The organism is Streptomyces sp. NPDC090106 (assembly GCF_044747265.1).
Lineage (GTDB): Bacteria > Actinomycetota > Actinomycetes > Streptomycetales > Streptomycetaceae > Streptomyces.
In genome coordinates this window covers 410,492-871,864 of record NZ_JBIVDS010000001.1, presented here as the reverse complement: position 1 = coordinate 871,864, position 461,373 = coordinate 410,492, and the positions used below count along the sequence as shown (strand labels likewise).

Here is a 461,373-nt window from a genome sequence, read left to right as displayed (position 1 = left end):
AGCAATACGGCGCCGACGGTGACGCTGAGCTGAGAAAGCTGAGATTTTCTGAAGAATGTGGCCCCGGACAGGCTCCTCGTAATAATTCGGACTTACGTTCCTGTCCGTGAATTCCGTGAATGGGGACGACGAAGGAAGAAAAGTGGGCCGGCGGCGGCGCGTGCTGAGGGCCGCCGGCCTCACTCTCGCGGGCGTGCTGGTGCTGGGCGCGGCGGCGGGCGGCTGGGTGTACTGGCATCTGAACGACAACATCAGAAGCGTCGACATCAACCAGGCCCTCGGCGACGACCGCCCCGCCAAGGCCACGCCGTCCCCCTCGCCCTCGGCGTCCGAGAGCGCCGTGCCCACCGAGGCCCTCAACATCCTCGTCCTCGGCTCCGACTCGCGCAGCGGTGAGGAGAACCAGGCGCTCGGCGGCGGCAGCAGCACCGGCGCCCGCTCCGACACCGCGATGGTCGTCCACCTCGACGCGGGCCGCGGCAGCGCCACCGTCGTCAGCATCCCGCGCGACACCCTCGTCACCCGCCCGTCCTGCCCGACCTCCTCGGGCGGTTCGACGGCGGTGGCGTACAACGCCATGTTCAACAGCGCCTACTCGGTGGGCGGGCCGGTGTGCGCGGTCAAGACCGTCGAGTCGATCACGAACGTCCGCATGGACCACTACATCGAGATCGACTTCGCCGGGTTCGCGAAGCTCGTGGACGCCCTCGGCGGGGTCACCATCACCACGGACGAGGACATCGACGACGACGACAGCCATCTGAAGCTGGCGGCCGGCACCCATCACCTGGACGGCGAGAAGGCCCTCGCGCTGGCCCGCACCCGGCACGGCATAGGCGACGGCAGCGACCTCGGCCGCATCGGCCTCCAGCAGCAGCTCGTGAAGGCCCTGCTCGCCCAGATCTCGTCCACCGACCTGCTCCGCGACCCGGCCAAGCTGTACGAGGTCGCCGACGCGGTCACCGGCAGTCTCACCACCGACACCGGCCTCGACTCCCTCGGCGAGCTGACGAGCCTCGGCAGGAGCCTGGAGGGCCTCTCCACGGACCACGTCACGACGGTCACCATGCCGGTCGTCACCGCCCCCAGCGACCCCAACCGGGTGGTGGCGGACGAGCCGGAGGCGAGCGAGCTGTGGAAGTCGCTGCGCTGACGCGAGGACGCCCGCGGAGAAGTCCGCGAAAAAACTTCGGGGCGGGTGTCGATTCCCGTCCGCCCCGATCGACGCAGAGGTGAGAGGCCGGACAGCACCGGAACCGGAAGCGGAACCGGGACCGGCCCCGCAACCCGAGGAGTCACCATGCCGCGTTATCTCTCCCTCGTGCGGATCGACGAGTCCACCGCCCCCGCGGAGGGCCCCAGCCCCGAGCTGATGGAACGCATGGGCGAACTGATCGAGGAGATCACCAAGGCCGGCGTCATGCTCGACACGGCCGGGCTGACCCCGTCCTCCCAGGGCACCCGGGTGCGCTGGGAGGACGGGAAGATCTCGGTCACCGACGGGCCGTTCACGGAGGCCAAGGAGGTCGTGGGCGGGTACGCGCTCATGCAGTGCAAGGACCGGGCCGAGGCCCTGGAGTGGACCACGCGGTTCCTGAAGGTGCACGAGGAGCACTGGACGGTGACCTGCGAGGTGCGGGAGATCGCCGAGGGCTGAGCCCGTCCCGGGTCCGCCTCGGTCACGCCCTTGTTCCGCCTTGGCCACGGGCGCCCGCGGGTGTTGCATGGGGGACTGTGAGCGAACAGTCCCCCGTCGACCCGCGGCACGCCATCGAGACCGTCTTCCGCATCGAGTTCCCGCGTGTCGTCGCCGGCGTCGCCCGCGTCGTCCGTGACCTCGGCGTCGCGGAGGAACTCGCCCAGGACGCCCTGGTCGCCGCGCTGGAGCGGTGGCCGCGGGACGGGGTGCCGGACAACCCGGGCGCCTGGCTCATGGCCACCGCCCGGCACCGGGCCGTCGACCTGGTCAGGCGCCGGGAGAACCACGCCCGCAAGCTGGCGGAGATCGGCCGCGACCTGGACACCACCGCGGCCCCGCCGGACGACCCCGACGACATCGACGACGACCTGCTCAGGCTCGTGTTCACCACCTGCCACCCGGTCCTGTCCCCGGAGGCCCGCACCGCCCTCACCCTCCGCCTCCTCGGCGGCCTGACGACCCCGGAGATCGCCCGGGCCTTCCTCGTGCCCGAGGCGACGGTCGCCCAGCGGATCGTCCGCGCCAAGCGCACCCTCGCCACGCGGGACATCGCCTTCGAGGTGCCCTACGGACCCGACCGCGAGGCCCGGCTCGGCTCGGTCCTGGACGTCATCTACCTGATCTTCAACGAGGGATACGCCGCGACCGGCGGCGAGGACTGGCTGCGCCCCGCGCTGTGCGAGGACGCCCTGCGGCTGGCCCGTGTGCTGGCGGGGCTGATGCCCAAGGAGCCCGAGGTGCACGCGCTCGCCGCACTCCTCGAGTTCCAGGCGTCGCGCACGGCCGCCCGTACCGGCCCGGACGGCGAGCCCGTCCTCCTGCGCGACCAGGACCGGCGCCGCTGGGACCGGCTGCTGATCGCCCGCGGCGTCCGCGCCCTGGACCGCGCGGACGCCACCGCCACCGGAGCCCCCGGCCCCTACGCCCTCCAGGCCGCCATCGCCGCCTGCCACGCGCACGCCCACACCTACGCCGACACCGACTGGCGCGCGATCGCCACCCTCTACACCCTCCTCGCGGCCCGCACCCCGTCCCCGGTCGTCCAGCTCAACCGCGCGGTCGCGCTGTCGATGACCGAGGGCCCGGAGGCGGCCCTGGCCCTGGTCGACACCCTGGCCGCCACCGGCGACCTGGACGACTACCACCTGCTCCCCAGCGTCCGCGCCGACCTGCTGTCCCGGCTGGGGCGGACGGCGGAGGCGGCGGCCGAGTTCGCCCGGGCCGCCACGCTCACCGGCAACGCGCGCGAACGCGCCCTGCTCCTGCGCCGGGCCCGCGAGACTCAGACGGGCTGACCGAGCAGCATGACCGGCGCGCCCGCGGCGCGGGTGAGGAAGACCGTCAGGGCGTGGGGGCCCTGTGGCTTCGGCAGGGCCCTGCGGCGCAGTTCCTCCGGTTCCACCGCCGAGCCCCGCTTCTTCACGGTCAGGGTCCCGACCTCCCGCTCCCGCAGCAGCGCCTTCAGCTTCTTGAGGTTGAAGGGGAGACGGTCGGTGATCTCGTAGGCGGTGGCGTACGGGGTCGGGGCGTGGGTGTCGGCCGTGATGTACGCGATCGTCGGGTCGATCAGGCCGCCGTCGAGCCGTGCGGCGACGTCGGCGACGAGATGGGCGCGGATGACGGCGCCGTCGGGCTCGTACAGATAGCGGCCGACCGGGCGGACCGCGGGATCGGGCAGGCCGGCGCCGATCAGGGTGCGGGGGCCGGGCAGGAGGGTCGCGCGGACGGCTCCCGGGGCGGTGCCGAACCAGAGGACCGCCTCCTTGACGTCGCCGCCGTCGGAGATCCACTCGGCCTCGGCCTGCTCGGGGATCGTCTCGTGGGGCACACCGGGGGCGATCTTCAGGGCGGCGTGCGGTGCCTTCAGGGCGGCCCGCACGGCCCAGGACAGGGGAGGGGAGTAGGCCTCGGGGTCGAAGATCCGGCCGCGCCCCGCGGAGCGGCGTCCCGGGTCCACGAACACGGCGTCGTACCCGGCCGTGTCGACGTCCATGACGTCCGCCTCGCGCACCTCGATCAGCCCGTCCAGCCCGAGCGCCTCGGCGTTCGCCCGTGCCGCGGCGGCCGTGAGCGGGTCGTGGTCCACGGCGAGGACCCTGATCCCGGCCCGGGCCAGCGCGATGGCGTCGCCCCCGATGCCGCAGCACAGGTCGGCGACCGAGGCGACGCCGAGGGCCCGGATCCGGTCCGCCCGGTACGCCGCCACGCTCGCCCGCGTCGACTGCTCGACCCCGTTGGGGGTGAAGTACATCCGCCCGGCGTCCTCGGCGCCGAACTTGGCCTCCGCGCGCTGCCGCAGCCGCGCCTGGCCGAGTGCGGCCGACACCAGTTCGGCGGGGTGGTCGCGGCGCAGCCGGGTGGCGACGGCGAGTTCGTCGGCGGGGGCGGTGCCGCGCACCTCGTCGAGGAGGGCGCGGCCGACGGGGGTGAGGAGCGGGGCGAGGTCGTTCACCGCCTCATTGTGAGCCAGTCGGTGGACGGTCCGCGTCCGGCGGGGTGTCGGCCCGGGGGCGGGATCGGCGGCTGCCATGATCCGGCCCCATGGGATCAGTAGGACAAAATGACAAAAGCCGGTTCATGTGGGGCCTGCGAGGCGGCCTCGCCGTCCTCGCGCTCGCCGCGGTCGTCACCGGCTGCGCGCGGGACCACGCCACCGAGGTGCGCCCCGCCCCCGGCCAGCAGCCCCTGAAGGCGCCCCCGGCCCGCGCCCTCGACGCGTACGCCACCAAGCTGCGCGCCGCCACCGCCGTGGCCGAGCGCTGGGGGCTGAAGCGGGTGCCGCTGACCGCGCCGCCCGCGCCCGCGAAGAAGCCGCACATCACCACCCGCAAGGGCTTCGAGGTCGACGGCCACGAGGAACTGGGGCTGCCGCCCGTCTTCACCACGATCCCCACCGACCGGAAGATCGTCTTCCTGACGATCGACGACGGCGCCGAGAAGGACCCGCAGTTCCTGCGGATGATGGGCGAGCTGAAGATCCCGTACACCGCGTTCCTCAGCGACTACCTGGTCAAGGAGGACTACGGGTACTTCAAGCGGATGCAGGACCGCGGTGTCGTCCTCAACAACCACACCCTGCACCACCCCTATCTGCCCGGCCTGTCCTACGCCCGGCAGAAGGAGGAGATCTGCGGCATGCAGGACGTCGTCGAGAAGCGCTACGGCACCCGGCCCCTGCTGTTCCGGCCGCCCTTCGGCAACTACAACAAGGACACCCTGACGGCCGCCAAGTCCTGCGGTGTGCGCTACGCGCCGATCTGGAACGAGGAGGTCTTCGTCGACCGCTGGGACTACCGGGAGTGGGACCGGCGGATCCACCCGGGCGACATCGTGCTGAGCCACTTCCGGGGCCGCGAGGACTGGAAGGGCACCATGCCCGACATGGTGCGGCGCTTCCTCGACAAGGTCACGGCCGAGGGATACGCGGTGGCCCGGCTGGAGGACTACCTGTGAGAGCGGCGCGAGCCGCGGCGGCCGGTGTCCTGGCCGCCGCGCTCCTCACCGGCTGCGCCCAGTCCGTCGACCCCATCGAACGCCTGGGCAAGCGGGCCGTGTCGTACGGCGCGAAGGGCGAGCGGGCGGCACCCGTGCCCGTGGTGACCCGGGTCGCCACCACCGACCGGGTCGTCTTCCTCACCTACGACGACGGCGCCGAACAGGACCCCCGGTTCGTCGAGCTGGTCCGGCGGCAGCGGCTGCCCGTCAGCATGTTCCTCACGGACAGCGTCGTCGGCCCCGGGTACGGCCACTTCGCGCGCCTCAGGTCGGTCGGCGCGTCCGTCCAGAACCACACCCTCGACCACGCCGCCCTGCGCGGACTGCCGTACGCCGGGCAGCGTGCCGAGATCTGCGGCCAGCAGGACAAGCTCCGCGCCCGCTTCGGCATCCGCCCCCGCCTCTTCCGGCCGCCCTACGGCTCCTACGACCCGACGACGCTGCGCGCGGCCGGCGACTGCGGCATCACGGCCGTCGTCCTGTGGCGCGCGGCGATGGGCGAGCGGGAACTGAGCTACCGGGACGGGGAGCGGCGGCTCGGGCCCGGCGACATCGTCTCGGTCGGGTCCGTCGAGACGTCGGGCCGCACCCTGGTGGAACGGACGCGGCTGCTGCTGACGGAGATCGAGCGGGCCGGACTCAGGGTGGGGAGGCTGGAGGACTACCTCTGAGCGGCTGGAGCGGGGAGGGGGAGAACGGTTCCGCAGCGCGGCGAATTAGCAGTCCGCTTGACCGAGTGCTAATCGCGGTCATAGTCTCGGGTCTGGCACTCCCCACTGGAGAGTGCCAACCAGCGACGGGCAGGTCCGGCACCCGCGACGACGGATCCACCTGGTCGCCACCTCAGACAGTTAACCCCGTGAGATCTCCGAAGGGGGAGGTCGGATCGTGACGACCGCCAGCTCCAAGGTTGCCATCAAGCCGCTTGAGGACCGCATCGTGGTCCAGCCGCTCGACGCCGAGCAGACCACGGCCTCCGGCCTGGTCATCCCGGACACCGCGAAGGAGAAGCCCCAGGAGGGCGTCATCCTCGCCGTCGGTCCGGGTCGCTTCGAGAACGGCGAGCGCCTGCCGCTCGACGTGAAGGTCGGCGACATCGTGCTGTACAGCAAGTACGGCGGCACCGAGGTCAAGTACAACGGCGAGGAGTACCTCGTCCTCTCGTCCCGCGACGTCCTCGCGGTCATCGAGAAGTAGGACTTCGAAGTTTTTTGTGAGCTGCGCCCCTGGCCCCCGCCACCATTGATCAACCGATGGGAAGCCGGGTGCTCGGGGCGCAGCCTCTTTTTCTGATCCCCATAGCTTTCCGAGAGGGCTCCCGCTGTCATGGCGAAGATCCTGAAGTTCGACGAGGACGCCCGTCGCGCCCTCGAGCGCGGCGTCAACAAGCTGGCCGACACGGTCAAGGTGACGATCGGCCCCAAGGGCCGCAACGTCGTCATCGACAAGAAGTTCGGCGCCCCCACCATCACCAACGACGGTGTCACGATCGCCCGTGAGGTCGAGATCGACGACCCGTACGAGAACCTCGGCGCGCAGCTGGTGAAGGAGGTGGCGACCAAGACCAACGACATCGCGGGCGACGGTACGACCACCGCCACCGTGCTCGCCCAGGCGCTGGTGCGCGAGGGCCTGAAGAACGTCGCCGCGGGCGCGTCCCCGGCGCTGCTGAAGAAGGGCATCGACGCGGCCGTGGCGGCCGTGTCCGAGGACCTTCTGGCCACCGCCCGCCCGATCGACGACAAGGCGGACATCGCCGCCGTCGCCGCGCTGTCCGCGCAGGACACGCAGGTCGGCGAGCTCATCGCCGAGGCGATGGACAAGGTCGGCAAGGACGGTGTCATCACCGTCGAGGAGTCCAACACCTTCGGTCTGGAGCTGGACTTCACCGAGGGCATGGCCTTCGACAAGGGCTACCTGTCGCCGTACTTCGTGACGGACCAGGAGCGCATGGAGGCGGTCCTGGAGGACCCCTACATCCTGATCAACCAGGGCAAGATCTCCTCGATCCAGGACCTGCTGCCGCTCCTCGAGAAGGTCATCCAGGGCGGTGCCTCCAAGCCCCTGCTGATCATCGCCGAGGACGTCGACGGCGAGGCCCTGTCGACCCTGGTCGTCAACAAGATCCGCGGCACCTTCAACGCGGTCGCGGTCAAGGCCCCCGGCTTCGGCGACCGCCGCAAGGCGATGCTCCAGGACCTGGCGATCCTCACCGGTGCCACGGTCATCTCCGAGGAGGTCGGCCTCAAGCTCGACCAGGCCGGTCTGGACGTGCTGGGCACCGCCCGCCGCGTCACCGTCACCAAGGACGACACCACGGTCGTCGACGGTGCCGGCGACTCCGCCGACGTCACGGGCCGCGTCGCCCAGATCAAGGCCGAGATCGAGAACACGGACTCCGACTGGGACCGCGAGAAGCTCCAGGAGCGCCTCGCGAAGCTGGCCGGGGGCGTGTGCGTGATCAAGGTCGGCGCCGCCACCGAGGTGGAGCTGAAGGAGAAGAAGCACCGTCTGGAGGACGCCATCTCCGCGACCCGCGCCGCGGTCGAGGAGGGCATCGTCTCCGGTGGTGGCTCCGCGCTCGTCCACGCCGCCAAGGTGCTGGACGGCGGTCTGGGCAAGACCGGCGACGAGGCCACCGGTGTCGCCGTCGTCCGCAAGGCCGTCGTCGAGCCGCTGCGCTGGATCGCCGAGAACGCCGGCCTGGAGGGCTACGTCATCACCTCCAAGGTCGCCGAGCTCGACAAGGGCCAGGGCTTCAACGCCGCGACCGGCGAGTACGGCGACCTGGTCAAGGCCGGCGTCATCGACCCGGTCAAGGTCACCCGCTCCGCGCTGGAGAACGCCGCGTCCATCGCCTCCCTGCTTCTGACGACCGAGACCCTGGTCGTCGAGAAGAAGGAAGAGGAGGAGCCGGCCGCGGCCGGTCACGGCCACGGGCACTCCCACTGAGCCGAGCAGTGACTGACCGAGGGCCCGGCACCCCGAAGGGGGTGCCGGGCCCTCGCGCGTCAGTGGCCGTCCTGGAACAGGAACCGAGTCGGTTCCTCCAGCGCGGCCCGCGCACCCTCCAGATCCGCCATCCGGGCGGCGAGAGTGGCCTCCGCGAGCCGTCGTGGCAGCGCCTCGGCGAACTTGAGACCGCGGACGGCGCCCGGATCCACCGACGGCAGGGTCAGCCCGTCCCCGGCGTCCGCGAGCGCCGCCCGCCAGGTCCGCGGCTCCACGTCGTCCCGCAGCCGGACGAAGCGGTCGTCCAGGAGCCGGTGCGGCAGGGCGACCGTGGGCAGGGAAGCCGCCAGGGTGGCGTTCGCCCGGTGCCCCGCCCAGGTCCACCAGCGCACATCGCTGTCACCGCGCCGGGTGACGACCGTGCCGCCCGGGTGCACCACGTCCTCGAAGGTCCCGCGTGCCTCGGCCAGCCTGGCCGCAGCCCGACGGGTGAGCCGCACCGGCGGGTCGCCGCCGAGCAGGACCTCACGGGCGGCCCGGGTCAGCGCGTACGACCGGACACGGTCCGGACCGAAGCCGTTCCACCGGGCCCGCCCGCCTTCCTCCGTGGGCTCCACGAAACAGCGCCTGCGTCGCCAGTCGATGTAGGTCACCAGCCAGCTGCGGCCCGCGAGGAGCAGTTTGCGCGGTCCCTCGACCTCCTCGGTGAGCAGATCCGGATCGGTCCTGCCGATCTCGGTCCGCCCGCTGAGCACGGTGAACTCCGGTGGCGCGGTGAAAGATGCGGTGAGGTTCATGAAGTGCCGATGCCCGAAACGACGTTCGGCCTCGGGGCCGATGAACAGAGTGCCACCGTCGCGCTCCAGGTAGCCCTCGTCCGCGAGGTGGCGCACCACGGGTTCGGCGCCCCGCCCGAAGAACTCCAGACCGCCCCACCAATCCTGCCACAGGTTCTCGCCTACCCGGTGCTCCTGGAGGCAGAGCGCGAGCACCTGCTGGGCGACGAGATGCCGGGGTTCCGGTGGCGCGGTCACGGGTTCCACCCAGCCGCGCGACCAGGCCAGCAGGAGCGCTGCGGCGGACAGGAACCCGGCGTCGGTGAGGGCGAGGAAGAGGCAGCTGCGTACCGTGCCGGGGCGGCGGCCGGTCCGGCCCAGGCGTTGCAGGAACGAGGCCACCGTGGCGGGTGCGTCGAGCTGGACGACCCGGTCCAGGTCACCGACGTCGATGCCGAGTTCGAGGGTGCTGGTCGACACGATCACGCAGTCGCGGGCCTCGGCGAAGGCCTCCTCGGCGCGGCGCCGTTCGTCGGCGGAGAGCGAGGCGTGCGAGAGGAACGTGGTCACCCCGCGCAGCCGGAGCTGCTCGCCCAGCTCCTCGACGGTGCGTCGGCTCTCGCAGAACACCAGGCGTTTCTCACCTCGGTGCAGTGCCGCGATCACCGTGGCCGCGTTGGCGACGGAGCCCACGTAGTCCAGTTCGACGTCGCCCGGCGGCGGGCCTGCGGCGGGCTCCCGCGCCACGGGTCCGGCCTCCGGGAGTGTGACGCCCGGCGCGATGACCTGCCCCGGACGCCGCCCCTTCCCCGACCCCTGGAGCCACGCCAGCAGTTCGTGCGGATTGCCGACCGTGGCGGACAGGCCCACCCGCTGCACGGGCCGCTCGGCGACCTTCTGGAGCCGTTCCAGTACGGCGAGCAGATGCCAGCCCCGGTCGTCGCCCGCGAAGGCGTGCACCTCGTCGATCACCACGGTCCGCAGCCCGGAGAAGAAGGCACGGTGGTCGACATGCGTGCTGACCAGCATCGCCTCCAGCGACTCCGGGGTGGTGAGCAGTAGATCCGGGCGCTGGGCGAGGATACGGCGGCGCCGGGTGCCGGCGATGTCCCCGTGCCACAGCTCCGCCGTGCGTCCCACCCACCCGGCGTAGTTCTCCAGGCGCGGGTGCAGGTTGTTCAGCAGAGCTTTCAGCGGGGTGACATACAGGATGCCGGTTCCCTTCCAGCCGTGCCGCTGGGCGCGGGTGAGCAAGGGGAACACCGCTGCCTCGGTCTTGCCGGAGGCGGTCGGGGCCAGCAGTACGGCGTCCTGCCCGGCCAGCAGCGGCTCGATGGCCTCTTCCTGGAGCGGGCGCAGGGAGCGCCAGCCGAGCGAGTTGACGATGTGGTGGGTGAGGATCGGGTCCAGCAGGTCCAGAGCTTCGGCGCTCACGGCAGCTCCAGCTCCACGTCACCGGCGGTCGCGGCGGCGTTGCGTTCGACCTCGTCGAGTTCCGACGCGTCGACCGTGAGCGTGTAGTGGGTGCGAGGGTCGAAGTCGTCGAAGGTGTCGATCCGGTCGAGCACGTCCGCCACCAGCTTGCGCAGGTAGAGCCGGGGAGCGATGCCGGCTTTGCCGCCGAGGGAGCCCGTGACGGCCCGGGCCAGCGTGTCCAGATAGGCGTCGTCGGCCTGGGCACGGATCCGGTCGGGGTTGCGGGCTGTGGCCTCGTACACCTCGCGGACCTTGCGGCCCAGCTGCCCCAGGGAGGCCAGGTCGAAGCCGGGCAGGCGCAGCTGGACGGCCCGGGGGGAGTCGAAGCGCGGGTCGGTGGTGAAGTCGGTCGCCAGCCGCTGGGCCAGCGGGGCCAGCCGCTGCACGCCCTGTTGCCCGTCGTAGAAGGCGGGAGTCCCGGTGATGACGAGGAACAGGCCCGGAAAGCGCCCGGCGTCGATCTCGTCGAGCAGTTGGCGCAGGGCGTTGAGGGACTTCTCCCGGACGTCGCCCCGCACCCGTTGCAGGGTCTCGACCTCGTCGAGGACGAGCAGGAGTCCGGGGTGGCCGCAGTCGCGCAGCACGGTCAGCAGCCCTTGGAGGAAACCGAGGGCGGCGAAGTGGTCGAGGTCTCCGCGGACCCCGGCGGCCCTCTTGGCGGAGGCGGCCACCGACCGCTGCCCGCCCAGCCACGCGATGAGCGCCTCGGCACGGGCGCCGTCACCGGCTGCGACGGCCTCGCGGTAGCCGCGCAGCGCGGCGGAGAAGGCGGGCGTCGTGCGGGCCACTTCCGCGAGCCGTAGTTCCAGGAGCGCGTCCACGGCCCGCCCGAGACCGGCCTCGTCGTCCTCTCGCGCCTCTCCCGCGTCGAGGACCTCTTCTTCCAGCGCGTAGAACCACGAGTCGATCACGGCACGCAGCGCGGAGGGCGGGTGGGTGGCCGTGGTGAGCCGTTCGGTGAGCCGGCGGTAGACGGTCTCCAGACGGTGCAGCGGGGTCTCCGTCTCGGAGATCTGCACCTCGCTGACGGCCATGCCACGGCGTTTGGCGCGTTCGGCGAGCCAGCGGGCGAAGAAGGTCTTGCCGGACCCGTACTCGCCGCGCAGCGCGTGGAAGGCGGAGCCGCCGCGGGCGACGGTGGCGAGGTCGTCGTCCAGGGCGTCCGCGAACCGGTCGAGGCCGACGGCGAACAGCCCGAGCCCTTGCTGCGGCACGGTGCCGCGCCGAAGGGCGTCGACGACGTCCCGGGCGCGCGCGGAACTGAGGCCGGCAGCCTGCGGGCCTCCTGGGGCGTTCATGACGAGGCGCTTTCCGGGAACTGCTGGCGCAGCAGCTCCCTGTCGAGGTGGACGGTGCGCCCGGACTCCACGAGCTGCAGTACCGGGTAGCCGTCGATGTTGAGCAGGCGTTCCAGCATGGTGACGAACCGCTGGGGGTTGCGCTCCGACTTGCCGGTGGCCGCCTGCGAGGCCGCGGCGACGGCGGCGGGCGAGAGTCTCCCGCCGGCCGCGAGCAGCGCGTCGAGCGCGGCGGCGACGGCCGTGTTGGCCGGTGCGTTGCGCACGAACTCCCGCTGGGTCTCGAACGGCTTGCTCTCCACCGTCCGTCGGCCGAGTGAGCGCTGCCCCGGCTGCGGGAAGAGGCTCTCGGACTGGGGCTGGGGCTTCTTGGTGCCCTTGCCGCGTGGGGCTGGCGCGGGTTCCTGGGGCTCGGCCGTCTCGGTGCCGCCGCGCCACCACTCGGGCGCCACGTCCTCCGCGGGCAGTGCGGTCCATCCGGTGGGGATCTCGCCGCCCGCGGGCATGAAGGCCAGGACGGGCACGGTGACCTCGGCGAGCGAGGCACCTCCGTGGTATCCGGCCTGTCGGGCGGTGTAGCGCAGGTCGTCCCGCCAGGCGGCGGTGATCCGGCCGCCGGTGGCCCGCACGCGGCGCCCCTCCAGTTCCACCTCGCCCGCCTGGGCCGGGCCGGTGCGCCAGCGGGCTCCCTGCACGCCCTCGACCGCGGTGGGTCCGGCCCCGCGGGGACCGCGGTCCAGGACGTGGCCGTGGTCGGAGACGAGCAGAACGGGCCGGCCCGCGCCGAGCGCGGCGCCGAGGAGATCGGAGAGTTTGGCGATGTCCCGGACACGCCAGCGGGCACGCCCGTTCTCGCGTCCGTCTCCCAGCGCGTCGTCGACGGTGTTGAGTACGACGCCGACGATCTTCTTGTCGTCGGCGAGTGCTTCGAGCAGCTCGGGTGCCAGCCGGTGCCCGGCGGTTCCTTCGTAGCCGCCCTTGTGGAACAGGACGGCGTCCCGGCGGCGGCGTTTCCAGAAGGCGGTGAAGCCGGCCCGCTCCGCGTCCTGTCCGCCCTCGGCCGGTGCACCGCTCAGCAGGGAGGCGCGGCTGATCCGGGTGATGGTGGGCAGCATGGCCACGGCGGCCGGGCGGCCGGGGCGAAGGCCCGCCTGCGGGGCGGGGACGATCTCGGTCCAGGCCCGCCGGTCGAGCCCGGCGGCCAGCTCGACGGCGACGTCGGCGCTCATGCCGTCGACCACCAGGACGAGCGGTCGTCCGCCGTCACGGGCGAGCGGGGCTGCGGCTTCCGCCAGCACGTCCTCGATCAGCAGTGCCCCCTGCGGTGCCTGCTGGGTGGCGGTCTCCGTCCAGGTGGCCAGGGTCTGCGCGAACCGCTCGTCGAGTTGTCGCCGCCGGTCGCGGACCCGGCCGATCAGCCGGTGGTACGCCTCGCCGACCTCGCTGTCGCGGGAGGCGTCGCCCTCGGCGAGTATCCCGACGGCCAGGTCGACCCAGCCGGTGGACCCCAGGTGATGGCGCACACTCTGTCCGACGGACTGCAGGACGGGCGGCGGGGCGTCGAGCCAGCGCACCAGCCGGACGGCGATACGGGCCCGTTCGGTGGAGTCCGCGTTGAGGGCGGCGAGCTGATGGTCGGCGAGGTCGCGCAGGGCCGTCCGGGCGGGCTCGGGGCGGCCGTCGAGCGTTGCGGCGAGGACCCGCAGCCGGGACCGGTACCCGGACGGCAGCAGCCGGTCACCGGCGAGCAGGCCAGTGAGCCGCGCGGTTCCCGCGAGCCGGTCGGCGCTGTCCAGGACGGCGTCGACGCGAACACGGGCGTCGGCCCCGGTGCTGCCTCCTGCCTCGGCCTGGGCGATCCAGCGGGTCAGGACGCCGGTGGCCGCGGCGGCGTACGGGGTGAGCGCGTCGAACGAGCTGAGGGCGTTGCCGAAGAGCGTGCCGAGGGCGAACCCGGCGTCGGCCGCCGAAGGGCTGGTCAGGGCGGCGGAGGCCAGGGCACCGAGGGGGAGGGCGTCCGCTCCGCGCCCCTCGGCGGCGAGCGCGAGCAGGGTGGGCGCCGCGGGGCCGCTCACCTGTTCCAGCCAGGCGGTCAGTCCGTCCCGTTCGGGTTCGGGCAACTCGGCGAAGCGTCTGGGGCCGACGGGGGTGCGGCTCCAGTCGAAGAGGGTGTCGGCGTCCAGGTCCGGGGAGTCGTCCCGGGCGTCGCCGAGGCCGAGCCGGGCGGCGAGCAGGGCCCGCACCGCCCGGTCACGGGTGAGGACCGAGCCCGCCCGGGGCCAGCCGCCGGGGGGTTCCGCCTCCAGCAGCGCGTCGAGCAGCCAGGTCTCGCGCACCATGCGGGCGTCCAGGTCGCCGCTCCCGAACAACTGCCGCACGATGTCGGCCCGTTCGACGGGCAGCGGACGGCGGCGGACGGCGTGGGCGCGCAGGTCCCAGCCGATCTGGTCGGCGGGTACCTTGCCGGTGACGACGAGGACGCTGTCGCCGTCCGGGTCGACGACGGTGCGGTGCCGTTGCCAGGCCTCGGTGATGCCGAGGGGCGAGTTCTGGTCCGTGATGCGGACCCGGCGGGCGGTGCCGTCGATCTGGAGGGTGAACTCGCGTTCGTCGTCCCCTCCGGCCCACAGGGCGTCGACCAGGACGAGACGGAGCCCTTCGGCGCGCGGGAGTTCCGTCTCCAGCAGTACTTCGATGGCGCGACGGCCCGCCGCGGGCCGGGGGGTCGTCACGGTGTGGCCTCGCCCGGTTCGCCGGACCGCTCGGACGCGCCGGGTGCGACGGGCTTCCAGCTCACCTCCACGGTGGCATCCGGGTGGGTGGCCAGATAGGCGCGGATGTCGTCCTCGACGCCCGCCAGCTCGCCGGCGAGCCGTTCCTCCAGCGGGGTGGGGCCGACGGCGCTGATGACCCGGGGGGCCGACGCGGAGGTCCCGCCCGTGGGCGCGGCTTCCGCTCGCCCGGTCCCGTCGCCTGGACCGCCGCCGCTGTCGTCGGTGCCGGGCAGCGGGTGGCGGGTGGCCACCTCGGGCTCGGTGATCCGGACGTCCTGGGCGCCGGGGGCGGGCTCCCGCCGCGCCGGGAACACGTTCTCCACCTGCAGCGCGGCGTTGATGATCGCGTTGGCCCGTTCGCCCGCGTCGTCGAGCACCGGGATCAGCGACCGCTCGAACTCGGAGGCGCGCGCGGCGACGCTGATCTCGTCGAAGAGCCTGCGGGCCCGGTCCCCGACCCCGTCCTCGCGCCCCACGAGACCGCGGACGTTCGTCAGCGCCGGCCAGGCGGTGGCGTCCAGGGCCCGCAGCACCTCGCCCGCGCTGCCCATGGCGGTGTTGAGGTCCCGCTCGGTGGAGGTGTACGCGGCACCGGCGAGCTCGCGCACCAGGGCGGTGGCGTCGCCGCCGTGCCGGGTCAGCCGGGCGAGCAGGGCGGCGGCCTCACGGAGCATTGCGGTGCGCGGCACCGCCTCGTCGGTGTCGAGGCCGAGCAGCGGGGCGTGCCGGTCCAGCGAGGCCCGTACTCCGGCGACCTCCTTCTCCCAGGTCTCGGCCCGGGAGCGGACGGCGTCGGCGAGCCGGTTGACGTTGCGGGCGTACATCTTCGGCTTGGCGGAGATGCCGAAGAGCCGGGCGGCCCGGTCGTGGGCGGTCGCGTACTCCTCCTCGGTGGGCAGCGGCTGCGCGCGCAGCGACCAGCCGGGGCCGATCTCGTGCAGCGCGGGCGCCTCCCGCTCCGGCCCGCCCTGGAAGGCCCAGGCACGGTCGTCGAGCAGGGCGTACGCGGCGATGAGGAGGTTGCCGGTGAGCTTGTCGAGGCCGCCGATGCCCAGATCCCTGGTGATCCAGGTGCGGATGTCCTCGACGCCGAGGTCGCCGCGCTGGTTGTGCTGGGCGGCGGCCTGGTTGATCCGCACGCGCCAGTCCTGCCGCATGACCAGCGGGCCGTCGTGCACGGTGCCCAGTTCCAGGGGCTCCACGATCCGCTTGACGGTCCTGAGGTGGTGGCTGTCGACGTTCTGGGCCCGTCCGCCCTCGTCCATCGCCTTGGTGATCCACTCCAGCGCGGTGCGCAGCTCCGCCGAGGTGACGGCCTTGCGCTGGCCGTTGCGGTCCGGTCCGAAGTCGGGGTGCTTGGGGTACAGGGCGGAGAACATGCCGTCGGCGAGGTGCTGCGCGTTCGCCTCGAACCCCTTGCCGCCCTCCTCGCGGGGCTGCGCGAACTCCGGCTGGAGCGAGAGGACATGACGTCCGTCGGGCACCGTGGGGCCGGGGTTGGAGTCGGCGGGGCGGGCGAGCCCGTACACCTCGGCCAGTGCTCCGGTGAGCTGGTCGGTGAGGGTGTCCCGGGCGACCTCCAGCTGGCGCTTGACCTTGGCCCGGTCGTCGGGCTGGAAGGTGCCGGTGTAGTCGGCGAGCCGGTCGCGCTCCAGCAGGAAGTTGATCCGCATCAGCCGCCCGAGCTGGGCCTTGCGCTGGTCGGAGAAGAAGTCGGTGAGCCACACCAGGGTCGGGGCGCTCATCCCTTCCTTGCGCAGGCCCTCGACGCGGTGGAAGGAGTCGATGGGGAAGTGGTCGGCGGTGTCGAAGGGGTAGTCCACGACGAACCGCACGTTGCCCTCGGTCGCCGCGGTGAACTGTTCGTTCGGCAGGTCGGAGGTGTCGCGGACCTTGCCGAAGACGAACTCGGCCACCCGCCGGGTGCCCCGCCAGACGATCTCCTTCTCGGCGACGAACTGCCCGTCACGGACCCCGATCGCCTCCCACAGCCGGTCGCGCAGCCATACCCGCCGCACGCCGGCCTTGTCCTCCTCGACGACGGCGTCGAGGAGCGGCTCGATGTCGAGTTCGGACAGGTGCAGCGAGAACACCGGGTCGGCCTCGCCGTCCGAGCGCACCTCGGAGGGGAACGCGGCCTGGAGGTCCCGCATCCGCCGGACGACCACGTCGCCGGCGGGCACGGTGCGGGAGCGCACCGAGCCGTGGTTGAGGGCGGCGAGCCGGGCCCCGGTCAGCCGCCGCAGCGCGGGCACGTCGGGCGCGAGCGCGCTCAGCAGCAGTGTCTTGACGAACCGGTCGTCGGCCCGGAAGTCCTGGTGGGTGTCGGAGCCGTACTTCTCCAGCAGATGGGCGCGCGCCTTGCCGTGGAACCGCACGGCGGCCTCGGCCTCGCGCTTGAGCTTGTCGGTGAAGGCGGCGCCTGTGCTGGTGCCGGTGGTACCGACGAGGACATCCCACAGGTCGCCGAGCGGGATGAGCTGTCCGACGGCGGCGTCGGCGTTGCGCTCCAGGAGCTGCTGGACGAGTTTGAGGCCGGTCCGTTCGCGCTGGAGGGCCCCGGAGAGTGCGACGAGCACGTTGAGCAGGGCCGGGGACAGCGGGTACACGGCGCGGAAGTCGGACCAGTCGGCGTGGGTGGCGCCGCCGCCGTCCAGCAGGATGTCCTTGACCTGCTGGTTGGACCGGTCGATCCCGGCGAACGCGGTCTCCAGCACCGCTTCCTGGCCGGGCAGCGGCTTCAGCACCCGCTCCTTGATGATCTCCGGGAGGTTGCGGTCCTCCAGGTCGACGGTGTCGAACCGCTCGTTGAGGTATTCGAGCGCCTGCTCCATCGCCTTGACGTCCGCGCCGAGCACGTCGGAGCCGACGAGCTGGGACAGGTCGCGCTGGCGGGAGATGAACGACACGATCGGCACGGGCCGGTCGGCGTCGCCGGACTCGATCAGCTTCACCAGTTTCTGGATCTCGCTGTTGACGAAGGTGCGTTCGCTCATGTGCGCCTGGAGCCACAGCACGAGTTCGTCGAGGAACAGCACCACACCGTCGTAGTCGAGCGCCTGGGCGTGCCTGCTGATCGCGGCCAGCCCGTTCTCCAGCGGTACGTACTTGGCGGCGTCGCCGCTCGCGCTCTGCGCGTAGGCCCGCATCGGCCCGGTGAGCAGCGCGGTCGCCAGCCGCTCGCGCCGGCTGTCCCCGGCGGGTGCGTCGAAGGCGTCGTCCAGTTCGGCGGAGGTCCACGAGCCGCCGGAGCCGATCACCTTCAGCTCGCCGTCGTCGTCATCGTCGTCCGTGCCGTCGCCGGCGGTCGCGGGGGCCGTGGTCTCGGCGGGCAGCAGCCGGACGAAGGCGTCGTCCCCGAGCTGGTCCCGCATCCGGCGGGCGTCGGCGAGCATCGCGTCGGAGCGGAAGACGACCGGGGTGGGCGCCTCGGGGTGCTGGGCGCGCACGGCCCGCACATAGCCGCCCAGCAGTGCCTCGTCCAGGTTGGCGGCGCCCACCAGGTGGTACGGCACCATCAGGAACCGCTTCCCGCGCAGCCATTCGTCGTGCTCGGCGATGACCTCCCGCAGCCGGGGTTTGGCCCGCGCCTCGGGCTCCCCGTTGAGGACGGCGTGCAGCACGGTCAGGAAGTGGCTCTTACCGGCGCCGAAGGAACCGTGGAGGTAGGCGGCGTACGAGGTCTTCTTGCGCACCGCGCCCCGCACGAGCCGCAGCGCCTTGCCGAACTGCTCCTGGAGCTGGGGCGTGACGACGTACTCCCCGACCCGTCCGGCCGCCTTGCCGCTGAAGCCCTGGGACAGCTCGACCTTGAAGTCCCCGGCGAGCACGTCCTCCTTGATGTCGAGGACGTCCTTCAGTACGACGGTGTCGCCGCCTCTGGCCATCAGCCGCTCCCCGCTCCCCGTGGCTTGCCTCACAATTGCCCATTCATCCTGCCAGGTCGCACCCCTGGGGTGGGAAAGGGCGGCGGGACGGGAGATGTTCCCGTGACGTGAGGGGCGGGATCAGGTCACGACGGTGCCGGATCAGGTCACGGCGGTGCCGGAAGGGGGCGGGGAGTGCGCCGGTCCGGGCGGCAAGGCGTGCGGCGGGGTGTGCAGCGGCTCGGCGGCCACCAGCGCCCATACGGTCTTGCCCGGGGCGCCGGGCCGAGAGGCGACGCCCCACTGCTCGGCCAGTGCCGCCACCAGCGCGAGGCCGCGCCCGCCCACCGCGAGGGACCGGTCCTGAGAGCCCGGGACGGGCAGCCGCTCGCCTCGCGCGTCACTCACCTCCACCCGCACCCAGCCGTCCCGGGCACTCGCGCTGAGCCGCAGTTCGGCGTCCCGGCCGGGGACGCGGCCGTGGGTGACGGCGTTGGCCGCCAGCTCGGCGACGATCAGTTCCACGGCGTCGTGCGCGGCGCTGCCGTACGGCCAGCCCCAGGCGTTCATCTGGTGGGAGGCGAGGTGCCGGGCGAGGCGGGCGCCCCGGGGTGCGGGGGAGAAGCGGAGGGCGAGGCCGGGAAGGTTGCACGGCGCGAGCGTTCGATCACTCGGTGTGGTCATAGTCCGAAGATCGCGCCCCGGGGCGGGCGGTGGCCAGAGGGGACGGTGCTACGGAGCGCATCTGTAGGGGTGGCGCCGGTATCTGTAGGGGTTGTCGGGGTCCTCTTACGGCGGCCACGGTACGTGGCGGGAACTGATCTCTTGGTGACGCGTCCATGAATGCGTTACGGTGGTTCTCATCCCCCTGCTCGTTGCGGCGAGCAGGCGCGAGGCCCGCCAAGAATCAGGCGGGCCTCTGCTCTTTCCGTGCCTCTGTTGTTTCCGCGTCCTTGCCGTTCAGGTGCCTCCCGCACCGGCGGGAGGCACCTGGGGCCGTCTGCCTACACCCATTCCTTGGGCCGGTGGACCTGCGCGCCGTTGCCCAGCGGGACCGTGTCGGGCAGCTGCGAGGCCCGCACCACGCCGTCCCGGATGGGCTTGATGAACGACGGCTTGAGCTGCCGCAGCCAGCGGCTGGGCCGGTCGAAGGGGTTGAGGATGCCGATGTCGACGCCCAGCTCCTCCTTGACCCTGCGTAGCGGCCCACACAGATCGCTGTCGTTGCTGACGAGCACGATCAGGTCGCAGTCCTTGCGGGACGCGTCCATGAGGATCTCCGTGGCGATGTTGACGTCGGTGCCCTTCTCCTCGGTCTTGATCACCTCGACCGTGTTCGGCGGCGGATTGGCCGACCGCATGCGGACGGTGGTCTGAAGGAACCTGCCGTAATGGAGGGAGACTTCGGGCAGGCTGCCCAGGGCGCGCAGATAGGCGTCCTGGCGTTGAGGTCCGCCGGGGTCACCGGGTCGTGGCTTGATTCTCGCGGTGAAGTACCGCACCCGCTGGATGTGTTGACCGGTCGGGATCAGTTTCTGGCACATCGAGACCGGGTCGAGCCACCTGAGGTCGGGGTTCTTCTTGAGCTTGCCGTAGTAGAGGTTGAAGCCGTCGATGTAGACGTTGGTAGTCATGCGGTCACCTTACGCATACGGGGAGTTGGTGGGGACGGGGCCGCCGGGCGGGCGACGGCCGTGCTCGGGTTCAGGGGGCCGGAGGACCTCCGGAGCCCTTCAGCAACTCGATCAGCGCGCGTAGGGCGTGTGCGGCGCCGGGGCGGCTCGCCGCGTAGACGACGAGGACGGCGAGGACGATTGGCAGCAGGACGTCCGGGGGCAGATAGCCGCTGATGCCGGGCGGTTGGACGACGGCGGGCTGGGTGACGCCCGGTTGGCCGGTGGAGGCGGGGGACGTCGACGGCGACGGTGCCGGGGTTCCGGGCGTGGGGGTGGTCATGGTGGTGAACTCCTGTGGGCTGTGCGGTCGCTGAGCGTTCTCGACATCAGGAGATAGGTCGGGTCGGCCGGAAAAACCACGCGGTTCCCGAGCGGTTCCCCAGGAAGACGTGAGGCGGGCGCACGGGAAGGCGCACGGGTGGCATGCCGTCTCGGCCGCCCGGAAAAGAATCATGGAACGGCGCGTGGGTCCGCCCGTTGCTCCCCACCTATACCTCCGGTGACATCGCTGGGTTCAGCGAGACGAACAGGGCGGGAGGGGATGTGGTGGGGGACAACACGGTCAGTGACGTGCCTGAACCACCCGGGAGCACGACGGAGTCCGCGCAGGCCGCGGTGCCCGACGTCCCGGAGAAACCGTCACCGCCGCTGTCGGGTGACGGATGGCGACGGCTGATGCGTGACCTCGGAGCGCCCAGGAAGAAGCGGACCGCCGAACAGGACCGCGGACTGTTCGAGTTGCTGCGGCAGTACGAGTTCCGTGGCCCGGCCTACGACATCGTCATGGACAACCTGGCCGGGGCCGCCCGGCGCATCATGCTGGCCGGGATCAGGAACGGCAGCGTCTTCGCGGAGTGCGCGAGGATCGGCCGGCCCGTCACCGACGAGGGGATGATCGCCCTCCTCCAGGAGGACGCCGGGGAACGGGAGGAGGTGGTCGCCGAGTTGCTCGCCGTGTGCGTGCCCCGGTTCAAGAGGTACGCCCTGGTCGACGGGGGCTGGAAGCCGAACGGCGGCGCGAGTCTGCAGACGTTCCTCGTCGGCGCCCTCGTCCGCGAACTCCCCAACACCTTCCGCAAGTGGGCCAGGGACCATCAACGGAACAAGCCGGGTCTCACCGACCCGTCCCGGCTCTCGACCTTCGGCCGGACGCCCGCCACCGACCCGGTCCTCCACGCGGTCACCGCGGACCAGATCGAGCGGGCCCTGGCGGGGGCCGATCCCGGTATCCACGTCATCGCGGAGATGATCAGGCTCGGGTACCCCTGGGCGGAGATCGCCCAGGCCCTCGGCATCGGTGAGAAGGCGGCGCAGCAGCGCTGGACACGGTTCACCCGCAAGATCGGCAAGATCGGCAAGAGCGACGGCAACGGCAACGGCAACGACGAGTCCGACGAAGGAGGACAGCGATGAACGATGTGCTCGTCCCGGCTGAGGAGACTGGGCGGCGAGTGTCCGCATTGCGCGCGCTGGGCGTCCTGAGCCGTCTTGAGGAGACGTCCCCGGACCGGACCGGCCAGCGCAAGCGGTGGATCTCGATCCTGATCCAGCTGGCCCGGCCGGGAGGCGCCGTTCCGGAGGACGGCGCGCTGGACCCCGGGACGCTGGCGGAGGTACTGGCCTTCCTGGAGGTTCTGGACGGCTCCTCGGCGGACTTCGCGGTGTCGGGCGGGGAGGCGCAGGACCCGTCGGACGAACCGGAGGACGACGAGGCGTTCCTCTTCCCGGAGCCGGACGACAGCGAGTGGTTCGTAGTGGACGTGGACGACGAGGACGGGGAGGACTTCGAGGACGAGGAGGGCGCCGAGGAGGCTCCGGCGCCGGACCTCGCCGACGGCACGCCCGGGGTGTCCGAGCACCTTCGGACGGACTGGGGTGCCGCCGCGTTGGACCAGGGCTACACCCCGGAGGAGATCGAGCACGTCGGCACGTTGCGGAAGGAGATCCACGAACGGGACCTCGCCCGTCTCAGGGCGCAGGCACATCCACCGGCGCATCCGCCTGCCTCGCTGCCCCCGATGTACAAGGAACCTTCCCTTGCCCCGGGCGTCCGCTGGCCGCAGCAGAACGGGCCGTCACCCGCCCCGATGTCCTACGGCTCCCCGGGCTTCGCTCCCTACCCGGCCACGGCGGCGGGCGACTACAAGGTCGAGCGGGCCGACAAGGGGTCGAAGGGGCACGAGCCCCGGCCGTATGCCCCCTTCAAGGACGACGGGTGGCGTGAACCCCGGCCGGACCGGACCGAACGGCGCCGTCACGCACGGGTGGAGTCGCAACCGCCCTACGCCGTCCTGGCGACCAGTCTGATCCTGCTGGTGGTCGCGGCGATGGTCTCGCTCGTCCTCGCCTCGCAGGCCGCCCTGCTGCCGATTCTGGCGGTGGTGGTCGCGGCGGGAGGAGCGCTCACCTACGCCTGGACGGCCATGCTTCATACCCGGGAAGGCCAATCCGCGCGGCAGCGCGGCGAGCCGGTGTCATGGGTGAGGGCGTTGAGAATGTGCGCGCTCGCGGTTCCCGTCCTGACGCTCGTGGTCGGCTCGTTGTTCCTCACGCTCGTCGGCAATGTGCTGCTGCCGAAGGCGCGTGCCGAGATGGTCAACAACTATGCGCGGGAGGCATTGAGTACCGCCCAACGTCTGGCCCTGCACCGGTGACGCCTCGGCCGCCCGTGCATCCCGGGCACAGGACCTCCTCGCCGACCGGCCTGAACAGCATGGGCTGGACGTGATCGCCGTGGCACTCACGGGCGCCGGTGAGGCGCGGCGAGAGACGGGGTTCGGGAATGCGGCCGACGGGGGCGACGTGCGTCGTGGTGGCGGGCTCGGGCGGCGGCGGGACCTCACGCAGGAGGTAGCGCAGCAGGCCGCCCGGCCGGTGCACGGGGCTGCCGTCGGCAGGGAGGCCACGCAGGATGTGCGTGCGGACGGCGGTGGGCGGGTGCCCGGCCTCCAGCCAGCGGGCGGTGAGTTCCGTCAGCTCGGGGTGCATGGCGGCGGGGATGTGCCGCAGGTCGGGGGAGAGGCGTGGGAACGCGGAGACGAGGGCACTCGCCGCGTCGAGGTGAGGGGACGCAGGCGGAGCCGGAGGCGGTACGTCAGCCGGCTGCTCGGGGTTTGGGGGGTCGGTTGGAGGTGTCCCCGCAAGTCTCGCCATTGGGATAGCGGTCGGGGAGCGGGGCACCCGGCTCGCCGACCGTCGGAATCGGGGCACTCGGTGCGACCTGCGACGATGCGTGCAGGGGCATCCGGGCGAGCAGCTTGGCCGCCTCCGCGGCGCTCAACGGGACGTTGGAGACGAGCTGTTGGGTGATCCAGTGACCGCCGGGCCCTTGCAGCCGACGCTCGTGCACGAACCCCTCGTCCCTCAGTTGGCGCTTGGCGCGGGTGAAGGCGGTGGCGCCGATCCGGGCGCGTTCGGCGGTGCGGGAGAGAGGTTCACGTGCTCCCTCCGGGAGGGAGAGCTGCCAGGTCAGGAGTCGAACGGCGTCGGACGAGAGTCGGGGATGCCGGATGAGGTCGTGGGAGAACTGGGTGAAGGCGCGCGGGGGCGCGATATGGTGCCGATACATCACGGTGGGTCTCATCCACTAGTGGTTCAGGCCCTCGCGGACGGTGCCAGCCGTTGCGGGGGCCGTATTTCTGCCGACCGTACCGCACGCTGAGTGGTTGATCGGACGCGTTGCGTGAAGAAAGCTTTCGCGGGGTCCTTCACTCACACGAATCAACTTGGTTTGTTCGAAACCCCGTTGAGCTGGGCTCCTTCTAGCCTGCGATCACGACAGTGAAGTCACCGGGACCGGAAGGTGGACGGGGATGGATGCGGGCGCGGAGCCGGACTCGGATGGCGAGTTCTTGCGGTGCTTCGGGCGGCAGATGAAGCTCCTAAGGGAGTCTGCCGGGCTCACTCAGGCTCAGTTAGGGGAGCGTGTGGGCTACGGCGAGGCCCAGATTGCGGCGGTGGAACAGGGGCGCCGTATCCCGAAGCCGGACCTGATCGATGCGGCAGACCGCGCGGTGGGGGCGCGGGGTGTGCTGGGCGCGATGAAGGAAGAAGTCGCCAAGGCTCAGTATCCGGGATTCTTCCGAAAGTTCGTGAGTTATGAGACCGAAGCAGCTGAACTGCACGCCTATGACGCGCACTTGGTCAATGGGCTACTGCAGTGTGAGGACTACATGCGTGCTGTCTTCGAGATGTGGCGGCCCCTACTGGATGTGGAGACTGTCGAGCAGAGGGTGCTGGCACGCCTGGACCGTCAGAGGCTTCTTTGCCGGCGCCCCAAGCCGTTGCTGAGCTTCGTTATCGAAGAACACGTGTTGCTGCGCCCTTTGGGCGGACAGGAGGTGCGGCGCGCGCAGTTGGAGCACCTATTGCTGTTGGGGCACGAACGCCACATTGAGATCCAGGTCATGCCGACAGACCGCGATGAGCATGCCGGGGTTGCCGGACCGTTCACGTTGATCCTTACGGGTGCAGGGCGCAGGATGGCCTACACGGAGGTGCAGAGCCACAGTGCCCTGTGCATGGAGCCAGCGAAGGTTCAGGGGTTCGAGTCCACCTACGGAGTTCTGCGGGCGCAGGCCAAGACCCCCAGGGAATCGCTGGCCTGGATCGAGAAGCTCTTGGGAGAGTTGTGAAGGTCATCGCCGACCAGGCAGCGGAGCTGACCTGGGTGAAGAGCAGCTACAGCGCGGGAGACGGCGGCCAGTGCGTCGAGATCGCGGACGCCGGTACGGCCGTACTGGTCCGTGACTCCAAGAGGCCGGGCGAGGCGTTCCTCGCGGTCGGTGTCGACGGGTGGGCCGCGTTCGTGCGGATGGCCGCGCGCGGTTGATGAAGTGAGGGTGAGGGGCGGCCGGACTCAGGCCGCCCCTCACTCATGTCCCGCCGCGTCGGCTACTCGCTGCTCTGCTTCTTCCTGCCACCCGACTTCTTCTCCGGGCGCCACTTCGTCAGATCGCCGTCGGACACACCGGCGTCCGCGCGACCCGACTCAAGAGCCGCCTGGAACTCCTCGGCGGGGTTGCCTTCCCACTCCTCGTCGTACTCGCCGTACCACTGGTGCACCCAGGGCAGCACCTCGCGCAGACCCGCGAGCAGCGGGACGAGCCGGGGGTCGTCCTTCGTCCAGCCGCCGCTCTCGACACGGCTGCGGATCAGTCCGACGAGCGCGTCGGCCTGGTCGCGGTGGTTCCAGCCGGCCCAGCCGAGCAGGAGCGAGCCGTCCGACTCCAGGGAGGCCCCGGGGTAGGAGATGAACCGCTCCTTGGGCACGTCGAGCTTGCCGCGGTTCGACCAGTACGACTGCTTGGTGAAGTCCGCGCCGGTGTACTTCGGCGGCACCTTGATGTCGAGCCGCTGCCCGGTACGGTCCTCTTCCCGCTGCTGCTCCCACACCTGCTCCCACTGGTCCCGCTTGCGTAGACCGGAGTCCTTGTAGCGGAGAGCGGCGAGATACGGCACGTGTTCGGCCTCGATGACGGCGGCCAGCACGGTGGCGAGGGAGGCGTCACGCTTACCGAGGTGGTCGGCGGCGTACAACTCGGCGACGGACTGGACGTCTTGGTCGTTCCGGAGGGCGTCGGCGAGTTGGTTGACGGTGAGGGGGCGCGGGACGGTGAACCCGTCCCGCTCCTCGAACCACAGGGCTTCCCGCTCGGCGGCGTCGAGCAGCCAACCCCGGATGGCAGCGGCCTCCCGCTTCTCCCAGGACTCCTGCGACCAACGGCGCTTGTACTCGGGGCGCTCGATGAGTCGGATGTCCTTGTTGGCCTCGATGAGATTGATACGGGCCTGGACGACGGCTCGGTAGGCGTCGGGCCAGTGGGCGGGGATCTCGGTGGTGGGGGTGGAGCCGTGGCGCTCGAACCACACCGTCTCGGCCTCCCCGGCAGCGACCTTCCTCGCGAGGACGATCTCGAACGCGCGCTGTCCGAGGGCGACTTCGGGGACATCGGCGGTGGTGGTGCGCGCGACTTCGTCGGGGGTGAGTAGGCCGTAGGAACCGTAGACGGTCCAGTCCAGCTCTTCTTGCAAGGCGATCATGTGGGCGCGGTCGTGCTCTTGGGCTTGGCGGGCGTCATCGAGAGAATCGCGTGTAGGCGCAGCATTGGAGAGAAGATGGTCCGGGTTATTTTCTCTATAGCTCCTGACGTAGGTGTCGATTTTCCGCGCAAGTGCAGGGCTCGGATTCCGGGAGATGGGGAATTTCTTCACCTTAGTAACCGAGAACTCGTAGAATCTTTCCCACTCATCATGCATGAAGCCGCCTGTCCCTGACTGGCTTCCTTTGTCGTGGCTAACCTGCTTGAGCCAGAAGCAGGCGGTCGAGGAATTGAGTACGCTCAGCAGGGACAAGTGCTGATCTTCGGTCGCATCTGCCGCAAGTTTAATGACCGGAGCGGATCGATTGAATACGTTTCCTCCACGGTCCAAAGTGAAGTGATTGTGCGTTCCAAAGAAGGCCAATGTGATAGACAGGGGTGATGAATATTTCTTAGGGAAGAACATCGAGTACTCGAACCATCGGAGTCCGCGTTCCAGCTGGCTTTCGCCGTAAGCAATACGATCGCGAAGGATTACTCGCGCTGGCCACAAGAAGCGGTTAATTTCTTGCGTACTTGTGGCTTCAAGGGTTTCCTGATCGTACGGCCAAAGGCCAACCACTGGCTCATCGTAGTCGTAGTCGCGAATATTTTCAGCTTCGAGGAGAATTCGTTGGAATTGCATGGCGATGCCATGACGGCGCAGTGTTCCTGCGGCTACTCGATATGCGCTGTCCTCGCGGGTTACAGCTCCAGAGCCGATATCGAATGCGGACTCAATGAGTGGACTTGTTCCAATCTCGATTTTAGCTTGCAGTGGGGCAGCGCCGCCTCCGCTCAGAGCCCACGGATGGCTCTTGAGGCGTGGCCTGTTAGCGTCCTCCACTGAGACCCAATTTGATTCGCTGTCAGGGGTTTGATATTGCTGGACAATCGCTTGCCAAACCAGTCCCTGACTTGGATCGGCAGGCTGGCCAGGTTCGCCGCGCACGCTAAGTACGGCTCGCACCGGTTCCCCCTGTCGCCCCACTTGATTTCGCCCTGCCAAAATAACGGTCGGCGTCCCATGCCCCGGAATATAAGCCCCCGACGTATCGATCACATGAGTCAGATCAACCCTCGGGAAGAACTCCTCGATCAACTTCTTCCCGAACTCCCTCTTCATGAAGGAGTTGGACGTGATCTGCCCCGTGAACCCACCGTCCCGATGGTCACCCCCCGCCCGTACCGCCAGCTCGAAAATCCGCTGGGCGAACGGCACCGACAACGCGTACTGCCGATAACACGCGTCGTACGCGGCCTTGTAGTTCTTGTTCTCGTTGGCGTCCTTGACCGTGATGTATGGGGGGTTCCCGACGACCACGTGATAGGTGTCCCGGCCGAGGAGGTCGACCTCCCGCACGTACTCCTCGATGTCCTCCGTGCGGTAGTAGAACGCCTCGTCCTCCGCGAACAGCGTGTCCAGCGTCTCAGTGACCGTCTCCGCGTTCCGCCCGTGCAACAACGAATCCGCCACCGCCACCCGGATCGGCAGCCCAGGTGCCGCGCCGAACTCCCGTACCCCGCCCGCCTTCAGCGCAGCCACCAGCAGCCGGAAGCGGGCGATGGCCACCGCGAACGGGTTTTTGTCCGCGCCGTGGACGGACTCCAGGGCCCGTCGGACCAGCAGCCACGGTTCGGCACCGGGCTCGGCGGCACGCCACTTGGTCAGGAGCCGTTCGAACATGCCGAGGAGGAAGTGACCGGAGCCGCAGGCGGGGTCGATGCAGCGCAGGCCGCGGATGACGTTCTCGCCGCCGGGACCGTCGTCCGACGTCTCGCCGTCCCAGTCCACCGGCCGGTGCTTCCACGCCGGAGTGAGGCCGAAATCCTCCACCGCCGGTTCGAGCGTCAGGTCGAGGATGAACTCCTCGACGAACACCGGCGTTTGGAGTAGCGCGTACGTCTTGCGGGCGTGCTCGGAGAGGTCCTGGTAGAGGTCGCCGAGGAAGCGCGTGTCCAGTTCGGGGTCGGTGAAGTCGTGGACGGTCTCGCCGTCGGCGCCGCGCTCGCGCCAGAAGCCGAGGAGGGCGGTCGCGGCCTCGTAGGACGGCGTCACCTCGTACAGCGGGTTGTGCGCGCGGTCGAAGAGACCGGCGACGGTCGGGTGGGACTTGGCGAGCGCGTCGAACGAGTCCAGCAGCCAGTCGCGGTCGTTCTTGGACGGGTTGTTCCGGAAGAACGCGTCGTGGTTGTCCTGCGCCTCGGTGAGGCGTTCGCCGGGACCGGAGAGCCAGGGGTCGGGGATCAGGCCGTTGTCCTCGCTGAACCGGACGAACACACAGGCCAGCACCCACGCGGCGGCGATCTGGACGACCCGCTCGTCCCGCCAGGTCTCGTACATCGCGGCCGTACGCTCGGCGCCGACGGCCTTGTCGTACTCGACGTGCAGCGCGTCCCGGAACTCCGGTTCGGCGTCCGTGCGTTGCCGCAGGTCGTCCTCCAGGAGGCGGGCCTGCCGTTGCAGGTCCTTGAGCAGTCGCGTCCGGTCCAGGCCGGACCCCGCCGTCTCCGCCGTACCCGTCGTCACCGTCGGTCCACTCCCTCACCACTCACGCACTGGACCCCCGCGGCCCACCCGCCGCCCCATCCTGCCAGCCGGAGCGGCGCGGTCCGTCTCGCCCTGTGGCCACTCCTGACACAGAGAGTCATCGAAACCTCTACCGCGCGCATATGCCGCGATCTAACCTGACCAGGGGGAGACGGAAGGCCGAGGGGGGCCTTGCCGTGCGCCTCGGCGAGGGGGAATGCCATGAACCGCTGGGTCGGCGTCGTCGCGCTGCGGGAGACCGCGGTACCGACACCCGTACATCGCATCGCCCTGGCGATCGAGGCCGCGCGCCGACGCACCTCGTACACGCTGGGCGGCCGGGAGATCCCGTACGCCCGGGTGCGGGCGGCGCTGCGGAGGATCTCGCAGAAGTACGACAACCGCTTCGACGCGGACCGCTGGCAGCGGACCGTCGACGCGGCGGGGGAGTTCTTCGACGGGAGCGAGCCGCCCGGACTGCCGTCCTGGCTGGTCGCCGACCTGCGGGACGCCCTCGATCCGCCGAAGGTGAGCCCGCCGAGACAGCGGACGCCGTCGGCGCGGAGCGCGGGTGGTGCCGAGCGTGCGGACAGCCGGCGGGCGCGGGCCCCGCACCGTCGGGAGACCGCGCCCGCCCGGCCGGCCGGGCGGGCCGCCCAGCGACCGGCGGCCCCGGCCGCCCCCGCCGCACCCCGGGTCGAGCGCCGTCTCGCCGTCAACGATGTCGCCCCGCTCACCCTCGCCGCGCTGCCCGAGGAACTGGTCACCCCGATCGGTGCCGAGACCCGGGCCGCCGTCGCACGGGCCGTCGACGGGTGGGAGGCCGGTCCGGAGACCACCGCCTGGCTGGGGCTGGCCGCCCAGCACCGCAGCCGCCTCTACGAGAGCGGGTTCGTGGAGGAGGTCAGCCCGTACGTCCTCGGCCTGCTCGACCGGATCGGTGCCACGACCCTCCATGTGATCGTGCTCGACGCCTACGCGCACTGGGCGTACCCGGCCAAGTCCGGTGATCAGGCGGTCGCCCACGCCAAGCGGCGGCGCGCGGCGGAACTGGCCCTGGCGGCCTGGGCCGTCGACGGCGGTGTGCCGCGCATGGGGGCGGGGGAGGCGCAGAACCCGGCCCCGTCGGTCGCCGAGGGCGTCGCCCGGCAGATCCTCGGCGTCCTCAGCCTGACCGGTGCCCACGACATCGCGCGTCGGCTCGTCGCCGCCGTCTGGCCCGACCTCGACCGCCCCTCCGCCGACGCCGGACCCGACCCCGTAAACCTGGCCATGGCGGCGTACGGCAAGGACGGGCTCACCTTCCACGACGACGGCGCCGAAGGGCCCGACCACCAGCGCGTCTTCCAGGTCGTCGCCCGGATGAACGGTGGACGCGGCGCCCTCGGCGTCGGCCGGTCGAAGAAGGCGGCCCGTCTGGAGGCGGCACGCGCCCTCCTCGCCAAGTACCCGCCGCGGACGAAGGGTGGCCCGGCCCCCGCGGGGCCGTCCGCCGCGCCACCCCGGACGTACCGCGCGCCCGGGGCGGGCCACCGCGACGCCGTCGCCGACCTGGACACCATGTTCGAGCTGGGACACCGCGCGGACGCACTGCTCGCCCAGTCGCTCACCCACAGCTCCTGGGCCTACGAGAACCCGGCCGCGCTCGCCGCCGCCCACCAGCGCGCCAACGACCTCCTCGCCCACCACGGGTCGTTCGTCATCGACCATCTCGCCGCCCACACCAGAGCCCGCGCCGCTCTCGCCCACGACCTGCGCCTGGACGAGGACGACACCCGGCTGCACAACGTGTCCGACCCGGAGACCGCCCGACTCGGCGGACTGCTCGCCCTGTGGGACGGGCTCCTGACCGGACACGGCGAGCGGGAGGAGAAGGTCAGGGCCGTCTCCGACGCGACCCAGGCCGTCGTCGCCTCCGCCTGGCGGGTCCGCGGCCCCGAGCTGCTGCGGCGCCGGCCCGCCGTCCTGGACGAATGGCTGACCGGCCTCGACCACGAGCACGACCCGGTCACCCTCTTCGGCGTGTTCGCGGCGGCCTACGGGATGACGTACGAGTTCGAGGACCGGGCCGAAGGCCCCGACCATCTGCGGACCTACATCACGACCGCCGTCCTGCGCGACACCGCGGGCCGCACCAGCCGCTGGACCGTCCGGCAGACCGGCCACACCGGGAAGACGGCGGCGAACAAGGCGACCGCCCAAGGCCTTCTCGACCTCCTCGCCGCCACCGCCGACGAGTCCTTCGACACCCTCGAACCCCACCGGCGCGACCTCGTCTCCTACCTGCTGCGCGCCCAGTTCCACGGCCTCGGTCCCCTCTCGGAGCGGCAGCGCGGCCGCGCCCTCGCCCGCGGCGACCTCGGCCTCGACCTGCTCGCCACGGGAGACCTGGACGCCTATCTGGACTGGGCCGCCCGGGTCTCCGCGCTGCTGGGCCCGGACGTCTCACCCGTACCCGAACCCGTGCGCGCCCTGTACCGGCGGGTGGTCGACGACACCCGCCGTGGCCCCCGCTCCCCGCTCCGCCGCGCAGGCGGCGACCCGGGCACCGACCCCGCGAGCGCCGTCCGGCGTCACGCCGCGTCCGCCGTACGGCGAGCCCTGGACACGGCTCCGGAGGATCTGCCCGACCCGGTCCGGGACATCGTCCAGGACTGGTGGCGGCGGCAGGCCCCCGAGACCGGCGTCACCGTCCGCGACCTCATGCGCCGCGAGTCGTTCACCCCGCTGCGGGTCCAACTCGGCGCGCTGCGCGAGACGTTGACGTGGTGCGGTGCGGCGGCCGGGGCGGCGGACACCCCGGTCGACGTCGAACTCACCGTCCAGGACGGCACCCTGCACGCCTGGATCGGGCTGCACGGCGTCGACGCCAGGGCGGCCTGCGACGCATTCGCCCGCCTGCTGTCCCACGCCCTCCCGTACACCGACTGCCTCGTCGACGACGACCACGTCCTGCTCCGCCTCCACAGCCGCCCCGACCCGGCCGCGCTCGGCCCCTTGGCGGCGGCGGGCCTGGCCGCCTACCTGGGAGAGGACACCGGCCCACGTCACACGGACACCACGGAACCCGTCATCGAGAAAGAGCACCCACTCGCCCCGCCCGGCTACTGACGTCCGTCCCTGTCCCGAACCCGGCGCGCGATCTCGACATCCTCTTCGAGCGCGCTCAGCCGGGGAGGGGTCCTGGAGTCGTCCAGAACGACCACATGGAGGCGGTCCCCCACCTCGGGCGGCGCGACGGCCGCCGACCACCAGGAAGGGTGTTTCGTCTGGTCGACAAAGCCTTTCACGCCGTCGATGTCGACCACCACGCCGACCACGGTGATGCCTGTGATCACGGCGTCGTACTCTTCCTCATTGCTGATCATCGTCTCACCCGCTTCCATTGAACGGAATCCATGTCCTCTTGAGCGTCAATTCGCTGAATCGCCCCAGCTTGTCGACCGGGATGGCAAATTCTATGCGAGGTGCCCCTCCCGGTCCCTGCAGGTCGTATCTCCTCATGTAGGGGTGCTGTGCGAATTCTTTGAGAAAGTCCGGATGCATGTCGTAGCGGACCATTCCGTCCGCGAAATTTCTGCCGGTGGGGCTCATGTAGGTCGCGGCGACGTCTCGCTCGCCGAAATACATGAGTCCGTCCGAAAGTTCCCCGTAGCCGATATCGATTCCGGGCTGATGGTTTGCGGGATTGGGGCCGTTCTCCAGCTCGTAGGCCGCGTCTTTCCCTTTCGGAGTGCGATAGATGGGAAATGATTCCTCGCACCGCGGCGCAAGCCCGAGGTGGTCGACCCAGGTCAGAGGGTTGTGTACGTAGGCTGCCGGGTTCGGAGCCGGAGCCAGACCGAGAGGATCGGGAGTGACGTAGCGAGCCGTCTCAGGGTCGTAGTGACGGAAGTAGTTGTAGTGGAGACCGGTTTCGGGATCGAAGTACTGCCCCGGGAAGCGAAGGGGTGTGTAGGCGGTGCTGTCCGCCGCCCAGACGGTCGTTCCCCACAGAGTGCTGCGAGCCCTCCACGCGATGTCGCCGTCCTCGTCCAGAAGCTCGGTCGGAGTGCCCACCAGATCGGTGACCACGGCGAAGAAGCGAGAGTCGATCTCCTCCTGGGGTGCATCGGCGGCTGTGATGCGTTCCGTCTGAGTGATGGGCCGCGTTCCCTGGTGGTCCCAAGTGAGCGTGACCTGCTGCCGCGCTCCGTCGGACAGGGCGGTCTGCTCACAGAGAGTGCTGCCGTCCCAGGTGAAATCCACCTGCTCGACAACGGTCAGGCCGTCCACGGAGAAACGCTGCTTGGCTGTGCGGCGCCCCAGCGCGTCGTACCGATAGCGCCAGACGGTCCCGTCCGGGGTGACCGCGGAGACGAGGCGGTCTTCGGCGCCCCAGGTGTATCGCCAGGTGTCGGGTTTACTGGAGGGGCGGGTCTTCTGGCGGAGGGTCACACGGCCGAGGGCGTCGTGCTTGTAACGGACTCTGCCCGCGCGAGTGATCCGTGTACCGGAGTAGGAGCGGGATCCCGTGGCCTCTTGGCCGGGGTGACTCGCGGGCCAGGAGGCGGTGGTCTGGTTGCCGACCTCGTCGTAGGTGTAGCGCTCACTCCAGTCGGCCGCCTCGACGGCCGTGACGCGTCCGGCCTCGTCCAGTTCGAAACGGCGACCGCCGTTCACCTGCTCGTCGTAACCGGCAAGGCTGCCGCCCGGGTGGTAGAGGTAGTCGCGCCGCTGTACCTGGTGACCTCCCCGGCCGGTGACGGATCGATGGAGAACCCGTCCCTGGGCATCGAAGGCCCTGGTCACGGTCGTGTTTGCGCCGATTGTCAGGGCCAGTTCCCGGCTGCTGCCGTCGATGCGTCCGAAGCCGACCGTCGGCCCGGAGGTGGCCAGTTCGACGACGTTGTCCGCGCTGTCGTAGGCGGTCACGGTGGTGGCCCCGGTGGGAGTGGTCCGTCTCGTGCGGCGGCCCAAAATGTCGTACTCATAGGTGGTCGTCCGTCCGTCGACCGTCTCGGCAGTGAGGTTTCCCCTCAGGTCGTACCGGCGATTCAGGGAGACGTCAGGAGAGACGGCGTCGGTCAGCAGCCCGTTCGGGGCGTAGGCGTAGGTCGTGACCTCCTCGTCCACCTGCTTGCGGACGACCCGGCTGAGTACGTCGTGAGTGTAGCGGGTCGTCCGGCCCAGGGCGTCGGTGCGGGCGACGAGGAGACCTGCGGCATTGCGGTCGTAGGTGAGGGTACGACCGTCGAAGTCCGTCTCCGAGACCAGACGGCCTGCCGCGTCATAGGCGTAGCTCCACCGCATGTTCTGCGGATTCGTGACCTGGACCAGGCGGCCTTCGGTGTCATGGGTGTACGAGTGGCGGGTGCCGTCCGGACCGGTCCGGACGGCCGGCAGATCGAAGTAGGTGTACTCGGAGCGCGTGATGGCGCCGGCGGGGTCGGTGTGACTCGTGCAGTTTCCCTCGCCGTCGTACGTCCAGGACTCGACCGTTCCGTCAGCTGCGACACGGCGGGCCAGCATGCCTTCGACGGTCCACTCCAGGCGGGTGGTTCCCCCGCCCGGGTCGGTCACGGCGACACAGCGACCGAAGGCGTCCCGCTCGTAGCGGGTGGCGCTCCCCAGCGGATCGATGATCTGAGCAGGCAGCCCCCTCGCGTCGCTCACCACGGCGGTGGTCTGCCCCAGCGCGTCAGTGACCGAAGTGAGCACGCCTCGGCTGCTCCAGGCGAAGCGGGTGGTGGCGCCCGCCCTGTCGGTCACCGTGGTGCGGTTGCCTCGTGCGTCGTACGTCTGCTGCCACAGGAGGCCGTCGGGGTCAGCCAGCTCCTCGGCCAGGCCGAGGCAGTTGTATCGGGTGGTGGTCTCCCGGCCATCCGGCCGGACGAGCGCGGTCCGGTTCCCCTGCTCGTCGTAACGGAAGCCGGTGGCGTTCCCCAGTTGGTCCCTGATGGCGACAAGGCGGTGCTCGTCGTCCCACTCCTGCCGTGTGACGTTCCCGAGCGGGTCCGTCTCACTTATCAGGCGCAGGTCCTCGTTGTGCTCGTAGATCCGTGTGTGCCCCAGGGAGTCGGTGACACGGGTGGTGCGGGTCGGATCGTCGTAGGCGAGGGTGGAGGCGAGGGCGTCGGCGGTACCGCCGGTGGCCGTCACGCGGCCCCGGTCGTCGTAGGCGTACCAGTACGTCGTGTCGTTCCGGTCGGTCCAGGAGGTGACGCGGCCCTCGGGGTCGTAGGTGTAACGCATCGGCAGGCCGGAGGAGTTGGTCTCCTCGATGAGGTGGCCGCTCTCGTCGTAGCCGAAGGTGAGCAGGGTCGTGCCGGGGGCGTCCGGGTGGGCGGGGTCCAGCAGCCGCAGGCCGGTGACGCGGGAGCGGGCGCGGTCGTGGTCGAGGGCGATGCGGTAGCCGCCGGAGTGGACCACCTGGTCGGGGATGTCTCCCTCGGTGTACGTGACGGTGATGCGGTTGCCGTTGCGGTCCTGGACGTGCTGGAGGGGCAGGTCGATCGCGGTGTCTTCGGCTGCGGGGACGGGGCTGTGGAAGACGTGGGTCAGGCCGGTGCCGGGGTCGGTGATACGGACGGCGCCGTCCGTATCGTCGTCCCAGGACAGCAGCAAGCGGGAGCCGGGCGTCTGCGGGCGGACCGGCTCGTTGCTCTCCGGGTTCAGGAGAGGGAAGCAGAGACGGGAACCGTCCGCAGCCGCGTAGACGAAGCCGTCCTCGTCCGCCTGCACGCGCTGGTCGATGGTGGAGGCCCAGGAGGGGCCGAACCAGCCGCCCCAGCGGTACGAGGAGAGATGGGTGCGTTCCAGGATCAATGGCAGGACGCCCGGCAGGGAGACGTCCACGCGTGGTAGAGCCATGTCGCCGGTGGCCACGTCGATCGGGTCGCGGACGAACTTCTTGACCATGTTGCGGATCGATGCGGGCAGTTTGTCGAAGCCCGGGTTCAGCCTCAGACGCTCGAAGGCGGCGCAGTCAAGGCCGAGGCCCTTGCCGAGCTTGGCCAGGTCCGCGGGCTTGAGTGCCTTGAGGCCCTTGCCCAGCACCTTGCCGAGCATGCCGAAGCCGACGCCCAGCAGGGCGCCCTCGGTGAGGATCCCGGCGAGCTTCTCGGGATCGGTGAACGCGGCCGGGTCTTTCAGCATCGCGTCGAACGCGGCGAACTCCGCACCGCCCTTGGCCATCCTGGCCGCCGCCGCGACGCCGCGGATCTCCTTCAGCGCCTTGAGCGCCCGCTCCACCGCCCGGATGACCTCCAGCACCCCGCGGATCGCGGAGGCCAGCACGGTGCCCTCCTTCTCGATCCGGGCCACCAGCGCGACCACCTTCACCGCCCGCGAACCGGCCATCAGCGAGGAGACGACCGCGGAGGCGCCACCTGTCAGCACCGACAGGGCCAGGCCCGCGATCTCGAACTCGGCGATCTCCGCGACCAGCACACCCATCTCGGTGAGCAACTCGTGGGCCTGGTCGGCGAAGTCGTCCAGCGCCTTCGCGCCCTCGCGCAGCGCGTCCGCCATCTCGGTGGCCTGCTTGCGGGCTGCCTTGGAGCGCTTGTGGAACGCCTTGGCGGCCTTCCCCTCCCACTCCACGTCCGCCATTGCCTTGCGCGCGGCCTCGGCAGCGTCGTCCAAGCCGGTGGCCAGATGCCGCCACTTCTTGGCTATCTCCCGGATCCCGTCCGGGTCGACCGCAGGATCGGTGATGCCCAGGAACTCCAGACCACTGGCGAGGCTGTCGCCCATCATGTGGTTGAACTTGTTGACGTAGTGCAGGGGATTGAGGTCGACCACGCCGGCTCAGCCCTTCTTCGCCCGGGCCTGGGCCTGTGCCGCCAGCAGCACGTCGAGCAGATCGAAGGCGTCGGATATCTCCCCGATCAGCTTCGCCTGCGCCTCCCACTCCCCGTCCAGCTGCTTCGTGAGCTCGGCGAGGGTGGTCATGCCCTCCTCGATCTCGCTCTTCGCTCCGAGCAGGGAACCCAGCGCACCGAGCGCGCCCAGGTCGTGCGACTGCGTCCTGAACTCCCGCAACGGCTTCGCCGTGTGATGCCCCACCGCCCGCAGCCCTGTCGCCGCCTTTCGCATGGACACCGCGTCCTTGCCCAGATCCGACACGCCACCCCACCCCCGCACTTCACACTGTGCACATGCCAACCTCATGACCCTAGGTCGTGTGCACCCAGGAACGGCAAAGCGAAGCCCAAGGGAAGGTCATGAGTGCCTGAGGGGGAAACCCGGCGGAACGTGCTCAGGCCGGTTCCGGCGTCGGACGCAGCCACTTCACGAACAGCCTGTCCAGCGCCTCCCACTCCGTCGTCCGGTCCACCACCTCCACCGTGCGCCCGTCCATCGACGGAGTCGCCTGTGGATCCTCCATCGGCAGCAGCAGCCACAGGCCGTGCGGAGTGTCCGACGGACGGCGCGCCGACTGCTGGAGGGAAGCCAGCAGCTCCCGACCGCCGGCCTCCCAGTACCGGGCCAGCAGACCGGCCTCATGAAGCAACAGCACGGTGCGGGGGCCGGACGCCTCCGCGATGTCCACGATCCGCTGCTCCATCCGCTCGGCGGCCAGTCGGGTGTACGAGGCCAGTGCCGCACCGAGGACGCCCGTCGCCGTGTACTTGGCATCCGCCTTCAGCAGGGCCTGCCAGCGCACCGACTGCTCCTGCGCCAGCTCCCGCAACACGTCGAGGAACAACGAGTTCAAGGACAGCGCCGCGATGTCGTACCGCTCCGCCAGCAGTCCCGCCACCCCGGGCAGATCGTCGCCCTTGAGCGTCAGCGCCAGGAAACCGCCCCGGCGGCGTGCCTCGGTCAGCCGCGCGGACAACAGCTCCCGCGGGTCCCTTCCCTCGGCGAGGGCGCCTTGAGCCGCGTCGAAGAGGGCACCGGTACTCGTCAGCACCGAGGAGGACAGCGCCAGGCGACTGCCCTGGCCGTCCTTGAGCCGAGGGAAGAAACGACGCTTCTCCTGCAGGTACTCCAGTGGGAACTTCGCCTCGGCCAGCGCCTCCGCCAGCTCCACGTACGTCGTCTCGTCCAGCACCCCGAGACCCGGGAACCGCGCCCGGACCCGGGCCAGCAGATCGGCCGTGGTGATCCCGATGTCCGGCCGGACACCCGCGGGTGCCTGCGAGATGCGCAGCGCCCGGGCGAGCCCCAGGTCGAGGGGGAACAGCTCCAGCCGGGGAGACAGCGCGACGCCGCCCGCCATGGACGCGGCGAGTTCGACGAGCCGGGTGTCGGCGAGCGGGGCCATGCCCTCCGGTACCGGCAGGGCGCGCAGTTCCCGCAGTACGGTCGCTCGACCCGGCAACGGGTCGCGCCCGGTCAACGCGGTCGCCTGCTCGCCCAGCGCGGCTGCGTAGTCCGCCAGTTCCGCGGGGGTCGGATCGTCCGCGCCCGGCTGGTCCTCCAGCGCCACGACGATCCGGCCGCTGCGTCGCTGCACAGCGAAGCGCGGCGGCCCCTCGGCACCGGCGGACGGGGCCTCGTCCCGCTCGTCGTCCCGCTTGCGGATCTCCGTCTCGACCGCGGCCCGTACCACCGCCAGCGCCCTGGCCTGGGCCTCGACGGGATCGCTTGTGCCGGTGCCGTGTCGGGCACGCAGCTCCGAGGCCAGCTCCTCGGCAGTGGACACCCGGTCCCGATCGGTGAGGATCGCCACCAGTTCGTCCCGCACCCGGCCGAGCCAGGGCAGCTCCGCCCACTGCTCGACCGCCACATGCTGGTTCTGCGACACCGTCGGCTGGCTGATGCCCAGAGACTTCGCGATCAGGCTCTGAGCAGGCCAGTACTCCAGCGACTCGCCGTCCTCCAGCACGCCGGGAAGCTGCAGCGTCGCCCGGACCACGTCCGAGCGGGGCCGGGTGCGCCGCTTGCCGGGCGGCGGAGTGAGCCGCGCCGCCAGCGTGTCCACCGACTCCAGCGACTCCTCGGGGGCGTCGGGTTCCAGGGCCACGGGCTTCTTCGCCGAGGGCCGCCGCCGAAGCGTCTGCGTCCACTGCCGGTGGCGACGGTTCAGCTCTTTGCGGATCGCGTTCCCCGCCCCCCGCGCACGGGAGATGTGGTGCGGGGGGATGTCCAGCAACTGCTCGACCGTATGAGCCTTCAGTCCCTCGGCCACCGACACCGCCCGTGAGGAGAGACCGGCAGCCGCCAGCGGAGTCTTCAGACCGGCTGCCTCCGCGGCCTGCTCACGGGCGTCCTCCAGATCGTCCGCGCTCATGCCGACGGTTGCCGGGGTCGTTGCCGGCGGAGCCGCGTCCGCGGTGCGGAAAACCTGCCGCCACGCCTCCTGCAACTGCCGCAGGCTGTCGTACCGTTCGTCGACGTCCCGGTGCAGGGCGCGCTCGAAGAACCCCTTCAGCCCCTCGCTGAGCGCTTGCGGGAACAACTCGCCCGACACGTGCAACGACGCGGCGGGAACCATGCGCGGGTCGCCCTGGCCGTCCCCCCACACCGGCCTTTCCCCGGACGCCATCTCGTGCAGGGTGACAGCGGCGGCGTACCACTCGGCGTGGTCGTCGTAGCGCGAACGGCCCGCGCCTCCGAGGAACGGATCCAGATACCCGCGGGTGCCCGCGTGCACATCCTGGTCCGGGGCGTCGGCCAGCGAGAAGTCGAACAGCATCAACTGCCAGGAACCGTCGCTGCGCTTGAACCGGCCCAGATTGTCCGGCTTGACGTCCCGGTGCCGCACCCCGCGTGCCGCCAGCGCGTCCAGCGCGTCGAAGAGGTCGTTGCCGAACCGCTCCAGCTCGCCGTACCCCAGCGGGCCCTGGTCGCGCAGCCAGGAGCCGAGACTCACCGGCTCGCGGTCGCCCTCAGGCCGGTAGCCACCCGCGTACTCGATCTCCAGAACCGCGTGCCCCGCCAGCTCCCGCGGCTCGGCGAGCAGCTTCACGATGCGCCCACCGCCCACCTCACGCAGGGCTTTCGCCTCCGCGTGCAGCCGTGCGTCCTTCTCCTGGTCCAGCGCGACCTTGAAGACCCGCTGCGAACCGCCGTTCTCCGCCTCGTCGGAACGGCGGACCAGCAGCGCGCGTGCCGTGGCACCCGTGCCGAGCACCCGGACCACGGACCAGACGTCGTCCAGCGGCTGCCCCGGCTGCACGGTCAGTGGGTCGGCGAGCGGCTGACCGCCCGCCTGCGGAGCCACCGCGTCCTGTTCGGCCGCCGCCAGCAACTCCAGGAACTCGTCGACCGACGCCAGCCGGTCCTGCACGTCGGCGGCCGTCGCACGGAAGACCAGCGCGTCCAGCGCCGCCGACACGGAGTCGGAGACGGCATAGGGGTGCAGGCCCTTGTCCCGCTGGAGCCGCTCCAGCAACGCACTGCGGCGATCCGCGGGCGAGCGGCCCGTGAGCAGGAGATAGGTGAGCGCGCCGAGCCCGAAGAGATCCAGGTCGACCGGGTCGGCGAACTCCTGATGCGTCTCCGGTGCCAGATACACCTCCGCCACGTCCGCGATCAGCCCCGAGTCCAGCGGTGTGTCGCCGAGCGAGCGGTGCAGCGTCGTCTCGAAGTCACGGGCCGCGGTCTGCCAGTCGGCGATCCGCAGTACGGGGTCGCTGCCGTCCTCCCGCGTCGAGACGTAGACCGACCGCGCGGACAACGCGCGGTGGTAGAGAGACCGGTTGTGCGCGTAACGCACCGCCTCGACGAGCTGCCGCACCAGATCCAGCCGCACACCGGGAGTCAGACGGCCGCCGTAGGCGTCCAGATAGGCATCCAGCTGGAGGTCGGCCTCGCGGTGCCGGAACAGGATCGCCGGACCACCCTGGTGCTCACGGATCTGGACCGCCTGCACGATGCCTCGGTGGTTGATGCCCTGCAGCACCTGGTACTCGCGGCGGGCGGCCCGGTCCACCTTCGCGCGCTGTTCCTCGGAGGCCGCGGCCCCGGCCAGGTATATACGGACACGGCCGCTCTCCTGGACGAGCCCGTCGTCCCGCACCGCGAGCCGGTCCTCCCACCCCGGCCCCGCGTCCAGCGCACGGGGTTCGAGTTTCCACCCCTCCCCGAAGCGCAGATGAGCGGTCGAGTGACTGATGCCGATCTTCTGCATCAGCTGTTCCAGCCGCTGACTGACCACCGGGGTCACACGCCAGCTCTCCCGCTCCGGCGGTCGCCCCAGCAGGTCGTCCCAGATTCCCGGCAGTCCGCTTGCGCCGCCGTTGAGCCCGAAGACGGACGTCCGCTGGAACTCGTCCAGCTCGCTCACGAGCCCGGCGTCGTGCAGGAACACCGCGGGCTTGATGAAGGGAACCTGACGCGGATCCATGCCGAGCGCCCGCGCGGCCCGCTCCAGCTGTCCCTTCAGCTCCTTCGCCTTCAGATCGGTCAGATGGAGCGGATTGCGCAGGGTCCGTACCCGGTCCCCGTGGAACTGCCAGGTGTCACCGTGGTTCACGACCCGGCCCGGATGCCCCTTCAGCTCCAGCAGATAGAGGCCACCGGGTACGGCGATCAGCACGTCGCACTCGTTGATCCGGCCCGATCCACCGGTGAACTGGAACGTGGCCCATGCCCGGTACGGCTCCGTGCGCGGCATCAGGGCACGCAGGTGGTCCAGCCCTTCCTGCTCCCATCGGAAACCCGATCGCCGCGGCTGGAACCACCGCTCTCTTGGGGTCGGGGCCATCGGCCGGGGAACAGCGGGCACCGGGCACCTCCGAGACGGGTCGGGTCAGGACCGACAGGCCCGCGACAAGGCCGGACCCGTCCTGCGGGCAGAGCCGAAATCCTAGTCGTCGTCTCTGACAACGAGCTGGCCCGTTCCCCTACTGCGGCCCGTACTTCCGCCCCGTCCGTGAGGTGATCCCGCCGAGCAGGTTCCGGGGGACGACCTTCACCACGCCCATCAGCGCCTTGTAGCGGGGGTCCGGGACGGAGAGCGTCTTGCCGCGGGCGAGGTCGTTCAGGGCCGAGGCCACCAGCTTGTCGGCGTCGAGCCACATCCAGCCCGGGATGTTGCCGGTGCCCATGCCGGCGCGCTCGTGGAACTCGGTGCGCACGAATCCCGGGGCCAGGGCCATCAGCCGCACCCCGCTGCCCGCGAGGTCCTTCGCCGCGCCCTGGGTGAACTGGACGACCCACGCCTTGGACGCGCCGTACGTGCCGCGCGGCACGAAGGCGGCGACGGACGCGACGTTGACGACACCGCCGCGGCCCCGCTCGCGCATGCCCTCGGTCGCCGCCGACGTCAGACGCAGCACCGCCTCGCAGTGCACCTTGAGCATCCGGAGCTCGTCGGCCATGGAGACGTCGAGGTAGCGGCCCTTGTTGCCGAAACCGGCGTTGTTGACCAGGAGATCGACGGCGTTGCGGCGGTCGCCCAGCCGGGAGGCGACCGTCTCGATGCCCTTGTCCGTGGCCAGGTCCGCCGTGAGGACCTCGACCTCGACGCCGTGCCGGTCGTGGAGCTCGGTCGCCTGCTCCCGCGACCGCCGCGTGTCGCGGGCCACCAGGACCAGGTTGTGGCCGTCCGCGGCCAGCCGTCGCGCGAACGCGGCACCGATGCCCGCGGTCGATCCCGTAATCAATGCCGTTGTCATGGCGCAAGGTTAATGACCTGGACTGTGGGCATCCGCCGCCCCGCGGCCCGCTGTCGGCTCCCTGTTGGGCCCCTGTCGGCCGCGGGTGAGGCCGCGTCAGGCGCCCCGTCGCTCCCCGTACTTCTCCACGTACGTCCGCGCCGTGTCCAGCGCCTCCGGGTGCAGGGCCTCGCCTGCCGCCAACAGCCTTGGCAGCAGCGCCCGTTCCGTCGTCACCGCGCGGAACTGGAGGGCCACGGTGACGTCGTGACCGGGGCGGTGCACGACCTCGATGGTGTCACCGGCGGTGATCGCGCCCGGCTGGATCACCCGCAGATAGGCGCCCGGCGCGCCCTTCTGCGTGAACCGTTTCACCCACTGCCGCTCGCCCATGTGGCCCTGGAAGGTGCCGCACGGGATACGGCCGCTCGTCACCTCCAGCACCACCTCGGGCCCGATCCGCCAGCGCTCGCCGATCAGCGCGCCCGACACGTCGAGGCCCTCGGTGGTGAGGTTCTCGCCGAACACCCCGTTCGGCAGCTCGCGGCCCAGCTCGCGCTGCCAGTCGTCCAGGTCCTCGCGGGCCACCGCGTAGACCGCCTGGTCGTCACCGCCGTGGTGCCGGGTCTCGCACACCTCGTCCCCGGCGACCCCGCTGGCGCCCACGCCCTTGGGACCCGGCGCCGCGATCGCCACCGGGCCGTCGGCCGGACGCTTGTCGATGCCGGTCACGCCCTCGGAGTGGCCGGTGTACGGCACGGCCTGCCGACGGCCCAGATTCACTGACAGAAGCCTCATGGACGTACCGTAACCGCCGCTGGTCAAAGCCGTGACGCGACTATCTGCGATCACCCAAAGGCCCCCTTATCCTTGTCCTGTGATCGAAGCCCGGCATCTCCGTGTCCTGCGCGCCGTCGCCGCCACCGGCTCCTTCTCGGCGGCGGGGCGCGAACTGGGCTGCACCCAGCCCGCCGTGAGCCAGCAGATGAAGGCCCTGGAGACCTCGGTCGGCACCCCGCTGCTCGTCCGCAGCGGACGCGAGATGCGACTGACCCAGGCGGGCGAGGCCCTCGTCCGGCACGCCGCGGGCATCATCGCCGGCCTCACCGCCGCGGAGGAGGAGGTCGCCGCCATCGCCGGACTGCGCGCCGGCCGCGTCCGCCTGGTGTCCTTCCCCAGCGGCTCCTCGACGCTCGTGCCCACCGCGCTCGCCGCGCTGCGCGCCGCGCACCCCGGCACCCGGGTCTCCCTGGAGGAGGCCGAGCCGCCGCAGTCCGTGCGGATGCTGCGCGAGGGCGACTGCGACATCGCGCTCGCCTTCCGCTACGAACGGACCGTGCGGGACCAGGAGAACGAGTGGGACGACCTCGTCGTCCGCCCCCTGCTCAGCGACCGGCTCGTCGCCCTGGTGCCCGAGCGGCACCGGCTCGCCGCCGCCGGGTCCGTGGCCATCGGGGACCTCGCGCGCGAGCCGTGGATCGCCGGGTGCCCGCGCTGCCGGGGACAGCTCGTCGAGGTGTGCGAGGGCGCCGGGTTCACGCCCCGCATCGACTTCGCGACCGACGACTACCCGGCGGTGGTCGGCCTGGTGGGCGCCGGACTGGGCGTCGCCGTCCTCCCGCAGCTCGCCACCGAGTCCGTACGGCCGCGGGGCGCCCGCATGGTGACGCTGGAACCGGCGGTGCGGCGCGAGGTCGTCGCGCTCACGCTGCCCGATCTGGCCCAGGTGCCCGCGGTGGCGGCGACCCTGGACGAGCTGGAGCGCGCGGCCGACGGGAAGTGACGGCCGCGCGCTCCACTCGAAGAAACGTTCCTTCAGTTGTTCGAGACCGCACCCCCCGCTGACGACGACGCCGTCACCAGCCGGTTGCGCGCCCGTCCCATGAGCTCTTCTCGCTCGTCCTCGGTCAGCCCGCCCCACACGCCGTACGGCTCTCTGACCGCCAGCGCGTGCGCCGCGCACTGCGCGCGCACCGGGCACCTCATGCAGACCTCCTTGGCCGAGTTCTCACGTGCGCTCCGAGCCGCGCCGCGCTCACCCTCCGGGTGGAAGAAGAGCGAGCTGTCCACGCCGCGACAGGCAGCCAGGAGCTGCCAGTCCCACAGGTCCGCGTTCGGTCCGGGAAGGCGGGAGAAATCTGCCATTACGTGACCCCTTGTAGCCGTGCTGTGCGGATACGGTGTCCACGACCGTACATCTACGATCTAAGGAGATGAAAATATGACTCATTGCGAATCTAGCCTCAGACACCAGCAGAAGGGAAGAAAAGGGGCTAAATGGGGCACCGCTTGTGATGAAACGTTGTGGGTCCGCCGCGCATGTCTGCACCGTGTCCGCGCCCTCACGTAGAGTGCCGAAGATGGCACACAGCCCCGTAACTCTTTCGGGTGACCGTCGTTGAGAGTGCGGAGGCGGTTGAAGCAACACGTGCTCGGGCCCCGCGCCCGGGACGATCGACCGCACAGGTGACGATTCAGTACCAGCCTGGAGGCTCAAGGTGACGCGCATCAGCTCCGGAGGGCGGCCATGACATCCGTCCTCGTCTGCGACGACTCCCCGCTTGCCCGAGAGGCGCTCCGCCGCGCGGTCGCGACCGTGCCCGGCGTCGAGCGCGTGACGACCGCGGCCAACGGCGAGGAAGTCCTCCGCCGCTGGGGCGCCGACCGCTCGGACCTGATTCTGATGGACGTGCGCATGCCCGGTCTGGGCGGCGTCGAGACCGTGCGGCGGCTGCTCTCCGCCGACCCCGGGGCGCGCATCATCATGCTCACCGTCGCCGAGGACCTCGACGGCGTGGCGCTCGCGGTGGCCGCCGGCGCGCGCGGCTATCTGCACAAGGACGCCTCCCGCGCGGAGCTGCGTGCCACGGTGACGCAGGCCCTCGCCGACCCGACCTGGCGGCTCGCCCCGCGGCGGCTGCGCTCCGCCGAGATGGGCGCGGCGCCGACGCTCACCGCGCGTGAGATCCAGGTGCTCGAAGGCATGAGCCACGGCCGGTCCAACGCGGAGATCGGGCGCGAGCTGTTCCTCTCCGAGGACACCGTGAAGACGCACGCGCGCCGGCTGTTCAAGAAGCTGGGCGCGTCCGACCGGGCGCATGCCGTCGCCCTCGGGTTCCGGTGGGGTCTGGTCCGCTGAGGCCCCGGTCCCGCCGGCCGTTGTCGTGTGCGGGTCGTTGCGGCTGGTCGCGCCCGCGCGGCACAGTCGCGGAACGCCACGTCCCGCGCCCTTCGGGGCGCGGGTCATCGTGGCCGATGCTTGTTTCGGCGCCGATGCCGCATCCTTGAGATGTGGAGTCTCTCGGGGACGAGTCGGTCGAGCGGAAGAGGAGGGCGCAGGGGATGAGTTCCGGCGCACCTGCTCATAACGCTTCGGTGCACAACAACGGGCGCGATGCCACGGACGAGTCGGGCGCAGGGCACCATGGACCGATGCGCGACGACGAGCCCACAGTGATCGGTGCGCTCGTTCACCGCGCCGTCGACGGAGACGAGCAGGCCACGCACGACCTGCTCGCCCATGTCCATCCGCTCGCGCTGCGCTACTGCCGCACCCGGCTGTCCCGGCTGCCGGGCGACGCGCGCCACTTCGTGGAGGACCTCGCGCAGGAGGTCTGCGTCGCCGTCCTCCTGGCCCTGCCGCGCTACCGCGACACCGGCCGCCCCTTCGAGGCGTTCGTGTTCGCCATCGCCGCGCACAAGGTCGCCGACCTGCAACGCGCCGCGATGCGCCACCCCGGGTCCACGGTCGTGCCCTCCGACGAGATGCCCGAGCGGCCCGACGACTCCCTCGGCCCCGAGGAACGCGCCCTGCTCAGCAGCGACGCCGAATGGGCCAAGAAACTGCTGGCCAACCTCCCCGAGAACCAGCGCGAACTGCTGCTCCTGCGCATCGCGGTCGGTCTCACCGCCGAGGAGACCGGCCAGATGTTGGGAATGTCACCGGGCGCGGTCCGGGTCGCGCAGCACCGCGCGCTGAGCCGTCTGCGGGCACTCGCCGAGCAATGACGTCCTTGCCTGAGCAGGTGACGCGCCGATTCCGTACGAACGTACGAAGCCTGACGTCACCCGGAACCGTGGAATTTGCGTACCGCGCTTCCCGTTAGCATGGACATCCGCACCGATCAAGGCCATTTGGGGAAGGTGTCATGACTGCGAACGTCGACGGAGTGCCCGGTAAATTCGCGACACTCGGGCTGACCTACGACGACGTGCTGCTGTTGCCCGGCGCGTCGGACATGGCACCCGACGAGATCGACACCGCCTCGTACGTGTCCAAGAACGTGCGGGTGAACATCCCGCTGCTGTCCGCCGCCATGGACAAGGTCACCGAGTCACGCATGGCGATCGCGATGGCCCGCCAGGGCGGCGTCGGCGTACTGCACCGCAACCTCTCGATCGAGGACCAGGCCAACCAGGTCGACCTGGTGAAGCGGTCCGAGTCGGGCATGGTGGCCGACCCGATCACCGTGCACCCGGACGCCACGCTCGCCGAGGCGGACGCGCTGTGCGCCAAGTTCCGCATCAGCGGCGTCCCGGTCACCGACCCGGCCAAGAAGCTCCTCGGCATCGTCACCAACCGTGACATGGCCTTCGAGACCGACCGCAGCCGCCGGGTGCGCGAGGTCATGACGCCGATGCCGCTGGTCACCGGCAAGGTCGGCATCACCGGTGTCGAGGCCATGGAGCTGCTGCGCAAGCACAAGATCGAGAAGCTTCCGCTGGTCGACGACGAGGGCGTCCTCAAGGGCCTCATCACCGTCAAGGACTTCGTCAAGGCCGAGAAGTACCCGAACGCCGCCAAGGACGCCGAGGGCCGCCTCCTCGTCGGTGCCGCGGTCGGTGTCGCCGGCGACTCCTACGAGCGCGCCCACGCGCTGATCGAGGCGGGCGTCGACTTCATCGTCGTGGACACCGCGCACGGCCACTCCCGGCTGGTCGGCGACATGATCGCCAAGATCAAGTCCAACTCCTCCGGCGTCGACGTCATCGGCGGCAACATCGCCACCCGTGACGGCGCGCAGGCCCTCGTCGACTCCGGCGCCGACGGCATCAAGGTCGGTGTCGGCCCGGGCTCCATCTGTACGACCCGTGTGGTCGCCGGCGTCGGCGTCCCGCAGGTCACCGCGATCTACGAGGCCGCGCAGGCCGCGCAGGCCGCGGGCGTCCCGGTCATCGGCGACGGCGGTCTGCAGTACTCCGGCGACATCGCCAAGGCCCTCGTCGCGGGCGCCGACACGGTGATGCTGGGCTCGCTGCTCGCGGGCTGCGAGGAGTCGCCCGGCGAGCTCCTCTTCATCAACGGCAAGCAGTTCAAGTCGTACCGCGGCATGGGTTCGCTCGGCGCGATGCAGACGCGCGGCGACCGCAAGTCCTTCTCCAAGGACCGCTACTTCCAGGAGGGCGTCGCCTCCGACGACGCGCTGATCCCCGAGGGCATCGAGGGCCAGGTGCCCTACCGGGGCCCGCTCGCCTCGGTCGTGCACCAGCTCGTCGGCGGTCTGCGCCAGTCGATGTTCTACGTCGGCGGTCGCACCGTGCCCGCGCTCCAGTCCAACGGCCGGTTCGTGCGGATCACCTCGGCGGGTCTGAAGGAGTCGCACCCGCACGACATCCAGATGACGGTCGAGGCGCCGAACTACAGCCGCAGCAAGTAGCAGTCGGTCCCCGGCGGGCATTCCAGGGCGGTTCCGGAGCATCCGGGGCCGCCCTCGCCGTGCCCGTCGGGGATACTGGAACGCGCTGAACGCATCAGGGAAAGGCCACACACGTGACTGAGATCGAGATCGGGCGCGGCAAGCGCGGCCGCCGGGCGTACGCCTTCGACGACATCGCCGTCGTCCCCAGCCGTCGTACGCGCGACCCGAAGGAGGTCTCGATCGCCTGGCAGATCGATGCCTACCGCTTCGAGCTGCCGTTCCTGGCCGCCCCCATGGACTCGGTCGTCTCGCCGGCCACCGCGATCCGCATCGGCGAGCTCGGCGGCCTCGGCGTCCTGAACCTCGAGGGCCTGTGGACGCGGTACGAGGACCCGCAGCCGCTGCTGGACGAGGTCACCGAGCTGGACGCGGAGTCGGCCACGCGCCGCCTCCAGGAGATCTACGCGGCTCCCATCAAGGAGGAGCTGATCGGCCAGCGCATCAAGGAGGTGCGCGACTCGGGCGTGGTCACGGCCGCCGCGCTCTCCCCGCAGCGCACGGCGCAGTTCTCCAAGGCGGTCGTCGACGCGGGCGTGGACATCTTCGTCATCCGCGGCACGACGGTCTCCGCCGAGCACGTGTCGTCCTCGCACGAGCCGCTGAACCTGAAGCAGTTCATCTACGAGCTCGACGTCCCGGTCATCGTCGGCGGCTGCGCCACCTACACGGCGGCCCTGCACCTGATGCGCACGGGCGCGGCCGGCGTCCTCGTCGGCTTCGGCGGCGGTGCCGCGCACACCACGCGCAACGTGCTCGGCATCCGGGTGCCGATGGCCACCGCGGTCGCCGACGTGGCCGCGGCCCGCCGCGACTACATGGACGAGTCCGGCGGCCGGTACGTGCACGTCATCGCGGACGGCGGGGTCGGCTGGTCCGGCGACCTGCCCAAGGCGATCGCCTGCGGCGCGGACTCCGTGATGATGGGCTCCCCGCTCGCCCGCGCGACCGACGCCCCGGGGCGCGGCCACCACTGGGGCATGGAGGCTGTCAACGAGGAGCTGCCGCGCGGCAAGAAGGTCGACCTCGGCACGGTCGGCACCATCGAGGAGGTGCTGACGGGTCCGTCGCACACCCCCGACGGCTCCATGAACTTCTTCGGCGCCCTGCGCCGCGCCATGGCCACGACCGGCTACAGCGAGCTCAAGGAGTTCCAGCGGGTCGAGGTCACGGTCGCCGACTCGCAGCACACGCGCTAGGCGGTACGACGCGGAAGGGGCCGGTCACCCGACGGGTGACCGGCCCCTTCCGCATGTCTGTCCCGGCGTCCGCCTCACAGGCGGTGCGCGGCCCCCGTGGGCGTGGCTCCGCGGGTGTCGAGGAGCAGCTGGGCCTTCACCGACAGGCCCTGGAGGTCGTAGGTGCGGTGCTGCTGGAGCAGGATCGTCAGGTCGGCGTCGGCGGCGGCCTCGTAGAGCGAGTCGGCGCGGGGCACGGGGCGGTCCAGGACGTTCCAGGACGGGACGTGCGGGTCGTGGTAGCTGACCGAGGCGCCCATCTCCATCAGGCGGATCGCGACCTCCCGGGCCGGGGTGGCCTGCTGGTCGGCGAGGTCGGCCTTGTAGGTGACGCCCAGGAGCAGGACGCGGGCGCCGCGCGCGGACTTGCCGTGCTCGTTGAGGAGCGTGGCGGCGCGCTGGATGACGTACCGGGGCATCTGCTGGTTGACCTGCTGGGCGAGCTCGACCATGCGCAGGGTGCGGCCGGCCGCGCCGGTGAGGTCCTGGGGGACGCTGTGGCCGCCCACGCCGGGGCCGGGGCGGAAGGAGTGGAAGCCGAAGGGCTTCGTCTCGGCGCAGCGGATGACGTCCCACAGGTCGACGCCGAGGTCGTGGCAGAGGACGGCCATCTCGTTGACGAGGGCGATGTTGACGTGGCGGAAGTTGGATTCCAGGAGCTGGACCGTCTCCGCCTCGCGCGGCCCGCGCGCGCGGACGACCTTGTCGGTGATCCGGGAGTAGAACGCGGCGGCCGACTCCGTGCAGGCGGGGGTCAGGCCGCCGATGACCCTCGGTGTGTTGGCCGGGGTGAAGTCGCGGTTGCCGGGGTCGACCCGGCTGGGGGAGTAGGCGAGGTGGAAGTCGCGTCCGGCGCGCAGGCGCGAGCCCTCTTCGAGCAGGGGGCGGACGAAGTCCTCGGTGGTGCCGGGGGGCACCGGGGATTCGAGGATCACCGTGGTGTGCGGGCGCAGATGGGCGGCCAGGGTGCGGGCCGCGGCCTCCACCTGGGTGAGGTCCAGGCCGCCGTCCGCCCCGGGCGGGGTCGGCGGGCAGATGACCGCCGTACGGACGCGGCCGAGCTCCGCCGGGCCGGCCGCCGTCCGGAAGCCCCCCGAGAGCATCCGGCGCAGTTCGGCGGGGGTCAGGGAGCCCGGCTCCGGTCCTGTGCGGTAGCCGAGGGTGGGGATGCCGGCGGCGACGGCGGCCTGGGCGAGGGGGAGTCCGTAGGGGCCGAGTCCGATGACGGCGAGATCTGCGGGCATGACGTGGGCCGTCCTTCCCAGTAGCCGAGCGGGTATCCGATGCGGGACAGGTGCGCAAGTCCTGTGGACAGGATGGGCGAGCGCAATGTCAGACTAGGAGTAAATATGAACGAAATACGGGATTGATGGGACTTCGTCCCGTGTGTCTTGCGGCCCGGCGCCGCGCGCCCTGCCGTCCGGGGCCCATGGGGTCGAGCTTCCGGCCATGCGGCGTGGAAGTTGTCCACAGGCTGGGGGCGACTGGTGGCTGAAGTCGGGCAAGCCGGTCAGAATTCTGGGCAGGAGTGATCGGGAGAGACGCGGACCGTGTCGCTCCTCGACGGTGACCGGCGCCGAGGGCACGGCGACAGCGACAGTGGGAGGCAGCGGTGAGGACAGCGACACTGGGGCCGGCGCAGCGCGCCGAGGCACTCGCATCGATGGCCGAGCGTGAGCTGGACGTGCTGGTGGTGGGCGGCGGAGTCGTCGGCGCGGGCACCGCCCTGGACGCGGTGACCCGAGGGCTGTCCGTCGGCCTGGTCGAGGCGCGCGACTGGGCGTCGGGCACCTCCAGCCGGTCCAGCAAGCTCATCCACGGCGGTCTGCGCTACCTGGAGATGCTCGACTTCGCGCTGGTGCGCGAGGCGCTGAAGGAACGAGGGCTGCTGCTGGAGCGGCTCGCCCCGCACCTGGTGAAGCCGGTGCCCTTCCTCTACCCGCTCCAGCACAAGGGCTGGGAGCGGCTGTACGCCGGGTCGGGTGTCGCCCTCTACGACACCATGTCGATGGCCCGCGGCCACGGCCGGGGCCTGCCCACGCACCGGCACCTGAGCCACCGTCACGCCCTGCGCGTGGCACCCGCGTTGAAGAGGGACGCGCTGGTCGGCGCGTTGCAGTACTACGACGCGCAGATGGACGACGCGCGGTTCGTCGCCACCCTGGTGCGCACCTCGGCCGCCTACGGCGCGGCGGTCGCCAACCGGGCCCGGGTGACCGGGTTCCTGCGCGAGGGCGAGCGGGTCGTCGGCGCGCGCGTGCAGGACGTCGAGGCGGGCGGCGAGTACGAGGTCCGCGCCAAGCAGATCGTCAACGCCACCGGGGTGTGGACCGACGACACGCAGGCCATGGTGGGCGAGCGCGGCCAGTTCCATGTGCGTGCCTCCAAGGGCATCCACCTCGTCGTCCCCAAGGACCGGATCAACTCCTCGACCGGGCTGATCCTGCGCACCGAGAAGTCCGTCCTGTTCGTCATCCCCTGGGGGCGGCACTGGATCATCGGGACGACCGACACGGACTGGGACCTCGACAAGGCCCACCCGGCCGCGTCCAGCGCCGACATCGACTATCTGCTGGAGCACGTGAACTCGGTGCTCGCGGTGCCGCTCACCCGCGACGACGTGGAGGGCGTGTACGCGGGGCTGAGGCCGCTGCTCGCCGGTGAGTCGGACGCCACGAGCAAGCTGTCGCGCGAGCACACGGTGGCGCATCCCGTGCCGGGGCTCGTGGTCGTGGCGGGCGGCAAGTACACGACGTACCGGGTCATGGCGAAGGACGCCGTCGACGAGGCGGTGCACGGGCTGGATCTGCGGGTCGCCGACTGTGTCACCGAGGACGTGCCGCTGCTGGGCGCCGAGGGGTACCGGGCGCTGTGGAACGCGCGGGCGCGGATCGCGGCCCGGACGGGGCTGCACGTGGTGCGGGTCGAGCATCTGCTGAACCGGTTCGGGTCGCTGGCGGAGGAGGTCCTCGAACTCATCGCCGCCGACGCCTCGCTGGGCGAGCCGCTGACCGCCGCCGACGACTATCTGCGCGCCGAGGTCGTCTACGCCGCCTCGCACGAGGGGGCCCGGCACCTCGACGACGTCCTGACCCGGCGCACCCGCATCTCCATCGAGACCTTCGACCGGGGCACGCGCAGCGCGCGCGAGGCCGCCGAGCTGATGGCGCCGGTGCTCGGGTGGGACAAGGACCAGATCGAGCGGGAGGTCGAGCACTACGAGAAGCGGGTCGAGGCGGAGCGGGAGTCGCAGCGGCAGCCCGACGACCTGACGGCGGACGCGGCGCGGCTGGGGGCGCCGGACATCGTCCCGCTGTCGTGACCGGCCTCCCGGCCTCGCTGCCCGGTCGGTCCCGCTACGAGGTGCGGGGGCAGAACTCGGCGGTGAGCAGGGCCGGTTCGAGGGCGGGGTCGGTGAGCGCGGTCGTGTTCACGCGGAAGGTGAGGACGCGGCGGCCGTCGGCGGTGGACGCGGTGCGCACGTAACTGCCGTCGATACGGCCGTTGTGCCCCCACACCGTGGTGCCGCAGGGCAGCTTCAGCGGGAACAGCCCCATCCCGTAGGCGCCCCGCGCGGCACGGGTGTCGCGCATCTCGCGCAGCCACCGAGCGGGCAGCAGCCTGCCGCCGAGCAGGGCCGCGTAGAAGCGGTCCAGGTCGGCCAGGGTGGTCACCAGCTCGCCCGCGGCCCCGGCCACCCGCGGGTCGAGAGCGGTGACGTCGGTTCCGTCGGCGGCGTAGGCGCGGCCGTGCGGGGAGGGCAGCGAGGTGCGTGAGCCGGGGAAGGAGGTGCCGCTCAGGCGCAGCGGGGCGATGATGCGCCGCTCGGCCTCGGCAGCGTAGGAGCGGCCGGTGACCTGCTGGACGACCAGGCCCAGCAGCACGTAGTTGGTGTTCGAGTACGCGTAGCGGCCGGGCGCGGACGGGGGGTGGGTGAGGGCGACGCGGACGGCGTCGAGCGGGGTGAGGGGGATCGTGCCGCCGGTGTCCGCGGTGAAGTCGTACAGACCGCTGGTGTGGGTGAGCAGGGAGCGCAGGGTCAGCGCGCGGCCGTCGTTGCCCGCGCCGCGCACCAGGCCGGGCAGGTGCCGCTCCACGGTGTCGGACAGCTTCAGCCGGTGTTCCGCGGCCAGTTGGAGGACGACCGTGGCGACGAAGGTCTTCGTGAGGCTCCCGGCGCGGAAGTGGTCGGCGCGGGCGATACCGGGTCCCGCCTCGGCGTAGCGGGTGCCGGACTCCTCGCGGGCCAGCAGGGCCGCGGCGGGCGCGCCGCCCTCGGTGACCAGCCGGGCCAGGACCGCGTCGGCGGGAGGTGCGGCGGGGGCGGAGGAGGCCGCCGGGGCCAGGGCGAGCAGCGCGAGGGACACAGGGAGGGCCAGTAGTGTCCGAAACGGCGGTATCGCGCGCCTGCGTCTCGACACGGTGTGCCCTCCCTTCGATACGGTCGTCCTGCGAGGTCGAACTTCTGGCCGGATCTCCGCTCCGCCGTGCGGTGGAGCGGTGCCGCGGCCGGTCGGGCGCTTCCTCGTCGCGGCCCATCATGCAGGGTGGCGGAACCAGGGCTTCAGGGGGTTCTGGGTGTGCGGGACCGTCACCGTGGAGTGAGGGTTCGTCACGGTGGAGTGAGGGCGGGCGCCCCGGGACGGGCGGCTCGGCGCGAAGGGCCCCCTGGGCGTCGGGCACTTGTCGGGTGAGGGACAATGAAGGCTCTGTCAGGGCGGGTTGTATGAGGGGACGCATGTCGGAGGCGGAGCGGGCGGGGGCATCCCGTCAGGACAAGAGCGAACGTCTCCTCGCCGGGCGGTACCGGTTGGGAGCAGTGCTCGGCCGCGGCGGCATGGGCACGGTGTGGCGTGCCGATGACGAGACTCTCGGGCGGATCGTCGCCGTCAAGGAGCTGCGGTTCCCCTCGAACATCGACGAGGAGGAGAAGCGCCGGCTGATCACGCGGACGCTGCGCGAGGCCAAGGCGATCGCGCGGATCCGCAACAACAGCGCGGTGACGGTCTTCGACGTCGTCGAGGAGGACGACCGGCCGTGGATCGTGATGGAACTCGTCGAGGGCAAGTCCCTCGCCGAAGTCATCCGTGAGGACGGCCTGCTGGAGCCCCGGCGCGCGGCCGAGGTGGGTCTCGCCGTGCTCGACGTGCTGCGCTCCGCGCACCGCGAGGGCATCCTGCACCGGGACGTGAAGCCGTCCAACGTGCTGATCTCCGAGGACGGCCGGGTCGTGCTCACCGACTTCGGCATCGCGCAGGTCGAGGGCGACCCGTCGATCACCTCGACCGGCATGCTCGTCGGCGCGCCCTCCTACATCTCCCCGGAGCGTGCCCGCGGGCACAAGCCGGGCCCCGCGGCCGACCTGTGGTCGCTCGGCGGGCTGCTGTACGCGTCGGTGGAGGGTGTGCCGCCGTACGACAAGGGCTCCGCGATCGCGACGCTCACGGCGGTGATGACCGAGCCGCTGGAGGACCCGAAGAACGCGGGCCCGCTCAAGGACGTCATCTACGGCCTGCTGAACAAGGACCCCGACCAGCGGCTCGACGACGCGGGCGCGCGGTCGCTGCTCAACGCGGTGCTCCACGCGCCGGAGCGCAAGGCCGAGCCGGCCCTGGACGCCACGCGGGTCGTGCCGCTGCCGCCGCAGCCCGACCGCGGCGAGGAGCCCGCGGAGCGGCTGCGCGGGGCGCTGCGTTCCGTCAAGAAGGCCGCGGTGGCGGCCGGAGCGGCCGGTACCGCGGCGGCCTCCCGCGCCAAGTCCGCGAGCGGGAAGACCGCTTCGGGACCGGAGAGCGCCGGGACGACCGCCGTCTCCGAGAGCGTGGGCACGGGCGGCGCCCGTCCGGCGGCCGGGGCGGGCACGACACCCGGTCCGCGCGCCGCGGGTCCCGCCGGCGCCGCCGGTCCCGGTGGGTCCGGCACGACTGCCGGGGGCAACGCCGGTCAGGGCGGCCGGAGTTCGGGCTGGCCCGTGATGACGCCGCCGGACCTGCCGCCGCGCCAGGTGCCGCGCGCGCCGCTGACCGACGTGGTGCCGAAGCGGACCCTGGTGATCATCGCGGTGGTCGTGGTGCTGGCCGTGGTCGCGACGGTGCTGGCGCTCACGCTGGGCGGGGACGACGACTCCAAGAGCTCGGCGAGCGGCGGCGGCACCAAGGCGTCGGCCAGTGCCGCGCCCAGCGGTGACACCAAGGAGGACACCGGCGACGGCGCCAAGACCGACGGCGAGTCGACCGCCTCCGCGGACTCCGGCTCCGGCGCGGGCACGGACTCCGGTTCCGGGACCACGCCGAGCAACAGCCCCGGCGCGAGCGGCGGCAGCGGCACCGAGGCCGACGGCAGCACGGCCACCTCGACCCACAAGGGCGGCCAGGGCTACTCCATCGGACTGCCCGCGGGCTGGAAGTTCCAGACGTCCAGCTCGGCCGGCGACCGGTTCACCGGGCCCGAGGGACAGAAGCTGCTGGTGGCCTGGACGTCCACGCCCAAGGGCGACCCGGTGGCGGACTGGAAGAACCAGGAGCAGTACATGCAGCGCTCGCAGTACCAGCGGGTGCGCATAGTCGAGGTGGACTACCGCGGCTGGAACACGGCCGACTGGGAGTTCACCTATGTCGACGGCGGGACGAAGTACCGGACCATAGACCGCGGGTTCGTGGTCGACGACACCCACGGATATGCCCTGATGTACACGGCGAAAGCCGCGAAGTGGGACACGGAGCTGCGGGAGTCGACCTGGAAGACCCTCGCGACGACGTTCGAACCGGCATCCTGAAGTGACCGGGAAGTGACCTGGTCCGCGTTTGAGGCGTGAGATCTCGCATCCCCTCAATGCGGCTTGCCTCCGGCACGTATCGTGAATGTCTCCGGACCGTACGCATCCGTGTTTCGGCAGGGAACGGCACACGGGACGAACGGAATTGACCGACCGGGCTGCCGGGGGAGGCAACGTGGACGACTATGCGGGACGGGTACTCGCCGACCGCTACCGCCTGCCCCTGCCGCCCTCCGACGAGTACGAACTCACCGAGACGCGGGCCTTCGACACCTACAGCGGACAGGAAGTCCTGGTCCGGCAGGTGCCGTTGCCGGAGATCGTCGAGGCCGAGGTGCTCGACGCGGAAGGGCTGCCCGACGGGTTCACCGCGCGTGACCCAAGAGGCTTCCAGGACAGGGGAGCCCGGCGTTCGTCCACGCGGGCGAGCACCCGGCGGCCCACCGACCCGGCCGTACGGCGGGCCGTCGAGGCCGCTCAGGCCGCCGCGCGGATACCCGACCACCCCCGGCTCGACCAGGTCTTCGACGTGTTCGCCGAGGGCGGTTCCCTGTGGATCGTCAGCGAGCTGGTCGCCGCGCGCCCGCTGGCCGCGCTGCTGGCGGAGAAGCCGCTGACGCCGTACCGCGCGGCCGAGGTCGCCTCCGACGTCCTCATGGCCCTGCGGGTGCTGCACGCCCATGGCTGGGTGCACCGCAACATCACCGCCCGCACCGTCCTCGTCTGCGACGACGGCCGGGTGATGCTGACCGGGCTCGCGGTCGGCGCGGCCGAGGAGGCGCTGTGCGGGTACGACCCGGTGCCGCCCCCGGACGACGACACCGGCACCGGGGGCGGCCCCGGCGTGTCCGCGACCTTCGCCGGACCGGGCGGCCCCGACCCCGAGGCCGCGCGGCGCGCCGCCATCGAGGCCCGTGAGGCGGGCGGACTGCCCGGCCTCGGCGCCGACCCGGGCAACGGCACGGCGGGCACCGGACCGGCCGCGATCGAACGCCGGGCCCCGGACACCGGCGGGGACATCCGGGCCGCCCGCGCGGGCGCGATCGCCGCGTACCGGGCCGGCGCCCGCGCCGCCGCCCGGGTCCAGGAGGCCCAGCAGAACGACCGCGCGGCCCTGCCCGGCGCCCGCCCGGCCTCCGAGGACGACAGCACCGGCGGCGCCGGGGCACCGAGGACGCCCTACGACCCCGGCAACGGCAGACAGCTCCCGCCCGGCGCCCCGCGCGTCGGGGACTCCGTACGGACCGCTCAGGAGGCCGCGCGCCCAGGCTTCACCCCGCCCGGGCAGATAGCCGACCCCTACGGCGTGCGCCCCGACCGGCCGGGCGCCGCGCTGCCCCCGCCGGGCAACGGGCCCGTGCCCGGTCTCGCCGCGCCCCGCCCGGCCTCCGAGCAGGCACCCGTACCCGGCCGCTGGGACGACCTGGCCGCCGCGGCGCCCGTCCGCCGCGGTCCCGGCACCGCGCTCGCCGCCGAGCGGGCCCGGCAGGCGCGGATGGCCGTGGTCGGCCCCGTGACCGAGCGCTGGGCGCCCGAGCAGGCCGGACCGGTGCACGAGAACTGGCAGCTCGCCGCGCCGATCGGACCGGCGACCGACCTCTGGGCGCTCGGGGCGCTGCTGTTCCGCGCCGTACAGGGGCACGCGCCCTACCCCGAGGAGTCGACGGCCGAGCTCGTGCAGCTGGTGTGCGCCGAGCCGCCCGCGTTCGCGGAGGAGTGCGGGCCGCTGCGGCCGGTCGTCGAGTCGCTGCTGCGCCAGGACCCCACCGAGCGGCTGGACTTCGAGGAACTGCGCGGCTGGCTGCGCTCGCTCGTCCGCTCGGCCCCCGAGCCGGAGGCGGGCGCGCATGTCGTCGCCGCGCCGCCCACCGAGGGCAACCGGCTGCCGATCGTGCGCCGGCGCGGTGAACTGGTGCGCCGCCGGCGCGCCGGGCTGCCCGCGACCAGTGCGCACGGCAGGCACAAGCGCGGCAAGCAGGACGGGCGTTCACGGTCCCCGGGCGGTTCGCGCGCCTCGGCCGGTACGCGTTCGCCGCGCAGCCTCGGCCGGACGCTGCTCGTGCTGGTGCTGCTCGCGCTGGCCGGGGCGGTCGCCTACGCCGTGCTGTTCATGCCGAAGGCGGAGCCCACGGACAGCGGCGAGAGCACCGCCTCTCCCAGCCGGACCGGCGCCGCAGGGGAGGCCGGCGGGGCGCCCGTCAGCAGCGAGCCCCGGCCGGACCAGACCTCTCCCGGGAGCGACGACAGCCCCTCTCCCTCCGACACCGGCGCCGAGTCCGGCGGCCCCGCCGTCGCCGACGGCTTCACGCTGCGCTCCGACGACGCCGGCTTCCGGGTCGCCGTCGCCAACGGCTGGACGCACACCGCGCGGAACGGACGCGGCCAAGTCGTCTACACCCACGATGACTTCGAGCTGATCGTCGTGCCCGGCCGGGACGGCGCGGCCGAGTATGGCAGCGACCCGATGGCGTACCAGCGCGAGGACGAGGCGGAGCTCCAGCCCTACCGGAACTCCAGCTGGGCCAGCGCCTCCGGGCTGAAGACGATCCAGGTCGGCGACAAGGTGATGGCGGAGGGGCAGTTCACCTGGACCGGCTCCGACGGCCGTGAGCTGTTCGTGCGCAACCTCGCGATGCTCGTCGGCGGGAAGTACCACGTGGTGCAGGTGCGCGGTCCCGAGGCCGAACGGGACGAGGTCACGCGGCTGTTCGAGCAGGCGTCGGCGACGTACCAGGTGACCGGCTGAGCACGAGATGTGACGGTTCACTCCGGCACGGGAAAGCGACAACTGTCACAGTGCCGTCTCCGTGGCACCCCCGTGGTTCCCCGGGCCCGCCCGGGTCCCTACGCTGAACCTGTCAAGACCATTGCGGGGCAACGTGAATCAGATGCAGGGCCTTCTGCTGGCGGGCCGCTACCGGCTCGTCGACGCCATCGGCAGCGGGGGCATGGGCCGGGTGTGGCGTGCGCACGACGAGGTGCTGCACCGGGCGGTGGCCATCAAGGAGTTGACCGCCGCCCTGTACGTCTCCGAGGGGGACCAGGACCGGCTGCTCGCGCGCACGCGCGCGGAGGCCCGCGCGGCGGCCCGGATCAACCACTCGGCCGTCGTCACCGTCCATGACGTCCTCGACCACGACGGCCGTCCGTGGATCGTGATGGAGCTCGTCGAGGGGCGCTCGCTCGCCGACGCGGTCAAGGAGGAGGGGCGGATCGCGCCCGCCGAGGCCGCGCGTGTCGGACTGTGGGTGCTGCGCGCCCTGCGCGCCGCGCACGAGGCCGGGGTGCTGCACCGCGACGTGAAGCCCGGCAACGTCCTGCTCGCCCACGACGGCCGGGTCCTGCTCACCGACTTCGGCATCGCCCAGATCGAGGGCGACACGACCATCACCCGCACCGGAGAGGTCGTCGGCTCCGTCGACTATCTCGCCCCCGAGCGGGTCCGCGGCCACGACCCGGGCCCCTCCTCCGACCTGTGGGCGCTCGGCGCGACCCTGTACACGGCCGTCGAGGGCCGCTCCCCGTTCCGCCGCACCTCACCGATCGGCACCATGCAGGCCGTCGTCGAGGAGCACCCCGCCGAGCCCGCCCACGCCGACGCCCTCGGCCCCGTCCTCACCGCCCTGCTCCACAAGGACCCGGCCGACCGTCCCGACGCGGCACAGGCCGAGCAGCTCCTCGCCGAGGCAGCGGAGGGCCGCCGCCCGGCCGGGGCCCAGGCGTTCGTGGCGACGGGACGGACATCGCCCTACCCGCAGGGGACCTCCGGTGGCCTGCACGCCTCTGGGGCCGTTCCCTCGACCCTCGTCGGGCAGCCGGCGGTTACCGCGCCCGCGCCCGCGCCCAAGCGGCGTCTGCGGACGCTCGCACTGGTCGTCGCGTTCGCGGCGGTCGTGGGTGGGGGCGCGGCGGTGGCGTTGCGGCAGATGGAAGGGGGCGGGGACACCCCGTCGTCCGCTTCCCCGTCGTCGTCCGCTTCCTCCTCCGTGACGCCGAGCTCCGGGACCACACGAGGCCCCGTTCCCGAAGGCTGGCAGCTCGTCAACGATCCGGTCGGCTTCAGCATCATGCTTCCCGAAGGCTGGACGCGATCCGTCTCCATCGACCAGGACGGCCTTCGGCAGGTGGACTACTCGCCCGACCAGGGCAAGCACCTCGTACGGGTCGCCGTCGACACCGAGCCGGACTTCAGCAGCTCGTTCAAGCACATGACCGACCTGGACCAGCGTCTCGCGCCGCGACTGCAGGACTACCAGCAGCTGGTCCTCAAGGAGCAGATCTTCCGCGACCAGCCGGGCTCTCGCTGGGAGTACACGTGGAACGCGCTGGCCAAGGACGCGCCGCATTACTTCGCCGCCACCTACCATGCGATCGACGTCGGTTACATGCAGAGCGACGGCATCGAGTACGCCATCTACGCGTCCTCGCCGATTGACGACTGGGACGCCACCAGAAAGCAGTTCGATCGCATTCTGCGGAGCTTCCAGGAAAAGTAGTCCCGCAGAAAGCGTTCCGTCGTCCGGTGACTCAGGCCCAGTCCCAGCGGCTGAGTGAGCCGACTGTCCTGTCCCCTTCCCGGACCGCCACGTGGACACGGATGTGGACATCACCGGCTGGGTCAAGGACACGGCAGCCGATGGCCACCACGGGGCGATTCGACTCGCCTTCGGGAAGGCAAGCGACCCGACCGTATATCCCTGGCCCTGGCGTCATGAGTACGGTGGAAACGGATCGACTCTCTCCTTCTCCCCTCACGCGTCAACCACTGGGAATTGGCTTCAAGACGTCGTGGTCGTGGCAAATGTCGAGTTCGAGGGCTCGGCGTAATTGGCTGGTCGGAGCCCCGGAATGTGCTCGTCCGGGGCTCATCATGAGATGCATGAGCACCCAGGGGGACAACTTCCGTGTCATAGCGGGTCGTTACCGTCTGGAGGCGACGATCGGGCGGGGTGGCATGGGGGTGGTGTGGCGGGCCTCCGACCACCTGCTCGGACGGCGTGTCGCGGTCAAGGAGCTCCCCCTGGACGACACGCTGTCCACGGCCGAGGCGCGCCGCGTGCGCGACCACGTCCTGCGTGAGGCCCGAGCCGTCGCACAGCTCCGGCATCCGCACGTCATCGTCGTCCATGACGTGGTCGAGGACGGTGAACGGCCCTTTCTCGTCATGGAGTTGATCGAAGGGGGGTCTCTCGCCGACCGGATCGCCGGGCACGGGCCGGTCGACGCGGTCGAGGCCGCGCGGATCGGGGTCGCGCTGCTCGGCGCGTTGCGGGCGGCGCACGCGGCCGGGGTGCTGCACCGGGACATCAAGCCTGCGAACGTGCTGATCGCCGAGGACGGGCGGGTCGTCCTCACCGACTTCGGTGTCGCCCAGGTCTCCGGCGCCACCACCCTCACCGGCCCCGACTCCTTCGTGGGCTCGCCCGAGTACACCGCGCCCGAGCGGATGGCGGGGCTCAGGGGCGGTCCCGAGTCCGACCTGTGGTCGCTCGGCGCGCTGCTGTGCACGGCCGTCAGCGGTGAATCGCCCTTTCGGCGCGACTCGTTGGGCGGCATCGTGAACGCCGTCCTCGCCGGGGAGATACGGCCGCCCGCGCAGGCCGGGCCGATCCTGCCCGTCGTACGGGGGCTGCTGGAGAGGGACCCGTACCGGCGGCTGGACGCGGTGACGGCGGAGCGGATGCTGCGCGCGTTTCTGGACACGGGACGGGTGGGCGGCCGGGAACAGCGCTCGCGGCGCGGCGTGTTGGCCGCGGTGCTGCTGGTCGCCGCGATGGTGGGGGCGGGGGTGTCGGGGGCGGCGCTGCTCATGAACGAGGTGGGGGACGGGGGGCGGGTGCCGTCGCCGGGGTCTTCGGAGAGCGGTACGGCCGCCTCGTCCACGGGCCCGACTGCCGCCTCGTCCACGGGACCGACGGCCGCCTCACCTACCGGGCCGACGGCCGCCTCGCCTGCCGGGTCGACGGACACTTCATCCACCGGTCCGGCGGGCACCTCATCCACCGGACCGGCAGGTCCCTCCGCCTCCCGTTCGGCGGCCGGGTCGGAGGAACCTTCCTTCGCGCCGCCTTCCACACCGCCCCCGGCCTCTTCCGAGACAAACCGGCGATAAGCCCCTGGCTCGGTCACGGCTCTGTGACCGGAATGCGTTCCCTGTGGATACGGGGGCGCTTGGCGCGATATGGATGGAGTCATGAGCAGCAACGGGGGATACGGTCGCGACGCCGACGACACGACGAGTTTTGTTCTGCAACCGCCCGCACGGGAACCGCAGGCGGCTCAGGCATCTCAGGCGCCTCAGGTACCGCATCCGGCCCAGCCGGCTCAGGAGACACAGGTCTCGCAGGTCGCGCAGGAGCCGGGCACGGGCCGGCTGATCGCGGGGCGTTACCGGCTGCTCGGCAAGCTCGGACACGGCGGCATGGGCACGGTGTGGCGGGCCAAGGACGAGACCGTCGAGCGCGAGGTCGCCGTCAAGGAACCCCGCGTCCCCGAGCTCCTTCCCGAACGGGAACGCGCCAACGCCTTCGAGCGGATGCGGCGCGAGGCCCGCGCGGCGGCCCGCCTCGACCATCCGGCGGTCGTCGACGTGCACGACGTCGCGGTCGTCGACGGCCAGCCGTGGATCGTCATGGAGCTGGTGCGGGGCCGTTCCCTGGGCGACGCGTTGCAGGAGGGCACGCTCGACGCGCGGGAGGCGGCGAGAATCGGCCTGGAAGTCCTGGGCGCGCTGGAGGCCGCGCACGCGGCGGGCATCCTGCACCGGGACGTCAAGCCGGACAATGTGCTGCTCGGCCGGCACGACCGGGTCGTCCTCACCGACTTCGGCATCGCGCAGATCGAGGGCGAGACGAGCCTCACCGACACGGGCGGCTTCGTCGGCTCGCCCGAGTACATCGCCCCGGAGCGGGTGCTGGGCCGGCGCCCGGGACCGGCGGCCGACCTGTGGTCGCTCGGCGTGGTCCTGTACGCCGCCACCGAGGGCGTCTCGCCGTTCCGCCGCAGCAACACCCCCGCCACCCTCCAGTCCGTGCTCAACGCGACCCCGGCGGCGCCCGCCTCCGCGCAGGGACCGCTCGCCGAGGTCATCACGGGCCTGCTCCAGAAGGACCCCGCCCACCGGCCCGACGCCGCGCGGGTGCGGGCACTGCTGGAGGCCGCGGCCCGGCCGCCCGCCCCGGCGCCGACCCAGGTGGTGCGGTACACGGAGGGCGCCGCCCGCAAGGGGCTGGTGCTCGGCCCCAGGACGCTGGCCGGGATCGCGGCGGGGCTCGTCGTGGCGGCGGTGGCGGCGTACCTCGTCGTCGCCGATCCGTTCGCGGGGCCGCTGCCCGACGGGTGGAAGACCCACGCCCTGGACGCGAAGGTCGGGATGAGCGTGTCCGTCCCCGCCGCCTTCGAGGAGCAGAAGCCCGAGGAGGACTCCTCCGACCCGTCCGACGGCACCGACGCCGCGTTCAGCGACCCGAGCGGCATGGTGCAGGTCTACGTGGACCACGACATCAAGAAGGACGACACCGACGACGAGATCCCGGCCACCGCGCTGGCCAAGGCCTTCGCGGACTGGGAGACCCTCAAGGACGGCGAGTACGGCCTCGGCGTCGCCGCCGACCCCGCGCCGGTGGGCGGTCCGCGCGAGGCGAAGTACCAGGGCAAGGAGGCGGCCACGAACACCGTCTCCTACATGAGCGAGGACAGCCCGACCGCGTTCCCGCGCGAGTCCCGGATCTTCTACTACCGGGCGGGCAACGGCGACATGTACCGGGTGTGGATCGACTACCCCGGCAAGGGCTACTTCGCGGACCAGGGACGGGAGATCGCCGACCAGGTGATCGCGAACTGGGACGTGCGGCGACTCTGAACCGGCGGGCGGAGGTTCCGCGGGGGCGGGCGCCTCGTCGACCCTTGCGAAAAAACGGCCTGATCAGCGGCTTTGTCGCCAGTGATCACTGGCGTGGTGTGTGCGCGGTGTGAATCCCTGTTACCGACGGGTACCCAAAAGCCCCGCCCGGGCATACCCTGCGCGTCATGACGGACTCGCAGGCCCCGGACATCACCGGCACGAACCCCCTCGCCCCCGCCCCGCAGGGCGCCCGTACCGCCGCCGACGTGGTCACGCCGGAGCTGGTCGCGCAGCTCACCAAGGGCGTGGCCGGCTCCGGCCGCACCGCCAACCACTCGCCGTTCACCGGCGAGAAGCTGGCCGATCTGCCCGAGTCGACGCCCGAGGACGTGACGCGGGCCTTCGAGACGGCCCGCAAGGCCCAGGCCGTATGGGCCCAGGTCCCGGTACGGCAGCGCGCGGCGGTCCTGCTCCGCTTCCACGACCTGGTCCTCGCCCGGCAGGCCGAGGTCCTCGACCTCATCCAGCTGGAGACCGGCAAGGCCCGGCTGCACGCCCACGAGGAGGTGCAGGCCGTCGTCGTCGCGGCCCGGCACTACGGCCGCAGGGCGCCCTTCTATCTGCGGGCCAAGCGGCACGCGGGCGCCGTGCCGACCCTCACCAAGGTCACCGAGCTGCGCCACCCGCGCGGTGTGGTCGGCCAGATCGCCCCCTGGAACTACCCGCTGGAGCTGTCGGTCGGCGACGCGCTGCCCGCCTTCGTCGCGGGCAACGCCGTCGTCATGAAGCCCGACACCGAGACCTGCCTGACCGCCCTGTGGGCGCGCGACCTGCTCGTCGAGGCGGGGCTGCCCGCCGACGTCTTCCAGGTCGTCCTCGGCGAGGGCCCGGTCGTCGGCCCCGAGATCGTCCGGCACGCCGACTACGTCTCCTTCACCGGCTCCACCCGCACCGGCCGCGAGGTCGCCCAGGGTGCCGCCGCCCGGCTCGTCGGGGTCTCCCTCGAACTCGGCGGCAAGAACGCCATGCTGGTCCTGGAGGACGCGGACATCGAGAAGGCCGCGGCCGGCGCCGTACGCGCCTGCTTCTCCTCCGCGGGCCAACTCTGCGTCTCCATCGAGCGGTTGTACGTCCATGAGTCGATCGCCGACGCCTTCCTGGAGCGGTTCGCCGCGCGGACCAAGGGGATGCGGCTCGGCAACTCCCTCGCCTACGGCGCCGACATGGGCTCGCTGGTCGGCGAGCGCCAGCTGGAGACCGTCAAGCGGCATGTCGAGGAGGCCGTCGCCCAGGGCGCCACGCTCGTCGCGGGCGGCGTCGCCCGGCCCGACATCGGCCCCTACTTCTTCGAGCCGACCATCCTCGACGGGGTCACCGAACCCATGGCGATCTGCGCCGAGGAGACCTTCGGACCGGTCGTCTCCCTCTACCGCTTCAAGACCGAGGACGAGGCGGTCGAGGCCGCCAACTCCACGTCGTACGGCCTCAACTCGTCCGTCTGGACCAAGGACGGCCGGCGTGGCCGAGAGGTCGCCGCCCGGCTGCGCACCGGCACGGTCAACGTCAACGAGGGCTATGCGCCCGCCTACGGCAGCGTGCAGTCGCCGATGGGCGGCATGAAGGACTCGGGCCTCGGCCGGCGCCATGGCTCCGAGGGCATCCTCAAGTTCACCGAGGCCCAGACCGTCGCCCAGCAGCGGCTGCTGCCGATGGCGCCGTCGCTCGGGATGAACGACGAGAAGTACGCGGCCTTCATGAGCCGGAGCCTGCGGCTCATGAAGGCCTTCCGGTTCCGGTGAGCGGCGGCAAGAGGAGAGACGGCACGTGAGCAACGACGCTTACGAACAGAACACCCGGGATGCCGGGCACGCCCAGGACGACGGGGGCGCGTACGACTACGACGTCCTCGTCGTGGGGTCGGGCTTCGGCGGGTCGGTGACCGCCCTGCGCCTCACCGAGAAGGGATACCGCGTAGGGGTGCTGGAGGCGGGCCGCCGCTGGAGCCGCGAGAGCCTGCCGAAGAACTCCTGGGACCTCAGGAACTACCTGTGGGCACCGAAGTTCGGCATGTACGGCATCCAGCGCATCCATCTGCTGGGCAACGTCATGGTGCTCGCGGGCGCCGGGGTCGGCGGCGGTTCGCTGAACTACGCCAACACCCTGTACGTGCCGCCGAAGCAGTTCTTCGACGACCCGCAGTGGCGCGGGATCACCGACTGGCAGGAGGAGTTGAAGCCGTACTACGACCAGGCGCAGCGCATGCTCGGCGTACGGCTCAACCCGACGATGACCCCGTCCGACGTCCATCTCAAGGCGGCGGCCCAGCGGATGGGCGTCGGCGACTCCTTCCACATGGCGCCGGTCGGCGTGTTCTTCGGCGACGGCGAGGACGCGGACGGCTCCGGGCGGGCGAAACCCGGCGAGCAGGTCGAGGACCCCTACTTCGGGGGCGCGGGCCCGAGCCGCAAGGCCTGCACCGAGTGCGGCGAGTGCATGACCGGATGCCGCCACGGCGCCAAGAACACCCTCAACGAGAACTATCTGCACCTCGCCGAGAAGGCGGGCGCGGTCGTCCACCCGATGACGACGGTCGTGTCCGTCACGGACGACTCGAGCGGCGGGTTCGCGATCGCCACGCTGCCCACCGACGAGCGCCGCAAGGGCAAGGGGCGTCTGTTCACCGCCCGGCGGGTCGTGATCGCCGCCGGCACCTACGGCACCCAGACCCTGCTGCACCGGATGAAGGCGGGCGGTCAACTGCCGTACCTCTCCGAGCGGTTGGGCGATCTCACCCGTACCAACTCCGAGGCGCTGGTCGGCGCGCAGACCGACAACCGGCGCTACCGCAAGGTGACGGGCGAGTCCAGGGTCGACTTCACACGCGGCGTCGCCATCACCTCGTCGATCCACCCGGACGCCAACACCCATATCGAGCCCGTCCGTTACGGGCGCGGCTCCAACTCCATGGGCGGCCTGTCCATCCTCCAGGTGCCCTACGCCGAGAGCTCGTCGAGGGTCCTCGGCTGGCTCGCGAACGCGGCGCGGCACCCGGTCCTCGTGCTGCGGTCCCTGTCCAACCGGCGGTGGTCGGAGAAGACCATCATCGGGCTGGTCATGCAGTCGCTGGACAACTCGCTGACGACGTACCTCAAGCAGGACGGCGTCGGCAAGGGACTGTTGACGGCCCGTCAGGGTCACGGCGCGCCCAACCCCAAGCAGATCCGGGCCGCTTCGGAGGCCGCCTCGGCGATCGCCGCCGAGATCAACGGCTTCCCCGGATCCAACGTCGGTGAACTGATGGGCACCCCGCTCACCGCGCACTTCCTCGGCGGCTGCCCCATCGGCGCGAGCCCCGAGGAGGGGGTCATCGACCCGTACCACCGGGTCTACGGCCACCCCGGGATCTCGGTCGTGGACGGTGCCGCGGTCTCGGCGAACCTCGGCGTCAACCCGTCGCTCACCATCACGGCGCAGGCCGAGCGGGCCATGTCGTACTGGCCCAACAAGGGTGAGGTCGACTCGCGTCCGGCGCAGGGGGCGGCCTACGAGCGGCTCAAGCCGGTCGAGCCGCAGGCCCCGGTCGTCCCGGCGGACGCGTTCGGCGCGCTGCGGCTGCCGTTCCTGGGCATGCCGGCGGTCCCGCCCAAGAAGTAGGCCACCAGGAGGCCCTTCCCGGCCGGGTGCGGGGAAGGGCCCATCGGGGAAGGGCCCATGGAGCCGGGCACACGAAAAGAGGACCTGCATCCCCCTCCGAACGCAGGTCCTCTTTCCGTCTGTGCGGCGAAGCTCTCAGCTCTGCGCACCGGCCTTGCGACGACGCACCGTGAACACGGCGCCCGCGCCGGCGATCAGCGCGACACCGCTCATGAGGCCGATCGTCGGCAGAGCGGAGTTGGCGCCGGTGTCGGCGAGGTTGCCCGTCGGCAGTTCGGAGACGTCACCCTGCGGCTTCTTCACCGAGTCCTTGGAGCCGTTGTCGGACGGGGTGGCCGTGCCCGGGTCGGGGTTCTCCGAACCGGCCTTCAGGACCTCGAAGTCGTACTGCGCCCAGCCCTCGGCGATGCAGTCCTGGCCGTCGACGTTGTCGAGGTAGGCGCCGGAACCGAAGGAGTAGGCGTCGCCGGCCGGGGCCTTGGCGTCGATGCCGACGCGCAGGTCCACGGTCTTGCTCTTGCCGGCCTTCAGTTCGTCGACGTAGAAGAAGTAGTCACCGGCCCAGTCGTCGGAGCCGATTCGGTCCCAGGTGCCCGTCTCGGGGTTCTTGAACTCCAGGTCCACGTACGGGCTGAGGAACTTCGCCTCGTCCAGCTCGTAGTTCTCGATCTCGGCGTAGAAGGCGACGCCGTCGACGGTGGTGCCGGAGTCGTTGGTGACGACCAGCTCGAAGCCGTGGAAGCCGTCACCGGCCACGATCTTGCCCGGCAGGCCCTTGATGTCCGCGGACACCTTGGCGTCGGAGAAGTCCTCGTCGAGGTCCTCGCAGTAGGGGACGTCCGGGTCGGACGGGTCCTCGCTCGGCTCGGCGGAGTCGGTGGGCTCGGGCTCCTCCGACTCGCTCTCCGTGACGGTCGGGGAGGCGGAGCCCGTGGGCGCCTCGGAGGTCGCGGTGTCGGACGCCGACGGGGTGTCGCTCGGCAGCTCGGAGGTGGTCTCCGAGGGGGACGCCGTGTCGCTCGCGGACTCCGACACCGTCTCGGTGGGCGTGGCCGACGCCGACTCGTCCGCGAACGCGGCGGGCGCGGACAGCAGGGCGAGCGGGGCTATGACAGCCGTCGCGGCGGCTGCGGCCATGGCACGGCGAAGCTTCATCAAAGACCTCAAGAAGTCCGGGTGTGCCGCGGGCGCGGCAGCGCGAGTGTGGTTCCTGGTGCGCCTGGTTTGATCCCTGGGTACCGGTAAAGGTTGCACTCGCACTCACAGAATTCTTATGTGGGCTGAGTCACACACGGGTGCCGCTTGTGAACACGCTTTCTGACCGCTTAGAACTGTCGGTCGTGTCTGACAAGCCATCGGAGCCCTCCGGCTCCTCGGGGGAGAACCCTCAAGTCCCTGACGACGTCTGGGAACAGTTCGTCCGTGCCAACGAGAAGGACGCGCCCAAGGAGCCGTCGGCCCGTGCCCGCATGGTGACCGAACGGCTGCGCGAGCGGGAGGCGCGGGGCGACCTGCCCGAGGGCTGGCGCACCGGTCCGCTGTGGCAGGAGAAGAAGCGGGGCCGCGGTGCGTGGAAGGCCGTCGGCGTGCTCCTCGCGGTCGCGCTCGCCGTGGTGGCGGTCAAGCCCTCGCTGCTGCCGGGGGACCTGTTCGGGACGGGCTCCGCCGACGAGGCCGGTCCGGCCCTGCCCGCCGAGACAGCCGCCCCGACCGCCGCGCCCGAGGCCGCCGCCCCCGACGTCCCCACCCTGGACGACCCGTTCGCGGGCTCCCCGGCCAAGCGCTGGGCCGACGGCGAGGCGGGGATCGTCGTACCGAAGGCGAAGGCCGTGGGCGGGCAGTCCGCGGCGAAGGTCGAACAGACCCTCGAACTGACCCGCACGCTCCTCGTGGAGTCCAGCATCGACCCGGCCACCCTGCGCGGCGAGACGCCCAAGGCGGCCCTCGGCGTGCTGGACCCCCGGCAGGACGTCCTCGGCCGGTTCAAGGACGCGCTGAGCCGGCCGAGCCGGGACAACGACCCGCTGGCGATGTTCAGCCGCTTCGACCCCGGCCAGGTGCGGGTCGTCGGCGACGTGGTCAAGACGCGCGGCCGGATGACGTTCAAGGAGGGCGAGCACGCCTCCGTCGAGGTGCACGCCGACTACACCTTCGTCTACCCGGTGGTGCAGACCAACGGGTCCACGGAGGTGACGCGCACCATCGTCCGCCGCGTCCTCGACGTGGAACTGCCCGACCCGGCCCGGTACCAGGTCACCCCCGGCAAGCTGTCGATCGTCAACTACCAGCGGGACATAGGCAACTCGGCCTGCGACCTCCACGACGGCTACCTGCATCCGCAGTTCGACTCGGCCGGCCCCACGGGCGCGCCGCCGAGCGGGCCCACCAGCGACCCGTACGACCGCAGCAAGGGGATCGACGACGATTCGGCGGAGTGCGGGGTCGTGTCCCGGGTCTGACCCCGACCGAAGGGGTGTGGGGGAAGGGGTGTGGGAACACAGGGCCGACGGCCTTGGGGGAGACAGGCGAAGGGCCCCGCGAGACAGGCGAAGGGCCCCGCGGGACGGAGCCGCGGGGCCCTTCTTTCGTCAGCACCGGCGTCAGGGCAGCGCCGGTGCCTGGGAGCGGCGCCGGGGGGTTGCGCCGCTTGTCTCGACCTGTATCGACCTGTCTCGACCTCTGGTGACACGTGCGGGAACGTGCCTGCAAGAGGGCTGTCCGCGCGGGGACTTGGGGATGGAGGCTTGTACGCATCGTGCTGGATGGGCCCGGCCTCCGCAACCGTTTGGCCCAGGGTTGGTGCATATTTGCATTTTTTGGCCGGTCGTGCGGATCGGGCGACCGGCTGTTCCGCTCTTCCGTCGGCCGGCCCCGGGCGTCCCCGGAGCCGGCCGTTTCTCCAGAGTGACCGGGCTGCTGTCCCCTGCCGTCCGGTCACCTGTCTCCGGAGCGAGGTCCCACGGCGCACGGCACGATCCGTACGCCTCATCGCTCCAGCTAGCCACGCGTGGTTCTATCGGGCCCGCCCCTGGCTGGCACGGACACCGGTACCAACGAAGGCCCCGGAGCCGGGTCACGCGCCGTACGGGTGAGAGCGGGCACCGAACTCAGATACGACCCCGGCACAGCTCCAGGAGCGTCATCGCCAGCGCCGTACCGGGCTTGCCGAGCGCCTCGCTGTAATGGTTCAGGACCTCCATCTCGCGCGAGAGGTTCACCCGGCGGCCACCGGAGGTGATCCGGGCCTCCTGGACGACCGCGGAGACGGCAGCCCGTTCCTGGATCAGGCCGATGATCCGGTCGTCGAGCGCGTCGATGCGTTCGCGGGCGCCGGTGATCACATCGGCGGCCTCGGGGGTGTGCGCGCCGGTCCGGTCCGCTGCGGTGACGGTCATGTCGGGGCTCCTGTGTCTCGGCGGTGCCCCGGAGCGGCAGGATCCGGAAAACACCAGGCGCCCCGGACCTTGTCGGCCCGGGGCGCCTGGGGAAGTCGCTTGTCAGTGGATCAAGCAGCACGACCATGGCAGCCGGTGGGCCCGGTGCCATAGGTAAAGAGGAAGCTCTGCTGCCTGAACATGGGCGCCAGTATGCCACGGGGCCGCCCCGACGTCGGCCTCGGTAGAATCGGCGTACACACAGACCCCCGCCCCACCGCCGGAAGGCTCCCGTGTCATCAGCGACTCCCGCTGCCGCCGCCCCCGACACCGTCCTGGTCGTCGACTTCGGCGCGCAGTACGCCCAGCTCATCGCCCGTCGAGTCCGCGAGGCCCGGGTCTACAGCGAGATCGTGCCGAGCACCATGCCGGTCGCCGAGATGCTCGCCAAGAACCCGGCGGCGATCATCCTCTCCGGCGGGCCCTCGTCCGTGTACGAGGAGGGCGCCCCGCAGCTCGACGGCGCGCTCTTCGAGGCCGGCGTCCCCGTCTTCGGCATGTGCTACGGCTTCCAGCTCATGGCGCGGAGCCTCGGCGGCACCGTCGACAACACCGGCTCCCGTGAGTACGGCCGCACCGACCTGCACGTCTCCCGGTCCGCCTCCACCCTCTTCGAGGGCACCCCGGCCGAGCAGCACGTGTGGATGTCCCACGGCGACGCCTGCTCCGCCGCCCCCGAGGGCTTCACCGTCACGGCCTCCACGGACGTCGTCCCGGTCGCCGCCTTCGAGAACGACGACAAGAAGCTCTACGGCGTCCAGTACCACCCCGAGGTCATGCACTCCACGCACGGCCAGCAGGTGCTGGAGCACTTCCTGTACCGGGGCGCGGGCCTCACGCCGTCGTGGACCACGGGCAACGTCATCGAGGAGCAGGTCGCCGCGATCCGCGAGCAGGTCGGCGACAAGCGCGCCATCTGCGGCCTGTCCGGCGGTGTCGACTCCGCGGTGGCCGCCGCCCTGGTCCAGAAGGCCATCGGTGCCCAGCTGACCTGCGTGTACGTGGACCACGGCCTGATGCGCAAGGGCGAGACCGAGCAGGTCGAGAAGGACTTCGTGGCGGCGACCGGCGCCAAGCTGGTGGTGGTGGACGCCGAGGAGCGCTTCCTGACCGCGCTGAAGGGTGTCTCGGACCCCGAGGAGAAGCGGAAGATCATCGGGCGCGAGTTCATCCGCGTCTTCGAGCAGGCGCAGCTGGAGATCCTCCAGGAGGAGGGCCCCGAGGTCGCCTTCCTCGTGCAGGGCACCCTCTACCCGGACATCGTCGAGTCCGGCGGCGGCACCGGCACCGCCAACATCAAGTCCCACCACAACGTCGGCGGCCTCCCCGACGACATCGAGTTCGAGCTCGTCGAGCCGCTGCGCCAGCTGTTCAAGGACGAGGTCCGCATGGTCGGCCAGGAGCTCGGCCTGCCCGAGGAGATCGTCCAGCGCCAGCCGTTCCCCGGTCCCGGCCTCGGTATCCGGATCGTCGGCGAGGTCACCAAGGAGCGCCTGGACCTGCTGCGCGACGCCGACGCCATCGCCCGCGAGGAGCTCACGGCCGCCGGTCTCGACCGCGACATCTGGCAGTGCCCGGTGGTCCTGCTGGCCGACGTCCGCTCGGTCGGCGTCCAGGGCGACGGCCGCACCTACGGCCACCCGATCGTCCTGCGCCCGGTGTCCTCCGAGGACGCCATGACGGCCGACTGGTCGCGCCTGCCGTACGACGTGCTGGCGAAGATCTCCACCCGCATCACCAACGAGGTCCGGGACGTCAACCGGGTCGTCCTCGACGTGACGAGCAAGCCGCCGGGCACCATCGAGTGGGAGTAGGCACCGGGGGCGGCGCGGGCCGCCCGGGTGCGGCAGCGGGGGCGTGCGGGTGAGCGCGTGAGCGTGCGAGTGCGCGTGGGGCGGAGGCGGGACGGCTCGGGTCGTCCCGCCTCTGCCCTTTTGCGCTGACCGACGGTAACTTCCGCCCCGTAGAGCAACTCCAGTGCTGGAGGACCGATGCCCTCGACGTACGGGCCCACCCCGCCGTCCCCCCTGCCCACCGACAGCCTGCGGTTCGCGATGCCGCCGACGCACGAATCGCCCGAGGACGAGCGCCGGTACCGCAAGGAGCGGCTCGCGGGCGCCCTGCGGCTCTTCGGCCGGTACGGCTTCGAGGACGGTGTGTCCGGTCACATCACCGCGCGTGACCCGGAGTTCACCGACTGCTTCTGGGTCAACCCGTTCGGGATGCCCTTCAAGCACGTCACGGTCGGCGACCTCGTCCTCGCCAACACCGACGGTCAGGTCGTCGACGGCCGCTACCACGTCAACCAGGCCGCCTTCGCCGTGCACGCCCAGGTCCACGCCGCCCGGCCCGACGTCGTCGCCGTCGCCCACTGCCACTCGGTGCACGGTCGCGCTCTGGCGAGCCTGGGCGAGCTCCTGGACCCCATCACCCAGGAGAGCTGCGCCTTCTACGAGGACCACGCCCTGTACGACGCCTACTCCGGTGTCGCCGTGGACGCGGCGGAGGGCCGCCGTATCGCCACCGCCCTCGGCTCCCACAAGGCGCTCGTCCTGCGCAACCACGGACTGCTCACCGTCGGCGACTCCGTCGACGCGGCGGCCTGGTGGTTCGTGACGATGGAACGCTCCGCCCGGGTCCAGCTCACCGCCCGCGCGGCCGGCCGCCCCGTCCTCATCGACCACAAGGCGGCCGTCGCGACCCGCGAACAGCTGGGCGGGGACCTGGTGGCGTGGATCAACTACCAGCCGATGTGGCAGGACATCAGCCGCAGCGAGCCGGACCTGCTCAGCTAGCCGCAGCCGCAGCCGCAGCCGCAGCCGCAGCCGCAGCCGCACCGGGGCGCCGTCCGCCGGGCGCGTGGCGTCACCGGCATCGGCGTCGGCACTGGCACTGGCATCGGCGTCGGCACCGGCACTGGCATCGGCGTCGGCTAGAAGCCGCGCAGCACCGCCGCCTTGGTCATCGCGAACTCCTCGTCCGTGAGGACCCCTTGGCGGTACAGCTCGCCCAACTCCCGGAGTCTGCGCAAGAGGACGTCGTGATGGTCGCTCTGCGGCGGCACGGCGGACGCGATCGGGCGCGGCGGCCGGTCCGCCGGGTCCCCGGAGCCGACCGCGGTGCGGGTGGAGGGGTGGGGGAGCCGGGCGGTGACCGCGGTGGCGACGAGCGCCGTCAGGAGGTCCCGGCGGGCGCTGCCCCACAGGTCCAGGGCGAAGGGGTCCTTCTCGGGCGGGAGTTTGGAGAACCCCGTCTCCCGCGTCACGAACCGCAGGAAGCCGTCCTGGTAACCGGAGTTGGGGAGCCACTCCACGCCCACGAGATCGCTGAGTGCGATGATCCTCGGTCCGGTCGCCCGCTTGACCCGGTCGGAGGTGTCGGCCCAGTCCAGACGGACCTGAAGGCCGTCGAAGGACGCCGTCCCGTCGGAGGAACGCACCGAGACCGGGACCGGCGGCCCCGCCAGCAGATAGGTCCTCGTCGCGTCCTTCGGGATCTGGTCCAGCAGCAGCGCGCGGCGGATCTCCTCCGCCACGTACTCGGCGACCCCGGCCCGGTCCACGTCCACCACCAGCCGGTACGGGTCCGCCGCCTCCGGCAGCCGGCCCCCGGTCGCCTGGAGCAGCGGATCCGCGCCCTCCCGCAGCCGCATCCGCAACCGCCCCCGCTTGCGCTCCGGTTCGAACACGACCCCCGACACCGCCTCCAGGGGTACGGCGATCTCCCCGTACGTCTGCCGGAACAGCGGCACCGAGCGGTGGAGCCCCGGCGTGATCCTGACCGTCGTGCCGTCGAAGGCCCAGGTCCCGTCGCGCTGGATGATCTCGGCCATAGGGAAATTCTCGCAGCCGGGTCAACACGGCGGCTCCCGCTTCACCCGCCCTGACCAGACCTGCCGAACGCGCCCCCAGTGGCGTAGGGCACAATTCGCTCTCGTCGCAGGGCAGTTGTCGGTGAGGAATACACGGAGAAGGCGGGCGTCGGGCGTGGCGGTGCAGGAGGCGAGACAGGGCGGCGCGGAAGCGGTCGCGCACAGAGGTGGCTGCACCTGCGGAGACTGTCCGCACGGAGCGCGCGCGGGGCACCGGCGCGCGGTCGCCGAATTCCTCGTGAAACGGGACGAGTTCGCTGCCGGGCAGGGCCTGCCGGCCGCCGTCGCCCACTCGGCCTCGGCCTCCCGGCAGTGGGTGTCGGAGGAACTGACCCAGTCCGCCGGGGTCGTCGCCGAGCGCGGTCGCGCCGAGGGCGAGGCCTGGCTCACCCGGCTGTGGTGGCGCACGGTGTTCTCGGTGTGGGCGGGCGTGGTCGTCCTGCTGCTCGTCCAGGCCCTCACCGCCATCGGCGCGGGCTGGACCTCCGCCCGTACGGCCGGGCTGCTCGCCGCGCTGCTGACCGCGGGTGCGCTGACCGCCGCCTCCTGGTTCCACCGGGCGCGCGGCGGGGCGCTGGCCCCGGTGATCGGCGAGGACAACCGCCTGTCCACCTCGCGCGCCGTCGCCGTCGCCTGGGTGCTGTTCATCGCCTACGCCGTGCTCGTCCTGGCGGGACGTCTGGCCGCCGCGTCCGCGCACGAGGAGCGGGACGCGCTCATCGCCGGTCTCGAACTCGCCCGCGGCGCCGGTGCGGTGACCGTCCTCGCCGTGGTCTGCGGGATCGCGGTGCTGGTGCGGCGCGTGATCGGTCTGCGGGTCCTCGGGCAGCGCCTGCAGAAGGTCCGCGCCGACCGGCCCCGGGCCGCCGACCTGCTCACCGACGACTCCGGCCGGGGCACCTTCGCCGACATCCAGTACGTCGTGATCAACGCGGTCGCCCTGGTCTTCGCCGCGGTCCGTCTCGCCCGCCGCCCCGACCAGCTGCCGGACCTGCCCTGGGGGCTGGCCGTGGTGGTGCTGGTCTCCGCCGCGACCTACGTCGCCGGGAAGTACGCCGAGGGTGGTCGTCCCGTCATCCTCTCCGTCGTCCGCTCCCGCGAGGCCGGTGACCTCGACGCCCCGATCCGCACCGGCGACGACATCGAGATCCGCGGCGCCGGCTTCGTCCCCCCGGGCGCCCAGAGTGCCGACCGGCTCTCCCGGATGACGGTCCGCGTGGGCCCCGTGCATGTGCACGTCCCCCTCGTCCCCGTCACCGGCGGTTTCAGCAACCCGACCGACGCCGTCCTGACCGTCCCCGTCCCCGCGGACGTGGAGCCCGGCCGGGTCGAGGTCCACGTGATCACCGCGGCGGGCGTGGAGACCAACCGCTACGAGATCGACGTGACGGACTGAACCATGACCATCGAGGGGAAGGGCTGAGCTATGACCATCGATGGGACGGGCGGAGTCATGACTATGGATGTGGCGGGCTGAGCCATGACCACCGAGGTGAAGGGCTGAGCCATGAGTGAGGACGTCCTCTCCGTCATTCCGGCCGATCCGCACTGGCAGCCCGAGCCGTCCGCCGCCGACCGCGCCGTCGCCCTCGTCACCGCGCTGACCGGTGGCCTGGCCGCCGACTCCGACGTCGAGATCGACGTCGACTGGTACGACCGGCCCGTCGTCGTCGACGGCGCGCAGAACCTGGAGCGGATCGGCTGCCCGCACTGCCGCGGCACGATCGGCCTCGCCTGGTGGGCCGACCTGATCGAGGAGCACCAGGACGGCTTCCCGACGCTCACGGCGGTCGTCCCGTGCTGCGGCGCCACCACCTCCCTCGACGGCCTGGACTTCGACTGGCCCTGCGGTTTCGCCCGGTTCGAGATCGCCGTCTGGAACCCGGAGACCGCCCGGCTCTCCGACCAGGAACTGACCGCCGTCGCCACGGCCCTGGGCCATCCGGTACGGCAGATCCGGGCCCGTGTCTGAGCCCGTCGCGACGCCCTGTGCCGCGCTTCCGCGGGGCGCCGCGTATTTAGTTGAAACTTGTGGCGTCAGCATTGAGCGTCATCTTCCTTTCGTGCGTATCGTCTTGTGAGGGGTCACGGCACGCTGGTGAGAGGCGGCTTGGAGCGATGACTCACGGCTATCGGACGGACACGCACTCCCCCTATCTCGACCAGGGCAACCGGAGCTGGCGCGACCTCGCCACCCACTACGCCCTGCTCCCACTCCGCCTTTTCCTCGGCGTCACGTTCATCTACGCCGGCGTGGACAAGCTGACGGACAGCGCCTTCATGAAGGACTCCGGGGCCGGGTCGATCGGCGACATGATGCGCACGGTCAAGGACTCCTCGGCCATTCCGGCCATGGTCGACCTCGCCCTGAACAACCCCGTCGGCTTCGGCTACGCCATCGCCTTCGGTGAACTCGCCGTCGGTATCGGGACCCTGCTCGGCATCCTCACCCGCCTGGCCGCCCTCGGCGGCGCGCTGATCTCCCTCAGCCTGTGGATGACGGTGAGCTGGGCTTCGGACCCCTACTACTACGGGAACGACCTCGCCTACCTGATGGCCTGGCTCCCCCTGGTCCTGGCGGGCGCCCCGTACCTGTCCGTCGACGCGGCATGGCGTGGGCGCCGTCGGGAACGGCCCTCGGTGTACTGAGCCCGCCGGGGCCACCGAGCCCGCCGGGCCTTCTGAGCCTTCCGGGGGTTCCGGCCCTTCTCCCGGCCCCCTCGGCGCTCGCCCCCGGTTCCGGTCAGCCCGGTATGGAGGACCGGGGTGTGCCCGGGGTGTCGTGATCGCTGGGGCCGGGTGCGCCCCGGCGGGTGCCGCGGCGGCGACGGACCGCCCGGCTCACGATCCCCACCGCGCCTGCCAGACACAGGCCTCCGACCACCAGCGGGATGACCGCGAACCAGGGGGTCTCCCAGGCGCCGCCCGCGTCACCGGCGTAGACGACGCCCGCGAGGGTGAGGAAGACGCCGGCGACCAGCTTCCCGGGCCGGAACTCATGACGCAGCACGGGCCACCTCCGCCTGACCGACGCCCACATGAAGATCCAGATCGAGGGTGCCGGTCGCCTTGACGCCGTCGGCCGGCCGGATCGTCAACTCCTTGGTCCTGCCCGGTTGCACGTCCACGTCCTCCTTGTCGTCGCCCGGAAGCTGGATGTCACCCACCCCCACGTCGATGCTGAGCCTGACCGTCACATCGCGCGGCACGATCACCTTGAGCCGGCCCACGCCCACCTCGGCCCCGGTCGTCACCGTCCGCCCCTTGGCGACATCCAGGGAGCTCAGGTCCAGGGTGCCGACCCCGGTACCGAGGTCGTACGACGGTGCGACGTCCGCCACCGCGGCGGGGCGCCAGGTCTCGTGGAGCCACGTCGTGCCGATGTCCTTGGGCACGGTCGACGCACCGGCCAGCAGTCCCGCCGTCAGCACTGCCAGGAACATCGACCCCGCGCCCGTCCGCCCCAGGCACGAGCTGACCGCGATCCCCAGGCCCAGGACGATCAGCGCGCAGGCCAGACCCGTCTGCAAGCTGGTGCCCAGCGGGTGCTCGTCCCAGGTGAGGCGGGTGCCGAGCCCGCCCGCGAGCAGCGCGAACAGGAAGATCCAGCCACCGATCCAGCGCGGGCCGCGCTGCCGGGCCGGCCGCGGGCGCGCGGCGCGCAGGTCGGGGCGCGCGTGGACGTAGTCGGCGGCGAGCTCGAAGTCGATGAGCGGGGCGACGTCCCGGGCACGGGCGTCCTCGGGGCCCCACAGATAGCCGGTGCCGCCCTGGTGCGTGCCGTCCTTCACTATCGGATCGCGCCACCAGGACGGGTAGACGATGCCCACGGGCGGTGCCTGCGCCTCCGGCGGGGCGTCGGCGACGGCCTGGGCGGCCAGCGGGTCGGTGTCGGGGGTGCCGCGCTGCCGCGCCCAGTACCCGGCGCCCGCCAGGAGCAGGGAGAGGACGACGGCGAAGGTCAGCACCCCGCCGTTGTTGAGCATCGACAGGAACACCCCGCAGCCGACCAGCGCGAACAGGACGGCCGTCAGGGCCTGCCCGTCGACCCGGCCGGTCAACAGCTTGCGTACCTCGTTCTCCTCCTCGTCGTCGTACGGGACGAGGAGCCAGGCGAAGCCGTAGAAGATCAGGCCGATGCCGCCGGTCGCGGAGAGCACCGCGAGCGTGATCCGGAAGATCACCGGATCCATGTCGCACTGCCGCCCGAGCCCGGCGCAGACGCCGGCGAGCGCCTTGTACCGCCGGTCGCGCCGGAACCTGGGGAACGGCTCGGCGGCCTCCGCGGGTTCGGCCGCCCCGCCGGGGTTCGCGGCCCCGGCGGGATCCGCGGTCGCGTCGGCGGTGTCCCTCGCCGTCCGCTCCGTCCGCGTACCCGCACCCGCCTGCCCGTGCGCACCCGCTCGCCCGTGCGCGCTCGCCCGCTCGTGCGCGCGCGGTTCCTCACCGGCGGCGGCTGCGGAGGGCGCGACGGACGGGGCGCCCTCGTCGGGCGTCGAGTCCGTGGCGTGCTGGTGATCTGTCATGGGTCCATGGTGACGGGCGAGCCGCCCCGGCGGGAGTCGGAACGACCCTGGCCGGACCCTGATATCGCCCCCGAGACGACGCGGGGGAGACGTTCGAGAGCCGGGGGTCTCGAAGATCAGGGGAGTCTAGGGGGCAGACCCTGATGCCCTGGCTCTCCCGTCGTGTGACCATCGATGCCATGCCGGAAGCCGCCACAGCGCCACTCGTCGAACCGCGGCCGCCGCGCAAGCTCTACCGCAGCAGCGACGGACGCTGGCTCGGGGGCGTGGCGCGGGGGCTCGCCGGGCATCTCGGCCTGCCCGTGATCTGGGTGCGGCTGATGTTCGTCGGCCTGTTCATGGCGGACGGCCTCGGCGCCCTGCTGTACGCGGCGTTCTGGTTCTTCGTGCCGCTCGGCGTCGGCGGGGTGGGCGAGCAGAAGCGGCCCCCGTCCCTCGTCACCACCGAGACCTCGCCGGACGGCCGGCGCCGGCTCGTCGCCCGCAGACCGGACAAGGGCCAGATCGTCGCCCTGCTCCTCATGGTCGTGGTGGCCATGGTCTTCGTCGGCAACGTGAACCTGGGCAACGGGGCCAAGGCCTACCTCTGGCCCGTCGTGCTCGTCGGTGCCGGTGTCGCCCTGGTCTGGCGCCAGGCCGACAACGCCCGCCGGGCCCGCTGGGTCGAGGTCGGCCGCCGCAAGCGCACCCTCAGCCTGCTGCGCGCCGCTGGCGGTGTCCTGCTCGTCACGGCGGGCGTGTCCGGCATCTTCGTCCTCCAGGGTTCCGCTGCCCACCTCGGCTCGGTGCTCCAGGCGGCCCTCGCGGTCCTCGTCGGCATCACGCTGCTCGCCGGCCCTTATCTCGTGCGCATGACGCAGGACCTCTCCGAGGAACGGCTGATGCGCATCCGCGCCCAGGAGCGCGCCGAGGTCGCCGCCCATGTGCACGACTCGGTGCTGCACACCCTGACCCTGATCCAGCGCAACGCGGACAACGCGAACGAGGTGCGCCGCCTCGCCCGCGCCCAGGAGCGCGACCTGCGCACCTGGCTCTACAAACCCGAGGGCACCGGCAAGGACGAGGCCGACGAACCCACCACCCTCGCCGACGCGGTGCGGCGCAACGCGGCCGAGGTCGAGGACAAGCACGGCGTCCCCATCGAGGTGGTCGTCGTCGGCGACTGCCCCCTCGACGAAGGGACCGGTGCGCAGATGCAGGCCGCGCGCGAGGCGATGGTGAACGCCGCCAAGTACGGTGGCGAGGGCGGCGCGGTGCAGGTCTACGCGGAGGTCGAGGGGAAGACGGTGTTCGTGTCGGTCCGGGACCGCGGCCCCGGATTCGACCTGGACTCGATACCCACCGACCGGATGGGTGTCAGAGAATCGATCATCGGCCGCATGGAGCGGCACGGCGGCACGGCACGGCTGCGCGCGGTGCCCGACGGCGGCACGGAGGTCGAGTTGCAGATGGAGAGGACGTCATGAGCGACGAGGCGAACGGTACGGCGGAGGCCACCGGCAGCGCGGGTGAGCGCCGGGTGCGCGTGGTCCTCGTCGACGACCACCGGATGTTCCGCACCGGGGTCCAGGCGGAGATCGGCCAGACCGAGCAGACCGGCGTCGAGGTCGTCGGCGAGGCCGCGGACGTCGACCAGGCGGTCACGGTCATCACCGCGACCCGCCCCGAGGTCGTCCTCCTCGACGTCCATCTCCCCGGTGGTGGCGGCGTCGAAGTCCTGCGCCGCTGCGCCCCGTTGATGGCCGACGCGACGCAGCCGGTCCGCTTCCTCGCGCTGTCCGTCTCGGACGCGGCGGAGGACGTCATCGGGGTGATCCGCGGCGGGGCACGCGGGTACGTGACGAAGACGATCACGGGCACCGACCTGGTCGACTCGATCTTCCGGGTCCAGGACGGCGACGCGGTGTTCTCGCCGAGGCTGGCCGGGTTCGTCCTCGACGCGTTCGCCTCCACGGACGCCCCGCCGGTCGACGAGGACCTCGACCGGCTCACACAGCGCGAGCGCGAGGTGCTGCGGCTCATCGCCCGCGGCTACGCGTACAAGGAGATCGCCAAGCAGCTCTTCATCTCCGTGAAGACGGTCGAGTCGCATGTCTCGGCGGTCCTCAGGAAGCTTCAGCTGTCCAACCGGCACGAGCTGACCCGGTGGGCGACGGCCCGCAGGCTGGTGTAGCCGCCGCCCGGAGCGGGCCCCGCGTGCCGTGGGCCCGCGTGCCGTGGGCCCGCGTGCCGTCGGCGCCGCCCGGTGCGGACGCGGGCTCGCTCACACCACCCGGGTCGCCCCGGCGAAGGGCATCTCGTCGATCGGGGCGACGCGGACCGGGGCGGAGGGGTTCGGGGCGTGGATCATCTGCCCGTTGCCGATGTAGAGGCCCACGTGGCTGATGCCGGAGTAGAAGAAGACGAGGTCGCCGGGGGCGAGTTCGGAGCGTGAGACGCGGCGGCCGGCGTCGATCTGGGCGTAGGTGGTGCGGGGCAGGGAGACTCCCGCGGAGCGGTAGGCGGCCTGCATGAGGCCGGAGCAGTCGAAGGCGTCGGGCCCGGTGGCACCCCACACGTAGGGGCTGCCCAGCTTGGAGTACGCGTAGGAGACGGCGTCCGCCGCACGGGAGTTGGGCGCCGCGACCGCCGGGCCCGAACCCGCGCCGGTGCTCGTCCCCGTACCCGTGCCGTCCGTGGTGCTCAGGGTGTCCCTGGCGTTCGTCCGGGAGGCGCGCAGCGGGTCGTCCAGGCTCTGCCCGGCGGGGAGCCGGGCGAGCAGGCTCCGGGCCGCGGCCAGCTTCCCGGTGATGGTCCTCTTGTGGCGTTCGAGCTCCGTCTGGCGGGACTTGAGGGAGGCGAGCTCAATGTGGGCGGCGCCCCGGAGCTGTTCGATCTCCCGCAGCTCCCGCTGCACGGCGGCCACGGAGGTGGCCTGGCGTGTGCTCGCCCGTTCGGCGAACTCGGCGCCGTCGAGGTAGCGGTCGGGGTCGTCCGAGAGGGCCAGCTGGACAGCAGGGTCCAGTCCTCCCTCGCGGTACTGCGCCGCTGCCATCGAACCCAGCGCGTCCCGCGCCGAGTTGAGCTTGTCCGTCTTGCGGGCGGCCTCGTCACGCAGGGACTTCAGCCGCTTCTGGGCCGCGTCCGCCTTCTCCTTCGCGCCGTTGTACTTCTCGGTGGCGGCCTCGGCCTCCTGGTACAGCTTGTCCACCTTCGCCTTGACCTGCGCCGGTGTCAGATTCGGATCGGCGTGCCCGATCCCGTCGAACCCGGTCGCGGTCGCCGCGCCCGCCAGGGCGATCGTCGCCGCCGTACGGACCGTCTTGCCGCTGACCGAGCGCTGCCTGGCCTTGCGGTGCGCTGCCACGTGGACTGCACGTCCTTTCGTACGCCCGCCGCTGAGCGGTGGTGCCGCCCCGGGTCGTCACCGGCCCCGCGAGCGCCAGGGGGAGCGTCGTAGGGCCGCCCGGGGCGGTTCACGCGTCCGGCGGCGGCCCGCACAGGGGGAGCGGGCCGCCGCCGGACCTTTCTCGGCGGTGGTGTCCGACTGCCGCCCCTGGCCCGGGCGGCGGTGGGGAGCCGGTCACCTGGTGGAGGACGCTAAACCTGGCCGTGTCACGGGGGTAACGGGATGCGCGGAACTGCCCCCAGGTAGCGGCCCGGTGACCGTATGTGACCGTGATCCCCGCGTGGCGCGGTCAACTTCACGCAAGGTGATGATCGAAGTGATGGTTCCGGGACATAGGTGGGCGGTCGGGTGCTATGGGGCGCATATATGCAAGACGGCCGCGAGCCGGTGCGGGCGAGGAGCGGGGCGCGAAGGGGACGGGAGCGGGACGCGGGGGGAGTGGAGGCGGGTGGGGCGGTGTAGTGCGGCTCCAGGGCCTCTGATTAGGCTCCGGCCTCATGGACGTACTCATCCATCTCTTCGTCGGTCTGCACATCATCGGCATCGCCTCGCTGCTGGGCGGCTTCCTCACCCAGATGAAGGCGATGGGCGCGGGCACCGCCCGCTTCGTCCCGGCGATGCTGCACGGCGCGCTGACCATGCTGGTCACCGGCGTCATCCTGGTCGGCCTCAACCAGGCGGACGACCAGCACGTCAACAACATCAAGATCGGCGTGAAGCTGGCCCTGCTGATCGTGATCCTCGGCCTCGTCTACGTGAAGCGCGACGACGAGCGGGTGGACAAGAAGCTGTTCGGCCTGGTCGGGCTGCTGACCATGGCGGACGTGTTCATCGCCGTCCTGTGGACCTGAGGGCGGCGATCCCCGTCCGGGCCGTCAGCGCGGCTCCCGCGCCCACGGCCAGCCACACGGCCACGGCGATCCACAGCAGCACCTGGCCCAGCGTCCTGAGCCAGGACACCTCCAGCGCGGCGGCGACCGACAGGGTCGCCGCCGCCGTCATGCCCATGGGGAACACGGTCGCCCAGCGCCGCACGTCGTAGCCCGGGCGGGGGCGGGCGAACTCGGCGGCCAGCAGCACGGCGTACCAGGTCAGGTCCAGGACGAGCAGGGCGACGGTGACCGTGCGCAGGGCGTCGCCGTCGTCGCGGTTCCACAGGTACAGGCTCGCGCTGTCCGCCGAGATCAGCTTCGAGCCGGCGAGCGCCGAGATGGCGAGCGCCCCGCCGGCCACCCAGTGGTCACCGGCGCCCCGGGTCACCTGGCCCAGGTCGAAGCGGGTGAAGGCGAGGCCGTAGAAGACCAGCCCGAGCCAGAACAGGACGAGCGCCGCGTGCGCGAGCCACGCCGTGGACAGGGCCGCGGCCAGCGTGGCGCCGAGCACGGCCAGGCCCTGGGTCGCGACGCAGACCAGGAACACCGCGCCCGGCATCCTCCGCTTCCAGTGCCTCATGACGAGCACGAGCAGCACTGGCCACAGTGCCGTCGCGAGCGCGAGCAGCGCCTCGGCCAGGGTCTGCCGTCCGAGCGCCGAGACACGGGTGCCCAGCACGCTCGTCGCCGCCACCGCGGTCAGCGCGCCCGGGGTCCTGGCCTCCTCCAGCCACCGGTCCCGCTGGGTCGCCAGGCGCGCCAGGAAGTCCGCGGCCAGCCCCACCCAGGCGAGCACGGCCAGCACGAGCATGATCCGGGACAGCGTCTCGTACCCCGTCAGATGCAGCCCGACCGAGACGATGCCGGTCGCCATGACGGCGGAACCGGCGGCGGGCGGCCGGGTGGACCACCACGCGCCGAGCGGGGAGTCGGCGGCGGGGGCGTGGGATGCGGGGCGGCCGGGCATGGGCCGATGCTAAGGAGCGCGTCGCGCGGTGCGAGCGGGGCACGCGCGCGTGCGGGGAGGAATTCGCGCGGGTGCGGGACAACGAGAGGGGCGCGTGAGACCGGCTCACGCGCCCCTTCGGTCGTGCCGTGCGGTCAGGCCGGGCGCACCACGCTGTGGATCGCCGACTCGCCGTCGTAGTAGATGGACTCCTCGCGGACGTACGCCCCCGGCTTCGGCGCGTGGATCATCATCCCGTTGCCGATGTAGATGCCGACGTGGGTGACGTCGTCGTAGAAGAAGACCAGGTCGCCGGGCTGGGCGTTGGCCAGGGAGACCGTGGTGCCCGCGTTGACCTGGTCGTAGGTGGTGCGCGGCAGGGAGATGCCGGCGGCGTTCCAGGCGGCCTGGGTCAGGCCGGAGCAGTCGTAGGAGTCGGGCCCCGTGGCACCCCACACGTACGGCTTGCCGACCTGGGCGCGGGCGAAGGCCAGGGCCTTGTCGGCCTTCGTGGAGTACGAGGAGTCCGTGGCGGTCGACGACGAGCTGCTCGCCGCCTCCTCGGCCGCCTCCGCCGCGGCCTTCTGCTCGGCCAGCTCGGCGGCCTTGCGGGCGGCCTCCTCCTGCTTGCGCTTCTCGATCGCGGCGAGGCGCGCCTTCTCCTCGGCGTTCAGCTGCGACAGCAGCTCGCGCGCGTCGGAGAGCTTCTTCTGGACGGTCGCCTTGGCGGTCTTGAGGTCGCCCTGCGTATCGGTGAGCGTCTGGAGGCTCTCGGTGGCCTCCTGGCGCTTCTTCATCGTCGCGGACTGCTCGGTGATGTAGTCGTCGACCGCCGTCTTCTGGCGGGACGTCATACGGCCCATCAGCTGGGTCTGGTCGAAGTAGTCCTGCGGGGTGTCCGCGAGCAGGAAGGTCGCCGTGTCGGGCGCGGAGGCGCCGGTGCGGTACTGGGCGGCGGCGAAGGAACCCAGTTCCTCACGGGCCTCGTTGAGCTTCTGGGTGCGCTGGGCGACGTCGTCGAGGAGGGTGTCGACCTGCTTGCGCTGCTTGGTCGTCTTCTCCTTGGCGGAGTTGTACTTCTCGGTCGCCGACTCCGCCTGGCGGTAGAGGTCGTCGACCTTCTTCTCGACCTCTTCGAGGCTCGGCCTGTCGTCGGTCGAGGGTGCTGCGGTGGCCGTCTGGGACAGCAGCGCCACGGAGGTGAGGGCGGCCGTGGCGAGAGCGGGCGTGCGTATGCCTGCTACGCGCGTTCCTGCGGGACGCGGCTTTGCGTGCGACGCCAAAGGAGGCGACTCCTTCCAATGTTCCGCCTACCGAGTTAGCTGTCGGGTTCGGGCGGGTGGTTCGGAAGGTGTGCCCTACGGCCGCTCCCCGGAGGGGAGTTGGGCCGATTCACCCCAGGTCGGTGTGGGTCCCCGGCTCCGGCTGCCTCCAGGAGGGGCGCACCGGACTAAGCGGAGGCCGCGCGGCCCGGCGACGTTCGCCGGTGGGGGTCGTACGGCCTGTGCGGCACGGTAGCCAACTGGTGTGGCCCCTGTGAAGGTTGATGTTCGATATGCCCGATACATTTTCGTGACCTTTGGTCAGTTCCGCGTTCGGGATGATCGATAAGGTAGTTTGTGTGGCGATTTGCGGGAAATGGGCTGGCGGCGGACATCTCCTCACGCGTTGGTGACTCTACGTAATCGCATGTAGCGGTGGCGTAAGAGTCCTCCGCCGAACTTCCCGGGGCGGCGGCGGGTTGTCAGTGGGGCGGCCTAGACTCGGAGAGCGATGAGCAGCCTCTTTGACGACAGCTTCCTGGCGGACCTCCAGGCCCCTCGCGGGCACACGGAGGAGCCCCCGCCGCCGCCCGAGGACGAGCACGTACCGGAGCCGGTTCCGGACGACCTGTTCGGCGGGAAGTTCGACGTGCCCCCGGACCGGGACGCCCACTACCGTGACGGCGCCCCGCGCCCCGTCCTCGACGCCGCCGCGCTCATCGAGGGGCTCAACGAGAACCAGCGGGCCGCCGTCGTGCACTCCGACACCCCGCTGCTCATCGTGGCCGGCGCCGGTTCCGGCAAGACCCGTGTGCTCACCCACCGCATCGCCTACCTGCTCGCCGAGCGGAACGTCCACCCGGGGCAGATCCTCGCGATCACCTTCACCAACAAGGCCGCGGGCGAGATGAAGGAGCGCGTCGAGCAGCTCGTCGGCCCGCGCGCGGGCGCGATGTGGGTGATGACCTTCCACAGCGCGTGCGTGCGCATCCTGCGCCGCGAGAGCAAGAAGCTCGGCTTCACCTCCTCCTTCTCGATCTACGACGCCGCCGACTCCAAGCGGCTCATGGCGCTCGTCTGCCGCGACCTGGACCTCGACCCCAAGCGGTTCCCGCCCAAGTCCTTCAGCGCCAAGATCAGCAACCTCAAGAACGAGCTGATCGACGAGGAGGACTTCGCCGCCCAGGCCACCGACGGCTTCGAGAAGACCCTCGCCCAGGCCTACGCCATGTACCAGTCGCGGCTGCGCGAGGCCAACGCCCTCGACTTCGACGACCTGATCATGACGACGGTCAACCTGCTGCGCGCCTTCCCGGACGTCGCCGAGCACTACCGCCGCCGCTTCCGTCATGTCCTCGTCGACGAGTACCAGGACACCAACCACGCCCAGTACGCCCTGGTCAGGGAACTCGTCGGCACCGGGGCGCACGACGAGGACGTCCCGCCGACCGAGTACGACCTCCCGCCCGCCGAGCTCTGCGTCGTCGGTGACGCCGACCAGTCGATCTACGCCTTCCGCGGCGCGACGATCCGCAACATCCTCCAGTTCGAGGAGGACTACCCGGACGCGACGACGATCCTGCTGGAGCAGAACTACCGCTCCACGCAGACCATCCTCACCGCCGCCAACGCGGTCATCGAGCGCAACGAGTCCCGCCGCCCCAAGAACCTGTGGACCAACGCGGGCGCGGGCGCGCGCATCACCGGCTACGTCGCCGACACCGAGCACGACGAGGCGCAGTTCGTCGCCGACGAGATAGACCGTCTCACCGACGCGGGGGACGCGAAGGCCGGCGACGTCGCCGTCTTCTACCGGACCAACGCCCAGTCCCGTGTCTTCGAAGAGGTCTTCATCCGCGTCGGCCTGCCCTACAAGGTCGTCGGCGGCGTCCGCTTCTACGAGCGCAAGGAGGTCCGGGACGTCCTGGCCTATCTGCGCGTGCTCGCCAACCCCGAGGACTCGGTGCCGCTGCGCCGCATCCTCAACGTCCCCAAGCGGGGCATCGGCGATCGCGCGGAGGCGATGATCGACGCCCTCTCCCAGCGCGAGAAGATCAGCTTCCCGCAGGCCCTCAAGCGGGTCGACGAGGCCTACGGCATGGCCGCGCGGTCCACGAACGCCGTCAAGCGCTTCAACACGCTGATGGAGGAGCTCCGCACGATCGTCGAGTCCGGGGCGGGCCCGGCGACCGTGCTGGAGGCGGTGCTGGAACGCACCGGCTATCTCGCCGAGTTGCAGAACTCCACCGACCCGCAGGACGAGACCCGGATCGAGAACCTCCAGGAACTCGCCGCCGTGGCCCTGGAGTTCGAACAGGAGACCGACGAGGACGCGCCCACCGGGCTCGCTGCCTTCCTGGAACGGGTCGCCCTCGTCGCCGACTCCGACCAGATCCCCGACGAGGACGAGGACGGCTCCGGCGTCATCACCCTGATGACCCTGCACACCGCCAAGGGGCTCGAGTTCCCGGTCGTCTTCCTCACCGGCATGGAGGACGGCGTCTTCCCGCACATGCGCTCCCTCGGCCAGACCAAGGAGCTGGAGGAGGAACGGCGCCTCGCCTACGTCGGCATCACCCGCGCGCGCGAACGCCTGTACCTGACCCGCTCGTCGCTGCGCAGCGCGTGGGGCCAGCCGTCGTACAATCCGCCCTCCCGCTTCCTCGCGGAGATCCCGGAACAGCACGTCGACTGGAAGCGCACCGGCGCCACCCAGGCCCCGGCCGGCCCGGTCTCCGGTGTCGCCTCCTCGCTGTCGTCGTCCCGCTCCCGCTCCTCGGCCTCCGGCGCCTCCGGGTTCGCCACGCGCCGCGCGTCCGAGCAGCCGGTGGTCGCCCTCGCCGTCGGCGACCGGGTCACCCACGACCAGTTCGGGCTCGGCACCGTCATGGCCGTCAAGGGCACGGGCGCCAACACCGAGGCCACGATCGACTTCGGGGACACCAAGCCCAAGCGGCTGCTGCTGCGGTACGCGCCGGTGGAGAAGCTGTAGGACCAGCGGTTCCGGTACGACGACGAAGGCCCCCGCCGGTCAACGGCGGAGGCCTTCGGGGGTGACTCGGAGGAGGAGCCGGCCGGGTTACGTCGGGTCCAGGCCGTGGCTGCGCAGCCACGGCAGGGGGTCGATCGCCGAACCGCCGCCCGGCCGGACCTCGAAGTGCAGGTGCGGGCCGGTGGAGTTGCCGGAGTTGCCGGAGTACGCGATCGGGTCGCCGGCCTTGACCGTCGTACCGGAGGCGACGCGATAGCTGGAGAGGTGGCAGTACCACGTCTCCGTGCCGTCCTTCGCGGTCACGATCATCATGTTGCCGTAGGCGCTGTTCCACTGCGTCCGCACGGTGCCGTCGGTCGCGGCCATCACCGTCGTGCCGTAGGAGACCGGGAAGTCGATGCCGGTGTGCACGGACATCCAGTTGACGCCGGCCTGGCCGTAGTACGCGCTGAGGCCCTGCTGCGCGACCGGGAGGGCGAACTTGGGGCGCAGCCGCTCCTTGCGGGCCGCTTCCTCCGCCGCCTTCTTCTTCTCGGCCTCCTGCTGGGCCTTGAGGTCGATGCGCTCCTGGGTGCGGCTGGCGCGGTCGGCGAAGTCGTCGGCGCCGGCGGACAGGCTCGCCAGCTGGGTGTCCAGCTTGTTGTTGGCCGTCGACGGCTTGACCGGCGCCGCGTCGGACGCGGTCGTCGAGGTGTCCTTGTCCTCGGTGAGGGTCCCCACGGAGGCGGCGGCGATCCCGGCGACACCCATCACGCACGCCGAGGGAACGGCGATCGTCAGCAGCGCGGAGCGCTTGGGGGGCGTACGGCGGCGGGAGCGGGAGGCGTTGCGGGCCGCGGCGCGACCGCCGCGAGCGGGACCGGCCGGGGCGTCGGCGGCGTCCGGGGTGATCTCCTCCTGGTCGTCGAAGAGCGCGGTGCCGTCCTCGTCGAGGGCGGGCAGTTCACCGGTGTCGCTCAACTCGGCTTCATGGCCGGAGGGTTGGTCGTAGCCGTCGTACGGGACCTGCTCGAACATCGCGGTCGCCTGGTGGTCGACCGTTTCTTCGGGGGGACCGTCCGAGTTCCACTGCGTGGCGTCGTACGCGCCCGTGTCGAAGGTCTGCGTGCCCCATTCCCAGTGCTGGGTCTGGTCGGCGGGCGCCGCGGTCTGGTCGGGCTGGAGCCAGGCGCTCGCGTCCCACTGGCCGGTCGGGTCGGCGCCCGCGGCCTGCGGGGGGACGGCGGAGAGCTGCTGGTGCTGGCCCGTCCACGCCGTCGCGTCGTACGCGCCGGTGTCGTAGGCGGCGTGGTGCTGGGCCGCGTACGCGTCGTAGTTCAGGGTCTGGTGACCGTCCGTCTGCCACTGCCCGGCGTCGTACGACCCGGTGCCGTCACCGGGGAGACTGCCGAAGAGGGGGTCGGTGTCGAAGTGCCCTGTGGCCTGCGCACCGGTGTCGTAGGCGTAGCCGCCGAAGTCGCCGTACTGAGCCTCCTGGGTGCTGTACGACGCGTAGTGCGCCGACGTGGCATCGGAAGCCGGAGCCGGGGTGGTCATGGTCCCCGACGGGTACGGGTCGTTCACCAACTTCTCTTTCGCCTCGACAACAGGGGCTGCCAGAGCAGTGCGGCGACTGTACCCGGCGGTATGCGGGCGCGACAATCTTCGGCAGGTTTCGCGTCAGTAGGAAACGGGCATTCGGCCGTGTTTCGGGGGACGGTGGGCGCGACTTTGGCTTTGTGTTCGAAGAGCGTTCGATTGGTATGAGGGTCCGACGGGGGTCCGGGCGCTGTTCGCCGGCTGTCCGTCGGCTGTCACACCGCTGCCGTCGGGCAGTTGGGCGGACGGTCGTCGGGCAGCCGGCCGGGCCGTCGTCGGACGGTCGTCAGGCCACCGTGAGGCCGTCGGCCTCCGTCGTGGTCCCGGTTCCCGTCCCGGGTTCCGTCCCGGCGGAGTCCAGGGCCTGGCGTATCCCGGTCGCGACGGCGGGGTGCACCGGCAGCGCGAGATGACCGATCCCGCTCACCCGCACGTTCTGCGCCATCAGGTCGGGATGGTCGATACAGGCGGTCTCCAGCGGGTCCATCAGATGGTCCAGGTCGCTCCAGAAGCTCACGAAGTGCGTACGGCAGTCCGGCGCGGGCCGGCTCAGCTCCTCGAGGACCTCCGAGCCGGGGCGCATCTGGCGCACGATCGGATGCGCGTCGGCCAGCGGCACCACCCGGGTCCCCGAGTGCGGGGTGCCGAGCGTGACCAGGGTCCGCACCCGCAGGTCACCGCCGAGACGCTGCACGTAGTAGCGCGCGATGAGCCCGCCGAGGCTGTGTCCGACGATGTCGACCCGCCCGCTGCCCGTGCGCTCGCAGATCTCCTCTATATGGCGGCCCAGCAGTTCGGCGGCCGTGCGGATGTCACAGGTCAGCGGGGAGTAGTTGAGCGACTCGGTCCGGCGGCGGCCGTGCTGGGCGAGGCTGCGGCGCAGCAGGACGAAGACCGAGCGGTTGTCGATGAAGCCGTGCAGGAGGACGACGGGCGGCTCGGCCGGGGTCGGGAGCTGGGCGGCCCCCTCGGGCGACGGGGCAGGAGCGGGCGTACGGCGTTCCTGGGTGATCCCGGAGGGATAGAGGAGGAGATGCCCGGCGAGGATCGCGAGCTCCAGGGCGGTCGCCTTCAGCAGGGCCACGGAGAGGCCGGTCAGTCCCGACAGGCCGGACAGGCCGCCGTTCGGGAGCAGTCGTCGGCCGAGCGGGAGAAGCGGAAGAAAGGGGTGCACTGCCCTGGTGACCTTCATGGCCGACCTCCTGTCGGCACGCAGGAGGACGCCTCTGTCCCCCGTGTGCCCTCATGGGAGGCGGCGGCGAAGAGGGTCGACGGTACGGAGCACCGTCTGCGCCTCGCATCTCCTCGCCGCGCGGCCTGCGGCGTGGTGGTGCGGCTCCTTCGTCGCGGCTCCCGTTGCGCCCGTTCCCGATGCGGTCCGGGTGCCGCAGGCAGGTCCTGCGGTCCGGGTGCCGCAAAGACTCGGAGCGGTGCGCGGCGAACGTGTCCCACCGTGTGATTTCCCCCTCGGTCTCCACCGCGAAACTGCCGGTTGCGGGACGGTGGAGATAACGTTCGTTCACTTCCTCGCGCAGGACTGTGTGAGGACATCCCGGTAAGAATGGACACAGTCGCTTCATGGAGGCAGTGATGGGTGTGGCAGCCGGTCCGATCCGAGTGGTGGTGGCCAAGCCGGGACTCGACGGTCACGATCGAGGGGCCAAGGTGATCGCGCGGGCGCTGCGCGACGCCGGCATGGAGGTCATCTACACAGGCCTCCACCAGACCCCGGAGCAGATCGTCGACACCGCGATCCAGGAGGACGCCGACGCGATCGGCCTGTCCATCCTCTCCGGCGCCCACAACACGCTCTTCGCCGCCGTGATCGCCCTCCTCAAGGAGCGAGAGGCCGAGGACATCCTCGTCTTCGGCGGCGGGATCATCCCCGAGGACGACATCGCGCCCCTGAAGGAGAAGGGCGTCGCGGAGATCTTCACGCCCGGCGCCACCACCCAGGCGATCGTCGACTGGGTCCGGGAGAACGTGCGCACCCCCGCGGGAGCCTGAGCCGAGCCCTGCGCGGCCCGGTCCCCCGGAGGGGGCGGCCGTCACACCGCCCCCGCACGACGCGACCGCGACCCCGGCCGCCGCGCCGATTCCCGCCGATCCGGCTCCCGCCGATCCGGCTTGCGCTGGACCGACTCCCGCCGATCCAGCCCTCGCCGATCCGCTTCCCACCGACTCGGTTCCCGCCGATCCGGCCCTCGCCGGGCCGGTGCCTACGCCGTCGGCTCGCTCGCTGCCGGGCCGGGCGCCTCCAGCTCCCGTGTCATCGCCGCCCGCAGCCGCAGCGTCGTGACCAGCCGCTGGAACGCCTCCGCCCAGTAGCCGCCGGCGCCGGGACTCGCGTCCTCCGTCTCGTCCGGCACCGCCATCAGCCCTTCCAGGCGGGACGCCTCCGCCGGGTCGAGACACCGCTCGGCCAGTCCCATCACCCCGCTGAAACTCCACGGGTAACTCCCCGCGTCCCGGGCGATGTTCAGCGCGTCCACCACCGCCCGCCCGAGCGGCGCGGTCCACGGCACCGCGCATCCGCCGAGCAGCTGGAACGCCTCCGACAGCCCGTGCGCCGAGATGAACCCGGCGACCCAGTCGGCCCGCTCGGCCGGATCCAGCGTGCCGAGCAGCTTGGCCCGTTCGGCCAGCGACACCGCACCCGGCCCGCCCGCCTCCGGCGCCGCCGGGGCGCCCAGCAGCGCCCGCGCCCACGCCGCGTCCCGCTGGCGCACGGCCGCCCGGCACCAGGCCCCGTGCAGATCGGGCCGCCAGTCGTCCGCCACCGGCAGCGCCACGATCTCCCCGGGCGTACGGCCGCCCAGCCGCTCCCGCCACGCCTCCAGGGGTGTCGCCTCCACCAACTGGCCGAACCACCACGATCGTTCACCCCGTCCCGCCGGAGCCTTGGGCACAACACCGTCCCGCTCCATGCTCGCGTCGCACTCGTGCGGCGCCTCAACGGTGACCGTGGGCTCCTCGCGCGTCCGGTCCACGACGACGCACGCCGTCGCCCGGACCGCCATCCGCGCGGCGAGCGCCGAACCCGGCAACGCCGACAGCAACTCCGCCGCCGTCGCCCGGACATTGCGGCTGCGGTCCGCCAACGCCTCCTCCAGGAAGGGCTCGTCGTCCGCGCCGAGCCCCGTGCGCAGCGAGTCGAGGAACATCAGCCGGTCCTCCGCCCGCTCCGTCGACCAGGTCGTCGCCAGCAACTCGCGCGCGGCGGCGGGCTCCCGGGCCCGTATCGCGGCCAGCAGGGCGACCCGCTCCGCGAACAGGCCCTCCCGCCACAGCCGCCCGGCCCGCTCCGGGTCCTCCGCGCCCGGCAGGGCCGCCGACCCGCCGGGCGCCACGCGCAGGGCGAACCGCCAGTCGGGGTTGAGCCGGGCCAGCCACACCGCGCGCGGCCCCGCGAACGCCAGCACCGCCGGCCGCAGATCCGTCCGCCCGCGCGCCGCGTCCAGGAGCGCCGGAAGGATCTCCGGGGGCGCCGCGAAACCGCTCGCGTTGGCCGCGGCGAGCCACTGGGGCAGCAGCTCCATGAGGTCCGGTGCGCTGCCCCTGCGGCCACCGCCGGACACCCCCGCACGATCCGCCAGCAGCATCGCCAGCCGTTGCGCCGCGGCGGGCGGCGGCACGGGACGCGGGTCCCGGGGGGCGGGCTCGGGGCGTGCGACGGCCGGGGCGGGCCGCAGCCCGGCCCGCCGCCGCACGGTCTCCACCGCCGCCGAGTCCAGCAGCGCGACGGAGGCGGGCACCGGGGCCCCGTGACGGGCCGCCGCCGGGGCGACCGGGGGCGGGGTGCGCCGGTCCGTGCCGAGGAGCGCCGTGGTGACGAGGTCCTCCCAGAGGCCCTGGGCGGATGTGCCCTCGGGCCTGGACGTGCTGTTCATGCGGATCCTCTCCGTCGGTTGCCGGTGTCCGGGTGCGGGTCGCGACCGGTGAGGGTCGCGTGCGCGTCGTCGTCCGTGTTCTGGTCCTTGAGGGCCGTACGGCCGGTGAACGTGGCGTGGACGTTGGTGTCCGTGAGGGCTCCCCGGTGTGTGACATGGATGGAGACGAGGAAGAGCTCGCGCGCGGTCACACAGGTGCGCGCGTGGTGTGTCGTGCAGTGCTGCGCCGTGCTTCGCAGCGCCATGGTGTGCAGTGCCGTGGCGCGTCGTTCCGTGGTGTGCCGTTCCGTGGTGTGTCGCCGGGGCGGTGGTCGGCGGAGCTCGGCCGGGTTCAGCAGAGCCGGACCGCGTCGCCCGGGCCCTCGGGCCAGGCCGTGAGCGGGGTGAAGCCCCGGTGGCCGCACTCACCGAACACCGTGACCGGCGCGCCGCCGGAGAGCGCAACCAGTCGCCACAGACCGGGTCGGGACAGTGCGGTCCGGGTCAGCGGGAGGGCCGACTCCCCGTCCGCGTCGGCCAGTTGCCAGCCGTCGCCGTCCGGTGCCGGGACGACCCGGCCCAGGGTCACCGGGACCGATTCCAGCCAAGGATCGTCACGCAGCGCCTCGCCGTAACGCGCCGCCGCCTCGGCTGTCGTCGCCCCCGGCGGGCGTATCGAGGAGGGGGCCGCGGGCGCGAACTGCTCGCCCAGCGCGGCACGCAGCTGCCCCGCGCCCGGATAGGAGGACAGCTCCGCCTCCAGCGTCAGCCCCACCGGCAGGGCCAGCTCCGGAGCGCGGCCGCCGGCGCCGTAGGACAGCACCAGCGCCGTACGGCCCGACTCCGCCCCGTGCAGCCAGATCCGGCGCGACGTCAGACGGGCGTCCACCGTCGTGTCGTACTGGGCGAGCACCAGCCAGCGGTCCCGCACCGGCGGACCGTCCGCCGAGGCGGGCAGACCCACCCGGGACCTGACCGTGGCCGCCAGAGCGTCCGGCAACCCGTCGCGGCGCAGCCAGCCCTGCCCCAGGAGATGCAGCAGCGCGCACTCCTCCAGCAGCCGCACCGGCCAGCCGGGACCGGAGGACGGGATCGCCCCCAACTCCCGCACCCGTGCGACCAGTCCGGACGCCTGGGCGTCGACCATGCGGGCCGCCGTCTCCTCCCACTGCCCGTACCCCGACTGCTCCGCGCCGGCGATTCCGCCGCGCAGCAGATCGGCGAGCCGCTGCTCCAGCTCCCGCACACCCGCGGTGACCCGCTCGGCACGCTTCTCGGCTCTGCGCCGGGCCGCCTCCGGATCAGCGGCGCCCGCGCCCGCCGCGGTCGCGGCCTTCTTCTCCTCGGCGCGCTGCCTTCTGCCCTCCGTCCACTGCCGCACCCACTCCGGTTCCTGTGCGGAGCCCGGCACCGCGGATTCCTCGGCCGCCCAGAGCAGCAGCAGTCCGAGCGCGTGCTTGCACGGGAACTTCCGGCTCGGACAACTGCACTTGTACGCGGGACCCGTCACGTCCGCGATGTCGACCACCGTCTGATACGGCTTGCTGCCACTGCCCTTGCACAGCCCCCACACCGTCCCCTCGTCGGAACTCCCCGCCTCGGACCACGGCCCCGCCGCTCCGAGTTTGCTTCCGGCTTTGCGTGACGACGCGTCAGGCGCCAGTGCAAGCACCTGATCCGCGGTCCAGCGCACCCCCTGCTCAGTCATGTCGTCGACGGTAGATCCCCCCACTGACAATCGGGTCCGGCGAAGCGGTCGCGAGGGCGTTTGCGCAGGTCGGAACGTGTTGTCAGTGGCGTGGTGCACGGTTGTCACCAGATCCGAGAACGGCTGAACCGGCCGAGCTGGAGGGGGACTCCGTCATGCCTGTTTCCGCAACACCGACCACCACGGACCCGAGCCGCGACGAGGCCGCGCCCGCGAACGGGGGCGCGGGCACCTCCGCGCAGGAGACCGAGGCACTGCGACCGCACGCCGAGCACGCCTTCGCCGCCGAACTCACCGCGCTGGCGGCCCAGGACGACCGGCCGCGCCCGGCCCGCTGGAAGCTGTCGCCGTGGGCGGTCGCCACCTATCTGCTGGGCGGGACCCTGCCCGACGGCACGGTCATCACCCCCAAGTACGTGGGCCCGCGCCGCATCGTCGAGGTCGCCGTCACCACCCTTGCCACCGACCGCGCCCTGCTCCTGCTGGGCGTGCCCGGCACGGCCAAGACCTGGGTCTCCGAACATCTCGCGGCGGCCGTCAGCGGCGACTCGACCCTCCTCGTGCAGGGCACGGCCGGCACTCCCGAGGAGGCCATCCGCTACGGCTGGAACTACGCGCAGCTGCTGGCCAACGGGCCCAGCCGCGACGCCCTGGTGCCCAGCCCCGTCATGCGGGCCATGGCCGAGGGGATGACGGCGCGGGTGGAGGAACTGACCCGTATCCCGGCCGACGTGCAGGACACACTGATCACGATCCTGTCCGAGAAGACGCTGCCGATACCGGAGCTGGGCCAGGAGGTGCAGGCCGTCCGCGGCTTCAACCTCATCGCCACCGCCAACGACCGCGACCGGGGCGTCAACGACCTCTCCAGCGCCCTGCGCCGCCGTTTCAACACGGTCGTGCTGCCGCTGCCGGAGAGCGCCGAGGCCGAGGTCGACATCGTCTCGCGGCGCGTCGACCAGATGGGCCGCTCCCTGGACCTGCCCGCCGTGCCCGACGGCGCCACCGAGATCCGCCGGGTGGTCACCGTCTTCCGCGAGCTGCGCGACGGTGTGACCTCCGACGGCCGTACGAAGCTCAAGTCGCCCAGCGGGACGCTCTCCACGGCGGAGGCCATCTCCGTCGTCACCAACGGTCTCGCCCTCGCCGCCCACTTCGGGGACGGGGTGCTGCGGGCCGGCGACGTCGCCGCGGGCATCCTCGGCGCCGTCGTCCGCGATCCGGCGGCCGACCGGGTCGTCTGGCAGGAGTACCTGGAGGCCGTGGTGCGGGAGCGCGACGGCTGGCAGGACTTCTACCGGGCGTGCCGTGAGGTGAGCGCGTGAGCGGTGACGACCTGGGATGGGGGCGGCCGGGCGGCGGCCAGGGATCGGGTGGTTCCGGGGCCGGTTCGGGCCAGGGGCAGGGCTCGGGCGGCGGTTCGGTTGCAGTGACGGACACGGAAGGGAGGGGGACGGCGTGACGGACGTCGAGGAAGGCGCGCGCGGGGGAGGGAAGCCGCTGCTGCTCGGGGTGCGGCACCACGGGCCCGGCTCCGCGCGGGCCGTACGGGCGGCACTGGACGCGGCGCGGCCGGCCGTCGTACTGATCGAGGGGCCGCCCGAGGCCGACGCGCTGATCCCGCTCGCCGCCGACGAGGACATGCGGCCCCCGGTCGCGCTCCTCGCGCACGCCGTGGACGAGCCGGGCCGGTCGGCGTTCTGGCCGCTCGCCGAATTCTCGCCGGAGTGGGTGGCGCTGCGCTGGGCCCTGGAGCAGGGGGTTCCGGCCCGGTTCATCGACCTGCCCGCGACCCACACCCTTGCGTGGGGGAGCGACGAGAAGGCGACCGACGGACCTGACGCGCTGGACGGCCCCTACGCGGCGGACGGACGTGGGGGAGCGGACGGGGAGGACGGCGAGGAAGGCGCTCCCGACGCCGAAGCCGGCACCCATGTCGACGCCGAAGCCATCGCCGAGGCCGAAGCCGGCGGCCATGTCGACGCCGAAGCCGAAGCCGACATGGACACCAGCGCCGACACCGACCCGCACGTCGACACCGACCCACACGTCGACACCGACCCGCACACCGACATCCGGATCGATCCGCTCGCGGCCCTGGCGGAGGCCGCCGGGCACGACGACCCCGAGCGCTGGTGGGAGGACGTCGTCGAGCACCGGGGCACCGGTGAGGGGGACGCGTTCGGGCCGTTCACCGTCCTGGAGGAGGCGATGGGGGCGCTGCGCGAGGCGTACGGCGACGGGGGACACCGCCGGGACCTCGTGCGGGAGGCCTACATGCGGCTCCAGGTGCGGGCCGCGCAGCGTGAGTTCGGGGCGGACGTCGCCGTGGTCTGCGGGGCGTGGCACGTGCCGGCGCTGCGGCAGAAGACGTCCGTGGCCGTCGACCGGGCGCTGCTCAAGGGGCTGCCCAAGGTCAGGACGGACATGACGTGGGTGCCGTGGACGCACCGGCGGCTGGCCCGGGCCGGCGGGTACGGGGCGGGGATCGACTCGCCCGGCTGGTACGGGCATCTCTTCGGCGTGCCGGACCGGCCGGTCGAGCGGTGGCTCACCAAGGTCGCCGGGCTGCTGCGCGAGGAGGACCGGATCGTCTCCCCGTCGCACGTCATCGAGGCGGTGCGGCTCGCGGAGACCCTCGCGGCGATGCGGGGGCGGCCCCTGGCCGGACTGAGCGAGACCATGGACGCCGTGCGGGCGGTGATGTGCGAGGGCTCGGACGTACCGCTGGCCCTGGTGCGGGACCGGCTGATCGTGGGCGACGAACTGGGGGAGGTGCCGAGCACGGCACCCGCGGTACCCCTGCAACGGGACCTCGACCGCACCCGGCGCAGACTGCGGCTCAAGCCGGAGGCGCTGGAACGGGAGCTGGACCTCGACCTGCGCAAGGAGACCGACGCGGCACGCAGCACCCTGCTGCACCGGCTGCGGCTGCTGCGCATCGCCTGGGGCGAACCGGTGGCGTCCCGGGGGAGCACGGGCACCTTCCGCGAGAGCTGGCGACTGCGCTGGGAACCGGAACTCGTGGTGCGGGTCGCCGAGGCGGGCGTGTGGGGTACGACGGTGCTGGGCGCGGCGACCGCGAAGGCCGAGTCGGACGCCGTCGGCGCCCAGCACCTCGCCGAGGTCACCGCCCTCGCTGAGCGGTGTCTGCTGGCCGAACTGCCGGACGCGCTGCCCGTGGTGATGCGGGTCCTGGCCGACCGCGCCGCGCTCGACGCCGACGTCGGTCATCTCGCCCAGGCCCTGCCCGCGCTGGTCCGCTCGCTGCGCTACGGCGATGTGCGCGGCACGGACACCCACGCTCTCGGCGAGGTCGCCGCGGGGCTCGCCGAGCGGATCTTCGTCGGGCTGCCCCCGGCCTGCGCCGCCCTCGACGCGGACGCGGCGGACGCGATGCGCGGCCATGTGGACGCGGTCCACGGGGCGGTGGGGCTGCTCGGCGACACCGACGGCTCCGCCGCGCCCGGAGAAGTCCTCCCCACCGAGGACGGGACCCCCGCAGGCCGGCCCTCCCCGGACCGGCCCTCCCCGGATCGGGCTTCCGGCGGGCTGCGCGCCCGCTGGCACTCCGTGCTCCGGGTGCTCGGCGCACGCGACACCGTGCCGGGTGTCATCCGGGGGCGGGCCGTGCGACTGCTGCTGGACGACGGGGAGTTGGAGCACGAGGAGGCGGCGCGGCTCATGGGGCTCGTGCTGTCGCCCGGGACGGCGCCCGCGGACGCCGCCGCGTGGATCGAGGGATTCGTCGGCGGAAGCGCGGGCGGGGGCATGCTCCTCGTCCATGACGAACGGCTGCTGGGCCTGGTGGACGCCTGGCTGACCCAGGTGCCGGCGGAGGCGTTCACGGACGTGCTGCCGCTGCTGCGGCGGACGTTCTCGGCGTACGAGCCCGGGGTGCGGCGCACCCTCGGGGAACTGGTCCGGCGCGGGCCGGGCGAACGGGCGGAGACGGCGGCCGGGGGTTCCGGCGCACCAGGCTTCGCGACCGACCTGGACCAGCACCGCGCGGACGCGGTGCTGCCGGTGGTGCGGGCGCTGCTGGGCCTGGACGACGACGGCCTTCGGGGCGCGGACGACAACGACCTTGTGGGAGTGGGCGGATGACGACGACCGAGCAGCAGCGCCGGACGGCCGCGGCGGTGCGGGTGATGCCGCTGTGGGCGCGACCGGGGACGGGACAGCCGCGTGCGGAGCGGGGCACGGCACAGCGGACCGAACCGGTGAACATCCTTCAGGCGGTGGCCGCGTGACCGCCACGGCGCCGCCGGCGGACCCGGCGGCTGCGGAACGGCTGCGACGCTGGCGCCTGGTGCTCGGCGGGGACTCCGCGGACGGCACCGGATGCACGCTCACCGGGCAGGACGTGGGCATGGACGGGGCGCTGACCGCGCTCTACGGCAAGGGCGACAAACCCCGCTCGGGGCGGGACCGTTCGGCGGGCCTCGGAGCGTCCGCGCCGTCCGTGGCGCGCTGGCTCGGGGACATCCGGACGTACTTCCCGTCCTCCGTCGTGCAGGTCATGCAGCGCGACGCCATCGACCGGCTCGGGCTGTCCACGCTGCTCCTGGAGCCGGAGATGCTGGAGGCGGTGGAGGCGGACGTCCATCTCGTGGGCACCCTGCTCTCCCTCAACAAGGCCATGCCGGAGACGACGAAGGAGACGGCGCGGGCGGTGGTGCGCAAGGTCGTCGAGGACCTGGAGAAGCGGCTCGCCACCCGGACACGGGCCACCCTCACCGGCGCTCTCGACCGCAGCGCCCGTGTCAGCCGCCCCCGCCACCACGACATCGACTGGAACCGCACGATCGCGGCCAACCTCAAGCACTACCTGCCCGAGTACCGGACGATCGTGCCGGAGCGGCTCATCGGGTACGGGCGGGCCGCGCAGTCCGTGAAGAAGGAAGTCGTCCTCTGCATCGACCAGTCGGGGTCGATGGCGGCGTCGGTGGTGTACGCGTCGGTGTTCGGGGCGGTGCTGGCGTCGATGCGGTCCATCGACACCCGGCTCGTCGTCTTCGACACCGCCGTCGTCGATCTCACCGACCAGCTGGACGACCCGGTCGACGTGCTGTTCGGCACCCAGCTCGGCGGTGGCACGGACATCAACCGGGCGCTCGCGTACTGCCAGTCGCAGATCACCCGGCCCGCCGAGACGGTGGTCGTGCTGATCAGCGACCTGTACGAGGGCGGCATACGCGACGAGATGCTCAAGCGGGTCGCGGCGATGAAGGCGTCGGGGGTGCAGTTCGTGGCGCTGCTGGCGCTGTCGGACGAGGGGGCCCCGGCGTACGACCGTGAACACGCGGCGGCGCTCGCCGCGTTGGGCGCTCCGGCCTTCGCCTGCACGCCCGACCTGTTCCCGGAGGTGATGGCGGCGGCGATCGAGAAGCGGCCCATACCGGTGCCGGACGCGGGGTGAGCGGATCGTCGGGCGAGAGGTACGAGGAGGGCGAGGGGAGGGAGGGGAGCTGGGGAATCGAGGGGCCAAGAGCGGGGCGGTGGGTGAGGAACATCGGTGATTCGGCGGGGATTTGTCGACGTGACGACGGCCGGCGCGGGGCACCAAAAGGGACATGAGTACGCATCGGTAACAGGGGGCTTGCGGACCCTCCTCAGTCCCGTGCGAGGATCGATGCCATCCCCTCCGATTCTCCTCCGGATCTGCTCCATCGCACGGGAGGACTCCCCTTGACCTGGTCGTCCGCACTCACCGGTGCCGCTCTGCGCGCGACGCGCACGGCGGTCGGACGGTGGATGCTGCGCGCGGCCTTGCTGGTGGGAGGGGTGTTCGCGCTCGGGCTGTTCTTCGGAGGGCAGGCGACCGCGGCCGACCTCGATGGCTCGACGCCCGCCCCGAGGGTGCCGGTCGTCGCGGACGTCACCGACACCGTGACGAACGTGTCCGGCACGGCCGACGTGGTGAACAAGGTCGTGCGGCCGGTCGTGGAGCCCGTGGGTGAACTGGTCGAGACGGTGACCGGGAAGCTGGCCGAGGGGGCGGAGAACCTGCCGTCCCTGCCCGAGGAGCCGGTGCTGCCGGACCTCCCCGCACTGCCGGACCTCCCCGCGCTGCCCGTGACGCCGGTGCGGACCCTGCCGCTGCCGTCGCCGGTGACGTCCGTGCCCGAGTCGGAGCAGGCCGGGCCGGAGAAGCCGAAGACGGACCCGTCAGGGGACCGGCCCGAGGACTTCCACGCCACCTCCGTGTCCGACCCCTACGGTCCGCCGTCGCTCACGGTCCCGTCCGCGACGGGTTCCGCGACGGGCGTCGGCACGGCCCGCGTCGGCCTCGACGGCTACGCCCCCACGCACCAGGCCCCTGCGGGCGACCCTGGTGGTCTGCTGGGCGCCCGCACCGCCGTGGACGGCGGCGCGTCGCGCCACGGTGACGCACAGGCCGTCTCCCCGAACCACCGGGCGCCCCTGAGGCTCGCGCCCGGCGCCGCCGCGCTCGACGACGCGGCCGACACCCGGGACAGCCACCGGGACATTCCGGTTTCCCCGGCCTAGATCCGCCGGCACCCCTCCGCCGCGGACCTGCCGCGCGCGGGGGCGGAACAGGTCTGCCCGACCCACGGAAACCGTCGACGCCGTCACGGCGCCGGAACCGTCCCAGCCGTCCGCAGCCACGGCAGCATCCGGAACCACCTGGAACCACCCGGAACCGCTCCGAAGAGCCGCGGACCTTCTCAGGACCCAAGGATCTGACGTACCCATGAACAAGAACATCCGCCGTTCCTTCGTCATCGCCGCCGGTGTCACCGGCGCCTGGGCGCTCGGCTCCACCGCCGCCGGCGCGGACGAGCTGCCCTCCTCCTCCCTGTCCGCGTCGGACACGGCCGACGACATCGCCTCCGACGTGACCACCACGACCACCACGACCACCACGACCACCAAGGCCCCCGTGGCCGCCGAGACCGCCAAGACCACCGAGACCGTGAAGACCGTCAAGAAGTCCACGGCGTCGGCGTCCACGGCCTCCAAGGCCAACGCCGCCGCGGCCATCCAGGGCGCGAAGGCCGCCCGGGCCGCCCAGGCGAAGACCCAGGCTACGAAGACCCAGGCCACGAAGACCCAGGCCAAGACGGCTCAGGCCGCGACGGTCCAGGTCGCGGCCGTCGTGTCCGAGACGGTCGCGCACCCCCAGGACGACGTCGACTACCTCTTCGGCCCCCTCGCCTCCTTCGCCCCCGAGCTGGAGCTGGACCGCGCCCGCGCCGCCGCCGTCCCTCCGATAGCAGGCCAGGCGGTCCAGGGCGCCGTCCCCGTCGTGGACCGCACCGCCGGCGCCGCGACCGTGCTCGCCCGGGGGGTCGCCGCCGACGTCCCCGCCTACGCCACCGGCCTCGTCGGGCAGATCACCGGGGACGTCACCGGGGAGGTGCTGCCGCCCGTCGTGGACACGGCCGTGCGCAGGGTCGTGCCCGTCGCCGGGCAGGCCGTCGTCGACGCGGGCGGGCTGGCGTACGGCGTCACGGGCGAGGTGCGCGGGACCGTCGGCGGCGTGCCGCCGCTGGCGCATGGCGTGGTCGGGGACACGACCGGGCTGGCGTACGGCGTGACCGGGCGGGTCGGGCCGTTCGTGGACGGGGTCGCCGAGCCGGTCGTGGAGCTGGTGCAGCCGGTCGGCACGGCCGCCGGGAACCTCGCGCACGGTGTCATCGGCGACGTCACCCCCTACGCCATGGGTGTGGCCGGGGACGTCGTGCCGTTCGCCCAGGACGCCGTGCCCGGTCCGGACGGGGTCGCCCCGCTCACCGGCCACGCCGTCACCGGCGTCCAGGGCGTCGTCGGGTCCGTCACCGCGTACGGCGTCTGACCGACCCCCACCGACGACTCCGCGCGGGCACAGGACCCGGACGGCCGAAAGCCGTCGGACCGGTCCGGCCGACGTCCGTGCGGAGGGGATCGTGTGGTCCCCATTGGGGTGTGGATCACCGACCCCGGGCCCCGAAAGGGGCTGTGAAAGGGGCCTCACCGGGTCAACCCCAGCCCGGTGAGGCCCTTTCCGGTGTTTCCCGCAACGCCCTCCACCCGCCGCCGGCGCCCTCACGTCCGGCACGCCGTGCCAGTGAGCACGGCATCATGTGACAGGTATCACCGCTCAGGTGTGACCCTCGATTTAGGGGCCCTCCACAACCAGCGATAACCTGCGAGACGGACATGCCGCGCGCTCGGACACCGTGTGCGCCTCCCTTGTGACAGACGGCGGACGTCACGTTGCCCATCGCGGCACGCCCACGCATCCAACGAACCGCGAGATCACTGATAGGGACGGAAGCGCGTGGACCTGTTCGAGTACCAGGCGAGGGACCTCTTCGCCAAGCACGATGTACCGGTGCTGGCCGGTGAAGTCATCGACACGCCTGAGGCGGCCCGCGCAGCCACCGAGCGTCTCGGTGGCAAGTCCGTCGTCAAGGCCCAGGTGAAGGTCGGCGGCCGTGGCAAGGCGGGTGGCGTGAAGCTCGCCGCCACCGCCGACGAGGCCGTGGAGCACGCGACCAACATCCTCGGCATGGACATCAAGGGCCACACGGTCCACAAGGTGATGATCGCCGAGACGGCCCCGGAGATCGTGGAGGAGTACTACGTCTCCTACCTCCTGGACCGTGCGAACCGCACCTTCCTCTCCATCGCGTCCGTCGAGGGCGGCATGGAGATCGAGGAGGTCGCGGAGACGCGCCCCGAGGCCGTCGCCAAGACGCCGATCGACGCCAACGTCGGTGTGACCCCCGAGGTCGCCCGCCAGATCGTCGAGGCCGCGAAGTTCCCGGCCGAGGTCGCCGACAAGGTCGTCAACGTCCTGGTCACCCTGTGGAAGACCTTCATCGAAGAGGACGCGCTCCTCGTCGAGGTCAACCCGCTGGCCAAGGTCGCCTCCGGCGAGGTCATCGCCCTCGACGGCAAGGTCTCCCTCGACGAGAACGCCGAGTTCCGCCAGCCGGAGCACGAGGCCCTCCAGGACAAGGACTCCGCGAACCCGCTGGAGGCCGCCGCCAAGGAGAAGAACCTCAACTACGTCAAGCTCGACGGCGAGGTCGGCATCATCGGCAACGGCGCGGGTCTCGTCATGAGCACCCTGGACGTCGTCGCGTACGCCGGTGAGAACCACGGTGGCGTCAAGCCCGCCAACTTCCTCGACATCGGCGGTGGCGCCTCCGCCGCCGTCATGGCGAACGGCCTGGAGATCATCCTCGGCGACCCCGACGTCAAGTCGGTCTTCGTCAACGTCTTCGGCGGCATCACCGCCTGTGACGAGGTCGCCAACGGCATCGTCCAGGCGCTGCAGCTGCTCGCGGACAAGGGCGAGGACGTCACCAAGCCCCTCGTCGTCCGCCTCGACGGCAACAACGCCGAGCTGGGTCGCAAGATCCTCTCCGACGCCAACCACCCGCTGGTGCAGCGCGTGGACACCATGGACGGCGCGGCCGACAAGGCCGCCGAGCTCGCGGCTGCGAAGTAAGGGAAGAGGGACAGACAAGCCATGGCTATCTTCCTCGACAAGGACAGCAAGGTCATCGTCCAGGGCATGACCGGTGCCACGGGCATGAAGCACACCAAGCTCATGCTGGCCGACGGCACGAACATCGTCGGTGGCGTGAACCCGCGCAAGGCCGGCACGTCCGTCGACATCGACGGCAACGACATCCCGGTCTTCGGCACCGTCGCCGAGGCGATCGAGAAGACGGGCGCCAACGTGTCCGTCCTCTTCGTCCCCCCGGCCTTCGCGAAGGCCGCCGTCGTCGAGGCCATCGACGCCGAGATCCCCCTCGCGGTCGTCATCACCGAGGGCATCGCCGTCCACGACTCGGCCGCGTTCTACGCGTACGCCGTGTCGCAGGGCAACAAGACCCGGATCATCGGCCCGAACTGCCCCGGTCTCATCACCCCGGGCCAGTCGAACGCCGGCATCATCCCGGGCGACATCACCAAGCCGGGCCGCATCGGCCTGGTCTCGAAGTCCGGCACGCTGACGTACCAGATGATGTACGAACTGCGTGACATCGGCTTCTCGTCCGCCGTCGGCATCGGTGGCGACCCGGTCATCGGCACCACGCACATCGACGCGCTCGCCGCGTTCGAGGCCGACCCCGACACCGACCTGATCGTCATGATCGGTGAGATCGGCGGCGACGCCGAGGAGCGTGCCGCGGCGTTCATCAAGGAGAACGTGACCAAGCCGGTCGTCGGCTACGTCGCGGGCTTCACCGCGCCCGAGGGCAAGACCATGGGCCACGCCGGCGCCATCGTCTCCGGCTCCTCCGGCACGGCCGCCGCCAAGAAGGAGGCCCTCGAGGCCGCGGGCGTCAAGGTCGGCAAGACGCCGACCGAGACGGCCAAGCTGACGCGCGAGATCCTCGCGGGCTGACCAGGCGCACAGCCGAACGCCGATGGGCCCGTCCCCCGAGCGGGGGCGGGCCCATCGGCGCGTCCAGAAGGTCTCCGGCTAGCGGATCAGCGGCGACAGCCTCTCCGGCCCGTTCGTCACCGTCTCCCGCAGCTTGTGCCGCAGCCGCACCTCCGCGTCCGACAGCGGCCCCTGGCCCACCCGTGCAGGCACCCCCTCGATCTCCGCGCCCGGGGCGACCGGCGGCTCGTAGTGGGTGGGCGCGGTGCGGATCGTCAGGGCGGTCGTGCCGATGAGCGCGACGGTGAACGCGATCGCCGCGCGCGTCCAGAAGCGGGCCCGCCGCTCGCTGCCCGTGCGGACCGTCGGCGGTCTCGCGGCCCGCAGCCGCTCCCCGGAGGCCAGTTCGGCGAGCCGCCGGTGCAGTACGGCCGGTTCGGCGAGGTCGGGCAGGGCCGCGGCGACGGTCTCGCGGGCGTGCAGCAGCCGGTTCGCGGTGGCCGGGGTGCTGGCCTCCGTCTCCGCGGCGGTCTCCGGCAGATCGAGGCCGACCCCGTCGTACAGCAGGAGGGTGCGGCGGTGGGGCGCCGGGAGCTTCAGGAGTACGCCGAGCAGCGCGCGGTCGGCGACGTCCGCGGGCGGCGGTTCGGGGTGCCGGTAGCGGGGTCGGAAGCGGTGCCAGGGGGAGAGGGCGTACTCGTAGGCCGTGGACCGCACCCAGCCCGCCGGGTCCCGGTCGACGGCGACCTCGGGCCAGCGCTGCCAGGCGAGTTCGAAGGCCCGTTCGACGGATTCGCGGGCCAGTTCGCGGCGGCCGGTGAGCAGATAGGTCTGACGGACGAGCGCCGGCGCGCAGAACGCGTACAGCGCGTCGAAGGCCTGAGCCGGTGTCAGCGGCGGCGAGGGGGAATCGGATCCGGCCCCGGAACCGGCCCCGGAATCAGCCCCGGAGCCGGGCTCGGAGCCGGGCTCGGGATCGGGATCGGGCTCGGGCGCCAAGGCGCCGACCACCCGTTCGGCCTCCCGCGCCCCCCGAGCCTCCCTTGCCCTCCGCGCCTTCCTTGCCCCCTGCGCCTCGCTTGCCCCCCGCGCCTCCCTTGCCTCCCGCGCCTCCTTTGTCTCCCTCGTCTCCTGCGCCTCGTCCGTCCTGTCGTCGTCGACAACGGCCGGTGCCTCGGGCATCTCCTCGACCTCCCGCGCTTCCTGAGGTTTCGTCACCTCGGGCCGCCGGCCGGGCTCCTCGGCCAGCTTGCCCAGCAGCTTCGCGTACGCCTCTCTGCGCCGTCCGCGTGGATTCGTACGCCCCGACTCCCACGCACGGACCGTCTCCCGGGTGACCCCCACCCGCTCGGCGATCTGAGCCTGCGTCAGCGACCCCGCCTCACGCAGGCGTCGGCGTTCCTTGGGCGGGGGGAGCGGGGCGGCAGGACTCTGTGTCACAGCGCGCCCTTTCGTACGAAAAAGTACATAGTCGTATCTTGAGCGACACTTCGGAGCTTCGCCTGTTACGACGGGAAAGCGCGTGTCGTTGGGACCATGGCGGACGTGATCCAGACGACCGCGCGCCGCACCCCCCTCGCCCCTCTGCTCGCCCGGATGCGGGACCGTTCGCCCGGGGTGGCCGCCGGGGTCGCGGGCGGAGTGCTCGCGGCGGCCCTCGGACTCGGTTCGCTCGCCGTGCTGGTGACGGTCCTGTGGATCAGCTCGCCCTATCCCGACAGCGGCCCCGGCGGCGCGCTGCACGTCGCGGCGGCACTGTGGCTGCTGGCCCACGGCGCCGAACTGGTCCGCGCGGACACCCTGTCCGGCGTACCGGCCCCCGTCGGCGTCACCCCGCTGCTGCTCCTCGTCCCGCCGATGTGGCTGGTGCACCGCGCGGCGCGGGAAGCCGTCGGGGAGGAGGACACGGCGTCGGGCTGGACGGCGTTCGCGGGTGTCGTCCTCGGCTATCTCGGGGTCGGCGCGGGCGTCGCCCTGTACGCGGCCGGGGGCGATCTGCGGCCCTCGTGGGTGTGGACGGGGGTGGCCGTGCCCCTCGCGGTCATGACGGCGGCGGCCTCCGGCGTGTGGACGGCGTACGGCCGCCCGCGCGACCCGTTCGACAGCGCGCTGCTCCTGCTGCCCGCGCCGGTCCGCCGACTGCTCCTCGGCCCCGACTCCCGGCGCCGGCTCGGCGTGGCCGCCCGGGCGGCGGGCGCCGGGGTCGCGGTCCTGACCGGCGGCGGCGCACTCCTGCTCGGCGTCTCCCTGGTCTGGCACGGCGACGCCGCGAGGGTCTCCTTCGCCCAGCTCACGGAGGGCTGGTCGGGCCGCTTCGCCGTCCTCCTGCTCTGCGTCGCCCTCGTCCCCAACGCGGCCGTCTGGGCCACCTCGTACGCCCTCGGCCCCGGCTTCGTCCTCGGCGCGGGGCATGTCGTCGCGCCGCTGTCCTCCGCCCCGGCACCCCTGCTGCCCCCGTTCCCGCTGCTCGCGGCGGTACCGGGAGAGGGTGCGGGGACGTGGATGCACTGGCTGGCCGGGCTGGTGCCGCTGGTGGCCGGGGCGACCGTGGGGTGGTTCGTGGCGCGGGCGGCGACCGCGCCCCCGGTCGGCGAGCGCTGGTCGCGGGGCCGTACCGCCGGGATCGCCGGGCTCGCGGCCGTCCTGTGCGCCGGGTGCGTGGCGCTGCTGGCCGGGGTCGCGGGCGGGGCGCTCGGGGTCGCCGCGCTCGCCTCCTTCGGCCCGGTGTGGTGGCTGACCGGCGCGGCGGCGCTCGCCTGGACGGCGACGGTCGCGGTGCCGACGGCCCTCGGAGCACGGGCCTGGCGGGGCCGGGAACGGCGGGTGCGGCAGGCGCCGGAGGAGGCGGAGGCGACGGAGGCGACGGAGGCGACGGAGGCGAAGGCCCCGGCGCCGCTGCCCGCGCCTCTTCCCCTCCCCGCGCCCGCGCCCGTGTCCGTGCCCGTCCCGGAGCAGGGCGAGCGGCGGCGGTTCGCGCGGGTCCTCCGGACCTCCCGGGCGCGCGGCGAGCGCCGGGGGTGGTTCTCCTGGCGCCCCTTCAACCGTTCCTCTGACGCCGGGAAGCCCGAGAGTCCGGCCCCGGCCGAGGCCCGGGCGACCGCCGTGCCGTACCCGTCCGGTGACGACGGCATCGACTTCGAGCCGTACGACTTCCTCCCCGCCTCCGCCGCCACCCCCTGGCACGACGACGCCTCCCGCGAGGCCCGCTGGGCCGCGTTGCGGGAGGCGTCCGCGGCGCAAGAGCCGCCGGAGAACCGCTGAGCGCCGGTCGGGCGTCAGCCCTCGGTGCCGAGCACCCCGCGCAGTTCCTTCGGCAGGTGGTCCGTGCAGGCCTGCTTCGCCTCGTTGGTGAGGGCGTCGCTGGTGCAGGTGTAGTAGTCGCGGTAGACGAGCTGCGCGGCGAAGGTCGCCGCGACCAGGGCGATCGCCAGGGACGCGGTGACCAGGCCGCTGATCGCCGCCGTCGTCTGGGGGCGGGAGCCGGAGGGTTCGGCGGCCGGGGCGTCCGGGTTCGGGGTGCGGGACTTCGCGCGCAGGGCGCTGATGCCCCAGTAGAGCGAGAGCGCGCCGAGCAGCAGCGCCACGTACGGCCAGCTGAACAGGGCGAAGAAGAACGCCCACATGCCGCTGAGCAGGGAGTAGCGGGCGCGGCGCTGGACCGGGTCGGTCGGGTCCCAGCGCATGCCCGAGCCGGGCTGGGGGCCACCGGAGCCCTCGGGGCCGTTGCCGCCGCGCGGGCGGTCGCCGAAACCGCCGGAGGAGCGCCCGGGCTGGCGGTCGCTCCACTGGCTGCCCCACGGCGAGCGTCCGCCGCCGTCACCGTCCTCGGAGTCGCCCGAGGGGCGCCGGGGCCGCCACGGACGGTCCGGGGTGCCCTCCGGCGGCGGGGCGAACGGATTGTCCTCGCCGTCGCTCCTGCCGCCCTCGCCCGTACCGCCGCCCGCCGGGGCGTCCGGAGCGGACGGAGGGCGCTCCCGCAGCAGCACGCCGCGGCGCTCCCCTCCCGGTGCGGGCTGTGGGGGGAGCGTGAGCAGTCGCAGGCTGCGGTCCGGCATCAAGTGAGCGTCTTCCCCTAGGTGATACGGCTGTCATCGGTGGCCTTCACTCCGGGAACGCACCGCACGACCACCACGTTCCCGACTCCGGCTCTCCCAGACGCTACCTTCCGGCCACGCCCCCGTCCCGTGGGGGCCGTCCGGAGTGCCGGTATCGTTGCTGACGATCGGCCGCTTCGTAGACTTCCCCGTATCCCGGGGCGCGAAGCATTCGTACGAACGTACATGCCCCGTCCACGCGCGGCCGACCGTACGGAAACGCTCCCCCGAGAAAGGGCCCCGCCGTGGCCGCCAAGCCCGTGGCCAAGCGCCTTGTCGTGCTGGTCTCCGGATCCGGCACCAACCTCCAGGCGCTGCTGGACGCCATCGAGACGACCGGAGCCGAGGCGTACGGCGCGCGGATCGTGGCCGTCGGGGCCGACCGCGAGGGCATCGAAGGGCTCGCGCGGGCCGAGCGGGCCGGGATCCCCACCTTCGTGACGAAGGTCAGGGACCACGCCACCCGCGAGGAGTGGGACGCCGCGCTCGCCGCGGCGGTCGCCGCGCACGAACCCGATCTGGTGGTCTCCGCCGGGTTCATGAAGATCGTCGGCAAGGAGTTCCTCGCCCTGTTCGGCGGGCGGTTCGTGAACACCCACCCCGCCCTCCTGCCCAGTTTCCCCGGGGCCCACGGCGTCCGTGACGCGCTCGCGTACGGCGCCAAGGTCACCGGCTGCACCGTCCACTTCGTCGACGACGGCGTCGACACCGGACCGATCATCGCCCAGGGCGTGGTGGAGATCCGGGACGAGGACGACGAGAGCGCTCTGCACGAGCGCATCAAGGAAGTCGAGCGCACGCTGCTCGTCGAGGTCGTGGGGCGGCTCGCCCGCAACGGCCATCGCATTGAGGGACGAAAGGTAGTCATCACGTGACCGTCACCGCCGAGAGCAACAAGCGGGCCATTCGACGGGCGCTCGTCAGCGTCTACGACAAGACGGGCCTCGAAGACCTCGCGCGCGGGCTGCACGAGGCGGGCGTGGAACTCGTCTCCACCGGCTCCACCGCAGGCCGGATCGCCGCCGCCGGAGTCCCCGTCACCAAGGTCGAGGAGCTCACCGGCTTCCCCGAGTGCCTGGACGGCCGTGTCAAGACGCTGCACCCGCGCGTGCACGCCGGCATCCTCGCCGACCTGCGCCTGGACAGCCACCGCGAGCAGCTCGCCGAGCTGGGCGTGGAGCCCTTCGACCTCGTGGTCGTCAACCTCTACCCGTTCCGCGAGACGGTCGCCTCCGGCGCCTCCCCGGACGAGTGCGTCGAGCAGATCGACATCGGCGGCCCCTCCATGGTCCGCGCCGCCGCCAAGAACCACCCCTCGGTGGCCGTGGTGACCAGCCCTGCCCGCTACGCCGACGTCCTCGCGGCCGTGTCCGACGGCGGTTTCGACCTCGCCGCCCGCAAGCGGCTCGCCGCCGAGGCCTTCCAGCACACCGCGTCCTACGACGTGGCCGTCGCCTCCTGGTTCGCGAGCGAGTACGCGCCCGTGGACGAGTCCCGGTTCCCCGACTTCCTGGGCGCCACCTGGGAGCGCGAGAACACCCTGCGCTACGGCGAGAACCCGCACCAGCCCGCCGCCCTGTACGTGGACGGCTCCGGCGCCGGTCTGGCCAAGGCCGAGCAGCTGCACGGCAAGGAGATGTCGTACAACAACTACACGGACACGGACGCCGCCCGCCGTGCCGCGTACGACCACGACGAGCCGGCCGTCGCGATCATCAAGCACGCCAACCCGTGCGGGATCGCGACCGGCGCGGACGTCGCCGAGGCGCACCGCAAGGCGCACGCGTGCGACCCGCTGTCCGCGTTCGGCGGTGTGATCGCCGTGAACCGTCCGGTCAGCAAGGAGATGGCCGAGCAGGTCGCGGAGATCTTCACCGAGGTCATCGTCGCCCCGGACTACGAGGAGGGGGCCCTCGAAGCCCTCGCCAGGAAGAAGAACATCCGGGTCCTGAAGGCCGCGGGCGCCCCCGCGAACCCGGTCGAGGTCAAGCCCGTCGACGGCGGTGTCCTCCTCCAGGTCACCGACCGCCTCCAGGCCGACGGCGACGACCCGGCCAACTGGACGCTCGCCACCGGCGAGGCGCTGGACGCCGAGGAGCTGCGCGAGCTGGCCTTCGCGTGGAAGGCGTGCCGCGCGGTCAAGTCCAACGCGATCCTGCTCGCCAAGGACGGCGCCTCCGTCGGTGTCGGCATGGGCCAGGTCAACCGCGTCGACTCCGCGAAGCTGGCCGTCGAGCGGGCGGGCGCCGAGCGCGCGCAGGGCTCCTATGCCGCCTCCGACGCCTTCTTCCCCTTCCCTGACGGCCTGGAGATCCTCACCGCGGCCGGCGTGAAGGCGGTCGTCCAGCCGGGCGGTTCCGTCCGCGACGAACTGGTCGTCGAGGCCGCGCAGAAGGCCGGCGTGACGATGTACTTCACGGGCACCCGCCACTTCTTCCACTGACACCGACCGGCCGCCCGGGCTCTCACCCTGCCGTTGTCAGTGGCGGGTGAGAGCCTGACGGCATGATCGTGGAACGCGCGTACGCCCATGCCGCCGAGGCGGAGACCGGGGCCGGTGACTGGCCCTGGTCGGTGCCGTGCGTACGCCAACTGCTCGACGAGGGGCTGCGCTTCACCGCCCCGGTCACCTTCCTCGTCGGGGAGAACGGCTCGGGCAAGTCGACGCTCGTCGAGGCGCTCGCCGAGGGCTTCGGCCTTGACCCGTGGGGCGGCTCGGCCGGCTACCGCTACGCCGGTCCGCGCGCGCCGTCGGTCCTCGGCGGCCGGATACGGTTCGAGGCGGGCGCGGCCGGGCGCCGGATGCTGCGCGGCCCGCACACCCGCCGCCGGGGCTTCTTCCTGCGGGCCGAGACCGCCCTGGACGCGCTGGGCCGTGAGGAGCGGACCGGCCGGGTCTCCGGCTCCCCGGAGGAGATGAGCCACGGCGAGGGCTTCCTCATGGCCTTCCGGGAACGCTTCGCCGAACCCGGTCTCTACGTCCTCGACGAGCCCGAGTCCGCGCTGTCCTTCGCGTCCTGCCTCGAACTCGTCCTCACCTTCGACGCGTTGTCCCGCACCGGCGCCCAGATCATCTGCGCCACCCACTCACCCCTGCTCACCGCGCTCCCCGGCGCGGACGTCCTGGAGGTGGGCGCGCACGGCATACGAAGAACCGAGTGGCGGGACCTGGAACTGGTCGACCACTGGCGCCGCTACCTCGACGACCCGTGGAGCTATCTGCGCCATCTGATGGACCGGCCCTAGGTGGTGGAGCGCAGGGCCGCCCAGGTCTTCGGGCCGACCTGGCCGTCCACCTCCAGGCCCCTGGCCGACTGGAACTGCTTCACCGCCGCCTCCGTGTCCCGGCCGAACTCGCCGTCCACGCCCGAGGATCCGACGCTGTAGCCGCGCTTGGTGAGCATGCACTGGACCTGGACGACCCGCTGGCCGGTGTCGCCGTAGTCGGTGAGGCCGTTGCCGGAGTAGTAGGTGCAGTCCGATATCCAGGCGGGGGTGGCGGGCGCGGAGGCCGTCCTGGTGACGGTGGCCGTCGGAGCGGGCGTGCTGCCGTCGTCGTCGCCGTCACCTCCGCTGCCGCGGGTGCCGGTGGCCGAGGGGGTGGTGCCCGCCGGGGTCCCGCTCGGCGTCGTCGACGCCTGCGGCGCGGTGCTGCTCTTCTCGCTGCCGCCGTCCGTCTTCTTCCCCTCGTCCTCGTCGTCCTTCTCCGCCTCGCCGGGGGAGATGGCCACGTTGGACGGCCGGGAGCCCGCCGCCGCGGAGGCGGGGGAGCCGTCGGCAGAGGCGGCCGGGGAGCTCGCGGCGGCCGTGCCGAGGGACGGGCGGGTGAGGAAGAACGCGCCGGCCGCGACGGCGCACACGGCGGCACCGGCCACGAGCGCGAGGTACGGCTTCCGGCGGATACGGCGTGTCCCGGTGCCCCGCGTGTCGTGCCCGGGGTCGAGGACGGGCGCCGGGTCGAGGACCGGCGTGGGGTCGAGGACCGGCGGCGGGCCGAAGCCGGGGGGCCGGGCGGGAGCCGGGGCGCGGAAGTGGACGGTCTGCTCGGCGGAGACCTGGGTCAGCACCTCGTAGCCCTGCCGGAGGGTGCGCAGCCGCTCGCCGAGGGGGTCCTGCCAGGCGACGGCCTGCGCGCCCGGCGCGGCGTCGATGAGCTGCCGCGGGGTCGGGCGGCCGGCCGGGTCCTTGGCCAGGCAGCCGGCCAGCAGCGTGGCCAGTACCCGGTCCGTGGTGGACAGGCCGCTCATGATGTCCGCCTTCGGCTCCTCGAAGGCGACCCGGTGCATCACGTCCACGCCGGTGCCGTCGCCGAAGGGGGCGTGGCCGGTCGCGGCGTAGATCAGCGTCCCGGCGAGGGAGAAGACGTCGGAGGCGCCGTCGCAGCGGCCCTCGCGCAGATACTCCGGGGACATGAAGGCGGGTGTGCCGACCCGGCTCCCGGTCCCGGTGATCGCGCTGCTGTCCACCGCCTGCGAGATGCCGAAGTCGATGACGTGCACGCTGTCCGCGGACAGCAGCACGTTGGACGGCTTGAGGTCCCGGTGCACGACTCCGGCGTCCGCCAGCGCCGACAGGGCCCGCCCCAGTTCGGCGACGAGACGCCACACCCCGGCGGAGCCGAGCGGGCCTGAGCCCTTGACGGCCTCGGCGAGGTTCAGGCCCGGGACGTACTCGGTGGCCATCCACAGCAGTTCGTCGTCGAAGCCGGTGCCGAGCAGACGGGGTGCGTAGGGGGTGACGACCCGGGCGTGCACCGACGCCTCGCGCTCGAACCGCCGCCGGAACTCGGGGTCCTCGGCGTACTCGGGCCGGATCACCTTCACCGCGGCGAGCCCCGGGGCGTCGCCGGCGGGACGGGCGAGGAAGACCCGGCCCATCCCGCCGCTGCCCAGACGCCCGAGCGGCACGTACGGGCCGATCCGGGCGGGGTCCGCGGGCAGCAGGGGCGTGCCGCCCGCCTGCCGCAGCGCGGCGGAGTAGGGCGGCACCTGCTGCCTCTGGTCCGTCATGGATCCCCCGCCCGACCTTTCCCAACTGCCCCACGCGTCACTTCAGTTGGCGTGAGGTTACCGTGCGTGGGTGAACGCCCGCAGGGTGTCCCTCACGCCGCGACCGGCAGAGGCGCCGCGTGCGCGGCGAACCGGACCGACCACTGCTCGCCCTTCACCGTTCCGAGCGCGTTCTCCGCGAGGCGCAGACGCTGGATGTCGGAGGTGCCGGCGGGGGCGTAGATGTGGTGGGCGTCGCGGACGAAACGCTCGACGGGACGGTCGGTGAACAGACCGCAGGCGGCGTGCACCTCCATCGCCAGACGGGCCGAGTCGAGGCTGGACTCGACGCCGACGAGCTTGGCGTTCATGAGCTGCGCGTCGCACGGCAGACCCCGGTCGAGCAGGTCCACCGCGTGGTAGGCGACGGTCCCCGCGGTCATCAGGTTGGACTGCATCTGGCCCAGCTTCTGCCGCACCGAGTCCAGTTCGGCCAGCGGACGCCCGTACAGCCGCCGCTCGGCCGCGTACGCCGCCGTCTCCTCGACGATCGCGCGGTGGATGCCGAGGGAGACCGCGGTGAGGTTGGCGCGGCCGTACAGGACGCTGGAGGAGTACGCGACGGCCATCCCGTCGCCCTCCGCGCCCAGCAGGTTCGCCGCCGGGACGCGGACGCCGTCCAGGACCAGCTCGCCGAACGAGAAGCCGTGCAGGCCGAGCGCCGGACGCTGCGGGGCGAGCGAGAGGCCGGGCCGGTCGCTCTCCACCAGGAACGCGGACAGCCCGCGCGAGCCGGGCCCGGTGCGCACGACGACGCCGTGCAGATCGCCGACATGGCTGTTGCCGACGAACACCTTGCGGCCGTTGAGCACGTACGAGTCGCCCTCGCGGTGGGCCGTCGCCCGCATGCCGAGGACATGGCCGCCGGACTCCGGCTCGGTGACCGCGATCGTGGGCAGCCGGTCGCCGCTCGCGATGCGCGGCAGCCACGTGGCCCACTGCGCGCCGTCGCCGAAGTGCAGGATCTTGGCGACGCCGAGCTGCGAGGCCTGGACCATGGCGCCCATCGCGCCGCTGACCCGGGCCAGTTCCTCGATCACGACGGTCTTGGCGACGTGCCCCGCGCCCATCCCGCCGTACGCCTCGTCGACGGTGACGCCGATCCAGCCCTGGCGGGCGATCAGCCGGGACAGTTCGTGGTGGACGGCCCTGGAGGCCTCCATCTCCGGGACGCGCGGCCGTACCTCGGTCTCGGCGAAGGCGCCGACCTCGGCGCGCAGCAGTTCGTGGCGTGCGGTGGTGAAGCCTCCGTACATGGTTCCCCCGTACATCTTTCCCGATGTGTGGTACCTGTGTACCTTCCATGACTTTTGCCGTATGCCGTCTGGTTCAGCGGCATATCCGAGGATTCTCCTCGATGCGGAGCATGAGCGGTACCTCGATTTTCGGAGGGTCCGCACGGCGCTTTCACGCCCTGCCCGTGTCCGGTGACGTGGGTCAACTCTCGCGCAACCAGGGGGACTTGAGCCACTGTGTTTCGCCGCCCCCGGTACGCAGCAGGGCCGTGTCCCCCCTCGTGAGGTGGGGCACGGCCCTGCTGCGGGCTGGCGCCGGACGTTCCGTGGCGCGAACGCTGTCAGTAGCGCGGGCGGTTGAACCACGCCGTGCCGCTGGGCACCACGGGAGCCGCGGTGATGACGCCGCCGAACACGACCCACAGGAGCGGGAAGATGACCGCGGAGGCCATGCCGGTGTCGAGGCCGACGAAGAGGAACAGCAGACCGGCGATGGTGCCGAGCGCGCCGTAGATGACCGTGGTGATCCGCACACCCTGGCCGCCCTTGCCGAACTTGACGCCGAGCGTGATGGAGAGCGCCGCGAGCGCCAGGCAGAAGACGCCGATGCCCGCGATGAGCCCGGCGGCGGCGTTGCCGATGTCACCGAGTTCGCTGAACGGGTCGTCGGAGGACGAGCTCAGGGAGTCCGCCGAGTCCGACACGTCGCTCACGAACGCGCCGAGGTACAGGTAGACGAGGCCGCCGAGGATCTGCACGGCCGAGATGATGTAGAGGAAGACGCGGGCCGTCGTCAGCAGGCCCGGCATCGACTGGGGCACCATGTTGGCGCCCGGGTAGCCGGGGTACGCCTGCTGCTGCGGGTAGCCGTACGCCTGCTGCGGCGGGATGCCGGGCTGCTGCGGCGGCTGCTGGGGATAGCCGTAGCCGGGAGCGGCCGGGGGCTGCTGCGGCGGGGGCCCGTAGGGATTGTTCGGATCGCCGAAACTCATGGCGGTTGTTCCTCCGGTTTGCCGAATGTGCGGGGACGACGAGCGGCACGGTCGGAGGAAGGTTCAACAGATGCGGTTCGTCCCCCCGGTACAGCCCGCGGCACTGTGGCCACAATCGTTCTGTAGTGGCCGGTTCGTTGTCCAGCCGCATTCCATATGTGTTGTGCAAGTGCAACATCACTGATCATGGTGAGTGCCGTTTTGCGGCTGCCTGTACGAGCCTCTGCACGGACGTGCGCACGGGTGCCCGTACGGCCGCCCGGGGACCCGGATTGGAAGCCGGGCCCGGTCATCCGCGAGGATGGGGGCATGACCGCCCAGATTCTCGATGGCAAGGCCACCGCAGCAGAGATCAAGTCCGATCTGACCGCCCGCGTGGCGGCGCTGAAGGAGAAGGGCGTCACGCCCGGCCTCGGCACGATCCTCGTCGGGACCGACCCCGGCAGCCAGAAGTACGTAGCCGGCAAGCACCGCGACTGCGCCCAGGTCGGTATCGCCTCCATCCAGCGCGAACTGCCGGAGACGGCCACGCAGGAGGAGATCGAGGCGGCCGTCCGCGAGCTGAACGAGGACCCCGCCTGCACCGGCTACATCGTCCAGCTCCCGCTGCCCAAGGGCATCGACGAGAACCGCATCCTGGAGCTGATGGACCCGGACAAGGACGCAGACGGCCTTCATCCGATGAACCTCGGCCGCCTGGTTCTCAACGAGCCCGCCCCGCTGCCCTGCACCCCCAACGGCGTCCTCACCCTGCTGCGCCGCCACGGCGTGGAGATCAAGGGCGCCGAGGTCGTGGTCGTCGGCCGCGGTGTCACCATCGGCCGCCCGATGCCGCTGCTGCTGACCCGCCGCAGCGAGAACGCCACCGTCACCCAGTGCCACACCGGCACCCGTGACCTGTCGGCCCACCTCAAGCGCGCGGACATCATCGTCGCCGCGGCCGGCTCGGCCCATCTGGTCCGCCCCGAGGACGTGAAGCCGGGCGCCGCCGTCCTGGACGTCGGTGTCTCGCGCAACGCCGAGGGCAAGATCGTGGGCGACGTCCACCCCGGCGTCGCCGAGGTCGCCGGCTGGATCTCCCCCAACCCCGGCGGCGTCGGCCCGATGACCCGGGCGCAGCTCCTCGTCAACGTGGTCGAGGCGGCGGAGCGCAGTGCCGGCTGACACCCCGCCCGCCGCCGAGGGCCCGCGCACGGACGACCTGGAGGTGCGGGACGCCATCAGCGCGCCCGACGCCCAGGGGCGACCGCGCCGCGCCACCCGGCGCTTCCCGCTGTTCACCAAGGACACGGCCCGACCCGAGGGCGGCGGCAGAGCCGCCCCGGGCGACGCTCCGGCGCCCGCCCGGCAGTGGCCCATCCTCGTCGTGCTCGCGACGGTCGCGGTCGGTCTGCTGGTCATCGCGCTCGACCAGTTCCGGGTCGGTTCGCTGCTCATCGGCGCCGGGCTGCTGGCCGGCGGCGCGATGCGCTGGCTGCTGCCGGACGTCGGCATGCTCGCGGTCCGCTCCCGGTTCACCGACATCGTCACCTACGGCGTGCTCGGCAGCGCGATCGCGCTGCTGGCGCTCATGGCCCAGCCGGAGCCGTGGCTGGTCATCCCGTTCCTCAAGGACACGCTGCACTTCACGGTCAGCAACTGACCCGCCCGACGCCCCCGGCACATGCGGCGGCGGTCCGTCCTCTCCCCCGATGAAGGACGGGCCGCCGCCGGGCACAACCCTCCTGCACGGCGAAGGCGCCGTTCAACGCCTGTCGGAGCGCTGTGCCCCGGAGGTGACCGTTTCGCTACGGTGTCCGGTCCCTGTCACAGCGGACGCCTTCCGGGGAACCGGCCAGGGGCCTGACCTCGTCCGACACCGTGGAGGTGAGCGATGGGCGCCTGGCAGCCGCTGCCGGAGGACCTGCCGCCGGAGGTGCGGCACTTCGTGCGGGCGCTGCGGCGGCTCAAGGACGACACGGGCCTGAGCCTGGCCTCGCTCGGCGCGCGCACCGCGTACAGCAAGTCGTCCTGGCACCGCTATCTCAACGCCGGCCAGCCGCCGCCCCGGCAGGCCGTCATCGCGCTGTGCCGGATCGCGGGGCTCGCCCGCCCGGACGCCGAGCGCATGGGGCTGCGCTGGGAGATGGCCGTCCAGGCCTGGCCCCGCTCGGCCACCGTGCCCGAACGCCCCGCCGGGGCCGAGGAGTACGAGGACGACCCCACGCTGCCCTGGTGGGAGGAGCGTCCCGCCGAGCCGCCGCCCGCCGAGCCGCCGTCCGCCGCGCACCGGACCCTGCTCACCGCCGTGCTCCTGCTGGCCGCGCTGCTTGTCGTCACGGTCGTCGGCGCGGTGGCCCTCGGGTGAGTTTCGCAGCGAAGTGGCCGGTGTTACGTCCGATGTGCGGTCCGTGTGGCGATGTGTTGACAAGTTCGCGGATTTGCAACGAAGTCGTTCAACAACCGCGTTAGCGTGACCGATCGGGACGGTTCGGGTCGTCCCTGTACTGGAAGACTGGACCGCGGCCGGGCGCGCGTGCAACGGTGCATGCCTCCGGGCCCCGACGCACCCGTGCGCCCCCACCCGGGGAACTGAGATCCTTGTCGCGCGCATCCCTGTGGGTAGCCAAGACGGGGACCGAGCAGTGGGCAGCACACACGGGTACGCAGAACAGCCAGCACGAACCGGGGGGAAGAGGGGGAAGCAATGCCTCGTTGGAGGGCCTTGCCCGATGAACTCGATCCGCAGGTCAGGGAGTTCGCCAGCCAGCTCAGGCGGCTCGTGGACCGCAGCGGGCTGAGCATCGCGGCGCTGGCCGACCGCACGGGCTACAGCAAGACGTCCTGGGAGCGTTATCTCAACGGCCGGCTGCTCGCGCCCAAGGGCGCCATCGTGGCCCTGGCCGAGGTCACCGGCACCAATCCCATTCACCTGACCACGATGTGGGAGCTCGCCGAACGCGCCTGGAGCCGCTCGGAGATGCGCCACGACATGACCATGGAGGCGATACGGATCTCGCAGGCGCGCGCCGCGCTCAGCGAGTTCGGGGCGCCGCCCGCGGGCGCCAAGGGCGCCAGGACGGCCCGCAAGAGCGGCAGCGCCACGGCGACGCCCGGGGTGACCCCGGGGATCGCCGGACCGGCGGGCGTGGCCCCGTCCATACCGTCCACCGCCCCGTCCGTCCCCTCGGTGCCGTCGCAGCCGGCGTCGCCGGAGGTCCAGGACGCCCGGCCCGAGGTGCGTGAGAGCGTCAACTCCTGGGGCATGGCGGGCTACCAGGGCCCGTCCCCGTCGGGCGCGGCGCGCTCCGCGGCACCGGCTCCGGGCGCCCCGCGCACGTCCTACGGCGAGCCCCCGCAGGCCCCCGGTCCGGCCGCCGCACCCGGCGCGCCGGGCGGCGGCAAGCGGCGGCTGACGATGTTCCTCGCGGGCGTCGTCGGGGTGCTCGTCGTGATAGCCGGCGCGTACTTCCTCACCAGCGGCGGCGACAAGAAGAACGAGAGCGGCTCGACCAAGCCCTCCCCGTCCGCCAGCGCGTCGGTCGACCTGCCGGCGGGCGTCAAGTGCGCGGGCGACTCCTGCACCGGCAAGGACGCGGAGGCCATGGGCTGCACCAAGGACACCGCGGCGGTGACGACCGCCAAGACGGCCACGGTGGGCACGACGGTCGTGGAGGTGCGCTACAGCAAGACCTGCGGTGCCGCGTGGGGCCGGATCACCCAGGCCGCGCAGGGCGACGAGGTCCAGGTCTCGGCGGGAGGCGCCAAGCAGGCCGACAGCATCACGACCGCCGGGGACACCATCGCGTACACGCCGATGGTGGCCGTCAAGGACGCGGGCGACGCGGTCGCGTGCGCGACGCTGGCGGTGGGGGAGAAGGGCTGCACGCAGTAGGCGCCGCGCGCGCACGGTGAGCGTCGCGCCGGTGGGCGATTTCGGGCGCACAGGCATGGCCGGACGATTCGTGGGCACGCGTCACGTACCCCCACGGGAATCCGGCCCTGTCGGTGCCCCCACACGGCGGCCGTATCCGTCACACCTCTCCCGGACGGACGGCCGCCGTTCCCCTTTCCCGTGAACGGCCTGTGCGGGCGGGCCGCGCGGAAGCGCCGGGTCGAAGCGCTGTGTGGGGTGGGCCACAGGGGCCCGGCGGTCCGCGGTCCCGGATGCGCGATAGCCTGACCGCTGGATCTCTTGATACCAAGAGATCGATCATTTGTACGTCCGCTCGCCAGGGCAAGGACGCCCACCGCCAGCTGTCATACGGAGAACGCCATGACCCGCACTCCCGTGAACGTCACCGTCACCGGCGCGGCCGGCCAGATCGGTTACGCCCTGCTCTTCCGCATCGCCTCCGGCCAGCTGCTCGGCGCGGACGTGCCGGTCAAGCTGCGCCTCCTGGAGATCACCCCGGCGCTCAAGGCCGCCGAGGGCACCGCGATGGAGCTCGACGACTGCGCCTTCCCGCTCCTCCAGGGCATCGACATCACCGACGACCCGAACGTCGCCTTCGACGGCGCCAACGTGGGCCTGCTCGTCGGCGCCCGCCCGCGCACCAAGGGCATGGAGCGCGGTGACCTCCTGGAGGCCAACGGCGGCATCTTCAAGCCGCAGGGCAAGGCCATCAACGACCACGCCGCGGACGACGTCAAGATCCTCGTCGTCGGCAACCCGGCCAACACCAACGCGCTCATCGCGCAGGCCGCCGCCCCGGACGTACCGGCCGAGCGTTTCACCGCGATGACCCGCCTGGACCACAACCGCGCGCTGACCCAGCTCGCGAAGAAGACGGGCTCGACGGTCGCCGACATCAAGCGGCTGACCATCTGGGGCAACCACTCCGCCACCCAGTACCCCGACATCTTCCACGCCAGCATCGGCGGCAAGAACGCGGCCGAGGTCGTCAACGACGAGAAGTGGCTGGCCGAGGACTTCATCCCGACCGTCGCCAAGCGCGGTGCGGCGATCATCGAGGCCCGCGGCGCCTCGTCGGCCGCCTCCGCCGCCAACGCCGCCATCGACCACGTGTACAGCTGGGTCAACGGCACCGCCGACGGCGACTGGGTCTCCATGGGCATCCCGTCGGACGGCTCCTACGGCGTCCCGGAGGGCCTGATCTCCTCCTTCCCCGTCACCACCAAGGACGGGCAGTACGAGATCGTCCAGGGCCTGGAGATCAACGAGTTCTCCCGCGCCCGCATCGACGCCTCCGTCGCCGAGCTGGCGGAGGAGCGCGAGGCGGTCCGCGCGCTCGGCCTCATCTGAGCCGCCCCCGCCCGCTGTAACAAGCGCACACGGGCCCTGTTCCGGTTTCGTCCGGGACGGGGCCCGTGCCCGTTTTCGCCGCTACCGTCAAGAGCGGTACCCGCCAAGGTGATTCGGGGGCCGCGATGAGCGGATGGAACGGCGACGGCGAAGGGCACAGCTCGGGTTCCGACGAGCGCGCGCCGAGCGAGGAGCAGGGGCAGGCGGCCTGGGGTGCGGTGCCGCCGTGGGCGTCGGCGGAGACACAGACGTCGGCCGCACCGCCTCCGTGGGCGTCGGCCGAGACGAGGGCGTCGCGGACGCCACCACCCTGGGCGTCGGCCGAGACGGGGACTGCGCAGACACCACCACCCTGGGCGGCCGTCCCGCCGCCTCCCGCTCCTTCTCCTTACGTGCCGCCGCCCTCCCCGCCCTCGTCGCCCCCGGCGGTCCGGCGGCTGCTGGTGATCGTCGCCGTGACGGCGGTCCTGGGCGCGGGCACGGGGGCCGGTGTCTGGTTCCTGACGCGTGAGGGGGCGACGGGACCGGTCGCCGCACCGGGCACGGGCGTCGCCGCCACGACCTCCCGCCCGCCGGCCTCGCCCCTGGAGTCCCCGTCGCGGAACCCGTCGCCGGGTCCCTCCCTGTCCCCGGAGCCCTCGGAGCCCGCCGCCGGTTACCGCCGGGTGCGGGACCCCGTCGGCTACACGCTCGTCGTCCCCGCCGGCTGGGTCCGCAGACAGACGCAGGGCGAGAAGGCCCCGGTCGTCTTCTACGACGACCCCGACGGCGGCCGTCAGCTCCAGATCTTCCTCGTCACCGAGGACGACCCCGCCTCGTCGCTGCGCAAGGCCGAGACCGACCCCGGCTACGGCTTCGCCCACCAGCCCGGCTACCAGGTCCTCGCACGGGACGAGGGCGCCACCTGGTCCGAGCTCGCCTACCGCTACGACGACGAGGACAAGGGCCCGCGCCAGGTCGTCGACCACCGCTTCCGGGCACCCGGCGGCGACTCCTACGCCATCCGTTCCAGCGGCCCCGGCGCACTGCCCGTCGCCCTCGTGCGCGAGCCGCTCGCCATGGCGCTGGACTCCTTCTGCCCGACGGGGGCCGACTGCGGTTAGCGAGTTCGCCGGATTCGTCAGGGTGCACTTCGGCGCCCTGACGCCCCGGTGTCAGATGCTCTGGAGTTCCTGCTGGAGCTTGCTCACGTCCACCGTCTCGTCCGCCGAGGGTGTCGCCGTCGGCACCGGCTCGTCGTACCGCGAGAAGGCCAGGGTCAGGTCGGTGCCGTCGCCTTGCTGGGTGGCCTTGACCAGGCGGTGCGGGGAGTCGGAGGTGATGTAGAGGACCGCCTTCTTGCCGTCCTCCTCGCCGGTGAGCGGGACGACCTTCGTGCCGTCGACCGTCGTCTCCGCGCCCTTGGTCAGGGCGGCCTTCCCGGAGTCGTCGCCCGCGGCCTCCCGCTGGAACGCGGTCAGGTCGCAGGTGTCGGCCATCCCCTTGAGCATGGCGTCGTCCGTGGAGCCGTGGATGTAGCGGTTCTTGAAGAGCTCGGCCACCGCGTCGCCCTGCGCGCCCGGCACCTGTGCCTTCCAGAACGCGGTGTCGGGTTTCATCCACACCTCGTCGCCCTGCTTGACGATCTCGACGCTGCCGCCGTCCGCGCCCATCTCCATCGAGCCGACGCAGTTGCCGTCCCGGTCCAGGGTGAGGTCCATGGAGGCGGGCTGTGTGGTGCTCGCGCTCGCGCCGGTGCTGTCGTCCGTCAGCTCCAGGTGCACGGAGTCGGCGTCGAGGAGGTTGCGTTTCGCCTCGTCGGCGAGCTGCCGTGCGCTGAGGTCGTCGTCGCCGTACGCCGCCGTGGGCGCCAGCAGCAGCGTCGCGCTCGCGACGACCGCGGCCAATGACCTGAGGGCCATGACGTCACCTCCACCCTGCGTCACCCCTTCAGCGTACGTTTTGCGAAATTCGCCCGCATTCTCAGTGACGCGTCGCACTTTCGCCCGCCCCTTGCGCATGCAATTCCGGGGCGAGGGCAGGCGGTGACGGTCCCCGTGGACGACACCTGTGTGACCCACGGGAGCGGAACAGGAACGGAAGGCGACAACGCTCATGGCAAGGCAGCACGAACACCGGACGATCCATGTCGACGGCGCGTGGCGGGAGGCGGTCTCCGGCGCCACCCGCGAGGTCGTCGACCCCGCGGACGCCCGGCCCTTCGCCGTGGTCGCCGAGGGCGACGAGCGGGACGCCGACCTCGCGGTCGAAGCCGCCCGGCGCGCCTTCGACCGGGGCGAGTGGCCCCGCACCCCCGTCTCCGAGCGCGCGGCGCTCCTCTACCGCGTCGCCGACCTCCTCGTGCGCGACCGCGAACGGCTCGGCCTGCTGGAGAGCCGGGACGCCGGCAAGACCGTCGAGGAGGGCCGCGTCGACATCGACTGCGTCGCCGACGCCTTCCGCTACTTCGCCGGCCTCGTCGCCGCCGAGTCCGGCGGCCGGGTCGTGGACGCCGGTTCGCCCGACGTGCACAGCGTCGTCGTGCACGAGCCGGTCGGCGTGTGCGCGCTCATCACCCCCTGGAACTACCCGCTGCTCCAGGCGAGCTGGAAGATCGCCCCGGCGCTCGCCGCCGGGAACACCTTCGTCGTCAAGCCCAGCGAGATCACCCCGCTCACCACCGTCGCGCTGATCGAGCTGCTGGCCGAGGCCGGGCTGCCCGCCGGTGTCGCCGGTCTCGTCACCGGCCCCGGCCACTCCGTCGGCGCGCGGCTCGCCGAGCACCCCGGCGTCGACCTCGTCTCCTTCACCGGCGGCCTCGCCAGCGGGGTCAAGGTCGCCCAGGCCGCCGCCCCCACGGTGAAGAAGGTCGCCCTCGAACTCGGCGGCAAGAACCCCAACGTCGTCTTCGCCGACGCCTGCGCCACCGAGGAGGGCTTCGACACCGCCGTCGACCAGGCCCTGAACGCCGCGTTCATCCACAGCGGCCAGGTCTGCTCGGCCGGCTCCCGCCTCATCGTCGAGGAGTCGGTCCGCGACCGCTTCGTCGCCGAACTCGCCGACCGCGCCGCCCGCATCCGCCTCGGCCGCGGCACCGACGACGGCGTCGAGTGCGGCCCCCTCGTCTCCGAGCAGCAGCGCGCGAAGGTCGAGGCGTACGTCGCCTCCGCCCTCGCGGAGGGCGCGGTGCTCCGCACCGGCGGCAAGCGGCCCGACGGGCCCGGCTACTTCTACGAGCCGACCGTCCTCGACGCCTGCCACCGCGAGATGAAGGTCGTCCGCGAGGAGGTCTTCGGCCCGGTCCTCACCGTCGAGACCTTCCGCACCGAGGACGAGGCGGTCCGCCTCGCCAACGACACCGAGTACGGCCTCGCCGGCGCCGTCTGGACCGCCGACCCCGGCCGCGCCCGCCGCGTCGCCGGACTGCTGCGCCACGGCACCGTCTGGATCAACGACTTCCACCCCTATCTGCCGCAGGCGGAGTGGGGCGGCTTCGGCCGGAGCGGCGTCGGCCGCGAACTGGGCCCCGCCGGGCTCGCCGAGTACCGCGAGTCCAAGCACGTCTACCAGAACCTCGCGCCGAAGCCCGTCCGCTGGTTCGCCGGCTGACGCCCCGCTCCCCGGCCGGCCGGAGCCACCCCCTTCCGTTCCGGCCGGCCCCCCCACCCAGGAGATCCCATGCACCACGAGTACGACTACGTCGTGATCGGCGGCGGCACCGCCGGGTCCGTCATAGCCTCCCGCCTCACCGAGAACCCCGATGTCACCGTCGCCGTCATCGAGGGCGGCCCCAGCGACGTCGGCCGCGACGACGTCCTGACCCTGCGCCGCTGGATGGGCCTGCTCGGCGGCGAACTGGACTACGACTACCCGACCACCGAGCAGCCCCGCGGCAACTCCCACATCCGGCACAGCCGCGCCCGGGTGCTCGGCGGCTGCTCCTCGCACAACACGCTCATCGCCTTCAAGCCGCTGCCCTCCGACTGGGACGAGTGGGAGGAGGCGGGCGCCAAGGGCTGGGGCGCGGTGCCGATGGAGGCGTACTACGCCCGGCTGCTGAACAACATCGTCCCCGTCGACGAGAAGGACCGGAACGCCATCGCCCGCGACTTCGTCGACGCGGCACAGGCCGCGCTCCAGGTGCCGCGCGTCGAGGGCTTCAACCGCAAGCCGTTCACCGAGGGCGCCGGCTTCTTCGACCTCGCCTACCACCCCGAGGACAACAAGCGGTCCTCGGCCTCCGTGGCCTACCTCCACCCGGTCATGGACGAACGCCCCAACCTGACCCTCCTGCTGGAGACCTGGGCCCACCGGCTGGAGCTGGACGGCACCCGGGTGCGCGGCGTCCACGTCCGGGACAAGGACGGCGAGGAGTTCACCGTCCGCGCGCGGGGCGAGGTCCTGCTGTGCGCGGGCGCCGTGGACTCACCGCGCCTGCTGCTGCACTCCGGCATCGGACCCGCCGCCGACCTCGAAGCCCTCGGCATCCCGGTCGTCCACGATCTGCCGGGCGTCGGCGAGAACCTCCTCGACCACCCCGAGTCGGTGATCGTGTGGGAGACCCACGGCCCGATCCCGGAGAACTCCGCGATGGACTCCGACGCGGGCCTGTTCGTGCGCCGCGACCCCGAACACGCGGGCCCCGACCTGATGTTCCACTTCTACCAGATCCCCTTCACGGACAACCCCGAGCGCCTCGGCTATCAACGCCCCCCGCACGGCGTCTCGATGACCCCCAACATCCCCAAGCCGAGGAGCCGCGGCCGGCTCCACCTCACCAGCGCCGACCCGTCCGTCAAACCCGCCCTGGACTTCCGGTACTTCACCGACGAGGACGACTACGACGCCCGCACCCTCGTCGACGGCATCCGCGCCGCCCGCGAGATCGCGCGGACCGAGCCGCTGGCCGGCTGGCTCAAGCGCGAGGTCGCCCCGGGCCCGGAGATCGTCGGCGACGAGGAGCTGAGCGAGTACGCCCGCAAGGTCGCCCACACCGTCTACCACCCGGCGGGCACCTGCCGCATGGGCGCGGTCGACGACGAACTCGCCGTCGTCGACCCCCGGTTGCGCGTCCGCGGCCTGGACGGCATCCGGATCGCCGACGCGTCCGTCTTCCCGACGATGACCGCCGTGAACCCGATGATCGGCGTGCTCATGGTCGGGGAACGAGCCGTCGATCTGGTGGGAGGTGACGTGTGATGAACGCCCCCGTGTTCTCCGTCGAAGGTCTGTGGAAGGTGTTCGGACCGAAGGCCGAGCGCGTCCCGGCGGACCCGGAACTGGCCTCGCTGGCCCCCGCCGACCTGCGCGCCCGCACCGGCTGCACCGCCGCCGTCCGGGACGTCTCCTTCGACGTCCGCAAGGGCGAGGTGTTCGTGGTGATGGGCCTGTCCGGGTCCGGGAAGTCCACCCTCGTGCGCTGTCTGACCCGGCTCATCGAACCGACCGCCGGGACCATCGCCATCGACGGCGAGGACGTCCGCGCCATGGACCGCTCCCGGCTGCGCGCACTGCGCCGCCACCGGGCCGCGATGGTCTTCCAGCACTTCGGCCTGCTGCCCCATCGCACGGTCCTCGACAACGTCGCCTACGGCCTGGAGATCCAGGGCGTCGGCCGGGCGGAGCGCCGTGAACGCGCCGCCGAGGTGGTCGCCAAGGTCGGCCTGGAGGGCATGGAACAGCGCAAGCCGAGCCAGCTCTCCGGCGGCCAGCGCCAACGCGTCGGCCTGGCGCGGGCGTTGGCCGTCGACCCGGAGGTCCTCCTGTTCGACGAGCCGTTCAGCGCCCTCGACCCGCTGATCCGCCGCGACATGCAGGAGGAGGTCGTCCGGCTCCACCACGAGGAGGGCCGCACGATGGTCTTCATCACCCACGACCTGAGCGAGGCGCTGAAGCTCGGCGACCGCATCGCGCTCATGCGCGACGGCCGGGTCGTCCAGCTCGGCACCCCGGAGGAGATCGTCGGCTCGCCCGCCGACGACTACGTCCGCGAGTTCGTGCGGGACGTGCCCCGCGAACAGGTCCTCACCGTGCGCACCGCCCTGCGCGCCGCCTCGGCCGGGGAGGCGGGCAGCGGCCCGGCGCTCCCGCCCGACGCGACGGTCTCCGAGGCCATCGAGGCCGTCGCCCGCGCCGGATCGCCCGCGCGCGTGGTGGACGAGGGCCGATGCCTGGGCGTCGTCGACTCGGACACGCTGATCGGGGTCGTGGCGGGCACGGTCGGCACGGGTGCCGGTGGCACGGGCTCGACGGGTGCCGGTGGCGCGGGCTCGACGGGTGCCGCCGCTCAGGGAGACGGCCGCACGGGTCCGGCCGCGGACGAGGACCGTGCCGGTCCGGCCCCGGAGGCCGACGGACCGGCCGGCGCCGCCGTGAAGGGTCCGTCCAAGGAGGCCGTCTGATGGCCACGATCACCGCCCCCGCGCCCCGCGCGCTCCCCGCCGCCCTGCGCCGCCCGGCCGTCCGCAAGCTCCTGCTGCTCGCGCTCGCCGCAGCGGTCCTCGTCCCCCTCGCGAGCGCCCGCTGGACCGGCGGGGCCTGGCCTGCGGCCCTCACCGTCGACCTCACCCGCCCCCTCACCGGTGTCAGCGACTGGATCATCGACAACCGGGACAGCCACCCCCTGTTCCTCTACTTCCTCGGCCACGTCAGCAACGCGGTCGTCCTCGGCGTCCGGGCCGTCTATCTCGCCCTCCTCGCCCTCGGCTGGGCCGGGGTCACCGCCTTCGGCGCGCTGACCGCCTGGCGGGTGGCCGGGCCCCGGCTCGCCCTCGGCACGGCGGCGGCCTTCCTCGCCTGCGGCTTCCTCGGCATGTGGGTGCCCACCATGCAGACGCTCGCCCTGATGGTCGTCGCGGTCGCCGCGTCGGTCGCCGTGGGCGCGCTGCTCGGCCTCGCCGCCGGACTCTCGGACCGCCTCGACCGCGCCCTGCGCCCGGTCCTGGACACCATGCAGGTCCTGCCCGCCTTCGCCTACCTCCTCCCCGTCGTCCTGGTCTTCGGCATCGGTGTGCCCGCCGCGGTCCTCGCCACCGTCGTCTACGCCGCCCCGCCCATGGCCCGGCTCACCGCGCTCGGCCTGCGCGGCGCCGACAAGGAGGTCCTCGAAGCCGTCGACTCGCTCGGCGCCACCGCGCGCCAGCGCCTGCTGACCGCCCGCATCCCGCTGGCCCGCAAGGAACTCCTCCTCGGCCTCAACCAGACGATCATGATGGCCCTGTCGATGGCCGTCATCGCCTCCGTGATCGGCGCGGGCGGCCTCGGCGACCGCGTCTACCAGGCGCTGGCCTCCGTGGACGTGGGCGCCGCGCTCGCCGCCGGCATCCCGATCGTGCTCCTCGCCGTCGTCCTGGACCGGGTCACGGCCGCCGCCGCTGACGGCACCGAGCACCGCACCCGCGCCGGATGGCCCTACGCCCTCGTCGCCGCCCTCGCGATCGCCGTCGCCGGACGGCTCACCGGCCGCCTCGACTGGCCCGACGCCTGGGTCGTCGGCATCGCCGAGCCGGTCAACCGGGCCGTCGACTGGATGACCGCCCACCTCTACTCCGGCGTCCCCGTCATCGGCGGCACCGCCGACTGGGCCGCCCACTTCACCACCTGGGTCCTGGACCCGCTGCGCGACGGCCTCCAGTGGCTGCCCTGGTGGTCGGTACTGCTGCTGGTCGCCGCCCTGGCCTGGCTCATCGGCACCTGGCGCACCGCCCTGACCGCGACCCTCGCCATGGCCGCCATCGGTGTCCTCGGTGTGTGGGACGCCTCCCTCGACACCCTCTCCCAGGTCCTCGCCGCCGTCGCCGTCACCCTCGTCATCGGCTTCGCCACCGCGGTCGCCGCCGCCCGCAGCGACCGCGTCGAACGGCTGCTGCGCCCGGTCCTCGACGTCTTCCAGACGATGCCGCAGTTCGTGTACCTGATCCCGGTCGTCGCCCTGTTCGGGGTGGGTCGCGCCCCCGCCGTCGCCGCGGCCGTCGTCTACGCGCTGCCCGCCGTCGTCCGGATCACCGCCCAGGGGCTGCGCCAGGTCGACCCGGCCGCCCTGGAGTCCGCGCGCTCGCTCGGCGCGACCCCCGCCCAGCAGCTCCGGCAGGTCCAGCTCCCGCTCGCCCGGCGCTCCCTGCTGCTCGCCGTCAACCAGGGCGTCGTCCTCGTCCTCGCCGTCGTCATCATCGGCGGCCTGGTCGGCGGCGGCGCCCTCGGCTACGACGTCGTCTTCGGCCTCGCCCAGGGCGACCTGGCGACCGGGCTGGTGGCCGGCGCCGCGATCGTCTGCCTCGGCCTGATGCTCGACCGGGTGACCCAGCCCGCGGAACGCCACCCGGCGAAGGGAGCCTGACATGCGTGTCCGTACGACCGCCGCCCTGGCCTCGCTCGTCCTGCTCACCGGCTGCGGCGCCGCCGACATGACCCGGCAGGCCTCCCCGTTCGCCAACGCGCGGGGCGCCCGGACGGTGACCCTGTCCGTCCAGTCCTGGGTCGGCGCCCAGGCCAACGTGGCCGTCGCCCAGTACCTCCTGGAGCACGAGCTCGGCTACCGCGTCGACACCGTCCAGGTCGACGAGGTCCCCGCCTGGGACGCCCTCAGCCAGGGCCGCGTCGACGCGATCCTGGAGGACTGGGGCCACCCCGAACAGGAACAGCGCTACGTCGACGACAAGAAGACCATCGTCGACGGCGGCGGCCTCGGGGTCACCGGCCACATCGGCTGGTACGTGCCCACGTACTTCGCCGAGGCCCACCCCGACGTCACCGACTGGAAGAACCTCGACACGTACGCGGACCGGCTCCGCACCGCGGAGAGCGGCGGCAAGGGCCAGCTCCTGGACGGCTCCCCGTCCTACGTCACCAACGACAAGTCCCTGGTGAAGAACCTGGACCTCGACTACCAGGTCGTGTTCGCCGGCTCGGAGGCCGCCCAGATCACCCAGATCAAACAGTTCGCCAAGGAGAAGAAGCCCTTCCTCACCTACTGGTACGCCCCGCAGTGGCTCTTCGAGAAGGTCCCCATGACGGAGGTGAAGCTGCCCGCCTACAAGGAGGGCTGCGACGCCGACCCCGACAAGGTCGCCTGCGCCTACCCGCACACCCCGCTCAGGAAGTACCTCAACGCGGACTTCGCCAGGAGCGGCGGCGACGCGGCGGCCTTCCTGAAGAAGTTCACGTGGACCACCGAGGACCAGAACGAGGTCTCCCTGCTGATCGCCGACCAGAAGCTGACCCCCGAGGAGGCGGCGAAGAAGTGGGCGGACGACCACGAGTCCACCTGGAAGGCGTGGCTGTCCTGACGCCACCCCCGTCCGCCCGGCCGGCGCCGGTCAGCGCATCTCCTCCACCAGCTCCTGGAGGATCGCGGTCGTCCGGCGCTGGAGCCCCGGCCCGAAGGTGATCCGCGTGGCCCCGAGCCCGCCCAGTTCGGCGGGCGAGGGGCCCGCTCCGACCTTCGCGACCACGTTGACCGGACCCCGGATGCCCGACCGCAGCAGCGGGAGCAACTTGTGCGGGGCCTCGATCGGATACACGCAGTCCGCGCCCGCCGCCGTGTACAGCGCCGCCCGCTCGATCGCCTGTCCGGGATCGTCGACCCCGCGGATGAAGGTGTCGATACGGGCGTTGACGAACAGGTCGTCACCCGCCGCGTACCGCACCTCGGCGAGCCACTCGGCATGCCGCCGAGGGTCCTTGAGGACACCACCCCCGTCGGAGTCCTCGAGGTTGCAGCCCACCACCCCGGCCTCCAGCAGCCGCTCCACCAGCTCCTTCGGCGCGAGCCCGTACCCGCCCTCCACGTCCGCGGAGACCGGTACGTCCACGGCCCGCGCGATCCGCGCGACCGCGGCGAACATCTCGTCCGCCGGGGTCCGCCCGTCCTCGTGCCCCAGCGAGGCCGCCACCCCGGCGCTCGGTGTCGCCAGCGCCTGGTACCCCGCGTCGGCGAACACCCTGGCGCTGGCCGCGTCCCACGGGCCGGGCAGGACGAGCGGGTCGTCCGCGGCCCGGCGGCGGTGCAGACTCCGGAACAGCTCGGCCTTGTTCATACGATGCGACCTCCCGGCGGGACCCGGCGGCTCACCATCACCCGGTTCCAGTTGTTGATGGCGACGACCAGGGCGACGAGGTGCGCGAGCCCGGCGGCGTCGAAGTGTTCGGCGGCCCGCTCGTACACGGCGTCGGGCACGAACCCGTCCGTCAGGACCGTCACCGCCTCCGTGAGCGCCAGCGCGGCCCGCTCCCGCTCGTCGAAGACGCCCTCGGCCTCCTCCCAGGCGGCCAGCAGATCCAACTGCCGCTCGCTCACCCCGTGTTCACGGGCGATCCGCAGATGCATGTCCAGACAGAAGGCGCAGTGGTTGAGCTGCGAGGCCCGGATCACGACGAGCTCGGCGAGCGCCGGGTCCCCGAGCCCCTTCTTCGCGGCGGCGCTCAGCGCGGACATGGCCTGCGCGACATCCCGGTCCAGCCGCCCGGTGCGCACGGTCACTTGTGCCCCGGCTGGTAGTGCCCGGGAACGAGCCGGCAGGTCACCCCGAACCTGTTCCACGCGTTGATCACCGTGATCGCGGCGATCAGCTGCGCCAGCTCCACCTCGTCGAAGTGCTCGGCCGCCCGCTCGTAGACCTCGTCCGGCACGAACCCGTCGGTCAGCACCGTCACCGCCTCCGTCAGCGCCAGCGCCGCCAGCTCCTGACCGGTGTAGAAGTGCTCCGACTCCTCCCACGCGCTGAGCTGCACGATCCGCTCGACGCTGTCGCCCGCCGCGAGCGCGTCCTTGCTGTGCATGTCGACGCAGAGCGCGCACCGGTTGATCTGCGAGGCCCGGACCTTCACCAGCTCCAGCAGCTTCGGGTCGAGCCCTCTGCGGGCCGCCGCGTCGAGCCTGACCATCGCCTTGAAGACCTCGGGGGCCAGCTCGGCCCAGGCGAGCCGGGGTGTGTGGGCGGGGGCGTACCGGACGGGCCGAAGGGTCTGCTCTGCGCTGCTCATGTCATCGACCCTAGGAGCCAGGCAGCCCAGGAGTATGGTCCATTCCCATGGCGAAATCATGGGCCACTCTGGGCGTCGACCTGCACCTGGAACCCACCGGCCCCCACCTGCGCCGGGGCCTGACCGACGCGCTGCGCGAAGCCGCCCGCACCGGCCGCCTGGCCCCCGGCACCCGGCTGCCCTCCTCCCGCGCCCTCGCCGCCGACCTCGGCATCGCCCGCAACACCGTCGCCGACGCCTACGCCGACCTGGTCGCCGAGGGCTGGCTCACCGCCCGCCAGGGCTCCGGCACCCGCGTCGCCGAACGCGCCGTCGTCCCGCCCACGGGCACCGGCCCCGGCCCCCGCGCCCCGCAGCGCCCGGCGCACGACTTCCGCCCCGGCAGTCCCGACCTCGCCGCCTTCCCGCGCGCGCAGTGGCTCAAGGCCGCCCGCCGCGCCCTCCTCGCCGCCCCGCACCAGGCCCTCGGCTACGGCGACCCGCGCGGCCACATCGAACTCCGCGCCGCCCTCGCCGCCTACCTCGCCCGCGCCCGCGGCGTCCACGCCGACCCCGACCGCATCGTGATCTGCGCCGGTTTCGCCCACGGGCTGCGGCTGCTCGGCACGGTGCTGCGCGCGCGGGGTGTGCGCACCGTCGCCGTGGAGCCCTACGGGCTCGAAGCGCACTGGCACCAGCTGACGGCCGCCGGCCTGCGCACCACCGTCCTCCCCTTCGACGAGCACGGCACCGACCCCGGCCCGCTCTCCGACGAGGGCGCCGCCCTGCTCACCCTCGCCCACCAGTTCCCGATGGGCGTCCCCCTCCACCGCGACCGGCGCGCGGCCGTCGTCGACTGGGCCCGCCGCACCGGCGCACTCGTCCTGGAGGACGACTACGACGGCGAGTTCCGCTACGACCGCCAGCCCATCGGCGCCCTCCAGGGACTGGACCCCGACCGGGTCGTCTACCTGGGCACGGCCAGCAAGTCCCTCGCCCCCGGCCTCCGGCTCGCCTGGATGGTCCTGCCGCCGGGTCTCGCGGAGGAGGTCGCGGCGGCGAAGGGCCGCGTCGACACGTCCAGCGCCCTGGACCAGCTCACCCTCGCCGAGTTCCTCACCTCCGGCGCCTACGACCGGCACGTCCGCACCTCCCGGCTCCGCTACCGGCGCCGCCGCGACACCCTGGTCGCCGCCCTCGCCGAGCACGCGCCCGACGTCCACGTCACCGGCATCGCCGCCGGACTCCACGCCGTCCTGCGGCTCCCGCCCGGCACCGAGCACTCCGTCGTCCGGTCCGCCGCCTGGCAGGGCGTCGCCCTCCACGGCCTGTCCTACTTCCGCCACCCGCACGCGGCCCCGGACGGTCTCGACGCCCTGGTCGTCGGCTACGGCTCACCCTCGGACCGAGGCTGGCCGGGCGCGTTGGAGGCACTGTGCCGGGTGCTGCCGTGACCCGGGGTCGCCGTGACCGGGTGCGGTCATGACCGGGCGCCCGCCGTGCCCGGTGCCGCTGTGACCTGCCGGTGCCGTGACCAGGCGTCGCAGAGTGGCCTCAGCGCGCCTCCGTCCCCGCTTCCGCCCCTGTGCCCGGTGCCGCTGTGACCTGCCGGTGCCGTGACCAGGCGTCGCAGAGTGGCCTCAGCGCGCCTCCGTCCCCGCCTCCGTCCCTGTGCCCGTCTCCGCCGGCGCCTCCCCGAACCGGGCCAGTCCCAGCGCCCCCGCCACGGCCACCACGAACCCCAGCACCGCCAGCCACCCCAGCCCCTCCCGGGTGCGGTCCCCGAGCCACACCACCCCGACCAGCGCGGGACCCACCGTCTCGCCGATCACCATCGCGGCCGTCGCCGTCGTCACCGACCCCCGTTGCAGAGCCGACGTCAGACACAGGAACGCGGCACCCCCGCCCAACAGCAGGGCGTACACCGCCGGGTGCGTGAACAGCGCCGACGGGGCGAGCGAGTCGATCAGCCGGACCGCCACCTCCACCACCCCGAACCCCAGCCCGGCCCCCAGCCCCAGCAGCGGCGCCCGCCACCGCTCCGGCAGCCGCCCGCCGGCCAGACCCAGCAGCAGCACCCCCACGGCGACCCCGAGCAGCACCCACTTCAGCGCGGCCGGACCCTCCAGGTCACCCTCCGTCCCCGACGCCACCCCCAGCATCGCCAGCCCGGCGCACACCACCGCGACCGCACCCCACTCGGCACCGCTCAACCGCACCCGCAGCAGCCGCGCCGCGACCACCGCCGTCACCGCCAGGCTCGACGCCAGCGCCGCACCGACCGCGTAGATCGGCACCGACCGGAGCGCCACGACCTGAAGCAGGAACCCCAGCCCGTCCAGCGCCAGACCCGCCAGATACCGCCACTGCCGCAGCGCCCGCAGCAGCAGCGCCGCCTCCCCGCCGCCACCCGTCCCCGCGGACCGCGCCGCGACCGCCTGCAACACCGTCGCCGTACCGAAGCAGACCGCCGCACCGAGCGCACACACCATCCCAAAGAGCACAAAGCGACTGTAGGGGAGGTGTGAAGACAGACGGGTGCCCGCACAGCGACTCTCACCGATCTCTAGGCTGACCGCCGGACAATGGTCAGAGAAGATCCACGGGGGACAGGAACATGGCAGAGGCCCGGCGACGGCTGCGCTCCAGCACGGTCGTACTCGGCGGAATGGGAGTCGTCGCGGCGGCGCTGACCTCCTGCGGCTCCGAACCCGACCGCCGCTGCGTCGACCGCGACAGCTACACCTACGAGGGCTACAAGGTCGTCGCCGACAAGAACTGCAGGACCAGCACCTCCGGTTCCTCGTCCTCGTCGGGCAGCAGCCGGAAGAAGACGTCCGGCACGGGCAAGAGCACCGACGCCGCCTGGTACTACGACGCCGACGTCAGCAAGGGCCGCGCCGACTACGGCACCTTCAGCAAGGGCGAGGCTGTCGACCGGGGCGGCTTCGGCTGCTCCGGCGGCAGCAGCGGCGGCTGAGCCCCCGGGACCCACGCCATGGAACGACGCACCATAGACCCCCGCCCCGACTGGCAGCGCACGGTCGAGGAGCAGGGGCTCGTCTACCCGCTCACCCGCTACCCCGACGACTCGCTGCGCCCCTACTGGGACGAGAGCGCCTGCTACGTCTTCTCCCTCGACGAGGTCGAGGCGCTGGAGGAGGCCGTCGAGGAACTCCACCGCATGTGCCTGGCGGCAGCCGACCACATCGTCACCGAGAACCGCTTCGCCGACCTCGGCATCACCGACCCCGACGTCGTCGACGCGGTCGCCGAGGCCTGGCGCCGACGCGCCGAACTCCCCTCCCTCTACGGCCGGTTCGACCTGCGCTACGACGGCACCGGCCCCGCCAAGATGCTGGAGTACAACGCCGACACCCCCACCTCCCTCGTCGAGGCCGCCTCACCCCAGTGGTTCTGGATGGAGGAGCGCTTCCCCGGCGCCGACCAGTGGAACTCCCTCCACGAACGCCTCGTCGCCGCCTGGCGCAAGCAGGCCCCGCTGCTCCCGCCCGGCAGCCCCCTGTACTTCGCCTACTCCTCCGCCGACGAACTCGGCGAGGACCTCATGACCGTCGCCTACCTCCAGGAGACCGCCGACCAGGCCGGACTCGACACCGCCTGGATCTCCATGGAGGAGATCGGCTGGGACCGCCTCTCGGGCCGCTTCGTCGACAAGCGGCTCCGCTTCATCCGCAGCTGTTTCAAGCTCTACCCCTGGGAATGGCTGACCACCGACCGCTTCGCCGGCCACGTCCTCGGCACCCTCGACAACGGCGGCGGCACCGGCACCACCCTGTGGATCGAACCCGCCTGGAAGATGCTCCTCAGCAACAAGGCCCTCCTGGCGATCCTCTGGGAGCTGTACCCCGGCCACCCCAACCTCCTGCCCGCCTACCTCGACGGCCCGAGGGAGCTCGCCGCGACCACCGGCTATGTCGCCAAGCCGCTGCTCGGCCGCGAGGGCGCCGGCGTCACCGTCCACGAACCCGGCGCCGCCCCCGTCCCGCGCGAGGAGCCCTGCTGCTACCAGGAGCTGGCGCCGCTGCCCGACTTCGACGGCAACCGGGTCGTCCTGGGCGCCTGGGTCGTCGAGGACGAGTCCGCGGGCCTCGGCATCCGGGAGTCCTCCGGCCTGATCACCGACGAGTACGCACGCTTCCTGCCCCATGTGATCCTTTGACGCGTAACCGCCTTATGCGATCCTCCCGCGCACCACAATGATCGGCCCCACTGTCGGCGGAGAGGGGCGAACGGTGAGCGGCACGGCCACGGTGGCGAGCGGATATGTCTTCGATCCGTCCTGGGAGAGCGAGCACAGCCGGCTGTGCTCCCTGGAGGAGATCTACGACGGCCAGACCCGCCACCGGCTGACCGAACTGGGGATCACCGAGGGACAGCGCTGCCTGGAGGTCGGCTGCGGCGCCGGCAGCGTCGCCCGCTGGCTGGCCCGGCAGGTCGGCGCCGCCGGACAGGTCCTCGCCGTCGACGTCGACACCCGCTTCGCCGGCAGCCACACGCTCGACAACCTGGAGGTCCGCCGCCACGACATCGTCACCGACGACCTCCCCGAGGCCTCCTTCGACCTCGTCCACGCGCGCGCCGTGCTGGAACACCTTCCCGACCGCGACGAGGCACTGCGGCGCATGGTCGCCGCCACCCGGCCCGGCGGCTGGGTCGTCGTCGAGGACTTCGACATCGACGGGCCGATGTACCCGGCCGCCGCCCGCTACTACCCGCCGGGCTTCACCGAGGTCGCCGAACGCCTCGGTCGCGCGCTCCGGGCCGCCTTCACCGGCGCCGGCGTCGACATAGGCACCGGCCGCGCCCTGGCCCGGGAACTGGCCGACGCCGGTCTCACCGACATCGGCGCCGAGATCCACGCCCCCGTGCTCACCGGCGGCACCGCCGCCTTCTTCCCCCTCACCCTGCGCTCCCTGCGCCCGCGCCTGCTGGCCACCGGAGAAGTCACCGACGCCGACATCGAGACCGTCATCGACCTCACCAAGAGCCACGGGACCACGTACGTGCCCACCTTCATGGTCCTCGCCTGGGGCCGCAAAGCGCCCTGAGCCGCACCCGGTCACCACGGCGGGGAGCAGGGTCCCGCCGTCGCTCGCATGGTGGACGGACACCCGTCGCCCCGCGGCCCGGCGGGTAGGCTGGCCACGGGCCGTGACTGGCGCGCTGGGATGGGACGGACCATCGGGGAGCGGCCCGGGATCGACAGAGTGCCGTGCGCCTGGGCCGAACCGTGAATCGTGACCGCAACCCGCCACGCCGTCCGGAGGCCGCACATGTCCGAGCAGCAGCCCCTGTCCACCGAGTCCACCGCCTTCCGCGCCGCACTCGACGTGATCCGCGCCGTCGAGCCGCGCGTCGCCGACGCCATCGGCCAGGAGGTGCACGACCAGCGCGAGATGCTGAAGCTGATCGCCTCCGAGAACTACGCCTCCCCGGCCACCCTCCTCGCGATGGGCAACTGGTTCAGCGACAAGTACGCCGAAGGCACCGTGGGCCGCCGCTTCTACGCGGGCTGTCGCAACGTCGACACCGTCGAGTCCCTCGCCGCCGAGCACGCCCGCGAACTGTTCGGCGCCCGCCACGCCTACGTCCAGCCGCACTCCGGCATCGACGCCAACCTCGTCGCCTTCTGGGCCGTCCTCGCCGACCGCGTCGAGGTGCCCTTCCTGGAGAAGACCGGCGCCCGCCAGGTCAACGACCTCAGCGAGGCCGACTGGGCCGAACTCCGCCAGGCCTTCGGCAACCAGCGCATGCTCGGCATGTCCCTCGACGCCGGCGGCCACCTCACCCACGGCTTCCGCCCGAACATCTCCGGCAAGATGTTCGACCAGCGCTCCTACGGCACCGACCCCGCCACCGGCCTCATCGACTACGACGCCCTGCGCGCCCAGGCCCGCGACTTCAAGCCGCTGGTCATCGTCGCCGGTTACTCCGCCTACCCCCGGCTGGTGAACTTCCGCCTCATGCGGGAGATCGCCGACGAGGTCGGCGCGACCCTGATGGTCGACATGGCGCACTTCGCCGGCCTCGTCGCGGGCAAGGTCCTCACCGGCGACTTCGACCCGGTGCCGCACGCCCAGATCGTCACCACCACCACCCACAAGTCGCTGCGCGGCCCGCGCGGCGGCATGGTCCTGTGCGACGACTCCCTCAAGGACCAGGTCGACCGCGGCTGCCCCATGGTCCTCGGCGGCCCCCTCCCGCACGTCATGGCCGCGAAGGCCGTCGCCCTCGCCGAGGCCCGGCAGCCCTCCTTCCAGTACTACGCCCAGCGCATCGTCGACAACGCCCGCGCGCTGGCCGAGGGCCTGACCCGGCGCGGTGCCACCCTCGTCACCGGCGGCACCGACAACCACCTCAACCTGATCGACGTGGCCGGCTCCTACGGCCTCACCGGCCGGCAGGCGGAGGCGGCGCTGCTGGAGTCCGGCATCGTCACCAACCGCAACGCCATCCCCGCCGACCCGAACGGCGCCTGGTACACCTCCGGCATCCGTATCGGCACCCCTGCCCTGACCACCCGGGGCCTCGGCACCGCCGAGATGGACGAGGTCGCGGGCCTCATCGACCGCGTCCTGACCACCACCGAGCCCGGCACCACCAAGTCCGGCGCCCCCTCCAAGGCCGCGCACATCCTGGACGCCAAGGTCGCCGACGAGATCTCCCACCGCGCCACCGACCTCGTCGCCGGCTTCCCGCTCTACCCCGAGGTCGACCTCGGCTGACGGCGGCCTGCCTCCGACGCCCGCACCACACTGTCCAGTTGTCAAGGAACGGCGGCTCTTCAAGACCGCTGAGCTGCTGACGCGTCCTCCCACGCGGCGGACCGGCCTACCGCCGGCCCGCCGCGCGGCGTATCAGCCGCGCCCCACCGACACCCGCCCCGACGCCCACGACCCCCACGACCACCCGGAGTCGGGCCCTCACAGATCCCTCAGTTCCTGACGGGGCCCCCGCTCCCGGTCCCGCCACCGCCGCAGCAGCGCCCGGGCCGACTCCGGCAGCCGTGTGACGGAGGACCGCAGCGTCAACGCCAGCACCGCACCGGCCACCAGCCCCGGCACCACCCACGGCCAGTCGGCGCCGTCCGGCGAGACGCCCGTCCCGCCCCCGTCATGGACCGGCCCCGCCGCCGGAGCCGTGGCCGCCGTCGCCCGCTCGCCCCGGGCCGCACCCATCACCCCCAGCTCCTGGAGCAGCTCGCGGAGTTGACCCGGTTCCTCGGCGCGGTGCCAGAGGCCGTTCGCCGAGGTGTTCAGATCCTGGGCGGTGTGTATCCAGACGTCCTTGGTGCCGTCCGCCGCATAGAGCTGGTCGACCCGCCACGGCGACACGTCGTGCGCCATCCACGTCACATTGATCATCCGGCCCACCGGATCCGCCTCGGGCGGCTTCACCGCCGCGCCCCGGCCCGGTTCGCCGAGCAGCTCGGCCAACTCGCCGTACTCCTCGTCCGAGTTGTACAGCGCCGCTGTCTGCGCGCTCTGCGGCGAGACGATCAGCACGCTCGTCGGACCCCCGGCCGAGGCCGGACCCGCGCCCGCCAGGACCAGTGCGAGCACCCCCGCCAGCACCCCGGCCGTCGCTGCCGGGCGCCGACAGCCGCCTCGCACCCCGCTCGTGTCCCTGCGCATCAGAACCCCCAACTCGCCGATGCCCCGCGGTCCGTGCCCACGGCGTGAACCGCATGTCACTTCTGGTACACCGCTCGGCCCGCCGGGGTTCCCACTTCGCGCCGACCGATCCGACCGATCCGACCGATCCGACCGAACCGGACGAGTCGGCCGGCCTACCGCGCTCCGCCCCCAGACGGCCCCCGCAGCGACTGCGCGATCTCCACCGCCCGGGCCCGCGACGCCACGCCCTCCAGCCGCAGCGTCACCGCGTCAGCCGCCCCGTCGCAGCGGCACCCCCACAGCAGGGTCGGCCCTGCCGTCCGCTCCTCGCGGGTGTAGCGCCCGCCGTCCGCGTCCACCAGCCAGAAACCCAGCAGATGCGGGCGCGGGAACCACAGCGCCGTCCGGTCGGCGGACGAACCGGAGGAACCAGATGAACCGGAGGAACCAGGGGCACCGTCGGAGTCCGCCGCCAGCGTCAGCCACTGCGGCTGCTCGCGGACGGTCTTCACGAAGCCGATGTCCAGCCGGGCCGGGTACTCGTCCAGGCGGACCGTCCGGCCCCGCTCGCGCCAGCACAGCGTGACCAGGACACGCCCGCCGGGCCCACCGCTGACGGACACCGTGTCCGGAGCGCCGAGCGCCTGCGGCACCAGCGGCTCGAACCCGGCCCGCCGCCCGGCCTCGGCGAGCGACACCGGCCGGCCGCACCCGGGCACCGCGGCGTCCGCCGAAGGCGTCGCCGACGGGTCGTACCGCACCTCGACCCCGCCGAAGTCGAACCAGTCGTAGACCGCCGCGCGAACCGGAGGGGTCAGCGCGAGGACCGTCAGCAGTCCGCACAGCGTCGCCGTCAGGGCACGCCACCGCCGGCGCGTCCACCGCCGTACCGCCCGCAGCCGCTCCCCGGCCACCGGCGGCTCGGCCACCGGGACGGGGAGACGCTCGGCGAGTATCTGCTGGAGCACCCGCTCGACCATCGTCTCGGAGGCGTCCGCGCCGGACGGGTCCAGGGACCGGCCCAGCGCCCGCAGCTCCTCGGGCAGGGGACCCGGCTCCCGCCCGGCGTGTCCGTCCCGTCGCTCACTCACGCTCGTCACCTCCCTCCCGGGGCTGGAAGTCCGGCAGCAGCCTGCCCAGTTTCTTCAGTGCGCGGTTCAGCCGGGACTTCACCGTCCCGCGGGGCCAGCCCAGGGCCTGGGCCGTCTCGGCCTCGTCCATCTCCAGGAGGTAGCGGTAGGTCACGACCAGCCGGTGCTCCTCGCTCACCTTCTCCAGAGCGGCCTCCAGCGACCGGCGGCGCTCCGTCTCCAGCGCCGCGACCGCCGGGTCCGCCGACTCCGGTATCGACGGCTCCGCCCGCACGAAGGCCGCCTCCCGGCCCGCGAGCGTGCGCTGCCGGATCGCCGTACGCACTGTGTTCCTCGTCTCATTGGCGACGATCGACAGCAGCCACGGCCGGAACGCCGACCCGTCCCTGAACGTCCCCAGCGCGCAGTACGCCTTGACGAACGCCTGCTGCACCACGTCCTCCGCGTCCGCACCCGCCCCGAACACCCGCGCCGCCCGCAGGGCGATGCCCGTATGGGCACGCACCAGCTCCGCGTACGCCTCCGGCTCACCGGCGCGCACCCGGGCGATCACCGCGGCCTCATCGACGATGCGGCCCCCCTCCCGCGTTCTCACACCCTTGTTACACCGCGGGGGACGGATCGGTTCCCACCTGTTTCCGACCAGTTCCGGATCGGGCCCCGACACCTGAGAGAATGGTGAACATGGCCTCTGAAAGTCCTCGCGTGCTCTCCGGAATCCAGCCCACCGCGGGCTCGTTCCACCTCGGCAACTACCTCGGCGCGGTCCGCCAGTGGGTGGCCCTCCAGGAGTCCCACGACGCGTTCTACATGGTCGTCGACCTGCACGCGATCACCGTCCCGCAGGACCCGGCGGACCTCAGGGCCAACACCCGGCTCGCCGCCGCCCAGCTCCTCGCGGCCGGCCTCGACCCGGAGCGCTGCACGCTCTTCGTCCAGAGCCATGTCCCCGAGCACGCGCAGCTCGCCTGGGTCTTCAACTGCCTCACCGGCTTCGGCGAGGCGTCCCGGATGACGCAGTTCAAGGACAAGTCCGCCAAGCAGGGCGCCGACCGCGCCAGCGTGGGCCTGTTCACGTACCCGATCCTCCAGGTCGCGGACATCCTGCTCTACCAGGCCAACGAGGTCCCCGTCGGCGAGGACCAGCGCCAGCACATCGAGCTGACCCGCGACCTCGCCGAGCGCTTCAACGGCCGCTTCGGCGAGTCGTTCACGATCCCGAAGCCGTACATCCTCAAGGAGACGGCGAAGATCTACGACCTCCAGGACCCGTCGATCAAGATGAGCAAGTCGGCGTCCACGCCGAAGGGCCTCATCAACCTCCTCGACGACCCGAAGACCACGGCCAAGAAGGTCAAGAGCGCGGTCACCGACACCGACACCGTGATCCGGTACGACACCGAGAACAAGCCCGGTGTCAGCAACCTGCTCACCATCTACTCGACCCTCACCGGAAAGACCGTCGCCGAACTGGAGCGGGACTACGAGGGCAAGATGTACGGTGCGCTCAAGACGGACCTCGCCGAGGTCATGGTCGACTTCGTGACGCCCTTCAGGGAGCGCACCCAGCAGTATCTGGACGACCCGGAGACGCTGGACTCGATCCTGGCCAAGGGGGCGGAGAAGGCGCGTGCCGTCGCGGCGGAGACGCTGGCGCAGGCCTACGACAAGGTCGGCTTCCTGCCGGCCAAGCACTGACGCACACCGTCGCACACGCGTACCACCGGGCAGAGCGCTGCACATCACTACGGTTGCGCCTGCCCGGAGCACAGCCGTGGCCGTACAGTCGATAGCCGACGGCCGACAGAAACCGAACCGTCATGACGACAGGAGACGACGTGGGGACCGTAACGATCGGCGTGTCGATCGCGGTCCCGGAGCCTCACGGCAGCGAGCTTCAGGAGCTGCGCGCGGGCTTCGGCGACGCCGCGGCGCACGGCATCCCCACGCATGTCACCCTGCTGCCGCCGACCGAGGTCGACGGCGGTGAACTGCCCGCCATCGAGGCGCATCTGACCGAGGTCGCAGCGGCCGGCCGCGCGTTCCCGATGCGGCTGTCGGGCACCGGGACCTTCCGGCCGCTGTCCCCGGTCGTCTTCGTGCGGGTCGCCGAGGGCGGCGAGGCGTGCGCCTGGCTCCAGAAGCAGGTCCGTGACGCCTCCGGCCCCGTCGCCCGCGAGCTGCAGTTCCCCTACCACCCGCACGTCACCGTGGCGCACGGCATCGACGAGGACGCCATGGACCGCGCGTTCGCGGACCTCGCCGACTACGAGGCCCACTGGCCGTGCACCGGCTTCGCCCTCTACGAGCAGGGTGCCGACGGGGTGTGGCGCAAGCTGCGCGAGTACACCTTCGCGACCGGCACCGTCGTACCGCCCCAGGCCTCCCCCGTGGACCGCGGCGGCATCCCCACCTGCTAGGGCGCGGCACGCCCTCAGGCCAGGGCGCGGCACCGGCGCCTCCTCCGGCTACAGCGACAGCCGCCGGAACAGCTCGCGCGGCGCGTGCCGCAGCAGCGACATCACGGCCCGCAGCGAACCGGGCACCCACACCGTCTCCGAGCGGCGCCGCAGCCCCAGTTCGACGGCCGTCGCCACCTCCTCCGGGGTCGTCGACCAGCGGCTCCCGGGCAGGTCCGAGGCGGCCCGTGCGCCCACGAACCCGGGGCGTACGACCATGACGTGCACGCCCGTCCCGTGCAGCGCGTCGCCCAGCCCCTGGGCGAAGGCGTCGAGGCCGGCCTTGCTGGAGCCGTAGACGAAGTCGGCGCGCCGGGCCCGCTCCCCGGCGACCGAGGAGAGCACCACCAGCGAGCCGTGCCCCTGCGCCTGCAACGCGCGCGCGGAGACCAGCCCCGCCGACACCGCGCCCGTGTAGTTGGTCTGCGCGACCCGCACCGCGCCCGCCGGTTCGCGTTCGTCGCGCGCCTGGTCGCCCTGGATGCCGAAGGCGAGCAGCACCAGGTCGACGTCCCCCTCGGCGAAGACCTTGCCGAGGGCCGTCTCGTGGGAGTCGGGGTCCAGCGCGTCGAAGGCCACGGTGTGCACCTCGGCGCCCAGGCCGCGCAGTTCGGCCGCCGCCCGGTCCAGCGCGGGCGAGGGGCGTCCCGCCAGCCACACCGTGCGGGTGCGGCGGGCCACCAGGCGGCGCGCGGTGGCCAGCGCGATCCGCGAGGTGCCGCCGAGGACGAGCAGGGACTGGGGGAGGCCGAAGGCGTCCTTCACGGCAGCAGCTCCTAGGTGGGTCCTGTGGGGCGGGTCTAGAGGGCGAGGCGGCGGGACAGGTCCGAGACGAACGTCCCGCGCGGGTCGAGTTCGGCGCGCAGGTTCCGGAACTCGCCGAGGCGCGGGTACATCGCCGCGAGCAGCTCGGGCCGCAGCCGGGAGTCCTTGGCGAGGTGGACGCGCCCTCCGGCGGCGGCGACCTCCTCGTCCAGTTCGTCGAGGAAGGCGCTGAGCCCCGCAAGCCCGGCCGGGAGGTCCAGGGCGAGCGTCCAGCCCGGCACGGGGAACGACAGCCAGCCCGGATCGGCGTCCCCGAACCGCCTGAGCGCGGCCAGGAGGGACGGGCAGCGCCGCTCGGCCAGCCGCCGCACGATCCGCCGCAGGGCCTCCTCCTGCCCGTACCCGACGGTGAACTGGTACTGCACGAAGCCGCCCCGGCCGTAGAGCCGGTTCCAGTGGGGCAGCGCGTCGAGGGGGTGGAGGAAGGCGGACAGGCGGCGGAGCCGGCCGGTGCGCGCCTCGGGCGCCGCGCGGTACCGCAGTTCGTTGAACCAGCCCACGGTGCGGCGGCTCAGCAGGCCCTCCGGGAGGAGCGCGGGCGGGGCCGGGAGCCGGCCGGGGCGGAAGGCGAGCGGCTCCCTTCGCGCGCGCGTGCCCGCGCCGAGCGCCTCCAGGGGTGCGTGGTCGCCGCGGGTGAGCACCGCGCGGCCGGTCTGCGCGCCGCGCGCCAGCAGGTCGATCCAGGCGACCGCGTAGCGGTGGCGCGGCTCGCCGGCCGACAGCCGGTCCAGGAGGTCGTCGAGGTCGTGGGCCCGCTCGGTGTCGACGAGCATCAGGGAGGTCTCCACCGGCTGGAGCTGCACCGTCGCGGTCAGCACGGCGCCGGTCAGCCCGAGGCCGCCGGTGGTCGCGTCGAACAGGGGCGTGCCGCGGCCCACGGTGCGGACCTCGCCGTCGGCGGTGAGGAGTTCCAGCGACAGGACGTGGCGCGAGAAGGAGCCGGAGACGTGGTGGTTGCCGCCGTGCACGTCCGTGGCGACGGCCCCGCCGACGGTCACGTACCGGGTGCCGGGCGTCACCGGCAGGAACCAGCCAAGTGGCAGCAGTACGCGCGTCAGCCGGTGCAGGGAGACGCCCGCGTCGCACAGGACGATGCCGTTGGCGGCGTCGATGACGTGGATCCGGTCCAGGCCCGTCATGTCGAGCACCGCGCCGCCCGCGTTCTGCGCCGCGTCCCCGTGGGCCCGTCCCAGGCCCCTGGGGATGCTTCCGCGGGTTCCTCCGCCTCTGACGGCCGCCGCGGCCTCCTCGTAGGTCCTGGGGCGGATCAGGCGGGCCGTCGTGGGGGCCGTGCGGCCCCATCCGGTGACGGAGGCGGTCACGGAACGGGTTGCGGCAGACATGCCGGAGACCGTATCGCCCTTAAGGGGGAGAAAGGGTATAAACGTGCCCGTCGTGGGGAGGTGCCACGCTTCCGGGGTACTCGCACCGTGGTCCTCCACGGCGTTCACACCCTTCCCGCCGTTCGACCCCACCTCCCCGAGGGCAGATTCGGATCATGGACTGGCTGAAGAAACTCCCCGTCGTCGGACCGGCACTGGCCCGGCTGATGGCCACGCACGCGTGGCGGTCGTACGAGCGGCTGGACCGGGTGAAGTGGACCCGGCTGGCCGCCGCGATGACGTTCATCAGCTTCATCGCCCTGTTCCCGCTGCTGACCGTGGCCGCCGCGATCGCCGCGGCGACCCTCAGCGAGTCGCAGCAGGACGACCTTCAGGACAAGATCGCCGACCAGGTGCCCGGCATCTCCGACCAGCTCGACATCCACGGCCTGGTCGAGAACGCGGGCACCGTCGGTCTCATCGCCGGCGCCCTGCTGCTCGTCACCGGCATCGGCTGGGCCGGCTCCATGCGCGAGTGCCTGCGCGCGGTGTGGGAGCTGCCCGACGACACCGACAACCCGGTCCTGCGCAAGGCCAAGGACCTCGGCATCCTCTTCGGCCTCGGCGGCGCCATCCTGATCACGATCGTCGCCTCCACCGTCGGCTCCGCCCTGGTCGGCTGGATCAGCGACGAACTCGGCATCGACCGCCAGGGCTGGGGCGCCGTACTGCTGCGCGCGGCGGCCTTCCTGATCGCCGTCCTCGCCGACTTCCTCGTCCTGCTGTACGCCCTGACCCTGCTGCCCGGCGTCGAACCGCCGCGCCGCCGGCTGCTGGTCGCGGCACTGATCGGCGCGGTCGGGTTCGAACTGCTCAAGCTGCTGCTGAGCGGCTACATGCAGGGCGTCGCCTCGAAGAGCATGTACGGCGCGTTCGGCGTCCCCATCGCCCTGCTGCTGTGGATCAACTTCACGTCCAAGCTGGTCCTGTACTGCGCCGCCTGGACGGCCACGCCCAGCGAGGCGGGAGAGGAACAGGAAGAGGAACAGGAACAGGAACAGGAACAGGAACAGGAACAGGAACAGCGGGACGTCAGTGGCGGCGACGTACCAGATCCGGCAGCGGCCAGCGGCGGTTGACCAGGAACGCGCCCGCCGCGAGGAGCACCAGCACCCCGCCGGTGATCGCGAGGGCCGTGCCGATGCCGCCGGAGCCCGAGGCGGCCGTGGCGCTCGCCACCGGCGAGGCGGAGGCCCCGTCGGCGCCGCCCGCCTCACCGGTGGCGTTCGCGCCGGGCTGGGCACTCGGCTGCGACGCGCTCCTCGGCGCGACCAGCTCACCCACCGCCTCGACCTTGCCCGCGGCCTTGAAGCCCCAGTCGAAGAGCTTGGCGGTCTCCTTGTAGACCTCGTTGTGCTCGTTCTTCTCCGGGTTCATGACGGTGACGAGCAGCACCTTGCCGCCGCGCTCGGCGACCCCGGTGAAGGTCGAACCCGCGTTCGTCGTGTTGCCGTTCTTGACGCCCGCGATGCCCTGGTAGACGTCGATGTCCGAGTCACCCGACAGCAGCCTGTTGGTGTTCTGGATCTCGAAGGTCTCGCGGACCGTCTTGCCCTTCTTGTTCTTCTTCGTCTCGCCCGGGAACTTCGCGGTCACCGTCGAGCAGTACTCGCGGAAGTCCTTCTTCTGGAGCCCGGAGCGGGCGATCAGCGTCAGGTCGTAGGCGCTGGAGACCTGGTGCGCGGCGTCGTAGCCGTCCGGCGTCACCACGTTCGTGTCGAGGGCCTGGAGCTCCTCGGCGTGCTCGTTCATGTCCGCGACGGTGTTCTTGACGCCGCCGTTCATCGCCGACAGCACATGCACGGCGTCGTTGCCGGAGCGCAGGAAGACACCCAGCCACAGATCGTGGACCGTGTACGTCTCGCCCTCCTTTATCCCGACCATGCTGGAGCCGGACCCGATGCCCGCGAGGTCGGTGGGGACCACCTCGTGCTCGGTCGTGCTCGGGAACTTCGGCAGGACCGTGTCCGCGAACAGCATCTTCATCGTGCTCGCCGGAGCCAGCCGCCAGTGCGAGTTGTGCGCCGCGAGCACCTCACCGGACTCGGCGTCGGCCACGATCCACGACCGCGCGGTCAGGTCCTTGGGCAGCACCGGCACCCCGGTCGCCAGATTCACCTGTGTCCCGGCCTGCCCGAGCCGGGCGCCGCCGACGCTCGACATGTTCGCGGGCGGCGTGGCCGACGGCGACGTCGAGGGACTCGGCGCGGCGAACGCGGGCGCGGCGGTCAGCACGAGGGACGACGCGAGGGACGTCAGGACGGCGGAGGCGACCAGCAGGGAGCGCCTGACGGTCTTCTGAGGAGCGGGCACGACGGGAAACGTACATGCCACGCGAGGGGAAGTCCCACCGGCCTCCCCACCCCCGGCCCGGAACCGGACACCCGGCGGAGATACTGGGGTCATGAAGCTCAGCCGCCCCGTCTCCTGGTTCCTGCTCGCCTTCGGGGTGTGGAGCTGGATCATCTGGATCACTTTCGTCAAGAATCTCGTCAACGACGGCAGCGGGCTCGCGTTCGACGACGCGGGCGACCCGACCGCGTACTTCTGGGTGCACCTGGTGCTGGCCGTCGTCTCCTTCGTATTGGGGACGGCCGTCGGGGGCATCGGGTTGCGCGGGGTGCGCGCACTGCGCCGGAACTCATAGCCCGGCACGGGAGTTCGATCTCCGTGGTCATCTTCTTCGCGCTTGCCGCCCTGGCCGTCCTGGTGACGGCCAACTGGTACCTGTGGCGCCGTCTGTTCCGTGACACCACCAGCCGGGCGGGCTGGGCCAGGCGCACGGGCGCGGCGGTCGTCGCCGGTGGCTGGGTGCTCGCCGTCGGCGCGCTCGTCGCCGAGCGCGCGGGCGCCCCGTTCTGGCTCCAGCGCGTCCTGGCCTGGCCCGGTTTCCTCTGGCTCGCCCTCTCGATCTACCTGCTGCTGGGCGTCCTCGCAGGCGAGGCCGTACGGCCGCTGCTGCGCCGCCACCTGGAGCGGCGGGACCGGCGTGCGGCGCCCGCCGGGATCGCCGTGCCGCAGCCGGAGACCGTGCCCGCGGGGGCGCCGCCCGAGGAGCCGCCGCCCGCCGCCGCACCCGAGCCCGGGCCCTCCCGGCGGCTGTTCGTCTCGCGGGTCGTCGCGGGCGCCGCCGCGACCGCCGCCGTCGGCACCGTCGGATACGGCACCTACGGGGTGCTGCGCGGGCCGCGCGTCAAGCGGGTCACCGTGCCGCTCGCCCGGCTGCCGCGCGCCGCGCACGGCTACCGGATCGCCGTCGTCAGCGACATCCACCTCGGTCCGGTGCTCGGCCGCGGCTTCGCGCAGACCGTCGTCGACACGATCAACTCCACCCAGCCCGACCTGATCGCGGTCGTCGGCGACCTGGTGGACGGCAGCGTCAAGGACCTCGGCCCCGCCGCGGCCCCGCTCGCCGGGCTCAAGGCACGCGACGGCGCGTTCTTCGTCACCGGCAACCACGAGTACTTCTCCGGTGCCGAGGAGTGGGTCCGGCAGGTGCGGCGGCTGGGCATCGACCCGCTGGAGAACGAGCGCACGGAACTGCCCTACTTCGACCTCGCCGGTGTCAACGACATCGCGGGGGAGAGCTACGGCCAGGGCCCCGACTTCGCGCGGGCCCTCGGCGACCGGGACACCACGCGCGCGTGCGTGCTCCTCGCCCATCAGCCGGTGCAGATCCACGACGCCGTCGAGCACCGTGTCGATCTCCAGCTCTCCGGCCATACCCACGGCGGCCAGCTCTGGCCCGGCAACCTCCTCGCGTCCGCCGCGAACCCCACCCTCGCGGGCCTGGACCGGTACGGCGACACGCAGCTGTACGTCAGCCGCGGCGCCGGCGCCTGGGGGCCGCCCACGCGCGTGGGCGCGCCGTCGGACGTCACGGTGATCGAGCTGGCGTCGAAGCAGGCCTGAACCCGCCGTACGGACCGGACGGCCGGGTTCCCGGCGGACTCTGTGGGAGGACTGTGAAATCTGCCGGTAATCGCTTGCGGCAATGAGTTCCTCAACTCTCAAAATCCCTCTTCCCCAGGTGAAACCCGTGTGATTAGGTGAGCCGCGCCACTAGGGGAGTGGCATCTGGGGCAGGGGCCGGCGGGCCCGGGGAGAGGGCACACCGATGCGATCGGTTCGCATACGGATTCTCGCGACGCTGCTGGTGCTGGCGGCCGTGGGAGTGGGCGGCTGGCAGCTGATGCCGTCGCAGGAGGACACCGGCAAGGCCATCAAGGTCGGCACGACGGACGTGGTCACCTCACTGGACCCGGCGGGCGCCTACGACGCCGGTTCCTGGGCGTTGTACAGCAACGTCTTCCAGTCGCTGCTGACCTTCGAGGCGGGCGGCGCCAAGCCGGTGCCCGACGCCGCGCGGAGCTGCGACTTCACGGACAGCGGGCTGAAGACGTACCGCTGCACGCTGCGCGACGGGCTCACCTTCCCGAGCGGGCGGGCGATGACGGCCGAGGACGTCAAGTACTCCTTCGACCGCGTCAAGAAGATCAAGTCGGACGTCGGTCCCTCCTCGCTCCTGGACACCCTGAAGTCGGTGACCGCGAAGGACCTGACGGTCACCTTCACCCTGTCCTCGCCGGACGCCACCTTCCCGTTCAAGGTGGCCACCGGCGCCGGTTCGATCGTCGACCGCGACAAGTACCCGGCGGACGGACTGCGCACCGACAACGGCATCGACGGCACCGGGCCGTACAAGCTCACGTCGTACACGAAGGGGACCTCGGCCGTCCTGTCCCCGAACGGCGCCTACGAGGGCGCGATCGAGGACGCCGGCCGACCGGTCGACCTGCGCTACTACAAGGACGCGGCCACGCTGGAGAAGGCGTGGAAGGCCCGGCGGATCGACGCCGCCACCCGGCAGCTGCCGCCCGAGGCGCTCGCCGCGCTCAACCCGAGCGACCCCTCCACACGGGTCTCCGAGGCCGACAGCTCCGAGGTCCGCAACCTGTACCTCAACACCCGTTCCTCCTCGCCGCTGCACGACACCGCCGTGCGCCAGGCGATGGCCTGGCTGGTCGACCGTGAGCGGCTGGCCGCCACGGTCTACGACGGCACCGTCGACCCGCTGTACTCGCTGATCCCGGCGGGCATCACCGGCCACACCACGTCCTTCTTCGACGCCTACCCCGAGCAGAGCGCCGCCAAGGCCCGCGCCCTGCTCGAAGAGGCGGGCGTCCGGACACCCGTCACCTTCACCTACGGCTACGCCACCGGACGCGGCGCCGCCGACAAGGAGGCCAAGGAGCTCAAGCGGCAGCTGGAGGCGAGCGGCCTGTTCAAGGTCACGCTCAAGGGCTACGAGTGGACCGACTTCCAGAAGCGCTGGGCGGGCGGCAAGCTCGACGCCTACGCGGTGGGCTGGGTCGCCGACTACCCGGACGCCGACACCTACGGCGGCCCGCTCGTCGGCAGCAAGAGCACCATGAACACCGGGTACGCCAGTGCCGACATCGACCGGCTGATCAAGGCCAGCCAGCGGTACGCCGACCGCGGCAAGGCCGCCGACGACTTCCGGTCCGTCCAGGACACGGTCGCCCGCGACGTGCCGGTCATCCCGCTCTGGCAGGCCAAGGAGTACGTCGTGACCAGCGAGGACGTCGGCGGCGGCCAGTATCTCTCCGACGGCACCGGGGTGTTCCGGCTGTGGCGGCTGAACTGGATCTGACGTGATCCGGCGGCACCGGCATGCGCCCGAGTGACACGCGGGGGCCACTCAACGCAGCACCATGTGACGGAGGTGTGCGCGGGGTGAGGAGCGAACGTGCTGAGACGCAACGCCTTCCGGCTGCCCCGGCATCCGGCTTCCGTCGGTCTCGCCAGGCGCCGGGTGCGGGACCATCTGGCCGACTGGGGCCACGGCCCCGACGACCCGGCGCTGGCCGACGCCGTCCTGCTGGTGTCCGAGCTGGCCACCAACGTCGTACGGCACGGCCCGCTCCAGGAGCGTGAGTTCGAGGTCGCGGTCACCGCGCTCGCCGACGGCTCCTGTCTCGTCGAGGTCTCCGACGAGGGCCGGCTGGAGCCCCGGCTGCGGCTGGTCGGCGCATGGGAGGAGACCGGCCGCGGACTCCACCTGGTGGAGAACATCGCCACCGCCTGGGGCGTCTGGAACAGGGGCCACCACGGCAAGACGGTCTGGGCCCTGATCACCCGCCCCCACGCGACCGCACCTCCGGCCGACTGAGCCCACGCAGCCCCTTGCCGCGCGGCCCCGCGCAGTCCCTTGCCGCGCGCCCCCGGCCCATGGTCCGGCCGCCCTTCGGCGGTTCCGTCCGGCGGTGTTTTCGGGCGTCTCCGCCCGGTACGCGCCGGGGCCTTGCGTCCGGCGGTGTTCTCGGGCCTCCGCCCCGCACGCGCTGGGCCGTGCGCCCGGCGGTCTTCTCGGGCCTCCGCCCCGGCGTTCTGTCCGGCCGTCCCTTCGGCCTTCTGCCTGGCCTTCCGCTGGCCCGGGCCCAGCCTCGGCCCTTGCCGGGGTTTTGCGTCCGGCGGTGTCTTCGGGCCTCCGCCCGGTACGCGCCCGGGCGTTCTGTCCGGCCGTCCCCTCGGCGTTCCGTCCGGCCGTCCCCTCGGCCCTCCGCCGGGCCGTCCCCTCAGCTCTCCGCCCGGCCTTCCGCCCGCCCGGGCCCAGCCTCGGCCCCTGCCGTGGCCCTCTCGCCAGGCGGCCCGCCGCGGTCCCTTCTCCAGCCCGTCTCGGCCCAACCCGGTCACCCAGCCCGGTCGCCCGACCCGCCCGCCTCGGCCCTACCCGCCCGCCTCGGCCCGGCCCGGTCACCCGACCCGCTCCCTGCCCGACCTCACCCCGTCCGCGCCTCGGCCCGACCTCACCCCCGTCCGTGCCTCAGCCCGACCTCACCCCCGCCCGCGCCTCACGAACGCACAGGCAAGGTGACCGTCACCGCCAAGCCCTCGCCGGGGTGCGTTCGTACCGTCACCTCGCCGCCGTGGGCGTGGACCACGCCCTGGACGATGGCCATGCCCAGGCCGCTGCCCGCGCCGCCGCCCGCCCGGAAGAAGCGGTCGAAGACGCGGGCCGCGTCCTCGGGGGCGAGACCGGGGCCCTCGTCCGCGACGCACAGGCGCACGACCCCGTCGGCCCGTTCCAGGGCGAGCCGGACCGGCACGTCGGCGGGGGTGTGGGTGCGCACGTTGCCCAGCAGATTGCCCAGCACCTGGCGCAGCCCCGACTCGTCGGCGTGCACGAGGAGCGCGCCCTCCGCGGCGACGGTCAGGGGCCGTTCGGGCTGCTGGACCCGCAGGTCCTCCGCGGCGTCCCGCACCAGACGGCTCAGGTCGACGTTCCGGAACCGGAGTTCGGGCTGCTGGTCCAGCCGGGCCAGGGTGAGCAGCTCGTCCACCAGGCGCCCCATCCGGTCCGCCTCCGCCATGACCCGGTCCCAGGCCCGCTTGCGTTCGGCGGGCTCGCGCAGCATGCCCTTGTCGTAGAGCTGGAGGTAGCCGCGTATCGCGGACAGCGGGGTGCGCAGTTCGTGCGAGGCGTCGGCGACGAAGCGGCGCAGCTGGGAGGCGCTGCGCTCGCGCGTGCGGTACGCCGACTCCACCTGGTGGAGCATGGAGTTGAGGGCGAGCCGCAACTGCTCGACCTCCAGGGTGGCCTCGCGGCTGGACGGCACCCGCCGGGTCAGATCCCCCTCGGCGATCGCCGACGACGTCTCCACCATGTCCTCCAGGGGCCGCATCCGCCGCCGCACGCTGAACATGGTCAGACAGGCGAGCAGCACCAGCAGCAGCGTCCCTATGGCGAGGTCCAGCCGTACGGCCTTGGCGATGCCCTTGTGGACGGCCTCGGTGGACGTGGCCAGCAGGATGTACGTGCCGTCGGTGAGCCGGATCGCGGTGGCCCGATAGGCGTCGCCGCGCACCTCGATGTCGTGCGGCTCGGTGTCGAGGGCCAGCGCGCGCGGGTCGTCCACCGCGTCGGCGAGGTCCTGCTGGACGTCGCTCGGGGTGAGATCGCCCATCGAGACGATGGCGCCCCGTCCGTCGACGACGCTGATGATCTGGTCGGGGCGGGCCTCGCCGCCGTCCTGCATGAGGAACCGGTCCCGCACGATCGACAGCTCGCTCAGCCCGTCGATCACGTCCATCGTCAGCCCTGAGCCGCTCAACGAGCTCCGGGTCTGCGCCAGTTCGGAGTCGATCTGGTCCAGCAGGTAGTACCGCATGCCCATCACGCTCACGACGGTCGCCGCGATCACCCCGAGCGCGAGCAGCACCACGTTGGCCAGCGTGAGCTGGAAGCGCAGCGAGTGCACATGGACGCCGCGGCCCCCGGCCGACGACGGCCGCAACCCCGGGCAGGGCGGCTTGAGGCCGGGCGGCGGAAGCCTCATGCGAGCCCGTACCCCACCCCGCGCCGGGTGGTGATCACCGGCGGCCCCAGCGTGTCCAGCTTGCGCCGCAGATAGCTGATGTACGTCTCCACGACCGTCGACTCGGGCGGCGCGTGCTCGTACTGCCAGACGTGGCGCAGGAGTTGCTCCTTGGGCACGATCCGTCCGCCGTTGCGCACCAGGAACCGCAGCAGGGCGTACTCGGTGGGCGTCAGCTCGACGGTGCGGCCCGCGCGGTGCACCGAGTACGTCGTCTCGTCCAGCTCCAGGTCGCCGTAGCGCAGGTGGGGCCGCTCGGGCAGGACGTCGGCGGGCCGGGTGCGGCGCAGGACGGCCGTGACACGGGCGACGACCTCGTCGATGTTGAACGGCTTGGTGATGTAGTCGTCGCCGAAGCCGAGCGCGCCGACGATCTCGCCCGGCGAGTCACGGGCGGTCAGGAAGACCAGCGCGATGCCGGGCCGTTCGGCGCGCAGCCGGCGGCCCAGCGCGCGCCCGTCGCCGTCGGGCAGCATGACGTCGAGGAGCGCCGCGTCCGGGCGGGTGCGCTCCACCAGGTCGAGCGCCTCACGGACGGTGCCCGCGACCATCACCTCGAAGCGGTGGTAGCGCAGGGCGATCTCCAGGACGTCGGCGATGCTCACCTCGTCCTCCACGACCAGCACGGTGCCCGGCCCCGGTGCCGCCGCTCCTGTCCCCGCCCCTGTCCCCGCTCCTGCGTTGCCCCCAGTCATGCCCTCAGTATCGGCGGAGCCACTGACAGCCGGGCAGGCCCGGCGCTTTGGAGTTCCTTGAGAGTCCCTCGCACCGGGTGTCCGTGCCCGGGTGCCGCCGCCAATCCTGTTGCCAGGACCTGGGGGACCAACCGACGAGCTACTGGGGAGTGTTGAGCGTGGCGGCATTGGCACGGTGGTGCTATCGGCACCGGCTGGTGGTCCTGTTCCTGTGGGTGGGGGCGTTGTTCGGGCTCGGTGCGGCCGGTTCGGCCGCGGGCACCGACTACGCGAACGTCTTCTCCCTCCCGGACACCGACTCCAAGCGCGCGTACGACCTGATGACGAAGGCGTTCCCGCAGAGCGCGGGCGACACCGACACGGTGGTGTGGAAGGTCGACGAGGGGTCGGTGCGGGACGCGTCCGTACGGTCCCGGATCGAACCCGCCCTTGAGGAGATCGGGGCGATGAAGGGGGTCGGCGAGGTCACCAGCCCCTACGCGGAGGACGGCGGCGCAGCGCAGATCAGCGGGAACGGGCGGATCGCGTACGCCCAGATCACCTTCGCCGAGCAGGCCAACGCCGTCCCCAAGGAACTGGTCCAGGACGTCGTGGACACCGCGCGGGCCGCCGCCGGGGACGGCCTCCAGGTCGAGCTGGGCGGTCAGGCCATCGCCCGCACCCAGGAGCCGCCGCAGGGCACCGCGGAACTCGTCGGCGTCCTGGCCGCCGCGGTCGTCCTCTTCCTGGCCTTCGGGTCGCTCTTCGCGATGCTGCTGCCGATCATCGTGGCGATCGCGGGCGTCGGCACCGGCATGATGTCGACGTCCCTGCTCAGCCATGTCACCGACGTCCCCGAAGTGGCCCCGCTGCTCGGCTCGTTGATCGGCCTCGGCGTCGGCATCGACTACGCCCTGTTCATCGTCACCCGGCACCGGCGCGGCATCCTGCGCGGCGACGACCCCGAGGAGGCGGCGGTCACCGCCCTCAACACCTCGGGCCGCGCCGTGCTGTTCGCGGGCGGCACCGTCTGCATCGCCCTCGCCGGCATGCTCGTGATGAACATGCGGTTCCTGGACGGCGTGGTCATCGCCACGTCCCTCACCGTCGTGCTGAGCGTGCTCGCCGCGATCACCCTGCTGCCCGCCCTGCTCGGTCTGCTCGGCCCGCGCGTGCTCAGCCGCCGGCAGCGGCGCCGCCTCGCGGCCACCGGCCCTGAGCCCGTGGAGGCCTCGGGCCTGGCGGCGCGCTGGTCGTCGTACGTCCAGAAGCGCCCCCGGTCGGTCGCCGCGCTCGCCTTCGTGGTCATGCTGATCCTCGCCGTGCCCGTGCTGTCGATCCGGCTCGGCGCGACCGACCAGGGCAACCACCAGGAGTCCCAGACCACCCGGCAGGCGTACGACCTGCTCGCCGAGGGCTTCGGACCGGGCTTCAACGGGCCGCTCCAGGTGGTCGTCCCGAAGGGCGACGCCCAGGCGCTCGCCGCGAGCATCGAGTCCACCGAGGGCGTCGCGCAGGTGGCCGCGATGCCGCCCGCGAACGGGATCTCCGTCATCCAGGTCGTGCCGACGACGTCACCGCAGTCCGAGCGGACGGACCAGCTCATCGACCGGCTGCGCGACGACGTCATCCCGGCGTCCGGCACCGAGGCCCATGTGGGCGGGGTGACCGCGGTGTTCAAGGACTTCGCGGCGGTCACCGGCGAGCGGCTGCCCTACTTCGTCGCCGCGATCATCGGCCTGGGCTTCCTGCTGCTCCTGATCGCCTTCCGGTCGATCGTGGTGCCGCTCACGGCGGCCCTGATGAACCTGATCGCGGCGGCGGCCTCCTTCGGCGTCCTCGTCGCGATCTTCCAGTGGGGCTGGGGCACGGAACTGATCGGCATCGGCAAGGAGGGCCCGATCACCGCGTTCCTGCCGGTCATCATGCTCTCGCTGCTCTTCGGCCTCTCCATGGACTACCAGGTCTTCCTGGTCAGCCGGATGCACGAGGAGTGGGTGCACACCAAGGACAACGCACGCGCGGTCCGCGTGGGCCTTGCGGAGACCAGCCGGGTCATCAACTGCGCGGCCCTGATCATGATCTGCGTGTTCAGCGCGTTCGTGCTGAGCGGCGACATGGAGGGCGCCATGGCGGGCATCGGACTGGCCGCCGCGGTCGCCCTGGACGCCTTCATCCTGCGGACGGCCCTGGTGCCCGCCGCGATGCACCTGCTCGGCAACTCCAACTGGTGGCTGCCCCAGGGCCTGGAGAAGCGCCTGCCGCACCTGGCTGTCGAGCCCAAGGAGGACGAGACGCCGGCCGTGGAGGCGCCCGCCCCGGACGGCCCCTCCTCGGTCGTCCACGGCTTCGTACGCGGCCCCCAGGGCGAGCCCGTCGCGGACGCCTCGGTGACGCTGCTGACGCGCGGAGGACGCCAGCTGGACCGGGTGGTGACCCTCGCGGACGGCTCCTACATCGTGTCGGTGCCCGCCCCGGGGACGTACCTCCTGGCGGCCACGGCACCCTCGTACGCCTCCCGCGCGGGGCACGTCGAGGTCGGGGAGGGGCCGCTGGTGCACGACGTGGAGCTGGCCGAGGGCGAGGTCGACGCGGTGAACTGACGCCGCCGCGAGAGCATCCCGCTCAGGACTTCCCGCCGGGGTCCGGCAGCACCTTCGTCATCCCCGGCAGGAAGTCCGTGAACAGCTCGTGCACCTCCCGTACGAGGGGCCGCAGCACCCGGAAGCGGGCGAGGGACACCCCGCGCGCGGTGAGCCGGGCGCCGCGGTCCGCGAGCCGGTAGCTGCGCTCGCGGCCCTCGGTCCGGTCGAAGATCCAGTACAGGACGAGGCCCATCTGGGAGAGCCACATCAGCTCCGGCAGGACGTCCCTGAGCTCATCGGGAACCTTCGTCCTCGTCGCGCCCGCCAGGACCTCACGGTGGACGCTGATCGCCGCCACGCGCGCGGGCTCCGCCTCAGGGGAGAACGGGCTGAGCGGACTGTCGGGATCGGCGGCGTTCTTGAAGAACTGCACCGCGAACTCGTGGTACGGCGTCGCGATGTCCAGCCACGCCCGCAGCACACCCGCGAGACGGGCCTCCAGGTCGCTCTCCCGCGCCAGGATCTCCCGGACGGCCACCTGGTGCTCGGCGGCGATCCGGTCGTAGAACCCCTGGATCAGGTGTTCCTTGCCGTCGAAGTAGTAGTACGCGTTGCCCACGGAGACCCCGGCCTCCTGGGCGATGGCCCGCATGGTCGTCTTGTCGTAGCCGCGCTCACGGAACAGCCGCATGGCCGTCTCCAGGATCAGGGCACGGGTCTGTTCGGACTTGCTGGACGGCACGCCTTCGCCGTCGACGTTCTTCGCGGGCACGAGGAGCAAGGGTAATGAACAGGAGGAGATCCCCGCCCGCATGTCATTCTGCCCCGGTGAGCACAGTCGAGATACACGTGGAAGTCGCCCCTTCGCTGGCCCTGTTCGTGCCGCACGGACGCCGGGAGGGACCCACCCCGCTCGCCGTCGACGGTGTGTCCACGCTGGGCCATGTCGTCGAGTCCCTCGGAGTCCCGCTCACCGAGGCCGGGACCCTCCTCGTGGACGGCGGGGAGGTTCCCGTCTCCCACGTCCCGGCCGCCGGCGAGCACGTCACCGTACGGGCCGTCGAACGCCCCCAGCAGGTGCCCGGCGCCCCGCTGCGCTTCCTCCTCGACGTCCACCTCGGCACCCTCGCCCGCCGCCTGCGCCTGCTCGGCGTGGACGCCTCCTACGAGTCGGCGGACCCCGGGGACCCGGCCCTCGCGGCGCTCTCCGCCGCCGAACGGCGGGTCATGCTCAGCCGGGACCGCGGGCTGCTGCGCCGCCGCGAACTGTGGGCGGGCGCCTACGTCTACAGCACCTCGCCCGAGGAGCAGCTGCGCGACGTCCTGGGACGGTTCCGTCCCGCCCTGCGCCCGTGGACCCGCTGCACCGCCTGCAACGGCACGCTCCGCGCGGCCACCAAGGAAGAGGTCGCCGACCGGCTCGCGGACGGCACGCAGCGCTCGTACGACGTGTTCGCCCAGTGCGGGGACTGCGAGCGCGCCTACTGGAAGGGCGCGCACCACGAACGGCTGGAGGCCGTCGTGGAACGCGCCCTCGCGGAGTTCGCGTCCTGAGCGGCCCGGCTCGATGCCGGCCTGAGCGGCCCGGCCCGGTTCCCGCCCTGAGCGGCCCGGCTCAGGGGCGGCGGGCCAGCTCCGGGCGCTTGGCGTAGTCCGTGAAGCCGAGCACGTTGCCCCAGGGGTCGGCGATCTCCACGGTCCAGCCGGTCGCCACCGGGAACGGCTCGTCCAGCAGCTCCACCCCCGCCTCGCGCAGCCCGCGGGCCGCCACGCGCGCGTCCGGGACCTCCAGCCACACGCGCGGGGCGGGCCACTCCCGCGGACGCTCGGCGGAGGCGCCCTGGCGCAGCAGCTCCTCCTGCCGCAGCAGGATGCCGGGCGTCTCGGCGCCGACCTTCAGCAGCACGATCCCGGCCTCGTCGAGCCGGAACGCCACCGTGAACCCGGCGCGCTCGTAGAAGCCGACGGCGGTGCCGAGGTCGCCGACGGGCAGGAGCACGTTGTCGAAACCGAGCAGTTCGTACGACTGTTGATCTGACATGCGATCACATTAGGTGCGAGTGTGCGCGACCCGTGCCCGTTGCCGTGCGGGCGGGCCCCGGGGTCACTCATTGGGCCGAGAACAAGCCCCTTCCGTCGGTACGCTGTGCCCTCATCGCTTGCCGTACGGCGGGAGGGGGCCGGGGATGGGTCTGGCAGCGGAAGCCTTCTTCCGGGAAGTACGGGCCGCCTTCACCGGGGTCGCCGAACGGCTGGGACTGGACGGTCCCGGCGAGGAGGAGGCCGACCGGCACCTCGCGGTCGCGACCTACGCGGGCGCCGGGGTGCGGTACAAGGTGGTCCTCGGGCTGTGGGCGGGGGACGTCGAGATCCACGTCTGCCGTGAGACGCCGTCCAGCGAGTGCAAGGTCGGCATCGAGAAGCTGGCCGTCGCCGCCGGGGTCGTGGACCGCGGGGGAGCCGCCTCGTTCGGGGCCCGCAGCGTCCGCCAGCTCCGCAAGTCCCTGGCCGGGCAGGTCCGTTACGTCGAGCTGGTGCATCCGCTGGTCTCCGTCGAGCTGATGCGGGCGGCCGGGGCGCGGGAGTGGAGCAGGCCCGCGCTGAGGTGAGCGGCCCGTCGCCGGTGCCGGCGGGCGCCCGTCCGGTCCGTTGTCAGTGGCGGACCGTACTGTCGGCGGCATGGGAATGGTGACGTTCGTCGACGAGACGACTAGCGGTGGCCGCAGCGCGGGCTGGGGCCTGGAGATCGCCGAGGAGCGGCTCAGCGTCGGGGAGTTGATCCGGCGCAGGGTCTTCCAGGAGGTCGCCGAGTTCAACGCCCGCACGCCCGAGGTGTTCCAGGGGCTCGTCCAGCCCGAGGACACCGAGCGGGTCCTCAACGGCTACGCCCTGCGCACCCCGCGGCGCATAGACCCCGAGAAGCAGACCGCGCTCGCCCTGAAGGCGTTCGCCGCCAACGGGTTCCTGGTGCTGGTCGGCGACCGCCAGGTCACCGACCCCGACGACGAGATCGAGCTGGCGCTCGGCACCGAGGTCACGTTCCTGAAGCTCGTCGCGCTGGTCGGGGGATGACGATGGGTCACGTCCAGCACTACAAGGACCTCATCCGTGAGCGGACCGCCGCCGGCGAGCTGCGGGAACTCGCCGCGGACCTCCTCAAGGCCGCGAGGATCAACAACGGGAACTGGGCCGGCCTGTGGAGCGGCGTCCTGGACCGGCTGGCCGAACTCCCGCCCGGGACACGGTCGGGGCTCGCCGAGGGCCTGGTCGCGCAGTACCACTCCGAGAAGGCGGGCCCCGACGCCCGGACCAACGCGCTGACCCTGCTCGGGATCGTCGGCCGGGGACTGCCCGGCGAACATCTGCGCGCCCAGCGCCTCGCCGAGCTCGACGAGCTCTCCCGGCAGCACTCCTTCTGGTACGGCGCGCACTACGAGGGCCTGGTCGAGATGGAGCTGGCCGCCGGACATCCGATCGCGCCCGCCGTCGTGGCCGTCTTCCGGCGCTCCGCCTGCGGCGCGTACGAGCAAGGGCACCTGACCGACATCGCGCGCAAGCTCACCCACCCCGCGCTCAACGTCGGCGAGGAGTGGGCCGAGCGGGCCCTCACCGACGCCGGTGACGACCCCGGATGGCAGGCGCTGCTCGCCCACGCCGCCACCGCCACCAGCGCCCGGCCCACCGCCAAGTGGAACGCGCGCGCCCGTGTGCTCGTCGGAGCGCTCGACGCCGAGGAGATCCGGCAGCGGGTCGTGCTCTGGTTCGCCCTCGTCGGCCGCCCCCGCACCCTCCCGCTGGACCCCTGGCCCTACGGGCCCGACATGAACGAGAGCTACGACCCGTACAACGCCGACGCCCTGCGCGGCCTCACCTGGATCCTCGCCCTCCTCCCGCCCCACCCGGACACGGCCCGTGCCCTCGGCGCGCTCGTGGAGACCTCGCTGAAGAAGGTCGCCGGGGTCGGCCCGCGCAACCCCAAGGTCGCCAACGCCGGCGTCAACGCCCTCGCCCGTACCGACGGTGAGGCCGCCCTCGCCGAACTCGCCCGGCTCGCCACCCGCGTGACGTTCAAGGGCACGCTGAAGCTGCTGAACGCGGCGCTGGACCAGAAGGCCGAGGCGCTGGGGCTGAGCCGCGAGGAGATCGAGGAACTGGCCGTCCCCGGCTACGGGCTGACGGAGGTGGGCCGCACCGAGCGCGTGCTCGGCGACGCGACGGCGATCATCACGGTGCACGGCACAAAGGCCCTGCTGACCTGGCGCAACGCCGCGGGCAAGACCGTACGCAGCGTTCCCGCCGCGGTCCGCCGCGACCATCCGGAGGACCTGAAGGAACTCAAGGCGGCGGTGAAGGACGTCGACAAGATGCTCTCCGCCCAGAGCGAGCGCCTGGACCGCCAGTTCCTGGCCCGCCGGGTCTGGCCCTACGCGGCCTGGCGCGAGCGCTGCCTCGACCACCCGCTGGTCGGCGCCCTGGCCCGCCGCCTCCTGTGGACCGTCGACGGGACCTCGGTCGGCTTCACGGACGGCGAGCTGCGCACCCTCGCCGACACCCCGGTCACCGAGGGCCGGGAGGTCACCCTCTGGCACCCCGTCGACCACGAGCCCGCCGAGATCGTCGCCTGGCGCGACTGGCTCGAACGCCACGGCATCACCCAGCCGTTCAAGCAGGCCCACCGCGAGGTGTACCTCCTCACGGACGCGGAACGCACGACCGGCACCTACTCCAACCGCTTCGCCGCGCACGTCCTGCGCCAGCACCAGTTCCACTCCCTCGCGGCCGTCCGCGGCTGGCGCAACAGACTCCGCCTGTGCGTCGACGACGAGGCGCCCCCGGCGATGCGGGACCTGCCCGCGTGGGGCCTGCGCGCCGAGTACTGGACGGAGGGCGACGGCCATGAGTACGGCGTCGACACCACCGACTCCGGCAGCTACCTGCGCCTGCGCACCGACCAGGTCCGCTTCTACCCGATCGACGCCCCCGAGAACTCCGCCCACTGCGCGGGCGGCGAGTACAGCATGTGGCTGCGCGACGGCCAGGACCCGGTCGACCCGCTCCCCCTGACCGAGATCCCGCCCCTGGTCCTGTCCGAAGTCCTGCGCGACGTCGACCTGTTCGTCGGCGTGGCCAGCGTCGGCAACGACCCCACCTGGCAGGACGGCGGCCCCGGCGGCCGTTTCCAGGAGTACTGGACGTCGTACGGCTTCGGAGAGCTCGGCGCGAGCGCCGAAACCCGCCGCGTCCTCCTCGAACGCCTCGTCCCCCGCCTCGCGATAGCCGACCGCTGCACCCTGGAGGGCCGCTTCCTCCACGTCAAGGGCGACCGCCACGCCTACAAGATCCACCTCGGCTCGGGCAACATCCTCCGCACCCCGAACGACCAGTACCTCTGCATCGTCCCCAAGTCCGCCACCACCACCCCGGAAACGGGCTACCTCCCCTACGAGGGCGACCGCATGCTCGCGGTCATCCTGAGCAAGGCGATGCTGCTGGCAGCCGACACCGAGATCATGGACCCGACGATCCTGAGCCAGCTGTAGGCGGACCGCGTCAGTCGCTCTTCCTCGTTCCCGCCTTCAGGATCTCCGCCACGTCCAGCGTGACCTCGGCGCCGATCGAGGCGGGGAGGGCGACCGACTGGCCCGGGGCGTAGAACCGGTGGGTGTCGTAGCCGCTCGCGGTCGGTGCGGTGAGGACGTGCAGACGCTCGTGCCTGCGGTCGACGACCACGTACACCGGCACCCTGGCCTGGGCGTACGCGGTGACCTTGGTCTTCAGGTCGTCCTTCCAGTTGGCGGAGGTGACCTCCAGGACCAGACGGAAGGGCGCCGGGTCGTAGGCGTTGTGCTCCACCAGGTGGTCGTCGATGTCGGCGTCCACGATCGCCAGGTCGGGGATCGCGTAGTCCTCCTCGCCGGTCGGCAGCCACAGGCCGATGTTCTGGAGGACCAGTGTCTCGGCACCGTGCAGACCGGCCCCGATGAAGGGAATCATGAGGCCGGTCAGGGCGCGGGCGTGCGGGGCGTCCGGGGATGAGGTCACGAGGAGGTGGCCTCCGATGATCTCGACGCGGTAGCCCGGATGCCGCTCCATGATCTCGTCGGCGATGGCCGTGAGGGAGAACGGCTCGTCGTCGAAGGACTGCTCGACGGACGCAGCGGTCATCGCGTGCCTCCTCGGGGCTGGTGTCGAGAGCGTCATCGTAGGCCGGGGTGCGCCGCGATGTCCCGCTTGATCACGTTCATCCGATCGGGGTCCGCGCACGTGCCAGGGCCCCGTCCCCCGGTCTCGCCACCGGGGGACGGGGCCCTGGACGACGGAGCGGAAGGAAGGTCAGAAGCGGCGGGTGATCAAGGCTCGCTTGACTTCCTGGATCGCCTTCGTGACCTCGATACCGCGCGGGCAGGCGTCCGTGCAGTTGAACGTGGTGCGGCAGCGCCAGACGCCGTCGCGGTCGTTGAGGATCTCCAGGCGCTGCTCGCCGGCCTCGTCGCGCGAGTCGAAGATGAAGCGGTGCGCGTTGACGATGGCGGCCGGGCCGAAGTACTGGCCGTCGTTCCAGAAGACCGGGCACGACGACGTGCACGCGGCGCACAGGATGCACTTCGTGGTGTCGTCGAAGCGCTCGCGGTCCTCGGCCGTCTGGAGACGCTCACGCGTCGGCTCGTTCGTGTCCTTCGTGACCAGGAAGGGCATGACGTCGCGGTAGGCCTGGAAGAACGGGTCCATGTCGACGACCAGGTCCTTCAGGACCGTCAGACCCTTGATCGGCTCGACCGTGATCGGCTTCTCGGGGTTGATGTCCTTGATCAGCGTCTTGCAGGCGAGGCGGTTCTTGCCGTTGATCCGCATCGCGTCGGACCCGCAGATCCCGTGGGCGCAGGAGCGGCGGAAGGTCAGCGTGCCGTCCAGGTCCCACTTGATCTTGTGGAGACCGTCGAGGACGCGCTCCTTCGGGTCGATCTCCAGCTGGAAGTCTTCCCAGGTCGCTTCCGCCGAGACCTCGGGGTTGAAGCGACGGACCCGGAACGTGACCGTGATGTAGGGGGACGCGGCGGATTCTGCTTCCACCTTGTCCAGAACAGGGGTAGCCATCAGTACTTACGCTCCATCGGCTGGTAGCGGGTCTGGACGACCGGCTTGTAGTCGAGACGGATGGACTCGGTGCCGTCGTCGCCGACCTCGCGGTACGCCATGGTGTGGCGCATGAAGTTGACGTCGTCGCGGTTGGGGTAGTCCTCGCGGTAGTGACCGCCGCGGGACTCCTTGCGGGCGAGGGCCGAGACCGCCATGACCTCGGCGAGGTCGAGCAGGTTGCCCAGCTCGATGGCCTCCAGCAGGTCCGTGTTGAACCGCTTGCCCTTGTCCTGGATCGAGACGTTCTTGTACCGCTCGCGCAGCTCCGCGACCTTCTCGACCGCCGTCTTGATCGTCTGCTCGGTGCGGAACACCATGACGTTGGCGTCCATGGTCTCCTGCAGCTCCTTGCGGAGCACGGCCACCCGCTCGGTGCCCGTCGCCGTCCGCAGCCGCTCGATCTGCTCCTCGACCAGCTGCGCCGGGTTCTCCGGCAGCTCGACGAAGTCCGCCGTGTGGCTGTACTCGGCCGCCGCGATACCGGCCCGGCGGCCGAACACGTTGATGTCGAGCAGGGAGTTGGTGCCCAGCCGGTTCGCGCCGTGCACGGACACGCAGGCGACCTCGCCGGCGGCGTACAGGCCCGGGACGACCGTGGTGTTGTCCGACAGGACCTCACCCTCGACGTTCGTCGGGATGCCGCCCATGGCGTAGTGCGCGGTCGGCTGGATCGGGATCGGGTCCGTGTACGGCTCGATACCGAGGTAGGTGCGCGCGAACTCCGTGATGTCCGGGAGCTTCGCGTCGAGCTGCTCCGGCGGGAGGTGCGTGAGGTCGAGGTAGACGTGGTCGCCCTCGGGGCCGCAGCCGCGGCCCTCACGGATCTCCGTGTAGATGGAGCGGGACACGACGTCACGGGACGCGAGGTCCTTCATGACCGGCGCGTACTTCTCCATGAAGCGCTCGCCGTCCTTGTTGCGGAGGATGCCGCCCTCACCGCGGGCGCCCTCCGTCAGCAGGATGCCCATGCGCCAGATGCCGGTCGGGTGGAACTGGAAGAACTCCATGTCCTCCAGCGGCAGCCCGCGGCGGTAGACCGCGGCCTGGCCGTCACCGGTCAGCGTGTGGGCGTTCGACGTCACCTTGAAGAACTTGCCGGTGCCGCCGGAGGCGTAGATCACGGCCTTCGCCTGGAAGATGTGGATCTCGCCGGTGGCCAGCTCGTACGCGACCACGCCCGAGGACCGCTTCACACCGTCGACCTCGGTGATCAGCTGGTCGAGGACGTAGAACTCGTTGAAGAACTCCACGCCCTCTTTCACGCAGTTCTGGTACAGCGTCTGGAGGATCATGTGGCCGGTGCGGTCCGCGGCGTAGCAGGACCGGCGGACCGGGGCCTCGCCGTGGTTGCGCGAGTGACCGCCGAAGCGGCGCTGGTCGATCGTCCCGTCGGGCGTCCGGTTGAACGGCAGGCCCATCTTCTCCAGGTCGAGGACCGCGTCGATGGCTTCCTTCGCCAGGATCTCGGCGGCGTCCTGGTCGACCAGGTAGTCACCGCCCTTGACCGTGTCGAAGGTGTGCCACTCCCAGTTGTCCTCCTCCACGTTGGCCAGCGCGGCGGCCATGCCGCCCTGCGCGGCGCCCGTGTGGGAGCGGGTGGGGTAGAGCTTGGTGAGCACGGCGGTGCGGCTGCGCTTCGTCGACTCGATGGCGGCGCGCATACCGGCGCCGCCCGCGCCGACGATGACGGTGTCGTACTTGTGGATCTTCATCAGGAAATTCCTCAGTCCCTCGGTCCCGTGGCCTAGCGGATGTTCGGGTCGAAGGTGAAGATCACCAGCGTGCCCAGCAGGATGGTGAACACCGTGGCGGTGTAGAGCAGGCCCTTGAGCCACAGCCGGGTGTTCGCGCGTTCCGCGTAGTCGTTGATGACCGTGCGCAGGCCGTTGGCGCCGTGCAGCATCGCCAGCCAGAGCATCAGCAGATCCCAGACCTGCCAGAACGGCGAGGCCCAGCGGCCGGCGACGAACGCGAAGCCGATCTTCGACACGCCGCCGTCCAGCACGAGCTGGATCAGCAGGTGGCCGAGGACGAGGACGACCAGGACGATGCCGGACAGGCGCATGAACAGCCAGCCGTACATCTCGAAGTTGCCCCGGGTGGACTTCGGGGTCTTCTTCGTCCGCTTGCGCGGCGCCTCGATCAGGGGGGCCGGGTTGTCGACGTTGTAGAGGGCCTCGCCCTCGACGGGGCCGATCCCGGACACGTCAGCGGTCTTCTCGGTGGTGGACATCTGCGTCAGCTCCCGAAGAGTTCACGAGCGGCGTGGCCGAGGACGGGGTAGATCGCCCCGACCATCAGCACGACCCACAGGCCGACGACGGACCAGAGCATCTGCTTCTGGTAGCGCGGGCCCTTCGACCAGAAGTCGACGGCGATGACGCGAAGGCCGTTGAGCGCGTGGAAGAGGATGGCGGCGACGAGGCCGTACTCCAGCACGGCGACGATCGGCGTCTTGTACGTCGCTACGACCCGGTCGTAGTCCTCAGGGGAGACGCGGACGAGAGCGGTGTCCAGCACGTGAACGAACAGGAAGAAGAAAATGAGGACGCCGGTGACTCGATGAGCCACCCAGGACCACATTCCTTCCCGGCCGCGGTACAGCGTTCCAGCCGGCACGGAAGTTCCTCCGGGAGCGGGGATTGGGGCCGCGCCGGCTTGTGCGGTCGGTGGGCCCGGCCGGGTACGGTCCACCGGCCCCCAGCATGTTAGCGATGTGGCGGGGTCCGGCTTACGCCGGGCCTGCCGGTGTGATCAAAGTGGCACGCGTTTGGGTGAGTGGTGCGGCTAATGGGGTGGGCTGTCCCGGTGTGCGCCGGCTACGGACCGACGCACGGTCCCGGGATCGGCCCCGCCATCGGTCCCGTGCCAGGTCCGGCGCCCGGCACCGCGTTCCTGAGCAGGTTCAGCAGGCGTCCCTTGGCCAGGTCCCTCAGCTCGTCGGCCGCCACGACCCGCTCGTCCTCGGGATCGTTCGTCAATCGTGACCGGATTTCCGCCAGTACGTGGTCCAGGGCCTCGTCCGGGTGGAGCGCGTCCAGGCAGATCACGAACGCGTGCCCGAACTTGGCCTCGTAGGCGGCGTGCGCGGCGCCGAGGGCCATGTGGGCGGCGCCGTACGCGTCGTCCGGCAGACTCGGCAGGGTCTCGCCCGCGAGCGCCTCCGCCAGATCGCCCGCCGTCAGGTCGTACGCCGCCTCGTCGCAGGCCGCGAGTAGGGCGGGTGCGTCGGGGTAGGGGCGGTGGGCGGCCACGCGGTCGGCCCAGCGCAGGCTGCGCAGGCAGTCCAGGAGGAGCTTGCGCGCGGCGTCCGCGGGCGCGATGTTGAAGGCGTCCAGAACGGTGGGCAGCGACGGTATGGCCGGTCGGCCGGAGAGGTGTGTGGGCGTCACGTGTGTTTCGGCAGAGGATGCTGGGCGAGGTGTTGCGTCACGTTATCGAGTGGGGACCTGACGTGTCCGACGGATGCACGAATTTCACTCGAACGGGAGAGTTTCGGAACGTGTGGTGGACCGTTCCGGCCATCCAGGGGTCCTAGGTTGGCGTCGTGACTCAGCACAGACGGCCCAAGGAGAAGGGGACGAGGACGCGGGTCCTCGTCATGACGGCGGTGGCCGTGACGGTCCTCGCGGGCGTCGGCGTGGGCGTCTGGGCCACCGGCGGCGACAGCGGGCCCGCCGGGGCGGCCGTGGGCTCCTCCTCGCGGTCCGCGGCGTCGGAGGCCTCCTCGCGCGGCCCGTCCCCCAGTCCCAGCCCCACCCGCAGCTACCCGCTCTCCGAGACCCCCCGCACGATCCCCGCCGTGCGGGCGCACACCCCGGCCCGCGGGCCCGGCTGGCGTCCGCAGCGCGGTGCCCGGGTCGTCGTCGACGACGCCGCACTGGCCGACGAGGGACGGCTGATCGCCGGCGAGCTGGGGCTGACGTACGCGGGGGAGAAGAGCGACGTCGAGGCCGGGGAGCTGCGGCTCGCGCTCGGCGACGACGAGGGCGCGGACCCGGAGTCGTACACGATGACCGTGCGCGGGGGGCGGGTGACCGTCAGCGGGCCCTCCGACGCGGGGGTGTTCTACGGGACGCGGACCCTGAAGCAGACCGTGCACGGCGGCGGCACGGCGCCGGAGGGCGTCGTGCGGGACGCGCCCGCCAAACCGGTGCGCGGGTTCATGCTCGACATCGCGCGCAAGCACTTCACCGCGGACTGGATCGAGGACCGGGTCCGGGAGCTCGGCGACCTGAAGTTCAACGAGCTCGGGCTGCACTTCTCCGACGACCAGGGGTTCCGGATCGCCTCCACGAGCCATCCCGAGGTCGTCTCCGCCCAGCACCTGACCAAGGCCGAGGTCGAGGACATCATCGGCCTCGCGGAGAGCCGGCACATCACGATCGTCCCGGAGATCGACTCGCCGGCGCACCTCGGCGCCGTCATCGCCGCGCACAAGGACCTCCAGCTCACCAGCGTGCGGGGGGTGGCGGCACGCGGCGCCGTCGACATCTCCGAGGACGCCGCCGCCACGATCGTCGACGAACTCCTCGACGAGTACGCCGAGCTGTTCCCCGGCGACCGCTGGAACCTCGGCGGCGACGAGTACCAGGCCCTGACGGTCTCCGACCCGGCCGCCTCCTACCCGCAGCTCGCCGCCGCGGCGACCGAGGCCTACGGCTCCGGCGGGACCGTCGCGGACCTCGCCACCGGCTGGCTCAACGACCGCGCCGACACCGTCCGCGCGCACGGCAAGACCCTGCGCGCCTGGAACGACGGGTTCTACGCCGGTACGTCCGTCGCGCCCGCCGAGGACCTCCAGGTGGCGTACTGGACGGGCAAGGAGATCGGGGCGCGGCAGCCCGTCTCGTACCTGAGCGCCGGGCGGGACGTCGTCAACTACAACGACGAGTACCTGTACTACGTGCTCGGAGAGCCCAACACCTTCGTCTACCCGACCGGGGAGCGGATCTACGCGTCCTGGACGCCCCGGGTGCTGCGCGGCACCGAGCCGGTCTCCGCGAAGTACGACGGGCAGATCCTCGGCGGCTCCTTCGCCGTCTGGTGCGACCTGTCCGGCTCCCAGACCCAGGACCAGGTCGCGGCCGGCATCCGGATGCCCCTGCGCGCCGTCGTGCAGAAGCTGTGGGACGCGCGCGAACCGACCCGGTCCTGGGCGCAGTTCAAGGCACTGGCCGGCGAACTGGGCTGAGAGACCCGCCCCGTCGCCGTCCGCGTGGGATGAAGCCGGGCGGATTGGCCCGTATGGCTGCGAACTGCCGTGCGACTGTGGTGTATTCGCCCACGGGCCGCAGCCGATACACCGGGGGGAGCCGGAGATGGGCTACTGGGGGTACTTCGTCGTGGGCCGCAGCGAGCGGCCGCTCGGGGAGACGGACGCGCTGGCGGGGATCGACGGGCTGAGCCTGCGCACGCGGGCGGCCGGGGGCTGGCAGGTGTGGGAGTACCCGAGCGGGGAGGGCGACGTCGGGTCCATGAACACGCTGGCCCGGGAGACCGGGGCGCCCGCGCTGTTCGGGTACGTGATGGACAGCGACTGCGTGGTCGTGGAGGCGGCCGGACCCGAGAGCGGGGCGTGGACGACCTGTCTGGCGCGCACCGCGATGGCCGGGTACCTCGGGGACGGTGCCGAGGGGCTCGCGCTGGAGGACTACTTCCTGGAGCCGTCCGACGCCGCCGAACGGGCCGTGGCCTGGGCCGGGGAGGCCGGACGTGCCGTGGAGAGCGGTCCGCTCCTCGACGTCCTGACCGCCGATGCCGATCCGTTGGCCGAAAACCTCTTCTTCTTGCTGCTCGACCGGCTTACGGTCGTACCCCTGTGACACTCGTGCCTCATCGCACGCAGTAAGGGGAAGTGCGGCCTCCGTAAGGGATCGGCCGCACCCGAGGGAGGCGTGGATGAGTCTGGTGGAGCTGATCGCTCAGGCCGACGAACGCGGACTGGCCGCCAGCGGGTTGGCTTGTTTGGACCGGTGCGTGCCGCTGCTCGGCGGCGATGACGACGAGGCCCTGCGCCCCCTGTGGGCCGGACTCGCCGACACCGGCGACTGGGGCGCGGAGCTGGTCGCCGCGCGCGCCAAGCTCGGCGAGGGACCCGAGGACGACGAGGCCTCCGTCCTCGCCCGCCGGATGCTGGAGGCGGCCCCCGAGGACCGGGGCGCCGACGCGCTGCGGGAGTGGGCCGACGCCTGTTCCGTCGCCTCCCTGCGCATCCACCGGCTCCTCGACCCGGCCCGGGACGCCGGGTCCGTCGACGACCGGCGCGCGGGCCGCACCGAGGGCATGCCGCCGCTCGTCGCCGCCGAACTGCGGCGCCAGATCACCGTCCTGGAGGTGCTCGCCGGGCACGGCCAGGGCGGGCTGCGGCGCGCCCTCGAAGTCTCCGTGGAGGGGCGGCGCGTGCTGCGGGCGGTGGTGTCGCGGCGGGCCCGCGGCCGGACCTGACCGCGCACGCCCGCACGCCCGCGCGGCGACGGCGCGCCGGAGACCGGCCCGGGGCGCGGTGCCGGTGGGCCCGGCCGCCGGGGACCGCCCGGGTGCGTGGGCCCTTGGCGCCCCGGGTGGCCCGGGGACGCCGGTGCCGTGGCGCGGAGGCGGGAACGGATGCTCATCACTGACAAGAGCGCACGGGACCGGCCGACCGTCACCTCCCGCCCGTGGATGTCCCGCCCGTGGACGTCCCGTGCCGGGGGCGTGGCGGTCCCGCGCCGGTCCGGTGCGGGGCGCCCGATCGGGGTGACGTCCGCGAGGTCCCGGACGCTCTTGGGGATGTGACGACACACCACGAGACGACACACCACGAGACGAGGCACTCCGCCGCGGCGAAACCCCTGCGGTGGGCGGCGGACACGGTGGCGACGATGCGCGAGGGCGCCCGGGTACGGCTCGACTACTCGGCGCAGAGCCTGTGGCGCGTGGACCGGATGATCGAGGACCTGCGGCGCGAGGGGACCCCGTACCCCGCCGTGGAGACGGTGCTGCGCGGCTTCGGCGCGTACGCCGGTGAGGTGATCGTCCGGCGGACCGGCGCCGAGTGGCGGGTGAGCGGCGGCGCGTACTGGGTCCGCACCCCGGACGGGCGGCTGTGGGAGCCCATGGACGAGGCCCGGCGCTGCTTCGGCGGCCACGGGTCGCTGCGGCTGCTGTGCCGGGACGCCGGAGACGCCGGGGACGGCGGCGCGGGCCGCTGAGAGGGCCCGTCCCCGGCCGCCCCTGTGATGTTCGTCCGCCCCCGTCCGCTGGAACAGCGGGAGACCGGAACGAAGGGGTGGGGGCTCATGGAACAGCAGGCCGGACGGGTGCCGTGCGCGGGCGGGATGCGGGCACGGGCCGCGGAGTTCGTCGCGCGGATCACCGCGCGCAGCAGGCTGCCGCTGGACTACTCGGTGGCCAGTCTGCGGGTCGTCGACTTCCTGGTCGACGGCCTGCGCAAGGGCGGCGCCGACCAGGAGACGGCCCGCGAACCGCTCGCCGGGCTCGGTGCGTACGTCGGCGAGGTGCTGGTCCGCCGGGCGGGCGCGGAGTGGGTCGACCTGGACGAGGGCCAGCGCGCGTACTTCGGTCAGCCGGTCGGGGTGCGGATGCCCGACGGCCGGGTCTGGAACCCGCTCGGCAAGGTCCTCAACCGCTTCGGCTCGGGCGGCCCCGAGGACTCCCTGCGCACCTTCTACCTGACCCTGCACGGGCGGGCGCGGCGGGCCGCGGCCTGAGCGGGCTGTGACACTTCCGCGGTGCCCGGCGCTGAGGACCGTGAGGGACCTGGGACGAACACCGGCACGATCGAGGACTGTTCTTGGCGCGAGGAGGCGGAGGCGAACCCCGCCGCGTACAGGTGTACGACGAGGAGCTCGGCGCCGCCGTCGCGCGGGCCCAGGAGGGCGACGAGAGCGCCTTCGCGGTCGCGTACCGGATCGTCCAGCCGGGTCTGCTCGGGTATCTGCGCGGGATCGTCGGCGACGACGCCGAGGACGTGGCCTCCGACGCCTGGCTGGAGATCGCCCGCGACCTCGGCCGGTTCCGGGGCGACGGGGCGGGTTTTCGCGGCTGGACGGCGACCATCGCCCGGCACCGGGCCCTGGACCATCTGCGCCGGCAGAAGGTGCGGCCCCGCTCGGCGGCGCTGGAACAGGACGTACTGGACCTGCCCGGCCCGTACAGCACCCATGACCAGGCGCTGGAGTCGCTGTCCACCGAGCACGCCCTGGACCTGGTCCGGGGACTGCCGCGCGACCAGGCCGAGGCCGTGCTGCTGCGGGTGGTCGTCGGGCTCGACGGGCCCGCCGCCGCCCGCGTCCTCGGCAAGCGTCCCGGCGCGGTGCGCACCGCCGCCTACCGGGGGCTGAAGCGGCTGGCCCGGCAACTGGGCGTCGAGGGTGTGACGGATGACGACGCCCGCACGCTGGGGGAGTCGACATGACCGCACGCGGACCGGACGAGGACAGGGACGGACATGGGTGAAGGGCTGAACGGCGGCGGGGCCTCCGGCCGCCGGCGGGCGCGCGGCACCGTGTCCGGGGTCGAGGCGCTGCTGGCCGACGCCATGCGCGAGGACCGCCCCGGCGACCGGGGCGGGGACCTCGGCGAGCGGGAGGCCGTCGCCGCGTTCCGGACCGCGCGGGACACCGGGGCGCACCGGGCCCGCACCCGCCGCCGGGACGACTGGCGGCCCGCCGGGGAGCGCCGCCGCCCCTTCGCGGTCCGCACCACGCTCTCCGTCGCGGTGGCGGGCCTCGCCCTCGGCGGGGTCGCGTTCGCGGCGATCGGCGCGTCCTCCGGTGGTTCCGCCCCGCGCGCGGCCCGGGAGACGTCGTCCGCCACCGCGCGCCCCGGCACGACGGCCCCAGCGACGCCCGCGACCCCCGCGCCCGCCGACTCCGGACGTCCCGTCACCGCCCAGGACACCGAGGCGCACTGCCGCTCCTACGAGAAGCTCCAGGGACGCGGCAAGGCGCTGGACTCCGCCGTGTGGCAGCGGCTGGCCGAGGCGGCGGGCGGCGCGGAGAACGTGGCCGCGTACTGCGCGGGCCGACTGGCCGCGGACGACGAGGGCGTCAAGGCCGACAGGACCACGGGTGCCGCGGCGAGCGCGAAGGCCCGGCAGTCCGCCAAGGCCGAGAACAGCGCGAGCGGCAATGCCGACGGCGGCGCCGACGGCAACGGCAATGGCAATGGCAAGAAGAAGCAGTAGCGGCACCGTCGTCGCGCGGACGGGCGCCGTCATCGCGGAGACGACCGGGGCCGCCACCCCCCACAGGAGAGGCCCCGGCCGTCGCGCGGTACGGGCCGCGCGGCGACCCGTACTTCCTACAGCGCCACGGGTGCGTTTTCTGTCACACCCCCGCCCTCGCCCCCGCCTTCACGGGACGGTCGCATCTTGTAAGGACATGGACGAGCAGCGGTTTCAGGTCGTAACGTGCCTTTCGCGCCGACCGTGACCATCGACTGAGGATCCATGCGTGCTGGGGGATGACGCGGAGCTGACCGCCGCGGTGCTTGCGGCACAGGCCGGGGACGAGACCGCGTTCCGGACTGTGTACCGCGCCGTGCACCCACGGCTGCTCGGATACGTCCGAACGCTGGTCGGTGACGCGGACGCGGAGGACGTGGCCTCGGAGTCCTGGCTCCAGATAGCCCGTGACCTGGACCGGTTCGCCGGTGACGCGGACCGCTTCCGCGGCTGGGCCGCCCGGATCGCCCGCAACCGCGCCCTGGACCACATACGGATGCGCGGACGCCGCCCCGCCATCGGCGGCGACGAGAGCGAACTGACCGGGAAACCCGCCGAGTCGGACACCGCGGGCGAGGCGATCGAGGCCCTGGCCACCGACAGCGCCCTCTCCCTCATCGCCCGGCTGCCCCAGGACCAGGCCGAGGCCGTCGTCCTCAGGGTCGTGATGGGACTCGACGCCAAGACCGCCGCCGAGACCCTGGGCAAACGGCCGGGAGCCGTGCGCACGGCGGCGCACCGCGGACTGCGCAGGCTCGCCGAACTCCTCGGGGCCGACGGAGCCGATCCGGAAGCGGGCGGCGGACTCGACGCCCTGCCGCCCCAGCGAGAACCGCGTGACCGAGCGGTGACGTCCGCGAGTGTGACGCATACGCGTCCGCGGACGCAGAAGGACATGTGATGGCCGACAAGCAGGACGCGTGGCTGGACGCCGAGGTGGCGGAGCGATTGCTGCGCGGCGAGTCACCGGACAACGCTGTCGCCCCCGCCGCCCGCACCGACGCGGCCCGTCTCGCCGAGGCCCTCGACGCGCTCGCCGTGCCCGCGCCGGCCGCGGACGACTGCGAACTCCCTGGTGAGGCGGCGGCCCTGGCCGCGTTCCGCAAGGCCCACGCCGACCGCGGCGCGACGGAGACCGTCCGCTCGTCCGCCGGTTCCGGCCCCGACGACGTCGGCCTCGTCCGCATCGGCGCCCGTGACGTCCCCGCCCGCCGCTCCCGCCGCCCCGTGCGGTTCGCCCTGGCCGCCTCGCTCGCCCTCGGCATGGTCGGCGGGGTGGCCGCCGCCGTCGCGGCCGGGGTGCTGCCGACGTTCGGCGGCGACCCGGGGCCCGAGGCCTCGGTGTCCGCGGCCGTGACGCCGGACCGCCCGCTCGTCTCACCGACCCCCGACGGCACCGGCGGGGACGCGGCGACCCCGGACGGCTCCACCGGTGCCGCCGACCCCGGCGCCGGACGGGACACCGCCGGCGACGCCACCGCGCCCGGGACCGACGGCCAGGAGGGCAAGAAGGACTGGGGCCACGGCTGGTGGAGCGGCACCACCTCCGCCTGCCGCACCCTGCGCGAGGGCGGGCAGCTCTCCGAGGACCGAGGCCGCGCCCTGGAGAAGGTGGCGGGCGGTTCCGCCAAGGTGGACTCGTTCTGCTCGGACGTCCTCGCGTACTACGACCAGTACACCGACGGCCGGTCCGGTGACGGACACGGCGACGACGGCGACGGTGACGGCGACTCGGGCTTCTCCGACAAGTCCGGCGACGGCAAGGGCGGCGACGACAGCGGTGACGGCGGGGACAACGACGAGGGCGGCGGAAGAGGTTTCACCAAGGGCAACGGCAACGGCAACGGCGGCAACAACGGCGGCGGCAACAACGGGAACGGCAACGGGAACGGGAACGATCACGGCACGGACGGCGGCGTCTCCACCACCGCCCCCTCGGCCCTCACCCCGCTCCAGCCCCGCGGCAGCCAGGAACCGGGCACGCGGTCACCCGGTCCGTCGTACACCGCCCTCGCCGATGCCCACCCCTCTGAGCTGCGGTTTTCCGGCGCGTGAAAGTTTCTTCGCGGCCGGTGTGACGTTTTGGGCCGCCCCGGCGCAGTACTGAGTGAGCCGACTGGTCATCGGCCGTCGCACAGAGCCGGGGTTCCCCCCGTACCCACGGCTCGTGCATTCGGCGCGGGCGGGACACGTTCCCCCGGTTCCGCCCGCGCCCCACACCTCCACGCGTGCTCAGCTCACCAGTGCACGACGACCTTGTCGCCGTCGCGGACCTCGCCGAACAGCCGCGCGATCCCCGCCTCGTCCCGGACGTTCACACAGCCGTGCGAGCCACCGGCGTACCCCCGGGCGGCGAAGTCCGTGGAGTAGTGCACGGCCTGGCCCCCGCTGAAGAACATCGCGTACGGCATCGGCGAGTCGTAGAGCGTCGAGTAGTGGTCGCGGGACTTCCAGTAGACGTGGAAGACGCCCTCGCGGGTCGGTGTGCCCTCGGAGCCGAAGCGGACCGGGAGGGTCGTCAGCGTCCGCCCGTCCACCATCCAGCGCAAGGTGCGGCTCGACTTGCTGATGCACAGCACCCGCCCGGTCATGCACCGCTTGTCCGGGGCGTCGGCGGGCTGCCCGCCCATCAGGTACAGGTCCCACTTCCCGGGCTCGCTCGTCATCCCCAGCAGCCGCTTCCAGGTGACGCTGTCCGTCTGCCCGGTCCTCGGCAGCCCGCGCTTGCCCTGGAACCCCTTGACCGCCTCCACGGTCGTCTCGTCGTACCTCCCGGTCGGCCCCTCGAAGATCCAGGCGACCTGGCGCAGCCGGGCCTGGAGCTCACGGACGTCCCGCCCGGTGTCGCCGCGCGACCACAGGACCTGGGCCGGCGCGGCCTGCGACCGGGTGGGCGACGGGGTCGTCGCCCGGGGGGTGGGGGAGGCGCTGCCGGGCAGGTCGATGCGCACGGGCGAGTCGCCGCCCTTGCCGTCGCCGTCCGCGGCCCGGACCGTGCAGCCGCTCACCACGGCCGCCGCCACCAGCGCGGCGATCACTCGCCCCATGCCCTTCATACGCATCCCGACCCCCGCCGTCTCACCGACCGTCGCTGCGATGTGCCCGCGGATGACTGGTTGCCAACGACGCGGCATCGTGGGACCAGTACCCCAGTGACGGGAGGCGGCACACCATGGCGCGCGAGTCGGAGTCCGGACTGCCCATCGAACCGCTGTACGGACCCGAGGCCCTGGCGGGCTGGGACCCGGCGGAGCGGCTCGGGGCGCCCGGCGCCTACCCCTTCACCCGGGGCGTGTATCCGTCCATGTACACGGGCCGCCCCTGGACCATGCGCCAGTACGCCGGGTTCGGCACGGCGACCGAGTCCAACGCCCGCTACCGGCAGCTCATCGCCAACGGCACCACGGGCCTGTCCGTCGCCTTCGACCTCCCGACCCAGATGGGCCACGACTCCGACGCGCCCCTCGCGCACGGCGAGGTCGGCAAGGTCGGCGTGGCCGTCGACTCCGTCGACGACATGCGGGTCCTCTTCGACGGCATCCCGCTGGACCGGGTCTCGACCTCGATGACGATCAACGCCCCGGCGGCGCCGCTGCTCCTGCTGTACCAGCTCGTCGCGGAGGAGCAGGGGGTGGCGGCGGACCGGCTCACCGGCACGGTCCAGAACGACGTGCTGAAGGAGTACATCGCGCGCGGCACGTACATCTTCCCGCCCGAGCCCTCGCTGCGGCTGACCGCCGACATCTTCAGGTACTGCCGCACCGCGATCCCGAAGTGGAACACCATCTCCATCTCCGGCTACCACATGGCCGAGGCGGGCGCCTCGCCCGCGCAGGAGATCGCGTTCACCCTCGCCGACGGCATCGAGTACGTCCGTACGGCGGTGGCGGCGGGCCTGGACGTCGACGACTTCGCGCCCCGGCTGTCCTTCTTCTTCGTGGCGCGCACGACGATCCTGGAGGAGGTCGCCAAGTTCCGTGCCGCCCGGCGTCTGTGGGCGCGGGTGATGCGGGAGGAGTTCGGCGCGCGGAACCCCAGGTCGCTGATGCTGCGCTTCCACACCCAGACGGCCGGGGTCCAGCTCACCGCCCAGCAGCCCGAGGTGAACCTCGTCCGGGTCGCGGTCCAGGCGCTGGGCGCGGTGCTGGGCGGCACCCAGTCCCTGCACACCAACTCCTTCGACGAGGCCATCGCCCTGCCCACCGACAAGAGCGCCCGCCTCGCCCTGCGCACCCAGCAGGTCCTCGCCCACGAGACGGATGTGACGGCGACGGTCGACCCGTTCGCCGGCTCGTACGTGATCGAGACGCTGACGGACGACGTGGAGTCGGCCGCCCTCGCCCTCATGCGGCGGGTGGAGGACCTCGGCGGGGCGGTCGCCGCCATCGAGCACGGCTTCCAGAAGGGCGAGATCGAACGCAACGCGTACCGCATCGCCCGGGAGACGGACTCCGGTGAGCGCGTGGTCGTCGGCGTCAACCGTTTCCGCCTCGACGAGGAGGAGCCCTACGAGCCGCTCCGCGTGGACCCGGCGATCGAGACCCAGCAGGTCGAGCGCCTGGCCCGGCTGCGGGCGGAACGGGACGGGCGGGCGGTGGACGCGGCCCTGGACGCGCTGCGGAAGACGGCCGAGGGGGAGGACAACGTGCTGCACCCGATGAAGGAGGCGCTGCGGGCGAGGGCGACCGTGGGGGAGGTCTGTGACGCCCTGCGGGAGGTGTGGGGGGTGTACGTGCCCAGCGAGACCTTCTGAACCGTCCCGGGCGAGGGTGACCGTCCCGGTAGGAGGTGACCGTCCCGGTAGGGGGTGACCGTCCCGGTAGGGGGTGATGTCGGACCTTCGTGCGACACTCCTCCTCATGTTCGGTGTCATCGACCTCCCCACCTACCTGGCCGGCCTCGTCCTGATCGTGCTGCTGCCCGGCCCCAACTCGCTGTACGTGCTGTCCGTCGCCGCCCGGCGCGGCGTACGCGCCGGGTACACCGCCGCCGCGGGCGTGTGGTGCGGGGACACCGTGCTGATGACGCTGTCCGCCGCCGGGGTGGCGTCCCTGCTCCAGGGCAACGCCGTGCTGTTCGGCATCGTGAAGTACGCCGGTGCCGGGTATCTGACGTGGCTGGCGGTCGGCATGCTGCGGGCCGCCTGGGGGATGTGGAAGGCGCGCCGGGAACAGACCGCCGAGGAGGCCCCGGCGGGCGTCCAGGACGAGCGGCCCTTCCGCCGGGCGCTCGTGGTGAGCCTCTTCAACCCGAAGGCGATCCTGTTCTTCGTCGCCTTCTTCGTGCAGTTCGTGTCGGAGTCCAACCCGGTTGTGGGGTTCGTGACCCTGGGCGTACTCGCCCAGGTGGCAAGCATGTTGTACCTCTCCGCGCTCATCTTCGGCGGGTCTCGTTTGGCCGCCGCCTTCCGGCGACGTCGGAGGCTGTCGGCGGGGGCGACCTCGGCGGCGGGCGCGCTGTTCCTCGGGTTCGCGGTGAAGCTCTCCCTGGCAAGTGTGTAGGAGCCTGACGTGTCCCACCTTGACGACGCTGCGGCCCTGTTCGCCCGCATGAGCCTCCAGGAGCAGCGGGAGGCACTGGGAGCCCTGGGGGTGTCCAAGAGGCCCCCGAAGGAGTCTCCGGAACTCTCCGAGGTCACCCCGTTCGCTGCTCTTGTCAGCTCGCCCGGCAGGCGGAAGCGGCAGCCACTTACCGTGAAGGCCGTGCGTACTTCGGAGGCTTCCTGAGTCCCGGGCGTTCTGCCCACCTTCTAAGCCTCGCGCCCCGTGCGTCTACCTGCCCGTACCCGACAACGCGAATATTGGCGATACCGCATAGACGCCGATGAGCCGCACCCGTAGCGTCGTGTTCAACGGCTTCAACAGGGGCCAGACGTAAAGGGGTTACGGCATGTCTCGCGAGGAACTGACGCGGCTCACCGGCAACGGAAACGGCAACTGCAACAACGACGATTGCCCCAACGTCTACCGGACCGAGTCCGGTTCGTTCGTCGTTCAGGGCGACGTGTCAGACGCCTTTACGCCGCCGACCGGCGAAGGGCTCGTAGAAATCCCCGAGAGCGTCCTGAGGGAGGCTGTCCGTGCTCTTGGATGGTAAGGGGTGGACCGCCCGAATCCAGGGCTTCCAGCGTGAGGCGTGGCGACTTGAAACGCTGCCTTGGTACAGGGTCCCCAGCGAAGACGGGGATATCCAAGACTTCCTCAATGGGCAGCGGATCGACGTGGCCAACTACTCCTCCGGCTATACGGACGGCCTTCGGAAGCTGCGGTCCGAAGGGAAGACCAAAGGCCGAGTGCATATCGTGTCCCGGCCGCTAACGGACTACCTGCGGTTTGAGTTCATGTACTACGGCGCCCACGCGGTAGCCGGGGACGAAATCCGGATCTTGGACGTGACCAATCGCCCCAACCCTCTTGAGGGAGTTCAGGATTTCTGGCTGTTCGACCGGTCCGAAGTTGTGCTCATGAATTACGAGGCGGACGGAACGCAGATCAGCCGCGAGGTCTTTGAGGGCGACCCTGCACCGTTCATCGAATATCAGCGCATCGCGCGGGCTGAGTCGGTGCCCTTTGAGGAGTACGTGAAGGGCCTTGACATTTGAGCCTGAGTCGCTAGATCAGTCGCGGTCTGGCCTAGCGGAAGCACTACGCAACGAGCGCAAGCGAGCCGGGTTGACTCAGACTCGGCTCGCTCGCCTGTGCAACATGAGCCAAACCAAGATCAGTAACATAGAGGGCGGAAAGCTCACACCCACCATTGTTGATGTAGAGCTGATCCTTGAGGCGATTGGGGCTGGGAGCCCACTTGCCGCAGAAATACTGGCCCTCGCCCGTACGGCCAACACAGAATGGCAAGACCTTTGGGCATCTCGCCGCCGTGGGATTGACAAGAAGCAGAATGATCTAGCCGGACTGGAGTCCGTGACCACAGAGTTTCGGTTCTTCCTGCCAACGATGATCACGGGCCTACTGGCAACGCCCGATTACGTGCGGGCGAGTCTCGCACGGAACCCTGGAGACATGTCCAGAACAGTGGCCAGGAAGATAGAACGTCAAAAGGTTCTCACAGACCCTTCAAAGTTCTTCACGTTCCTGCTCACCGAACAAGCCGTTCGGTGGCCACTTGCATCACCCATCCTCATGGCTATGCAAATCGACCGGCTTATTTCCGTATCGCGCATCCCGAACGTACGGCTCGGTGTGATCCCTCTCGGGACAGTCGGACCGGTCAATGAGACACCGCTGAGCGTGTTCACCGTTTATGACCGACGTCTAGTGCAGGTGGAAACGCACACCGGCGCGCTTATCCTCCGCGATCACAGAGACGTGACCGCGTACCGGGATGACTTCGAGCGGTACGAGTCTTATGCCCTGCACGGGGACGAGTGCAGAGAACATTTGACTGAGTGGGCCTCTCGGTTCCGGTCATGATCTTTTACCTGACCTCGCAAATAATGCTCGAAGATCGCTGCGCTTCGCGGCAGCATTGCTGGACGAAGAGAGGTCGCGGGGAGAGGTCACAGCATGAGAGCGACAGCATCGGCGGACACCACGGACGCAAGCCAATGGGAGTACGTCACCTTCGCTCCCCGTGGCGAGATGTGTCCAGCCTGCCTTAAGTCGATCAAGCCGCTAGAGCGGGTTCGGCGGGGAAGCGTTGAGCGCATGTCAGGAGCACCATTCGTCGTCTACCGGCATCTCGTGTGCCCGAAAGGATGACCAATCTTGCTAGGCCCCATTCCGCCCGTCATGCCCATAACCCTTATCAAGCTCGGTCGGGAACGGCGCGAAGCCCGCGAGCAGCGCGCACGAGAATCCCAACAACGCGAGAAGGAGCCCCGGCCTTCTAGGGACGGCGAATCCCCACTCGCCTAGATGGCCGGCCAGGCCCCACCGATCAAATTCGGTGGGGCCTACGGTCGGGCAAGACCAGATGGGTCACCGTGATGCAGAGTCGATTCCCGCATCGGTTCCTGAACGTGTCCTCAACCATCGGCCCTCGGTACTTCTTCGCCGTAAGGTAACGCTTCACGAGGGTTTCACGGTCACGCCCAAAAATGGGCTCACCCTCGGTCGAAGTCTTCCCACGCCAAATCCGGCAGCCGGTCTCGATAACGGGAACGGACGACGCCATGATCTCATCAAGCGGGGTCTTCACGCTGCATTATCCTTCTCGATGACCGAGCCGCCGATTTGCCGAGCTACGTTCTGCGCGGAAAAGTGAGAGCGCATGAACGCGCTCCAGTAGGTGTTACGTGCCCTGCGGGTATTCTCGGCCCTGGTCACCGAAGAGAGATGCTCCGGGTTACAGCAGGCCCGATTCTGGCAGAGGTGATCGACAGTCCACCCTTCGGGTATTCGTCGTCCGGAGGCCCTGTAAGCCTCCCGGTGTGCGTAGTAAGAACGCTTGTCGGCCGTGAATCGGCCGTAGCCGTCAGGCGTTTTCGAGTAATCCCACTCCCAGCATCCGCCCTCACTGGCAGGCCAGATAATGCAGCGGGATCGTACGTATCCGAGGACTGCGGCCTTGTCGGCCATGTTAAGGAAAGTCTTCACTGGAGATTCCTTCTAGAGCACGAGGAAAATTCGGTCACATGCTAAGTAATTGAAGAAGGCTAAAAAGAGTGCCGGGAACGGGGCGACCAAACCCGTTCCCGTCACTCTTTCCGCTAGCTAGCGGAAGCCTTTACAATCTGCGCCGAGGACGCCTCGGCCAGAGAAACACCAGCAACTCGCATCGTCAGCTTGAATCCGACCTGATCAGAATCGAAGCGAGCATCCTCGGAAACCTTCACCGAAGCATTACGGCGAATACCAACCATGATGCGCGAGCCATCAGCCACGACAACAGTCTTAGGCGGAAGGAAGGCACTCGGAAGGATCGGCAGACCCCATGCAGTCGACGCGGGAGCGTCTACTGGAGAGCCGCCCTGATAGTTGCCGGACCCGGCCGCCTTCTCCTTCCGGAGAGCCGCAGCCATATCAACGGAAGCCCATACGACCGAAGGCGTTCCGTTCATGGCCTCAATACGGGCTACGGCGTCCGCCAGGTCGTCATAGGTGACAGTGATCTTGCCCGTTCCGAGAGTCGTAGAGATGCCCTGTGAAAGGACTCCCTTGACCGGGTTCGACCCCGAACCGGTGAACGCGTCAGCATCGAACTTCAGGGAAGCGTCACGGAGAAGGTTGTTCGCAATGGCGTTACGCTGGTTGACCGCACTGTCTTCAAGAATCTCGACAGTAGCCCACTGAATCCGGCCGATCTTCGTCGCCTCAAACTTGACCTCTCCCCAGACCATTTCCCCTTCCGGAATAGTTTCACCCTCGTCGACGTAGTCAGTGCCAGTCGAAGAAACTAGCTGCGGAACGGAGAAGGTGGCCGAATCGAAGGGCACGACGCTTTCAGGCGGAAGCCCTCGAAGGAAGGCCGAATTGGCCTTCAGAGCGTCGATGTACTTCGATGCCGTCCCGGAGGGAACCGTGTATCCGCCGCTGCTCGGGGTGCCCTCAGCGATAAGCGCACGGTATTCGCTGAGCGACGGCATGAGGGAACGCCACGCATTCTCATCCTCGGCCTGTCGCTGATTGCCGGTCTGCGCGAATAGCGCAGAGTTACCCGTGAGGGATCGAACCTCGGCCTCTCGCTCGCCGCGCGCTACAGCTTCTCGGGCCTCGGCCTCAAGGGCGTTGACATCGACGTCGAGACGCTCGATGCGCTCGCGCTTCTCGGCGTCCGAAAGGTTCGCGGCGGCCTGCACGCTGCGCATCTCGGCAACGAGGTTTGCACGCTTCTCTAGAGCGGCCTTAGCCTGAGCCCTGAGCAGGGGAGAGCAGTTACTCATTTTAGTTCCTTCATTGGTCGCGGCCGGAAAAGGCCATGAAAAAACCGCCCATCACCCTGATTCGGGTGGGGCGGCTAGCTAGTCTGAAATTTTGTTACGGAGATACGTCAGCGTGCGACGCACGCTGACGCTCAATCCGCTCTATGAAGCGGACTCTGCGCGCAACTCTGCGCGCTAGATTCTTGCAAGAAGGGCCGCAATACCGGGGTGGCCGGCCAGGACCGTATCCGATATCGAAGGGCTTCTCACAAGCCCAGCACTTCAGCTCGACTGTGTTCTTCATGTCCCATGCCTCTTCGAGGTTCAGCTTTCACCCTTCATAGAACTGTTAGGTAGCGCGAAACCTCACGCGCTACTCGGCTCGATACTGCGCAACCCTTGGAATGCCTCGGCCGAGTTACGGACCGGCTATCGGTCCCACGGGTTCGGGCTAACCCCCGCGCATGCGCGTGAAGGGTAAGGCGCGGGTGCGGGAAAGGCTTCGTTCAGCCTTTCGAACCCCCCTTCCCCCTTGGGGAGCCGAGAATCTGAGCCAGAATCCTTGTCAAGGCTTCATCTGGTGTGCTCTCGGCCCCGGTTGGGGGCCGCGTGCTGTCCCTACCGGTTTCGGCACCAGGACGTCACGCGAGTCTGAGGGAGTGATAGGGCCGAAGTCGTTTATCGATCTTCGGTGCGGGAATGCCCTGTCAACGATCGTTTGGGGGGCAAAGCATGATCGTTGATGTAGTTATGGCACTGATTGAAGTCGCCGGGCACGCGTTTGATCAGCATCGGGCCACGAAGCTATCCGATGAGCTCAACCAAACCTTGGGTGACAAGTTCAGCGATGAGCATGACAATGGCGGCCACCCGGATGGGTTCTCCATCATGTGTCGATGGTGCCGACTGGATGGAACTCTGACGCGGAAGCACGAAGAACTTCATGGTGGAGATTTTTTGGAGTCTCAACCGGAGTGGCTCAGGCTGGACTTTGAGAACTTCTGCCCCGACTGCGCTAGGCTGCCGTGGTACGGACCCGACTGGAATCCGTACATCTTGAAAGAGCGCCGGTGGCCCATATTCTTTGACTGGTCGCCTGAATTTCTGAAGAAGTGGGGCTAGGGTTTCCTAGTACCGCTTCCCCTTCCGGTAGCCGTTCTCTCTGCGGGTGTCGCACGATCGGCAGCACACGCGGCGAGAGGAATCCTTCAATCCTGTAGCGGCCAGGAGTGGTCCTGAGCGGCCCTCAAGCCGCCGCAAAGCTGTTGAACCACCTCGGGCCAGTGAGGGCAATGGGCGGCCTTTCTAGGCCGCTCTGTTGCCTCGGCTGAAGTTGCACGGCCCGCAGGCCGGGCGCAGGTTGGCTATGTCGTTCGTCCGGCCTCGGCTGAGCGGAACTTTGTGATCGGCAGTAGTCGCCGGACTGCGGCGACAGATCGAGCAGACAGGGTCAGCCGCGAGGGTCGCGGCTCTAGCTCTTCGATACTCGGAGTCGTAGCCACGCTCCCGAGGTGACGGGCGCGTGGCCTGCCGCTTCTTCTCCCTTCGCCTGGCCCCGGCCAGAGAGCACGGCTCACAGCGGGAGTCGAGCGGATCGAGCCGCTTACAGTGGCTACACATAGACATTGGCATAACTACTCCAAGAGAGCGTCCCTTTGGGGCGCAGCTAAGTAGAAACAGTTAGGGCGCCCTCGGCGGGGCGCCCGTAGCAAGGTTGTTGACTGGCCTTCATCAGTCGGCCAGGGCAAGAAGCGAACGGTAGCGATCTGCTACGAAGCGGCGCCCTAGAAGGGCGCTGCATCTCTTAAGGCCAAAAGTTCCCCTGGCCTTGATCGGCCAGGGCATTGCTGCGTAGCGGAGCAGCCAACGGCCCCAAGAGGGGCCTTACTAAGGCCATAAGTCGCCGAGGGCCGTTCAGGCCGCCCCGGCGAACCGCTTCCGGTCATTGGTTCGCCTGAGGTGTTCCGGGGAACGGGCACCCGCCCGTAGGCGGAACGTCGTCCTCGCTCCGCGCTTGCTGCCGACAGTCTCAACTTCCAGCCATCCGGCGTCGGTTAGGGTCATCACCCCTCGCTCGGTGTACCGGCGAAGGTTCCCCGCCCGGTCGCGGATGCCGACAGCCTCGGCGAGTGAACGCCACGGAATGGTCACCTCGGAATCGTCGCCGCAGAGGCGTGCTATCTGCCTTGCTACGGCCTCACCGCTACGCGGTACACACAGAGCCGCCTCGGCATACCAGAGGGCTGCCTGTCCGCCCGGGGGAGCCGTTTCGGCCGCAAGGGCGAAGCCACGCTTACGGAGCTTCGCTCTGCGCTCCCCGATGGTGCCCGCGTATTGGCGTAGGAAGGTCATGGTTCAGCCTTCTTTCGTGGGGTGGTCACGAAAAAAGGTTCTACGGGGGTAGGGGTGGCGGAATCAAGGGAAAGCGTTTAAACGGCTTCTTTGACTTCGCCAGGGGGTTGGGGTGCAAGGTTTCCTCGCTGGCGTCACCTGTTGAACGGCCTCAGTGCCGAATGGGGGAGTATGCGTGTCGTGACTGTGATCGAGGATGAGGACGGTAATCGGAGAGTCGTTGGCGATGTCGTCTACCCTTCCGAGAGTTGACATAAGAGATGCCCCCTCCTTCTGGAGGGGGCATCTTTGTTTCGTAGGCTAATCCGGTGCTGCTAGCTCCAGTTGTTTTCCATCCTGATCAGCCGTTCCTTTACATCGTGCGGGATGACCAACTGGCCCAAAAGCTCCCCATCGTCCTGCCTCCCGAGTTCGAAGGTTATTCCGGCGCTCAGTAGATCCTTCTCCATGGCTTCCACCCCACCGGCCTGCCAGTGGTGGCTGTAGGTCATGCCGGTTGTTTCGTAGACCCACCTGTCCTTTGTGGATTCCGGATCGATCTTGGTCAAGTCACTCATGAGGGCGTCTAGCGTGGTCTCCGCCTTCTCTCGGATGAACCCGGCCTTATCGAACCTTCCGCCAGGCTCCAGCCCAGACATGTAGTAGGCGATCGACTCTTCAAGCCGCTTCCGCTCGCGTCTGTTTTCGTCACCTCGGGCGTACTCGCGTCGGATCACTTCGAAATCCCCCAGGGCCTCAAAGACGGCTTGTGCTAGGGCCGAGTACACGTGCTCAGGGTCCGGTGTCACGAATCCCGGCTTCCGGCAATCGGGGCATCGCAGGTACCGGTACTCTTTCACCTCACCTGTAGAGAGCGTCTTGTAGCTGTTCGTTTCGTTTACGTTTCTGCCGCACCGGTGTTTCATGACCCCGAGGAATCTGGTGGGGCGGCGGTTCTTTTCATGGTGACGCTTGTTCTTCGAGCGGGTGGCAAGTGCCGCTTGTACGCTTTCAAATTCTTCGGCAGTCAGGATCGGTTCATCCGTGACTCTGATTTCCTGGCCCTGCTTGTCTAGCACCGGCTTTGACTTGTAGGTGGTGGCCTTAGTTCCCCCTTCGGTGCGAATCCCCTTCACGGCGGGGTTTCTGAGAATCCTGAGGACCTGCTGATTGTTCCATTTCCGGTTGCTGTAGGTAGGAACATTGGCTCTGTCTAGAACCTTGGAGATGTGGTTTGCCGGAACCCCGCGCATTGCGGCCTCAAACATGTAGCGCACAGCTCGCGCTTGCTTCGGTTCCTGCACTAGGCGGAGTTTCCCGCCCACCCTGGCAGTCTTGTAGCCAAACGACGGCTTACCGATACGCCATTGATCCTGTTGCTTTGTGTACTCCCAATGCGACGAAACGCGAGTCTTAGTGTTGGCCGCCTCAATCTCCGCCACGGCTGCAATGAAAGTGACCATCGCTTGCGCCATCGGAGATGACAGATCCAGAGTGTCATTGAGAGAAATCAGATTCTTCCCGAACCTCTCGCACCACTTGATAATCTCGTGCAGGTCGGAAATGCGTCTGATGAATCGGTCCAACTTCCAGAAAAGGATCAAGTCGAACTCGGGTATGCGGTTGTTGAGCCAGTCGCCGAGTTCCTTCCGCTCCCAAGGGGCTTTCTTGGTTGCGGACACTCCGAGGTCCCTAGCTACGCCGACAACCCGCACACCTTCTCGGATGGCGTGGCGGCGAAGATCCAGTTCCTGACGTGCCGGGCTGGTGGTGTCCTCCGTGAGGATGGACAGGCGTACCGACAACAGGCCACGGGGCGAGTCCTCCGGTAGTGCATCATTCCTCGCCCGCAGGTCGGCCAGCTCTGCCAGTTCCTCAGCGGTCCACTCGGGTGCGGTCTTGATGACGGTCATGGGCGCGACAGTACAGGCAGTTTGAGTCTGGAACGTTCTTTGTGCAGTTCGTCGACCCCGGGTACGCCTACCCGGCGGTGTCCTTCGTCGTCCTCGGCGCCTTCGCGCAGCTGGCCAGCTTCCTGTACCTGACCGCGCTGATCTTCAGCGGGACGAGGCTCGCGGAGGCCTTCCGGCGCCGCCGGCGGCTGTCGGCGGGGGCGACCTCCGCGGCGGGCGCGCTGTTCCTCGGGTTCGCGGTGAAGCTGTCGCTGGCGAGCGGCGTGTGACAACCGGTCACAGGGCGAGGCGCCGGGCGTACTCCGCGAGGCCGTCGGCCGTCGCGCCCGCCCAGCCCACGTAACCGTCCGGCCGCACCAGGAACAGGCCCGGCCCGTACGACGTCTGCTCCTCGCCGCGCACGACGGGGAAGGGCGTGTCCGCCGGTGCCTCGGCGGCGACGGCCAGGAGCGTCCAGTGCGGCCCCCGGAAGGCGTCGAAGAGCCGTACGCCGCCCAGCGTGCCGTCCGGTGCGCGGTCGCCCGCCCGGACCGGGCCCGGGGCCGGGCGGGTCTCCTCGGTGAGGGACGAGCCGCGGTAGCCGAGGCCGAGCTGACGGGTCGCGTCGCCGCGCCGGGTCTCGCCGCGGTGGACGCTGGTGGACAGGCCCAGCATCTCGGCGGCGACGGGGCGCCGCTCCTCCTCGTAGGTGTGGAGCAGGGTGGCGGGCGCGCCCCCGGTCAGGACCGCGTCGAGCTTCCAGCCCAGGTTGTAGGCGTCCTGGACGCTGGTGTTGAGGCCCTGTCCGCCCGCCGGTGAGTGGATGTGGGCGGCGTCCCCGGCGAGGAGGACGCGGCCGACGCGGAAGCGGTCCGCGAGGGCGGCGCGGGGGCGGAAGTCGGAGGCCCAGCGCACTTCGGTGAGGTCCTCGGGGGCCAGGTGGGAGCGGGCGGCGACGACCTTGCGGACGCCGTCCAGGGAGAGGTCCACGCTCGTGCCCTCGGGGAACCGGGCCATGACCTGGAAGTCCTCGGTGCCCGCGAGGGGGCAGAGGGCCAGGAGGCCGTCGGAGCCCTCGCGCGGCGGGAAGAGGTGCCAGTTGTCGCGGTCCAGGCCGGTGATGCGGACGTCGGCGACCAGCGTCGGGTGCGGGTCGACGGTCTCGCCGGTCATGGCGACGCCCAGCGCGCGCCGCAGCGCCGAGCGTCCGCCGTCGGCGGCGACGACGTACCGGGCGCGCAGGCCGGAGCCGTCGGCGAAGGTGACGTCCACGCCGTCGTCGTCCTGCGTCAGGCCCGTCACCTCGCGGTCGAAGGCGATCCGGCCGCCCAGTTCCTCCAGGCGGTCGCGCAGGATCTCCTGGGTGCGCCACTGCGGCACCATCCACGGCCGGTTGTACGGCGCGTCCTCGCTGGGCTCGGCCGGGTCGAACATGTGGTGCTCGCCGACGCGTTCGCCGTCCTGCCAGACCATGCCCACCGGGTAGTCGCCGCCGGCCGCGTGGATGGCGTCGAGGACGCCGAGGTCGTCGAAGACCTCCATGGTGCGGGGCTGGAGCCCCTTGCCGCGCGAGCCGGGGAACAGCCTCGGCGCCTTCTCCACGACCAGCGCGTCCACGCCGCGCCGGGCGAGGTCGATGCCGAGGGCCAGACCGGTCGGGCCGGCCCCCACGATCAGGACGTCCATGATCGTTCTCCTTAACGTTGTTAAGTTCCGTTGCCCGCAAGGCTGCCCTTAACGCTGTTAAGCTGTCAAGCGTGAGTACGGAGAAACGCGCCCCCCTCGACCGCGCCCGGGTCGCGGACACCGCCCTGAGGCTGCTGAACGAGGTGGGCCTCGACGGGCTGACCCTGCGGGCCATCGCCCGCGAACTGGACGTGAAGGCGCCCGCGCTCTACTGGCACTTCAAGGACAAGCAGGCGTTGCTGGACGAGATGGCGACCGAGATGTACCGGCGGATGACGGCCGGCACGCCGCTCGACCCCGCCGACACCTGGCAGGAACGGCTGCTCAAGGCCAACCGCGGACTGCGCGCGGCCCTGCTCGGCTACCGCGACGGCGCCAAGGTCTTCAGCGGCACCCGCTTCACGAGCCTCGTGCACGTCGAGGCGATGGAGGACAACCTGCGGCTGTTCACGGCCGCCGGGTTCACCCTCGCCGAAGCGGTCCGCGCCACCTCGACGACGTACTTCTACACCCTCGGCTTCGTCACCGAGGAACAGGGCGTCCTCCCGCTGCCGGGCGAGCGGCGCGAGGGCTACGACATCGCCGAACGCGCCCGCCTGATGGCCGACTTCCCCCTGTCGGCCGCGGCGGGCGCGGAGATCTTCGAGGACTACGACCACCACTTCGAGGAGGGCCTGGCCCTGGCGATCGCGGGCGTCGAGACGCGGTACCGCCGCGGCTAGCGCGCCCCACGCCTTCGGGGCCGTGGGGGAGGAACGCGTTCCGGACGGACCCCCGCGTGCGCCGCACGGCCCGCCGGGCAGGCCCTAGCTCGTCCGGGCCCGCCGTACCGCCCGGGTCACGATCGGGGGCAGCAGGTCCAGGGCGAGGCGGCGGCCCCGGGAGCGGCGGGGCGGGCGGGGAGCGGGGACGGGCGTCGGTTCCGGGGCCCGGTAGTGGCGTGAGCGGGGGAACTCCGGCGTCTTCATGCCCCGGGCCCGGGTCCTGACCAGCCGGTGCCCCGCGGCGTCCTGCACGCTCAGACCCACGTCGCCGCGGGCCCGCAGCGCGGTGAGGAGCTCCTCCTGCACGGCCGTGGGGTCGCCCCAGGTGCCGTACAGCTTCTGGGTGCTGAGACAGACCGGGCGCAGCCCCCGGTTCAGGACCGCCTCCCAGGTGGCCACGGAGACGCCGGGGGTGTGCTCGGAGCGGAAGTCGTCCAGGACGACGATCCCGTCCGGCTGGAGGATGTCGCGGGCGGCCCCGATGTCGTCGCGGACGTGCGCGTACAGATGCGACGCGTCGATGTGCACGAAGCGGCAGGAGCCGGCGTCCACCTCGGTGGAGACGACGGAGCTGGGGGCCTCGACGACCCGGGGCAGCTCGTCGTGGAAGGAGAGGTAGTTGCGCTCGAAGGCCTGCCGGGTCAGCGAGGCGTACGACTTCGCCGTCTCCGCCCTGTTGGCCCCGTCGGGTGCCTCGCCGCCGAACAGGTCGCAGACCGTGAACCGCTCGCCCGCGCGCAGGTGCCGGCCGAGCAGGATCGCGCTCTTGCCCATGTACGCGCCGAGTTCCAGCAGGTCGCCCGTGCGGCCCAGGTTCTCCTGCCGCTCCAGGAACCAGGTGAAGAGCACCTGGTCGAGCGGCGGGAACCAGCCGGGGACGTCCGTGAGCTCGCCGGGGTGGGTGTGAGTCTCCTGTGGGTTGTCCATGGGGGGTAATCCTGCTCACAGGGACCAGGACGAACCGACCACCGGCGGAACGTCAGGTGAACAGCTCGCCGCGTCTCAACGACCCTTGGTCAGAGCCGAACGGAGTTTCGGGGTCAGAGGCTTCTCGATGTAACGGTTCATCAGCCAGGCCAGCAGCAGCATCCCCGCCACGGTCAGCGCGAAGGTCTCCGCCGACGGCAGCCCGAGCCCGATGTGCAGGGCGTGGATGACCACCCAGCCCAGATGCTCGTGGACCAGGTAGAACGGGTATGTCAGGGCGCCCGCGACCGTCAGCCAGCGCCAGTTCGCCCAGTTGAGCAGGCCCAGCGCGATCGCGGCGACGGCGACGAAACCGAACGCGACGACGCCGATGACGCCGAACGCGGTGCGGTGCGCGAAGGCGTCCGGGTCGTTGTTCCACAGGTTGCTCACCGCGATGTGCTGACCGATCAGGAAGCTCACCGCGACGATCCCCCACCCGTGGACGTCCCGCCGGTCGCGGTGGACGAGGTAGAGGCCCACGCCGCCGATGAAGAACGGGGCGTACTCCGGCATCAGCACCAGGTCGAGCAGCGGCTCCTCGGAGGCGACCGCGAACACCGAGGCGAGGGTCCAGCACGCGCAGAACATGATCACCCGGCGGCGGGTGGCCCCGGGCAGGACGACACAGAGCGCGAACAGCGCGTAGAAGCGCACCTCGGCCCAGAGCGTCCAGCACACCCCGAGCACCCGGTCCACGCCGAGCGGCTGCTGAAGCATCGTCATGTTCACCAGGGCGTCGCTCGGCGAGACCGCCTTGTAGGCGACCATCGGCAGCGCGAACACGGCGGTGACCAGCACCACCGCGAACCAGTACGCGGGCAGCAGCCGCGAGGCCCGGGACGCGAAGAACGATGTCAGCGGGCGCCCCCAGCCGCTCATGCAGATCACGAATCCGCTGATCACGAAGAAGACCTGGACACCGAGACAGCCGTACGAGAAAAAGGTCTGCAGCGTCGGGAACTGGTCCTTGGGGGAGCCGCCCCAGGCCGCGGTGACATCGCCGCCCCGGCCGCCGTAGTGATAGCAGGCCACCATCAGCGCCGCCACCAGGCGCAGCCCGTCGAGGGCGCGCAGCCGGTCCTTCCGAGGGGCCGCCCGTTCCGGCCGCCGGGGTGTGTCGGTCGTCCCCAGCCGGACGGTCGTCGTGGTCACGTGAATCCCCTCGTGCTTCCGGCGTTCCCGGCGCTTCCTATGGGCGTACACAGGCACGTTAGTCCGATTCACAGGCTTGTTCTGGTCGGCGACCCAACGATTGGCCGCCCGGCTTCCGCGAGTTCACCTGTCTGTCGTTTTGGATTCCTAAATTTCCTCGGAATCCCCCTACGTAGACGTAAACCCCGAGTGCAGCTCGGAATCGGTAAGAAAAAACGGGAGTGCCATGACGACGGTCCAGAAGAGGCGTGCACGCGCGCGTGGAGGGGAACTGGACGAGTGCCTCCGCGCCTGTGCAGTGCACAGCGGGAAGGTCGTCGGCAGCATCGACCGCCGCCGCGTCGAACTCGCCGAACAACTGCGCAAACTCCTGGTCGCCTGGGGCATGACGAGCACCTCCGGTGCCGCGCCCGCGCCGGCCGGCGGCGCCACCGCCCTGCTCAAGCGGGCCGTCAAGGGCGCCGCCACCCCGGCCCCCGTGATCCCGGGCGAACTCCTCGACGCGCTCCTCGCCGTCGCCAACAAGGCGCTGGAGTGCGGCTACGACGACGAGCTGAACCTCGCCCTGGTCATCAGCGACACCGTCCTCGCCCAGCGCAAGAACTCCCGCGCCGGCTGGCGGCTGCGCGCCCGCCTCCTGGAGGCGCTCGGCGAGGAGGACGAGGCCGTCGAGGCGTACGAGCGCTACCTCGGCCTCACCGACGACGACGGGTTCGGCGTCCGCGCCAAGATCGCCGGGCTCCGCCTCGCCGCCGGCAAGGAGCGCGAACTGCTCGCCCTGCTGCGGCGACAGGCCCCGCGCGCCGAGGAGTTCGCCCGCCGCCCCGCCACCGACGTATGGGCCGAGGGGCTCACCGCGCAGGCCAGGGGCGACTGGACCGAGGCCGAACCCCGCCTCGTGGGAGCGCTCCTGAGCCTCGGCGCCGAGAACGCCCCGGTCGCCGAACGGCAGGAACTCCTCACCCAGTACCTGGACCTGAGGTCCGCCGAGTCCACCGACCTCGCCGCCCTCACCGAGGCCCTCGCGCTCTACGCCGAGCAGCGCCGGGGCCGGATGCGCGGCCCGGTCGCCGACCCGACCGTCGGCGGGGTGCAGTGGGTCAGCCTCGGCGAGTTCCGCAACCTGATCGCCGGGAAGTCGATCTGCCTGATCGCCAACTCCGGCCGTGTCGGCGCCAGTTCGATGGGCGCCGAGATCGACGGCTACGACCTCGTCGTACGGTTCAACTCGTACCGCATCGACCCGCGGCACACGGGCAGCAGGACCGACATCCACGCCACCATCCACAAGCACGGCTTCAACTGGGACCAGCAGGTCACCACCCGGCTGGTGTTCGGCGGGCTCTCCAACGACTGGAAGTACTCGCTGCGCAACCGCCTGGTGCCCGGCGCGCAGACCTACCTCGGCGACGAGTCGCTGCGCTGGCCCCTGCGCAACATCGGCAGGGTCTCCACCGAGGCCTGGTCGGGCATCCCCACGACCGGCTTCAACATGCTGTGGCTGCTGGACTTCCTGGACGTCAGCCCCACGCTCGACCTGATCGGCTTCGACTTCTACGAGAGCGGCGCCTACCGGGTCCAGGAGGCGATGAAGCTCGCCATCACGTCCGTCCACGAGTACACCAGCGAGAAGGACTGGGTCATGCAGCGGGCCCAGAGCGTCACCGACATGAGGATATCCCTGCGATGACCACGACCACCCTGCCCGCGGCCCCCGTCACCGACGCCCACGCCCTGACCGGCAAGCGCCGCATCGCCTTCGCGTCCTACGTGGACGAGAACTACCTCCCCGGCTTCCTGACCCTCCTCAGAAGCCTCGCCCTGTCCAACCCGGGCGTGTGCGAGGACTTCGTCGTCCTCTACGACGACCTGCGCCCCGGGTCGATCGCCAGGATCCGCGCCCTGCACCCGAGGATCGTCCTCCAGCGGGTCGACGACACGCACTACGACGCCTACAAGAAGGGCGACCAGGACAACTACCTGGTCCGCAAGGCGTACTTCATCCTCGACGTCTTCCGCCTGCGCGCCTACGACACGGTCATCACCCTCGACACCGACATGGTGGTCCTGGGCGATCTCGGCGAACTCCTCCAGCTCCGCGAGGGACTCGCGGCCGTACCGCAGTTCTTCTACGGGCAGCACAAGCTCAACTCCGGTCTGCTGGTCATCCAGCGGGAGTACCTGAGCGACGAGTTCTGCGCCCGGATCGACCGGTGCGGACGCTCCGGCGACTACGAGCTCGACAAGCACGACCAGGGCATCCTCAACGCCGTCCTCGACGGTGACTTCGTGCGTCTGGACCCGCGCTACAACTTCGTCAAGCGGCGGCTCTCCGGCGACCTGCCCGTCCCCGAGGACACCGCGATCCTGCACTTCACCGGCCGCCACAAGCCGTGGCAGGGCGGCGAGGCCGGGTACAGCCTGGCCGAGGAGAAGTGGCGCGAGTACGAGCTGTCGGACGCCGACTTCCACGCCGCGTACCTGGAGCGCCCGGGCGGCCTCCACCACGACCTGGTCGTCCACTTCGGCACCCCGCACGTGCGGCGCACCGGCGACGTCGAGGTCGCCCGCAAGGTCGCCGCCGCGCACATCGCGAACGGCGACTACCAGGACGCCGTCGACATCCTCTCCGGCGTGCGCATCCCGCTCGACGAGGCCTGGCCGCACGAGGTGCTCGGCCACGCCCTGATGAGCGTCTCCCGCTACGAGGAGGCCAAGGCCCGGCTGCTGCTGGCGACCGCCGCCCCCAACCGGGCCGCCACCGCCTACTCCCGGCTCGCCCAGATGGCGTGGGTGCACGGCGACGACACCGAGGCCCTGCGGTACGCCACGGCCGGCATCACCGTCGACCCCACCCACCGGCCCAGCCGGCTGTGGACGCAGCGCGCCGCCGCCGTCCCCGCACAGGAACAGGGCAGCCCCGGGGAGCAGCTCGCCCACGTCGCCTTCTACATGGACCGCCAGGGCAACGCCGGCGACAAGCTCCTCCCGGAGACCGTGCGGCTCGCCTTCGGCTCCGACATCACCTCACGCCGCTGGCACTCCGTCCACGCCCACCGGCTCTTCGACGAGGCGGCGCTGGAGCGGGTCAACTCCCGGCGCGGGCTGGTCATCGGCGGCGGCGGGCTGTTCATCCCGGACACCATGCCCAACGGCAACAGCGCCTGGCAGTGGAACGTCCCGGACGCCCTGCTGAACCGCATCGACGTGCCCATCGCGGTCTTCGCCGTCGGCTTCAACGCCTTCGACGGACAGTCCTACCGGGCCAACCGCTTCCGCGAGTCGCTGCTCCAACTCGTCGAGAGGTCGGCCTTCTTCGGGCTGCGCAACCACGGCTCGATCGAGAAGGTCCGGGCGATGATCCCGGCGCGGCTGCACGACAAGGTCCGCTTCCAGCCCTGCCCGACCACGGTCATGCGCCAGCTGGTCGACGGCTGGCAGGACCCGGTCCGGCGCGACGACACCATCCTCGTCAACGCCGCGTACGACCGGGCGGGGCTGCGCTTCGGCCACGACTACGGCTACTTCCTCGCCCAGATGGCCCAGGCCGTCCGGGACCTCGGCTCGCTCGCCGAGGTGCAGTGCGTGGCGCACTCCCTCGACGACGAGAAGATCGCCTTCGACCTGCGCCGCGAGCACGGGGTGTCGCTGCCGGTCATCCCGATGTACGACTTCGACAACGACGAGATCCGCGACCTCTACGCCCGCACCAAGCTGGTCATCGGCATGCGCGGCCACGCGGGCATGATCCCGTTCGGTGTCGGCACGCCCATCATCAGCCTCATCTCGCACCCGAAGATGGCGTACTTCCTCCGTGACATCGAGCGCCCCGAATGGGGTGTCTCCGTGCACGACCGCCACCTCGCCGCCCGTCTGGTCGAACGCGCCACGGACCTCCTGTCCGACCACGCCAAGACCGTCGCCGACGTGCACGGCAGGCAGCAGGAACTCTGGAAGGCCACCGAGGCGAACGCGGCCGATCTGCGGGTGATCCTGGGCAGTTGAGCCGCCGGGTGACAGGCCGGGCTATCCGGCCGGGTGGGCCCCTCGCCGTCACGAGGGGCCCACCCGCTCACCTGCTCACCCGTTCACGCCTGCGTGTGCGGCGTGAACAGCAGGTTCCGTGTCCCGCGCGGGCGCGGGGCGTACGACGGGATCAGTTCGCCGTCGGCCTCGGCCACCCAGTGGGCGTCGTAGCCCAGGGGTTCGAACTCGGCGAGCAGGGGATCCAGCGGGGCGCCCACCAGCGCCTCCAGCATCACCGTGGGGCGGTCGCGCTTGAGGACCTGGCGCGCGCCCTGGAGGACCGACATCTCGTGGCCCTCCACGTCGATCTTGATCAGGTCCAGCTTGCCGCCGGCGAACACGTCGTCCAGGGCCAGCAGCTGGATCCGCTTCAACTGGGCGTCGTCCGCGCCGTGTTCCAGTGACGAGCCGGTCGAGAGCAGATTGCCCGCGAAACGGACGCTGATCTCCGCCCAGCCGGCCGCGGCGGACACCCCCGCCTGGAAGCGCTTGACGTTCTGGACGTTGTTCATCCGCAGGTTCACCGCCAGCCGGGCGTGTATCTCGTCCACCGGCTCGAAGGCATGGACCCTGGCCTTCGGACTGGCCAGCGCGGCGATCATCGAGAAGTAGCCGACGTGCGCGCCGACGTCGGCTATCGTCGCGCTCTTCGCGGCCAGCCGGGCCCAGGTGGACAGGCTGCCGGGCTCGTACCCGAACCGCCCGTTCCACACCGTGTCGAGGGCCACCGCCTCGTCGTTGACGCAGAACATCACGAACGGCGGACAGTACGGGGAGTCGATCTCGACGAGACCCCGGTAAGGGAATTTCTTGCGATGCGTGCGGATGATGTCGCCCGTGGAAACCGGTCGGACAGTTGGTGCGTGAGCCAGCGTCCGGGCATTGGATTCTTCAAGCTGGGAGGTACGCATCCCGCGATGGTAGGGCTGCGAACCGGCCATGTCGCAGCTTTGTGAAAGGTGAGAGCCGACCGGAATCCATCAGCCCCGGATACTGCTCGAATTACTTTTCCGGTAGGCCGGTAATTCCGCTCGCGTTCTTTGTCCGTTCACCCGCGCCCGGCCGGTGGACGGCACTGCCCCGCCCCCGGCGCGCGGGGACGGGGCAGGGTGCCCGCTCCGTGCGGGCCGACCGCTCCGTCAGCGCTTCACGGCCCGCTTCAGGGCGCGGGCCCGGCGGACCACCCGGCGGGCCGTGGCGTTGTGGGGGAGGAACGACAGGCGCTCCGGAATGCCCCCGGGCAGCCCCAGCGACGTCAGGCGCTTCTTCTTGAAGTACCGCTGGGTGCGCGGGCGGAGCCGCTGGGAGAGGTACCTCTCCGCCGCACCGCGCAGCGCCGGGTAGATCCGGTCCTGCATGGTGAACCCGACCGCCGTGACCAGACCGTTCAGCTCGTCGCCGGGCAGCGGGTCCTCGCCCGCGCGCCCCTCCAGGTCCGGCAGCACCGCGTCGGCCAGCACCGCCGGCACCCGGTTGCTGTTCTGGTACGGCGTGAGCCGGTCCAGGAGCGGCTCCGTGCCGATCCGGGCGACGGGCAGGCCGTAGAACGCGGACGCCGTGAACAGCGCCGTGGAGAAGCAGCCCACGACCAGAGCGGGGCGGGACTTCTCGAACAGCACCTCGGCCAGAACGGGCGTGTCCAGGACGAGCAGGTCCACGCCGAGCTCGACGGCCTCGGTCTCCAGCGCCCGGCTGAACCGCGCGGGCGCGGTGGGGTGCGGCTTGAACACCACACTGCGGTGCCCGCGTTCGACCGCCCCGCGCATCATCCGCACGTGCAGGTCCTCCTCCTCCCGCACGGAGAGGATGTTCAGCGCGGACAGGTACTGGCCCAGCAGCAGCGCCGAGCCGTCCGGCAGCACCGGCAGCTCACCCACCGACTCGGCGAGTTCGCTCATCACCTTCAGGAACGCGCCCGTCGGCACGACCTGCCCCGGCACGTCGAACTCCGTGAGCAGCAGCGGCGTGAGGCCCGGCACCAGGTCCAGATGCAGCAGCCTGCGCACCCGCGTGCCGACCAGCGGGTCGAGCTTGTTGCGGGTCGGGCCGTACGACATCAGCCCGTCGGCGTAGACGTGCACCGGGGCGCCGGTGAACAGCTGGGCCACGGTCAGCGCCGGGGTGACCTGGATGGACTCCAGGACCAGCTCCACCCGGTCGTCGCCCAGATCCCACAGCAGCCGCAGATAGCGCTCGAAGAGCGGGACGTCGTCCGCGCGCGGCGTCCAGGCGCCCGGGTGGAAGGGCCGGATCGCCTCGTTCCAGGACAGCACCGCGTCGAAATGGTCGCGCAGCGGCTCGAAGCCCGGCATCTCGTCGAGCGCCAAAGTCGTCTCCGGCGTCGCCGAGTTGTTGAACACCAGCAGCACCCGGCGCTCCGTCTCCTCGAAGAGATCGGAGTCGATCGCGGCGGCGAGGGTGGCCACCCCGTACAGCGTCGAGGCGCAGAAGATCTGCGTGGTCCCGCGGGGCATCAGGCGACCGCCTTCACTGTGGTGACCCGGCGCCGCAGCCGTCGCAGCCTGGCGGAGCGGTGCAGGTCCATCGTGTCGAGTACGTCGCCGAGCATGTCCTGCGGCATCCGCTTTATGGCCGCCGCGCTCCTCGTCCGCAGCTCCTTGGCCACGGCCGGCTCCCACTTGGCCTCGTCGGACAGATGGTGGGCGATGATCGCGCAGTACGTCCGCACGGCCTTGGGCAGCAGCCGGTCGGCGTCCGCGTCCCGCGAGGTGTCCTCGACGACCTGGTCGAAGGCGCGGATGAAGTCCAGCTGGCGGGCGTCGCCGATCTGGGTGAGGGAGGAGGCGACCCCGCGGCGGTAGAACACGCCCAGCAGGCCGACCACGGCGAACGACTCCGCCTCCCGGTGCAGCTTCCAGATCCACGGCCGGTCCTCCGCGGTGCGCAGACCGTCCGTGAAGTGCAGCAGCCCCTTGTCGAGCAGCCTGCGGTGGTACGCGCCCGCCCAGGCGTACGCGTAGTCCACGGACGTCGTCCGGTCGGCGGGCAGGATCGCCTCGCGCGGGTTCAGCACCGTGTCGCGCAGCCCCACCGGCGCCCGGTGCAGCGAACGCGCGCGGGCCGTGGCCTGGACATGGTCGGTACGGATGAAGTCGCAGCCCAGCCCTTCGATGGCGGCCACCAGTTCGGCGAAGTAGCCCGGCGCGAGCCAGTCGTCCCCGTCGAGGAAGGTGAGGTACTCGCCGGTCGCCGCGTCCAGTCCGGTGTTGCGCGCGGTGGCGAGCCCGCCGTTCTCCTCATGACGGATGAACTTCACCCGCGCGACGTCCGAAAGGGTCTCGGCCGCCTGTTCGAGAATGGCTGGTGTTTCGTCTTTCGATTTGTCGTCGACGAGGATGAACTCGAAGTCGTCGCGGGCGTTGAGCCGCAGACTTCGCAGAGTCTCCGGCGCATATTGCTGCACGTTGTAGAACGGCACGATCACGGAAAGCTTTGGCACCTGCGAAACCCTAGAAGGGCGCCCGACAGCGGAACTTGACAGTGATGGTACGGAGGGTGAACTCAATGTGTCGGAACGGTGCATCCCTTGTACTTCCCTGTTGCCCGCGGGCCAGTTCGGCTCTCGGTGGTCTGTTGTTAACTTTTCGTTGATTCGAGGTTGGGCCGCACCTCGAATTCGCTTCCTAGCGTCTTGGACGTGCCAGCAAGTACGCCAGCAAGTACAACGACGCCGATGCGCATCGCGGTTCTCGCGGACTCCGACACCCGCTGGAAATGGGGTGCGCTCACCGCCCATCGCATCGCCCCCCGCCAGGAAGCGCAAGGGCCCCTCGCCCTGAGCGGTTTCCTCCTGCGCGGACGCGCCACGCCCACCGCGCGCCAGCTCGCCGAGGTCGGCGTGGAGGCGGAGTCGCTGCGCGAGGTCACGTCCGTGGAGTTCCTGCGGGCGATGGCCGAGGACACCTACGACATCGTCGTCCTCGCCCTCGTCGGCGGCGGCGTCCAGGCGATGCTGCACGGCCTCGACCGGCTCTGGGCGGGCCGCGGGAAGCGCCCCGTCGTCGTCACCGGCTACGTCGGCGTCGTCTACGAGAAGCTCGCAGACGGCCTGCTGCTGCGCCACGGGGCCGACCTGGTCCTCGCCAACTCCCGCCAGGACGCGGAGCGGTTCCGCGCCGTGTACGAAGGGGTCGGCGCGGACGCCTCCGCGGTCACGGAGGTCGCGCTGCCGTTCCTCGGCGGCGCGCCCTACGCCGGGGAGCACGACCCGTACACGGTCGTCTTCGCCGTCCAGCCGTCCGTCCCCGACAGCCGCGAGGACCGGACGTACCTGCTGAACCGGCTCATCGGGCACGCCCGGCTGCACCCCGGGCGCGAGGTGCTGCTGAAGCTGCGCTCCAAGCCCGGCGAGCACACCACGCACATCGAGGAGCAGCCGTACCAGAAGCTGGTCCACAAGCTCGATCCGCCGCCCAACTTCCGCCTCGTGTACGGGAACATGGGCGAGGTCCTGGACCGGACCGACCTGCTGGTCACCATCAGCTCCACGGCCGCCCTGGAGTCGCTGCACCGCAGGGTGCCGACCGCCGTGCTGACCGACCTGGGCATCCGGGAGGTCCTCGGCAACCACCACTTCGTGGGCTCCGGCTGCCTCGCCTCCTGGGACCAGCTCGACGCCGGACACCGGCCCGTGCCGGACCCCGAGTGGGTCGCCCGGCAGGGCGTCATGGCCGCCGACGGCGCCTACGAGAGCGCCTTCGACGCGGCCCGCGAGCGGATCACCAAGCTCCTCGCCGGCGACCTCGCCCCGCTGACCCCGTACTACACACCCGAGACCGCGCCCGGCTATCTGCCCGGCATCCTCGCCCGCCACCACCTCGGCCCGGACGGCAGCCCGCTGCCCGGCGCCCCCGCCGCCGACAAGGCACCCGGACCGGTCCGGCAGATCGTGCGCCGGGCCGCGCGGGGCGCCTACCGGCACGGCGTGCAGCGCGTGGCGCCCGTGATCCGGCGGATGGGCGAGCTGTGAGCCGCACGACCTCATCCCAAGGAGCAGACCCCATGTCCCACCCGCAAGCGGGCCCAGGCGCAACGGTGCGCCGCGTGCTCGCGGTGATTCCCGCGCGCGGCGGCTCCAAGGGCGTGCCCGCGAAGAACCTCGCCCCCGTGGGCGGCGTACCGCTGGTCGCCCGGGCCGTGCGCGAGTGCCGGGCCACCCGGCTGGTGACGGACGTGGTCGTCTCCACCGACGACCAGGCCATCGCCGCCGCCGCCCGGCAGGCCGGCGCCGAGGTTGTGCTGCGCCCCGCCGCGATCGCCGGTGACACGGCGACCTCGGAGGCCGCCGTCCTGCACGCCGTCGACGCCCACGAGGCGCTGCACGGGGCGTCCGTCGACGTGATCGTGTTCGTGCAGTGCACCAGCCCGTTCCTGGTCCGTGAGGACATCGACGGCGTCGCCGCCGCGATCGTCGAGAACGGCGCCGACACGGCCGTCACCGTCGCCCCCTTCCACGGGTTCGTCTGGCGCGACGCCGAGCACACCGCCGAGCCCGCCGACGGCGGCGGTTCCGGCGTCAACCACGACAAGGCGTACCGCCCCCGCCGCCAGGACCGCCCCCAGGACTTCCTGGAGACCGGCGCCGCCTACGCCATGGACGCGGCGGGCTTCCGCGAGAGCCGGCACCGCTTCTTCGGCCGCACCGAACTGGTCCGCACCGACCCCGCGCGTGTCCTGGAGATCGACGACCCGCACGACCTGGCCCGCGCCCGCGCGCTGGCCCCCCTCTTCGACGCGGACCTCCCCGGTTCGCTGCCGACCGCCGACGACATCGACGCGGTCGTACTGGACTTCGACGGCACCCAGACCGACGACCGGGTGCTGATCGACGCCGATGGAAAGGAGTTCGTCTCCGTGCACCGCGGGGACGGACTGGGCATCGCCGCGCTGCGCAAGAGCGCGCTGAAGATGCTGATCCTCTCCACGGAGCAGAACCCGGTCGTCGCCGCCCGGGCCCGGAAACTCAAGATCCCGGTTCTGCACGGCATCGACCGGAAGGACCTCGCACTCAAGCAGTGGTGCGAGGAGCAGGGCATCGCGCCCGAGCGCGTGCTCTACGTCGGCAACGACGTCAACGACCTCCCGTGCTTCGCCCTCGTGGGCTGGCCCGTGGCGGTCGCGAGCGCCCACGACGTGGTACGCGGCGCCGCCCGTGCGGTCACCACCGTCCCCGGTGGCGACGGCGCGATCCGAGAGATCGCCAGCTGGATCCTCGGCCCCTCTCTCGACTCCCTCGAAAAGTAAGGACAGTTCAGCCATGAGCACCAACTCCCGTCTGCGTCAGTTCGGTTCCCGCGAGGTCGGTCCCGGCAGGCCCGTCTACATCTGCGGCGAGATCGGCATCAACCACAACGGTGAGCTGGAGAACGCCTTCAAGCTGATCGACGTGGCCGCCGAAGCCGGCTGCGACGCCGTCAAGTTCCAGAAGCGCACCCCCGAGATCTGCACCCCGCGCGACCAGTGGGACATCGAGCGCGACACCCCCTGGGGCCGCATGACCTACATCGACTACCGCCACCGCGTGGAGTTCGGTGAGGACGAGTACCGCCAGATCGACGAGTACTGCAAGAGCAAGAACATCGACTGGTTCGCCTCCCCGTGGGACACCGAGGCCGTCGCCTTCCTGGAGAAGTTCGACCTCCCCGCCCACAAGGTCGCCTCCGCGTCCCTGACCGACGACGAGCTGCTGCGCGCCCTGCGCGCCACCGGCCGCTCCGTCATCCTCTCCACCGGCATGTCGACCCCGCGCCAGATCCGCCACGCGGTCGAGGTCCTCGGCTCGGACAACATCGTCATGTGCCACGCCACCTCGACCTACCCGGCCAAGGCCGAGGAGCTCAACCTCCGTGTGATCAACACGCTGGAGAAGGAGTACCCGAACGTCCCGATCGGCTACTCCGGCCACGAGACGGGCCTGCAGACCACGCTGGCCGCGGTCGCCCTCGGCGCTGTCTTCGTCGAGCGCCACATCACCCTGGACCGCGCGATGTGGGGCTCCGACCAGGCGGCCTCCGTCGAGCCGCAGGGCCTCGTGCGCCTCGTCCGCGACATCCGCACCATCGAGGCCTCCCTCGGCGACGGCGTCAAGAAGGTCTACGACTCCGAGCTCGGCCCGATGAAGAAGCTGCGCCGTGTCTCCGGCGTCGTCGCGGAGGCGGAGATCGCCGCGGCGGCCGGTGAGCCCGTCGGCGTCTGACACCACCTCGCCCAACCGAGCCTGAAATCGCCTAGGGGACGGTCCTACGTCGATGAGCCGCCGCGCCGGGAACCCCGGCCCCCGCACTCTCGCCTTCGTCGAGAGCCCGGTACAGCTGCTGAACGTGCTGGAGTGGGCGCATGTCCGGGCGCCCGGCGCGGAGCTCACCCTCGTGGTGCTGTCCCCGACGGACCCCATGACCCGCGGTCAGCTCCGCCGGATGGCGGAGCTGGCCCGCGAGGAGGGCCACGAGGTCCGCTGGGAGGAGGCGCGCGGCGGCCCCGCCGCCCCCTTCCAGACGATCGGCGGCCTCGCGGGCAGGCTCCGCCGGGCCGAACGGATCGTCCTCGGCGACCCGTTCTCCCGCTATGTGCAGCTGCTGCTGACGATCACCCGCGCCCGTGACCTGGTCGTGGTGGACGACGGCACCGCCACGATGGAGTTCGTGGCCCAGCTGGCGGGCGGTGAACGCTTCGTCCGCTGGCACCGCAAGGGCGGCCGTCCCGGCCCGCGCGACCTGGTCTTCGCCCCGGTCTCCTCGGTGGCCCGGCGCCGGCTGACCCCGGCCGGGGACCGGCACGTGGAGATCTTCTCGTCGATGCCGATGGCGGAGCTGCCGGACGGGGTCACCCACACGTCCAACGCCTTCACCTGGACCCGCGCCCGCTTCGGCCCGCCGCGCATCACCAGGAGCGCGGACATGGTGGGCACCTCGCTGGTGGAGACGGGCGTCGTGGACGGCGACCGCTATCTGGAGGCCGTCCGCACCCTGGCCAAGGCACACGGCACGACCCGCTACTTCGCGCACCGCCGCGAGAGCACCGACAAGCTGCACCGGCTGGCGACCGAGACGGGCCTGGAGATCGTCCGCCCGGACCTCCCGCTGGAGCTGATCGCCCGGCGCGGCCCGATCGGCCGGACCATCCTCAGCTTCCCCTCCACGGTCGTCCACACCCTGCCCCTCGCCCTCGCCGGCACCGAGGTCAAGGTCGCCGTCTGCGACATCGACCCCGCCTGGCTCACCGACCACGCCTCCCCCCGCGCCCAGGGCTTCCTCTCCGGGGTCACCGGCACGGCGAAGGACGTCCACCGGCTGGCCGCGGTGATCGTCTAGAGCACCCGCGTACCCGCGCACCGGTACACCGGACACCGGCCCCGGGTGCGGCGGGCCGGTCCCGGTCCGGTACCGCCGGTCAGTCCCGGCCCGCCCTGCGGGCCAGGACGAAGACGCGCCCGCGCTTCTCCTCGCCCTCCGGTTCGCGGACCACCGTGGAGTGCAGGGCCAGGCCCGCCTCGGCCAGCAGGGCCGTGACCGGCTCGGGGGAGCGCAGGTAGTAGTCGAGCGAGACGGGGTGACCGAACCGCTCCGCGAGATGCAGATGCGTGGTCCGCTCGCCGTCGCCGAGCTGGAAGGCCAGCAGCAGATACCCCCCGGGCACCAGCACCCGCCGGAACTCCGCGAAGACGCCCGCCAGCGCCTCGTCGGGCACATGGATGACCGAGTAGAGGGCGAGGACCCCGCCGAGCGTCGCGTCCGGCAGGTCCAGGGACGTCATCGACCCGACGTGGAAGCGCAGCGCGGGATGGTTCCGCCGGGCGAGCGCCACCATCCCCGGCGACACGTCCACCCCGAAGACGGGCACCCCCAGCCCGTGCATCCGCGCCGTGACGGTCCCGGGCCCGCTCCCCACGTCGGCGACCGGCTCCCGGCCGCGCTCCCTCACCAGCGCCGCGAACCCGTCGATCAGCGCTCTGTCGAAGGTGGGCACACCGGCCCAGTCGGAGAACCGCGCCGTGTAGTCACCGGCGATCGCGTCGTACGAGGTGGCGGTGGCCCGTATGAAGTCGGGGTGGTCGGCTTTCACGCGCAGCACCCTAGCGAGGGGAGCGGCGGCTCCTGGGCCGTCCAGGTGAATTCGGCAAGGCGGTACCGCACGTCCACCTGTCGTCACTCTGCGTGTTCGCGGGATGCCGGATCACCCCGCGTGGCGGAACCGCCGCCTGGCGGTGATGATTCCGGGACCGGAACAAGCGTCTCGGCAGAGGGAGGGTGGAGTACCGCCCAAGCCTTGTCCCGACTGGTGAACATCACCGACGGGACGGCGGGGCGGCGTGGTACCCCTGGAGTGTGGGCGAGGTCGTTTCCCCGTCACTCTCCGTGGATTCCATGATCCATCCGACCGGAAAGCCGGGCGAGTTTACCCATCCCAGTCGACACGCATGCGTCGGGCGGCCAGATTTTCTTCCCCTAACGGGTTGAACTTTTGTTGATCGAGGGTCAGTTGGCCACCTCCGCGTCCTACCCTTCAGAGGGTGAAGCAACTGATGTCCCTTGAGTCCGAGGCCGAACCGGTCGGGGAAGCGGCAGCCGTCGCCCCGGGAGCCGCGCTTCCCGGTGTGCTGTCCGACGCCCTGCTTGCCGAACTCGTCGCCTTCCGCCGCGACTTGCACATGCACCCCGAGCTCGGCAACCAGGAGTTCCGAACCACCGCGGCGATCAAGGCGCGGCTGGAGAAGGCCGGTCTGAGGCCGCGCGTGCTGGCCGTCGGCACCGGGCTCATCTGTGACATCGGCGAGTGGGACGGCCGGCGGCCCATGCTCGCCCTCCGGGCCGACATCGACGCCCTGCCCATCCCGGACACGAAGAGTGAGTGCGCCTACCGCTCCACCGTGCCCGACCGCGCCCACGCCTGCGGCCACGACGTGCACACCACCGTCGTCCTCGGCGCCGGCCTCGTCCTCGCCGAACTGCACCGGCAGGGCCGGCTGCCCCGCCCGGTACGGCTGCTGTTCCAGCCCGCCGAGGAGGTCCTGCCCGGCGGCGCCGCCGACGCCATCGAGTGCGGGGTGCTGGACGGCGTCGGCCGGATCATCGCCGTGCACTGCGACCCGCGCGTCGACGCCGGGCGCATCGGACTGCGCCAGGGCGCCATCACCTCCGCCTGTGACCGCCTGGAGGTCGCGCTCGACGGCCCCGGCGGGCACACCGCCCGGCCCCATCTGACCACCGACCTCGTCACCGCCGCCGCCCGCGTCGTCACCGACGTCTCCCCGCTGGTCGCCCGGCGGGTCGACACCCGCAGCGGCCTCGCGGTGACCTGGGGACGGATCGAGTCCGGCCACGCGCCCAACGTCATCCCGCAGCACGCCGAACTGTCCGGAACCGTGCGCTGCCTGGACCTGGACGCCTGGCGCGCGGCCCCGGACATCGTCGTCGCCGCGATCGACGAGATCGCCAATCTGCACCGCGCCAAGTCCGAGATCACCTACGTCCGCGGCGTCCCGCCGGTCGTCAACGACCCGGACGTCACCGAGCTGCTCCGGGACGCCATGACCGCCCGCCGCGGCGCCGCCTCCGTCGAGGGCACCGAGCAGAGCCTGGGCGGCGAGGACTTCTCCTGGTACCTGGAGCACGTGCCCGGCGCCATGGCCCGCCTCGGTGTCCGCACCCCCGGTGAGCGCACCGTGCGCGACCTCCACCAAGGCGACTTCGACGCCGACGAACACGCCATCACCGTCGGCGTGGAGCTGTTTACCGCCGCCGCGCTGCTCGACGCGGGGGCCTGAGCCGTCCGACCTGGAGGGGCACCGGTTTGGTGCCCCTTCGTCCCCTTGTGTCACCCCGCCGTAACCGGCGCCTCGCGAACGTAACCCGAAGTCGGCACGGTTCGATAACGGCCGCGACGAACCCCGTTCCCCACGACTTCTACGCGCGTTACTGTGCGCCGAAATCGCCACCGTTGGCGGCTCATTGGGGATTGCGGACCGGCGACGGGCCGTGGGGATGTAAGGGGTGCTTGCAGTGCGTTCCATCTCTCGAAGGACATCTCGGAGGACCAGGTTCTCCCAGGCGGTGGTGGCCGTCTCGGTCATCGCCCTCGCGGCCGTCGGGTGCGGCGAGTCCAGCACGTCGGCCGGCAAGGACGAGTCGTCCAAGTCCGCGGACGGCAGCTACTCCGGCAAGGGCATAGGTCTGGCGTACGACATCGGCGGCAAGGGCGACCAGTCCTTCAACGACGCCGCGTACGCCGGCTTCGAGCAGGCCGAGAAGGAATTCAAGATGGGCGGCACGGACGTCGAGCCGCAGGACGGCGAGTCCGACGCCGACAAGGTGCAGCGCCTGGAGCAGCTCGCCAAGTCCGGCTACGACCCGGTGATCGGCGTCGGCTACATCTACGCCACGGCGATCAAGGAGGTCGCCGCCAAGTACCCGGACACCACCTTCGGCATCATCGACGACGAGACCGTCCAGGCGAAGAACGTCGCCGACATGGTCTTCTCCGAGGAGCAGGCCTCCTACCTCGCGGGCGTCGCCGCCGCCAAGGCGTCCAAGGCCAAGCACGTCGGCTTCATCGGCGGCGTGGACATCCCGCTGATCCACAAGTTCGGCGCCGGCTTCGAGCAGGGCGTCAAGTCCGTCGACCCGAGCATCAAGATCGAGTCCCAGTACCTGACCGAGACTCCGCAGGAGGGCGGCTTCTCCAGCCCCGACAAGGGCAAGGAGGCGGCCAGCGGCCAGATCGAGAAGGGCGCCGACGTGATCTACCACGCCGCGGGCCTGTCCGGTCAGGGCGTGATCTCCGAGGCCGCCGCCAACAAGGTGTGGGCCATCGGCGTGGACTCCGACCAGTACAGCCAGGACGCCCTGAAGGGCTACAAGGACTACATCCTCGGCTCGGCCCTGAAGAACGTCGGCGGCGCGGTCTACAACCTCGCCAAGTCCGTCTACGAGGGCAAGCCGCTCACCGGTGTCCAGCGCGGTGACCTCAAGTCCGGCGGCGTCGGCTTCGCGGACTCCAACCCGAAGTACAAGGCGATGACGGACGTCGTCGCGGCGGTCGACGCGGCCAAGCAGGACATCATCGACGGCAAGGTCACGGTCAAGACCTCCTGACCCCCTCCGGACCAAGTCCGATAGGCCCTACGGGCCCTTTGCAGGCCATACGCCCCTTGCCTACCGCAAGGGGCGTACTGCTGTACGTAACCTGGGCTCCATCTGTGGCCACAGCTCGATAACGGACCGGACAGAAGGGGTTTTCCGTCTGGTCTACGCGCGTTACGCTGCGGCGGAACCAGCGCCTGGTATGGGCGCTTGCACAAAGGAGTCACGTTCCATGCGCCGGGTGTCCCGTATCACCGTTGCGGGTGTTGCTACCGCAGCTCTCGCCCTGACCGCGTCCGCTTGCGGCAGCTCGTCCACCTCGTCGTCGAGCAGCAGCAGCGACAGCAAGAACCTGGGTCTGGCCCTGGCGTACGACGTCGGCGGCAAGGGTGACCAGTCCTTCAACGACGCCGCCACCGCGGGTCTGGAGAAGGCCGACAAGGAGTTCGGCTACAAGTCCACCGCCGTCGAGCCGCAGGACGGCGAGTCGGACGCGGACAAGGTGCAGCGCCTGGAGAACCTCGCCAAGCAGGGCTACAACCCGGTCATCGGTGTCGGCTACGCGTACGCGCCCGCCGTCAAGGAGGCTGCGGCCAAGTACCCGAAGACCACCTTCGGCATCGTCGACGACGAGCAGGTCAAGGCCGACAACGTCGCCGACCTCGTCTTCCACGAGGAGCAGGCCTCCTACCTCGCCGGTGTCGCCGCCGCCAAGGCCACCAAGTCCAACGTGGTCGGCTTCGTCGGCGGTGTGGACGTGCCGCTGATCCACAAGTTCGAGGCCGGCTTCAAGCAGGGCGTCGAGGACACCAAGAAGGGCGTCACGGTCAAGTCGCAGTACCTGACCGAGACCGCCGCCGAGGGTGGCTTCTCCAGCCCCGACAAGGGCGAGAGCGCCGCCGAGGGCCAGATCGACGACGGCGCGGACGTCGTGTACGCCGCCGCCGGTCTGTCCGGCCAGGGTGTCATCAAGGCCGCCAACGCCAACAAGATCTGGGCGATCGGCGTCGACTCCGACCAGTACAAGCAGGACGCGCTGAAGGCGTACAAGGCCTCGATCCTGACGTCCGCCATGAAGAACGTCGAGGGTGCGGTCTTCGACCTCGCCCAGTCCGTGCACGACGGCAAGCCGCAGACCGGTGTGGTCCGCGGCTCGCTCTCCAACGGCGGCGTGAGCGTCTCGAACTCCAACCCGGAGTTCGCCGACAACACCGAGATCCAGGACGCGATCAAGAAGGCCGAGGCCGGCATCAAGGACGGCTCCATCACGGTGAAGACCTCCTGACCTTCTGATCCCGACCCGGTCACAGGCCTTGGCCGCACAAGCGCTGTAATGGCAGCGTGACGACCGCGCAACGGGGCACGTGGAGCATGGCTCGATGTGCCCCGTTCGCGCGGCAGAATGCTCGGAACAAATCGGCTTTCAACGAAGCCGGTCACATCCGGGCACTATTTAAAGCAGGGGCGCTACGCGCGTAGATAGGCCCCTTCCACAAGGAGAGTGCGCCATCGACGCGACCAGCAGCCCTCCGCTCACCGCGCCGTCGACGATCGCGGTCGAGCTGGCGGGGATCACCAAACGATTCCCGGGTGTCGTCGCCAACCACGACATCCACCTGACGGTCAAGAAGGGCACGGTTCACGCCCTCGTCGGCGAGAACGGCGCCGGCAAGTCGACCCTGATGAAGATCCTCTACGGCATGCAGAAGCCGGACGAGGGCACCATCGCGGTCGACGGCGAACAGGTGACCTTCTCCAGCCCCGCCGACGCCATCGCCCGCGGCATCGGCATGGTCCACCAGCACTTCATGCTCGCCGACAACCTCACCGTCCTGGAGAACGTCGTCCTGGGCAGCGAGAAGCTGCACGGCATCGGCGGCGCCGCCCGCAAGAAGATCAAGGAGATCTCCGAGCGCTACGGCCTCGGCGTCCGCCCCGACGCCCTGGTCGAGGACCTCGGTGTAGCCGAGCGGCAGCGCGTGGAGATCCTCAAGGTCCTCTTCCGCGGCGCCCGGACCCTGATCCTCGACGAGCCCACCGCGGTCCTCGTGCCCCAGGAGGTCGACGCGCTCTTCGACAACCTGCGCGAGCTCAAGTCCGAGGGCCTGTCGGTCATCTTCATCTCCCACAAGCTCGGCGAGGTGCTGTCCGTCGCCGACGACATCACCGTCATCCGCCGCGGTACGACGGTCGGCACCGCCGTACCCGCCGAGACCACCCCGCGCCAGCTCGCCGAGATGATGGTCGGCAGCGAACTGCCCACCCCGGAGACCGCCGAGTCCACGGTCACCGACCGGCCCGTCGTCACCGTCGAGAGCCTCACCGTGTACGCGTCCGGCGGCGCCTCCCTGGGCGTCGAGGCCGAACCGTCCGGCGGGGTCGGGCTCGCGGCCGAGGGCGGCGACGTCAAGAAGGTCCTCGACGACGTCTCCTTCACCATCCACGCCGGCGAGATCATGGGCATCGCGGGCGTCGAGGGCAACGGCCAGACCGAGCTGATCGACGCGCTGATCGGCACCAAGAACGCCGACTCCGGCACCATCGCCTTCCTCGGCGAGGACGTCACCTCCTGGGCCACCCGCAAGCGCCGCGAGTCCGGCGTCGGCTACATCCCCGAGGACCGGCACCGCCAGGGCCTGCTCCTGGAGTCCCCTCTCTGGGAGAACCGCATCCTCGGCCATGTCACCGAGGCGCCCAACGCCAAGGGCTTCCGGCTCACCCCGAAGGCCGCCCAGGCCGACACCCGCCGCATCGTCGAGGAGTACGACGTCCGCACGCCGGGCATCGACGTCACCGCGGCCTCCCTCTCCGGCGGCAACCAGCAGAAGCTGATCGTCGGCCGCGAGATGAGCCACCACCCCAAGTTCCTGATCGCCGCCCACCCCACCCGGGGTGTGGACGTCGGCGCCCAGGCCCAGATCTGGGACCGCATCCGCGACGCCCGCCGCGAGGGCCTGGCCGTGCTGCTGATCTCCGCCGACCTGGACGAGCTGATCGGCCTGTCGGACACCCTGCGGGTCATCTACGACGGCAGGCTGGTCGCCGACGCCGACCCCGCCACGATCACCCCGGAGCAGCTCGGTTCCGCCATGACGGGTGCCGCCACCGGTCACCTGGAGAACGTCGAGGAAGAAAGCGCCCCGGAGGACGAGGCCCGATGAAGAAGTTCGACAAGGAGCGCGTGCTCCTCGCCGTGGCCGGACCGGCCCTGGCGCTCGTCGCGGCGATCCTGCTGACCTCGGTCGTGCTGATCGCCTCCGGCAAGAACCCGATCGAGCCCTACCGGCTCATGATCGAGCAGGCCGGCTACTCCGACGTACAGGTCCTGATCGTCAACCAGGCGTCGATGTACTACATCGCCGCCCTCGCGGTCGCCCTCGGCTTCCGTATGAACCTCTTCAACATCGGCGTCGACGGCCAGTACCGCCTCGGCGCCATGATGACCGCCGTCGTCGGCGCGCACGTCGCCCTGCCGGCCGCCCTCCAGGTGCCCCTGCTGCTCCTGGTCGGCGCGCTCACCGGCGCCATGTGGGCCGGCATCGCCGGTGTCCTGAAGGTGACCCGCGGCGTCAGCGAGGTCGTCGCGACGATCATGCTGAACTCCATCGCCACCAGCGTCATCGGCTACCTCACCCTCACCGACAACTGGGGCGTCCCGCTCGGCGACAACGTCACCACCGGGGTGATGAAGGAGTCCGGCTGGGTCCCCGGCATCGACCTCGGCGCGGACGTCGGCGAGATCTACGGCCTGGTCTTCCTCGCCATCGCCATCGGCATCGGCTACTGGTTCGTCCTCAACCGCACCCGCTTCGGCTTCGACCTGCGCGCCACCGGCGCCTCCGAGACCGCCGCCGCGGCCTCCGGCGTCAACGCCAAGCGCATGGTCCTCACCGCGATGCTGATCTCCGGAGCCGTCGCCGGCATCTCCGGCCTGCCGCTGCTGCTCGGCGACGTCCACACGTACAGCCTCAGCTTCCCCGCCGGTCTCGGCTTCACCGCCATCGGCATCGCCCTGCTGGGCCGCAACAACCCCGGCGGCATCGCCCTCGCCGCCCTCCTGTGGGCCTTCCTCGACAAGGCGTCCCCCGCCCTCGACTACGCGACTCCCGAGCCGTACGAGAAGGAGATCGCCACGATCATGCAGGGCCTGATCGTGTTCGCGGTCGTCATCTCCTACGAGGTCGTCCGCTCGTGGGGTCTGCGCCGGCAGCAGAAGCGCGTCGGTGAGGAACTCGCCGCAGCCGCCGCCAACACCAAGAAGGAGGTGGCGGTCTGATGAGCACCGCGACCATCGCCAAGCCCGCGGCGAAGCAGCCCGGCAGGGGCGGGCGCCGCATGTCGCTGCCCGTCCTCCTCCTGGTCGTCTCGGGCGTCCTGATCCTGGTCTCGATCGTCCGCCTGATCACCGGCGCGGACGGCATCACGTCCACCGGCCAGACGTCCACCGCGCTGCGTGCCGCCGTCCCGATCGGCCTCGCCGGCCTCGGCGGTCTGTGGGCGGAGCGCGCGGGCGTCGTCAACATCGGCCTCGAAGGCATGATGATCCTCGGCACCTGGTTCGGCGCCTGGGCCGGCTACCAGTGGGGCCCGTGGACCGGCGTCCTCGTCGGCATCATCGGCGGTGCGCTCGGCGCCGTCCTGCACGCCGTCGCGACCGTCACCTTCAACGTCAACCACATCGTCTCCGGTGTGGCCCTGAACATCCTGGCGCTCGGCACCACCCGCTACCTGTCGAAGTTCACCTTCGAGAACGCCGAGGGCGGCTCCTCCAAGCAGTCCCCGCCGATCGAGTCCCTCGGCACCTTCGACGTGCCCGGGCTCTCCGGCTGGCTGGAGACCCTCAACGACAAGCACTGGTTCCTGGTCTCCGACATCGCCGGCCTCGTCGGCGGTCTGATCACCAACCTCTCGCCGCTCACCGTCATCGCGGTGGCCCTCGTCCCCGCCACCTGGTACGTCCTGTGGCGCACCTCGTTCGGTCTGCGGCTGCGCTCCTGCGGCGAGAACCCGGTCGCGGCGGAGTCCCTCGGCGTCAACGTCTACAAGTACAAGTACATCGCCGTGATCATCTCCGGCGGCTTCGCCGGCCTCGGTGGCGCCTTCCTGTCGATCGTCTCGTCCAACGTGTACCTCGACGGCCAGACCGCCGGCCGCGGCTACATCGGTCTCGCCGCGATGATCTTCGGCAACTGGATGCCGGGCGGACTCGCCCTCGGCGCGGGCCTGTTCGGCTACACCGACAGCCTCAAGCTGCGCGGCGGCACCACCAACGTCCACGCGCTGATCCTGCTCATCGCGATCCTGCTGGTGGCCGGCGTCGTCTACCTGGCGTGGAAGAAGCGGTACGTCCCGGCCGTCATCACCGCCGCGATCTCGGCCCTCATGTTCGTCTGGTACTCCACGACGAACGAGGTCCCCAACCAGGTCGTGACGGCCAGCCCGTACGTCATCACGCTGCTCGTGCTGTCGCTGTCCGCGCAACGCCTGCGGATGCCGAAGGCGGACGGCCTGCCGTACCGGAAGGGACAAGGCAAGTGACGTCGTCCGACGGCTTCGACTGGGACGCCCTCAGGGGACTCGCCCGCGAGGCGATGAGCCACGCGTACGCGCCCTACTCGGGCTACCCGGTCGGGGTCGCCGCCCTCGTCGACGACGGGCGCACCGTCACCGGCTGCAACGTCGAGAACGCCTCCTACGGGCTCGGCCTGTGCGCCGAGTGCGGGCTGGTCTCGGAGCTCCAGCGCACCGGGGGCGGCCGGCTCACCCACTTCACCTGCGTGGACGGGCAGGGCGAGGTGCTGGTGCCGTGCGGCCGGTGCAGGCAGTTGCTGTACGAGTTCGGCGGCCCCGGCCTCCTGCTGGAGACCCCGGCGGGCGTCCTGCCGCTGTCCGAGATGCTGCCCCAGGCCTTCGGCCCGGACCATCTCACCCAGAAGTAGCCGTCGTGCGGCCCCTCCGAGCCGGCCCCCGGGCCGGCGCTTCGGGGGGCCGCGCGCTTCTTTGAACGTTCGGAAGGAAAGCCCTCCATGGCCATGGACGCCATCTCCGTCATCCGCACCAAGCGGGACCGCGGCGAACTCGCCGACGCGCAGATCGACTGGGTCATCGACGCGTACACCCACGGAGAGGTCGCCGACGAGCAGATGTCCGCGCTCGCGATGGCGATCCTGCTCAACGGCATGAACCGCCGTGAGATCGCCCGCTGGACCGCCGCGATGATCGCCTCCGGCGAGCGCATGGAGTTCTCCTCCCTGTCCCGCCCGACGGCCGACAAGCACTCCACGGGCGGCGTCGGCGACAAGATCACCCTCCCGCTGGCGCCCCTGGTGGCGGCGTGCGGCGCGGCCGTCCCCCAGCTCTCCGGCCGCGGCCTCGGCCACACCGGCGGCACCCTCGACAAGCTGGAGTCGATCCCGGGCTGGCGCGCCCTGCTCTCCAACGAGGAGATGCTGAACGTCCTGGACACCACCGGCGCGGTGATCTGCGCGGCCGGCGACGGCCTCGCCCCCGCCGACAAGAAGCTCTACGCCCTGCGCGACGTGACCGGCACGGTCGAGGCGATCCCCCTGATCGCCTCCTCGATCATGTCCAAGAAGATCGCCGAGGGCACCGGTTCCCTCGTCCTGGACGTCAAGGTCGGCACCGGCGCCTTCATGAAGACCATCGAGGACGCCCGCGAGCTGGCCTCCACGATGGTCGGCCTCGGCACGGACCACGGGGTGAGGACGGTCGCCCTCCTCACCGACATGGCCACCCCCCTCGGCCTCACGGCGGGCAACGCCCTGGAGGTCCGCGAGTCGGTGGAGGTCCTCGCCGGCGGCGGCCCCTCGGACGTCGTGGAGCTGACCCTCGCCCTGGCCCGCGAGATGCTCGACGCGGCCGGCCTGCGCGACGCCGACCCCGCCAAGGCCCTCGCCGACGGCTCCGCCATGGACGTCTGGCGCCGCATGATCGCGGCCCAGGGCGGCGACCCGGACGCCGCCCTGCCGGTCGCCCGCGAGCAGCACGTCGTCAAGGCCCCGTCCTCGGGCGTCCTGACCCGCCTGGACGCGTACGGCGTCGGCGTCGGCGCCTGGCGGCTCGGCGCGGGCCGTGCCCGCAAGGAGGACCCGGTGCAGGCGGGCGCGGGCATCGAGCTGCACGCCAAGCCCGGTGACACGGTCACCGAGGGCCAGCCCCTGCTGACCCTTCACACGGACACCCCGGAGCGCTTCGAGTACGCCCTCCAGGCCGTCGAGGGCTCCTTCGACATCGCCGCCGAGGGCACCGGCTTCACCGCGTCGCCGGTGGTGCTGGAGCGCATCGCCTGACGTCCGCCTGACCCTGCGAGGGGCCTCGACCTCCGGGTCGGGGCCCCTCGCCGTTCCGCCGGGGCCGGGGCCGGGCGGGTTCCGCCGCGGCCGGGGTCAGCCGAGGAGGGTCGCGACGACCACCAGCACGGGCACCGCCAGCACCGTCGACATCAGGATCGAGTCCCGGGCCAGCCGCTCGCCCACGCCGTACTGGGAGGCGTACGTGTAGAGGTTCTGGGCGGCCGGGAGCGCCGAGGTCACCACCACGTCGAGGAGTTGGTGACCGCGCAGCCCGAACACGCCCGCCGCGAGAACCCAGGCGACCGCGGGCTGGCCGACGGACTTCAGGGCGACGGACAGCAGCACGGGGGAGCGGTCGGGGCCCCGGCCCGGCATCGTGCTGCCGCACAGCGAGATGCCGAAGGCGAGCAGGACCGCCGGGACGGACATGTTGCCGATGAGGGTGAGCGGGTCCATGACCGGGCCCGGCACCCGGACGCCGGTCGCGGCGGCCAGCACGCCCGCCAGGGAACCCACGGCGACCGGGTTGCGCAGCGGGGTGAGCAGCCGGCGCCACAGGGGCCCCTTGCCGCCCTCGCCGGACAGGTCCAGCACCGTCAGGGCGACCGGGGAGACCAGGACGAGCTGGAAGAGCAGCACCGGGGCCACGAGCGAGGCGTCGCCGAGCACGTACACCGCGATCGGGATGCCCAGGTTGCCGGAGTTCACGTAACTGGAGCACAGGGCGCCGATGGTGGTGCGGCCCAGACCCCAGCCGCGCAGCGCGCCCACGGTGACGAACACGCCCGCCGCCGCGGCCGTGCTCAGGGCGGTCACCAGGAGGCGGCTGGAGAAGACGACACCGAGGTCGGCCCGGGCGAGCGTCGTGAACAGCAGGGCCGGGGACGCCACATGGAAGGCGAGCTTGGTCAGGACCTCCCGGCCCTGGTCGCCCAAGTAGCCGCGCAGACCGATGACGTAGCCGACGCCGATCACGACCGCGATGACCGCGAAGCCGGTCAGCACTCCCTGCACGGGGCCTCCTCACGGACGAGGAGCGCGTGCGGTATCCAGGGCGGTGCTGATCGATGGGGCATACAGCCAACCCTCCGGGGAAGGCGGCTCGCAGGTCAATGTGATCCTCATCAGGCGAGACGCGGCAGCACGGGGCGGCTGCGCAGGGCGGCGGGGCGGGTCGGCCGGGCGGGGCGGTGGGGTGGGCCGTGGAGGGGTGGAGCCATGGCGGGGCGGAGCGGGGCCGCGATGAGTTTCCCGCGCCCGCCCGGTCTACCGCTCGTGGACGCCGCCATGACACCCGCCGTGCTCGTGCTCGCCCGCCCCGTCACCCGGGACGAGGTGACGGGGCTGTGCGACGACGTGCGCGCGCTGGTCGAGGCGCGCGGCGGGGGCGCGGTGGTGTGCGATGTCGCCGGGCTCGGGCCACCGGGGCTGGGCGCCGTCGATCTGCTGGCCCGGCTCCAGCTCGCCGCACGGCGGGCCGGGGGCCGGATCCGGCTCAGGGACCCCGATCCGGCCCTGCACGCGCTACTGGACCTCGTCGGCCTCCGCTTCGAGACGGAGGGGCAGGTCGAAGAGCGGGAACCAGCGCTGGGTGTCGAGGAAGCAGTGGAATCCCGTGATCCGCCCGTCTGAGATCTCCAGGATCTGCACCGCCCAGGCCGAGTAGCCGCCCTTCTCCTCGTCCGGCTTGTAGTGCGCGAAGCCGGGCAGACCGTTGGCCTGCACGGGCTTGAGGCGGGAGTTGGCGCAGCCCGCGCCCAGCGTCGTCATGAAGCCCGTGATGTCCGCGGTGCCCGTCAGCCACAGGTCGAACGGCGGCATCGTCATGATGGCGTCCTCATGGAGGAGGGCCGTGAGCGCCGTCATGTCGTAGCCCTCGAAGGCCGCCACGTACCGCTCCAGGAGCTTCTGCTGCTCCTCGTCGAGCGGGTCGGAGACCGCGCCCTCCGCTCCCTGCTTCCCGTCCCGCTCCGCGAGCGTCGCCCGCGCCCGCTGGAGGGCGCTGTTGACGGAGGCGACGGAGGTGTCGAGGAGTTCGGCGACCTCGCTCGCCTTCCAGGCCAGCACCTCGCGCAGGATCAGCACCGCCCGCTGCTTGGCGGGCAGTTGCTGGAGCGCGGCTATGAACGCGAGCCGCACGGACTCCTTGGCGACGGCCGCCTCGGCCGGGTCCTCGACGGTCGGCAGCACACGGGCGTCCGGCATCGGCTCCAGCCAGGTGTGGTCGGGGCGGGGGGAGAGGGCCGCCCGGGCGAGGGGGGTCGACTCGGTCAGGTCCATCGGGCGGGCGCGCTTGTTGCCGGCCGTCAGCATGTCCAGGCACACGTTCGTCGCGATGCGGTACAGCCAGGACCTGAGGCTGGACCGGCCCTCGAACTTGTCGTAGCTGCGCCAGGCCCGGACCATCGTGTCCTGCACCGCGTCCTCGGCCTCGAAGGACGAGCCGAGCATGCGGTAGCAGTACCCCGTCAGCTCCACCCGGTGTTTTTCGAGCCTCATGTCGAGGTCCGCCGTAGCCGTGCTGTCCGTCATCGTCCACCCACCCCTGTGGCCGTTCCCGTGTCGCGCCTTCGCGCCCCGTACTTGGAAGCTACCCCAGGGGTCTGACATCGGCGTGCGGAGTCGTCGAACACCCAGGTCGAAGGGGGTGCGAGACAGCCCGGGGAATAAAGCGGAGCCCCCCTCCTGTTAACCCGGGCCGGACAGTGAACGGCTCGATCGCAGGAGGCACACGTGGCGGCACCGGCAGACGACGGAATCCAGGGCACGGCACCGGGCACGGCCCCGGTCCCCCTCTCCGTACTGGACCTGGCCACGGTCGGCGCCGGACACACCGCCACCGACTCCCTGCGCACCAGCGTCGAGCTCGCGAAGCTCACCGAAGCCCGGGGCTTCCACCGCTACTGGGTCGCCGAGCACCACTCGATGCCCGGCGTGGCCTCCTCCTCCCCGGCCGTGATCCTCGCCCACCTCGCCGCCCACACGAGCCGCATCCGCCTCGGCTCGGGCGGCGTCATGCTCCCCAACCACGCCCCCCTGGTGATCGCCGAGCAGTTCGGCACCCTGGAGGCGCTGGCCCCGGGCCGCATCGACCTGGGCCTGGGCCGCGCCCCCGGCACGGACGGCGCCACGGCCGCGGCCCTGCGCCGCTCCGAGCACCTGAACGAGGGCGCGGACGACTTCCCCGAGCAGCTCGCCGAGCTGACCCGCTTCCTGGACGACGACTTCCCCGACGGCCACCCCTACCGCCGTATCCACGCGGTGCCGGGACCGGTCCAGTCGACGTCCCCCGGCGGCGTCCAGTCCCCGCACCGCCCGCCGGTCTGGCTCCTCGGCTCCTCCGGCTTCAGCGCGCGGCTGGCGGGCATGCTCGGCCTGCCGTTCGCCTTCGCGCACCACTTCTCGGCGCAGAACACGATCCCGGCCCTCGACCTCTACCGGGAGTCGTTCCGCCCCAGCGAGCTGCTCGCCGAGCCGTACGCGCTGATCGGCGTCTCCGCCCTCGCCACGGACGACGAGAAGGAGGCCCGCCGCCAGGTCCTGGCCGCCGGTCTCAACATGGTCCGGCTGCGCATGGGCCGCCCGGGCCTGTTCCCCACCCCCGAGGAGGCGGCGGCGCACGACTTCAGCCCCATGGAGCGCGACTTCGTGACCTCCTGGAACGCCAACGTCGTCCACGGCGGCGTCGACGAGGTCCGCGCGGGCCTCGACGCCCTCCACAAGCGCACCGGCGCCGACGAGCTGATGATCACGTCCCACGCCCACAGCGGCGCCCTGCGGCTGCGCTCCTACGAGCTCATCGCGGACGCCTACGGCCTGCCGACCGCCTGACGGCTCATCAGCTCGGAGATGCGATCCGGCGGCACCGGCCGTGAGTACAGCCACCCCTGGCCGGTGTCGCAGCCGATCCGGCGCAGCCGGGACGCCTGCGCCGAGGTCTCCACGCACTCCGCGGTGACCGTCAGCCCCAGCCGGTGGGCGAGCTGGATCATGGCCTCGACGACGACCTCGTCGGCCGGGTTGGGCGCGGCGCCGGTCCCCTCGTACTGGAAGCCCCGGACGAACGACCCGTCCAGCTTCAGCACGGCCACGGGCAGCCGGCTGAGGTAGGCGAGGTTGGAGTAGCCGGTGCCGAAGTCGTCGATGGCGATGCGGACGCCCATGTCGCTCAGCGCCTGGAGGGCCTGGAGCGGCCGGCCCGCCGAGCCCATGACCGCGGACTCCGTCAGTTCCAGTTGCAGCAGCCCGGGGGCCAGGCCCGTCTCCGCCAGCACGTCCGCCACGTCCGCGACCAGGTCGGAGTCCCACACCTGACGGACGGCCACGTTCACGCTGACGAAGATCGGCGGTTCGTCGGGACGGTCGAGCTGCCACCGGCGGGCCTGGCGGCAGGCGGTGGCGAGCACCCAGCGGCCCAGCGGGACGATCGAGCCGTCCTCCTCGGCCAGTCCGATGAACCGATTCGGCGTCAGCGTCCCGAACTGCGGGTGGTTCCAGCGCACCAGCGCCTCCACGCCCCGCAGCCGTCCGTCGCCCATGCCGACCAGCGGCTGGTACTCCAGCGTGAACTCACCGCGCTCGATGGCCGGGCGGAGCGTGGAGGCGAGGGCCTGACGGGTCATCCGGTGCGCGTTGCGCTCGGGGTCGAACAGGGTCCAGCGGTCCTTGCCGTCGGCCTTGGCCCAGTACAGGGTCGTGTCGGCGGCCTGGACGAGCGCGGTGGGCGTGGTCCCGGCCGCGTGCCGCTCCACGACACCGATCGAGGCCGACACCGAGAGCCGGTGACCCGCGATGTCGAAGGGTGCCTGGACCGCCTTCAGCACCGCCTCGGCGAGGTCGGCGAGCTGGTCGGTGCCGGTGGAGTCCTCCACGAGCAGCGCGAACTCGTCCCCGCCGAGCCGGGCCACCAGCGGGGAGCTGCCCCGGGTCAGCCCGGCCTCGTCGGCGCAGCGCGTGAGCCGTTCGGCGACGGCGGCCAGCAGCCGGTCGCCGACGCGGTGGCCGAGCGTGTCGTTGACGGCCTTGAACCCGTCGAGGTCCAGATAGCAGAGCCCGATCCGGCCGGTGCCGCCCTGTTCGTAGGCCGCCGTCTCCAGAGCGGTGGACAGCCGTTCGAAGAACAGGGTGCGGTTGGGCAGCCGGGTCACCGGGTCGTGCATCTGCAAGTGGCGCAGCCGGGCCTGGAGTTCGCGCTGCGAGCTGACGTCGGCGACCGACAGCAGCACACCGGGTTCGTCCGCCCCGAGCGGGGCCACGGTGATCTGCACCCACAGGGACTGGCCGTCGGAGTTCTTCAGCCGCCGGGTGCAGCGCAGCCGGGCCTGCCGGCCGCGCAGGACCTCCTGGTACGCGTGCCAGGTGCGGGCGTCGGAGGCCAGGTCCACGAGGTCGGTGGCGGGCCGTCCCGCCAGCTCCCCGGGCGCGGCGCCCAGCAGTTCGCCGCACAGGCCGTTGGCGTGGACGACGATCCCCTCGCGGTCCACGACGGCCATCGCGAGCGGGGAGGCCCCGAAGGCCGACCGGTAGACGGCGTCCGCCGGGCGTTCGTCCGTGGGATGTGTGTCCATGGAATGTGTGTCCGGGGGACGCGTGTCCGAGGGACGGGTGTCTGTCGGATGGATGCCATCACTGTCCGTGACGGCGGCCCGGTCGAGATCGGCCGCGGGCGCCGGCCCTTCGGAGGTTCCGCTCACCGTTCGCTCCCGCAGTGCACTCGATCTCTGTCCGTGCAGGAAAGTGTGCCGATCATAGAGGCTGGCCCCCACCCCTTCCAGCCACCGTCCAGTGTCCCGGACGGCGGGGCTGTTCTGACAGATCGTTTCTGCCCGCACCTGGACGGGTCGGCGGCCCCCTCGACCAGGTGTGACGTTCCGTGAGCGTTTTCGGGGTGTCGCCGCCGATGTTTCTGACGCTTCTTCGGCGCGCTCACTCGTCTGGTGCAGACAAACAGGGCGTAGTACGACAATCTCCAACAGGCTGGGTGCGGTGTCCCGTGAACCGCATCCGGAGGTCCCCGTGCCGCGCCCCTTCCCGCGCCCTCGACTGCGCAGCGCTGCGGCCGTGTTCACCACCTTGTCGGCCCTGGCCGCCACCTCACTGTTCACCGGCCCCTCGGTCGCCGAACCCTTCTCCGCCGAACCGTGCGCCCTGGCCCGCAGCGAGGCCCATCACTCCGAAGGTCTGTCCACCTGGAACAGCGCCTATCCCCGGCCGGTGCGCTCGCTCGACGCGGTGATGGTCTTCCTGTCGTTCCCGGACGCCGTCCCGCGCACCACCCCGGACGAGCTGGCCGCCGACCACTTCCCGGCCACCAGCCGGTTCTTCGAGCAGGCCTCCTACGGCAGGTTCACCCTGCGCGCGCACCCGCTGTGGCGCTGGATCGAGATGCCCGAGCCCTCCACGTCGTACGCCATACAGCGTGACTGGAACGCGTCCCATCGCGCCGCGTATCTGCGCGACGCGCTGGCCGCGGCCGACAGCCAAGTGGACTTCTCCCGCTACGACATCGTCTACTTCGTCGCCGACCCGGACGCGCCCGGCGTGGACTCCGACGCCACGAAGGTCGTCAACCTGGACACCCCGATGCGGGCGGACGGCACGGACATCCGCCGGGTCGTCACCGTGTTCGAGCAGCACCCGCCGGACCGGCTGGTCCTCGCCCACGAGACCGGCCATGTCTTCGACCTGCCCGACCTCTACCACCGGCCCGCCGACGGCAAGGGGGACTGGGACACCTACGTCGGCGACTGGGACCTGATGGGCAGCCAGTTCGGCCTCGCCCCGGACCTCTTCGGCTGGCACAAGTGGAAGCTGGGGTGGCTGGATCCGCGCCAGGTGGCGTGTGTGCAGGGCTCCACCCGTCTCACGCTGGAGCCCCTGGCCGCCGGGGCCCCCGGCCATGCCGCGTTCGGGCTGGGCCGCGGCACCAAGCTCGCCGTCGTGCGCACCGGACCCGACAGCGTCCTCGCCTTCGAGGCCCGCGGCCCGGTCGGCAACGACGTCGGCACCTGCAAGGAGGGCGTCCTCGTCTACCGGGTCCGCTCCGCCGCCCCCTCCGGCACGGGCCCCGTCCAGGTCATCGACGCCCACCCCCGCACCGACGCCTGCTGGGAGGGCTCCGTCTACCCTCCGCTGGCCGACGCCCCCGTCACTCTCGGCGAGAGCTTCACCGTCCCGGGCGAGAACGTACGCGTGGAGGTCGAGGGCCGAACGGCCTCGGGCGCCTGGACGGTCCGCATCGAACCGACGTCCGCCTGACGGCCCCATCAAGAGGAGGGCCTTCGCGCCCCACGGTCACGGCGACGGGCCCCAAGGGGGTGTGGGTGGCGAAGCCCCCACAACGCGCGGCGCCAGGGACTCGAACCCCGGACCCGCTGATGCTGTGTCTTCCCGGGGGCAACCCCCGGACCCCCGGCCGACTGCCGGGTTGTCGGGGCCGGTGTTCGGGAACGCCGAAGGCCCCCCGCTCTCGCGGAGGGCCTTCGACCGTCTGTGCGCCGCCAGGGACTCGAACCCCGGACCCGCTGATTAAGAGTCAGCTGCTCTAACCAACTGAGCTAGCGGCGCCTGCTGACGTCGTAGACCTTAGCATCCTGATCCGGAGAGGACGAAATCGATATCCGTACGGCGGCCCGCGCGGCCCTTACCGCAGCCCAGAGCACGATTTCGGGGCCCGGGAGCCAGGGGTGGCGGGTGTCCGGGGCGACCAGCCAGCGGCTGTCGAGCGGGGTCGGCGCGGCGGGCGTCGGGAGGGGGGCCGGGACGGTGACGGCGTCGCCGGTGCCGTGGCAGAGCAGGGACGGGATGCGGCCCGTGCGGCCGAACTCCTCCCACCGCAGCAGCGACGGCAGCCGCTGTGCCGTGCCCGGCGCGGCGAACAGCAGCGTCCGGCCCCGGAACACGGCGACCGGGCCGGAACCGGGCCCCTCGTCCCACAGCCGGTCCAGCATCCGGCGCCCGAAGACCGCCGGCACGCTCACGACGTCGAACGCGGTGCCGCACGGCAGCACGACCGGGGCGTCGGGACGGTCCTCCCAGAGCGCGAGCGTGCTTCGCGGATACGTTCCTGCGGAGGCGAGCCAGTCGGCGCCGTCGGCGGTGACCCCGCTGACGTCGAGTGCGCTGAGGGGCAGGTCGTCGCGTGTATCGCTCATGCATCCAGATGTACCGGCTGTGAGCGGTCCGTTTCTTTGGGTTGCCGGAAATCGGGACAGGGGTGCGGGGGAGGGGGTATCTTGCCCGCCCGCCTGGCATATGCCAGGAAGGGGGGATTTACGCCGGATCGGCGGGGCCGCGGCCCTCCGCCGTGCCGTTCATCAGATCCCGGCCGAACTCGACCATCTTCTTGGCATAGTCCTCGGTCCACTCGGCCCGCTCCGCGATGTCCGCCGCCGTCAGCCGGTCGAACCGGCGGGGGTCGGCGAGCTGCGCGGCGGCCATCGCCTGGAACTCCACCGCCCGGTCGGCCGCCGCACGGAACGCGTGCGTCAGCTCCGTCGCCCGGGCCAGCAGCGCGCGGGGATCGTCGATCGACTCCAGGTCGAAGAAGTGCTCCGGGTCGGAGGCCACCTCCGCGGGCTCGAAGAGCAGGGGCGCGGGGCGTAGCCGCGGTTCGTTCCGACGCGGCGTGGGCTCCGCCATGTCTTCTCCTCCTCGTATGTCGGCGATGACCCGCCTGGTCGGTGAGTGGGCCGTCGTCCATTGTCTCGCGCCCGTGCAAGGGGGCCGTAAAGGACGGCTCAAGCCCGCCGGACGACTCCGGGTCCGGTCAGACGCACGGGATTCACGGCCGCCAGGCGACTCGGTGTTCGGCCAGGTGTGCCAGTACCGCGTGGTTCGCCTCCCAGCCGTCCGGGAACTTCACGACCGTTCCCAGCTGCACCGGTTCCGTCGACGGGTAGTCGTCCAGCAGGGCGTCGACGCCGGCGCGGCAGACCACGATGCAGGCGTGGCGGTGGCGGGAGGCCAGGACGCAGAGGCGGCCGGTCTCCAGGTGGAAGGCGGTCGCGTCGGGGCGGCCGGAGAGAGGGTGCAGGACGACCGTCACGTCGTACTCACGCCCCTGGAGACGGTTGGCCGTGTCGACCGTGACGTCGCTGACGCCGAGGTCGGCGAGCGCCGCGCGGACGGCCGCCGCCTGGTCGCGGTGGGCCGTGCCCACGGCGACGCGGTCGGCGGTGAGCGGGGCGGGGTCGGGGCCGCGTTCCGAGGTGGCCGCGCCGCCGCGGTCCAGGAGGCGGCGGACGACCGCCGCCACCGCGCGGACCGCCTCCGGGTCCGTGCGCGGGGTGTGGCGGGCGGGGAGCTCCAGCAGGCCCCAGCCGGACTCCGCGGCCTCGTCGATGACCCGGTCGGGACCCGAACCGTCGGAGGGGACCGAGAAGGAGAGCCGCCGGTCGCCGTGGTCCGTGCCGCTGCGGAACGGCGTGTACGGGTAGAACGCCGCCGACACCAGGGGGGCCGCCGAGGCGGGCAGCCGCCAGGAGACCGGGAGGCGGTGCTGGGGGAGCTCCGGGTTGTGGGCGAGGAGCGTGGTGACCGCCGACGCCGACGGGTCGTACGACAGGCCCGCCCACTGCTCGCTGCCCACGATCGCGAACGGGTCCAACTGGCCCGGGTCGCCCACGAACAGCGCCCGCTCGAAGAGACCCGCGACGGCCAGCAGCGAGTCCGAGCGCATCTGGTACGCCTCGTCGACGATCGCGTGCCGCCACGGCTCGTCGACCTTGACGTGGGCCCACTTGGCGGCCGTGGACAGGGTGATGGGCAGCCCGGCGAGATCCGCCGGCTTCGCCGATGTCCGTACGTTCGTCAGGTCGTCCAGCGTCTTGTCGTACGCGTCCGTGTCGCTGCTGTGCAGACGGCCCACCGGCAGGTCCGGGTTCTTCTCCGCGAGACGCAGCACCAGGTCGTCGACCTGGGCGTTCGTCTGAGCGACGACCATCAGGGGGCGTCCGGCGTCGGCCAGTTCGAGGGCGGCGCGGACGACCAGCGTGGACTTGCCGGCGCCGGGCGGTGAGTCCACGACGACACCGCGCTCGGTGCCGTGCAGCGTGTCCTCGAGGATCGCGGCGGTGGCCCGCGCCGCGGCCGTACCCGGATCGAAGACGGCGGGCGTCGTCGGCGTCGTCACAGGACGTCCTCCTCGGTCGTGTCGTCCGCGGCCTCCTGGACCGCCTCGCCCGGCGGGCCGCCGTGCGTCCAGGGGGTGTTCTCCGGGTCGGGGAGCTTCGCGCCGCCCCGCTGCTCGTGCTCGAAGAGGGTGAAGACGAGCCGGTCGCCCTTCTCGGGGACGGAACCGGCCTCGGGCTCCTTGCCGCGGCCCATCTTGTCGAGGACCCGCAGCACCAGGGACCCGTCCGGATCGCGGCCGACGAACTCGGCGGTCTGCGGCTTGCCGTTCAGGGAGCGGTACACCTTGACGCGCTCGCCCAGGTGGGGCGCGTCGTCCGTGCGGACGGTGAGCAGCGGGCGAGGGCTGGGCCGCTTGCCCTCGCTGTACGCCTGCGCCACGTCCGTGACCTCGCCCGCGAACGCCTCACCGGACAGCCGCCGCCCCGCCATCACCAGCGGGTCGTCCAGGGCCTCCTGGGCCTCCAGGCGGGCCTGCTCGCGCTCGCGCGTGGCGAGCTTGTTCGCGGCGGTCACCGCGTCGTCGCGGCGCGGCTGCGGGGGCTCCCCGGCCGTGACCCGGTCCCGGTGGGCGGTGAACGACCAGCGGTCGCGGGTCCAGCGCTCCTCCACGCGCGCGCCCGGGGGCAGCTCCCCGAGCAGGTCCAGGCCGCGCCACACCGCGTCCCAGGTGGGACGGGTCCGGCTCTCGACCAGGTCCCGGATCTGCCGCTCGGCGGCGCTGAGCTCACCGAGCCGGTCGTCGGCCTCCATCCCGTCCTCGGCGGCGTCCAGCGCCTTGCGCGCGCGGTTGTAGCGCTCGATGGCGGGGGCGAGCAGCTTGTTGTCGAACGCCGGGTCGGTGGCCGGACCGGCGGGCGGGTGCAGGAGCTGGCCCTTGGCGTCGCGGGCGAGTTCCGCGCGCAGGGCGGCCTCCGCGCCGGTCAGGTCGGCGGGCGGGTCGATCCAGGCCAGCAGCGCGCCCAGATGCTGGTCCTCCAGGCTGGACTGGCCGGTCGCCCAGTGCCGGGCGAGGACCTCCGTCGCGGCGAGCAGCAGGCTGGAGCCGGGGACGCGGGCCCGCTCGCCGTAGTGGGTCAGCCAGCGGCCCAGCAGCGGCACGCGCGGCGGCGCCGGGTGCGGGGCCTCCGGGTCCTGCTCGGCGGTGCGCCGGAACCGCATGGACCGCCCGAGCAGCCGGACGAACTCGACGCCCGCGCGGCTCGGCACGATCAGCTGCGGGGCGTCCGCGCACAGCTCGACCTCGACCTTGACCCGCTTCCCGGTCTCCGGGTCGGTCTCGTTGCGCTCGGCGGCCTCCACGGTGCCCGCGTGGTCGTCGATGTACGGCAGCACGACGTCCGCCAGCTCGGCGAGGAACCCGAACCTGAGGTCGCGGTCCCGGGGCTGGGGCACGACGAGCAGCCGCGGGGCGTCCCGGTCGGTCCCGACGAGCGCGCCGAGCGGGGCGCCCGCCTCACCGGCCGTGGTGAGCGGCACGAGGACGAGGGGCCGCGCGGACAGATGCCGGTGCCGGACCGTGGCCGCGGCCTGCGCGCGGCCCGTGCTGACGGCCTCCAGGCGGGCGAGGGTGGAGATCAGCGACATACGGCGGCCCCCTGCGCCTCGGCCCGCAGCGCGGCGGCCCTGCGCAGCGCCGCCACCGCCGGGTCGTCCGGGTCGCCGGAATCCCCGCGGGCCGCCGCGAGGACGTCGTCCACGGTCGACAGGCCGCCCAGTTCGGCCCGGACCGAGCGGCCCAGGGACGTCACCGCGCCCGCGTCACGGGAGCGGGCCCGGCAGTGGAAGGCCAGCTCGCAGGCGGCCAGGCACTCGGGCGCGTACGTCGCCGGGACCGACTCGACGGCCGCCGTCAGCTCCTCGGCGGGGCGGGCCGGGTCGAAGCAGGTGCCCTCGGGGAGGGTGTCGGCGATGTCCTGGACGCGGGTGAGCCGGGCGAGCTGGCGGCCGGTGACCGCGCGCTGCTTGCGGACGTCCACCGCGCAGGCGGTGGGCAGGTTCGAGAAGTCCTTCGGGCACACCAGCAGTACGGTGTGGCGCACCTCGGGGGCCGGGTCCATGCGGGCGGCGACCTCCTCGAGGGCCAGCACGTACACCGCCGCCTGACGGGCCGCCGCGCCCACCTTCGCCGGGTCCGCCGCGCCGTCCAGCATCGGGAAGGACTTGATCTCCACGACGGTCCAGCCGCCGTCGGGGTGCACCACCACGGCGTCCGGCTCCAGGAAGGCGGGGGAGCCCGCCACGTCGAGCGCGAGCATCGGGTGGTCGAGCAGCGTCCACGCGCCGCGTGCCTCGGTGGCCTCGCGCAGCGCCAGTGCCGTCCGGGCGGTGCGGCCCTCGGGGCCGATCGCGGTCAGCTCCGGCACGCGCGCGCCGACGGGCGGTTCGGCGCCGTGGTCCAGCTTCTCGTGGACCAGGCGCAGCAGTTCCGCGCCGCCGTCCGCCTTGACCTTCGCCTCGAACGCGTTGCCCCGGGTCAGGGCGAACTGGGACTGGCCGAACGCGGACGGGGAGCCCAGCGCGCTCGCCAGTGCCGTCTTGTTCACCCCGGCGCCGTCCAGGATCGCGCGCCGGCGGCAGCCGGGGTTGGCGGCGAGGGCGGCCAGGGCGCGCGCGTCGAGCGCCTTGGCCGGTACGTCGGGGCCGCGCAGCTCAGCGAGCTGTCGCCGCAGCGCCGTCCCCCGCGTCCGTGGGAGAGGCACTCGGCTCGGTTCCGGATCCGAACCGTGACTCGCGCTGCCGTGGAATTCGCTCACCCGCGGAAGTCTGGCATCCGGCACTGACAATTGAGGCCTGAGCGCCCGCGGTGCCCGTGGCGGCGGGTGCGACGACAGTGGCCACGCGCTGCGTGATCCGGGCCGCGGCCCGCGTCACGTACGGCGCCAGGAGCAGACCGGCGCCCATCACGGCGGCGCCCGCGACGGCGTCCAGGAAGTAGTGGTTGGCGGTGCCCATGACCACGATCGTGGTGATCAGCGGGTAGGCGACGCCGGCGGCCTTCATCGTGCGCGTGCCGCCGTGGCGCCACAGCATGACGCCGCACCACAGGGCCCAGCCCACGTGCAGGCTCGGCATGGCCGCGTACTGGTTCGTCATACCGCCCATGCCGCGCGGGGCGCTGGCCTCGCCGCCCCACCAGCCGTACGAGCTGTACTGGGCCATCGTGTCGACGAAGCCGTGGCTCGCGTCCAGGAGGCGCGGCGGGCAGGTCGGCAGCAGGGTGAAGCCGATCAGGCCGATGAACGTGGACGTCATCAGCCAGGTGCGGGCGGCCCGGTAGCGCACCGCCCGGGAGCGGAACAGCCAGACCAGGATCGCCGGGGTGACGAGATAGTGCAGTGAGGCGTACCAGAAGTCGGCCGGGACGCCGATCCAGGCCTCCTGGGTGAACAGCCGGTTCAGCGGATGCTCGGCGTTGAGGTGGAGGAACTTCTCCACCTTCAGGATGGCCAGGCCGTGGTCGACGGCGCTCGTGACATCGCCCCGGGCGAGCAGCCGGCCCGCCGAGTAGCAGGCGTACACCAGGAGGATCAGCGGCAGCTCGGTCCACCAGCGCAGCCGGGTCCGCGGGCTCGCCTCCGTGCCCGTTGTCTCGGCGTGCGGCATCCGATCGCCTCCCCCTTCTAGTCGCGGCGTCCGGTTGCCCGGTCTTACCACTTTACGGTGTATGTGCGTGTGGCCTGTCGGCGGCCCCCGGCCCCTTAGGACGCTCAGATCTCCCGACGGGTTGCCCCCGGACAGGGTGCGGGATGATGGAGGTCCCCCGCCTGGCTTTTTCCTCGAAAGGTCCTTCACCTCATGGCACCGCGCATCCTGCTGGCCCGGCACGGACAGACCGAGTGGTCGCTGTCCGGCAAGCACACCGGGAGGACCGATGTGCCCTTGCTGGAGGAGGGCCGGCGCGGCGCCAAGCTGCTCGGCGAGCGGCTGCACCGCGCGCCCCTGGACGGCCTCGACGGCGTCGAGGTCCGCACCAGCCCGCTCTCCCGCGCGCGGGAGACGTGCGACCTCGCCGGGTTCGGCGAGCGCGCGAGCGACTGGGACACCCTCATGGAGTGGGACTACGGCGCCTACGAGGGGATGACCCCGGCCGAGATCCAGGCGGTGAACCCCGGCTGGTTCATCTGGCGCGACGGCGTCCCCGAAGGGGAGAGCCTCGCCGAGGTCACCGCCCGCGCGGACGAGGTCGTCGCCTGGGCCCGCGCCGAGGACCGGGACGTGCTGGTCTTCGCGCACGGGCACATCCTGCGCTCCATAGGCGCCCGCTGGCTGGGCCTGCCCCTGGACTTCGCCGCCCGCGTCAGGCTGAACCCGACGTCCCTGTCGGTGCTCGGCTGGGCGTACGGGGAGCCCGCGATCGAGAGCTGGAACGACCTGGGGCACCTCGCCGGTTAGCCGCCCGGTTCCCGCCCGGTTCACACCACGCGGGGTGCGGAGGCGTGCTTGTCCAGGAACGTGGAGACGCCCGCCGCCCGCCGGTGCGGCAGCAGGACGCGGGCCGTTCCCGCCAGCATCGTCTGGATGCGGGACGACTGGACCTGCCCGAGCAGTTCCAGCACCCGCAGTCCGGCCGCCGCCGCCTCGTCGGGGCGGCCCCCGCGCGCGAGGTCGTCGGCCAGCTCGGCCGTGTACAGGGCGATGTTCCGGGTGAAGTGGGGGTCCTGGAGCTGGGCCGCGCGGTGCGCGTGGCGGGCCGCGCGCGGCCAGTCGCCCAGCGTCGACCAGCACTGCGCCTCCAGGCCCTCCAGCTCGGCCTCCCCGTAGAAGCTCATCCACTCGGGGTCGGCGTCCGAGGGGCCTCGCTCGTACAGGGCCTGTGCGCGGGCCAGTGCCTGTTCGCAGCCGGTGCGGTCGGCGAGCCCCGCCCAGCCGCCCGCCTCGCGCAGCGCGAGCAGCGACATCAGCCGGTCCGAGCCCACCGGGCGCCCCACCCGCTGGGCGGCCTGCGCGGCCCGCACCGCCTCGCGCGGGCGGCCCGCGTCCCGCGCGAGGAACGCCGTGTTGCAGAACGCGTGCGCCTCCAGGGCGGCGTCGCCGGTCATGCGTGCGGTCGCCAGGGCCTCCGCGTAGTGCGAGCGGGCGTCGTCGTACCGTCCCGAGTCATGGGCCAGCCAGCCCACCGAGATGGCGAGTTCACCGGCGCCCGAGTGCAGCCGCTCGGCGGTCGTCTGCCGGGTGGCACCGGCGTCCAGCAGCGCGTAGGCGGCGCGCAGCGGGGTCGCGGCGCGCCGGTAGAGGCCGTCGGCGCCGTGCCGGTCGTCCAGCAGCCGGATGCGGCGGACGGCCTCCTCCAGGGCGTCCGCGTCGCGGGTCCCCGCGCGGCGCGCGGGACGTTCCGCCGCGGTGGCGTCGTGAGCGAGCCCCATGGGGCTCAGTGAGGCGGCGGCCACCGTGGCGCCCCCGCTCGTCATGAATGCGCGACGCAGCACGTCGCTCTCCTCGTAGTCGTGGTGCGTGTCGTACGGGTCCTGCGTGTCATACGGCTCGTGCGCCCCCCCTGTCTCACCCGTGGCATATGCGGGGCTTGCGAGGTGCGCCGGGGGCGCGTCCTCGGAGGTGCGCGCCCCGCGTCCGCGGACGGACGACCGGGGTGAGAAGCCGAGATCGGTGAGCGTGCGGCCGGGGAACATGTGCAGGAACACCCGTTCGTACGCGTAGTTGGGGCAGCGGATCTCGCCCGCCTCGACCCGGCCCACATAGCGAGCGTCACAGCTCACCCGCTCGCCGATCTCGCGGGCGGCCCGGCGCACCGCCGCGGCGAACTCGGCCGGGGAGCGCTGTCCGCGCAGCTCCCGGAACGCGAGGTTCGGCCGCGGTGGCCGGGGGGACGGGGACGAGGTCACCTTTGACGACGCCATGGCCGGGTCCTCTCATGCGAACCGTCGAACCATGCCGGAATCGTGGTGAGTTGACCTCATCGTGGTTGATTTGCGGTACTGATCACCTGTTTCCGGCGGGCAAGAACGTACCTGCTGTGTCGGGCCCGCCATGCGGTGTTTGGCTACAAACCGGATATCTCATCCAGGATCTGCCATGAACTGCCATCCTTTGCGGCTGATTTGCGCCGTAGCCGTTGACACCGCCGGGCGTTGAACCCCATGGACCCGGGAGCCGCCCGACTCCCGGACCGCCCGTCGTAGGAGGGGTTCCGTGGTAGAGGCCGGGATGGAGACCAGCCGGAGCGGCGAGGCGTGGATGCCGCCGCCTTCGCAATGCAGTCAGGCGCCGGCCCCGGAAGCCGGCTGCGACCTCGTCACCGTGCCGACCCGGCAGGGGCTCGAAGCGGTCGACATCCTGCGCCGGGGCGCGGGCGACGGCATGGGGCCCGTCCTGCACGACGACGGCGACGACACCCTCGGCTTCGTCGTCCCGCCCGGGACCGCCGCCGCGTGGGACGTCCCCGGCAGCACGTGCACCGAGACCAACGGGCGCGGCCTGCGCCTGGACCCGGAGCCGCCCGTCGAGGGTTCCGACTGGCTCCTCCCGCCCGGCGACGGCGACCTGGCGACCGACCCCGCGGTGCTGCGGGCGGCGCTCGGCGAGGCGGCACGGCTGATCGAGGCCGCCGACAACTGCCGCTGAGCGCCCGGGCCGCCCGCCGCCCGGGATGCCGGACGACCACCCCCCCCGGGGGGCCTGGACGGGCCCGGCCGCCCGCCCCTTGCGACAATGGCCCCATGGCCAGGTCCCGCACCCCCCGACGCGCGTCCGCGACCCCGGAACCCGTCGTGGAGACGGTCGACGGAGGGCTCGCCGAACTGATGCCCGACCGGGACCGCACACGCGCGTGGACCCTGCTGATCGACGGAGCGCCCCAGTCGCACGTCGACCTGGACGACCCCGCGTACCTGTCCTTCGAGTACCAGCGCCGCCTCGGCCATGTCATCGACCTGACCGCCCCGCCCGGCAAACCGGTGCACGCCGTCCATCTCGGCGGCGGTGCCCTCACCCTCGCCCGGTACGTCGCCGCGACCCGCCCCCGCTCCACCCAGCAGGTCGTCGAGCGTGACGGGCCCCTCGTCCAACTGGTCCGCCGGGAACTGCCGCTGGACCCCCAGGCCCGTATCCGGGTGCGCTCCACCGACGCCCGCGAAGGGCTCGCCAAGGTGCCCGACGGCTGGGCCGACCTGATCATCGCGGACGTGTTCAGCGGCGCCCGCACCCCGGCGCACCTGACCTCCGTCGAGTTCCTCGACGAGGTCCGCAGGGCGCTGAAACCGGGCGGCTGCTACGCCGCGAACCTCGCCGACGGCCCGCCGCTGGCCCATCTGCGCGGCCAGATCGCCACCGCCGCCGCCCGGTTCGAGCACCTCGCCCTGGTCGCCGACCCGACGGTGCTGCGCGGCAAACGGTTCGGCAACGCCGTCCTCGCCGCCTCCGACGCCCCGCTCCCGATCGCCGAACTGACCCGAAGGGCCGCCTCGGACCCGCACCCCGGGCGCCTCGAACACGGCCGTCCGCTCCGGGACTTCACCGGCGGGGCGGCGGTCGTGACGGACGCGTCGGCGGTCGCCTCCCCGGCGCCACCACCGTCCGTCTTCCGCTAGGAACCGGCCACCGGCGGCAGTCGGCGACAGCCGCGCGTCAGTAGTTCTGGACCTGCACCTGCGGTGCCGTGTCGTGCCACGTGCAGAACACCGACACCCGGTCCGCGCCCGAGGAGAACTCCACCCGGATCCACGTCTCCGTCTTCCACACCTGCATCGACCAGCCCGTGGCCGGCGTCGCCGACACCAGCGTCGCGGACGCCTCGCCCAGCGAGAAGACCGCCCGGCCCCCGTCCGTGTCGTAGCTCTTCACCTCGCCGGAGGAGGGGGACAGAGAGGGGCTGGGCGTGGGAGTGGGGCCGGGCGACTTCGTCGGGGTCCTGGAGACCGTGGGCGTCGGGGACGGCACCGGGCGCTTCGACGCGGACGGGCTCGGCCGGGCCGTCGCGGACGCCAGCGGCTTGGACTCCTGTGTGGTCGCGTCCGCGGCCGTGATGGGCAGGGCGCGCGGCGGGTCGTAGGCGGTGCCCGCCATGACCGTGTGGACACCCCACCACGACAGCGTGACCGCCGCGCCCGTGGCGAGCAGCCAAGCCAGTACGTGTACCAGTCCTCTGCGCATCGCCGGTCATACTGCCTCACCCGCCCCACGCCTCGCACGCCGACCGCCTTGTCCACAGGGGGAGCAGGGGAGTTGTCCACAGGCCCCGATGCCGGTCGCCCGCATGGCGTACGGTGCGGCGCATGGCAAGTGTGCTCGTGGTCGAGGACGACCAGTTCGTCCGCTCGGCGCTGATCCGGCATCTGACCGACGCCGCCCACACGGTGCGGAGTGTCGGGACGGCGCTGGAGGCGCTGCGCGAGGTCGCCCATTTCCGTTTCGACGTGGTCGTCCTCGACCTCGGTCTGCCCGACCTGGACGGGTCCGAGGCGCTGAAGATGCTGCGCGGCATCACCGACGTCCCCGTGATCATCGCCACGGCCCGCGACGACGAGACGGAGATCGTCCGGCTGCTCAATGCGGGGGCCGACGACTACCTCACCAAACCGTTCTCCGTCGAACACCTCTCCGCGCGCATGGCCGCCGTGCTGCGCCGCTCCCGCGCCTCCGCCGGCGAGGCGGCCCCGGAGTCCGTGCTGCGGGTCGGCGGGCTCACCGTCGACCCGCTGCGCCGCCAGGCCGAGCTGGACGGCCTGCGACTCGACCTCACCCGGCGCGAGTTCGACCTGCTGGCCTTCCTCGCCGCCCGGCCCGGCCTCGTCGTCCCGCGCAAGGAACTGCTCGCCGAGGTGTGGCAGCAGTCCTACGGCGACGACCAGACCATCGACGTCCATCTGTCCTGGCTGCGCCGCAAGTTGGGCGAGACCGCCGCGCGTCCCCGCTATCTGCACACGCTGCGGGGCGTCGGCGTGAAGCTGGAGCCCCCCGTCGCCGAGGGGCCGCCGCGATGAGATGGGCCCTGGTCAAGGTCTGCCTGGCGGTCACCACCATGGTCGTGGTCGCCTTCGCCGTCCCCCTCGGTCTGGTCATCAAGGAGATGGCCCGGGACCGCGCGTTCTCCAACGCCGAACGGGAGGCCGCCGCCGTCGCCCCCGCCCTGTCCATCACCACCGACCGGGACGAACTGGAGCGGGTCGTGGCCTCCGCGGGCTCCGAGGACGGGATGGCCGTGCACATACCCGCGAGCGGCGCCGCCGCGGCCGTCGACATCGGCCACCGGCGCGCCGCGGACAAGGACGTGGCGACCGTACGGAAGCTGGGCCGCGCCTCCACCACCGAGGTGCCCGGCGGCTCCACCCTGCTCCAGCCGGTCGCGCTGAGCTCCGGCGAGATCGCGGTCGTCGAGGTGTACGTCCCCGAGTCCGAGGTCAGCAACGGCGTCGGCACGGCCTGGGCGGTGCTCGCCGGGGTCGGCGTCGCGCTCGTCGTCGGCTCGGTGGCCGTCGCCGACCGGCTCGGCGGACGAGTGGTGCAGCCCGCGCAGCGCCTGGTCGAGAGCGCGCACGAACTGGGGGAGGGCAAGCTGGGGGCCCGTGTGCCCGAAGAAGGGCCGAAGGAACTGCGGCTCGCGGCGGTCGCGTTCAACTCCATGGCCGACCAGGTCGTCCAACTCCTCGCCAACGAACGGGAACTGGCGGCCGACCTGTCCCACCGGCTGCGCACCCCGCTGACCGTCCTGCGGCTCAACGCGGCCTCCCTCGGGGACGGCCCGGCCGCCGAGCAGACCCGCACGGCCGTGGCCCAGCTGGAGCGCGAGGTCGACACCATCATCCGGACCGCGCGCGAGGCCAAACCGCAGACCTCGACCGCGAGACCCGGCGCCGGCTGCGACGCGGCCGAGGTGGTGCGCGAGCGGATGGCGTTCTGGTCGGCGCTCGCCGAGGACGAGGGCCGCAAGGTGCGCACGGCCGGCGTGGAGCGCCCGGTCCGCATCCCCGTGGCCCGCGCCGACCTGGCCGCCGCCCTCGACGCCCTGCTCGGCAACGTCTTCCGGCACACCCCGGAGGGCACCGCCTTCGCCGTCGACGTGCACAACGCCGAGGACGCGGTGATCGTGCTCGTCTCCGACGCGGGCCCCGGCATCACCGACCCGGAGGCGGCGATGGCCCGCGGACGCGGATCGGGCAGCGCCGGATCGACGGGGCTCGGCCTGGACATCGTGCGCCGCCTCGCCGAGGAGACCGGCGGGGACGTACGGATCGGCTCCTCCGTGCTCGGCGGCACCGAGGTGCGGATCTGGATACAGCGGGACGGGCGGGCGCCCGAGCGCCGCGGACACCGGGTGCGCCGACGCCGTACGGGCAAACTGGTCTCGACCTTTAACCGGCCCCGATCCCTCCCTTAAGCCAACCCTAAGATCGCCGACCGCCGTCCGGATCAGGCACTTTGCCCGATTCCGCATCGCTAGCGTGCTGCCGCACCCCACCCCCGAGAACGCAGCGAAGGCAGGCACGGCATGAGGACGCACCGGCGCAAGGTGAGCGGCAGGAACAAGGCGATCGGCGGACTGGTCGCCGCGTCCGTCGTCGGCGGCGGGGCGCTCCTGTTCACCGGGACCGCCCAGGCGGCCGGGGTCGGGGCCGCCTACACGAAGACCAGCGACTGGTCGACCGGCTACACCGCCCAGTACGTCGTCACCAACAACAGCGGTGCCGCGAAGACCGCCTGGAAGCTGGAGTTCGACCTCCCCACGGGGTCGAGACTGAGCTCGCTGTGGAACGCCGAGTCGAGCGTCAGCGGGCAGCACGTCACCGTGACCTCCGCCAAGTGGGACACCGACGGGCTGACCGCCGGGGAGTCCGTCACCGTCGGCTTCGTCGTCAACGGCACCGGCGACCCCACCGGATGCGTCATCGACGGCGCCTCCTGTTCGACGGACGGCACCGCGACCCCCGAGCCGACCGGCCGCCCCACCGAGACGGCGACCCCGACCGCCACCCCCACCGCGACGTCGACGCCCAGCCAGACCTCCACCGCCACGCCGACCCCCACCCCGACCGCGTCGGGCACCACCGGCAGCGGCACCACCACCGGCGCCGGGTTCGCGCCCTACGTGGACACCTCCCTCTACCCCGCCTTCGACCTCGTCGCGCACTCCGCCGCGACCGGCGTGAAGCAGTACAACCTCGCCTTCATCACGGACGGCGGCGGCTGCACCCCCAAGTGGGGCGGGGTCACCGACCTGGCGAGCGACGCGGTGGCCGCCCAGATCGGCACCCTGCGCGCCAAGGGCGGCGACGTCCGGGTCTCCTTCGGCGGCGCCTCCGGCAGCGAACTGGCGACGACCTGCTCCTCCGCGGACGCCCTCGCGGCGGCGTACGGCAAGGCCGTGGACGCCTACGACCTCACCAAGGTCGACTTCGACGTCGAGGGCGGCGCGCTGCCCGACACCGCGGCCAACACCCGCCGCGCCCAGGCGATAGCCAAGCTCCAGCAGCAGCACCCCGACCTGGACGTGTCGTTCACCCTGCCCGTGATGCCCGAGGGCCTCACCCAGGACGGCGTCAACCTGCTGGCCGATGCCAAGAGCAACGGCGTCGCCCTCGACACCGTCAACATCATGGCCATGGACTACGGACCGGCCTACAGCGGCGACATGGGCACCTACGCCGAGCAGGCCGCCACCGCCACCCAGGCCCAGGTCAAGAGCGTGCTCGGGCTCTCCGACGCCGCCGCCTGGAAGGCCGTCGCCGTCACCCCCATGATCGGCGTCAACGACGTCGCCAGCGAGATCTTCAAGGTCGACGACGCCGCCCAGCTCGTGGCCTTCGCCCAGTCCAAGGGCCTCGGCTGGCTCTCCATGTGGTCCGCCACCCGTGACAAGAGTTGCGCGGGCGGCGCGAAGAACTACGCCGACGCCACGTGCAGCTCGATCGTCCAGGACGCCGACGCGTTCTCGAAGGCGTTCGCCGCCTACAACTGACGCCGACCGAAGGCCTGTTCGGCCGACAGCGGCTCCTTGAAGAAACTCGAAGAAGCGGCTCCTCGGAGAAAAGGGGCGTGGCATCCCCCTCGGATGCCACGCCCCTCCCCCCGTCTCTGCGGCGGTTACACCTCGGTCAGCGGCGGCAGGGTGCCGGAGCGGGCCGCCTGGCCGTACCAGAGAGCGCTGGACTTCGGGGTGCGGGCGAGCGTCGTGTAGTCGACGTACACCGCCCCGAAGCGCTTCTCGTAGCCGTAGGCCCACTCGAAGTTGTCCAGCAGGGACCACAGGTAGTAGCCGCGCACGTCCGCGCCCTCCGCTATGGCCCGGCGCACCGCGCGCAGATGGCCGTGCAGATAGGCGATGCGCTCGGGGTCGTGGACCCGGCCGTCCGGGTCGGGCTTGTCGTCGTAGGCGGCGCCGTTCTCCGTGATGTACAGCGGCAGACCGGGCGCCTCACGGGAGTACCGCATGATCAGGTCGTGCAGACCCGTCGGGTCGATCGTCCAGCCCATCTCGGTGCGCTCGCCCGGGGTCTGGTGGAACGCGACGTCGTCGGCGCCCGGCCACGGGGAGTGCGAGCTGGCCCCGTGACCGTCCGCGCGCGGACCGTCCGTCACCGAGCTCGCCGCCGAGACCAGCGTCGGCGTGTAGTAGTTGAGGCCCAGCGCGTCCAGCGGCTGGTGGGCCGCGCGCAGATCACCGTCCTGGACGAACGACCAGTCCGTGAGCGACGAGGTCGCCGTGAGCAGCGTCTGCGGGTAGGAGCCGTGCAGCATCGGGCCGTGGAAGATCCCGTTGGCCAGGTCGTCGATCCGCTGCGCGGCGGCCAGATCCGCCGGGTCCTGCGAAAGCGGCCTGACGACCGAGGAGTTGAGGCTCACCGCGACCGAGTTGCGGGCCGGCATCACCGACCTGAGGGCCGTCGCGCCCAGCCCGTGCGCCAGGTTGAGGTGGTGCGCGGCGCGCAGCGAGGCCGCCGGGTCGGTGCGGCCGGGCGCGTGGACGCCGGACGCGTAGCCCAGGAACGCCGTGCACCAGGGCTCGTTGAGGGTGATCCACTGCTCCACCCGGTCACCGAGCGCCTCGCCGACGAGCTGCGCGTACTCCGCGAACCGGTAGGCCGTGTCCCGCTCGGGCCAGCCGCCCGCGTCCTCCAGTTCCTGCGGCAGGTCCCAGTGGTAGAGGGTGACGGCCGGCTTGATGCCCTTCTCCAACAGCTCGTCCACCAGCCGCCGGTAGAAGTCCAGACCGACCTGGACGGCCGGACCCCGGCCCGTCGGCTGCACCCGCGACCAGGAGATCGAGAAGCGGTACGCGCCCAGGCCGAGGTCCGCCATGAGCGCCACGTCGTCGCGGTAGCGGTGGTAGTGGTCGACAGCGATGTCACCGTGCTCGCCGCCGGCGGTCTTGCCGGGCGTATGGCTGAAGGTGTCCCAGATCGAGGGGGTACGGCCGCCCTCCCGCACCGCTCCCTCGATCTGGTACGCCGAGGTCGCGGCGCCCCAGAGGAAGGCGGGAGGAAAGGTCACCGGGGTCGCCGGTGTTGCGGGTTCAGGCATGGAAGCGCTCCCATTGGAGGTCGTGGAGACCGACAGTTGGTGGGGGAGAGGAGGGGAGAAAGGGGCCGAGGCGGCGGTGACCCGGCCCCCTGGGAAACGGGAGGGGCGACGAACGAGGCGGAGGTCAGCCCTTCACGGCGCCCTGCATGATGCCGCCCACGATCTGCTTGCCGAAGATCGCGAAGACCACCAGCAGCGGCAGCGTGCCGAGCAGCGCGCCCGCCATGATCAGGGACTGGTCGGGCGTGTAACCGCGGCCCAGGCCCGCGACCGCGACCTGCACGGTCGGACTGCCGTTCTGCGTGAGCACCAGGAACGGCCACAGGAAGTCGTTCCAGGTCTGCACGAACATCAGCATGCCGAGCACGGCCATCGCGGGCCGTGCCGCCGGGAACACCACGTGCCACACCACCCGCCAGCTGCTCGCGCCGTCCACCCGGGCCGCCTCGATGATCTCGTCGGGCAGCGCCTGGAGCAGGTACTGGCGCATGAAGAACACGCCGAACGCGCTGACCAGCGAGGGCAGGATCACCGCCTGGAGCTGGTCGGACCAGTCGAGCTTGGCGACCATCATGTACAGCGGGATCACGCTGAGCTGCGGCGGCACCAGCATCGTGCCGATCACGATCAGCATCAGGGCGCCGCGGCCCCGGAAGCGCAGCTTGGCGAAGGCGAACCCGGCGATCGTCGACAGCACGACGATCGTCACGGCCGAGATCCCGGCCACGATCGTGGTGTTGAGGAACGCCTCGCCCAGGTTGGCGTCCGTCCAGGCGATCTCCAGCTTGTCGAACAGGCCCGAGCCGAACCAGAACGGCGGCGGGGACTCGGCGAGCCGCTGGTTGTCCCGGGAGGCGGCGATCGCCGTCCACACCAGCGGGAACAGCGAGCCGATCGTGAACAGGATCAGGATCGCGTACCCGATCGGTCCCGCGTGCAGGGTGCCGCCGGCGCGCGCCGCCTTGGGGCGCCGGGACTTCTTGCTCTCCTCGGCCGGAGGTTTCGTCAGTGTCGTCGTCACGGCCGGTTCTCCTAACTACTGGCGCGCAGCCGGCGCGAGATGACGTAGTTGACGATCCCGATGACGATGAGGATCAGGAACATCGTCCAGGCGATCGCGGAGGCACGGCCCAGGTGCTGGTTCACCCAGCCCTGTTCGTAGAGATACAGGCCGAGCGTCTGGAACTGGTGCTGGGAGCCGCCCGAGGCGCCCTTGTTCGCGTCGAACAGCAGCGGCTCACCGAAGACCTGGGAGGCGCCGATGGTCGACACGACGGTGGTGAACAGGATCGTCGGGCGCAGCGACGGCAGCGTCACATGGAAGAACTGCTGCCAGCGGCTGGCCCCGTCGAGCGCCGCGGACTCGTACAGGTCCTGCGGGATGGCCTGCATCGCCGCCAGGTAGATCAGCGCGTTGTACCCGGTCCACCGCCAGATGACGATGGTGGAGACGGCGATCTGGGAGGCCCACTTCTCGTTCTGCCAGTCGATGTTGTCGACGCCGACGAAGTTCAGCGCCCAGTTGATCATGCCGTAGTCACGGCCGAACAGCAGGGCGAAGACCAGGGAGGCGGCGGCGATCGACGTGGCGTACGGGGCGAGCATCGCGACCCGGTAGAACGTCGAGGCGCGCAGCTTGTAGTTGAGGATGTGGGCGAGCCCCATCGCCATCGCCAGCTGCGGCACCGTCGAGATGATCCCGATGGTCAGGGTGTTCTTCGCCGCGTTCCAGAAGAACTCGTCGTCGAAGATCCGGGTGTAGTTCTTCAGCCCCACCCAGTTCATGTCGGTGGGCGCGGTCAGCTCCACCTGGTGCAGCGAGGCCCAGCCCGTGTACAGCAGCGGGAACAGGCCGAACGCGAGGAACAGCAGGAAGAACGGCGCCACGAAGCTGTACGGGCTCCAGCGGACGTCCCGCTGCCAGCGGCGGGAGAGCCGGGCCCGGCGGCGCTCGTCCGCCGAGTCGTGGCCCGGCGGGCGGGCCGGGGCCGCGCCCCCCTTCACGGGGGACGCGGCAGCGGTGTCGTGCCCAGTGGTCATACGGGTCACTGGTCCAGGGCGTTGTCGATGGTCTTCACGGCGTTGTCCCAGGCCTCCTTGGGCGACTTGCCCTGGGCGACGAGGATCACGCCGTTGTCGGTCAGGCCCTGCTGGATGATCTGGTCCTTCGGGCCGATCGTCTGCACGGGGATGTTCTTGGCGGCCTCGGCGAAGATCGGACCGATCGGCGCGTCACCGGTCATGTCGTTCTTCGCGCCCGTCACCTCGCTCGACGTGTACGCCGCCGGGGTGGACGGGAAGCTGCCCTGCACGCCGAAGAGCTTGGCCTGCTGCTCGGGAGCGGTCAACCAGGCGGCCAGCTTCGCGGCCTCCTCGACGTTCTTGCCGGACTTGGGGACGCTCAGGAACGAGCCGCCCCAGTTGCCGGACTTCGGGGCCTGGGCGATGTCCCACTTGCCGGCCGCGTCGTCCTTCGACTTGCCCTTGATGTAGCCGAGCATCCACGGCGGGCAGGACATCGCCGCGAACTTGCTGTTGGCGATGGTGGTGTCCCAGGCGGGCTGGAACTGCGTCTGGTTGCCCACCAGTCCGTCCTCGGCGGCGGCGGCCGTGAGGTCGAACGCCGACTTCACCGCGGGGTTCGTCTTGTAGATGACCTTGCCGGAGGAGTCGTAGAAGCGGTCCTTCTCACTGCTCAGGATCGCCTGGATGAGACCGCCGGGGGAGTCCAGGAAGGTGGTGCCCTTGGCGCCCTTGGCCTTGTACTGCTTGCCGACGTCGATGAACTTGTCCCAGCTGCCGGCCCACAGCTTGCCCACTTCCTCGCGGTCGGTGGGGAGTCCGGCCTCCTCGAACAGGTCCTTGCGGTAGCAGATCGCCATCGGGCCGATGTCGGTGCCGACGCCGACCGTCTGGCCGCCGCTGGTGGTGGCCTGCTGCCACTTCCAGTCCAGGTAGTCGCTGGACTTCGCGTACTTGGACAGATCGGTCAGCTTGTCCGCCTGCGTCCCGACGATCTCGGCGATGTTGCCGACCTCGACCATCTGGATGTCCTGCAGACCGCTGTTGGTGGTGAGATGGTTGAGCAGCGCGGGGTAGTAGTTCTCGTTGCGCTCGACGACCGTCTGCTGGATGTCGATGTCCGGGTGAAGCTTCTCGTACTCCTTGTACAGCCCGGACTCCTCGAAGCCCGCGGTGCCGAACAGCCCAAGGGTGATCTTGGTCTTGCCTCCGCCGCCGGACGACGAGCTGTCGCTGTCGTCCTTGCCGTCGTCGGCACAGCCGGCCAGCAGCCCGGCGCCCAGCGACGCTACGGCCGCGAGGACCACCACCCTGCTCCGGGCGGTTCGGGTACGTGCTCGCATTGCGTCCTCCTGTTGCCCTGACGTGCCGACCCCCCGGCCAACTGCATTGTTGGGCCCGTTAGTTCACGCTGCGGCTCGGGCGGGGAACGTGCGGGATGTGTATGTGTCAGGTACTGTGGGAGCGCTCCCACCAGTGATGAGTTGAAGAGTCGTCGGTCTCGGCGGGGGTGTCAAGGGAGTGGGCAAGGAGATATGTCTTCAGTTATCTGAGTGTTAACTAACGTCGAGGGACGGGGTCGGTGGACGATATCCGGCCGCGCCCCGAGCGGAGGCAGGCAGTCCGGGTGGACGCCGCTGACGGCGGCCCTGCCTGCGACGCTGATCCGGAGCGACGGCGACCGTGTCGGCCGCGACTGTTACATTCCAGGCCAGCGTGATGACGACGGTGGAGGGCGGAGCCAATGGCAAGCCACGGAGCGCGGGGCCGGAGCGGAGGCCGTCCGACCCTCGAAGAAGTGGCCGTACGCGCCGGAGTCGGTCGTGGCACGGTCTCCCGCGTGATCAACGGCTCGCCCCGGGTCAGTGACGCGACCCGCGCCGCGGTGGAGGCGGCGGTCGCCGAGCTGGGGTACGTCCCCAACACGGCCGCGCGCGCCCTGGCGGCCAACCGGACGGACGCGATCGCGCTCGTGGTGCCCGAGCCGGAGGCCCGGTTCTTCGCGGAGCCGTACTTCTCGGACATGCTCAAGGGTGTCGCCGCGGAGCTGTCCGAGACGGAGATGCAGCTCCTGCTGATCTTCGCGGGCAACGACCGGGAGCGGCGCCGCCTCGCCCAGTACCTGGCGGCGCACCGGGTGGACGGGGTGCTGCTGGTCTCGGTCCACGCGGACGACCCGCTGCCCGACCTCCTGTCCCAACTGGAGATACCCGCGGTGATCAGCGGCCCGCGGTCCGCCGCCGAGACGCTCCCCTCGGTCGACTCCGACAACTACGGCGGCGCCCGCCAGGCGGTGGAGCACCTGCTGGACCAAGGGCGTACCCGGATCGCGCACATCACCGGACGCCTCGACGTGTACGGTGCCCAGCGGCGTATCGACGGCTACCGCGCGGCCCTGCGCGACGCGGGCCACCCGGCCGACGAGTCGCTGATCGAACCCGGCGACTTCACCGAGGAGGGCGGCACCGCCGCGATGGAGGCGCTCCTCGCCCGCACCCCCGGCATCGACGCCGTCTTCGCCGCCTCGGACGTCACCGCGGCCGGCGCCCGCCAGACGCTGCGCGAGCGGGGCCGCCGCATCCCCGACGACGTCGCCCTCGTCGGCTACGACGACTCCGCCATCGCCCGCCACATGGACCCCCCGCTGAGCAGCGTCCGCCAGCCCATCGCGGAGATGGGCCGTCGGATGATCAACCTCCTCCTGAGCGAGATCGCCGACCGCCGCCCGGCGGCCTCAAGAGAGCTGGACCGCCGCCAGGTGGTCCTGGCGACAGAACTGGTGGCCCGGGCTTCGTCGTAGGGGCCGTCGGCTCCGCGGGGCGGTGCGGGTGGGTCACCAGCGCTGTGGGGGCCGCTGGGTCCGTTCCCGCCGTCCTTGCGGGAAGGAGCGGTTGGTGACCATCCGGACGACGCCCAGGATCACGGCCCCGGTGGCCCAGACGAAGAGGATGACGCCGACGCCGATGGCCGTGCCGACGTCGTTGGCGTCTTCGCACAGCTGATCGACGCAGCTGTCGCCTTCGCCGGAGGCGCCGTTGATTCCGGCGATCAGCCAGAGCAGCATGAGCAGGTTGAACGCCAGGACCACCCAGGTCATGGGGCGCCATCGGGGAAAGCGGCTGCGGCGGCCGGTCGGGGCTCGGGCCGGGGGCCGGGGTGGCGGCTGCCAGCCCTGATCAGGGTGATCCGACATGATGAGCCTCCCCTGTCGTGAATGGCTCATCTCTTGACGATACGCCGGTATCTGTCAGGTGGCCCAGGGGAGTTGGCGGGTGCTCAGCGTCAGCCGCCACAGGGTTTCTCCCTCGTGGGATTCCGTGGTGGGGGAGAGGCCCGCTGCTCGGGCCACTGCCGCTGAGGCGCTGTGCGACGGGTGGATGTGGGCCGTGATCGTGCGGACGTAGTGCCGGATCAGGTGGGTGACCAGAGCCCGGGCCGCCTCGGAGGCGTAGCCGTGACCCTGCCAGGGGGTGCCGGTGATCCAGGCGATCTCTGCGGTGTACCGGGCCGGGGTGACCGTGGCCTGGACCGTGCCGATCAGGGCGGCGTCGGCGCGCAGCCGCAGGACCCAGTTGTGCCAGGTGACGGCGGGGTCGTCGGAGCCGCTCACCAGGCGCTCGTAGCGGGTGCGCAGGGCGTCCGCGGGCAGCGGCTCGCCGCCGATGAACCGGTGCAGCGCCGGGTCCGCCAGGACGGTCGCCATCTCCTCGGCGTGCTCCGCGCGCAGGGGGACGAGGTCCAGCCGGGCGGTGGGGACGGGGCTGGTGGGGACGGGCACGGGGGCCTCTCAACTCCGGAGTTCCGTCAGGGGTGCGCCGACTCAACGCAATCAGCCGGTGATCTTGGAGACAAGATCACCGGCTGATGGTGAAGGGTGAGTGACGGGACTCGAACCCGCGGCATCCTGGACCACAACCAGGTGCTCTACCAGCTGAGCTACACCCACCATGACCGGCTTTACTGCTCTGTGGGTTTCCCCGACCGGCCGAGAAAAAGTGTACAGGGTCCGAAGGGGTGCTCGCGCACGGCTTTCACGCACCCTCTGCGACGGACCCCGAACGTCCCTCGATCCCCCTACTGAGCAGGCACGACGTGCTTCGCCGCGATCGTCCGCGCGGTGTCCGAGTCGGGGCCCGGCTGCGGCACGAAGACGGCCTCGCGGTAGTAGCGCAGTTCCGCGATGGACTCCCGGATGTCGGCGAGCGCGCGGTGGTTGCCGTTCTTCTCGGGGCTGTTGAAGTACGCCCGCGGGTACCAGCGCCGGGCGAGCTCCTTGACGCTCGACACATCGACGATCCGGTAGTGGAGGTAGCCCTCCAGCGCGGTCATGTCCCGGGCGAGGAAGCCGCGGTCGGTGCCCACCGAGTTCCCGCACAGCGGGGCCTTGCCGGGTTCCTTGACGTGCTCGCGGATGTACGCGAGGACCTGCGCCTCGGCGTCCGCGAGGGTCGTGCCGCCGGCCAGCTCCTCCAGCAGGCCGGACGAGGTGTGCATCTGACGCACCACCTCCGGCATCGTCTCCAGCGCCCGGTCCGGCGGGCGGATGACGATGTCCACACCTTCGCCGAGCACGTTCAGCTCGGAGTCGGTGACGAGGGCGGCCACCTCGATGAGAGCGTCGTCGGACAGCGAGAGACCGGTCATCTCGCAGTCGATCCACACCATGCGATCGTTCATGCGACCACCCTAAGGCGGGCGCCGTCATTTGGGATGCCCGCGGGGTCCCCCGGCTGGGGCCCGCGCCCGGCGGGCCCGCGGGAACGCCGGGACGCCGGGCGGGGTGAGCGACTCACCCCGCCCGGCGTCCCGGGCCTGTCTCAGGCGCCGCTGCGCTGCCCCGGCAGGCTCGCCGAGAGCTGCGCCCCGGGGCCCATCGCGCTCGCCGCCGCCGTACGGCGGGTCTGGAGCGGGACGGGACCGGCGTCCGGGTGCAGCGGGGACACGGAGCCCGGACCCAGCGGACCCGATGCCCCGTCGTCGGACGGGCGCTCGTTCTGCGGCCGGCGCGCGCGGTACGCGGCCCGGTACGCGGCGGGCGACGAACCGAGCTGGCGGCGGAAGTGCCCGCGCAGCGCGACCGGCGAGCGGAAGCCGCAGCGGCCCGCGACCTCGTCCACCGAGTAGTCCGACGTCTCCAGCAGACGCTGGGCCTGGAGCACCCGCTGGGTGATCAGCCACTGGAGCGGGGCGGATCCGGTCAGCGAGCGGAAGCGGCGGTCGAAGGTACGGCGCGACATGTACGCCCGCGCGGCCAGCGTCTCCACGTCGAACTGCTCGTGGAGATGCTCCAGCGCCCAGGCGACGACCTCGGCGAGCGGGTCGGCGCCGATCTCCTCGGGTAAAGACCTGTCGAGGTAGCGCTCCTGACCGCCCGAGCGGCGCGGGGGGACCACCAGCCGGCGGGCCAGCGCGCCGGCCGCCTCGTTGCCGTGGTCCGTGCGCACGATGTGCAGACAGAGGTCGATACCGGCCGCCGTGCCGGCGGAGGTCAGCACGTCACCGTCGTCGACGAAGAGTTCGCGCGGATCCACGTGCACCGACGGATAGCGCTTGGCCAGTGTCGGCGCGTACATCCAGTGCGTCGTCGCGGGGCGGCCGTCCAGCAGGCCCGCCGCCGCGAGGACGAAGGCGCCGGTGCACAGCCCTACGATGCGGGCGCCCTCCTCGTGGGCCCGGCGCAGCGCGTCCAGGGCCTCCTCCGGCGGTGGCGAGGTGATCGAGCGCCAGGCGGGCACGACGACCGTGCCTGCCCGTGCGATCGCCTCCAGGCCGTGTGGCGCGGTGAGTTCGAGACCCCCCGTGGTCCGCAGCGGGCCTTCCTCGCCCGCCGCCACCAGCAGCCGGTAGCGGGGCACGCCGGCGTCCTGGCGGTCGATCCCGAACACCGACAGCGGTATGGAACTCTCGAAGATGGGGCCGCCGCTGAACAGCAGCACCGCGACGATCTCCTTGCGGCGTCGCCCGGAAAGCTTCCGGGCCGCGGCTTCCGGCGCGGCAGTGGAGTCGTGGCTCATACTGCTAAGCCCCCCTCGGTGGTCGCGGCTCCTCGGTTGTGTCGCTCCTGCACGTTTCCCCTCGGTCCTGCACGAGTCCCCCGCCGTAAGACGTCAAGATCGAATCTACTGTGTCCCGTGGTGCCGGGGTGACCAGTTCGGCAACCGGCACAATGTCGACATGGCAACTTGGCGTGAAGCATTCGATCACGAAGCGTTGCACTCGTGGGCCGTGCAGGGAAGTGCGCCTTGTCGTAGTGGCCAATCCACGTAGGGTGCGCAGTCCCTCCGGGACCCTTTCCGTGCAGGTCGAACGGGGGGTGGGGGGTGGTCAGGGCCAAGGGCGCGCAGGGGCGAGAAGTTGGCTGAAAAGATACGGGTCCGTGCGCGGAAACCGGTCAAGCGACCGGTGAGTTTCCCCCGGGATGACGGCTGCCCCGGCGGGCTCCGTTCATGCCGCGGTGACGACGGCCGCGGTGCGGCGCGTGTTCCTCGGCGAGCAGCCGGGCCGCACCGCGCTCCGACTGACGCAGGAGCACCCGGCACACCGCTGTGACGGCGGCCAGTCCCAGGGCGGTTCCCGCGGCGCCGGCGAGCGAGCCGCCGTACCAGAGAAGGACCACCGGGACGAGGACGCAACTGAAGGCGGCCCAGCGGACCACATCCGTGGCGGAGTCGTCGGTGGGGGGTCGGTGTCCGGACATGGCGTGCTCCCTGGGGTGGCTCGCCGGGTTCAACGGCTGTTCGAGCGGTCGGTCACTGCCCGTACGGCCGCCCGGGGGCCACCCGCACGTGAATCCTGTGCAAACCGCCTGTACAGCGCAGCAACCATTGCGTTACGGGCGCCCCCTCGTGCATGCTCCTTCGAACCCCCACTGACCGTGGACGGGATCTGGGCTTTAGGAGGCGTGCCGCCGTACCCTTGGGGGTATGGGGTTGGGAAGATGATTCCCGGACACAGCTCCGCTGCACACTGTCGTCCCTCCCACTAAGGATCACAACGCCGAGACAGCCATGGCCGGTCACGAATTCTTCGAACCCGCGGACCGCAAGCGGCCCGTCGCCGACCCCACGGCGGCCGAGCCCCTGGCGGCCGAAGAGCCACGTCATTCCTGCGACCCCGCCTTCAAGCACGGGGTGGTCGTCGGCTTCGACGGTTCCACCTCCAGCGAGCGTGCCCTCGCGTACGCCATCGGCATGGCCCACCGCTCCGGCTCGGCCCTGGTCATCGTGCATGTCGCCAACCGGCTGCCCACCACCGTGTGGGCGGGCTGCGAGCCGCCGGTCTTCGTCGACGTCCCCGACCACCGCACCGAGGTGCTCGGCCTCGAACTCGCCTGCGCGGACTACCTGTCCGAGGTGCCCTGGATCCTCGTGGAGCGTGGCGGCGACATCTGCCACGAACTGGAGGAGGTGGGGCGGGAGTACGAGGCGGACGCGATCGTCGTCGGGTCGACCCACGGCATCGTCGGACGCATCTTCGGCTCCGTCGCCGGACGCCTCGCCAAGCGGGCCAAGCGGCCCGTCGTAGTCATTCCCTGATCCGCCGCCCGCCCGCCCGGCGCCGGGCGACCCGGGCGGCCCCGGCCACGAAGACGGACCCCCGCGTACGAAGGCGTACGCGGGGGTCCGTTCCGTCGTCGTGGGGGCCGGCTACTCGACCGTCACCGACTTGGCGAGGTTGCGCGGCTTGTCGATGTCGCGGCCCAGGGCCAACGCCGTGTGGTAGGCGAGGAGTTGCAGGGGGATGCCCATGAGGATCGGGTCGAGCTCGTCCTCGTTCTTGGGCACGACGATCGTCTGGTCGGCCTTCTCCTGGTGCCGGTGGGCGACCGCGAGGATCTTGCCGCTGCGGGCCTTGATCTCCTCCAGGGCCGCACGGTTCTTCTCCAGCAGGTCGTCGTCGGGGACGATCGCGACCGTGGGGAGGGCCGGCTCGATCAGCGCGAGGGGGCCGTGCTTGAGCTCGGAGGCGGGGTACGCCTCCGCGTGGATGTAGGAGACCTCCTTGAGCTTGAGGGAGGCCTCGCGCGCCACCGGGTAGCCCCGCACGCGGCCGATGAAGAGCATCGAGCGGGCGTCGGCGTACTGCTGGGCCAGCTTCTCGATCTCCGCCTCCTGCTCCAGGATCTCGGCGATCTGCGCGGGCAGCTTGCGCAGGCCCTCGATGATCCGCTTGCCGTCGCGGACCGAGAGGTCGCGGGTGCGGCCGAGGTGCAGGGCGAGCAGGGCGAAGGCGACCGTGGTGTTGGTGAAGCACTTGGTCGACACGACGCAGACCTCGGGGCCCGCGTGCACGTAGACGCCGCCGTCGGCCTCGCGGGCGATCGCGGAGCCGACCACGTTCACCACGCCGAGGACGCGGGCGCCCTTGCGCTTGAGCTCCTGGACGGCGGCGAGGACGTCGTAGGTCTCGCCCGACTGGGAGACGGCGATGTAGAGGGTGTCGGGGTCCACCACCGCGTTGCGGTAGCGGAACTCGGAGGCGGGCTCGGCGTCCGCGGGGATGCGGGCGAGCTCCTCGATCATCTGGGCGCCGATCTGGCCGGCGTGGTACGAGGTGCCGCAGCCGAGGATCTTCACCCGGCGGATCTGGCGGGCCTCGCGGGCGTCCAGGTTGAGGCCGCCGAGGTGCACGGTGGAGAAGCGGTCGTCGATCCGGCCGCGCAGGACGCGGTCGACGGCGTCGGCCTGCTCGTGGATCTCCTTGTGCATGTACGTGTCGTGGCCGCCCATGTCGTAGGAGGCCGCCTCCCACTCCACGGTGGTCGGCTCGGACGTCGTACGGGTGCCCTCGGTGGTGTACGTGCGGAAGTCGTCGGCCTTGAGGGTGGCCATCTCGCCGTCGTCGAGGGTGACGATCTGGCGGGTGTGGGCGACCAGGGCCGCTATGTCCGAGGCGACGAACATCTCCTTCTCGCCGATGCCGAGCACGACCGGGGAGCCGTTGCGGGCGACGACGATCCGGTCGGGGAAGTCGGCGTGCAGGACGGCGATGCCGTACGTGCCCTCGATCAGCCGGAGGGTCTCGCGGACCTTGTCCTCCAGCTTCTCCGCCTGGGAGCGGGAGATCAGGTGGACGAGGACCTCGGTGTCGGTCTCGGAGAGGAACTCGACGCCGTCCGCCTCCAGCTTGCGGCGCAGGTCGGAGGCGTTGTCGATGATGCCGTTGTGGACGACGGCGACCTTGCCCGTGGCGTCCAGGTGCGGGTGCGCGTTCACGTCGGAGGGGGCGCCGTGGGTGGCCCAGCGGGTGTGGGCGATGCCGGTGGTGCCCTTGAAGCGTGCCGGGACCTTGGCCTCCAGGTCGCGGACCCGGCCCTTGGCCTTGACCGACTTCAGACCCGAGGTCTTCGGCGCCGTGATGGCGATGCCGGCCGAGTCGTAGCCGCGGTACTCCAGACGCTGGAGGCCCTCCAGGAGGAGGGGGGCCACATCACGCTTGCCGATGTATCCGACGATTCCGCACATGTTTACGTAAGCCTGGCTTCCTGGCGCTCTAGCCGTAGACGATCCGGCGGAGCTGGCGGAGCGTGAGCTCCGCCGGGGCCACCGCCCGGTATTTCAGCTCCGCCTCGATCCGTTCGAAGATCTCCGCGTTCACCAGGCCCTGGGCCTGGAGCTCGCGGTGGCGGCGACGGACGTATTCCTCGGTCGTCTCGTCGAAGTAGGCGAGCACGTCCTGGATCACCCGCAGCGCCTCGCCCCGCTGGAGGGGCGTGGTGCGGGTCAGATGATCAACGAGGTCGTCGTGCACTCGGTAGATCCTGGGGGAGGAGGAGAGCTTTCGCAAGAATCCTGCCCGATTTCGGGCAGGAGCGTGTCAGGCGCCTTTGGGAGAGTTATTAAACGCCCATGGGTGTTAGTTGGCCGGTTGTTTCGCGGCGGGATGTGTGCGACGTGGAACTTGTCCAGCCATGGACATTCCTCGCATGGGCGTACCCGACCAGCTCGCCGACCGGATGAGCATGGCCGAGCAGCACGAGTACCTGCGCGCCAGATTCTCCCGGCGCACGCTGATCCGCGGCGGCGCCGTCACCGTGGGTGCCGTCGTCGGCGGCGCGTTCGTCCCGGGCGCCACCGCCCAGGCAGCCCCGGCCACCCAGCCCCTCAGCCGCACCGAGACCGTCGACGGGGCCCTCGTCGCCCCCTTCGGCCGCCACCTCGCCTACGGCGCCGACGCCCGCACGGAGATGACGGTCTCCTGGCAGGTGCCGGTCGCCGTCAAGAAGCCCTTCGTGCGGATCGGCGCCCACCCCTGGGACCTCTCCCGCAAGATCGAGGCCGAGGTCCGCACCCTGTACACCCCGGCCGGCGTCGGCGTGAGCGGCGACCACACCCAGTACTACGTCCACGCCGAGCTGACGCGTCTGCGCCCCGGCCAGACCTACTACTACGGAGTCGGCCACCAGGGCTTCGACCCGGCCCAGGCGCACCTGGCCGGCACCCTGGGCACCTTCACCACCGCGCCCTCGCACACCACACCGTTCACCTTCACCGCCTTCGGCGACCAGGGCGTCAGCTACCACGGCCTCGCCAACGACGCCCTGATCCTCGGCCAGAACCCCAGCTTCCACCTCCACGCGGGCGACATCGCCTACGCCGACCCGGCGGGCCAGGGCAGGAGCACCGACACCGGCTTCGACTCCCGCACCTGGGACCAGTTCCTCGCCCAGACCGAGTCGGTCGCCAAGTCCGTCCCCTGGATGGTGAGTTACGGCAACCACGACATGGAGGCCTGGTACTCGCCCAACGGCTACGGCGGCGAGCAGGCCCGCTGGAACCTCCCGGACAACGGCCCCGACCCCGACAACCTCCCGGGCGTCTACTCCTTCGTCCACGGCAACACCGCGATCATCTCCCTCGACCCGAACGACGTGTCGTACGAGATCCCGGCCAACCTCGGGATCTCCGGCGGGACGCAGACCCGGTGGCTCGAGGGGCAGTTGAGGACGTTCCGGGCCGCGAAGGACATCGACTTCATCGTCGTCTTCTTCCACCACTGCGCCTACTGCACCTCCACCGCGCACGCCTCCGAGGGCGGGGTGCGGCAGGAGTGGGTGCCGCTCTTCGACACGTACACGGTCGACCTGGTCATCAACGGCCACAACCACCAGTACGAGCGCACCGACGTCATCAAGGGCGGCAAGGTCGTCAAGAAGCTTCCGATCGGGGAGACCGCCTACTCCGAGACCGAGGGCGTCGTCTACGTGACGGCGGGCGCGGCGGGCAAGAGCCTGTACGCCTTCACCGCACCCGACTCCTACGAGGGCAACCCCCACGAGGTCGAGTCGGTCGCCTCGTTCGTCAACACCAAGGACGGCAAGGTGAACGAGACCGTCACCTGGTCGCGGGTGCGGTATCTCGACTACTCGTTCCTGCGCGTGGACGTGGAGCCGGCGGCCAGGGGACACCTCGCCCGGCTCCAGGTGTCCGGCATCGCCGAGACCGGCGAGCGGATCGACCACTTCACGGTGGCGCGCAAGGCCAAGTGACCCCGGTACGGGGGACGTCACATCCGCCTGAGTATCGCCTGCTTGGCCAGGGTGAACTCCTCCTCCGTCAGCACGCCCGTGCGGTGCAGCTCCCCCAGCTCGCGCAGACGGCGCAGGAGCGCGTCGTGCCCGTCCTCCACGGGCGCGGCGGCCGGGGCGGCGGGCGGCTGCGCGGACGGTGACGGCGGTGCGCCGAGGGCGGCGGTCCGGGACGGGTGGGGGAGCCTGGCCCGGACCGCCGCCGCGACCAGCGCCATCAGCGGGTCCTTCTTGAAGCCCCACAGCTCCACCGAGTTGGTGTCGTACTTGGGCGGCGCCTTGGTGGAGGCGCCGCGCACCGTGAAACGCAGGAAGCCGTTCTCCAGGCCCGCCGCCGGATGCCACTCCACGGCGGTCAGGTCGGCCAGGGCGAGGGTGCGCACCCCCGCGGCTGCCTTGGCGTCCTCCGTCTTCCAGTTCCACTCCAGCCGCACGCGCTCGCCGTCGAAGCTCGCCGTGCCGTCCCCCGCGGACACCGACAGCGGGACGGCCGGGCCGGCCAGCAGGAACTCCCGCACCGGGTCGGCGGGCACCTCGTCCAGCAGCAGGGCGTTCCTGACCTCGTCGGTGAAGTACTCGGCGACGCCGTACCGGTCGGACTCCACGAGGAGCTGGTAGGGGTCGTTGGGTTCGACGAGCCGGCCGCCGGTCGCGTGCAGCAGGGGGTCGGCGCCGTCGCGCAGCCGCAGCCTGAGCCGCCCGGTCCGCTTGCCCTGCTCGAACGAGATCCCCGCCAACGCCCCGAGCGGCACGACGAGTTCACCCAGGGTCTTGCGGAACAGGCTGACGTTCTTGTCGCGTCCGGGGGTCAGCCGCAGGGCGTCGCCGTCGAAGGTCCAGGTGCCGTCCTTCTGGATGATTTCCGCCATGGGGCAAGTCTGGCATTCGGGCTACCGGGAGAGGGCGGCACCGAGGTCGTCGTCGAGCGCGAAGCGGATCGCCCGGCCGGATCCGGCCGCCGCCAGCATACGGATCTCGCCGGAGCGCACGCCGACGGCGATGTCCGGGTTGTCCGCGCAGACCATGGTGAAGCCGCCGTCCACGGCCCGGAGCCGGAAGTCCTGGTCCTCCGGGTACGGGGCGTCCTTGCCCTGTTCGTAGGCGCAGGGCCGCAGCTGCATGGGGTCACCGGCGACCCGGTCGCCCGCGATGTCCAGGCAGAGGGTGGAGGAGACGTGCCGCAGCTCGTAGGTGCGCTCGGCCTTGTCGACGAGCACCACCTGCCACCGCTGGGTCGCGGCGCCGTCGCAGGCGGCCGGTGCGGCGGTGTTGTCGAAGGAGTTCCCCGCGGCGGCGGCCAGACAGCGGCCGGTGCCGGTGTTCTTCAGGGCGACGGTCGCGACGGCGGTGCCCGTGGACGCCGACTGCGAGGCGGACGGTGAGGCGGCGGAGGAGGCGGCCGAGGGGGCGGGGTCCGGATCGGCGGCGGCGGTCTCCGCGTCCTCGCCCAGGAACCTCAGGGTGGCCGTGGTGGCCAGCGCGGTGAGGACGACGGCCACGGCGACGGCCAGGACCGGCCGACGGCGGCGCCGGGCGGGCTCCTCGGGGGCGGACCACTCCGGGGCGGGCCGCTCGGGCGCCGGCGCCGGCGGCTCCTCGTCGACGGGACCCGCGGGCCGCTCGGCCGGGGCGGGCCCGGCCGGGCCCTGTCTCGCCGCACGGTAGGCGGGGCCGCCCCACACCAGGACCTGGTCGACCAGGAGGGCACGCAGCTCCTCGGGGTCGCCCGTGGTCAGGGCGCGCAGCAGGGTGTAGTCGTGGGCGCAGAAACGGCAGTCGTCCAGGTGCCGACGCAGGTCCCCGGGCGTCTCGCGATGGGTGCCGCGGGCGATCGCGCCGAGCATCGTGCCGTAGTGGACGCAGCGCGCGTCGGCCGTGCGCTCGGCGCGCAGCCGCAGGAAGGAGTCCGCGATCCGGGCCCGTGCCGAGTCGGCCATCGACACGGCGAACTCCTCGGAGGTTCCGAGGAGTCGAGCGGCCAGAGCCGACTCGTCCCGCTCGGCCAGGCACAGCCACAGGGCGGCCCGCGACTGCTCGGGCAGTTCCTCGAAGGCGGCCAGCAGGAGCGAGGTGTGCTCCACCCGGCGCAGGGTGTCCACGGACCCGAACGTGTCCGCCGCCCGCCCCGCCCAGGACCGGAACCCGGGCCGCAGCAGCCCGGCCCGCTCGTCGCGCACCCACACGTTGGCGGTCCGCCGGACGTCCGCCAGCAGCGTCAGGCGCGCGGCGGGACCCTGGGCCGCGGCGCTCCGGGACAGGACCTCGCGCACGAGGTCGATCGCGGCGTGCTCCTTGCCGCAGAAGGCGCTCGCGTAGGCGAGCACCGCCGACACCTCCTCCGGTGGAGGTGTCCAGGTCGTGCCGTCTTGCTGTGCGGTGTGCTCGGACATCGTCGTCCCCCCTTGAGCCGTCACGGCAAGGTGTGGACCGTAGTGGGGCTACCTGTGACGGAGCTGTGCGCTTCCGTTCCCCGGGGGTGTGCGGGCACAGTGGTCTGCACCAATCCGGGGCGGACCCCGGATGGCCCACCGAAGGGAGCGCAGGTGAGACGGCACCACGGAACGACTCCCCGTACGACCCGGATTCTGGGCGCGTTGCTGCTCGTGGCGGCGGGCTCGCTCACCCTGGGCGCGGCGGCCCCCGCGCCGACGCCCGCAGGGAGCACGCCACTTGACCGGATCGTCCCGGCGCCCGAGCGGGCCGTGCCGGGCGGACAGCCGTACCGCATCACGGCCGGCACCCGGATCGGGGTCGACGGACCGGGGGAGGCGCGCCGGATCGGCGAGTACCTCGCGGACGTGCTGCGGCCCTCCACCGGCTACCGGCTGCCGGTCGCCGCGGGCTCGGGCGGAGGCATCCAACTACGCCTCACCGAGGGCCCGTTCGGAGCGGAGGGGTACCGGCTGGACAGCCGCACCCAGGGCGTCACCATCACGGCCGCGCGGCCCGCCGGCCTCTTCCACGGGGTGCAGACCCTGCGCCAGCTGCTGCCGGCCGCCGTCGAGAAGGACTCCGTACAGCCCGGCCCCTGGCTCGTCGGCGGCGGCACGATCACGGACCGCCCGCGCTACGGCTGGCGCGGCGCGATGCTGGACGTGTCCCGGCACTTCTTCACCGTCGGCCAGGTCAAGCGGTACATCGACCAGTTGGCGCAGTACAAGCTCAACACCCTGCATCTGCACCTCAGCGACGACCAGGGCTGGCGCATCGCCGTCGACTCCTGGCCGAGGCTCACCACCGTCGGCGGCTCCACCCAGGTCGGCGGCGGCCCCGGCGGTCACTGGACGAAGGCCGAGTACCGGGAGATCGTCCGGTACGCCGCCTCCCGCTATCTGGAGGTCGTCCCCGAGATCGACATGCCCGGCCACACCAACGCGGCCCTCGCCTCCTACGCCGCACTCAACTGCGACGGCGTCGCCCCGCCGCCGTACACCGGCACGGAGGTCGGCTTCAGCTCGCTGTGCGTCGGCAAGGAGATCACCTACGACTTCGTGGACGACGTGATCCGCGAACTCGCCGCGCTCACCCCGGGCCGCTACCTCCACATCGGCGGCGACGAGGCGCACTCCACCAGCCACGAGGACTACGTCACGTTCATGGACCGGGTACAGCCCGTCGCCGCCCGGTACGGCAAGAGCGTGGTCGGTTGGCACCAGCTCACCGGCGCGACGCCCGCGAAGGGCGCCGTGGCCCAGTACTGGGGGCTGGACGACACGAGCGCCGCCGAGAAGGAACAGGTCGCCGCCGCCGCGCGGAACGGCACCGGGATCGTCCTGTCGCCCGCCGACCGGGTCTACCTCGACATGAAGTACGACGCGGACACGCCGCTGGGCCAGGACTGGGCGGGACTGGTCGACGTGCGGCGGGCCTACGACTGGGATCCGGGCGACTACCTTCCCGGGGTGCCCGGTTCGGCGGTCCGGGGCGTCGAGGCGCCGCTGTGGACCGAGACGATCGTGACGAGCGCCGACATCGAGTACATGGCGTTCCCGCGCCTCGCGGGCGTCGCCGAGCTCGGCTGGTCGCCCGCGGCCACGCACGACTGGGCGGAGTACCGGGTGCGGCTCGCGGCGCAGGGGCCGCGCTGGGACGCGCAGGGCATCGGCTACTTCCGGGCGCCGCAGGTGCCCTGGCCGGCCGTCTGAGCGGGGTGCGGCCGAGGAACGGCGACGGGCACCCCGGAGGACCGTACTCCGGGGTGCCCGTCTGTCTCAGGGGGCCGCGGGGGCCCGGGGTGTCACCGCCCCGCGAGGGGGTTGTCCAGGTCGCCGACGAGCTGGAGGGCGCCCGCCGGATCCGCCAGGTCCACCATCTGCTCGTTGTTGCGCAGCTGGAGCCGGTTGAGGCAGGACAGCGCGAACCGCGGGGCGAACATGTCGTACCGCTCGAACTTCTCGGCGAGTTCGGGCACCGACTCCTGGTACTCCCGGGTGATGTCGGCGACCGTCTGCCAGAACACGTCCTCCTCCACGATGCCCTCGGACGCGAGGTGCGCGGCGAGGAAGCGGAAGAAGCAGTCGAAGACGTCCGTGAAGATCGACAGGAGCTTCTTGTCCTCCGGGACGTCCACGCGCAGCCGTTCGACGGCCGGCGGGAGCACCGCGTCCACGTCCATGACGGCGATCTCCTCGGCGATGTCCTTGTAGATCGCGCGCTCGACGGCGCCGTCCTTCAGGACGAGGATGACGTTCTCGCCGTGCGGCATGTAGACGAGGTCGTAGGCGTAGAAGCTGTGCAGCAGCGGCGTGAAGTACGCCGTCAGGTAGCGGCGCAGCCACTCCACGGGCGTCAGCCGGGACCGCTCGATCAGCGCGCCCGCGAAGGAGTTGCCCTCGTGGTCGACATGGACGAGCGAGGCCATCGTGGCGAGGGACTCGCCCTCCCGCAGCGACCCCACCGGGCTCTCGCGCCACAGCGCGGCGAGCATCTTGCGGTACGGCGAGTAGCGGTCCGTGGCGGCCTCGTACTCCAGGTGGCGGTAGCCGACGGCGGCCCGCTCCCGGATGATCGACAGGCCCGTGGACTTCAACACGGGGTCGTTGTCGATGAGTTGTGCCAGCCAGTCGTTGATGGCCGGCGTGGCCTCCATGTAGGCCGCCGAAAGGCCGCGCATGAAGCCCATGTTGATGACGGACAGGGCCGTCTTCACGTAGTGCTTCTCGGGGCTGGAGCGGTTGAAGAAGGTCCGGATGGACTGCTGGGCGAGGTACTCGTCGTCGCCCTCACCGAGACAGACCAGGTGACGGCGGGCGACCTCGGCGGCGAAGGTGACGGAGAGCTTGTTCCACCACTGCCAGGGGTGCACGGGGATGAGGAGGAAGTCCGCCGGGTCCAGGCCCTGTTCGGTGAGGGTCGAGGCGAAGCGCCCGACGGTCTCCTCGCCCAGCTCGTCGCGCACGAACGACTCGTACTCGATGCCCACGCCCGCCGTGAACGCGGCGCGATCGCGGTGCGCGGCCAGCCAGATCAGCCGGACCGGGCTCGCGGTCTCCGGGGCGTACGAGAGGTACTCGTGGATGCCGAAGCCGAGACGGCCGTTGTTGGCGACGAAGCAGGGGTGGCCCTCGGTCATCCCGGTCTCGATGGCCTGGAAGCCGCTGGAGACGAGCTCGGCGACCGGCACCTGCGGCTTGGTGAGCTTGTAGCAGGTGCCGGAGAGCGTGGAGGAGATCTCCTCCAGGTAGACCGGCAGGATCGCGTCGCTCAGCCCCAGCGCCGACCTCAGCTCGATGAAGAAGTCCAGCGCGGCGAGGGGGAGGTCGACGCCGTCCCGACGACGGGATATCGAGTCGGCGTCGACCTGCCAGTGGTCGAGGGCGCGGCGCACGGCGCTGAACCGGTAGCGGGTCAGCCCGTCGTCGCTGCGGACCTCGAAGGTGCCGTCGGCGGTCGCCTCCGGCGTGATGAGCCGCTCGTGGGCGAACTCGGCGAGCGCTTTGCGCACGAGCAGCCGGTTGGCCTGCTCCCAGCGCTCGGGGGAGAGATGGGCGACGGAGTCGGCGAGGCTCATACGGACACCGCCTTCCTCTGCGTGGCGACGAACCGCGCCCGGGTGCAGAAGCTCAGCAGCGCTTTCTTCTCGGGCTTCTGGATCTCCCGCTCGGCGACGAACCCGACGGCCTCGTTGAGGGCGTGGACGGCCTTGTTGGAGACGTCCGGCTCGACGACGACCCGCTCCACGGCCGGGTCCTCGAAGAGGTGCGCCATCACGGCGGTGATGACCGACCGGGTGAAGCCGTGCACCGGCCTGTCGGTCGCCGGGGTGAGGAAGTGCATGCCGACGTCACCGGGCAACGGCTCGTACAGGCCGACCAGTTCACGGTGCGCCGGGTCGTAGTGCTCCATCAGGAACACGGGGATGCCCGTCTCGTCGAGGCCGAGCAGCGCGTGGTGGTGCTCGTCGGCCGCGATCTCCATGTAGGCGCGCTCGACGTCCTCCAGTTTCGCGTCCTGCATCATCCAGAACGCGGCCTTGGGGTGGGTGACCCAGCCGTGCAGCAGCTCGGCGTCCTTGAGCGGGTCGAGGGGGCGGAAGGTGAAGGCGGCCACCTGTGGGGCGGTGGTGCTCATACGGCGAACTCCTGGAACGCGATGGTCTTCTCGACCGGGTAGTACTCGCTGCCGAGCAGCTCACGGATGATGGAGCTGTTGCGGTACGCGCCCATACCCAGGTCGGGGCTGGTGATGCTGTGGGTGTGCACGCCGGCGTTCTGCAGGAAGACCCCGCGGCCGGTGACGTCGATCGCGTAGTTGCGGGCGACGTCGAAGTTGCCGTGGGAGTCCCGCACCAGACGGTCCTGCACCGGCTTGAGGAACTCCGGCTCGGTGTACGCGTAGCCGGTGGCGAGCACCAGGCCCTGCGTCTCGATGTCGTAGTCCTTCTCCTGCTCCTCCTGGCGGAAGGAGAGCGTGTACGTGCCGTTCTCGTGACGGGCCGCGTTCAGGCTGGAGTTGGTGAGCAGCCGGGTGGGGACGGGCCCGCCGAGGTTCTTCTGGTAGAGCAGGTCGAAGATGTCGTTGACGAGGTCGCCGTCGATGCCCTTGAAGAGGCCCTTCTGCTGCTTGACCAGCCGGTAGCGGGTGGCCTCCGGCAGCGCGCGGTAGTAGTCGATGTACTCCGGCGAGGTCATCTCCAGCGTGAGCTTGGTGTACTCCAGCGGGAAGAAACGCGGGGAGCGGGTCACCCAGTTCAGCCGGTAGCCGTGGACGTCGATCTCGGAGAGCAGGTCGTAGTAGATCTCGGCGGCGGACTGCCCGGAGCCGACGATCGTGATGGAGTCCTTCTTCACCAGCTCCGCGCGGTTCTGTACATAGCGGGAGTTGTGCAGGAAGTCCCCGCCGAGCCCCTCGACGGCGGCCGGGTGGTGGGGGGAGGTGCCGGTGCCGAGCACGAGCCGCCGGGCGCGGAAGGTGTCCCCGGCCGCGGTCCGCACGACGTACAGCTCGTCGGCGTACTCGATCTCCGTGACCGTGGTGCCGAAGCGCACGTTGCTCAGCCGGTTCGCGGCCCAGCGGCAGTAGTCGTCGTACTCGACGCGCAGCGGGTAGAAGTTCTCGCGGATGTAGAAGGAGTACAGCCGCCCCTTCTCCTTCAGGTAGTTCAGGAAGGAGTACGGCGAGGTCGGGTCGGCGAGGGTGACCAGGTCCGACATGAACGGCGTCTGGAGGTGGGCGCCGTCCAGGAACATGCCCGCGTGCCACTCGAAGTCGGGCTTCGAGTCCAGGAAGATCCCGTCGAGTTCGTCGATGGGTTCGGTCAGACAGGCCAGGCCGAGGTTGAAGGGGCCGAGCCCGATCCCCACGAAGTCGTAGGTTTTGGTGGGGTTTTCAGGACGCGCGGTCAAGGGACTCTCCCAGGTACTGCTCGGCGTGGCCGGCGATCAGATCGAGGACGACGGCGATGTCCTCGGCCGTCGTCTCGGGGTTGAGCAGGGTGAACTTCAGGTAGTGGCGGCCGGCCACCTTCGTGCCCGCGACCACCGCGTCACCGGACGCGAACAGGGCCTTGCGGGCGTACAGGTTGGCGCGGTCGATCTCGGCGGGGTCGGTGACCGCCGCGGGGATGTAGCGGAAGACGAGGGTGGACAGGCTCGGCTCCACGACGACGTCGAAGCGCGGGTCGGCGGCCAGCAGCTTCCAGCCCTCCACCGCCAGGTCGCACACCTCGTCGAAGAGCTGGCCGATGCCGTCGGCGCCCATCGTGCGCAGGGTCACCCACAGCTTGAGGGCGTCGAAACGGCGCGTGGTCTGCAGGGACTTGTCGACCTGGTTGGGGATGCGCTCCTGCACCATGCGCCGGGGGTTGAGGTACTCCGCGTGGTACGTGGCGTGCCGCAGCGTGCTCGCGTCACGCACCAGCACGGCGGACGAACTCACCGGCTGGAAGAAGGACTTGTGGTAGTCGACGGTGACGGAGTCGGCGCGCTCGATGCCGTCGATCCGGCCGCGGTACTTCACGGAGGCGAGCAGCCCGCAGCCGTAGGCGGCGTCCACGTGCATCCAGGTGCCGTACTGGGCGCAGAGTTCGGCGATCTCGGGCAGCGGGTCGATGGACCCGAAGTCGGTGGTGCCACCGGTGGCCACGACGGCCATGGGGACCAGGCCCGCCGCCTTGCAGCGCTCCAGCTCGTGGGCGAGCGCGACGGTCTGCATCCGCTTGTCGTGGTCGACGGGGACGGAGACCACGGAGTCGGGGGCGAGGCCGAGCAGTTTCGCGGACTTCTTCACGCTGAAGTGGCTGACCTCGGAGGCGAAGATGCGCAGTTTCGCGAGCGAGTCGGTCTTCGCCTCCTCGCGGGCGAGGAGGAGCGCCTGGAGGTTGGACTGCGTGCCGCCGGAGGTGAACACGCCGTCGGCGTTGGGGCCGAGGCCGATCCGGGCGGTCGTCCAGTCGATCAGTTTGCGCTCGATGAGCGTGCCGCCGGCCGACTGGTCCCAGGTGTCCAGGGAGGAGTTGACGGCGGAGAGGATCGCCTCGCCGAGCACCGCCGGTATGACGACCGGGCAGTTGAGGTGGGCGAGGTAGCGGGGGTGGTGGAAGTAGATCGCGTCGCGGAGGTACACGTCCTCCAGCTCGTCGAGCACGGCGTCGGTGTCGAGCAGGGGCCGGTCGAGGTCGATCGCGTCGATGGCCGGGGCGAGGTCGTCGACGGTGACACCGGTGAACGGACGGTCGGTGGCGGCGAGTTTGGCTGCCACCCGCTCTACTCCGTCGGTCACGGTGCGGCGGTACCGCTCCGCCGTCGTGTCATTGAGCAGGTGCGAGCGCATGGTGGGGGTCCTCCGGTGGGGAGAGTCCGGCAGTCCGGGCAGGGGGATCGAACGGTGGATCGGACGGGGTGGGGCGCGATCTACCTTCGCTTCCCGTGCTGTTACTTAGGTTAGCCTAACCTAAGTAACGAAGGAGAAACGCGGCATCGTGCGTGACTACGGTCACGTGAACCGCAGTTGCCTCCTCCGTCACGGCCGGGCACAGCAATCACCGCCGCACGCGGGGGAGTTGTGCCGACGCGTACGGCGGTGACTGCTGTGCCGGGGTCACTCGGTGGCGCGCAGCTGTTCCTCGGTCAGGCCCAGGCGCCAGTACCCGACGAAGGTGACCCTCCGCCGGTCGACACCCCGCTCGCCGACGAAGTGCCGGCGCAGCGCCTTCACGGCACCCGACTCGCCCGCGATCCAGACGTACGGGCGCTCGGCCGAGGGGAGTCGGGTCATGCGCAGGGCGTCGAGTGCCATGGGGGAGCATTCGGCGCCGGCGGCGGCTTCGTCCCGCACCAGCCAGGTGATCTCGGCGTCGGCCGGGGTCACCAGGTCCTGGATGTCCCCCGTGTGCCGCACCTCCAGCCAGACCCGGGCGGGGGTGCCGGCCGGGAGGGCTTCGAGGATCGCGCAGACGGCGGGTACGGCGGTCTCGTCGCCCCAGACGACGACGAGATCGGTGTCCGCGGGCGGCCGGAACCGGATGGCCCGGTTGTCGGCGACCGCGGGGCCGAGCAGCAGGACCCGGTCCCCGGGGGCTGCCTCGGCGGCCCACCGCGAGGCGGGCCCGGCCTCCGTCCCGTTCTCCGGCCCGACGCCGTGCAGCACGAAGTCGATGTCGATCTCGTCCGGCCGGCGGCGCAGCGCCCGCAGCGTGTACGAGCGCATCACCGCCCGTACGTCGTCCGGGAGTTCACGCCACGCCTGCCACCAGCCGTCCCCCAGCTCCACCGGGACGACCGGCGCGTCCTGCCCCGGATGCGGCAGGAACAGCGACAGCGACTGGTCGCGGCCGTCGGAGTGGAACAGGGCCAGGTCGTCCCCCGAGAAGGTGACCCGGACCAGGGACGGGCCGAGCCGCCGCGTTCCCGCGACGCGCAGGGCGAAGAAGCGGAACGGGGCGACTGCGGCGGTGGTCATGCGGGTGCGCTCCTGGGGGTGCAGGGTCAGACGGGCTAGCTGACCTTCTTCGCGTTCTCCAGCGCCTCGGCGAGGGTGTCGAGCAGCGGGGTGCACTTGTCGTAGGACAGGATCGGCTCCGGCGAACGGGAGATGATCTGGCCGGCCTTGACCGCGGGGAGCTTCTTCCAGGTCGCCTCGGTGATGTCGGCGGGCTGGATGGTCGAGGAACGGTCGTCCATCATGATGATGTCCGCGGCGTACTTGTCGACGTTCTCCCAGCTCAGCGACTCGTACCAGCCGCCGCCCTCGGCCTTGGCCTTCTCCGGCGGCTCGACGAAGTTCACGCCGAGGGCCTTGAAGTACTCCAGGTCGATGGAGAGGTTGGTGCCGGAGACGTAGAAGATGTCCTGGCTCGCGGAACCGGCCATCACCTTGATCTCGGGCTTCGCCTTCGCGGCGGCGCGCAGCCGGGTCGCGGCGGCCTCGAACTTCTTCTTGGCCTCGGTGACGGTGGACGCCGTCATGTCGGCGCCGAGCGACTCGGCCAGCTCCCACATGCGCTCCAGCGGCGCGGTGAGCTGACGGTCGTAGACGGAGATGCCGACGCTCGGGGCGAGCGCGGAGATCTTGTCCTTGGACGCCTCGGGGACGTACCAGAGGGTGCCGGCGTCGTCGAACATCGTGGAGATGAGGACGTCCGGGGCGAGCGCGGCGTACTTCTCGACGTTGAACTGGTCCCAGACGTTGCCGAGGATGGTCACCTTGGAGATGTCCATGTCGCCGGCCTGGACGTCGGCCTTGCCGTCGGTGGTCTTCGTCGGGCCGAAGACGCCCTTCACGGAGATGCCGTAGTCGTACAGGGCGGCGGCCACGCCGGTGAACGCGACGATGTTCGCCGGGATCTTGTCGAGCTCGACGCTCTTGTCGCGGTCGTCCTTGAAGGTCCAGGGACCGGACTTCTTCGCGGCGGAGCTCTCCTCGCCCGAGCCACCGCTTTTCGCGTCGTCGTCACCGCAGGCGGCGAGCACGGCACCGAGGCCGAGGGCGCCGCCCGCGGCGAGGATGCCGCGACGGGTGAGGTGGGTGGCTCTGGCGTTGGACATGTCAGTGACTGCTTTCGAACAGGGCGGAGCGCCCGCCGGACGAGTTCGAAAGAAGGTTAGCCTAACCTCAGATCTTGTCCAGGGGTGGGGGCGCCCGATCGAAGGCTGTGGGGGGACTGTGGGGTGGGATGTGGAGGTCTCGCCCCGACAACTCCCTGGGAATGGAGGTTCGTTGAGGGCGCGGTGAAGGGCCGGTCAGCCCTTCCGGGGGTTGTCCAGCGTCGCCGGCCGGACGCCGCACTCGTGCTCCCGGTCGCCGTCGGATTCCTCGCGTGCGTCTTCGGATGTCACGTCGCGCCTTCCGAGATCAATCGAGCAGTGTGCTCGGCGACTTCACCCCATACCTCCAGGTCCTTCCCGGAGCGCGATGTCAGCGGCTCAGGTGTTTGCGGAGGTCGCGTACCCGGTGGTTGTCGCCGATCGTGTCGAGGAGGCGGCGGACGCGGTCCGCCTCGTAGGACGGGCCCTCCAGGCGGAGGAGGGTGCCGGTGTCGACGACCGCGTAGGCGAGCGGGGTGTCGGACGTGGGGAGGGTGACCGGGTGGCGGCCGGTCGGGAGCTTCAGGGTGGCGGGGAGGCGGAGCCGGGCCGTGCCGTCGGCGCCGTGGAGGAGCTTGGCCTCGACGGTGAGGGTGGCGACCGTGACCTTGAGAGGGAGCGGGGCGCCGGGGGCCGAGGCGAGGAAAGGCAGGCCGAGCGACTGGCGTGCGCGGGCTGTGTTCGCGGTGACGAGCGCTTTCGTGTCGGGGCCGAGTTCACGCTGGCGCTGGTCCACGTCGAGGGCGAGCTGGCCCTTGACCGTCCAGTACGGGATCGCGATCCGGCCGCCGGTCAGCGCGGGGCCGGGGGCGGCCGGGGCGCCCGGTTCCCCGTCGCCGGTGACCCGGAACATGCGCTCGACGCCGAGCAGTTGGACGTACGCCCAGACGTCGTGCACACCGCGCTGCAGCGGCCGGCCGCCGGCCAGGTGCTCGGGGTCCAGGGTGAGGCGTCCCGTCGCGACGAGCTGTGCGCGTCCGTCGCCGAGCGGGCGCAGCTCCACCTCCAGGTCGCCCTCCGGGTACCACCAGTCCTCGCGGTCACGGTCCTTGACGACGAGTTCGGCGTAGGCGAGCCGGAAGGGGTCCGGCACCTCCCAGCCGTCCTCGGTGCCGGGGACGCCGTCGAGCAGCTCCGGGTCCAGCCACCACGTGCCGTCCCGCTCGACGAGCGCGAGCGGCTCGCCGTCGCCGCGCAGTAGATCGAAGGTGACGTCGGCGACGAGGCGGCCGTCCTCCCAGCGCAGGTTGCCGACCGCGCTGCGGGCCTTCACCTCGCGGACGCGTTCGGCGAGCGCGACGGCGCCGTCGAAGTCGCCGTCCTCCAGGAAGCGGGCGCGTAGACGGGACACCGCGGGCAGGCCCTCGCGGACGGCGGCCGGGAACTCCTCCACCGCCAACTTCCGTGCCGCCTCGAAGCGTTCGCGCTGCTCTGCCGGGTCCTCGCGGAGGATCTCGGGCTCACGGGTGCGGGAGAGGATCTCGACGTGGTAGTTGCGGTGCAGGAGGCGGTTCTGGAGGGCGTCGATGTCGTCGGACGCCTCGGTGCCGTCCTTGATCTGGCGGACGATCGTGCGGCAGTTGTCCCAGAAGCCGTGCCGGGGGTTGAAGCGGTGCTGGGTGTTGTTGCCGCCGTCGTCCCGCTTCATCCAGTAGTAGCAGGGGTAGTCCGCGAGGATCGCGATCCGCTCGGCCTTGAGGTAGGCGCCGCTCACGAAGAGCAGGTCCTCCAGGATCCAGGGGCCCTCGGGGAACCGCAGCCCGTGCTCCTCGACGAACGCCAGCCGGAACATCTTGTGCGGTGACAGGCTCTGCATGAGCTCGTCGTTCTCGATCGTGCAGGCGTCCACCGTGTGCCGGAACAGCCGCCGGGGCCGCACCATCGTGCTGGACATCTTGCCGATCACCACGTCGGCGTCATTGCGCTTCGCGTGCTCGTACAGCCGCTCCAGGGCCTCGGGCCCGAGCGTGTCGTCGTGGTCGACGAACTGGATGTACTCGCCGCGCGCGTGCCGCATGCCGAGGTTGCGGGGGGCGCCCGGCCAGCCGGAGTTGGCCATGGTGTGCACCTGGACGTGGGAATGCGCCGCCGCGAGCTTCTCCAGCCGTCCCAGCGTGTCGTCCGTCGAGCCGTCGTCCACGTAGATGACTTCGTACTCGTCGGCGGACAGGCTCTGCCCGAGCAGCGACGGGGCGCACTCGTCCACGTACTTGCCCGTGTTGTAGACGGGGACGATCACGCTGACCTTGATTCTCGGCATTCCACGGACCTTACCGGGCCGCCCGTCTGCGCGGTGGCCGGTTTACCGAGTGACGGATTCGATTCGGGGGAGAGGGAAAAGCGGCTGATACGGCGGCAAGAGCCCGCTTGACGTTCATTGCAGTACGTAAGGCAAGGATCGCCACGCTCTGTGTGCTTGCTATGTGCAGCCAGTTCCTTGAAAAGGATTGACGATCGCTATTTGACTCCTATTGAGTCTCCCCTTGTGTCATTCACGGGGATGCCTTTCTGCGGTGTTCCCATCGGGACAATGGGGGTGGAATGTGCGTACGCGCACGTACCTGGTCGGGATGAACAACCGCATGCCCGTGCGACGTGGCCCTGTCGTGGCGGCTGCCGTCGCGGCCCTGCTCGCCTCGGGCCTCGGCGCGGTCTCCGCGCCCGCCGCGGCGGAGACGGAGACCGGCACCGGCCGGCCGGTTGAGCTCGCTCATTGGCCGCTGGAGGAGTCGGCCTCCGGCGTCTCCCCGGAGGTGGCCGGCGGAATCGGTCTGACCTTGGGCGGCGGCGCCACCATCTACCAGCCGGACGACTCCTGCGACCCCGCGGCGGATCCGGACTGCGACCCACCGGCCGAAGCCCTGAGGGACGGCGGTCATCTGGAGCTCGACGGAACGGGCGGCTACGCCACCCGCGCCGTCACCGGCCCGCTCTCCGCGCACGGCAGCTTCACCCTGACCGCCCGCGCCCGGCTTGCCTCGGCGAACCCGACCGAGGACGAGACGGTAGTGGCGCTGACCGGCACCAACGGCAGTGCGATCAGGGTCAGGTACGCGGCGTCCGCGGGCCGCTGGCAGCTCGTGGTGACCGACGGGGACTCCGCCACGCCGGTGACCACGACCCTCCTCAACAGCGGCCACCTGCCGAGCTCCCACAGCGCCGGCGACCATCTGGGGCTCGTGTACGACGCGGTCTCCGGTGACGTGCTGCTGTATGTCAACGCGGTCGCGGTGGCCGAGACCGCCTGGGACAACACCTGGGACTTCTCCACCACGAGCCTCCAGGTCGGCCGGAACCTGACCGGCACCACCGCCGGTGAGTACTTCTCCGGCGCGATCGACGAGATCCGGATCTACCAGGACCCGCTGGACGCCAACCTGATGTCGCTGGTGTCGGTCATGGGAGCCGGTGGCAGCTTCGAGTAGGCCTCGGAGCAACGATCGGAACGCGCCGCCCGGGCTCAGCCCACCAACCCCAACTCCCGAGCGATCAGCATCCGCTGCACCTCGCTCGTCCCCTCGCCGATCTCCAGGATCTTGGAGTCGCGCCACATGCGGGCGACCGGGTACTCGTTCATGAAGCCGTAGCCGCCGTGGACCTGGGTGGCGTCCCGGGCGTTGTCGACCGCGATGGTCGAGGAGTACAGCTTCGCCAGGGCCGCCTCCTTCTTGAAGGGTTCGCCGGAGACCAGGCGGGAGGCCGCGTCGCGCCAGGCCAGCCTGGCCGTGTGGGCCTTCATCTCCATGTCGGCGATCTTGAACTGGATGGCCTGGTTGGCGCCGATCGGGCGGCCGAAGGCATGGCGTTCCTTGGCGTACTTCACCGACTCGTCGACGCAGCCCTGGGCCAGGCCCGTCGCGAGCGCCGCGATGGCGATGCGGCCCTCGTCGAGGATGCGGAGGAACTGGGCGTAGCCCCGGCCCTCCTCGCCCAGGAGGTTCGCCGCCGGGACACGGACGTCCGTGAACGAAAGCTCCCGCGTGTCCGAGGCGTTCCAGCCCACCTTCGAGTACGGCGCCGCCACCGTGAAGCCGGGCGTTCCCGACGGGACGATGATCGAGGAGATCAGGGGCTTGCCGTCCGGCTTGCGGCCCGTCACCGCCGTGACCGTCACCAGGGCCGTGATGTCCGTGCCGGAGTTGGTGATGAAGCACTTGCTTCCGTTGATCACCCACTCGTCCGTGTCCGGGTCCAGGCGTGCCGTCGTGCGCGTCGCGCCCGCGTCGCTGCCGCCGTCCGGTTCGGTGAGGCCGAAGGCGCCCAGGGCCTCGCCGGCGCACAGTCGCGGGAGCCATTCCTCCTTCTGGGCCCGCGTGCCGTACAGGTGCAGGGGCATCGCACCCAGTGACACACCTGCTTCCAAGGTGATCGCCACCGAGGAGTCGACCCTCGCCAGCTCCTCCAGGGCCACGCCCAGCGCCAGATAGTCGCCGCCCATCCCGCCGTACTCCTCGGGGAAGGGCAGGCCGAACAGGCCCATGCGGCCCATCTCGCGGACGATCTCGTAGGGGAACTCGTGCTGTTCGTAGTACTCGCCGATCTTGGGCGCGACCACGTCATGGGCGAACTCCGCGACAGTGTGGCGGAGTTCGTCGAGTTCGGGGGAGAGCCGGTGGTCCATGGTCGTTCACTCCTGGTGGGAGAGGGCGCGTACGGTGCGGGACGGGCTGGGTCGGCCCAGTTGTCCGGCCATCCACACGCTGGTGGCGGTGAGACGGCCGAGGTCGACTCCGGTCTCGATGCCGAGGCCCTGGAGCATCCAGACCAGGTCCTCGGTGGCGAGGTTGCCGGTGGCGGACTTGGCGTACGGGCAGCCGCCCAGGCCGCCCGCGGAGGCGTCGACGGTGGTGACGCCGTGGCGCAGGGCCGCGTAGGTGTTGGCGAGCGCCTGGCCGTAGGTGTCGTGGAAGTGGACGCCCAGCGTGGCGATCGGTACGCCCTGTCGCGTCAACTCCCCCAGCAGTGACGTCACATTGCCCGGTGTCGCCACCCCGATCGTGTCGCCGAGGCTCAACTCGTCGCAGCCCATGTCCCGCAGGGCCGTGCAGACGCGCACCACCTGGGCGATCGGGACCGCGCCCTCCCACGGGTCGCCGAAGCACATCGAGACGTAACCGCGTACGTGGACTTCCTCCTGCTTCGCCCGCGTGACCACCGGCTCGAACATGCCGAGCGCCTCGTCCAGCGTGCGGTTGAGGTTGGCCTTGGCGAAGGACTCGCTGGCGCTGGCGAACACGGCCACCCGGTCGGCGCCGAGCGCCAGCGCCCGCTCCAGGCCACGGGTGTTGGGGACCAGGACGGGCAGGGCGATCCCGGCGGGCAGGTCCGAGAGGAGCGGGAACAGGGTCTCCGCGTCGGCGAGTTGGGGCACCCATTTGGGGTGCACGAAGCTCGTCGCCTCGATCGTCGTCAGGCCCGCCTCGGCCAGGCGGTGGACGAACTCCGCCTTCACCTCGGTCGGGACGGTCGCCTTCTCGTTCTGGAGGCCGTCACGGGCGCCGACCTCGTGGATGCGGACGCGGGCGGGCAGGCCGTCCTCCGGCACCACCATGGGCAGGCTCATTCCGGCACCTCCGGCCGCGCCGGGGTGACGACCGCGAGCACCTGGTCCATCGCCACCGTCGTACCGGGGCGGACGTCCAGTTCGGCGACCGTGCCGGCGTGCGGGGCGGCGATGACGTGCTCCATCTTCATCGCCTCCACCACCAGCAGGCTCTGTCCCGCGGCCACTTCGTCCCCGACGGCCACCTTCACCACCGTCACCGTCCCCGGCATCGGCGCGGTCAGCGCGTCCGCGCCCCCGGACACGGCGCCCGTCAGCGACGCCGCCACCGGGTCGTGGTCCCGTACCTGCCAGGCGTCGCCGTCCCGGCCCAGCCAGTCGGCGGCGCGGTGGAAGGTGTGGCGGACGCCGTCGAGGGTGACGGAGACCCGGTCGGCGGTGACCGTGTGGGTGCCGCGCGGGGTGTACTCCACCGGTTCCTGCACGCGCAGCGGGAACGCCACCCGCTTCGGCTCGCCCCCCAGCCGCCAGCCGCTCGGCACCGAGAAGGGGTCCGTCCAGCCCGTGCCGCGCGGCTCCAGCGCGTCCAGCCGTACGGCCGCCGCCGCCTCGTACACCTCCTCCGGCACCTCGGTGGGGACGAGGTCGTCCATCACCCGCTCGACCAGCCCGGTGTCCAGCTCGCCCGCCACGACCGCCGGATGGGCCAGCAGGCGGCGCACGAAACCGGCGTTCGTCGGCACGCCGAGGGTGACCGTGCGCGCGAGGGCCGCCCGCAGTCTGCGCAGCGCTGTCGCGCGGTCGGGGCCGTACGCGATGACCTTCGACAGCATCGGGTCGTAGAGGCTGCCGACCTCCGTGCCCTCGCTGAGCCCGGAGTCGGTGCGGACGCCGTCGCCCTGCGGCTCGTGCAGGGCGAGCACCGTGCCGCCGGAGGGGAGAAAGCCCCGGGCGCCCTCCTTGACGGACACGGTCTCGGCGCAGACCCGGGCCTCGACGGCGTGACCCGTCAGCCGGACGTCCTCCTGCGCGAAGCCCAGCCGCTCGCCCGCCGCGACCCGCAGCTGCCACTCCACCAGGTCCACCCCGGTGACCAGTTCGGTCACCGGGTGCTCCACCTGGAGGCGGGTGTTCATCTCCATGAAGTAGTACGAGGAGGGGTCGTCGCCCGGGACGATGAACTCCACCGTGCCCGCGCCCCGGTAGCCGCAGGAGCGGGCCGCCTGGACCGCCGCCTCGCCCATCGCCGCGCGGGTGGCCTCGTCGAGGAGCACGCTCGGCGCCTCCTCGACGATCTTCTGGTGGCGGCGCTGGAGCGAGCACTCGCGCTCCCCGAGGTGCACGACGCTGCCGTGGCCGTCGGCCAGGACCTGGATCTCGATGTGCCGGGGGCGGTCCACCCACCGCTCCACGAGGAGGGTGTCGTCGCCGAAGGAGGCGCGGGCCTCGCGGCGCGCGGCGGCGATCTCGTCGTCCAGCAGGGCCAGGTCCCGCACCAGGCGCATGCCCTTGCCGCCGCCGCCCGCGGACGGCTTCAGCAGGACGGGCGCGCCCAGGTCGTGCGCCGCGGCGGCCAGTTCGGGGTCCTTCCCGCCCGGCACCACCGGCACCCCCGCCGCCCGCACCGTGTCCTTCGCGCGGATCTTGTCGCCCATCAGCGCGATCGCGTCCGCGGGCGGGCCGATGAAGACGAGCCCGGCGTCGGCGCACGCGCGCGCGAAGGCGGCGTTCTCGGCGAGGAAGCCGTACCCGGGGTGGACGGCCTGGGCGCCGGTGGCCGCGCAGGCCTCCAGCAGCCGGTCCACCGACAGATAGCTCTCCGACGACGGCGCGGGGCCCAGCCGTACCGCGGTGTCCGCCTCGCGCACATGGCGGGCGTCCGCGTCGGCGTCGGAGAAGACGGCCACCGAGCGCACGCCCAGCTCGCGCAGCGTCCGGATGACGCGGACGGCGATCTCGCCGCGGTTGGCCACAAGTACTGTGTCGAACATCTGGCTACAGCCCCTCACATCCGGAAGACGCCGAACTGGGGTTCACCCAGGGGCGCGTTGGCGCAGGCGGTCAGGGCCAGGCCCAGTACCTGGCGGGTCTCCAGGGGATCGATGACCCCGTCGTCCCACAGGCGGGCCGTCGCGTAGTAGGCGTTGCCCTGGCGGTCGTACTGCGCGCGGATCGGGTCCTTGAAGGCGTCCTCCGCCTTTGCCGGCCAGTCCTCGCCGCGCGCCTCCAGCTGGTCCCGCTTGACGGTCGCGAGGACGGAGGCGGCCTGCTCGCCGCCCATGACGGAGATCTTGGCGTTGGGCCACATCCACAGGAAGCGGGGGGAGTAGGCCCGGCCGCACATCGAGTAGTTGCCCGCGCCGTACGAGCCGCCGACCACCACCGTCAGTTTGGGGACGCGCGTGCACGCCACCGCCGTCACCATCTTGGCGCCGTGCTTGGCGATGCCGCCCGCCTCGTAGTCCTTGCCGACCATGAAGCCGGAGATGTTCTGGAGGAAGAGCAGCGGGATGCCGCGCTGGTCGCACAGTTCGATGAAGTGGGCGCCCTTCTGGGCGGACTCGGAGAACAGGATGCCGTTGTTGGCGACGATCCCGACCGGGTGGCCGTGCAGATGCGCGAAGCCGGTGACGAGGGTCTGGCCGAACTCGGACTTGAACTCCGCGAAGCGGGAGCCGTCGACCAGGCGCGCGATGATCTCGCGTACGTCGTAGGGGGTGCGGGAGTCGACGGGGACGGCGCCGTACATCCCGTACGGGTCGACCTTGGGTTCGGCGACCGGTGCGACCGTCCAGGGCAGGCTCCCGCGCGCGGGGAGGGTCGCGACGATGTTCCGGACGATGCGCAGGGCGTGCGCGTCGTCCTCGGCGAGATGGTCGGTGACGCCCGACACGCGCGCGTGCACCTCGCCGCCGCCGAGCTCCTCCGCCGTGACGACCTCGCCGGTGGCGGCCTTCACCAGGGGCGGGCCGCCGAGGAAGATCGTGCCCTGGCCGCGGACGATGACGGCCTCGTCGCTCATCGCGGGGACGTAGGCGCCGCCCGCGGTGCAGGAGCCGAGGACGGCCGCGATCTGCGGGACGCCGGCCCCGGACATACGGGCCTGGTTGTAGAAGATGCGGCCGAAGTGCTCGCGGTCGGGGAAGACCTCGTCCTGCAGGGGCAGGAAGGCGCCGCCGGAGTCCACCAGGTACAGGCACGGCAGCCGGTTCTCCAGGGCCACCTCCTGCGCGCGCAGGTGCTTCTTCACGGTCATCGGGTAGTACGTGCCGCCCTTGACGGTGGCGTCGTTGGCGACGATCACGCACTCGCGTCCGGCCACCCGCCCGATCCCGGCGATGACACCGGCGGCCGGGGCCTGTCCGTCGTACAGCCCGTCGGCGGCGAGAGGGGCCAGCTCCAGGAAGGGGGAGCCGGGGTCGAGGAGGGTGTCCACGCGGTCGCGGGGCAGCAGCTTGCCGCGCGCGGTGTGCCGGGCGCGCGCCTTCTCGCCGCCGCCGAGACGGGCCGCGGCCAGCTTGCCGTGCAGCTCCGCGACGAGGGCGTGATGGGCCTCCTCGTTGGCCCGCCAGGTCTCCGACGCGGGATCGGCCGCGCTGTGGAGCTCCGGAGCCTGTGGTGCCTTGTCCATCCTGCGGTCCCTCTCACCAGTGGTCCACCAGTTAATGAGCGTTAACGCATTTCCTTCAGGTTAACGACCGCTAACCTCCCTGTCTAGAATCGTCTCCATGGCCACCAGAACCGACGCCCCCACCCGCCGCGAGCAGATCCTCAAGGAAGCGGCTCGACTCTTCGCCGAACGCGGCTTCCACGGCGTGGGTGTGGACGAGATAGGGGCCGCGGTCGGCATCAGCGGCCCGGGGCTCTACCGGCACTTCGCCGGCAAGGACGCGATGCTCGCCGAGCTGCTCGTCGGGATCAGCGGTCAGCTCCTGACCGGGGCGCGGACCCGGCTCGAGGAGGCCGACGGAGGGCCCGCGGACGCCGTCCTGGACTCCCTCATCGAGGGCCACATCGACTTCGCGCTCGACGACCGGCCGCTGATCACCCTCCACGACCGCGAGCTGGACCGCCTGCGCGACTCCGACCGCAAGCTCGTGCGCCAGCTCCAGCGGCAGTACGTCGAGCTGTGGGTGGAGGTCGTGCGCGAGGTGTACCCGGCGCTGACCGAGCCGACCGCGCGCTCCGCCGTGCACTCCGTGTTCGGCCTCCTGAACTCGACCCCGCACCTGGGCCGCCCCGGCGCCGGGCGCGGGGTGACCGCCGAGCTGCTGCACCGGATGGCCAGGGGCGCCTTCGCGGCGGCCGGCACCGGCTGAGAGCGGGGCGTGACGAGCGTTACGGCTGCGGTCCACTGGACGCTGTCACTACCGGCCGGTACGGTTGATTCTGAGCAAGCGCTTAGATATGGGGCGCCGGCTCGGACAGGCAGCAACTGGGAACCGGTGGAGGTGGGCGCGGTGCGCCGTACGGTGTTCAACGAGGATCACGAGGCGTTCCGGGAGACCCTGCGGGCCTTCATCGAGGCCGAGGTCGTCCCCGTCTACGACGAGTGGTTCGCGGCTGGCCAGGCGCCGCGCGACTTCTACTACAAGCTCGCCGAGCTGGGCCTCTTCGGCATCAACGTGCCCGAGGAGTTCGGCGGCGCCGGCATCGACTCGTACAAGTTCGAGGCCGTGATGTACGAGGAGACCGCCCGCGCGGGCGTCCACTTCGGCGGCTCCGGTGTGCACGTGCTGCTCGCCCTGCCGTACATCAAGATGCTCGCCACCGACGAGCAGAAGAAGCGCTACCTGCCCAAGTTCGTCTCCGCCGAGGAGATGTGGGCGCTGGCCATGACCGAGCCGGGCACCGGGTCCGACCTCGCGGGCATGAAGACCACCGCCAAGCTCTCCGAGGACGGCACGCACTACGTCCTCAACGGCTCCAAGACCTTCATCACCGGCGGCGTCCACGCCGACCGCGTGATCGTCTGCGCCCGTACCGCCGCGCCGACCGCCGAGGACCGCCGTCACGGCATCTCGCTGTTCGCCGTGGACACCAAGTCCGAGGGCTACTCCATCGGCCGCAAGCTCGACAAGCTGGGCCTGCGCACCTCCGACACCGCCGAGCTGGCGTTCGTCGACGTCAAGGTGCCCGTCGAGGACCTCCTCGGCGAGGAGAACAAGGGCTTCTCCTACCTCGGCCACAACCTGGCCTCCGAGCGCTGGGGCATCGCCTTCGGCGCCTACGCGCAGGCCAAGGCCGCCGTCCGGTTCGCCCAGCAGTACGTGCAGGACCGCACCGTCTTCGGCAAGACCGTCGCGTCCTTCCAGAACACCAAGTTCGAGCTGGCCGCCTGCAAGGCCGAGGTCGACGCCGCCGAGGCCGTCGCCGACCGCGCCACCGAGGCGCTGGACGCGGGCGAGCTGACCCCCGCCGAGGCCGCCTCCGCCAAGCTGTTCTGCACCGAGGTCGCGCACCGCGTGATCGACCGCTGCCTCCAGCTCCACGGCGGCTACGGCTTCATGAACGAGTACCCGATCGCCCGTCTGTACGCGGACAACCGGGTGAACCGCATCTACGGCGGCACCAGCGAGATCATGAAGACGATCATCGCCAAGGACATGGGCCTGTAGGGTTCCGGAAATTTTCGATCAGTAGCGTCGGCTCCATGAGTCAGGCACTTCAGTCTCTCCTCGATCTGCTCGACCTGGAGCAGATCGAGGAGAACATCTTCCGCGGCCGGTCCCGGGAAGCCGTCGTCCCCCGGGTCTTCGGCGGGCAGGTCGCGGCCCAGGCGCTCGTCGCCGCCGGACGGACGGTCCCCGAGGACCGTCTCGCCCACTCCCTGCACGCGTACTTCCTGCGGCCCGGCGACCCCGGCGCGCCCATCGTCTACACGGTCGACCGGATGAACGACGGCCGTTCCTTCACCGCGCGCCGCGTCCTCGCCGTCCAGCACGGCCAGCCGATCTTCGCGCTCTCCGCCTCCTTCCAGCTCCACGAGGACGGCTTCGAGCACCAGGCCTCCATGCCCCCCGCCCCGGACCCCGCCACCCTCCCCACCTCCGAGGAGCGGCTGCGCGGCTACGGCCACATCGCCCCCGAGGTCGTCGAGCGGTTCCTGGAGGCCCGCGAGGCCATCGACCTGCGCTACGCCGACGAGCCCCCCTACGGCCGGTTCGGCGAGCCGCGCGAGCCGCACTCGCAGGTCTGGTTCCGCACCAACGGCAAGCTCGCGGACGACCCGCTCCTGCACGTCGTCCTCGCCACGTACGTCTCCGACATGACCCTCCTGGACTCCGTCCTGCTCGCGCACGGGCGCGGCGGCTGGGCCGTCGGGGACGTGGTGGGCGCCTCGCTCGACCACGCCATGTGGTTCCACCGGCCCTTCCGCGCCGACGAATGGCTCCTGTACGACCAGGAGTCGCCGTCCGCGCACGGCGGACGCGGTCTCGGCCAGGCCCGGATCTACACCCAGGACGGCACGCTCGCCGTCTCCGTGATCCAGGAAGGCGTGGTGCGCACCCCCCGCCCGCGGGACTGACCGGCGCCGCGCCGGCCGGACCGATCGGCGAGACTGAGGGACATGACCTCAGCCGCGGAACGAGCGGGACAAGCGGGCAGCGCGGAACCAGGCGGCGGCGAGAGCACCTTCACGGTGATCGTCGCCGCCCTCGCCAATCTCGGGATCGCGATCGCCAAGGCCGTCGCCGGTGTCATCAGCGGATCGAGCGCGATGCTCTCCGAGGCGGCGCACTCGGTCGCCGACACCGTCACCGAGCTCCTGCTGCTCACCGCCCTCAAACGCAGCGAGAAACCCGCCGACGAGGAGCATCCCCTCGGCTACGGCCCCGAGCGCTACATCTGGGCGATGCTCGCCGCCGTCGCCACGTTCGTCGGCGGCGCCGTCTTCTCGATCTACGACGGCGTCCACACCCTCGTCGCCGGTGAGGAACTCGGCGACCCTCTCGTCTCCTACATCGTCCTCGCCGTCGCCTTCCTGCTGGAGGGCTACTCCCTGCGGACCGGGCTGCGGCAGGCGCGCGGCGAGGCCGCCCGGCTGAACGCCCCGTTCAAGCGGTATCTGCGGTTCACCCCGGACACCGCCGTGAAGGCCGTCGTGCTGGAGGACTCCGCCGCGCTGGTCGGCCTGCTGCTCGCGGCCGGCGGTCTGCTGGGCGGTCAGCTCACCGGCTCGGGCGTCTGGGACGGGATCGCGTCCCTGGCCATCGGCCTGCTCCTGCTGTACGTGGCGTGGGTGCTGGGCCGCTCCAACGCCGAACTGCTCATCGGGCGCCCGCTGCCCTCGGCGGTGCGGGAGCGGATCAGGGCCGAACTGCTGGCCGTCGAGCACATCGAGGCGGTGCTGGAGCTGACGACGCTCGTGCAGGGGCCGCGCGAGGCGCTCGTCGCCGCGAAGATCGACTTCCGGGACGTGTCGACGGCCGCGCAGATCGAGTGGGCCTGCGAACAGGCCGAGGCCCGGCTGCGGGCGGCGTTCCCCGCCGTCAGCCGGGTCTACCTGGACCCGACGCCGGGGTACGCGCAGCGCCGCGAGGAGGGCCTCAACCCGTTCCCGTGACCGCCCGGGCTCAGTCCCGCGCCGTCAGACCCGCCTGGTCGAGGAGGTACGCCGTCATCGGGTCGTAGTGCCGGGGGCTGACGACGTGGTCGTCCAGCGGGACGGTCACCTGCACCGTGCCCTCCGCCTCCGCGAGGAACAGCGCCGGGTCGTTGCAGTCCGCGTAGCCGACCGAGTCGACGCCGTGCTGGCCGGCGTACCCGGCCCAGCCGTGGTCGGCGACCACCAGGTCGGGCAGCGGACGCCCCTCGCGCTCCAGGCCGGTCAGGATCGCCTTCATCGGCTCACCGGAGTGGGTGTGCCACAGGGTCGCGCCGTGCTCCAGGACGGCCACGTCCGCGAACTGCATGACGTACCCCTCCTCGGTCTGGAGCCCTTCCGGGATGACGACGATCTCGCACCCGGCGGCGCGCAGCGCGACCGCCGTCGAGTGGTGCACCTCGAGGAGCCCGCCCGGGTGACCGGTCGCGAACAGCACCCGCTGCTGCCCCTCGGCCGCCTTGCGCAGCCGCGCCGCCATCCGGTCCAGACCGTCGACCGTCAGCTCCGGGTCGATGGTGTCCTGCCCGTACCGGTGCTCGGTGTCGTCGTTGACACCGACCCGCTCGGCCATCACCGCGAGGACGTCCTGCTCGTCGGTCCACCGCTCCCCGAGCTCCAGGCCCAGCCAGTAGTGGCGGTTGCCGTTCGCCAACTGGCGGTAGTGGGAGAGGTTGTTCTCGCGGGGCGTCGCGACGTCGCCCGCGATGCGGGTCCGTACGAGATGGTCGACGAGCTCGGCGCGGCTGGGTGTCCCGGGTATCGGCATGCGACCCATTGTGAGGCAGACCGCTCCGCGCCCGCGGCCCGTCCCGGACGCTGGGACACCCGTCACGTGCGCACCCGCTCGTGCCGCGGGGGAGACGCTCGCGCGTCAGGGGACGCCGAGCGGAGCCGTGTCCGGCCGTGGCGGGGTCAGTCGCGGAGCGCGAACCACAGCTCCATGCGGACGTCCGGGTCGTCCAGGTCGGCGTCGAGGAGGGTCGCGCAGCGGGTGACGCGCTGGCGGACCGTGTTGCGGTGGACGGCGAGGGCGACCGCCGTGCGGTCCCAGCTCCCGTGCAGGGAGAGCCAGGTGCGCAGGGTGTCGAGGAGCGCGGGGGAGTCGGCGATCGGCGCGAGCAGGGTGCGGGCGTGCAGCTCCGCCTCGTCGGGCGCGACGAGCCCGGCGAGCCCGCTCCGGTCGCCGTGCCGTACGAGCGGGGCGCGGGTCGCTCGGGCGCGGGCCAGCGCGCGGGCCGCCTGGGTGTCGGCGCCCGGCCAGTCCTCCGCCCCGACCGGCGCGCTCACCCCCATCGTCCAGCCGGGCTGCGGCTCCGGCTCCCGGTCGGCGACGACCCGTACGACGTCCCGGCCGAGGTCGATCAGCGGTGAGCCGAGGGCCGCGCCCAGCGCCGCCGCGGCCACCGTGTCGAGGGCCTGCGCGTCCGGCGCCGCGTGCACCACCCGCCACGGTCCGGCACCGAGCAGCGGCGCGACCTCCGCCGGTCGCGTCCCCAGCAGCAGCCGCACCAGCGCCGACGACCGTGCCGCGCCCGACCCGCTCTGCTGCTCCCCGGTGAGCAGCGACAGCAGCACGGCCGCCACCGAGGCGATCGTGTGGTCGCCCGCGTCCCGCCCCGGCGCGGCGACCCCGAGCACGAACCCCTGCCCGGCCCCCAGCGCGTAGGCGGCGAGATGGCTGCCGGCGGCGGTGTCGGTGGCGGAGGCGGGGACCCCGGGATCGGTGGGGCGGACGACCTCGGCGAGCCCGGCGAGGGCCAGCCGGGCGGGGGGCGGCGCGGGGCGCCCGAAGGAGGCGATCTCGGTGCCCTCCGGGCCGTACAGGACCGTCCAGGCGCCGAGGCGCTGGGCGAGCCGGCGCAGCACGGAGGGCACCGGGTCGGGGCGGGAGGCCGCGGCGGCCAGGCTCTGCTGGGCCTCGGTGACCCGCCGCAGCTCGGCGAGCCGGGCCTGCGCCATGAGCTGCCAGACGGCTCGGGCGACCGCGGAGAACGTGGTCTGGGGCGGCACCTCCACCAGTGGCAGCTCGTACGCCTCGCAGGCGGCGACCAGGGCGCGCGGCACCGTGTCGTGCACCGGCGCGACACCGAAGCCGAGCGCCGCCCCGCCCGCCTCGACGATCCGCGCCACGTAGTCGTCGAAGTACGTGCCCGAGCCCGCCGCGTCGGTGATGTGCACCCCCGCCGTCAGCAGCAGCTCGCCGCCGAGCAGATAGGGGTACGGGTCGGCCATCTCCGAGGTGTGCGCCGAGTGGATCACCAGACCCGGGTCGGCCGGGCCCGCGATCTGGCGCAGGGCGAGGTCCTCACGGGCCAGCAGGGCCGCGAGGGGCACGGGAGGCGTGGGAGGGACAGCGGGGTCCGGCATGGTGTGCGATCCCTCCATTCCGGGAGGCGGGGATGGATGAAAAGTACACTTCGCAGTCGCTTTCCGGCCACCTAGTGTCGGTGCCGACCACCCAGCCGCGGGTACGGGCGGATGTCCCCGCGAGCCACCCCCCTTGCACGTAACGACACGCCACCCGGATGTGCGCGAAGGAGGCCCCCATGGCCATCGACTACACGGTCATCGTCGTCTATCTGCTCGGCATGCTCGTCATGGGCTGGTGGGGCATGCGCCGCGCCAAGTCCAAGAGCGACTTCCTGGTCGCGGGCCGCCGGCTGGGGCCCGCCATGTACTCCGGCACCATGGCGGCGATCGTCCTCGGCGGCGCGTCCACCATCGGCGGTGTGGGCCTCGGCTACCAGTACGGGCTCTCCGGCGCCTGGATGGTGTTCACCATCGGCCTCGGCCTGCTCGCCCTCTCCGTGTTCTTCTCGGCGCGCATCGCCCGGCTGAAGGTCTACACGGTCTCCGAGATGCTCGACCTGCGCTACGGCGGCCGGGCCGGCGTCATCACGGGTGTGGTGATGTGGGCGTACACGCTGATGCTCGCGGTCACCTCGACCATCGCCTACGCGACCATCTTCGACGTCCTGTTCGACATGAACCGCACCCTCGCGATCGTCCTCGGCGGCTCCATCGTCGTCGCCTACTCGACGCTCGGCGGCATGTGGTCGATCACGCTCACCGACATGGTCCAGTTCGTCGTCAAGACGATCGGCGTGCTCCTCCTGCTGCTGCCCATCGCCGTCGTCAAGGCGGGCGGCTTCAGCGAGATGAAGGCGAAGCTGCCGACCGAGTACTTCGACCCGCTGGGCATCGGCGGCGAGACGATCTTCACCTATGTGCTGATCTACACGTTCGGCATGCTCATCGGCCAGGACATCTGGCAGCGCGTGTTCACCGCCCGCAGCGACAGGACGGCCAAGTGGGGCGGCACCGTCGCCGGCACCTACTGTCTCGTGTACGCCATCGCCGGCGCGGTCATCGGCACCGCGGCCAAGGTCCTCTACCCGAACCTGGCCAGCGCGGACGCCGCGTTCGCCACGATCGTCAAGGACGAACTCCCCGTGGGCGTCCGGGGCCTGGTGCTCGCCGCCGCCCTCGCGGCCGTGATGTCCACGTCCTCCGGCGCGCTGATCGCCTGCGCGACCGTCGCCAACAACGACATCTGGTCGCGGCTGCGCGGCGCCGTGCGCCCCGCCTCCGAGGAGCACGACGAGGTGAAGGGCAACCGCGCCTTCATCCTGATCATGGGCATCGGCGTGATCGCCACCGCGATCGCGCTCAACAACGTCGTCGAGGCGCTCACCGTGGCGTACAACCTCCTCGTCGGCGGACTCCTCGTGCCCATCCTCGGCGGACTGCTGTGGAAGCGCGGCACGGTCCACGGCGCGCTCGCCTCCGTGATCGTGGGCGGCGTCGCGGTGATCGGCCTGATGGCCGCCTACGGCATCCTCGCCAACGAGCCCGTCTACTACGGCCTGCTCGCCTCCCTGGCCGTGTACGTGATCGTGTCGCTGGCCACCCCCGCGACCGACGCCGCGGTGCTCGCCGTCTGGCGGGAGCGGCTGGCGGGACGGGACCCCGAACTCCGCTCCGAGCCCGTCCCGGCGGGCCAGTAAAGTCATAAAAGCCGCAAAGATCCGCTAAAGCAGCAAGAGCAGCAAAAGCAGCAAAAGCAGTAAGAGCCGTAAGGGCTGGAAAGAAGGCAGCAGGTCATGAGCAGCAACGAGACGCCCCGCGGACCCGTCGACTCCTCCCGCGTCCCGCGGTACGCCGGTCCCGCGACCTTCGCCCGGCTGCCGCGCCTCGACGAGGTCGGCCGCGCCGACGTCGCCGTGGTGGGCGTGCCGTTCGACTCGGGCGTCTCCTACCGGCCGGGCGCCCGCTTCGGCGGCAACGCGATCCGCGAGGCGTCCCGGCTGCTGCGCCCCTACAACCCGGCGCAGGACGCCTCCCCGTTCGCGCTCGCCCAGGTCGCGGACGGCGGCGACATCGCCGTGAACCCGTTCAACATCCACGAGGCCGTCGAGACGATCGAGGCCGCCGCCGACGACCTCCTCGGCACCGGCGCCCGGCTGATGACCCTCGGCGGCGACCACACCATCGCGCTGCCGCTGCTGCGGTCGGTGGCGAAGAAGCACGGCCCGGTCGCGCTGCTGCACTTCGACGCCCATCTCGACACCTGGGACACCTACTTCGGCGCCGAGTACACCCACGGCACCCCGTTCCGGCGCGCGGTCGAGGAGGGCATCCTCGACACCGAGGCCCTCTCCCACGTCGGCACCCGCGGCCCCCTCTACGGCAAGCAGGACCTCACCGACGACGAGAAGCTCGGCTTCGGCATCGTCACGTCGGCGGACGTGTACCGGCGCGGCGCCGACGAGGTGGCCGACCAGCTGCGGCAGCGCATCGGCGACCGCCCCCTGTACATCTCCATCGACATCGACTGCCTCGACCCGGCCCACGCGCCCGGCACCGGCACCCCCGAGGCCGGCGGCATGACCTCCCGCGAACTCCTGGAGATCCTGCGGGGCCTGGCCTCCTGCAACCTGGTCTCCGCCGACGTCGTCGAGGTGGCCCCCGCGTACGATCACGCGGAGATCACGTCGGTGGCGGCCTCGCACACCGCGTACGAACTGACCACGATCATGTCCCGCCAGATCGCCCAGGAGAAGGCAGCGAAGTGACCCACGACCACGACCTGGTGCTCAGCCCGACCGAGGCGCAGACCGCCGCGGCCCTGAACCCCCCGGCCGGCCGCAACGGCGGTGACCTGGTCGTGGAGACGCTGGCCGCGCTCGGCACGACGACCGTCTTCGGCCTGCCCGGCCAGCACGCGCTCGGCATGTTCGACGCACTGCGCCGCTCGTCGCTGCGGTACGTCGGCCTGCGCGTGGAGAACAACGCCGGGTTCGCGGCGGACGCCTACGGGCGGGTCACGGGCGAGGCGGCGCCGCTGCTGCTGTCGACGGGCCCGGGCGCGCTGACGTCGCTCGCCGCGCTCCAGGAGGCGGCGGCGGCCTCGGCGCCCGTGCTCGCGATCAGCAGCCAGATCCCGACGGCCGGGCTGGGCGGCGGGCGCCACGGCTATCTGCACGAACTCCCCGACCAGTCGGCGTCCTTCCGGGGTGTGGTCAAGTCCGTCCACACCGTCCGCACCCAGTCCCAGATCCCGTCCGCGATCGAGGCGGCCTGGAAGTCGGCGCTGACGGCACCGCACGGCCCGGTGTGGGTGGAGATCCCGCAGGACGTGCTGCTGGCGCCGACGTCGATCCCGGTCGTGACGGGCGGCGACGCCTTCCCCGAGGACCTGCCGCCCCGGGTCGAGCTCACCGCCGTCGCCGCCGATCTGCTGACCCGCGCGGCCCGTCCGGCGATCATCGCGGGCGGCGGGGTCGTCCGGGCGGACGCGAGCGGCAAGCTGCGGCACCTCGCGGAGGTGCTGAAGGCCCCGGTCGTGACGACACCGGGCGGCAAGGGCGCGTTCCCCTGGGAGCACCCGCTGTCGCTCCAGTCGTGGATCGAGGACCGGCACACCACGGACTTCCTGGAGGACGCCGACGTCCTGCTCGTCGTCGGCTCCGGCCTCGGCGAACTGTCGTCCAACTACCACACGTTCAAGCCGCGCGGCCGGGTGATCCAGATCGAGGCGGACCTCGGCAAGCTGGAGTCCAACCACCCCGCCCTCGGTATCCACGCGGACGCCCGGCTCGCCCTCCAGGCGCTGCTGGAGACGGTCGGCGAACGCGAGGACGCGTCGGCGCCCGAGCGGGTGCGCGAGGTCCTCGGCAAGGTCGCCGCCCGCATCGCCGCCCAGGAACTCACCCTGGAGCAGGAGGTGCTGGCGTCCGTGCGCCAGGCACTGCCCGCCGACTCCCCGTCCTTCTGGGACATGACGATCCTCGCCTACTGGGCGTGGTCGGCCTTCGACGCCATGGGCCCCAACCACATGCACTCCGCCCAGGGCGCGGGCGGTCTGGGCTACGGCTTCCCGGCGGCCCTGGGCGCGGCGGTCGCGGACGGCTCCCGCCCGGTGCTGGCCGTCTCCGGCGACGGCGGCGCCCTGTACTCCGTCGCCGAACTGGCCACCGCCCGCCAGTACGGCCTGGACGTCACCTGGCTGATCGTCGACGACGGCGGCTACGGCATCCTGCGCGAGTACATGACCGACGCGTTCGGCGAGGCCACGGCCACCGAACTGACCCGCCCGGACTACGTGGCCCTCGCGGAGTCCTTCGGCGTGCCGGGCGTGCTCACCTCACCGGAGACCCTGGAGGCCGACCTGGCGAAGGCCCTGTCGACCCCCGGCCCGTCCGTGGTCGTCCTCCCGGCGGTCCTGCGGATGTTCGCCGCCACGCACCTGGACTGACCGCCCCTAGCGGGGAGTTCGCACCGTCAGGTCGTAGAACCGTGTCGTCTGCGCCGCGTTCTGGTTGTCGTCGCTCACCAGCAGGACCTTCCAGCCGCCCTTGCCGCGGCCGGTGACGGCCATGCCCTCGATGTTGTCGAGGAGGGGGTTGGGCTGGGGCTGCCTGGCGACGGCTCCGAGCGAGGGGCAGTCGACGAGGTCGGCGAGGAGGGTCTTGCCGATCAGCCGCACGCCGTCCTGGCCCGTCAGCCGGTCCGTCCCGCTCGTGTCCGTCGCGTGGCGGGGATCGGCCAGGTAGAGGCGGACCGTGTTGCCGACACCGGAGGTGAAGCCGCGCTCCAGGACGAGGAGGCGGCCGTCGGGCAGGGACTGCACCTCGGGGACGCCGAGGCCGGTGTCGGTGCGGTAGCCGTACTGGGCGGCGAGCCGGAAGCCGGTGCCCGCGTGCCGCCAGGTCTGGAAGCGGACGAGGCCGGCCGAGTCGCCGGAGATCGCGTACTCCATGGAGGCCAGCAGTCCGCCCCGGTACCGGGTCAGGCCCTCGAAGGTCTGGTTGGAGGCCGCCCGGCCCGCGGGGGCGACCTGGAGCGCGGAGGGCACGGGCAGGCGGTCGAGGACGCGGCCGTCCTGGCTGTAGCGGCGGATCGAGGGTTCCGTCTCGGAGGAGACCAGCCGGGTCCCGTCCCGGTCGATCACCAGGCCCTCGGAGTCGAGCGCGGCGCCGTTCTCGTCGGCGAGCGCCACCACCCCCTCGGGGGCGAGCGTGCGGGCGTCCAGGGAGAACAGCGACGAGCGGTCGGACAGGGCGGCGAGGGAGCCGTCCCGGTCCACCGCGAGCGCGGAGAAGTTGCCGACGAAGGTGCCGTCGAACGTCGTCTTGTCCAGGACGTCCGTATAACGGGCGATCGAGACGGCCGGCGAACAGGCGTTGTCCGTCGACGCGGCGGCGGGGGTGGCCGCGGGCACACAGGTGGCCACGGCGGCGATCGCGAGTACGGTTCTCAGGCGCATGGACGTCACCGTAGGACCGCCGGGTGACGAGCGGGAGACCGGCAGAGGTCAACTCGCGGCGAGATCCTTGTGGATCGCCTTCGCCACGCCCTGGATGGTCGTGATGCCGTAGTTCATGGTGCTGTTGCCGTGCGTGAGCACCGTGATCATGTAGTCGTGGCCCGAGCTCTTGAACGTGCCGACGCTGTGCACCCGCCAGCCGTGCGTGGAGCGTTGCAGCCAGCCGTTCTTGACGTGCACGAGGACCCCGGAACCGGCGCCGTACGGCGTGCCCCAGCGCTGCGAGGAGACCACGTCGCCCATCAGCTTGCGGACGTACCAGCGGGAGTCGTCGGTCAGCACCGTGTTGTGCGCGGTGAGCAGCTTCATCAGCTTCTGCTCGTCGGTGACGGTGATCTGGGTCAGCCCCCAGTAGCCGTTCGCTCCGGGCTTGGTCCGGGTCATCCCCGCCGCGGTGAGGAAACCTTTCACCTTGGTCAGTCCCAACTGCTTCCACAGCGTGGACGTGGCCGTGTTGTCCGACTTCGTGATCATGGCGGTGGCGAGCGACTTCTCCCGGCTCGTCAGCGCCCGGCCGGTCTTCTGCGCGTCCCACAGGAGGGTGGACAGGACCGTCACCTTCACCACGCTCGCCGAGTCGTAGGCGGTGCCCGCGCGCAGCGAGCAGGTCGTGGCGGTCGTCCGGTCGTAGAGGCCCACCGCGATCGTGCCCTTGCGGTTCGCGAGGGCGGCGGTGATGTCCTTCTTCAGCTTGGTGGCGAGCGTCGCGCTGCCCGACGTGCAGGCGACGGCCGGCGTGGCGGCGGACGCCGGGGTCACGGCGGCCGCACAGGCGGCGAGCGCACCCGCCGCCACCCATCTCGCGCGTCTGGATATCCCTTGAGTCATGCCCTGTTGACTCACGGGACGGCGGAAAAGGTTGTATGCCTGTTCGACGGCGGCATGGGGGATTCATCGGGCGGTGATGACCCGCCCCTTGGTCAATTCACAGGCAAGGGCAAGGTGCGGCACAGCGCGCGCTCACGAGGGGTCCGCACCATGCTCGGGTGACATCTGCCACCGATCCACACCCCCACACCGAGTCCGAGACCGCGACCGGGTCCGCCGGCGAGTCCGGGACCGGGCCCGACTCCCCGAGCGGGACCGGGTCCGACTCCCCGACCGGGGCCGGGGCCACGGCCGTCTCCTCCGACTGGCCGCCGCCCGCCCCGCCCACGGCGACCCCGGACAAGGCGCCCCGCTGGTCCCTGCCCGCGCTGATCGCGATCCTGGTCCTGGCGGCGGCCCTGTACGCCTGGAACCTGTCCGGCCAGAGCATGAACACCTTCTACAGCGGTGCCGTCTGGGCGGGCACCCAGAGCTGGAAGGCCTGGTTCTTCGGCTCCCTGGACCCGGGCAACTTCCTGACCGTCGACAAGCCGCCGCTCGCGCTGATGGCCATGGGCCTGTCCTGCCGGATCCTCGGCTTCGGCACCTGGCAGATGATGGCGCCCATGATCGTGCTGGCGCTCGCCACGATCTGGATCCTGCACACGACCGTGAAGCGGGTCTGGGGCCACGGCGCGGCGACGGTCGCCGCGCTCGTCCTCGCCCTGACCCCGATCACCGTCGCCATCAACCGGGACAACAACCCCGACACGCTGCTGGTCTTCCTCATGGTGTCCGGCGCGGCCCTCGCGCTGCGCGCCACCCGTGACGGCCGGCTGCTGCCGCTGCTCGGCTCGGCGGCCTGCTTCGGCCTCGCCTTCAACACCAAGATGCTCCAGGGCTACATCGCGCTGCCCGCCGTCTTCGCCGTCTACCTGTACGCGGCGAAGCCGAAGCTCGTGAAGCGGATCGTGAACCTGCTGCTCGCGGGCGTGGTCCTCGCGGTCTCCAGCTTCTGGTGGGCCACGGCCGTCTCCCTGGTGCCCGCCGACGACCGCCCCTACATCGGCGGCTCCACCGACGGCACCGCCTGGGACCTGATCCTCGGCTACAACGGCCTGGGCCGGGTCCTCGGCGGCGAGGGCAACGGCGGCGGTGGCGGCGGAGGCGGAGGCGGCTTCTCCGGCACGGCGGGCCTCGGCCGGCTCTTCAACGACATCCTCGGCGGCCAGATCTCCTGGCTGATCCCCTTCGCGGCCCTCGCCTGCGTCGCCGGTCTGATCCGGTGCGGCCGGGCCCCGCGCACCGACCTGACCCGCGCGGCCCTCGTCCTGTGGGGCGGCTGGCTGGGCCTGCACTACCTGACCTTCGCCATGGCCGAGGGCACCATGCACCCGTACTACACGACCGCGCTCGCCCCCGGCATCGCGGCCCTGTGCGGCGGCGGTGGCGTGATGCTGTGGCGTGCCTTCCGCGCCGACAAGCGGTGGGTGTGGGTCCTCCCGGCGGCGCTCGCCGTCACGGCGGTGTGGGCGGCCGTGCTGCTGCGCCGCGCCTCCGGCTGGAACACCTGGCTGTGGCCGACGGTCCTCGCCGTGATGGCCCTGGCCGTCGTGGGCCTGCTGGTCTTCCGCTCCGCGAGCGGCAACCGGGCGCGGCTGCTCGCGGCCTCCCTGGCCGCCGCGGTCGTCGCCTCGGTCGCCGGTCCCGCCGCGTACGCCTGGTCGGTGCCGACCGGTTCGGGCGGCGGCATGGGCGGCACGAACCCGACGGCCGGGCCCTCCACGGGCAACGGCGGCTTCGGCGGCGGAGGCGGTGGCGGTGGCGGTGGCCGGGGAGGCTTCCCCGGCGGCGGCGAGATGCCCGGCGGTACGCAGCAGGGCGGCGGCACCCAACAAGGCGGCAACCAGGCAGGCGGCGCACCCGAGGGCGGGTTCCCCGGCGGCGGACAGCAGGGCCAGAACGGCGAGATGCCGGGCGGCGGCACCGGTGGCGGGCAGCTGCCCGGCGGCGGCGAGATGCCTGGAGGCACCGAGCAGGGCGGCACCGGCGGCGGTCCCGGCGGTGGGCAGATGCCCGGCGGTGGCGGTGGCGGCGGCGCTGGCGGCGGCATGGGCGGCGGCGTCGACAGCGAGCTGCTCGCGTACCTGAAGAAGCACCGGGACGGCGCCACGTGGCTGCTCGCCGTCTCCAACTCGCAGAGCGCCGCGCAGATCGAGGTCAGCGCCCGGGTCCCGGTCATCTCCATGTGGGGCTTCACCGGCTCCGACAACGCGATGACGGTCGCCCGGCTCAAGGAGCTGGTGAAGAAGGGCGAGCTGCACTACATCCAGATCGGCGGCAGCGGCATGGGCGGTGGCATGGGCGGCGGGAACAGCCTGAGCACCGAGGTGTCGAACTGGGTGAAGGAGCACGGCACGGCGGTCGAGGAGAGCGAGTACAGCTCCGGCTCCTCGTCGTCCGACTCCGCTACGTCCGACTCCTCGTCGTCCGGCTCGTCTTCGTCGGACTCCTCCTCGCTCTACCGTCTGGACGCCTCCGACGTGAGCTGAGGTCCCGGCGGAACACCCTTCGGCAGCCCGACGGCCCTCGACGGCCCCCGACCATCCGGTCGGGGGCCGTCTTCGTGAGTCAACTCGCGTGGACAAGGCCCGATTTGCCGTTCCCGGTCACCGAATGGACACGCGGATTCCATTTACATGGCCTCATGTCCATGTCACTCTCTCGCTTGCCGCCTCCATTCAACCCGCGTAGATGGGACCCCACTTATGCTGGCGACACGCATACGACGAGGGAAGTCGGTGGCCCTCGCCACCGCAGCCGTCATGGTCGGCCTCACCGCCCCGGCGCTCACGGCCACGCCGGCCGCCGCGACGACGACCGCGTACGACTCGACGTACTACAAGAACGCGATCGGCAAGACCGGTACGAGCCTCAAGTCCTCGCTGCACACGATCATCAGCAGCCAGACGAAGATCTCCTACTCCGCGGTCTGGAACGCGCTCAAGGTCACCGACCAGGACCCGAACAACAGCAGCAACGTGATCCTGCTGTACAGCGGTGTCTCGCGCAGCAAGTCCCTCAACGGCGGTGACGTCGGCGACTGGAACCGCGAGCACACCTGGGCCAAGTCCCACGGCGACTTCGGCGAGGTGACCGGCCCCGGCACCGACCTGCACCACCTGCGGCCCGCGGACGTCCAGGTCAACAGCACCCGCGGCAACCTCGACTTCGACAACGGCGGCAGCGCGGTCACCAACGGCGGCGGCAGCCTCGTCGACTCCAACTCCTTCGAGCCGCGCGACGCGGACAAGGGCGACGTGGCCCGCATGATCCTCTACATGGCCGTGCGCTACGAGGGCGACGACGGCTTCGCCGACCTGGAGCCCAACGACAGCGTCGGCAACGGCAGCAACCCGTACATGGGCCGGCTGTCCGTCCTGAAGGCCTGGAACGAGGAGGACCCGCCCAGCGCCTTCGAGGAGAACCGCAACCAGGTCATCTACGACACCTACCAGCACAACCGCAACCCGTTCATCGACCACCCGGAGTGGGTGGAGGCGATCTGGTAGACCTCCGCGGCGACGGCCCCCCACACGTCGCCCCGCACCACGCCGAGCCGGTCCGCCCCACCCGGGGCGGGCCGGCTCGGCCGTGTGCGGAGCCGCCCCAATTGTTGCGGCGGGATGAAATCGCCGCTCACCGGCGTTGTGACCTCCGGCGGACCGGGCCTTTCGGCGGACCGGCCGAGCACAGGACCGGGCGAGTGGAGGACGGGCACGTGGCGGAACGGGGATGGGCACGGCGGCTGGCCGGGTACGCCTGGCGGTATCCGAAGGACGTCGTCCTGGCCCTCGGGTCGAGCCTGGTCGGCATGGCCGTGATGGCGCTCGTGCCGCTGATCACCAAGGTGATCATCGATGACGTGATCGGCGGTCACAGCAGGTCGATGGGGACCTGGGCGGGCCTGCTCATCGCCTCCGCCGTCGTCGTCTACGCCCTCACCTACGTCCGCCGCTACTACGGCGGACGGCTCGCCCTCGACGTCCAGCACGATCTGCGCACGGAGATGTACGCGACGATCACCCGTCTCGACGGCCGCCGCCAGGACGAGCTGTCGACCGGGCAGGTGGTGGGCCGCGCCACCAGCGACCTCCAGCTCATCCAGGGCCTCCTCTTCATGCTGCCGATGACCATCGGCAACTTCGCGCTCTTCCTGGTCTCCCTGGTCGTGATGGCCTGGCTGTCGATCCCGCTGACCCTGGTCGCGCTCGCGGTCGCCCCCGCCCTCGCCTGGATCGCCCGGCGCTCCCGGTCCCGGCTGCACCCCGCCACCTGGTACGCCCAGGCCCAGGCCGCCGCCGTCGCGGGCGTGGTCGACGGGGCCGTCGGCGGCGTGCGCGTGGTCAAGGGGTTCGGCCAGGAGGAACAGGAGACCGGCAAGCTGCGCGAGGTCGGCCGGCGGCTGTTCGCGGGACGGCTGCGCACCATCCGGTTCAACGCCCGGTACACCCCCGCCCTCCAGGCCGTCCCCGCCCTCGGCCAGGTCGCCATGCTGGCGCTGGGCGGCTGGCTCGCCGTGCGCGGGCACATCACCCTCGGCACGTTCGTCGCGTTCTCGACCTACCTCGCGCAGCTCGTCGGCCCGGTCCGGATGCTCGCCATGGTCCTCACCGTCGCCCAGCAGGCCCGCGCGGGCACCGAACGCGTCCTGGAGCTGATCGACACCGAGCCGAGCCTCAGGGACGGCACCAAGGAGCTGCCCGCCGACGCCCCGGCGACCGTCGAGTTCGACGACGTGTCCTTCGGGTACGAGGACGGCGCCCCCGTCCTCGCCGGACTCTCCTTCGAGATCGGCGCCGGCGAGACCCTCGCCGTCGTCGGCTCCTCCGGCTCCGGCAAGTCCACCGTCTCCCTCCTCCTGCCGCGCTTCTACGACGTCACGCACGGCGCGGTCCTGGTCGGCGGCCACGACGTCCGCGAGCTGACGATCGACTCGCTGCGCGCGGCGATCGGGCTGGTCCCCGAGGACTCCTTCCTCTTCTCCGACACGGTCCGCGCCAACATCGCCTATGGCCGTCCCGACGCCACCGACGAGCAGATCGAGGCGGCGGCCCGCGCCGCGCAGGCCGACCGCTTCGTCCGGGAGCTGCCCGAGGGCTACGGCACCAAGGTCGGCGAGCACGGCCTGACCCTCTCCGGCGGCCAGCGCCAGCGCGTCGCGCTCGCCCGCGCGATCCTCACCGACCCGCGGCTGCTCGTCCTCGACGACGCGACCTCGGCGGTCGACGCCCGGGTCGAGCACGAGATCCACGAGGCGCTCAAACAGGTCATGGAGGGCCGCACCACCCTCCTCATCGCGCACCGCCGCTCCACCCTCAACCTCGCCGACCGCATCGCCGTCCTGGACGACGGACGCCTCGCCGACATCGGCACCCACGAGGAGCTGGAGCGCCGCTCCGCCCTCTACCGCAGGCTCCTCACCGACCCCGACGAACTCGGCGGCGTCTCGCCCGGCCACGCCCTGCCGGCCGCCCCCGCCGAGGACACCTCGGTGCGCGACGAGCTGGACGCCGAGTTCGACGCCGAGCGCGGGGTCACGCCCCGGCTGTGGACCGGTGACCGCCGGCCCAAGGACACCGCCCTCGCCGGGACGCCCGCCACGCCCGAACTCCTCGCCCAGGTCGACGCGCTGCCCCCGGCGACCGACACCCCGGACATCGACGAGACGCGCGCGGTGACGCCGGAGGAGTCGTACGGGCTGCGCAGGCTGCTGCGCGGCTTCGGGCGGCCCCTGCTGCTCAGCCTGGCGCTCGTCGCCGTGGACGCCGGGATGGGGCTGCTGCTGCCCGTGCTGATCCGGCACGGCATCGACAGCGGCGTCGGCGAGGCGGCCCTCGGCGCGGTGTGGGCGGCGTCGCTGCTGGGGCTGCTGACGGTGGCCGTGCAGTGGGCGGCGCAGGTGGGGGAGACCCGGATGACCGGGCGGACCGGCGAGCGAGTCCTGTACTCCCTGCGCCTGAAGATCTTCGCGCAGCTCCAGCGGCTCGGACTCGACTACTACGAGCGGGAGCTGACCGGGCGGATCATGACCCGGATGACGACCGACGTCGACGCGCTGTCGACGTTCCTCCAGACCGGGCTGGTCACCGCGTTCGTCTCCGTCGTCACCTTCTTCGGCATCATGGGCGCCCTGCTGGTGCTCGACGTGCAGCTCGCGCTCGTCGTGTTCGCGACGCTGCCGCCGCTCGTCGTCGCCACGTACTTCTTCCGGCGGGCGAGCGTGAAGGCGTACGAACTCGCCCGGGAACGGGTGTCGGTGGTCAACGCCGACCTCCAGGAGTCGGTCGCGGGGCTCAGGATCGTGCAGGCGTTCCGGCGCGAGCGGGACGGCGGGGCGCGGTTCGCGGAGCGCAGCGACAGCTACCGGCAAGCGCGCATCCGGGGGCAGTGGCTGATCTCGGTCTACTTCCCGTTCGTGCAGCTGCTGTCGTCGGTCGCCGCGGCGGCGGTGCTCGTCGCGGGCGCGGGACGCATCGACGACGCCACCCTCACCACCGGCGCGCTGGTCGCCTACCTCCTCTACATCGACCTGTTCTTCGCGCCCGTGCAGCAGCTCTCGCAGGTCTTCGACGGCTACCAGCAGGCGACCGTCTCCCTCGGCCGCATCCAGGAACTGCTGCGCGAGCCGACCTCGACGAAGTCCGCGGACGAGCCCCTGGACGTGCCCTCCCTGCGGGGCGAGGTCGCCTTCGAGGACGTCCACTTCGCCTACGGGGACGGCGAGGAGGCCCTCGGCGGGATCGCCCTGCGCATCCCCGCCGGGCAGACCGTCGCCTTCGTCGGCGAGACCGGCGCGGGCAAGTCGACCCTCGTCAAGCTGGTCGCCCGCTTCTACGACCCGACCGGCGGCCGGGTCACCGTCGACGGCCAGGACGTCCGCGGCCTGGACCTGACCTCCTACCGGCACCGGCTCGGCGTCGTCCCGCAGGAGGCGTACCTGTTCCCCGGCACGGTCCGTGACGCCATCGCCTATGGCCGTCCCGACGCCGGTGACGACGAGGTCGAGGCCGCCGCCCGCGCGGTGGGCGCCCACGAGATGATCGCCACGCTCGACGGCGGCTACCTCCACGAGGTCGCCGAACGCGGCCGGAACCTCTCCGCCGGCCAGCGCCAGCTCATCGCGCTCGCCCGCGCCGAACTCGTCGACCCCGACATCCTGCTCCTCGACGAGGCCACGGCGGCCCTGGACCTCGCCACCGAGGCCCAGGTCAACCAGGCCACCGACCGCCTCACCGGCCGCCGCACCACCCTGGTCGTGGCCCACCGCCTCACCACCGCCGCCCGCGCGGACCGCGTCGTGGTCATGGATCACGGCAGGGTCGTCGAGGACGGCACCCACGACGAACTCCTCGCCCGGGACGGCCGGTACGCGGCCCTGTGGCGGACGTTCGTGGGCGAGGACGAGCCGCTGGTGGCCTGAGCGGCTGCGGGTGGGCTGAATCGCTGACGGTCGTGCAACCGTCCGACATACGTCGGGCGTCCGTACATCAGTACGCTCTTCGGCCGGGTACGGGAGGGACGCCAGTGGACAGCAGTGGGGTGCGGGGGCGGCTCGGGGTCGTACTGGCCGGGCTCGCCGTCTCCGGGGTGCTCGCGGTCGCCGTGCCCGGGACGGCGTACGCCGCGCCGGACTCCTGCGCGGGGCGCAAGATCCGGACGTTCACCTTCGCCACCGGCTCGGTCAAGCTCTACAAGAGCGGCGCCTACCTCTGCGCGATGACCTTCCCCAAGCGGTCCGGCGGCCAGCGCTGGATGGCGGTCAGCCTCCGGGTGCGCGGCTTCGAGGCCGTCGAGGATTCGGGCTGGTACGCGCGCCACGCCGGCCCGGTGACCTCGTACGTCGGCAGCCGCAAGGTGTGGATCAAGGGGCGGGTGGGGGACGGAAGGTATGACTCGGGCGGCTGGAAACGGTACTGAACACCCTTGATCTGCGAGGGTTTTCCCCATCTCCCCTGGTGCACCGGCGAGTTGCTCCGATAGCTTCCGGCTCGCACATCTGTCTCACAGGGGAGGGTGCATGCGCAAGGCGCTCAGATGGCTGCTCGCGCTCACCGTGCTCATAGGCACGCTGAGCACGGCCGGTGCGGCGACCGCCGCGGAGCCGGAGGCCACCGGTACGACCGACATCAAGGAACAGCTGCTCTCCATACCGGGGATGAGCCTGATCGAGGAGAAGCCCTACACCGGATACCGCTTCTTCGTCCTCAACTACACCCAGCCGGTCGACCACCGGCACCCGTCCAAGGGCACCTTCCAGCAGCGGATCACCGTGCTGCACAAGGACGTCAGCCGGCCCACCGTGTTCTACACCGGCGGCTACAACGTCTCCACGAACCCGGGCCGCCGCGAGCCCACCCAGATCGTGGACGGCAACCAGGTCTCCATGGAGTACCGCTTCTTCACCCCGTCCCGGCCCGACCCGGCCGACTGGACCAAGCTGGACATCTGGCAGGCGGCCAGCGACCAGCACCGCATCTTCAAGGCGCTGAAGAAGATCTACGACCGGAACTGGATCGCCACGGGCGGCTCGAAGGGCGGCATGACCGCCACCTACTACGAGCGCTTCTACCCGAAGGACATGGACGGAGTCGTCGCCTACGTCGCGCCCAACGACGTCGTCAACGACGAGGACTCCGCCTACGACCGCTTCTTCGCCTCCGTCGGCACCGAGGAGTGCCGCGACCGGCTGAACGCCGTGCAGCGCGAGGCCCTCGTGCGCCGCGGGCCGCTGGAGAAGAAGTACGCCGAGTACGCCGCCGCAGAGGGCTTCACCTTCACCACTGTCGGCAGCCTCGACAAGGCGTACGAGGCCGTCGTCCTCGACTACGTGTGGGGCTTCTGGCAGTACAACCTGCTGGCCAACTGCGCCGACGACGAGCTGATCCCGCCGGACGCGAAGACGGCGACCGACGACCAGATCTGGGCGTCCATCGACACGGTCTCCGGGTTCTCCTTCTACACCGACCAGGGCCTGGAGCCGTACACGCCGTACTTCTACCAGGCGGCCACCCAGCTCGGCGCGCCGACGATCCGCTTCCCGCACATCGAGAAGAAGTACATCCGCTACGGCTACCAGCCGCCGCGCAATTTCGTGCCGCGGGAGATCCCGACGAGGTTCCAGCCGCACGCGATGCGTGACGTGGACACCTGGGTGCGCACCAACGCCCGTCACATGCTCTACGTCTACGGCCAGAACGACCCGTGGGGCTCGGAGCGGTTCCGCGTCGACAAGGGCGCGAAGGACAGCTACGTCCTCACCGCGCCCGGTATGAACCACGGCGCGAACGTGGCCGGTCTGGTCGCCGACCAGAAGGCCTTCGCCACGGCCCGCATCCTCGACTGGGCGGGCGTCCCGGCCGCCGCCGTCGAGCAGGCGAAGCCGCTCGCGACGTTCGACGCCCGGCTGGACGTGCGCGACGTGGAGCGAGAGCCCGCGCTGCGCCCGTAAGCAGGAAGCAGGAAGCAGTAAACAGTAAGCCGTCGACCGTCGGCTGCGCCCGGCCGCCCGCTACAGCGGCCGGGCGCAGCCCACCGGCTCCTCGCCGCCGAGGTCGACGTACAGGGCCGTGGAGACCGGGCACCGGGCGCGGGTGGCGACCGCCTTGACGACCTTGTACTGCGGCTTGCGCTCTCCCTTGCCGTCGCAGGCGGTCTCCCGGACCTGCCCGTCGCCCGAGCCGTAGACGCAGTCCCCGACGATCGTGCGCGGACCGCCCCCGCCGCCCGGGTCGCCGGGGTGCGGCGCCAGCAGGTTGCGCATACAGGCGTAGCCCTGCGGGACGGCCCCGTCGCCGTCCTCGTCGGACGACTCGCTCTGTTCGCTGATGTGCAGTACGAAGTCGGTGGTGCCGGGGCACGCCGGACCGTCGGCGACCGTCCCGTCGAAGCGCGCCACGACCCGCGCCGCGGCCCGCTCACTGGTGCAGGGCACCTCGGTGAAGCTGGTCTTGCCGAACGAACTGCACTCGTCGACCGCGAGGAACACCGCCCCGTACCCGGTCGGCCGGGCCGGCGTCACCTCGTCGCTCAGCCTGCCGTCGTTGCGCGCGGTTCCCGGCGACCCCGTGCACCCGCCGAGGCACACGGCGGCGAGCACCGCGCCCAGCACGCCCCTGAACCATCTCTCACCCATCGGCATCCCCCCGGACCACCCCCGTCCAGCGTGACCCGCTCGGGCGGGCGCACGCCAGACATACGGAGGGCTTTGCGTCGTTCGGGGGGCGTGCGCCGGGGGCGCGGCGTACGCGCGATACGACTAATACGACAGCCCGTGACCGATGGGGTAGAGCACCCGGGCCGGATCGTCGGCCCGCTGCACCGGCACCGGCAGCCGCCCGCGCGGCGCGACCCGCCCGGCGATCACCCGGGCCGCCGCGCGCAGTTCGACGTCGGTCCAGGAGTAGGAGGCGAGGTAGGCGGGGACCCCGGGGAGCTGGGCCACGTCGTAGGGGTTGCGGATCGCGATCGCCACCACCGGCCGTCCGGTCGCCGTCAACTGCTCGACGAGGGACTTCTGGGCGCTGTTGAGGTTGTACGTCCCGACGACCACGGCGTCCGCGTCCCGCGCCGCGGCGACGGCCGCGGCGACGGCCGCGGCGGAGGGTGCCGTGCCCGTGGACAGGGCGGTGGCCCTGAAGCCGAGTTCGGCGAACGCGGTCGCGAGGACGCCGGTGGGCGGGCCCGTCGTCCCGGACGGGGAGGCCGGGTCGGCGCCGGTGACCAGGAGCCTGCGCGGGGTGAGGGGGAGCAGGCCGCCCTCGTTGACCAGCAGGGTCGTGGTGCGTTCGGCGATCCGGTCGGCCGCGGCGAGATGGGCGGGGACGCCGACCGTGCGGGTGACCTCGCGCTGGCTGACGTAGGGGTCCTCGAAGAGGCCGAGCCGCGCCTTGAGGCGCAGGATCCGCAGGATCGACTCGTCGAGGCGCGCCTCGGTCAGCTCCCCGTCCCGGACGGCCCTGAGGACGGCGTTCCAGGCGACGTGGAGGTCGGGCGGGTTGAGGAGCTGGTCGACGCCCGCCTTGAGCGCGAGGACGGGCACCCGGTCGTCGCCGTACTTGGTGCGCACGCCCTCCATGCCGAGCGAGTCGGTGACGACGACCCCGTCGTAGCCGAGTTCCTCGCGCAGGATGCCGTGCAGGATGGGGCGGGAGAGGGTGGCCGGGTCGCCGGAGTCGTCGAGGGCCGGGACCATGAGGTGCGCGGTCATGATCGAGTCGATGCCGGCGGCGATCGCGGCCCGGAACGGCGGCGCGTCCAGGGTGTCCCACTGTGCGCGGGTGTGGGTGATGACGGGGAAGCCGTAGTGGCTGTCGACGGCCGTGTCGCCGTGCCCGGGGAAGTGCTTGGCGGTGGCGGCGACCTGACGGTCGTGCTGGTAGCCCCGGACCTCGGCGGCGACCAGTGCGGAGACCGCACCGGGGTCGGCGCCGAAGGAGCGCACCCCGATGACCGGGTTGGCCGGGTTGACGTTGACGTCGGCGACGGGGGAGTAGTTCTGCCGGATGCCCAGCGCCCGCAGCTCCCGGCCCGCGATCCGGCCGAGGGTCCGGGCGTCCCCGCGCGAGCCGCCCGCCCCGACGGCCATGGCGCCCGGCAGCAGGGTGGCGGGCTCGCCGACGCGGCAGACGATGCCGTGCTCCTGGTCGGTGGAGACGAGCACGGGCAGCCCGCGCGGCAGCTCCAGGGAGGCGCGCTGGATGCCGTTGGACAGGTCGGCGATCTGGTGCGGGTCGCGGGTGTTGTGCGCCCAGGTGAAGTAGATGACGCCGCCCACGCGGTACGTGTCGATCAGCTCGGCGGCCGTACGGACGCCGATCTCCTTCAGGTTGGCGTCGATGTCGGCCTGGTCGGGGTCGGTGGCGGAGTGGCCGTAGACCCGCATGACGAACAGCTGCCCGACCTTCTCGGGGAGCGTCATCCGGCCGATGAGGGCGCGCAGTCTCTTGTCGTCGGGCTTCTTCGCGTCGCGCGTCCCGGCGTCGGCGTGTGCGGTGCCGCCGAGCGCCAGGGTGGTGGCCACGCCCGCCGTGGCGGTCAGGACGGTACGTCTGGAGGGCACGTGCGCTCCTTCCGGAGGTGATCCGCTGAAGGAAACTTCCGTGGGGACAGAGGTATCCGGGAAGTTTCTGCCAGTCAAGGGAGTGCGCGCACCGTACGTCATTCGGGGGCCGCCATCGGCGCTGTTGGAGGGGGGCGCGCCGATGGCGGCGTGCTGCCGGCCGCGGTACGGCGGAGAGGGTTCGTCAGCGTTCGCAGCCAGCAGCGAGGCCGACACCGCACCGCGGTGACTCTCCGACAGCCTGCGGGTTGGACGGAGGGGGGTGTGGCGGGGTTCCCGGACGGCGCCCGAATCCCGGAAGTCGGTAGGCCCGGGGTCAACGGGACGGATGGGCCGACACCTTCGGCCACCACTCCCGCAAGGTGCGTACCGTCTCCGTGATCGCCGGCCGCCCGGCCGCGCCCGTGCGCCACAGCGCGTACAGCCGCCGGACCGGCGCCGGCTCCAGATCCACCTCGACGGCCCCGGCGGGCAGCGGGCCGCGGCCCAGGCGCGGGGCGACGCAGATGCCGAGCCCGGCGGCGACGAGGGCGACCAGCGTCGGGTTCTCGTCGGCCTGGTGGACGATCTCCGGCTCGTGCCCGGCGGCCCGCAGGGTGCGCACCAGCCAGTCGTGGCAGACCCGCCCGGGCGGCTGGCACACCCAGCGCTCCCCGGCCAGATCCTCCCGCCGCACCCGGCGCCGCCGGGTGAAGGGATGCCCCTCGGGCACCAGCAGCGTGCACCGGTCGTCCCCGATCACCGCCTGCTCCACCCCCGGCGGCACCGGCAGCGGCGCGATGTCCCAGTCGTGCGCCACCGCCAGGTCCAGCGCGCCCCGGGCGACCAGCCCGACGGACAGATGCGGGTCGACCTCGGAGAGCCGGACGTCCAGGGCCGGATGCCGCGCGGCCAGGTCGGCGAGCACCCCGGGCAGCAGCCCGCGCGCCGCGGACGGGAACGCGGCCAGGGTCAGCCGCCCCGCCGGCTGGTTGCGCCGCCGCTCGATGCCGGTCTCCGCGCGCTCCACGATCGCCAGCAACTCCTCCGCGGTCTCGACGAGTTGCAGTGCCTCGGCGGTGAGCCGCACCCCCCGCCCCTCCCGTTCGAGCAGGACCGTCCTGGTCTCCCGCTCCAGCTTCGCGATCTGCTGCGACACGGCGGACGGCGTGTACCCGAGCGCCGCCGCGGCGGCGCCGACGGTGCCGTGGACGGACACGGCGTGCAGGGCGCGAAGGCGTTGCAGATCGAGCACGGCACCCTCCGATCGATTACGTCTGCTTCATCCCACCATGCAGCAATCATCGCTGGTGCTACACGGTCGCGCCGGGTGATCCTCGACGCATGCGACCTGCACACATCGCGCTCGCCGTCCTCGTCGCGGCCGTCTGGGGCGTCAACTTCACCGTGATCGAGATCGGCCTCGACCACTTCCCGCCCCTGCTCTTCTCCGCCCTGCGCTTCCTGGTGGCGGCCCTGCCCGCGGTGTTCCTGGTGGGCCGGCCCAAGGTGGCGTGGAAGTGGATCGTGGGCGTGGGACTGGTCCTCGGTGTGGCCAAGTTCGGCCTGCTGTTCGTGTCCATGGACCACGGCATGCCGGCCGGGCTGTCGTCGCTGGTGCTCCAGATCCAGGCGGTCTTCACGGCCGTGGTGGCCTTCGCGGTGCTCGGCGAACGCCCCACCGGCGTCCGCGTCGCGGGCATGGCGATCGCCCTGGCCGGGATCGGCGTCGCCGCCGTCGACGAGGGCGCGTCCGGCCCCCTCGGCGCCTTCGCCCTGTGCGTCGCGGCGGCGGCCTGCTGGGGCGTGTCCAACGTGCTGACCCGCAGGGCCGCGCCCCCGGACGCGCTGAACTTCATGGTGTGGGTGAGCACGGTCCCGGTGCTGCCCCTGCTGGCCCTGTCCCTGCTCCTGGAGGGCCCGTCGGCCGACTACGACGCCCTGCGCTCCCTCGACTGGCAGGGCGCCGGCACCGTCGTCTACGTCGCCTGGGTCACCACCGTCTTCGGCTTCGGCGCGTGGGGCTGGCTGCTGCGCCGCCACCCGGCGTCGACGGTCGCCCCGTTCTCCCTCCTCGTCCCCGTCTTCGGGATGTCCTCGGCGGCCCTCTTCCTCGGGGAGGACATCAGCGGGCTCCGCTGGTGCGCGGCGGCCCTGCTGGTCGGCGGGGTCGCGCTCGCCTCGGTCACGTTCCGGGGACGGACCCGGGTCCATCCCGTGGACGCCCCGGCGCCCGAGGCGGCCGTCGTCCGATCATGACCCCATGCCCGCAGTCGACATCCCCGGTTCCAAGTCCATCACCGCCCGCGCGCTCTTCCTCGCGGCGGCTGCCGACGGCGTCACCACGCTGGTCCGGCCGCTGCGCTCGGACGACACCGAGGGCTTCGCCGAAGGCCTGACGCGGCTCGGCTACCGCGTGGGCCGCACCCCGGACACCTGGCAGATCGACGGCCGCCCCGAGGGGCCCGCGGCGGCGGACGCGGACGTCTACTGCCGCGACGGCGCGACCACCGCCCGCTTCCTGCCCACGCTGGCCGCGGCCGGGCACGGCACCTACCGCTTCGACGCCTCGGAACAGATGCGGCGCCGCCCCCTCGGCCCGCTCTCCCGCGCGCTGCGCGACCTCGGCGTGGACCTGCGGCACGAGGGCGCCGAGGGCCACCACCCGCTCACCGTGCGCGCGGCGGGCGTCGAGGGCGGCGAGGTCGTCCTGGACGCGGGCCAGTCCTCCCAGTACCTCACCGCGCTGCTGCTGCTCGGCCCGCTGACCCGGTGCGGCCTGCGCATCCGGGTGACGGACCTGGTCTCGGCGCCGTACGTGGAGATCACGATCGCGATGATGCGGTCCTTCGGTGCGGAGGTGGGCCGCGAGGGCGATGTCTTCGTCGTCCCGCCCGGCGGCTACCGGGCCACCACCTACGCCGTCGAGCCCGACGCGTCCACGGCGAGCTACTTCTTCGCGGCGGCGGCGGTCACCCCGGGAGCCGAGGTCACCGTGCCGGGCCTCGGCACCGGCGCCCTCCAGGGGGACCTGGGCTTCGTCGACGTGCTGCGCCGGATGGGCGCGGACGTCACGGTCGGCGCGGACCGCACCACGGTCCGCGGCACGGGCGAACTGCGCGGGCTCACCGTCGCCATGCGGGACATCTCCGACACCATGCCGACCCTCGCGGCCATCGCCCCGTTCGCGTCCGGCCCGGTCCGCATCGAGGACGTCGCCAACACCCGGGTCAAGGAGTGCGACCGCCTGGAGGCCTGCGCGGAGAACCTGCGGCGCCTGGGAGTGGACGCGCGGGTCGGCCCGGACTGGATCGAGATCACCCCCGGCCCCTGCACCGGCGCGGACATCAAGACCTACGGCGACCACCGCATCGTGATGTCCTTCGCCGTCAACTCCCTTCGCACACACGGAATTTCATTCGACGATCCGGGCTGTGTACGGAAGACTTTCCCCGGCTTCCACGAGGCCTTCGCGGAGCTTTGGAGCAAGCCCTAGGGGGTTCCATGGCGGGGTGGCTACGCGCGGTGCTGTTCGGGTCCGGCGGGGTGCTGACCCGGCCCGGGGCGGAGCGGGAACTGTATCCGGAGGTCCTGCCGACGCTGCGGGAACTGCGCCGCAGGGGAGGCCGGATGGCGGTGGTGGCGGACGGCACCGTGCCCGATCTGCCGTCGTCCCACGCGGAGCTGGGCATCGACGGCTTCTTCGAGGCCTACGCCGTGCGGCGCGAGCAGGCGAGCGGGGCGCTGGAACTGCGCCCCGAACAATGCCTGTTCGTCGACCGGGACCCGGAACGGGTCGCCGTGGCCGTCGAGCGGGGATACGCGGGGCGGGTGCTGTGCCGTGACGGGACGGGCGTGCCGCCGGACGCGAAGGTGCTGTCGGTCGGGGAACTGACCGAGCTCCTCGCACTGTTCTGACGCGCGGGCCTCGGCCGCGCACCGTTTCGATCGGAGAGGGCACGAGGTGGGTTTCGTACTGCGAGGGCCGGGCCTGGAGGGCGCGCTGGTCCGCCTGGAGCCGCTCGGGCACCGGCACGCCGCCGAGCTGGCGACGGCCGCGGAGGAGGACCGGGGCAGCTACGCCTACACCTGGGTGCCGAGGGCGGACGAGGTCGCCGGGTACATCGACGCCCAGCTCGCCCGCGCCGCCTCCGGCCGCCTCGCGCCGTACGCGCAGATCTCGGCGGCGACGGGCCGCGCGGTCGGCGCCACCTCCTTCTGGGACCCCCGCAGCTGGCTCTCGGACGACGCGCTCGACGCCGTCGAGATCGGCTTCACCTGGCTGTCCGCCCCGGCCCAGGGCACGGGCGTGAACGCCGAGGCCAAGTACCTGCTGTTCCGGCACGCCTTCGAGGAGTGGGGCGTGTCCCGGGTCGACCTCAAGACGGACGCACGCAACGCCCGTTCCCGCGCGGCCATCACGAGCGTCGGCGCCCGCTTCGAGGGCGTCCTGCGCAACTGGTCCCGCTCCTGGGCGCCGGGCGAGGAGGGCCGCCTGCGCGACTCGGCGGTCTTCTCCCTCACGTCGCAGGAATGGCCCGGGACGAGAACCCTCCTGGAGGAGCGGGTGTCCCGGTTCGCGCGGCGCGGAGCGGATTGACCCCGCAAGAGGGGCCCGCCCGGCAGCCGTCCGCGGAGGGAACGACTGGACCGGTCCCGGCCCGATCGGAAACGATCGGCGGCATGACCTCCTATCTCGTCCTCCACGGGTGGCAGAACCACCGGCCGCGGGACCACTGGCAGCACTGGCTGGCCGACCGGCTCGGGGAACTCGGCCACGACGTCACCTATCCCCAGCTGCCCGACGCCGACGACCCCTCGCTCGACGTGTGGCTCGGCGAACTGGCCCGGCACCTGGCACAGGCCGCGCCGGACGTCGTCCTCGCGCACAGCCTGTCCGCGGTGCTGTGGCTGCACGCGCTCGACCGGGGCGTGCCGGGCACGGCCGGCGTGGGGCGGGTGCTGCTCGTCGCCCCGCCGTCCGGCGCGACCCTCGCGGGCCTGCCCGAGGTCGCCGCGTTCGCCCCGCCCGCCCCGGGGTTCGCCCTGCCCGGGCCGACGCTGCTGGCCGCCGGGGACGACGACCCGTACTGCCCGGGCGGCGCCGGCCAGGAGTACGGCGAGCCGTACGGCATCACCACACGGCTCCTGCCGGGCGCCGCGCACCTGGACCTGGACGCCGGTTACGGACCCTGGCCCGCCGTCCTGGCGTGGTGCCTGGACGCCGGAGCGCCGCTCACGCCGAATCGTTGAGCAGCCGCCCCAGGTGCTCACGGCCCCGGCCGAGGATGCCCGGCAGCGGCACCGCGCCCTCGTACCACCGCTTCTCGTACTCCCAGCACAGCCAGCCGTCCCAGCCGTGCCGGGAGAGGATCTCCACGCACTCGGCGAGCGGCAGCACGCCCGCGCCGAGCCGCAGCGGTGTGGTGTCCTCGGCCGAGGCGATGTCCTTGACCTGGACGTAGCCGAGGTACGGGGAGAGGGCGGCGTACGTCTCGCCGGGCTGCTCGCCGCCGAGCCAGGTGTGCATGACGTCCCACAGGGAGCCGACGTGGCGGTGGCCGACGGGGCCGAGGACGCGGATGGCGTCCGCGCCGGTGCGGTGCGAGTCGTGGGTCTCCAGCAGCACGCGCACGCCCGCGTCGGCCGCGTACTCGGCGGCGGTGCCCAGCCGCCGCGCGGCCGTGGCGTCCGCGTCGGCGCGCGGCTGCCCCGGGGCCGCCCCCGGGAACACCCGGACGAAGGGCGCGCCGAGGTCGTGGGCGAGGTCGAGGAGGGCGCGGATCTCGTCCAGGACGGGCCCGTCCGGGCCGGGGGCCGCCACGCGCGCGTAGCCCGCGACGCCCAGCACCTCCGTCCCCGCGTCCGAGAACCGCTTGGCCGTCTCCGCCCGTTCGGCGCCGCCGATGCCGGGGTGGACGGGTTCCTCGGGGTGGGCGCGCAGTTCCACGCCGTGATAGCCGTGCTCGTCGGCGAGTCGCAGGACGTCGGTCAGGGGGAGCCCGGGCACGCCCAGGGTGGAGAACGCCAGTTTCATGGAACCCATCTCACCCGCCGGCGCCGGTGAGGTCCAGACGCCAGTCCTGGCCGACCAGGTCCTTCCCGAAGGAGCGGTGGGGTTTCTCGGCGAGGAGCACGAAACCGTGCCGCTGGTAGATGTGGCGGGCGGAGGACAGGACGTCGTTGGTCCACAGGACGAGGTCGCGGTAGCCGACACCGCGCGCGAAGCCGACGACCGCGCCCACCAGCCGGTCGCCGATGCCCAGCCCGCGCGCGCCGGGCTCGACGAGGAGCAGCCGCAGCCGGGCCGTCGCCGGCGCGTCGTCTCGTACGCACATCACGCACCCCACCGGGCGGCCGTCCAGCTCGGCGATCCACACCCGCTCCAGATGCGGGTCGTGGTCCTCGGCGAAGTCGGCGACGATCCGGGCGACCAGGCCCTCGTAGTCGGCGTTGAAGCCGTGCTCGGCGAAGTAGAGGGCCGCGTTGCGCGACACGATCCAGCCGAGGTCGCCGGGGCCCGGTTCGCGCAGCAGCACGTCCTCGCGGCGCGGCGGACGGCCCTCGGAGAGCAGGGCGCGGACGGTGTCCATCGCCTCGGCGAGCCGGGGCCGCTCGGCGGAGGGGACCGTCGCCAGCAGCGCCCCCACCGATTCGTCCGCCCGCTCGGCGAGCAGCGCCGCCGCCTCCCGGCCGCGCGGCGTCAGGGTGACCCGGCGCCGGCGCGGATCGCGCGCGGAGGCGGCCCGCTCGATCAGCCCGTCCTGCTCGAACTTGTTCAGGATGCGGCTCAAGTAGCCCGCGTCCAGGGTCAGTTCGGTCCGCAGGTCCGCCGCGTCGGTGCGCGGCGAGTGCGCCAGCTCGTACAGGACGCGGGCCTCGGTGAGCGTGTACGGGGCGTACAGGTGACGGCTGTAGTCGAGGGCGCCGATGACGTTCGTGTAGAAGCGGTTGAATGCGCGGATGTCCTGGACGGTCATGATCGCCAACTCCCGGATGGTTGACTCAGTCAGAGATACCGTACGGCGGCACCCCTGACCCGTCCAGGGAGTCCGGCCCGGCCGGCGAGGCCCCCGCGTGGACGGGACCGCGCGCCGATGATCTCGAACGAGTGAAACGGCTGTTCGCGTGAACGGCGCCCTCGTTCGCATCACCCCAGGTCATGAGGGGGTGGGGTGCCGGGAGGCGGTGTGTTCCGCATTCTTGACGACCGTGCAACGTGATCACTGATTCTTCTCAAGCTGCTATGAATCCACACGATTGATCAGCGAGCAGGAGCAAAGGTGACAACACAGTCCCCCGTGGACGAGACGACGGTCCTCGTCGTGGGCGCCGGACCGGCCGGGCTGGTGCTCGGCAACCTGCTGCTGGCGGCGGGTGTCGACTGCCTGATCGTGGAGCGCGGCAGCCGCGCGCACGTCGAGCGGCGCGCGCGGGCGGGCTTCCTGGCCGCCGACACCGTGCGCGTCCTCGCCGACCACGGCCTGGCCGACGGCCTGAAGGCGCGCGGCCGGGAGCACGGCGTCTGCGTCTTCCGCACCGGGAGCGGCGAGTTCGCCCTGCGCTACGCCGACCTCGGCCGGCGCGAGTCGCACACCGTGTACCCGCAGCAGGAACTGGTGGCCGACCTCGTGGACGCGTTCCTGCGCCGCGGCGGCGACCTGCGGTTCGGGACGACGGTCAGCGCGATGGGCGGCCTCGACGGCGACCGCCCCTGGCTGACCGCCGAGGGCCCGGACGGCACGCCGTACCGCCTGAGCGGCCGGTACGTGGCCGGGTGCGACGGACGGCACGGGATCTCCCGCCGCCTGCTGCCCGCAGGAACGGTACGGCGGCACCGGCGCCGGCACGGCGTGACCTGGCTCGCCCTGCTGGCCGAGGCCCCGCCCTCGCTGCCCGCCGTGACGTACGCCGTCCACGAGCGGGGCTTCGCCGGTCACATGGCCCGCACCCCGGCCGTCACCCGCTACTACCTCCAGTGCGCGCCCGAGGACCGCGCCGAGTCCTGGAGCGACGCCGAGATCTGGGCCGAACTCGACCTGCGGATGCGGGCGGAACGGTTCGGCCCGCTGCGCCGCGGCCCCCTCCTGGAACGCGCCCTCGTCGACCTGGAGTCGGACGTGCTCGACCCGATGCAGCACGGGCGGCTCTTCCTCGCCGGTGACGCCGCGGGCCTGATCAGCCCGTCGGCGGCCAAGGGCGCCAACCTCGCCGTCATGGCCGCCCGGACCCTCGCGGAGGGGTTCGCCGCCGCGCTCCACCGGGGCGACGAGGAGCCGCTGGCCCGCTACTCGGCCACCTGTCTGCCGCGGATCTGGCGGGCCCAGGAGTTCTCCCACTGGATGATCGGCCTGCTGCACGCGCCCGCCGGCGACGACGAGGAGTCCCGCTTCCTGCGCTCCCTGCGCGACGCCCGCCTGGAGACCCTGCGCACCTCCCTGCCCCACCAGCACTCCTTCGCCGACGGCTACGTGGGCATCTGACCGACGCCGCCCGTGCCCCCACTACCAGAGGACACCCCACCCATGGCCATCGCGCCGACGACGCCCGAGCACCGCCTGCACCCGGCGGACCTCGACCGCATCGAGCAGGCGGCCGAGTTCGTCCGCCGGAACGACACGGCGAGCGCCCTGGACGCCGTCCTTCCGGACCTCACCGCCGAGGAACGCCAGGACCTCGGCCGCCATCTCCGGCTCGCCCACACCGCCCTGCTCGTCTTCCCGCGCACCCTCACCGGACTGCGCGAGGAACTGTCCGCGCACGGTCTGCGCCCCGCGGAGCCGACCGCGAGCGTCGTCGTGCGGGGCCGGCTCGCCGAGCGGTACGGCAGACCCGCCGCCGAACTCCCGGTCGGCATCCTGCGCGCCCGGGTCCCCGACACCGGCGACGGGGACGGCGAGATCGAGATCTTCGTCCTGGAGGTGCCCGACGGCTCCTCGCTCACCGCCCTCGCGGACGCCGAGCGCCTGGCCGGCCACGAGGCCCACACCGCGTTCGTGGTCGCCGCCCCCACGCCGACGCTGGTCCATGGCGTAACGTCCCTGCTGGCCGGACGCGCGGGCGCCCTGCCCGACGGCGGCGGCCACAACCCGCACGAGAACGCGACGGTCCTGTACTTCCGTACGGCCGCCCGACGCATCGAGCTCTACGTCCCCGGCCACCACCCCGAGACCCTCGCCGACCACCTGCGCCGCTCCGCCGCCGAACCGCCCCGCGACCGCCTGCTGCACCTGATGACCGGCGCCTGGGCCACCCAGGCCGTCGCCACGGCGGCCGAACTCCGCCTGGCCGACCACCTGGAGAGCCACCCGGGCACGGACCGCGCCACACTGGCGGCGCTGACGGGATGCCACGAGGACTCCCTCGGACGGCTGTTGCGCTATCTGACGGGCGTGGGCCTGGTGACGGAGCACCCCGCCGACTCCTACCGCCTCACCGACCTGGGCGCCCCGCTGCGCACCACGGACCCCCAGTCCTTCCACCCCCTCGCGCTGCTCTACGGCGGCCCGTTCTACCGCTCGTTCGGCGAACTCGGTCACGCGGTGCGCACCGGTCAGGAGGGGTTCGCGCGGCTCTTCGGCGAGCACCACTTCGCGTACTTCGCCCGCCACGCCGAGCAGGGCGACCTCTTCCACCGGGCCATGGCGGCGAGCGCCCCCATGTTCGCCCCGGTGCCCGGCCTCGTGGACCTCCGCGCCCACCGGGTCGTGGTCGACGTCGCCGGCGGCAACGGCGAACTCCTGCGCCGCCTGCTCACCGCCGCGCCCCACCTCGACGGCGTCCTCCTGGAGCGCCCGCAGGCCCTGGACGCCGCCCGCAAGGCCTTCGCCGACGCGGGCCTCACCGACCGCTGCGACTTCGTCACCGGCGACTTCACCGAGGAGATCCCCCGGGGCGGCGACCTCTACGTCCTGTCCCGCGTCCTGCACGACTGGGACGACGCCCAGTGCCTGACCATCCTGGACCGCTGCGCCGAGGCGATGCCGACGGGCGCCGAACTCCTCCTCGTCGAACGCCTCCTGCCCCCGGACGGCACCTTCTCCCTCGCCGTCGCCTGGGACGTCCACATGCTCTGCAACGTGGGCGGCCGGGAACGCACGGAACCCCACTACCGCGACCTGGCGACCAGGTCGGGCTTCACCCACCTCGGCACCGACCCCCTGCCCTTGCAGGGCGCACTGCTCCGATTCCGGAGGACCTGAGAGCACACCCCGCCACAACGGCACGGCTCCCACACCTCGAACCGAGGTCCCGGCCGGGCGCGCGGTGGTGTGGTGCCGGGCCCTTGGGCGACGTTCCGGCGGGCGGCGGCCATGTGGGTTCGCCGGGGGCGCGTCTCGCCCCGGGCGCCGCTGATTTCGGGGGCACGTTGCCCGGCGGGCGGGATGCCCCGGCGCTCCGCCCGACGGCACCGCGGTCGCCGTACGGCGTGCCGGGCCGGGCCTTTTTTTGGGGGGGCGCCGAACAGGGCCCGTTCCGGCTGGTGGCGGCCACGTCGGCGGCCACGGTTCGGAGCCTTCCGGCGGAGTCCGTTCAGTCGGCGCCTCGGTGTCCGCCCCGGCCGGCCACAGCCATGACGTCACCTCGGACATCGGCCCGGGTCTCCCGGGGACCCGCCTCCCTGGACACCGGTTCCCCAGGAGGGCGCTCTGCCCGGTGCCTGCTCCGGTCGACAGGTTGGGCGCCGGAGCCGGTTGACCGGCCGGGCCGTCTCGCAGGGCTCACCGGTATGACCGTGCTGCCGTGTACGGGCATGCGCTCCCTGGGTGCGGGTCTTCCGGCGTCCCGGTCTTCGGCCGCCGACCCCCTGCATGCAGCAGCGTCTCGCACGGGGTTCCTCGTCGGCCGGTCGGGTGCCGGAGCAGGTCGACCGGCCGGGCCGTCTCTCAGTGCTCACCGGTATGTCCGTGCTGCCGGGTACGGGCATGCGCTCCTTGGGTGCGGGTCTCCCGGCACCCTGGTCTTCGGCCGCCGACCCCCTGCATGCAGCAGCGTCCCGCGCGCGGTTCTTCGTCGGCCGGCCGGTCGTGCGCCGGAGCTGATCGACCGACCGGGGTGTCTCTCAGCGCTCACCGACTCCTCCCTGCTGCCGGGAACCCGGCGCGCTCCCCGGGTGCGGATCTCCCCGTGCAGCAGTGCCCCGCGCTCGGTTCCTCGGGTTGGGCGCCGGAGCCGGGCGACCGGCCGGGCCGCCTCTCAGCGCTCACCGGCATGACCGTGCTGCCGGGTACCGGCATGCGCTCCCTGGGTGCGGGTCTTCCGGCGTCCCGGTCCTCGGCCGCCGCCCCCCCCGCATGCAGCAGCGTCCCGCGCGCGGTTCTTCGTCGGCCGGCCGGTCGTGCGCCGGAGCTGATCGACCGACCAGGGTGTCTCTCAGCGCTCACCGACTCCTCCGTGCTGCCGGGTACCGGCATGCGCCCCCCGGGTGCGGGACCCCCGGCGGCCCGGCCGTCGGCCCCGCGTGCAACGCCCCGCGAGGATCCTCACCCGGCCGGCCGGTCACGTACTGCCGGGGAGGGCGGTAGCCCCCGGTGGGTGTCGGGCGGTCAGGTCCGAGGTGCTCCGGAGGAGCCCCGCACCATCAACTCCCCCCGTATCACCGCGATCCCCCCGGGCGGTTCCTCCTCGCGGCCCATCGCGATGCGGCCCGCGCGGGCGCCCGCGTCCGAGAGGGGGAGGCGGACCGTCGTCAGGGCGGGGACCGAGTCGATGCTGAAGGGGAGGTCGTCGAAGCCGGCGACGGAGACGTCGTCCGGGATGCGCAGGCCGGAGTCGCGCAGGGCCGCGCAGGCGCCGAGGGCGACGGAGTCGTTGGCGGCGACGACGGCCGTGAGCGAGGGGTCGCGGCGCAGCAGCTCCAGCGTCGCCTCGTAGCCGGACCGCCGGTCGTAGCGGCCGTGCACGGTCCAGCGGGGGTCCTCCGTGATGCCCGCCTCGGCGAGCGCGACACGGTGGCCCTCCAGCCGGTGCCGGGTCGTCGTCCGCTCCTCGGGGCCCGCGATGTAGCCGAGCCGCCGGTGGCCGAGCCCGATGAGGTGCTCGGTGAGGGCCCGCCCGCCGCCGCGGTTGTCGAAGGTGAGCGCGATGGCGCCGGTGTCCGGGGCCGGCGGGCGCCCGCACAGCACGACCCGTGTGCCCGCCTCGGCGAGCCTGCGCAGCTTGGCCGCGACGGCCGCGACGTGCGGCGCGTCCTCCACCGCCCCGCCGGTCAGGACGACGGCGGCGGCCCGCTGCCGCTGGAGCAGGGTCAGATAGGTCAGCTCGCGCTCGGGGGAGCCGCCCGTGTTGCAGACGACGGCGAGCCGCTCGCCGCCCGCACGTCCCCCGGGGCCCCCGATCTCGGCCTGGATCGCGCTCGCCATGATCCCGAAGAAGGGGTCGGCGATGTCGTTCACCAGGATGCCGACCAGGTCGGAGGTGGCCGCGGCCAGCGCGCTCGCAGGCCCGTTCAGCACGTAGTCCAGCTCGTCTACGGCCCGCAGCACGCGTTCCCGCGTGGACGCGGCCACGGGATAGTTGCCGTTCAGCACGCGCGACACCGTCGCGGGCGAGACCTGCGCGCGGGCCGCCACGTCCGCCAGGGTCACCGTCATCTCGTCGTCCTCCGGTCGCGCATCTCAGTCGTACCTCGTTGTACACGCATCTGCGCAGGGCATTGGTTTCGAGCAGACCTTAGAGCCAGTGAACCCACTTGTTCGCCCCCTCGAACCGAAGTTGTTCGCACGCTCGAACAACTCGACCCCGTCCCGGTCTTGTCCAGACCGCTGCTCAGAGGCTAGCTTCTACAGTGATAGAAAGCGCTTGCTGACACGTTAACCAGTGGGGGACTCCGGTAAGTCCACTAGGGGCGTACGCGGCGCGCACAACCGCGTACGACATTGACGAAGGGACTGCCGTGACACGCAAGACGGTGCGTATCGCCATGAACGGTGTGACCGGGCGCATGGGCTACCGCCAGCACCTCGTCCGCTCGATCCTGGCACTGCGCGAACAGGGGGGCCTCGACCTCGGCGACGGCACCGTGCTGTGGCCGGAGCCGATCCTGGTCGGCCGCCGCGAGCACGCCCTGAAGGCGCTCGCCGAGCAGCACGGCCTGGAGCACTGGTCGACGGACGTCGACGAGGTCCTCGCCGACCCCACCGTCGACATCTACTTCGACGCCCAGGTCACCTCCGCCCGCGAGGAGGCCCTCAAGAAGGCCATCGCCGCCGGCAAGCACCTCTACACCGAGAAGCCCACCGCCACCGGCCTGGAGGGCGCCCTGGAGCTGGCCCGCCTCGCCAAGGACGCCGGCATCAAGCACGGCGTCGTCCAGGACAAGCTCTTCCTCCCCGGCCTGCTCAAGCTGAAGCGCCTCATCGACGGCGGCTTCTTCGGCCGGATCCTCTCCATCCGCGGCGAGTTCGGTTACTGGGTCTTCGAGGGCGACTGGCAGCAGGCCCAGCGCCCGTCGTGGAACTACCGCGCCGAGGACGGCGGCGGCATCGTCGTCGACATGTTCCCGCACTGGGAGTATGTGCTGCACGAGCTGTTCGGCCGGGTGAAGTCCGTCCAGGCCATCGCCGCCACCCACATCCCGCAGCGCTGGGACGAGAACGACAAGCCCTACGACGCCACCGCCGACGACGCCGCCTACGGCATCTTCGAGCTCGACGGCGGCGCCATCGCCCAGATCAACTCCTCCTGGGCCGTGCGCGTCAACCGCGACGAGCTCGTCGAGTTCCAGGTGGACGGCACCGAGGGCTCGGCCGTCGCGGGTCTGCGCAACTGCCGTGTCCAGCACCGCTCGGCGACGCCCAAGCCGGTCTGGAACCCGGACATCCCCGCCACCTACTCCTTCCGCGACCAGTGGCAGGAGATCCCGGACAACGACGAGTTCGACAACGGCTTCAAGGCGCAGTGGGAGCTGTTCCTCAAGCACGTCTACGCCGACGCCCCCTACCACTGGGACCTGCTGGCCGGCGCCCGCGGCGTGCAGCTCGCCGAGCTGGGCCTGAAGTCCTCGTCCGAGGGCCGCCGCCTGGACGTCCCGGAGATCGGCCTGTGACCATCCGACTCCCGGACAGCGGCGGTGTCCTGAGGGCGTACGAGCCCCGCCAGGAACCCCTCGCGCTCACCCCGAGCGCACCCTTCACCTCGCGCGTCGTCTACTCGGCGGCGCACGTCGTCGCCGGCCCCTTCGCGGACGTGTCACCCGACTCGCCCGCCGCCGTCGACTGGGACGCCACCCTCGCCTTCCGCCGCCACCTGTGGTCCCACGGGCTCGGCGTCGCCGAGGCGATGGACACCGCCCAGCGCGGCATGGGCCTGGACTGGGCGGGCGCCGCCGAACTGATCCGGCGCAGCGCCGCCGAGGCGAAGTCGGTCGGCGGCCGGATCGCCTGCGGCGTCGGCACCGACCAGATCGCCTCCGGCTCCCTCGCCGAGGTGCGGGCGGCCTACGAGGAGCAGCTCGCCGTCGTGGAGGAGTCGGGCGCCCAGGCGATCCTGATGGCCTCCCGCGCCCTGTGCGCCGCCGCCCGTGGCCCCGAGGACTACGTCGAGGTCTACGGGCACCTCCTGCGCCAGGCCGCCGAACCGGTCGTCCTGCACTGGCTCGGCCCGATGTTCGACCCGGCGCTGGAGGGCTACTGGGGCTCGTCCGACCTGGACGCGGCCACGGACACCTTCCTGGAGGTCATCGCCGCCCACCCCGACAAGGTCGACGGCATCAAGGTCTCCCTCCTGGACGCCCAGCGCGAGATCGACCTGCGCCGCAGGCTCCCCGACGGGGTCCGCTGCTACACCGGCGACGACTTCAACTACCCCGAGCTGATCGCGGGCGACGAACAGGGCTTCAGCCACGCCCTGCTCGGCATCTTCGACCCGCTGGGCCCGCTCGCCGCCGAGGCGGTCCGCGTCCTGGACACCGGGAACGTCGCGGGCTTCCGCGAACTCCTCGACCCCACCGTCGAGTTGTCCCGCCACCTCTTCCAGACGCCGACCCGCTTCTACAAGACGGGCGTGGTCTTCCTCGCCTGGCTCGCGGGTCACCAGGCGCACTTCACGATGGTCGGCGGCCTCCAGTCCGCCCGTTCCCTCCCGCACTTCGCCCGCGCCTACGAACTCGCCGACGGTCTGGGCCTGTTCCCCGACCCGAAGCTCGCGGAGGAGCGCATGAAGAACCTGCTCGCGCTCTACGGGGTGACCCAGTGACCGACCTCTCCCGCTTCTCCATCAACCAGATGACGGTCAAGCAGCTCTCGATGCCCGAACTGGCCGAGACCTGCGGCACATTGGGTGTCCGCAACGTCGGCCTGTGGCGCGAGCCCGTCCAGTCGTACGGCCTGGAGGCCACGGCCAAGCTGCTGCGCGACACGGGCCTGACGGTCACCACCCTGTGCCGGGGCGGCTTCTTCACGGCGATCGACGCCGCCGAGCGGACGGCGGCCCTCGCCGACAACCGGCGCGCGATCGACGAGGCCGCGACCCTCGGCACCGAGGTCCTGGTCCTCGTCTCCGGCGGCCTGCCCGCCGGCTCCAAGGACCTGCACGGCGCGCGCGAACGCATCGCCGACGCGCTCGCCGAACTGGGCCCGTACGCCGAGCGGAACGGCGTACGTCTCGCCATCGAGCCGCTGCACCCGATGTACGCCTCCGACCGCTGCGTGGTCTCCACCCTCAAGCAGGCGCTGGACCTCGCGGAGCGCTTCCCGGCCCACCAGGTCGGTGTCACCGTCGACACGTACCACGTCTGGTGGGACGACGACGCGCCCGCGCAGATCGCCAGGGCGGGCGCGGGCGGCCGTATCCACACCTTCCAACTCGCCGACTGGACCACCCCGTTGCCCGAGGGTGTCCTCAACGGCCGCGGCCAGATCGGCGACGGCGCGATCGACATGCGCGAGTGGCTCGGGTACGTCGAGGCGGCCGGCTACACCGGCGCGATCGAGGTCGAGCTGTTCAACGACGGCCTGTGGGCCCGGGACGGCCGCGAGGTGCTGGCGGAGACGGCGGCGCGTTTCGCGGAACACGTCGGCTGACGACCGTCCGGCGAGCGGCGGGGGAGGAGGCTACTTCTTCCTCGCCGCCCGCTTGGTCAGCACGGCCACCACGACCGGCACGACCATCTCGATCACCCGCGTCACCGTCGCCGGCGGCAGCCCGGTCTTCTTGGCCACCGCGTTCGCCACCGGCTTCGCCGCCTTCGCGAGGACCCCGGCCAGCAGCCCGCCCGACGCGAGCCCGCCCAGGGTCACGATGCCCTCCAGCGGCGCCTCTTCCTCCTCGGGCACGTCCGCCGCGGCCCCCGACAGCGCCGACACGGTCGTACCGACCACGTCCCGCGCCCCCGCCGCGTCCGTCCCCAGCAGCCCCGCGATCTCCGCGACCTTGTCGTCCCCCAGCTCCTGGAGCACGTCCCCTTCGAGGGAGGCGCCACTGTGTTCACTCATGCCTGAAACGCTACGTCCGGTCGGGGACGGCGGCATGTCGAGCCGGACGGCGCGGCCCCGGCGGAGGGCCGAAGGAGCCGCCCGGAAAACCGGCCGGAAAATCTTGAGAAGACGTACAACCCTCCCCCCACCTCGCGGGTCGTACGTGGCATCAGGACTTCTGGGGAGGGGATCTGGGGGGATCGCGGGGGTTCTGATACGGAGGGGAAAACCCGAGGGGGCCTGGTCGACGGACCAGGCCCCCTCGAATTTCTCCGGAAGGTGCCGGAGGGCGTTCGCTAGAAGAACACCCCGCAGCGCAGCAGCACGTTCGCGTACGGACGCGCCTCGCCCGTGCGGACGACGAGGCGGGTGTCGGCCGAGAGGCGCTTGAGGGTCTCGTGCGGGACGAGTTCGAGTGCGGGGAAGTGCCCGTCGAGGAGCTTCGCCGCCGCCGGGTTCGCGTCGCGGACCTCGGCCGCCGCGGTCGCGCCCTCGATCACCAACTCGGCCAGGAGACCGTCCAGTACGTCGGCGAAGGACGGCACCCCCGCCCGGAAGGCGAGGTCGACCACGCGCGGCCCGGCCGGGATCGGCATCCCGGCGTCGCAGACGAGAACCCCGTCGCCGTGGCCCAACTCCGCGAGTGCGCCCGCGAGATGACGGTTCAGGATGCCACCGTTCCTCACAGCGCCTCGACCTCCTCCGCCGTCGGGAAGGACACCTGCGCGCCCTCCTTGGTCACCGCCGCCGCGCCCACCCGGGCCGCGTACGCCGCGGCGTCGGCGAGGGAGGCCCCCGTGCCGAGCCGGTACGCCAGCGCCGCCGTGAACGCGTCGCCCGCACCGGTCGTGTCGACGGCCTCCACCTCGACGGAGGGGACGCGCACCAGACCGGCCGGGGAGGCGACCAGCGCGCCCTCGGACCCCAGGGTCACGACCACCGACCGCGGCCCCTTCGCCAGCAGGAGCCGCGCCCAGTCCTCGGGCTCGTCCCCGGTCGCGGAGTCACCGAGGATGACCTTCGCCTCGTGCTCGTTGACGATCAGCGGATCGCACGCGGCGAGGACCACCGCGGGCAACGGCTGGGGCGGCGACGGGTTGAGCACGAAGCGGCTGTCCGGGCCCAGGCTCGCGGCGACCGCCGTCACCGTCTCCAACGGGATCTCCAACTGTGCCGACACCACCCGGGCGGCCTGGAAGAGGCTGCCCGCGGCCCGGACGTCCGCCGGGGTCAGATGCCCGTTCGCGCCCGGTGACACCACGATGCTGTTGTCGCCCGACGGGTCCACGGTGATCAGCGCGACCCCGGTCGGCGCGCCGCCGACCAGGACGCCCACCGTGTCCACCCCGGCCGAGCGCTGCGAGTCCAGCAGCAGCCGGCCGTGCGCGTCGTCCCCGACCCGGGCCAGCAGGGCGGTGCGGGCCCCGAGCCGGGCGGCGGCGACCGCCTGGTTGGCGCCCTTGCCGCCCGGATGGACGGCCAGGTCGGAGCCGAGCACGGTCTCCCCGGCGCCCGGCCGCCGCTCGACACCGATGACGAGATCGGCGTTGGCGGATCCCACGACCAGGAGGTCGTAGTCGTACATGAACATGCTCCCCTGTCAGTCCCCCGGGGCGTGCGCCGCCCCGGGGCCCGGTCCGTGATCCCGTGTCAGCCCGTGAAGCCGGCCACGTTCTCCTTGGTGACCACCTTCACCGGCACCATCACCGACTTCTCGACCTTCTTCTCCTCGGCCGCCTTCACCGCGTTGCGCACGGCGATCTTCCCGAGTTCCGCGGGCTGCTGGGCCACCGAGGCGTACAACGTGCCCGCCTTGACGGCGTCCAGGCCGTCCGCGGTTCCGTCGAAGCCGATGACCTGCACGGACTTCCCGGCCTTCGCGCCGAGCGCCTTGATCGCGCCGAGGGCCATCTCGTCGTTCTCGGCGAAGACGCCGTCGACGTCCGGGTTGGCCTGGAGGAGGTTGGTCATGACGTCCAGGCCCTTGGTGCGGTCCCAGTCGGCGGGCTGCTGGGCGACGACCTCGATGCCCGGGTAGTCCTTGAGCCCTTCGGTGAAGCCGGAGCCGCGCTCACGCGCCGCCGACGTACCGGCCTGGCCCTGGAGGATCACGATCCGCCCCTTGCCGCCGAGCTTCTCCGCGAGCGACTTGGCGGCGAGCTTGCCGCCGGTGACGTTGTCGGAGGCCACCAGCGCCGTCGTGTCGGCGTTGTTGACGGCGCGGTCGACGGCGATCAGCGGGATGTCCGCCTTGTTGACGGACTTCGCCGCCGGGGTGACCGCGTCGGAGTCCACCGGGTTGACGATGATCGTGCCGAGTCCCGAACTGGTGAAGTTCTCCAGCTGGTTGGCCTGCTGCGAGGCGTCGTTCTGCGCGTCCGTGACGGTCAGGTCCACGCCCAGCTTCTTCGCCTCGGCCTGCGCGCCGGCCCGGATCTGCACGAAGAACGGGTTGTTGAGCGTCGACAGCGACAGGCCGATCCGCTGCGTCTTCGCGTCCGACGCGCCGCCGTGCAGCAGGGACGTGGCGCCGACGACCGCCGCCGCGACGACGGCCGCGAGCAGGTACGTCACCGCCTGCTTCCCCTTGCTGCCGCCGGTCCCGGCCGCCACCGGGGTCGCCCCGGCCTTGCGGCGCACCGTGTCCAGCAGCACCGCGAGCGCGATCACGACACCGATGACGACCTGCTGCCAGAAGGCGGACACCGACAGGAGGTTGAGCCCGTTCCTGAGCACCGCGAGGATCAGCGCGCCGATCAGCGTCCCGGACGCCTTGCCCGTACCGCCCGCGAGCGACGCGCCGCCGATGACGACCGCCGCGATCGCGTCCAGCTCGTAGCCCTGCGCGGCCTGCGGCTGCGCGGACGACAGACGTGCGGCCAGCACGATGCCCGCGGCGGCGGCGAACAGACCCGAGAAGGCGTAGATCGCGAGCTTCTGCCGCTTCACCCGCAGCCCGGACAGGCGCGCCGCCTCCTCGTTGCCGCCGATCGCGTACATCGAGCGGCCGATGTAGGTCCGGCCGAGCACGAAGGCGGTCAGGAGCCCCATGACGACCATCACGAGCACCGGCACCGGCAGCCAGCCGCCGAGCGTGTCCCCGAGGTGGGAGACCGACGAGGGGAACGCGATGGGGGAGCCCTGCGAGATCACCAGCGACAGACCGCGGGCCACCGACAGCATCGCGAGCGTCGCGATGAACGGCGGCAGCTTGCCGTAGGAGATCAGGAAGCCGTTGACGACACCGCACGCGATGCCCGTCACGACCGCCAGCAGGACCGCTACGACGACGGGCATGCCCTGCGAAGTGGCGCTCCAGGCAAGGACGGTGGCCGACAGCGCGGCGACCGAACCGACCGAGAGGTCGATGCCCGCGGAGACGATCACGAAGGTGACGCCGAAGGCGAGGATGGCCGTCACGGCCGCCTGGACGCCGACGTTCAGCAGGTTGTCGGTGGTCAGGAAGTCGCCGGACAGCGCCGACATCGCGATGACGAGGACGATCAGCGCGGTCAGCGCGCCGTTGTCGAGGAGCAGCCGGCGCAGCCCCGAGGCGCCGCTCGCGCCCGTCGTGCTCTTGAGCGTGTCACTGGCCACGGGTGGCCTCCGTTCCGTTCTTCTCGTGCGTGGGGTTGCTGACGGCGAGCGCCATCACGGCGTCCTGCGACGCCTCGTCGGCGGAGAGTTCGCCCGCGATCCGGCCCTGCGCCATGACCAGGACCCGGTCGCTCATGCCGAGGACCTCGGGCAGATCGCTGGAGATCATCAGCACGGCCGCGCCGGCCGCGGTGAGTTCGTTGATCAGCTGGTAGATCTCGACCTTGGCGCCGACGTCGATGCCACGGGTCGGCTCGTCGAGGATCAGCACCTTGGTGTCGGCCAGCAGCCACTTGCCGATGACGACCTTCTGCTGGTTGCCGCCGGACAACGTCCTTACGTGCTGGCCCAGTCCGGCCATCCGCACGCCCAGCTGCCCGGCGATCCGGGCCGCGGCCTCCCGCTGGCCCTTCAGGTCGACGAGCCCCGCGCGCGTGGCCGAACGCAGCGTCACCAGACCGAGGTTCTCCTCGACGGACGCGTCCAGGACCAGTCCCTGGCCCTTGCGGTCCTCGGGGATCAGCCCGATCCCGGCCGCCATGGCCGCGTTGACGTCGTGCCGCCGCAGCGCGGTCCCGGCGACCTTCACGGCGCCCTCGTCATAGGGGTCCGCCCCGAAGACGGCCCGGACGACCTCGGTACGGCCCGCGCCGACCAGCCCTGCGATGCCGACGACCTCACCGGCGCGCACCTCGAAGGAGACGTCGTGGAAGACGCCGTCGCGGGTGAGGCCCTCGACGGCCAGCAGGGCGGCGCCCTTGTCGGTGTCCTGGCGCGGGTACTGCGCCTCGATGGACCGGCCGACCATCAGCCGCACCAGCTCGTCCTCGGGAGTGGAGGCGGGCACCTGTCCCACGGAGCGGCCGTCCCGGATCACGGTCACCCGGTCGCCGAGGGCGGCGATCTCCTCCAGGTGGTGGGTGATGAAGACGATCCCGACGGCGTCCTCGCGCAACTGGCGCACGATCGCGAAGAGTTTCTCGACCTCCTCGGAGGTGAGCACCGCGGTCGGCTCGTCCATGATCAGGACGCGCGCGTCCAGGCTCAGCGCCTTCGCGATCTCGACCATCTGGAGGCGCGCGATGCCGAGTTCGCGGACCCGCGCGCGGGGCGACACGTCGACACCGACCCGCTTCAGCAGGACCTCGGCGTCGGCCTCCATCCGCTTGCGGTCGATCATCCCGAGGCGGCGCGGCTGGCGGCCCAGGAAGATGTTCTCGGCGACCGTGAGATCGGGGACGAGGTTGAACTCCTGGTAGATGGTGGCGATCCCGAGCCGCTCGGAGTCCTGCGCACCGTGGATGCGCACCTCCTCGCCGGCCGCCAGGATCCTGCCCGCGTCGGGCGTGTAGGCGCCGGAGAGCATCTTGATCAGCGTGCTCTTGCCCGCGCCGTTCTCACCGAGCAGGACATGGACCTCGCCCCGGCGCAGGTCGAAGTCCACGCTGTCCAGCGCGACCACGCCCGGGAAGGTCTTCCTGATGCCCTCGATGCGCAGCAACTCGTCCGCGTTGCTCACGACTGGCTCCTGTTCTGTACGGGGGCCGGCTCCGGTGGGGCCGGCCGCTCGCCGCACGAGCGGCGTACGACGAGACGGGCGGTGAGGGTGACGGACTGCGGGGGCCGCCCCTCGATGCGGTCGACGAGCGCGCGTACGGCGGCCCGGCCCAGCTCGCCCGTGGGCTGGGCGATCGCGGTGACCGGCGGATCGGTGTGCACGAACCACGGGATGTCGTCGAAGGCGGCGAGCGCGATGTCGTCGGGCACGCGCAGTCCACGCGCGCGGACGGCGTCGAGCGCGCCGAGCGCCATCAGGTTGTCGGCCGCGAAGACGGCCTCGGGCGGCTCGGCCAGGTCGAGGAAGCCCTCGGTGACCCGGCGTCCGCTCTCGGCCTGGAAGTCGCCCTGGCCGATGTAGGCGTCCGGGAGCCCGAGCCCGTACGCCGCCAGGGACTCCCGGAAGACCTGTACGCGCTCCCGGCCGGTCGTGGTGGCGGCCGGTCCCGCGATGATCGCGAGCCGCCGGTGCCCGAGCCCGTGCAGATGCGCGACGAGGTCCCGCACCGCGTCCCGGCCGTCGGCCCGTACGACGGGCACGTCGAGGCCCGGGATCCACCGGTCGACGAACACCATCGGCGTCCCGGCCCGCGCCGCGTCCAGCATCAGCGGCGAGCCGCCGTCGGTGGGGGAGACGAGCAGCCCGTCGATCCGCCGGTCGAGGAGGGTCCGTACGTGGTGGTCCTGGAGGTCGGGCCGTTCGTCGGCGTTGCCGATGATGACGCTGTAGCCGAGCGCGCGGGCCTCCTCCTCCACCGAGCGGGCCAGTTCGGTGAAGTACGGGTTGAGGACGTCGCTGATGACCAGGCCGAGGGTGCGGGTCTGGTCGGTGCGCAGCGAACGGGCGACAGCGTTCGGGCGGTAGCCCAGCGCGTCGACGGCGGCCAGCACGCGCGTGCGTGCGTCGGCGCTGACCGACGGATGGTCGTTCAGGACGCGCGAGACCGTGGCGACGGACACGCCTGCCCGGGCCGCGACGTCCTTGATGCTCGCCATCGCCGCTCCACCTCCTCGTGGAATCGATTACACGGTGTCGTGTACCGAGGATTGGAATCGATTACACGGAGGTTAATCAAGACCCTGGAGGCATCCCGAGACCCGATCGTGATGAAGGGAGCTCATCTGAGCGCGGGTGCGGGGCCCGGGACGGGCGCGCGTGTCCGCCGTCCGTGCGGGGGTGGGATCAGTCCGCGGGCCGCTGTGCCCGCCGTGTCGCGTCATGGATGGCCCAGACGTCCGCCACCGGCCCGACGTGCGCGAGCTTGTCGGGGTTGAGGACGAAGCGGAGCGTCTGGATCCGGCCGTCGAGGACGTCGAGGGCCAGCGTCAGGAGCACCCTGCCGTCCCGGTCGCGGAAGACGGCGCCGGGCTGCCCGTTGACCTCGTGCGCCTCCCACCCGACGGCGACCAGGGCCAGCCGAGGGAAGACGGCCGCCAGCAGCCGCGCCACGTTGTCCGCGCCGGCGACCGCCCGGGCGAGCTGCGGGGCCTTGCCGCCGCCGTCGCCGACCAGCGCCACATCGGCGGCGAGGAGCCGCTGGAGCCCGTCGACGTCCCCCTCGCGCAGGGCGTCGAAGAACCGCGCGGCGAGTTCCTCGCGCTCCGCGCTGCCCGCGTCGAACCGGGGCCGGCCCGCCTCCATGTGGCGCCGGGCCCGCACCAGGAGCTGACGGCAGGCCGCCTCCGAGCGGTCGATCGCCTCCGCGATCTCGGGGAAGCCGAAGTCGAACACCTGGCGCAGCACGAAGACCGCCCGCTCCAGCGGGGAGAGCCGCTCCAGGAGCACCAGGGCCGCCATCGACACCGAGTCGGCGAGCTCCGCCGCGCGGGCCGGGTCCGCGTAGGGGTCGTCGAGCAGCGGCTCGGGGAACCACGGCCCGACGTACGCCTCGCGCCGGACGCGGGCCGAGCGCAGGACGTCGACCGAGATCCGGGTCACCGTGGTCGACAGGAACGCGCGGGGCGACCTGGCCACGGTGGGCGTCGCGTCGTAGCGCAGCCAGGTCTCCTGGACCGCGTCCTCGGCCTCGCTCACGCTGCCCAGGATCCGGTAGGCGATGGAGAACAGCAGGGGCCGCAGCTCCTGGAACTCCTCGGTCCGTGTCACACCGGCTCCCTCTCCGGTCGTCCGCGCGTGGCGTCCCACGCGTGTGATCGACAGCTTCCCCGACGTGCCGACGGCGCTCAACCGCAGGGGCTGGAACGCGCCGCTCAGCCGAGGAAGGTCTCGGGGCCGAACCTCCCCCACGCGACCAGTGCGGCCAGCGCGAGATAGGCCAGGTTCAGCGCCATGAGCGCCGACTCCCCGCGGCGGCCGTGGGTGACCATCGCGCCGACCATGAGCAGGACCCAGCAGACGGCGGTCACCGGCACGAGGACCGGCGCGATGCCGACCAGCGCGGGCAGGACCAGGCCCGCGGCGGCCAGGACTTCGAGGACGCCGAGGGTTCTGACGAAGCCGTCGCCCACGTCGCCGGTCCAGCCGCCGCCGGGCGACGACGCCAGGGTCGTACGGGGGACGAGGGTCTTGACGAGGCCGCCGGTCAGGGCCACGGCGGCGAGCAGTCCTGCGGCGATCCAGAGGGTGAGGTTCATGGTCCGCTCCAGTTCGAGATCGTTCTTGGCCCATGGACGAGGCGGCGATCCGCCCTGTGACATCACCGGACCGGGAAGCGGAGGCGGCGGTTCAGCCCAGGGGCAGGCGCATGATCGTCAGGTCCAGCCAGCGGCCGAACTTCAGGCCGACCTCGCGGACCGTCCCCGCGTGCTCGAAGCCGAACCGCTCGTGCAGCCGGATCGACGTGGTGTTCCCCGCCTCGATACCGGCGACCATGACGTGGTGCCCGGCCTCCCGTGCCGCGTCGACGAGGGCGGTCATCAGCGCCGAGCCGACCCCGAGCCCGTGGCTGCCCTCCCGGACGTAGACCGAGTTCTCGACGGTGTACCGGTAGCCCTCCAGGCCGGCCCGCCACGGCCCGTAGGCCGCGAACCCGACGACCTCGCCCTCCGCCTCGGCCACGAACGCCGAGCCGCGCGCGAGGTGGGCCGCGAACCAGGCGGCGCCCTCGGCGGGGGACTGCGTGACCTCCGTCCACAGGGCGGTGGAGTGCTCGATCGCGTGGTTGCGGATGGCGACCACGGCCCGCGTGTCCTCGTCCCGCGCGACTCTGACCGTCACGGGCTTCCTCCCACGGCTCTTCTCGTATATTGGATTCATGTCCAACATAGTAGATCCCCTGGTTCGCCGGATCGCCGCACGCGTGCGTGCCGAACGGGAGCGCCGCCGCTGGACCCTGGCCCGGCTCGCCGACGAGTCCGGTGTCTCCCAGGCGATGATCAGCCGGATCGAACGGGAGGAGAGCAGCCCCACGGCGGTGGTGCTCGGCAAGCTGTCGGCGGCGTTCCAGATCGGCGTGTCGTCGCTGCTGGAGGCATCGCCGGACGGAACCGGGGAGGGCGGCGGAACCGGCGCCGTGCGCCGGGGGGCGGACGCGGCCGAGTGGCGCGACCCGGGGACGGGCTACCGCCGCCGCCAGATCACCACCCCCGGCTTCCCCGCGGAGATCGCCGAGATCCGCCTGCCACCCGGGGCGGAAGTCCCCTACCCCGCGGCGGCGTTCGCGTTCGTACGGCAGGTGGTGTGGGTCCTGGAAGGGCGGCTGACGTTCCGTGAGGGCGACCTCGCGCACGTCCTCGACGCGGGCGACACGATCGAGCTCGGTGAACCCGCCCCGCGCACCTTCGTCAACGACACCGCCACGGAGTGCCGTTACGTCGTCGTCCTCGCCCGGCAGCAGCGGCCGTGACCGGCGGGCGCACGCTCCTGCTGGCCGTGACGGCCGGTACGGCGATAGCCAACAACTACGCGGTCCAGCCCGCCCTCACCGACGTGGCCGCCGAGTTCGGCGTGCCGCTCCCGGTGATCGGGCTCGTCCCGACGGCCGCGCTGCTCGGCTGCATGACCGGGTTCGTCCTGCTGCTCCCGCTGGCCGACCGCATACCGCCGAACCGTCTGATTCCCGTCCAACTCGGCGCACTGGCAGCCGCGTTGTGTCTCGCCGCCGCGGCTCCCGGCGCCACCGTCCTCCTCGTCGCCTACCTCCTGATCGGCGCGACGGCGGGCGTCGCCGCACAGGCGGGCGCCATCGCGGGCCGCCTCGCCCCGCCCGGCCGCCGCACCCACGCCGTCGCCACGGTCGCCGCCGGCATGTCCGCCGGCATCCTCCTCAGCCGCCTCGTCGGCGGCACCCTCGCGGACGCCTTCGGCTGGCGCCACATGCTGCTCCTGTCCGCCGCGGCGGTCACCCTGTGCGCCCTCACCACGGCCCGGCTGCTCCCGCCCACCCACCCCGGAGCAGAGCTCCCCGCCACGGCTCCGGCGGCCGACGCGGACACACGCCAACCCGGCACCGCTCCCGCACCCCCGACCCCGTCGGCCCTCCACCGTGCCACGGCCACCGCACCCCCGACCGCCGGGCCCAGCCACACCGCCCCGGCTCCGCCCGCCGACACACCCGCGTCCCCCGGCACGCCCCCGCTCCCCTCGACCCTGTCGGCCCTTCACCGTTCCACGGCCACCGCGCCCCCGACCGCCGGGCTCTGCCACACCGTCCCGGCTCCGCCCGCCGACACACCCGCGTCCCCCGGTACGCCCCCGCTGCCCTCGGCCCCGTCGGCCCTTCGCCGTTCCACGGCCACCGCGCCCCCGACCGCCGGGCTCTGCCACACCGTCCCGGCTCCGCCCGCCGACACACCCGCGTCCCCCGGCACGCCCCCGCTGCCCTCGGCCCCGTCGGCCCTCCACCGGTCCATGGCCACCGCGCCCCCGACCGCCGGGCTCTGCCACACTGCCCCGGCTCCGCCCGCCGACACACCCGCGTCCCCCGGCACGCCCCCGCTGCCACCGGCCCCCGGACCCTCCGCTGCCGCCGCCACGTCCACCGACGTACGACCGCCCACGGACACCCCGTCCTCGGGTGCGCGTGCCACGTCCTCACCCGGCACCGCGGCCCCGGCGGGTACGACCACCGCGGCCCAGGCCGACACGACCACCGCGGCCCTGGCGGGCACGACCGCCGCCGCCCCGCCGCCCGGCAACGCGTTGCCTTCGGCCGCATGGGCCGATTCCGCCGATTCCGCCGACGCCGCGTCGCCGCCCCCTCCGACCCCCACCCCCACCTACCTCGCCACCCTCCGCGCCCTGCCCCGGCTCCTGCGGCGGCATCCCGCGTTGCGGTGGGCGGTGGTGGCCGGGGGGCTCTGGTATCTCGCGTTCAACCTCGTATGGGTGGCGCTCGCGCTGGAGCTGGGGCGGGCGCCGTACTCGCTCGACGCCACCGGGATCGGGCTGTACAGCCTCGCGGGGCTGCTCGGGTTCGGTGCGCTGCCGCTCGCCGGGCGGCTCGCCGACCGGTACTCCCCGCGGGCGGTGATCACGGCCTCGCTGCTCGTCGGCGCGGCCGGGGCCGGGCTGCTGGCGACAGGGCTGCACCGCCCCGCGGTCACCGTCCTGGGCCTCGCCCTCTTCGACGCCGGGGCGTTCGCCGCGCAGGCCGCCAACCAGAGCCGGGTGATGGCCCTGGACCCGGCCCGGGGCGGCAGCCTCGTCAGCGTGTACCTGGTCCTGTACTTCACCGTCGGCGCCGCAGGGACGACACTGGCGGCACCCCTGATCGAGAACCTCGGCTGGTCCGGCACGGCGCTCACGGCCCTCGCCGCGCTGCTGGCCGCCGTCGCCGTCGTCCTCACCCGCACCGGGGCCAGGAGCGGTTCTCCACAGGGCGCGTGAGCTGTCAGTGGTGACCGGTACCGTCGGATCATGGCTCAACAGGCGGGGAATCCCACGGACGAGCGGCGGCTCGCCGTCCTCGAAGGCGTCCTCGAGCGGATCACGTACGCCAACGAGGACAACGGGTACACGGTCGCCCGGGTCGACACCGGACGCGGCGGCGGCGATCTGCTCACGGTCGTCGGCGCGCTCCTCGGCGCCCAGGTGGGGGAGTCCCTGCGGATGGAGGGCCGCTGGGGGTCCCACCCGCAGTACGGCAAGCAGTTCACCGTCGAGAACTACACGACCGTCCTGCCCGCCACCGTCCAGGGCATCCGGCGCTATCTCGGCTCCGGGCTGGTCAAGGGCATCGGGCCGGTCTTCGCCGACCGGATCACCCAGCATTTCGGCCTGGACACCCTCAAGATCATCGAGGAGGAGCCCAAGCGGCTCATCGAGGTTCCCGGCCTCGGGCCGAAACGGACGAAGAAGATCGCCGACGCCTGGGAGGAACAGAAGGCGATCAAGGAGGTCATGCTCTTCCTCCAGACCGTCGAGGTGTCCACGTCCATCGCCGTACGCATCTACAAGAAGTACGGCGACGCGTCGATCTCCGTCGTGAGGAACCAGCCCTACCGCCTCGCCGCCGACGTCTGGGGCATCGGCTTCCTCACCGCCGACAGGATCGCCCAGAGCGTGGGCATCCCGCACGACAGCCCGGAGCGCGTGAAGGCGGGCCTCCAGTACGCCCTGTCCCAGGCCACCGACCAGGGCAACTGCTACCTCCCCGAGGAACGGCTGATCGCCGACGCGGTGAAGCTGCTCCAGGTCGACACCGGCCTCGTCATCGAGTGCCTCGCCGAACTGGCCGAGCCGGGCGAGGAGGGCGAGGAGCCCGGTGTCGTCCGCGAGAAGGTGCCGGGTGAGGCGGACGGCGAGCAGGTCACCGCCGTCTACCTGGTCCCCTTCCACCGCGCCGAACTCTCCCTCGCCGCCCAGCTGACCCGCCTCCTGCGCACCGACGAGGACCGGATGCCGGGCTTCCGTGACGTGGAATGGGACAAGGCGCTGCGCTGGCTCGGGACCCGCACCGGCGCCGACCTCGCCCCCGAGCAGGAGGCCGCGGTCAAGCTGGCGCTGACGAAGAAGGTCGCCGTGCTGACCGGCGGCCCCGGCTGTGGCAAGTCCTTCACGGTCCGCTCGATCGTGGAGCTGGCCCGCGCGAAGAAGGCGAGGGTGGTGCTCGCCGCCCCGACCGGCCGCGCGGCCAAACGCCTCGCCGAACTGACCGGCGCCGAGGCCTCCACCGTCCACCGCCTCCTCGAACTCAGGCCCGGGGGCGACGCCGCCTACGACAAGGACCGCCCCCTCCAGGCCGACCTGGTCGTGGTCGACGAGGCGTCCATGCTGGACCTGCTGCTCGCCAACAAGCTGGTGAAGGCGGTGCCGCCGGGCGCGCATCTGCTGTTCGTGGGCGATGTCGACCAGTTGCCGTCCGTCGGGGCCGGCGAGGTCCTGCGCGATCTGCTCGCCGAGGGCGGCCCGATCCCCGCGGTCCGTCTCACCCAGGTGTTCCGGCAGGCCCAGCAGTCGGGTGTGGTGACCAACGCGCACCGGATCAACGCCGGGCAGCATCCCGTCACCGACGGCATGAAGGACTTCTTCCTCTTCGTCGAGGACGAGACGGAGGAGGCGGGCCGGCTCACGGTGGACGTCGCGGCCCGTCGGATTCCAGCCAAGTTCGGGCTCGACCCGCGCCGGGACGTCCAGGTGCTCGCCCCCATGCACCGCGGCCCCGCGGGCGCCGGCGCGCTCAACGGCCTGCTCCAGCAGGCCATCACCCCGGGCCGCCCCGACCTGGCCGAGAAGCGGTTCGGCGGCCGGGTGTTCCGCGTCGGCGACAAGGTCACCCAGATTCGCAACAATTACGAGAAGGGCGAGAACGGCGTCTTCAACGGCACCGTGGGCGTCGTCACCTCACTCGACCCGGTCGACCAGCGGCTCACGGTGCTGACGGACGAGGACGAGGAGGTGCCGTACGACTTCGACGAACTGGACGAACTGGCCCACGCGTACGCGGTCACCATTCACCGTTCCCAGGGCAGTGAATATCCCGCGGTGGTGATCCCGGTCACCACCGGCGCCTGGATGATGCTCCAGCGGAACCTGCTGTACACGGCGGTCACCCGGGCCAAGAGGCTGGTCGTGCTCGTGGGTTCGCGCAAGGCGATAGGCCAGGCGGTGCGCACGGTGTCGGCGGGACGCCGCTGCACGGCCCTGGACTGGCGGCTGGCGACCCGCTGAACCGGCCCTCACCCCAAAAATGATCGATCAAATGAGTCACGAAGGTCACAGAGGACTTCCGGAACCGGGTAGGGGAGGGGCAGGATGGGCAAGTTGGCGGCACTGAGTGCCGCCGACAAGCCCAATGGCCGACCCCCAGTGCACTCTCCTGCGCCGAATGGGGGATGGTAGAGACAGTCAGGGCAACCTCGAAGATGAGGCACAACGTCGGGTGAGGGAAGACGTGAGCGACAACTCTGTAGTACTGCGGTACGGCGACGGCGAGTACACCTACCCGGTGATCGACAGTACCGTCGGCGACAAGGGCTTCGACATCGGCAAGCTCCGCGCCCAGACCGGTCTGGTGACGCTGGACAGCGGCTACGGCAACACCGCCGCCTATAAATCCGCCGTCACCTACCTCGACGGCGAGGCGGGCATCCTCCGCTACCGCGGCTACCCGATCGAGCAGCTGGCGGAACGCTCCACCTTCCTGGAGGTGGCCTACCTGCTGATCAACGGTGAGCTGCCGACGGTCGACGAGCTCACCCTGTTCCAGAACGACATCACGCAGCACACCCTGCTGCACGAGGACGTCAAGAACTTCTACCGCGGCTTCCCGCGCGACGCCCACCCGATGGCCATGCTGTCGTCGGTGGTCTCGGCGCTGTCGACGTTCTACCAGGACAGCCACAACCCCTTCGACGAGAAGCAGCGGAACCTCTCCACGATCCGCCTCCTCGCCAAGCTTCCGACGATCGCCGCGTACGCGTACAAGAAGTCGATCGGTCACCCGTTCGTCTACCCGCGCAACGACCTCGGCTACGTCGAGAACTTCCTCCGGATGACCTTCTCGGTCCCGGCGCAGGAGTACGAGCTCGACCCGGTCGTCGTCTCCGCGCTCGACAAGCTGCTCATCCTGCACGCGGACCACGAGCAGAACTGTTCGACCTCGACGGTCCGTCTCGTCGGCTCCTCGCAGGCGAACATGTTCGCCTCGATCTCCGCCGGCATCAACGCCCTCTGGGGCCCGCTGCACGGCGGCGCCAACCAGTCCGTCCTGGAGATGCTGGAAGGCATCCAGGCCAACGGCGGCGATGTCGACTCCTTCATCAACAAGGTGAAGAACAAGGAGGACGGCGTCCGGCTGATGGGCTTCGGCCACCGGGTCTACAAGAGCTTCGACCCGCGCGCGAAGATCATCAAGGCCGCCGCGCACGACGTCCTGTCGGCCCTCGGCAAGTCCGACGAGCTGCTGGACATCGCCCTGAAGCTGGAGGAGCACGCGCTCTCGGACGACTACTTCGTCCAGCGCAACCTCTACCCGAACGTCGACTTCTACACCGGTCTCATCTACCGGGCCATGGGCTTCCCGACCGAGATGTTCACGGTCCTGTTCGCCCTCGGCCGGCTGCCGGGCTGGATCGCCCAGTGGCACGAGATGATCAAGGAGCCCGGCTCCCGCATCGGCCGTCCGCGGCAGATCTACACGGGCGTGGTCGAGCGCGACTTCATCCCGGTCGAGGAGCGCTAGAGCTTTCCCCGGGTGTTCCCCGCCGGCCGTTGCGCCGGCGGGTGAACCGAAGGCGGGAATGCCGACGGCAGGAACACCGAAGGCAGGAATACAGAAGGCGCCCTGGCGGCGGTCCCCCCACGGGCCGACGTCCAGGGCGCCTTCCCATGTCCCGGTGCGGATTCCCCCCACGGGATCCGGCCGGGCGCTTGTGGAGACCAGCGCCTGAATCGCTGTGTGTTGCTGTGTTGCGGATGGTGCGGTACTGCGTTGAGCAGAACGAGCAAAACTCGTCGTACTACTCCTTGTGCGGTCTGCCGGGACAACGCACGGTCGGGAGGGCCGCTCAAAGCTCCCCGCAGTGCGTGCCCCGGCAACGCATCTCTGAGGAAGTCCCCCAAGACATCCTCAGATGTCAGTCAGCGCCCCCCAAGACGCCTCCTGACATCGCCAACTTAGACCTTCGAACCCCTTCGATGGTTACGTTCGCATCACTGTGATCTGCGTCTCTTGCAAATGTCCGTTTGATGCGCAAGAGGGCCGAAACAATGACTGGGGCCCCTGCGTAAGGATGATGCGCGAGCCTTGTGAAGAGCTTATGTGAGGCTCGCGCCGGACTCCAGAGGGGGTGGGCGTCGTAACCTCACCGGAATGCGCGCAGACGCAGGCTGTTCGTCACCACGAAGACCGACGAGAAGGCCATGGCAGCACCGGCGATCATCGGGTTCAGCAGCCCGGCCGCGGCGAGCGGCAGCGCGGCCACGTTGTAGCCGAACGCCCAGACGAGATTGCCCTTGATCGTGGCGAGTGTCCGCCGTGAGAGCCGGATGGCGTCGGCGGCGGCCCGCAGATCCCCGCGGACCAGCGTCAGATCGCCCGCCTCGATCGCCGCGTCGGTCCCGGTGCCCAGGGCGAGCCCCAGGTCGGCGGTGGCGAGCGCGGCGGCGTCGTTGACCCCGTCGCCGACCATGGCGACGACCCGCCCCTCGCCCTGCAGCTCCTTGACGACGGCCACCTTGTCCTCGGGCAGCACCTCGGCGATCACCCGCGAGATCCCCACCCGCCCGGCCACCGCCTCGGCCACGGTCCGGTTGTCCCCGGTCAGCAGCACCGGCGTCAGCCCGAGCGCCCGCAGCGCGCGCACCGCCTCGGCGCTGGTCTCCTTCACCGCGTCCGCGACGGCCACGACACCCCGTGCCGCCCCGTCCCAGCCCACGACGACGGCCGTACGACCGTCCCGCTCGGCCTTCTCGCGGACCCGGGCCAGCTCCTCCGGGAGCTCCTCGAACAGCCGCCCCACGGCCACCTCGTGCCCCTCCACGCGCCCACGCACGCCCCGCCCGGGGACGTTCACGAACCCCTCGACCGGGGGCAGCTGCCCGACCCGGGTGCGCGCGCCCGCGGCGACCGCCCGCGCCACCGGATGCTCCGAGGCGTCCTCCAGGGCGCCCGCGAGCCGCAGCACCTGCCGCTCGTCGGCACCCTCGGCGGCGTACACCTCCTGGAGGGTCATCCGGCCGGTGGTCACCGTGCCCGTCTTGTCGAGGACGACGGTGTCGACGCGGCGGGTGGATTCGAGGACCTCGGGGCCCTTGATGAGGATGCCGAGCTGGGCGCCGCGCCCGGTGCCGACCATCAGGGCGGTCGGGGTGGCGAGGCCCAGGGCGCACGGGCAGGCGATGATCAGCACCGCGACGGCGGCGGTGAACGCGGCGACGGTGTCGCCGGTGACGCCCAGCCAGCCGCCGAAGGTGGCGACCGCGAGCGCGAGGACGACCGGGACGAAGACCGCCGAGATCCGGTCGGCGAGCCGCTGCACCTCGGCCTTGCCGTTCTGCGCGTCCTCGACCAGCCGGGCCATCCGGGCGAGCTGGGTGTCGGCGCCCACGCGCGCGGCCTCGACGACGAGCCGCCCGCCGGCGTTCACGGTCGCGCCCGCGACGAAGGAGCCGGCCGTGACGTCCACCGGTACGGACTCCCCGGTCAGCATCGAGGCGTCCACGGCGGAGGCGCCCTCGACGACCGTGCCGTCGGTGGCGACCTTCTCCCCGGGGCGGACCACGAACCGGTCCCCGACGGCGAGGCGCTCCACCGGGACACGCACCTCACGGCCGTCCCGCAGCACCGCCACGTCCTTGGCGCCCAGTTCCATCAGCGCCCGCAGCGCGGCCCCGGCCCGCCGCTTGGAGCGGGCCTCCAGCCAGCGGCCGAGCAGGAGGAACACGGTCACCCCGGCGGCCACTTCGAGATAGATGGTGGAGGCGCCGTCCATCCGGGCGACGGTGAGGCGGAACTCGTCCTTCATGCCGGGCATGCCCGCGTCCCCGAGGAACAGCGCCCACAGCGACCAGCCGAACGCGGCCAGCGTGCCCAGCGAGACCAGGGTGTCCATGGTCGCGGCGGCGTGCCGGGCGTTGGTCCAGGCGGCCCGGTGGAAGGGCAGCCCGCCCCAGACGACGACCGGCGAGGCGAGGGTGAGCGCCAGCCACTGCCAGTTGTCGAACTGGAGGGCCGGGACCATGGAGAGCAGCACGACGGGGACGGCGAGGACGGCGGACACGACGAGCCGCTGCCGCAGCGCGGCCGTGCCGGGCTCGTCGGCCGGGGTCTCCTCCGGCTCGGGAAGGGGCTGCGGCTCCTCGGCCGTGTACCCCGTCCGCACCACCGTCGCGATGAGGTCCGCGACCTCGACGCCGTCGCCGTAGGTGACCTTCGCCTTCTCCGTCGCGTAGTTCACCGTGGCGCTCACGCCGTCCATGCGGTTGAGCTTCTTCTCCACGCGGGCGGCGCAGGAGGCGCAGGTCATGCCGCCGATGAGCAGCTCGACCTCGAAGGCGGTGTCGGGTATCGGGGCGGTGGTGCCGGACATGCTCGCTGGACTCTCCGTGGGTGCTCAGGCCTTGCCGACGAGTTCGAAGCCGGCCTCGTCGACGGCCGCGCGCACGGCTTCCTCGTCGAGCGCGCCGGCGGACACGACGGTGACCTCGCCGGTGGAGGCGACGGCCTTCACCGAGCTGACGCCCGGGAGCTCGGAGATCTCGCCGGAGACGGAGCCCTCGCAGTGGCCGCAGCTCATGCCGCTCACCTTGTAGACGGTGGTGACCTGGGTGTCGGACTGGGCGGTCATGTCGTTCTCCTCCGGGAGGCGCGGGGCGGTTCGGACGCACGCGAGGGGCCTACGGGTCCACGGTGGCGTCCCACTACCTCACACTATACCCCTAGGGGGTATTTCTCCAAGAAGGGTCGCGTCGCGCCAGCGACCGCACCCAGGCCACCCCGAGCAGCGAGACCAGGACCAGCCCGCCGACCGAGAACAGCGTGAAGAGATGTTCCTGCTGGTCGGTGGGGGTGGCGATGTACCCCTGGGCGAAGAGCGCCCGGTCGAGGCCGGTCGCCGTCAGCCGGGCCACCAGCCAGATCGCGATGCCGTGCGTCGAGTCCCACAGGGCGTGCAGCAGCGCGACCCCGGCGAAGGTGCGCACCACCGGGCCGGTGAACCGGAAGCGGCCGTCGGGGCGCCGGTACGACAGCAGCGCCGCGCCCACGATCGCCGTCCACAGGCCGTGCCCGAAGGGGGCGAGCACCCCGCGCAGGATCTCCGTCTCGATCAGCGCCCGCAGGTCGATGCCCTCGGTCGAGACGGCCGCGTTGAACGCGTACCCGGCGCTCTCCAGCGCCGCGAAGCCGAACCCGACGGTCGCGCCGAGGACGAGCCCCGCCCGGATCCCGCGCAGCCTCGGCTGCCGGCGCAGCACGAGCATCAGGGCGCCCGCCTTCACGGCCTCCTCGATGAGGCCGACGCCGACGAACATCCACAGGGAGGGGTGGAGCAGGTAGTACTCCATGACCGAGGCGCCGAGAACGCCGAGCGTCCCGCCGGTCAGGAAGCAGCCGAGGATCACGCTCACCCCGAGGTCCCGTCCGTGCCGCTCGTAGGCCCACAGCACGAACGTCACCGGCACCAGGAAGCTGCCGAGCAGGATCAGCGTCGGCAGCAGGGTCGTGTTCCTCGTCGCGTAGGTGACGAGCGCGGTCAGCGTCCAGAGCGCGAGCCCGCCCCACAGGCTCCGCTTCCACAGGCCCGGACGGATCCGCGGATACGTCGGCGGCGGCTGCTGCGGCCCGGGGATGCGGGCCCGGGGCGCGCCGGGCGGCGGGGAGTGGCTCACGGCGGTTCCCTCGGGTTGGCGGGCGACGGTGGCGGGCGTACGGCGTCGTGCGGCGTCGCGCGGCGGCGGACAGCGGTGGGAATCGCGAGGGATGTTCCTCTTGACCCGTTTTGACGGAACCCTATGGCAGACACCCGCGCCACCGCAGTCCGGGACGGCCGCCGAGGGGACCCGCTCATGGGGAACCATGGCGTCCGAGACCTGATGACGAGGGGAGCACGTATGCGGGCCGTGGTGTTCGAGCGGTACGGGGAGCCGGCCGAGGTGCGCGAGGTGGCCGATCCCCGGCCCGCGCCGCACGGCGTGGTCGTCCGGGTGGAGGCCACCGGGCTGTGCCGCAGCGACTGGCACGGCTGGCAGGGCCACGACCCGGACATCACCCTGCCGCACGTGCCCGGCCATGAACTCGCGGGCGTGGTCGAGGAGGTGGGGGACCGGGTCACCGCCTGGCGGCCCGGCGACCGGGTCACCGTCCCGTTCGTGTGCGCGTGCGGCACCTGCGCGTCCTGCGCGGCGGGCGACCACCAGATCTGCGAGCGGCAGACCCAGCCCGGCTTCACCCACTGGGGTTCCTTCGCGCAGTACGTGGCGCTCGACCACGCCGACGTCAACCTGGTCGCGATCCCCGAGGGCCTGTCCTTCGCCACGGCGGCCTCGCTGGGCTGCCGGTTCGCCACCGCCTTCCGCGCGGTGGTCCAGCAGGGGCGGGTGGCGGCGGGGGAGTGGGTCGCCGTGCACGGCTGCGGCGGGGTCGGACTGTCGGCCGTGATGATCGCGGCGGCCTGCGGCGCGCGGGTGATCGCGGTGGACGTGTCCCCCGGCGCCCTGGACCTCGCGGAGCGCTTCGGCGCGGCGCACCGCGTCGACGCGACCCGCACCCCCGACACGGCGGCGGCGGTCCGCGACCTCACCGGCGGCGGTGCCCAGCTCTCCCTCGACGCCCTCGGCTCGCCCGCGACCTGCGCGGCCTCCGTGAACGGCCTGCGCCGTCGCGGCCGGCACCTCCAGGTCGGCCTGCTGCCCTCGCCGGACGGCACGACCCCGGTCCCGATGGCCCGCGCCATCGCCCTGGAGCTGGAACTCCTCGGCAGCCACGGCATGGCCGCCCACACCTACCCCCCGATGCTGGAACTGGTCCGCACCGGAGCGCTCCGCCCCGACCTCCTCGTCACCTCCGCGATCGGTCTCGACGGCGCCCCGGCCGCCCTGGCCGCGCTGGGCACGGCACCGGGGGCCGGGGTGACGGTCGTCGAGCCGTGGCGCTGAGGCCCGCCGTTCAGTCGCCTCTGCGGCCCCGGTTCCCGGGCCGCGCCGCGACCCACGCGCGCACGGTGTCGGCGTACCAGTAGGGTTTGCCGCCCTCCACGTGGTCGGGGGGCGGCAGCAGCCCGTGCTTGCGGTACGAGCGCACGGTGTCCGGCTGCACCTTGATGTGCGCCGCGATGTCCTTGTACGACCACAGCCGTCGGTCGGTCATGAGCTGTACCTCCCCGCGCGCACCGCGGCGGCGACCGGGAACGGTCGTCGGGGGTACCGGGTGCTGCGCTGGTGATCACCAAGCCTGTGCCCGGTCAACGACGGAGAGTGACCGAGCGTGAGGGGCTGTGTGCCTGGTGTGACGAGGAACCCGCGTACACGCGACATGTGTGACACGAGGGGGGTGTTTGTGACACAAGCGCAGCAAAGGCGTACGCGGGCACACGGGCGGGGCGCGTTGACATCCCCGGTGCCCCGGCACACACAGGTGGGCCGCACCCGCTGCGCCGGGTACGGCCCACCTGCCTCCCCCGCCTCGTCGTGGCCTCAACGGCACGGCTGCCGGGGTTCACAGACTGCATTCAGCCAATGCCGCCGGTCTTGGAGAAAACCGCACCGCGCCCGGGGCCGAGCACCAGGCTCGTCGCCTCGCCGCTGATCCGGTCCCCTCCGGGCACCGCGCCGACGCCCCGCCGGGCGAGCGTGAACTCCCTCGGAGTGCACCCGGTCATGGCCTTGAACTCGCCACTGAGGTGCGCCTGGTCGTAGAACCCGCACACCGCCGCGGTCTCCGCCTGTCCGCGTCCCGAGGCCAGCAGCCGCCGGGCCCGCTGCAACCGCAGCACCCGTCCCGCCGCCTTGGGTCCCAGCCCGATCTGTTCCCGGAACCGGCTCTCCAGGTGCCGTACGCCCCAGCCGACGTCCTCGGCCAGCCGCGGCACGGGCAGCGTCCCGCCGGTCCGCACCAGTTCGTCCCAGGCCCGCACCACCCGCTCCGAGCAGCGCGGACCGCCCTCGGACCGGCGCGCCAGCACCTCGTCCAGCAGCCCGAACCTGGCCTCCCACGACGGCAGCGCGGCCAGCGCGGCGGCGAGTTCGCCCGCCCCGTCCAGCAACTCCTCCGGATCGACGGTCCGGTTCACCAGCTCGTGCTGCGGCGTCCCCAGCAGCGTGAACGCCGCCCAGGGCGCCAGCAGCACCTCGATCCCGGCCATCCGCCCGCTGTGCTCACCGAGCGCGGGCGTGGTCGTGGGTCCGCAGAGCACGGACACCAGGGAGTCCGGCGCCCGCCCGGCCCGGCTGATCCGCACCGGGTCCCCGAACCCGAGGACCAGGGTGGCCGCCCCGATCGGTGCCTCCAGCCGCCGCCGGGGCCGGTTCAGCGCGAGCCGGAACCCGCGGTAGCTGAGCACGCCGGGGAGCAGCCGTGGATGAGGCGACCCGAGGGCGACCTCGGAGGATCCCCACGGGCCGTGAACCGCGCGCACACGTACGGGACTTGTCATCGGACCATGGTGGGCCCGGCCCGGGCGCGCGGGACAGGGCCGGGTGAGGATCGCGACCCGGGTTTCACAAACCGGGGTTCACCTTCCGGAGTTCACCTTGCGGGGGTCACGCCCCGCAGCTGCGCAGGAACGCCCGGGTGCGCCGCGCGATGGGCAGCGGGGTGTCCGGCGCGCACGGGTACATGTCCTGCTCGACGATCGCGAACAGGTCCACGTCCAGCTTCTGCGCGGCCTCCAGCACGGGACCCAGCTCGGGCACGCCGGCGGGCGGTTCGCACATCACGCCCTGCGCCACCGCGGGCCCGAACGGCGTCCCCTTGGCCCGTACGTCGGCCAGGATCTCGGGGTCCACCTGCTTGAGGTGCAGATAGCCGATCCGGGACCCGTAGGTCTCGATGAGCTTCACGCTGTCGCCGCCGCAGTACGCGTAGTGCCCGGTGTCCAGGCACAGCGAGACGAGGTCGGAGTCGGTCCCGTCCAGGAACCGGACGACGTTCTCCTCGGTGTCGACATGCGTGTCCGCGTGCGGGTGGACGACGATCTTCAGCCCGTACTCGTCCCGCACCCGCTCGCCGAGCCGCTCGGTCAGCGAGGTCAGGTTGCGCCACTGCTCGGGGGTGAGCTCGTTCGGCTCCAGCACCTCGCCCGTCTTGTCGTCCCGCCAGAAGGACGGGATGACGACGAGATGCCGGGCGCCCATGGCCTGGGCGAGCACCGCGTTGTCCGCGACGTGCGCCCAGGTCTTCTCCCAGACGCCCTCGCCGTGGTGCAGCCCGGTGAAGACCGTGCCGGCGGACACCTTGAGCCCGCGCCGCGCGATCTCCCCGGTGAGGATCTCGGGATCGGTCGGCAGATAGCCGTACGGGCCGAGCTCGATCCACTCGTAACCGGAGTCGGCGACCTCGTCGAGGAAACGCTGCCAGGGGACCTGCTGGGGGTCGTCGGGGAACCACACACCCCAGGAGTCGGGAGCCGAGCCGATCCGGATGCGGGACAGTGAGGACTGAGAAGGCTGAGGTGACAACGACGTCATGGCGGCAGCTTCCGTGGGTTTGGCAAGCGCTGTCAAGGTCTGGTCCGAATGTCTGGACAAAACATTGACAGGGCTCCTCGTGCGGGGCTACAAAGCCGGGGGAGAGCCGAAACGAAGGGAACTCGATGGCGTACGACCTGATCACCATGGGGCGGATCGGAGTGGACCTCTATCCGCTGCAGACGGGCGTACCGCTGCCCGAGGTGTCCTCCTTCGGCAAGTTCCTCGGCGGCTCGGCCGCCAACGTCGCGGTCGCCGCGGCGAAGCTGGGGCGGCGCACCGCGGTGATCACCCGTACCGGCGACGACCCGTTCGGCGTCTACCTCCACGACGAACTGCGCGGCTTCGGCGTGGACGACCGCTGGGTCACCCCCGTGGCGGGGCTGCCCACCCCGGTCGTGTTCTGCGAGATCTTCCCGCCGGACGACTTCCCGCTGTACTTCTACCGGCAGCCCAAGGCCCCGGACCTGGAGATCGACGCCCACGAGCTGGACCTCGACGCCATCCTCGGCGCCCGGATCTTCTGGATCACCGGCACGGGCCTGAGCGAGGAGCCGAGCCGCACCGCCACACTGGCCGCCCTCGCGCACCGCGCCAAGGCGGGCACCACCGTCTTCGACCTGGACTGGCGCCCCATGTTCTGGAAGGACCCGGACTCCGCCCGGCCCTTCTACGCCGAGGCCCTCAAGCACACCACCGTCGCCGTCGGGAACCTCGACGAGGTCGAGGTCGCCACCGGTGTGCGCGAGCCGCGCGCCGCCGCGCAGGCCCTGCTGGACGCGGGCGTCGAACTGGCCGTCGTCAAGCAGGGCCCCAAGGGCGTCCTGGCCGTCGACCGCGCGGGCCGGGAGGCGGAGGTCCCGCCGCTGCCCGTCACCGTCCTCAACGGTCTCGGCGCCGGCGACGCCTTCGGCGGCTCCCTGTGCCACGGCCTCCTGGAGGGCTGGGACCTGGAGCGGATCATGCGCCACGCCAACGCGGCCGGCGCGATCGTCGCCTCCCGCCTGGAGTGCGGCTCGGCCATGCCGACCGTCGCCGAGGTCGAGGAAGCGGTCACGGCGGGGGCGGTCAAGTGAGCTCCCCCGTCGCCGTCGACCTCGCCGAGATCGTCCGGCTGCGCACCCGGCACCCCGAGGCGATCGCCGAGGCCGCCGCCCGCCGCACCCGGCGGCCCCTGGTCGGCGACTCCGGCCGGCTGATGATCGTCGCCGCCGACCACCCGGCCCGCGGCGCCCTCGGTGTCGGCGACCGCCCGCTCGCCATGGCCAACCGCGTCGACCTCCTCGAACGGCTGTGCCTGGCGCTGTCCCGGCCCGGTGTCGACGGGGTCCTCGCGACCGCCGACATCCTCGACGACCTGCTGCTGCTCGGCGCGCTGGACGGCAAGGTCGTCATGGGCTCGATGAACCGCGGCGGCCTCCAGGGCGCCCGCTTCGAGGCCGACGACCGCTTCACCGGACACCGTCCCGAGGACATCGAACGGCTCGGCTTCGACGCGGGCAAGCTCCTCCTGCGCATCGACCACGACGACCCGGGGTCCCTGACCACCCTGGAGTCCACGGCCCGCGCGATCGACGCGATGGCGTCCCGCCGACTCCCGTTGTTCGTCGAGCCGTTCATCAGCCGCCGCTCCCCGGAGGGCAGGCTGAAGAACGATCTGTCCGCCGAGGCCGTCATCCGGTCCATCGCCATCGCCTCGGGCCTGGGCGGCACCTCCGCCTACACCTGGCTGAAGCTGCCCGTCACCGAGAACCCCGACGACATGGCCGAGGTCATGGAGACGTCCACGCTCCCGGCCGTGCTGCTCGGCGGCGAGGTCGGGCAGGACCAGGACGGCGCGTACGAGAAGTGGCGGGGCGCCCTGCAACTGCCCACCGTGCGCGGTCTCGTGGTCGGCCGCTCACTGCTCTACCCGGCGGACGGCGACGTGGCCGCCGCCGTGGACACCGCTGTCGGACTGCTGTGAGGGTGGCATGAGCCAGGATCTGTACGTTCCCAAGGGTGCCTCCAGCAACGCGCGGTACACCGTGGACATCGACCCGAAGCGGGCCGGATGGACGTACTGCGCCCTGCGGATCGTCGACCTCGCCCCCGGTGACACGCATGCCTTCACCACCGGGGACAGCGAGTGGATCGTCCTTCCTCTGGAAGGTGGATGTACGGTACAAATCGAGGGAAAAGAGTTTCAACTCCTGGGTAGGGAAAGCGTGTTCGCGTCGGCTTCCGACTTCGCGTACGTGCCCCGGGACGCCCAGGTCCAGATCGCCTCCGGCGCGGGAGGCCGCTTCGCCCTGGCAGGAGCGAAGTGCGAGCGACGACTCCCCGCCCGCTACGGCCCCGCGCCGGAGGTTCCCGTCGAACAGCGCGGCAGCGGCACGCAGTTGCGGCACGTCCGCAACTTCGCCTCCGCCGACGCCTTCGACTGCGACAAGCTCATCGCCGTCGAGGTCATCACGCCCGGCGGCAACTGGTCCTCGTACCCGCCGCACAAGCACGACGAGCACCGGCCCGGCGTGGAGGCCGAGCTGGAGGAGATCTACTACTTCGAGATCGACGGTCCGAACGGTTTCGGCTATCAGCGCGTATCCCCTTCCCGTGAGGGCGGTTCGGACGTCCTCGCGGAGGTCCGCTCCGGCGACGCCGTCCTCGTCCCGGACGGCTGGCACGGTCCGTCGATCGCCCAGCCCGACCACGACATGTACTACCTGAACGTGATGGCCGGACCGGGTGGGACGAGGGAGTGGCGGATCTGCTTCCACCCGGACCATTCGGAGGGTTATCGATGACGACCCGGCTGACCGTCGCACAGGCGCTCGTCCGCTTCCTGGCCGCCCAGTACACCGAACGTGACGGCGTACGGCAGCGGTTGATCGCCGCCACCTGGGGCATCTTCGGCCACGGGAACGTCGCCGGACTGGGCCAGGCACTCCTCGAGCACCTCGACGAGATGCCGTACCACCAGGGCCGCAACGAGCAGTCCATGGTCCACGCGGCCGTGGGCTACGCGCGTCAGTCGAACCGTCTCTCCACCCACGCGGTGACCACCTCGATCGGCCCCGGCGCCACCAACCTGGTCACCGGCGCCGCCCTCGCCACCGTCAACCATCTGCCGGTGCTGCTGCTGCCGGGTGACGTCTTCGCCGCCCGGCCCGCCGACCCGGTCCTCCAGCAGCTCGAAGTGCCCCACGCGGCCGACATCAGCGTCAACGACTGTCTGCGCCCGGTCTCCCGGTACTTCGACCGCGTCACCCGCCCCGAGGCCCTGATCCCCTCCGCGCTCGCCGCGATGCGCGTCCTGGCCGACCCCGTCGAGACCGGCGCCGTCACCCTCGCCCTTCCGCAGGACGTCCAGGCCGAGGCGTACGACTGGCCCGAGGAGTTCTTCGCCGACCGCACCTGGACCGTACGCCGCCCCGGCGCCGACCCGGCCGCACTCACCGAGGCGGTACGCCGGATACGCGCGGCCCGGCGCCCCCTGGTCGTCGCGGGCGGCGGAGTCCACCACAGCCGCGCCGAGGAGGCCCTCGCCGCGTTCGCCGCGGCGACCCGCATCCCCGTCGCCTCCACCCAGGCGGGCAAGGGCTCCCTGCGCCACGACCACCCCCAGGACGTCGGCGGCATCGGCCACACCGGCACCGCCACCGCCAACGAACTGGCCCGCACCGCCGACCTGGTGATCGGCGTCGGCACCCGCTGGACCGACTTCACCACCGCCTCCGGCACCCTCTTCGCCGCCGACGGGGTCCGCTTCCTCAACCTCAACATCACGCCCTTCGACAGCCACAAGCTCGCCGCCACCGCGCTGGTCGCGGACGCCCGCGGCGGCCTGGAGGCGCTCACCGGGGCCCTCCTGGCGGACGGGCACCGCGTCGAGGACCCCTACGTCGCCGAGTACACCGAGGACAAGGCCCGCTGGGAGCACCGCGTCGACGCCTGCTTCGAGGCCGACGAGATCGACGTCCGGCCCACCCAGCCCCAGGTCATCGGCGCGCTGGACGCCCTCGTCGACGAGTCGGACGTGATCGTCAACGCGGCCGGCTCGCTCCCCGGCGATCTGCACAAGCTGTGGCGGACCCGCTCCAGGGACCAGTACCACCTGGAGTACGGCTATTCCTGCATGGGCTACGAGATCCCGGCCGCGATCGGCGTCAAGATGGCCGCACCCGAGCGCACCGTCTGGGCGCTCGTCGGCGACGGGACGTATCTGATGATGCCCACGGAGATCGTGACGGCCGTGCAGGAGGGCCTCGCCATCAAGGTGCTGCTCGTCCAGAACCACGGCTACGCGTCCATCGGCGGGCTGTCCGAGACGGTCGGCGCCGAACGGTTCGGCACCGCCTACCGTCACCAGGCCCCGGACGGCACGTACACCGGGGCCCCGCTGCCCGTGGACCTGGCCGCCAACGCGGCGAGCCTCGGCATGCGCGTGCTGCGCGCCAGGACCGTCGAGGACCTGCGCGGCGCGCTCGCCGAGGCACGGGCCGCCGACACTCCCACTTGTGTCTACGTGGAGACCGAAACGGCAGACACAGTGTCGGGCGCGCCGCCCGCGCAGGCCTGGTGGGATGTACCTGTGGCCGAGACCGCGACCCGACCGTCGGCGGTCAAGGCCCGCGAGGAGTACGACCGGCACGTCTCCACCCGACGCCGCCATCTGTGAAGGAGCAACTGGGCATGACGAAGATCGTCAACCACTGGATCGGCGGGAAGTCCGTCGAAGGCGCGTCGGGTTCGTTCGGGCCGGTCACCGACCCGGCCACCGGCGCCGTCACCACCAAGGTCGCGTTCGCGTCGGTCGACGAGGTCGACGCCGCCGTGCAGTCCGCCAAGGACGCCTTCGCGTCCTGGGGCACCTCGTCGCTCGCCAAGCGGACCACGATCCTGTTCAGGTTCCGGGCGCTCCTGGAGGCGAACCGGGACGCGATCGCCGAGCTGATCACCGCCGAGCACGGCAAGGTGCACAGCGACGCGCTGGGCGAGGTCGCGCGCGGCCTGGAGATCGTCGACCTGGCGTGCGGGATCACCGTGCAGCTGAAGGGCGAGCTGTCCACCGAGGTCGCCAGTCGCGTGGACGTCGCGTCCATCCGCCAGCCGCTGGGTGTCGTCGCGGGCATCACGCCGTTCAACTTCCCGGCGATGGTCCCGATGTGGATGTTCCCGATCGCCATCGCGACCGGCAACACCTTCGTGCTGAAGCCGTCCGAGAAGGACCCGTCGGCCTCCCTGAAGATCGCCGAGCTGCTGGCCGAGGCCGGTCTGCCCGACGGTGTCTTCAACGTCGTCCACGGCGACAAGGTGGCCGTCGACCGCCTCCTGGAGCACCCGGACGTCAAGGCCGTCTCCTTCGTCGGCTCGACCCCCATCGCCCGCTACATCCACACCACCGCCTCCGCGAACGGCAAGCGGGTCCAGGCGCTCGGCGGCGCCAAGAACCACATGCTGGTCCTCCCGGACGCCGACCTCGACGCGGCGGCCGACGCGGCCGTCTCCGCGGCCTACGGCTCCGCCGGTGAGCGCTGCATGGCCATCTCGGCCGTCGTCGCCGTCGGCGCGATCGGCGACGAGCTGGTCGCGAAGATCCGCGAGCGCGCCGAGAAGATCAAGATCGGCCCCGGCAACGACCCGGCCTCCGAGATGGGCCCGCTCATCACCAAGGTCCACCGCGACAAGGTGGCGTCCTACGTCACCGGCGCGGCGGCCGAGGGCGCCGAGGTCGTGCTCGACGGCACCGGCTACACCGTCGAGGGTTTCGAGGACGGCCACTGGATCGGCATCTCGCTCCTCGACAAGGTGCCCACGACCGCCAAGGCCTACCAGGACGAGATCTTCGGCCCGGTCCTGACCGTGCTGCGCGTCGACACCTACGACGAGGGCATCGCGCTCATCAACGCCTCGCCCTTCGGCAACGGCACCGCGATCTTCACCCGGGACGGCGGCGCCGCCCGCCGCTTCCAGCTGGAGGTCGAGGCCGGCATGGTCGGCGTCAACGTCCCGATCCCGGTCCCCGTCGGCTACCACAGCTTCGGCGGCTGGAAGGACTCGCTCTTCGGCGACCACCACATCTACGGCAACGACGGCACGCACTTCTACACCCGCGGCAAGGTCGTCACGACCCGCTGGCCCGACCCGGCCGACGCCCCCACCGGTGTCGACCTGGGCTTCCCGCGCAACCACTGAGCGACGGACACGGAGCCCGGGCGTCCTTCGCGGCGCCCGGGCTCCGTGCCGCCTACTGCTCCTGCATGTCCTTGAGCGCCTGGGACATGTCGGCGGTCTCGGCGGCCGGGGGAGCCTCGACCTCGGCCGTCTCGCCGAACTTCTCGAAGTCCATGGTGACCGTCATGGCTCCCATTCCCTCCTTCAGCCGGACCGGCAGGTCGTCGGCGCCGACCCAGACGTCCATGGAGATGGAGGAGGCACCGCCGGTCATCGAGCCCGCGAGGGTGTCCTCGTCGCCGAGGGCGTCCGCGAACCTGCCCATCTGCTGCTCGCCGAGCACGGCACGGTAGTGCGTCGTGCTGCGCCCGTCGACGGTCTCCTCGCCGAGGTCGGTGACGTCGTCGGCGTACTTCAGGCCCTTCATGGACGCCGACGGGCTGCCGTTGCTCCCGCTCAGCGCCTGGGCGCCGGACTCGCCGAACACGGCCGAGCCGTCGATCTTCATCCACTCCTTGCCCGCGAGGGGGCCGGAGGGCTGCGGGTCGACGTCGTAGTAGTAGGCGCCGTCCACGAACAGGACACGGATCGAGGGGTCGTCCGTCAGCGTCTGCATCTGCGCGGCGGCGGTGTCCATCTCGACGTCGTACGCGAACCCGTCGCCCCAGGAGTAGAGGCCCTCCATGGTGACCGGGGCGCCGGTGCCCAGGTCGGTGGACATCCTCACCTGGGCCGATCCGACGTCCTCGGTGCGGTCCGTGGCGCGCGCCAGGGCCGCCATGATCACGTCGGTCCGGTCGACCGCCTTCGCCGCCTCCCCGACCGACGCGGCGCCGCAGGCCGTCGTCGTCAGCAGTGCGGCCGCCGTGATCCCCACCCAGGCAGCCGTGTGCGTCGCCTTCATCCGTCCGTCCCCGTCCCCACCCGCAGATGCTGTGATTCGACTGTGTGTTCTGTGTGCCCGAGGACTCTATCGGCCGCCACCGACATCGCCGCGACAGGATTTTTTCGCCTGGGGCCCTGCGGTTCCCGCACTCTCCAAGACCGGTGAGCGGTACGGCGGAAACGACGTATACGAGTCCTCGACGCCGCTCCGATCTACTGATTCCGTAGGTAAACACCCATTGACGCGACGGTTTCCGCCGGGATTGCATGCACCGCATCCGCTGCACGAGTCGATCGGAACCGCGCATGACCGACACGCTCCGCCCTGTCGAGACCGCCGCCCCCCAGGCGCCCGACAGTCCCCAGACGCTCAAGCGTTCCATCGGCGTGGTCGGCGGCACCCTGCTGACGCTCTCGTGCGTCACCCCGGCATCCACGCTCTTCGTCGTCGTGCCCGACCTGTTCGGCTCGCTCGGCACCGCCACCGCCCTGACGATCGCCATCGGCTCGATCCTCTGTATCGCCGTGGCGTTCTGCTACTCCGAGCTCGGCACCCTCGTTCCGAGCGCGGGTGGCGAGTACGCCATGGTCTCCACCCTGGCCGGACGTCTCGCGGGCTGGCTGGTCTTCGTGCTGTCGCTGCTGGTCGTGATGATCGTGCCGCCGGTGATCGCGATGGGCACGGCCGACTACCTGGCCCCCGTGATCCACCTCGACCCGTCGCTGGCGGGCGCCGGCGTGATGCTGCTCGCCACCCTCGCGGGCCTGCTCGACCTGCGCGCCAACGCCTGGATCACCGGCGTCTTCCTGGTCCTGGAGGTCATCGCGGCGGCGGTCGTCGCGGTCCTCGGCTTCGCCCACGCCGAGCGCGGGCCCGGCAGCCTGGTCTCCATGGAGGTGGCGGGCGCCCACGGCCGCACGGACACGGTCACGGCGATGCTCGTCGTCTCCGGGCTCGCGATCGCCCTCTTCATCACCCAGGGCTTCTCCACCGCCGTCTACCTGTCCGAGGAGCTGGAGAACCCGCGCCGCAACGTCGCCCGCACGGTCCTGGCCACCCTCGCCATCTCCTCGGTGATCATCCTGGTCCCGGTCGTCGCGATCACCCTCGGCGCCTCCGACCTCCAGGCGCTCACCGGCGGCGACATCGGCGCCATGGTCACGGCCTGGTCGAACTCGGCGGTCGGCACCTTCGTGAGCCTCTGCGTGGCCCTCGCGATCATCAACGCGGGCATCGTCATGGTCATCCAGAACTCCCGCGTCCTGTTCGCCTCCGCCCGCGACAAGGCCTGGCCGGGCCCGGTCAACACGGTCTTCGCCCAGCTCGGCCGCTTCGGCTCCCCCTGGGTCGCCACCCTCGCCGTCGGCATCCCCGGCGCGGTCCTCTGCTACGTCAACCTCGACACCCTGTACGGCATCACCGGCGTCTCCGTGACCGCCATGTACCTGCTGGTCGCCGTCGCCGCGCTGCTCTCCCGCAAGGGCGCCCACCGGCACACCGCCGCCTGGCGGATGCCGCTGTGGCCCGCGGTGCCCGTCCTGCTGATCGTCGTCCTCGCCTACATCCTCAGTCAGCAGGAGACGGGCTATCTGCTGTGGACCGGCGGCATCACGGCCGCGGCCACCCTCTACTGGGCGCTCTACCTGCGCCCGCGCGCGGCCACCCGCTGGCTGGTCTCGGTCCCGGAGGACGTGAGCTGACGCACGCCGGCCCGTGCGGATCGCCCCGCAGGGGCGAGTCCGGGGCGCGGGGAACCGCGCGACCGGCCACGACGGTCCCGCACCCGGCGACGAACCCGCACACCCTCCCGCCCCCTCAGGCGCCCACCCCCACCACCAGATCCCGCAGCCGCTCCACGTACAGCCGCATGCTTTTGTACGCCACGTCCGTGTCCGGGTAACGGCAGGCGAACCAGATGCCCTCGGGCAGCCGGTTCAGCCACACGCACACCTGGTCGCCGTACGAGACCCGGATCAGCCCGTAGGCCGCCGTCGCGTCCCACCCCTCGGCCCCCGGCAGGGACCGCGCGTCGGTGAACGACACGATCGAGTACAGATCGGGCGAGGTGGGCCGGAAGTCCGCGCCCAGCAGCCCCAGCACCCGCGCGAGCGGCATCCGGGACAGCGGGCGCGCGGCCCGCAGCTGCGTCTGCACACAGGCCAGGGCGCTCGGCAGGTCCGGGGGCACCGGCACCTCGATCGGCGCCCCGCCGACGTACCAGCCCACGGAGTCGGACCACTTGGACTTCACCCGGGTGTGGAAGGGCACCACCGTCCGGTACACCGACGTCCCGCCGATCTCGCCCACGATCAGGGCGGTGGCCGCCAGCGCCCCCACCAGGCTCCCGCCGTACGGCCGGCAGTACGCCTCGAAGGCGGCGGCCTCCTCGGGCCCGACGAGCATCTCGCTCATCATCCGCTGCGGCGGCAGCGGGTCACCCGGCGTCAGCCCCAGGTCGACGGGGAACGTGGGCAGCGTCCCGTCGCAGCGCCGGATGAACTCCCGCCAGCGCCCGACGGTCTCGTGGTCCGCGTCGATGAGGTCCGCGTCCGCCCGCTCGCTCCGGCAGAAGTCGATGTAGCTGCTCACCGGCGCCTCCTCGGCCGCGCCGCCGTCCGCGTACAGCTCCTGGATCTCCGCCGGGATCCGGTAGATCGAGTACGCGTCGACGTTGCTGTGGTCGAACGCCATGTACACGCTCGTCGAGTCGTCCCGGACGACCGCCGCGTAGATCAGGTTGGGCCAGCGCAGCGCGTCCGCGGCGACGTCGAAGCGGTCCTGGAGGTGCGCCGTCAGCTCCGTCGCGTCCGTGAACTCCCTGACCTCCTCCCGGTGCAGGGACACGTCCCCGGGATCGAGCGTGAACCGCCGCAGCTCGTCCCCGTCCGCACGGAACCCGCTGCGCAGCGTCTCGTGCCGCAGGGTCCACCCGCGCAGGGCGCCCTCCAGCCGGTCCAGGTCGACGGGTCCGGGGAGGTCGAAGGCGGCGCCGAGCCAGGTCGGGACGAACAGCCCGTCCTCGCGCACGCTCCGCGCGGTCCTGATGTGGGACTCCTGGATGTACGCCGGTGGCCGGGTGTCCTCCGGCAGCCCTCGCGCCACCGCGACGGTCGCCGGACTGAGCGTCCACTCCACGAGCCGTCCGGGCCGGATCTCGCAGCGCTGGATGTCGGTGATGCGCACGGGGCGTCTCCATTCGCAAAGGGGCTGACCCTCAAGCGAAGACCGCGGCGCGCGCGGACACGATCGCTTTCCCCGGTTTTCCATGCATCGAGTGGTGCATCGAACATGGTTCCCCGTACTTCGGACGCGGTACGCGCGAGGACGCGTGTACGCCCCTGGGAGGTCGCCGGGTTCCGTCTGCGGTCGATAACTCCCCGACAGTTTCAGCCCGTACCGTTGAGGCATGGATCTTCGACTGCGAGGACTGCCGCGGCGGTCCCGGCGACTGCTGGCCGCCGGGGCGGCCGTCGTCGTGCTCGCCGGTGCCGGCACCTGGACGGCTGCCGCCTCCGACGACCCGCCCCCGGTCAGCGCGAGCGACCGGGTCATGGCGGTGAACGGCGTCCGCATCGACACCTCGTACTTCACCTCCGGCGGCTCGCAGCGCCGCCCCGCCGTCCTGCTCGGCCACGGCTTCGGCGGCAGCAAGGACGACGTCCGCGAGGAGGCCGAGGACCTGGCCCGCGACGGCTACGCGGTGCTGACCTGGTCGGCCCGCGGCTTCGGGAAGTCGACCGGCAAGGTCGGGCTCAACGACCCGGACGCCGAGGTCGCCGACGTCTCGAAGCTCATCGACTGGCTCGCGGACCAGCCCCAGGTGCAGCTCGACAGGGCGGGCGACCCGCGCGTGGGCATGGCGGGCGCCTCCTACGGCGGCGCGATCGCCCTCCTGGCCGCCGGGCACGACGACCGCGTCGACGCCATCGCCCCCGCGATCACCTACTGGAACCTCTCCGACGCCCTCTTCCCGAACGGTGTCTTCAAGAAGCTCTGGGCCGGCATCTTCGTCAACTCCGCGGGCGGCTGCGACAAGTTCGAGTCGTCCATCTGCGCGATGTACGACCGTGTCGCCACCTCCGGCACCCCGGACGCGGCGGCCGAACGCATGCTGGAGGAACGCTCCCCGTCGGCGGTCGGCGACCGGATCGACGTACCGACCCTCCTCTTCCAGGGCCAGACCGACTCCCTGTTCACCCTCGACCAGGCCGACGCCGCCGCGAGGACGATCAGCGCCAACGGCGCCCCCGTCGACGTCGACTGGATCGCGGGCGGCCACGACGGCGGCGACCTGGAGACGAGCCGCGTCCAGGCCCGCGTCACCGCCTGGTTCGACCGGTACCTCAAGAAGGACACCGGAGCCGACACCGGGCCCGCCTTCCGGGTCACCCGCACCGGCGGCGTCGACTCCACCGACGGCGCCGCCCAGTTGCGGGGCGCGACCGACGACACCTACCCGGGCCTGGAGAGCGGACGGACGTCCGTCGCCCTGACCGGCCGCCCCGAGCAGCGCGTCACCAACCCGGCCGGCGCCAACCCGCCCGCCGTGTCCGCGCTGCCCGGCCTCGGCGGCGCGGGCCTCGGACAGCTCTCCTCGCTCGGCGTCGGCGTCTCCCTCGACTTCCCCGGCCAGTACGCGTCCTTCGAGTCCGCTCCGATCACCGACGACCTCCACATCACCGGCGCCCCCACCGCCACCGTCCACATCGAGTCGACCTCGGACGACGCCGTCCTGTTCGCCAAGGTCTACGACGTCGGCCCGAACGGCACCCAGCAGGTGCTGCCGTCCCAGCTGGTCACCCCGCTGCGCGTCGAGGACGCCCGGGGCGGCAAGGACGTCACGGTCACGCTCCCCGCGATCGACCACGACATCGAGCAGGGCCACCGGCTCCGCCTCGTCCTCGCCTCCACCGACCTCGGCTACGCCTCCCCGGCCGCCCCGGCGACGTACACCGTCTCCCTCAAGGGCGACCTGTCCGTCCCGACCGCGCCGGGCGTGCGCACGGACGCCGCGGCCCTGCCCTCCTGGGTGTGGTGGCTGCCCCTCGCCGGCGCCGCCCTCGCGCTGGCCCTGCTGGTGACCGGCCGCCGCCGCACGGCCACGCCCGCGCCGGACCCGGAACTCGCCGAGGTGCCCCTCCAGATCACCGACCTCAGCAAGAAGTACGCGGGCGGCGACCGGTACAGCGTCCGCGACGTCACCTTCCGTGTGGACAAGGGCCAGGTCCTCGGCCTGCTCGGCCCCAACGGCGCCGGCAAGACCACCACCCTGCGGATGCTGATGGGCCTCATCAAGCCCGACGGCGGCGAGATCCACGTCTTCGGCCACGCGATCCGCCCCGGTGCTCCGGTGCTGTCCCGAGTCGGCGCGTTCGTCGAGGGCGCGGGATTCCTCCCGCATCTGTCGGGGCGCGAGAACCTGGAGCTGTACTGGGCGGCGACCGGCCGCCCCGCCGAGGACGCGCATCTGGACGAGGCCCTGGAGATCGCCGGGCTCGGCGACGCGCTGGCTCGCGCGGTGCGCACCTACTCGCAGGGCATGCGCCAGCGCCTCGCCATCGCCCAGGCCATGCTGGGCCTGCCGGACCTGCTGATCCTCGACGAGCCGACCAACGGCCTCGACCCGCCGCAGATCCGCGAGATGCGCGAGGTGATGATCCGGTACGCGGCCCAGGGCCGGACCGTCATCGTCTCCAGCCATCTCCTCGCCGAGGTCGAGCAGACCTGTACGCACCTGGTCGTCATGGACCGGGGCCGGCTCGTCCAGGCGGGCCCGGTCGGCGAGATCGTCGGCTCCGGCGACACCCTGCTCGTCGGCACGGCCGCCCCCGTCGAGGAGCCGGTCGTGGAGAAGGTGGCCGCGCTGCCCGGCATCGCCTCGGCGATCGGCACCGACGACGGCATCCTCGTCCGCCTCGACGCCGACGGCACCGCGCAGCGCCTGGTCGCCGACCTCGTGCGTCTGGAGGTGCCGGTGCGCTCCGTCGGCCCGCACCGCCGCCTGGAGGACGCGTTCCTGACCCTGATCGGAGGTTCCGCATGAGCACCGGCACCGGCACCGTCGCCGCCGAGACCGCCTCCGGCTACCGGACCCGGGGCACACTCCCGTTCCGTGTCGAGCTGCGGCGCCAGCTCAAGCGCCGCCGTACCCAGGTCATGTTCGCCATCCTGGCCGCGCTGCCGTTCGTGCTGGTCGCCGCGTTCGCGATCGGCGGCGAGCCCGGCGGACGCAACGGCACCATCACCCTGATGGACACCGCGACCGCGTCCGGCGCCAACTTCGCGGCCGTCAACCTGTTCGTGTCGGCGGGCTTCCTGCTGGTCATCCCGGTGGCCCTGTTCTGCGGGGACACGGTCGCCTCGGAGGCGAGCTGGTCCTCCCTGCGCTATCTGCTCGCCGCTCCGGTGCCCCGGGCCCGGCTGCTGTGGTCCAAGCTCGTCGTCGGGCTCGGGCTGAGCCTCGCCGCGATGGTCGCGCTGCCGGTCGTGGCGCTCGCCGTCGGCACGGCCGCCTACGGCTGGGGCCCGCTGGAGATCCCGACCGGCGGCTCCCTGGACACGGCGACGGCGACCCAGCGCCTCCTGATCGTCGTCGGGTACGTCTTCGTCTCCCAACTGGTCACCGCCGGGCTGGCGTTCTGGCTGTCGACGAAGACCGACGCCCCGCTCGGCGCGGTCGGCGGCGCCGTCGGCCTCACCATCGTCGGCAACGTCCTGGACGCCGTGACCGCCCTCGGCGACTGGCGCGACTTCCTGCCCGCGCACTGGCAGTTCGCCTGGGCGGACGCCGTGCAGCCCACTCCGGAGTGGTCCGGCATGATCCAGGGCACCGCCGTCTCGGTAACGTACGCGCTCGTGCTGTTCGCGCTGGCCTTCAGGGGTTTCGCCCGCAAGGACGTGGTGTCGTAGGTCAACGGAAGATCACCCACCGGTCTCGGAACCCGTCCTCCGTGCCCTCATCGAGACTCTTCCGCAACGCTCCGTAGCGCACGTTCCGGCCCCCCGCCCCGTCACAGTCACAAGAAGTCGACGTCAACGGGATCAGGGGGCACGGAAGATGGAGCGGTATCGCATACGCACGGCTCTGCTCGCCGTCACCGCGGCGGGTGGCCTGCTGCTGACGGGCTGCGGCGGGGGAGACGACCGGGGGTACGGCTCGGACGGCTCCCAGGACACCAGCCGCGGCAACGGCGGCTACGCGCAGCCCCCGGACGGGAGCCGGGACGAGTCGGGCACCGACGCCGACTCCCGCGAGGTGGCTCCCGAGCCCGATCTCACCTCCACCTTCGCCCTCGACGTCGACACCGCCTCCTACGGCTACGCCCGCCGTACGCTCTTCGAGGGCCGGCTCCCCGACCCCTCGACGGTCCGCCCCGAGGAGTTCGTCAACAGCTTCCGCCAGGACTACGACCGTCCCGGCGGCAACGGCTTCACGGTCACCGTCGACGGCGCCCGCACCGACGAGGACGACTGGTCCCTGGTCCGCGTGGGCCTCGCCACCCGCGCGGCCGAGAGCGAGGACGAACGGCCGCCCGCCGCGCTGACGTTCGTCATCGACATCTCCGGCTCGATGGGCGAACCCGGCCGCCTGGACCTGGCCAAGGACTCCCTCGACACGATGACGGACCAGCTCCGGGACGACGACTCGGTGGCCCTCGTCACCTTCAGCGACGAGGCCGAGCGCGTCCTGCCGATGACCCGCCTGGACGGCAACCGTGGCGAGGTCCACGACGCGATCGCCGGCCTGGAACCCACCGAGTCCACCAACCTGGGCGCCGGCGTCGAGACCGGCTACGAGACCGCCGAGGACGGACTGCGCGAGGGCGCCACCAACCGGGTCGTCCTGATCTCCGACGCCCTCGCCAACACCGGCGACACCGACGCCGACACCATCCTGGAACGCATCGCGGGCGAACGCCGCGAACACGGCATCACCCTCTTCGGGGTCGGCGTCGGCAGCGACTACGGCGACGCGCTCATGGAGCGGCTCGCCGACAAGGGTGACGGCCACACCGCCTACGTCTCCGACGACGAGGACGCCCGCGAGGTCTTCGTCGAGCAGCTCCCGCGCAACATCGACCTCACCGCCCGCGACGCCAAGGCCCAGGTCACCTTCGACCCCGGCACCGTGCGCGAGTACCGCCTCGTCGGCTACGACAACCGCCAGGTCGACGACGAGGACTTCCGCGACGACAGCGTCGACGGCGGCGAGGTCGGCCCCGGCCACACCGTCACCGCCCTGTACGCCGTGCGCACCAAGGGCGGCGCCGACGGTCACCTCGCCACCGCGAGCGTCCGCTGGCTCGACCCGGAGACCCGCACCCCGCACGAGGAGTCGGGCCAGTTGGAGACCGACGCCCTCGACGACGACGTGCGCGACGCGAGCACCCGCTTCCAGGTCACCACCGTCGCCGCCTACTTCGCCGACGCCCTGCGCTCCTACGGCGCCGAGTACCGCAGGCTCCCCGGCGCCCAGTCCCTCGGCGAACTCGGCGACCACGCGCACGACTTGGCGCGCAGCACCGAGGACGAGGACGTCGAGGACCTCGCGAACGCCATCGACCGCGCGGAGGGCCTGCGCGACTGACGGGCCTCGGGGAACGGCCGGTGCCGGACCCATTGACCTTTCCTTACGCGTGAGTAAGTTACTTCCCAGTCGGAGCCGACCGGGGAGCCGTGATGGGCGTACGCAAGGATCTGAAGCGGGCCGGACGCCGTACCGACCTGGCCTCCCGCGCGAGGACGGAGACCGTCAGGGACGCGCACGGTGTGGTGCGCGAGGCCCGCACCGCGCCCCTCGCCCCGCCGCCCACCGGCTCGGTCGCCGACATCCCGTTCACCAACGCCGCCGAGGCGCCCGACGCGGTGGTCCTGCGCCGAAAGCGCGGGACCGCCTGGCAGCCCGTCACCGCCGCCGTCTTCGCCCGCGAAGTCACCGCCGTCGCCAAGGGGTTGACCGCCGCCGGACTCGAACCCGGCGGCCGGGTCGCCGTGATGTCCCGCACCCGCTACGAGTGGACCGTCCTGGACTTCGCGATCTGGGCGGCGGGCGGCCAGGTCGTCCCCGTCTACGCCACCTCCTCCGCCGAGCAGGTGGAGTGGATCGTCCGCGACTCCGGCGCCCGCCACGTCGTGACCGAGACCCCGGAGAACTCCGCGACGGTGACCGCCGCCACGGCCGGGCACGAACAGCCGCCCCGCGTATGGGAGGTGACGTCGGGCGCGCTGGCCGACCTCACCGCCCTCGGCGAGGACGTCCCCGACGAGGAGGTCACCAAGCGCCGCACGGCCCTGACCCCCGACACCGTCGCGACCCTCTGCTACACCTCCGGCACCACCGGCCGTCCCAAGGGCTGCGTCCTCACCCACGCCAACCTGCACGCCGAGGCCGCCAACACCGTCGAACTGCTCCACCCCGTCTTCCAGGAGGTCACCGGCCAGACCGCCTCGACCCTGCTCTTCCTCCCGCTCGCGCACATCCTCGGCCGCACCCTCCAGATCGCCTGCCTGAGCGCCCGCATCGAGATCGGCCACTGCCCGAGCATCCAGCCCGACGAACTCCGGCCCGCGCTCAGGGAGTTCCGCCCGACCTTCCTCGTCGGCGTCCCGTACCTCTTCGAGAAGATCCACGCGACGGGCCGCGCCACCGCCGAGAAGATCGGCCGCGCCGCGTCCTTCGACCGCGCCGACCGCGTCGCCGTCCGCTTCGGCGCGGCCTCCCTGAACCGCTTCCTCGGCACCGGCAAGGGCCCCGGCCCCGCCCTGACCGCGGCCTGGGCCCTGTACGACCTGCTCGTCTACCGCCGCATCCGCAAGGAGCTCGGCGGCCGGACCCGCTACGCCATCAGCGGCGGCTCCCCCCTGGACCGCGACCTCAACCTCTTCTTCTACGCCGCCGGGATCATCGTCTACGAGGGCTACGGCCTCACCGAGACGAGCGCGGCGGCCACCATCGTCCCGCCGCTCGGACCCCGCCCCGGCACGGTCGGCCGGCCCGTCCCCGGCACCGCGATCCGGATCGCCGCGGACGGCGAGGTCCTCGTCAAGGGCGGCATCGTCTTCGGCTCCTACTGGAACGACCCGGCCGCCACCGACGCCGTCCTCGCCGACGGCTGGTTCGCCACCGGCGACCTCGGCGCGCTCGACGACGACGGCTACCTCACCATCACCGGCCGCAAGAAGGACATCATCGTCACCTCCGGCGGCAAGAACGTCTCCCCGGCCGTCCTGGAGGACCGGCTGCGCAGCCGCGCCCCGGTCGGCCAGTGCCTCGTCGTCGGCGACAACCGGCCCTTCGTCGCGGCCCTGATCACCCTGGACCCCGAGGCGCTCGCCCACTGGCTGACGGTCCGCGGACGCCCCGCCGACACCCCGCTCGCCGACCTCGTCGAGGACCCCGGCCTGCGCGCCACCGTCCAGAAGGCCGTCGACCACGCCAACGCGGCCGTCTCCCGCGCCGAGTCCGTCCGCGCCTTCACCCTGCTCGACGACGGGTTCACCGAGGACAACGGCATGCTCACCCCGTCCCTGAAGGTCAAACGGCACGCGGTCCTCGCGGCGTACGCGCAGCACATCGAGGCGCTCTACCGGAAGTGACCGGGAAACACGACGGCGGGCCACCGGAGAACCGGTGACCCGCCGCGGAGGCGATCCGAGGATCAGCCGTTGGCCGCGCCGTTGCCGGAGAGGGCCGAGATGTCGTCCAGGATGTGCGACAGCGGCTCGTCGCCCTTGGCCTGGGTGGAGTTCTCGACGCACTGCTGGTTCTGCGGGGCCGACAGGATCGGCACGTCCTGGAGGACACCGACGGCGGCGACGCCGACGAGACCCTGCAGGTTCAGCTTCGCAGGCAGGCCGACACAGGGCTTGTTCAGCGAACCCTGGACCAGACCGAGCTGCGGGCTCATGTCGCCGAAGGTCGCCGAGTTGCCGAACTCCTGCGAGGCGCCGTTGCCGCTGGCGGACGTGGTGCCGTTGTCGTCACCGATCGCCATGGCGGGCGAGCCGGCACCGACGACGGTGGCGGCGATGGCCGCGGTTGCCCACAGCTTCTTCATGTTCATTCCCTTCGAAAAGCGGACTCCGGTGAGGAGCTGCATGATCGTCAACGCCCCGACCCCGGGTGGGGTTGCGCTCTTTGCCCCGATTGGCGCAGCGCGGACCCGAACGCTCCGAGCGCCCCCGTGGTGCGCTCACTCGCAGGCCAGGCGGCTGCCGCGCACCGGTCCGTAGCCCTTGAGGCCGGGCGGGTCCTTCGGCACCGGGTCGGCGGAGGCGGCGAGCAGCGGCCGGTCGGCGCGGAGCGTGCGGAACACGGCGTCGGCGCGCTCCCGGTCCCAGGCCAGCGTCGATCCGACGTCGGGCCGCGTCTCGTTGAACCCGGCGATCGGCACGGTGGTGAACTCGACCGACCTGGCCGGGACCTTCCGCAGCTCGCCCGCGAGCTTCACCAGCTCCGGCGCCGTGAAGCCCTGCGGCCCGGAGCCGAGCAGCGTTCGCGCCATCCGGGCCGAGCGCACCGGGTCGGAGAGCAGCCCGCGCGCCTGCACCCCGCGCAACGCCTGGACGAGGAAGCGGTGCTGACGCTGGATCCGGCCGAGGTCCGCGCTGGTGTCGACGTGCCGGGAGCGCACGTACTGCAACGCTGGCCCGCCGCTCAGCTTGTGCCTGCCGGGCCTCAGGTCGATCTTGGTCGCCGAGTCCCGCAGCCGGCGCGGGGTGCACACCTCGACCTCGCCGACGTCGTCGACGGTGTCGATGAAGCGCCGGAAGTCCACCTGGAGATGGCGGTCGATCCGTACGCCGGTCATCGACTCGACCGTGCGCACGGTGAGATCGGGACCGCCCTCCGCGTAGGCGCCGTTGATCTTGGCGGGGTGCGGGCCGAGCTCCTCGCCGGTCGCCTCGTCGCGGTGGGGCGGGACGTCCGCGTAGGAGTCCCGCGGCAGGCTCACCACGCTCACCCGGTCCCGGCGGGCGGAGAGGTGCACCAGCATCAGCACGTCGGTGCAGCCGCAGGGCCGGCCGCCGGCGTGGAACTTCTTCTTCTCGGCGGCGGAGATGGTGTCCCGCTCGTCGGTGCCCATCAGCAGGACGTTCAGCGCGCGCGGGGCCCGCTGATGCTGCGGGGGGAAGGCGAAACCGCCGAGCAGGGTCGCTCCGGCGGCGAGGAAGGTCAGGGGCAGCGCCAGCCGTCGCAGGCGTGCGGGGTGGGGGAGGGGGGACTGGGAAGAAAGGGTTCTCTTCAGCGTCACCCGCGCAACGTAGAACAGCGGGCCGCCGGGTGACCGGCGGCCCGCTGACGGGGTGCGCAAATGCAGCCCCAGGGCTCAGTGGACGAGCCCTCGGCGTGCTCAGTGGTTGGCGGCGCCGTTGCCGGAGAGGGCCGAGATGTCGTCCAGGATGTGCGACAGCGGCTCGTCGCCCTTGGCCTGGGTGGAGTTCTCGACGCACTGCTGGTTCTGCGGGGCCGACAGGATCGGCACGTCCTGCAGCACGCCGACGGCCGCGAGGCCGACGATGCCCTGGAGGTTGGCCTTCGCGGGCAGGCCGATGCAGGGCTTGTTGAGCGAACCCTGGATGAGCGCCATCTGCGGGCTCATGTTGCCGTACGTGGCGGAGTTGCCGAACGACTGGTGCGCACCGTTGCCGCTGGCCGAGGTGGTGCCCTCGTCGTTGCCGATGGCCATGGCGGGGGAGGCGACGCCCACGACGGAAGCGGCGACCGCGGCGGAAGCCAGAACCTTCTTGATCACTTGCTAGTTCCCTTCAGGAGAAACCCCGACCACCGGAGCGCTCTGGTCAACTGCCGCACGGCGGCTTGGTTGCTGCCATTCACTCCGATGGCCCAAACGGAATTTCCGGCGGCCCCCGAGGGCCTGAGGGCCGTTCGGGTGAAGCGTCGAAACCAAACTCCACGGACCGGGTTGATGCGGGAGCAGGAGCATGCGTCGTGGTGATGCATCAGGAAAGGAAATTCACATGCTGAAGAAGGCAATGGCCGCCGCGGCGGTCGCCGCGTCCGTCGTGGGTGCCGCGTCCCCCGCCATGGCCATCGGCGATGACACGGGCACCACCTCGGCGAGCGGCAACGGCGCCCACTCGGCGTTCGGCAACCAGGTCACCAAGGGCGACATGAGCCCCCAGGCCACGCTCGTCCAGAGCTCGCTCAACAAGCTCTGTGTCGGTCTGCCCGCCAAGGCCAACGCGCAGGCCATCGTCGGTGTCCTCGCCGCCGTCGGCGTCGCCCAGGACGTTCCGGTCCTGTCCGCCGCGCAGAACCAGCAGTGCGCCCTCAACGCCACGCAGGGCAAGGGCGACGAGCCGCTGTCGCACCTCGCCAACGACCTGTCGGTGCTGGCGGGCAACGGCGTCGGCAACGGCTGACCGTTCACCCCGGAGGACCGTCCGGGCGGTTCCGCGTTCTTCTCGCGGACTGCCCGGGCGGTGTTTCACGATCTCGTTCCGCATTTCCCTTCCTGTTGCCTTCTCCGCCACTCAGGCGAATGGTTTCTGCCCATATGGATGCCAAGTGTCCATTCTGTGAAGGCGTTCGAGTGAATTCCCAGGCGACGCATGTTCCGTAGTTTCTTCGCCTGTCTATCCCTCGTTTTACAGCCTGCAGGTCACGTCATTGGGGCATGACCGCAGAGAAGGGAATGTTCATGAAGAAGAGCGCTGCTGTCGTCGCTGGAGCGATCATGGCCCTGGGCATGGCCGCCCCGGCCTTCGCGGACGCGGGCGCCGAGGGTGCCGCCGTGGGTTCGCCGGGCGTCCTGTCCGGCAACGTGATCCAGGTCCCCGTGCACGTCCCCGTCAACGTGTGCGGCAACTCCATCAACGTCATCGCCCTGCTGAACCCCGCGTTCGGCAACACCTGCGTCAACGACTGACGACGTAACGCACCAGCCGTCTCCGGCTGAGTGACAGCCGGCCTCGGACTGCCTCCGCGCGTTCCGAGGCCGGCTTTTCCCACTTCTTCAAGCAGGAAGACAACGAGATTGCGACAGACCCTGAGTAGGGGAATGGTCGCGGCCGCAGCCGCGACGAGCATTCTGTCCCTGTGTGGCACCCCCGCCGTGGCCGATTCGGACGCGGGCGGGGCCGCCAAGGGTTCGCCCGGCGTCCTGTCCGGCAACAACGTGCAGGTCCCGGTCGACGCCCCGGTCAACGCGTGCGGCAACACCGTCGACGCCGTCGCGCTGCTGAACCCGGCGTTCGGCAACTCCTGTGACAGCGGCTCCGGTCCGGGCAGGCACCGGCATCACGGGGACGCGTACGGAGGCGACGACTCGGGCTCCGGGTACGGAGGTTCCGGGTACGGGGGCTCCGAGTACGGCGGGTCCGGCCCGGACTGGGGCGGCCCCTCCGGCTCCTCGTCCCACGGCGGCTCCGGGGACTCGCCCGGCGTCGGCTCCGGCAACCACGTCGACACGCCCGTCGACGTGCCGGTCACCGTGTGCGGTGACTCGGCGGACGTGATCAGCGGGGGCAACCCCGCCTACGGTGACGACTGCGGCAGCACCCCGCCCCCCACCGGCGGTGACGAGACGCCCACGCCGACACCGACGCCCACCCCGCCCACGGGTGGTGACGAGACGCCGACGCCCACGCCCACCCCGCCCACGGGGGGCGACGAGACGCCCACCCCGACGCCGCCGACCGGGGGCGACGAGACGCCGACGCCGAGTCCGACGCCGCCCGTCCAGCCGGACCAGTCCCCGCCGCCCGGCCCGCACGGTCCGCCGCCCTCCCTGCCCGACACCGGCAGCAACAGCCGCGCCCTGCTCGGCCTGTCCGGTGCCAGCGCCCTGCTGATCGCGGGCGGGGCCGTCCTGTACCGCCGGGGCCGAGCCGCGTCCCACCGGTAGAAGCGCACCGGGTGCCGGACGACCGCGTCCGGCACCCGTGCCCCTCGGCTCAGCCCCGGGGCGCCGCCGCCATCGCGCCCGCGCCCTGCGCCGGGACCACCCCGGGACCCGACCGCAGCCGCCGCCGCACCCCCCGCACCAGGGCGCCCGCCGTGTAGGTGGCGCCGTGCACGAACCGCATCGCCGGGCCGAAGCCGGACGCCGTGGCCAGACCGGTGAGGAACAGCCCCGGATGGGACACCGACTCGAAGTCACGGCCGATCTCGACGGTGTCGTCGCCCGCCGTCGCCAGCGCCGTGCGCAGATCCGCGCCGAGCAGCCCGAGCCGGTCCACGGTGGGCCTGAACCCCGTGGCCGCGATGACGTGTTCGGTCTCCAGGGAGCGCGAGCCCCGCACCCCGCCCGCCCGGCCCGCCAGGTCCAGCCGCAGCCCGCCCGGCACCGCGCTCGCCGCCGTGACCTCGTGGCCCAGCAGCACCTCGACGGCCGGCTCGACCCGGTCGCGCACCCACCAGGCGCCCGCCGGACCCAGTGCGGTCGTCGCGATCCGGGCCCGGGTCGGCTCGGGCAGCCGGTGGAAGAGGCCGGGGCGCTCGGCGTAGAACCAGTTGCGCCAGCCGCAGCCCAGGCCGCTGTGCGGGGAGCGCGCCGACCGCCACCAGGGGCGCTCCCAGGGCGGCGGCACGTCGTTCCAGCGCAGTTGCCCGGCGCGGGCCACCACCCGTACCCGCGTGCCCTGTTCGGCGAGCAGCGCCGCCGTCTCCAGCGCCGCCTGGCCGCCGCCGATCACGGTGACGTCCTTGCCGCGGAAGCGGTCGAGGTCGCTGTGGTGGCTGCTGTGGGTGACGAGGGAGGCGTCCAGGCCGCGGACGGCGGCCGGCACCTCCACGAACGGCATGACACCGACCGCGAGGGCCACCGTACGGGCCGCGAGGACCGTGCCGTCGTCGGCGAGGGCCTCGAAGCCGCCGGGGCGACGGGTCACCCGGGTGACCATGCGCTCCTCGACCTCGGGCACCGCGTTGCGGGCGAACCAGAGGCCGTAGTCGGCGAACACCTCCACCGGGATCGGCTCGCCGTGCCGGGCCGTCATGCCCCGGCTCTCGCAGTACACGTCCAGGCGCCAGCGGGACGCGGGGTCGGAGAGGTTGGAGGCCCAGGGTTCCGACTTCAGGAACATCCCCCGGGGCATGTGGTCGCGCCAGGAGGCCATCGGGCGGCCGAGGACGCGGACGTCCATTCCGGCCGCCGCGGCGTGCGACGCGATGGACAGGCCGTACGGGCCCGCGCCCACCACCAGCAGATCGTGCATCAGCAACTGCTCGCTTTCTCGTCGTCCGACAGGTCGGTCAGGTCCGGCGCGCTCGCCTGGCGCACCACGCGCGCGCGGCCCCGCTCGGCGGGCTGGGCGCGCAGCCGCTCGCTGAGGCGGCGCCCCACATGACGGCTCCACAGGCTCCACATCGCGCGGCCCGGCGCGCGGTCGTCCGGCGCGCTCCAGGCCAGCTCCCGGCCGGCGGACGCGGGGCGCAGCGCGGTCAGCGGGGAGTAGTTCTCCACCACGAACTCCCGCCCGTACCGGGGCGTCCCCTCCGGCAGCGGACGGTGCGTCAGGTCCAGATGCAGGGCACGGACGACGTCCAGGCCCGCGGAGTCGGCGAAGAGCCGGAACTGGGCGCCCGGGCGCGGGTTGAAGTCGAGCAGATGCGGCGAGCCGTCCTCGCCGCGGCGGAAGTCCAGGTCGAAGATGCCGCGGTAGCCCAGCTCGCCGACGATCCGCTCGGACAGCTGCCGCACCTGCGGGTCGGGCGTCCAGCGGCCCACCGCCGTCAGGCCCGCCCCGCGCGGCCAGGCCCGCAGTTTGACGCCGGGTCCGCCGCCGCGGACGGTGCCCGCGCGGTCGGCGTAGCCGTGGAAGAAGCGGTCCCGGTCGGTCCCGGGCGGCAGGAAGGCCTGAAGGAGCAGCCGGCAGCCCGCCTCCGCCGTACGGGCGTACAGCTCGCGCGCCTCCTGCGGGGAGCGCAGGACGACCGTGCTGCGCAGTCCTCCGCCGGACGGCAGCAGCCAGGGGCGGCTCCACTTCGCCACCACCGGCAGCCCCAGGCGCAGCGCGGCGCGCGCGGCCTCGGCCGGACCGTCCGGGACCAGGGTGAGCGGGTGCGGCACGTCCAGGGAGGCGCACAGGGCGGCCAGTTCCGCCTTGTCGGCGACGCGTTCGGCCAGCGCGCCCGGCGTCTGCGGCAGCAGGTAGGCGGGCGCCAGCTCCTCGCGCAGCCCGGCCACCGCGACCGCGCTCGCGTCGTCCATCGGGATCAGCACCGCCGGGCGGGCGATCCGGGCGGCGACCCCGCGCAGCGCGGCGGCGATGTCGGCGGGCGAGGCGCCCGGGGGCGGCGGGGGATGGATGCGGCGCACGAAACGCGACCGGGCCACCGGGCTTCCGGCGGTGTCCGCGATCACCTGCACGTCCACTCCGGCGCGGCCCAGCGAGCGCACGGCCCCGAGCGTTCCGTGGTGAAAGGGATTCCGGTCGACCCGCAGCAGGACGGCGGGGACACGGGTGTCAAAAGGCGACACGGATTCGATTTCCTTCGGTCGTTTCACTCGTGCGGACGATCGGAACACCCGAAAGGCGCGCACGCGGTGGCGGAGTTCGTATGTATATGACTCAGTGTCAGTTATCGGAAAAGTGTGAGAGCGGGAAAGGAGCAAGCATGGACTCACAGCAGCGACGGGCCCGGACCGGTCGGCTGGCGTTCCTCGCCGCCACCACGGCCGTGGCCGCCGCCCTGGCATCGGGTCCCGGATTCGCCGCGGGGGTGGTGGGGGCCGCAGATCCTCCCGCTCCCACGCCGACGGTGCCCGCGGCCCCGGCGGTGGAGCCGGTGCAGCCCCAGCCGGTCGACGCCGAGCCGGCCGGGCCGAAGCCGGTGGACCCCACGCCCGTGGAGCCGGTGAAGCCGGTCGAGCCCGTCGAGCCCAAGCCCCTGGAGGACCTCCCGGCCTTCGGCGCCTACCTCGACTACGGGCCGCGCGGGGTGACCCGGATGGCCGAGCTGAGCCGCTGGCTGGGCGGTGCCGACCTGCGCGTCGGCCACACCTATCTGCCCGGCGACCGCTGGAGCAACATCGAGGGCGCCCCGGACTTCCTGGAGTCCTGGGCCGACTGGCGCAACGAGCGCAAGGACCGGATGTTCGTCCTCAACGTGCCCATGCTGGAGCGCAACGAGGACCACGTCTCCGACGCCGAGGTGCGGCTCATGCTGCGCCGGGGCGCCGACGGCCAGTTCGACCATCACTTCCGCCGCCTCGCCCAGCGGCTGGTCGACCTGGACGCGCCGGACACGGTGATCGTGCTCGGCTGGGAGATGAACGGCATCACGTACACCCATCGCTGCGCGCCGGACCCGGAGGCCTGGAAGAAGTACTGGAACAGGATCGTCACCACCATGCGTTCGGTGCCGGGCCAGAAATTCCGCTTCGACTTCACGCCCAGCCGCGGCAAGGACGCCATCGGCTGGACGAAGTGCTATCCGGGCGACGACACGGTCGACATCATCGGCATGGACTCGTACGACCAGCCGGCCGGAATCTCCTTCGACCAGCAGGTGAAAGAGCCCTACGGTCTCCAGGAACACGTGGAATTCGCCAAGTCGCACGGCAAAGCAATTTCCTATCCTGAATGGGGACTCTTCCGCAACGGGGACAACGCCGAGTACATGCGGCGGATGCTCGCGTGGATGGACGAGCACAAACCGCTCTACAACACGCTGACGGACTACTGTCCGCACGGCGTGTGGCAGTGCGAGGACAACCCCAAGTCGTCCGAGGTCTACCGGTCCGTGCTCTTCGGCCGCGTCCCCGGCGAACCGACACCCGAGCCGACGCCGACCGAGCCCACGCCCGAGCCGACGCCGACCCCCACGCATCCGCAGAACTGCACCCCGATGAACCTCGGCGACTGGGTCGAGTACTGGATCGGCGGCAAGCTGTGCATGCGCTTCGACTGGTGGGAGCGCAGCCGGTAGCGGCCGGTTGCGGGAACGGTGGCGGGAACGGCGGCGGGTCGGTCACGATCCGCCGCCGTCCCGTTCCCGGCGCCCGCGCAGCAGTTCCTTGCCGCGCCGCCTGGCCGCCACGTCGCACAGCACCGCCGCCAGCAGCGGGGCGGTGCGCCGCCGGGCCAGCAGCAGCCGCTGGTTGACGACCGGTTCGGGCTTCCAGTGGTGCTTGTACGGCTCGTTGCCGCGCAGCAGGCTCAGCGTGCCCCGGGCGTGCTCGCCGCACGCGTCGAGCAGCAGCACCGCCACGTCCGCCTTCCGTTCGCGCAGACACGGATGGGCGCCGTACAGATATCCGCCCGCCAGCCGCGGCGACAGCAGTGTCAGATCGACCGCGACGACGTCGTCGTCCAGCCGGAACTCGGTGACGACCGCGTCCCCGGAACGGACCATCGGGGCGACCGCGCGCACCAGGTGCTCGCAGAACCGGGGCCGCAGGTGCTCGCTCGTCACCTTCCGGTCCCGCCACTGGAGCCGGTGCAGTTCCAGCAGCCGCCGCAGCGCCTTGTCGACCTCGTCCGGCTCCGCGACATGCCGCTCGATGCCGAGCGCCGAGTGCTTGCGCAGCTTGGCCCGCACCCGCTGCTGCGCCTTGGCCGACGGCAGCCGCGACACCAGCTCGTCCATCGGTACGGCGGGCAGCTCCAGGCACAGCGAGTCCGCCACCCGGCGCCGGGGGCCGCTCCACCGCTCGTAGACCTGCTCGGCGGCCCCGCCGGGACGCACCTCGCGCAGATCGACCAGGGCGCCGCGGGCCGCCCGCGCGAGCGCTCCGGTCAGCGCGGCCACCGCCTCCTCGCCGCGCTCCGCGTCGATCAGGACGTCCCCGTAGTCGGAGAGCGCCCCGCCGAGCGGAACGAGCGCGGGCACCGGACGCCGCACGAGGGTCAGCGGCGCCGCGGCGACCAGTTCACCGCGGCCGTCCCGCACCAGCAGCACCCGCAGCCGGCCCGGACGGCCGTACGACAGCCACCACGAGTGCAGCCAGGCGTGGCTCTGGAACGGGGTCGCGGACGGGCAACGCCCGTACAGCCGGCCCCAGTCCGGGCCGAGGGCGGCGAGGACCGAGGCGTCGGTGACGAGTTCCGTCGTGTACGTCACAGCGCGCCGTGCGCGTCGGCCGCCACGGCCGGGCCCGGCACCGAGGCCGCGACACGCTCCTCGCCGCCGCGCGTGCGCCGGGGCCGCACCAGCAGCACCAGACCGCCGAGCAGCCCGCCCGCGCTCGCCCCGACCAGCCCGGTCAGCGCGGGCGAGGCCGAGGAGGGCGCGCCGGGCTTCACCGCGCGGGCGAACTGCTGGAGTTCGACGTTGGTGGCGCTCTGCGCGGTGTCCGCGTGCCGGGTCAGGGCCCGGGCGACCGCGTTGGCCATGTCGGCGGCGACGTCGGCGCGCGAGGAGGTCGCCGTGATGGACACCATCGGCGCGTCCGGCGAGGTCGCGGTCCGCACGTTCGACTGGAGCGTCTTCACCGGCACACCCGCCCAGACCTGCGCGTCGCCGAGGACCGCGAGCTGGGTGGCGACCCGGCCGTACGCCTGCGCGAAGCCGAGCGCGGACGCCGGGTCGGACTTCTCGGTGGGGACGGCGACGACATAGCTGGTCGCCGTGTACGTCGGCGCCTTCACCAGCCCGTACGCCCCGCCGAGCAGCCCGCCGGCGACGGCACCGGCCGCCAGCAGGGACCAGGCCGGGAGCGCCCGGGCGCGGGTGAGGGGGGCCGGGCGCTGGGGTCCGGTGGGGTTCTCGGTCATGAGCTGCTGACTCCCTGGGGTGACGACGATGGGCTGGCCGCGGCCGCGTAGACGTCCATGAGCCGGGCGGCGCTGCGGGTGATGCAGTAGTGGTGGGCGGCGTCGGGCGCGGTGCGCGGACGCGGACCCCCGGCGCGGACGGCGGCGATCGCGCGCGCGAACTCCTCGTCCCCGCCCCGCACCCGGCGGGCCGCGGGCGCCGCGGGCGCGGGCAGGTCCTCGACGGCCGGGCAGGAGGCGTAGAGCACGGGCAGTCCCGACGCCAGCGCCTCGACGACCGCCAGCCCGAACGCCTCCTCCGGGGACGGCGAGGCCAGCAGGTCCATCGCGGCGGCGAGGGCGGGCAGACCGGGCCCGGGGGAGCCGTCGGGGACGGCCGGGCGTTCGCCGGTGAACAGCACCCGGTCCATGACCCCGGCCTCGCGCGCGGTGCGGCGCAGCACGCTCTCCTCGGCGCCGCCGCCGACCAGCAGCAGCCAGCAGTCCTCGGGCAGCCGGGCCAGCGCGCGGATCAGCACATCGAAGCGTTTGCCGGCGGCGAGCCGGCCGATGCCGCCGACGACGTACGCGTCCTCGGGCAGGCCGAGGCGGCGCCGGGTGCGCAGCCGCTCGATCGGGTCGAAGCGGAAGCGGGGCAGGTCGATGCCGTTGGGCACGACCTCGATACGGGGCTCCGGCACACCCCAGCGGCGCAGCCGGTCGGCGACCGTGGGGGAGACGGCGACCGTGGAACGGCCCAGGCGCTCGCTGGCGAGATACAGGCCGCGCACCCCGCGGGTGAGCCTGCGGCCCTCCATCTGCGAGTCGCCCAGGGAGTGTTCGGTGGCGACCACCGCGCGCACCCCGGCGAGACGCGCGGCGAGCCTGCCGTACACGCAGGCCCGGTACAGGTGGGTGTGGACGAGGTCGTAGCCGCCCGCCCTGATCTGCCGGACCAGGCGGGGCAGCGCGGCCAGGTCCCGGTTGCCCGCCATGCCCAGATGCGTGACCCGCACCCCGTCCGCGACCAGGCCGTCGGCGACCGTGCCCGGGTTGGTGAGCGTCACGACGTCGCAGTCGACCGGCAGATGGCGCAGCAGCAGCCGCAGTTGCTGTTCGGCGCCGCCGACGCCGAGGCCGGTGATGACGTGCAGGGCCCTCATCTCACATCCCCTCGACGGGGCGGCGGCGCAGGCGGTGCAGCCGGTACTTCAGATGCAGGCGCGGGCTCGTGTCGTTCTGCCCGATGTGCACGCGGGGCAGGGCGAGCGGGCTGTCGATCGGGCCCGGGTCGATGGCGCACGCGTACCGGTAGCCGGCCTCGCGCACGGCGTCGACGGCGCGCTCGTCGAGCGTCCCGTACGGGTAGCAGAACCCGTCGACGCCGGCGCCGGTCAGCTCCTCCAGCGCGACCCGGCTCTCGACGAGTTCGGCCTTGAGCCGGAGGTCGTCGGTGCGGGTGAGGTCGAGGTGGGTGAGGCCGTGCGAGCCGATCTCGACACCCGCCCGGTGGGCCTCCTGGACGCCCTCGGCGGTGAGCAGAGGCTTGCGCGGGCCGAGCGGGTCCCAGGCGTTCTCGCCGCCGAGCCGGCCGGGCAGCGCGAAGAGGGTGGCGCCGAAGCCGTGGCTGGTGAGGACGGGCAGGGCGCCGGTGAGGAAGTCTGCGTAGCCGTCGTCGAAGGTGAGCCCGACCAGGCCCCTGCGGCGGGGCGCGGCCAGCAGTTCGGCGACGGAGACGCCCCTGAGGCCGCGGCGGCGCAGCCAGGTCAGCTGGCGGTCGAGGCGTTCGGGGGCGACGGTGATGCGGTACGGGTCGTCGGAGGGGTCACCGACGGAGTGGTACATCGCGATCCACGGGGCGGTGGGGGTCTCAGCGCGTACGGCCATGCGTCAGCCTTCTCGTTGCGGTGCGTACGGATCGGAGGGCGGGTACGACACCCTGGGCGTCCAGCGCCCAGGCGAGCAGCAGGAACACGGCGGTGACGGTCGCGCCGCCCGCCAGCAGTCCCGGCAGGGGGCCCGGCAGCCGCCCGGCGACGAACGCTCCGGCGACCGTCGCGACCACGGCGGCCCGCAGCGGTCGGCTCAGCTCCCGCAGCACCAGCCGCCGCCGGACGGGGACGCTGCGCGCGCCCATCCCGGCCAGCAGCACCACGGCGGTCACGGTGATCCCGGCGGCGTTGGCGACGGCGATGCCGATGACCCCCCACGGGCCCACCGCCCAGGTGCCGATCCAGGACGTGGCGACGATGCCGAGGGCCATCGCGCCCACCGGGTACCAGCTCGGGCGGGCGGCCGAGAAGTACGACCGCACCAGCACCCCGGTGAGGGTCTGGCCGAGCAGGCCGAGCGCGTACACCCGCATCACGTCCGCCGTCGCCTCCGTGTCCCGGGCGGTGAACGCGCCGCGCTGGAAGAGGAGTTCGACGAGCTGGGGGGCGCAGGCGATGACGGTCGCCGCGCCGAGCAGCAGCATGCAGGTGGCGAGCGCGAGGTCGCGTTCCACCCGGCTGCGGGCCCGGTCGACGTCACCGTCGGCGAGGGCGCGCGCGACGACCGGGAAGGTGACCGTGCACAGCATCATCGACAGGGTCATCGGGATCTGGGCGATCTTCTGCGCGTAGTTCAGGTGCGAGATGGCGCCCGCGTCGAGCGTGGAGGCGAGGAACCGTTCGATGAGGGTCTGGGACTGCCGGCACAGCGCGAACAGCAGCACGGTGGCGACGAGCGCGCCGGTGACCGCGCGGGCGGAGGAGTCCGGGGATTCGGAGGAGTCCAGGGAGCCGGAGGAGTCCAGGGAGCCCGAGGAGTCCGAGGAGGCGGCGGCGGGCCGCGCGGCGTCGGTCCTGCGGCGGCACAGCTCCCTGACGAAGAGGGGGAGCTGGATCGCCACCATCAGCCCGCCGCCGAGGGCGACCCCGACCGCCGCCGAGCGCACGCCCCAGTGCCCGCCCAGCACGAACATCGACGTGATGATGCCGGTGTTGTACGCCACGTAGATCGCGGCCGGGGCGAGGAAGCGGCGGTGGGCGCGCAGCGCCGCGCTGAAGTAGCCCGCGAGGCCGAAGCCGAGGACGCAGATCGCGGTGAGGCGGGTGCAGTCGACGGCGAGCGCGGGGTCCGGCAGGCCGGGCGCCAGCGCCTCCACGACCCAGGGCGCCGCACCGACCAGCAGCGCGGACACCGCGACGAACGCCAGCGACAGCTTGGGCAGCGTGCCCGCCACCAGTGCCCGCACCGGGTCGCCGGGGGCGCCCTGCGCCCGCCGGGCCAGCGCCAGGGAGAACGCGGGGACCAGCGCGAAGGCGAGCCCGTCCTCGATGAGGAGGGTGGCCGCGAACTCCGGGACGGTCCACGCGACGAGGAACGCGTCCGTCTCGCTCCCCGCGCCGAACAGCCGCGCCAGCGCCTGGTCCCGCACCAGCCCGAGCAGCGCCCCGGCCGCGGTCAGCACAGCGGTGACGAGCGCCGCCTTGGCGAGGAAACCCCGGGAGGGGGAGGTGAGTTCGGGGCGCTCGACGGGAGGGGCGGGGGGCCTGCCGGCGATCGCGTCCGGCGCGGACGCCCCGGCGGAGGCCGCCCTCGGGGCGGCGAGTCCGTACGTGGTGGGCCCGGCCGGGGTGGTGACCGGTCCGGTCGACGCCGGTGCGGCGGGGCCCGTGGGGGCGGATGCCCCGGGGGAGAGGGGCTCCGGGAGCGTGGGGGCGGGCGGGGCCGGTCTTCCGGTGGCGCGGGGGATGCGGGGGGTGGGGCCGTCCGAGCCGAGTTCGGGGCCCGTCGAGGGTGGCGTCACCGTCATCGGGCCGCCGCCTCCGCCGGTCGCAGGGGTACGGGAGCCGGCGCCGGGAGGGGCCCGGGGCGGTCGCCGCCGGCCAGGCCCCACCAGGCGGCCAGCCCGAGGCAGACGGCGGTCAGGACCGTCGAGGGGCCGCCGATGTCGGCGTACATGAAGTCGGTGAGCTGCCAGGCGAGCAGGCCGCAGGCGACGAGTCCGCAGTCGAGGCCGGGGCCCGACCGTCTCACCCGCGCGAGGCCGCGCAGTCCGAGGACCAGCAGGGCCAGCCAGCCGCCCGCGAGGGCGAGCAGCCCGATCAGGCCCTGCTCGGCGAGGACCAGCAGGTACATGTTGTGCGGGGACAGCAGCGGCTGCACGCGGAACGCGGCGCCCGCGCCCTCGGTGTCGCTGCCCGCGGACAGGGCGAGCGAGGCGTTGGTGTCCCGGTGCTCGGGGAAGCCCTTCAACCCGACGCCGGTCAGCGGCTGTTCGCGCCACATGCCGATCGCCGCCGCCCACATCGTGTAGCGGTCGGTGACGGACTGGTCGGGCGCGTCGGCGACCTGGACGATGCTGTCGACGCGCTCCTGGAGCATCGCGGAGCCCACGCCGAAGCCGCCGACCAGGATCACGCCCAGCGCGGCCACCACGGCCCCCGCCTTCAGCGCCCGGCGCATCCCGGCCAGCACCAGCTGCGCCGAGCACGCCACCGCCGTGGCGATCCAGGCGCCCCGGCTGAAGGACACGGCGAGCGGCACCAGCAGCGCGCCCGCGCAGCAGGCCGCGGCCACCCGGTGCCGCAGCGGGGTACGGCCGAGCGCGAGACCCACCGCGCACACCAGGCCGAAGCAGACGACCGTCGCCATGCCCATCACGTCCTGCGCCCCGAAGGTGCCGACCGCGCGGATGGTCTGCCCCTGGTAGGAGGCGCCGGTCCCGGTCACGAACTGGTGCACGCCGACCGCGCCCTGCCACAGCGCGAGCCCGACGAACGACCAGGCGAGCAGCCGGAAGTCGCGGCGGTCGCGGATCAGCAGCAGGACGGCCGCCGGGACGAGCACGAAGATCTGGAGGTAGCGGCCCATGCCCGTCACCCCCGCGCCGGGGGAGGATGCGTTCACCGCGGCGACCGCGAGGCCCACCACGGGCAGGCCCAGGATCACGCCGGCCGTGCGCGACAGGGGACGGCGCCGGTGCCGCAGGAGGAGGACCGCGCAGTACAGGACCATCAGCGCGGAGAGCGCGTCGGCCGGGCCCGCGCCGCCCTCGCCGCCCGGTCCGAGCGGCAGGGCCAGCAGGGCGATGACCGCGATGACCGGGACGACCGGGAGTACCTGCGGCAGCCTCATCGGTCAGCTCCCCGTCGGCCGTACGAGTGTGGCGGCCGTGCGGGCGAGGATGCAGACGTCCTGCCACAGCGACCAGTTGTCGATGTACGCGTTGTCGAAGCGGGCCCGGTCCTCGATCGAGGTGTCGCCGCGCAGCCCGTGGATCTGGGCGAGCCCCGTGATGCCGGTCTGCATACGGTGGCGGGCCGCGTAGCCCGGGTAGGTCTGGCTGAACTTCGAGACGAAGTAGGGGCGTTCGGGGCGTGGACCGACCAGGCTCATGTCGCCGCGGACGACGTTCCACAGCTGGAGCAGCTCGTCCAGCGAGGAGCGGCGCAGGAAACGGCAGAACCAGGGCATCCGGTACTCGTTCGCGACGCTCCAACGGGTCGCCGCCTCATGCTCGTCGACGGGGCGGTGGGTGCGGAACTTCAGCAGCGTGAAGGGCCGCCCGTCCTTGCCGATGCGCTCCTGCCGGAACACCACCCCGCGTCCGTCGGCCAGTCGCAGCACCACCGCGCACAGCAGGAGCAGCGGGGAGACCAGCAGCAGCAGCGTCCCGGCGACCCCCACGTCCAGCATCCGCTTGCCGAAGCTGCCGCGCCGCCGCGTCCCGAGGTCGAGACGGCGGCAGGCGAACCCGGCGAGCAGATCGCGCGAGGCGTACGACGGGGAGTCGGCGTCCACCTCCCACACCGCGCACCCGGACTCGGCCAACGCCCTGAGCAGCGGCCCCTGTTCGGACCGCACCGAGGGGTGCACGACGAGGATGTCCCGGACGCCGTTCTGGACGATCGCCCGCTCGACCTCCTCGCCCCGGGTCAGCACGGGCAGGCCCTCGCTGCCGTCGGGTTCCTCGGTGACGACCCCCACCGGCCGCACCCCGCACCGCGGATGGCGCAGCACGCCGGCCGCCACGCGCTGCGCGGTGGAGGCGGGGCCGATGACGAGGGCGGCCCGGGGCCGGGCGCGCAGCGCGGCACCGTGCCGCCAGTGCACGAGGGCGCGGGCCGCGAGGGCCGCCGCCGACTGGACGAGGAACCCGGCGGCCAGGGCCGTCGCGGGCAGCGCGTGCCGCGGGGCGTAGGCCGCGAGCAGCGCGGCCAGGGCCAGCCAGGACACCGCGATCCGGCCGCAGACCACGGGGAGTTCGTCGAGCATGCCGGGCGCCGCGCGCCGCGCCTGCGGGCGCAGCAGTATCGACGCGGCCACCGACAGGGCGGCCAGCAGCGGCTGGTGGGCGGTGCCGGTCAGGGCGAGGGTGCCCAGCAGCGCGGCGGCCAGGTCCGCGGCGAGGAGCGGTACGGGCGAGGCGGCGGGCCGGGGCCGGGGGCGCCGCGCGGGGAACCGGAAACCGGCGCCGACACCGCGTGGCGTGAGGACCGAGACGGCCGAGGAACCGGGATTCCGTGGCTGCCCGCCGGGCGAGGGAAGGGTGCTTTCCGCGGTCACGAGTGGATGGACTCCCTGTACTCGGTGAACCCGGCCGGGATCACGTCACCCGCCGGGTCGAGCAGTTCGCGGTACACGCCCGCCACCGCCTCGGTCATGTGCCGTACGTCGTGCGTGTCCAGGACGTGCCGCCGGCCCTGGGTGCCGAGCGACGCGCGCCCCGGCGGATCGAGCAGCAGAGCGGCGACGGCGTCCGCGAGCGGCGCGGGACGGTCCGGCGGCACCAGGCACCGTGCGGCGAGCGCCGGCGGGAGGCTCTCCCGCGCGCCGTCCACGTCCGTCACCACCACCGGCCGCCCGCACGCCATCGCCTCCAGCGGCGCCAGCGCCATGCCCTCCCACCGCGAGGGCAGGACGACGAGATCGGCTGCCCGGTACCAGGCCACGGGGTCGGTGACCGATCCGGCGAACCGCACCGACTCCGGCGCGTGCGCGGCGAGCCGGGTGCGGTCGGGTCCGTCGCCGACGAACACCAGCCGGGCGCCCGGCACTTGGGTCAGGACCGCGTCCCAGGCCCGCAGCAGGACGTCCTGGCCCTTCTGCCGGCACAGCCGCCCCACGCACACCACGAGCGGGGCGTCCGGCGCGAGGTCCGGCAGCAGGGCCGCCCGCGCGGCGGGTGCCGCGGCGGGGCGGAAACGGACCGGGTCGATGCCGTTGGGGACGACGTCCCACCGTCCGGCGATCCCGGCGCGCACGCCGGTCGCGCGCTCCGCCTCGCTCACGCACACCACCCGGGAGGCCCAGCGCGCGCTCCAGCGTTCCCAGCGCAGGGCCAGCGCGGCCGTCGGGCCGCCGACCGCCTCGAAGGACCAGGCGTGCGGCTGGAACACGGTCGGGACCCGGCCGCGGACGGCGAGCCGTGCGGCGAGTCCGGCCTTCGCGCTGTGCGCGTGCACCAGTTCGGGACGTACCTCGTCGATCAGCCGTGCGAGCCGTCGCACCTCGCCGGGCAGCGACGGTCCCGGCGAGCGCGTCGCCCGCCAGGGCCGTACATCCGCGCCGAGTGCCCCGAGCCGGTCGGCGAGGCCGCCGCCGGGGCAGGCGACCGCGACCCGTGCCCCGGCGCCGAGCTGGGCCCGCACCAGGTCCGTCACGACACGGGCGACCCCGCCGTCCACGGGCTGCGTAACGTGGAGGACCCGCGGCCGGGGGTCGCTGACTGGCTGGTGCATTGCGCGGTTTCCTCGCTCACAAACGGCTCTCGGGACGGGCGGGAACGCGCCTCACCGCTGGGCGTCGACGGCGACGTAGAGCGCGCCGGCCCAGGCCGCGTCCTTCTCGGAAACGAGCCGGAAGGCCAGACGGTCACCACCGGACCCGAGCGCCTTGCCGAGATCGAACACGTCGGAGTCGTAGCCGAGGGTGTTCGCGTACGCCGGTACCCGGCGCGGCTGCTGCTGCCCGGGCTCGGAGATCGTCGAATTCAGTACGTCGGTACGGGGGTTGGCGGCGTCGGTCAGGGCGACCGGGGCGCGGTGCCCGGTCTCGACAGTGAGCGAGTCCCCTGTTCGACCGCGGTCGCCGTCGTAGGCGACGAGCCCGGCCCGGCCGGTGGCCCCCGCGGGGAAACCGACACCGTTCAGCCGAACGTCCCGGCCCCCGCGCAGCGTGTCGAAGCCGTCCCACAGGGCCAGATGGCGCAGCGGCTCGTCCGCCTTCTCGTACGCCACCACCAGTGTCCAGCCGCCCCAGGCGCCGGCGGCCGACCTCCCCATCGCCACGTTGACCTGGGCGACGGTGTAGAGACCCGAACCGCTGGACCGCACCAGGTCGGTGACGTCGGCGGAGGCCTGGAAGGCGTCCATGCCCTGGGCCGTGCGGTGGCCGACCGTGGTGTCGGCGAGGACCTGCTTGTACTGGCCGCCCGGTTCGGCGATCAGCACCCGGCCGTTGTCCTTGGGCGGTTTCTGCTCGCCCACGCGGAGGTTGCCGCCCCAGTAGAGCCGGGCGTAGGTGGCGCGGGCGCCCTCGGGCAGACGGACCTCCGCGCGCGAGGAGTTGTAGGTGTTGGGGTCGGAGTCGACGTCGATGTAGAACATGTCGAACGCGCCGTTGACCGCCTTCCCGCCCTCGCGGGCCGCGGGGCAGGCGGACTGGGCCTTGGTGGCCCGGCAGCTGATCGAGGAGTTGGCCGCGCGGACGAACCCGCCGTGCTGGAGGGCGTGGTGGCGTTCGGCGAACGGCAGCCGTTCGGCCTCGGGGGAGGGAGAGGGGGAAGGGGCTGCCGCCGCGATGGTGGCTAGGGCGAGGGCTCCCACCGTCGCTCGGCGCAGCAGCGGACGCGGAGATGGACGCATGACCGGGGTGACCTTCCGGGAAGGGCGTGTCATCGAGTCCGGCACAGGGAGTCGATGAGTGCGATGTGCTGGCTGTAGGGGTGCGTCGGGAGATCCGCAACTCTAGCTGCTATCCGTATTAATCCACCGAAACCGGACAACTGTGTCGGAATGGTGAATGCCTTCGCTTTCCGGGATCACCCCTTTGGCGGCACAACCCGCGTGCGTGCCACGCGTTGACACAGCGCCGGGCATCCGCCCGGGTGTTTGTGTCAACCCAAGGAGCACCTCTCCATGTCGCGTATCGCGAAGGGCCTGGTCCTTACCTCCGTTGCCGCCGCGGCCGTTGCGGGCGGCGCGGGCATCGCCGCCGCCGACAGTGGCGCGCAGGGCGCTGCCGCCCACTCCCCGGGCGTGCTGTCGGGCAACGTCGTCCAGGTTCCGGTCCACGTCCCGGTCAACGTCTGCGGCAACACCGTGAACGTCATCGGCCTGCTGAACCCGGCCTTCGGCAACACCTGCGTCAACGACTGAGGTCGCGGCGCAACCCCTGTGCCGGCCGCCCTCCCGTGGAGCCTCCACGTGAGGGCGGCCGGTTTCGCGTTCCCCCGAATGGGGGGTGGGGTGGCGGACGCGGTGCGCGCGCCCTGGCGAGGGGTCTCACCAGGGCAGATGCGAACCGGGGGGATCAACCTGTTATCACCCGGTGTGGTCAATCGGTTGCGGTGCGTGGTGAGCGCTTTCACGGTGGGCAGAAGTTCCGTCCCCCAAGAAAGGGAACTTTCATGCGTGCTCTGTCCGCACGGCGTATGGCGTCAGCCGCAGTGACTGCCGCTCTCCTCGTCGGCATCACCGGTCCGGCCGCGACGGCCGTCGACCACGAGACGAAGCGTGAGCGCATCGAGGCGGCGGCCAAGGCGCCCGTCCCCGGTGCGGACGCGCTGCTCGCCCAGGTCAAGAGTCTCGGCGACCTCGGAGGCGTACTCGCCCCCGTCGCCGGTCTGCTCACCGCCGCCCTCCAGGCCGACAACGGCCAGCTCACCCCCGAGCAGGCCACCGACCTTGGCGGCAAGGTCACGGACGCCATCGGCAAGGTCACCTCGGCGGCGCCCGTCCCGGTGCCCACGACCCCGGCCACCCCGGCGACCCCGACCGTCCCCGCCACGCCCGCCCTGCCGTCGACCCCGGTGCCGCTGCCGACGCTGCCGCTGCCCACCAGCAAGAGCGACGACTCCAAGGCGCCGTCCGCCGACGCGGTCGGTGACGCGCTCGGCGCGCTGCAGAAAGCGGTCACTGACCTCCTGGCCGCGGCGACCGGCGGTGACCCGGCCAAGGTCGTGCCCGCCGCCCAGGGCGTGCTGACCAGCCTCGTCAGCGCCATCGTCGCCATCCTGCTCGGCGGCGGTCTGCCGCTGCCGCTCCCGGTGCCGCTGCCCACGGACGCGCTGCCCACGGACGCGCTCCCGACGGGCGGACTGCCGACGGATGCGCTGCCGGTGCCGACGGACGCGCTGCCGGTGCCCACCGGCTCGGTGCCGGCCGTCGGCGGTCTGCTGCCGACCTCCTGAGGCGTCCGGGGCGGCCGGCCCGCCCCGGCCCTCACGCCCCGGCCCTCACGTCCCGGCCGTCGCGCCGGTCCCCCCGCGGGGCCGGCGCGACGGCCGTTCTGTTTTCTTATCGTTTTCTCCTGCTTTTCCATGGAGCGCAATCCCGCGGAGCCGGTTGCAGAAACTTTCTGCGCGCGGAGTTTCCGGTCCGGTCGATCATCGTTAGGCACGGCGTCAGGAAATTCTCCGAAAGGAACATGATGAAGTCCCTGAAGGCTGCCGCTGTCGTCGCCGGTTCCCTCGTGATCGCCGGTGCCGCCGCGCCCGCGTTCGCCGCCGGCACCGCCGACCTCACGCCCACCAGCCTCAACGGCGCCCTGAACACGCTCGCCGCCGGTCAGTACGAGCTCGCCGACGCGATGCCGCTCCAGCACCAGTCGAACGCCCTCGACACCGAGAACAAGGACTCCGTCCTCAGCACCGTGAACGGCGCGACCGGTGCGCTGAACTCCAGCGGGCTGCTCGGCGGTCTGCCGCTGCAGAACTGACGCGGCACCGGGCCGATTACCGCGCCCGATACCGGACCCATACCGGGCCCATTGCCGGTCCCCTTTCGGATCAGGGCCCTTTCCTCGCGCCGTCCCGGCGCCCGGAAAGGGTCCTTTTCCGTGCCCCGCCACTCGCTTTCCCGTGTTATTTTCTCGTGCTGTTCGAAGGAATATCCCTCGTTCGTGTGGACCGCGTGCGGGACGTCGCCCGGTCGGGTGAGAACGGGTCAGGGGCCGTTCGGGGCCGTCGATATGGTCGCGCCGTGACCTCAACCTCAAGCGAAACCCGCCCCTTCAACGCCGCCGACCTCGGCACGCTCGTCGTCATGGCCTGGAGCGGCGAGGCCCCCGACGGCGACATGCCCTACCTCCTCGCCTACACCCTCGGGGACGCGGCGGCCGGCCCGGAGGCCTCCACGGCCGCCGTGGAGGCGCTGCTGGAGAACAACGGACTGCCCGTCGGCGGCGACCTCGTCGACGGCAACTCCCGCCCGAGCCTGCCGGTCAGCCTGCTCGTCCAGGCCGGCACGGCCGTCGTCAACATGCCCGGCTTCAACGCCCAGTGCATCCCGCCCGCCGAGTGGCTGGAGGCCGTCGCCGAACGCGGCTTCGCCTACTTCGTGTTCACCACCCGCCCCTGGCCCGACGCCGCCCCCGGCAGGCCCGTCGAGCCCGAGGCCCTCGCCGCCTTCGCGGGCGCCGACGAGACGCTCAACGCCGCCGCCCACGTCGTCCTCCCGGCGCGCAGCCTGCGCGGCTGACCCGGCCGGCGCGGCGCACGACGGCTCGGCGGGACCCGGCAGCGGGCCGGTCGTACTACCGAGCCGTCGTACTACTGCGGCACCCGGGGGAATTGTGCGCTGGTGGGCGCTCCGGGGTCGTTACGCGGTACGGACGTTGAGCCCACCGAATCCTGAAAGGGACCGTGCCTGAGATGAAGTCGACCACCCGAGGAACCCTTGCCGCCCTGCTCACGGGCGTCGCCGCCGCGGTGGGCGCCACCGCGACCCCCGCCGCGGCGGTGGAGACGGTCCCCGTACCGGTGCCGTTGCAGGGCGTCGAGAACTCCCTGGGCGTGGAACTGCCCACCCTCGCGGGTGAGATCCCGCTGCCGACGCCCGGCGCGCCCGAGGGCCCGCAGTACGTCGAGGGGCGGCTCATCCCCGAGCGGGTCATCCCGCAGCTGCCCGTCTCCGGCGGGCTGCCCGGCGCCGACCTGCGCGCCCCGCTGCCGCGGCTCCTCGGCGACGACTTCGACCACGTCGGCGTGGGCACCGAGGCCGCCGACCTCAGGACGCTCGCCCCGGGCCTGACCCTGGACGCCCCGCTGACCGCGCCGGGCGCCGACAACTACGGGATGCCCGAGCCGAAGCTCCCGCAGGTCGGCGTCCTCACGCCGCTCCTGCAGACGGTGCCCGCCGCGAACGTGGTGACCGGCCCCGGCCTCTGAGCCCGCCCGCTCCCGGGAGCCCGCATGGCCCACCGACGGTGACCGTGCGGGCTCCTTCGCGGTTACCGGTACGGATCAACCGAACCGGACGAGGAGCACACGATGGTCGTGAGTGTCGGCGGAGTGGCCGTAGGGGCGCAGGGCGAGCCGAGATCCGCCCCGGTGCGCGGCAGACGGGACCTGCTGCGCGGGCTGCTCGCCGCGGCCGGAGCCCTGGCGCTCGCCCCGGTCGTCGCCGCGTCCCGGCCGCCGAGGCGCGCGGACGACCTCACCGAACCCGTCTTCGACGAGACGTACCGAGGCCGCCGTATCCGCGGGGTCAGGACCACCGCGGGCCGTACCTTCGGCGCCGCCGAGTGGCACGTCACCGTCGACGGCCGCCCGCTGCACCTGATGCGCCGCGCCGACGGCACCTGGCTGAGCATGGTCGACCACTACCGGTCCTACGCGACCCCCCTGGAAGCGGCGCGCGGCGCCGTCGACGAACTCGCCCCCGGGGAGCAGCTGCGCGAGACCCACATGAGGAACGCGGACATGAGCGGCATGGACATGGGGGGACACCATGGCGTACATCCGTAAGAACGCCGCCACGCTCACGGCCGCCGAGAAGCGGCGGTTCGTGAAGGCGCTCCTGGAGATCAAGCGGCGCGGCGAGTACGACGAGTTCGTCCGGATGCACATCGACTTCTACGTCACCGACGGCGAGGGCGGACTGCGCACGGCCCACATGGCGCCGTCCTTCCTGCCCTGGCACCGGCGGTTCCTGCTGGACCTGGAGCGGGCGCTGCGGCGCGTCGACTCCTCGGTGACGGTCCCGTACTGGGACTGGACCAAGGACCGCAGGGCCGGTGCCGCGCCCTGGACGGCGGATCTGCTCGGCGGCGACGGGCGGCTCGCGGACCGGCAGGTGACGACCGGGCCGTTCGCCTACCGGACGGGCGACTGGACCATCCGGGAGGGCGTGACCAGCGGGGAGTACCTCACCCGGGACCTCGGACGCTCCCGTGACCCGATCGAACTGCCCACCCGGGCCGAGCTGGAGACGGCGCTGGACGACCCGGTCTACGACGTCGCGCCCTGGGACTCCACGTCCGCCAAGGGGTTCCGCAACCGGCTGGAGGGCTGGTCGCGGGGGAGCGGGCCCAGCGCCTGGCGCACCCACAACCGGGTGCACCGCTGGGTCGGCGGCGCCATGCTCGGCGGCGCGTCCGTCAACGACCCCGTCTTCTGGATGCACCACGCCTTCATCGACCTGTGCTGGGACCGCTGGCAGCGACGCCACGGCGGCCCCCGCTACCTGCCCGCGACACCGCCCGGCCCCGGCAACGCGCAGCACGGCCGGATCGTGGCCCGGCTGGAGAAACTGCCGCCCTGGGACGTGACCCCGGACTCGCTGGAGGACGTCAGCGGGATCTACCGGTACGGGTGACGCCCGCGGCGGTGCGCGGACGCGGCGGAGCCCCGGCGCTCGGAGTGCCGGGGCTCCGCCCTACGCGGGGGGTGAGGCGGCGTCAGCCGCCGTAGCCGTAGCCGCCCTTGTCGTCCGGGCCGTCGCTGACGTTGGCGCAGCTGTTGCCGAAGGCCGGGTTCAGCAGGCCGATGACGTCGACGGTGTTGCCGCACACGTTGACCGGGATGTGGACCGGGACCTGCACGACGTTGCCCGACCCGACGCCGGGCGAGTGGACGGCCTCACCCTGGGCGCCCGCGTCCGCCAGGGCCATACCGGCGCTGCCGAGCGCCACGGCACCGGCGCCGAGGGCGACACCGGCAGCCTTCGCGATGCGAGACATCACGTTCTCCTTTGATTCGAGGAGTGCGCCGGCAGGACGCGCCGTCGCACTTCCCCTACAACGCCGCCGCTCACGGCTGGTCACGGCGAGGACGGGGGGATCACCCTTTTTGAACAGGAAACAGCCGGGCCGGATCACGGGGGGAGAATTCGCTTCGTTCCCGCCGGGGCCCGGCCGGCCTGCCCGTCGAGGAGACCGCCCTCGCGCTGCCGCGGCTGCGCGAGCAGGGCGCGGTGACCGCCGACGGCGAGGGAGGCGGTACCGGCTACGCGTGCCGACCAGGTCCTGCGCACCTTCGTCCGGGACGGGCGGCCGGTGCGAGGACAGAGGGACCGGCCGTGTGACGCTCCGCCGCCATCTGGTGGAACCCGGGCCATCCACCGCGCGGCGCGGGGATCTGCCGGCGGGCGTACGCCGGGGTCGCCGCCCGACCGGCTCCGGCGGTCACGGCAGCCGCCGTAGCGGTGAACCCGCCCGCCAGGCCTGGATGTTCTCCACGGCCTGGCCGTAGTACGTGCGGTAGTTGGCCTCGGAGACATAGCCGAGGTGAGGGGTGGCGAGGAGGCGGGGGGCCGTGCGCAGGGGGTGGCCGGCGGGGAGCGGCTCACGGTCGAAGACGTCCACGCCCGCGCCCGCGATCCGGCCCTCGCGCACCACGGCGAGCAGGGCCTCCTGGTCGACGATGGCCGCGCGGGAGGTGTTGACCAGGTAGGCGGTCGGCTTGAGCAGGGCCAGTTCGGCGGCGCCGAGCAGACCGCGGGTGCGGTCGCCGAGGGCGAGGTGGACGGAGACGAAGTCGCTCTCGCGCAGCAGGTCCTCCAGGCCCGCGGCGCGTTCGACGCCCTCCTCGGCGGCGCGCTCCGGGGTGAGGTTGTGGCTCCAGGCGGTCACCCGCATGCCGAACGCGAGGCCGACGCGCGCCACCCGGGCGCCGATCCGGCCGAGGCCGAGGAGACCGAGGGCGCGGCCGTGCAGGTCGGCGCCGACCGTCGACTGCCAGGGGCCGTCCGCGCGCAGGGCGTTGTTCTCCTGGACCACACCGCGTGCCAGGCCGAGCAGCAGCGCCCAGGTCAGTTCGACGGGCGGGGTCGGGGAACTCGCCGTGCCGCACACGGTGATCCCGTGGGCCTCGGCGGCGGTGTGGTCGATGGCGCCGTTGCGCATGCCGGAGGCGATCAGCAGCTTCAGCCGGGGCAGCCGGGCGAGCAGGGCGGCGGGGAAGGGCACGCGCTCGCGGAGGGTGACGACGATGTCGAAGTCCGCGAGCGCCCGCGCCAGTTCGTCCTCGTCGGCGATGTGCTCACGGAAGGGGACGAGCTCCACGTCCGGCGGCCAGTCGGCACACCCGGCCGCCACGTTCTGGAAGTCGTCGAGCACAGCGCAGCGCAGCCGCACGGCGGTCCCTTTCCACGCACTCCGAGGTCGGAGACCGACTGTAGCCCTCTGATCGACAGGCGTTGTTTTGAGCCCTGAGTTGTCGATTTCAGGCCGAAAGGGACCCTGAGCTTTACGAGTACAGTGAACAACTGTTCAATGAACTCGGAACAGGAGCATCCGAATTCACTCTGTGGAGCTGCTGAGCACTCCGCTCACATTGAGAACCTCGTGACACTCCTGTGCCTGCCGACCCGTGGCCGGTGTGCCGGGCTTCGCGCAGGTCACGCTGATCGTCACCGTGTCGTTCGCGGGGATCTTGATGGGGGTGACCCAGTGGTAGTCCTGGTTGCGGAACGTCTCCAGCGCGATCGTGGTGATCTTCCGGTCGCCGAAGTCGATCGTCATCACCCCTTCGTCGCCCTGGAAGTTGGCGACGACGATGTCCGTGACCCCGAAGACGGTGTCCTCCGGCACCTTGTACGTACCCGTCTTCGTCTGCCCGGTGCCCGTCTTCAGGTCGATGGTCGCCGAGCTCTGCTGGCCCACGCCCGTACCGGTGCCGCCGCCGGTCGAGCCGCCTCCGCCGCCGCTGCCCGAACCCGGCGCGCCCGACTCCTGGCCGCCGCCGGGCTGGTTGTCCGTGCCCGTGCCGGGGGAGGAGCCGTCCGCCTGGCCGTCGGCCGGGGTGGGACGCGGCTGGACCGCCTCGGTGGCCGCCTCCTCGGCGGCGCTGCGCACCACGGGACGCACCAGCGCGAACCACGCCAGCAGCAGCGCGAGCAGCGCGGCGAGCACCGCCAGCAGCCACTTCGGGAAGATCGGTATCTGGACGAACTCCGCGTCCAGGGACGGTGCCACGGCCGCGTCGGCCGGGTGGGCCTCCACCGTCTCCGCCCGCTCCCCGGTCTCCCGGGTGTCCAGCGTGAACGGCCACACCACCGGGTTGCCGAACCACACCGGCTTGGCGGTACGGACCCGCAGCCGGACCTCCGTCGACTCACCGGGCTCCAGCGCCGGCTCCGCCGGGGCGAACGTGAAGCCCAGCTCCTCGCCCGCCTGACCGGGCGTGAAGCCCACCCGCACCGGGGTGTTGCCCTGGTTGCGGACGGCCAGCAGATACCGGCCGCGCAGCCAGCCGCGCCGGCGGCGCGGGGCCAGCTCGGTGCGCAGCTCGTGGAACTCACCGATGTGCACGGTGGTTTCGAGGACCTTGACCGACTCGGGGTGCTCGTTGGGCAGCACCCGCACACCGAGCGGGACCTCGCCCGCGCGGATCTCCGGCGAACGCGGCGGCGCCAGGGTGAGCGTCACCGTCTCGGAGGTGCCCGGGTAGAGGGAGACGCGCGCGGGCTCCACCGTCGTCCAGTCGGCGCAATCGCCGGCGACCGTGAGGTCGTACGCCTCGACGATGTCACTGTCGTTGCGGACGGTCAGCGTGGTGGTGGCGATGTCACCCGGCGTCACGGTCACGGCCGGGATGTCGAGGCCGGGCGCACCGGGACCGGAAGAGGCTGCGGAAGGCGTCACGCGCCCACCGTAGAAGCGGGTCCCGGCAGGCGGCGAGGAACGGGAGGGCAATGTGCGGGCAGCTTCGTTGCCCGGCAAGCCCATGTCAACTCCGTTGTAACAGTGGGCTCTTAATGTGGCGAGCCGCCTCGCGTGGACCACCGGCCCATGGTCGCCTCACGTGTATCACCCTGCCCCCCACCGACTCATGAAAACGGGTACCCCCATGTTCCGCGCAGCAGAGGAGATCGGCCCTGCCATGTCCGACGCCACGACCCGCGCACTCGTCCCGGACGGCTCGATCCACGGCACCTCTCGCTCCGCCCGCCCCGCCCGGGTCACCGTCGCCGTCTACGCCGCCGACCCCGTGCTGCGCGCGGGCGTCGTCCAGCAGTTGCGCCAGCGCCCGGAGACCGAACTCGTCGACGACGCCGACGCCGAGCGGGCCCAGGTCTCGCTCGTCGTCGTGGACGGCATCGACGACGACGTGGCCGCCCTGCTGAACCGGCTGCGCTACAACAACGCCACCCGCACCGGTCTGGTCATCGGCACCCTCGGGGCCGGCGGACTGCAACGCGTCATCGAATGCGGGGTGTCGGCGGTGCTGCGCCGCTCCGAGGCCGACCAGGACCAGCTCGTCCGGCTGGTCACGGCCACCGCCAACGGCGAGGGCGTGCTGCCCGGCGACCTGCTCGGCGAACTCCTCCACCACGTCGGCAGCCTCCAGCGCGCCGCCCTCGACCCCGGCGCCGTGTCCCTGTCCACGCTCACCTCCCGCGAGGCGGAGATGCTGCGCCTGGTGGCGGAGGGCCTGGACACCGCGGAGATCGCCCGCAAGACCTCGTACTCCGAACGGACCGTCAAGAACGTGCTGCACGAGATCACCACCCGGCTCCAACTGCGCAACCGCGCCCACGCGGTGGGCTACGCCCTGCGCAACGGGCTCATATAGCCGCCCTGTCCGGCCCCCGGGAAGGGGCCGTTGCCCGAAAGCGCAGCGCGCGCTTCCCCCGGGTACGGCCCCTCGGCCCTGCCGTGCCGGGCACGGCCGGGGGAGGGTGGTGGGGGGCATCTTCCGCGCATGCGTGCCGCCTTCCGCGTCCGTGTGCCGCGCGGTGCCCGCCCAGGCCGCCTCAGCCGGCCTGTTCTTCTGCTCCGTCCGCCGCAGGTCCGGGGGTCGCCCCCTGGAGAGCCCGGCGGATGCCGCACCAGACTGCGTAAAGGGGACCGTGATGGAAACCGCTGGCCCCGGCGGCCGGTACCGCCTGGGGAGGCTCGGTACCTCGATCCTGCTGCTGATCCCCCTGCTCGGGGTGACCGCGGCGGCCGGACCGGGCAGCGCCGAGGCGGCGGCGGCCGACGGCGCGGAGACCCGGGTCGCCTACGCCGGCACCGGGCACCGCAGCCTCGGCGAGGTCGCCACCACCACCTCCAGCACCCCGCTGTTCGGCGAGGGCCCGGCCCACTACGACACCCAGCCGTCCGCCCTGGGCGAGCAATTGGTGTTCGCGAGCCGCCGCGACGAGAAGAACCCGCAGATCTATCTGCGGGCCGCCGACGGCTCGGTGCTGCGCCTCACCACCGGCATGGACGCGGCGCACCCCCAACTCACCCCCGACGGAGGGTCGGTGGTGTTCGACTCCGCCGCGTCCGCCGTCCTGGGCGGCGGCACCCAGCGCGACCTGTACCTGGTGCGCACCGACGGCACCGGACTGACCCGGCTGACGGACACCTCCGCGAACGAGGAGGACCCGACGGTCTCGCCCGACGGGCAGCGCATCGCGTACACCAGCGACAGCGACACCCTCGCCGGGCAGCAGATCTACGTGAGGGACCTGAGCGGCGGCACCGCCACCCGGCTCACCGGCCCGGCGAACGGCACGGCCTCCGAGCCCGCCTGGAACCCCGTCGACGACGACGTCAACCGCGACTGGATCGCGTACACCGCCACCACGACCGAGGACGGGCAGTCCGTCCCCCGGCTGCGGATCACCAACGGAAGCGCCGACGAGCCGCTGTTCGCGGGCGCCCAGGCGACCTGGCGGGCCCACGGGGCAGCGTGGCTGCCCGACGGGGACGGTCTGGTGTTCCTCAGCCCCGAGATCACCTGTGAGTGCGAGGGCGACTGGGACCACGTGTTCCGTTCCACCGCCCACTCCGACCAGGTGCCGTCGCTGGTGCTCAACGAGGACCGGGACGTGCTCGCGCCGACCTGGCTCGGCACCGTGGACGGCGGCCGGGCCGTCGTGGAGCGCACCTCCGCGGCCACCGGACACGTGGTGACCCTCCAGGACGCCCGCGCCGACGGCTCCGACCCCCGCGACCTCGGCCTGACGATCCTCGAGGAGGATCCCGCGGCCGACACCAACACCGATCCCGCGAAGGACCCGCTGTTCCAGCCCGCGGACGGCTTCGACCCGTGGACCGAGCGGCAGAACTACACGCCCGACGGCCGCCGGATCGTCCTCACCCGCTTCGAGGACAGCGCCGACGGCCGCATCGAGCGGATCTGGATGGCCGACGCCGACGGGACGAACGCGGCGCCGATGGACCTCGACGGGCGCGCCGCGACCGACTGGGACACCGACCCCACGTTCTCCCCGGACGGCAAGTACCTCGCCTTCACCCGGACCTCGCCCGGCGGGGTGGGCGACGCCGCGGGCGCCAGCCGCATCCTCATCGCCGAGGTCGCCACCGGCGCCGTCACCGGGGAGGTCGTCCCGCCCGCAGGGCAGCTCCAGGGCAAGGACGCCCAGCCCACCTGGTCCTCCGACGGCACCACCCTCGCCTTCACCCGCAGCATGGAGATCGACGGGGGCGGCGGCAACAAGCACGTGTGGACCGTGCCCGTCGCCGACCTGACCCGGCAGACCGACCTGAGCGCCCTCGACTGCCCCGGCGCCTGCGCGGTCATCGACGACAGCCCCGCGTTCTCCCCGGACGGCCGCGACATCGCCTTCAACCGCAAGAACGGCGCCGGACAGATCGACGAGGAGAACGGCCTCCTGCTGACCTCCGCGGACGGCACCGACTGCCAGGTGCTGCTGCCCACCGCCGCGCGCGGAGTGCCGGGCGCCTGCGGCCGGGACCTGCCCGACACCACCACGACCGGCCCGCACCAGCCGCGTGACGCCGCCTGGACCGCCGACGGCACCGGGCTCGTGTTCAGCTCGCGCGCCGACGCCGCCGTCAACAGCCCCGAGAAGCTCAGCCTCCTGGACGTCGACTCCGGCACCGTCACCCCGCTCACCGACGACCTCGCCGGCCGCCAGAAGGAACCCGCCGTCCAGCAGTCCGTGGACCTCGCGCTCACCGCGCCCGGCACCACGCCCGAGGTCACCGTCGGCGACTCCGTCACCGTCCGGGTCGACGTGGTCAACAACGGCCCCGCCGCCTCGCCCGGCACCACCCTGACCCTCGTGCCCCCCGCCGGCGTGCAGGTCACCGGCGTCACCTGGCCCGGCGGCACCTGCGAGGCCGCCTCCCTCCAGTGCGACCTGGGCGTGGTGGAACCCGGCACCACCGTGCCGGTGGACGTGACGCTCACCGGGCTCACCCCGGGGGACGCGCCCGTCGACTGGTCGGTCACCGGCACGGTGCTCGACCCGGATCCCGGCGACAACACCGGCCGCACCGTGATCCCGGTCGTCGAGGCGACCCCGCCGCCCTCGTCGCCGTCCCCGACGCCGACCCCCACGCCCACGCCCACCCCGACGCCGACCCCGACGCCGACCCCCACGACCGCGCCGCCCACCGTGCCCGCCGAACCCGAGGCGCCGGCCGCCGGACCCGGGGTGACGGTCAAGGCCCAGCCCAATCCCGGGTACGTCGGCGGGAAGGTCGTCGTGACGTACACCGTCCGCAACGGCCGCAACGCGCTCGCCACCGGGCTGCGGCTGAGGATCGGCCTGCCCGCCGGGCTGCCGAACAGCGGGCCGCCCGCGGGCTGCGGCACCGACTGGGTGTGCGCGCTGCCCGACCTCACCCAGGGCGCGAGCACCGTCGTCCGGGTCGTCCTCAGCCCCAGGAAGGCGATGACCGGACAGGTCACCGGCGTGCTCACCACCACCGGCACGGACGCGGACAAGGGCGACAACACCGCCAGGGAACGCATCCGGATCCTCCAGCCGAAGATCATCGCCGTGCCGGAGATCGGCAAGCCCGGCTTCGTCACCTCCGTGCGCGGCAAGGACTTCCCGCCGGGCGTGCCCGTCCGGTTCAAGTGGAACCCGGGGATCACCGCCGCCGCCGCGCCGACGGTCCCGAAGGCCGACGGCACGTTCATCGGGCAGCTCCTCATCCTCGCCAAGGACCAGACCGGGCCGCGCACCATCACCGCCCGCGGCCCCGGGTTCTCCCCGGTGAAGACCGACTTCCTGGTCGTCAACGGCAGTGTGCAGCCGCCGGACGAGGTGACCCGCCGGTGATCCACGAGGTCGACGAAGGGCTCAGACGGCTGCTCGCCGGGAGCGGCCTGGAGGCGTCCGGCATCGAGGTTGCCTTCGACGCCCCCACCCGCGACTGGGCGGCCCGCCGCAGCGCCCCCACCGTCTGTGTGTTCCTGTACGACATCCGCGAGGACGCCGTACGCCGCGGCGCGGGCGCCGGGGAGGTCTACGACGAGGACGGGCACCTCGTCGCCCGGCGCTCCCCGCCCCGCTGGTTCCAGCTCACCTACCTCGTCACCGCGTGGGCCAGCCGCCCGCAGGACGAGCACCGGCTGCTGTCCCAGGTGCTCGGCACCCTGGTGGCCCACGACACCGTGCCCGCCGGGCTGCTCACCGGGTCGCTCGCCGAACTCGGCCTCACCGTCGCCCTGGAGACCGCCGGGCCCGGCATGGACGCGCCCGCCGCGGCGGACGTCTGGTCCGCGCTCGGCGGCGAGATGAAGGCGTCCCTCGGCGTACGGGTCCAGGCCCCGCTCGCCGGGGTCACCAAGGCCGCCGCGCCGCCCGTCACCGAGGGCCTCGTCGTCCGCACCGCCGCCGCGCGGACGGGCGAGGAGGCGAGCCCCGGCCGCCGGCTGCGCTACACCGAGGCCGGCGACCCCGGCGGCGAAGGCTTCACCGGCCCGCGCGACCGGCCGGCCGCACCGGGGCGGAGGCGACGCAGAGGGGACCGGCAGCCGTGACGTACACCGTGGAGCCGATGACCGGTGCCGGGGAACCGTCCGTCGGAGCCGATCCGCTGTGGGAGCGGCTCGGGACCGTCGAGGCGCGGGTGCGCGAGGCCGTCGCCGCGCGGCGGGCCGTCGACCCCGACCCGGACGACCCCTATCGGGGGCAGTACCTCACCCCGGAGGCCGCGGCACGCATCCTGGACGAGCCCGGCGGACTCGGCATGCCCGCGCAGGACGACTGGCTGCCGCCCGACGGCTCCCGGCTCGGCCTGCTCCGGCGGCGGTTCGGGCTCACCCCGCTCGACCTCGATCTGCTGCTGGTCGCGCTGGCCCCCGACCTGGACGCCCGCTTCGAACGCCTCTACGGCTATCTCAACGACGACCTGACCCGGCGCCGGCCCACCGTCGGACTCGCGCTGGAACTGTGCGGCCTCGGCGGCGCGTCGGCCGCGCGGTTCCGGCTCGCGCCCGGGGCGCCGCTCGTCGCGCTCGGCCTGGTGGAGATCACCGAGGCCGAACGGCCCCCGCTCTCACGGGTGCTGGCCGTTCCCGACCGGGTCACCGCGCATCTGCTCGGCGACCCGCGGCCCGACGCACGGCTCGCCGGGCTGCTCGGCGAGGTCCGCGAGGACCCCACCGCCGAGGGCGCCGACCGGGTGGCCGCGGCCGTCGCGACCGGACATGTCCATCTGCGCAGCCGGGGCGGTGACGCCGAAGGTCTGGCCGTCGCCGCGCTGCGCGCGGCCGGGCTGCGCCCGCTCGTCCTGGACACGGCCGCACTCGCCCGCCGCGCGGCCGACGCGCCCGCGCTCGCCCGGGTGATCGCCCTCGAAGCGCGGCTGACCGGGGCCGGGGTCGTCCTCGGCCCGCTGGCCGCGCTGCCGGACGAACCGGCCGCACGGACCCGCGCGCTCTCCGCCACGTGCGCCGCGCTGCCGGACGTCCCGCTCCTCACCCACGGCACGATCGGCTGGGACCCGGCCTGGGCGGCGCACACCCCGGTAGCGCTGACCGTCGGCGCGGCGTCACCGGCGCGGCAGGCCGAACGGTGGCGGTACGCGCTGGAGGCGGCGGCCGAAGGGGTCGCGCACGCAGGCGTCCCGCAACGAGACGCCCCGGCCGGGGACTTCGAGGAGCTCGCTCTGGCCGTCGCCGCGCACCGGCTGGATTCCGGGCAGTTGCGCCGGGCCGCCGACGCGGCGGTGCGTACGGCCGCCCTGGACGGGCGCTCCGTGGCGCCCGACGATCTGCGGATCGCCGTACGGGCGCAGAACGGTGCCGGGCTCGACCGGCTCGCCCGGCGGGTGGAGCCCGGGGTCGGCTGGGACGATCTGGTGCTCCCACCGACCACCCACCGGCGGCTGCGGGAACTGGCGTTGCGCGCCCGCCACCGCGAACAGGTGCTCGGACAGTGGGGGATGCGGCCCGGCGGCGGCCGGGGACGGGGCGTCATCGCGCTGTTCGCCGGCGAGTCCGGCACCGGGAAGACGATGTCCGCCGAGGTCGTCGCCGCGGACCTGGGCATGGACCTGTACGTGGTCGACCTGTCCACCGTCGTCGACAAGTACATCGGGGAGACCGAGAAGAACCTGGAGCGCATCTTCACCGAGGCGTCGGCCGTCAACGCCGTGCTCCTCTTCGACGAGGCCGACGCGATCTTCGGCAAGCGCTCCGAGGTCAAGGACGCCCACGACCGGCACGCCAACATCGAGTCCGCGTACCTGCTCCAGCGCATGGAGTCCTTCGACGGGATCGCCGTGCTGACCACCAACCTGCGGGCCAACCTGGACGAGGCGTTCACCCGCCGCCTCGACGTCGTCGCGGACTTCCCGGTGCCGGACGCCGGCCAGCGGCTCGCCCTGTGGGACCGCTGCCTGGGCGGCCGGCTGCCCCGCGCCGACGACCTCGACCTCGCGTTCTGCGCCGACCGGTTCGAACTGGCCGGCGGGTCGATCCGCGCCTGTGCGGTCACCGCGGCCTACCTCGCCGCCGAGTCCGGCACACCGCTCACCATGCGCCAGACGGTCACCGCGATCGCCCAGGAGTACCGCAAGCTCGGACGGCTGGTGCTGGAGGGGGAGTTCGGGCCGTACCTCGCGGACGCGGTGGGGGCCTGACCTCCCCCGGCCCGCCTCCCAGGGGGTGTTGCGAGAGTCCCGCACAGCCCCCTAGTCCATGTCCATCATCTCGGCCTGCTGGGTCGTGCTGCTGGAGGCGGCTGCCGGTGCCGCACTCGTGCTGGTGGCCGCCGCCCAGATCGCGGCACTCTGGTCGGAGGGCACCGTCGCCAGGTTGGCCTTGCGCGCCTCGTCCATGATCGTCTTGAACATCCGCCACAGCTGGCCGGGTTCCGTGGCCCGCGTGGTCAGCCAGCGCATCTCGACCGGCGCGCCCTTCTGGCCGCCGATGTACGGGACGATCGCCGCGTTGGGCTCGTCCGCGCGCGGCAGCGCCTTGCCGGGGGCGACCACCGGGAAGTCCGTGCCGTTGAGCAGACTCTCCAGCATCTGCGCGGTGTTGGCGGCCCCGGTCGCGCCCGTGCCGTACGCCGGGTCGGTCGGGTTCGGGGTGTTGTCCGGGTACTTGTCCAGGAGCTTCTCCCAGTGCGCGACCCCGGTCTCCGGGATGTGCCCGTGCATCCACGCGGCGAGGTGCCCGAGCACGTCCTGCCCGACGAGCTGCTCGCGCAGCTTGTCGGTGGTCGCCATGCTCCGGATGCCGCCCAGGTTGGCCAGCTTGAGCAGGAACGGCACCGCGTTCTTCGTGGTGGACGTCGGCCCGCGCACGCCCGCCTCGATCATCGCCGAGCCGATCGCGTACGACAGTCCGAGGGCGAGGGTGCCGGTCAGGGCGGCCTGGTCGCCGTTGTCCAGACCGGGCATCAGACGCGGCACGACGTCCGAACGGAGCGTCGGCACCGACCGGTTGATCGCCGCGGCGGCGTCGCGCCAGCCGTCCGCGATGTGCTCCTTGCCCTTGACCCGCCGGGAGTCGTGATTCACGTCGGTGGCCTGGAAGTTGTAGAGGGACGGCAGCCCGGAGGGCAGCACGCCGAGAGTGGCCTGGACGTACATCTCGGCCTTGATGTCCTCCTGGAAGGCCTTGACCGCGGTCTGGATGTTGGGGTGCCCCCACAACTCCGGTCCCAGCCACGCCTGGAGCGCGTCCATGGGCGTACCGGTCCAGGCGACGGGCGAACCCGGCACCCGGAAGGAGTTGGCGCGCGGGTTCTGCGCGAAGATCGCGTTCACGTGCTCGTCGATCCGGTCGGCGACCTTCTTGACCGCGGCGTCGGAGCCGGCGGCCATCTCGTCGAACGGCGTGGTGACGTACTCCAGGTTGCTCATCGAGGAGGCGATCTGCCCGGTGACGGCCATGTCCCCGGTCCCGTTGGGCAGCTTGGACAGCAGCGAGTGCAGGACCCGCACGCGGCGCGCGAGGGAGTTGTGGTCGGTGAGGATCGTCAGGTTCTCCTCACTCATCACGGTCGCCGCGTAGGGGAACCCGCCGTGGAAGAACCCGCCCAGTTCCGGCGAGGGCTGACGCCCGCCGACCGGGTTCAGCCCGTCCGGCGCGTGCGACTCGAAGCTCGGCACGCTCAGCTCCACCTCGAACCCGACCAGGCGCTGCACGGCGTCGGTGCCACCCGAGCAGGGCGCCCCGCCTCCGTGCTCGTGGCCGTGGCCGGGTCCGTCGACCGCACGGGCCACCGGCACCGGCCCCGACATCACCCGCCGGGCGTTGCTCTCGGCCTCCCGCTCGAAACGGTCCGAAGGATCGCTGATCCGCAGCCCGTTGCCGTGGTCGGTGCCCGACACCGGGCCCTGGCGCTGCTGCACGACATGCGTCAGCTCATGGGCCAGCGTGTGCTTGTCGCCGCCCCCGGCCCCCAGGACGACATGGCTGCCCGAGGTGTAGGCGCGCGCGCCGATGGCCTGTGCCGAGCGGGAGGCGGCGGCCCCCGTGTGCAGCCGCACGCCCGAGAAGTCCGTGTCGAAGCGGGACTCCATCTCCTTGCGGACCGGGCCCGCCAGCGGCTTGCCCGCCGACCCCAGCACCTGGCGCACCCCGGTGTCCTGCTGCTGCGGGCCGGGCGAGGGGCGCATCCGGCGGGCGATCATGCCGCTCACCGCGGCGTTGCCCGCGCCGCTCTGGGCCGCGCGCAGCACGTCGGCCGTCAACGGCGGTGGTACGGCGGCGCCCGCCGACGGCGTCCGGCGCGCGGCGCTCTCGCCCCGCGCGGCCCGCGGGGCCCCGGTCTCCGCCCGCTCGCCGTGCGGCCTGGACGTCTGCACCCGCTGCCTCCTCGTCGGCCCGCCACTGTGACCCACCAGTTCACCGTGCCCGTCCGCCCGCCGTCCATGCCCCCGCGGGCAACGCGCGGGCAGCGCCCGGGGGCGTCCGGGCGGTCGGTGAGGGGCGTCCGGAAAGGCATCGGTCTTGCCCTCGGTCAGGTCCGCCGGTACCTCCCGCTCGCCCGCCCCGCGGCGCAGACTCGGCCTGGACACAGGTGAAAAGGACGCTTAAGGAGCGCGCATGCCGACGTACCTCACCCCGGGCGTGTACGTGGAGGAGGTGCAGTCCGGTGCTCGACCGATCGAAGGCGTCGGTACGGCCGTCGCCGCGTTCGTCGGCTTCGCCGAGAAGGGCCCGTTCCACGCGCCGACGCTGGTGACGAGCTGGGACCAGTACTCCCAGGTGTTCGGCGGCTTCACCGAGGGCACCTATCTCGCGCACGCGCTCTACGGCTACTTCTCCAACGGTGGCGGCGCCGCCTACGTCGTGCGCATCGGAGGGGCCGCGGAGTCCGCCTCCGCCTCCGGCCCGTCGGTCAACGGCGGCAAGTCCGCGAAGGCCGTGCAGCCCGTCGAGCTCGGCGGGTTCCTCATCGCCGCCAAGCCCGGCGCCACCGGCGTCTCCGTCGAGGTCGCCGACGCCGACGGCGAGAACCCCCCGGAGGACCGCTTCCGGATCCTCGTCCGCAAGGGCGACGAGGTCGTGGAGACGTACGACGCCTCCACCCGCAAGAACGTCAAGGGCTACCTGGTCACCCAGACCCGCGGCTCCCAGCTGATCGAGGTCACCGAGCAGCGCGGCGCCACCCAGACCAAGCCCGCCGCGCAGACCGTCGCCGTCCCCGACGCCGCCGGCGCGCCCGCCACGAACGGCTCCGGCGAACTGGCCCGCATCGACCCCGCCGAGTACGTCGGCGACGCGGCGGCCCGTACCGGGTTCGGCGGTCTGGAGACCATCGACGAGATCACCATGGTCGCGGTGCCCGACCTCATGGGCGCCTACCAGCGCGGCGACATCGACGCCGAGGGCGTACGCACCGTGCAGCTCGCCGTCATCTCGCACTGCGAGCAGATGGGCGACCGGGTCGCCGTCCTCGACGCGCCTCCCGGGCTCAACGCCCAGCAGGTGCGCACCTGGCGCAACGACGAGGCAGGCTACGACTCCCGCTACGCCACCCTCTACTACCCCTGGGTGCGGGTCTTCGACCCGGCCGTGGGCCGCAACACCACCGTCCCGCCGAGCGGTCACATCGCCGGTGTGTGGGCCCGCAGCGACGCCGAGCGCGGCGTCCACAAGGCCCCGGCCAACGAGGTGATCCGCGGCGCGGTCGACCTCGAACTCCGGCTCAGCAAGGGCGAGCAGGACCTGCTCAACCCGATCGGCGTGAACTGCATCCGCGCCTTCCCCGGCCGCGGCATCCGGATCTGGGGCGCGCGCACCCTGTCCTCCGACCCGGCCTGGCGCTACCTCAACGTGCGCCGTCTGTTCAACTACCTGGAGGAGTCCATCCTCCTGGGCACGCAGTGGGTCGTGTTCGAGCCCAACGACGACCGGCTGTGGTCCAGCATCCGCCGCAACGTCACCGCGTTCCTCACCGAGGAATGGCGCCGCGGCGCCCTGTTCGGCCGGACCGCCGACGAGGCGTTCTACGTCAAGTGCGACCGCGACAACAACCCGCAGGAGTCCATCGACCAGGGCCGGGTCGTCTGTGAGATCGGCGTCTCGCCGGTCAAGCCCGCCGAGTTCGTGGTCTTCCGGCTGGCGCAGTTCTCCGACACGACCAGCCTCATCGACGAGTGACCAGCGGGTCGTTCGCGGTTCGCTAAGGAAAGGTTGACAGACAGTCATGGCAACGGGCGATGCTCTTTCCACCCACGTCTTCGGCGTGCAGCTCGGCGGATACCTGGTGGAGTCCATCCAGGAGATCAGCGGCTTCACCGTCGAGGAGGACGTCGTAGAGGTCAAGCAGGTCACCGCCGAGGGCAAGCAGATCATCCGCAAGCAGCCGGGCGCCCGGCAGGCGGGCGAGATCACGATCACCCGGGGACTCGACCAGAGCAGCGAGTTCACCCAGTGGATCAAGGAGACCCTGAACAACGGGGCCGTCAACACCGCTCGGCAGAACCTCACCATCGAGATCAAGGACACCGAGGGCAACACGGTCCGCCGGATCCAGCTCATGCAGGGCTGGGCCTCCAAGTGGGAGGGCCCCTCGCTGAAGGCCGGCGAGTCCTCCCCGGCCACCGAGTCCGTCACGATCACGTTCGAGGAGATCGTCGTCGAATGAGACGCCGTACGGTGACGGCGGGCAACCTGGAGGACCTCCTCCAGGTCACGGCGCCCGCCCCGGCGCCGGACCAGGCGGCGGCCCCCGCTCCGGCCGCCGCCCCGCCGCGCCGCGACGACCACGACAACGGGCTGCGCACCGAGTTCGAGTTCGAACTGCCCCGCGGCTACGTCGACGAGACGGGCACCGTGCACCGGCACGGCTCGATGCGGCTCGCCACCGCCCGCGACGAACTGCGTCCGCAGATCGACCTGCGGGTCAAGGAGAACCCCGCGTATCTGAGCGTGGTGCTGCTGAGCCAGGTCATCACCCGGCTCGGCACCGTCACCGACGTGCACGCCGGGATCGTCGAGCGGATGTACGCCACCGACGTGGCGTTCCTCCAGGACTTCTACCGGCGCGTCAACAGCGAGGGCCACACCCGCGCGGCCGTCACCTGCCCGCACTGCGAGGGCGGCTTCGAGGTCGACCTCTCGGGTGGGCGCCTGGGGGAATCGTGACGTACGCCCTTCCCCGGCTCCGGGAGGAGATCGCGTACATCGCCTACCACTTCCACTGGGAGCGCGAGGAGATCCTCGACCTCACGCACGGCGAACGCCAGCAGTGGGTGGCGGAGATCGCCCGTATCAACACCCGTATGAACGAAAGCGGTTGAGCAGATGGCTGGTGGAGGGCGGTGGCGGGACAGGCTGCGCCGCCGTGGCGCCGGCGGCTCCGCCGCACCCGGCGACGGCGGCGGTGTCCCCGCGGCCGACGCCGGTTCGGACGGGCCGGGCGCCTCCGCGCCCGCTCCCTCCCCTGCCTCCTCCCTGCCCGCCGACTGGGACGGCGGCTGGCGCCGGACGGCTCCGCCCGCGCTGACCGTCTCCCGCGCCATGTCCGGCGTCAGCGACGGACTCGCCTTCCGCTCCGGCCTCACCGCCTGGCAGAACCCGTCCTTCGACAGCGGGATGGGCCACGCCCTGCTGCCCACGGCCCCGTCGGGGCTGGTGAGCGGAGTGACCCGGGCGGGTGCTCCCCGGGCCACGAGCGCGGGCGGCGGGCCGCTGCTGCTCCGGGCGGTACGGAGGGGAGGGGACGAGGCCGAGGGCGGGGGCGGGGCGGAGGCCCGGCCGTCGGCTGCTGCCGCGCCTGATCCCGCCTCTGCCTCTTCTTCCGCTTCTTCTTCCGCCTCGGCTCCTGTGCGCCGGCCGGGTCGCGGAGGTGGCGGCAACAGGGCCGCGGTGCAGCGGAGTTCGGTCGGGACGGGCCGGTCGGCCGGGGCGGTCGTTCCGGCTGATCCGGGTGACGACGGCCAGGTCCAGGACCGTGGTCTCGTGTCGCCGGAGTCACCCGCCGTTCTCACCGCCGCCGCTCCTGCCGTGCAGCGGGCCGTCACTCCGTCCGACCCCGGTGGCCCCTCCGTCGCTCCTCCGATTCCGGTCGTACGACGGGTCGCGGCGATCCCGGGTACCGGCGTCCCGTCCGTCCGGCGTGCCGCTGCGGAGGCTCCCGCTGCGGCGGCCGGCGCGCGGGCCGAAGGGCCGTCCGGCTCGCCTGCCCGAGCCGGTTCTCCTGCCCGAGCCGGTGCTTCTGGCCGAGCCGGTTCGCCTGGCCCGCCCGGCTCGACCGGCCGACCCCCTGCGGCTGTCCCGCCCCGGTCGGCCGCCCCACCCCGGGAGGCCGTCCAACCCCTGCCCGTCGGGCCCCGGTTGACGGTCGCGCGGCGCGTGGCGGGGCCCGTGCGGCGGGTGTCCGCGCTGCGGCCCGCTCCCGCGGTGACGGCTCCCGTCGAGGCGACGGCTCCAAGTTCTTCCAGTGCTTCCGGTGTTTCCAGTTCTTCCGGTGTTTCCGGTGCTCCTGAGGCTCCGAGCGCTCCTGCCGCGTCGAGTGCCCCGGTGCAACGTGCGCCCAGTCGCGCGCCGTTGGGCGCACCGATGGGGGAACTTCCCGCCACCGCACAGCCTTTGGCGAAGGACGCTCCCGCTGTCCCCGCCGTGGGGTCCGCCTCGCCCGGTCCGGTGTTCCCCGTCGTCCAGCGGCAGGCCGAGGGGTCTCCCGCCGTTCCCGACAGCCCGGCACCGAGGACGACTCCGGGCCCGACCACGCCACCGGCATCGCCATCGGTTCCACCTCCGCCTCCGCCTCCGGTTCCTGTTCCGGGCCCGCAGCGTTCCGGCGCGCGTGCGCGGGGCGGCCTGGGCGCTCCCCTCGCCGCGATGCCGCCGAGCGCGGGACGGCCCGGTGCCAGGGCGCCGCGTACGACGACGCCTGACGCGCCGCTGCTGGGCGACGGCGAGGTCCGGCGCCGGGTCGCGGATCGTCCTGCGGAGCAAGTGGCCTCTCCTGCCATTCCGTTGGTGACACCGAACTCCGGTGCCGTGACGTCTCCGGCCCCGGCGAGCCCCGCGACGCCGGTCGTCGTGGCCCGTTCCGTCTCCGAACCCGCGGTGAGCGCTCGGAGTGCCGATCGCCCCACGGCGGACGCCGATCCCCAGCTCCGTCCCACGATCCAGCGCGCCACCGCCGTGACGGACGGTTCCCCGACCGTCTCCGCCGACGGGACCCCGCCGGTCCTCCCCGTGGCCCGCCGCACCCTCGCGCTGCTGCCCGCGCGTCCGCTCAGCCTCAGCACCCTGGCCGCGGAGAGCCTGACGCCGTCCGCCGCGGCCCGTCCCGTGAGTGGTCCGCCGGTGGTGGCGGCACGCTGGAGCGGGGCGCCGGACTCGTCCGGTGGCGCGTCCGGCGGCACATCGGGTGGCCCGTCCGGTCGTACTCCCGCCGGTCCGTCTCCCGCCGGTCCGTCCGCTCGTCCCCGCGCGCGCTCCGCCTCCACACCCTCCAGCGGCGGCGCCCTCCTGACGCCGCCCGTCCAGCGAGCCGTACCGCCTCAGCAGCACCACCGGACTCCCGAGCCGCACCGGACTTCCCAGCAGCACCCCCAGATCCAGCGTCAGCGGACTCAGCACCACCCCCGGCCGTCGAGCGCGAACGCCCCCGCCCCCGGTGTCGTCCAGCGAGCCGTCCCCGTCGTCAGGCTCGACCCGGCCGGTGGGGGAGCCCCAGGTGCGGGGCAGGGGTCCGTCGCGGGGTCCGCTCCGCGGCGGCTGCCGGTGACACCGCAGTGGGCGCCGCCTCTCACGGGAGGTCCGCCGGCCCTCCCGGCGTCGGCGCCGCCCCCCGTGCCCGTCGTCCGGCCCAGGACACCCGCGCCCAGCCCTTCTCCCGCGGCCACGCCCTCCGGGACCGGCGCTCCCCAGGTGCAGCGTGCGCCCTCCGGTGCGGAGACCGCCGTACCCGGTGTGCCCAAGGGGGTGCCGGTGAAGGCCGTACCGGCGCGTGCCGAGCGGCAGTCGGCGGTGGCGGCCCCCGGAGGGTCCGGGGCGGCGTCCGGCCGGGGCGGGCGGCAGGCCGCCGACGATCCGCAGGACCCCGGGCTCGACCTGGACGACCTCGCGCGGCGGCTGCTCGACCCGATGGCCCGGCTGCTGCGGACCGAACTGCGGCGCGGCCGGGAACGTACGGGCCGCCCCTACGACGGACGCCGCTGAGGGCACGGCACGGAACGGATGACGGACGGATGACCCGAGCATGACGGACAACATCTTCGCGACCAGCGTGTTCTTCCGGCTCGCGATCGGCGGCAACGACCTGGGCGCCTTCAACACGTGCTCCGGGATGGGCGCCGAGGTCGAGATGGAGAGCTACGCCGAGGGCGGCAACAACGGCTTCACCTGGCAGCTGCCCGGCCGGGTGACCTGGTCGAACATCACGCTCACCCGGCCGGTCACGGCCGACACGGCGAAGATCGCGCGCTGGCTCGACGACACCCTGAAGCGGGTGGAGCCCAAGGACGGGGAGATCGTGGCGCTGCGCCCCGACCTGTCGCGGATCATCAGCTGGCAGGTCTTCGGGATCGTCCCGGTGCGCTGGCAGGGGCCGTCCTTCGACCCGAGCAACTCCCAGGCCGCGGTGGAGACCCTGGAGATCGCCCACGAGGGCCTGCGCCCTTCCTGATTCTCAACTCCCGCCCCCCGCACCCCCGTACGCGAGCCCCCGGAAGGAAGTCCCGGTCATGTCCCCAGCGTCCCGTTCCAGTCGGGCCAGGGCCCAGCTGACGCTGAAGGAGCCCCCGGCCTCCGTCGGCGCCAAGCCCGGCGGGACGCTCGCACGCCTGAACCTCCAGTTCAACCCCGCCTCACTGGAGTTGAGCAAGAGCACCGAGTGGCGGCGCTCGCCGTCGCGGATGGCGGAGGAGTCGGCGCTGCCCGAGTTCGTGGGTAGCGGCCCGCGCCAGCTGAGCCTCGAAGTGTTCCTGGACGCCACCGCCACCCATGACAAATCGGTGGAACAGGCCGTCGAGAAGCTGATGAAGGCCTGTGTGCCGACCAAGGCGAGTCTCGGGCGCAAGAAGCCGGCGAGCCCGTGGGTGCGGTTCGAGTGGGGCAGCGCGCGCACGACGTCGTTCGACGGGGTGCTCTCCAGCCTGTCCGTGTCGTACACGCTGTTCGACGTGGACGGCACACCGCTGCGGGCGACCTGCCGGCTGTCCATCGAGGAGGCCAGCGTCGGCCCGGCCGGGCAGAACCCGACCTCCGGCTCGCGCACGGGACGCAGCACCCATGTCGTCGTCGCGGGCGACAGCCTGGCCCTGCTGGCCTGGCGGGAGTACGGCGACGCGACGGCCTGGCGGGTCATCGCGGAGGCCAACGACATCGACGACCCGATGGCGCTCGCGCCCGGCACCGAACTGGTGCTGCCCGCGCTGAGCGACGCGGGCGCGGAGGAGGAACGGTGAGCGGCGCACGGGACGGCCGGTCCTTCGCGGCGGACCCCATCGTGGAGACGCCGGGCGAGCTTCCGCCCGCGTGGGCGGCCCAGTTGGTGAACTGCGTGGTCGACGAGAACGTCGGCCTGCCGGACGCCGCGGTCCTCACCTACCGCGACCCCGACCACGAGTTCCTCCAGAAGACCGGCATCACCATCGGCACCCCGCTGCGGGTCTCGGTCGTCACCGTGACCGGGGAGGCGCGCGAGCGGCTGTTCAACGGCGAGGTGACCGCCCTGGAGGTGGACCGGGACCGCACCGGCTCGTTCACCGTGGTGCGCGCCTTCTCCAAGGCGCACCGCCTCCAGCGCGGCCGGAAGGTCGTGGCGTACCGGAACATGACGGCGGCGGCCATCGTCCGGAAGGTCGCCGCGGGCGCCGGGCTGGCCTGCGGGACCGTGGAGGCCGCGCCGGTCACCTACAAGCAACTCTCCCAGGCGAACGTCTCCGACTGGGACTTCCTCCAGTTCCTGGCCGCCGAGAGCGGCGCCCAGGTGCGCGTCGACGACAAGGGGCTGCTCCAGTTCACCAAGCCGGTGAAGGCGTCCGGTGCGCCCTCGCCGTCCACGTCGGCCGCGCGGAACCCGATGGTGCTGGAGTACGGGCGCAACCTGCTGTCGCTGCGGGCCTCCCTGTCGGCGGCCGACGGGGCGCAGCAGGTGGAGGTGCGCGGCTGGGACGTCACCACCAAGCGGCCCCTGGTCGCCCGGCAGGCGTCCGTCGACAGCGACACGGTGCTGCCCGGGCTGAGCCCCGCGTTCGCCGCCCGGTTCGGCAAGTCGAAACTGACCGTCACCGACACCCCGTACCGCACCCAGGCCGAGACGAAGGCCGTCGCCGACGCCGTCGCGGGCCAGGTGAGCGCCGGATTCGGCGAGTTGGAGGTGCTGGCCGAGGGCAACCCGCTGCTGCGCGCCGGGAAGGCCGTGGCGCTCGGCAACGTCGGGCAGGCGTTCTCCGGCAAGTACACGGCGACGGCCGTGCAGCACGTCCTGGAACCCCACGGCGGCTACCGCACCACGGTGTGGGTGAGCGCCAGTCCCGACCGTTCCCTGACCGGCCTGGTCACCGGCGCCAACGCGCCCTCCCGGGGCCCGCGCATGCCGGGCCTGGCGATCGGCGTCGTCACGGACGTCCGGGAGACCGGCGGCGCCGAGAGCGGCTCGGTCAAGCTCAAGTTCCCCTGGCTGGACGACACGTACGTCACCGACTGGGTCCGTACCGTGCAGTGGGGCGGCAAGGGCGGCGGCGGGGTGGTGAGCCCCGAGGTCAACGACGAGGTCCTCGTCGGCTTCGAACAGGGCCTGCTGGACAGCCCGTACGTCATCGGCGGGCTCTACAACGGCGTGGACAAGCCGTCCCCGCACGACGTCCCGCTCATCGACAAGACCACCGGCAAGGTCAACCGCCGTTCCATCGTGTCCCGTTCGGGCCACCGGGTGGAGCTGCTCGACGCGCGGGCGCCGGGGCGCTCCGGGGTGCGGATGCTGTCCGCCGACGAACGCCTCGAAGTCTTCCTCGACAACCGCCGCGACCGTATCGAACTGACCGTGTACGCGGGCAGGAGCCGTCAGGTCCTCAGCTCCGTCGTCCTCGACAAGAAGGGCATCACCCTGGACGCGAAACAGGGTGATGTGAACATCTCGGGCCGCAACGTGGACATCAACGGCCGGGTCGGCGTGAAGATCGGCGGCCGGACGGTCGACGTCACCGGCGCCACCGGCGTCACCGTCGACGGGGGTCTGCTCGCCGTCCTCAAGGCCAAGCTCATCCGTATCAACTGACCGTCCCTCCAGCCCGCTTCGAAGGGAGCACCGCATGCCCGCCGCCGCCCGCACCGGCGACCCCACCAACCACGGCGGGGTGATCGCCACCCCGCCGCCCGCCGCCGCGCGATCGGTCGCGACCGTCCTGATCGGCGGACGCCCCGCCGCCGTCGTGGGCAGCCTGCACACGTGTGCGATGCCGCCGCACCTGGCCCTCGGACCGGCGAACGTGATCATGCCGGACCCGGCCGCCCTCACCTCGGGCATGGTCCTCATCGGCGGGCTGCCGGCCGCGAAGGCCCGCGACAAGACGGCGTGCGGCGCGCAGATCCTCACCGGCGCCCCCAACGTCCTGATCGGGGGCCTGTGATGACCGCCCCCACAGCGGCACGGGCGGCGGGGAGCGCGCGATGAGCGAACGGTTCATCGGCCGCGGCTGGGCGTTCCCCCTGCGCGTCGGACCGACCGGCGGGATCGCCCTGGTCGAACGGGAACGGGAGATCGAGGAGGCGATCCGCCTCGTCCTCGGCACCGCGCCCGGCGAGCGGCCCATGCGGCCCGAGTTCGGCTGCGGCATCCACGACTACGTGTTCGCCCCCGGCGACGGCGCCACCGCGGGGCGGATCGCCCAGCAGGTGCGCGAGGCGCTGGAGCGGTGGGAGCCGCGGATCACCGTCGACGACGTCGTCGTCGCCTTCGACGCGGTCGAGGACGGCACGCTCTACATCGACGTGCACTACACGCTGCGATCCACCAACGACCGGCGCAACCTGGTCTTTCCCTTCTACACGATCCCCTCCGAGGAGGGGGCCGAGGAAGCGGGCGCGCACTGATGGCCCTGCCCTCCCCGAACCTGGACGACCGCCGGTTCCAGCAGCTCGTCGACGAGGCGAAGCGGTACGTGCAGCAGCGCGCCCCGGAGTGGACCGACCACAACGTCTCCGACCCGGGCGTCACCCTGATCGAGACGTTCGCCTACCTGGTGGACCAGCTCCTCTACCGCCTCAACCGGGTCCCGGACAAGAACTACACCGCGTTCCTCGACCTGTTGGGCATCCGGCTGTTCCCGCCGACCGCCGCCGGGGCCGACGTCGACTTCTGGCTCTCCGCACCCCAGCCCGACGTCGTCACCCTCCCGCCCGGCACCGAGGTGACCACGGCGAGCGGCGACAACGACACCGCCGTCGTCTTCACCACCACCGACGAACTGCGCATCCTGCCCAGCGAGTTGACCCGCCTGGTGACCGCGCCCCGGGGCGGCGAGCAGAGCGACCGCACCGGACAGCTCGCCGACGGACTCGACATCCCCTGCTTCCAGACCACCCCCGAACCCGGCGACGCGCTCCTGTTCGGCCTGCCGACCGCCGTGCCGCGCTGCATCGTCGCCGTACGTCTCGACAGCCGCGTCGAGGGCATCGGCGTCGACCCGCGCCAGCCCCCGCTGGTCTGGGAGGCCTGGGACGGCGGGAGCTGGCAGCGCTGCGAGACCGGCGACGACACCACCGGCGGCCTCAACCGGCCCGGCGAGATCATCGTCCACGTACCGGCCGGGCACACCGCGTCCGTGATCGGCGGCACCCGCGCCGGCTGGCTGCGCTGCCGCGTCACCGAGGCACAGCCGGGCCAGCCGTTCTACTCCGAGTCGCCGACCGTGCGCGAGGCGGAGGTCATGACGGTCGGCGGCACCATGGCCGTGGAGCACGCCGAGACGGTCACGGACGTCCCCCTCGGCACCTCGGAGGGCGTCGCCGGACAGACGTTCCGCCTCGACCGGCCGCCGGTCCTCCTCGACGCCGAACCGCCCCTCGTGGAGGTGTCGTCGGAGGAGGACGGCTGGCAACGCTGGGACGTCGTCGAGCACTTCGGCCGCTCCGGCCCCGACGACCGGCACGTCCGCGTCGACGCCACCACCGGCGAGTTCGCCTTCCCGCCCGCCCTGCGCGAGCCGGACGGCACCCTGCGCCACTGGGGCGCCGTACCGCCCAAGGGCGCCCAGATCCGCGTCACCCGCTACCGCACCGGCGGCGGCCCCGCCGGGAACGTCGCCCGCGGCGCGATCTCCGTCCTGCTCAGCTCCGTCCCGTACATCGCCCAGGTCACCAACCGGGAGGCGGCGCGCGGCGGGGTGGCGGGCGAGACGGTCGACAACGCCCGCAGGCGCGCCCCGGAGGCCCTGCGCATGCAGGACCGGGCGGTGACCGCCGAGGACTACGAGATCATCGGCCGCCAGGCCGCCCCCTCCGTCCGCCGGGTCCGCTGTCTGCCCGCCGCCGACGCCCCCGGCGCGGTCCGGGTGCTCGTCGTCCCGGACGCCGTCGCCGACGAGGACGACGACCGGCTCCGCTTCGAACAGCTCATCCCCTCCGACCAGGTGCTCACCGCGATCACCACCAGCCTCGACGAACGCCGCCTGATCGGCACCCGGTTGCTCGTCGAACCGCCCGTCTACCAGGGCATCACGGTCGTGGCGCGGCTCTCGGCGGCCCCGGCCGACGTCGACCGCGTCCGCGAGGCCGCCCTCGACGCCCTGTTCCACCACCTCAACCCGCTGGTCGGCGGCCCCGACGGCACCGGCTGGCCCTTCGGACGGCCCGTCCAGTACGGCGAGATCTTCGGCGTCCTGCAACGCGCCACCGGCAACGCGCTCGTCGAGGAGATCCGCCTCTTCCCGGCCGACCCCGTCACCGGCCGCCGCGGCGCGCCCACGGACCGCATCGACGTCGGCACGGGCGCGCTCGTCTTCTCCTACCAGCACCAGGTCGTCGTCACCGGCGTCGGCCCGGAGGGACGGGGATGAGCCGCCGCGCAGCCGTGCCCGGGCTGCCCAGCCGGTACCCGATCGGCGCCCAGCTCCCCGCGCTGTACGCCGACGACGACTTCGCGCAACGGTTCACCGCCGGACTCGACACGGTCCTCGCACCCGTCTTCTCCACCCTCGACAACCTCCCCTCCTATCTCGACCCCCGGGTCGCGCCCGTCGACTTCCTGGACTGGCTCTCGTCCTGGGTGGGCGTCGACGGCGACCCGGACTGGCCGGTCGCACTGCGCCGGGAGGCGGTCGTCCGCGCGGTGGAACTGCACCGCTGGCGCGGGACCCGGCGGGGCCTGGTCGAGGCGCTGCGCCTCGCGCTGGGCGCCCGCGCGGAGGTCGTCGGGGACGGCGGGGCGGCGTGGTCCGCCACGCCGGGCTCCGCCCTGCCCGCGGAGCCGGCCGCGGAGCTGCTGATCCGGGTCGCGCCGGACGCCGCCGCCGGGCTGGACACGGACCGTGTCCACGAGATCGTCCGGGCCATGTGCCCGGTGCATGTCGCGTTCCGGGTGGAGGTCGTGGAGACACTCCCCGGCACCCCCGACCAGGAAGGGAACTGACCCATGCGCCCATGCCCCGCCTGCGGGTCCGCCAACGACCCCGCGGACGACTTCTGCGGCAACTGCGGCGCGTATCTGGGCTGGTCGGACTCACCGGGAGAGGGGTCCCCTTCGGGGTCCGGGACGTCTTCGGGTGCTGGGACGTCTTCGGAGTCTGGGACGTCTTCGGGCGCGGGTACGCCGTCGGGTTCCGGTGTCTCTTCGGGCGCGGGTACGTCGTCGGGCGCGAGTGCGTCTTCGGGTTCGGGTGAGCCGGGGGGCGTGGGTACGTCGTCGGCGTCGGGTGCGGCGGCCGGTTCGGGGGCGTCGGTGAGCCCGGGGGCCGTGTCGGGTTCCGATACGTCGTCGGGCGCGGGTGCGTCTTCAGGCGCGGGTGGGTCGGAGGGCGTGGGTACGTCGTCGGCGGCGGGTGCGGCGGCCGGTTCCGGTACGTCGGTCAGCCCGGGGGCGCCGGAGGGTGCGGGGCCGACGCCGTCCGTGGATCCGGTGGCCGGGGCGGACGGTTCCGCGTCCACCGAGCCGTCGGCGCAGGGGAGTTCGGCGCCGACGGGGAGGTCGGCCTCGACGGCCTCGACGGATGCTCAGCCGGGTGCGTCGGGTGCGTCGGGTGCGTCGGGTGCGTCGGGTGGGTCGGGTGGGTCGGGTGCGTCGGGTGGGTCGGGTGCGCCGGATGCCTCGGGCACGCCGGGCACGTCGGGCACGTCGGGAACGGGCCGGGCGGATGCCGTGCCGGACTCGGCGGACTCCGCCGGAGGCCCGGCGTCCACGTCCGCCGCCCCCGATGCGCCGGACGCCTCGGCGACGAGCGGCTCGGGCGACGGCCCCGCGTCGACCGCGCGTGCGCTCGGCGCCTCGCTGCGCGCCCGGCTGACCGGCCGCCGACGCGGTGAGGACGGGAGCGGCGGGAGCGGCGGGAGCGGTACGGGGTTCCCGGCGTCGGGAATCCCGGTGCCCGGCGTCTCGGTACCGGGCGCCTCGGTGCCCGGCGTCACCGTGCCGGGAGTGTCCCTGCCCGGCGTCTCCGTGCCGGGTACGTCGGTGCCCGGCGTGTCGGCACCCGGTGTCTCCGTCCCCGGCGTGTCCGCTCCGAGCGGCCCGGCGTCGGATCTCCCCGCGGCGGATCTTCCGGGTCACAGCGTTCCCACCCCCGCCGCCCCGGCTCCGGACCTCGCCGCGGGCGTCGCCGACGCGGCCACCGGTACGCCGCCCCCGGCCGCCCCTGCCTCCCCGGGCACAGGTACCGCCACCCCGGGCACCGAAGACCCCCACACCATCCCCGAACCCCCCTCCCTCCCACCCCAGGCCCCACCGATCCCCACCGCCCCACCCGCACCGGCCTCCCCGCCTCGCCCCGCACCCGCCCCGCCCCGTCCCCCGGCGCCCCCCGCGACCCCTCCGTCCCCGACCGCCCCCCGTACCCCCTCCGCGCCCGCCCCCTCCGCTCCCCGCGACCCGGACGCGATCGTCCCGGTGCTGCCCGCGAAGGCGGTCGCGCCGCGGCCCGTCGTGCGGGCGCAGGCCGCCGAGGAGGACGAGGGGAGCGGGCGGCCCTGTCCCGTGTGCGGGACGCCGAACCGGCCGGAGCGCAAGTTCTGCCGGCGGTGCGCCGCGGAACTGCGGCCCGCGCAGAAGGCGGCGCCGCTGCCGTGGTGGCGGACGGTGTGGCCGTTCCGCCGCAGGGCGCGGGCGGCGTCGGGCCGGCTCGTACGGTTCCTGGTGATCCTCGCCGTGGTGATCGCGCTGTGCGCGGGCGCCGTCTTCCTGCTGCCCGCGGGCCGCGCCCTGTACGAGGACGTCCGGGACAAGCTGGGCAAGGCCAAGCCCATCACCCCGGTGAAGGTCGAGGCGAGCGCCTCGCTGCCCGGTCACCCGCCGACGAAGACCACGGACGGTCTGAACAACAAGTACTGGGCCGCCCCCGGCCCCGGCGCCTCGCTGACGTACACGTTCCGCAAGCCGTTCCGCCTCGTCGACGTGATCATCACCAACGGCGCGTCCGCGTCACCCGAGGCGTACGCCCGTCAGGCCCGCGCGCTCCAGGTCGACCTGGAGGTGACGGCGGAGGACGGCACCAAGGAGCTCAAGGAGGTCACCCTCAGCGACAAGCCGGGCCCGCAGACGATCCAGACCGGGATCAGCGACGTCACGTCGATCCGGCTGACGCTGAAGTCGCCGGTGGACCTGTCCGGGGGCCGCCATGTCGCCCTCGCGGAGGTCGAGTTCTTCCAGCGGGGCTGACGGCCGCCGCCGGGCGCGCGAATGACCGTACGGAATACGAGAGTTGACGAACTCGTGGAGCGTGGAAGGCGATTGGGCCACCACTGGTGAGGAGCGGCTGCACCCCTCCTCACCAGTGATTACGTTGATCGCGTGTGGAGACGGCAGCAGTCAGCGGACGGAGCGACCGGCGGCACCTCCGGGCAGGTGAACCGGACCCCCCGCACGGCCGCCCTGCCGCCCGGCTCCGCCCCCGCCTCCCCGTACCCCCTGCACTCCTTCCAGCGCGGCGCGGGCAACGAGGCCGCCTCCCGTGCCGTGGGCAGGGCCCGTGACCGGGGCGCCGGCGCCGCCCGTCCGCGTCCCGCCCTGCCGGGCATCGACGAGCGCCCCGAGACGAGCTTCGTGCTGCCGCCGTACCTGATGGACCTCCAGGCGGGCGGACTCTCCTCGACGTACGGGCTGACCGGTCACGAGTTCGTGCGGCACGCGGTGTCCGCGGTCGTCGGGCACGCGGACGGCACGGTCGCCGAGATCGCGGAGCAACTCACCGGCCGCCCGGAGAGTTTCTTCGGCCAGGGCCGGGCCTTCGCCGTCGAGGGCCGCACGGGCGGCGAGCGGTACGACGTCACCGTCACCGTCTCCCGGGCCCCCGACGACCGCCCGCCCGTCTTCCGCCCCGCCGAGCTGCTGGGCACCCCCGTCGCGGGCGAGGACGGCGTTCCCCAGGCCCTCCTGGAGGACCCCCGGGGCAAGGACACGAAACTCGATGTGCACCACAACTCGGCCGCCACCGTCAGCAGTTCGGGCGGCGGTTCGGCCGGCCACGGCGTGGGCGGTCTCGCCTTCGGGCTCGCGCCCGTCGCCCCGGGGCTGTGGCTCGGTGCCGCCGCGACCGTCAACGCCCAGCCGTGGCAGTCCTCCCGCGAGTCCCGCCGGCAGACGAACATCGCCGAACCGCGGGTGCTGCGCAGTGACAAGGGGTCCGTCGAGGCGCGCCGCCGGGTCCGCTACGAGGTCCGGGTGCGCCGGGCCGGGACGGACGGCGCGCAGACCTTCCAGGACACCGGCACGCTGACCCAGCGCGTACCGACCGAGCACCTCGTCCCGGCCGGGACCGTGGCGCCCGCCGCGCCCGCGCCCCTGTCCGCGGACACCGCCCGCGGTGTCTCGCTCGCCGACTCCCTGGCCCCGGTCGCGGTCACCGACACGGCGGCCCCGCACCAGGGCGGCCGGGGCCTCTTCGACGCCGTCGCCTCCGTACTGCACCCCTCGATCACCGCCCCCGGCGCACCGGGCCGCGGCCGGCTCTACGACGTGACGTCCACGTCGACCGTCCTGGAGGACCTGCCCCGGCTGCTGCGCGACGGTGTGAACGGCGAGGACCTGTACTCCAAGGACGGGAGGACGGCGGGCAGTTACCGGCTGCGCGCCGCCGTCACCGGCCTCTCCCCGGCCTGGGGCACCGGGAAGACCCAACTGCGCACGCACCAGCACGGCCAGAGCGCGGTCACCGACAGCGCGGGCAAGGGGCGGGCCGTCCAGGCGGGCCTGGGCCCGGCGGCGGGCGTCGGAGCGGCGGGCAACGCGGCCGTCGTCCGGGCCACCGCCATGCCCGTCGCGGCGGCCCGCAAGGCCCGCTTCACCGTCGCCGAACAGAGCGTCGCCGGACGCCAGGGAGCGGAGGTGCGCGGGGAGAAGGCCCTCTACTTCGGCACGGTGACGTTCACCGCCGAGGGCACGGGCCCGCGTTCGGCCCAGGCGATCCTGCGGCCCGGGACCCGGGTCGCCGTCCACACGATGAACGTGTGGGTCAGCCTCCGCGCCGACGAGGCCCGCTCCCTCGGGCTGCCGCTGCCACCCGCCCTCGCGGCCGACGGCGTCGGCGACTTCGTGAGGAAGCCGAAGCGGACCGACGACAACGGCGACGAGCAGGACGTCGAACGGCATCTCCCGTTCGCCGACGGCCGGGGGACGAGCGTCGCGCTGAGCCGCGTGGACACCGGCCCGATGGTGCGGGCCGTGCTCCGGATGTTCGCCGGCGACCCCCGGCTCGCGGGCTATCTCCCCGCGTTCGGCACCGCCGCGCCCGACCCCGCCACCAGCGCCGAGGAGGCCGAGACCCAGCGCGCCAACCACCGCGAGCTGATGACGGCCCTGTCCGAGACCAACATCCGGGTCAACAAGGACCAGTTGCTCTCCGGCGGCCTGCGCGTGCGGCTGCGCCGCAAGACGGCCATGCACTCCCACGACGTGCAGATCCTCGTCCGCGGCAGGATCGGCGACACCGCCTACGAGGGCGACATCAAGGACTGGTCGGTGCGCAGCCACCAGACCGTCGGCGCCAACGCGCAGAGCGGGCGCGCCAGTTCCCGCTCGATCGGCGGACTGGTCCTCGGCCAGGCCCGGTTGGTGCCCGGTGTGCTGACCGCCGGAGCCCGCTACGAACGGCACGCCACCGGCTCGTACCGCAACCAGGCGGGCACGACCGGCCGTACCGACGTCGTCGCCAACGGCTCCGACACCGCCAGCGCCTTCCGTGCCGCGCTCCAGCTCGACGTGGAGGCCACGATGACCTCCCGGCCGCGCAAGCTCGCCCGAGGCCTCACCATCGGCGCCCCGGGCCGGGACGTCCCGGAGGCCGAGACGCTGACGTACACGAACCTGGGCACCCAGGACGTACGGCTGCTCACCCCGGCCGAGTTCACCCTCGACGACGCCGGCCGGGACCGCGCCGACGCCGCGCGGGCGGCCCACGTGGACCCGGCGCCCGCCACCGACGTGGCCGCCGGGGGCATCGGCGACCTGTCCTCCCTCACCCTCACCCCGGCCGCCGGACCGCTGCTGCGGGACTGGCAGTTGGTGGAGACCGTCGACGGCGCGCCGGTCCGCGCACTCGCCCTCGCGCTGCTGGCCCGGGCCGCGGGCCGCAACAGGCGTCTGCGGGAGGACCCGGCGCTGGCGACGGAAGGGCTCGCGCCCCGCCTCGCGGTCGAGGAACGCTTCGGTGAACGGGCCGTCCAGGCGGCCCTGCGCCAGGCGGCGTCCTCCGGCTGGATCGTGAAGAACCTCCGTCACCCGCGCCGCCTCGCCGCCCTCGACGGTGCCGTCGGCACCCGACTGGCCCTGGCCAACCCGCGGTTCGTGCACACGGCGCAGGGCCCCGGCACCGAGACGTTCGTCCTCGGCGGCCACCAGTCCTCCGGCCAGGCGGGCCGCGGCACCAGCAGCACCGTGCAGGTGGGTGCCTCCGTCGCGGAGAACGGCACCATGTGGCGCGCCGGGCAGGGCGTCTCGGCGTCCCGCACCACGAGCGCGGGCGACGCCCGGTCGTACGCCCTGTCCGGCACGGTCGAACGCAACACGCACACCCCGAAGAAGAGCCCCCTGCACCTGGTCCGGTGCGATGTGCTGGTCACGATGATCGCCGAGGTCAAGGTCACCGGAGGCGGCCCCTACGTCGCCGCGGGCACCCAGACGCTGCCCGCGGCGGCCGGGGTGTGGCTGACCGACGCCCAGCTGCCGCCCGTGCTGCGCCGGCAGCTGGGCCTGGACCCGGCCCTCCCCGACCCGGCGGCGGCCGAGGGGGACAGCGACACGGACAGCTTCCGCACGGCGGCCGAGAGCACCTCGGGGTTCACCGACGACAGCGACACCGAGAGCGAGACCGCGAGTTTCCGCACGGCCCCCGAGGCGCCGGCCCTGCGGCGTGAACTCCCGCTCGGCTTCGGCACGGTGGAGGACCTCCCCGACTTCGTCCCGCTCCTCGCGAGACTCCGTACCGGCCTCGCCCGCGGCGACCGGCGGAACCTGGCCGACACCCTCCTGCCCCACCGCCAGCTCGACGACCGCAACGACAACGTGCAGCGCCTGCTGCGCGTCCTGGACCGCGACGGCTCGGCCGGGCTGCTGTCCGGGGCGATGGACGGCGGGGTCACGGTGGAGCTGTACGACGGCCGCAACACACCCTGCTGGGCGGTGTTCAGGATCGACCGGACGGGTGACGGCACGTTCGCGGGCGACACCGACGACCGGCGGGACATGGAGTACATCACCTCGGCCGTGGCCCAGCACGCCACCTCGCACGACGAGGGCAGCGCGGGCGGCGTCGAGGCCGTCCTCGCCGGTTCCGGCAAACCGGACGGCGGCTCGGGCCAGTTGAAGAGCACCGGCGCCGCGGCGGGCCTCGGCCTCGGGTCGAGCACGTCCCGCCGCACCGGCGCGGTCGGCCGGGGCCAGATCGGCATGAAGACGGTCGCGGACGCCGGTTCGGCGGCGGTGGCGCGGATGCGCGTACCGATCAGGGCGAGCCTGGAACTGTTCCGGGGCGGCACCCGGGTGGCGGAGGCGAGCCTGGAGGGCCTCACCCTCACCCACCGGGTCCTGCGCAACGACCTGGCCGCGCTGGATCGTGCCGAACTCCCGCTCCAGGACGTCCCCTTGGTGGCCCGGGGAACGCGTTCAGCCCCCTCCGACCTGGGCGCCTGGCGCGCGTCCGGAGCCCGACTCCCCATGGAGGCCCAGGTCAACGGCTTCCAAGGGGTGCCCCAGGTGCGGCAGTTGCTGACCTCGACGGTCCGGGAGGCGGGTGGCGGCGCCCGTTTCCGCGACAAGGGCCAGGCCGCCGCGTACGCCCTGAACGAGGCGGTCTCCACCGAGTGGATGATCGCCGCCCTGCCCCTGCTCACCTCGTCCGGCGTCGACCTGCCCCCGGTGCACGCCTCCGGCGCCCGGGGCCAGAACCTCCACGCCTCCCTGCACGGCCGGCTGCGCAACGGCCGGGTGCTCGGCGTGGGCGACAAGATGGCCTTCGAGACGATCGGCCAGAGCCATCTGGACGGCATGCGCCCCACCCAGCACGACGGCCAGTCCTCCGCCGACCACAACCGGTCGGCCCGGGCCCTGGCCGGCGCGGGCGTCCTCAACGCCGACCAGTTCCGCCTCAACCAGCTCCTGGCGAACTCCGGCGGCGCGGGCGGCACCACCGACGCCACCGCGAACGCGTCGGGCTCCCTGCCCGTCCACAAACCGAAAGCGAAGTCGGTCCTGATCCAGTTCACCCTGGACCTCAGAACAACGGCCCGGATCGACGACGGTCCCGCCACCACCCGCGAGACGACCCTCTCCCGCCCGGTCGTCCTCCGCCTCCCGGAACCCGAGGCCCGCGCCCTGGTCACCACGCAGAACGCGACGGTCCGGGACGACGACGACCACCTGGGCCTGCGTCCGTAGCGAAAGCGCTTGGCGTGACGCCTGCACACGCGGCCCCGCAGCGCCCCGAACAACGGAAAAGACCAGCGTTTCCACTGGTCAGAGGGTTTTTGCGCCCCCGGCAGGACTCGAACCTGCGGCCAAGCGCTTAGAAGGCGCCTGCTCTATCCACTGAGCTACGGGGGCCGGGTGTGGTGGCCTCGTGCGTGGTGCCCTGGTGTGGGCTGATCCGTGACGTTGCCGGGGACAAGGATAGGGCTCCCGGGTCCTTGTCCCTGTTCCTTCGCCTCCGTGGCTCAATGTGGAGGTTCAGTGAAGCGGTCCTGATAATCGCAGGCAGGTACGAATCGTGCATCGCTTTTGGCGTCTGGCGCACCTGGTGTTGTGCACTCGTTATGCCTGGACTGTGCCGTTGTCCCAGTCATCCCTTCCATCCCTTGTGTCCAGTCGGCACGCAGAAGTGACCATATGCTTCAGAAATCCCATAAAATTGGGCATTCTTCACATGTGGTGACCTTGGACGTACGGCCTCAGCTGCTCGACGCACTCTCCGCCCTGCGCGACCGTGTCGCCGCCGCACGCTTTCCGCTGCCCCTGGCCGGGGCTCCCCGCGCGCGTGCCAACCGCGACGAACTGCTCGCCCAGCTCGACGACTACTTGGTGCCCCGCCTGCGGGAACCCGAAGCACCCTTGCTGGCCGTGATCGGCGGATCCACCGGCGCCGGCAAGTCGACCCTCGTCAACTCCCTTGTGGGGCGCCGGGTCAGCGAGGCCGGTGTGCTGCGGCCGACCACCCGCACCCCGGTGCTGGTCTGCCACCCGGAGGACCATCACTGGTTCAGCGGAATGCGCGTCCTGCCCGACCTCACCCGCGTGTGGGTGCCCCACCAGGACGGCGCCGACGACCTGTTGCTGCCCGGTGAGGACTCCACGCGCGTGCTGCGCGTCGAGACCGCCGAGACCCTCCCGCGCGGCCTCGCCCTCCTCGACGCGCCCGACATCGACTCCCTCGTCGCCGACAACCGGGTCCTCGCCGCCGAACTCGTCTGCGCCGCGGACATCTGGGTCATGGTCACGACCGCCGCCCGCTACGCCGACGCCGTCCCCTGGCATCTGCTGCGCACCGCCAAGGAGTACGACGCCACCCTCGTCACCGTCCTCGACCGGGTGCCCCACCAGCTCGTCTCCGAGGTCTCCCGGCAGTACGCGGCCCTGCTCACCAAGGCCGGCCTCGGCGACGTACCCCGCTTCACCGTCCCCGAACTGCCCGAGTCCGCGTGGGGCGGCGGGCTGCTGCCGGCCACCGCCGTGGCCCCGCTGCGCACCTGGCTCGTCCAGCGCGCCCAGGACCCCGGCTCCCGCCACCAGGCCCTCGCCCGTACCGCGCACGGCGTCCTGGACTCCCTGAAGTCCCGCATGCCCGAGCTCGCCGGGGCCGCCGCCGCCCAGTACGCCGCCGCCCTGCGGCTCACCGCCGCCGTCGACGGCGCCTACGACAGCGAGCGGACACGCGTGCGTGGCCGCCTCCAGGCGGGCGCCGTCCTCGCCGGGGACGCCCTCAAACGCTGGCGCGCCTTCCCCCTGGACTGCACCGCCCCCGAACTCCTCGACGCCCTGGTCGAGAGCCTCGCCGCGCTCCTGCTGTGCGCCGTCGGCGCCGCCGACGACCGCGTCGACGAGAGCTGGCGCCGCGAACCCGCCGCCGACGTCCCCGGGCTCACCGGCCGCGACCCCGCCCTGGAGAGCGCCGAGCACCGCATCGGGATGGCCGTACGCCGCTGGCGGCGCGAGCTGGAGGAGTACGCCGAGGAAGAGGTGCGCGACCTCGACAAGGGCGCCGCCCCCGACCCCGAGGTGATCGCCGCCCTCGTCGCCACCGCACTGCTCGGCGGACGCCGTGCCCGCTCGGCCGGGGAGGGCCTCGCCGAGCGGATCGGCGCGCACGGCGCCCTCAGACTCCGCGACCGCGGCGGACGGCTCCTCACCGAACACCTCGACCGGGTGATCCAGGGCGAGCGCGAGCGCCGCCTCGCCCCCCTCGACGCCCTCGACGTCCACGCCGAGCCCCAGGCCGAACTCATCGCCGCGCTGTCCGTGCTGCAGAAGGAGAGGTGACCGGTGACCGCCGTCACTGACCAGGACCACACCGAGGACGCCGTGTCCGCGCAGGAGGAGGCGGCCGGGGGCGAGCGTCCCGACACGCCCCAGGACGCCGAGGAGAGCCCCGCGCAGCCCCACGCGCGCGTGGAGGCCGACGACGCCGCGGACGGCCGTACAGGCGCCACGCAGGACGTTCCCGAGGACGGCGCCGCGCAGACCGCCGGAGCCTGGGACGACGGGCTGATCGCGCGGCGGGTCACCGACGCCACCGCCGCCGTCGCCGCGACCGGCGTCGAACCGACCGCCGTCGAGACGCGGGGCGCCGGCGCGCCGCCCGCCGCGCCGCTGGCGTACGACGGGGCGCTGCGCTCCCGGCTCGACGCGCTGCGCGAACTCGTGGGGCTGTCCCGGACCCGGCTCGACAGCCGCACCCTCGCGGAGGCCGGACGGGTCCTGGACGAGGCGGCGGCCCGCCGCAGGCTCTCCGGGCAGCACACCGTCGTCGCCATCGCGGGCGCCACCGGCAGCGGCAAGTCCCAGCTCTTCAACGCGCTGGCCGGGGTCACCATCTCGGAGACGGGCGTACGGCGGCCCACCACCGCCGCGCCCATCGCGTGCAGCTGGAGCGACGGATCGGCCTCGCTCATCGAGCGGCTCGGCATCCCGCCCAGGCTCCGGCGGCGGCCCCTGCAGAGCGCCGAGGCGGAGGCCCAGCTGCGCGGCCTCGTCCTCGTCGACCTGCCCGACCACGACTCGGCGGCCGTGCAGCACCGTGAGCAGGTCGACCGCGTCCTCGCGCTCGTCGACGCCGTCATCTGGGTCGTCGACCCCGAGAAGTACGCGGACGCCATGCTCCACGAGCGCTACCTGCGGCCCATGGCCGGGCACGCGGAGGTCATGTTCGTCGTCCTCAACCAGGTCGACCGGCTGCCCGGCGAGGCAGCCGAACAGGTCCTCGACGACCTGCGCCGGCTCCTGGACGAGGACGGCATCGCGCTCGGCGAGTACGGCGAACCCGGCGCCACCGTCCTCGCCCTGTCGGCGCTCACCGGGGACGGCGTCGGAGAACTGCGCGAGTCGCTCGGGCAGTTCGTCACGGAACGCGGGGCCGCCGCCCGTCGAATTTCGGCCGATGTCGACGCCGCCGCCTGGCGGTTGCGGTCCGTGTACGCGACGGGCCGCCGCACCGGGCTCAGCGAGGAGGCGCGCGACGAGTTCGCCGCGCGGCTCGCCGACGCCGTGGGCGCCACGGCCGCGGGCGAGGCCGCGGAACGCGCGTGGCTGCGCAACGCCAACCGCGCGTGCGGGACGCCATGGCTGCGGCTGTACCGCTGGTGGCAGGACCGCCTCGAACCGACCACCGGACGGTTCCCGCTGCGCTCCCAGGCCGACGAGGAGGCCACCGCGCGCCAGCGCGTCGAGCAGGCCGTGCGCACGGTCGCCGAACGGGCCTCGGCCGGCCTCCCCGCCCCCTGGGCGCTGGCCGTACGGGAGGCCGCCCTGCGCGGCTCCCAGGGGCTGCCCGAGGCACTGGACGACCTCGCCGCGCGCGCCGGGCTCCCGCCGGGGCGCCCGCCGCGTCCCGGCTGGTGGCCGGCCGCGGTCCTCGCCCAGGCGTCGATGACGCTCCTTCAGATCGTCGGCGGGCTGTGGCTGGTGGGCCAGATCGTCGGGGTCATGGCACCCAACCTCGGGGTGCCCGTGCTGCTCATGGTGGCCGGGATCATCGGCGGTCCGCTGGTGGAGTGGAGCTGCCGGATGGCGGCCCGCGGACCCGCACGGCGGTACGGCACGGAGGCCGAACGCAGACTCCGCGAGTCGGCCGCCGGGTGCGGACGGGCCCGGGTCCTCGATCCGGTCGCGGCGGAACTGCTGCGCTACCGGGAGGTCAGGGAGCAGTACGGGAGGGCGCTGGGGGTGGAGGCGGGAGTGCGCTGACCCCGCCTTTCGGACCCGGGTGTGCCCCTTGCGGGTGACGGGGTTCTCCACAGGCGGGGTGGTCCTCCACAGGGCTCGGCGGGCCCGGCCCGGCGGCGGCAGTCTGACGGCACGGCGATCGCGACGGCCGCGACGGCCGACGGCGGACGCGGCCGTACGGGACGGGCCCGTACGTGTGTCCGCGACCGCACGAGCCCGAGGAAGAGAAGAGGGGACGAGATGAGCGACACGATCATCTGCGTGGTGGGGAACGTGGCGACGCAGCCGGTGTACCAGGACATGGCGAACGGACACGGTCCGTCGGCGCGGTTCCGGCTGGCGGTGACCCGCCGCTATCTGAACCGCGAGCGCAACGAATGGGTCGACGGCCACACCAGCTTCTTCACGGTGTGGGCGAACCGGCAGCTCGCCACCAACGCCGCCGCCTCGCTGTCGGTGGGCGACCCCGTCGTCGTCCAGGGCAGGCTGCGGGTCCGCTCGGACACACGCGAGGGACAGAACCGGACGTCCGTCGACATCGACGCGTCGACGATCGGGCACGACCTGGCGCGCGGGGTGTCCACGTTCCGGCGCGGCCGGCGTCCCGACGGCGCGGCGGACCAGGGACCGGGCACGGGAGCGGTGGCGCGGGGGCCGGAGCCGGAGTGGGAGACACCGGCGGCCGACCGGCCGGAGCAGGCGGAACCCGAGCGGGAACGGGAGCGTGAACCGGTCGCGGTGACGTGATGTGACGTGATGTGACGTCAGCGGGCGGGGCGGAACCGGGGCTTATCGGCACGGTCGCCGATCTTGGCGATAACGATTCCGAGTCGGATCGGCCCCGTGCCCGCATCCCGGGAAACGCGGTGCGGCGCCTTACCTAGGATGCCGGGCATAGCTCCCGAGGCTTCTGATTCTGCTGGTGGGACCCGTACCCCCGTGCCAACGGGTCCTGCTCGAAGGGGAATTCCGTGTTCTGTACGTTCTCTGCGTCGGCGTTCGCGAACGGGCGAAGGGCGGTCCGGCTCGCCGCCGTGACGCTGGTGTCCGGGCTCGTGGCGGCCGGTGTGCTGGCTGGCGCGGGCACGGCCGCGGCCGAGACGAACACGCAGAGTCAGGGCGGACAGAGCCAGGGCGGGGCCACCGCGACCATAGGCGGCCTCAAGACGTACGGCACCGCGGTCATACACGACGACTCCGGGGACCTGGAGGTCTCGGCGGGCCTGTTCGAGATGTCCGTCGAGGGCGGGGGCACCCTCCAGACGTACTGCGTCGACCTCTACAACCCGACCCAGCGGGACGCGACCTATCACGAGGCGCCGTGGAGCGGCACCTCGCTGGGCGCCAACCAGGACGCCGGGAAGATCCGCTGGATCCTCCAGAACTCCTACCCGCAGGTCAACGACCTTGCGGCGCTCGCCGCGAAGGCCGGGGTGAGCGGCCTCACCGAGCAGGACGCGGCGGCCGGCACCCAGGTGGCCATCTGGAGGTACTCGGACGGCGCGGACGTCGACGCCGCCGACCCGCAGGCCGAGAAGCTCGCCGACTACCTCCACGACAGCGCCCGTGACCTCGCCGAACCGGCGGCGTCGCTGACCCTCGGCCCCGCCGCGGTCTCCGGTCTGCCCGGCGGCCTGCTCGGTCCGGTGACGGTCCGCACCAACGCCGGCACCGTGACGGTGGCGCCCCCGGCGGACGCGGCGAAGAGCGGGGTGCGCATCGTCGGCAAGAACGGCATGGACGTGACGTCCGCGCGGGACGGCAGCGAGCTGTACTTCGACGTCCCCGAGGAGACCGCGCCCGGTTCGGCCGAGCTGACCGTCCAGGCCTCCACCACCGTGCCCGTGGGCCGCGCCTTCACCTCCGAGAGCCGCAGCCAGACCCAGATCCTCGCGGGCTCCAGCGAGTCCACGGTCTCCGCGAAGGCGACCGCGACCTGGGCGGACGCCGGCCCGATACCGGCCCTGTCCGCGGCGAAGAACTGCGCCGAGGGCGGCGTCGACATCACCGCGGCCAACTCCGGCGACGAGCCCTTCACCTTCGAGCTGATGGGCACCGAGCACACCATCGAGGCGGGCGCGTCCGACACGGTGACGATCCCCCTCGCCGAGGACCAGCCCTACGACTTCACGATCACCGACCCCACCGGCCGCGCCCAGCGCTTCACCGGCATCCTCGACTGCCTGACCCAGGCCGCCGAGACCGAGACCGGCGACTCCACCCAGCTCCTCACCGCCCCCAGCCCGGCCACCGTGGGCGGCGCCTCCGACACCAACCTCGCCGAGACCGGCGGCACGAGCATCACCCCGGTGATCGCCGGCGTGGCCATCGGCCTCGTGGTGATCGGCGGAGCAGTCCTGCTCCTGCTCCAGCGCAGGGACGCCTAGCCCTCCCCCCCCCACCGGATCGCACGGCCCAGGCGGCCCGGCCGACGGCCCCGGCAACGGGGGGTGACCGACCCGTCACCCCCACCCACGCCAAACCCCCAGCTCACGGCTTCCCGTCCATACGGGTTAACACCCAGGGGTGGACGTCAGGCAAGATGGGGTGTATCTGCCCACTGCCAGATTTCAAGCTGCCGGACGGTTTCTCTTGGCTGAGTTCATTTACACCATGCGCAAGGCGCGCAAGGCGCACGGCGACAAGGTGATCCTCGATGACGTCACCCTGAACTTCCTCCCCGGGGCGAAGATCGGCGTCGTCGGCCCGAACGGCGCCGGCAAGTCGACCGTTCTGAAGATCATGGCGGGGCTGGAGCAGCCGTCGAACGGTGACGCCTTCATCTCGCCGGGGTACAGCGTCGGCATCCTCATGCAGGAGCCGAAGCTCAACGAGGAGAAGACCGTCCTGGAGAACGTCCAGGAGGGTGTCGCCGAGGTCAAGGGCAAGCTCGACCGGTTCAACGAGATCGCCGAGCTGATGGCGACCGACTACTCGGACGCGCTGCTCGACGAGATGGGCAAGCTCCAGGAGGACCTGGACCACTCCAACGCCTGGGACCTCGACGCCCAGCTGGAGCAGGCCATGGACGCCCTGGGCTGCCCGCCCGGCGACTGGCCGGTCGGCAACCTCTCCGGTGGTGAGAAGCGCCGCGTCGCGCTCTGCAAGCTGCTCCTGGAGGCGCCCGACCTGCTGCTCCTCGACGAGCCCACCAACCACCTCGACGCCGAGTCCGTGAACTGGCTGGAGCAGCACCTCGCCAAGTACGCGGGCACCGTCGTGGCCATCACCCACGACCGGTACTTCCTCGACAACGTCGCCGAGTGGATCCTCGAACTCGACCGCGGTCGCGCCTACCCCTACGAGGGCAACTACTCCACCTACCTGGAGACCAAGCAGACCCGTCTCAAGGTCGAGGGCGCGAAGGACGCCAAGCGGGCGAAGCGGCTCAAGGAAGAGCTGGAGTGGGTCCGCTCCAACGCCAAGGGGCGTCAGGCCAAGTCCAAGGCCCGTCTCGCGCGGTACGAGGAGATGGCCGCCGAAGCCGACAAGATGCGGAAGCTGGACTTCGAGGAGATCCAGATCCCGCCGGGCCCGCGTCTGGGCAGCATCGTCGTCGAGGTCAACAACCTCAGCAAGGCGTTCGGCGAGAAGGTCCTCATCGACGACCTCTCCTTCACGCTGCCGCGCAACGGCATCGTCGGCGTCATCGGCCCCAACGGCGCCGGCAAGACGACCCTCTTCAAGATGATCCAGGGCTTCGAGGAGCCGGACTCCGGCTCCATCAAGGTCGGCGAGACCGTCAAGATCTCGTACGTCGACCAGAGCCGCGAGAACATCGACCCGAAGAAGACGCTGTGGGCCGTCGTCTCCGACGAGCTGGACTACATCAACGTCGGCCAGGTCGAGATGCCCTCGCGCGCCTACGTCTCCGCCTTCGGGTTCAAGGGACCGGACCAGCAGAAGCCGGCCGGTGTGCTCTCCGGCGGTGAGCGCAACCGCCTCAACCTGGCGCTCACCCTCAAGCAGGGCGGCAACCTGCTGCTCCTCGACGAGCCGACCAACGACCTCGACGTCGAGACGCTCTCCTCCCTGGAGAACGCGCTCCTGGAGTTCCCCGGCTGCGCCGTGGTCGTCTCCCACGACCGGTGGTTCCTGGACCGGGTCGCCACGCACATCCTCGCCTACGAGGGCGAGTCCAAGTGGTTCTGGTTCGAGGGCAACTTCGAGTCCTACGAGAAGAACAAGATCGAGCGGCTCGGCGCGGACGCCGCGCGCCCGCACCGCGCCACCTACAAGAAGCTGACCCGGGGCTGATCGATCTTGCGGCACACCTACCGCTGCCCGCTGCGCTGGGCGGACATGGACGCGTACGGCCACGTCAACAACGTGGTCTTCCTCCGCTACCTGGAGGAAGCCCGTATCGACTTCCTGTTCCGCCCGGAGAAGGACTTCAAGCAGGGGTCGGTGGTGGCGCGCCACGAGATCGACTACAAGCGCCAGCTCGTCCACCGGCACCACCCGGTGGACATCGAGCTGTGGGTCACCGAGATCAGGGCCGCGTCCTTCACCATCGCCTACGAGGTGAAGGACGCCGATCTCGTGTACGTACGGGCCTCGACGGTCATCGTGCCGTTCGACTTCGGGACCCAGCGGCCCCGCCGTATCACCTCCGAGGAGCGGGAGTTCCTGGAGGGATACCGGGACGACGACGAGGAGGAGGCCGTCGCGGCATGACGGTCCTCCATCTCGCGGACGAAGGGGAGGCCGCCGACCTCGCGGCCTTCCTCTCCCGGCTGCTCCACTACGACCGCGGGGCGGCCGTCCGGCTCCAGGCCGCCGGCACCGCCCTCGCCGTCTTCGGCCGGCCCCCCTCCTTCGAGGTCCTCGCCATCCGCGCGGTACGGCTCGCGAAGCCGTACGAGAACGGGCTGGACGTCACGCTCGACGCGACCGTCTCGGCCGGTGAGCTGCTGGAGTCCGTCGACGAACCCGCCGCCACCGCCGTGGTGCCCGGCGCCGTCACCGGACCCCCGTGGGCCGGGGTGCTGCCGCCGCGCGGCGGATGGAAGGCCGAGCCGGGGCTGCCCGCCCCCGACGCGCTGCGCGCCGTGGTCGGCGCCGTCGTCGCCGAATTCCGGGACCGCACCGAGCAGTTGGGGCCGGAGTCCCGTACCCGCGCGGAACTCGACCGGGTCGGGCGGGAGATCTGGTCCCGGACCGTCGGCGGGACACCGCTGCCGGTGCGTGCCGTGCACGCCGCGCAGTCGCTCGGCTTCCTGCGCGCCACGACCCGCGACCTCGCGCTGCTGTCCTGCGGAGCCTGGCTGCGGCTGCGCACCCCGTACGGGTCGATCGCCGTACGGCGGGCGGGACTCGGCGCGTTCGGCGTCAGCGTCCGCTGACCCGCCTCCCGTTCTCCCTGCTGCCCGCCGCTGTCGGACGCGCGCGCCGCGCGCCCGCAACAGCCCTGTCTCGCCCGCCCGTTGGGAGCTCGGCAGCCGCGCCACCAGTAGCAGCGGCGCCACCATCAGCAGCACCGCACAGCCCGTGAGCAGCGTCAGCCGGAGCGCGACGGTCAGCAGCGCGGAGCGGGACATCGGCGGCGAGCGCTCGACCCGGGCCAGGGCGGCGGGCAGGTCCGTGCGCGCGGCCGTCGTCCCGCTGAGCGCCGCCTCGCCGCGTCGCCGATCGCCCCGAGTACGCGGTGGGCGTCGCGGGCACGGCCGTGGTCAGTAGGGCGGTGAGCGGTGCGGTGGCCGGCGGCGGGTGGTGCGTCCGTGTCCGGTGCAGCACGAAGCGGGCGCACCCGCCGACCTCCGTCACCCGGCCCCCGCCGTGCTGTCCAGGCCTCCTCGTGATCCTGCCAGAGGGCTGTCACGGGGGCATGGGTGAGCTCAACCCGCCGTGTTCACCATCGAAGCGGCGGCGTACGTCAGGTAGTTCCACAGCGTGTGCTCGTGCTCCTCGGAGAGCCCCAGCTCGTCCACCGCGACCCGCATGTGCTTCAGCCACGCGTCGTGCGCCGCCCGGTCCACCTGGAAGGGGGCGTGCCGCATCCGCAGCCGGGGGTGGCCGCGGTTGTCGCTGTAGGTCGTCGGGCCGCCCCAGTACTGCATGAGGAACAGCACCAGCCGCTCCTCGGCCGGGCCGAGGTCCTCCTCCGGGTACATGGGGCGCAGGAGCGGGTCCCCGGCCACGCCCTCGTAGAACCGGTGGACGAGACGGCGGAAGGTCTCCTCCCCGCCGACCTGCTCGTAGAAGGTCTCCGTCTGAAGCGAGCCGCGCCGAATCTCTTTCACCCGTCCATGGTCTCAGACGGGACGGACCAGGACTTGGGGCTTAGGACTCTTCGCGGGACAGTGGAGACATGGGTGCGGACGCCGCTCGCCGGGATCTCGAGCGCCTCGCCGACCAGGCGCGGGCCGAGCTCGTGCGCCGTATCGACGACGCCGGGGCCTGGGCCGCCGACCCGGTGTGGCGGGCGGCCTTCGAGGCGGTGCCGCGGCATCTGTTCGTGCCGTACTACTACGTGGCCGGTGTGGGCGGCTACGAGCGCCGCTGGGGCGAGCACCCCGACCCGCGCGCCCGGGAGCTGTGGCTGCGCGGCGCCTACGCCGACGCCCCGCTGGCCACCCGGCTGCGCGACGGCGACCTGGTCTCCTCCAGCAGCCAGCCCTCCCTGATGGCGCTGATGCTGACCGCGCTGGAGGTCGAGGACGGCGACCGGGTCCTGGAGATCGGCACCGGCACCGGCTACAACGCCGCCCTGCTCGCCCACCGCCTCGGTGACGACGCCCTCGTCACCACCGTCGACCTGGAACCGGAGATCACCGAGGCGGCCCGGCGCCACCTGGAGGCGTCCGGACATGCCCCGGCGGTCGTCACCGGCGACGGCGCGCGCGGGGTGCCGGAGCGGGCGCCCTACGACCGGATCATCGCGACCTGCGCCCTGACCTCGGTGCCGCGGCCCTGGATCGCCCAGTGCGTCCCCGGCGCCCGCGTCCTCACCCCGCTCGCCACCGGCCTCCTCGCCCTCACCGTCCAGGGCGCCGGACGGGCCGAGGGCCGCTTCCTGCCCACGCCCGCCTACTTCGTGCCGCTCCGGGGCGAGGGGCGCGGCGAGCCCGAGCCGGTCTCCCTGGGCGGCATCCCGCGCGGGGACCGCCAGGACGACCTGTTCCGCTTCCTGCTCGCCCTCAGCCACGACGGTCTCGACCCGCACGAGGCCCACCGCATGTGGGAGCGCGAGGGCCGCCCGGAGCGCCGCCGCTACGGCGTCACGGTCGCCGGGGACGGCGCGTGGGCGTGGCTGGACGACCCGGCGGGCCCGTACGCCTGGCCGCTGGGCCGGTGACACGGCGGAGGGGCCCGGCGCACACGCGCCTGGCCCCTCCGGTGTCCGTCGGGTCCGCTCAGCCGCGGCGGACCGTGATCGTCGTCCACGCGCCCACGTGCACCCGGTCGCCGTCCTGGAGCGGTACGGGGACGAAGGGCTGGATGGGCTCCTCGGCGCCGTTGACCGTCGTCCCGTTCGTCGAGTTCTGGTCGACGACCGCCCAGGACCCGTCGGGCTGCTGGACCAGGACCGCGTGCTGGTGCGAGACGCCCGGGTCCTCCGGCGGCACCGACAGGTCGACGTCGGGGGTGTCGCCGGTGGAGTGCCGGCGGCGGCCGATGGTGACCTGGTTGCCGGTGAGCGTGCGCTGCTGCTCGGGCGAGTACGCGGGCAGGTTCAGGCCCGCGGCCTCGGGGCCCGAGCGCTGCATCATCGCCATGAAGTACTCGCGGTCCGGGCCGATCGTCGCCGTCCAGGTCGCCGGGCCGGCGTGCGGCTGCGGGAAGCCGGGCGGGGGCGGGGCCTGGGTGGCGCCGGGCTGCGGGAAGCCGTAGCCGCCCGGTCCGCCGGGACCGCCACCGGGGCCGCCGGGTGCGGTGGAGGACGGCGGGGAGATCACCCAGTCGTCCTCGCCGCCGCCGAAGCCGCCGGGGCCGGGACCGCCGGAGCCGGGACCGCCGGGGCGGTTGGTCTCCTGGGGGAACGTCGGGGGCGCGGGCGGGCCGCCCGGCTGGAAGGCCGAGGGGGCGCCGGGCGTCGGGCCGGGCGGGGGCGGGACGGGTCGCGAGGGGTCGCCGCCGAACGCGGAGGGGGCGCCACCGGGACCGCCGTAGCCGCCGCCGGGCGGAGGAGGCGGGGCCTGGTTGCCGCCGGGCTGCGGATAGCCGTACCCGCCGGGGCCGGGGCCACCGGGGCCGGGGCCGCCGGACGTGCCGGGGCCGCCCGGACCGCCGTAGCCGCCGTTGTAGCCGCCGGGGCCGCCCTGGCCGCCGGGTCCGCCGGGCGGGCCGCCGAAGGGGCCGCCGGGCGCGGGCGGGCCCGAGGGCTCGCCGCCGAACGGCGGGATCGGTTCCGCGGGGCGGTTGACCTGGGACGGACGGGAGCCCTGGTACTCGTAGGAGTCACCGGCGCCGTAGGACGCCCCGGGCGGCGGGCCCTGGAAGCGGGCGCCGGGGCCCTGACCGGGACCCTGGCCCGGTCCGGGGCCCTGCGGGCGCGGGGCGGCGGGGGTGTACGAGGTCGCCGTATTGGTCAGGAAGTTCCACCGGCACTCCTCGCAGAACGGCGCCCCGCCCTCGCGGGGGGTGCGGCACTGCGGGCAGAGCTCCGGCTCGTGGTCGGGCACCGCGGACAGATGCCCGCGACCGCCGCCGGGCTGGCCGGGGGGCGGCGGGAAGCCGTAACCGCCACCGCCGGGGGGCGGCGGGGGAGGGGGCGGAGGCACGGCACCGGCCATGCGGTGACCGCAGACCTCGCACCAGTCGTCGGAACCCGACTGGTGTCCGTTCGGGCAGGTCGGCATGTCGGCGCTTCCCCCTCTCAGGTCAGGGAACTCTCATGTCCGGGTGTTTCCACGGCACTTCTGGAAACTTCTAGGTCACTTCTTTACACGAACAGTCTTTGTCGACCGGGTCTCGAGAGTCATCTCGTCGGCGTCCTCGACCTTCGCCTTCAACCGCACAGTACCTGTCGCGGCATCGACCACGTCCACCACCTTCGCAAGCAGTTTCGCAGTATCGGCGTTGCCGGAAGCGCTTGCCAGCTGAACGGCCCGCCCCAGTTTGGCCGTTGCTCCATCCATATCGCCCGCTTTGCGCAGATCGAGCCCTTGTTGAATGGCTTGTGCCAGTTCCGCCTGGCCGGTGTAGTGGGCCACCTGCGGATTGATCGACGTGGAGGCCGTCATGTCGTCGGTCCACACCGCCCGGACCAGCCCCTGCGCACCCAAGTCGGCCGTGCTGCCGTCGGGTTGGGGCACCACGAGGGAGACCCGCGCGGCGAGCATCTCCTGCCCGAGCCCGGCCGAGGGGACCTCGACGCACAGGTGGTAGTCACGGGACTCGTCTCCCCAGGAACCGGTGGGGTAGTCCCCGGCGCGCGGGCTCGCCTCGGTGCGCCGGCCGGTCAACTCCTCGACGGTGGGGGCGACCTGCTTGACGAACCTGATCGCCGTCCCGACCGGGGTCCACACGCGCAGGGCGACGTCCGCGACCTCCTTGCCCATCGCCGTCTCCATCATCTGCGTGAAGTCGGCGGCGAGGGCGGCGGGGTCGGCGACGATGTCGGCGGTGCCGAGGAGCGCGGAGGCGATGCCTGTGACTTCTTTCACAACCCAGTCGGTGCCCACGCCGCGGGCGTCGCAGGTGAAGTGCCCGGCGCAGGCGTCGAGGGTGGCCTTGAGGTCGTCGGCCGACTCGTGCTCGTTCTTGCCGTCGGTGAGCAGGATGCCGTGCCGGATGGCGACGTCGGCCTGGGTCAGCAGCCGGTCGGCCAGCCGCAGCCAGGTCCCGATGGCGGTGCCGCCGCCCGCGCTGAGCTTGCGCAGCGCCTGCTTGGCCTGGTCGCGCGTGGTGGCGTCGGCGACCGCGACCCGGCCGCCGCCCGGATACACCTCCTTGGCGACATGGGTGCCGGCGATCACCGCGAAGCGGACGCCGTCGCGCAGGGTGTCGATGGCGGCGGCGGTGGCGTCGCGGGCGTTGCGCATCTTGGTCGGCGGGTAGTCCATGGAGCCCGAACAGTCGACCATCACCGCCACCGCGGCGGACGGTCCGCTCCCCGCGGAGTAGAGGTGCGGCGCGGCGACCCCGCTGCCGATGGTGCCCCCGCCCGTGGAGGTCACCGTGACGATGGCGTTGACCTCGCGCCCGCCCTCCGGCAGGTACTCGTTCTGGTAGACGTCCATGGTGAACTGCGGCACGTTGGACTTAGAGAAATTGGCCATGCCTACTCAAATCCCCCTCATCACCCCACAACGACGGGGCGTACGGCTGTGAACGGACCGGTCCCCTCCGGTCCGTGGAGGCGTCCCCGCAGACGGCCTCAGGCCGATCCTGCCCCCTGCGGCGGGGCGGGGAACGGCACGACGGCCACTGTTACGTTGTCGTGGCCCCCGCCGTCCAGGGCGTGCCCGACCAGGACCTGCGCCGCGTGCAGCGGCCGGGTGGCGGCGTCGAGCGGTACGGCCCGCGCCATCTCCTCCGCGCCCTCGGCGTAGTTCCACAGTCCGTCGGTGCACACCACCACTACACCCGCCCGGTCGGGCTTGAAGGAAGCGGTGTGCGGCTCCAGTTCGTAGGCGTCGGCGCCGAGCCAGCCGGTGATCGCGTGGGCGCGCTCGTCGGCGTAGGCCTCCGCCTCGTTCATCAGACCCGCGGCGACCATCTGCGCGGCCCAGGAGTCGTCCTCGGTGAGCCGGGCGGGCGGGGTCGAGCGGTCCACCGGCACCCAGTAGACGCGGCTGTCGCCGACCCAGCCCACGACCAGCAGACCGCCGGTCACCACGGTGCCGACGATCGTGCAGGCCGGGGCGTTCTGGTGCGGGGCGTGCTCGCGGGCGGTGGCCGGTTCGCCCGCCAGCGCGTTGACCGCGCCGGAGGCGGCGACGATCGCCTCGTGCATCGCCTGCTGCGGGTGCGTGCCGCGCGGCAGCGCCGCGAGCAGCGACTCGCTCGCCGCCCGCGCCGCCGCCGCCGAGGCGTCGTCGGGGCGGGTCGCGGAGGACACGCCGTCGCAGACGATCGCCACCGAGGCGGGCACCCCGTCGGGCAGGACGGCGGTGCCGATGCCGAACGCGTCCTCGTTGCGGTGGTGGCGCAGCCCCCGGTCGCTCACGGCGGCCAGCGGGCCCGTCTCCTGCTCCATGTGGTCGCGCTCGCGGGGCTGGGCGTGCCCGCAGTTCTCGCAGTAGCCGTCGTGGTCGACGCGGCCCGCCCGGCACGCCACGCACACCTTGGTGCCCTCGGCGGGCGTCGGCGTCTCGGCCGTCACCCTCGGGTCCGGGGCCTGGAGCGGGTACTCGTCGGGCTGCGGCGGCCGGTCGAAGCGGACCCCGGTGGCGGGGGAGACCGGGGAGCCGGTGGGCGGCAGGGGACGGCCGCCCGAGTCGGTGCCCGCGAGGTCGGCCGGCAGATGGGCGCCGACGGCACCGGCCGGCTCGGGGCCGGCCGGCCAGGACACGTCCGGCGCCGAGCCGTTCAGGGCGATCGTCGGGTGGTCGCCGGGGCGCGCCGGCACGGCGGACAGGTCGTATCCGCACGCACCGCAGAAACGGTCGCCCTGCTCGAGCGGCTCCTCGCAGCTCGGGCAGTTCGTCAGGGCTGCCTGCTGGGGCATCTGCGACATCAACTACACCCACGTCCGGGGGCGGTAACGATTGGCACGTTCCACCAGGTCGATCCTCTCCTCGCCGCCCCGGGCGAGCCGGGCCAGCGTGCGGTACGAACGCTCCAGGCCGAAGCGGAGCCCCCGCTCGTCCAGGTCGCTGCCGAGCAGCACCCGGCGGGCGGCCGGGGCGGGCGCGCCCTGGCCCCCGGAGATTACCCAGTCCAGCGCCGAGCCGAGGACTTCCGTCGACAACTGCTCCCGGCGAGCCGGGTCCAGCCCGTACGCGTCCAGCGCCTCCACCTGCCCGGCGGCGGCCGTCAGGTCGTCCAGGAAGGGTACGTCCCCGGCGGTCGCCGTCCGTCCCCGCAGCCGGGCCCGTACGGCGGCGACGCGGGCGGCGGTGTAGTGGATGGACGACTCCGGCACCGACTCCAGCGTCGCCACGGCGCCCGTGCGGTCGCCGCTCGCCAGCCGCACCCGGGCGAGCCCGAAGGCGGCGCTGACGTAGCTCGGGTCGGTCGCCCACACCAGCCGGTAGTACTCGGCCGCGTTGTCGAGCTGGCCCAGCACCTCGGCGCACAGGCCGAGGGCGAGCTTGGGGGCGGGCTCGCCGGGGAACGCGTCGTAGATCGCGTCGAAGGCCAGCGCGGCGCCCTCGTGGTCGCCGGTCACCAGGGCGGCGACGCCCCGGTACCAGACGACCCGCCAGTCGTCGGGCCGCTCGGTCTCCAGGCTGCCGAGCGCCTCCAGCGCGGTGTACGCGTCGCCGTTCTCCAGCCAGGCCCGGATCTGCCGCAGCCGGGTCTCCACCGAGGCGGCGGGCGCGGCGGCGAGCGCGCCGAGCAGTTCGGCCGCCGCCGTGGTCAGCAGACCGGCGAGGAAACCGGCGTTGGGGTCGTTCGGGTCGACGCGCGGCACGGGCAGCGCCAGCGCCGCCGTCGGCGTCGCGACGGCCTTCACGAGGCCCGCGGAGCCGTCGGACGCCGGGAACACCACGCTGCCCGGAAGGGCGGGCAGGGCCGGTGCACGGCGGGACGGGAGGATCGCGCGGGTCCCGAGGCGGGACACGTCACCGTCGAGCTTCGGGAACAACTCCGAGTCCGTGACCCGCACTTCGGGCCCGAACAGGGTCGACAGCGCGGGCCGCGCCCGCCCTGTCTGGAGCGAGACGACCTCCCGCAGCACCCCCGTGAGCTGCTCGGCCATCTCCTGCGCGGAGGCGAACCGCCGCGCCGGGTCGGGGTCGGTGGCCCGGACCAGGAGCCGGTAGAAGGACTCGTAGCCGCGGAACACCTCGATGTTGTCGGGGTCGGGCAGCGAGTCGACGTACACGTTGGTGTAGCCCTGGAAGTCGAAGGTCAGCACCGCGAGGGTGCGGGCCACCGTGTACAGGTCGGACGCCACGGACGGGCCGACCTCGGCGACCTCGGGCGCCTGGTAGCCGATCGTGCCGTAGATCGCGGACTCGTCGTCGTCCATCCGGCGCACGGCGCCCATGTCGATGAGCTTGAGCTGGTCCTCGGTCTGGATGGCGTTGTCGACCTTGAAGTCGCAGTACAGCAGGTTGCGGCTGTGCAGATGACCGAGCGCCTCCAGCGCCTCGATGCCGTACGCGCAGGCCTGCTCCACGGGCAGCGGGTCGCGCTTGCCGTGCTCGGTGCGGCGGCCGTTGGCGATCTCCTTGAGCGACTTGCCGCCGACGTACTCCATGACGATGTAGCCGTCGAGGGAGCCGGTGCGCTGGTCGAGGTGCTCCACGAAGTTGTAGATCCGCACGATGTTGGAGTGCTCGATCTCCGCGAGGAAGCGCCGCTCGGAGATCGCCGCCGCCATCGCGTCCTGGTCACCGGTGTCGAGCAGGCCCTTGAGGACCACCCAGCGGTCCGAGACCGCCCGGTCCACGGCGAGATAGACCCAGCCGAGCCCGCCGTGCGCGAGGCAGCCCGCGACCTCGTACTGGCCGTGCACGATGTCCGCGGCCTTCAGCTTGGGGACGAAGGAGTACGGGTGACCGCACTTGGTGCAGAAGCCCTCCGTGCGCCCGGTGCGCTCACCGCGCGAACGGCCCACCGGGGCACCGCAGTCCGAGCGCGAGCAGAACCGCTTGCGCTCGGGCACCTCCGGGTTCTCCAGGACCATCTCGCGCGGGTCGGGGCGCGGCACGTCCGGGACCTGCACCAGCCCCGCGCCGAGCCGGCCGCGCGCGCTCGTGCTGGTGCCGGAGCCGGAACTGCGCACCGACACCGAGCGGCTCGTCGAGCGGCCCGACAGGGAGCGCGAGAGGCGTCCCGACACCGAGCGGCGCGACTTCGACGACTGCGAGGTGCTGCGCGAGGTGCTGCGGCTGCCGGAACGCGCACTGCCGCTGCCCGAGCCCCGGGAGCCCCTGCCGCCGCCGGTGATCCCGGTCGGCACGGAACCCACCATGCCCTGGCCGGACACCACCGGTGCCAGACCGCAGGTGTCGCAGTACAGTTCGCCGCCGCCCATGTCCTCGTACGACCCGCCGCAGCCGGGCCGCTGGCAGGTCTGCTGTGCCTCACTCATGACCGGTCCTCCCCCCGACGGTCCTCCGGCTCGCCCCGCACCGCGGGAGCCCGGAGCAGTTCCGCCGCCGCCTGCTGGTAGCGCAGGACGGCACCTTCGGCGACCCGCAGATCGCAGGGCGCGCTCCACAGCATGCGCCGCGCCGCGTCGTAGCGTTCGATGAGGAACGGGTCCTCGGCGAGGCCGTGGCGGGCGATCTTCGCCTTGTACGCGTCGAGCCGCCCGCGCAGCTCCGCGCGGACGGCGAGCGGCGCGGTGACCGCGGTCAACGACTCGCGGGCGCGCAGCAGTTCGTCCTCCGCCTTCTGCTCCAGGGACTCCAGGAGCGGTGACAGGCGGTGCCACTGCGCCTGTCTGCGGTACTCGGCCGCCGCCGCCAGCTGCTCCTGGAGCACGGTCGGCGGGCCGCTGACCACCGGCACCTCCGTCGCGGCGATCTTCGCGAGCACCTCGCCGCGGGCGATCCGCGCCTCGGCGAGCGTGCGGTCGGCGCGGGAGAGCACGTCACGGAGCCGGACGAGCCGCTGCTCCGCGTCCTGACGGACCGTCAACACCGCGTCGATCTCGCGGCGCACGTCCTCCAGGGCGCGTGCCTCCCGGTCGTAGACCGTGGTGTCGGGCCGGCCGCCGCCCGGGGCCGAACTGCCCGGCGTGGGCGACCAGAACGCCATCGGGTCCGAGACCACCTGCTCGCGCAGGTTCGTCAGGACGCGGGTGATCCGCTCCAGGTCGTCGCCCGCCGGATGCTCCCCCGGACGCACGCCCACCGAGTGCGCCAGCTTGCGGGTGCGCTGCAACTCCGCGGCCAGTAAATCGATCCGCGCGGGCAGCGCGGACCACACCGCGTCGGCGGCGACCACCATGTCCAGGCTCGACGCGTACAGGTCGTTCATCCGGTCGACCAGCGCGACCAGCGTGAACTGCTCGCTGAGCTTGCCCGGACCGCCGTGCAGCGTCGGGGCGTTGGCGGTCGCCATGGCGCTGCCCGCCACCGTGACCGACCCGCCGCGCAGCAGCTCGGTCAGCTCGGCCAGGTCCTCGCGGCTGGACCAGCGGCGCCGGGAGCGGATGTCGCGGGCGCTGCGCAACGCGTCCGTGTACGCGTCGAAGTAGGTCCACAGCAGCGTGATCGACGCCTCCGTGGAGACCCAGCGGTCCCGGGTCACCCCGGTCAGCGCCGCGCCTTCGAGGAGCCTGCGGCCCGCGTGGTCCTGGAGGGCGAGCAGCGAGGTCTCTATCGCCTCGTGCTCCGCGCCGAGCCGCGCCAGCGCACGGTCCACCTCGTCCCGGTCCATCACCGGCCCGGGGGGTCCCGTGACGCCCATCGATCACCTCTCGCTGCTGGGTGGTTGGAGAACTGCACGTGCTCTGTGAAGTGGTACCTCAGCTCTGGCGCAAGTACTCCGGCGGAGGCGGTTCGGACGTGCCGGACTCCGTCCCCAGTGTCGCCGACAGCCACCTGTCGTACGACGCCTGCCAGCCGTCCGCGGTGTCCTTGCGGTAGTCCGCCAGGATCTGGTTGACCCGGCGTACCAGATCGTCGGCCTTCAGGTTCATCGCCACGCCGTAGTACTCGGTCGTGAACGGGTCGCCCTGGAGCCTGACCGTCGGGTCCTGGGCGGCCTGGCTCGCGGCGAGCGCGCCGTCGGTGACCACCGCGTCGACCTCGCCGAGCTGGAGCCGGACCAGACAGTCGAGCTGGTTGGGGACGACCGTCGACAGATCCGCGGAGGCGGCGAGCTTCCCGGCCTGCTGGTCCTCGGTGAGCTGGGAGTTGGCCGTCGAGCCCTTCGCCGTGCAGATCTTCTTGCCGGCGAGCGTGCCGTCGTAGCCCTTGATCGTCGAGGACTTGGGGGCGAGGACCTGCTGGCCGGTCTTGAAGTACGGGGCGGAGAACGCGACCTGGGAGAGCCGGTCGCAGTTGATGGTCATCGTGCGGACCACCATGTCGACCCGGCCCTCCTGGAGCGCCGGGATGCGCTGGTTGGTGGGGATCGCCTTGAACAGCACCGCGTCCGGGTCGCCCAGGACGGACTCGGCGATGCGGTGCACGAGGTCGATGTCGAAGCCCTCCAGCGTGCCGCCGCTCTGGCCGCTGTTGGGGTTGCGGTACCCCCATCGGTAGCTGTTCTGGTCGACGCCGACGATCAGCTTGCGCTGCTCGCCCGTGCGGGCCTTGATCTTCTTGATGGTGTCGCCGTCGGCACCCGACGGCGACAGGGTGTACGCCTCCGGGGCCTTCGCGATCCGCGGGTCCTTCTCGCAGGGACCGTCCTCGGCCCGCGCCTGGCTGCCGCGGGCCACCCCGGGCCCGCCGGTGCCCGGCTCGTCGCCGGCGGACCGGGCCACCGGCAGCAGCAGGACGAACGCGAGCGCGAGGGCGCAGACGACGGCCATCGCCGCCACGCCGCCCCAGCCCTTCAGCCCGGACCGCACACGTCGTGCGTACATCGTCACGCCCCCTCCCACCGACTTCCCCCTCACCGGTACTCCGACAGCCTGCGCCCGATGCCGAGGACCGCGCCCGCCGCGCCCAGCACGGCGAGGACGGCCGCGCCCACCGGCAGTCCGGTCATCGCTCCCAGCCCGTCACCGGCGGAGCGCTGGAACTCGGCCTCCTCGTGCGTGAGCGCCTGGGCGAGGCTCTCGTCGACGTTGTCGAAGCACGCGCCGGTGGCTTCCTTGCCGCCTATCACCAGGTTCAGCGCGGTCTCGTAGGCGCCGTTGTCGTCCTGCTCGCGGGCCTCGGTGTGCCGCTTCTGCCACTCCGTCATGCTGCTCTCGGCGACGGCGACCGGCTTCCTGCCCGGGTCGTCGTCGGCCAGCCTCGCGGCCTCGGCCAGACCCTTGCCGAGGATCTTCATATTGGTCTTGAAGTCCTGGTCGTACGCGTCCACGACCTTTTCGTCGCCCTGCTCGTCCTTGACCGTGACCGTCTCGGCGCCGCGGGACACCAGGGTGAGGTTCTCGTTGCCGCGGGCCTTCAGGGAGGCGATCCGGGCGTCGTGCAGCACGTTCAGCGAGCGGACGCCGTGGTCGTAGGAGGCGTTGAGGCCCGCGCGGGCGACGGTGTGGCCGACGACCAGCCAGAGCAGGACGACCGCGGCGGTGGCCGTCGCGGCGACCAGGCCGTGGTTCAGGACCCGGTTGGTGCGGCGGTAGTTGCGGTGCTGGGCCCAGGCGAGCGCGGCCAGCGCGAACACGCCGAGGGCGATCGCCGCCCACGGGTAGGGCGTCGCGTCGTCGTAGTCCGCCCGCAGCCGCTGGTTCTCCTTGTCGTACAGCGCCTGCGCCTTGGGCAGCATGTCGTCCTGCATCTTCTCGTTGGCGTAGCGCAGATACGCGCCGCCCACCGGGAAGCCCTGGCGGTTGTAGGTGCGGGCCCGCTCGATGAGGCCCTTGTACTCGGGCAGCAGCCGGTTCAGCTCGGTGACCGTCGCCGCCGCGGAGGAGCCCGGGTCGGAGTTGGCGGCGGCCTTCACCAGGCCGCCCGCCGCCAGGTCGATGTCCTTCTCGTAGCGCTGCCGGGAGGCGGGGGTCTCCTGGCCGCCGGCGAGGAAGCCACTGGAGGCCGCCGTGTTGGCGTCGGCGAGGGAGCGGTAGATGTCGGCGGCGGCGCTGCTGAGCGGCTGGCTCTTGTGCAGCACGTCGTCGGCCGCCGCGGCCCGTTCCGTGGTCTGCCACGCGGTCACCGCGCCGAACGCGATGACGAGCGCGGCGATCAGCGCGCCGATGATCCGCAGCCGCCCCGGCTCGGTGACGGCCGCGGCCCGCAGCCGGTCCAGCCCCTCGGCGAACGCGGTACGGCGCGGCTCCTGCGGCGCGGGCCCGGGCGTGGGGGTCCCGTCGGCCCGGATCCCGGGCTGCGGCGGCACGGCCGGCATCGTGGGCATGCCGCCCGGTGCGGGTGGCGCCGCGCTGCTCTTCGGCGGGTGTGTCACTGTTTGACCTCCCCCATGGTCATCCGTCGCCGCAAGTATCACCGCCGGGACCGACGAACGTCACCGGCCTTCACTGGATCTTGATCGGATCGCAGCGTGCGGCCCGGCACTGCGGCGCACCGCGACGGCCCGCACCACCACCCCCTGCCCATTCACACGCGGGGAGAATCTGTTCGGTTCCAGGTTCGGGGGTGGGATGCCCGCAGGGCCAGGGGCGGGCCCGGGACAGGGCGTTCTCACTGCTCGTAGTGGTCCCGCAACCGCTCCTGCGCCTCAGCGGAGGCTCCGGTGCGATCCAGCCCCAGCAGCGCCGCCCCCAACACCGGACGCGCCGTCACCACCCGCGGTACGGCCTTGGGGGCGCGTTCCGCGAGCAGGCGCCGCACCCCGTCGTCCAGGAGGGGGTGCCGGGCCGCGAGGACGCCGCCGCCCAGCAGGACCGGGGTCTCCTCGTCCAGCAGCTCCAGCCGGGTCAGCGCCACCGCCGCCATGGTCACCACCTCGTCGGCCAGCCGCTCCACCAGGGCGCGGGCGACCGGATCCCCGCCGGCCGCCGTCGCGAACAGCACCGGGGTGAGCTCATGGCGCCGGGCGTGCCCGATGTGCTCCAGGTGCAGCGCCTCGATCAGCGCGTACATGGACGCCAGCCCGAAGTGCGCGGGCAGCGTCCGGGCCAGCTCGGTCGGCTCCCCGCGCCCGTCGTCGGCCCGCGCCGCCCACCACAGGGCCTCCTCGGCGAGCCCCCAGCCGCCGCCCCAGTCACCGGAGATCCGGCCGAGCGCGGGGAAGCGGGCGGTGCGCCCGTCGGGCCGCATGCCGACGCAGTTGATGCCCGCGCCGCACACCACGGCCACGCCCCGCGGCTCGGCGGCACCGGCCCGCAGGACGGCGAAGGTGTCGTTGCGGACCTCGACCGATCCGCCCCAGCCGCGGTCCGCCAGCGCCGCCGCCAACTGCTCCTCCTCCACCGGCAGATCGGCGTTGGCGAGACAGGCCGAGACATGGGTGACGGAGGTGACGCGGGCGGCGGCGAACGCCTCGGCGACCGCCGCCGCCACCTCGTCCACCGCCTGCCGCACCCCCACCGCGGGCGGCCGGAACCCGCCGCCGCGGCCCGTGCCGAGGACCGTGCCGTCCGCCGCCACCACCGCGACGTCGGTCTTGCTGTTGCCCGCGTCGACGGCGAGGACGCTCGCGGTGCGGGCGGGTTCGGTCAGGCCCACGCGAGGTGCTCCCGGTTGTGTGCGACCAGACGGTCGGTCAGCGCGTCGGCGTTCTCGTACTGGCCGATCAGGGGGTGGGCGAGCAGGGCCTTGAAGACCCGGTCCCGACCGCCGTGCAGCGCGGCCCCGAGGGCGAGGTCCTCGTAGGCGGTGACGTTCGCCATCAGGCCCGCGAACAGCGGGTCCACGGCGGGCACCGGGAGCGGCACGGGACCGCCGGGGCCGACCGCCGCCTGGGTCTCGATCACCGCGTCGTCGGGCAGGAACGGCAGCGTGCCCCGGTTGAGCGTGTTCACCACCTGGTACGGGCTTCCCGCGCCGCCGAGCAGGGCCGCCACGAGGTCCACGGCCGCCTCCGAGTAGTAGGCGCCGCCCCGCTTCGCCAGCAGCGCCGGCTTCTCGTCCAGCGCCGGGTCGCCGTACATGCGCAGCAACTCGGCCTCCATGGCGGCGACTTCGGCGGCCCGCGACGGCTTCTCCCGCAGCTCCCGCACCACCGCGTCATGGGCGTAGAAGTAGCGCAGGTAGTACGACGGGACCACGCCCAGGCGGTCCACCAGGGTGTGCGGCAGCCGCAGGTCCGCGGCGATCGACTCGCCGTGCGCGGCGAGGAGTTCGGGCAGCACGTCCTTGCCCTCGGGGCCGCCGACGCGCACCCCGGTCTCCCAGGTCAGGTGGTTGAGGCCCACGTGGTCCAGATGGACCTCGGCGGGGGTGACGCCGAGGAGGGCGGCGAACCTGCGCTGGAAGCCGATCGCCACGTTGCACAGCCCGACGGCCCGGTGTCCGGCCGAGAGCAGTGCGCGGGTCACGATCCCCACCGGGTTGGTGAAGTCGACGATCCAGGCGTCGGGGCTGGCGCGCCGGACCCGTTCGGCGATGTCCAGCACCACGGGCACGGTCCGCAGGGCCTTGGCGAGCCCTCCGGCGCCGGTGGTCTCCTGGCCGACGCAGCCGCACTCCAGCGGCCAGGTCTCGTCCTGCTGCCGGGCGGCCTGGCCGCCGACGCGGAGCTGGAGGAGGACCGCGTCGGCGCCCTCGACGCCGGCGTCCAGGTCGGCGGTGGTGGTGATCCGCCCGGGGTGGCCCTGCCGGGCGAAGATCCGGCGGGCCAGTCCGCCCACCAGGTCCAGGCGTTCGGCGGCCGGGTCGACGAGGACGAGTTCCCCGATGGGCAGGGTGTCCCGCAACCGGGCGAAGCCGTCGACGAGTTCGGGGGTGTAGGTCGAGCCTCCGCCGACCACGGTGAGTTTCATATGCGGCTAACCCTTTACTCCGGTGAGCGTGACGCCCTCGACGAACGCCTTCTGCGCGAAGAAGAACACGAGGATCACGGGGGCCATGACCAGCACGGTTGCGGCCATGGTGAGGTTCCAGTCGGTGTGGTGCATGCCCTTGAAGGACTCCAGGCCGTAACTGAGCGTCCAGGCGCCGGAGTTCTCCGAGGCGTAGATCTGCGGTCCGAAGTAGTCGTTCCAGGCGTAGAAGAACTGGAACAGGGCGACGGCCGCGATGCCCGGCTTCGCCATCGGGACGATGACCCTGAGCAGGGTCCTGAGGTCCCCGCAGCCGTCCACCTTCGCCGCGTCCACGTACTCGTTGGGGACCGTCATCAGGAACTGGCGCAGCAGGAACACGGAGAACGCGTCCCCGAACGCCATCGGCACGATCAGCGGCCACAGCGTGCCCGAGAGGTCCAGCTGCTTGGCCCAGAACAGGTACATGGGGATGACGACGACCTGCGGCGGCAGCATCATCATCGAGATGACCAGCATCAGCAGCAGATTGCGGCCCCGGAAGCGGAACTTGGCGAGCGCGTACGCCACCGGCAGCGACGACACGACCGTCAAGGCCGTGCCGAGCCCGGCGTAGACCAGCGTGTTGCGCCACCAGGTGAGGAAGCCCGGGGTGTCGAAGACCTTGCGGTAGTTGCCCCACTCCCAGGTGTGCGGGACCAGGTCCCGGCTCAGCGCCTGCGTGTCGCTCATCAGCGAGGTCAGGAACACGAACACGAACGGCAGGGTGAAGAAGAGGGCGGCGGCGATCCCGAGGGAGTGCACCGCGACCCATTCCAGGGCGGCCCGGCGGCGGGCCGCACGCGCGGGCGCCGCGGGGTCCTGCCTCGACTCCAGCGGACGGTCCAGTACTTGGGTCATGTCAGTCACCTGCCTGGAGGAGACCGCCGCGGCGTCGCATCAGGAACGCGGTGAAGGCCATGGAGAGGGCGAACAGCACCAGGGCGACGACACAGGCCGAGCCGTAGTCGAAGCGCTGGAAGCCGAGGTTGTAGACGAGCTGGGGGAGGGTGAGCGTCGACTTGTCCGGGTAGCCGGGCTCGAACATGGTGCCCGCGCCCTGGATCACCCCCGAGGCGACCTTCCCGGCGATCAGCGGCTGCGTGTAGTACTGCATGGTCTGGATCACGCCGGTGACCACCGCGAACATCACGATCGGTGAGATGTTCGGCAGCGTCACGAACCGGAACCGCTGCCAGGCGGACGCCCCGTCCAGCTCGGCCGCCTCGTACTGCTCCCTGGGCACGTCGAGCAGCGCGGCCATGAAGATGACCATCAGGTCGCCGATGCCCCACAGGGCGAGCAGGGTGAGGGCGGGCTTGGACCAGGTGGGGTCGTTGAACCAGCCCGGCGCCGGGACGCCGATCTTCTCCAGGACCGAGTTGACGGGCCCGGTACCGGGGTTGAGGAGGAACGCGAAGGACATGGTGGCGGCCACGGGCGGCGCGAGGTACGGCAGGTAGAACAGGGTGCGGAAGACCCCGGTCCCCGTCTTGATCTTCGTGATGAGCAGCCCGATCCCGAGCCCGAACAGGACCCGCAGGCTCACCATCACGACCACCAGCCACAGGGTGTTGCGCAGGGCGGGCCAGAACAGCGGGTAGTGCTCGAAGACATAGGTCCAGTTCTGCGTCCCGCTCCACGTCGCCGGCTTGAAGCCGTCGTAGTGCATGAAGGAGAAGTAGACCGTGGACAGCAGCGGATAGGCGAAGAAGACCGTGAAGCCGATCAGCCAGGGCGAGAGGAAGGCGATCGTGCGCAGCGCCGACCGGCGGCGCTTCGACGCCAGGGTGACGGCGGCCATCACTTCGCCTGCGCGATGTCCGTGTCGATCTGCTTCGCCGCGTCGGCGAGACCCTTGTCGAGGTCGGTGATCTTGCCGCTCTCGTAGCCGTATCCGAGCTCCTGGATCGTCGTCAGATACACGCCGCCGTTGACGGAGGCGGGCGCCGAGGTCGACTTCGGGTTCGCCGCGATGTCCAGGAACGTCTTGAAGCGGGGGTCGTACTTCAGCTTCGGCGACTTCAGGGCCGCCAGCGTGGACGGCACGTTGTGGATCTCGTTGGAGAAGCCCACGACCGCGTCGGTGTCGGTGGTGATGTACTTGACGAACTCCCAGGCCGCGTTCTGCTTGCCGCTGTTGGCGGCGACACCGGCGATCGTGCCGGTGATGTAGCCCTTGCCGTACTCGTCGGCCCGGTCGTCGGGCACGGGCAGCGGGGCGACCCCGATCTCGAAGTCCGGCTTCGTGTCCAGGGCCATGCCCAGCCGCCACTCGCCGTCGAGCTGCATGGCGACCTGGCCGGTGTGGAAGGGGTGCTTGGCGCCCCACTCGTCGCCCAGGGTGGCCCGGTACTTCTCCAGCCTCCGGTAGCCGCCGAGGTCGTCGACGAGCTTCTTCTGGAGGGTGAACATCTCCTTGAACGCCGGGTCCTCGGCCAGCTCCGACTTTCCGCTGGAGTCGAAGTACGTGGGTGAGAACTGCCCGAGGTAGTGCTCGGTGGTGCTCTCCCAGCCGTGGTAGTTCGGCATGAACCCCAGCTGCTCGTACGAGTCGCCCTGCGCGACCGTCAGTTTCCTGGCGTCCTTCTCGAACTCGGACCAGGTCCTGGGCGGGGCGTCGATCCCGGCCTTCTCGAACGCCGTCTTGTTGTAGTAGAGCCCGTAGGCGTCACCGAGCAGCGGGACGGCGCAGCGGTTGCCGTCGTACTGGGTGTACTCGTTCATCGCGGCCGGGAACGTCTTGGCGGGGTCGATGCCCGACTTCTCGAAGAACGGGTTCAGGTCGACCAGGGCGCCCGAGGAGCAGAACTTGCCCACGGCGTTGGTGGTGAAGGACGAGATGACGTCGGGGGCCTTGTCGCCGCCGGTGCGCAGGGCCTGGTTGATCTTGTCGTCGGTCATGTTGCCGACGACGTTGACGTGGATGTTGGGGTGCGCCTTCTCGAAGCCGGCGACGAGCTGCTTGACGGCCGCCACCTCGGTGTCCGCGCTCCAGGCGTGCCAGAAGTTGAGGGTGGTCTCGGCCGAGGCGTCGTCGTCCGCGCCGGAGCCGGACTGGCCGGTACAGGCGGTGGTGGTGAGGAGGGCGGCCGTCGCGATCAGGGCGAAAGCCGTTATTCGGGCGTGCTGAGGCATGACTGAATCTCCTGGGGGCGACGAAACGGGTGTGCTCTGCGGAGGAGTTCTGCGGAGGGGTGAGGCGTGAGGCGTGAGGGGTGAGGGACGAAGGGCGGGGTCAGCGGGAGGTGTCGAAGACCTCGTCGCGGGTGGCCGCGAGCGCGCTCTCCAACGCGCCGCGCAGCACGGGGTGTTCGTGTACGTCGCCGACGAGCAGCCGGGGCCGGGCCGCGGCCAGTTCCGCCAGTTCGGACTGGACCAGGGCGCGCAGGGGCTCGCCTCCCGAGGTGAGGGAGGCGCCGCTGAGGACGACGAGTTCGGGGTCGAGGACCGAGACGAGGGAGGCGAGACCGGTCGCGAGCCGGGTCGCGTACGTCTCCAGCAGGTCCTGATGGGCGGGGAGTTCGGGATGGGCGGCGGCCCGGGCCAGCAGTACGGCGGCGGCCTCGGCGGCCGGGCCCGGGGGGATGTTCTCGATGCCCAGTTCACGGGCGAGCCGGGGCACGGCCTGTGAACCCGCCAGTTCCTGGTAGCCGCCGCTGTTGGCCTTGGTGACCTGGCGGACCAGTGGGGTGCCGGGCACGGGCAGGAAGCCGACCTCGCCGGCGCCGCCGGTCCAGCCGCGGTGCAGTCGCCCGCCGAGGACGAGCGCGGCACCGAGACCGCCCTCGTTCCACAGCAGGACGAAGTCGTCGTGGCCCCGGGCCGCGCCGAGCCGCTGCTCGGCCACCGCCACGAGGTTGACGTCGTTCTCGTAGTCGACCGGCATCGGCAGCGCCGCGGCGAGTTCGTCGAGCAGGGTCGGCGAGTGCCAGCCCGGCAGGTGCGAGGCGTAGCGCAGCCGGCCGGTGCCGGGGTCGAAGGCGCCGGGGGTGCCGACGACCAGCCGGTGCAGATCGCCCCGGGTGCGGCCGGCGGCCTTCAGGGCGCCGTCGAGGGCGTCGGTGACCTGCTGGACCGCCGGGTGGTGGCGGCCGGGGGTGGGCAGTGCGTAGGAGCCGACCGTGCGGCCGGTGACGTCGGCGACGGCGGCGAGGATGCGCTCGGGGGAGACGTCCAGGCCCGCGGCGTACGCGGCGGCCGGATTCACCTCGTAGAGCTGGGCGTTGGGGCCCGGACGGCCCTCGGTGGTGCCTGTCGCGAGGACCAGCCCCGCCGCTTCCAGGCGGGCCAGGAGCTGGGAGGCGGTCGGCTTGGAGAGCCCGGTGAGCTTGCCGATCCGGGTGCGGGAGAGCGAGCCGTGCTCCAGGAGGAGATCGAGCGCGGCACGGTCGTTCATGGCGCGGAGCGTGCGCGGGGTGCCGGCCATGTGCTCCCCCTCTCTCCCTCGACGGTCAGGACATGACTACCAGGCCATGACTATCAGGCGGTGACTGTTAGGAATGTTTCCTATCGGATGCAGGGAACATAGGTTTGGACCTGTGGGGAGTCAAGAGGGGCACAGCGAACCGCCCCCTCAGGAAACGGAGTCGTTACCTGAGGGGGCGGCGGAAGAGGCTGCCGGGGCTACTTCACGTCGATGAAGTCACCGGCGGCCGTGGCGGCGCCGGTCGTCGACGTGCCCGCGAAGACGTACCGGTAGTAGCCGTCCTTCGTGGCCTTCACCGTGGTCTTCAGGGCACCGCCGGCCGAGGACGTGACCCCCTTGACGTTGCTGTAGGCGCTCGTGCCCTTGGCGCGGAACTGGAGGGTGACCTTCTGGGAGACGTAGCCGGAGTACTTCCCGGCTTCCCAGTCGGCGCGGCTCAGCTTGCCGCTGACGGTGATCGTCTTCCCCTTCTTCACCGGCTCCGGCGAGGCGTTGACGGTGACCTTGGCGGCGCGCCTGATCTGCGCGGTGCCCAACTTGCCCCAGGCGGCGGCGCCGTACTCGAGGCTGACGTGGTCGTCGGAGTCGTCGAGGTCGGCGGTGATGCTGCCGTAGTACCCGCCGACCTTCCAGGTCGTGGCGTCCGCGGCCTCGTACAGGCTCCACGAGGGGTCGAGCGTGAGGGTGTCGGTGCACGCCTGCGTGACGGTGGTGTCCGTCGTCGCCGTCGTGGTGCAGGACGGCGAGGCGTCGTCGGCGATCTCGTTGGCCGGGGTCGCCAGGCTGCCGCGGTAGAGCATCACGCCCGCGGCGCTGGTCTTGTAGTCGATCTCCAGACCGGACGGCCGGGTCAGCGTGTACGACACCGGGACGACGACCTCCTTGGTCGTACCGACGGTGATCGCCTTGCCCTTGTTGACGGTGACGTCCGCGAAGACGAGGTCCGGGGTCGCGGCCTGGGCGGCGGGCACGGCCAGCGCGGACAGGGCCAGGGCGCCGGACAGTGCGGCGCCGATGGCGAGCTTTCTCATGTGTCTCCCCACATTCGGCGGTGGGCCCCCGGGCGTTGCGCTCCAGAACACGGGCCCACCGGAAGATCGAACGTAGGCGGGAGATCAGGTGAAGGGAAGTGGGGCGGCCTGTGAAGAGGATTAATTCGCCGACAGGCGTCACGAGTTCATCACGATCACGCTTTCCGCAGGTGGAGAGGGTGTTCTTCACAGGTTCCTGCTCTTGTATCCCGCTGCGGACGTAGAAATCGGACAGGAGGGCGGGAATGGGAACTTCGGCACGACGCGCCCTCGCGGTCTGCCTCGCCGCGACCGCCCTCACGGGCTGCCGGGTGGGCGGCGACGACACGGTGGCGGTGGCCCGGGTCGCCAAGGTGACCTGCGGGGACCTTCGGTGGGGAAGGGTGGATCAGGAACAGACGCTGATCGCCGTCTCGCCGGTCGTCGAGGTGGGCGAGGAGGACGGAGAAGTCCGCTTCCCTCCGGTCCGGGTGCGGGAGGTGAAACCCCGTGTCGAGACGAGTGGGCAGGGCCCGTCGGCCAAGGCGGTCTTCGCGTCCCTGGAGAAGCACCTCGGGCCCGACTACGAGGACGTGTTGAAGAGGCCCGGCACCTCGTCCGCGACCAGCGAGCGCGACAACTTCGCCGACTCCCTCGGCGCTTCCGGCGGGTTCGTGTTCGCCTCCGGGGTACGGGCCGTCGACGCGACCTTCGCCACCGACTGCGACGGCTCGACCGTGTACGGCAGCGTCAGCACCTGGTACGGCACCAGTGGGACCTCGTTGAAGTGCGGTCACGACCCCAGGTCGGAGACAGCGGAGGAATGGGTCCTGGAGGCCTACGGACTGGCCTGCGGGGGTGGCGCGTGAAGCTGCTGCTGACCTGCTGGTGGCACTTCGCCGGCTACCTGCTCCCGCCGATGGCCGTGGTCTTCCTCATGAACCTGCTGGACGAGGGATTCTCCGGGGGCGACCTGGGCGGCATGCTCGTGGGCTGGGGCGGCGTCAGTCTCTGCGCGGCCGTGCTCGCCGTGGTGCTGCTGCGGCGCCGGGCCCGGGGCGCCGGGATCGTCCTCACCGTCGGCGCCCTGGCCGACCGTCAGATCCGCCTGCTGCGCGCACGCGACCCCGGTGACGGCTGGCAGACGCGGGTCCGGGACCGGCTGGCCGCCGGTGAACGGGCCTCCCTCGTCGCCGAGAAGGGCCGGGAGGAGATCTGGTTCCGCTGGCGCCCGGGCCGCTCCGACCGCTCCGTCTGGGGCTCGCTCGCCTTCGACGCCGACGCCGGGACGGTGGTTCTCGACCTGCGCGACGGCGAGCGGCTGCTCGGTGTCGCGGGCCTGCGCCGGGGCGCGGCGTTCACGGCGCTGTGCCAGGTCGCGGTCGCGCTGGAACTGACGGGCGACCCGTGATCGGCGAGGTCTGCGAACGGTCGCTGGTCGTCCTCGGCGTCGTCCTGCCGGCCGCGGCGGCCTGGACCCTGGTGACCGGACGGTGGCCCCTGTGGCCCGAGTCCTGCGCCCGGCCCCGCTGGATGAGCGGATGGGCGGTGTGCCTCGCCCTCATCGGCCTGGGACACCTGCCCGTGTTCGACGAACTCCCGCACCCGGCCCTCGGACTCCTCCTGCTCGGCCTCGTCTTCCAGCACCTGGCCCGGGGCCGCGGAATCCGGACACGCGCCACCCGCCGAGGCGAGGCCTGACGGGCCACGCCTTGCTCGGGGGGCTGCGGGAGCCGGGCACGCGCGTGCGTGCCGTCGACGGCGGGACGCACGCCGTCCGGCAGCCGCCCCGGACCCGGGCCGGTCGGCTGCCCCTTCGCGGGCCTCGGGCCAGCAGCCGTCCTGACCGCGCCGCCTGCTGCGGCGGCTGCTGCGCCGCCTGCCGGGGCGGGCCTCGCTCAGCGGTTGCGACGGCCGGGCGTGCGTGTCCGTGTCGTCGGCGGTGAACGACCGCCGGCCGGCAGCCGCCCCGGTCGGTCGTTCTCCTGGCGGGCCTCGGGCGGGCAGCCGTCCCTGACTGCGTCGTCCGGCGGCGGACGGCTGCTGCCCGCCTCATCGCGGATCTCGGGCCGGCAGCCGTCCTGATTGCGTCGCCTGCTGCGGCGGCTGACCGGTCATGCCTTGCTCAGCGGCGGCGGGCTGCTGCTGTCGACCACGAGCGGGCGGTTTGCCCCGGCCTTGGGCCGGTCGGTCGGCCCCGTGCGCCTCGGACCGGTGGCCGGCCTGGCCGGTCATGCCTCGTTCGGCGGCCCCAACCGTCGGGCGGGGCTACTTCTGGGACAGTGGGGTGGCCGCCTGGGCCTGGGGGGACGAGGCGTTGGCGAAGACCGACGGGGCCGCCATGCCGGCCGTGGGGTCGGCCTCGGCCGGGGCGTCCGCCGCGACCGCGGGGCCGCCGACGATCGGGATGTCCGCCGCGTCGAAGGCGTGCTTGATGCGCCAGCGCAGCTCGCGCTCGACGGTGAGGGCCTTGCCGGGCATCGTCTTGGCGGAGACGCGGACGACCATCGTGTCCAGCAGGACGCTGTCCAGGCCCAGGGTCTGGATCGGCCCCCACAGGAGCTCGTTCCAGGGCTCCTCCTTGCTCATCCGCTCGGCGACCTCGTCGATCGTCGCCCTGACCTTGTCGAGGTCCTCGGAGGTGCGGACGGTGACGTCGACCCCGGCGGTGGCCCAGCCCTGGGAGAGGTTGCCGATCCGCTTGACCTCGCCGTTGCGGACGTACCAGATCTCGCCGTTGTCGCCGCGCAGCTTGGTCACGCGCAGGCCGACCTCGATGACCTCGCCGGAGGCGACGCCCGCGTCCACGGTGTCGCCGACGCCGTACTGGTCCTCCAGGATCATGAAGACGCCGGAGAGGAAGTCGGTCACGAGGTTGCGGGCGCCGAAGCCGATCGCGACACCCGCGACACCGGCGGAGGCGAGCAGCGGGGCCAGGTTGATCTCGAACGTGCCGAGGATCATCAGCGCGGCCGTGCCCATGATGAGGAAGCTGGCCACCGAGCGCAGCACCGAGCCGATCGCCTGGGACCGCTGGCGGCGCCGCTCGACATTGACCAGCAGACCGCCGAGCGCGGTGCCGTCGACCGCCTGCGCGGTGCGGTTCATGCGATCTATGAGCTTGGTGATCGCCCGCCGGACCGCGACTCTGAGGACCGCCGCGATCACCAGGATCAGCAGCACGCGCAGACCGATCGCCAGCCAGGTGGACCAGTTCTCCTCGACCCAGCTGGCGGCGTTCGTCGCGCTCTCCTGCGCGTCCTGGAGCGAGGGCACCGAGGGTGACGTCGACTCGGACGGGGTCGGGGACGGCGAAGCGGCGGCCAGCAGGGCGGCGGACAACGACACGGCAGGTACCTCCAGGTGGAACGGGTCCACCGCCCGGGGCGGGCAAGGTCACGGAAAGGTCACCGGACGGCGGAAGCACCACACTAACGGTGCAGCGTGTGTGGATCGTCGCCATGTTCGAGGGAGAGACCGTGCTCACCTGGGGATGCTGAAAGCAGTGCTCGCAGGTGTGGTCGAAAACACTCCCAGCCCGTTACCGGGAGATGGTGGCGCTTCGACCAGGCATGAGGGGAGACTGACTACAGATCGTCCCGGCGCGAGCCACGCGCCGCCGACGCCCAAGGAGGCATCCGTGCCGCATGTCCTGGTCCTCAACGCGTCGTACGAGCCACTGGGCGTCGTACCGCTCCGCCGCGCGCTCATCCTCGTCCTGGAGAACAAGGCCGTCTGCCTTGAGGAGTCCGGCGCCTTCATGCACAGCGCGACCGTCACAGTCCCCGCACCAAGTGTGGTCCGGCTCAAGCGATTCGTCCGGGTTCCCTATCGGGGGCCCGTTCCTCTGACCCGGCGCGCGCTCTTCGCCCGTGACGGCGGCCGGTGCATGTACTGCGGTGGCGTCGCAACCAGCGTCGACCACGTCATCCCGCGCAGCCGCGGGGGCAAGCACGTCTGGGACAACGTGGTGGCCTCGTGCCGCCGCTGCAACCACGTGAAGGCCGACCGGCATCTGTTCGAGATCGGCTGGCGGCTGCGCCACAAACCCGCTCCACCGACCGGCCTGGCCTGGCGCATCATCGGGACCGGGCACCGGGACCCGCGCTGGCTGCCGTACCTCCAGCCGTACGGCGCGGACGACGCCCTGGCCCGGATCGACGGCATCTCAGCCTGACGACGATCCGGGCCTTCGTGCGTCCCGGGGGTCCCCCGTGCCCCCGGGACCCCTCTCACGCGTACCGCAGCTCCGCCGGGCGCACCCCGCGCCGCAGCAGCGGCAGCGAGGCTGCCGCGGCCAGCAGACACGCCCCGTACACGACGACCGGCGCCAGCAGCGCCATGTACGGCACCACCGTCGTCCCGTGCTCCGAGGTGGCCGCGGCGTACCAGAAGCCGATCGTCAGACCGCCGAGCCCGGCGAGCGTGGTCGCGGAGGCCAGCGGGATCGCCGTCTCCAGCAGGGTGGCCCGCGCCAGCACCCGGTACGGCACCCCGCTCGCGGTCTGCGCGGCCAGACCCCGCCGCCGGACGGCGACCGACTCGGCGGTGCCCACGGCGAGCGCGACGAGGACGAGGACCAGGGCGGCGAGGATCGCGGACCCGGTCAGATCGATGCCGTCGGTGTAGTAGCCGAGGTCCATGCCGAGCCGGCCCTCGCGCCGCGCCGCGTGCAGATCCGCGAGCAGCACCTGCCGCACCCCGAGGAAGCCCGAGGCGACGACCGTCACCAGCAGCACCGCCGCATGCGTACGGGCCGCCGCCCACGGGTCCTCGCGCAGCCGCTCCGCCGCGATCAGCACCGCCGGGCTCTTGGCGCGCACGGCCAGCCCCTCGCCGAGCTGCCGGGCGGAGGCGCCGCTCAGCCACACCGCCACCGCGCCGACCAGCAGGCACGCGGTGAACACCGTGAGCGGGGTGAGCGCGAACGCGAAGGGCACGTCGTGGAAGGGCGTGGTCCCGATGGAGAGCACCGCCAGGACCAGCACCGTCGTCGCCACCCGGAACAGCCGCCCCGGACCCTCCGCGGGCCGCACCCGCCGTATCCGCCCCAGCGGCGAGGCGACCACCCGGCGCAGCGCCACCGTGCTCACCACCGCGCCCAGCACCGGCACCCCCACGGTCACCAGCGCGATGCCCGCCCAGGCCACGGGGGCGGGGTGGTGCCACTGCCGCAGCAGGGTCAGGACGGAGAACACCGTGGCCACCGCCGACCCCGCCAGGCAGGCCAGGCCCGACTCCAGCGCCGCGATCCGCCGCACCTGGGCGGGCGTCGCCCCGGCCAGCCTGAGCGCCGCCAGCCGCCGGTCGCGGTGCACCGCGCCGATCCGGGCGCACTGCCCGACGAAGCCGACGACCGGGACGAACAGCAGGAGCAGCGCGGCCACCACCCCGATCCGGGTGCCCGGCCGGTCCAGCAGCCCGCCGCCCACCGGCACCGTGCGCTGCCCCTCCAGGGACACCAGCGCGGCGACGACCAGGCCGAGCCCGGTCGCCAGGGCCGCGCCGACCGCGGTGAGCAGGACCCGCCACCACTCCCGGCGGTCCGACCCCCGGGTGAGCAGCCACGCCAGCCGTACGTCGGCCCTCATGCCGTCACCTTCCGGGCCGCCGCGGTCGTCCCGTCGTCGAGCCGGACCTCGCGGTCCGCGTACGCGGCGACCTGGGCGTCGTGCGTGATCAGCAGGACCGCCGTGCCCCGGTCCCGGGCCGTGTGGGCGAGGGCCGTCATGACCTGTTCGCCCGCCAGGGAGTCCAGCGCACCCGTCGGCTCGTCCGCGAAGACGATCCGCGGGCCGGTGACCAGCGCCCGGGCCAGCGAGGCCCGCTGGGCCTGACCGCCGCTCAGCTCGCCGGGGCGCAGCTCCTCCTGCCCGCGCACACCGAACCGCTCCAGCCACTCGCCGGCCTTCTCCCGGGCGTCCTTGCGGGAGCTGCCCGCGAGCATCAGGGGCAGGGCGACGTTGTCGAGGGCGGTCAGTTCCGGGATGAGCTGCCCGAACTGGAAGACCACCCCGAACTCGGTGCGCCGCAGCTCGCTCAGCCGCTTCTCCGGCAGGGCGTCGAGGCGCTCCCCGGCGTAGTCCACCGAGCCCGAGTCCGGGCGCACGATGCCCGCGAGGCAGTGCAGCAGCGTCGACTTCCCGCTGCCGCTGGCACCGGTCACGGCCAGGATCTCCCCGGCCCGCAGCTCGACCGACGCGCCCCGCAGCGCCTCCGTCCTGCCGTGCGCCTTCACGAGGTCGCGGGCCGCGAGGAGCGGCACTGGGTTGCTCATGCTGAGTCGACCTCCGCGGTCAGGGTGGTGAGCCGGCCCGCCGTGGTGGTCATCCAACGGAGGTCGGCGTCGAGGTGGTTGAGGGCGTAGTCCGCCGAGAGGACGGTCGCCAGATCGGCGCCCTCGGCGGTCTTCACCTGTGTCAGCTCCCGCATCCGCGCCATGTGGGCGGCCCGTTGGGCCAGCAGGTACGACTCCGGGTCGCCGCCGGAGAGGATCGCGACGACGACCTTGGCGAAGATCTCGTTGGCCACGAACGGCGCGGGCGGGGTGATCTCCCCGGCCCACCGGGCCAGTTCACCCGTCCCCTCGGGCGTCGAGCGGTATGCCGTGCGCTCCGGGCCGCCGTCGGAGCCGGTGGCGTCGATCTCCGCGAGGCCGTCGCGGACCAGGCGCTGAAGGGTCGTGTAGACCTGCCCGTAGGCCAGCGGGCGGGCCTGCGGGAAACGTTCGTCGTGGCGTCGCTTGAGGTCGTAGCCATGGCTCGGACCGGAGGCGAGCAGCCCCAGCAGGATGTGGCGGGTGCTCATGGGACTCAGTATGCACCGAGTACATGTACTGAGTGAATAGTGGGAGGGGAGGGTGAGAGGGGTGATCTCGGTGGACGGCCGTTCCCGCACCCCGGAACATGACGAAAAGCACGTTCTCGCCCTCCGCACGTCTGCTCACGCGCCCGCTGGGTAGGGCTGCGACTACCGCACCCGACGACCGCACCCCACATGAGGAGGCTCCCGTGGCCGCATCGGCACACCTTCTGCTCTCGGCCCTGTCCAAACCCGGGGCGCTCGACACCGCACCCGAGGCGCTCACCGCGTACGACTGCGTCCTCAGCGCGGAGAGCGCCTGCGCCGAGACCCCCCTGACCAGCGAACCGCCCCTGCCCGACGCCGAGCCCCTGACCAGCGAACCGCCCCTCTCCGACGCCGCCCCGCTGACCAGCGAGTCCGATGCCGGCGCGGAGCTGTAGATGACCGGTGCCGAGGAACTCTCCCGGCTCGCCGGGCTGTACGGCGTCGCCACCTCCTACAGCCCCGCCCCGGACCGCGTCGTCACCGCCTCGGCCACCGCCGTCACCCGCGCCCTCGCCGCCCTCGGCGTCGACGTCTCCGACCCCGCCGCGGCCCTCGCCGCCCGCGAACACGCCCTGCGCGAACGCCTCCTGCCGCCCACCGTCGTCTGCTGGGGCGGCGCCGCGCCCGCCGCGCTCGACGACCTCCCGGACGGCACCCGACTCCGGGTCAGGACCGAACAGGGCGAGACCCGCACCTCGGTCGCACAGCTCCCGCCCGGCGTCCACCGGCTCACCGCCCACGCCCCCGACGGACGCGTCGCCGAGGCCCACCTCGTCGCCGCCCCCGCCCGCCTCCCCGTCCCCGGGGAACGCTCGTACGGCGTCCTCGTCCAGCTCTACTCCCTGCTCTCCCGGCGCTCCTGGGGCATGGGTGACCTCGGCGACCTCGCCGAACTCACCGCCTGGGCCGGACGCGCCCTCGGCGCCGGATTCGTCCAGGTCAACCCGCTGCACGCGGGCGTACCCGGCGCCCCCACCGACCCCTCGCCCTACCGGCCCTCCTCCCGCCGCTTCCCCGACCCCGTGCACCTGCGCGTCGAGGACGTCCCCGAGTACGGCCGGGTCGCCGACCGGGAACGGCTGCGCGCCCTCGGCGACCGCGCCCGGCTGCTGCGCGAAGCGGTCCTGGAGAAAGGCGCGCTGATCGACCGGGACGCCGTCTGGGAGCTCAAGAAGGAAGCCCTGGAACTCGTCCGCGAGGTCCCCCTCGGCCCCGGCCGGCGAGCCGCCTACGCCGACTTCCTCGCCGAGCAGGGCGAGGCCCTGGAGGACCACGCCACCTGGTGCGCGCTCGCCGAGATCCACGGCACCGACCGGAGCCGCTGGCCCGCCGCGCTCCGCGACCCCCGCTCCGCCGGGACCGCCCGCGCCCGCGCCGAGCTGATGGACCGCGTCGACTTCCACGGCTGGCTCGCCTGGCTCACCGACGGCCAGCTCGTCGACGCCCAGCGCGCCGCCCGCGACGCCGGGATGCCCGTCGGCGTCATCCACGACCTCGCGGTCGGCGTCCACCCCGGCGGCGCCGACGCCTGGGCCCAGCAGCAGTACTTCGCCACGGGCATGTCCGTGGGCGCGCCCCCCGACGCCTTCAACGCCCGCGGCCAGGACTGGGGGCTGCCGCCCTGGCGCCCCGACCGCCTCGCCGAGTCCGGCTACGCCCCCTACCGGCAGCTGCTCCGCGCCCTCTTCCGCTACGCCGGCGCCCTGCGCATCGACCACGTCATGGGCCTGTTCCGGCTCTGGTGGGTGCCCGAGGGGGAAGCGCCCACCGACGGCACCTACGTCCGCTACGACGCCGAGGCCATGCTCGCCGTCCTGGTCCTGGAGGCGTCCCGTGCCGGGGCCGTCGTGATCGGCGAGGACCTCGGGACCGTCGAACCCGGCGTCCGCGAGACGCTGCGCGAACGCGGTGTGCTGGGCACCTCCGTGCTCTGGTTCGAACGCGACTGGGACGGCGACGGACGCCCCCTGCCCCCCGACCGGTGGCGCGCCGACTGCCTCGCCACCGCCACCACCCACGACCTGCCCTCCACCGCCGCCCGCCTCACCGGCGAACACGTCGAACTCCGCCACCGCCTCGACCTGCTGACCCGCGATCTGGCCGTCGAACGGGCCGAGGCCGCCGCCGACACCGGCGAGTGGCTGGAACTCCTGTCCCGCCTCGGCCTGCTGCACGGCACCGCGGGCGGGCACGGCGACTCGGCGGAGGAGGCCGAGATCCAGGCCGTCCACCGCTTCCTGCTGCGCACCCCGGCCCGGCTCGTCGGCGTCTGGCTGCCCGACACCGTCGGCGACCGCCGCCCGCAGAACCTCCCCGGCACCTGGGACCAGTACCCGAACTGGCGCCTGCCCGTCGCCGACGCCGACGGCAAGCCGGTCACCCTGGAGGAACTGGCCTCCTCACCCCGGCTGCACGCCCTGGTGGAGGTGTTGCGCGGACCGGGGGAGCGAGCGGGGGAGTGAGCGGGGGAGGGCCGCGGGAGTCCGGGCGAGGAGTGCGGACCCTCTTACGCACCCCCGGGCGCGCGGCCCGGAGCGGCGTTGGATATTTTGGCACCGTGGACAAGAAGAACGCTCTGCGCGCCGGCGCCCTGGCTGCCGGTACGACGCTGATGATGCTGCTCATGACGTCCCCCGCGCTCGCGCTCACCCGCGACGACGGCGACGACCCGGGCCCCGGCCTGAGCGTCGTCGAGACCCTGGGGCTCTACGTCGTCGCCCCGCTCGCGATCTTCGCGGTCATCACGGGCCTCGTGATGGTCCTGGACCGCTCGCACCCGGATCTGCGGCACACCGCGACCAAGGGCAAGGCGAAGGCCGGCGCCTGACCGCCGGTTCCCACCGCGTCACGTCCCGCGAGGGCATCGTCCCCACCTCACCGGTGGCGGACGGTGCCCTCGCCGTGTTCCGGGGCCGCCCGGAGGGCCTCAGGGGCTGGGCGCCGTGAGGTACCGCTGCACCGTGGGCGCGAGCCACGCCACGACCTCCTCCGGGTGCAGCCCCACCGCCGGCGGGATGCGCAGGACGTAACGCGTCAGCGCCAGGCCCAGCACCTGTGACGCCACCAGGGCGGCCCGGACCGGCGCCTGCTCGTGGTCGGGGCAGACCTGGAGCGCGACCCCGAGCAACTGCTCCCGGAAGATGCCCTGCATCCGCTCCGCCCCGGCCTGGTTGGTCACCCCGACCCGCAGCAGCGCCGTGAGCACCTCGTTCTCCTCCCACGTGGCGAGGAAGTGCCGCACCAGCACCCGGCCCACGTCCCGCCGGTCCGCTCCGTCCAGGTCCGGCAGCCGCAGATCGACGGTGACGGCCGCCGCGAACAGGCCCTCCTTGTTGCCGTAGTAGCGCATCACCATCGACGGATCGATCCCCGCGTCCCTGGCGATGGCGCGGATGGTGGCCCGCTCGTACCCGTCGGCCGCGAACCGCTCCCGGGCCGCGAGGAGGATCGCGTCCCGGGTCGCCTCGGAACGGCGGCGCGAGGCGGGGCCGGCGGAGGAGGCGGTGGGGGCGGCGGGGTTGCCGGGGCCGGTGGAGGTGCCGGGGTCGGCGGGGGAGGCGCCGCTGCTTGCTCTCATGCCCGGGAGTCTAGGCCAACGAACGTTTGCCAACACCTGTTGGCCAACAGGTGTTGACTTCGCCGGAAGGCCCGCCCTATCGTCGTCAACAAGCGTTGGCCAACAACCGTTGGCATCCACTGGTCGGCATCAGGAGGCCCCATGAACGCCACCGGCGCAGAGACAGGCACCGCCACCCCCGTCATCGTCGTCGGCTCCGGCCCCACCGGCCTCCTCCTCGCCGGGGACCTCGCGACCGCCGGCGTCCCCGTCACCCTCCTGGAGAAGCGCCCCCACCGGATCAGCAACCTCTCCCGCGCCTTCGGCGTCCACGCCCGCACCCTGGAGCAGCTCGACGCCCGCGGCCTCGCCGACGCCCTGATCGCCACCGGCGACACCCTCACCGGTCTCAAGCTGTTCCGCAGGCTCACGCTCGACCTCGGCACCCTCCCCTCCCGCTTCCCCTTCCTGCTGATCACCCCGCAGTACGAGGTCGAGCGGCTGCTGGAGCGCCGCGCGCGGGAGGCCGGGGTGCGGTTCGCGTACGAGAGCGAGGTCCTCGGGCTGCGCCAGGACGCGGACGGCGTCGACGTCGAGGTGCGGGAGGCGGACGGCACCGTCGTCACCCGCCGCGCCGCCTATGTCGTCGGCGCCGACGGGCATCACAGCGCCGTGCGCGCGGCGGTCGGCCTGCCCTTCCCCGGTGTCGCCGTCATCAAGTCGCTGTTCCTCGCGGACGTCAGGCTGGAGCGGGAACCGGAGAGCGTGCTCACGGTCGACGGCGCGGGTGACGCGTTCGCGATGATCGCGTCCTTCGGTGACGGCTGGTACCGGGTGATGGGCTGGAACCGCCGCAACGAGGTCGCCGACGACGCCCCGCTGGACCTCGACGAGATCAAGGAGGTCGCCCGCCGCGCGCTCGGCACCGACTACGGCATGCACGACGCCCGCTGGCTCTCCCGCTTCCACAGCGACGAGCGCCAGGCGCCCGCGTACCGGGTCGGCCGGGTCCTGCTCGCCGGTGACGCCGCGCACGTCCACTCGCCGGCCGGCGGCCAGGGCATGAACACCGGCCTCCAGGACGCGGCCAACCTGAGCTGGAAGCTCGTCGCCGCCGTGCGGGGCTGGGCGCCCGAGGGGCTCCTCGACACCTATCAGGCGGAACGCCACCCGGTCGGTGCGGCGGTCCTGCGCAGCAGCGGCGGCCTGGTCCGCCTGGCCCGGGCCCGCAGCCCCTGGCTCCGCGCCGCGCGCACCCTGGTCTCCGCCGTCGTGGGCGCCGTCCGTCCCCTCCGGCGCAAGGCGCTCGGCCAGGTCTCCGGTATCGGCCACCGCTACCCCGCCGCCCGCGGCGCCCACCGTCTCACCGGTACCCGCGTCCCCGACCTGGCCCTGGAGTCGGGCCGTCTCCACGAGGCCCTGCGCGGCGGCCGGTTCGTCCTGGTCGTCCCGGCCGCCGGGTACGAGGACAAGGGCGCCCGCAAGGACCGGCTGACCGTGGAGCACTGGACGGGCGAGCGGCGTACGACCCTGCTGGTGCGGCCCGACGGGTACGTGGCCTGGGCGGCGGACTCGGCGGACCCGGCGCGGACCGAGGCGGCGCTGGCCGAGCACCTCGGTCGCTGAACGGCCCCCGCCGAGCCGCCCGTCACCGAACTCCCGGCCGTCGAAAGGCCGGTGAGCCGTCGAACGGTCAGTGGGCCGTCCCCGCCAGCAACTCCCGCAGCAGGTCGGCCAGTCGGCCGGCCTGTTCGTCGTCCAGCGCCCCGAGCGCCTCCGTCTGGGCGGCCAGGCCCGCGCCGACCGCCTCGTCGATGAGCCGCAGCCCCTTCCCGGTGAGGGTGACCTGGAGTCCCCGGCGGTCATGGGGGTCGGGGGAGCGGCGCAGCAGCTCCGCGCGTTCCAGCTTGTCCAGCCGGCCGGTCATGCCGCCCGTCGTGAGCATCAGCGTCGCGGAGAGCTGGCGGGGGGAGAGGGTGTAGGGCTCGCCGGTGCGGCGCAGGGTCGCGAGGACGTCGAACTCGCCGCGGGCGATGCCGTAGGGCGCGTAGGCGGCCTCCATGCGGTCGCCCATCGTGCGGGAGAGGCGGAAGATCCGGCCGAAGACCTCCATCGCCCGGGTGTCCAGATCGGGCCGGACCGCCGCCCACTGGCCGATGATCGCGTCGACGGGGTCCCTGGGCTGCTCCGGGCGTGCACTCATGCGCCGAGTATCGGCCGAAACCGGGTCACCCGCAAGAAACTGGCTTGCCAGAAAGTTGCTTAGCGGTAAGCTACTTTCAAGCGAGCTTCTTTCGAGGAGGTTCCCCGTGAACCGCACCGCCACCGTCCTGCTCACCGCCCTCGCGCCCGTCTCCTGGGGCACCACCTACGCCGTCACCACCGAGCTCCTCCCGGCCGACCGCCCCCTGTTCACCGGCGTCCTGCGGGCCCTGCCCGCCGGGCTCGTGCTGCTCGCGCTCGCCCGGGTGCTGCCGCGCGGGGTGTGGTGGGGGAAGGCGGCGGTGCTGGGGGCGCTGAACATCGGGGCGTTCTTCCCCCTCCTCTTCCTCTCCGCGTACCGGCTGCCGGGCGGCATGGCGGCCGTCGTCGGGTCGGTCGGGCCGCTGCTCGTCGTCGGCCTGTCCGCGCTGCTGCTGGGGCAGCGGCCCACCACCCGCAGTGTGCTCACCGGCGTGGTCGCCGCCTTCGGGGTCAGCCTGGTCGTGCTGAAGGCGGCCGGGGAGCTCGACCCGGTCGGGGTGGCGGCGGCGTTCGCGTCGGCCGCCTCGATGTCCGCCGGAACCGTGCTCACCAAGCGCTGGGGGCGGCCCGAGGGCGTGGGCCCGCTCGCCCTGACCGCCTGGCAGCTCACCGCCGGAGGGCTGCTCATCGCCCCGCTCGCCCTGTTCGTCGAGGGCGCCCCGCCCGCGCTGGACGGGCGGGCCGTGGCCGGCTACCTCTACCTCGCCCTCGCCAACACGGCCGTCGCCTACTGGCTCTGGTTCCGCGGCATCGGCCGGCTCACCGCCACCCAGGTCACCTTCCTCGGCCCGCTCTCCCCGCTGACCGCCGCCGTCGTCGGCTGGGCGGCCCTCGGCCAGTCGCTGACGCCGGTGCAACTCCTGGGAATGGGGCTGGCGTTCGGGGCGACGGTGGCGGGCCAGCGGCGCCCGCGCGGCGCGGGCACGGTCACCGTCACCGGCCGCCCGTCCGCCGTCCCCCGCGCGACGGCCGTGCGCTGACCCGGACGTGTCCGCCCACGAAGAAGGGCGCCCGGCACGATGCCGGGCGCCCTCCTCGTCGTACCGGTGACTAGCGGGCGGCGTCCGCCGCCTGGGCCCTCAGCGCGCGCTCGACGCCCGAGCGGGACTCCGAGACCAGGCGGCGCAGGGCCGCGTTGGGGGCCGCGGAGGCCAGCCAGGCGTCCGTGCGGTCCAGGGTGTCCTGGGAGACCTGGAGCGAGGGGTAGAGGCCGACCGCGATCTGCTGGGCGATCTCGTGGGAGCGGGTGTCCCAGATCTCCTTGACCACCTCGAAGTACTTCTCCGTGTACGAGGCGAGCAGCTCGCGCTGGTCGGTCTGGACGAAGCCGCCGATCACGGCCTCCTGCACCGCGTTCGGGAGCTTGTCGGACTCCACGACCGACGCCCAGGCCTCCTCCTTGGCCTCCGCCGTGGGACGGGAGGCGCGGGCGGTGGCCGCGTGCCGCTCACCGGCGGCGGTCCTGTCGCGCTCGTACTCGGCGGAGATCTCCGCCTCGTCGAAGCGGCCCACCGCCGTCAGACGCTCCACGAACGCCCAGCGCAGATCGGTGTCGACGGCCAGGCCCTCGATCGTCTGCGACCCGTCGAGCAGCGCCTCCAGCAGGTCCAGCTGCTCCGGGGTGCGGGCCGTCGCCGCGAACGCGCGCGCCCAGGCGAGCTGGTGGTCGCCGCCCGCCTCGGAGGACCGCAGATGGGCCAGCGTGGCGTCCGTCCAGCGGGTCAGCAGGGCCTCACGGGCGGTCGGGTCGGCGTACAGCTCGACGGCCAGCTTCACCTGGCGGTGCAGGGACTGCACGACACCGATGTCGGACTCCTTGCCGATGCCCGACAGCACCAGGGACAGGTAGTCGCGGGTGGCCAGTTCGGCGTCCCGGGTCATGTCCCAGGCGGATGCCCAGCACAGGGCGCGCGGCAGGGAGGACTCGAAGTCGCCGAGGTGCTCGGTGACGAACGCGAGGGACTGCTCGTCCAGGCGGATCTTCGCGTACGACAGGTCGTCGTCGTTGAGCAGGACGACGGCCGGGCGGCGCCTGCCGACCAGCTGCGGCACGGCGGTCAGTTCGCCGTCCACGTCCAGCTCGATCCGCTCGTCGCGCACCAGCTTGCCGCTGTCCTCGTCGAGTTCGTACAGGCCGACCGCGATGCGGTGCGGGCGCAGGATCGCCTCGCCCTGGACGCCGGCGGGCAGCGCGGGGGCCTCCTGGCGGATCGCGAAGGACGTGACGACCCCGTCCGCGTCCGTCTCGATCTCCGGGCGCAGGATGTTGATGCCGGCGGTCTGGAGCCACTTCTGGGCCCAGGTGCCCAGGTCACGGCCGGAGGTCTCCTCCAGCGCGCCCAGCAGGTCCGACAGCCGGGTGTTGCCGAACGCGTGCCGCTTGAAGTACGCCTGCACGCCCGCGAAGAACTCGTCCATGCCGACATAGGCGACGAGCTGCTTGAGGACGCTGGCGCCCTTGGCGTACGTGATGCCGTCGAAGTTGACGAGGACGTCGTCCAGGTCACGGATCTCGGCCATGATCGGGTGCGTGGACGGCAGCTGGTCCTGCCGGTACGCCCAGGTCTTCATGGAGTTGGCGAACGTCGTCCAGGAGTGCGGCCACCGGGAGCCGGGGGCGTACGCCTGGCAGGCGATCGAGGTGTACGTGGCGAACGACTCGTTCAGCCACAGGTCGTTCCACCACTCCATGGTGACGAGGTCGCCGAACCACATGTGGGCGAGCTCGTGCAGGATGGTCTCCGCGCGGACCTCGTACGCGGCGTCCGTCACCTTGGAGCGGAACACGTACTGGTCGCGGATGGTGACCGCGCCCGCGTTCTCCATCGCGCCCGCGTTGAACTCCGGCACGAAGAGCTGGTCGTACTTGGCGAACGGGTAGGCGTAGTCGAACTTCTCCTGGAACCAGTCGAAGCCCTGCCGGGTCACCTCGAAGATGGCGTCCGAGTCGAGGAACTCGGCGAGCGAGGGACGGCAGTAGACGGCGAGCGGGACGCTCTGCCCGTCCTTCTCGTACACGCTGTGCACGGAGTGGTACGGGCCCACGATCAGCGCCGTGATGTACGTCGAGATGCGCGGCGTCGGCTCGAACTCCCAGACGTCGCCCTTCGGCTCGGGCGTCGGCGAGTTGGAGACGACCGTCCAGCCGGAGGGCGCCTTCACGGTGAACCGGAACGTGGCCTTCAGGTCCGGCTGCTCGAAGGAGGCGAAGACACGGCGGGCGTCCGGGACCTCGAACTGGGTGTACAGATACGCCTGCTGGTCGACCGGGTCGACGAAACGGTGCAGACCCTCGCCCGTGTTGGTGTACGCGCAGTCCGCCACCACGCGCAGCACGTTCTGGCCCGCCAGCAGACCGGGGAGCGCGATGCGCGAGTCCGCGAAGAGCGCCGCGGGGTCCAGGGGGTCGCCGTTGAGCGTCACCTCGTGGACGGTCGGGGCCACCAGGTCGATGAACGACTCGCCGTTCCCGGCGGCGTCGAAGCGCACCGTGGTGACAGACCGGAAGGTACCGCCCTCCTGCGCCCCGGAGAGGTCGAGATCGATCTCGTAGGACTCGACGGTGAGCAGCGCAGCCCGTTGCTGAGCCTCTTCGCGAGTCAGGTTTGTGCCAGGCACGCGGTCATCTCCTCGTTATGGGTAGGTTCGGCGGTTCGGTCATCCTTCCATGGGTCCCGCACGAATGTCTCCGACGGTTCGGCCCGGCTGCCCTGCGGCTTTGTACGTTCCGGAGGCACGGGACGCCGCTGGAGGCATGCGGAAAGGGGCGGCTCCCGGAGTGGGGGCCGCCCCTTCGGGACCGGGTGGGGTCAGCCCTTGAGCTCCGCCGCCACCAGTTCCGCGATCTGGACCGCGTTCAGGGCCGCGCCCTTGCGGAGGTTGTCGCCCGAGACGAACAGCGCGAGGCCGTGCTCGACCGTCTCGTCGCGGCGGATGCGGCCCACGTAGGAGACGTCCTGGCCGGCCGCCTGGAGCGGGGTCGGGATCTCGGAGAGCGCGACGCCCGGCGCGCCCGCGAGCAGCTCGGTGGCGCGCTCGGGGCTCAGCGGACCGGCGAAGCGGGCGTTGAGCTGGAGGGAGTGACCGGAGAAGACCGGGACGCGCACGCACGTGCCGGAGACCTTCAGGGCGGGAAGTTCGAGGATCTTGCGGGACTCGTTGCGGAGCTTCTGCTCCTCGTCGGTCTCGTTCAGGCCGTCCTCGACGAGGTTGCCCGCGAAGGGCAGCACGTTGAAGGCGATGGGCCGCTTGTAGACCTGCGGCTCGGGGAAGTCGACCGCCGCACCGTCGTGGGTGAGCTTCTCGGCGTCGGCGGCGACCTTCTCCACCTGGCCCTGGAGCTCGGCGACGCCCGCGAGACCGGAGCCGGAGACCGCCTGGTAGGTGGTGGCGACCAGGGCTTCGAGGCCCGCCTCGGCGTCCAGCACCTTCAGCACCGGCATCGCGGCCATGGTGGTGCAGTTCGGGTTGGCGATGATGCCCTTGGGCCGGTCCGCGATCGCGTGCGGGTTCACCTCGGAGACGACGAGGGGGACCTCGGGGTCCTTGCGCCAGGCGGAGGAGTTGTCGATCACGACGGCGCCCTGGGCGGCGACCTTCTCGGCCAGCGCCTTGGAGGTGGCGCCACCGGCGGAGAACAGCACGATGTCCAGGCCCGTGTAGTCCGCCGTCGCCGCGTCCTCGACCGTCACGCCGTCCAGGACCGACCCCGCCGAGCGGGCCGAGGCGAACAGCCGCAGCTCGGTGACCGGGAAGTTCCGCTCCGTGAGGATCCTGCGCATGACCGTGCCGACCTGCCCGGTGGCTCCGACGATTCCGACCCTCACGGTTACTCCCTGTTTCGTGGTGCCTCGTGGCGATTGCGTGGCCTGGACGTTTCCATGATGCGTCTGTCCATGGCCGCCGTGTCCAATCCTTTGCCCGAAGGATGGGACGGCACACTCCTCGCCCACTGCCCTGACGTGCAGGATTCCGTCCGATACCGGCCGGGGACCGGAAGAATCGGCGGGCCCGCGCCCCGGGAGCAGGGTTCGTCCGCCGCACGGGTGTGCGCTACGCCACGTCGGCCGCCGAAAGATTTCCGGCCCGGCCCGAACGTTTCTGCCGCCACCGGCGTCCTAGGGGAAACGCGGCTGGGGGGAGGGGTGGCTTGTGCTGCGCAGAACGGGCCGTCGCGGCCAGGGGGGCGACGTGGTCGACGACCCGCTGGACGCGGCTCAGGAGCGTCGGGTGCGGGCCGTGCTCGCGCTCGGCGGGGTACCGCAGGCGGACCTGCCGGACGGGGTGCAGCAGGTCCGCCTGCGGCTGCTGGAACGCGCGGCGAAGGGCTACGAGGCGCCGTGTGACGTCTCGGCGTGGGCGGCCGTCGTCGCCTCGAACCTCGCCATGGACTGGCACCGCGCCAAACGCCGCCAGGAACGCGTCGGCGAGCGGCTCGCGTCCCTGCGCCAGTCGGAGCATCCGTCGGGCGAGGACACCTCGCTGCTCTCGCTCGCCGTCGCACGGGGCCTGGACCAGCTGCCCGACGCCCAGCGCCAGGTCGTCGTCCTGCGCTTCTACGCCGATCTGCCGGTCCGTGACATCGCCCATGAACTGGGCGTCCCCGAGGGCACGGTGAAGAGCAGGCTGCACTCGGCGGTCCGCGCGCTGCGCGCCCGCCTGCACGAGGACGAGGTGGTGTGAGATGAGCGCCGGACCCGACCGCGGACCCGACCGCGGCCCTCACAGCCGCCCCGACCGCGGCTTCGACGCGTTGATGGCCGCCCTCACCGACGCCCCCCTGCCCGAGGACGCGGACGCCGCCCTGCGCGCCGAACACCGCGCGGCCACCGCCGATCTCGCGCTGCTGCGCGAGCAGCTCGGCGTCATCGGCGACGCCCTCGCCGGACCCTCGCCCGGCGCCGCGGCACCCGCCCGGGTGGTCCCCGCCCGCGTGGGCCCCTCCCGGCTGCGCCGCTGGGCGCCGCGGATCGCCGTGGGGTCGCTCGTCGCCGCGGGCGCGGCGGTGGTGGTCACCGGCATGGGC

Annotated in this window: 378 protein-coding genes, 3 tRNA genes, 2 pseudogenes and 2 riboswitches (2 of these 385 only partly in view); of the genes and pseudogenes, 207 read left to right on the top strand and 176 right to left on the bottom strand. The window is 72.1% G+C overall.

The annotated features are described in order from the left end of the window. The 4 genes from ACIPSE_RS03800 to ACIPSE_RS03785 form a co-directional block, all read left to right on the top strand. Positions 1 to 33, top strand: the 3' portion of a protein-coding gene (locus ACIPSE_RS03800; protein ID WP_401657058.1) for an endo-1,4-beta-xylanase. It extends 1,377 nt beyond the left edge of the window; only the last 33 of its 1,410 coding nucleotides appear in the window; its start codon lies beyond the left edge, outside the window; it ends in the stop codon at positions 31 to 33. Between the two features lie 82 nt (positions 34 to 115). Continuing rightward, a complete protein-coding gene (locus tag ACIPSE_RS03795; RefSeq protein ID WP_401657668.1) occupies positions 116 to 1,153 on the top strand; it encodes an LCP family protein in 1,038 nt (345 codons plus the stop codon). Positions 1,154 to 1,300: 147 nt separating this feature from the next. Then, on the top strand, positions 1,301 to 1,657 hold the full coding sequence (locus tag ACIPSE_RS03790) for a YciI family protein (RefSeq protein ID WP_401657056.1): 357 nt from the start codon (positions 1,301 to 1,303) through the stop codon (positions 1,655 to 1,657). A gap of 77 nt (positions 1,658 to 1,734) precedes the next feature. Beyond that, positions 1,735 to 2,994, top strand: coding sequence for an RNA polymerase sigma factor (locus ACIPSE_RS03785; RefSeq protein WP_401657054.1), 1,260 nt, complete (start codon positions 1,735 to 1,737; stop codon positions 2,992 to 2,994). Here ACIPSE_RS03785 and ACIPSE_RS03780 read toward each other — a convergent pair. Continuing rightward, positions 2,982 to 4,151 carry a methyltransferase domain-containing protein gene (locus ACIPSE_RS03780; RefSeq protein WP_401657052.1) on the bottom strand — a complete coding sequence of 390 codons (1,170 nt, stop codon included), beginning with the start codon at positions 4,149 to 4,151 and terminating at the stop codon, positions 2,982 to 2,984. The two genes, ACIPSE_RS03785 and ACIPSE_RS03780, sit on opposite strands and share 13 nt — an antisense overlap. A 125-nt stretch (positions 4,152 to 4,276) precedes the next feature. Here ACIPSE_RS03780 and ACIPSE_RS03775 point away from each other — a divergent pair, with 125 nt between their 5' ends. From ACIPSE_RS03775 to groL, 4 genes are all read left to right on the top strand, one after another. Beyond that, positions 4,277 to 5,152, top strand: a complete 876-nt coding sequence (locus ACIPSE_RS03775) for a polysaccharide deacetylase family protein (protein ID WP_401657050.1) — start codon at positions 4,277 to 4,279, stop codon at positions 5,150 to 5,152. Beyond that, positions 5,149 to 5,865 (top strand): polysaccharide deacetylase family protein, encoded by a 717-nt coding sequence (locus tag ACIPSE_RS03770; RefSeq protein ID WP_401657048.1) that lies wholly within the window; start codon positions 5,149 to 5,151, stop codon positions 5,863 to 5,865. Before ACIPSE_RS03775 ends, ACIPSE_RS03770 begins: the two co-directional genes overlap by 4 nt. A gap of 217 nt (positions 5,866 to 6,082) precedes the next feature. Further along, a complete protein-coding gene (gene groES, locus ACIPSE_RS03765) occupies positions 6,083 to 6,391 on the top strand; it encodes a co-chaperone GroES (RefSeq protein WP_031477499.1) in 309 nt (102 codons plus the stop codon). 129 nt (positions 6,392 to 6,520) lie between these two features. Further along, positions 6,521 to 8,146, top strand: a complete 1,626-nt coding sequence (groL, locus tag ACIPSE_RS03760; protein ID WP_401657046.1) for a chaperonin GroEL — start codon at positions 6,521 to 6,523, stop codon at positions 8,144 to 8,146. A gap of 59 nt (positions 8,147 to 8,205) precedes the next feature. Here groL and ACIPSE_RS03755 read toward each other — a convergent pair whose 3' ends face one another. The 7 genes and pseudogenes from ACIPSE_RS03755 to ACIPSE_RS03725 form a co-directional block, all read right to left on the bottom strand. Continuing rightward, positions 8,206 to 10,356, bottom strand: a complete 2,151-nt coding sequence (locus ACIPSE_RS03755; protein WP_401657044.1) for a DEAD/DEAH box helicase — start codon at positions 10,354 to 10,356, stop codon at positions 8,206 to 8,208. Beyond that, positions 10,353 to 11,696: a BREX system ATP-binding protein BrxD gene (brxD, locus tag ACIPSE_RS03750; RefSeq protein ID WP_401657042.1), complete on the bottom strand. Its 1,344-nt coding sequence runs from the start codon at positions 11,694 to 11,696 to the stop codon at positions 10,353 to 10,355. The genes ACIPSE_RS03755 and brxD overlap by 4 nt, the downstream gene beginning before the upstream one ends. Before the next feature lie 77 nt (positions 11,697 to 11,773). Beyond that, positions 11,774 to 14,428: pseudogene (gene pglZ / locus ACIPSE_RS03745) on the bottom strand (BREX-2 system phosphatase PglZ); the annotation flags it as partial. Then, positions 14,425 to 18,357, bottom strand: a complete 3,933-nt coding sequence (locus tag ACIPSE_RS03740; RefSeq protein ID WP_401657040.1) for a hypothetical protein — start codon at positions 18,355 to 18,357, stop codon at positions 14,425 to 14,427. The pseudogene pglZ and the gene ACIPSE_RS03740, both read right to left, overlap by 4 nt. A gap of 141 nt (positions 18,358 to 18,498) precedes the next feature. Next, the gene (locus ACIPSE_RS03735; protein WP_401657038.1) at positions 18,499 to 19,020 is read right to left on the bottom strand and encodes an ATP-binding protein; all 522 of its coding nucleotides are present in this window, start codon (positions 19,018 to 19,020) and stop codon (positions 18,499 to 18,501) included. A gap of 320 nt (positions 19,021 to 19,340) precedes the next feature. Continuing rightward, the gene (locus ACIPSE_RS03730) at positions 19,341 to 19,970 is read right to left on the bottom strand and encodes an NYN domain-containing protein (protein ID WP_401657037.1); all 630 of its coding nucleotides are present in this window, start codon (positions 19,968 to 19,970) and stop codon (positions 19,341 to 19,343) included. A gap of 70 nt (positions 19,971 to 20,040) precedes the next feature. Continuing rightward, positions 20,041 to 20,292: a hypothetical protein gene (locus ACIPSE_RS03725; RefSeq protein WP_401657035.1), complete on the bottom strand. Its 252-nt coding sequence runs from the start codon at positions 20,290 to 20,292 to the stop codon at positions 20,041 to 20,043. Positions 20,293 to 20,582: 290 nt separating this feature from the next. Here ACIPSE_RS03725 and ACIPSE_RS03720 point away from each other — a divergent pair, with 290 nt between their 5' ends. Further along, the gene (locus tag ACIPSE_RS03720; protein WP_401657033.1) at positions 20,583 to 21,425 is read left to right on the top strand and encodes an RNA polymerase sigma factor; all 843 of its coding nucleotides are present in this window, start codon (positions 20,583 to 20,585) and stop codon (positions 21,423 to 21,425) included. A gap of 38 nt (positions 21,426 to 21,463) precedes the next feature. Then, the gene (locus tag ACIPSE_RS03715) at positions 21,464 to 22,666 is read left to right on the top strand and encodes a hypothetical protein (RefSeq protein WP_401657031.1); all 1,203 of its coding nucleotides are present in this window, start codon (positions 21,464 to 21,466) and stop codon (positions 22,664 to 22,666) included. A gap of 440 nt (positions 22,667 to 23,106) precedes the next feature. Here ACIPSE_RS03715 and ACIPSE_RS03710 read toward each other — a convergent pair whose 3' ends face one another. Beyond that, positions 23,107 to 23,580, bottom strand: a complete 474-nt coding sequence (locus ACIPSE_RS03710) for a hypothetical protein (protein WP_401657029.1) — start codon at positions 23,578 to 23,580, stop codon at positions 23,107 to 23,109. Between the two features lie 244 nt (positions 23,581 to 23,824). Between ACIPSE_RS03710 and ACIPSE_RS03705 the strand changes: the two genes are divergently transcribed. Together ACIPSE_RS03705 and ACIPSE_RS03700 are read left to right on the top strand one after the other, a co-directional pair. Next, complete coding sequence (locus ACIPSE_RS03705; protein ID WP_401657027.1) at positions 23,825 to 24,646, top strand: helix-turn-helix domain-containing protein; 822 nt, start codon at positions 23,825 to 23,827, stop codon at positions 24,644 to 24,646. Beyond that, on the top strand, positions 24,643 to 24,843 hold the full coding sequence (locus tag ACIPSE_RS03700; RefSeq protein WP_401657025.1) for a DUF397 domain-containing protein: 201 nt from the start codon (positions 24,643 to 24,645) through the stop codon (positions 24,841 to 24,843). The genes ACIPSE_RS03705 and ACIPSE_RS03700 overlap by 4 nt, the downstream gene beginning before the upstream one ends. A gap of 62 nt (positions 24,844 to 24,905) precedes the next feature. On the opposite strand, the gene pglX is transcribed toward ACIPSE_RS03700, so the two are convergent. Continuing rightward, positions 24,906 to 28,622, bottom strand: coding sequence for a BREX-2 system adenine-specific DNA-methyltransferase PglX (pglX, locus tag ACIPSE_RS03695; protein ID WP_401657023.1), 3,717 nt, complete (start codon positions 28,620 to 28,622; stop codon positions 24,906 to 24,908). Positions 28,623 to 28,844: 222 nt separating this feature from the next. On the opposite strand from pglX, the gene ACIPSE_RS03690 reads away from it, so the two are divergent. Next, complete coding sequence (locus tag ACIPSE_RS03690; protein WP_401657020.1) at positions 28,845 to 31,733, top strand: putative dsRNA-binding protein; 2,889 nt, start codon at positions 28,845 to 28,847, stop codon at positions 31,731 to 31,733. On the opposite strand, the gene ACIPSE_RS03685 is transcribed toward ACIPSE_RS03690, so the two are convergent. The 6 genes from ACIPSE_RS03685 to ACIPSE_RS03660 all read right to left on the bottom strand — a co-directional run bounded on the left by ACIPSE_RS03685 (position 31,727) and on the right by ACIPSE_RS03660 (position 42,952). Continuing rightward, positions 31,727 to 31,990, bottom strand: a complete 264-nt coding sequence (locus ACIPSE_RS03685) for a hypothetical protein (protein WP_401657017.1) — start codon at positions 31,988 to 31,990, stop codon at positions 31,727 to 31,729. The two genes, ACIPSE_RS03690 and ACIPSE_RS03685, sit on opposite strands and share 7 nt — an antisense overlap. 4 nt (positions 31,991 to 31,994) lie before the next feature. Then, a complete protein-coding gene (locus ACIPSE_RS03680) occupies positions 31,995 to 36,407 on the bottom strand; it encodes an RHS repeat-associated core domain-containing protein (RefSeq protein ID WP_401657014.1) in 4,413 nt (1,470 codons plus the stop codon). 6 nt (positions 36,408 to 36,413) lie between these two features. Further along, entirely contained in the window at positions 36,414 to 36,731 is a 318-nt protein-coding gene (locus ACIPSE_RS03675; protein ID WP_401657011.1) for a hypothetical protein, read from the bottom strand. A gap of 133 nt (positions 36,732 to 36,864) precedes the next feature. After that, the gene (gene pglW / locus ACIPSE_RS03670) at positions 36,865 to 41,262 is read right to left on the bottom strand and encodes a BREX system serine/threonine kinase PglW (protein ID WP_401657666.1); all 4,398 of its coding nucleotides are present in this window, start codon (positions 41,260 to 41,262) and stop codon (positions 36,865 to 36,867) included. 139 nt (positions 41,263 to 41,401) lie between these two features. Continuing rightward, positions 41,402 to 42,175: an SDR family NAD(P)-dependent oxidoreductase gene (locus tag ACIPSE_RS03665; protein WP_401657008.1), complete on the bottom strand. Its 774-nt coding sequence runs from the start codon at positions 42,173 to 42,175 to the stop codon at positions 41,402 to 41,404. 96 nt (positions 42,176 to 42,271) lie between these two features. Continuing rightward, positions 42,272 to 42,952, bottom strand: a complete 681-nt coding sequence (locus ACIPSE_RS03660) for an MOSC domain-containing protein (protein ID WP_401657005.1) — start codon at positions 42,950 to 42,952, stop codon at positions 42,272 to 42,274. 79 nt (positions 42,953 to 43,031) lie between these two features. On the opposite strand from ACIPSE_RS03660, the gene ACIPSE_RS03655 reads away from it, so the two are divergent. Further along, positions 43,032 to 43,937, top strand: coding sequence for a LysR family transcriptional regulator (locus ACIPSE_RS03655; protein ID WP_401657002.1), 906 nt, complete (start codon positions 43,032 to 43,034; stop codon positions 43,935 to 43,937). 32 nt (positions 43,938 to 43,969) lie between these two features. Here ACIPSE_RS03655 and ACIPSE_RS03650 read toward each other — a convergent pair whose 3' ends face one another. Further along, on the bottom strand, positions 43,970 to 44,299 hold the full coding sequence (locus ACIPSE_RS03650) for a WhiB family transcriptional regulator (protein WP_401657000.1): 330 nt from the start codon (positions 44,297 to 44,299) through the stop codon (positions 43,970 to 43,972). Positions 44,300 to 44,681: 382 nt separating this feature from the next. Between ACIPSE_RS03650 and ACIPSE_RS03645 the strand changes: the two genes are divergently transcribed. The 4 genes from ACIPSE_RS03645 (at position 44,682) to ACIPSE_RS03630 (ending at position 49,049) form a co-directional block, all read left to right on the top strand. Continuing rightward, complete coding sequence (locus tag ACIPSE_RS03645; RefSeq protein ID WP_003948568.1) at positions 44,682 to 45,293, top strand: response regulator transcription factor; 612 nt, start codon at positions 44,682 to 44,684, stop codon at positions 45,291 to 45,293. A gap of 293 nt (positions 45,294 to 45,586) precedes the next feature. After that, positions 45,587 to 46,162: a sigma-70 family RNA polymerase sigma factor gene (locus tag ACIPSE_RS03640; protein WP_401656998.1), complete on the top strand. Its 576-nt coding sequence runs from the start codon at positions 45,587 to 45,589 to the stop codon at positions 46,160 to 46,162. 140 nt (positions 46,163 to 46,302) lie between these two features. Continuing rightward, positions 46,303 to 47,811: an IMP dehydrogenase gene (gene guaB / locus ACIPSE_RS03635; protein WP_401656996.1), complete on the top strand. Its 1,509-nt coding sequence runs from the start codon at positions 46,303 to 46,305 to the stop codon at positions 47,809 to 47,811. 113 nt (positions 47,812 to 47,924) lie between these two features. Next, the gene (locus tag ACIPSE_RS03630; protein WP_401656993.1) at positions 47,925 to 49,049 is read left to right on the top strand and encodes a GuaB3 family IMP dehydrogenase-related protein; all 1,125 of its coding nucleotides are present in this window, start codon (positions 47,925 to 47,927) and stop codon (positions 49,047 to 49,049) included. A gap of 74 nt (positions 49,050 to 49,123) precedes the next feature. Here the strand turns inward: ACIPSE_RS03630 and ACIPSE_RS03625 are convergent, their stop codons facing one another. Beyond that, positions 49,124 to 50,332 carry a nucleotide sugar dehydrogenase gene (locus ACIPSE_RS03625; protein ID WP_401656989.1) on the bottom strand — a complete coding sequence of 403 codons (1,209 nt, stop codon included), beginning with the start codon at positions 50,330 to 50,332 and terminating at the stop codon, positions 49,124 to 49,126. 368 nt (positions 50,333 to 50,700) lie between these two features. Here ACIPSE_RS03625 and ACIPSE_RS03620 point away from each other — a divergent pair, with 368 nt between their 5' ends. After that, positions 50,701 to 52,410, top strand: coding sequence for a glycerol-3-phosphate dehydrogenase/oxidase (locus ACIPSE_RS03620; RefSeq protein ID WP_401656986.1), 1,710 nt, complete (start codon positions 50,701 to 50,703; stop codon positions 52,408 to 52,410). Between the two features lie 34 nt (positions 52,411 to 52,444). Here the strand turns inward: ACIPSE_RS03620 and ACIPSE_RS03615 are convergent, their stop codons facing one another. Next, on the bottom strand, positions 52,445 to 53,488 hold the full coding sequence (locus ACIPSE_RS03615; protein WP_401657664.1) for a serine hydrolase domain-containing protein: 1,044 nt from the start codon (positions 53,486 to 53,488) through the stop codon (positions 52,445 to 52,447). Between the two features lie 338 nt (positions 53,489 to 53,826). Between ACIPSE_RS03615 and ACIPSE_RS03610 the strand changes: the two genes are divergently transcribed. The 7 genes from ACIPSE_RS03610 (at position 53,827) to ACIPSE_RS03580 (ending at position 67,360) form a co-directional block, all read left to right on the top strand. Beyond that, positions 53,827 to 55,863 carry a protein kinase gene (locus ACIPSE_RS03610; protein WP_401656984.1) on the top strand — a complete coding sequence of 679 codons (2,037 nt, stop codon included), beginning with the start codon at positions 53,827 to 53,829 and terminating at the stop codon, positions 55,861 to 55,863. A 175-nt stretch (positions 55,864 to 56,038) separates the two neighbouring features. Beyond that, positions 56,039 to 58,609: a protein kinase gene (locus ACIPSE_RS03605; RefSeq protein WP_401656981.1), complete on the top strand. Its 2,571-nt coding sequence runs from the start codon at positions 56,039 to 56,041 to the stop codon at positions 58,607 to 58,609. Between the two features lie 142 nt (positions 58,610 to 58,751). Then, on the top strand, positions 58,752 to 60,359 hold the full coding sequence (locus tag ACIPSE_RS03600) for a protein kinase (protein WP_401656978.1): 1,608 nt from the start codon (positions 58,752 to 58,754) through the stop codon (positions 60,357 to 60,359). A 383-nt stretch (positions 60,360 to 60,742) separates the two neighbouring features. After that, positions 60,743 to 61,975, top strand: a complete 1,233-nt coding sequence (locus ACIPSE_RS03595) for a protein kinase (RefSeq protein ID WP_401656976.1) — start codon at positions 60,743 to 60,745, stop codon at positions 61,973 to 61,975. An 81-nt stretch (positions 61,976 to 62,056) separates the two neighbouring features. Further along, positions 62,057 to 63,724 carry a serine/threonine-protein kinase gene (locus ACIPSE_RS03590; RefSeq protein WP_401656974.1) on the top strand — a complete coding sequence of 556 codons (1,668 nt, stop codon included), beginning with the start codon at positions 62,057 to 62,059 and terminating at the stop codon, positions 63,722 to 63,724. Positions 63,725 to 63,891: 167 nt separating this feature from the next. Beyond that, a complete protein-coding gene (locus ACIPSE_RS03585) occupies positions 63,892 to 65,505 on the top strand; it encodes a succinic semialdehyde dehydrogenase (RefSeq protein WP_401656971.1) in 1,614 nt (537 codons plus the stop codon). Between the two features lie 112 nt (positions 65,506 to 65,617). Beyond that, positions 65,618 to 67,360, top strand: a complete 1,743-nt coding sequence (locus ACIPSE_RS03580) for a GMC oxidoreductase (RefSeq protein ID WP_401657662.1) — start codon at positions 65,618 to 65,620, stop codon at positions 67,358 to 67,360. 135 nt (positions 67,361 to 67,495) lie between these two features. Here ACIPSE_RS03580 and ACIPSE_RS03575 read toward each other — a convergent pair whose 3' ends face one another. After that, positions 67,496 to 68,515: an LPXTG cell wall anchor domain-containing protein gene (locus tag ACIPSE_RS03575; RefSeq protein ID WP_401656969.1), complete on the bottom strand. Its 1,020-nt coding sequence runs from the start codon at positions 68,513 to 68,515 to the stop codon at positions 67,496 to 67,498. Between the two features lie 185 nt (positions 68,516 to 68,700). Here ACIPSE_RS03575 and ACIPSE_RS03570 point away from each other — a divergent pair, with 185 nt between their 5' ends. After that, positions 68,701 to 69,819 (top strand): hypothetical protein, encoded by a 1,119-nt coding sequence (locus ACIPSE_RS03570; RefSeq protein WP_401656966.1) that lies wholly within the window; start codon positions 68,701 to 68,703, stop codon positions 69,817 to 69,819. Between the two features lie 648 nt (positions 69,820 to 70,467). Here the strand turns inward: ACIPSE_RS03570 and ACIPSE_RS03565 are convergent. Next, positions 70,468 to 70,755, bottom strand: coding sequence for a chorismate mutase (locus ACIPSE_RS03565; RefSeq protein ID WP_401656964.1), 288 nt, complete (start codon positions 70,753 to 70,755; stop codon positions 70,468 to 70,470). Positions 70,756 to 71,027: 272 nt separating this feature from the next. Here ACIPSE_RS03565 and guaA point away from each other — a divergent pair, with 272 nt between their 5' ends. Together guaA and ACIPSE_RS03555 are read left to right on the top strand one after the other, a co-directional pair. Then, positions 71,028 to 72,608: a glutamine-hydrolyzing GMP synthase gene (gene guaA / locus ACIPSE_RS03560; RefSeq protein WP_401656963.1), complete on the top strand. Its 1,581-nt coding sequence runs from the start codon at positions 71,028 to 71,030 to the stop codon at positions 72,606 to 72,608. A gap of 177 nt (positions 72,609 to 72,785) precedes the next feature. Then, positions 72,786 to 73,589, top strand: coding sequence for a class II aldolase/adducin family protein (locus tag ACIPSE_RS03555; protein WP_401656960.1), 804 nt, complete (start codon positions 72,786 to 72,788; stop codon positions 73,587 to 73,589). Positions 73,590 to 73,726: 137 nt separating this feature from the next. On the opposite strand, the gene ACIPSE_RS03550 is transcribed toward ACIPSE_RS03555, so the two are convergent. Then, a complete protein-coding gene (locus ACIPSE_RS03550; RefSeq protein ID WP_401656958.1) occupies positions 73,727 to 74,626 on the bottom strand; it encodes a DUF4429 domain-containing protein in 900 nt (299 codons plus the stop codon). A 154-nt stretch (positions 74,627 to 74,780) separates the two neighbouring features. Here ACIPSE_RS03550 and ACIPSE_RS03545 point away from each other — a divergent pair, with 154 nt between their 5' ends. The 3 genes from ACIPSE_RS03545 (at position 74,781) to ACIPSE_RS03535 (ending at position 77,314) form a co-directional block, all read left to right on the top strand. After that, complete coding sequence (locus ACIPSE_RS03545; protein WP_401656956.1) at positions 74,781 to 76,061, top strand: hypothetical protein; 1,281 nt, start codon at positions 74,781 to 74,783, stop codon at positions 76,059 to 76,061. 111 nt (positions 76,062 to 76,172) lie between these two features. Next, complete coding sequence (locus tag ACIPSE_RS03540; RefSeq protein WP_401656954.1) at positions 76,173 to 76,637, top strand: hypothetical protein; 465 nt, start codon at positions 76,173 to 76,175, stop codon at positions 76,635 to 76,637. 146 nt (positions 76,638 to 76,783) lie between these two features. Then, positions 76,784 to 77,314, top strand: a complete 531-nt coding sequence (locus tag ACIPSE_RS03535; RefSeq protein WP_401656952.1) for a DoxX family protein — start codon at positions 76,784 to 76,786, stop codon at positions 77,312 to 77,314. 94 nt (positions 77,315 to 77,408) lie between these two features. Here the strand turns inward: ACIPSE_RS03535 and ACIPSE_RS03530 are convergent, their stop codons facing one another. Together ACIPSE_RS03530 and ACIPSE_RS03525 are read right to left on the bottom strand one after the other, a co-directional pair. Further along, positions 77,409 to 77,675 (bottom strand): hypothetical protein, encoded by a 267-nt coding sequence (locus tag ACIPSE_RS03530; RefSeq protein ID WP_401656950.1) that lies wholly within the window; start codon positions 77,673 to 77,675, stop codon positions 77,409 to 77,411. Further along, a complete protein-coding gene (locus tag ACIPSE_RS03525) occupies positions 77,662 to 79,191 on the bottom strand; it encodes a PspC domain-containing protein (RefSeq protein ID WP_401656949.1) in 1,530 nt (509 codons plus the stop codon). Before ACIPSE_RS03525 ends, ACIPSE_RS03530 begins: the two co-directional genes overlap by 14 nt. A 179-nt stretch (positions 79,192 to 79,370) precedes the next feature. Between ACIPSE_RS03525 and ACIPSE_RS03520 the strand changes: the two genes are divergently transcribed. Next, complete coding sequence (locus ACIPSE_RS03520; RefSeq protein WP_401656948.1) at positions 79,371 to 80,657, top strand: PspC domain-containing protein; 1,287 nt, start codon at positions 79,371 to 79,373, stop codon at positions 80,655 to 80,657. Then, positions 80,654 to 81,364, top strand: coding sequence for a LuxR C-terminal-related transcriptional regulator (locus tag ACIPSE_RS03515; RefSeq protein WP_401656945.1), 711 nt, complete (start codon positions 80,654 to 80,656; stop codon positions 81,362 to 81,364). Before ACIPSE_RS03520 ends, ACIPSE_RS03515 begins: the two co-directional genes overlap by 4 nt. A gap of 90 nt (positions 81,365 to 81,454) precedes the next feature. On the opposite strand, the gene ACIPSE_RS03510 is transcribed toward ACIPSE_RS03515, so the two are convergent. After that, a complete protein-coding gene (locus tag ACIPSE_RS03510; RefSeq protein ID WP_401656944.1) occupies positions 81,455 to 82,537 on the bottom strand; it encodes an NlpC/P60 family protein in 1,083 nt (360 codons plus the stop codon). A 539-nt stretch (positions 82,538 to 83,076) separates the two neighbouring features. On the opposite strand from ACIPSE_RS03510, the gene ACIPSE_RS03505 reads away from it, so the two are divergent. Then, positions 83,077 to 83,430: a hypothetical protein gene (locus ACIPSE_RS03505; RefSeq protein WP_401656941.1), complete on the top strand. Its 354-nt coding sequence runs from the start codon at positions 83,077 to 83,079 to the stop codon at positions 83,428 to 83,430. Here ACIPSE_RS03505 and ACIPSE_RS03500 read toward each other — a convergent pair. Together ACIPSE_RS03500 and ACIPSE_RS03495 are read right to left on the bottom strand one after the other, a co-directional pair. Beyond that, positions 83,408 to 84,418 (bottom strand): tellurite resistance/C4-dicarboxylate transporter family protein, encoded by a 1,011-nt coding sequence (locus tag ACIPSE_RS03500; protein WP_401656939.1) that lies wholly within the window; start codon positions 84,416 to 84,418, stop codon positions 83,408 to 83,410. The genes ACIPSE_RS03505 and ACIPSE_RS03500 overlap by 23 nt on opposite strands. A gap of 134 nt (positions 84,419 to 84,552) precedes the next feature. Beyond that, positions 84,553 to 85,680, bottom strand: a complete 1,128-nt coding sequence (locus tag ACIPSE_RS03495) for an NlpC/P60 family protein (RefSeq protein WP_401656936.1) — start codon at positions 85,678 to 85,680, stop codon at positions 84,553 to 84,555. A gap of 7 nt (positions 85,681 to 85,687) precedes the next feature. Further along, positions 85,688 to 85,850, bottom strand: a riboswitch (cyclic di-AMP (ydaO/yuaA leader). A gap of 320 nt (positions 85,851 to 86,170) precedes the next feature. Between ACIPSE_RS03495 and pcrA the strand changes: the two genes are divergently transcribed. After that, on the top strand, positions 86,171 to 88,651 hold the full coding sequence (gene pcrA / locus ACIPSE_RS03490; RefSeq protein ID WP_401656934.1) for a DNA helicase PcrA: 2,481 nt from the start codon (positions 86,171 to 86,173) through the stop codon (positions 88,649 to 88,651). A gap of 87 nt (positions 88,652 to 88,738) precedes the next feature. Here the strand turns inward: pcrA and ACIPSE_RS03485 are convergent, their stop codons facing one another. Both ACIPSE_RS03485 and ACIPSE_RS03480 read right to left on the bottom strand, forming a co-directional pair. Beyond that, positions 88,739 to 90,187 (bottom strand): M23 family metallopeptidase, encoded by a 1,449-nt coding sequence (locus ACIPSE_RS03485; RefSeq protein ID WP_401657660.1) that lies wholly within the window; start codon positions 90,185 to 90,187, stop codon positions 88,739 to 88,741. A gap of 328 nt (positions 90,188 to 90,515) precedes the next feature. Beyond that, entirely contained in the window at positions 90,516 to 91,421 is a 906-nt protein-coding gene (locus tag ACIPSE_RS03480; RefSeq protein ID WP_401656932.1) for a lipase family alpha/beta hydrolase, read from the bottom strand. Positions 91,422 to 91,819: 398 nt separating this feature from the next. Here ACIPSE_RS03480 and ACIPSE_RS03475 point away from each other — a divergent pair, with 398 nt between their 5' ends. Continuing rightward, positions 91,820 to 92,236, top strand: a complete 417-nt coding sequence (locus ACIPSE_RS03475; RefSeq protein ID WP_401657658.1) for a cobalamin B12-binding domain-containing protein — start codon at positions 91,820 to 91,822, stop codon at positions 92,234 to 92,236. Between the two features lie 212 nt (positions 92,237 to 92,448). Here ACIPSE_RS03475 and ACIPSE_RS03470 read toward each other — a convergent pair whose 3' ends face one another. From ACIPSE_RS03470 to ACIPSE_RS03460, 3 genes are all read right to left on the bottom strand, one after another. Continuing rightward, the gene (locus tag ACIPSE_RS03470; protein WP_401656930.1) at positions 92,449 to 94,119 is read right to left on the bottom strand and encodes a DUF5691 domain-containing protein; all 1,671 of its coding nucleotides are present in this window, start codon (positions 94,117 to 94,119) and stop codon (positions 92,449 to 92,451) included. Further along, positions 94,116 to 94,364 (bottom strand): hypothetical protein, encoded by a 249-nt coding sequence (locus ACIPSE_RS03465; RefSeq protein ID WP_401656928.1) that lies wholly within the window; start codon positions 94,362 to 94,364, stop codon positions 94,116 to 94,118. Before ACIPSE_RS03465 ends, ACIPSE_RS03470 begins: the two co-directional genes overlap by 4 nt. An 86-nt stretch (positions 94,365 to 94,450) precedes the next feature. After that, positions 94,451 to 95,806, bottom strand: a complete 1,356-nt coding sequence (locus tag ACIPSE_RS03460; RefSeq protein ID WP_401656927.1) for an SWIM zinc finger family protein — start codon at positions 95,804 to 95,806, stop codon at positions 94,451 to 94,453. Positions 95,807 to 95,961: 155 nt separating this feature from the next. On the opposite strand from ACIPSE_RS03460, the gene ACIPSE_RS03455 reads away from it, so the two are divergent. The 8 genes from ACIPSE_RS03455 (at position 95,962) to sucD (ending at position 106,178) form a co-directional block, all read left to right on the top strand. Continuing rightward, positions 95,962 to 97,131, top strand: a complete 1,170-nt coding sequence (locus ACIPSE_RS03455; RefSeq protein WP_401656925.1) for an AAA family ATPase — start codon at positions 95,962 to 95,964, stop codon at positions 97,129 to 97,131. A gap of 133 nt (positions 97,132 to 97,264) precedes the next feature. Then, entirely contained in the window at positions 97,265 to 99,913 is a 2,649-nt protein-coding gene (locus ACIPSE_RS03450; protein WP_401656923.1) for a DUF5682 family protein, read from the top strand. Beyond that, complete coding sequence (locus ACIPSE_RS03445; protein ID WP_401656921.1) at positions 99,910 to 100,059, top strand: hypothetical protein; 150 nt, start codon at positions 99,910 to 99,912, stop codon at positions 100,057 to 100,059. Before ACIPSE_RS03450 ends, ACIPSE_RS03445 begins: the two co-directional genes overlap by 4 nt. Continuing rightward, a complete protein-coding gene (locus ACIPSE_RS03440; RefSeq protein WP_401656919.1) occupies positions 100,056 to 101,228 on the top strand; it encodes a VWA domain-containing protein in 1,173 nt (390 codons plus the stop codon). Before ACIPSE_RS03445 ends, ACIPSE_RS03440 begins: the two co-directional genes overlap by 4 nt. A 269-nt stretch (positions 101,229 to 101,497) precedes the next feature. Further along, entirely contained in the window at positions 101,498 to 102,319 is an 822-nt protein-coding gene (locus tag ACIPSE_RS03435) for a hypothetical protein (protein WP_401656917.1), read from the top strand. A 205-nt stretch (positions 102,320 to 102,524) separates the two neighbouring features. Beyond that, the gene (locus ACIPSE_RS03430; RefSeq protein WP_401656915.1) at positions 102,525 to 103,628 is read left to right on the top strand and encodes a hypothetical protein; all 1,104 of its coding nucleotides are present in this window, start codon (positions 102,525 to 102,527) and stop codon (positions 103,626 to 103,628) included. Positions 103,629 to 104,093: 465 nt separating this feature from the next. Beyond that, positions 104,094 to 105,272 (top strand): ADP-forming succinate--CoA ligase subunit beta, encoded by a 1,179-nt coding sequence (gene sucC, locus ACIPSE_RS03425; RefSeq protein ID WP_401656913.1) that lies wholly within the window; start codon positions 104,094 to 104,096, stop codon positions 105,270 to 105,272. 21 nt (positions 105,273 to 105,293) lie between these two features. Next, entirely contained in the window at positions 105,294 to 106,178 is an 885-nt protein-coding gene (gene sucD / locus ACIPSE_RS03420) for a succinate--CoA ligase subunit alpha (RefSeq protein WP_401656911.1), read from the top strand. 78 nt (positions 106,179 to 106,256) lie between these two features. Here the strand turns inward: sucD and ACIPSE_RS03415 are convergent, their stop codons facing one another. After that, on the bottom strand, positions 106,257 to 107,597 hold the full coding sequence (locus tag ACIPSE_RS03415; protein ID WP_401656909.1) for a helix-turn-helix domain-containing protein: 1,341 nt from the start codon (positions 107,595 to 107,597) through the stop codon (positions 106,257 to 106,259). A gap of 96 nt (positions 107,598 to 107,693) precedes the next feature. On the opposite strand from ACIPSE_RS03415, the gene ACIPSE_RS03410 reads away from it, so the two are divergent. Further along, positions 107,694 to 109,418: a DUF6350 family protein gene (locus ACIPSE_RS03410; protein ID WP_401656907.1), complete on the top strand. Its 1,725-nt coding sequence runs from the start codon at positions 107,694 to 107,696 to the stop codon at positions 109,416 to 109,418. A gap of 14 nt (positions 109,419 to 109,432) precedes the next feature. On the opposite strand, the gene ACIPSE_RS03405 is transcribed toward ACIPSE_RS03410, so the two are convergent. Beyond that, positions 109,433 to 110,212, bottom strand: coding sequence for a hypothetical protein (locus ACIPSE_RS03405; protein ID WP_401656905.1), 780 nt, complete (start codon positions 110,210 to 110,212; stop codon positions 109,433 to 109,435). Positions 110,213 to 110,496: 284 nt separating this feature from the next. On the opposite strand from ACIPSE_RS03405, the gene purN reads away from it, so the two are divergent. The 3 genes from purN to ACIPSE_RS03390 all read left to right on the top strand — a co-directional run bounded on the left by purN (position 110,497) and on the right by ACIPSE_RS03390 (position 113,497). Further along, positions 110,497 to 111,126 carry a phosphoribosylglycinamide formyltransferase gene (gene purN / locus ACIPSE_RS03400; protein ID WP_401656903.1) on the top strand — a complete coding sequence of 210 codons (630 nt, stop codon included), beginning with the start codon at positions 110,497 to 110,499 and terminating at the stop codon, positions 111,124 to 111,126. Continuing rightward, positions 111,123 to 112,694, top strand: a complete 1,572-nt coding sequence (gene purH / locus ACIPSE_RS03395) for a bifunctional phosphoribosylaminoimidazolecarboxamide formyltransferase/IMP cyclohydrolase (protein ID WP_401656900.1) — start codon at positions 111,123 to 111,125, stop codon at positions 112,692 to 112,694. Before purN ends, purH begins: the two co-directional genes overlap by 4 nt. Before the next feature lie 62 nt (positions 112,695 to 112,756). Beyond that, positions 112,757 to 113,497, top strand: coding sequence for an AAA family ATPase (locus ACIPSE_RS03390; RefSeq protein WP_401656898.1), 741 nt, complete (start codon positions 112,757 to 112,759; stop codon positions 113,495 to 113,497). On the opposite strand, the gene ACIPSE_RS03385 is transcribed toward ACIPSE_RS03390, so the two are convergent. The 3 genes from ACIPSE_RS03385 to ACIPSE_RS03375 all read right to left on the bottom strand — a co-directional run bounded on the left by ACIPSE_RS03385 (position 113,494) and on the right by ACIPSE_RS03375 (position 117,526). Further along, positions 113,494 to 115,260: a protein kinase gene (locus ACIPSE_RS03385; RefSeq protein ID WP_401656896.1), complete on the bottom strand. Its 1,767-nt coding sequence runs from the start codon at positions 115,258 to 115,260 to the stop codon at positions 113,494 to 113,496. The two genes, ACIPSE_RS03390 and ACIPSE_RS03385, sit on opposite strands and share 4 nt — an antisense overlap. A gap of 92 nt (positions 115,261 to 115,352) precedes the next feature. After that, on the bottom strand, positions 115,353 to 116,555 hold the full coding sequence (locus ACIPSE_RS03380) for an acyl-CoA dehydrogenase family protein (RefSeq protein ID WP_401656894.1): 1,203 nt from the start codon (positions 116,553 to 116,555) through the stop codon (positions 115,353 to 115,355). Positions 116,556 to 116,875: 320 nt separating this feature from the next. Beyond that, entirely contained in the window at positions 116,876 to 117,526 is a 651-nt protein-coding gene (locus tag ACIPSE_RS03375; protein WP_401656892.1) for a hypothetical protein, read from the bottom strand. A gap of 309 nt (positions 117,527 to 117,835) precedes the next feature. Between ACIPSE_RS03375 and ACIPSE_RS03370 the strand changes: the two genes are divergently transcribed. The 6 genes from ACIPSE_RS03370 (at position 117,836) to ACIPSE_RS03345 (ending at position 123,874) form a co-directional block, all read left to right on the top strand. Continuing rightward, positions 117,836 to 118,690 carry a bifunctional methylenetetrahydrofolate dehydrogenase/methenyltetrahydrofolate cyclohydrolase gene (locus ACIPSE_RS03370; protein WP_401656891.1) on the top strand — a complete coding sequence of 285 codons (855 nt, stop codon included), beginning with the start codon at positions 117,836 to 117,838 and terminating at the stop codon, positions 118,688 to 118,690. Beyond that, positions 118,680 to 119,168 (top strand): DUF3017 domain-containing protein, encoded by a 489-nt coding sequence (locus ACIPSE_RS03365; protein ID WP_401656889.1) that lies wholly within the window; start codon positions 118,680 to 118,682, stop codon positions 119,166 to 119,168. The genes ACIPSE_RS03370 and ACIPSE_RS03365 overlap by 11 nt, the downstream gene beginning before the upstream one ends. A gap of 231 nt (positions 119,169 to 119,399) precedes the next feature. Further along, positions 119,400 to 119,873 (top strand): helix-turn-helix domain-containing protein, encoded by a 474-nt coding sequence (locus ACIPSE_RS03360; RefSeq protein WP_401656887.1) that lies wholly within the window; start codon positions 119,400 to 119,402, stop codon positions 119,871 to 119,873. A 357-nt stretch (positions 119,874 to 120,230) separates the two neighbouring features. After that, complete coding sequence (locus ACIPSE_RS03355) at positions 120,231 to 121,400, top strand: DUF2690 domain-containing protein (RefSeq protein ID WP_401656885.1); 1,170 nt, start codon at positions 120,231 to 120,233, stop codon at positions 121,398 to 121,400. Positions 121,401 to 121,781: 381 nt separating this feature from the next. Further along, a complete protein-coding gene (locus ACIPSE_RS03350; protein ID WP_401656883.1) occupies positions 121,782 to 122,771 on the top strand; it encodes a malate dehydrogenase in 990 nt (329 codons plus the stop codon). A gap of 125 nt (positions 122,772 to 122,896) precedes the next feature. Next, positions 122,897 to 123,874 carry a hypothetical protein gene (locus tag ACIPSE_RS03345; RefSeq protein WP_401656881.1) on the top strand — a complete coding sequence of 326 codons (978 nt, stop codon included), beginning with the start codon at positions 122,897 to 122,899 and terminating at the stop codon, positions 123,872 to 123,874. Between the two features lie 51 nt (positions 123,875 to 123,925). On the opposite strand, the gene ACIPSE_RS03340 is transcribed toward ACIPSE_RS03345, so the two are convergent. Further along, entirely contained in the window at positions 123,926 to 124,696 is a 771-nt protein-coding gene (locus tag ACIPSE_RS03340; protein WP_401656879.1) for a hypothetical protein, read from the bottom strand. A gap of 169 nt (positions 124,697 to 124,865) precedes the next feature. Between ACIPSE_RS03340 and ACIPSE_RS03335 the strand changes: the two genes are divergently transcribed. From ACIPSE_RS03335 to ACIPSE_RS03315, 5 genes are all read left to right on the top strand, one after another. Further along, positions 124,866 to 126,359: an aldehyde dehydrogenase family protein gene (locus ACIPSE_RS03335; RefSeq protein ID WP_401656877.1), complete on the top strand. Its 1,494-nt coding sequence runs from the start codon at positions 124,866 to 124,868 to the stop codon at positions 126,357 to 126,359. Between the two features lie 69 nt (positions 126,360 to 126,428). After that, positions 126,429 to 127,949, top strand: a complete 1,521-nt coding sequence (locus ACIPSE_RS03330; protein ID WP_401656875.1) for a GMC family oxidoreductase — start codon at positions 126,429 to 126,431, stop codon at positions 127,947 to 127,949. Further along, positions 127,949 to 129,151 (top strand): glycine betaine/L-proline ABC transporter ATP-binding protein, encoded by a 1,203-nt coding sequence (locus ACIPSE_RS03325; RefSeq protein WP_401656873.1) that lies wholly within the window; start codon positions 127,949 to 127,951, stop codon positions 129,149 to 129,151. The genes ACIPSE_RS03330 and ACIPSE_RS03325 overlap by 1 nt, the downstream gene beginning before the upstream one ends. Continuing rightward, positions 129,151 to 131,085, top strand: a complete 1,935-nt coding sequence (locus ACIPSE_RS03320) for an ABC transporter permease (RefSeq protein ID WP_401656870.1) — start codon at positions 129,151 to 129,153, stop codon at positions 131,083 to 131,085. The genes ACIPSE_RS03325 and ACIPSE_RS03320 overlap by 1 nt, the downstream gene beginning before the upstream one ends. 1 nt (position 131,086) lies before the next feature. Next, positions 131,087 to 132,034 (top strand): ABC transporter substrate-binding protein, encoded by a 948-nt coding sequence (locus tag ACIPSE_RS03315; RefSeq protein ID WP_401656868.1) that lies wholly within the window; start codon positions 131,087 to 131,089, stop codon positions 132,032 to 132,034. 30 nt (positions 132,035 to 132,064) lie between these two features. Here ACIPSE_RS03315 and ACIPSE_RS03310 read toward each other — a convergent pair whose 3' ends face one another. The 3 genes from ACIPSE_RS03310 to ACIPSE_RS03300 are packed head-to-tail and all read right to left on the bottom strand — an operon-like array spanning position 132,065 to position 133,730. Further along, on the bottom strand, positions 132,065 to 132,784 hold the full coding sequence (locus ACIPSE_RS03310; protein ID WP_401656865.1) for an isocitrate lyase/phosphoenolpyruvate mutase family protein: 720 nt from the start codon (positions 132,782 to 132,784) through the stop codon (positions 132,065 to 132,067). Next, on the bottom strand, positions 132,781 to 133,227 hold the full coding sequence (locus ACIPSE_RS03305) for a carboxymuconolactone decarboxylase family protein (RefSeq protein ID WP_401656863.1): 447 nt from the start codon (positions 133,225 to 133,227) through the stop codon (positions 132,781 to 132,783). The genes ACIPSE_RS03310 and ACIPSE_RS03305 overlap by 4 nt, the downstream gene beginning before the upstream one ends. Further along, complete coding sequence (locus ACIPSE_RS03300; RefSeq protein ID WP_401656861.1) at positions 133,224 to 133,730, bottom strand: carboxymuconolactone decarboxylase family protein; 507 nt, start codon at positions 133,728 to 133,730, stop codon at positions 133,224 to 133,226. The genes ACIPSE_RS03305 and ACIPSE_RS03300 overlap by 4 nt, the downstream gene beginning before the upstream one ends. A gap of 47 nt (positions 133,731 to 133,777) precedes the next feature. Here ACIPSE_RS03300 and ACIPSE_RS03295 point away from each other — a divergent pair, with 47 nt between their 5' ends. Next, on the top strand, positions 133,778 to 135,163 hold the full coding sequence (locus tag ACIPSE_RS03295) for a PLP-dependent aminotransferase family protein (RefSeq protein ID WP_401656859.1): 1,386 nt from the start codon (positions 133,778 to 133,780) through the stop codon (positions 135,161 to 135,163). 186 nt (positions 135,164 to 135,349) lie between these two features. Here ACIPSE_RS03295 and ACIPSE_RS03290 read toward each other — a convergent pair whose 3' ends face one another. Beyond that, on the bottom strand, positions 135,350 to 136,201 hold the full coding sequence (locus tag ACIPSE_RS03290) for a DMT family transporter (protein ID WP_401657656.1): 852 nt from the start codon (positions 136,199 to 136,201) through the stop codon (positions 135,350 to 135,352). A gap of 125 nt (positions 136,202 to 136,326) precedes the next feature. Between ACIPSE_RS03290 and ACIPSE_RS03285 the strand changes: the two genes are divergently transcribed. The 4 genes from ACIPSE_RS03285 to ACIPSE_RS03270 all read left to right on the top strand — a co-directional run bounded on the left by ACIPSE_RS03285 (position 136,327) and on the right by ACIPSE_RS03270 (position 140,458). Further along, positions 136,327 to 136,689, top strand: a complete 363-nt coding sequence (locus ACIPSE_RS03285; protein WP_401656857.1) for a hypothetical protein — start codon at positions 136,327 to 136,329, stop codon at positions 136,687 to 136,689. A gap of 18 nt (positions 136,690 to 136,707) precedes the next feature. Further along, positions 136,708 to 137,892, top strand: a complete 1,185-nt coding sequence (locus tag ACIPSE_RS03280; RefSeq protein WP_401656855.1) for a glutathionylspermidine synthase family protein — start codon at positions 136,708 to 136,710, stop codon at positions 137,890 to 137,892. Positions 137,893 to 137,965: 73 nt separating this feature from the next. Next, positions 137,966 to 138,781: a methyltransferase domain-containing protein gene (locus ACIPSE_RS03275; protein ID WP_401656853.1), complete on the top strand. Its 816-nt coding sequence runs from the start codon at positions 137,966 to 137,968 to the stop codon at positions 138,779 to 138,781. A gap of 93 nt (positions 138,782 to 138,874) precedes the next feature. Then, positions 138,875 to 138,964, top strand: a riboswitch (ZMP/ZTP riboswitch). Positions 138,965 to 139,006: 42 nt separating this feature from the next. Further along, a complete protein-coding gene (locus ACIPSE_RS03270; protein WP_401656851.1) occupies positions 139,007 to 140,458 on the top strand; it encodes a glycine hydroxymethyltransferase in 1,452 nt (483 codons plus the stop codon). Between the two features lie 198 nt (positions 140,459 to 140,656). On the opposite strand, the gene ACIPSE_RS03265 is transcribed toward ACIPSE_RS03270, so the two are convergent. From ACIPSE_RS03265 to ACIPSE_RS03255, 3 genes are all read right to left on the bottom strand, one after another. Next, positions 140,657 to 141,367, bottom strand: a complete 711-nt coding sequence (locus tag ACIPSE_RS03265) for a hypothetical protein (protein ID WP_401656848.1) — start codon at positions 141,365 to 141,367, stop codon at positions 140,657 to 140,659. Between the two features lie 155 nt (positions 141,368 to 141,522). Then, complete coding sequence (locus ACIPSE_RS03260; protein WP_401656846.1) at positions 141,523 to 142,440, bottom strand: hypothetical protein; 918 nt, start codon at positions 142,438 to 142,440, stop codon at positions 141,523 to 141,525. Beyond that, the gene (locus ACIPSE_RS03255) at positions 142,433 to 143,035 is read right to left on the bottom strand and encodes an RNA polymerase sigma factor (protein WP_401656844.1); all 603 of its coding nucleotides are present in this window, start codon (positions 143,033 to 143,035) and stop codon (positions 142,433 to 142,435) included. Before ACIPSE_RS03255 ends, ACIPSE_RS03260 begins: the two co-directional genes overlap by 8 nt. Positions 143,036 to 143,124: 89 nt before the next feature. On the opposite strand from ACIPSE_RS03255, the gene trpS reads away from it, so the two are divergent. Together trpS and ACIPSE_RS03245 are read left to right on the top strand one after the other, a co-directional pair. Then, positions 143,125 to 144,138 (top strand): tryptophan--tRNA ligase, encoded by a 1,014-nt coding sequence (gene trpS / locus ACIPSE_RS03250; protein WP_401656842.1) that lies wholly within the window; start codon positions 143,125 to 143,127, stop codon positions 144,136 to 144,138. A gap of 140 nt (positions 144,139 to 144,278) precedes the next feature. Next, on the top strand, positions 144,279 to 144,860 hold the full coding sequence (locus ACIPSE_RS03245) for a 2'-5' RNA ligase family protein (RefSeq protein WP_401656840.1): 582 nt from the start codon (positions 144,279 to 144,281) through the stop codon (positions 144,858 to 144,860). Positions 144,861 to 144,908: 48 nt separating this feature from the next. Here the strand turns inward: ACIPSE_RS03245 and ACIPSE_RS03240 are convergent, their stop codons facing one another. Further along, the gene (locus ACIPSE_RS03240) at positions 144,909 to 145,664 is read right to left on the bottom strand and encodes a decaprenylphospho-beta-D-erythro-pentofuranosid-2-ulose 2-reductase (RefSeq protein ID WP_401656838.1); all 756 of its coding nucleotides are present in this window, start codon (positions 145,662 to 145,664) and stop codon (positions 144,909 to 144,911) included. A gap of 35 nt (positions 145,665 to 145,699) precedes the next feature. Further along, positions 145,700 to 147,067, bottom strand: coding sequence for an FAD-binding protein (locus ACIPSE_RS03235; protein ID WP_401656836.1), 1,368 nt, complete (start codon positions 147,065 to 147,067; stop codon positions 145,700 to 145,702). A 155-nt stretch (positions 147,068 to 147,222) separates the two neighbouring features. Here ACIPSE_RS03235 and ACIPSE_RS03230 point away from each other — a divergent pair, with 155 nt between their 5' ends. Next, a complete protein-coding gene (locus ACIPSE_RS03230; protein ID WP_401656834.1) occupies positions 147,223 to 148,185 on the top strand; it encodes a YihY/virulence factor BrkB family protein in 963 nt (320 codons plus the stop codon). Here ACIPSE_RS03230 and ACIPSE_RS03225 read toward each other — a convergent pair. After that, a complete protein-coding gene (locus tag ACIPSE_RS03225; RefSeq protein WP_401656832.1) occupies positions 148,139 to 149,419 on the bottom strand; it encodes a D-alanyl-D-alanine carboxypeptidase family protein in 1,281 nt (426 codons plus the stop codon). The genes ACIPSE_RS03230 and ACIPSE_RS03225 overlap by 47 nt on opposite strands. A 91-nt stretch (positions 149,420 to 149,510) precedes the next feature. On the opposite strand from ACIPSE_RS03225, the gene ACIPSE_RS03220 reads away from it, so the two are divergent. From ACIPSE_RS03220 to ACIPSE_RS03205, 4 genes are all read left to right on the top strand, one after another. Further along, positions 149,511 to 149,753, top strand: a complete 243-nt coding sequence (locus tag ACIPSE_RS03220; RefSeq protein WP_401656830.1) for an SCO4848 family membrane protein — start codon at positions 149,511 to 149,513, stop codon at positions 149,751 to 149,753. A 23-nt stretch (positions 149,754 to 149,776) separates the two neighbouring features. Beyond that, on the top strand, positions 149,777 to 151,018 hold the full coding sequence (locus ACIPSE_RS03215; protein ID WP_401656828.1) for a metallophosphoesterase: 1,242 nt from the start codon (positions 149,777 to 149,779) through the stop codon (positions 151,016 to 151,018). Positions 151,019 to 151,223: 205 nt separating this feature from the next. Further along, positions 151,224 to 152,780 (top strand): ABC transporter substrate-binding protein, encoded by a 1,557-nt coding sequence (locus ACIPSE_RS03210; protein ID WP_401656826.1) that lies wholly within the window; start codon positions 151,224 to 151,226, stop codon positions 152,778 to 152,780. Between the two features lie 96 nt (positions 152,781 to 152,876). Next, on the top strand, positions 152,877 to 153,299 hold the full coding sequence (locus tag ACIPSE_RS03205) for an ATP-binding protein (protein ID WP_401656824.1): 423 nt from the start codon (positions 152,877 to 152,879) through the stop codon (positions 153,297 to 153,299). Between the two features lie 682 nt (positions 153,300 to 153,981). Here ACIPSE_RS03205 and ACIPSE_RS03200 read toward each other — a convergent pair. Continuing rightward, positions 153,982 to 155,466 (bottom strand): sensor histidine kinase, encoded by a 1,485-nt coding sequence (locus ACIPSE_RS03200; RefSeq protein ID WP_401656822.1) that lies wholly within the window; start codon positions 155,464 to 155,466, stop codon positions 153,982 to 153,984. Then, positions 155,463 to 156,131: a response regulator transcription factor gene (locus ACIPSE_RS03195; RefSeq protein ID WP_401657654.1), complete on the bottom strand. Its 669-nt coding sequence runs from the start codon at positions 156,129 to 156,131 to the stop codon at positions 155,463 to 155,465. The genes ACIPSE_RS03200 and ACIPSE_RS03195 overlap by 4 nt, the downstream gene beginning before the upstream one ends. 236 nt (positions 156,132 to 156,367) lie before the next feature. On the opposite strand from ACIPSE_RS03195, the gene ACIPSE_RS03190 reads away from it, so the two are divergent. Continuing rightward, a complete protein-coding gene (locus tag ACIPSE_RS03190) occupies positions 156,368 to 158,782 on the top strand; it encodes an MMPL family transporter (protein WP_401657652.1) in 2,415 nt (804 codons plus the stop codon). A gap of 22 nt (positions 158,783 to 158,804) precedes the next feature. Here the strand turns inward: ACIPSE_RS03190 and ACIPSE_RS03185 are convergent, their stop codons facing one another. Further along, complete coding sequence (locus ACIPSE_RS03185; RefSeq protein ID WP_401656820.1) at positions 158,805 to 159,536, bottom strand: TetR family transcriptional regulator; 732 nt, start codon at positions 159,534 to 159,536, stop codon at positions 158,805 to 158,807. 56 nt (positions 159,537 to 159,592) lie between these two features. Here ACIPSE_RS03185 and ACIPSE_RS03180 point away from each other — a divergent pair, with 56 nt between their 5' ends. Next, a complete protein-coding gene (locus ACIPSE_RS03180) occupies positions 159,593 to 160,318 on the top strand; it encodes a Mut7-C RNAse domain-containing protein (RefSeq protein WP_401656818.1) in 726 nt (241 codons plus the stop codon). Between the two features lie 61 nt (positions 160,319 to 160,379). On the opposite strand, the gene ACIPSE_RS03175 is transcribed toward ACIPSE_RS03180, so the two are convergent. Continuing rightward, a complete protein-coding gene (locus tag ACIPSE_RS03175) occupies positions 160,380 to 160,805 on the bottom strand; it encodes a VOC family protein (protein ID WP_401656816.1) in 426 nt (141 codons plus the stop codon). Positions 160,806 to 160,950: 145 nt separating this feature from the next. Between ACIPSE_RS03175 and ACIPSE_RS03170 the strand changes: the two genes are divergently transcribed. The 3 genes from ACIPSE_RS03170 (at position 160,951) to ACIPSE_RS03160 (ending at position 164,304) form a co-directional block, all read left to right on the top strand. Next, entirely contained in the window at positions 160,951 to 161,373 is a 423-nt protein-coding gene (locus ACIPSE_RS03170) for a hypothetical protein (RefSeq protein ID WP_401656814.1), read from the top strand. 70 nt (positions 161,374 to 161,443) lie between these two features. After that, the gene (locus ACIPSE_RS03165) at positions 161,444 to 161,836 is read left to right on the top strand and encodes a hypothetical protein (protein ID WP_401656812.1); all 393 of its coding nucleotides are present in this window, start codon (positions 161,444 to 161,446) and stop codon (positions 161,834 to 161,836) included. Beyond that, positions 161,833 to 164,304 carry a DUF4132 domain-containing protein gene (locus tag ACIPSE_RS03160; protein ID WP_401656810.1) on the top strand — a complete coding sequence of 824 codons (2,472 nt, stop codon included), beginning with the start codon at positions 161,833 to 161,835 and terminating at the stop codon, positions 164,302 to 164,304. The genes ACIPSE_RS03165 and ACIPSE_RS03160 overlap by 4 nt, the downstream gene beginning before the upstream one ends. Before the next feature lie 10 nt (positions 164,305 to 164,314). Here ACIPSE_RS03160 and ACIPSE_RS03155 read toward each other — a convergent pair whose 3' ends face one another. From ACIPSE_RS03155 to ACIPSE_RS03130, 6 genes are all read right to left on the bottom strand, one after another. Continuing rightward, positions 164,315 to 164,929 (bottom strand): Uma2 family endonuclease, encoded by a 615-nt coding sequence (locus ACIPSE_RS03155; protein ID WP_401656807.1) that lies wholly within the window; start codon positions 164,927 to 164,929, stop codon positions 164,315 to 164,317. A 168-nt stretch (positions 164,930 to 165,097) separates the two neighbouring features. Then, positions 165,098 to 165,859, bottom strand: coding sequence for a succinate dehydrogenase iron-sulfur subunit (locus ACIPSE_RS03150; protein WP_401656805.1), 762 nt, complete (start codon positions 165,857 to 165,859; stop codon positions 165,098 to 165,100). Further along, a complete protein-coding gene (gene sdhA / locus ACIPSE_RS03145; RefSeq protein WP_401656802.1) occupies positions 165,859 to 167,613 on the bottom strand; it encodes a succinate dehydrogenase flavoprotein subunit in 1,755 nt (584 codons plus the stop codon). Before sdhA ends, ACIPSE_RS03150 begins: the two co-directional genes overlap by 1 nt. Before the next feature lie 32 nt (positions 167,614 to 167,645). Next, the gene (locus tag ACIPSE_RS03140) at positions 167,646 to 168,134 is read right to left on the bottom strand and encodes a succinate dehydrogenase hydrophobic membrane anchor subunit (RefSeq protein ID WP_401656800.1); all 489 of its coding nucleotides are present in this window, start codon (positions 168,132 to 168,134) and stop codon (positions 167,646 to 167,648) included. 5 nt (positions 168,135 to 168,139) lie between these two features. Next, positions 168,140 to 168,520: a succinate dehydrogenase, cytochrome b556 subunit gene (gene sdhC / locus ACIPSE_RS03135; protein WP_401656798.1), complete on the bottom strand. Its 381-nt coding sequence runs from the start codon at positions 168,518 to 168,520 to the stop codon at positions 168,140 to 168,142. 200 nt (positions 168,521 to 168,720) lie between these two features. Then, on the bottom strand, positions 168,721 to 169,293 hold the full coding sequence (locus ACIPSE_RS03130) for a 2-oxo-4-hydroxy-4-carboxy-5-ureidoimidazoline decarboxylase (protein WP_401656796.1): 573 nt from the start codon (positions 169,291 to 169,293) through the stop codon (positions 168,721 to 168,723). A gap of 209 nt (positions 169,294 to 169,502) precedes the next feature. On the opposite strand from ACIPSE_RS03130, the gene ACIPSE_RS03125 reads away from it, so the two are divergent. From ACIPSE_RS03125 to ACIPSE_RS03085, 9 genes are all read left to right on the top strand, one after another. Continuing rightward, positions 169,503 to 171,095, top strand: coding sequence for a glycoside hydrolase family 20 protein (locus ACIPSE_RS03125; protein ID WP_401657650.1), 1,593 nt, complete (start codon positions 169,503 to 169,505; stop codon positions 171,093 to 171,095). Positions 171,096 to 171,222: 127 nt separating this feature from the next. Continuing rightward, positions 171,223 to 171,726, top strand: coding sequence for a hypothetical protein (locus tag ACIPSE_RS03120; protein WP_401656794.1), 504 nt, complete (start codon positions 171,223 to 171,225; stop codon positions 171,724 to 171,726). Positions 171,727 to 171,802: 76 nt separating this feature from the next. Further along, the gene (locus ACIPSE_RS03115) at positions 171,803 to 172,348 is read left to right on the top strand and encodes a hypothetical protein (RefSeq protein WP_401656792.1); all 546 of its coding nucleotides are present in this window, start codon (positions 171,803 to 171,805) and stop codon (positions 172,346 to 172,348) included. Between the two features lie 326 nt (positions 172,349 to 172,674). Next, complete coding sequence (locus tag ACIPSE_RS03110) at positions 172,675 to 173,094, top strand: hypothetical protein (protein ID WP_401656789.1); 420 nt, start codon at positions 172,675 to 172,677, stop codon at positions 173,092 to 173,094. An 87-nt stretch (positions 173,095 to 173,181) separates the two neighbouring features. Then, positions 173,182 to 173,613, top strand: a complete 432-nt coding sequence (locus ACIPSE_RS03105) for a hypothetical protein (RefSeq protein ID WP_401656787.1) — start codon at positions 173,182 to 173,184, stop codon at positions 173,611 to 173,613. A gap of 83 nt (positions 173,614 to 173,696) precedes the next feature. After that, entirely contained in the window at positions 173,697 to 174,320 is a 624-nt protein-coding gene (locus tag ACIPSE_RS03100) for an RNA polymerase sigma factor (RefSeq protein WP_401656785.1), read from the top strand. Between the two features lie 33 nt (positions 174,321 to 174,353). Further along, a complete protein-coding gene (locus ACIPSE_RS03095) occupies positions 174,354 to 175,091 on the top strand; it encodes a hypothetical protein (protein ID WP_401656783.1) in 738 nt (245 codons plus the stop codon). 268 nt (positions 175,092 to 175,359) lie between these two features. Then, entirely contained in the window at positions 175,360 to 176,031 is a 672-nt protein-coding gene (locus ACIPSE_RS03090) for an RNA polymerase sigma factor (RefSeq protein WP_401656781.1), read from the top strand. After that, complete coding sequence (locus ACIPSE_RS03085; RefSeq protein WP_401656779.1) at positions 176,031 to 177,185, top strand: hypothetical protein; 1,155 nt, start codon at positions 176,031 to 176,033, stop codon at positions 177,183 to 177,185. The genes ACIPSE_RS03090 and ACIPSE_RS03085 overlap by 1 nt, the downstream gene beginning before the upstream one ends. A gap of 182 nt (positions 177,186 to 177,367) precedes the next feature. On the opposite strand, the gene ACIPSE_RS03080 is transcribed toward ACIPSE_RS03085, so the two are convergent. Beyond that, a complete protein-coding gene (locus ACIPSE_RS03080) occupies positions 177,368 to 178,177 on the bottom strand; it encodes a L,D-transpeptidase family protein (protein ID WP_401656777.1) in 810 nt (269 codons plus the stop codon). A 125-nt stretch (positions 178,178 to 178,302) separates the two neighbouring features. On the opposite strand from ACIPSE_RS03080, the gene ACIPSE_RS03075 reads away from it, so the two are divergent. From ACIPSE_RS03075 to ACIPSE_RS03055, 5 genes are all read left to right on the top strand, one after another. Next, positions 178,303 to 179,883, top strand: coding sequence for a methylmalonyl-CoA mutase (locus ACIPSE_RS03075; RefSeq protein WP_401656775.1), 1,581 nt, complete (start codon positions 178,303 to 178,305; stop codon positions 179,881 to 179,883). A gap of 106 nt (positions 179,884 to 179,989) precedes the next feature. Further along, positions 179,990 to 180,631 (top strand): leucine efflux protein LeuE, encoded by a 642-nt coding sequence (gene leuE / locus ACIPSE_RS03070; RefSeq protein ID WP_401656773.1) that lies wholly within the window; start codon positions 179,990 to 179,992, stop codon positions 180,629 to 180,631. Between the two features lie 388 nt (positions 180,632 to 181,019). Next, on the top strand, positions 181,020 to 181,226 hold the full coding sequence (locus ACIPSE_RS03065; RefSeq protein ID WP_401656771.1) for a hypothetical protein: 207 nt from the start codon (positions 181,020 to 181,022) through the stop codon (positions 181,224 to 181,226). Further along, a complete protein-coding gene (locus tag ACIPSE_RS03060; protein ID WP_401656769.1) occupies positions 181,210 to 181,731 on the top strand; it encodes a DUF6879 family protein in 522 nt (173 codons plus the stop codon). Before ACIPSE_RS03065 ends, ACIPSE_RS03060 begins: the two co-directional genes overlap by 17 nt. Beyond that, positions 181,721 to 182,560, top strand: a complete 840-nt coding sequence (locus ACIPSE_RS03055; RefSeq protein WP_401656767.1) for a helix-turn-helix domain-containing protein — start codon at positions 181,721 to 181,723, stop codon at positions 182,558 to 182,560. Before ACIPSE_RS03060 ends, ACIPSE_RS03055 begins: the two co-directional genes overlap by 11 nt. A 723-nt stretch (positions 182,561 to 183,283) precedes the next feature. Here ACIPSE_RS03055 and ACIPSE_RS03050 read toward each other — a convergent pair. Both ACIPSE_RS03050 and ACIPSE_RS03045 read right to left on the bottom strand, forming a co-directional pair. Then, positions 183,284 to 183,667, bottom strand: coding sequence for an HNH endonuclease signature motif containing protein (locus ACIPSE_RS03050; RefSeq protein ID WP_401656764.1), 384 nt, complete (start codon positions 183,665 to 183,667; stop codon positions 183,284 to 183,286). Positions 183,668 to 183,798: 131 nt separating this feature from the next. Further along, positions 183,799 to 184,971 carry a phage major capsid protein gene (locus ACIPSE_RS03045; protein ID WP_401656762.1) on the bottom strand — a complete coding sequence of 391 codons (1,173 nt, stop codon included), beginning with the start codon at positions 184,969 to 184,971 and terminating at the stop codon, positions 183,799 to 183,801. Between the two features lie 711 nt (positions 184,972 to 185,682). On the opposite strand from ACIPSE_RS03045, the gene ACIPSE_RS03040 reads away from it, so the two are divergent. Next, positions 185,683 to 186,072: a hypothetical protein gene (locus ACIPSE_RS03040; RefSeq protein WP_401656759.1), complete on the top strand. Its 390-nt coding sequence runs from the start codon at positions 185,683 to 185,685 to the stop codon at positions 186,070 to 186,072. Between the two features lie 183 nt (positions 186,073 to 186,255). Here ACIPSE_RS03040 and ACIPSE_RS03035 read toward each other — a convergent pair whose 3' ends face one another. Together ACIPSE_RS03035 and ACIPSE_RS03030 are read right to left on the bottom strand one after the other, a co-directional pair. Then, positions 186,256 to 186,570, bottom strand: a complete 315-nt coding sequence (locus ACIPSE_RS03035) for an HNH endonuclease signature motif containing protein (RefSeq protein WP_401657648.1) — start codon at positions 186,568 to 186,570, stop codon at positions 186,256 to 186,258. Between the two features lie 1,046 nt (positions 186,571 to 187,616). Then, the gene (locus ACIPSE_RS03030; RefSeq protein ID WP_401656757.1) at positions 187,617 to 189,194 is read right to left on the bottom strand and encodes a recombinase family protein; all 1,578 of its coding nucleotides are present in this window, start codon (positions 189,192 to 189,194) and stop codon (positions 187,617 to 187,619) included. A 35-nt stretch (positions 189,195 to 189,229) separates the two neighbouring features. Here ACIPSE_RS03030 and ACIPSE_RS03025 point away from each other — a divergent pair. Then, a pseudogene (locus tag ACIPSE_RS03025) lies at positions 189,230 to 189,463 on the top strand (LysE family transporter); the annotation flags it as partial. A 7-nt stretch (positions 189,464 to 189,470) separates the two neighbouring features. Here ACIPSE_RS03025 and ACIPSE_RS03020 read toward each other — a convergent pair. Further along, entirely contained in the window at positions 189,471 to 190,859 is a 1,389-nt protein-coding gene (locus ACIPSE_RS03020; RefSeq protein WP_401656755.1) for an FAD-dependent oxidoreductase, read from the bottom strand. 71 nt (positions 190,860 to 190,930) lie between these two features. Here ACIPSE_RS03020 and ACIPSE_RS03015 point away from each other — a divergent pair, with 71 nt between their 5' ends. Then, on the top strand, positions 190,931 to 191,581 hold the full coding sequence (locus ACIPSE_RS03015; protein WP_401656753.1) for a TetR/AcrR family transcriptional regulator C-terminal domain-containing protein: 651 nt from the start codon (positions 190,931 to 190,933) through the stop codon (positions 191,579 to 191,581). An 84-nt stretch (positions 191,582 to 191,665) separates the two neighbouring features. On the opposite strand, the gene ACIPSE_RS03010 is transcribed toward ACIPSE_RS03015, so the two are convergent. Both ACIPSE_RS03010 and ACIPSE_RS03005 read right to left on the bottom strand, forming a co-directional pair. Continuing rightward, positions 191,666 to 192,550, bottom strand: a complete 885-nt coding sequence (locus ACIPSE_RS03010) for a class I SAM-dependent methyltransferase (protein WP_401656750.1) — start codon at positions 192,548 to 192,550, stop codon at positions 191,666 to 191,668. A 75-nt stretch (positions 192,551 to 192,625) separates the two neighbouring features. Beyond that, a complete protein-coding gene (locus ACIPSE_RS03005) occupies positions 192,626 to 193,744 on the bottom strand; it encodes an acyltransferase family protein (protein WP_401656748.1) in 1,119 nt (372 codons plus the stop codon). Positions 193,745 to 193,970: 226 nt separating this feature from the next. On the opposite strand from ACIPSE_RS03005, the gene ACIPSE_RS03000 reads away from it, so the two are divergent. Together ACIPSE_RS03000 and ACIPSE_RS02995 are read left to right on the top strand one after the other, a co-directional pair. After that, positions 193,971 to 195,434 carry a glycosyltransferase family 29 protein gene (locus ACIPSE_RS03000; protein ID WP_401656746.1) on the top strand — a complete coding sequence of 488 codons (1,464 nt, stop codon included), beginning with the start codon at positions 193,971 to 193,973 and terminating at the stop codon, positions 195,432 to 195,434. Continuing rightward, positions 195,431 to 197,749 (top strand): glycosyltransferase, encoded by a 2,319-nt coding sequence (locus ACIPSE_RS02995; protein WP_401656744.1) that lies wholly within the window; start codon positions 195,431 to 195,433, stop codon positions 197,747 to 197,749. The genes ACIPSE_RS03000 and ACIPSE_RS02995 overlap by 4 nt, the downstream gene beginning before the upstream one ends. Before the next feature lie 83 nt (positions 197,750 to 197,832). On the opposite strand, the gene ACIPSE_RS02990 is transcribed toward ACIPSE_RS02995, so the two are convergent. The 3 genes from ACIPSE_RS02990 to ACIPSE_RS02980 form a co-directional block, all read right to left on the bottom strand. Next, positions 197,833 to 198,681 carry an FkbM family methyltransferase gene (locus ACIPSE_RS02990; RefSeq protein ID WP_401656742.1) on the bottom strand — a complete coding sequence of 283 codons (849 nt, stop codon included), beginning with the start codon at positions 198,679 to 198,681 and terminating at the stop codon, positions 197,833 to 197,835. Between the two features lie 228 nt (positions 198,682 to 198,909). Beyond that, positions 198,910 to 200,244: an alpha-2,8-polysialyltransferase family protein gene (locus ACIPSE_RS02985; protein ID WP_401656740.1), complete on the bottom strand. Its 1,335-nt coding sequence runs from the start codon at positions 200,242 to 200,244 to the stop codon at positions 198,910 to 198,912. Beyond that, complete coding sequence (locus ACIPSE_RS02980) at positions 200,244 to 201,230, bottom strand: glycosyltransferase family 2 protein (RefSeq protein WP_401656738.1); 987 nt, start codon at positions 201,228 to 201,230, stop codon at positions 200,244 to 200,246. Before ACIPSE_RS02980 ends, ACIPSE_RS02985 begins: the two co-directional genes overlap by 1 nt. A 234-nt stretch (positions 201,231 to 201,464) precedes the next feature. Here ACIPSE_RS02980 and ACIPSE_RS02975 point away from each other — a divergent pair, with 234 nt between their 5' ends. Genes ACIPSE_RS02975 through ACIPSE_RS02960 form a run of 4 tightly spaced genes read left to right on the top strand, consistent with a single transcriptional unit; the run spans position 201,465 to position 206,100 of the window. Then, positions 201,465 to 202,760 (top strand): DUF6716 putative glycosyltransferase, encoded by a 1,296-nt coding sequence (locus ACIPSE_RS02975; RefSeq protein ID WP_401656736.1) that lies wholly within the window; start codon positions 201,465 to 201,467, stop codon positions 202,758 to 202,760. Between the two features lie 32 nt (positions 202,761 to 202,792). Continuing rightward, positions 202,793 to 204,034: a cytidylyltransferase domain-containing protein gene (locus ACIPSE_RS02970; RefSeq protein ID WP_401656734.1), complete on the top strand. Its 1,242-nt coding sequence runs from the start codon at positions 202,793 to 202,795 to the stop codon at positions 204,032 to 204,034. A gap of 13 nt (positions 204,035 to 204,047) precedes the next feature. After that, positions 204,048 to 204,986, top strand: a complete 939-nt coding sequence (locus tag ACIPSE_RS02965; protein ID WP_401656732.1) for an N-acetylneuraminate synthase family protein — start codon at positions 204,048 to 204,050, stop codon at positions 204,984 to 204,986. Positions 204,987 to 205,038: 52 nt separating this feature from the next. Next, positions 205,039 to 206,100 (top strand): hypothetical protein, encoded by a 1,062-nt coding sequence (locus ACIPSE_RS02960; protein WP_401656729.1) that lies wholly within the window; start codon positions 205,039 to 205,041, stop codon positions 206,098 to 206,100. Between the two features lie 79 nt (positions 206,101 to 206,179). Here ACIPSE_RS02960 and ACIPSE_RS02955 read toward each other — a convergent pair whose 3' ends face one another. Continuing rightward, complete coding sequence (locus ACIPSE_RS02955) at positions 206,180 to 206,851, bottom strand: class I SAM-dependent methyltransferase (protein ID WP_401656727.1); 672 nt, start codon at positions 206,849 to 206,851, stop codon at positions 206,180 to 206,182. Positions 206,852 to 207,311: 460 nt separating this feature from the next. On the opposite strand from ACIPSE_RS02955, the gene ACIPSE_RS02950 reads away from it, so the two are divergent. The 8 genes from ACIPSE_RS02950 (at position 207,312) to ACIPSE_RS02915 (ending at position 217,178) form a co-directional block, all read left to right on the top strand. Beyond that, entirely contained in the window at positions 207,312 to 208,553 is a 1,242-nt protein-coding gene (locus ACIPSE_RS02950; protein WP_401657646.1) for a M20 family metallopeptidase, read from the top strand. A 289-nt stretch (positions 208,554 to 208,842) separates the two neighbouring features. Then, positions 208,843 to 209,880 carry a BMP family protein gene (locus tag ACIPSE_RS02945; protein WP_401657644.1) on the top strand — a complete coding sequence of 346 codons (1,038 nt, stop codon included), beginning with the start codon at positions 208,843 to 208,845 and terminating at the stop codon, positions 209,878 to 209,880. A 220-nt stretch (positions 209,881 to 210,100) separates the two neighbouring features. Next, the gene (locus ACIPSE_RS02940) at positions 210,101 to 211,153 is read left to right on the top strand and encodes a BMP family protein (RefSeq protein ID WP_401656725.1); all 1,053 of its coding nucleotides are present in this window, start codon (positions 210,101 to 210,103) and stop codon (positions 211,151 to 211,153) included. A 223-nt stretch (positions 211,154 to 211,376) separates the two neighbouring features. After that, the gene (locus ACIPSE_RS02935; RefSeq protein ID WP_401657642.1) at positions 211,377 to 213,029 is read left to right on the top strand and encodes an ABC transporter ATP-binding protein; all 1,653 of its coding nucleotides are present in this window, start codon (positions 211,377 to 211,379) and stop codon (positions 213,027 to 213,029) included. Continuing rightward, on the top strand, positions 213,026 to 214,144 hold the full coding sequence (locus ACIPSE_RS02930) for an ABC transporter permease (protein WP_401656723.1): 1,119 nt from the start codon (positions 213,026 to 213,028) through the stop codon (positions 214,142 to 214,144). Before ACIPSE_RS02935 ends, ACIPSE_RS02930 begins: the two co-directional genes overlap by 4 nt. After that, on the top strand, positions 214,144 to 215,406 hold the full coding sequence (locus ACIPSE_RS02925; RefSeq protein WP_401656721.1) for an ABC transporter permease: 1,263 nt from the start codon (positions 214,144 to 214,146) through the stop codon (positions 215,404 to 215,406). The genes ACIPSE_RS02930 and ACIPSE_RS02925 overlap by 1 nt, the downstream gene beginning before the upstream one ends. Beyond that, positions 215,403 to 215,807 (top strand): cytidine deaminase, encoded by a 405-nt coding sequence (locus ACIPSE_RS02920; protein WP_401656719.1) that lies wholly within the window; start codon positions 215,403 to 215,405, stop codon positions 215,805 to 215,807. The genes ACIPSE_RS02925 and ACIPSE_RS02920 overlap by 4 nt, the downstream gene beginning before the upstream one ends. Positions 215,808 to 215,900: 93 nt before the next feature. Next, the gene (locus ACIPSE_RS02915) at positions 215,901 to 217,178 is read left to right on the top strand and encodes a thymidine phosphorylase (protein ID WP_401657640.1); all 1,278 of its coding nucleotides are present in this window, start codon (positions 215,901 to 215,903) and stop codon (positions 217,176 to 217,178) included. 96 nt (positions 217,179 to 217,274) lie between these two features. Here the strand turns inward: ACIPSE_RS02915 and ACIPSE_RS02910 are convergent, their stop codons facing one another. Further along, on the bottom strand, positions 217,275 to 218,195 hold the full coding sequence (locus tag ACIPSE_RS02910; RefSeq protein WP_401656717.1) for an AEC family transporter: 921 nt from the start codon (positions 218,193 to 218,195) through the stop codon (positions 217,275 to 217,277). A gap of 228 nt (positions 218,196 to 218,423) precedes the next feature. Between ACIPSE_RS02910 and ACIPSE_RS02905 the strand changes: the two genes are divergently transcribed. Next, positions 218,424 to 218,813 carry an STAS domain-containing protein gene (locus tag ACIPSE_RS02905; RefSeq protein ID WP_401656715.1) on the top strand — a complete coding sequence of 130 codons (390 nt, stop codon included), beginning with the start codon at positions 218,424 to 218,426 and terminating at the stop codon, positions 218,811 to 218,813. Here ACIPSE_RS02905 and ACIPSE_RS02900 read toward each other — a convergent pair. Then, positions 218,706 to 219,713 (bottom strand): sigma-70 family RNA polymerase sigma factor, encoded by a 1,008-nt coding sequence (locus ACIPSE_RS02900; protein ID WP_401656713.1) that lies wholly within the window; start codon positions 219,711 to 219,713, stop codon positions 218,706 to 218,708. The genes ACIPSE_RS02905 and ACIPSE_RS02900 overlap by 108 nt on opposite strands. Before the next feature lie 201 nt (positions 219,714 to 219,914). Here ACIPSE_RS02900 and ACIPSE_RS02895 point away from each other — a divergent pair, with 201 nt between their 5' ends. Further along, complete coding sequence (locus ACIPSE_RS02895; protein WP_401656711.1) at positions 219,915 to 221,012, top strand: LLM class flavin-dependent oxidoreductase; 1,098 nt, start codon at positions 219,915 to 219,917, stop codon at positions 221,010 to 221,012. Here ACIPSE_RS02895 and ACIPSE_RS02890 read toward each other — a convergent pair. Beyond that, positions 220,991 to 222,874, bottom strand: a complete 1,884-nt coding sequence (locus ACIPSE_RS02890; protein ID WP_401656709.1) for a putative bifunctional diguanylate cyclase/phosphodiesterase — start codon at positions 222,872 to 222,874, stop codon at positions 220,991 to 220,993. The two genes, ACIPSE_RS02895 and ACIPSE_RS02890, sit on opposite strands and share 22 nt — an antisense overlap. 292 nt (positions 222,875 to 223,166) lie before the next feature. Here ACIPSE_RS02890 and ACIPSE_RS02885 point away from each other — a divergent pair, with 292 nt between their 5' ends. Continuing rightward, positions 223,167 to 224,438, top strand: coding sequence for a M6 family metalloprotease domain-containing protein (locus ACIPSE_RS02885; RefSeq protein ID WP_401656707.1), 1,272 nt, complete (start codon positions 223,167 to 223,169; stop codon positions 224,436 to 224,438). 235 nt (positions 224,439 to 224,673) lie between these two features. Here ACIPSE_RS02885 and ACIPSE_RS02880 read toward each other — a convergent pair. From ACIPSE_RS02880 to ACIPSE_RS02850, 7 genes are all read right to left on the bottom strand, one after another. Further along, a tRNA-Lys gene (locus tag ACIPSE_RS02880) sits at positions 224,674 to 224,747 on the bottom strand. Then, positions 224,738 to 225,334, bottom strand: coding sequence for a bifunctional DNA primase/polymerase (locus tag ACIPSE_RS02875; RefSeq protein WP_401656705.1), 597 nt, complete (start codon positions 225,332 to 225,334; stop codon positions 224,738 to 224,740). The genes ACIPSE_RS02880 and ACIPSE_RS02875 overlap by 10 nt, the downstream gene beginning before the upstream one ends. A 118-nt stretch (positions 225,335 to 225,452) precedes the next feature. Further along, the gene (locus ACIPSE_RS02870) at positions 225,453 to 225,821 is read right to left on the bottom strand and encodes a hypothetical protein (RefSeq protein WP_401656703.1); all 369 of its coding nucleotides are present in this window, start codon (positions 225,819 to 225,821) and stop codon (positions 225,453 to 225,455) included. Between the two features lie 142 nt (positions 225,822 to 225,963). Continuing rightward, entirely contained in the window at positions 225,964 to 227,313 is a 1,350-nt protein-coding gene (locus ACIPSE_RS02865) for an AAA domain-containing protein (RefSeq protein ID WP_401656701.1), read from the bottom strand. Continuing rightward, the gene (locus ACIPSE_RS02860) at positions 227,310 to 228,899 is read right to left on the bottom strand and encodes a hypothetical protein (protein ID WP_401656699.1); all 1,590 of its coding nucleotides are present in this window, start codon (positions 228,897 to 228,899) and stop codon (positions 227,310 to 227,312) included. Before ACIPSE_RS02860 ends, ACIPSE_RS02865 begins: the two co-directional genes overlap by 4 nt. Next, positions 228,890 to 230,014 (bottom strand): hypothetical protein, encoded by a 1,125-nt coding sequence (locus ACIPSE_RS02855; protein ID WP_401656697.1) that lies wholly within the window; start codon positions 230,012 to 230,014, stop codon positions 228,890 to 228,892. Before ACIPSE_RS02855 ends, ACIPSE_RS02860 begins: the two co-directional genes overlap by 10 nt. Then, entirely contained in the window at positions 229,965 to 230,918 is a 954-nt protein-coding gene (locus ACIPSE_RS02850; RefSeq protein WP_401656694.1) for a phosphatase PAP2 family protein, read from the bottom strand. The genes ACIPSE_RS02855 and ACIPSE_RS02850 overlap by 50 nt, the downstream gene beginning before the upstream one ends. Before the next feature lie 192 nt (positions 230,919 to 231,110). On the opposite strand from ACIPSE_RS02850, the gene ACIPSE_RS02845 reads away from it, so the two are divergent. Next, positions 231,111 to 231,707, top strand: coding sequence for a histidine phosphatase family protein (locus tag ACIPSE_RS02845; protein WP_401656692.1), 597 nt, complete (start codon positions 231,111 to 231,113; stop codon positions 231,705 to 231,707). A 20-nt stretch (positions 231,708 to 231,727) separates the two neighbouring features. On the opposite strand, the gene ACIPSE_RS02840 is transcribed toward ACIPSE_RS02845, so the two are convergent. Continuing rightward, positions 231,728 to 233,170, bottom strand: a complete 1,443-nt coding sequence (locus tag ACIPSE_RS02840; RefSeq protein WP_401656689.1) for a hypothetical protein — start codon at positions 233,168 to 233,170, stop codon at positions 231,728 to 231,730. Positions 233,171 to 233,477: 307 nt separating this feature from the next. Here ACIPSE_RS02840 and ACIPSE_RS02835 point away from each other — a divergent pair, with 307 nt between their 5' ends. Both ACIPSE_RS02835 and ACIPSE_RS02830 read left to right on the top strand, forming a co-directional pair. Beyond that, positions 233,478 to 233,894 carry a hypothetical protein gene (locus tag ACIPSE_RS02835; RefSeq protein WP_401656687.1) on the top strand — a complete coding sequence of 139 codons (417 nt, stop codon included), beginning with the start codon at positions 233,478 to 233,480 and terminating at the stop codon, positions 233,892 to 233,894. A 95-nt stretch (positions 233,895 to 233,989) separates the two neighbouring features. Next, positions 233,990 to 234,859, top strand: coding sequence for a spermidine synthase (locus ACIPSE_RS02830; protein WP_401656685.1), 870 nt, complete (start codon positions 233,990 to 233,992; stop codon positions 234,857 to 234,859). Between the two features lie 37 nt (positions 234,860 to 234,896). Here the strand turns inward: ACIPSE_RS02830 and ACIPSE_RS02825 are convergent, their stop codons facing one another. After that, a complete protein-coding gene (locus ACIPSE_RS02825; protein WP_401656683.1) occupies positions 234,897 to 235,421 on the bottom strand; it encodes a hypothetical protein in 525 nt (174 codons plus the stop codon). Between the two features lie 122 nt (positions 235,422 to 235,543). Here ACIPSE_RS02825 and ACIPSE_RS02820 point away from each other — a divergent pair, with 122 nt between their 5' ends. The 3 genes from ACIPSE_RS02820 to ACIPSE_RS02810 all read left to right on the top strand — a co-directional run bounded on the left by ACIPSE_RS02820 (position 235,544) and on the right by ACIPSE_RS02810 (position 239,223). Further along, a complete protein-coding gene (locus ACIPSE_RS02820; RefSeq protein WP_401656681.1) occupies positions 235,544 to 236,251 on the top strand; it encodes a response regulator transcription factor in 708 nt (235 codons plus the stop codon). Continuing rightward, on the top strand, positions 236,248 to 237,645 hold the full coding sequence (locus tag ACIPSE_RS02815) for an ATP-binding protein (RefSeq protein WP_401656679.1): 1,398 nt from the start codon (positions 236,248 to 236,250) through the stop codon (positions 237,643 to 237,645). The genes ACIPSE_RS02820 and ACIPSE_RS02815 overlap by 4 nt, the downstream gene beginning before the upstream one ends. Before the next feature lie 111 nt (positions 237,646 to 237,756). Beyond that, complete coding sequence (locus ACIPSE_RS02810) at positions 237,757 to 239,223, top strand: cellulose binding domain-containing protein (protein WP_401656677.1); 1,467 nt, start codon at positions 237,757 to 237,759, stop codon at positions 239,221 to 239,223. A 125-nt stretch (positions 239,224 to 239,348) separates the two neighbouring features. Here the strand turns inward: ACIPSE_RS02810 and ACIPSE_RS02805 are convergent, their stop codons facing one another. The 4 genes from ACIPSE_RS02805 to ACIPSE_RS02790 all read right to left on the bottom strand — a co-directional run bounded on the left by ACIPSE_RS02805 (position 239,349) and on the right by ACIPSE_RS02790 (position 244,150). Further along, complete coding sequence (locus ACIPSE_RS02805) at positions 239,349 to 240,785, bottom strand: GH1 family beta-glucosidase (protein ID WP_401656675.1); 1,437 nt, start codon at positions 240,783 to 240,785, stop codon at positions 239,349 to 239,351. 124 nt (positions 240,786 to 240,909) lie between these two features. Then, a complete protein-coding gene (locus ACIPSE_RS02800) occupies positions 240,910 to 241,806 on the bottom strand; it encodes a carbohydrate ABC transporter permease (protein WP_401656673.1) in 897 nt (298 codons plus the stop codon). A gap of 11 nt (positions 241,807 to 241,817) precedes the next feature. Further along, positions 241,818 to 242,825, bottom strand: coding sequence for a carbohydrate ABC transporter permease (locus ACIPSE_RS02795; protein WP_401656671.1), 1,008 nt, complete (start codon positions 242,823 to 242,825; stop codon positions 241,818 to 241,820). Positions 242,826 to 242,830: 5 nt separating this feature from the next. Then, positions 242,831 to 244,150: an extracellular solute-binding protein gene (locus tag ACIPSE_RS02790; protein WP_401656669.1), complete on the bottom strand. Its 1,320-nt coding sequence runs from the start codon at positions 244,148 to 244,150 to the stop codon at positions 242,831 to 242,833. Positions 244,151 to 244,551: 401 nt separating this feature from the next. On the opposite strand from ACIPSE_RS02790, the gene ACIPSE_RS02785 reads away from it, so the two are divergent. Next, positions 244,552 to 245,607 (top strand): LacI family DNA-binding transcriptional regulator, encoded by a 1,056-nt coding sequence (locus ACIPSE_RS02785; RefSeq protein ID WP_401656667.1) that lies wholly within the window; start codon positions 244,552 to 244,554, stop codon positions 245,605 to 245,607. 33 nt (positions 245,608 to 245,640) lie between these two features. Here ACIPSE_RS02785 and ACIPSE_RS02780 read toward each other — a convergent pair whose 3' ends face one another. The 6 genes from ACIPSE_RS02780 to ACIPSE_RS02755 all read right to left on the bottom strand — a co-directional run bounded on the left by ACIPSE_RS02780 (position 245,641) and on the right by ACIPSE_RS02755 (position 249,504). Next, complete coding sequence (locus ACIPSE_RS02780; RefSeq protein WP_401656665.1) at positions 245,641 to 245,904, bottom strand: hypothetical protein; 264 nt, start codon at positions 245,902 to 245,904, stop codon at positions 245,641 to 245,643. A 150-nt stretch (positions 245,905 to 246,054) separates the two neighbouring features. Then, positions 246,055 to 246,585 carry a GNAT family N-acetyltransferase gene (locus ACIPSE_RS02775; protein WP_401656663.1) on the bottom strand — a complete coding sequence of 177 codons (531 nt, stop codon included), beginning with the start codon at positions 246,583 to 246,585 and terminating at the stop codon, positions 246,055 to 246,057. A 95-nt stretch (positions 246,586 to 246,680) separates the two neighbouring features. Continuing rightward, positions 246,681 to 246,753: transfer RNA gene (locus ACIPSE_RS02770), tRNA-His, on the bottom strand. Between the two features lie 128 nt (positions 246,754 to 246,881). Beyond that, a complete protein-coding gene (orn, locus tag ACIPSE_RS02765; protein WP_401656661.1) occupies positions 246,882 to 247,484 on the bottom strand; it encodes an oligoribonuclease in 603 nt (200 codons plus the stop codon). A 140-nt stretch (positions 247,485 to 247,624) separates the two neighbouring features. Further along, positions 247,625 to 248,821 carry a helix-turn-helix domain-containing protein gene (locus ACIPSE_RS02760; protein WP_401656659.1) on the bottom strand — a complete coding sequence of 399 codons (1,197 nt, stop codon included), beginning with the start codon at positions 248,819 to 248,821 and terminating at the stop codon, positions 247,625 to 247,627. A 377-nt stretch (positions 248,822 to 249,198) separates the two neighbouring features. Then, positions 249,199 to 249,504 carry a hypothetical protein gene (locus ACIPSE_RS02755; protein ID WP_401656657.1) on the bottom strand — a complete coding sequence of 102 codons (306 nt, stop codon included), beginning with the start codon at positions 249,502 to 249,504 and terminating at the stop codon, positions 249,199 to 249,201. A 310-nt stretch (positions 249,505 to 249,814) separates the two neighbouring features. Between ACIPSE_RS02755 and ACIPSE_RS02750 the strand changes: the two genes are divergently transcribed. Then, positions 249,815 to 250,342 (top strand): universal stress protein, encoded by a 528-nt coding sequence (locus ACIPSE_RS02750; protein ID WP_401656655.1) that lies wholly within the window; start codon positions 249,815 to 249,817, stop codon positions 250,340 to 250,342. 111 nt (positions 250,343 to 250,453) lie between these two features. Here the strand turns inward: ACIPSE_RS02750 and glmS are convergent, their stop codons facing one another. Then, entirely contained in the window at positions 250,454 to 252,271 is a 1,818-nt protein-coding gene (gene glmS / locus ACIPSE_RS02745) for a glutamine--fructose-6-phosphate transaminase (isomerizing) (RefSeq protein ID WP_401656653.1), read from the bottom strand. A gap of 28 nt (positions 252,272 to 252,299) precedes the next feature. After that, positions 252,300 to 252,557 carry a hypothetical protein gene (locus ACIPSE_RS02740; protein WP_401656651.1) on the bottom strand — a complete coding sequence of 86 codons (258 nt, stop codon included), beginning with the start codon at positions 252,555 to 252,557 and terminating at the stop codon, positions 252,300 to 252,302. 175 nt (positions 252,558 to 252,732) lie between these two features. On the opposite strand from ACIPSE_RS02740, the gene ACIPSE_RS02735 reads away from it, so the two are divergent. After that, a complete protein-coding gene (locus tag ACIPSE_RS02735) occupies positions 252,733 to 254,295 on the top strand; it encodes a purple acid phosphatase family protein (RefSeq protein ID WP_401656648.1) in 1,563 nt (520 codons plus the stop codon). 17 nt (positions 254,296 to 254,312) lie between these two features. Here ACIPSE_RS02735 and ACIPSE_RS02730 read toward each other — a convergent pair whose 3' ends face one another. Next, a complete protein-coding gene (locus ACIPSE_RS02730; protein WP_401656646.1) occupies positions 254,313 to 255,203 on the bottom strand; it encodes a DUF4429 domain-containing protein in 891 nt (296 codons plus the stop codon). A gap of 21 nt (positions 255,204 to 255,224) precedes the next feature. After that, the gene (locus tag ACIPSE_RS02725; RefSeq protein WP_401656644.1) at positions 255,225 to 256,724 is read right to left on the bottom strand and encodes a ricin-type beta-trefoil lectin domain protein; all 1,500 of its coding nucleotides are present in this window, start codon (positions 256,722 to 256,724) and stop codon (positions 255,225 to 255,227) included. A gap of 153 nt (positions 256,725 to 256,877) precedes the next feature. Between ACIPSE_RS02725 and ACIPSE_RS02720 the strand changes: the two genes are divergently transcribed. Continuing rightward, positions 256,878 to 258,479: a beta-N-acetylhexosaminidase gene (locus tag ACIPSE_RS02720; RefSeq protein WP_401656642.1), complete on the top strand. Its 1,602-nt coding sequence runs from the start codon at positions 256,878 to 256,880 to the stop codon at positions 258,477 to 258,479. Between the two features lie 92 nt (positions 258,480 to 258,571). Here ACIPSE_RS02720 and ACIPSE_RS02715 read toward each other — a convergent pair whose 3' ends face one another. From ACIPSE_RS02715 to ACIPSE_RS02685, 7 genes are all read right to left on the bottom strand, one after another. Next, positions 258,572 to 260,344 carry an IucA/IucC family protein gene (locus ACIPSE_RS02715; RefSeq protein WP_401656640.1) on the bottom strand — a complete coding sequence of 591 codons (1,773 nt, stop codon included), beginning with the start codon at positions 260,342 to 260,344 and terminating at the stop codon, positions 258,572 to 258,574. Beyond that, complete coding sequence (locus ACIPSE_RS02710) at positions 260,341 to 260,904, bottom strand: GNAT family N-acetyltransferase (RefSeq protein WP_401656638.1); 564 nt, start codon at positions 260,902 to 260,904, stop codon at positions 260,341 to 260,343. The genes ACIPSE_RS02715 and ACIPSE_RS02710 overlap by 4 nt, the downstream gene beginning before the upstream one ends. Further along, the gene (locus ACIPSE_RS02705) at positions 260,901 to 262,178 is read right to left on the bottom strand and encodes a lysine N(6)-hydroxylase/L-ornithine N(5)-oxygenase family protein (RefSeq protein WP_401656636.1); all 1,278 of its coding nucleotides are present in this window, start codon (positions 262,176 to 262,178) and stop codon (positions 260,901 to 260,903) included. Before ACIPSE_RS02705 ends, ACIPSE_RS02710 begins: the two co-directional genes overlap by 4 nt. Continuing rightward, positions 262,162 to 263,604 (bottom strand): lysine decarboxylase DesA, encoded by a 1,443-nt coding sequence (gene desA / locus ACIPSE_RS02700; protein WP_401656634.1) that lies wholly within the window; start codon positions 263,602 to 263,604, stop codon positions 262,162 to 262,164. Before desA ends, ACIPSE_RS02705 begins: the two co-directional genes overlap by 17 nt. Before the next feature lie 267 nt (positions 263,605 to 263,871). Further along, positions 263,872 to 264,732, bottom strand: a complete 861-nt coding sequence (locus ACIPSE_RS02695) for a siderophore-interacting protein (RefSeq protein ID WP_401656632.1) — start codon at positions 264,730 to 264,732, stop codon at positions 263,872 to 263,874. A gap of 35 nt (positions 264,733 to 264,767) precedes the next feature. Beyond that, entirely contained in the window at positions 264,768 to 265,817 is a 1,050-nt protein-coding gene (locus ACIPSE_RS02690; protein WP_401656630.1) for an ABC transporter substrate-binding protein, read from the bottom strand. A gap of 370 nt (positions 265,818 to 266,187) precedes the next feature. Continuing rightward, positions 266,188 to 268,116 (bottom strand): glycosyltransferase family 2 protein, encoded by a 1,929-nt coding sequence (locus ACIPSE_RS02685; RefSeq protein WP_401656628.1) that lies wholly within the window; start codon positions 268,114 to 268,116, stop codon positions 266,188 to 266,190. Between the two features lie 322 nt (positions 268,117 to 268,438). Here ACIPSE_RS02685 and ACIPSE_RS02680 point away from each other — a divergent pair, with 322 nt between their 5' ends. Then, positions 268,439 to 269,281 carry a LamG-like jellyroll fold domain-containing protein gene (locus ACIPSE_RS02680; RefSeq protein ID WP_401656626.1) on the top strand — a complete coding sequence of 281 codons (843 nt, stop codon included), beginning with the start codon at positions 268,439 to 268,441 and terminating at the stop codon, positions 269,279 to 269,281. Positions 269,282 to 269,316: 35 nt separating this feature from the next. On the opposite strand, the gene ACIPSE_RS02675 is transcribed toward ACIPSE_RS02680, so the two are convergent. From ACIPSE_RS02675 to ACIPSE_RS02660, 4 genes are read right to left on the bottom strand one after another with little or no spacing between them, the layout of a single operon-like run. After that, positions 269,317 to 270,477, bottom strand: coding sequence for an acyl-CoA dehydrogenase family protein (locus ACIPSE_RS02675; RefSeq protein WP_401656624.1), 1,161 nt, complete (start codon positions 270,475 to 270,477; stop codon positions 269,317 to 269,319). 6 nt (positions 270,478 to 270,483) lie between these two features. After that, positions 270,484 to 271,419, bottom strand: a complete 936-nt coding sequence (locus ACIPSE_RS02670; RefSeq protein WP_401656622.1) for a hydroxymethylglutaryl-CoA lyase — start codon at positions 271,417 to 271,419, stop codon at positions 270,484 to 270,486. Then, on the bottom strand, positions 271,416 to 273,350 hold the full coding sequence (locus tag ACIPSE_RS02665) for an acetyl/propionyl/methylcrotonyl-CoA carboxylase subunit alpha (RefSeq protein WP_401656620.1): 1,935 nt from the start codon (positions 273,348 to 273,350) through the stop codon (positions 271,416 to 271,418). The genes ACIPSE_RS02670 and ACIPSE_RS02665 overlap by 4 nt, the downstream gene beginning before the upstream one ends. 14 nt (positions 273,351 to 273,364) lie before the next feature. Beyond that, positions 273,365 to 274,990 carry a carboxyl transferase domain-containing protein gene (locus ACIPSE_RS02660; protein ID WP_401656618.1) on the bottom strand — a complete coding sequence of 542 codons (1,626 nt, stop codon included), beginning with the start codon at positions 274,988 to 274,990 and terminating at the stop codon, positions 273,365 to 273,367. A gap of 97 nt (positions 274,991 to 275,087) precedes the next feature. On the opposite strand from ACIPSE_RS02660, the gene ACIPSE_RS02655 reads away from it, so the two are divergent. The 4 genes from ACIPSE_RS02655 (at position 275,088) to ACIPSE_RS02640 (ending at position 278,926) form a co-directional block, all read left to right on the top strand. Next, a complete protein-coding gene (locus ACIPSE_RS02655; protein ID WP_401656616.1) occupies positions 275,088 to 275,678 on the top strand; it encodes a TetR/AcrR family transcriptional regulator in 591 nt (196 codons plus the stop codon). A gap of 141 nt (positions 275,679 to 275,819) precedes the next feature. Beyond that, a complete protein-coding gene (locus ACIPSE_RS02650; RefSeq protein ID WP_401656614.1) occupies positions 275,820 to 276,977 on the top strand; it encodes an acyl-CoA dehydrogenase family protein in 1,158 nt (385 codons plus the stop codon). 35 nt (positions 276,978 to 277,012) lie between these two features. Further along, positions 277,013 to 277,888: an acyl-CoA thioesterase gene (locus ACIPSE_RS02645; protein ID WP_401656612.1), complete on the top strand. Its 876-nt coding sequence runs from the start codon at positions 277,013 to 277,015 to the stop codon at positions 277,886 to 277,888. A gap of 42 nt (positions 277,889 to 277,930) precedes the next feature. Continuing rightward, complete coding sequence (locus tag ACIPSE_RS02640) at positions 277,931 to 278,926, top strand: cation diffusion facilitator family transporter (protein WP_401656609.1); 996 nt, start codon at positions 277,931 to 277,933, stop codon at positions 278,924 to 278,926. A 10-nt stretch (positions 278,927 to 278,936) separates the two neighbouring features. Here the strand turns inward: ACIPSE_RS02640 and ACIPSE_RS02635 are convergent, their stop codons facing one another. Beyond that, positions 278,937 to 279,734, bottom strand: a complete 798-nt coding sequence (locus tag ACIPSE_RS02635; protein WP_401656607.1) for a phosphatase — start codon at positions 279,732 to 279,734, stop codon at positions 278,937 to 278,939. Positions 279,735 to 279,880: 146 nt separating this feature from the next. Continuing rightward, positions 279,881 to 281,335, bottom strand: coding sequence for a PucR family transcriptional regulator (locus ACIPSE_RS02630; protein ID WP_401656605.1), 1,455 nt, complete (start codon positions 281,333 to 281,335; stop codon positions 279,881 to 279,883). Positions 281,336 to 281,514: 179 nt separating this feature from the next. Here ACIPSE_RS02630 and ACIPSE_RS02625 point away from each other — a divergent pair, with 179 nt between their 5' ends. The 3 genes from ACIPSE_RS02625 to ACIPSE_RS02615 all read left to right on the top strand — a co-directional run bounded on the left by ACIPSE_RS02625 (position 281,515) and on the right by ACIPSE_RS02615 (position 285,725). Further along, positions 281,515 to 282,975 carry a sodium:solute symporter gene (locus tag ACIPSE_RS02625; protein WP_401656602.1) on the top strand — a complete coding sequence of 487 codons (1,461 nt, stop codon included), beginning with the start codon at positions 281,515 to 281,517 and terminating at the stop codon, positions 282,973 to 282,975. Between the two features lie 96 nt (positions 282,976 to 283,071). Further along, a complete protein-coding gene (gene speB / locus ACIPSE_RS02620) occupies positions 283,072 to 284,043 on the top strand; it encodes an agmatinase (protein WP_401656599.1) in 972 nt (323 codons plus the stop codon). Continuing rightward, positions 284,040 to 285,725 carry a thiamine pyrophosphate-binding protein gene (locus ACIPSE_RS02615; protein WP_401656597.1) on the top strand — a complete coding sequence of 562 codons (1,686 nt, stop codon included), beginning with the start codon at positions 284,040 to 284,042 and terminating at the stop codon, positions 285,723 to 285,725. Before speB ends, ACIPSE_RS02615 begins: the two co-directional genes overlap by 4 nt. A 6-nt stretch (positions 285,726 to 285,731) precedes the next feature. Here ACIPSE_RS02615 and ACIPSE_RS02610 read toward each other — a convergent pair whose 3' ends face one another. Next, positions 285,732 to 286,736, bottom strand: a complete 1,005-nt coding sequence (locus ACIPSE_RS02610; RefSeq protein WP_401656595.1) for an esterase-like activity of phytase family protein — start codon at positions 286,734 to 286,736, stop codon at positions 285,732 to 285,734. Between the two features lie 48 nt (positions 286,737 to 286,784). Next, positions 286,785 to 287,624 (bottom strand): serine hydrolase, encoded by an 840-nt coding sequence (locus tag ACIPSE_RS02605; RefSeq protein WP_401656593.1) that lies wholly within the window; start codon positions 287,622 to 287,624, stop codon positions 286,785 to 286,787. A gap of 158 nt (positions 287,625 to 287,782) precedes the next feature. Here ACIPSE_RS02605 and ACIPSE_RS02600 point away from each other — a divergent pair, with 158 nt between their 5' ends. The 5 genes from ACIPSE_RS02600 to ACIPSE_RS02580 all read left to right on the top strand — a co-directional run bounded on the left by ACIPSE_RS02600 (position 287,783) and on the right by ACIPSE_RS02580 (position 297,114). Then, on the top strand, positions 287,783 to 290,155 hold the full coding sequence (locus ACIPSE_RS02600; RefSeq protein WP_401656591.1) for an ArnT family glycosyltransferase: 2,373 nt from the start codon (positions 287,783 to 287,785) through the stop codon (positions 290,153 to 290,155). A 216-nt stretch (positions 290,156 to 290,371) separates the two neighbouring features. Continuing rightward, a complete protein-coding gene (locus tag ACIPSE_RS02595; protein WP_401656589.1) occupies positions 290,372 to 291,175 on the top strand; it encodes an endonuclease I family protein in 804 nt (267 codons plus the stop codon). A gap of 209 nt (positions 291,176 to 291,384) precedes the next feature. Continuing rightward, on the top strand, positions 291,385 to 295,086 hold the full coding sequence (locus ACIPSE_RS02590; protein ID WP_401656587.1) for an ABC transporter ATP-binding protein: 3,702 nt from the start codon (positions 291,385 to 291,387) through the stop codon (positions 295,084 to 295,086). A gap of 104 nt (positions 295,087 to 295,190) precedes the next feature. Then, the gene (locus ACIPSE_RS02585) at positions 295,191 to 295,583 is read left to right on the top strand and encodes a hypothetical protein (RefSeq protein ID WP_401656585.1); all 393 of its coding nucleotides are present in this window, start codon (positions 295,191 to 295,193) and stop codon (positions 295,581 to 295,583) included. 100 nt (positions 295,584 to 295,683) lie between these two features. Further along, positions 295,684 to 297,114: a S28 family serine protease gene (locus ACIPSE_RS02580; protein ID WP_401656583.1), complete on the top strand. Its 1,431-nt coding sequence runs from the start codon at positions 295,684 to 295,686 to the stop codon at positions 297,112 to 297,114. Positions 297,115 to 297,174: 60 nt separating this feature from the next. Here the strand turns inward: ACIPSE_RS02580 and ACIPSE_RS02575 are convergent, their stop codons facing one another. The 3 genes from ACIPSE_RS02575 to ACIPSE_RS02565 form a co-directional block, all read right to left on the bottom strand. Beyond that, positions 297,175 to 297,798, bottom strand: coding sequence for a hypothetical protein (locus tag ACIPSE_RS02575; protein WP_401656581.1), 624 nt, complete (start codon positions 297,796 to 297,798; stop codon positions 297,175 to 297,177). A 123-nt stretch (positions 297,799 to 297,921) separates the two neighbouring features. Further along, the gene (locus ACIPSE_RS02570) at positions 297,922 to 299,724 is read right to left on the bottom strand and encodes a glycoside hydrolase family 3 N-terminal domain-containing protein (RefSeq protein WP_401656579.1); all 1,803 of its coding nucleotides are present in this window, start codon (positions 299,722 to 299,724) and stop codon (positions 297,922 to 297,924) included. Positions 299,725 to 300,040: 316 nt separating this feature from the next. Further along, a complete protein-coding gene (locus tag ACIPSE_RS02565) occupies positions 300,041 to 300,958 on the bottom strand; it encodes a LysR family transcriptional regulator (RefSeq protein WP_401656577.1) in 918 nt (305 codons plus the stop codon). Between the two features lie 89 nt (positions 300,959 to 301,047). On the opposite strand from ACIPSE_RS02565, the gene ACIPSE_RS02560 reads away from it, so the two are divergent. The 5 genes from ACIPSE_RS02560 (at position 301,048) to ACIPSE_RS02540 (ending at position 304,956) form a co-directional block, all read left to right on the top strand. After that, complete coding sequence (locus tag ACIPSE_RS02560; protein ID WP_401656575.1) at positions 301,048 to 301,962, top strand: EamA family transporter; 915 nt, start codon at positions 301,048 to 301,050, stop codon at positions 301,960 to 301,962. Positions 301,963 to 301,966: 4 nt separating this feature from the next. Further along, positions 301,967 to 303,199, top strand: a complete 1,233-nt coding sequence (gene aroA, locus ACIPSE_RS02555) for a 3-phosphoshikimate 1-carboxyvinyltransferase (RefSeq protein ID WP_401656573.1) — start codon at positions 301,967 to 301,969, stop codon at positions 303,197 to 303,199. 8 nt (positions 303,200 to 303,207) lie between these two features. Further along, positions 303,208 to 303,621 (top strand): hypothetical protein, encoded by a 414-nt coding sequence (locus tag ACIPSE_RS02550; RefSeq protein ID WP_401656571.1) that lies wholly within the window; start codon positions 303,208 to 303,210, stop codon positions 303,619 to 303,621. A gap of 46 nt (positions 303,622 to 303,667) precedes the next feature. Further along, the gene (locus ACIPSE_RS02545; RefSeq protein ID WP_401656569.1) at positions 303,668 to 304,303 is read left to right on the top strand and encodes a GNAT family N-acetyltransferase; all 636 of its coding nucleotides are present in this window, start codon (positions 303,668 to 303,670) and stop codon (positions 304,301 to 304,303) included. Positions 304,304 to 304,386: 83 nt separating this feature from the next. Beyond that, on the top strand, positions 304,387 to 304,956 hold the full coding sequence (locus tag ACIPSE_RS02540; RefSeq protein ID WP_401656567.1) for an RBBP9/YdeN family alpha/beta hydrolase: 570 nt from the start codon (positions 304,387 to 304,389) through the stop codon (positions 304,954 to 304,956). Here ACIPSE_RS02540 and ACIPSE_RS02535 read toward each other — a convergent pair. Together ACIPSE_RS02535 and ACIPSE_RS02530 are read right to left on the bottom strand one after the other, a co-directional pair. After that, entirely contained in the window at positions 304,940 to 305,740 is an 801-nt protein-coding gene (locus tag ACIPSE_RS02535; RefSeq protein ID WP_401656565.1) for a sugar phosphate isomerase/epimerase family protein, read from the bottom strand. The genes ACIPSE_RS02540 and ACIPSE_RS02535 overlap by 17 nt on opposite strands. Before the next feature lie 10 nt (positions 305,741 to 305,750). After that, positions 305,751 to 306,683: a GNAT family N-acetyltransferase gene (locus ACIPSE_RS02530; RefSeq protein WP_401656563.1), complete on the bottom strand. Its 933-nt coding sequence runs from the start codon at positions 306,681 to 306,683 to the stop codon at positions 305,751 to 305,753. A gap of 303 nt (positions 306,684 to 306,986) precedes the next feature. On the opposite strand from ACIPSE_RS02530, the gene ACIPSE_RS02525 reads away from it, so the two are divergent. Both ACIPSE_RS02525 and ACIPSE_RS02520 read left to right on the top strand, forming a co-directional pair. After that, on the top strand, positions 306,987 to 308,186 hold the full coding sequence (locus tag ACIPSE_RS02525) for a 4-hydroxybenzoate 3-monooxygenase (RefSeq protein WP_401656561.1): 1,200 nt from the start codon (positions 306,987 to 306,989) through the stop codon (positions 308,184 to 308,186). Between the two features lie 42 nt (positions 308,187 to 308,228). After that, entirely contained in the window at positions 308,229 to 309,905 is a 1,677-nt protein-coding gene (locus tag ACIPSE_RS02520) for a methyltransferase (RefSeq protein WP_401656559.1), read from the top strand. A gap of 1,344 nt (positions 309,906 to 311,249) precedes the next feature. Here the strand turns inward: ACIPSE_RS02520 and ACIPSE_RS02515 are convergent. After that, on the bottom strand, positions 311,250 to 312,296 hold the full coding sequence (locus ACIPSE_RS02515) for a LacI family DNA-binding transcriptional regulator (RefSeq protein ID WP_401656557.1): 1,047 nt from the start codon (positions 312,294 to 312,296) through the stop codon (positions 311,250 to 311,252). Positions 312,297 to 312,598: 302 nt separating this feature from the next. Between ACIPSE_RS02515 and ACIPSE_RS02510 the strand changes: the two genes are divergently transcribed. Genes ACIPSE_RS02510 through ACIPSE_RS02500 form a run of 3 tightly spaced genes read left to right on the top strand, consistent with a single transcriptional unit; the run spans position 312,599 to position 315,725 of the window. Further along, the gene (locus tag ACIPSE_RS02510; protein WP_401656555.1) at positions 312,599 to 313,750 is read left to right on the top strand and encodes a Gfo/Idh/MocA family protein; all 1,152 of its coding nucleotides are present in this window, start codon (positions 312,599 to 312,601) and stop codon (positions 313,748 to 313,750) included. After that, positions 313,747 to 314,898, top strand: a complete 1,152-nt coding sequence (locus tag ACIPSE_RS02505; protein WP_401656553.1) for a dihydrodipicolinate synthase family protein — start codon at positions 313,747 to 313,749, stop codon at positions 314,896 to 314,898. The genes ACIPSE_RS02510 and ACIPSE_RS02505 overlap by 4 nt, the downstream gene beginning before the upstream one ends. After that, positions 314,895 to 315,725 (top strand): sugar phosphate isomerase/epimerase family protein, encoded by an 831-nt coding sequence (locus tag ACIPSE_RS02500; protein WP_401656551.1) that lies wholly within the window; start codon positions 314,895 to 314,897, stop codon positions 315,723 to 315,725. The genes ACIPSE_RS02505 and ACIPSE_RS02500 overlap by 4 nt, the downstream gene beginning before the upstream one ends. Positions 315,726 to 315,755: 30 nt before the next feature. Here the strand turns inward: ACIPSE_RS02500 and ACIPSE_RS02495 are convergent, their stop codons facing one another. The 9 genes from ACIPSE_RS02495 to ACIPSE_RS02455 all read right to left on the bottom strand — a co-directional run bounded on the left by ACIPSE_RS02495 (position 315,756) and on the right by ACIPSE_RS02455 (position 324,450). After that, positions 315,756 to 316,136 carry a DUF937 domain-containing protein gene (locus ACIPSE_RS02495; RefSeq protein ID WP_401656548.1) on the bottom strand — a complete coding sequence of 127 codons (381 nt, stop codon included), beginning with the start codon at positions 316,134 to 316,136 and terminating at the stop codon, positions 315,756 to 315,758. Between the two features lie 278 nt (positions 316,137 to 316,414). Then, complete coding sequence (rbsD, locus tag ACIPSE_RS02490) at positions 316,415 to 316,804, bottom strand: D-ribose pyranase (protein ID WP_401656546.1); 390 nt, start codon at positions 316,802 to 316,804, stop codon at positions 316,415 to 316,417. Beyond that, on the bottom strand, positions 316,801 to 317,703 hold the full coding sequence (locus ACIPSE_RS02485; protein WP_401656544.1) for a ribokinase: 903 nt from the start codon (positions 317,701 to 317,703) through the stop codon (positions 316,801 to 316,803). The genes rbsD and ACIPSE_RS02485 overlap by 4 nt, the downstream gene beginning before the upstream one ends. Before the next feature lie 65 nt (positions 317,704 to 317,768). Next, complete coding sequence (locus ACIPSE_RS02480) at positions 317,769 to 319,715, bottom strand: substrate-binding domain-containing protein (RefSeq protein ID WP_401656542.1); 1,947 nt, start codon at positions 319,713 to 319,715, stop codon at positions 317,769 to 317,771. Then, positions 319,705 to 321,234 carry a sugar ABC transporter ATP-binding protein gene (locus tag ACIPSE_RS02475; RefSeq protein WP_401656540.1) on the bottom strand — a complete coding sequence of 510 codons (1,530 nt, stop codon included), beginning with the start codon at positions 321,232 to 321,234 and terminating at the stop codon, positions 319,705 to 319,707. Before ACIPSE_RS02475 ends, ACIPSE_RS02480 begins: the two co-directional genes overlap by 11 nt. After that, positions 321,231 to 322,268 (bottom strand): LacI family DNA-binding transcriptional regulator, encoded by a 1,038-nt coding sequence (locus ACIPSE_RS02470; RefSeq protein WP_401656538.1) that lies wholly within the window; start codon positions 322,266 to 322,268, stop codon positions 321,231 to 321,233. The genes ACIPSE_RS02475 and ACIPSE_RS02470 overlap by 4 nt, the downstream gene beginning before the upstream one ends. A gap of 187 nt (positions 322,269 to 322,455) precedes the next feature. Next, positions 322,456 to 323,379, bottom strand: a complete 924-nt coding sequence (locus ACIPSE_RS02465; RefSeq protein WP_401656536.1) for an RNA polymerase sigma-70 factor — start codon at positions 323,377 to 323,379, stop codon at positions 322,456 to 322,458. A 104-nt stretch (positions 323,380 to 323,483) separates the two neighbouring features. Further along, positions 323,484 to 323,867, bottom strand: coding sequence for a DoxX family protein (locus tag ACIPSE_RS02460; RefSeq protein ID WP_401656534.1), 384 nt, complete (start codon positions 323,865 to 323,867; stop codon positions 323,484 to 323,486). A gap of 91 nt (positions 323,868 to 323,958) precedes the next feature. Beyond that, entirely contained in the window at positions 323,959 to 324,450 is a 492-nt protein-coding gene (locus ACIPSE_RS02455; protein WP_401656530.1) for a GNAT family N-acetyltransferase, read from the bottom strand. A 37-nt stretch (positions 324,451 to 324,487) separates the two neighbouring features. Here ACIPSE_RS02455 and ACIPSE_RS02450 point away from each other — a divergent pair, with 37 nt between their 5' ends. From ACIPSE_RS02450 to ACIPSE_RS02435, 4 genes are all read left to right on the top strand, one after another. Then, positions 324,488 to 325,078 carry a helix-turn-helix domain-containing protein gene (locus ACIPSE_RS02450; RefSeq protein WP_401656527.1) on the top strand — a complete coding sequence of 197 codons (591 nt, stop codon included), beginning with the start codon at positions 324,488 to 324,490 and terminating at the stop codon, positions 325,076 to 325,078. Next, positions 325,075 to 327,060, top strand: a complete 1,986-nt coding sequence (locus tag ACIPSE_RS02445; RefSeq protein ID WP_401656525.1) for an MFS transporter — start codon at positions 325,075 to 325,077, stop codon at positions 327,058 to 327,060. Before ACIPSE_RS02450 ends, ACIPSE_RS02445 begins: the two co-directional genes overlap by 4 nt. A gap of 30 nt (positions 327,061 to 327,090) precedes the next feature. Beyond that, entirely contained in the window at positions 327,091 to 329,343 is a 2,253-nt protein-coding gene (locus tag ACIPSE_RS02440) for an ATP-dependent RecD-like DNA helicase (protein WP_401656523.1), read from the top strand. A gap of 223 nt (positions 329,344 to 329,566) precedes the next feature. Continuing rightward, entirely contained in the window at positions 329,567 to 330,856 is a 1,290-nt protein-coding gene (locus ACIPSE_RS02435; protein WP_401656521.1) for a citrate synthase, read from the top strand. Positions 330,857 to 331,478: 622 nt separating this feature from the next. Here ACIPSE_RS02435 and ACIPSE_RS02430 read toward each other — a convergent pair. The 3 genes from ACIPSE_RS02430 to ACIPSE_RS02420 all read right to left on the bottom strand — a co-directional run bounded on the left by ACIPSE_RS02430 (position 331,479) and on the right by ACIPSE_RS02420 (position 335,004). After that, positions 331,479 to 333,704, bottom strand: coding sequence for a heavy metal translocating P-type ATPase (locus tag ACIPSE_RS02430; protein ID WP_401656519.1), 2,226 nt, complete (start codon positions 333,702 to 333,704; stop codon positions 331,479 to 331,481). 24 nt (positions 333,705 to 333,728) lie between these two features. Next, on the bottom strand, positions 333,729 to 333,962 hold the full coding sequence (locus ACIPSE_RS02425; protein ID WP_401656517.1) for a heavy-metal-associated domain-containing protein: 234 nt from the start codon (positions 333,960 to 333,962) through the stop codon (positions 333,729 to 333,731). A 91-nt stretch (positions 333,963 to 334,053) separates the two neighbouring features. Then, a complete protein-coding gene (locus ACIPSE_RS02420; protein WP_401656515.1) occupies positions 334,054 to 335,004 on the bottom strand; it encodes a PrsW family intramembrane metalloprotease in 951 nt (316 codons plus the stop codon). A 222-nt stretch (positions 335,005 to 335,226) separates the two neighbouring features. Here ACIPSE_RS02420 and ACIPSE_RS02415 point away from each other — a divergent pair, with 222 nt between their 5' ends. Continuing rightward, positions 335,227 to 336,270 carry a zinc-dependent alcohol dehydrogenase family protein gene (locus tag ACIPSE_RS02415; protein ID WP_401656513.1) on the top strand — a complete coding sequence of 348 codons (1,044 nt, stop codon included), beginning with the start codon at positions 335,227 to 335,229 and terminating at the stop codon, positions 336,268 to 336,270. Positions 336,271 to 336,280: 10 nt separating this feature from the next. Here ACIPSE_RS02415 and ACIPSE_RS02410 read toward each other — a convergent pair whose 3' ends face one another. From ACIPSE_RS02410 to ACIPSE_RS02400, 3 genes are all read right to left on the bottom strand, one after another. Further along, complete coding sequence (locus tag ACIPSE_RS02410) at positions 336,281 to 336,481, bottom strand: AlpA family transcriptional regulator (protein WP_215205232.1); 201 nt, start codon at positions 336,479 to 336,481, stop codon at positions 336,281 to 336,283. Between the two features lie 361 nt (positions 336,482 to 336,842). Beyond that, positions 336,843 to 337,643: a helix-turn-helix domain-containing protein gene (locus ACIPSE_RS02405; RefSeq protein WP_401657638.1), complete on the bottom strand. Its 801-nt coding sequence runs from the start codon at positions 337,641 to 337,643 to the stop codon at positions 336,843 to 336,845. 229 nt (positions 337,644 to 337,872) lie between these two features. Then, positions 337,873 to 338,799 carry a sugar phosphate isomerase/epimerase family protein gene (locus tag ACIPSE_RS02400; protein ID WP_401656511.1) on the bottom strand — a complete coding sequence of 309 codons (927 nt, stop codon included), beginning with the start codon at positions 338,797 to 338,799 and terminating at the stop codon, positions 337,873 to 337,875. Between the two features lie 125 nt (positions 338,800 to 338,924). Here ACIPSE_RS02400 and iolC point away from each other — a divergent pair, with 125 nt between their 5' ends. From iolC to mmsA, 5 genes are read left to right on the top strand one after another with little or no spacing between them, the layout of a single operon-like run. Then, on the top strand, positions 338,925 to 339,875 hold the full coding sequence (iolC, locus tag ACIPSE_RS02395; RefSeq protein ID WP_401656509.1) for a 5-dehydro-2-deoxygluconokinase: 951 nt from the start codon (positions 338,925 to 338,927) through the stop codon (positions 339,873 to 339,875). Beyond that, positions 339,872 to 340,765, top strand: a complete 894-nt coding sequence (locus ACIPSE_RS02390; protein WP_401656507.1) for a deoxyribose-phosphate aldolase — start codon at positions 339,872 to 339,874, stop codon at positions 340,763 to 340,765. The genes iolC and ACIPSE_RS02390 overlap by 4 nt, the downstream gene beginning before the upstream one ends. Before the next feature lie 7 nt (positions 340,766 to 340,772). Beyond that, positions 340,773 to 341,585, top strand: a complete 813-nt coding sequence (gene iolB / locus ACIPSE_RS02385) for a 5-deoxy-glucuronate isomerase (protein ID WP_401656505.1) — start codon at positions 340,773 to 340,775, stop codon at positions 341,583 to 341,585. Continuing rightward, entirely contained in the window at positions 341,582 to 343,459 is a 1,878-nt protein-coding gene (gene iolD, locus ACIPSE_RS02380; RefSeq protein WP_401656503.1) for a 3D-(3,5/4)-trihydroxycyclohexane-1,2-dione acylhydrolase (decyclizing), read from the top strand. Before iolB ends, iolD begins: the two co-directional genes overlap by 4 nt. 14 nt (positions 343,460 to 343,473) lie before the next feature. Then, complete coding sequence (gene mmsA / locus ACIPSE_RS02375) at positions 343,474 to 344,976, top strand: CoA-acylating methylmalonate-semialdehyde dehydrogenase (protein WP_401656501.1); 1,503 nt, start codon at positions 343,474 to 343,476, stop codon at positions 344,974 to 344,976. 52 nt (positions 344,977 to 345,028) lie between these two features. On the opposite strand, the gene ACIPSE_RS02370 is transcribed toward mmsA, so the two are convergent. Continuing rightward, positions 345,029 to 345,859, bottom strand: a complete 831-nt coding sequence (locus ACIPSE_RS02370) for a hypothetical protein (RefSeq protein WP_401656499.1) — start codon at positions 345,857 to 345,859, stop codon at positions 345,029 to 345,031. A 287-nt stretch (positions 345,860 to 346,146) separates the two neighbouring features. Here ACIPSE_RS02370 and ACIPSE_RS02365 point away from each other — a divergent pair, with 287 nt between their 5' ends. Next, positions 346,147 to 347,541 (top strand): APC family permease, encoded by a 1,395-nt coding sequence (locus ACIPSE_RS02365; protein WP_401656497.1) that lies wholly within the window; start codon positions 346,147 to 346,149, stop codon positions 347,539 to 347,541. 115 nt (positions 347,542 to 347,656) lie between these two features. Here the strand turns inward: ACIPSE_RS02365 and ACIPSE_RS02360 are convergent, their stop codons facing one another. After that, complete coding sequence (locus ACIPSE_RS02360; protein ID WP_401656495.1) at positions 347,657 to 349,024, bottom strand: condensation domain-containing protein; 1,368 nt, start codon at positions 349,022 to 349,024, stop codon at positions 347,657 to 347,659. Positions 349,025 to 349,247: 223 nt separating this feature from the next. Between ACIPSE_RS02360 and ACIPSE_RS02355 the strand changes: the two genes are divergently transcribed. The 4 genes from ACIPSE_RS02355 (at position 349,248) to ACIPSE_RS02340 (ending at position 356,437) form a co-directional block, all read left to right on the top strand. Continuing rightward, complete coding sequence (locus tag ACIPSE_RS02355; RefSeq protein WP_401656493.1) at positions 349,248 to 351,884, top strand: CocE/NonD family hydrolase; 2,637 nt, start codon at positions 349,248 to 349,250, stop codon at positions 351,882 to 351,884. Further along, complete coding sequence (locus ACIPSE_RS02350; protein WP_401656491.1) at positions 351,881 to 352,750, top strand: ABC transporter permease; 870 nt, start codon at positions 351,881 to 351,883, stop codon at positions 352,748 to 352,750. The genes ACIPSE_RS02355 and ACIPSE_RS02350 overlap by 4 nt, the downstream gene beginning before the upstream one ends. Before the next feature lie 148 nt (positions 352,751 to 352,898). Beyond that, positions 352,899 to 354,428 carry a von Willebrand factor type A domain-containing protein gene (locus ACIPSE_RS02345; RefSeq protein ID WP_401656489.1) on the top strand — a complete coding sequence of 510 codons (1,530 nt, stop codon included), beginning with the start codon at positions 352,899 to 352,901 and terminating at the stop codon, positions 354,426 to 354,428. A gap of 92 nt (positions 354,429 to 354,520) precedes the next feature. Further along, complete coding sequence (locus tag ACIPSE_RS02340) at positions 354,521 to 356,437, top strand: AMP-dependent synthetase/ligase (protein WP_401656487.1); 1,917 nt, start codon at positions 354,521 to 354,523, stop codon at positions 356,435 to 356,437. Positions 356,438 to 356,499: 62 nt separating this feature from the next. Here ACIPSE_RS02340 and ACIPSE_RS02335 read toward each other — a convergent pair whose 3' ends face one another. From ACIPSE_RS02335 to ACIPSE_RS02325, 3 genes are all read right to left on the bottom strand, one after another. Next, positions 356,500 to 356,898 (bottom strand): rodlin, encoded by a 399-nt coding sequence (locus tag ACIPSE_RS02335; protein ID WP_401656485.1) that lies wholly within the window; start codon positions 356,896 to 356,898, stop codon positions 356,500 to 356,502. Positions 356,899 to 357,033: 135 nt separating this feature from the next. Further along, positions 357,034 to 358,095 (bottom strand): LCP family protein, encoded by a 1,062-nt coding sequence (locus tag ACIPSE_RS02330; protein WP_401656483.1) that lies wholly within the window; start codon positions 358,093 to 358,095, stop codon positions 357,034 to 357,036. Between the two features lie 99 nt (positions 358,096 to 358,194). After that, on the bottom strand, positions 358,195 to 358,596 hold the full coding sequence (locus tag ACIPSE_RS02325; RefSeq protein ID WP_401656481.1) for a rodlin: 402 nt from the start codon (positions 358,594 to 358,596) through the stop codon (positions 358,195 to 358,197). A 226-nt stretch (positions 358,597 to 358,822) separates the two neighbouring features. On the opposite strand from ACIPSE_RS02325, the gene ACIPSE_RS02320 reads away from it, so the two are divergent. From ACIPSE_RS02320 to ACIPSE_RS02310, 3 genes are all read left to right on the top strand, one after another. Further along, positions 358,823 to 359,227: a rodlin gene (locus ACIPSE_RS02320; protein WP_401656479.1), complete on the top strand. Its 405-nt coding sequence runs from the start codon at positions 358,823 to 358,825 to the stop codon at positions 359,225 to 359,227. Positions 359,228 to 359,505: 278 nt separating this feature from the next. Continuing rightward, positions 359,506 to 359,733, top strand: coding sequence for a chaplin ChpD (gene chpD / locus ACIPSE_RS02315; RefSeq protein ID WP_401657636.1), 228 nt, complete (start codon positions 359,506 to 359,508; stop codon positions 359,731 to 359,733). A gap of 186 nt (positions 359,734 to 359,919) precedes the next feature. After that, positions 359,920 to 360,711 (top strand): chaplin, encoded by a 792-nt coding sequence (locus ACIPSE_RS02310; RefSeq protein WP_401656477.1) that lies wholly within the window; start codon positions 359,920 to 359,922, stop codon positions 360,709 to 360,711. Between the two features lie 49 nt (positions 360,712 to 360,760). Here ACIPSE_RS02310 and ACIPSE_RS02305 read toward each other — a convergent pair whose 3' ends face one another. Together ACIPSE_RS02305 and ACIPSE_RS02300 are read right to left on the bottom strand one after the other, a co-directional pair. Further along, positions 360,761 to 362,023 (bottom strand): NAD(P)-binding domain-containing protein, encoded by a 1,263-nt coding sequence (locus tag ACIPSE_RS02305; protein WP_401656475.1) that lies wholly within the window; start codon positions 362,021 to 362,023, stop codon positions 360,761 to 360,763. After that, positions 362,023 to 363,288 carry an ATP-grasp domain-containing protein gene (locus ACIPSE_RS02300; RefSeq protein ID WP_401656473.1) on the bottom strand — a complete coding sequence of 422 codons (1,266 nt, stop codon included), beginning with the start codon at positions 363,286 to 363,288 and terminating at the stop codon, positions 362,023 to 362,025. The genes ACIPSE_RS02305 and ACIPSE_RS02300 overlap by 1 nt, the downstream gene beginning before the upstream one ends. Before the next feature lie 137 nt (positions 363,289 to 363,425). Here ACIPSE_RS02300 and ACIPSE_RS02295 point away from each other — a divergent pair, with 137 nt between their 5' ends. Continuing rightward, the gene (locus tag ACIPSE_RS02295) at positions 363,426 to 364,739 is read left to right on the top strand and encodes a glycosyl hydrolase (protein WP_401656471.1); all 1,314 of its coding nucleotides are present in this window, start codon (positions 363,426 to 363,428) and stop codon (positions 364,737 to 364,739) included. A 42-nt stretch (positions 364,740 to 364,781) separates the two neighbouring features. On the opposite strand, the gene ACIPSE_RS02290 is transcribed toward ACIPSE_RS02295, so the two are convergent. Genes ACIPSE_RS02290 through ACIPSE_RS02250 form a run of 9 tightly spaced genes read right to left on the bottom strand, consistent with a single transcriptional unit; the run spans position 364,782 to position 375,360 of the window. Further along, positions 364,782 to 365,873: a GNAT family N-acetyltransferase gene (locus tag ACIPSE_RS02290; protein WP_401656468.1), complete on the bottom strand. Its 1,092-nt coding sequence runs from the start codon at positions 365,871 to 365,873 to the stop codon at positions 364,782 to 364,784. Further along, positions 365,870 to 366,526, bottom strand: coding sequence for a lipopolysaccharide biosynthesis protein (locus ACIPSE_RS02285; RefSeq protein ID WP_401656466.1), 657 nt, complete (start codon positions 366,524 to 366,526; stop codon positions 365,870 to 365,872). Before ACIPSE_RS02285 ends, ACIPSE_RS02290 begins: the two co-directional genes overlap by 4 nt. Further along, positions 366,523 to 367,668: a glycosyltransferase gene (locus ACIPSE_RS02280; protein WP_401656464.1), complete on the bottom strand. Its 1,146-nt coding sequence runs from the start codon at positions 367,666 to 367,668 to the stop codon at positions 366,523 to 366,525. The genes ACIPSE_RS02285 and ACIPSE_RS02280 overlap by 4 nt, the downstream gene beginning before the upstream one ends. A gap of 1 nt (position 367,669) precedes the next feature. Then, entirely contained in the window at positions 367,670 to 368,392 is a 723-nt protein-coding gene (locus ACIPSE_RS02275; RefSeq protein ID WP_401656462.1) for a polysaccharide deacetylase family protein, read from the bottom strand. Next, entirely contained in the window at positions 368,376 to 370,304 is a 1,929-nt protein-coding gene (locus tag ACIPSE_RS02270; RefSeq protein ID WP_401656460.1) for a lipid II flippase MurJ, read from the bottom strand. The genes ACIPSE_RS02275 and ACIPSE_RS02270 overlap by 17 nt, the downstream gene beginning before the upstream one ends. Next, positions 370,301 to 371,629, bottom strand: coding sequence for an O-antigen ligase family protein (locus ACIPSE_RS02265; RefSeq protein WP_401656458.1), 1,329 nt, complete (start codon positions 371,627 to 371,629; stop codon positions 370,301 to 370,303). Before ACIPSE_RS02265 ends, ACIPSE_RS02270 begins: the two co-directional genes overlap by 4 nt. Positions 371,630 to 371,632: 3 nt before the next feature. Continuing rightward, complete coding sequence (locus ACIPSE_RS02260; RefSeq protein ID WP_401656456.1) at positions 371,633 to 373,060, bottom strand: exopolysaccharide biosynthesis polyprenyl glycosylphosphotransferase; 1,428 nt, start codon at positions 373,058 to 373,060, stop codon at positions 371,633 to 371,635. Next, positions 373,057 to 374,235, bottom strand: coding sequence for a glycosyltransferase (locus ACIPSE_RS02255; RefSeq protein WP_401656454.1), 1,179 nt, complete (start codon positions 374,233 to 374,235; stop codon positions 373,057 to 373,059). Before ACIPSE_RS02255 ends, ACIPSE_RS02260 begins: the two co-directional genes overlap by 4 nt. A 51-nt stretch (positions 374,236 to 374,286) precedes the next feature. Beyond that, positions 374,287 to 375,360: a DUF3344 domain-containing protein gene (locus ACIPSE_RS02250; RefSeq protein ID WP_401656452.1), complete on the bottom strand. Its 1,074-nt coding sequence runs from the start codon at positions 375,358 to 375,360 to the stop codon at positions 374,287 to 374,289. A gap of 273 nt (positions 375,361 to 375,633) precedes the next feature. Between ACIPSE_RS02250 and chpG the strand changes: the two genes are divergently transcribed. From chpG to ACIPSE_RS02215, 7 genes are all read left to right on the top strand, one after another. After that, positions 375,634 to 375,873, top strand: a complete 240-nt coding sequence (gene chpG, locus ACIPSE_RS02245; protein ID WP_401656450.1) for a chaplin ChpG — start codon at positions 375,634 to 375,636, stop codon at positions 375,871 to 375,873. Positions 375,874 to 376,163: 290 nt separating this feature from the next. Beyond that, positions 376,164 to 376,907 carry a hypothetical protein gene (locus tag ACIPSE_RS02240; RefSeq protein WP_401656448.1) on the top strand — a complete coding sequence of 248 codons (744 nt, stop codon included), beginning with the start codon at positions 376,164 to 376,166 and terminating at the stop codon, positions 376,905 to 376,907. A 239-nt stretch (positions 376,908 to 377,146) separates the two neighbouring features. Then, positions 377,147 to 377,434, top strand: coding sequence for a hypothetical protein (locus ACIPSE_RS02235; protein WP_401656446.1), 288 nt, complete (start codon positions 377,147 to 377,149; stop codon positions 377,432 to 377,434). Between the two features lie 263 nt (positions 377,435 to 377,697). Then, positions 377,698 to 378,195, top strand: coding sequence for a DUF5949 family protein (locus ACIPSE_RS02230; RefSeq protein ID WP_401656444.1), 498 nt, complete (start codon positions 377,698 to 377,700; stop codon positions 378,193 to 378,195). Positions 378,196 to 378,368: 173 nt separating this feature from the next. Next, positions 378,369 to 378,884 (top strand): hypothetical protein, encoded by a 516-nt coding sequence (locus ACIPSE_RS02225; RefSeq protein ID WP_401656442.1) that lies wholly within the window; start codon positions 378,369 to 378,371, stop codon positions 378,882 to 378,884. Positions 378,885 to 378,986: 102 nt separating this feature from the next. Then, positions 378,987 to 379,463 (top strand): tyrosinase cofactor, encoded by a 477-nt coding sequence (locus tag ACIPSE_RS02220; protein WP_401656440.1) that lies wholly within the window; start codon positions 378,987 to 378,989, stop codon positions 379,461 to 379,463. Beyond that, on the top strand, positions 379,447 to 380,313 hold the full coding sequence (locus tag ACIPSE_RS02215) for a tyrosinase family protein (RefSeq protein WP_401656438.1): 867 nt from the start codon (positions 379,447 to 379,449) through the stop codon (positions 380,311 to 380,313). The genes ACIPSE_RS02220 and ACIPSE_RS02215 overlap by 17 nt, the downstream gene beginning before the upstream one ends. 82 nt (positions 380,314 to 380,395) lie before the next feature. Here the strand turns inward: ACIPSE_RS02215 and ACIPSE_RS02210 are convergent, their stop codons facing one another. From ACIPSE_RS02210 to ACIPSE_RS02200, 3 genes are all read right to left on the bottom strand, one after another. Next, complete coding sequence (locus ACIPSE_RS02210) at positions 380,396 to 380,677, bottom strand: chaplin (RefSeq protein ID WP_401656436.1); 282 nt, start codon at positions 380,675 to 380,677, stop codon at positions 380,396 to 380,398. Positions 380,678 to 381,121: 444 nt separating this feature from the next. Further along, entirely contained in the window at positions 381,122 to 382,072 is a 951-nt protein-coding gene (locus ACIPSE_RS02205; protein WP_401656434.1) for a D-2-hydroxyacid dehydrogenase family protein, read from the bottom strand. Positions 382,073 to 382,237: 165 nt separating this feature from the next. Beyond that, positions 382,238 to 383,581, bottom strand: a complete 1,344-nt coding sequence (locus tag ACIPSE_RS02200; protein WP_401656432.1) for a hydrolytic protein — start codon at positions 383,579 to 383,581, stop codon at positions 382,238 to 382,240. A gap of 238 nt (positions 383,582 to 383,819) precedes the next feature. On the opposite strand from ACIPSE_RS02200, the gene ACIPSE_RS02195 reads away from it, so the two are divergent. The 4 genes from ACIPSE_RS02195 (at position 383,820) to ACIPSE_RS02180 (ending at position 390,796) form a co-directional block, all read left to right on the top strand. Beyond that, positions 383,820 to 384,512: a response regulator transcription factor gene (locus ACIPSE_RS02195; RefSeq protein WP_401656430.1), complete on the top strand. Its 693-nt coding sequence runs from the start codon at positions 383,820 to 383,822 to the stop codon at positions 384,510 to 384,512. A 280-nt stretch (positions 384,513 to 384,792) separates the two neighbouring features. Continuing rightward, the gene (locus ACIPSE_RS02190) at positions 384,793 to 387,987 is read left to right on the top strand and encodes a hypothetical protein (protein WP_401656428.1); all 3,195 of its coding nucleotides are present in this window, start codon (positions 384,793 to 384,795) and stop codon (positions 387,985 to 387,987) included. Next, positions 387,984 to 388,691 carry a DUF4255 domain-containing protein gene (locus ACIPSE_RS02185; protein ID WP_401656426.1) on the top strand — a complete coding sequence of 236 codons (708 nt, stop codon included), beginning with the start codon at positions 387,984 to 387,986 and terminating at the stop codon, positions 388,689 to 388,691. The genes ACIPSE_RS02190 and ACIPSE_RS02185 overlap by 4 nt, the downstream gene beginning before the upstream one ends. 17 nt (positions 388,692 to 388,708) lie before the next feature. Beyond that, positions 388,709 to 390,796, top strand: coding sequence for an AAA family ATPase (locus ACIPSE_RS02180; protein ID WP_401657634.1), 2,088 nt, complete (start codon positions 388,709 to 388,711; stop codon positions 390,794 to 390,796). A 51-nt stretch (positions 390,797 to 390,847) separates the two neighbouring features. Here the strand turns inward: ACIPSE_RS02180 and ACIPSE_RS02175 are convergent, their stop codons facing one another. Then, positions 390,848 to 392,974 (bottom strand): DUF4157 domain-containing protein, encoded by a 2,127-nt coding sequence (locus ACIPSE_RS02175; RefSeq protein ID WP_401656424.1) that lies wholly within the window; start codon positions 392,972 to 392,974, stop codon positions 390,848 to 390,850. A gap of 241 nt (positions 392,975 to 393,215) precedes the next feature. Between ACIPSE_RS02175 and ACIPSE_RS02170 the strand changes: the two genes are divergently transcribed. The 14 genes from ACIPSE_RS02170 (at position 393,216) to ACIPSE_RS02105 (ending at position 412,653) form a co-directional block, all read left to right on the top strand. Then, on the top strand, positions 393,216 to 394,775 hold the full coding sequence (locus ACIPSE_RS02170; RefSeq protein WP_401656422.1) for a phage tail sheath family protein: 1,560 nt from the start codon (positions 393,216 to 393,218) through the stop codon (positions 394,773 to 394,775). Between the two features lie 46 nt (positions 394,776 to 394,821). Continuing rightward, positions 394,822 to 395,262, top strand: a complete 441-nt coding sequence (locus ACIPSE_RS02165) for a phage tail protein (RefSeq protein ID WP_041127466.1) — start codon at positions 394,822 to 394,824, stop codon at positions 395,260 to 395,262. Beyond that, positions 395,259 to 395,762, top strand: coding sequence for a hypothetical protein (locus ACIPSE_RS02160; protein WP_401656420.1), 504 nt, complete (start codon positions 395,259 to 395,261; stop codon positions 395,760 to 395,762). Before ACIPSE_RS02165 ends, ACIPSE_RS02160 begins: the two co-directional genes overlap by 4 nt. Further along, positions 395,759 to 395,917, top strand: a complete 159-nt coding sequence (locus ACIPSE_RS02155) for a DUF6760 family protein (RefSeq protein WP_175439233.1) — start codon at positions 395,759 to 395,761, stop codon at positions 395,915 to 395,917. Before ACIPSE_RS02160 ends, ACIPSE_RS02155 begins: the two co-directional genes overlap by 4 nt. A gap of 2,584 nt (positions 395,918 to 398,501) precedes the next feature. Continuing rightward, on the top strand, positions 398,502 to 398,792 hold the full coding sequence (locus ACIPSE_RS02150; protein WP_401656418.1) for a hypothetical protein: 291 nt from the start codon (positions 398,502 to 398,504) through the stop codon (positions 398,790 to 398,792). 40 nt (positions 398,793 to 398,832) lie between these two features. Beyond that, entirely contained in the window at positions 398,833 to 399,258 is a 426-nt protein-coding gene (locus ACIPSE_RS02145; RefSeq protein ID WP_401656416.1) for a phage tail protein, read from the top strand. Between the two features lie 58 nt (positions 399,259 to 399,316). After that, entirely contained in the window at positions 399,317 to 400,039 is a 723-nt protein-coding gene (locus ACIPSE_RS02140; RefSeq protein WP_401656413.1) for a LysM peptidoglycan-binding domain-containing protein, read from the top strand. Then, complete coding sequence (locus tag ACIPSE_RS02135) at positions 400,036 to 401,853, top strand: VgrG-related protein (RefSeq protein WP_401656411.1); 1,818 nt, start codon at positions 400,036 to 400,038, stop codon at positions 401,851 to 401,853. The genes ACIPSE_RS02140 and ACIPSE_RS02135 overlap by 4 nt, the downstream gene beginning before the upstream one ends. A gap of 34 nt (positions 401,854 to 401,887) precedes the next feature. Continuing rightward, positions 401,888 to 402,205 (top strand): PAAR domain-containing protein, encoded by a 318-nt coding sequence (locus ACIPSE_RS02130; RefSeq protein WP_401656409.1) that lies wholly within the window; start codon positions 401,888 to 401,890, stop codon positions 402,203 to 402,205. A gap of 40 nt (positions 402,206 to 402,245) precedes the next feature. Further along, a complete protein-coding gene (locus ACIPSE_RS02125; RefSeq protein ID WP_192748530.1) occupies positions 402,246 to 402,668 on the top strand; it encodes a GPW/gp25 family protein in 423 nt (140 codons plus the stop codon). Further along, positions 402,668 to 404,632 carry a putative baseplate assembly protein gene (locus tag ACIPSE_RS02120; protein WP_401656407.1) on the top strand — a complete coding sequence of 655 codons (1,965 nt, stop codon included), beginning with the start codon at positions 402,668 to 402,670 and terminating at the stop codon, positions 404,630 to 404,632. The genes ACIPSE_RS02125 and ACIPSE_RS02120 overlap by 1 nt, the downstream gene beginning before the upstream one ends. After that, positions 404,629 to 405,204 (top strand): phage tail protein, encoded by a 576-nt coding sequence (locus ACIPSE_RS02115; RefSeq protein ID WP_401656405.1) that lies wholly within the window; start codon positions 404,629 to 404,631, stop codon positions 405,202 to 405,204. The genes ACIPSE_RS02120 and ACIPSE_RS02115 overlap by 4 nt, the downstream gene beginning before the upstream one ends. 726 nt (positions 405,205 to 405,930) lie before the next feature. Beyond that, positions 405,931 to 407,442: a zinc ribbon domain-containing protein gene (locus tag ACIPSE_RS02110; protein ID WP_401656403.1), complete on the top strand. Its 1,512-nt coding sequence runs from the start codon at positions 405,931 to 405,933 to the stop codon at positions 407,440 to 407,442. 132 nt (positions 407,443 to 407,574) lie between these two features. Next, positions 407,575 to 412,653 (top strand): hypothetical protein, encoded by a 5,079-nt coding sequence (locus ACIPSE_RS02105; protein ID WP_401656401.1) that lies wholly within the window; start codon positions 407,575 to 407,577, stop codon positions 412,651 to 412,653. A 92-nt stretch (positions 412,654 to 412,745) separates the two neighbouring features. Here the strand turns inward: ACIPSE_RS02105 and ACIPSE_RS02100 are convergent. Next, positions 412,746 to 412,818, bottom strand: a tRNA-Arg gene (locus tag ACIPSE_RS02100). A gap of 321 nt (positions 412,819 to 413,139) precedes the next feature. Here ACIPSE_RS02100 and ACIPSE_RS02095 point away from each other — a divergent pair. The 7 genes from ACIPSE_RS02095 (at position 413,140) to ACIPSE_RS02065 (ending at position 421,994) form a co-directional block, all read left to right on the top strand. Continuing rightward, a complete protein-coding gene (locus ACIPSE_RS02095; protein WP_401656399.1) occupies positions 413,140 to 414,747 on the top strand; it encodes a dynamin family protein in 1,608 nt (535 codons plus the stop codon). 3 nt (positions 414,748 to 414,750) lie between these two features. Next, the gene (locus ACIPSE_RS02090; RefSeq protein WP_401656397.1) at positions 414,751 to 416,670 is read left to right on the top strand and encodes a GTPase; all 1,920 of its coding nucleotides are present in this window, start codon (positions 414,751 to 414,753) and stop codon (positions 416,668 to 416,670) included. Positions 416,671 to 416,889: 219 nt separating this feature from the next. Beyond that, positions 416,890 to 417,396: a single-stranded DNA-binding protein gene (locus ACIPSE_RS02085; RefSeq protein ID WP_401656395.1), complete on the top strand. Its 507-nt coding sequence runs from the start codon at positions 416,890 to 416,892 to the stop codon at positions 417,394 to 417,396. A 224-nt stretch (positions 417,397 to 417,620) separates the two neighbouring features. Next, complete coding sequence (locus ACIPSE_RS02080; protein ID WP_401656393.1) at positions 417,621 to 419,036, top strand: Cys-Gln thioester bond-forming surface protein; 1,416 nt, start codon at positions 417,621 to 417,623, stop codon at positions 419,034 to 419,036. A gap of 205 nt (positions 419,037 to 419,241) precedes the next feature. Then, entirely contained in the window at positions 419,242 to 420,906 is a 1,665-nt protein-coding gene (gene ettA, locus ACIPSE_RS02075) for an energy-dependent translational throttle protein EttA (protein ID WP_401656391.1), read from the top strand. A 6-nt stretch (positions 420,907 to 420,912) separates the two neighbouring features. Beyond that, positions 420,913 to 421,326, top strand: coding sequence for an acyl-CoA thioesterase (locus ACIPSE_RS02070; RefSeq protein WP_401656389.1), 414 nt, complete (start codon positions 420,913 to 420,915; stop codon positions 421,324 to 421,326). After that, positions 421,323 to 421,994, top strand: coding sequence for a hypothetical protein (locus tag ACIPSE_RS02065; RefSeq protein ID WP_401656387.1), 672 nt, complete (start codon positions 421,323 to 421,325; stop codon positions 421,992 to 421,994). Before ACIPSE_RS02070 ends, ACIPSE_RS02065 begins: the two co-directional genes overlap by 4 nt. A 492-nt stretch (positions 421,995 to 422,486) precedes the next feature. Here the strand turns inward: ACIPSE_RS02065 and ACIPSE_RS02060 are convergent, their stop codons facing one another. Then, entirely contained in the window at positions 422,487 to 422,891 is a 405-nt protein-coding gene (locus ACIPSE_RS02060) for a globin (RefSeq protein WP_401656385.1), read from the bottom strand. 68 nt (positions 422,892 to 422,959) lie between these two features. Between ACIPSE_RS02060 and ACIPSE_RS02055 the strand changes: the two genes are divergently transcribed. Beyond that, entirely contained in the window at positions 422,960 to 423,946 is a 987-nt protein-coding gene (locus ACIPSE_RS02055; RefSeq protein WP_401656383.1) for a methyltransferase domain-containing protein, read from the top strand. Positions 423,947 to 424,004: 58 nt separating this feature from the next. Here the strand turns inward: ACIPSE_RS02055 and ACIPSE_RS02050 are convergent, their stop codons facing one another. The 14 genes from ACIPSE_RS02050 to ACIPSE_RS01985 all read right to left on the bottom strand — a co-directional run bounded on the left by ACIPSE_RS02050 (position 424,005) and on the right by ACIPSE_RS01985 (position 442,720). Continuing rightward, positions 424,005 to 425,450: an FHA domain-containing protein gene (locus tag ACIPSE_RS02050; RefSeq protein ID WP_401656380.1), complete on the bottom strand. Its 1,446-nt coding sequence runs from the start codon at positions 425,448 to 425,450 to the stop codon at positions 424,005 to 424,007. A 75-nt stretch (positions 425,451 to 425,525) separates the two neighbouring features. Next, positions 425,526 to 426,872, bottom strand: coding sequence for a VWA domain-containing protein (locus ACIPSE_RS02045; protein WP_401656378.1), 1,347 nt, complete (start codon positions 426,870 to 426,872; stop codon positions 425,526 to 425,528). Between the two features lie 98 nt (positions 426,873 to 426,970). After that, a complete protein-coding gene (locus tag ACIPSE_RS02040) occupies positions 426,971 to 428,275 on the bottom strand; it encodes a PP2C family serine/threonine-protein phosphatase (protein ID WP_401656376.1) in 1,305 nt (434 codons plus the stop codon). Beyond that, positions 428,276 to 430,801 (bottom strand): tetratricopeptide repeat protein, encoded by a 2,526-nt coding sequence (locus ACIPSE_RS02035; RefSeq protein WP_401656374.1) that lies wholly within the window; start codon positions 430,799 to 430,801, stop codon positions 428,276 to 428,278. After that, the gene (locus ACIPSE_RS02030) at positions 430,798 to 432,126 is read right to left on the bottom strand and encodes a hypothetical protein (RefSeq protein ID WP_401656372.1); all 1,329 of its coding nucleotides are present in this window, start codon (positions 432,124 to 432,126) and stop codon (positions 430,798 to 430,800) included. Before ACIPSE_RS02030 ends, ACIPSE_RS02035 begins: the two co-directional genes overlap by 4 nt. A 58-nt stretch (positions 432,127 to 432,184) precedes the next feature. Next, complete coding sequence (locus ACIPSE_RS02025; RefSeq protein ID WP_401656370.1) at positions 432,185 to 433,252, bottom strand: glutamate ABC transporter substrate-binding protein; 1,068 nt, start codon at positions 433,250 to 433,252, stop codon at positions 432,185 to 432,187. Between the two features lie 29 nt (positions 433,253 to 433,281). Beyond that, positions 433,282 to 434,742, bottom strand: a complete 1,461-nt coding sequence (locus ACIPSE_RS02020) for a hypothetical protein (protein ID WP_401656368.1) — start codon at positions 434,740 to 434,742, stop codon at positions 433,282 to 433,284. A 236-nt stretch (positions 434,743 to 434,978) separates the two neighbouring features. Beyond that, positions 434,979 to 435,965 carry an N-acetylglucosamine kinase gene (locus tag ACIPSE_RS02015; RefSeq protein ID WP_401656366.1) on the bottom strand — a complete coding sequence of 329 codons (987 nt, stop codon included), beginning with the start codon at positions 435,963 to 435,965 and terminating at the stop codon, positions 434,979 to 434,981. Beyond that, positions 435,956 to 437,221 carry a 6-phospho-beta-glucosidase gene (locus tag ACIPSE_RS02010; RefSeq protein ID WP_401656364.1) on the bottom strand — a complete coding sequence of 422 codons (1,266 nt, stop codon included), beginning with the start codon at positions 437,219 to 437,221 and terminating at the stop codon, positions 435,956 to 435,958. Before ACIPSE_RS02010 ends, ACIPSE_RS02015 begins: the two co-directional genes overlap by 10 nt. Before the next feature lie 6 nt (positions 437,222 to 437,227). Beyond that, the gene (locus ACIPSE_RS02005; protein ID WP_401656362.1) at positions 437,228 to 438,121 is read right to left on the bottom strand and encodes a carbohydrate ABC transporter permease; all 894 of its coding nucleotides are present in this window, start codon (positions 438,119 to 438,121) and stop codon (positions 437,228 to 437,230) included. 1 nt (position 438,122) lies between these two features. After that, the gene (locus tag ACIPSE_RS02000; RefSeq protein ID WP_401656360.1) at positions 438,123 to 439,064 is read right to left on the bottom strand and encodes a carbohydrate ABC transporter permease; all 942 of its coding nucleotides are present in this window, start codon (positions 439,062 to 439,064) and stop codon (positions 438,123 to 438,125) included. Next, positions 439,064 to 440,398, bottom strand: a complete 1,335-nt coding sequence (locus ACIPSE_RS01995) for an ABC transporter substrate-binding protein (protein WP_401656358.1) — start codon at positions 440,396 to 440,398, stop codon at positions 439,064 to 439,066. Before ACIPSE_RS01995 ends, ACIPSE_RS02000 begins: the two co-directional genes overlap by 1 nt. A gap of 100 nt (positions 440,399 to 440,498) precedes the next feature. Then, positions 440,499 to 441,689, bottom strand: coding sequence for an ROK family protein (locus tag ACIPSE_RS01990; RefSeq protein WP_401656356.1), 1,191 nt, complete (start codon positions 441,687 to 441,689; stop codon positions 440,499 to 440,501). A 197-nt stretch (positions 441,690 to 441,886) separates the two neighbouring features. Continuing rightward, complete coding sequence (locus tag ACIPSE_RS01985) at positions 441,887 to 442,720, bottom strand: hypothetical protein (protein WP_401656354.1); 834 nt, start codon at positions 442,718 to 442,720, stop codon at positions 441,887 to 441,889. Between the two features lie 245 nt (positions 442,721 to 442,965). Between ACIPSE_RS01985 and ACIPSE_RS01980 the strand changes: the two genes are divergently transcribed. The 3 genes from ACIPSE_RS01980 to ACIPSE_RS01970 are packed head-to-tail and all read left to right on the top strand — an operon-like array spanning position 442,966 to position 444,400. Beyond that, entirely contained in the window at positions 442,966 to 443,568 is a 603-nt protein-coding gene (locus ACIPSE_RS01980; protein ID WP_401656352.1) for a hypothetical protein, read from the top strand. Further along, positions 443,565 to 444,110, top strand: coding sequence for a hypothetical protein (locus ACIPSE_RS01975; protein ID WP_401656350.1), 546 nt, complete (start codon positions 443,565 to 443,567; stop codon positions 444,108 to 444,110). The genes ACIPSE_RS01980 and ACIPSE_RS01975 overlap by 4 nt, the downstream gene beginning before the upstream one ends. Beyond that, positions 444,107 to 444,400, top strand: coding sequence for a hypothetical protein (locus tag ACIPSE_RS01970; RefSeq protein ID WP_401656347.1), 294 nt, complete (start codon positions 444,107 to 444,109; stop codon positions 444,398 to 444,400). Before ACIPSE_RS01975 ends, ACIPSE_RS01970 begins: the two co-directional genes overlap by 4 nt. 567 nt (positions 444,401 to 444,967) lie before the next feature. On the opposite strand, the gene ACIPSE_RS01965 is transcribed toward ACIPSE_RS01970, so the two are convergent. Further along, positions 444,968 to 446,047: a mechanosensitive ion channel family protein gene (locus ACIPSE_RS01965; protein WP_401656345.1), complete on the bottom strand. Its 1,080-nt coding sequence runs from the start codon at positions 446,045 to 446,047 to the stop codon at positions 444,968 to 444,970. A gap of 292 nt (positions 446,048 to 446,339) precedes the next feature. Between ACIPSE_RS01965 and ACIPSE_RS01960 the strand changes: the two genes are divergently transcribed. Then, positions 446,340 to 446,876: an HNH endonuclease gene (locus ACIPSE_RS01960; RefSeq protein WP_079308460.1), complete on the top strand. Its 537-nt coding sequence runs from the start codon at positions 446,340 to 446,342 to the stop codon at positions 446,874 to 446,876. A gap of 55 nt (positions 446,877 to 446,931) precedes the next feature. Here ACIPSE_RS01960 and ACIPSE_RS01955 read toward each other — a convergent pair whose 3' ends face one another. Genes ACIPSE_RS01955 through ACIPSE_RS01945 form a run of 3 tightly spaced genes read right to left on the bottom strand, consistent with a single transcriptional unit; the run spans position 446,932 to position 449,506 of the window. Beyond that, positions 446,932 to 448,290, bottom strand: coding sequence for an FtsX-like permease family protein (locus ACIPSE_RS01955; protein ID WP_401656343.1), 1,359 nt, complete (start codon positions 448,288 to 448,290; stop codon positions 446,932 to 446,934). After that, entirely contained in the window at positions 448,287 to 448,976 is a 690-nt protein-coding gene (locus ACIPSE_RS01950) for an ABC transporter ATP-binding protein (RefSeq protein WP_401656341.1), read from the bottom strand. The genes ACIPSE_RS01955 and ACIPSE_RS01950 overlap by 4 nt, the downstream gene beginning before the upstream one ends. After that, the gene (locus ACIPSE_RS01945; RefSeq protein ID WP_401656339.1) at positions 448,973 to 449,506 is read right to left on the bottom strand and encodes a PadR family transcriptional regulator; all 534 of its coding nucleotides are present in this window, start codon (positions 449,504 to 449,506) and stop codon (positions 448,973 to 448,975) included. The genes ACIPSE_RS01950 and ACIPSE_RS01945 overlap by 4 nt, the downstream gene beginning before the upstream one ends. 203 nt (positions 449,507 to 449,709) lie before the next feature. Here ACIPSE_RS01945 and ACIPSE_RS01940 point away from each other — a divergent pair, with 203 nt between their 5' ends. The 3 genes from ACIPSE_RS01940 (at position 449,710) to ACIPSE_RS01930 (ending at position 452,375) form a co-directional block, all read left to right on the top strand. Then, positions 449,710 to 449,943 carry a hypothetical protein gene (locus ACIPSE_RS01940; RefSeq protein ID WP_401656337.1) on the top strand — a complete coding sequence of 78 codons (234 nt, stop codon included), beginning with the start codon at positions 449,710 to 449,712 and terminating at the stop codon, positions 449,941 to 449,943. Next, positions 449,944 to 452,010, top strand: coding sequence for a 4-alpha-glucanotransferase (gene malQ, locus ACIPSE_RS01935; RefSeq protein ID WP_401656335.1), 2,067 nt, complete (start codon positions 449,944 to 449,946; stop codon positions 452,008 to 452,010). It abuts the gene before it with no gap. A 95-nt stretch (positions 452,011 to 452,105) separates the two neighbouring features. Then, positions 452,106 to 452,375 carry a hypothetical protein gene (locus tag ACIPSE_RS01930; protein ID WP_401656333.1) on the top strand — a complete coding sequence of 90 codons (270 nt, stop codon included), beginning with the start codon at positions 452,106 to 452,108 and terminating at the stop codon, positions 452,373 to 452,375. A gap of 99 nt (positions 452,376 to 452,474) precedes the next feature. Here the strand turns inward: ACIPSE_RS01930 and ACIPSE_RS01925 are convergent, their stop codons facing one another. Continuing rightward, positions 452,475 to 453,125, bottom strand: a complete 651-nt coding sequence (locus ACIPSE_RS01925) for a TetR family transcriptional regulator (RefSeq protein ID WP_401656331.1) — start codon at positions 453,123 to 453,125, stop codon at positions 452,475 to 452,477. A gap of 141 nt (positions 453,126 to 453,266) precedes the next feature. Here ACIPSE_RS01925 and ACIPSE_RS01920 point away from each other — a divergent pair, with 141 nt between their 5' ends. Then, positions 453,267 to 454,730, top strand: a complete 1,464-nt coding sequence (locus tag ACIPSE_RS01920) for an FAD-dependent monooxygenase (protein ID WP_401656329.1) — start codon at positions 453,267 to 453,269, stop codon at positions 454,728 to 454,730. Between the two features lie 67 nt (positions 454,731 to 454,797). Here ACIPSE_RS01920 and ACIPSE_RS01915 read toward each other — a convergent pair whose 3' ends face one another. Next, positions 454,798 to 455,307, bottom strand: a complete 510-nt coding sequence (locus tag ACIPSE_RS01915) for a MarR family winged helix-turn-helix transcriptional regulator (RefSeq protein ID WP_401656327.1) — start codon at positions 455,305 to 455,307, stop codon at positions 454,798 to 454,800. 106 nt (positions 455,308 to 455,413) lie between these two features. Here ACIPSE_RS01915 and ACIPSE_RS01910 point away from each other — a divergent pair, with 106 nt between their 5' ends. Further along, positions 455,414 to 456,328 carry an EamA family transporter gene (locus ACIPSE_RS01910; RefSeq protein WP_401656325.1) on the top strand — a complete coding sequence of 305 codons (915 nt, stop codon included), beginning with the start codon at positions 455,414 to 455,416 and terminating at the stop codon, positions 456,326 to 456,328. Between the two features lie 70 nt (positions 456,329 to 456,398). Here the strand turns inward: ACIPSE_RS01910 and pepN are convergent, their stop codons facing one another. Both pepN and ACIPSE_RS01900 read right to left on the bottom strand, forming a co-directional pair. Continuing rightward, on the bottom strand, positions 456,399 to 458,966 hold the full coding sequence (pepN, locus tag ACIPSE_RS01905) for an aminopeptidase N (protein ID WP_401656324.1): 2,568 nt from the start codon (positions 458,964 to 458,966) through the stop codon (positions 456,399 to 456,401). 191 nt (positions 458,967 to 459,157) lie between these two features. Beyond that, complete coding sequence (locus tag ACIPSE_RS01900) at positions 459,158 to 460,174, bottom strand: aspartate-semialdehyde dehydrogenase (RefSeq protein WP_401656323.1); 1,017 nt, start codon at positions 460,172 to 460,174, stop codon at positions 459,158 to 459,160. Between the two features lie 325 nt (positions 460,175 to 460,499). Here ACIPSE_RS01900 and ACIPSE_RS01895 point away from each other — a divergent pair, with 325 nt between their 5' ends. Next, complete coding sequence (locus ACIPSE_RS01895; RefSeq protein ID WP_401656321.1) at positions 460,500 to 461,030, top strand: RNA polymerase sigma factor; 531 nt, start codon at positions 460,500 to 460,502, stop codon at positions 461,028 to 461,030. A 1-nt stretch (position 461,031) separates the two neighbouring features. Further along, on the top strand, positions 461,032 to 461,373 hold the start of the coding sequence (locus tag ACIPSE_RS01890; protein ID WP_401656319.1) for a hypothetical protein. Its footprint extends 426 nt past the window's final position; the window shows 342 of its 768 coding nt (coding positions 1-342); the start codon lies at positions 461,032 to 461,034; its stop codon lies off the right edge, out of view.

Bases quoted from the DNA above. Each gene is read 5' to 3' on its own strand.
- ACIPSE_RS03790 (WP_401657056.1), top strand. From the start codon at position 1,301: ATGCCGCGTTATCTCTCCCTCGTGCGGATCGACGAGTCCACCGCCCCC.
- ACIPSE_RS03775 (WP_401657050.1), top strand. From the start codon at position 4,277: ATGTGGGGCCTGCGAGGCGGCCTCGCCGTCCTCGCGCTCGCCGCGGTC.
- groL (WP_401657046.1), top strand. From the start codon at position 6,521: ATGGCGAAGATCCTGAAGTTCGACGAGGACGCCCGTCGCGCCCTCGAG.
- brxD (WP_401657042.1), bottom strand. From the start codon at position 11,696: ATGAACGCCCCAGGAGGCCCGCAGGCTGCCGGCCTCAGTTCCGCGCGC.
- ACIPSE_RS03740 (WP_401657040.1), bottom strand. From the start codon at position 18,357: ATGGCCAGAGGCGGCGACACCGTCGTACTGAAGGACGTCCTCGACATC.
- ACIPSE_RS03735 (WP_401657038.1), bottom strand. From the start codon at position 19,020: ATGACCACACCGAGTGATCGAACGCTCGCGCCGTGCAACCTTCCCGGC.
- ACIPSE_RS03730 (WP_401657037.1), bottom strand. From the start codon at position 19,970: ATGACTACCAACGTCTACATCGACGGCTTCAACCTCTACTACGGCAAG.
- ACIPSE_RS03725 (WP_401657035.1), bottom strand. From the start codon at position 20,292: ATGACCACCCCCACGCCCGGAACCCCGGCACCGTCGCCGTCGACGTCC.
- ACIPSE_RS03710 (WP_401657029.1), bottom strand. From the start codon at position 23,580: ATGTATCGGCACCATATCGCGCCCCCGCGCGCCTTCACCCAGTTCTCC.
- ACIPSE_RS03705 (WP_401657027.1), top strand. From the start codon at position 23,825: ATGGATGCGGGCGCGGAGCCGGACTCGGATGGCGAGTTCTTGCGGTGC.
- ACIPSE_RS03690 (WP_401657020.1), top strand. From the start codon at position 28,845: ATGAACCGCTGGGTCGGCGTCGTCGCGCTGCGGGAGACCGCGGTACCG.
- ACIPSE_RS03685 (WP_401657017.1), bottom strand. From the start codon at position 31,990: ATGATCAGCAATGAGGAAGAGTACGACGCCGTGATCACAGGCATCACC.
- pglW (WP_401657666.1), bottom strand. From the start codon at position 41,262: ATGGCCCCGACCCCAAGAGAGCGGTGGTTCCAGCCGCGGCGATCGGGT.
- ACIPSE_RS03665 (WP_401657008.1), bottom strand. From the start codon at position 42,175: ATGACAACGGCATTGATTACGGGATCGACCGCGGGCATCGGTGCCGCG.
- ACIPSE_RS03660 (WP_401657005.1), bottom strand. From the start codon at position 42,952: ATGAGGCTTCTGTCAGTGAATCTGGGCCGTCGGCAGGCCGTGCCGTAC.
- ACIPSE_RS03650 (WP_401657000.1), bottom strand. From the start codon at position 44,299: ATGGCAGATTTCTCCCGCCTTCCCGGACCGAACGCGGACCTGTGGGAC.
- ACIPSE_RS03645 (WP_003948568.1), top strand. From the start codon at position 44,682: ATGACATCCGTCCTCGTCTGCGACGACTCCCCGCTTGCCCGAGAGGCG.
- ACIPSE_RS03640 (WP_401656998.1), top strand. From the start codon at position 45,587: ATGCGCGACGACGAGCCCACAGTGATCGGTGCGCTCGTTCACCGCGCC.
- guaB (WP_401656996.1), top strand. From the start codon at position 46,303: ATGACTGCGAACGTCGACGGAGTGCCCGGTAAATTCGCGACACTCGGG.
- ACIPSE_RS03625 (WP_401656989.1), bottom strand. From the start codon at position 50,332: ATGCCCGCAGATCTCGCCGTCATCGGACTCGGCCCCTACGGACTCCCC.
- ACIPSE_RS03610 (WP_401656984.1), top strand. From the start codon at position 53,827: ATGTCGGAGGCGGAGCGGGCGGGGGCATCCCGTCAGGACAAGAGCGAA.
- ACIPSE_RS03600 (WP_401656978.1), top strand. From the start codon at position 58,752: ATGCAGGGCCTTCTGCTGGCGGGCCGCTACCGGCTCGTCGACGCCATC.
- ACIPSE_RS03595 (WP_401656976.1), top strand. From the start codon at position 60,743: ATGAGCACCCAGGGGGACAACTTCCGTGTCATAGCGGGTCGTTACCGT.
- ACIPSE_RS03590 (WP_401656974.1), top strand. From the start codon at position 62,057: ATGAGCAGCAACGGGGGATACGGTCGCGACGCCGACGACACGACGAGT.
- ACIPSE_RS03585 (WP_401656971.1), top strand. From the start codon at position 63,892: ATGACGGACTCGCAGGCCCCGGACATCACCGGCACGAACCCCCTCGCC.
- ACIPSE_RS03575 (WP_401656969.1), bottom strand. From the start codon at position 68,515: ATGAAGCTTCGCCGTGCCATGGCCGCAGCCGCCGCGACGGCTGTCATA.
- ACIPSE_RS03565 (WP_401656964.1), bottom strand. From the start codon at position 70,755: ATGACCGTCACCGCAGCGGACCGGACCGGCGCGCACACCCCCGAGGCC.
- ACIPSE_RS03555 (WP_401656960.1), top strand. From the start codon at position 72,786: ATGCCCTCGACGTACGGGCCCACCCCGCCGTCCCCCCTGCCCACCGAC.
- ACIPSE_RS03550 (WP_401656958.1), bottom strand. From the start codon at position 74,626: ATGGCCGAGATCATCCAGCGCGACGGGACCTGGGCCTTCGACGGCACG.
- ACIPSE_RS03540 (WP_401656954.1), top strand. From the start codon at position 76,173: ATGAGTGAGGACGTCCTCTCCGTCATTCCGGCCGATCCGCACTGGCAG.
- ACIPSE_RS03535 (WP_401656952.1), top strand. From the start codon at position 76,784: ATGACTCACGGCTATCGGACGGACACGCACTCCCCCTATCTCGACCAG.
- ACIPSE_RS03525 (WP_401656949.1), bottom strand. From the start codon at position 79,191: ATGACAGATCACCAGCACGCCACGGACTCGACGCCCGACGAGGGCGCC.
- ACIPSE_RS03520 (WP_401656948.1), top strand. From the start codon at position 79,371: ATGCCGGAAGCCGCCACAGCGCCACTCGTCGAACCGCGGCCGCCGCGC.
- ACIPSE_RS03515 (WP_401656945.1), top strand. From the start codon at position 80,654: ATGAGCGACGAGGCGAACGGTACGGCGGAGGCCACCGGCAGCGCGGGT.
- ACIPSE_RS03505 (WP_401656941.1), top strand. From the start codon at position 83,077: ATGGACGTACTCATCCATCTCTTCGTCGGTCTGCACATCATCGGCATC.
- ACIPSE_RS03500 (WP_401656939.1), bottom strand. From the start codon at position 84,418: ATGCCCGGCCGCCCCGCATCCCACGCCCCCGCCGCCGACTCCCCGCTC.
- pcrA (WP_401656934.1), top strand. From the start codon at position 86,171: ATGAGCAGCCTCTTTGACGACAGCTTCCTGGCGGACCTCCAGGCCCCT.
- ACIPSE_RS03485 (WP_401657660.1), bottom strand. From the start codon at position 90,187: ATGACCACCCCGGCTCCGGCTTCCGATGCCACGTCGGCGCACTACGCG.
- ACIPSE_RS03480 (WP_401656932.1), bottom strand. From the start codon at position 91,421: ATGAAGGTCACCAGGGCAGTGCACCCCTTTCTTCCGCTTCTCCCGCTC.
- ACIPSE_RS03475 (WP_401657658.1), top strand. From the start codon at position 91,820: ATGGGTGTGGCAGCCGGTCCGATCCGAGTGGTGGTGGCCAAGCCGGGA.
- ACIPSE_RS03470 (WP_401656930.1), bottom strand. From the start codon at position 94,119: ATGAACAGCACGTCCAGGCCCGAGGGCACATCCGCCCAGGGCCTCTGG.
- ACIPSE_RS03465 (WP_401656928.1), bottom strand. From the start codon at position 94,364: ATGGCGCTGCGAAGCACGGCGCAGCACTGCACGACACACCACGCGCGC.
- ACIPSE_RS03460 (WP_401656927.1), bottom strand. From the start codon at position 95,806: ATGACTGAGCAGGGGGTGCGCTGGACCGCGGATCAGGTGCTTGCACTG.
- ACIPSE_RS03455 (WP_401656925.1), top strand. From the start codon at position 95,962: ATGCCTGTTTCCGCAACACCGACCACCACGGACCCGAGCCGCGACGAG.
- ACIPSE_RS03445 (WP_401656921.1), top strand. From the start codon at position 99,910: ATGACGACGACCGAGCAGCAGCGCCGGACGGCCGCGGCGGTGCGGGTG.
- ACIPSE_RS03430 (WP_401656915.1), top strand. From the start codon at position 102,525: ATGAACAAGAACATCCGCCGTTCCTTCGTCATCGCCGCCGGTGTCACC.
- sucD (WP_401656911.1), top strand. From the start codon at position 105,294: ATGGCTATCTTCCTCGACAAGGACAGCAAGGTCATCGTCCAGGGCATG.
- ACIPSE_RS03410 (WP_401656907.1), top strand. From the start codon at position 107,694: ATGGCGGACGTGATCCAGACGACCGCGCGCCGCACCCCCCTCGCCCCT.
- ACIPSE_RS03405 (WP_401656905.1), bottom strand. From the start codon at position 110,212: ATGCCGGACCGCAGCCTGCGACTGCTCACGCTCCCCCCACAGCCCGCA.
- ACIPSE_RS03390 (WP_401656898.1), top strand. From the start codon at position 112,757: ATGATCGTGGAACGCGCGTACGCCCATGCCGCCGAGGCGGAGACCGGG.
- ACIPSE_RS03385 (WP_401656896.1), bottom strand. From the start codon at position 115,260: ATGACGGACCAGAGGCAGCAGGTGCCGCCCTACTCCGCCGCGCTGCGG.
- ACIPSE_RS03380 (WP_401656894.1), bottom strand. From the start codon at position 116,555: ATGTACGGAGGCTTCACCACCGCACGCCACGAACTGCTGCGCGCCGAG.
- ACIPSE_RS03375 (WP_401656892.1), bottom strand. From the start codon at position 117,526: ATGAGTTTCGGCGATCCGAACAATCCCTACGGGCCCCCGCCGCAGCAG.
- ACIPSE_RS03370 (WP_401656891.1), top strand. From the start codon at position 117,836: ATGACCGCCCAGATTCTCGATGGCAAGGCCACCGCAGCAGAGATCAAG.
- ACIPSE_RS03360 (WP_401656887.1), top strand. From the start codon at position 119,400: ATGGGCGCCTGGCAGCCGCTGCCGGAGGACCTGCCGCCGGAGGTGCGG.
- ACIPSE_RS03350 (WP_401656883.1), top strand. From the start codon at position 121,782: ATGACCCGCACTCCCGTGAACGTCACCGTCACCGGCGCGGCCGGCCAG.
- ACIPSE_RS03345 (WP_401656881.1), top strand. From the start codon at position 122,897: ATGAGCGGATGGAACGGCGACGGCGAAGGGCACAGCTCGGGTTCCGAC.
- ACIPSE_RS03335 (WP_401656877.1), top strand. From the start codon at position 124,866: ATGGCAAGGCAGCACGAACACCGGACGATCCATGTCGACGGCGCGTGG.
- ACIPSE_RS03330 (WP_401656875.1), top strand. From the start codon at position 126,429: ATGCACCACGAGTACGACTACGTCGTGATCGGCGGCGGCACCGCCGGG.
- ACIPSE_RS03325 (WP_401656873.1), top strand. From the start codon at position 127,949: ATGAACGCCCCCGTGTTCTCCGTCGAAGGTCTGTGGAAGGTGTTCGGA.
- ACIPSE_RS03320 (WP_401656870.1), top strand. From the start codon at position 129,151: ATGGCCACGATCACCGCCCCCGCGCCCCGCGCGCTCCCCGCCGCCCTG.
- ACIPSE_RS03315 (WP_401656868.1), top strand. From the start codon at position 131,087: ATGCGTGTCCGTACGACCGCCGCCCTGGCCTCGCTCGTCCTGCTCACC.
- ACIPSE_RS03310 (WP_401656865.1), bottom strand. From the start codon at position 132,784: ATGAACAAGGCCGAGCTGTTCCGGAGTCTGCACCGCCGCCGGGCCGCG.
- ACIPSE_RS03300 (WP_401656861.1), bottom strand. From the start codon at position 133,730: ATGAGCAGCGCAGAGCAGACCCTTCGGCCCGTCCGGTACGCCCCCGCC.
- ACIPSE_RS03295 (WP_401656859.1), top strand. From the start codon at position 133,778: ATGGCGAAATCATGGGCCACTCTGGGCGTCGACCTGCACCTGGAACCC.
- ACIPSE_RS03290 (WP_401657656.1), bottom strand. From the start codon at position 136,201: ATGGTGTGTGCGCTCGGTGCGGCGGTCTGCTTCGGTACGGCGACGGTG.
- ACIPSE_RS03285 (WP_401656857.1), top strand. From the start codon at position 136,327: ATGGCAGAGGCCCGGCGACGGCTGCGCTCCAGCACGGTCGTACTCGGC.
- ACIPSE_RS03280 (WP_401656855.1), top strand. From the start codon at position 136,708: ATGGAACGACGCACCATAGACCCCCGCCCCGACTGGCAGCGCACGGTC.
- ACIPSE_RS03270 (WP_401656851.1), top strand. From the start codon at position 139,007: ATGTCCGAGCAGCAGCCCCTGTCCACCGAGTCCACCGCCTTCCGCGCC.
- ACIPSE_RS03265 (WP_401656848.1), bottom strand. From the start codon at position 141,367: ATGCGCAGGGACACGAGCGGGGTGCGAGGCGGCTGTCGGCGCCCGGCA.
- trpS (WP_401656842.1), top strand. From the start codon at position 143,125: ATGGCCTCTGAAAGTCCTCGCGTGCTCTCCGGAATCCAGCCCACCGCG.
- ACIPSE_RS03235 (WP_401656836.1), bottom strand. From the start codon at position 147,067: ATGTCTGCCGCAACCCGTTCCGTGACCGCCTCCGTCACCGGATGGGGC.
- ACIPSE_RS03230 (WP_401656834.1), top strand. From the start codon at position 147,223: ATGGACTGGCTGAAGAAACTCCCCGTCGTCGGACCGGCACTGGCCCGG.
- ACIPSE_RS03220 (WP_401656830.1), top strand. From the start codon at position 149,511: ATGAAGCTCAGCCGCCCCGTCTCCTGGTTCCTGCTCGCCTTCGGGGTG.
- ACIPSE_RS03210 (WP_401656826.1), top strand. From the start codon at position 151,224: ATGCGATCGGTTCGCATACGGATTCTCGCGACGCTGCTGGTGCTGGCG.
- ACIPSE_RS03200 (WP_401656822.1), bottom strand. From the start codon at position 155,466: ATGAGGCTTCCGCCGCCCGGCCTCAAGCCGCCCTGCCCGGGGTTGCGG.
- ACIPSE_RS03175 (WP_401656816.1), bottom strand. From the start codon at position 160,805: ATGTCAGATCAACAGTCGTACGAACTGCTCGGTTTCGACAACGTGCTC.
- ACIPSE_RS03170 (WP_401656814.1), top strand. From the start codon at position 160,951: ATGGGTCTGGCAGCGGAAGCCTTCTTCCGGGAAGTACGGGCCGCCTTC.
- ACIPSE_RS03165 (WP_401656812.1), top strand. From the start codon at position 161,444: ATGGGAATGGTGACGTTCGTCGACGAGACGACTAGCGGTGGCCGCAGC.
- ACIPSE_RS03160 (WP_401656810.1), top strand. From the start codon at position 161,833: ATGACGATGGGTCACGTCCAGCACTACAAGGACCTCATCCGTGAGCGG.
- ACIPSE_RS03155 (WP_401656807.1), bottom strand. From the start codon at position 164,929: ATGACCGCTGCGTCCGTCGAGCAGTCCTTCGACGACGAGCCGTTCTCC.
- ACIPSE_RS03150 (WP_401656805.1), bottom strand. From the start codon at position 165,859: ATGGCTACCCCTGTTCTGGACAAGGTGGAAGCAGAATCCGCCGCGTCC.
- sdhA (WP_401656802.1), bottom strand. From the start codon at position 167,613: ATGAAGATCCACAAGTACGACACCGTCATCGTCGGCGCGGGCGGCGCC.
- ACIPSE_RS03140 (WP_401656800.1), bottom strand. From the start codon at position 168,134: ATGTCCACCACCGAGAAGACCGCTGACGTGTCCGGGATCGGCCCCGTC.
- ACIPSE_RS03125 (WP_401657650.1), top strand. From the start codon at position 169,503: ATGACGGCGGTGGCCGTGACGGTCCTCGCGGGCGTCGGCGTGGGCGTC.
- ACIPSE_RS03120 (WP_401656794.1), top strand. From the start codon at position 171,223: ATGGGCTACTGGGGGTACTTCGTCGTGGGCCGCAGCGAGCGGCCGCTC.
- ACIPSE_RS03115 (WP_401656792.1), top strand. From the start codon at position 171,803: ATGAGTCTGGTGGAGCTGATCGCTCAGGCCGACGAACGCGGACTGGCC.
- ACIPSE_RS03105 (WP_401656787.1), top strand. From the start codon at position 173,182: ATGGAACAGCAGGCCGGACGGGTGCCGTGCGCGGGCGGGATGCGGGCA.
- ACIPSE_RS03095 (WP_401656783.1), top strand. From the start codon at position 174,354: ATGGGTGAAGGGCTGAACGGCGGCGGGGCCTCCGGCCGCCGGCGGGCG.
- ACIPSE_RS03085 (WP_401656779.1), top strand. From the start codon at position 176,031: ATGGCCGACAAGCAGGACGCGTGGCTGGACGCCGAGGTGGCGGAGCGA.
- ACIPSE_RS03080 (WP_401656777.1), bottom strand. From the start codon at position 178,177: ATGGGGCGAGTGATCGCCGCGCTGGTGGCGGCGGCCGTGGTGAGCGGC.
- ACIPSE_RS03075 (WP_401656775.1), top strand. From the start codon at position 178,303: ATGGCGCGCGAGTCGGAGTCCGGACTGCCCATCGAACCGCTGTACGGA.
- leuE (WP_401656773.1), top strand. From the start codon at position 179,990: ATGTTCGGTGTCATCGACCTCCCCACCTACCTGGCCGGCCTCGTCCTG.
- ACIPSE_RS03065 (WP_401656771.1), top strand. From the start codon at position 181,020: ATGTCTCGCGAGGAACTGACGCGGCTCACCGGCAACGGAAACGGCAAC.
- ACIPSE_RS03050 (WP_401656764.1), bottom strand. From the start codon at position 183,667: ATGGCCGACAAGGCCGCAGTCCTCGGATACGTACGATCCCGCTGCATT.
- ACIPSE_RS03045 (WP_401656762.1), bottom strand. From the start codon at position 184,971: ATGAGTAACTGCTCTCCCCTGCTCAGGGCTCAGGCTAAGGCCGCTCTA.
- ACIPSE_RS03040 (WP_401656759.1), top strand. From the start codon at position 185,683: ATGATCGTTGATGTAGTTATGGCACTGATTGAAGTCGCCGGGCACGCG.
- ACIPSE_RS03035 (WP_401657648.1), bottom strand. From the start codon at position 186,570: ATGTGTAGCCACTGTAAGCGGCTCGATCCGCTCGACTCCCGCTGTGAG.
- ACIPSE_RS03030 (WP_401656757.1), bottom strand. From the start codon at position 189,194: ATGACCGTCATCAAGACCGCACCCGAGTGGACCGCTGAGGAACTGGCA.
- ACIPSE_RS03020 (WP_401656755.1), bottom strand. From the start codon at position 190,859: ATGGACGTCCTGATCGTGGGGGCCGGCCCGACCGGTCTGGCCCTCGGC.
- ACIPSE_RS03010 (WP_401656750.1), bottom strand. From the start codon at position 192,550: ATGGACAACCCACAGGAGACTCACACCCACCCCGGCGAGCTCACGGAC.
- ACIPSE_RS03000 (WP_401656746.1), top strand. From the start codon at position 193,971: ATGACGACGGTCCAGAAGAGGCGTGCACGCGCGCGTGGAGGGGAACTG.
- ACIPSE_RS02995 (WP_401656744.1), top strand. From the start codon at position 195,431: ATGACCACGACCACCCTGCCCGCGGCCCCCGTCACCGACGCCCACGCC.
- ACIPSE_RS02990 (WP_401656742.1), bottom strand. From the start codon at position 198,681: ATGCGTACCTCCCAGCTTGAAGAATCCAATGCCCGGACGCTGGCTCAC.
- ACIPSE_RS02985 (WP_401656740.1), bottom strand. From the start codon at position 200,244: ATGCCCCGCGGGACCACGCAGATCTTCTGCGCCTCGACGCTGTACGGG.
- ACIPSE_RS02975 (WP_401656736.1), top strand. From the start codon at position 201,465: ATGCGCATCGCGGTTCTCGCGGACTCCGACACCCGCTGGAAATGGGGT.
- ACIPSE_RS02970 (WP_401656734.1), top strand. From the start codon at position 202,793: ATGTCCCACCCGCAAGCGGGCCCAGGCGCAACGGTGCGCCGCGTGCTC.
- ACIPSE_RS02965 (WP_401656732.1), top strand. From the start codon at position 204,048: ATGAGCACCAACTCCCGTCTGCGTCAGTTCGGTTCCCGCGAGGTCGGT.
- ACIPSE_RS02960 (WP_401656729.1), top strand. From the start codon at position 205,039: ATGAGCCGCCGCGCCGGGAACCCCGGCCCCCGCACTCTCGCCTTCGTC.
- ACIPSE_RS02950 (WP_401657646.1), top strand. From the start codon at position 207,312: ATGTCCCTTGAGTCCGAGGCCGAACCGGTCGGGGAAGCGGCAGCCGTC.
- ACIPSE_RS02940 (WP_401656725.1), top strand. From the start codon at position 210,101: ATGCGCCGGGTGTCCCGTATCACCGTTGCGGGTGTTGCTACCGCAGCT.
- ACIPSE_RS02930 (WP_401656723.1), top strand. From the start codon at position 213,026: ATGAAGAAGTTCGACAAGGAGCGCGTGCTCCTCGCCGTGGCCGGACCG.
- ACIPSE_RS02925 (WP_401656721.1), top strand. From the start codon at position 214,144: ATGAGCACCGCGACCATCGCCAAGCCCGCGGCGAAGCAGCCCGGCAGG.
- ACIPSE_RS02915 (WP_401657640.1), top strand. From the start codon at position 215,901: ATGGACGCCATCTCCGTCATCCGCACCAAGCGGGACCGCGGCGAACTC.
- ACIPSE_RS02905 (WP_401656715.1), top strand. From the start codon at position 218,424: ATGAGTTTCCCGCGCCCGCCCGGTCTACCGCTCGTGGACGCCGCCATG.
- ACIPSE_RS02900 (WP_401656713.1), bottom strand. From the start codon at position 219,713: ATGACGGACAGCACGGCTACGGCGGACCTCGACATGAGGCTCGAAAAA.
- ACIPSE_RS02875 (WP_401656705.1), bottom strand. From the start codon at position 225,334: ATGAGCGATACACGCGACGACCTGCCCCTCAGCGCACTCGACGTCAGC.
- ACIPSE_RS02870 (WP_401656703.1), bottom strand. From the start codon at position 225,821: ATGGCGGAGCCCACGCCGCGTCGGAACGAACCGCGGCTACGCCCCGCG.
- ACIPSE_RS02860 (WP_401656699.1), bottom strand. From the start codon at position 228,899: ATGTCGCTGATCTCCACCCTCGCCCGCCTGGAGGCCGTCAGCACGGGC.
- ACIPSE_RS02850 (WP_401656694.1), bottom strand. From the start codon at position 230,918: ATGCCGCACGCCGAGACAACGGGCACGGAGGCGAGCCCGCGGACCCGG.
- ACIPSE_RS02845 (WP_401656692.1), top strand. From the start codon at position 231,111: ATGGCACCGCGCATCCTGCTGGCCCGGCACGGACAGACCGAGTGGTCG.
- ACIPSE_RS02840 (WP_401656689.1), bottom strand. From the start codon at position 233,170: ATGGCGTCGTCAAAGGTGACCTCGTCCCCGTCCCCCCGGCCACCGCGG.
- ACIPSE_RS02835 (WP_401656687.1), top strand. From the start codon at position 233,478: ATGGAGACCAGCCGGAGCGGCGAGGCGTGGATGCCGCCGCCTTCGCAA.
- ACIPSE_RS02830 (WP_401656685.1), top strand. From the start codon at position 233,990: ATGGCCAGGTCCCGCACCCCCCGACGCGCGTCCGCGACCCCGGAACCC.
- ACIPSE_RS02825 (WP_401656683.1), bottom strand. From the start codon at position 235,421: ATGCGCAGAGGACTGGTACACGTACTGGCTTGGCTGCTCGCCACGGGC.
- ACIPSE_RS02820 (WP_401656681.1), top strand. From the start codon at position 235,544: ATGGCAAGTGTGCTCGTGGTCGAGGACGACCAGTTCGTCCGCTCGGCG.
- ACIPSE_RS02815 (WP_401656679.1), top strand. From the start codon at position 236,248: ATGAGATGGGCCCTGGTCAAGGTCTGCCTGGCGGTCACCACCATGGTC.
- ACIPSE_RS02810 (WP_401656677.1), top strand. From the start codon at position 237,757: ATGAGGACGCACCGGCGCAAGGTGAGCGGCAGGAACAAGGCGATCGGC.
- ACIPSE_RS02805 (WP_401656675.1), bottom strand. From the start codon at position 240,785: ATGCCTGAACCCGCAACACCGGCGACCCCGGTGACCTTTCCTCCCGCC.
- ACIPSE_RS02795 (WP_401656671.1), bottom strand. From the start codon at position 242,825: ATGACCACTGGGCACGACACCGCTGCCGCGTCCCCCGTGAAGGGGGGC.
- ACIPSE_RS02790 (WP_401656669.1), bottom strand. From the start codon at position 244,150: ATGCGAGCACGTACCCGAACCGCCCGGAGCAGGGTGGTGGTCCTCGCG.
- ACIPSE_RS02785 (WP_401656667.1), top strand. From the start codon at position 244,552: ATGGCAAGCCACGGAGCGCGGGGCCGGAGCGGAGGCCGTCCGACCCTC.
- ACIPSE_RS02780 (WP_401656665.1), bottom strand. From the start codon at position 245,904: ATGACCTGGGTGGTCCTGGCGTTCAACCTGCTCATGCTGCTCTGGCTG.
- orn (WP_401656661.1), bottom strand. From the start codon at position 247,484: ATGAACGATCGCATGGTGTGGATCGACTGCGAGATGACCGGTCTCTCG.
- ACIPSE_RS02760 (WP_401656659.1), bottom strand. From the start codon at position 248,821: ATGAGCCACGACTCCACTGCCGCGCCGGAAGCCGCGGCCCGGAAGCTT.
- ACIPSE_RS02755 (WP_401656657.1), bottom strand. From the start codon at position 249,504: ATGTCCGGACACCGACCCCCCACCGACGACTCCGCCACGGATGTGGTC.
- ACIPSE_RS02750 (WP_401656655.1), top strand. From the start codon at position 249,815: ATGGCCGGTCACGAATTCTTCGAACCCGCGGACCGCAAGCGGCCCGTC.
- glmS (WP_401656653.1), bottom strand. From the start codon at position 252,271: ATGTGCGGAATCGTCGGATACATCGGCAAGCGTGATGTGGCCCCCCTC.
- ACIPSE_RS02735 (WP_401656648.1), top strand. From the start codon at position 252,733: ATGGGCGTACCCGACCAGCTCGCCGACCGGATGAGCATGGCCGAGCAG.
- ACIPSE_RS02730 (WP_401656646.1), bottom strand. From the start codon at position 255,203: ATGGCGGAAATCATCCAGAAGGACGGCACCTGGACCTTCGACGGCGAC.
- ACIPSE_RS02725 (WP_401656644.1), bottom strand. From the start codon at position 256,724: ATGTCCGAGCACACCGCACAGCAAGACGGCACGACCTGGACACCTCCA.
- ACIPSE_RS02715 (WP_401656640.1), bottom strand. From the start codon at position 260,344: ATGAGCCTCGCCGACTCCGTCGCCCATCTCTCCCCCGAGCGCTGGGAG.
- ACIPSE_RS02710 (WP_401656638.1), bottom strand. From the start codon at position 260,904: ATGAGCACCACCGCCCCACAGGTGGCCGCCTTCACCTTCCGCCCCCTC.
- desA (WP_401656634.1), bottom strand. From the start codon at position 263,604: ATGCGCTCGCACCTGCTCAATGACACGACGGCGGAGCGGTACCGCCGC.
- ACIPSE_RS02695 (WP_401656632.1), bottom strand. From the start codon at position 264,732: ATGACCACCGCCGCAGTCGCCCCGTTCCGCTTCTTCGCCCTGCGCGTC.
- ACIPSE_RS02690 (WP_401656630.1), bottom strand. From the start codon at position 265,817: ATGTCCAACGCCAGAGCCACCCACCTCACCCGTCGCGGCATCCTCGCC.
- ACIPSE_RS02685 (WP_401656628.1), bottom strand. From the start codon at position 268,116: ATGCCGAGAATCAAGGTCAGCGTGATCGTCCCCGTCTACAACACGGGC.
- ACIPSE_RS02680 (WP_401656626.1), top strand. From the start codon at position 268,439: ATGCCCGTGCGACGTGGCCCTGTCGTGGCGGCTGCCGTCGCGGCCCTG.
- ACIPSE_RS02675 (WP_401656624.1), bottom strand. From the start codon at position 270,477: ATGGACCACCGGCTCTCCCCCGAACTCGACGAACTCCGCCACACTGTC.
- ACIPSE_RS02670 (WP_401656622.1), bottom strand. From the start codon at position 271,419: ATGAGCCTGCCCATGGTGGTGCCGGAGGACGGCCTGCCCGCCCGCGTC.
- ACIPSE_RS02665 (WP_401656620.1), bottom strand. From the start codon at position 273,350: ATGTTCGACACAGTACTTGTGGCCAACCGCGGCGAGATCGCCGTCCGC.
- ACIPSE_RS02660 (WP_401656618.1), bottom strand. From the start codon at position 274,990: ATGGACAAGGCACCACAGGCTCCGGAGCTCCACAGCGCGGCCGATCCC.
- ACIPSE_RS02655 (WP_401656616.1), top strand. From the start codon at position 275,088: ATGGCCACCAGAACCGACGCCCCCACCCGCCGCGAGCAGATCCTCAAG.
- ACIPSE_RS02645 (WP_401656612.1), top strand. From the start codon at position 277,013: ATGAGTCAGGCACTTCAGTCTCTCCTCGATCTGCTCGACCTGGAGCAG.
- ACIPSE_RS02640 (WP_401656609.1), top strand. From the start codon at position 277,931: ATGACCTCAGCCGCGGAACGAGCGGGACAAGCGGGCAGCGCGGAACCA.
- ACIPSE_RS02635 (WP_401656607.1), bottom strand. From the start codon at position 279,734: ATGCCGATACCCGGGACACCCAGCCGCGCCGAGCTCGTCGACCATCTC.
- ACIPSE_RS02630 (WP_401656605.1), bottom strand. From the start codon at position 281,335: ATGCCGGACCCCGCTGTCCCTCCCACGCCTCCCGTGCCCCTCGCGGCC.
- ACIPSE_RS02625 (WP_401656602.1), top strand. From the start codon at position 281,515: ATGGCCATCGACTACACGGTCATCGTCGTCTATCTGCTCGGCATGCTC.
- speB (WP_401656599.1), top strand. From the start codon at position 283,072: ATGAGCAGCAACGAGACGCCCCGCGGACCCGTCGACTCCTCCCGCGTC.
- ACIPSE_RS02610 (WP_401656595.1), bottom strand. From the start codon at position 286,736: ATGCGCCTGAGAACCGTACTCGCGATCGCCGCCGTGGCCACCTGTGTG.
- ACIPSE_RS02605 (WP_401656593.1), bottom strand. From the start codon at position 287,624: ATGACTCAAGGGATATCCAGACGCGCGAGATGGGTGGCGGCGGGTGCG.
- ACIPSE_RS02595 (WP_401656589.1), top strand. From the start codon at position 290,372: ATGCTGGCGACACGCATACGACGAGGGAAGTCGGTGGCCCTCGCCACC.
- ACIPSE_RS02580 (WP_401656583.1), top strand. From the start codon at position 295,684: ATGCGCAAGGCGCTCAGATGGCTGCTCGCGCTCACCGTGCTCATAGGC.
- ACIPSE_RS02575 (WP_401656581.1), bottom strand. From the start codon at position 297,798: ATGGGTGAGAGATGGTTCAGGGGCGTGCTGGGCGCGGTGCTCGCCGCC.
- ACIPSE_RS02560 (WP_401656575.1), top strand. From the start codon at position 301,048: ATGCGACCTGCACACATCGCGCTCGCCGTCCTCGTCGCGGCCGTCTGG.
- aroA (WP_401656573.1), top strand. From the start codon at position 301,967: ATGCCCGCAGTCGACATCCCCGGTTCCAAGTCCATCACCGCCCGCGCG.
- ACIPSE_RS02550 (WP_401656571.1), top strand. From the start codon at position 303,208: ATGGCGGGGTGGCTACGCGCGGTGCTGTTCGGGTCCGGCGGGGTGCTG.
- ACIPSE_RS02540 (WP_401656567.1), top strand. From the start codon at position 304,387: ATGACCTCCTATCTCGTCCTCCACGGGTGGCAGAACCACCGGCCGCGG.
- ACIPSE_RS02535 (WP_401656565.1), bottom strand. From the start codon at position 305,740: ATGAAACTGGCGTTCTCCACCCTGGGCGTGCCCGGGCTCCCCCTGACC.
- ACIPSE_RS02530 (WP_401656563.1), bottom strand. From the start codon at position 306,683: ATGACCGTCCAGGACATCCGCGCATTCAACCGCTTCTACACGAACGTC.
- ACIPSE_RS02520 (WP_401656559.1), top strand. From the start codon at position 308,229: ATGGCCATCGCGCCGACGACGCCCGAGCACCGCCTGCACCCGGCGGAC.
- ACIPSE_RS02515 (WP_401656557.1), bottom strand. From the start codon at position 312,296: ATGACGGTGACCCTGGCGGACGTGGCGGCCCGCGCGCAGGTCTCGCCC.
- ACIPSE_RS02495 (WP_401656548.1), bottom strand. From the start codon at position 316,136: ATGAGTGAACACAGTGGCGCCTCCCTCGAAGGGGACGTGCTCCAGGAG.
- ACIPSE_RS02485 (WP_401656544.1), bottom strand. From the start codon at position 317,703: ATGTACGACTACGACCTCCTGGTCGTGGGATCCGCCAACGCCGATCTC.
- ACIPSE_RS02470 (WP_401656538.1), bottom strand. From the start codon at position 322,268: ATGGCGAGCATCAAGGACGTCGCGGCCCGGGCAGGCGTGTCCGTCGCC.
- ACIPSE_RS02460 (WP_401656534.1), bottom strand. From the start codon at position 323,867: ATGAACCTCACCCTCTGGATCGCCGCAGGACTGCTCGCCGCCGTGGCC.
- ACIPSE_RS02450 (WP_401656527.1), top strand. From the start codon at position 324,488: ATGTCCAACATAGTAGATCCCCTGGTTCGCCGGATCGCCGCACGCGTG.
- ACIPSE_RS02440 (WP_401656523.1), top strand. From the start codon at position 327,091: ATGGCTCAACAGGCGGGGAATCCCACGGACGAGCGGCGGCTCGCCGTC.
- ACIPSE_RS02430 (WP_401656519.1), bottom strand. From the start codon at position 333,704: ATGTCCGGCACCACCGCCCCGATACCCGACACCGCCTTCGAGGTCGAG.
- ACIPSE_RS02425 (WP_401656517.1), bottom strand. From the start codon at position 333,962: ATGACCGCCCAGTCCGACACCCAGGTCACCACCGTCTACAAGGTGAGC.
- ACIPSE_RS02415 (WP_401656513.1), top strand. From the start codon at position 335,227: ATGCGGGCCGTGGTGTTCGAGCGGTACGGGGAGCCGGCCGAGGTGCGC.
- ACIPSE_RS02410 (WP_215205232.1), bottom strand. From the start codon at position 336,481: ATGACCGACCGACGGCTGTGGTCGTACAAGGACATCGCGGCGCACATC.
- ACIPSE_RS02400 (WP_401656511.1), bottom strand. From the start codon at position 338,799: ATGACGTCGTTGTCACCTCAGCCTTCTCAGTCCTCACTGTCCCGCATC.
- iolC (WP_401656509.1), top strand. From the start codon at position 338,925: ATGGCGTACGACCTGATCACCATGGGGCGGATCGGAGTGGACCTCTAT.
- iolB (WP_401656505.1), top strand. From the start codon at position 340,773: ATGAGCCAGGATCTGTACGTTCCCAAGGGTGCCTCCAGCAACGCGCGG.
- iolD (WP_401656503.1), top strand. From the start codon at position 341,582: ATGACGACCCGGCTGACCGTCGCACAGGCGCTCGTCCGCTTCCTGGCC.
- mmsA (WP_401656501.1), top strand. From the start codon at position 343,474: ATGACGAAGATCGTCAACCACTGGATCGGCGGGAAGTCCGTCGAAGGC.
- ACIPSE_RS02370 (WP_401656499.1), bottom strand. From the start codon at position 345,859: ATGAAGGCGACGCACACGGCTGCCTGGGTGGGGATCACGGCGGCCGCA.
- ACIPSE_RS02365 (WP_401656497.1), top strand. From the start codon at position 346,147: ATGACCGACACGCTCCGCCCTGTCGAGACCGCCGCCCCCCAGGCGCCC.
- ACIPSE_RS02355 (WP_401656493.1), top strand. From the start codon at position 349,248: ATGGATCTTCGACTGCGAGGACTGCCGCGGCGGTCCCGGCGACTGCTG.
- ACIPSE_RS02350 (WP_401656491.1), top strand. From the start codon at position 351,881: ATGAGCACCGGCACCGGCACCGTCGCCGCCGAGACCGCCTCCGGCTAC.
- ACIPSE_RS02345 (WP_401656489.1), top strand. From the start codon at position 352,899: ATGGAGCGGTATCGCATACGCACGGCTCTGCTCGCCGTCACCGCGGCG.
- ACIPSE_RS02340 (WP_401656487.1), top strand. From the start codon at position 354,521: ATGGGCGTACGCAAGGATCTGAAGCGGGCCGGACGCCGTACCGACCTG.
- ACIPSE_RS02335 (WP_401656485.1), bottom strand. From the start codon at position 356,898: ATGAAGAAGCTGTGGGCAACCGCGGCCATCGCCGCCACCGTCGTCGGT.
- ACIPSE_RS02320 (WP_401656479.1), top strand. From the start codon at position 358,823: ATGCTGAAGAAGGCAATGGCCGCCGCGGCGGTCGCCGCGTCCGTCGTG.
- chpD (WP_401657636.1), top strand. From the start codon at position 359,506: ATGAAGAAGAGCGCTGCTGTCGTCGCTGGAGCGATCATGGCCCTGGGC.
- ACIPSE_RS02305 (WP_401656475.1), bottom strand. From the start codon at position 362,023: ATGCACGATCTGCTGGTGGTGGGCGCGGGCCCGTACGGCCTGTCCATC.
- ACIPSE_RS02295 (WP_401656471.1), top strand. From the start codon at position 363,426: ATGGACTCACAGCAGCGACGGGCCCGGACCGGTCGGCTGGCGTTCCTC.
- ACIPSE_RS02285 (WP_401656466.1), bottom strand. From the start codon at position 366,526: ATGACCGAGAACCCCACCGGACCCCAGCGCCCGGCCCCCCTCACCCGC.
- ACIPSE_RS02280 (WP_401656464.1), bottom strand. From the start codon at position 367,668: ATGAGGGCCCTGCACGTCATCACCGGCCTCGGCGTCGGCGGCGCCGAA.
- ACIPSE_RS02275 (WP_401656462.1), bottom strand. From the start codon at position 368,392: ATGGCCGTACGCGCTGAGACCCCCACCGCCCCGTGGATCGCGATGTAC.
- ACIPSE_RS02270 (WP_401656460.1), bottom strand. From the start codon at position 370,304: ATGACGGTGACGCCACCCTCGACGGGCCCCGAACTCGGCTCGGACGGC.
- ACIPSE_RS02265 (WP_401656458.1), bottom strand. From the start codon at position 371,629: ATGAGGCTGCCGCAGGTACTCCCGGTCGTCCCGGTCATCGCGGTCATC.
- ACIPSE_RS02255 (WP_401656454.1), bottom strand. From the start codon at position 374,235: ATGCACCAGCCAGTCAGCGACCCCCGGCCGCGGGTCCTCCACGTTACG.
- ACIPSE_RS02250 (WP_401656452.1), bottom strand. From the start codon at position 375,360: ATGCGTCCATCTCCGCGTCCGCTGCTGCGCCGAGCGACGGTGGGAGCC.
- chpG (WP_401656450.1), top strand. From the start codon at position 375,634: ATGTCGCGTATCGCGAAGGGCCTGGTCCTTACCTCCGTTGCCGCCGCG.
- ACIPSE_RS02235 (WP_401656446.1), top strand. From the start codon at position 377,147: ATGAAGTCCCTGAAGGCTGCCGCTGTCGTCGCCGGTTCCCTCGTGATC.
- ACIPSE_RS02225 (WP_401656442.1), top strand. From the start codon at position 378,369: ATGAAGTCGACCACCCGAGGAACCCTTGCCGCCCTGCTCACGGGCGTC.
- ACIPSE_RS02220 (WP_401656440.1), top strand. From the start codon at position 378,987: ATGGTCGTGAGTGTCGGCGGAGTGGCCGTAGGGGCGCAGGGCGAGCCG.
- ACIPSE_RS02215 (WP_401656438.1), top strand. From the start codon at position 379,447: ATGGCGTACATCCGTAAGAACGCCGCCACGCTCACGGCCGCCGAGAAG.
- ACIPSE_RS02210 (WP_401656436.1), bottom strand. From the start codon at position 380,677: ATGTCTCGCATCGCGAAGGCTGCCGGTGTCGCCCTCGGCGCCGGTGCC.
- ACIPSE_RS02195 (WP_401656430.1), top strand. From the start codon at position 383,820: ATGTCCGACGCCACGACCCGCGCACTCGTCCCGGACGGCTCGATCCAC.
- ACIPSE_RS02190 (WP_401656428.1), top strand. From the start codon at position 384,793: ATGGAAACCGCTGGCCCCGGCGGCCGGTACCGCCTGGGGAGGCTCGGT.
- ACIPSE_RS02180 (WP_401657634.1), top strand. From the start codon at position 388,709: ATGACCGGTGCCGGGGAACCGTCCGTCGGAGCCGATCCGCTGTGGGAG.
- ACIPSE_RS02170 (WP_401656422.1), top strand. From the start codon at position 393,216: ATGCCGACGTACCTCACCCCGGGCGTGTACGTGGAGGAGGTGCAGTCC.
- ACIPSE_RS02165 (WP_041127466.1), top strand. From the start codon at position 394,822: ATGGCAACGGGCGATGCTCTTTCCACCCACGTCTTCGGCGTGCAGCTC.
- ACIPSE_RS02160 (WP_401656420.1), top strand. From the start codon at position 395,259: ATGAGACGCCGTACGGTGACGGCGGGCAACCTGGAGGACCTCCTCCAG.
- ACIPSE_RS02145 (WP_401656416.1), top strand. From the start codon at position 398,833: ATGACGGACAACATCTTCGCGACCAGCGTGTTCTTCCGGCTCGCGATC.
- ACIPSE_RS02140 (WP_401656413.1), top strand. From the start codon at position 399,317: ATGTCCCCAGCGTCCCGTTCCAGTCGGGCCAGGGCCCAGCTGACGCTG.
- ACIPSE_RS02130 (WP_401656409.1), top strand. From the start codon at position 401,888: ATGCCCGCCGCCGCCCGCACCGGCGACCCCACCAACCACGGCGGGGTG.
- ACIPSE_RS02125 (WP_192748530.1), top strand. From the start codon at position 402,246: ATGAGCGAACGGTTCATCGGCCGCGGCTGGGCGTTCCCCCTGCGCGTC.
- ACIPSE_RS02120 (WP_401656407.1), top strand. From the start codon at position 402,668: ATGGCCCTGCCCTCCCCGAACCTGGACGACCGCCGGTTCCAGCAGCTC.
- ACIPSE_RS02115 (WP_401656405.1), top strand. From the start codon at position 404,629: ATGAGCCGCCGCGCAGCCGTGCCCGGGCTGCCCAGCCGGTACCCGATC.
- ACIPSE_RS02085 (WP_401656395.1), top strand. From the start codon at position 416,890: ATGAGCGACACGATCATCTGCGTGGTGGGGAACGTGGCGACGCAGCCG.
- ACIPSE_RS02065 (WP_401656387.1), top strand. From the start codon at position 421,323: ATGACGGTCCTCCATCTCGCGGACGAAGGGGAGGCCGCCGACCTCGCG.
- ACIPSE_RS02055 (WP_401656383.1), top strand. From the start codon at position 422,960: ATGGGTGCGGACGCCGCTCGCCGGGATCTCGAGCGCCTCGCCGACCAG.
- ACIPSE_RS02050 (WP_401656380.1), bottom strand. From the start codon at position 425,450: ATGCCGACCTGCCCGAACGGACACCAGTCGGGTTCCGACGACTGGTGC.
- ACIPSE_RS02045 (WP_401656378.1), bottom strand. From the start codon at position 426,872: ATGGCCAATTTCTCTAAGTCCAACGTGCCGCAGTTCACCATGGACGTC.
- ACIPSE_RS02035 (WP_401656374.1), bottom strand. From the start codon at position 430,801: ATGAGTGAGGCACAGCAGACCTGCCAGCGGCCCGGCTGCGGCGGGTCG.
- ACIPSE_RS02030 (WP_401656372.1), bottom strand. From the start codon at position 432,126: ATGGGCGTCACGGGACCCCCCGGGCCGGTGATGGACCGGGACGAGGTG.
- ACIPSE_RS02025 (WP_401656370.1), bottom strand. From the start codon at position 433,252: ATGTACGCACGACGTGTGCGGTCCGGGCTGAAGGGCTGGGGCGGCGTG.
- ACIPSE_RS02010 (WP_401656364.1), bottom strand. From the start codon at position 437,221: ATGAAACTCACCGTGGTCGGCGGAGGCTCGACCTACACCCCCGAACTC.
- ACIPSE_RS02005 (WP_401656362.1), bottom strand. From the start codon at position 438,121: ATGACCCAAGTACTGGACCGTCCGCTGGAGTCGAGGCAGGACCCCGCG.
- ACIPSE_RS02000 (WP_401656360.1), bottom strand. From the start codon at position 439,064: ATGGCCGCCGTCACCCTGGCGTCGAAGCGCCGCCGGTCGGCGCTGCGC.
- ACIPSE_RS01995 (WP_401656358.1), bottom strand. From the start codon at position 440,398: ATGCCTCAGCACGCCCGAATAACGGCTTTCGCCCTGATCGCGACGGCC.
- ACIPSE_RS01990 (WP_401656356.1), bottom strand. From the start codon at position 441,689: ATGGCCGGCACCCCGCGCACGCTCCGCGCCATGAACGACCGTGCCGCG.
- ACIPSE_RS01985 (WP_401656354.1), bottom strand. From the start codon at position 442,720: ATGAGAAAGCTCGCCATCGGCGCCGCACTGTCCGGCGCCCTGGCCCTG.
- ACIPSE_RS01980 (WP_401656352.1), top strand. From the start codon at position 442,966: ATGGGAACTTCGGCACGACGCGCCCTCGCGGTCTGCCTCGCCGCGACC.
- ACIPSE_RS01955 (WP_401656343.1), bottom strand. From the start codon at position 448,290: ATGAGGGCCGACGTACGGCTGGCGTGGCTGCTCACCCGGGGGTCGGAC.
- ACIPSE_RS01950 (WP_401656341.1), bottom strand. From the start codon at position 448,976: ATGAGCAACCCAGTGCCGCTCCTCGCGGCCCGCGACCTCGTGAAGGCG.
- ACIPSE_RS01945 (WP_401656339.1), bottom strand. From the start codon at position 449,506: ATGAGCACCCGCCACATCCTGCTGGGGCTGCTCGCCTCCGGTCCGAGC.
- malQ (WP_401656335.1), top strand. From the start codon at position 449,944: ATGACCGGTGCCGAGGAACTCTCCCGGCTCGCCGGGCTGTACGGCGTC.
- ACIPSE_RS01925 (WP_401656331.1), bottom strand. From the start codon at position 453,125: ATGAGAGCAAGCAGCGGCGCCTCCCCCGCCGACCCCGGCACCTCCACC.
- ACIPSE_RS01920 (WP_401656329.1), top strand. From the start codon at position 453,267: ATGAACGCCACCGGCGCAGAGACAGGCACCGCCACCCCCGTCATCGTC.
- ACIPSE_RS01915 (WP_401656327.1), bottom strand. From the start codon at position 455,307: ATGAGTGCACGCCCGGAGCAGCCCAGGGACCCCGTCGACGCGATCATC.